391 protein-coding genes, 1 tRNA gene and 13 pseudogenes (2 of these 405 cut by a window edge) are annotated in these 461,373 nt (G+C 66.7%); 209 read left to right on the top strand and 196 right to left on the bottom strand.

Translation table 11 applies throughout. The annotated features are described in order from the left end of the window. From AB4850_RS11300 to AB4850_RS11280, 5 genes are all read left to right on the top strand, one after another. Window positions 1-312: the 3' portion of a YciI family protein gene (locus AB4850_RS11300; RefSeq protein ID WP_414439894.1), read on the top strand. The gene continues 42 nt to the left of window position 1, outside the view; the window shows 312 of its 354 coding nt (coding positions 43-354); its start codon lies off the left edge, out of view; its stop codon occupies window positions 310-312. A gap of 133 nt (window positions 313-445) precedes the next feature. Beyond that, window positions 446-853 (top strand): YciI family protein, encoded by a 408-nt coding sequence (locus tag AB4850_RS11295; protein ID WP_414439893.1) that lies wholly within the window; start codon window positions 446-448, stop codon window positions 851-853. A gap of 86 nt (window positions 854-939) precedes the next feature. After that, window positions 940-1,356, top strand: coding sequence for a VOC family protein (locus tag AB4850_RS11290; protein ID WP_414439892.1), 417 nt, complete (start codon window positions 940-942; stop codon window positions 1,354-1,356). After that, window positions 1,353-2,648 (top strand): RNA polymerase sigma factor, encoded by a 1,296-nt coding sequence (locus tag AB4850_RS11285; protein ID WP_414439891.1) that lies wholly within the window; start codon window positions 1,353-1,355, stop codon window positions 2,646-2,648. The genes AB4850_RS11290 and AB4850_RS11285 overlap by 4 nt, the downstream gene beginning before the upstream one ends. Window positions 2,649-3,158: 510 nt before the next feature. Next, window positions 3,159-11,177, top strand: coding sequence for an autotransporter-associated beta strand repeat-containing protein (locus AB4850_RS11280; protein WP_414439890.1), 8,019 nt, complete (start codon window positions 3,159-3,161; stop codon window positions 11,175-11,177). 81 nt (window positions 11,178-11,258) lie between these two features. Here AB4850_RS11280 and AB4850_RS11275 read toward each other — a convergent pair whose 3' ends face one another. Beyond that, window positions 11,259-11,429: a hypothetical protein gene (locus tag AB4850_RS11275; RefSeq protein ID WP_414439889.1), complete on the bottom strand. Its 171-nt coding sequence runs from the start codon at window positions 11,427-11,429 to the stop codon at window positions 11,259-11,261. Between the two features lie 466 nt (window positions 11,430-11,895). Here AB4850_RS11275 and AB4850_RS11270 point away from each other — a divergent pair, with 466 nt between their 5' ends. Next, window positions 11,896-13,056 (top strand): transposase, encoded by a 1,161-nt coding sequence (locus tag AB4850_RS11270; RefSeq protein WP_414439888.1) that lies wholly within the window; start codon window positions 11,896-11,898, stop codon window positions 13,054-13,056. Between the two features lie 257 nt (window positions 13,057-13,313). On the opposite strand, the gene AB4850_RS11265 is transcribed toward AB4850_RS11270, so the two are convergent. Then, the gene (locus AB4850_RS11265) at window positions 13,314-14,867 is read right to left on the bottom strand and encodes a mannose-1-phosphate guanylyltransferase/mannose-6-phosphate isomerase (protein WP_414439887.1); all 1,554 of its coding nucleotides are present in this window, start codon (window positions 14,865-14,867) and stop codon (window positions 13,314-13,316) included. A 426-nt stretch (window positions 14,868-15,293) separates the two neighbouring features. Here AB4850_RS11265 and AB4850_RS11260 point away from each other — a divergent pair, with 426 nt between their 5' ends. From AB4850_RS11260 to AB4850_RS11215, 10 genes are all read left to right on the top strand, one after another. Next, complete coding sequence (locus tag AB4850_RS11260; RefSeq protein ID WP_414439886.1) at window positions 15,294-16,670, top strand: undecaprenyl-phosphate glucose phosphotransferase; 1,377 nt, start codon at window positions 15,294-15,296, stop codon at window positions 16,668-16,670. Between the two features lie 91 nt (window positions 16,671-16,761). Continuing rightward, a complete protein-coding gene (locus AB4850_RS11255; protein WP_414439885.1) occupies window positions 16,762-18,198 on the top strand; it encodes a UDP-glucose dehydrogenase family protein in 1,437 nt (478 codons plus the stop codon). Window positions 18,199-18,238: 40 nt separating this feature from the next. Then, entirely contained in the window at window positions 18,239-18,679 is a 441-nt protein-coding gene (locus tag AB4850_RS11250) for a low molecular weight protein-tyrosine-phosphatase (protein ID WP_414439884.1), read from the top strand. 5 nt (window positions 18,680-18,684) lie between these two features. Further along, on the top strand, window positions 18,685-19,863 hold the full coding sequence (locus tag AB4850_RS11245; RefSeq protein WP_414442011.1) for a polysaccharide biosynthesis/export family protein: 1,179 nt from the start codon (window positions 18,685-18,687) through the stop codon (window positions 19,861-19,863). A 55-nt stretch (window positions 19,864-19,918) separates the two neighbouring features. Then, window positions 19,919-22,144: a polysaccharide biosynthesis tyrosine autokinase gene (locus AB4850_RS11240; RefSeq protein ID WP_414442010.1), complete on the top strand. Its 2,226-nt coding sequence runs from the start codon at window positions 19,919-19,921 to the stop codon at window positions 22,142-22,144. A gap of 43 nt (window positions 22,145-22,187) precedes the next feature. Then, window positions 22,188-23,135 carry a glycosyltransferase family 2 protein gene (locus AB4850_RS11235; RefSeq protein WP_414439883.1) on the top strand — a complete coding sequence of 316 codons (948 nt, stop codon included), beginning with the start codon at window positions 22,188-22,190 and terminating at the stop codon, window positions 23,133-23,135. Between the two features lie 80 nt (window positions 23,136-23,215). Further along, complete coding sequence (locus AB4850_RS11230) at window positions 23,216-24,355, top strand: glycosyltransferase (RefSeq protein WP_414439882.1); 1,140 nt, start codon at window positions 23,216-23,218, stop codon at window positions 24,353-24,355. An 85-nt stretch (window positions 24,356-24,440) separates the two neighbouring features. Further along, window positions 24,441-25,892: an O-antigen ligase family protein gene (locus AB4850_RS11225; protein WP_414442009.1), complete on the top strand. Its 1,452-nt coding sequence runs from the start codon at window positions 24,441-24,443 to the stop codon at window positions 25,890-25,892. Continuing rightward, window positions 25,889-27,127: a glycosyltransferase family 4 protein gene (locus AB4850_RS11220; RefSeq protein ID WP_414439881.1), complete on the top strand. Its 1,239-nt coding sequence runs from the start codon at window positions 25,889-25,891 to the stop codon at window positions 27,125-27,127. Before AB4850_RS11225 ends, AB4850_RS11220 begins: the two co-directional genes overlap by 4 nt. Continuing rightward, window positions 27,127-28,296: a glycosyltransferase family 4 protein gene (locus tag AB4850_RS11215; RefSeq protein ID WP_414439880.1), complete on the top strand. Its 1,170-nt coding sequence runs from the start codon at window positions 27,127-27,129 to the stop codon at window positions 28,294-28,296. The genes AB4850_RS11220 and AB4850_RS11215 overlap by 1 nt, the downstream gene beginning before the upstream one ends. A gap of 19 nt (window positions 28,297-28,315) precedes the next feature. On the opposite strand, the gene AB4850_RS11210 is transcribed toward AB4850_RS11215, so the two are convergent. Genes AB4850_RS11210 through AB4850_RS11200 form a run of 3 tightly spaced genes read right to left on the bottom strand, consistent with a single transcriptional unit; the run spans window position 28,316 to window position 30,596 of the window. Beyond that, window positions 28,316-29,068 carry a helix-turn-helix domain-containing protein gene (locus AB4850_RS11210; RefSeq protein ID WP_414439879.1) on the bottom strand — a complete coding sequence of 251 codons (753 nt, stop codon included), beginning with the start codon at window positions 29,066-29,068 and terminating at the stop codon, window positions 28,316-28,318. A 44-nt stretch (window positions 29,069-29,112) separates the two neighbouring features. Then, the gene (locus tag AB4850_RS11205; protein ID WP_414439878.1) at window positions 29,113-29,454 is read right to left on the bottom strand and encodes an FKBP-type peptidyl-prolyl cis-trans isomerase; all 342 of its coding nucleotides are present in this window, start codon (window positions 29,452-29,454) and stop codon (window positions 29,113-29,115) included. Window positions 29,455-29,513: 59 nt separating this feature from the next. Further along, complete coding sequence (locus AB4850_RS11200; RefSeq protein ID WP_414439877.1) at window positions 29,514-30,596, bottom strand: LacI family DNA-binding transcriptional regulator; 1,083 nt, start codon at window positions 30,594-30,596, stop codon at window positions 29,514-29,516. Window positions 30,597-30,780: 184 nt separating this feature from the next. Between AB4850_RS11200 and AB4850_RS11195 the strand changes: the two genes are divergently transcribed. The 6 genes from AB4850_RS11195 (at window position 30,781) to AB4850_RS11170 (ending at window position 37,047) form a co-directional block, all read left to right on the top strand. Further along, window positions 30,781-31,773, top strand: a complete 993-nt coding sequence (locus AB4850_RS11195; protein ID WP_414439876.1) for a substrate-binding domain-containing protein — start codon at window positions 30,781-30,783, stop codon at window positions 31,771-31,773. A 68-nt stretch (window positions 31,774-31,841) separates the two neighbouring features. Next, window positions 31,842-33,377, top strand: a complete 1,536-nt coding sequence (locus tag AB4850_RS11190) for a sugar ABC transporter ATP-binding protein (protein WP_414439875.1) — start codon at window positions 31,842-31,844, stop codon at window positions 33,375-33,377. Beyond that, the gene (locus AB4850_RS11185; protein WP_414439874.1) at window positions 33,370-34,386 is read left to right on the top strand and encodes an ABC transporter permease; all 1,017 of its coding nucleotides are present in this window, start codon (window positions 33,370-33,372) and stop codon (window positions 34,384-34,386) included. The genes AB4850_RS11190 and AB4850_RS11185 overlap by 8 nt, the downstream gene beginning before the upstream one ends. Then, on the top strand, window positions 34,383-35,447 hold the full coding sequence (locus AB4850_RS11180) for an ABC transporter permease (protein ID WP_414439873.1): 1,065 nt from the start codon (window positions 34,383-34,385) through the stop codon (window positions 35,445-35,447). The genes AB4850_RS11185 and AB4850_RS11180 overlap by 4 nt, the downstream gene beginning before the upstream one ends. Beyond that, window positions 35,444-36,337: a sugar phosphate isomerase/epimerase family protein gene (locus tag AB4850_RS11175; protein ID WP_414439872.1), complete on the top strand. Its 894-nt coding sequence runs from the start codon at window positions 35,444-35,446 to the stop codon at window positions 36,335-36,337. Before AB4850_RS11180 ends, AB4850_RS11175 begins: the two co-directional genes overlap by 4 nt. Next, the gene (locus tag AB4850_RS11170) at window positions 36,334-37,047 is read left to right on the top strand and encodes an AAA family ATPase (protein ID WP_414439871.1); all 714 of its coding nucleotides are present in this window, start codon (window positions 36,334-36,336) and stop codon (window positions 37,045-37,047) included. Before AB4850_RS11175 ends, AB4850_RS11170 begins: the two co-directional genes overlap by 4 nt. Here the strand turns inward: AB4850_RS11170 and AB4850_RS11165 are convergent. Continuing rightward, window positions 37,044-37,790, bottom strand: coding sequence for a response regulator (locus tag AB4850_RS11165; RefSeq protein ID WP_414439870.1), 747 nt, complete (start codon window positions 37,788-37,790; stop codon window positions 37,044-37,046). The genes AB4850_RS11170 and AB4850_RS11165 overlap by 4 nt on opposite strands. Next, a complete protein-coding gene (locus AB4850_RS11160) occupies window positions 37,780-39,570 on the bottom strand; it encodes an ATP-binding protein (protein WP_414439869.1) in 1,791 nt (596 codons plus the stop codon). The genes AB4850_RS11165 and AB4850_RS11160 overlap by 11 nt, the downstream gene beginning before the upstream one ends. Window positions 39,571-39,885: 315 nt before the next feature. Here AB4850_RS11160 and AB4850_RS11155 point away from each other — a divergent pair, with 315 nt between their 5' ends. From AB4850_RS11155 to AB4850_RS11135, 5 genes are all read left to right on the top strand, one after another. Further along, window positions 39,886-40,623, top strand: coding sequence for a winged helix-turn-helix domain-containing protein (locus tag AB4850_RS11155; protein ID WP_414439868.1), 738 nt, complete (start codon window positions 39,886-39,888; stop codon window positions 40,621-40,623). Window positions 40,624-40,950: 327 nt separating this feature from the next. After that, the gene (locus AB4850_RS11150; RefSeq protein WP_414439867.1) at window positions 40,951-41,871 is read left to right on the top strand and encodes a metal-dependent hydrolase; all 921 of its coding nucleotides are present in this window, start codon (window positions 40,951-40,953) and stop codon (window positions 41,869-41,871) included. A 323-nt stretch (window positions 41,872-42,194) separates the two neighbouring features. Continuing rightward, complete coding sequence (locus tag AB4850_RS11145; protein ID WP_414439866.1) at window positions 42,195-42,620, top strand: MbcA/ParS/Xre antitoxin family protein; 426 nt, start codon at window positions 42,195-42,197, stop codon at window positions 42,618-42,620. Next, on the top strand, window positions 42,611-43,318 hold the full coding sequence (locus AB4850_RS11140) for an RES family NAD+ phosphorylase (protein ID WP_414442008.1): 708 nt from the start codon (window positions 42,611-42,613) through the stop codon (window positions 43,316-43,318). The genes AB4850_RS11145 and AB4850_RS11140 overlap by 10 nt, the downstream gene beginning before the upstream one ends. 74 nt (window positions 43,319-43,392) lie before the next feature. Beyond that, complete coding sequence (locus AB4850_RS11135; protein WP_414439865.1) at window positions 43,393-44,049, top strand: DUF1345 domain-containing protein; 657 nt, start codon at window positions 43,393-43,395, stop codon at window positions 44,047-44,049. Between the two features lie 47 nt (window positions 44,050-44,096). Here AB4850_RS11135 and AB4850_RS11130 read toward each other — a convergent pair whose 3' ends face one another. Continuing rightward, a complete protein-coding gene (locus AB4850_RS11130; protein WP_414439864.1) occupies window positions 44,097-44,768 on the bottom strand; it encodes a glutathione S-transferase family protein in 672 nt (223 codons plus the stop codon). Between the two features lie 149 nt (window positions 44,769-44,917). Between AB4850_RS11130 and AB4850_RS11125 the strand changes: the two genes are divergently transcribed. Continuing rightward, window positions 44,918-45,325: a VOC family protein gene (locus tag AB4850_RS11125; protein ID WP_414439863.1), complete on the top strand. Its 408-nt coding sequence runs from the start codon at window positions 44,918-44,920 to the stop codon at window positions 45,323-45,325. A 215-nt stretch (window positions 45,326-45,540) separates the two neighbouring features. Then, window positions 45,541-47,178 carry a DUF3459 domain-containing protein gene (locus tag AB4850_RS11120; RefSeq protein ID WP_414439862.1) on the top strand — a complete coding sequence of 546 codons (1,638 nt, stop codon included), beginning with the start codon at window positions 45,541-45,543 and terminating at the stop codon, window positions 47,176-47,178. 42 nt (window positions 47,179-47,220) lie between these two features. On the opposite strand, the gene AB4850_RS11115 is transcribed toward AB4850_RS11120, so the two are convergent. Together AB4850_RS11115 and AB4850_RS11110 are read right to left on the bottom strand one after the other, a co-directional pair. Further along, window positions 47,221-47,832 (bottom strand): thiamine phosphate synthase, encoded by a 612-nt coding sequence (locus tag AB4850_RS11115; protein WP_414439861.1) that lies wholly within the window; start codon window positions 47,830-47,832, stop codon window positions 47,221-47,223. Continuing rightward, complete coding sequence (locus tag AB4850_RS11110) at window positions 47,819-48,736, bottom strand: LysR substrate-binding domain-containing protein (protein ID WP_414439860.1); 918 nt, start codon at window positions 48,734-48,736, stop codon at window positions 47,819-47,821. The genes AB4850_RS11115 and AB4850_RS11110 overlap by 14 nt, the downstream gene beginning before the upstream one ends. A 105-nt stretch (window positions 48,737-48,841) precedes the next feature. Between AB4850_RS11110 and AB4850_RS11105 the strand changes: the two genes are divergently transcribed. Next, window positions 48,842-49,750: an NAD-dependent epimerase/dehydratase family protein gene (locus AB4850_RS11105; protein WP_414439859.1), complete on the top strand. Its 909-nt coding sequence runs from the start codon at window positions 48,842-48,844 to the stop codon at window positions 49,748-49,750. Window positions 49,751-49,863: 113 nt separating this feature from the next. On the opposite strand, the gene AB4850_RS11100 is transcribed toward AB4850_RS11105, so the two are convergent. The 4 genes from AB4850_RS11100 to AB4850_RS11085 form a co-directional block, all read right to left on the bottom strand. Next, window positions 49,864-51,204, bottom strand: a complete 1,341-nt coding sequence (locus tag AB4850_RS11100) for a hemolysin family protein (protein ID WP_414439858.1) — start codon at window positions 51,202-51,204, stop codon at window positions 49,864-49,866. 79 nt (window positions 51,205-51,283) lie between these two features. Next, window positions 51,284-52,072, bottom strand: coding sequence for a sensor histidine kinase (locus AB4850_RS11095; RefSeq protein ID WP_414439857.1), 789 nt, complete (start codon window positions 52,070-52,072; stop codon window positions 51,284-51,286). 120 nt (window positions 52,073-52,192) lie between these two features. Continuing rightward, window positions 52,193-53,113 (bottom strand): DMT family transporter, encoded by a 921-nt coding sequence (locus AB4850_RS11090; RefSeq protein WP_414439856.1) that lies wholly within the window; start codon window positions 53,111-53,113, stop codon window positions 52,193-52,195. 38 nt (window positions 53,114-53,151) lie between these two features. Next, window positions 53,152-54,009 (bottom strand): LysR family transcriptional regulator, encoded by an 858-nt coding sequence (locus tag AB4850_RS11085; protein WP_414439855.1) that lies wholly within the window; start codon window positions 54,007-54,009, stop codon window positions 53,152-53,154. A gap of 112 nt (window positions 54,010-54,121) precedes the next feature. Here AB4850_RS11085 and AB4850_RS11080 point away from each other — a divergent pair, with 112 nt between their 5' ends. Together AB4850_RS11080 and AB4850_RS11075 are read left to right on the top strand one after the other, a co-directional pair. After that, a complete protein-coding gene (locus AB4850_RS11080) occupies window positions 54,122-54,505 on the top strand; it encodes a tautomerase family protein (RefSeq protein ID WP_414439854.1) in 384 nt (127 codons plus the stop codon). Window positions 54,506-54,631: 126 nt separating this feature from the next. Next, complete coding sequence (locus AB4850_RS11075; RefSeq protein ID WP_414439853.1) at window positions 54,632-56,332, top strand: CHAD domain-containing protein; 1,701 nt, start codon at window positions 54,632-54,634, stop codon at window positions 56,330-56,332. A 40-nt stretch (window positions 56,333-56,372) separates the two neighbouring features. Here the strand turns inward: AB4850_RS11075 and AB4850_RS11070 are convergent, their stop codons facing one another. After that, window positions 56,373-57,065: a phosphatase PAP2 family protein gene (locus AB4850_RS11070; protein WP_414439852.1), complete on the bottom strand. Its 693-nt coding sequence runs from the start codon at window positions 57,063-57,065 to the stop codon at window positions 56,373-56,375. A gap of 236 nt (window positions 57,066-57,301) precedes the next feature. Between AB4850_RS11070 and AB4850_RS11065 the strand changes: the two genes are divergently transcribed. Together AB4850_RS11065 and AB4850_RS11060 are read left to right on the top strand one after the other, a co-directional pair. Next, window positions 57,302-58,393: a PHB depolymerase family esterase gene (locus tag AB4850_RS11065; protein ID WP_414439851.1), complete on the top strand. Its 1,092-nt coding sequence runs from the start codon at window positions 57,302-57,304 to the stop codon at window positions 58,391-58,393. 95 nt (window positions 58,394-58,488) lie between these two features. After that, the gene (locus AB4850_RS11060; protein WP_414439850.1) at window positions 58,489-58,665 is read left to right on the top strand and encodes a DUF3563 family protein; all 177 of its coding nucleotides are present in this window, start codon (window positions 58,489-58,491) and stop codon (window positions 58,663-58,665) included. 188 nt (window positions 58,666-58,853) lie between these two features. Here the strand turns inward: AB4850_RS11060 and AB4850_RS11055 are convergent, their stop codons facing one another. The 5 genes from AB4850_RS11055 to AB4850_RS11035 form a co-directional block, all read right to left on the bottom strand. Continuing rightward, window positions 58,854-59,273, bottom strand: coding sequence for an organic hydroperoxide resistance protein (locus AB4850_RS11055; protein WP_206125439.1), 420 nt, complete (start codon window positions 59,271-59,273; stop codon window positions 58,854-58,856). A gap of 117 nt (window positions 59,274-59,390) precedes the next feature. Continuing rightward, entirely contained in the window at window positions 59,391-59,867 is a 477-nt protein-coding gene (locus AB4850_RS11050; RefSeq protein ID WP_414439849.1) for a MarR family winged helix-turn-helix transcriptional regulator, read from the bottom strand. An 83-nt stretch (window positions 59,868-59,950) separates the two neighbouring features. Further along, window positions 59,951-60,757, bottom strand: a complete 807-nt coding sequence (locus tag AB4850_RS11045) for a BPSS1780 family membrane protein (RefSeq protein WP_414439848.1) — start codon at window positions 60,755-60,757, stop codon at window positions 59,951-59,953. Further along, window positions 60,748-61,746, bottom strand: coding sequence for a homoserine kinase (locus AB4850_RS11040; RefSeq protein WP_414439847.1), 999 nt, complete (start codon window positions 61,744-61,746; stop codon window positions 60,748-60,750). The genes AB4850_RS11045 and AB4850_RS11040 overlap by 10 nt, the downstream gene beginning before the upstream one ends. 91 nt (window positions 61,747-61,837) lie before the next feature. Continuing rightward, window positions 61,838-62,233: a hypothetical protein gene (locus tag AB4850_RS11035; protein ID WP_414439846.1), complete on the bottom strand. Its 396-nt coding sequence runs from the start codon at window positions 62,231-62,233 to the stop codon at window positions 61,838-61,840. A 160-nt stretch (window positions 62,234-62,393) separates the two neighbouring features. Here AB4850_RS11035 and AB4850_RS11030 point away from each other — a divergent pair, with 160 nt between their 5' ends. Continuing rightward, the gene (locus AB4850_RS11030; RefSeq protein ID WP_414439845.1) at window positions 62,394-63,920 is read left to right on the top strand and encodes an AMP nucleosidase; all 1,527 of its coding nucleotides are present in this window, start codon (window positions 62,394-62,396) and stop codon (window positions 63,918-63,920) included. A 109-nt stretch (window positions 63,921-64,029) separates the two neighbouring features. Here AB4850_RS11030 and AB4850_RS11025 read toward each other — a convergent pair whose 3' ends face one another. After that, complete coding sequence (locus AB4850_RS11025; protein ID WP_414439844.1) at window positions 64,030-64,266, bottom strand: hypothetical protein; 237 nt, start codon at window positions 64,264-64,266, stop codon at window positions 64,030-64,032. Between the two features lie 567 nt (window positions 64,267-64,833). Between AB4850_RS11025 and AB4850_RS11020 the strand changes: the two genes are divergently transcribed. Further along, on the top strand, window positions 64,834-66,984 hold the full coding sequence (locus tag AB4850_RS11020; RefSeq protein WP_414439843.1) for an FUSC family protein: 2,151 nt from the start codon (window positions 64,834-64,836) through the stop codon (window positions 66,982-66,984). Window positions 66,985-67,104: 120 nt separating this feature from the next. Here the strand turns inward: AB4850_RS11020 and AB4850_RS11015 are convergent, their stop codons facing one another. Further along, the gene (locus tag AB4850_RS11015; RefSeq protein WP_414439842.1) at window positions 67,105-67,872 is read right to left on the bottom strand and encodes a TIGR00730 family Rossman fold protein; all 768 of its coding nucleotides are present in this window, start codon (window positions 67,870-67,872) and stop codon (window positions 67,105-67,107) included. A 1-nt stretch (window position 67,873) separates the two neighbouring features. On the opposite strand from AB4850_RS11015, the gene polA reads away from it, so the two are divergent. From polA to AB4850_RS11000, 3 genes are all read left to right on the top strand, one after another. Next, entirely contained in the window at window positions 67,874-70,636 is a 2,763-nt protein-coding gene (polA, locus tag AB4850_RS11010; protein ID WP_414439841.1) for a DNA polymerase I, read from the top strand. A gap of 201 nt (window positions 70,637-70,837) precedes the next feature. Continuing rightward, a complete protein-coding gene (locus AB4850_RS11005; protein WP_414439840.1) occupies window positions 70,838-72,163 on the top strand; it encodes an NAD(P)/FAD-dependent oxidoreductase in 1,326 nt (441 codons plus the stop codon). Window positions 72,164-72,489: 326 nt separating this feature from the next. Beyond that, window positions 72,490-73,362 carry a dienelactone hydrolase family protein gene (locus tag AB4850_RS11000; protein WP_414439839.1) on the top strand — a complete coding sequence of 291 codons (873 nt, stop codon included), beginning with the start codon at window positions 72,490-72,492 and terminating at the stop codon, window positions 73,360-73,362. A gap of 15 nt (window positions 73,363-73,377) precedes the next feature. On the opposite strand, the gene AB4850_RS10995 is transcribed toward AB4850_RS11000, so the two are convergent. Together AB4850_RS10995 and AB4850_RS10990 are read right to left on the bottom strand one after the other, a co-directional pair. Then, the gene (locus AB4850_RS10995; protein ID WP_414439838.1) at window positions 73,378-74,247 is read right to left on the bottom strand and encodes a sulfurtransferase; all 870 of its coding nucleotides are present in this window, start codon (window positions 74,245-74,247) and stop codon (window positions 73,378-73,380) included. Between the two features lie 102 nt (window positions 74,248-74,349). Continuing rightward, window positions 74,350-75,456: an aromatic ring-hydroxylating oxygenase subunit alpha gene (locus tag AB4850_RS10990; protein ID WP_414439837.1), complete on the bottom strand. Its 1,107-nt coding sequence runs from the start codon at window positions 75,454-75,456 to the stop codon at window positions 74,350-74,352. A gap of 277 nt (window positions 75,457-75,733) precedes the next feature. Between AB4850_RS10990 and AB4850_RS10985 the strand changes: the two genes are divergently transcribed. From AB4850_RS10985 to folE2, 4 genes are all read left to right on the top strand, one after another. Continuing rightward, on the top strand, window positions 75,734-76,027 hold the full coding sequence (locus AB4850_RS10985) for an exodeoxyribonuclease VII small subunit (protein ID WP_414439836.1): 294 nt from the start codon (window positions 75,734-75,736) through the stop codon (window positions 76,025-76,027). Next, window positions 76,024-76,908 carry a polyprenyl synthetase family protein gene (locus AB4850_RS10980; protein ID WP_414439835.1) on the top strand — a complete coding sequence of 295 codons (885 nt, stop codon included), beginning with the start codon at window positions 76,024-76,026 and terminating at the stop codon, window positions 76,906-76,908. The genes AB4850_RS10985 and AB4850_RS10980 overlap by 4 nt, the downstream gene beginning before the upstream one ends. Before the next feature lie 84 nt (window positions 76,909-76,992). Next, on the top strand, window positions 76,993-78,897 hold the full coding sequence (gene dxs, locus AB4850_RS10975; protein ID WP_414439834.1) for a 1-deoxy-D-xylulose-5-phosphate synthase: 1,905 nt from the start codon (window positions 76,993-76,995) through the stop codon (window positions 78,895-78,897). A 170-nt stretch (window positions 78,898-79,067) separates the two neighbouring features. Further along, window positions 79,068-79,874, top strand: coding sequence for a GTP cyclohydrolase FolE2 (folE2, locus tag AB4850_RS10970; protein ID WP_414442007.1), 807 nt, complete (start codon window positions 79,068-79,070; stop codon window positions 79,872-79,874). Window positions 79,875-79,969: 95 nt separating this feature from the next. On the opposite strand, the gene tsaD is transcribed toward folE2, so the two are convergent. After that, window positions 79,970-81,010 (bottom strand): tRNA (adenosine(37)-N6)-threonylcarbamoyltransferase complex transferase subunit TsaD, encoded by a 1,041-nt coding sequence (gene tsaD, locus AB4850_RS10965; RefSeq protein ID WP_414439833.1) that lies wholly within the window; start codon window positions 81,008-81,010, stop codon window positions 79,970-79,972. 137 nt (window positions 81,011-81,147) lie between these two features. Here tsaD and AB4850_RS10960 point away from each other — a divergent pair, with 137 nt between their 5' ends. From AB4850_RS10960 to AB4850_RS10935, 6 genes are all read left to right on the top strand, one after another. Next, window positions 81,148-82,365: an NAD(P)/FAD-dependent oxidoreductase gene (locus AB4850_RS10960; RefSeq protein ID WP_414439832.1), complete on the top strand. Its 1,218-nt coding sequence runs from the start codon at window positions 81,148-81,150 to the stop codon at window positions 82,363-82,365. 79 nt (window positions 82,366-82,444) lie between these two features. After that, window positions 82,445-82,657 carry a 30S ribosomal protein S21 gene (gene rpsU / locus AB4850_RS10955; protein ID WP_414439831.1) on the top strand — a complete coding sequence of 71 codons (213 nt, stop codon included), beginning with the start codon at window positions 82,445-82,447 and terminating at the stop codon, window positions 82,655-82,657. A gap of 188 nt (window positions 82,658-82,845) precedes the next feature. Beyond that, on the top strand, window positions 82,846-83,292 hold the full coding sequence (locus AB4850_RS10950; protein WP_414439830.1) for a GatB/YqeY domain-containing protein: 447 nt from the start codon (window positions 82,846-82,848) through the stop codon (window positions 83,290-83,292). 65 nt (window positions 83,293-83,357) lie between these two features. Beyond that, window positions 83,358-85,238, top strand: coding sequence for a DNA primase (gene dnaG / locus AB4850_RS10945; RefSeq protein ID WP_414439829.1), 1,881 nt, complete (start codon window positions 83,358-83,360; stop codon window positions 85,236-85,238). Window positions 85,239-85,334: 96 nt separating this feature from the next. Continuing rightward, window positions 85,335-87,749 (top strand): RNA polymerase sigma factor RpoD, encoded by a 2,415-nt coding sequence (rpoD, locus tag AB4850_RS10940; RefSeq protein WP_414439828.1) that lies wholly within the window; start codon window positions 85,335-85,337, stop codon window positions 87,747-87,749. A 175-nt stretch (window positions 87,750-87,924) separates the two neighbouring features. Continuing rightward, window positions 87,925-88,000, top strand: a tRNA-Ile gene (locus AB4850_RS10935). Window positions 88,001-88,025: 25 nt separating this feature from the next. Here AB4850_RS10935 and AB4850_RS10930 read toward each other — a convergent pair. From AB4850_RS10930 to AB4850_RS10905, 6 genes and pseudogenes are all read right to left on the bottom strand, one after another. Then, window positions 88,026-88,478 (bottom strand): annotated as a pseudogene (locus AB4850_RS10930) (integrase); the annotation flags it as partial. Window positions 88,479-88,555: 77 nt separating this feature from the next. Then, a pseudogene (locus tag AB4850_RS10925) lies at window positions 88,556-89,011 on the bottom strand (DUF932 domain-containing protein); the annotation flags it as partial. A 957-nt stretch (window positions 89,012-89,968) separates the two neighbouring features. Beyond that, window positions 89,969-90,640: a GntR family transcriptional regulator gene (locus tag AB4850_RS10920; RefSeq protein WP_414439827.1), complete on the bottom strand. Its 672-nt coding sequence runs from the start codon at window positions 90,638-90,640 to the stop codon at window positions 89,969-89,971. 72 nt (window positions 90,641-90,712) lie between these two features. Then, complete coding sequence (locus AB4850_RS10915; RefSeq protein WP_414442006.1) at window positions 90,713-91,684, bottom strand: D-2-hydroxyacid dehydrogenase family protein; 972 nt, start codon at window positions 91,682-91,684, stop codon at window positions 90,713-90,715. A gap of 83 nt (window positions 91,685-91,767) precedes the next feature. After that, window positions 91,768-92,181, bottom strand: coding sequence for a carboxymuconolactone decarboxylase family protein (locus AB4850_RS10910; RefSeq protein WP_414439826.1), 414 nt, complete (start codon window positions 92,179-92,181; stop codon window positions 91,768-91,770). Between the two features lie 178 nt (window positions 92,182-92,359). Continuing rightward, window positions 92,360-93,703, bottom strand: a complete 1,344-nt coding sequence (locus AB4850_RS10905) for an MFS transporter (protein WP_414439825.1) — start codon at window positions 93,701-93,703, stop codon at window positions 92,360-92,362. Between the two features lie 158 nt (window positions 93,704-93,861). Here AB4850_RS10905 and AB4850_RS10900 point away from each other — a divergent pair, with 158 nt between their 5' ends. Beyond that, entirely contained in the window at window positions 93,862-95,373 is a 1,512-nt protein-coding gene (locus AB4850_RS10900; RefSeq protein ID WP_414439824.1) for a sensor histidine kinase, read from the top strand. Between the two features lie 106 nt (window positions 95,374-95,479). Here AB4850_RS10900 and AB4850_RS10895 read toward each other — a convergent pair whose 3' ends face one another. After that, window positions 95,480-95,776 (bottom strand): GNAT family N-acetyltransferase, encoded by a 297-nt coding sequence (locus AB4850_RS10895; protein ID WP_414439823.1) that lies wholly within the window; start codon window positions 95,774-95,776, stop codon window positions 95,480-95,482. A 42-nt stretch (window positions 95,777-95,818) separates the two neighbouring features. Continuing rightward, window positions 95,819-96,829, bottom strand: a complete 1,011-nt coding sequence (locus tag AB4850_RS10890) for a D-2-hydroxyacid dehydrogenase (protein WP_414439822.1) — start codon at window positions 96,827-96,829, stop codon at window positions 95,819-95,821. Window positions 96,830-97,051: 222 nt separating this feature from the next. On the opposite strand from AB4850_RS10890, the gene AB4850_RS10885 reads away from it, so the two are divergent. Next, window positions 97,052-97,957: a LysR family transcriptional regulator gene (locus tag AB4850_RS10885; RefSeq protein WP_414439821.1), complete on the top strand. Its 906-nt coding sequence runs from the start codon at window positions 97,052-97,054 to the stop codon at window positions 97,955-97,957. Here AB4850_RS10885 and AB4850_RS10880 read toward each other — a convergent pair. The 4 genes from AB4850_RS10880 to AB4850_RS10865 all read right to left on the bottom strand — a co-directional run bounded on the left by AB4850_RS10880 (window position 97,952) and on the right by AB4850_RS10865 (window position 102,118). After that, on the bottom strand, window positions 97,952-99,397 hold the full coding sequence (locus AB4850_RS10880; RefSeq protein WP_414439820.1) for an MFS transporter: 1,446 nt from the start codon (window positions 99,395-99,397) through the stop codon (window positions 97,952-97,954). The two genes, AB4850_RS10885 and AB4850_RS10880, sit on opposite strands and share 6 nt — an antisense overlap. A gap of 142 nt (window positions 99,398-99,539) precedes the next feature. Continuing rightward, the gene (locus tag AB4850_RS10875; protein ID WP_036033441.1) at window positions 99,540-99,923 is read right to left on the bottom strand and encodes a VOC family protein; all 384 of its coding nucleotides are present in this window, start codon (window positions 99,921-99,923) and stop codon (window positions 99,540-99,542) included. A gap of 2 nt (window positions 99,924-99,925) precedes the next feature. Beyond that, on the bottom strand, window positions 99,926-100,900 hold the full coding sequence (locus AB4850_RS10870; protein ID WP_414439819.1) for a hydroxymethylglutaryl-CoA lyase: 975 nt from the start codon (window positions 100,898-100,900) through the stop codon (window positions 99,926-99,928). 27 nt (window positions 100,901-100,927) lie between these two features. Further along, window positions 100,928-102,118: a CaiB/BaiF CoA transferase family protein gene (locus AB4850_RS10865; RefSeq protein WP_414442005.1), complete on the bottom strand. Its 1,191-nt coding sequence runs from the start codon at window positions 102,116-102,118 to the stop codon at window positions 100,928-100,930. Window positions 102,119-102,606: 488 nt separating this feature from the next. Here AB4850_RS10865 and AB4850_RS10860 point away from each other — a divergent pair, with 488 nt between their 5' ends. The 5 genes from AB4850_RS10860 (at window position 102,607) to poxB (ending at window position 108,149) form a co-directional block, all read left to right on the top strand. Next, a complete protein-coding gene (locus tag AB4850_RS10860; RefSeq protein WP_414439818.1) occupies window positions 102,607-103,497 on the top strand; it encodes a LysR family transcriptional regulator in 891 nt (296 codons plus the stop codon). Between the two features lie 156 nt (window positions 103,498-103,653). Continuing rightward, window positions 103,654-104,508, top strand: coding sequence for an HpcH/HpaI aldolase/citrate lyase family protein (locus AB4850_RS10855; RefSeq protein ID WP_414439817.1), 855 nt, complete (start codon window positions 103,654-103,656; stop codon window positions 104,506-104,508). A 36-nt stretch (window positions 104,509-104,544) separates the two neighbouring features. Next, complete coding sequence (gene ripB / locus AB4850_RS10850) at window positions 104,545-105,072, top strand: (R)-specific enoyl-CoA hydratase RipB/Ich (RefSeq protein ID WP_414439816.1); 528 nt, start codon at window positions 104,545-104,547, stop codon at window positions 105,070-105,072. Window positions 105,073-105,086: 14 nt separating this feature from the next. Continuing rightward, a complete protein-coding gene (locus AB4850_RS10845; protein WP_414442004.1) occupies window positions 105,087-106,418 on the top strand; it encodes an acetyl-CoA hydrolase/transferase family protein in 1,332 nt (443 codons plus the stop codon). A gap of 12 nt (window positions 106,419-106,430) precedes the next feature. After that, the gene (gene poxB / locus AB4850_RS10840) at window positions 106,431-108,149 is read left to right on the top strand and encodes a ubiquinone-dependent pyruvate dehydrogenase (RefSeq protein WP_414439815.1); all 1,719 of its coding nucleotides are present in this window, start codon (window positions 106,431-106,433) and stop codon (window positions 108,147-108,149) included. A 193-nt stretch (window positions 108,150-108,342) separates the two neighbouring features. Here poxB and AB4850_RS10835 read toward each other — a convergent pair whose 3' ends face one another. Beyond that, the gene (locus tag AB4850_RS10835) at window positions 108,343-109,512 is read right to left on the bottom strand and encodes a CaiB/BaiF CoA transferase family protein (protein WP_414439814.1); all 1,170 of its coding nucleotides are present in this window, start codon (window positions 109,510-109,512) and stop codon (window positions 108,343-108,345) included. Window positions 109,513-109,566: 54 nt separating this feature from the next. Here AB4850_RS10835 and AB4850_RS10830 point away from each other — a divergent pair. Continuing rightward, window positions 109,567-109,830, top strand: a pseudogene (locus AB4850_RS10830) (LysR family transcriptional regulator); the annotation flags it as partial. A gap of 57 nt (window positions 109,831-109,887) precedes the next feature. Continuing rightward, window positions 109,888-110,568: a LysR substrate-binding domain-containing protein gene (locus tag AB4850_RS10825; protein ID WP_414442003.1), complete on the top strand. Its 681-nt coding sequence runs from the start codon at window positions 109,888-109,890 to the stop codon at window positions 110,566-110,568. Between the two features lie 198 nt (window positions 110,569-110,766). On the opposite strand, the gene AB4850_RS10820 is transcribed toward AB4850_RS10825, so the two are convergent. Further along, window positions 110,767-111,666: a LysR family transcriptional regulator gene (locus tag AB4850_RS10820; RefSeq protein ID WP_414439813.1), complete on the bottom strand. Its 900-nt coding sequence runs from the start codon at window positions 111,664-111,666 to the stop codon at window positions 110,767-110,769. 141 nt (window positions 111,667-111,807) lie between these two features. Here AB4850_RS10820 and AB4850_RS10815 point away from each other — a divergent pair, with 141 nt between their 5' ends. The 3 genes from AB4850_RS10815 (at window position 111,808) to AB4850_RS10805 (ending at window position 116,733) form a co-directional block, all read left to right on the top strand. Then, entirely contained in the window at window positions 111,808-112,914 is a 1,107-nt protein-coding gene (locus AB4850_RS10815; protein WP_414439812.1) for an alkene reductase, read from the top strand. 303 nt (window positions 112,915-113,217) lie between these two features. Further along, the gene (locus AB4850_RS10810) at window positions 113,218-114,756 is read left to right on the top strand and encodes a methyl-accepting chemotaxis protein (RefSeq protein ID WP_414439811.1); all 1,539 of its coding nucleotides are present in this window, start codon (window positions 113,218-113,220) and stop codon (window positions 114,754-114,756) included. A 426-nt stretch (window positions 114,757-115,182) separates the two neighbouring features. Next, window positions 115,183-116,733, top strand: coding sequence for a hypothetical protein (locus tag AB4850_RS10805; RefSeq protein WP_414439810.1), 1,551 nt, complete (start codon window positions 115,183-115,185; stop codon window positions 116,731-116,733). 156 nt (window positions 116,734-116,889) lie between these two features. Here AB4850_RS10805 and AB4850_RS10800 read toward each other — a convergent pair whose 3' ends face one another. Next, complete coding sequence (locus tag AB4850_RS10800; protein WP_414439809.1) at window positions 116,890-117,510, bottom strand: hypothetical protein; 621 nt, start codon at window positions 117,508-117,510, stop codon at window positions 116,890-116,892. 510 nt (window positions 117,511-118,020) lie between these two features. Here AB4850_RS10800 and AB4850_RS10795 point away from each other — a divergent pair. Further along, entirely contained in the window at window positions 118,021-119,316 is a 1,296-nt protein-coding gene (locus tag AB4850_RS10795) for an IS701 family transposase (protein ID WP_414442002.1), read from the top strand. A 124-nt stretch (window positions 119,317-119,440) separates the two neighbouring features. Here AB4850_RS10795 and AB4850_RS10790 read toward each other — a convergent pair. Both AB4850_RS10790 and AB4850_RS10785 read right to left on the bottom strand, forming a co-directional pair. Then, a protein-coding gene (locus tag AB4850_RS10790) for an IS5 family transposase (protein WP_414439808.1) occupies window positions 119,441-120,252 on the bottom strand; the annotation gives its coding sequence in 2 pieces (ribosomal slippage) (window positions 119,441-119,913 and window positions 119,913-120,252; 813 coding nt in all). Window positions 120,253-120,538: 286 nt separating this feature from the next. After that, window positions 120,539-120,715, bottom strand: a pseudogene (locus tag AB4850_RS10785) (IS3 family transposase); the annotation flags it as partial. Here AB4850_RS10785 and AB4850_RS10780 point away from each other — a divergent pair. After that, window positions 120,648-120,935: a hypothetical protein gene (locus AB4850_RS10780; RefSeq protein ID WP_414442050.1), complete on the top strand. Its 288-nt coding sequence runs from the start codon at window positions 120,648-120,650 to the stop codon at window positions 120,933-120,935. The pseudogene AB4850_RS10785 and the gene AB4850_RS10780 overlap by 68 nt on opposite strands. Before the next feature lie 103 nt (window positions 120,936-121,038). Here the strand turns inward: AB4850_RS10780 and AB4850_RS10775 are convergent, their stop codons facing one another. Next, the gene (locus AB4850_RS10775; RefSeq protein ID WP_414439807.1) at window positions 121,039-121,908 is read right to left on the bottom strand and encodes a manganese catalase family protein; all 870 of its coding nucleotides are present in this window, start codon (window positions 121,906-121,908) and stop codon (window positions 121,039-121,041) included. A 150-nt stretch (window positions 121,909-122,058) separates the two neighbouring features. Continuing rightward, window positions 122,059-122,556, bottom strand: coding sequence for a ferritin-like domain-containing protein (locus AB4850_RS10770; protein ID WP_414439806.1), 498 nt, complete (start codon window positions 122,554-122,556; stop codon window positions 122,059-122,061). Between the two features lie 234 nt (window positions 122,557-122,790). Between AB4850_RS10770 and AB4850_RS10765 the strand changes: the two are divergent. After that, a pseudogene (locus AB4850_RS10765) lies at window positions 122,791-122,946 on the top strand (glycosyltransferase family A protein); the annotation flags it as partial. A gap of 377 nt (window positions 122,947-123,323) precedes the next feature. Here AB4850_RS10765 and AB4850_RS10760 read toward each other — a convergent pair. The 3 genes from AB4850_RS10760 to AB4850_RS10750 all read right to left on the bottom strand — a co-directional run bounded on the left by AB4850_RS10760 (window position 123,324) and on the right by AB4850_RS10750 (window position 125,436). Continuing rightward, window positions 123,324-123,464, bottom strand: coding sequence for a hypothetical protein (locus tag AB4850_RS10760; protein WP_414439805.1), 141 nt, complete (start codon window positions 123,462-123,464; stop codon window positions 123,324-123,326). Window positions 123,465-123,529: 65 nt separating this feature from the next. Further along, entirely contained in the window at window positions 123,530-124,867 is a 1,338-nt protein-coding gene (locus AB4850_RS10755; RefSeq protein WP_414439804.1) for a sigma-54-dependent transcriptional regulator, read from the bottom strand. A gap of 248 nt (window positions 124,868-125,115) precedes the next feature. Next, a complete protein-coding gene (locus AB4850_RS10750; RefSeq protein ID WP_414439803.1) occupies window positions 125,116-125,436 on the bottom strand; it encodes a hypothetical protein in 321 nt (106 codons plus the stop codon). 409 nt (window positions 125,437-125,845) lie between these two features. Between AB4850_RS10750 and AB4850_RS10745 the strand changes: the two are divergent. Then, window positions 125,846-126,361: pseudogene (locus AB4850_RS10745) on the top strand (Crp/Fnr family transcriptional regulator). Between the two features lie 518 nt (window positions 126,362-126,879). Then, entirely contained in the window at window positions 126,880-127,218 is a 339-nt protein-coding gene (locus AB4850_RS10740; RefSeq protein ID WP_414439802.1) for a hypothetical protein, read from the top strand. Window positions 127,219-127,662: 444 nt separating this feature from the next. Here the strand turns inward: AB4850_RS10740 and AB4850_RS10735 are convergent, their stop codons facing one another. The 9 genes from AB4850_RS10735 to AB4850_RS10695 form a co-directional block, all read right to left on the bottom strand. Continuing rightward, window positions 127,663-127,899, bottom strand: coding sequence for a hypothetical protein (locus tag AB4850_RS10735; protein ID WP_414439801.1), 237 nt, complete (start codon window positions 127,897-127,899; stop codon window positions 127,663-127,665). A 570-nt stretch (window positions 127,900-128,469) separates the two neighbouring features. Continuing rightward, window positions 128,470-128,895 carry a DUF3830 family protein gene (locus AB4850_RS10730; RefSeq protein WP_414439800.1) on the bottom strand — a complete coding sequence of 142 codons (426 nt, stop codon included), beginning with the start codon at window positions 128,893-128,895 and terminating at the stop codon, window positions 128,470-128,472. Between the two features lie 45 nt (window positions 128,896-128,940). After that, complete coding sequence (locus AB4850_RS10725; protein ID WP_414442001.1) at window positions 128,941-129,507, bottom strand: TIGR00730 family Rossman fold protein; 567 nt, start codon at window positions 129,505-129,507, stop codon at window positions 128,941-128,943. Window positions 129,508-129,542: 35 nt separating this feature from the next. Continuing rightward, the gene (locus tag AB4850_RS10720) at window positions 129,543-130,310 is read right to left on the bottom strand and encodes an ABC transporter permease (protein ID WP_414439799.1); all 768 of its coding nucleotides are present in this window, start codon (window positions 130,308-130,310) and stop codon (window positions 129,543-129,545) included. Window positions 130,311-130,321: 11 nt separating this feature from the next. Beyond that, window positions 130,322-131,197 carry an ABC transporter ATP-binding protein gene (locus AB4850_RS10715; protein WP_414439798.1) on the bottom strand — a complete coding sequence of 292 codons (876 nt, stop codon included), beginning with the start codon at window positions 131,195-131,197 and terminating at the stop codon, window positions 130,322-130,324. Between the two features lie 47 nt (window positions 131,198-131,244). After that, window positions 131,245-132,720, bottom strand: a complete 1,476-nt coding sequence (locus AB4850_RS10710) for a dihydroorotase (protein ID WP_414439797.1) — start codon at window positions 132,718-132,720, stop codon at window positions 131,245-131,247. Window positions 132,721-132,731: 11 nt separating this feature from the next. Then, complete coding sequence (locus AB4850_RS10705) at window positions 132,732-133,523, bottom strand: SDR family NAD(P)-dependent oxidoreductase (RefSeq protein WP_414439796.1); 792 nt, start codon at window positions 133,521-133,523, stop codon at window positions 132,732-132,734. A gap of 41 nt (window positions 133,524-133,564) precedes the next feature. After that, window positions 133,565-134,614 carry an ABC transporter substrate-binding protein gene (locus tag AB4850_RS10700; RefSeq protein WP_414439795.1) on the bottom strand — a complete coding sequence of 350 codons (1,050 nt, stop codon included), beginning with the start codon at window positions 134,612-134,614 and terminating at the stop codon, window positions 133,565-133,567. Window positions 134,615-134,627: 13 nt separating this feature from the next. Continuing rightward, window positions 134,628-135,461 (bottom strand): cysteine hydrolase, encoded by an 834-nt coding sequence (locus AB4850_RS10695; protein WP_414439794.1) that lies wholly within the window; start codon window positions 135,459-135,461, stop codon window positions 134,628-134,630. Between the two features lie 60 nt (window positions 135,462-135,521). Here AB4850_RS10695 and AB4850_RS10690 point away from each other — a divergent pair, with 60 nt between their 5' ends. The 4 genes from AB4850_RS10690 (at window position 135,522) to AB4850_RS10675 (ending at window position 141,034) form a co-directional block, all read left to right on the top strand. Then, entirely contained in the window at window positions 135,522-136,679 is a 1,158-nt protein-coding gene (locus AB4850_RS10690; protein WP_414439793.1) for a LysR family transcriptional regulator, read from the top strand. A gap of 425 nt (window positions 136,680-137,104) precedes the next feature. Further along, on the top strand, window positions 137,105-138,619 hold the full coding sequence (locus tag AB4850_RS10685) for an OprD family outer membrane porin (RefSeq protein WP_414439792.1): 1,515 nt from the start codon (window positions 137,105-137,107) through the stop codon (window positions 138,617-138,619). 90 nt (window positions 138,620-138,709) lie between these two features. Further along, complete coding sequence (locus tag AB4850_RS10680) at window positions 138,710-139,756, top strand: porin (RefSeq protein WP_414439791.1); 1,047 nt, start codon at window positions 138,710-138,712, stop codon at window positions 139,754-139,756. A 330-nt stretch (window positions 139,757-140,086) separates the two neighbouring features. Next, entirely contained in the window at window positions 140,087-141,034 is a 948-nt protein-coding gene (locus tag AB4850_RS10675) for a GlxA family transcriptional regulator (RefSeq protein WP_414439790.1), read from the top strand. A 31-nt stretch (window positions 141,035-141,065) separates the two neighbouring features. On the opposite strand, the gene AB4850_RS10670 is transcribed toward AB4850_RS10675, so the two are convergent. From AB4850_RS10670 to AB4850_RS10660, 3 genes are all read right to left on the bottom strand, one after another. Continuing rightward, window positions 141,066-141,572, bottom strand: a complete 507-nt coding sequence (locus AB4850_RS10670; protein ID WP_414439789.1) for a YybH family protein — start codon at window positions 141,570-141,572, stop codon at window positions 141,066-141,068. Window positions 141,573-141,689: 117 nt separating this feature from the next. Continuing rightward, complete coding sequence (locus tag AB4850_RS10665; RefSeq protein ID WP_414439788.1) at window positions 141,690-142,553, bottom strand: DJ-1/PfpI family protein; 864 nt, start codon at window positions 142,551-142,553, stop codon at window positions 141,690-141,692. A gap of 149 nt (window positions 142,554-142,702) precedes the next feature. Then, window positions 142,703-143,449 (bottom strand): SDR family oxidoreductase, encoded by a 747-nt coding sequence (locus tag AB4850_RS10660; RefSeq protein ID WP_414439787.1) that lies wholly within the window; start codon window positions 143,447-143,449, stop codon window positions 142,703-142,705. 152 nt (window positions 143,450-143,601) lie between these two features. Here AB4850_RS10660 and AB4850_RS10655 point away from each other — a divergent pair. Next, a pseudogene (locus tag AB4850_RS10655) lies at window positions 143,602-143,754 on the top strand (IS5/IS1182 family transposase); the annotation flags it as partial. 203 nt (window positions 143,755-143,957) lie between these two features. Here AB4850_RS10655 and AB4850_RS10650 read toward each other — a convergent pair. The 7 genes from AB4850_RS10650 to AB4850_RS10620 form a co-directional block, all read right to left on the bottom strand. Further along, window positions 143,958-145,445: a M81 family metallopeptidase gene (locus tag AB4850_RS10650; protein WP_414439786.1), complete on the bottom strand. Its 1,488-nt coding sequence runs from the start codon at window positions 145,443-145,445 to the stop codon at window positions 143,958-143,960. Continuing rightward, window positions 145,445-146,752 (bottom strand): Zn-dependent hydrolase, encoded by a 1,308-nt coding sequence (locus tag AB4850_RS10645; RefSeq protein ID WP_414439785.1) that lies wholly within the window; start codon window positions 146,750-146,752, stop codon window positions 145,445-145,447. The genes AB4850_RS10650 and AB4850_RS10645 overlap by 1 nt, the downstream gene beginning before the upstream one ends. 32 nt (window positions 146,753-146,784) lie before the next feature. After that, window positions 146,785-147,486 (bottom strand): ABC transporter ATP-binding protein, encoded by a 702-nt coding sequence (locus AB4850_RS10640; protein WP_414439784.1) that lies wholly within the window; start codon window positions 147,484-147,486, stop codon window positions 146,785-146,787. Further along, complete coding sequence (locus AB4850_RS10635; protein WP_414439783.1) at window positions 147,483-148,250, bottom strand: ABC transporter ATP-binding protein; 768 nt, start codon at window positions 148,248-148,250, stop codon at window positions 147,483-147,485. Before AB4850_RS10635 ends, AB4850_RS10640 begins: the two co-directional genes overlap by 4 nt. Beyond that, a complete protein-coding gene (locus tag AB4850_RS10630; protein ID WP_414439782.1) occupies window positions 148,247-149,299 on the bottom strand; it encodes a branched-chain amino acid ABC transporter permease in 1,053 nt (350 codons plus the stop codon). The genes AB4850_RS10635 and AB4850_RS10630 overlap by 4 nt, the downstream gene beginning before the upstream one ends. After that, entirely contained in the window at window positions 149,296-150,156 is an 861-nt protein-coding gene (locus tag AB4850_RS10625) for a branched-chain amino acid ABC transporter permease (RefSeq protein ID WP_414439781.1), read from the bottom strand. Before AB4850_RS10625 ends, AB4850_RS10630 begins: the two co-directional genes overlap by 4 nt. A 63-nt stretch (window positions 150,157-150,219) precedes the next feature. Further along, window positions 150,220-151,428 carry an ABC transporter substrate-binding protein gene (locus tag AB4850_RS10620; RefSeq protein ID WP_414439780.1) on the bottom strand — a complete coding sequence of 403 codons (1,209 nt, stop codon included), beginning with the start codon at window positions 151,426-151,428 and terminating at the stop codon, window positions 150,220-150,222. A gap of 236 nt (window positions 151,429-151,664) precedes the next feature. Here AB4850_RS10620 and AB4850_RS10615 point away from each other — a divergent pair, with 236 nt between their 5' ends. Next, window positions 151,665-152,513: a FadR/GntR family transcriptional regulator gene (locus AB4850_RS10615; protein ID WP_414439779.1), complete on the top strand. Its 849-nt coding sequence runs from the start codon at window positions 151,665-151,667 to the stop codon at window positions 152,511-152,513. Between the two features lie 52 nt (window positions 152,514-152,565). Here the strand turns inward: AB4850_RS10615 and AB4850_RS10610 are convergent. Together AB4850_RS10610 and fliE are read right to left on the bottom strand one after the other, a co-directional pair. Continuing rightward, a pseudogene (locus AB4850_RS10610) lies at window positions 152,566-153,005 on the bottom strand (transposase); the annotation flags it as partial. 59 nt (window positions 153,006-153,064) lie between these two features. Next, entirely contained in the window at window positions 153,065-153,403 is a 339-nt protein-coding gene (fliE, locus tag AB4850_RS10605; RefSeq protein WP_414439778.1) for a flagellar hook-basal body complex protein FliE, read from the bottom strand. A 221-nt stretch (window positions 153,404-153,624) separates the two neighbouring features. Between fliE and AB4850_RS10600 the strand changes: the two genes are divergently transcribed. Both AB4850_RS10600 and AB4850_RS10595 read left to right on the top strand, forming a co-directional pair. Beyond that, a complete protein-coding gene (locus tag AB4850_RS10600) occupies window positions 153,625-154,143 on the top strand; it encodes an amidase family protein (RefSeq protein ID WP_414439777.1) in 519 nt (172 codons plus the stop codon). Continuing rightward, window positions 154,091-154,237: a hypothetical protein gene (locus AB4850_RS10595; RefSeq protein WP_414439776.1), complete on the top strand. Its 147-nt coding sequence runs from the start codon at window positions 154,091-154,093 to the stop codon at window positions 154,235-154,237. The genes AB4850_RS10600 and AB4850_RS10595 overlap by 53 nt, the downstream gene beginning before the upstream one ends. 206 nt (window positions 154,238-154,443) lie before the next feature. Here the strand turns inward: AB4850_RS10595 and AB4850_RS10590 are convergent, their stop codons facing one another. After that, window positions 154,444-155,301, bottom strand: a complete 858-nt coding sequence (locus tag AB4850_RS10590; RefSeq protein WP_414439775.1) for a LysR family transcriptional regulator — start codon at window positions 155,299-155,301, stop codon at window positions 154,444-154,446. A 142-nt stretch (window positions 155,302-155,443) separates the two neighbouring features. Between AB4850_RS10590 and AB4850_RS10585 the strand changes: the two genes are divergently transcribed. Further along, window positions 155,444-156,880 (top strand): MFS transporter, encoded by a 1,437-nt coding sequence (locus AB4850_RS10585; protein ID WP_414439774.1) that lies wholly within the window; start codon window positions 155,444-155,446, stop codon window positions 156,878-156,880. A gap of 28 nt (window positions 156,881-156,908) precedes the next feature. Here the strand turns inward: AB4850_RS10585 and AB4850_RS10580 are convergent, their stop codons facing one another. The 3 genes from AB4850_RS10580 to AB4850_RS10570 all read right to left on the bottom strand — a co-directional run bounded on the left by AB4850_RS10580 (window position 156,909) and on the right by AB4850_RS10570 (window position 160,224). Continuing rightward, window positions 156,909-157,997, bottom strand: coding sequence for a LacI family DNA-binding transcriptional regulator (locus tag AB4850_RS10580; RefSeq protein ID WP_414439773.1), 1,089 nt, complete (start codon window positions 157,995-157,997; stop codon window positions 156,909-156,911). 52 nt (window positions 157,998-158,049) lie between these two features. Then, window positions 158,050-159,219: a cupin domain-containing protein gene (locus AB4850_RS10575; RefSeq protein WP_414439772.1), complete on the bottom strand. Its 1,170-nt coding sequence runs from the start codon at window positions 159,217-159,219 to the stop codon at window positions 158,050-158,052. A 90-nt stretch (window positions 159,220-159,309) separates the two neighbouring features. Next, complete coding sequence (locus AB4850_RS10570) at window positions 159,310-160,224, bottom strand: LysR substrate-binding domain-containing protein (RefSeq protein WP_414439771.1); 915 nt, start codon at window positions 160,222-160,224, stop codon at window positions 159,310-159,312. 159 nt (window positions 160,225-160,383) lie between these two features. Here AB4850_RS10570 and AB4850_RS10565 point away from each other — a divergent pair, with 159 nt between their 5' ends. The 9 genes from AB4850_RS10565 to AB4850_RS10525 all read left to right on the top strand — a co-directional run bounded on the left by AB4850_RS10565 (window position 160,384) and on the right by AB4850_RS10525 (window position 169,198). Further along, on the top strand, window positions 160,384-161,715 hold the full coding sequence (locus AB4850_RS10565; RefSeq protein ID WP_414439770.1) for an ABC transporter substrate-binding protein: 1,332 nt from the start codon (window positions 160,384-160,386) through the stop codon (window positions 161,713-161,715). 29 nt (window positions 161,716-161,744) lie between these two features. Next, window positions 161,745-162,641, top strand: a complete 897-nt coding sequence (locus AB4850_RS10560) for a carbohydrate ABC transporter permease (protein WP_414439769.1) — start codon at window positions 161,745-161,747, stop codon at window positions 162,639-162,641. Window positions 162,642-162,653: 12 nt separating this feature from the next. Further along, window positions 162,654-163,547, top strand: a complete 894-nt coding sequence (locus AB4850_RS10555; RefSeq protein WP_414439768.1) for a carbohydrate ABC transporter permease — start codon at window positions 162,654-162,656, stop codon at window positions 163,545-163,547. A 22-nt stretch (window positions 163,548-163,569) separates the two neighbouring features. After that, window positions 163,570-164,631 (top strand): ABC transporter ATP-binding protein, encoded by a 1,062-nt coding sequence (locus AB4850_RS10550; RefSeq protein WP_414439767.1) that lies wholly within the window; start codon window positions 163,570-163,572, stop codon window positions 164,629-164,631. 48 nt (window positions 164,632-164,679) lie between these two features. Beyond that, window positions 164,680-165,465, top strand: coding sequence for an HpcH/HpaI aldolase family protein (locus AB4850_RS10545; protein ID WP_414439766.1), 786 nt, complete (start codon window positions 164,680-164,682; stop codon window positions 165,463-165,465). A 3-nt stretch (window positions 165,466-165,468) separates the two neighbouring features. Continuing rightward, complete coding sequence (locus AB4850_RS10540; protein ID WP_414439765.1) at window positions 165,469-166,167, top strand: alpha/beta fold hydrolase; 699 nt, start codon at window positions 165,469-165,471, stop codon at window positions 166,165-166,167. A gap of 126 nt (window positions 166,168-166,293) precedes the next feature. Next, complete coding sequence (locus AB4850_RS10535; protein WP_414439764.1) at window positions 166,294-167,448, top strand: porin; 1,155 nt, start codon at window positions 166,294-166,296, stop codon at window positions 167,446-167,448. A 49-nt stretch (window positions 167,449-167,497) separates the two neighbouring features. After that, window positions 167,498-168,487 carry an ester cyclase gene (locus AB4850_RS10530; protein WP_414439763.1) on the top strand — a complete coding sequence of 330 codons (990 nt, stop codon included), beginning with the start codon at window positions 167,498-167,500 and terminating at the stop codon, window positions 168,485-168,487. A gap of 93 nt (window positions 168,488-168,580) precedes the next feature. Then, window positions 168,581-169,198 (top strand): MarR family winged helix-turn-helix transcriptional regulator, encoded by a 618-nt coding sequence (locus AB4850_RS10525; RefSeq protein WP_414439762.1) that lies wholly within the window; start codon window positions 168,581-168,583, stop codon window positions 169,196-169,198. A 125-nt stretch (window positions 169,199-169,323) separates the two neighbouring features. Here AB4850_RS10525 and AB4850_RS10520 read toward each other — a convergent pair whose 3' ends face one another. From AB4850_RS10520 to AB4850_RS10500, 5 genes are all read right to left on the bottom strand, one after another. Next, the gene (locus AB4850_RS10520; protein WP_414439761.1) at window positions 169,324-170,124 is read right to left on the bottom strand and encodes a fumarylacetoacetate hydrolase family protein; all 801 of its coding nucleotides are present in this window, start codon (window positions 170,122-170,124) and stop codon (window positions 169,324-169,326) included. A gap of 32 nt (window positions 170,125-170,156) precedes the next feature. Beyond that, window positions 170,157-171,413 carry an MFS transporter gene (locus tag AB4850_RS10515; protein ID WP_414439760.1) on the bottom strand — a complete coding sequence of 419 codons (1,257 nt, stop codon included), beginning with the start codon at window positions 171,411-171,413 and terminating at the stop codon, window positions 170,157-170,159. A gap of 73 nt (window positions 171,414-171,486) precedes the next feature. Then, a complete protein-coding gene (locus AB4850_RS10510; RefSeq protein ID WP_414439759.1) occupies window positions 171,487-171,984 on the bottom strand; it encodes a flavin reductase family protein in 498 nt (165 codons plus the stop codon). Beyond that, on the bottom strand, window positions 171,981-172,898 hold the full coding sequence (locus AB4850_RS10505) for a VOC family protein (RefSeq protein WP_414439758.1): 918 nt from the start codon (window positions 172,896-172,898) through the stop codon (window positions 171,981-171,983). Before AB4850_RS10505 ends, AB4850_RS10510 begins: the two co-directional genes overlap by 4 nt. 10 nt (window positions 172,899-172,908) lie before the next feature. Further along, the gene (locus tag AB4850_RS10500; RefSeq protein WP_414439757.1) at window positions 172,909-174,174 is read right to left on the bottom strand and encodes an acyl-CoA dehydrogenase family protein; all 1,266 of its coding nucleotides are present in this window, start codon (window positions 174,172-174,174) and stop codon (window positions 172,909-172,911) included. A gap of 113 nt (window positions 174,175-174,287) precedes the next feature. Here AB4850_RS10500 and AB4850_RS10495 point away from each other — a divergent pair, with 113 nt between their 5' ends. Continuing rightward, window positions 174,288-175,346 carry an amidohydrolase family protein gene (locus tag AB4850_RS10495; RefSeq protein ID WP_414439756.1) on the top strand — a complete coding sequence of 353 codons (1,059 nt, stop codon included), beginning with the start codon at window positions 174,288-174,290 and terminating at the stop codon, window positions 175,344-175,346. Between the two features lie 48 nt (window positions 175,347-175,394). On the opposite strand, the gene AB4850_RS10490 is transcribed toward AB4850_RS10495, so the two are convergent. From AB4850_RS10490 to AB4850_RS10480, 3 genes are all read right to left on the bottom strand, one after another. Next, entirely contained in the window at window positions 175,395-177,005 is a 1,611-nt protein-coding gene (locus AB4850_RS10490) for a tannase/feruloyl esterase family alpha/beta hydrolase (RefSeq protein ID WP_414439755.1), read from the bottom strand. Between the two features lie 231 nt (window positions 177,006-177,236). Then, window positions 177,237-178,565, bottom strand: coding sequence for an MFS transporter (locus tag AB4850_RS10485; RefSeq protein WP_414439754.1), 1,329 nt, complete (start codon window positions 178,563-178,565; stop codon window positions 177,237-177,239). 75 nt (window positions 178,566-178,640) lie between these two features. Next, window positions 178,641-179,792 carry an iron-containing alcohol dehydrogenase gene (locus tag AB4850_RS10480; protein WP_414439753.1) on the bottom strand — a complete coding sequence of 384 codons (1,152 nt, stop codon included), beginning with the start codon at window positions 179,790-179,792 and terminating at the stop codon, window positions 178,641-178,643. 253 nt (window positions 179,793-180,045) lie between these two features. Here AB4850_RS10480 and AB4850_RS10475 point away from each other — a divergent pair, with 253 nt between their 5' ends. Next, on the top strand, window positions 180,046-180,948 hold the full coding sequence (locus tag AB4850_RS10475) for a LysR substrate-binding domain-containing protein (RefSeq protein ID WP_414439752.1): 903 nt from the start codon (window positions 180,046-180,048) through the stop codon (window positions 180,946-180,948). Between the two features lie 30 nt (window positions 180,949-180,978). Here AB4850_RS10475 and AB4850_RS10470 read toward each other — a convergent pair whose 3' ends face one another. The 3 genes from AB4850_RS10470 to AB4850_RS10460 all read right to left on the bottom strand — a co-directional run bounded on the left by AB4850_RS10470 (window position 180,979) and on the right by AB4850_RS10460 (window position 184,944). Further along, entirely contained in the window at window positions 180,979-182,058 is a 1,080-nt protein-coding gene (locus AB4850_RS10470; protein WP_414439751.1) for a porin, read from the bottom strand. A 252-nt stretch (window positions 182,059-182,310) separates the two neighbouring features. Further along, on the bottom strand, window positions 182,311-183,771 hold the full coding sequence (locus AB4850_RS10465; RefSeq protein ID WP_414439750.1) for an aldehyde dehydrogenase family protein: 1,461 nt from the start codon (window positions 183,769-183,771) through the stop codon (window positions 182,311-182,313). 57 nt (window positions 183,772-183,828) lie between these two features. Beyond that, complete coding sequence (locus AB4850_RS10460; protein ID WP_414439749.1) at window positions 183,829-184,944, bottom strand: amidohydrolase family protein; 1,116 nt, start codon at window positions 184,942-184,944, stop codon at window positions 183,829-183,831. Window positions 184,945-185,235: 291 nt separating this feature from the next. Here AB4850_RS10460 and AB4850_RS10455 point away from each other — a divergent pair, with 291 nt between their 5' ends. Continuing rightward, entirely contained in the window at window positions 185,236-186,270 is a 1,035-nt protein-coding gene (locus tag AB4850_RS10455; RefSeq protein WP_414439748.1) for an amidohydrolase family protein, read from the top strand. Window positions 186,271-186,330: 60 nt separating this feature from the next. On the opposite strand, the gene AB4850_RS10450 is transcribed toward AB4850_RS10455, so the two are convergent. The 6 genes from AB4850_RS10450 to AB4850_RS10425 all read right to left on the bottom strand — a co-directional run bounded on the left by AB4850_RS10450 (window position 186,331) and on the right by AB4850_RS10425 (window position 191,909). Then, window positions 186,331-187,269: a VOC family protein gene (locus AB4850_RS10450; RefSeq protein WP_414442000.1), complete on the bottom strand. Its 939-nt coding sequence runs from the start codon at window positions 187,267-187,269 to the stop codon at window positions 186,331-186,333. Between the two features lie 79 nt (window positions 187,270-187,348). Next, window positions 187,349-188,194: a fumarylacetoacetate hydrolase family protein gene (locus AB4850_RS10445; RefSeq protein ID WP_414439747.1), complete on the bottom strand. Its 846-nt coding sequence runs from the start codon at window positions 188,192-188,194 to the stop codon at window positions 187,349-187,351. Between the two features lie 90 nt (window positions 188,195-188,284). After that, window positions 188,285-188,860, bottom strand: coding sequence for an NADPH-dependent FMN reductase (locus AB4850_RS10440; RefSeq protein WP_414439746.1), 576 nt, complete (start codon window positions 188,858-188,860; stop codon window positions 188,285-188,287). After that, window positions 188,857-189,468, bottom strand: a complete 612-nt coding sequence (locus AB4850_RS10435) for a nuclear transport factor 2 family protein (protein ID WP_414439745.1) — start codon at window positions 189,466-189,468, stop codon at window positions 188,857-188,859. The genes AB4850_RS10440 and AB4850_RS10435 overlap by 4 nt, the downstream gene beginning before the upstream one ends. A 35-nt stretch (window positions 189,469-189,503) precedes the next feature. Then, window positions 189,504-190,838, bottom strand: coding sequence for an MFS transporter (locus tag AB4850_RS10430; RefSeq protein WP_414439744.1), 1,335 nt, complete (start codon window positions 190,836-190,838; stop codon window positions 189,504-189,506). A gap of 78 nt (window positions 190,839-190,916) precedes the next feature. After that, entirely contained in the window at window positions 190,917-191,909 is a 993-nt protein-coding gene (locus tag AB4850_RS10425; RefSeq protein WP_414439743.1) for an amidohydrolase family protein, read from the bottom strand. 108 nt (window positions 191,910-192,017) lie between these two features. Here AB4850_RS10425 and AB4850_RS10420 point away from each other — a divergent pair, with 108 nt between their 5' ends. The 3 genes from AB4850_RS10420 to AB4850_RS10410 all read left to right on the top strand — a co-directional run bounded on the left by AB4850_RS10420 (window position 192,018) and on the right by AB4850_RS10410 (window position 195,595). Then, window positions 192,018-192,620: a MarR family winged helix-turn-helix transcriptional regulator gene (locus AB4850_RS10420; RefSeq protein ID WP_414439742.1), complete on the top strand. Its 603-nt coding sequence runs from the start codon at window positions 192,018-192,020 to the stop codon at window positions 192,618-192,620. 177 nt (window positions 192,621-192,797) lie between these two features. Then, window positions 192,798-194,243: an aldehyde dehydrogenase family protein gene (locus tag AB4850_RS10415; RefSeq protein WP_414439741.1), complete on the top strand. Its 1,446-nt coding sequence runs from the start codon at window positions 192,798-192,800 to the stop codon at window positions 194,241-194,243. 128 nt (window positions 194,244-194,371) lie between these two features. Next, on the top strand, window positions 194,372-195,595 hold the full coding sequence (locus tag AB4850_RS10410) for a porin (protein ID WP_414439740.1): 1,224 nt from the start codon (window positions 194,372-194,374) through the stop codon (window positions 195,593-195,595). Between the two features lie 186 nt (window positions 195,596-195,781). Here the strand turns inward: AB4850_RS10410 and AB4850_RS10405 are convergent, their stop codons facing one another. Further along, window positions 195,782-197,908: a protein-disulfide reductase DsbD family protein gene (locus tag AB4850_RS10405; RefSeq protein ID WP_414439739.1), complete on the bottom strand. Its 2,127-nt coding sequence runs from the start codon at window positions 197,906-197,908 to the stop codon at window positions 195,782-195,784. A gap of 25 nt (window positions 197,909-197,933) precedes the next feature. Then, window positions 197,934-198,650, bottom strand: coding sequence for a DUF1223 domain-containing protein (locus AB4850_RS10400; protein WP_414439738.1), 717 nt, complete (start codon window positions 198,648-198,650; stop codon window positions 197,934-197,936). Window positions 198,651-198,968: 318 nt separating this feature from the next. Here AB4850_RS10400 and AB4850_RS10395 point away from each other — a divergent pair, with 318 nt between their 5' ends. Together AB4850_RS10395 and AB4850_RS10390 are read left to right on the top strand one after the other, a co-directional pair. Then, a complete protein-coding gene (locus AB4850_RS10395) occupies window positions 198,969-200,357 on the top strand; it encodes a phosphatidylinositol-specific phospholipase C domain-containing protein (protein WP_414439737.1) in 1,389 nt (462 codons plus the stop codon). Between the two features lie 111 nt (window positions 200,358-200,468). Beyond that, window positions 200,469-201,086 (top strand): TIGR00645 family protein, encoded by a 618-nt coding sequence (locus AB4850_RS10390; RefSeq protein ID WP_414439736.1) that lies wholly within the window; start codon window positions 200,469-200,471, stop codon window positions 201,084-201,086. A 244-nt stretch (window positions 201,087-201,330) separates the two neighbouring features. On the opposite strand, the gene AB4850_RS10385 is transcribed toward AB4850_RS10390, so the two are convergent. From AB4850_RS10385 to AB4850_RS10375, 3 genes are read right to left on the bottom strand one after another with little or no spacing between them, the layout of a single operon-like run. Next, a complete protein-coding gene (locus AB4850_RS10385; RefSeq protein WP_414439735.1) occupies window positions 201,331-202,632 on the bottom strand; it encodes a cytochrome c in 1,302 nt (433 codons plus the stop codon). 11 nt (window positions 202,633-202,643) lie between these two features. Next, entirely contained in the window at window positions 202,644-204,416 is a 1,773-nt protein-coding gene (locus AB4850_RS10380) for a GMC family oxidoreductase (protein ID WP_414439734.1), read from the bottom strand. A 43-nt stretch (window positions 204,417-204,459) separates the two neighbouring features. Continuing rightward, window positions 204,460-205,185 carry a gluconate 2-dehydrogenase subunit 3 family protein gene (locus AB4850_RS10375; RefSeq protein ID WP_414439733.1) on the bottom strand — a complete coding sequence of 242 codons (726 nt, stop codon included), beginning with the start codon at window positions 205,183-205,185 and terminating at the stop codon, window positions 204,460-204,462. A 478-nt stretch (window positions 205,186-205,663) separates the two neighbouring features. Here AB4850_RS10375 and AB4850_RS10370 point away from each other — a divergent pair, with 478 nt between their 5' ends. Further along, the gene (locus tag AB4850_RS10370) at window positions 205,664-205,816 is read left to right on the top strand and encodes a hypothetical protein (RefSeq protein ID WP_414439732.1); all 153 of its coding nucleotides are present in this window, start codon (window positions 205,664-205,666) and stop codon (window positions 205,814-205,816) included. Between the two features lie 69 nt (window positions 205,817-205,885). Next, window positions 205,886-206,017, top strand: a complete 132-nt coding sequence (locus AB4850_RS10365) for a hypothetical protein (protein WP_414439731.1) — start codon at window positions 205,886-205,888, stop codon at window positions 206,015-206,017. Window positions 206,018-206,035: 18 nt separating this feature from the next. Here the strand turns inward: AB4850_RS10365 and AB4850_RS10360 are convergent, their stop codons facing one another. After that, window positions 206,036-207,301, bottom strand: coding sequence for a M20 family metallopeptidase (locus tag AB4850_RS10360; protein ID WP_414439730.1), 1,266 nt, complete (start codon window positions 207,299-207,301; stop codon window positions 206,036-206,038). Here AB4850_RS10360 and AB4850_RS10355 point away from each other — a divergent pair. Beyond that, a complete protein-coding gene (locus AB4850_RS10355; RefSeq protein ID WP_414439729.1) occupies window positions 207,210-208,706 on the top strand; it encodes an aminotransferase class I/II-fold pyridoxal phosphate-dependent enzyme in 1,497 nt (498 codons plus the stop codon). The genes AB4850_RS10360 and AB4850_RS10355 overlap by 92 nt on opposite strands. Window positions 208,707-208,746: 40 nt before the next feature. Here AB4850_RS10355 and AB4850_RS10350 read toward each other — a convergent pair whose 3' ends face one another. From AB4850_RS10350 to AB4850_RS10340, 3 genes are all read right to left on the bottom strand, one after another. Then, a complete protein-coding gene (locus tag AB4850_RS10350) occupies window positions 208,747-210,651 on the bottom strand; it encodes a cation acetate symporter (protein WP_414439728.1) in 1,905 nt (634 codons plus the stop codon). After that, entirely contained in the window at window positions 210,648-210,995 is a 348-nt protein-coding gene (locus tag AB4850_RS10345; RefSeq protein WP_414439727.1) for a DUF485 domain-containing protein, read from the bottom strand. Before AB4850_RS10345 ends, AB4850_RS10350 begins: the two co-directional genes overlap by 4 nt. A gap of 229 nt (window positions 210,996-211,224) precedes the next feature. Then, the gene (locus AB4850_RS10340) at window positions 211,225-211,935 is read right to left on the bottom strand and encodes a DJ-1/PfpI family protein (RefSeq protein ID WP_414439726.1); all 711 of its coding nucleotides are present in this window, start codon (window positions 211,933-211,935) and stop codon (window positions 211,225-211,227) included. Window positions 211,936-212,099: 164 nt separating this feature from the next. Here AB4850_RS10340 and AB4850_RS10335 point away from each other — a divergent pair, with 164 nt between their 5' ends. The 4 genes from AB4850_RS10335 to AB4850_RS10320 all read left to right on the top strand — a co-directional run bounded on the left by AB4850_RS10335 (window position 212,100) and on the right by AB4850_RS10320 (window position 217,300). Beyond that, window positions 212,100-212,627, top strand: a complete 528-nt coding sequence (locus tag AB4850_RS10335) for a sigma-70 family RNA polymerase sigma factor (RefSeq protein WP_414439725.1) — start codon at window positions 212,100-212,102, stop codon at window positions 212,625-212,627. A 3-nt stretch (window positions 212,628-212,630) separates the two neighbouring features. Then, the gene (locus tag AB4850_RS10330; protein WP_414439724.1) at window positions 212,631-213,629 is read left to right on the top strand and encodes a FecR domain-containing protein; all 999 of its coding nucleotides are present in this window, start codon (window positions 212,631-212,633) and stop codon (window positions 213,627-213,629) included. A 252-nt stretch (window positions 213,630-213,881) separates the two neighbouring features. Further along, window positions 213,882-216,293, top strand: coding sequence for a TonB-dependent siderophore receptor (locus AB4850_RS10325; protein WP_414439723.1), 2,412 nt, complete (start codon window positions 213,882-213,884; stop codon window positions 216,291-216,293). A gap of 251 nt (window positions 216,294-216,544) precedes the next feature. Further along, a complete protein-coding gene (locus AB4850_RS10320; protein WP_414439722.1) occupies window positions 216,545-217,300 on the top strand; it encodes a superoxide dismutase in 756 nt (251 codons plus the stop codon). Between the two features lie 147 nt (window positions 217,301-217,447). On the opposite strand, the gene AB4850_RS10315 is transcribed toward AB4850_RS10320, so the two are convergent. After that, window positions 217,448-218,572, bottom strand: a complete 1,125-nt coding sequence (locus AB4850_RS10315) for a succinylglutamate desuccinylase/aspartoacylase family protein (RefSeq protein WP_414439721.1) — start codon at window positions 218,570-218,572, stop codon at window positions 217,448-217,450. Window positions 218,573-218,632: 60 nt separating this feature from the next. Then, the gene (locus tag AB4850_RS10310) at window positions 218,633-219,418 is read right to left on the bottom strand and encodes a transporter substrate-binding domain-containing protein (protein ID WP_414439720.1); all 786 of its coding nucleotides are present in this window, start codon (window positions 219,416-219,418) and stop codon (window positions 218,633-218,635) included. 101 nt (window positions 219,419-219,519) lie between these two features. Between AB4850_RS10310 and AB4850_RS10305 the strand changes: the two genes are divergently transcribed. Continuing rightward, a complete protein-coding gene (locus tag AB4850_RS10305; RefSeq protein ID WP_414439719.1) occupies window positions 219,520-220,437 on the top strand; it encodes a LysR substrate-binding domain-containing protein in 918 nt (305 codons plus the stop codon). A gap of 37 nt (window positions 220,438-220,474) precedes the next feature. Here the strand turns inward: AB4850_RS10305 and AB4850_RS10300 are convergent, their stop codons facing one another. The 3 genes from AB4850_RS10300 to AB4850_RS10290 all read right to left on the bottom strand — a co-directional run bounded on the left by AB4850_RS10300 (window position 220,475) and on the right by AB4850_RS10290 (window position 224,307). Further along, window positions 220,475-221,326, bottom strand: coding sequence for a class I SAM-dependent methyltransferase (locus AB4850_RS10300; RefSeq protein ID WP_414439718.1), 852 nt, complete (start codon window positions 221,324-221,326; stop codon window positions 220,475-220,477). Window positions 221,327-221,734: 408 nt separating this feature from the next. Further along, the gene (locus AB4850_RS10295; RefSeq protein ID WP_414439717.1) at window positions 221,735-223,009 is read right to left on the bottom strand and encodes an MFS transporter; all 1,275 of its coding nucleotides are present in this window, start codon (window positions 223,007-223,009) and stop codon (window positions 221,735-221,737) included. A gap of 341 nt (window positions 223,010-223,350) precedes the next feature. Continuing rightward, window positions 223,351-224,307: a substrate-binding domain-containing protein gene (locus AB4850_RS10290; RefSeq protein WP_414439716.1), complete on the bottom strand. Its 957-nt coding sequence runs from the start codon at window positions 224,305-224,307 to the stop codon at window positions 223,351-223,353. Here AB4850_RS10290 and AB4850_RS10285 point away from each other — a divergent pair. The 6 genes from AB4850_RS10285 (at window position 224,306) to AB4850_RS10260 (ending at window position 229,252) form a co-directional block, all read left to right on the top strand. Beyond that, on the top strand, window positions 224,306-224,599 hold the full coding sequence (locus AB4850_RS10285; protein WP_414439715.1) for a hypothetical protein: 294 nt from the start codon (window positions 224,306-224,308) through the stop codon (window positions 224,597-224,599). The genes AB4850_RS10290 and AB4850_RS10285 overlap by 2 nt on opposite strands. Before the next feature lie 154 nt (window positions 224,600-224,753). Next, window positions 224,754-226,361 carry an acyl CoA:acetate/3-ketoacid CoA transferase gene (locus tag AB4850_RS10280; RefSeq protein ID WP_414439714.1) on the top strand — a complete coding sequence of 536 codons (1,608 nt, stop codon included), beginning with the start codon at window positions 224,754-224,756 and terminating at the stop codon, window positions 226,359-226,361. Continuing rightward, on the top strand, window positions 226,358-227,173 hold the full coding sequence (locus AB4850_RS10275) for a shikimate dehydrogenase family protein (protein ID WP_414439713.1): 816 nt from the start codon (window positions 226,358-226,360) through the stop codon (window positions 227,171-227,173). The genes AB4850_RS10280 and AB4850_RS10275 overlap by 4 nt, the downstream gene beginning before the upstream one ends. Window positions 227,174-227,195: 22 nt before the next feature. Next, window positions 227,196-227,876, top strand: a complete 681-nt coding sequence (locus AB4850_RS10270; protein WP_414439712.1) for a hypothetical protein — start codon at window positions 227,196-227,198, stop codon at window positions 227,874-227,876. Window positions 227,877-227,910: 34 nt separating this feature from the next. After that, the gene (locus AB4850_RS10265; RefSeq protein WP_414439711.1) at window positions 227,911-228,768 is read left to right on the top strand and encodes a fumarylacetoacetate hydrolase family protein; all 858 of its coding nucleotides are present in this window, start codon (window positions 227,911-227,913) and stop codon (window positions 228,766-228,768) included. After that, window positions 228,761-229,252 carry a MaoC/PaaZ C-terminal domain-containing protein gene (locus tag AB4850_RS10260; protein ID WP_414439710.1) on the top strand — a complete coding sequence of 164 codons (492 nt, stop codon included), beginning with the start codon at window positions 228,761-228,763 and terminating at the stop codon, window positions 229,250-229,252. The genes AB4850_RS10265 and AB4850_RS10260 overlap by 8 nt, the downstream gene beginning before the upstream one ends. A gap of 35 nt (window positions 229,253-229,287) precedes the next feature. On the opposite strand, the gene AB4850_RS10255 is transcribed toward AB4850_RS10260, so the two are convergent. Then, window positions 229,288-230,301, bottom strand: a complete 1,014-nt coding sequence (locus AB4850_RS10255) for a LysR family transcriptional regulator (RefSeq protein ID WP_414439709.1) — start codon at window positions 230,299-230,301, stop codon at window positions 229,288-229,290. A gap of 119 nt (window positions 230,302-230,420) precedes the next feature. Here AB4850_RS10255 and AB4850_RS10250 point away from each other — a divergent pair, with 119 nt between their 5' ends. Together AB4850_RS10250 and AB4850_RS10245 are read left to right on the top strand one after the other, a co-directional pair. Beyond that, window positions 230,421-231,737, top strand: a complete 1,317-nt coding sequence (locus tag AB4850_RS10250; protein WP_414439708.1) for an MFS transporter — start codon at window positions 230,421-230,423, stop codon at window positions 231,735-231,737. A gap of 57 nt (window positions 231,738-231,794) precedes the next feature. Beyond that, window positions 231,795-232,727 (top strand): carbon-nitrogen hydrolase family protein, encoded by a 933-nt coding sequence (locus AB4850_RS10245; protein WP_414439707.1) that lies wholly within the window; start codon window positions 231,795-231,797, stop codon window positions 232,725-232,727. A 57-nt stretch (window positions 232,728-232,784) separates the two neighbouring features. Here AB4850_RS10245 and AB4850_RS10240 read toward each other — a convergent pair whose 3' ends face one another. Further along, window positions 232,785-234,095 carry an MFS transporter gene (locus AB4850_RS10240; RefSeq protein ID WP_414439706.1) on the bottom strand — a complete coding sequence of 437 codons (1,311 nt, stop codon included), beginning with the start codon at window positions 234,093-234,095 and terminating at the stop codon, window positions 232,785-232,787. Window positions 234,096-234,276: 181 nt separating this feature from the next. Continuing rightward, the gene (locus AB4850_RS10235) at window positions 234,277-235,656 is read right to left on the bottom strand and encodes an NAD(P)H-dependent oxidoreductase (RefSeq protein WP_414439705.1); all 1,380 of its coding nucleotides are present in this window, start codon (window positions 235,654-235,656) and stop codon (window positions 234,277-234,279) included. Between AB4850_RS10235 and AB4850_RS10230 the strand changes: the two genes are divergently transcribed. The 3 genes from AB4850_RS10230 (at window position 235,655) to AB4850_RS10220 (ending at window position 237,761) form a co-directional block, all read left to right on the top strand. Beyond that, a complete protein-coding gene (locus AB4850_RS10230; RefSeq protein ID WP_414439704.1) occupies window positions 235,655-236,695 on the top strand; it encodes a LysR family transcriptional regulator in 1,041 nt (346 codons plus the stop codon). The two genes, AB4850_RS10235 and AB4850_RS10230, sit on opposite strands and share 2 nt — an antisense overlap. 210 nt (window positions 236,696-236,905) lie before the next feature. Further along, window positions 236,906-237,328, top strand: a complete 423-nt coding sequence (locus AB4850_RS10225) for a VOC family protein (RefSeq protein WP_414439703.1) — start codon at window positions 236,906-236,908, stop codon at window positions 237,326-237,328. Between the two features lie 124 nt (window positions 237,329-237,452). Continuing rightward, window positions 237,453-237,761, top strand: coding sequence for a tautomerase family protein (locus tag AB4850_RS10220; RefSeq protein WP_414439702.1), 309 nt, complete (start codon window positions 237,453-237,455; stop codon window positions 237,759-237,761). Between the two features lie 68 nt (window positions 237,762-237,829). On the opposite strand, the gene AB4850_RS10215 is transcribed toward AB4850_RS10220, so the two are convergent. The 4 genes from AB4850_RS10215 to AB4850_RS10200 are packed head-to-tail and all read right to left on the bottom strand — an operon-like array spanning window position 237,830 to window position 240,349. Next, on the bottom strand, window positions 237,830-238,351 hold the full coding sequence (locus tag AB4850_RS10215; RefSeq protein WP_414439701.1) for a DoxX family protein: 522 nt from the start codon (window positions 238,349-238,351) through the stop codon (window positions 237,830-237,832). A gap of 2 nt (window positions 238,352-238,353) precedes the next feature. Continuing rightward, complete coding sequence (locus tag AB4850_RS10210) at window positions 238,354-239,136, bottom strand: DNA-binding domain-containing protein (RefSeq protein WP_414439700.1); 783 nt, start codon at window positions 239,134-239,136, stop codon at window positions 238,354-238,356. After that, on the bottom strand, window positions 239,126-239,983 hold the full coding sequence (locus AB4850_RS10205; RefSeq protein WP_414439699.1) for a DUF692 domain-containing protein: 858 nt from the start codon (window positions 239,981-239,983) through the stop codon (window positions 239,126-239,128). The genes AB4850_RS10210 and AB4850_RS10205 overlap by 11 nt, the downstream gene beginning before the upstream one ends. Before the next feature lie 54 nt (window positions 239,984-240,037). Next, complete coding sequence (locus tag AB4850_RS10200) at window positions 240,038-240,349, bottom strand: DUF2282 domain-containing protein (RefSeq protein ID WP_414439698.1); 312 nt, start codon at window positions 240,347-240,349, stop codon at window positions 240,038-240,040. A gap of 241 nt (window positions 240,350-240,590) precedes the next feature. On the opposite strand from AB4850_RS10200, the gene AB4850_RS10195 reads away from it, so the two are divergent. The 4 genes from AB4850_RS10195 (at window position 240,591) to AB4850_RS10180 (ending at window position 244,830) form a co-directional block, all read left to right on the top strand. Next, complete coding sequence (locus AB4850_RS10195; protein ID WP_414439697.1) at window positions 240,591-241,247, top strand: MOSC domain-containing protein; 657 nt, start codon at window positions 240,591-240,593, stop codon at window positions 241,245-241,247. 173 nt (window positions 241,248-241,420) lie between these two features. Then, window positions 241,421-242,347, top strand: a complete 927-nt coding sequence (locus AB4850_RS10190) for a LysR family transcriptional regulator (protein WP_414439696.1) — start codon at window positions 241,421-241,423, stop codon at window positions 242,345-242,347. 100 nt (window positions 242,348-242,447) lie between these two features. Further along, the gene (locus AB4850_RS10185) at window positions 242,448-243,428 is read left to right on the top strand and encodes a 4-hydroxythreonine-4-phosphate dehydrogenase PdxA (RefSeq protein ID WP_414439695.1); all 981 of its coding nucleotides are present in this window, start codon (window positions 242,448-242,450) and stop codon (window positions 243,426-243,428) included. Between the two features lie 94 nt (window positions 243,429-243,522). Beyond that, complete coding sequence (locus tag AB4850_RS10180) at window positions 243,523-244,830, top strand: MFS transporter (RefSeq protein ID WP_414439694.1); 1,308 nt, start codon at window positions 243,523-243,525, stop codon at window positions 244,828-244,830. An 84-nt stretch (window positions 244,831-244,914) separates the two neighbouring features. On the opposite strand, the gene AB4850_RS10175 is transcribed toward AB4850_RS10180, so the two are convergent. The 3 genes from AB4850_RS10175 to AB4850_RS10165 form a co-directional block, all read right to left on the bottom strand. Beyond that, the gene (locus AB4850_RS10175) at window positions 244,915-245,568 is read right to left on the bottom strand and encodes a GntR family transcriptional regulator (protein ID WP_414439693.1); all 654 of its coding nucleotides are present in this window, start codon (window positions 245,566-245,568) and stop codon (window positions 244,915-244,917) included. A 14-nt stretch (window positions 245,569-245,582) separates the two neighbouring features. Then, window positions 245,583-247,226 (bottom strand): HAL/PAL/TAL family ammonia-lyase, encoded by a 1,644-nt coding sequence (locus AB4850_RS10170; protein WP_414439692.1) that lies wholly within the window; start codon window positions 247,224-247,226, stop codon window positions 245,583-245,585. A 199-nt stretch (window positions 247,227-247,425) separates the two neighbouring features. Then, window positions 247,426-248,325 carry a hypothetical protein gene (locus tag AB4850_RS10165; RefSeq protein ID WP_414439691.1) on the bottom strand — a complete coding sequence of 300 codons (900 nt, stop codon included), beginning with the start codon at window positions 248,323-248,325 and terminating at the stop codon, window positions 247,426-247,428. A 308-nt stretch (window positions 248,326-248,633) separates the two neighbouring features. Here AB4850_RS10165 and AB4850_RS10160 point away from each other — a divergent pair, with 308 nt between their 5' ends. The 7 genes from AB4850_RS10160 (at window position 248,634) to AB4850_RS10130 (ending at window position 257,070) form a co-directional block, all read left to right on the top strand. Further along, window positions 248,634-250,628, top strand: coding sequence for a sigma-54-dependent Fis family transcriptional regulator (locus AB4850_RS10160; protein ID WP_414439690.1), 1,995 nt, complete (start codon window positions 248,634-248,636; stop codon window positions 250,626-250,628). A gap of 203 nt (window positions 250,629-250,831) precedes the next feature. After that, entirely contained in the window at window positions 250,832-251,932 is a 1,101-nt protein-coding gene (locus AB4850_RS10155) for an ATP-NAD kinase family protein (RefSeq protein ID WP_414439689.1), read from the top strand. 15 nt (window positions 251,933-251,947) lie between these two features. Continuing rightward, the gene (locus AB4850_RS10150) at window positions 251,948-252,949 is read left to right on the top strand and encodes a thiamine pyrophosphate-dependent dehydrogenase E1 component subunit alpha (RefSeq protein ID WP_414439688.1); all 1,002 of its coding nucleotides are present in this window, start codon (window positions 251,948-251,950) and stop codon (window positions 252,947-252,949) included. A 66-nt stretch (window positions 252,950-253,015) separates the two neighbouring features. Next, on the top strand, window positions 253,016-254,032 hold the full coding sequence (locus AB4850_RS10145; RefSeq protein WP_414439687.1) for an alpha-ketoacid dehydrogenase subunit beta: 1,017 nt from the start codon (window positions 253,016-253,018) through the stop codon (window positions 254,030-254,032). Then, complete coding sequence (locus tag AB4850_RS10140) at window positions 254,032-255,144, top strand: acetoin dehydrogenase dihydrolipoyllysine-residue acetyltransferase subunit (protein ID WP_414439686.1); 1,113 nt, start codon at window positions 254,032-254,034, stop codon at window positions 255,142-255,144. The genes AB4850_RS10145 and AB4850_RS10140 overlap by 1 nt, the downstream gene beginning before the upstream one ends. A gap of 69 nt (window positions 255,145-255,213) precedes the next feature. Beyond that, a complete protein-coding gene (locus tag AB4850_RS10135) occupies window positions 255,214-256,281 on the top strand; it encodes a 2,3-butanediol dehydrogenase (protein WP_414439685.1) in 1,068 nt (355 codons plus the stop codon). 33 nt (window positions 256,282-256,314) lie between these two features. Continuing rightward, window positions 256,315-257,070 (top strand): lipoate--protein ligase family protein, encoded by a 756-nt coding sequence (locus AB4850_RS10130; RefSeq protein ID WP_414439684.1) that lies wholly within the window; start codon window positions 256,315-256,317, stop codon window positions 257,068-257,070. A 35-nt stretch (window positions 257,071-257,105) separates the two neighbouring features. Here AB4850_RS10130 and AB4850_RS10125 read toward each other — a convergent pair whose 3' ends face one another. Beyond that, a complete protein-coding gene (locus AB4850_RS10125) occupies window positions 257,106-258,710 on the bottom strand; it encodes an ABC transporter substrate-binding protein (RefSeq protein ID WP_414439683.1) in 1,605 nt (534 codons plus the stop codon). A 235-nt stretch (window positions 258,711-258,945) separates the two neighbouring features. On the opposite strand from AB4850_RS10125, the gene AB4850_RS10120 reads away from it, so the two are divergent. Continuing rightward, entirely contained in the window at window positions 258,946-259,572 is a 627-nt protein-coding gene (locus tag AB4850_RS10120) for a GNAT family N-acetyltransferase (RefSeq protein ID WP_414439682.1), read from the top strand. On the opposite strand, the gene AB4850_RS10115 is transcribed toward AB4850_RS10120, so the two are convergent. Then, window positions 259,542-260,120: a TetR/AcrR family transcriptional regulator gene (locus tag AB4850_RS10115; RefSeq protein ID WP_414439681.1), complete on the bottom strand. Its 579-nt coding sequence runs from the start codon at window positions 260,118-260,120 to the stop codon at window positions 259,542-259,544. The genes AB4850_RS10120 and AB4850_RS10115 overlap by 31 nt on opposite strands. Before the next feature lie 125 nt (window positions 260,121-260,245). Here AB4850_RS10115 and AB4850_RS10110 point away from each other — a divergent pair, with 125 nt between their 5' ends. From AB4850_RS10110 to AB4850_RS10100, 3 genes are all read left to right on the top strand, one after another. Then, on the top strand, window positions 260,246-261,664 hold the full coding sequence (locus AB4850_RS10110; protein ID WP_414439680.1) for an amidase: 1,419 nt from the start codon (window positions 260,246-260,248) through the stop codon (window positions 261,662-261,664). An 8-nt stretch (window positions 261,665-261,672) separates the two neighbouring features. Continuing rightward, window positions 261,673-262,722, top strand: a complete 1,050-nt coding sequence (locus tag AB4850_RS10105) for an alpha/beta fold hydrolase (protein WP_414439679.1) — start codon at window positions 261,673-261,675, stop codon at window positions 262,720-262,722. A 75-nt stretch (window positions 262,723-262,797) separates the two neighbouring features. Further along, window positions 262,798-263,436, top strand: a complete 639-nt coding sequence (locus AB4850_RS10100) for an isochorismatase family protein (protein ID WP_414439678.1) — start codon at window positions 262,798-262,800, stop codon at window positions 263,434-263,436. Here AB4850_RS10100 and AB4850_RS10095 read toward each other — a convergent pair. Then, entirely contained in the window at window positions 263,433-264,098 is a 666-nt protein-coding gene (locus AB4850_RS10095) for a c-type cytochrome (protein ID WP_414439677.1), read from the bottom strand. The genes AB4850_RS10100 and AB4850_RS10095 overlap by 4 nt on opposite strands. 12 nt (window positions 264,099-264,110) lie before the next feature. Then, window positions 264,111-266,063 carry a thiamine pyrophosphate-binding protein gene (locus AB4850_RS10090; protein WP_414439676.1) on the bottom strand — a complete coding sequence of 651 codons (1,953 nt, stop codon included), beginning with the start codon at window positions 266,061-266,063 and terminating at the stop codon, window positions 264,111-264,113. 373 nt (window positions 266,064-266,436) lie between these two features. Between AB4850_RS10090 and AB4850_RS10085 the strand changes: the two genes are divergently transcribed. Next, window positions 266,437-268,035 carry a methyl-accepting chemotaxis protein gene (locus AB4850_RS10085; RefSeq protein WP_414439675.1) on the top strand — a complete coding sequence of 533 codons (1,599 nt, stop codon included), beginning with the start codon at window positions 266,437-266,439 and terminating at the stop codon, window positions 268,033-268,035. A gap of 40 nt (window positions 268,036-268,075) precedes the next feature. Here AB4850_RS10085 and AB4850_RS10080 read toward each other — a convergent pair whose 3' ends face one another. Continuing rightward, on the bottom strand, window positions 268,076-268,672 hold the full coding sequence (locus tag AB4850_RS10080) for a helix-turn-helix domain-containing protein (protein ID WP_414439674.1): 597 nt from the start codon (window positions 268,670-268,672) through the stop codon (window positions 268,076-268,078). Between the two features lie 169 nt (window positions 268,673-268,841). Between AB4850_RS10080 and AB4850_RS10075 the strand changes: the two genes are divergently transcribed. Together AB4850_RS10075 and AB4850_RS10070 are read left to right on the top strand one after the other, a co-directional pair. Then, complete coding sequence (locus tag AB4850_RS10075) at window positions 268,842-269,774, top strand: fumarylacetoacetate hydrolase family protein (RefSeq protein ID WP_414439673.1); 933 nt, start codon at window positions 268,842-268,844, stop codon at window positions 269,772-269,774. 44 nt (window positions 269,775-269,818) lie between these two features. Beyond that, entirely contained in the window at window positions 269,819-270,601 is a 783-nt protein-coding gene (locus tag AB4850_RS10070) for an N-acyl homoserine lactonase family protein (protein WP_414439672.1), read from the top strand. 24 nt (window positions 270,602-270,625) lie between these two features. On the opposite strand, the gene AB4850_RS10065 is transcribed toward AB4850_RS10070, so the two are convergent. Beyond that, window positions 270,626-271,120 (bottom strand): response regulator, encoded by a 495-nt coding sequence (locus AB4850_RS10065; RefSeq protein ID WP_414439671.1) that lies wholly within the window; start codon window positions 271,118-271,120, stop codon window positions 270,626-270,628. A gap of 306 nt (window positions 271,121-271,426) precedes the next feature. On the opposite strand from AB4850_RS10065, the gene AB4850_RS10060 reads away from it, so the two are divergent. From AB4850_RS10060 to AB4850_RS10050, 3 genes are all read left to right on the top strand, one after another. Then, entirely contained in the window at window positions 271,427-272,491 is a 1,065-nt protein-coding gene (locus tag AB4850_RS10060) for a LacI family DNA-binding transcriptional regulator (RefSeq protein ID WP_414439670.1), read from the top strand. Between the two features lie 175 nt (window positions 272,492-272,666). Continuing rightward, window positions 272,667-273,974: a histidinol dehydrogenase gene (gene hisD / locus AB4850_RS10055; RefSeq protein WP_414439669.1), complete on the top strand. Its 1,308-nt coding sequence runs from the start codon at window positions 272,667-272,669 to the stop codon at window positions 273,972-273,974. A 119-nt stretch (window positions 273,975-274,093) separates the two neighbouring features. Further along, entirely contained in the window at window positions 274,094-275,485 is a 1,392-nt protein-coding gene (locus AB4850_RS10050; RefSeq protein WP_414439668.1) for a GntP family permease, read from the top strand. 51 nt (window positions 275,486-275,536) lie between these two features. On the opposite strand, the gene AB4850_RS10045 is transcribed toward AB4850_RS10050, so the two are convergent. Then, window positions 275,537-276,250, bottom strand: coding sequence for a FadR/GntR family transcriptional regulator (locus AB4850_RS10045; RefSeq protein ID WP_414439667.1), 714 nt, complete (start codon window positions 276,248-276,250; stop codon window positions 275,537-275,539). 184 nt (window positions 276,251-276,434) lie between these two features. Here AB4850_RS10045 and AB4850_RS10040 point away from each other — a divergent pair, with 184 nt between their 5' ends. The 3 genes from AB4850_RS10040 to AB4850_RS10030 all read left to right on the top strand — a co-directional run bounded on the left by AB4850_RS10040 (window position 276,435) and on the right by AB4850_RS10030 (window position 280,563). Further along, window positions 276,435-277,958 (top strand): UxaA family hydrolase, encoded by a 1,524-nt coding sequence (locus tag AB4850_RS10040; protein ID WP_414439666.1) that lies wholly within the window; start codon window positions 276,435-276,437, stop codon window positions 277,956-277,958. A gap of 167 nt (window positions 277,959-278,125) precedes the next feature. Next, window positions 278,126-279,106 carry a 2-keto-3-deoxygluconate permease gene (locus tag AB4850_RS10035; protein WP_414439665.1) on the top strand — a complete coding sequence of 327 codons (981 nt, stop codon included), beginning with the start codon at window positions 278,126-278,128 and terminating at the stop codon, window positions 279,104-279,106. Between the two features lie 272 nt (window positions 279,107-279,378). Continuing rightward, the gene (locus AB4850_RS10030) at window positions 279,379-280,563 is read left to right on the top strand and encodes an arabinose transporter (RefSeq protein WP_414439664.1); all 1,185 of its coding nucleotides are present in this window, start codon (window positions 279,379-279,381) and stop codon (window positions 280,561-280,563) included. 289 nt (window positions 280,564-280,852) lie between these two features. Here the strand turns inward: AB4850_RS10030 and AB4850_RS10025 are convergent, their stop codons facing one another. Further along, window positions 280,853-281,509 (bottom strand): O-methyltransferase, encoded by a 657-nt coding sequence (locus tag AB4850_RS10025; RefSeq protein ID WP_414439663.1) that lies wholly within the window; start codon window positions 281,507-281,509, stop codon window positions 280,853-280,855. A 125-nt stretch (window positions 281,510-281,634) separates the two neighbouring features. On the opposite strand from AB4850_RS10025, the gene AB4850_RS10020 reads away from it, so the two are divergent. Next, window positions 281,635-282,267 (top strand): TetR family transcriptional regulator, encoded by a 633-nt coding sequence (locus AB4850_RS10020; protein ID WP_414439662.1) that lies wholly within the window; start codon window positions 281,635-281,637, stop codon window positions 282,265-282,267. 36 nt (window positions 282,268-282,303) lie between these two features. Here AB4850_RS10020 and AB4850_RS10015 read toward each other — a convergent pair whose 3' ends face one another. From AB4850_RS10015 to AB4850_RS09995, 5 genes are all read right to left on the bottom strand, one after another. After that, a complete protein-coding gene (locus AB4850_RS10015) occupies window positions 282,304-283,095 on the bottom strand; it encodes an SDR family oxidoreductase (RefSeq protein ID WP_414439661.1) in 792 nt (263 codons plus the stop codon). Between the two features lie 44 nt (window positions 283,096-283,139). Then, entirely contained in the window at window positions 283,140-284,150 is a 1,011-nt protein-coding gene (locus tag AB4850_RS10010) for an SMP-30/gluconolactonase/LRE family protein (RefSeq protein ID WP_414439660.1), read from the bottom strand. Window positions 284,151-284,173: 23 nt separating this feature from the next. Next, window positions 284,174-284,914 (bottom strand): 3-oxoacyl-[acyl-carrier-protein] reductase, encoded by a 741-nt coding sequence (gene fabG / locus AB4850_RS10005; RefSeq protein ID WP_414439659.1) that lies wholly within the window; start codon window positions 284,912-284,914, stop codon window positions 284,174-284,176. A 36-nt stretch (window positions 284,915-284,950) separates the two neighbouring features. Then, complete coding sequence (locus AB4850_RS10000) at window positions 284,951-286,318, bottom strand: MFS transporter (RefSeq protein ID WP_414439658.1); 1,368 nt, start codon at window positions 286,316-286,318, stop codon at window positions 284,951-284,953. Between the two features lie 100 nt (window positions 286,319-286,418). Continuing rightward, window positions 286,419-287,357: a 3-keto-5-aminohexanoate cleavage protein gene (locus AB4850_RS09995; protein ID WP_414439657.1), complete on the bottom strand. Its 939-nt coding sequence runs from the start codon at window positions 287,355-287,357 to the stop codon at window positions 286,419-286,421. Window positions 287,358-287,694: 337 nt separating this feature from the next. Between AB4850_RS09995 and AB4850_RS09990 the strand changes: the two genes are divergently transcribed. Together AB4850_RS09990 and AB4850_RS09985 are read left to right on the top strand one after the other, a co-directional pair. Further along, window positions 287,695-288,726: an AraC family transcriptional regulator gene (locus AB4850_RS09990; RefSeq protein ID WP_414439656.1), complete on the top strand. Its 1,032-nt coding sequence runs from the start codon at window positions 287,695-287,697 to the stop codon at window positions 288,724-288,726. A 168-nt stretch (window positions 288,727-288,894) separates the two neighbouring features. Next, window positions 288,895-290,079, top strand: a complete 1,185-nt coding sequence (locus AB4850_RS09985; RefSeq protein WP_414439655.1) for a sugar transporter — start codon at window positions 288,895-288,897, stop codon at window positions 290,077-290,079. Window positions 290,080-290,109: 30 nt separating this feature from the next. Here AB4850_RS09985 and AB4850_RS09980 read toward each other — a convergent pair whose 3' ends face one another. The 3 genes and pseudogenes from AB4850_RS09980 to AB4850_RS09970 all read right to left on the bottom strand — a co-directional run bounded on the left by AB4850_RS09980 (window position 290,110) and on the right by AB4850_RS09970 (window position 292,207). After that, complete coding sequence (locus AB4850_RS09980; protein WP_414439654.1) at window positions 290,110-290,682, bottom strand: LuxR C-terminal-related transcriptional regulator; 573 nt, start codon at window positions 290,680-290,682, stop codon at window positions 290,110-290,112. A 59-nt stretch (window positions 290,683-290,741) separates the two neighbouring features. After that, window positions 290,742-290,843, bottom strand: a pseudogene (locus AB4850_RS09975) (peptidase M19); the annotation flags it as partial. 14 nt (window positions 290,844-290,857) lie between these two features. After that, entirely contained in the window at window positions 290,858-292,207 is a 1,350-nt protein-coding gene (locus tag AB4850_RS09970) for an MFS transporter (protein WP_414439653.1), read from the bottom strand. 266 nt (window positions 292,208-292,473) lie between these two features. Here AB4850_RS09970 and AB4850_RS09965 point away from each other — a divergent pair, with 266 nt between their 5' ends. Genes AB4850_RS09965 through AB4850_RS09955 form a run of 3 tightly spaced genes read left to right on the top strand, consistent with a single transcriptional unit; the run spans window position 292,474 to window position 294,889 of the window. Beyond that, window positions 292,474-292,713: a FeoA family protein gene (locus tag AB4850_RS09965; RefSeq protein ID WP_414439652.1), complete on the top strand. Its 240-nt coding sequence runs from the start codon at window positions 292,474-292,476 to the stop codon at window positions 292,711-292,713. Beyond that, window positions 292,713-294,581 carry a ferrous iron transporter B gene (gene feoB / locus AB4850_RS09960; protein ID WP_414439651.1) on the top strand — a complete coding sequence of 623 codons (1,869 nt, stop codon included), beginning with the start codon at window positions 292,713-292,715 and terminating at the stop codon, window positions 294,579-294,581. The genes AB4850_RS09965 and feoB overlap by 1 nt, the downstream gene beginning before the upstream one ends. Then, on the top strand, window positions 294,578-294,889 hold the full coding sequence (locus AB4850_RS09955) for a DUF6587 family protein (protein WP_414439650.1): 312 nt from the start codon (window positions 294,578-294,580) through the stop codon (window positions 294,887-294,889). The genes feoB and AB4850_RS09955 overlap by 4 nt, the downstream gene beginning before the upstream one ends. 1 nt (window position 294,890) lies before the next feature. Here AB4850_RS09955 and AB4850_RS09950 read toward each other — a convergent pair whose 3' ends face one another. The 7 genes from AB4850_RS09950 to AB4850_RS09920 all read right to left on the bottom strand — a co-directional run bounded on the left by AB4850_RS09950 (window position 294,891) and on the right by AB4850_RS09920 (window position 302,966). Next, window positions 294,891-295,598, bottom strand: coding sequence for an SDR family NAD(P)-dependent oxidoreductase (locus tag AB4850_RS09950; protein WP_414439649.1), 708 nt, complete (start codon window positions 295,596-295,598; stop codon window positions 294,891-294,893). Between the two features lie 19 nt (window positions 295,599-295,617). Further along, window positions 295,618-296,955, bottom strand: a complete 1,338-nt coding sequence (locus tag AB4850_RS09945) for an NAD(P)/FAD-dependent oxidoreductase (protein ID WP_414439648.1) — start codon at window positions 296,953-296,955, stop codon at window positions 295,618-295,620. Between the two features lie 41 nt (window positions 296,956-296,996). Further along, a complete protein-coding gene (locus tag AB4850_RS09940) occupies window positions 296,997-297,776 on the bottom strand; it encodes an amino acid ABC transporter permease (protein ID WP_414439647.1) in 780 nt (259 codons plus the stop codon). 53 nt (window positions 297,777-297,829) lie between these two features. After that, window positions 297,830-298,648: a substrate-binding periplasmic protein gene (locus tag AB4850_RS09935; RefSeq protein WP_414439646.1), complete on the bottom strand. Its 819-nt coding sequence runs from the start codon at window positions 298,646-298,648 to the stop codon at window positions 297,830-297,832. Window positions 298,649-298,728: 80 nt separating this feature from the next. Next, window positions 298,729-299,454: an amino acid ABC transporter ATP-binding protein gene (locus tag AB4850_RS09930; RefSeq protein ID WP_414439645.1), complete on the bottom strand. Its 726-nt coding sequence runs from the start codon at window positions 299,452-299,454 to the stop codon at window positions 298,729-298,731. A 34-nt stretch (window positions 299,455-299,488) separates the two neighbouring features. Then, window positions 299,489-300,823: an NAD(P)/FAD-dependent oxidoreductase gene (locus AB4850_RS09925; protein WP_414439644.1), complete on the bottom strand. Its 1,335-nt coding sequence runs from the start codon at window positions 300,821-300,823 to the stop codon at window positions 299,489-299,491. Between the two features lie 415 nt (window positions 300,824-301,238). Next, window positions 301,239-302,966, bottom strand: a complete 1,728-nt coding sequence (locus tag AB4850_RS09920; protein WP_414439643.1) for a pectate lyase — start codon at window positions 302,964-302,966, stop codon at window positions 301,239-301,241. Between the two features lie 829 nt (window positions 302,967-303,795). Between AB4850_RS09920 and AB4850_RS09915 the strand changes: the two genes are divergently transcribed. Then, window positions 303,796-305,946, top strand: a complete 2,151-nt coding sequence (locus AB4850_RS09915) for a glycoside hydrolase family 28 protein (protein ID WP_414439642.1) — start codon at window positions 303,796-303,798, stop codon at window positions 305,944-305,946. 103 nt (window positions 305,947-306,049) lie between these two features. Here AB4850_RS09915 and AB4850_RS09910 read toward each other — a convergent pair whose 3' ends face one another. The 7 genes from AB4850_RS09910 to AB4850_RS09880 all read right to left on the bottom strand — a co-directional run bounded on the left by AB4850_RS09910 (window position 306,050) and on the right by AB4850_RS09880 (window position 315,342). After that, window positions 306,050-307,771, bottom strand: coding sequence for a tannase/feruloyl esterase family alpha/beta hydrolase (locus AB4850_RS09910; protein WP_414439641.1), 1,722 nt, complete (start codon window positions 307,769-307,771; stop codon window positions 306,050-306,052). Between the two features lie 28 nt (window positions 307,772-307,799). Further along, complete coding sequence (locus tag AB4850_RS09905; RefSeq protein WP_414439640.1) at window positions 307,800-308,948, bottom strand: porin; 1,149 nt, start codon at window positions 308,946-308,948, stop codon at window positions 307,800-307,802. A 67-nt stretch (window positions 308,949-309,015) separates the two neighbouring features. Beyond that, window positions 309,016-310,221, bottom strand: a complete 1,206-nt coding sequence (gene mhpT / locus AB4850_RS09900; protein ID WP_414439639.1) for a 3-(3-hydroxy-phenyl)propionate transporter MhpT — start codon at window positions 310,219-310,221, stop codon at window positions 309,016-309,018. A gap of 205 nt (window positions 310,222-310,426) precedes the next feature. After that, on the bottom strand, window positions 310,427-312,322 hold the full coding sequence (locus AB4850_RS09895; protein WP_414439638.1) for a feruloyl-CoA synthase: 1,896 nt from the start codon (window positions 312,320-312,322) through the stop codon (window positions 310,427-310,429). After that, window positions 312,319-313,767 (bottom strand): aldehyde dehydrogenase, encoded by a 1,449-nt coding sequence (locus tag AB4850_RS09890; protein ID WP_414439637.1) that lies wholly within the window; start codon window positions 313,765-313,767, stop codon window positions 312,319-312,321. Before AB4850_RS09890 ends, AB4850_RS09895 begins: the two co-directional genes overlap by 4 nt. 31 nt (window positions 313,768-313,798) lie before the next feature. Beyond that, window positions 313,799-314,629 carry a p-hydroxycinnamoyl CoA hydratase/lyase gene (locus tag AB4850_RS09885; protein WP_414439636.1) on the bottom strand — a complete coding sequence of 277 codons (831 nt, stop codon included), beginning with the start codon at window positions 314,627-314,629 and terminating at the stop codon, window positions 313,799-313,801. A 206-nt stretch (window positions 314,630-314,835) separates the two neighbouring features. After that, window positions 314,836-315,342 (bottom strand): MarR family winged helix-turn-helix transcriptional regulator, encoded by a 507-nt coding sequence (locus AB4850_RS09880; RefSeq protein ID WP_414439635.1) that lies wholly within the window; start codon window positions 315,340-315,342, stop codon window positions 314,836-314,838. 633 nt (window positions 315,343-315,975) lie between these two features. On the opposite strand from AB4850_RS09880, the gene AB4850_RS09875 reads away from it, so the two are divergent. From AB4850_RS09875 to AB4850_RS09855, 5 genes are all read left to right on the top strand, one after another. Next, complete coding sequence (locus AB4850_RS09875; RefSeq protein WP_414439634.1) at window positions 315,976-316,875, top strand: LysR substrate-binding domain-containing protein; 900 nt, start codon at window positions 315,976-315,978, stop codon at window positions 316,873-316,875. Between the two features lie 189 nt (window positions 316,876-317,064). Further along, a complete protein-coding gene (locus tag AB4850_RS09870) occupies window positions 317,065-318,030 on the top strand; it encodes a LysR substrate-binding domain-containing protein (RefSeq protein ID WP_414439633.1) in 966 nt (321 codons plus the stop codon). 42 nt (window positions 318,031-318,072) lie between these two features. Further along, window positions 318,073-318,870 (top strand): AraC family transcriptional regulator, encoded by a 798-nt coding sequence (locus tag AB4850_RS09865; protein WP_414439632.1) that lies wholly within the window; start codon window positions 318,073-318,075, stop codon window positions 318,868-318,870. Between the two features lie 302 nt (window positions 318,871-319,172). Beyond that, window positions 319,173-319,907 carry an ABC transporter substrate-binding protein gene (locus AB4850_RS09860; RefSeq protein ID WP_414439631.1) on the top strand — a complete coding sequence of 245 codons (735 nt, stop codon included), beginning with the start codon at window positions 319,173-319,175 and terminating at the stop codon, window positions 319,905-319,907. Window positions 319,908-319,911: 4 nt separating this feature from the next. Continuing rightward, window positions 319,912-320,151: a hypothetical protein gene (locus tag AB4850_RS09855; protein WP_414439630.1), complete on the top strand. Its 240-nt coding sequence runs from the start codon at window positions 319,912-319,914 to the stop codon at window positions 320,149-320,151. A gap of 78 nt (window positions 320,152-320,229) precedes the next feature. Here the strand turns inward: AB4850_RS09855 and AB4850_RS09850 are convergent, their stop codons facing one another. Genes AB4850_RS09850 through AB4850_RS09840 form a run of 3 tightly spaced genes read right to left on the bottom strand, consistent with a single transcriptional unit; the run spans window position 320,230 to window position 322,894 of the window. Further along, window positions 320,230-320,988 (bottom strand): ABC transporter ATP-binding protein, encoded by a 759-nt coding sequence (locus tag AB4850_RS09850; protein WP_414439629.1) that lies wholly within the window; start codon window positions 320,986-320,988, stop codon window positions 320,230-320,232. Continuing rightward, window positions 320,985-321,863 carry an ABC transporter permease gene (locus AB4850_RS09845; RefSeq protein WP_414439628.1) on the bottom strand — a complete coding sequence of 293 codons (879 nt, stop codon included), beginning with the start codon at window positions 321,861-321,863 and terminating at the stop codon, window positions 320,985-320,987. The genes AB4850_RS09850 and AB4850_RS09845 overlap by 4 nt, the downstream gene beginning before the upstream one ends. 2 nt (window positions 321,864-321,865) lie before the next feature. Next, the gene (locus AB4850_RS09840; protein WP_414439627.1) at window positions 321,866-322,894 is read right to left on the bottom strand and encodes an aliphatic sulfonate ABC transporter substrate-binding protein; all 1,029 of its coding nucleotides are present in this window, start codon (window positions 322,892-322,894) and stop codon (window positions 321,866-321,868) included. A 203-nt stretch (window positions 322,895-323,097) separates the two neighbouring features. Between AB4850_RS09840 and AB4850_RS09835 the strand changes: the two genes are divergently transcribed. Beyond that, entirely contained in the window at window positions 323,098-324,423 is a 1,326-nt protein-coding gene (locus AB4850_RS09835; RefSeq protein WP_414439626.1) for an LLM class flavin-dependent oxidoreductase, read from the top strand. Window positions 324,424-324,717: 294 nt separating this feature from the next. Further along, window positions 324,718-325,794 (top strand): hypothetical protein, encoded by a 1,077-nt coding sequence (locus AB4850_RS09830; RefSeq protein ID WP_414439625.1) that lies wholly within the window; start codon window positions 324,718-324,720, stop codon window positions 325,792-325,794. A 43-nt stretch (window positions 325,795-325,837) separates the two neighbouring features. Here AB4850_RS09830 and AB4850_RS09825 read toward each other — a convergent pair whose 3' ends face one another. Together AB4850_RS09825 and AB4850_RS09820 are read right to left on the bottom strand one after the other, a co-directional pair. Further along, window positions 325,838-326,236: a PaaI family thioesterase gene (locus tag AB4850_RS09825; RefSeq protein WP_414439624.1), complete on the bottom strand. Its 399-nt coding sequence runs from the start codon at window positions 326,234-326,236 to the stop codon at window positions 325,838-325,840. Between the two features lie 68 nt (window positions 326,237-326,304). Then, complete coding sequence (locus tag AB4850_RS09820; RefSeq protein ID WP_414439623.1) at window positions 326,305-328,038, bottom strand: diguanylate cyclase; 1,734 nt, start codon at window positions 328,036-328,038, stop codon at window positions 326,305-326,307. Between the two features lie 300 nt (window positions 328,039-328,338). Here AB4850_RS09820 and AB4850_RS09815 point away from each other — a divergent pair, with 300 nt between their 5' ends. Together AB4850_RS09815 and uvrA are read left to right on the top strand one after the other, a co-directional pair. Further along, window positions 328,339-328,737 carry an FKBP-type peptidyl-prolyl cis-trans isomerase gene (locus tag AB4850_RS09815; RefSeq protein WP_414439622.1) on the top strand — a complete coding sequence of 133 codons (399 nt, stop codon included), beginning with the start codon at window positions 328,339-328,341 and terminating at the stop codon, window positions 328,735-328,737. 365 nt (window positions 328,738-329,102) lie between these two features. After that, the gene (gene uvrA / locus AB4850_RS09810) at window positions 329,103-335,075 is read left to right on the top strand and encodes an excinuclease ABC subunit UvrA (RefSeq protein WP_414439621.1); all 5,973 of its coding nucleotides are present in this window, start codon (window positions 329,103-329,105) and stop codon (window positions 335,073-335,075) included. Window positions 335,076-335,187: 112 nt separating this feature from the next. Here uvrA and AB4850_RS09805 read toward each other — a convergent pair whose 3' ends face one another. Beyond that, window positions 335,188-335,448: a DUF2798 domain-containing protein gene (locus AB4850_RS09805; RefSeq protein WP_414439620.1), complete on the bottom strand. Its 261-nt coding sequence runs from the start codon at window positions 335,446-335,448 to the stop codon at window positions 335,188-335,190. Window positions 335,449-335,607: 159 nt separating this feature from the next. Between AB4850_RS09805 and AB4850_RS09800 the strand changes: the two genes are divergently transcribed. From AB4850_RS09800 to AB4850_RS09765, 8 genes and pseudogenes are all read left to right on the top strand, one after another. Then, on the top strand, window positions 335,608-336,528 hold the full coding sequence (locus AB4850_RS09800) for a LysR family transcriptional regulator (RefSeq protein WP_414439619.1): 921 nt from the start codon (window positions 335,608-335,610) through the stop codon (window positions 336,526-336,528). 195 nt (window positions 336,529-336,723) lie between these two features. Continuing rightward, a pseudogene (locus AB4850_RS09795) lies at window positions 336,724-341,271 on the top strand (filamentous hemagglutinin N-terminal domain-containing protein); the annotation flags it as partial. A gap of 243 nt (window positions 341,272-341,514) precedes the next feature. Next, a complete protein-coding gene (locus tag AB4850_RS09790; protein ID WP_414439618.1) occupies window positions 341,515-341,790 on the top strand; it encodes a hypothetical protein in 276 nt (91 codons plus the stop codon). 62 nt (window positions 341,791-341,852) lie between these two features. After that, window positions 341,853-342,011 (top strand): annotated as a pseudogene (locus AB4850_RS09785) (hemagglutinin repeat-containing protein); the annotation flags it as partial. Window positions 342,012-342,187: 176 nt separating this feature from the next. Further along, window positions 342,188-342,463: a hypothetical protein gene (locus AB4850_RS09780; RefSeq protein ID WP_414439617.1), complete on the top strand. Its 276-nt coding sequence runs from the start codon at window positions 342,188-342,190 to the stop codon at window positions 342,461-342,463. Between the two features lie 49 nt (window positions 342,464-342,512). Further along, window positions 342,513-342,692, top strand: coding sequence for a contact-dependent growth inhibition system immunity protein (locus AB4850_RS09775; RefSeq protein ID WP_414441999.1), 180 nt, complete (start codon window positions 342,513-342,515; stop codon window positions 342,690-342,692). 32 nt (window positions 342,693-342,724) lie between these two features. Then, window positions 342,725-344,467, top strand: coding sequence for a ShlB/FhaC/HecB family hemolysin secretion/activation protein (locus tag AB4850_RS09770; RefSeq protein ID WP_414439616.1), 1,743 nt, complete (start codon window positions 342,725-342,727; stop codon window positions 344,465-344,467). A 185-nt stretch (window positions 344,468-344,652) separates the two neighbouring features. Beyond that, a complete protein-coding gene (locus AB4850_RS09765) occupies window positions 344,653-345,786 on the top strand; it encodes a DUF484 family protein (protein WP_414439615.1) in 1,134 nt (377 codons plus the stop codon). Window positions 345,787-345,879: 93 nt separating this feature from the next. Here AB4850_RS09765 and AB4850_RS09760 read toward each other — a convergent pair whose 3' ends face one another. From AB4850_RS09760 to AB4850_RS09745, 4 genes are all read right to left on the bottom strand, one after another. After that, window positions 345,880-346,224: a cupin domain-containing protein gene (locus AB4850_RS09760; protein ID WP_414439614.1), complete on the bottom strand. Its 345-nt coding sequence runs from the start codon at window positions 346,222-346,224 to the stop codon at window positions 345,880-345,882. Further along, window positions 346,221-347,219, bottom strand: coding sequence for a M14 family metallopeptidase (locus AB4850_RS09755; protein WP_414439613.1), 999 nt, complete (start codon window positions 347,217-347,219; stop codon window positions 346,221-346,223). Before AB4850_RS09755 ends, AB4850_RS09760 begins: the two co-directional genes overlap by 4 nt. Window positions 347,220-347,283: 64 nt before the next feature. Further along, entirely contained in the window at window positions 347,284-348,207 is a 924-nt protein-coding gene (locus AB4850_RS09750; RefSeq protein ID WP_414439612.1) for a 2-hydroxyacid dehydrogenase, read from the bottom strand. A 6-nt stretch (window positions 348,208-348,213) separates the two neighbouring features. Beyond that, a complete protein-coding gene (locus AB4850_RS09745; RefSeq protein ID WP_414439611.1) occupies window positions 348,214-349,098 on the bottom strand; it encodes a GNAT family N-acetyltransferase in 885 nt (294 codons plus the stop codon). A gap of 281 nt (window positions 349,099-349,379) precedes the next feature. Here AB4850_RS09745 and AB4850_RS09740 point away from each other — a divergent pair, with 281 nt between their 5' ends. From AB4850_RS09740 to AB4850_RS09690, 11 genes are all read left to right on the top strand, one after another. Continuing rightward, complete coding sequence (locus AB4850_RS09740; RefSeq protein ID WP_414439610.1) at window positions 349,380-349,991, top strand: helix-turn-helix domain-containing protein; 612 nt, start codon at window positions 349,380-349,382, stop codon at window positions 349,989-349,991. A gap of 463 nt (window positions 349,992-350,454) precedes the next feature. Further along, the gene (locus tag AB4850_RS09735; protein WP_414439609.1) at window positions 350,455-351,948 is read left to right on the top strand and encodes an aldehyde dehydrogenase family protein; all 1,494 of its coding nucleotides are present in this window, start codon (window positions 350,455-350,457) and stop codon (window positions 351,946-351,948) included. A 180-nt stretch (window positions 351,949-352,128) separates the two neighbouring features. After that, window positions 352,129-352,797: a haloacid dehalogenase type II gene (locus tag AB4850_RS09730; RefSeq protein WP_414441998.1), complete on the top strand. Its 669-nt coding sequence runs from the start codon at window positions 352,129-352,131 to the stop codon at window positions 352,795-352,797. A gap of 51 nt (window positions 352,798-352,848) precedes the next feature. Continuing rightward, window positions 352,849-354,126: an NAD(P)/FAD-dependent oxidoreductase gene (locus AB4850_RS09725; protein WP_414439608.1), complete on the top strand. Its 1,278-nt coding sequence runs from the start codon at window positions 352,849-352,851 to the stop codon at window positions 354,124-354,126. 73 nt (window positions 354,127-354,199) lie between these two features. Continuing rightward, a complete protein-coding gene (locus AB4850_RS09720) occupies window positions 354,200-354,955 on the top strand; it encodes an ABC transporter substrate-binding protein (RefSeq protein WP_414439607.1) in 756 nt (251 codons plus the stop codon). A gap of 131 nt (window positions 354,956-355,086) precedes the next feature. Beyond that, entirely contained in the window at window positions 355,087-355,746 is a 660-nt protein-coding gene (locus tag AB4850_RS09715) for an amino acid ABC transporter permease (RefSeq protein WP_414439606.1), read from the top strand. Window positions 355,747-355,753: 7 nt separating this feature from the next. Beyond that, window positions 355,754-356,536: an amino acid ABC transporter ATP-binding protein gene (locus tag AB4850_RS09710; RefSeq protein WP_414439605.1), complete on the top strand. Its 783-nt coding sequence runs from the start codon at window positions 355,754-355,756 to the stop codon at window positions 356,534-356,536. Between the two features lie 8 nt (window positions 356,537-356,544). Then, window positions 356,545-356,856, top strand: a complete 312-nt coding sequence (locus AB4850_RS09705; RefSeq protein WP_414439604.1) for a (2Fe-2S)-binding protein — start codon at window positions 356,545-356,547, stop codon at window positions 356,854-356,856. Next, window positions 356,835-358,217, top strand: coding sequence for an FAD-dependent oxidoreductase (locus tag AB4850_RS09700; RefSeq protein WP_414439603.1), 1,383 nt, complete (start codon window positions 356,835-356,837; stop codon window positions 358,215-358,217). Before AB4850_RS09705 ends, AB4850_RS09700 begins: the two co-directional genes overlap by 22 nt. After that, window positions 358,214-359,407, top strand: a complete 1,194-nt coding sequence (locus AB4850_RS09695; RefSeq protein WP_414439602.1) for an NAD(P)/FAD-dependent oxidoreductase — start codon at window positions 358,214-358,216, stop codon at window positions 359,405-359,407. The genes AB4850_RS09700 and AB4850_RS09695 overlap by 4 nt, the downstream gene beginning before the upstream one ends. Before the next feature lie 13 nt (window positions 359,408-359,420). Beyond that, window positions 359,421-359,882: a helix-turn-helix transcriptional regulator gene (locus AB4850_RS09690; protein WP_414439601.1), complete on the top strand. Its 462-nt coding sequence runs from the start codon at window positions 359,421-359,423 to the stop codon at window positions 359,880-359,882. A gap of 43 nt (window positions 359,883-359,925) precedes the next feature. Here the strand turns inward: AB4850_RS09690 and AB4850_RS09685 are convergent, their stop codons facing one another. Together AB4850_RS09685 and AB4850_RS09680 are read right to left on the bottom strand one after the other, a co-directional pair. Then, on the bottom strand, window positions 359,926-360,441 hold the full coding sequence (locus AB4850_RS09685) for an Lrp/AsnC family transcriptional regulator (protein WP_414439600.1): 516 nt from the start codon (window positions 360,439-360,441) through the stop codon (window positions 359,926-359,928). A 100-nt stretch (window positions 360,442-360,541) separates the two neighbouring features. Continuing rightward, complete coding sequence (locus AB4850_RS09680) at window positions 360,542-361,921, bottom strand: aspartate aminotransferase family protein (protein ID WP_414439599.1); 1,380 nt, start codon at window positions 361,919-361,921, stop codon at window positions 360,542-360,544. 261 nt (window positions 361,922-362,182) lie between these two features. On the opposite strand from AB4850_RS09680, the gene AB4850_RS09675 reads away from it, so the two are divergent. Both AB4850_RS09675 and AB4850_RS09670 read left to right on the top strand, forming a co-directional pair. Beyond that, window positions 362,183-362,671 carry a hypothetical protein gene (locus AB4850_RS09675; RefSeq protein ID WP_414439598.1) on the top strand — a complete coding sequence of 163 codons (489 nt, stop codon included), beginning with the start codon at window positions 362,183-362,185 and terminating at the stop codon, window positions 362,669-362,671. Beyond that, the gene (locus AB4850_RS09670) at window positions 362,668-362,919 is read left to right on the top strand and encodes a PAAR domain-containing protein (RefSeq protein WP_414439597.1); all 252 of its coding nucleotides are present in this window, start codon (window positions 362,668-362,670) and stop codon (window positions 362,917-362,919) included. The genes AB4850_RS09675 and AB4850_RS09670 overlap by 4 nt, the downstream gene beginning before the upstream one ends. 83 nt (window positions 362,920-363,002) lie before the next feature. Here AB4850_RS09670 and AB4850_RS09665 read toward each other — a convergent pair whose 3' ends face one another. After that, a complete protein-coding gene (locus AB4850_RS09665) occupies window positions 363,003-366,662 on the bottom strand; it encodes a type III effector protein (RefSeq protein WP_414439596.1) in 3,660 nt (1,219 codons plus the stop codon). Between the two features lie 431 nt (window positions 366,663-367,093). On the opposite strand from AB4850_RS09665, the gene AB4850_RS09660 reads away from it, so the two are divergent. Further along, entirely contained in the window at window positions 367,094-368,848 is a 1,755-nt protein-coding gene (locus tag AB4850_RS09660; protein WP_414439595.1) for a cation:proton antiporter, read from the top strand. Window positions 368,849-368,920: 72 nt separating this feature from the next. Here AB4850_RS09660 and AB4850_RS09655 read toward each other — a convergent pair whose 3' ends face one another. Both AB4850_RS09655 and AB4850_RS09650 read right to left on the bottom strand, forming a co-directional pair. Further along, the gene (locus AB4850_RS09655) at window positions 368,921-370,354 is read right to left on the bottom strand and encodes a trypsin-like serine protease (RefSeq protein ID WP_414439594.1); all 1,434 of its coding nucleotides are present in this window, start codon (window positions 370,352-370,354) and stop codon (window positions 368,921-368,923) included. A gap of 219 nt (window positions 370,355-370,573) precedes the next feature. Then, the gene (locus AB4850_RS09650; RefSeq protein ID WP_414441997.1) at window positions 370,574-371,128 is read right to left on the bottom strand and encodes a YybH family protein; all 555 of its coding nucleotides are present in this window, start codon (window positions 371,126-371,128) and stop codon (window positions 370,574-370,576) included. A gap of 18 nt (window positions 371,129-371,146) precedes the next feature. On the opposite strand from AB4850_RS09650, the pseudogene AB4850_RS09645 reads away from it, so the two are divergent. After that, window positions 371,147-371,254 (top strand): annotated as a pseudogene (locus AB4850_RS09645) (GlxA family transcriptional regulator); the annotation flags it as partial. Between the two features lie 9 nt (window positions 371,255-371,263). Here AB4850_RS09645 and fliD read toward each other — a convergent pair. The 3 genes from fliD to AB4850_RS09630 are packed head-to-tail and all read right to left on the bottom strand — an operon-like array spanning window position 371,264 to window position 374,834. Further along, complete coding sequence (gene fliD / locus AB4850_RS09640; protein ID WP_414439593.1) at window positions 371,264-372,787, bottom strand: flagellar filament capping protein FliD; 1,524 nt, start codon at window positions 372,785-372,787, stop codon at window positions 371,264-371,266. A gap of 16 nt (window positions 372,788-372,803) precedes the next feature. Next, a complete protein-coding gene (gene flgE / locus AB4850_RS09635; RefSeq protein ID WP_414439592.1) occupies window positions 372,804-374,048 on the bottom strand; it encodes a flagellar hook protein FlgE in 1,245 nt (414 codons plus the stop codon). Between the two features lie 57 nt (window positions 374,049-374,105). Beyond that, the gene (locus AB4850_RS09630; protein ID WP_414439591.1) at window positions 374,106-374,834 is read right to left on the bottom strand and encodes a flagellar hook assembly protein FlgD; all 729 of its coding nucleotides are present in this window, start codon (window positions 374,832-374,834) and stop codon (window positions 374,106-374,108) included. A 625-nt stretch (window positions 374,835-375,459) separates the two neighbouring features. Between AB4850_RS09630 and AB4850_RS09625 the strand changes: the two genes are divergently transcribed. Beyond that, window positions 375,460-376,620 (top strand): hypothetical protein, encoded by a 1,161-nt coding sequence (locus AB4850_RS09625; protein WP_414439590.1) that lies wholly within the window; start codon window positions 375,460-375,462, stop codon window positions 376,618-376,620. A gap of 168 nt (window positions 376,621-376,788) precedes the next feature. Beyond that, window positions 376,789-377,715: a hypothetical protein gene (locus tag AB4850_RS09620; protein ID WP_414439589.1), complete on the top strand. Its 927-nt coding sequence runs from the start codon at window positions 376,789-376,791 to the stop codon at window positions 377,713-377,715. A gap of 18 nt (window positions 377,716-377,733) precedes the next feature. Here the strand turns inward: AB4850_RS09620 and AB4850_RS09615 are convergent, their stop codons facing one another. Continuing rightward, window positions 377,734-378,432, bottom strand: coding sequence for an O-methyltransferase (locus tag AB4850_RS09615; RefSeq protein ID WP_414439588.1), 699 nt, complete (start codon window positions 378,430-378,432; stop codon window positions 377,734-377,736). Window positions 378,433-378,602: 170 nt separating this feature from the next. Between AB4850_RS09615 and AB4850_RS09610 the strand changes: the two genes are divergently transcribed. Further along, window positions 378,603-379,439: an AraC family transcriptional regulator gene (locus AB4850_RS09610; protein ID WP_414439587.1), complete on the top strand. Its 837-nt coding sequence runs from the start codon at window positions 378,603-378,605 to the stop codon at window positions 379,437-379,439. Between the two features lie 25 nt (window positions 379,440-379,464). Here AB4850_RS09610 and AB4850_RS09605 read toward each other — a convergent pair whose 3' ends face one another. Next, window positions 379,465-381,276 (bottom strand): peptidoglycan D,D-transpeptidase FtsI family protein, encoded by a 1,812-nt coding sequence (locus AB4850_RS09605; RefSeq protein ID WP_414439586.1) that lies wholly within the window; start codon window positions 381,274-381,276, stop codon window positions 379,465-379,467. Window positions 381,277-381,426: 150 nt separating this feature from the next. Next, window positions 381,427-382,719 (bottom strand): aspartate carbamoyltransferase, encoded by a 1,293-nt coding sequence (locus tag AB4850_RS09600; protein ID WP_414439585.1) that lies wholly within the window; start codon window positions 382,717-382,719, stop codon window positions 381,427-381,429. Between the two features lie 265 nt (window positions 382,720-382,984). Between AB4850_RS09600 and AB4850_RS09595 the strand changes: the two genes are divergently transcribed. Further along, on the top strand, window positions 382,985-383,119 hold the full coding sequence (locus tag AB4850_RS09595; RefSeq protein ID WP_042627551.1) for an entericidin A/B family lipoprotein: 135 nt from the start codon (window positions 382,985-382,987) through the stop codon (window positions 383,117-383,119). Between the two features lie 98 nt (window positions 383,120-383,217). Here AB4850_RS09595 and AB4850_RS09590 read toward each other — a convergent pair whose 3' ends face one another. Continuing rightward, complete coding sequence (locus AB4850_RS09590; RefSeq protein WP_414441996.1) at window positions 383,218-384,216, bottom strand: LysR family transcriptional regulator; 999 nt, start codon at window positions 384,214-384,216, stop codon at window positions 383,218-383,220. A 139-nt stretch (window positions 384,217-384,355) separates the two neighbouring features. Here AB4850_RS09590 and AB4850_RS09585 point away from each other — a divergent pair, with 139 nt between their 5' ends. Beyond that, window positions 384,356-386,641, top strand: a complete 2,286-nt coding sequence (locus tag AB4850_RS09585) for an NADP-dependent malic enzyme (RefSeq protein WP_414439584.1) — start codon at window positions 384,356-384,358, stop codon at window positions 386,639-386,641. Between the two features lie 82 nt (window positions 386,642-386,723). On the opposite strand, the gene AB4850_RS09580 is transcribed toward AB4850_RS09585, so the two are convergent. Beyond that, window positions 386,724-388,058 carry a carotenoid oxygenase family protein gene (locus AB4850_RS09580; protein WP_414439583.1) on the bottom strand — a complete coding sequence of 445 codons (1,335 nt, stop codon included), beginning with the start codon at window positions 388,056-388,058 and terminating at the stop codon, window positions 386,724-386,726. A gap of 198 nt (window positions 388,059-388,256) precedes the next feature. Here AB4850_RS09580 and AB4850_RS09575 point away from each other — a divergent pair, with 198 nt between their 5' ends. Both AB4850_RS09575 and AB4850_RS09570 read left to right on the top strand, forming a co-directional pair. After that, window positions 388,257-389,168: a LysR substrate-binding domain-containing protein gene (locus AB4850_RS09575; protein WP_414439582.1), complete on the top strand. Its 912-nt coding sequence runs from the start codon at window positions 388,257-388,259 to the stop codon at window positions 389,166-389,168. A gap of 14 nt (window positions 389,169-389,182) precedes the next feature. Further along, on the top strand, window positions 389,183-389,773 hold the full coding sequence (locus AB4850_RS09570) for a hypothetical protein (protein WP_414439581.1): 591 nt from the start codon (window positions 389,183-389,185) through the stop codon (window positions 389,771-389,773). 26 nt (window positions 389,774-389,799) lie between these two features. On the opposite strand, the gene AB4850_RS09565 is transcribed toward AB4850_RS09570, so the two are convergent. The 4 genes from AB4850_RS09565 to AB4850_RS09550 form a co-directional block, all read right to left on the bottom strand. After that, window positions 389,800-390,672: a DMT family transporter gene (locus tag AB4850_RS09565; RefSeq protein ID WP_414439580.1), complete on the bottom strand. Its 873-nt coding sequence runs from the start codon at window positions 390,670-390,672 to the stop codon at window positions 389,800-389,802. A gap of 238 nt (window positions 390,673-390,910) precedes the next feature. Next, a complete protein-coding gene (locus AB4850_RS09560; RefSeq protein ID WP_414439579.1) occupies window positions 390,911-391,972 on the bottom strand; it encodes an alkene reductase in 1,062 nt (353 codons plus the stop codon). Between the two features lie 48 nt (window positions 391,973-392,020). Next, complete coding sequence (locus AB4850_RS09555; RefSeq protein ID WP_414439578.1) at window positions 392,021-392,329, bottom strand: ArsR/SmtB family transcription factor; 309 nt, start codon at window positions 392,327-392,329, stop codon at window positions 392,021-392,023. A 184-nt stretch (window positions 392,330-392,513) separates the two neighbouring features. After that, window positions 392,514-393,233, bottom strand: coding sequence for a type 1 glutamine amidotransferase domain-containing protein (locus tag AB4850_RS09550; RefSeq protein WP_414439577.1), 720 nt, complete (start codon window positions 393,231-393,233; stop codon window positions 392,514-392,516). 231 nt (window positions 393,234-393,464) lie between these two features. On the opposite strand from AB4850_RS09550, the gene AB4850_RS09545 reads away from it, so the two are divergent. The 8 genes from AB4850_RS09545 to AB4850_RS09510 all read left to right on the top strand — a co-directional run bounded on the left by AB4850_RS09545 (window position 393,465) and on the right by AB4850_RS09510 (window position 404,181). Continuing rightward, window positions 393,465-394,382 (top strand): LysR family transcriptional regulator, encoded by a 918-nt coding sequence (locus tag AB4850_RS09545; protein ID WP_414439576.1) that lies wholly within the window; start codon window positions 393,465-393,467, stop codon window positions 394,380-394,382. Window positions 394,383-394,511: 129 nt separating this feature from the next. Beyond that, window positions 394,512-395,390, top strand: coding sequence for a LysR substrate-binding domain-containing protein (locus AB4850_RS09540; RefSeq protein ID WP_414439575.1), 879 nt, complete (start codon window positions 394,512-394,514; stop codon window positions 395,388-395,390). Window positions 395,391-395,616: 226 nt separating this feature from the next. After that, complete coding sequence (locus AB4850_RS09535; protein WP_414439574.1) at window positions 395,617-396,786, top strand: LLM class flavin-dependent oxidoreductase; 1,170 nt, start codon at window positions 395,617-395,619, stop codon at window positions 396,784-396,786. Between the two features lie 56 nt (window positions 396,787-396,842). Next, entirely contained in the window at window positions 396,843-398,093 is a 1,251-nt protein-coding gene (locus tag AB4850_RS09530; protein WP_414439573.1) for an acyl-CoA dehydrogenase family protein, read from the top strand. Window positions 398,094-398,113: 20 nt separating this feature from the next. Next, window positions 398,114-399,772 carry an ABC transporter substrate-binding protein gene (locus tag AB4850_RS09525; protein ID WP_414439572.1) on the top strand — a complete coding sequence of 553 codons (1,659 nt, stop codon included), beginning with the start codon at window positions 398,114-398,116 and terminating at the stop codon, window positions 399,770-399,772. After that, complete coding sequence (locus AB4850_RS09520; RefSeq protein WP_414439571.1) at window positions 399,769-401,019, top strand: acyl-CoA dehydrogenase family protein; 1,251 nt, start codon at window positions 399,769-399,771, stop codon at window positions 401,017-401,019. The genes AB4850_RS09525 and AB4850_RS09520 overlap by 4 nt, the downstream gene beginning before the upstream one ends. A gap of 3 nt (window positions 401,020-401,022) precedes the next feature. Then, window positions 401,023-402,618 carry a rhodanese-like domain-containing protein gene (locus AB4850_RS09515; RefSeq protein WP_414439570.1) on the top strand — a complete coding sequence of 532 codons (1,596 nt, stop codon included), beginning with the start codon at window positions 401,023-401,025 and terminating at the stop codon, window positions 402,616-402,618. A 399-nt stretch (window positions 402,619-403,017) separates the two neighbouring features. Continuing rightward, window positions 403,018-404,181, top strand: coding sequence for a porin (locus AB4850_RS09510; protein WP_414441995.1), 1,164 nt, complete (start codon window positions 403,018-403,020; stop codon window positions 404,179-404,181). A 151-nt stretch (window positions 404,182-404,332) separates the two neighbouring features. Here the strand turns inward: AB4850_RS09510 and AB4850_RS09505 are convergent, their stop codons facing one another. Then, complete coding sequence (locus AB4850_RS09505) at window positions 404,333-405,685, bottom strand: LLM class flavin-dependent oxidoreductase (protein WP_414439569.1); 1,353 nt, start codon at window positions 405,683-405,685, stop codon at window positions 404,333-404,335. 304 nt (window positions 405,686-405,989) lie between these two features. Here AB4850_RS09505 and AB4850_RS09500 point away from each other — a divergent pair, with 304 nt between their 5' ends. Next, window positions 405,990-406,949, top strand: a complete 960-nt coding sequence (locus AB4850_RS09500; RefSeq protein ID WP_414439568.1) for a 2-hydroxyacid dehydrogenase — start codon at window positions 405,990-405,992, stop codon at window positions 406,947-406,949. On the opposite strand, the gene AB4850_RS09495 is transcribed toward AB4850_RS09500, so the two are convergent. From AB4850_RS09495 to AB4850_RS09480, 4 genes are all read right to left on the bottom strand, one after another. Continuing rightward, window positions 406,910-408,703, bottom strand: coding sequence for a tetratricopeptide repeat protein (locus AB4850_RS09495; RefSeq protein ID WP_414439567.1), 1,794 nt, complete (start codon window positions 408,701-408,703; stop codon window positions 406,910-406,912). The two genes, AB4850_RS09500 and AB4850_RS09495, sit on opposite strands and share 40 nt — an antisense overlap. 17 nt (window positions 408,704-408,720) lie before the next feature. Beyond that, window positions 408,721-409,284, bottom strand: a complete 564-nt coding sequence (locus tag AB4850_RS09490; RefSeq protein ID WP_414439566.1) for a tetratricopeptide repeat protein — start codon at window positions 409,282-409,284, stop codon at window positions 408,721-408,723. 480 nt (window positions 409,285-409,764) lie between these two features. Continuing rightward, window positions 409,765-410,334, bottom strand: a complete 570-nt coding sequence (locus AB4850_RS09485) for a DsbA family protein (RefSeq protein WP_414439565.1) — start codon at window positions 410,332-410,334, stop codon at window positions 409,765-409,767. A 90-nt stretch (window positions 410,335-410,424) separates the two neighbouring features. Then, entirely contained in the window at window positions 410,425-411,348 is a 924-nt protein-coding gene (locus tag AB4850_RS09480) for a LysR family transcriptional regulator (protein ID WP_414439564.1), read from the bottom strand. A gap of 144 nt (window positions 411,349-411,492) precedes the next feature. Between AB4850_RS09480 and AB4850_RS09475 the strand changes: the two genes are divergently transcribed. Beyond that, on the top strand, window positions 411,493-412,038 hold the full coding sequence (locus tag AB4850_RS09475; RefSeq protein ID WP_414439563.1) for an SRPBCC domain-containing protein: 546 nt from the start codon (window positions 411,493-411,495) through the stop codon (window positions 412,036-412,038). 21 nt (window positions 412,039-412,059) lie between these two features. On the opposite strand, the gene AB4850_RS09470 is transcribed toward AB4850_RS09475, so the two are convergent. Next, window positions 412,060-413,496: an MFS transporter gene (locus AB4850_RS09470; RefSeq protein WP_414439562.1), complete on the bottom strand. Its 1,437-nt coding sequence runs from the start codon at window positions 413,494-413,496 to the stop codon at window positions 412,060-412,062. 405 nt (window positions 413,497-413,901) lie between these two features. Continuing rightward, window positions 413,902-414,273, bottom strand: coding sequence for a twin-arginine translocation signal domain-containing protein (locus AB4850_RS09465; RefSeq protein ID WP_414439561.1), 372 nt, complete (start codon window positions 414,271-414,273; stop codon window positions 413,902-413,904). Between the two features lie 578 nt (window positions 414,274-414,851). Here AB4850_RS09465 and AB4850_RS09460 point away from each other — a divergent pair. Further along, entirely contained in the window at window positions 414,852-415,940 is a 1,089-nt protein-coding gene (locus AB4850_RS09460) for a porin (RefSeq protein ID WP_414439560.1), read from the top strand. 141 nt (window positions 415,941-416,081) lie between these two features. On the opposite strand, the gene AB4850_RS09455 is transcribed toward AB4850_RS09460, so the two are convergent. Next, window positions 416,082-416,483 (bottom strand): GreA/GreB family elongation factor, encoded by a 402-nt coding sequence (locus AB4850_RS09455; RefSeq protein WP_414439559.1) that lies wholly within the window; start codon window positions 416,481-416,483, stop codon window positions 416,082-416,084. 506 nt (window positions 416,484-416,989) lie between these two features. Between AB4850_RS09455 and AB4850_RS09450 the strand changes: the two genes are divergently transcribed. Further along, entirely contained in the window at window positions 416,990-417,319 is a 330-nt protein-coding gene (locus tag AB4850_RS09450) for a DUF4148 domain-containing protein (protein ID WP_414439558.1), read from the top strand. Between the two features lie 213 nt (window positions 417,320-417,532). Here AB4850_RS09450 and AB4850_RS09445 read toward each other — a convergent pair whose 3' ends face one another. After that, window positions 417,533-417,997, bottom strand: coding sequence for a CBS domain-containing protein (locus AB4850_RS09445; RefSeq protein ID WP_414439557.1), 465 nt, complete (start codon window positions 417,995-417,997; stop codon window positions 417,533-417,535). A gap of 160 nt (window positions 417,998-418,157) precedes the next feature. On the opposite strand from AB4850_RS09445, the gene ribA reads away from it, so the two are divergent. The 3 genes and pseudogenes from ribA (at window position 418,158) to AB4850_RS09430 (ending at window position 422,068) form a co-directional block, all read left to right on the top strand. Beyond that, entirely contained in the window at window positions 418,158-418,805 is a 648-nt protein-coding gene (ribA, locus tag AB4850_RS09440; protein ID WP_414439556.1) for a GTP cyclohydrolase II, read from the top strand. Between the two features lie 822 nt (window positions 418,806-419,627). Next, window positions 419,628-420,440 carry a curculin (mannose-binding) lectin gene (locus tag AB4850_RS09435; protein WP_414439555.1) on the top strand — a complete coding sequence of 271 codons (813 nt, stop codon included), beginning with the start codon at window positions 419,628-419,630 and terminating at the stop codon, window positions 420,438-420,440. 266 nt (window positions 420,441-420,706) lie between these two features. Continuing rightward, window positions 420,707-422,068: pseudogene (locus AB4850_RS09430) on the top strand (IS3 family transposase). Window positions 422,069-422,167: 99 nt separating this feature from the next. On the opposite strand, the gene pbpC reads toward AB4850_RS09430, so the two are convergent. From pbpC to AB4850_RS09415, 3 genes are all read right to left on the bottom strand, one after another. After that, entirely contained in the window at window positions 422,168-424,498 is a 2,331-nt protein-coding gene (pbpC, locus tag AB4850_RS09425) for a penicillin-binding protein 1C (protein WP_414441994.1), read from the bottom strand. 142 nt (window positions 424,499-424,640) lie between these two features. Beyond that, complete coding sequence (locus AB4850_RS09420; RefSeq protein ID WP_414439554.1) at window positions 424,641-430,652, bottom strand: MG2 domain-containing protein; 6,012 nt, start codon at window positions 430,650-430,652, stop codon at window positions 424,641-424,643. A 239-nt stretch (window positions 430,653-430,891) separates the two neighbouring features. Next, entirely contained in the window at window positions 430,892-431,776 is an 885-nt protein-coding gene (locus AB4850_RS09415) for a LysR family transcriptional regulator (protein ID WP_414439553.1), read from the bottom strand. A gap of 174 nt (window positions 431,777-431,950) precedes the next feature. Between AB4850_RS09415 and argC the strand changes: the two genes are divergently transcribed. Next, window positions 431,951-432,880: an N-acetyl-gamma-glutamyl-phosphate reductase gene (gene argC / locus AB4850_RS09410; protein WP_414439552.1), complete on the top strand. Its 930-nt coding sequence runs from the start codon at window positions 431,951-431,953 to the stop codon at window positions 432,878-432,880. Window positions 432,881-432,958: 78 nt separating this feature from the next. On the opposite strand, the gene AB4850_RS09405 is transcribed toward argC, so the two are convergent. Together AB4850_RS09405 and AB4850_RS09400 are read right to left on the bottom strand one after the other, a co-directional pair. Further along, entirely contained in the window at window positions 432,959-433,570 is a 612-nt protein-coding gene (locus AB4850_RS09405; RefSeq protein WP_414439551.1) for an acyl-homoserine-lactone synthase, read from the bottom strand. 222 nt (window positions 433,571-433,792) lie between these two features. Then, window positions 433,793-434,239, bottom strand: coding sequence for a DUF4902 domain-containing protein (locus AB4850_RS09400; RefSeq protein ID WP_414439550.1), 447 nt, complete (start codon window positions 434,237-434,239; stop codon window positions 433,793-433,795). Window positions 434,240-434,314: 75 nt separating this feature from the next. On the opposite strand from AB4850_RS09400, the gene AB4850_RS09395 reads away from it, so the two are divergent. Beyond that, window positions 434,315-435,034 (top strand): autoinducer binding domain-containing protein, encoded by a 720-nt coding sequence (locus AB4850_RS09395; protein WP_414439549.1) that lies wholly within the window; start codon window positions 434,315-434,317, stop codon window positions 435,032-435,034. A 69-nt stretch (window positions 435,035-435,103) separates the two neighbouring features. Here the strand turns inward: AB4850_RS09395 and AB4850_RS09390 are convergent, their stop codons facing one another. Beyond that, a complete protein-coding gene (locus AB4850_RS09390) occupies window positions 435,104-435,817 on the bottom strand; it encodes an MgtC/SapB family protein (protein WP_414439548.1) in 714 nt (237 codons plus the stop codon). Between the two features lie 360 nt (window positions 435,818-436,177). On the opposite strand from AB4850_RS09390, the gene AB4850_RS09385 reads away from it, so the two are divergent. The 4 genes from AB4850_RS09385 to AB4850_RS09370 all read left to right on the top strand — a co-directional run bounded on the left by AB4850_RS09385 (window position 436,178) and on the right by AB4850_RS09370 (window position 440,801). Continuing rightward, on the top strand, window positions 436,178-437,116 hold the full coding sequence (locus AB4850_RS09385; RefSeq protein ID WP_414439547.1) for a LysR family transcriptional regulator: 939 nt from the start codon (window positions 436,178-436,180) through the stop codon (window positions 437,114-437,116). A 114-nt stretch (window positions 437,117-437,230) separates the two neighbouring features. Beyond that, a complete protein-coding gene (locus AB4850_RS09380) occupies window positions 437,231-438,424 on the top strand; it encodes a CaiB/BaiF CoA transferase family protein (RefSeq protein ID WP_414439546.1) in 1,194 nt (397 codons plus the stop codon). After that, window positions 438,421-439,359 (top strand): hydroxymethylglutaryl-CoA lyase, encoded by a 939-nt coding sequence (locus tag AB4850_RS09375; RefSeq protein ID WP_414439545.1) that lies wholly within the window; start codon window positions 438,421-438,423, stop codon window positions 439,357-439,359. Before AB4850_RS09380 ends, AB4850_RS09375 begins: the two co-directional genes overlap by 4 nt. Window positions 439,360-439,463: 104 nt before the next feature. Further along, window positions 439,464-440,801, top strand: a complete 1,338-nt coding sequence (locus AB4850_RS09370) for an MFS transporter (RefSeq protein ID WP_414439544.1) — start codon at window positions 439,464-439,466, stop codon at window positions 440,799-440,801. Window positions 440,802-440,883: 82 nt separating this feature from the next. Here AB4850_RS09370 and AB4850_RS09365 read toward each other — a convergent pair whose 3' ends face one another. From AB4850_RS09365 to AB4850_RS09325, 9 genes are all read right to left on the bottom strand, one after another. Further along, complete coding sequence (locus AB4850_RS09365; RefSeq protein ID WP_414439543.1) at window positions 440,884-442,071, bottom strand: porin; 1,188 nt, start codon at window positions 442,069-442,071, stop codon at window positions 440,884-440,886. A gap of 178 nt (window positions 442,072-442,249) precedes the next feature. After that, complete coding sequence (locus tag AB4850_RS09360; protein WP_414439542.1) at window positions 442,250-444,670, bottom strand: TIM-barrel domain-containing protein; 2,421 nt, start codon at window positions 444,668-444,670, stop codon at window positions 442,250-442,252. A gap of 49 nt (window positions 444,671-444,719) precedes the next feature. Then, window positions 444,720-445,988, bottom strand: coding sequence for an MFS transporter (locus AB4850_RS09355; RefSeq protein ID WP_414439541.1), 1,269 nt, complete (start codon window positions 445,986-445,988; stop codon window positions 444,720-444,722). Window positions 445,989-446,527: 539 nt separating this feature from the next. Continuing rightward, window positions 446,528-447,556 (bottom strand): glycine betaine/L-proline ABC transporter substrate-binding protein ProX, encoded by a 1,029-nt coding sequence (gene proX / locus AB4850_RS09350; RefSeq protein ID WP_414439540.1) that lies wholly within the window; start codon window positions 447,554-447,556, stop codon window positions 446,528-446,530. A 98-nt stretch (window positions 447,557-447,654) separates the two neighbouring features. Then, complete coding sequence (locus AB4850_RS09345; RefSeq protein ID WP_414439539.1) at window positions 447,655-448,182, bottom strand: Lrp/AsnC family transcriptional regulator; 528 nt, start codon at window positions 448,180-448,182, stop codon at window positions 447,655-447,657. 126 nt (window positions 448,183-448,308) lie between these two features. Further along, window positions 448,309-449,703 (bottom strand): aspartate aminotransferase family protein, encoded by a 1,395-nt coding sequence (locus tag AB4850_RS09340; RefSeq protein ID WP_414439538.1) that lies wholly within the window; start codon window positions 449,701-449,703, stop codon window positions 448,309-448,311. A gap of 22 nt (window positions 449,704-449,725) precedes the next feature. Beyond that, window positions 449,726-451,204 (bottom strand): NAD-dependent succinate-semialdehyde dehydrogenase, encoded by a 1,479-nt coding sequence (locus AB4850_RS09335; RefSeq protein ID WP_414439537.1) that lies wholly within the window; start codon window positions 451,202-451,204, stop codon window positions 449,726-449,728. Between the two features lie 144 nt (window positions 451,205-451,348). Then, window positions 451,349-452,512, bottom strand: coding sequence for a metallophosphoesterase (locus AB4850_RS09330; protein ID WP_414439536.1), 1,164 nt, complete (start codon window positions 452,510-452,512; stop codon window positions 451,349-451,351). 146 nt (window positions 452,513-452,658) lie between these two features. Beyond that, window positions 452,659-453,243 carry a malonic semialdehyde reductase gene (locus tag AB4850_RS09325; RefSeq protein WP_414439535.1) on the bottom strand — a complete coding sequence of 195 codons (585 nt, stop codon included), beginning with the start codon at window positions 453,241-453,243 and terminating at the stop codon, window positions 452,659-452,661. A 198-nt stretch (window positions 453,244-453,441) separates the two neighbouring features. Here AB4850_RS09325 and AB4850_RS09320 point away from each other — a divergent pair, with 198 nt between their 5' ends. Both AB4850_RS09320 and AB4850_RS09315 read left to right on the top strand, forming a co-directional pair. Beyond that, window positions 453,442-454,038: an alpha-ketoglutarate-dependent dioxygenase AlkB family protein gene (locus AB4850_RS09320; RefSeq protein WP_414439534.1), complete on the top strand. Its 597-nt coding sequence runs from the start codon at window positions 453,442-453,444 to the stop codon at window positions 454,036-454,038. Between the two features lie 213 nt (window positions 454,039-454,251). After that, complete coding sequence (locus AB4850_RS09315; protein ID WP_414439533.1) at window positions 454,252-454,863, top strand: thioredoxin fold domain-containing protein; 612 nt, start codon at window positions 454,252-454,254, stop codon at window positions 454,861-454,863. A 150-nt stretch (window positions 454,864-455,013) separates the two neighbouring features. Here AB4850_RS09315 and AB4850_RS09310 read toward each other — a convergent pair whose 3' ends face one another. Next, a complete protein-coding gene (locus AB4850_RS09310) occupies window positions 455,014-455,448 on the bottom strand; it encodes a universal stress protein (RefSeq protein ID WP_414439532.1) in 435 nt (144 codons plus the stop codon). Window positions 455,449-455,822: 374 nt separating this feature from the next. Here AB4850_RS09310 and AB4850_RS09305 point away from each other — a divergent pair, with 374 nt between their 5' ends. The 3 genes from AB4850_RS09305 (at window position 455,823) to AB4850_RS09295 (ending at window position 459,161) form a co-directional block, all read left to right on the top strand. Beyond that, on the top strand, window positions 455,823-457,298 hold the full coding sequence (locus AB4850_RS09305) for an amidase (RefSeq protein WP_414439531.1): 1,476 nt from the start codon (window positions 455,823-455,825) through the stop codon (window positions 457,296-457,298). Window positions 457,299-457,433: 135 nt separating this feature from the next. Next, window positions 457,434-458,153 (top strand): hypothetical protein, encoded by a 720-nt coding sequence (locus AB4850_RS09300; protein ID WP_414439530.1) that lies wholly within the window; start codon window positions 457,434-457,436, stop codon window positions 458,151-458,153. 144 nt (window positions 458,154-458,297) lie between these two features. Further along, complete coding sequence (locus tag AB4850_RS09295) at window positions 458,298-459,161, top strand: arylamine N-acetyltransferase family protein (protein WP_414439529.1); 864 nt, start codon at window positions 458,298-458,300, stop codon at window positions 459,159-459,161. Window positions 459,162-459,275: 114 nt separating this feature from the next. On the opposite strand, the gene gcvA is transcribed toward AB4850_RS09295, so the two are convergent. Continuing rightward, window positions 459,276-460,208: a transcriptional regulator GcvA gene (gcvA, locus tag AB4850_RS09290; RefSeq protein WP_414439528.1), complete on the bottom strand. Its 933-nt coding sequence runs from the start codon at window positions 460,206-460,208 to the stop codon at window positions 459,276-459,278. 225 nt (window positions 460,209-460,433) lie between these two features. Here gcvA and AB4850_RS09285 point away from each other — a divergent pair, with 225 nt between their 5' ends. Both AB4850_RS09285 and AB4850_RS09280 read left to right on the top strand, forming a co-directional pair. Next, window positions 460,434-461,210: an SDR family NAD(P)-dependent oxidoreductase gene (locus tag AB4850_RS09285; RefSeq protein WP_414439527.1), complete on the top strand. Its 777-nt coding sequence runs from the start codon at window positions 460,434-460,436 to the stop codon at window positions 461,208-461,210. Between the two features lie 34 nt (window positions 461,211-461,244). Further along, window positions 461,245-461,373: the 5' end (the start) of a hypothetical protein gene (locus AB4850_RS09280; protein ID WP_414439526.1), read on the top strand. The gene runs 153 nt beyond the window's last position; 129 of the gene's 282 nt are visible here — the first part of the coding sequence; its start codon is at window positions 461,245-461,247; its stop codon lies beyond the right edge, outside the window.

Genomic DNA, 461,373 nt, shown 5'->3' with positions numbered 1-461,373 from the left:
GCCCAACGCACGCAGGACGAGGGCCGCGCGCTGTACGAGCGGATGCTGCGCTTTGCCGGCGATCTGCAATCGCGCGGCGTGCTGCGCGTGGCCGAATCGCTGGTGTCCGAGGAGAAGGCCACGCGCGTGCAGATCCGCAACGGCGAGTCGCGCGTCGTCGATGGGCCGTATGCCGAGGCCAAGGAAATGATCGGCGGCTTTTTCCTGCTCGATGTCGCGACCGAGGGCGAGGCCGTGGCGATCGCCAAGGCGTGCCCGGCCGCCGAGTGGTGCACGGTCGAGGTTCGCGAGGTCGGGCCGTGCTTTCTTTGATCGCCCCGGCGCTGTAAATCGAGGAGTTGACCCGTCAATCGCAGGATCGATGTCGAAATCGCGGCGTGTCGAACGTCGTGGTGTCGGGAGCCGGCAAATCGCGGCTCCGCCACCGAACCGACGGAGAACAACCATGCGATTCATGATCCTAGTGCGGGCCACGCCCGCCAGCGAGGCCGGTTGCCGGCCCGACGATGCCCTGATGGAGGCGATGGGCGCCTTTCACGATGAGCTGGCGAAGGCCGGCGTGCTGCTCGATGCGGCCGGGTTGCGGCCGACCTCGCACGGCTGGCGCATCGAGCACGAGGGTGGCAAGCGCCGCGTGATCGACGGGCCGTTCGCCGAAACCAAGGAACTGGTGGCGGGCTATACGCTGATCCAGGTGCGTTCGCGCGACGAGGCGCTCGAATGGACGCGGCGCTTTCCGTCGCCGTTCGGCGCGCTCGAACGCGGCACGATCGAGGTCCGGCAACTGTACGAACCGGAGGATTTCGAGCCCGGCGGCTTGCTCGGCCCCGAAAAGCTTGCGCACCGGGCTTGAGGCGGCGTCTGCCGTTTTTGCTGCGCGTTTCACACCGTTTCCTCAAGGGGCCGGGCGGCCCCGCCGATCGAATCAGGAGGCTCACGATGCATCGCCAGATCTACATCAATCTTCCCGTGCGCGATGTGGCGCGCGCCCGCGCGTTCTACACCGCGCTCGGCTTCACGCCGGTGCCCGAATTCAGCAACGACGATGCCGCGTGCGTGCGGATCGGCGAAACGATCTTCGCGATGCTGCTGTCGCATCCGTTCTTTGCGAGCTTTACCGACAAGGCGATCTGCGACCCGGCCGAGCGCCTGCAAACGCTGCTGTGCCTGTCGTGCGACGGCCGCGAGGAAGTGGATCATCTGGTTGCGGTGGCGGCGCAGTCGGGTGGTGCGGCCACGCGCCCCGCCCAACAGCAGGGGCCGATGTACGGCGCAGCCTTCGCCGATCCGGACGGGCATGTGTGGGAGCTGGTGTACATGCCGGTGGCCGGCGAGGGCGTGGGAGCCGCCGCGTGAGCGGCACGGCCGCGCAGCGCGCGATCGAGGCGGTGTGGCGCATCGAGGCCGCGAAGATCGTCGCGTACCTCGTGCGCATCCTGCGCGACGTCGGCGCGGCCGAGGAGGTCGCCCAGGATGCGCTGGTGGCCGCACTCGAGCACTGGCCCGGCGAGGGCGTGCCCGACAACCCCGGTGCATGGCTCATGACGGCCGCCAAACGGCGCGCGCTCGACCGGCTGCGGCAGGAATCGCGGCACGCGCGCAAGCACACGCAGATCGGCCAGGAACTCGATGCGCTCGACGCGTGGGCCGTGCCCGACGTCGCCGATACGCTGGAGGCCGCGCGCGAGGATGTGATCGGCGACGACCTGCTGCGGCTCGCGTTCATCGCCTGTCATCCGGTGCTGTCGAAGGATGCGCGCGTGGCGCTCACGCTGAAGCTGCTCGGCGGGCTGTCGACCGGCGAGATTGCCCGCGCGTTCCTCACCCCCGAGCCCACCGTCGCGCAGCGGATCGTGCGCGCCAAGCGCACGCTGGCGGCGGCGCGCGTGCCGTTCGAGGTGCCGCACGAGCACGAGCGTGCTGCGCGGCTCGGCTCGGTGCTCGAAGTGATCTACCTGATCTTCAACGAAGGCTATTCGGCCACGGCCGGCGACGACTGGATGCGGCCGGCGCTGACCGACGAGGCGATCCGTGTCGGCCGCGTGCTGGCCGAGCTGGCGCCCGCCGACAGCGAGGTGCACGGCTTGCTTGCATTGATGGAACTGCAGGCCTCGCGCATGCATGCGCGCATCGATGCACAGGGGCGGCCGGTGCTGCTGCCCGAACAGGATCGCGGCCGCTGGGATTCATTGCTGATCCGGCGCGGGCTGGCCGCGCTCGAGCGCGCGCAGGCGTTGGGCGGGGGCCGCCGCCCCTACGCCCTGCAAGCCGCGCTGGCGGCCTGCCATGCACGGGCGCGCACGGCGGCCGATACCGACTGGGCGCAGATCGTCGCGCTCTACGATGCGTTGGCCGAGGCCGCGCCGTCGCCGGTGGTTGCGCTCAATCGCGCCGTGGCCGTGTCGATGATGGCGGGGCCGGCCGCCGGGCTGGCGCTCGTCGATGCGCTGGCGGACGATCAGGCGCTCGCGCATTACCCGTGGCTGCCGGGCGTGCGGGCCGATCTGCTGGCCCGGCTCGGGCGTCACGAGGCGGCGCGTGCGGCGTTCATGCAGGCGGCGGCGCTCACCCACAACGCCCGCGAACGCGCCTTGCTGCTCGAACGCGCCGGCGCGCTGCCGCTCGGCTCCGATTCCCCTCGCGACTGATATTGCGTGTGTGTTGATTGATCCCGGTATTGCCGATTGGTTACTCACGCGTTCATTTCAGTTTCACTGAATCTCAAGTCGAAACGATCGCCTAATAAAAATTCGAAATTAGGGTTTCAGAGCAAGGATAATTCGATCAATAAATAGATAGAATCTGACTCGACCTGAAAAATAAGAAACATAGGCGGGAGGCAAATTCCCGTTTGAGGCACTCGATATAGCGCCTCGGGTATCGAGAAACGCCGGGCGTGGATCGTCGATTCGGATGGTGCCTGCCTGACAAGGCGGGTGGCGGCGTCGGCGTGGTTTGCCGCGCTGGCGTTGCGTTTTCCCGTTGTCGTGTTGCCGTGGTGAATATTCGTCACGCCGTGTCGTCGCATGCACGCCGTTTTCCGGCAGCCGGGCGGCGATCGAATATGGCGATATAGATCGGTGCCATTGGTTTTTTACGATGATCGATCAGAAACCCAAAAAATCCGTATCCGCTCAAACATGATTGGGGAATAAAGAATGGTCCGCGCTCGCGATCCGCATGAATCTGATGTGCCGAAAATCCTGCCCGCGATGGGCGTATTCCTCGCATTGGTCGGGGCCGGGATCATTCCGGCTCACGCGGCCTGTACGACCGCGGGCAGCAACGTCACGTGCAGCGGCGCGGCCAACCCGCTTGCCCCCAGTTTTTCGAACGGTGCGAGCAACCTGAACGTGACGGTGAATCCGGGCGGCAGCGTGGGCGTGCTGCTGGGGGTGGGCGGCAACGCGATGACGCTGACCGGCAGCAACGACACGCTGACCAACAACGGCCGGATCGATCCCACGCTGCTCGGCACCGGGCTCGGCGTGCTGTCCTCGGGTGTGGTGATGGGCAATACGTCGGCCAGCACGCAGACGGTCACCAACAACGGCTCCATGAACGGCACCACCGGGTTGTCGATCGGCCTGACCGGCATGGCGCTCGCGGTGCAGAACGGCGCGGGCGGCACCACCAACATCACGAATACCGGCACGATGGCCACCAGCGGCATCATCGGCGCCACGCTGCTGGGGCCGGACGCGGGCGTGATCGCGGCCTACGGCGGCGGGCAGGTCAACGTCAACAACTCGGGCACGATCACGGGCCGGGTCGCGCTGGGCAGTTCGGCGGGCGGCAATACGTTCACGAACTCCGGCACCGTGAACGGCAGCGTGTCGATGGGCCAGAACAGCACGAACCAGTTCATTGCCACCACCGATTCGTCGGTCAACGCGGCGGGCGGCACGGGCCTGGCGGTCAATCTCGGGATCGGCGCGGTCACGGTCGGCTTCGCGGCAACCGGCACGGTGGATGGCGGCGCGGGCGGCAACAACACGCTGTCGCTGCAGCAGGGCACCTCGGCCACGGGCAGCATCAGCAACAGCAGCTACGTCAACTTCAACCATCTCGACGTGCAGGGCGGCACCTGGACGCTGAGCGGCGCGTCGAGCGTGGCCGATGCCTCGCTCGGCAACGGCGCGACGGCCGTGGTCGACAACGCGGCCTCGCTCGGCACCGGCACGATCAGCTCGAACGGCGGCGCGATCCAGGCGGCCACGCCGGGCTTGACGCTCTCGAACGCGATCGGCCTGAGCGGCAACGGCCTGACCGTGAGCGGCGCGTCGGGGCTCGGCTTGAGCGGCACGATCTCGGGCGGCGGCGCGTTGACCCAGGCGGGTTCCGGCACGCTGACGCTGACCGGCGTGAATACCTACACGGGTGGCACCAAGCTGAATGCAGGCAAGGTGGTGGTCGGCAACAACGCGGCGCTCGGCACCGGCACGGTGACGGTGGGCGGCAACGCGACGCTCGACAGCAGCCAGGCCGTTTCGCTGTCGAACCAGATCGCGGTGAACGCGGGCGCCACGCTCGATCTGGGCGGCAGCAACACGATGAACCTGGGCGGCGCGATCTCCGGTGCGGGCGGTGTGGCCAAGGATGGCGCGGCCACCGTCACGTTGACGGGCGCGAACACCTACACCGGCGGCACCACCATCAACGCGGGCACGCTGGCGCTGGGCGCGGGCGGCTCGCTGGCGGCCACCGGCGCGGTCAACCTGAGCGGCGCGGGCGCCGGCTTCGACATCAGCGCCTCCGGCGCGAACCAGACGATCGGTGCGCTGTCGGGCGCGGCCGGCACCACCGTCGCGCTCGGGGCGAACGCGCTGACGTTCGGCGATGGGACCAACCAGACGTTCGGCGGCACGATCGGCGGCACGGGCGCGGTCGTCAAGCAGGGCGCCGGCACGGAAACGCTGACGGGCGCGAACACCTATACGGGTGGCACCACCATCAACGGCGGCACGCTGGCACTGGGTGCGGGCGGTTCGCTCGCGGCCGGCGGCAGCGTCAATCTCGGCTCGGCCGGCGCGAGCTTCGATATCAGCGGCGCGGGTGCGAATCAGACGGTCGGTGCGCTGTCGGGGGCGGCCGGCACCACGGTCAATCTCGGCGCGAACGCGCTGACGTTCGGCAACGCCACCAACCAGACGCTCGGCAGCGCGGTCATTGGCACCGGTGGCCTGGTCAAGCAAGGCACGGGCACGGAAACGCTGACGGGCGCGAACACCTATACGGGCGGCACCACGGTCAACGCGGGCACGCTGGCGATCGGCACGGGCGGCTCGCTCGCGGCCACGGGCAGCGTCAATCTCGCGAATGTCGGCACGGCGCTCGATCTGAGCGGCGCGAGCACGCCGCAGTCGATCGGCAGCCTGAGCGGCGCGGCCGGTTCGGCGGTGGCGCTGGGCAGCAATGGCCTGAGCCTCGGCGGGGCGGGCAACGCCACGTTCGCCGGCACGATCGGCGGCACGGGCGGCATCACGAAGAAAGGCAGCGGCACGGAAACGCTGACGGGTGCGAACACCTACACGGGCGGCACCACCATCAACGCGGGCACACTGGCGCTCGGCGCGGGCGGTTCGCTGGCGGCGACAGGCGCGGTCAACCTCGGCGTCACGGGGGCGCGTTTCGATATCAGTGCTGCGGGGGCGGCGCAGACGATCGGCAGCCTGTCGGGCGTGGCCGGCACGACGGTGGCGCTGGGCGGCAACGGCCTGAGCTTCGGCGATGCGGGCAATGCAACGTTCGGCGGCGCAATCACGGGCACGGCCGGCATCACGAAACAAGGCAGCGGCACGGAAACGCTGACGGGCGCCAACACCTTCACCGGCGGCGCGACCATCAACGCGGGCACGCTGGCGCTCGGCGCCGGGGGTTCGCTCGCAGCCGGCAGCAGTATCAACCTCGCGAATGCGGGAACGGGGTTCGATATCAGCGGCGCGAGCACGTCGCAGACGATCGGCGGCCTGAGCGGCGCGGCCGGCACGAGCGTGTCGCTGGGCGGCAACGGCCTGAGCTTCGGCGACGCGGGCAGCGAGACGTTCGGCGGCACGATCGCGGGCACGGGCGGCATCACGAAGATCGGTACGGGCAAGGAGACGCTGACGGGCGCGAACACCTACACGGGTGGCACGACCATCAACGCGGGCACGCTGGCGATCGGTGCGGGCGGTTCGCTGGCCGCGACGGGCGGTGTCAACCTCGCGAATACGGGGGCGGCGCTCGATCTGAGCGCCGCGACCACGCCGCAGACGATCGGCGGCCTGAGCGGCGCGGCCGGCACGACCGTGTCGCTGGGCGGCAATGGCTTGAGCCTCGGCGATGCCGGCAACGCCACGTTCGGCGGTTCGATCACCGGCACGGGCGGCATCACGAAACAAGGCGCCGGCACCGAAACGTTGACCGGCGCGAACACCTTCACCGGTGGCGCGACCGTGAACGCGGGCACGCTGGCGATCGGCGCGGGCGGTTCGCTCGCGGCCGGCAGCAACCTCGACCTCGACAATACCGGCACGACGTTCGACCTGAGCGCTGCAACCACGCCGCAAAGCCTCGGCGGCCTGAGCGGCGCGGCCGGTTCCACGGTCAATCTCGGCACCAACAACCTGGGCTTCGGCGATGCGGGCGACGAAACGTTCGGCGGCGCGATCGTCGGCACGGGCGGCATCACGAAACAAGGCGCCGGCACCGAAACGCTGACGGGCGCGAACACCTACACGGGTGGCACCACCATCAACGCAGGCACGTTGGCGATCGGCGCGGGCGGTTCGCTCGCGGCCGGCGGCAGCGTCAACCTGGCGAATGCCGACACGGCGCTCGACCTGAGCGGTGCGACCACGCCGCAGGCGATCGGTGGCCTCAGCGGTGCGGCCGGTACGACCGTGACCTTGGGCACCAACAACCTGAGTTTCGGCGACGCGGGCAGCGAAACCTTTGGCGGCACGATCGCGGGTACGGGCGGCGTCACCAAGCTTGGCGCGGGCACGGAAACGCTGACGGGCGCCAACAGCTACACGGGCGGCACGACCGTCGATGCGGGCACGCTGGCGATTGGCGCAGGCGGTTCGCTGGCCGCCACGGGCGGCATCAACCTCGCGAATGCGGGCGCGGCGCTCGACCTGAGCGGCGCAACCACACCGCAGACGATCGGTGGTTTGAGCGGCGCGGCCGGCACGACGGTGTCGCTGGGCAGCAATGGCCTGAGCCTTGGCGATTCGGGCAACGCAACGTTCGGCGGCGCGATCACGGGCACGGCCGGCATCACGAAACAAGGCACCGGCACGGAAACGCTGACGGGTGCCAACACCTTCACGGGCGGCGCGACCGTCAATGCCGGCACGCTGGCGATCGGCTCGGGCGGTTCGCTCGCGGCCGGCAGCCGCGTCAATCTCGCGAATTCGGGCGCGGGCTTCGATATCAGCGGTGCGAGCGCAGCCCAGACGATCGGTGGCCTGAGCGGCGCGGCCGGCACGAGCGTGTCGCTGGGCAGCAACGGCCTGAGCTTCGGCGACGCGGGCAGCGAAACGTTCGGCGGCACGATCGCGGGCACGGGCGGCATCACGAAGATCGGTACGGGCACGGAAACGCTGACGGGTGCCAACACCTATACGGGCGGCACGACCGTCAACGCCGGCACGCTGGCCATTGGCGCAGGCGGTTCGCTGGCGGCAGGCGGCGGCCTCGACCTCGCGAACGCGGGCACGACGTTCGACGTGAGCGGCGCGACCACGCCGCAGGCCGTCGGCGGCCTGAGCGGCGCGGCGGCCACCACGGTGTCACTGGGCGGCAACAACCTGAGCCTCGGCGATGCCGGCAATGCCACGTTCGGCGGTTCGATCACCGGTACCGGCGGCATCACGAAACAAGGCACCGGCACCGAAACGCTGACCGGCGCGAACACCTTTACCGGCGGCGCGACCGTCAATGCCGGCACGCTGGCGATCGGCGCAGGCGGTTCGCTCGCAGCGGGCAGCAACCTCAATCTCGCGAACTCGGGCGCGGGCTTCGACATCAGCGGCGCAACCACGCCGCAAGCCATCGGCGGCCTGAGCGGCGCGGCCGGTTCCACGGTCGCGCTGGGCGGTAACGGCCTGAGCCTCGGCGGGGCCGGCAATGCCACGTTCGGCGGCACGATCGCCGGCACGGGCGGTCTCGTCAAGCAAGGCACCGGCACGGAAACGCTGACCGGCGCGAACACCTACACGGGCGGCACCACCGTCAACGCGGGCACGCTGGCGATCGGCGCGGGTGGTTCGCTCGCCGCAGGCGGCGGCCTCAACCTCGCGAACGCGGGCACGACGTTCGATCTGAGCGGCGCGACCACGCCGCAAACCATCGGCGGCCTGAGCGGCGTGGCCGGCACGAGCGTGTCGCTGGGTGCCAACAGCCTGAACCTCGGCGATGCGGGCAACGCCACGTTCGCCGGCGCGATCGGCGGCACCGGGGGCCTCGTCAAGCAAGGCGCCGGCACGCAGACGCTGACCGGCACCAACACCTTCACCGGCGGCGCAACCGTCAACGCGGGCACGCTGGCGATCGGCGCGGGCGGTTCGCTGGCTCCCACGGGCGATGTCAACCTCGCGAACGCGGGCACGACGTTCGACCTGAGCGGCGCGACCACGCCGCAGACCATCGGCGGCCTGAGCGGTGCGGCCGGTTCGTCGGTGGCGCTCGGCGGCAACACGCTGACGCTCGGCGGCGCGGGCAATGCCAGCTTCGGCGGCGCGCTCGGCGGCACGGGCGGCCTCGTCAAGGCCGGTGCGGGCACCCAAACGCTGGCGTCCGACAGCACCTACAGCGGCGGCACGACCGTGACGGGCGGCACGCTGGTGGTGGGGTCGAACGGCGCGCTCGGCACCGGCGCGTTGAGCGTGACGGCCCCGGCCACGCTCGACACGTCGTCGTCGGTCACGCTCAACAACGCCGTCAGCCTGGGCAGCACGGCGACCATCGCCGGCACTCAGGATCTGACACTGGCCGGCACGGTGTCGGGCGCGGGCGGCCTCGTCAAGAACGGCAATGCGGCGCTCACGCTGACCGGCGCGAATACCTTCAGCGGCGGCACCACGCTGAACGCAGGCACGCTCTCGCTCGGCAACGCGCAGGCGCTCGGCGTCGGCTCGCTGACGGTCAACGGCGGCAGCCTGCTGCTCGGCAGCACGTCGATCACGCTCGACGCGCTGAACGGCGCGGCCGGCAGCACCATCGACACCGGCACGGGCGGCATCACGGCCGGCAGCGGCACCTACGGCGGTTTGCTGACGGGCGCGGGCTCGTTGACCAAGAACGGCGCCGGCACGCTCACGCTGACCGGCGAGAACACCTACACGGGCGGCACCACGATCGGTGGCGGCACGCTGCAGATCGGCGACGGCGGCAGCGCCGGTTCGATCCGAGGCAATGTCGTCAACTTCGGCCGCCTGCTGTTCGCGCGTGGCGACAACATCACGTACGACGGCGCGATCAGCGGCACCGGCTCGCTGACGCAGGCCGGCAACGGCCAGTTGACGCTGACCGGCACGAGCACGTTGAGCGGCACCACCACGGTGGCGGCCGGCACGCTGAACGTGGCCGGCTCGCTGGCGCAATCGACCGTGACCGTCAACAACGGCGCAACCGTCACCGGCTCGGGCACCATAGGCGGGCTGGTGGTCAACAGCGGCGCGACGGCGGCCGCGAACCAGCCCGGCTCGGCGCTGAACGTGGCGGGCAATGTGACGTTCCAGCCCGGCTCGACGCTGCAGGTCGCCGCCACGCCGCAGCAAAGCGGTTCGGTCGCGGCCACCGGCAACGCGCAGCTCAACGGCGGCACGGTGCAGGTGCTGGCGAACACGGGCACGTATGCGCCGCTCACGCGCTACACCATCGTCGATGCGGGCGGCGGCGTGAACGGCACGTTCAGCGGCGTCAACAGCAACCTCGCATTCCTGAAGCCGCTGCTCGGCTACGACGCCAACCGTGTCGTGCTGAGCCTGGTGACGAACGGCACGTCGTTTGCCGATGTCGCGCAAACCGGCAACCAGCGTCAGGTCGCCAACGCGATCGGCACGCTCGGTGTCGGCAATCCGATCTACAACGCGGTGCTGTCGAGCGACGCGAACAACGCGCGCGCGGCGTTCAACGCGCTCGACGGCGAGCTGTACGCGAGCATCAAGAGCGTGCTGCTGACCGACAGCCGCTACGTGCGCGATGCGGTGACGGACCGCGTGCGTCAGGGCCTCGGTGTCTCCAGCGGGCCGCTGGCGGCGCTCGCCTCGGGCGGCGCATCGGTGTGCGGCGACGCGAATTCGGTGCTGTCCGGCCCGGCCGGCGCCGCGGCCGCGCAGCAGCGCTGCCAGGCCGCGCCGTATCAACCGGTGGTGTGGGGGCAGGCGTTCGGCGGCCGCAGCCGGCTCGATGGCGACGGCAACGCGTCCTCCCTCTCGCGCAGCATGACGGGCTTCATCGCCGGTGCGGACATGGGCCTCGGCGACCACTGGCGCGCGGGCCTGGCCGGCAGCGTCACGCACAGCAGCTTCGACAACGACACGCAATCGTCGGCCAGCGCCGACAGCTACTCGGTGTCGCTGTACGGCGGCGGCCAGTTCGGCGCGCTCGGCGTGCGCGGCGGTGCGGCCTACACGTGGCACCGCATCGACGGCGATCGCTATCCGTCGTTCGCAGGCTTCTCGGATCACGCGCAAAGCAGCCTCGATGCGCAGACGGCGCAGGTGTTCGGCGAAGTCGGCTACGCACTGCCGGCCGGCCCGATCGCGCTCGAACCGTTCCTGAACCTCGCTTACGTGAATCTGCATACCGACGCCTTGAGCGAGACGGGCGGGGCCTCGGCGCTGCGCGGCAACAGCGCGTCGAACAACATCGGCTTCTCGACGGCGGGCCTGCGCGCGGCGGCCAAGTTCAGCGTGATGTCGAACGGCGGCTTCACGGCGCGCGCGATGGCGGGCTGGCGTCACGCGTTCGGCTCGACCACGCCGAATTCGACGTTCTCGTTCGTCAGTGGCGGCGGTTCGTTCCAGGTGGCCGGCGTGCCGATCGCGCGCGACGCGGCGGTGGTGGAGCTGGGCATCGATGCGAACCTGACGCAGCGCCTGAAGCTGGGCCTGACGTACAGCGGCCAGTACGGCAGCGGCGTGCGCGACAACGCGGTGCTCGGCAACCTGCTCTGGAAGTTCTGATCGACGACGCTTCGTCACGCGAACGGATGCCCGCGCATCCGTTCGCATCCCGAAGTTTGCCGACGATGCAATCGTCGCGTGTCAGGGGGCTGCGGCCTGCGCGAGCAGTTCGTGTTCCCGGTCAGGGTTGCCGCCCGCGGCCAGCGGGCATCGCCGTTTGATGCGCGGTATTCCGGCGAGCGGGGTTATTGCGATCGAAACGGCGAACCACTCCATCAATTGATTGCACGGTTTGCAATTGAATTGCGACATTTGCCGATCAATTTCCGGCTAATTTACCGATTGCAGATCACAGTCGGAAAATCATTCCTTTTCTAATTCGTTATCGCGACCTGAAACAAATCGTAAGCAAATATGACAATCCATGAAATCCATGCTGGCAAAGGGTTTTAGCGTGATGAGGCAGCGTGTTTAGAAGCGGCATGGATTACCATTTTTGAGGCTGAATCCATTCCTTGTTTCAGCGGGTAACAATACGAGATTGTCATATTGAGGCAAACCCTGATGGTGGTATGCTTCATGCACATTAAATTCCGCATCCCATAGCGAAAGGGGTTTCGTGCATCGATGCCGTGAATTGCAGCACCGCTTCAGTGCGCAATGCATCGGTACGGCACACCCGGTAATCGTCCAATGTGCAACCCGGCCATGATCGTGCATGCCACACGGTCGTGTCGCCCCGATCGCAGCCCCGGCCCGGCTGCGTGTGGAGATATCTATGTTCTTCGATGAGCTGAACGATGAAGAATGGACACGCGTATCGACGCTGATCGCGGACGAGCCGATCCGGCTGAATCGTCGCGGGCGCCCGCGCGCGGAAACGCGCGTGGTGGCGAACGCGATCCTGTGGATTCTGACCACCGGCGAACCCTGGTCCAAGCTGCCGGGCCGCTATCCGTCCGGCCCCACCTGCCGCCGCCGTTTCGAGGAATGGCTGGCAAGCGGCACGCTCGGCGAGATGGTCGCGATGCTGACCGACATGAGCCGCCGCACGTTCGCCTACGTGCCGCCGCCGCCGCCCGAACTCGTGGTGCCTGCCGCGAGCGACGAGCCGGTCGTCAATAACGATCGGCTGCGCGGCGTGTTCTGGCAGAACCCCGAATCGTGGCGCCTGCCGGTGGCCGAGGCCGACACCTGGTGCGACGAGGAAGACGAAGCCGGCATGCGTCAGACGGTGCGCGAAGCACCGGTGGCCGCGTCGATCGAGCCGCCCGCGCCGTTGGCCGTGCAGCCGCAACCCGCAGCGCGGCAACTCGCGCAACTGCTGCCGCCCGTGCAGGCCGCCGCCGTGGCGCTGCAGGCCGAGCCGGCCGCGCGTGCCGCCAATCCTGCGGAATCCGAAGCGAATGCGGAGGGTGAGCATCCGCGGCCCGTGTCGGTGCGTTTCGCGACCGTCGCGCCGCAATCGGAGCCGTACTGTGGCTTCACGCTGTACGGCACCGCGCAGCCGGTGCAGAACATGATGTATCGCGCCTGGGCCGAGATCGCGCAGGACGGCCGCCGTGTCGAACGCTCGGGCCTGATCGGCCCGCGCTTCTCCGACCCCGAGGCGGCCGAGCGTTTCGCGATCGCCTGGGCGCGCGACTGGGTCGACCAGCACCGCGTGCTCGAGGCGGACGCCGAGCTGCCGGCCGCGACGGTGGCCGCACCGGCCTCGGTGCCGCTCGCGAATCACGAGCCGGTGTCGCTGCCGAAGCTGCGCACCGTGCACCCGGTGTCGGCCGCGCTCGCCACGCTGTCGACGCTCGTGCCGAACGACCGCAACAACATCCGCCACTTCGGCTCTGAACGCCTGAATCCCACCGAAGACGAATTGGGTGAGGCTGCGGCGCGTTCGCTGGACCTGCCGCACCGCGAATTCGCCTACCAGATCGGATAAATCGCACCGGGCTGCCGCGCTTTCTCAGGCGGCTCCGTCGCGGAGCATGATGGGCCACACGCCGGCGCCTTCGGGCCGTCGGCGTTTTTCATGCAGCCGGCGCTTCTTCACCCGCCAGGATGCTGAACCGCTAACGCAGAAACTACGCACACCCAAACAAAAACGCGGCGGCCCGCCACGTACCTTGCCGGTACGCAGCAGGCCGCCGCGTGGTGGACCTTCGTGTTCGATTCAACGCGGCATCGAGCCGCCGCGCGTCAGCCTCGGCCGTACGTATCGTCGAAGCGGACGATGTCGTCCTCGCCCAGATACGAACCCGATTGCACCTCGATCAGTTCGAGCGGCATCTTGCCCGGGTTGTCGAGCCGATGCGTGGTGCCGAGCGGGATATAGGTCGATTCGTTTTCCGACAGCAGGAAGGTTTCGTCGCCGCGCGTGATGCGCGCCGTGCCGCTCACCACGATCCAGTGCTCGGCGCGATGGTGATGCATCTGCAGCGAAAGCTGCGCGCCCGGCTTCACGACGATCCGCTTGACCTGGAAGCGCTCGCCCATGTCGACCGAATCGTAATGCCCCCACGGGCGATGCACCTTGCGATGGTTGGTGGCTTCGGCGCCGGCTTCGGCCTTCAGTTGCTTGACGATCTTCTTGACGTCCTGAACGTTGGCCTTGTCGGCCACCAGCACCGCGTCGGGCGTTTCCACCACGATCATGTCGCGCGTGCCGACGCAGGCGATCAGCCGGCCTTCCGAATGCGCGAACGTGTTCGACGCGCCCTCGAACATCACGCGCCCGCGCGCCACGTTGCCGCCGTCGTCTTTCTCCGAAATCTGCCAGATCGCATCCCACGAGCCCACATCCGACCAGCCTGCATCGAGCGGCACCACCACGCTTTCGCACAGCTCCGGCGCATTGACGAGCGGCTCCATGACCGAGTAGTCGATCGAGTTCGACGGCGATTCGCCGAAGCTCTCGCGGTGCAGGCGGAAGAACGTGCCATCGTCGGTGCCGTTGGCCACCGCGCGTTCGCAGGCCGCGTGGATCAGCGGCTGGAAGTGCTTGATCGCCTTCAGCCACACCGATGCGCGCACCACGAAAATGCCGCTGTTCCAGAGGTAATCGCCCGACGAGACATATTGCTGCGCCAGTTCGAGGTGCGGCTTTTCGACGAAGCGTTCGAGCTTGCGCACCGCCAGCTTGTCGCCGTCGTCGACGCTCTGGCCGACGCGGATGTAGCCGAAGCCGGTTTCGGCATGGGTCGGCAGGATCCCCATGGTGGCGATGCGGCCCTGGGCGGCGTGGCGGATCGCGGCGTCGATGGCGGCCTGGAAGCGCGTGAGGTCGGCCACCGCATGGTCGGCCGGCATGACCGTCAATACGGCGTCGCCGCTTTCGGCGATCGTGCGCAGCGCGGCGATCGTCAGCGCCGGGGCGGTATCGCGGCCGAACGGTTCGAGCACGATCGACGCGTCCTTGCCGACCAGCCGCAGTTGCTCGGCCGTGGTGAAGCGGTGATCGTCGCCGCACACCACCATAATTCGTTCGGACACCGGAAGATCGCCCTCGTAGCCTTCGAGGCGGCGCGTGGTCGATTGCAGCAGCGATTCGCTGCCGAGCAAGCCGATCAACTGCTTCGGGAACTGTTCGCGAGACATCGGCCAGAGGCGCGTGCCGGAACCGCCCGCCAGCACGACCGGCTGCACGGCCACGCGGGTGGCGGCCGGCGTGGCGGCATCGCGGCTGGCGGCGGGAGCGGGCGTGGCGGGGGAGACGACGTTCGGCGTGGCGCCGACGACGGACGGAGGGTTCATTGGGCACTCCTCGAGACGGTGGATCGGTCCGAATATTTTTAGCACGACATAATTAATCGATAAAAGCGTTTTGCTGCGCCGCACGATCGCCGTCCGGCGTAAAAATATAAAAAATTATGTCAGTGACGTCATCAAAATTCGTCTGCGTAAAAAGTGTAAAAGATAGGATGAAATGAACTGTATGTCATTGATTTATAGGAAATCATGGCGTTTTGAGGATTTCAGGTGCCTGCAAAGCACCTTTAAATTCGGAAAAATTTGCTCAGAAAAAATCGACAGAAAAATGCAAAACTTTCCGAATATTTTTAGAAATACTTGCGCGCTTGCAGCAACAATTTTCTTGCCGCTTCAATAGCGCCTGCAGCCAGCGAGACGGTGTCGTGTCGCGCTGCGACCCGATCATTTGTCCAGGCTGAAGGAGCGACCATGTTGAGCGTGTTGGCGAGAGTGATCGATATCGCGATGGCGTTGCTGGGTGCGCTGATCGCGGCCGCGCTGCATCGCGGCGGCTTCGTCGCGCTCGACGATCTGCAGCGTTCGATGGTGCTGTTCAACGGCATGCTGATCGTCGCGTTTTTCCCCGCGTTCGGGATCTACCAATCCTGGCGCGGCAAGCCGGTGCGCGCGCTGTTGTGGCGCGTGGCCAGCGCCTGGTGCGTGGTGGAGGGCGCCGGCATCCTGATGAGCTTCAGCTTCCACCATTCGGGCGAGCTGTCGCGGCTGTGGCTCGGCTACTGGGGCGTGATCACCGCCGCGCTGCTGGTGGCGTCGAAGGCCAGCGTGCACTGGGTGCTGCGCAGCCTGCGCCGCGAGGGCTACAACCACAAGGCGGTCGGCATCGTGGGCGACACCGGCGTGACGCGCCGGCTGATCGCGCAGATGCGGGCGCGGCCCGAGGCGGGTTTCACGCCGTCGTGCGTGTTCGACGTGACCGGCCAGGTGGAGACGCGCGATTGCGAGGGCGTGCCGGTCGAGCGGCGCTTCTCCGAGCTGGTGCGGCTGGTGCGCGGCCGCGCGCTGCGCGAGCTGTGGCTGGCGCTGCCGATCACCGAGGAGCAGCAGATCCACCGCATCGTGACCGAGTTCCAGCACGACTTCGTCAACATCCGGCTGATTCCGGACGTGCGCAGCCTGTCGTATTTCAACCAGGAGGTGGTGGAGCTGCTCGGCGTGCCGGCCATCAACCTGGCGGCCTCGCCGATCACCGACGTGCGCATTCTGCCGAAGTTCGTGTTCGACCGGATGTTCGCGCTGGCGGCGCTGACCATGCTGGCGCCGGTCATGCTGATGATCGCGGCGATGGTGAAGCTGACCTCGCCCGGCCCGGTGTTCTTCCGCCAGACGCGCAAGGGCATCGACGGCAACGAGTTCCGCATCTACAAGTTCCGCTCGATGAAGATGCACAACGAGGTGAAGGGGCAGGTCACGCAGGCGCGCAAGGGCGACGCGCGGATCACCCCGGTGGGCCGCTTCCTGCGCCGCACCAGCCTCGACGAACTGCCGCAGTTCATCAACGTGCTGAAGGGCGAGATGTCGGTGGTCGGGCCGCGCCCGCACGCGCTCGAACACGACGACATCTACAAGGATCTGGTGCGCGGCTACATGTTCCGCTACCGCATCAAGCCGGGCATCACCGGCTGGGCGCAGATCAACGGCTTTCGCGGCGAAACCGACCGCGTCGAGAAGATGTCCGGCCGCGTGAAGCTCGACCTGTACTACATGCAGAACTGGTCGTTCTGGCTCGACATCAAGATCGTCGTGCTGACGCTCTGGAAGGGCTTCACCGGCAGCAACGCGTACTGAGCTTGACGCTTACCGTGGCGCGCCGCACCCGGCGCCGCCGCACTTTTCCGATCAACGCGAACGACCTTCACCGGTCGCAAGGGCTGAAAAAATGAACCTGACTATCATCGGCAGCGGTTATGTGGGACTCGTCACGGGCGCGTGCCTCGCCGACATCGGCCACGACGTGTTCTGCCTCGACGTGGACGCCGCGAAGATCGCCGTCCTGAACGACGGCGGCGTGCCGATCCACGAGCCGGGCCTCAAGGAAATCATCGCGCGCAACCGCGCCGCGGGCCGCCTGCGCTTCTCGACCGACGTGGCCTCGGCGGTCGCGCACGGCGACGTGCAGTTCATCGCGGTGGGCACGCCGCCCGACGAGGACGGCTCGGCCGACCTGCAATACGTGCTGGCCGCCGCGCGCAACATCGGCAAGTTCATGACCGGCTTCAAGGTGATCGTCGACAAATCGACGGTGCCGGTGGGCACGGCCGAGCGCGTGCGCGAGGCGGTGGCCGCCGAGCTGGCCGCGCGCGGCGTGGACACCATGTTCTCGGTGGTGTCGAACCCGGAGTTCCTCAAGGAAGGCGCGGCGGTGGACGATTTCGCGCGCCCCGACCGCATCGTGATCGGCTGCGACGACGACGTGCCGGGCGAGAAGGCCCGCGAGCTGATGAAGAAGCTGTACGCGCCGTTCAACCGCAATCACGACCGCACGCTCTACATGGACGTGCGCTCGGCCGAATTCACCAAGTACGCGGCCAACGCGATGCTGGCCACGCGCATCTCGTTCATGAACGAGCTGGCGAACTTCGCCGACCGCGTGGGCGCCGACATCGAGGCGGTACGCCGCGGCATCGGCTCCGATCCGCGCATCGGCTATCACTTCCTGTACGCCGGCGCGGGCTATGGCGGCTCGTGCTTCCCGAAGGACGTCGAGGCGCTGATCCGCACCGCCGACGCGAGCGGCCAGTCGCTGCAGATCCTGCGCGCCGTGTCGGACGTCAACGCCGCGCAGAAGCAGGTGCTGGCGCGCAAGATCACGGCGCGCTTCGGCGAGGACCTGACGGGCCGCACGTTCGGCGTCTGGGGCCTGGCGTTCAAGCCGAACACCGACGACATGCGCGAGGCGCCGAGCCGCGCGCTGATCGCCGACCTGCTGGCGCGCGGCGCCAGTGTGCGCGCCTACGACCCGGTCGCCACCCGGGAAGCGCAGCGCGTGCTGGCGCTCGACCTGGCCGGGCGCCAGCACGATCTCGAACGGCTGACGTTCGTCGACGAGGCCGGCGAGGTGGCGCAGGACGCCGACGCGCTGGTGATCGTCACCGAATGGAAGGCGTTCAAGAGCCCCGATTTCGCGGCGCTGGCCGCGCGCTGGAAGTCGGCCGTGATCTTCGACGGCCGCAATCTCTACGAGCCGCTCGCGATGCGCGAGCTCGGCATCGAATACCACGCGATCGGCCGCGCGCACGCGGTGCAGGCCCGGCCGGCCGCTGCCGCCAAGCCGGCCGCGCGCGTGGGCACGTCCACCGACAAGGCGCGCGCCTGAGCGCCGCCGCCGCGCAACCGACGCAGAGGAGGAAAACGCGATGTTCCGCAATGTGCTGATCGTCTGCCACGCCAACGTGTGCCGCAGCCCGACCGCCGAGATGCTGTTCCGCTCGCATGGCCAGGAGGCGCTGGAACGCTGCGCCTTCCATTCGGCCGGCATCCACGCGAACGACGGCGACAACATCGATCCCGTGATGCAGGCGCTGCTCGCCGAACGCGGCCTGGATGCCTCGACGCACCGCTCGCGCCGCCTGAGCCAGGCCATCGTGCGCGATGCCGACCTGGTGCTGACCACCGAGCGCCGCCAGATCGACGCGATCGAGGCGGTCGACCCGTGTGCGCGCGGCAAGGTGTTCCTGCTCGGCAAGTGGGAAGACGCGGAGATCGCCGATCCGCACGGGCACAGCGAAGCGGCCTACCGCGAAAGCTGCGAATTGATCGAACGTCTGGTTCAAGGATGGCTGCACAAACTATGCTGACACGCCTGTTTCCGCGCTCCCTCGCGGCGCGTTGCGCGCCGCTGCTGATCGCCGCGCTGCTGTCGGCCTGCTCGACCGCGCCCGGCAACTACCTGAACACGTCGCGGCTCGACGAGAAGGGCGCGATGCCCGACACGCACTACGACGTCCACATGATCACGCCGCAACTGGTGGCCGAGCAGGCGCTGGCCGCCTCGCAGGTGCAGCGGCCGTTGCCGCCCGACCTGTTCCCGGACCCGACCCAGTACGTGTACAAGATCGAATCGCAGGACATCCTCGGCGTGACCGTCTGGGATCACCCGGAACTGACCACGCCGCAAGGGCAGTCGTTCTCGGCCGGCGGCAACACCACGCAAACCATCGCCGGCGCGCTGCAGCAGCCCTACACCAACGCGCTGCCGGGCCAGGCCGACCCGTACGGCCAGACGGTCGGCCCGGACGGCACGATCTACTTCCCGTTCGTGGGCCGCCTGCTGGTGGCCGGCCGCACCGCGCAATCGGTGCGCGAGGAACTGGCCGCCAAGCTGTCGCGCTACGTCAAGAACCCGCAGGTGGACCTGCGCGTGCTGTCGTACCGCAGCCAGAAGGTGCAGGTGACGGGCGAGGTCAAGACCCCCGGCCCGCTGGCGATCACCGACGTGCCGCTGCGCCTGGTCGACGCGATCACGCGCTCGGGCGGCACCACCAGCGAGGCCGACCTGCAGCGCGTGCGCCTGACCCGCCACGGCCAGTACTACGTGCTCGATGCGAACGCGATGCTCGACAAGGGCAACACTTCGCAGGACGTGATGCTGCAGCCGGGCGACGTGGTCAACGTGCCGGATCGCACCGACAGCCGCGTGTTCATCATGGGCGAGGTCAAGCAGCCGGTCACGGTGCCGATGCTCAAGGGCCGGCTGACCATCGCCGATGCGCTGACGGCCGGCGGCGGGCTGCTCGATACCGATGCCAACCCGCGGCAGATCTACGTGCTGCGCGACATGATGAACAACCCGACCGCCCCCGACATCTACCGCCTGGACATGACCCAGCCCGAGGCGCTGATGCTGTCGAGCCGGTTCCAGTTGAAGCCGCTCGATGTCGTCTACGTGGGCACGGCCGGTTCGGTGCAGTTCAACCGCCTGCTGCAGCAGATTTTCCCGACCATCCAGTCGGTCTACTACATGAAGCAGATCACGCACTGATCTGGCGTGGCCGGCGTCGCCCGACGCCGGCCCACCGAACCTGAGGCGGATAGCCATCGTGAATACGCAAGTCAAACATCCCTACGCGGATCTGGCCGCGAAGCCGGACGAGGAAGACGTCGTCCTCGGCCAGTTGATCCAGGTCGTGCTCGACGACATCTGGCTGCTGCTCGGTATCGCCGCGGTGGTGATAGCGCTCGCGGGCGTCTATTGCTACCTCGCGAAGCCGGTGTATTCGGCCGATGCGCACGTGCGTGTCGAGGCCTCCGACAACACCACGCAGGCGCTCACGCAGACGCAGACCGGCGCGGTGATCAACAGCGGCCCGAGTTCGCCCGCCACCGACGCCGAGATCGAGATCATCAAGAGCCGCGGCGTGGTCGGCCCAGTGGTCGAGCAGTGCAAGCTGAACTTCTCGGTCTCGCCGAAGACGCTGCCGTTTTTCGGCGCGATCGCCGCGCGCGTGGCCACGCCGGGCAAGCTCGCCGCGCCGTGGTTCGGCATGAAGTCGTACGCCTGGGGCGGCGAGGCGGCCGCGGTCGATTCGATCGACGTGACCCAGTCGCTCGAAGGCAAGCAACTGACGCTGACGGCCGGCGAGGGCGGCGCGTATTCGCTGACCGATCCGAACGGCGGCCTGCTGCTGCGCGGCCGCGTGGGCGAGCGCGCCGAGGGCAACGGCGTGGCGCTGACGGTGTCGAAGCTGGTGGCGCGTCCGGGCACGCAGTTCACGGTGGTGCGCCAGAACGATCTGGACGCGATCACGGCGTTCCAGGCGGGCATCCAGGTGGCCGAGCAGGGCAAGCAGACGGGCGTGATCCAGATCTCGCTCGAAGGCAAGGACCCGGACCAGACGGCGATGATCGCCAACGCGCTCGCGCAGTCGTACCTGAACCAGCACGTGGTCAGCAAGCAGGCCGAAGCCAACAAGATGCTGGACTTCCTCAAGAGCGAGGAGCCGCGCCTGAAATCGGACCTGGAACGTGCCGAGGCCGCGCTGACCGAATACCAGAGCACGTCGGGCTCGATCAACGCGAGCGACGAGGCGAAGGTCTACCTGGAAGGCAGCGTGCAGTACGAGCAGCAGATCGCCGCGCAGCGCCTGCAGATCGCCTCCCTGAGCCAGCGCTTCACGCCCGAGCACCCGATGGTGATCGCGGCCAACCAGCAGCTCTCGCAGCTGGAAAAGGAACGCGACAAGTACGCCGACAAGTTCCGCAGCCTGCCGGCCACCGAGGTCAAGGCCGTGGCGCTGCAACGCAACGCCAAGGTGGCCGAGGACATCTACGTGCTGCTGCTGAACCGCGTGCAGGAGCTGTCGGTGCAGCGCGCCGGCACGGGCGGCAACATCCGCCTGGTCGACGCCGCGCTGCGCCCCGGCGTGCCGGTCAAGCCGAAGAAGGCGCTGATCCTGTCGGCGGCCGTGATTCTGGGCCTGATCGTCGGCACCGGCGTGGTGTTCCTGCGCCGCAGCCTGTTCAAGGGCATCGAGGATCCGGAGCGCGTCGAGCGCATGTTCAACCTGCCGATGTACGGCCTCGTGCCGAGAAGCGTCGAACTCGAGAAGCTCGACGCCGCCGCGCAGAAGAGCGGCAGCGACATGCGGCCGATCCTGGCCGTCGCGCGGCCCAAGGATCTCAGCGTCGAGAGCCTGCGCAGCCTGCGTACCGCCATGCAGTTCGCGCTGATGGACGCGAAGAACCGCGTGATGGTGCTGACCGGCCCGACGCCCGGCATCGGCAAGAGCTTCCTGACCGTCAACCTGGCCGCGCTGCTGGCCCATTCGGGCAAGCGCGTGCTGCTGATTGACGCCGACATGCGCCGTGGCGCGCTCGACCGCTACTTCGGCGTGTCGCGCCGCAACGGGCTGTCGGAGCTGTTGAGCGGGCAGGTGGCGCTGGAGGATGCGATCCGCGAGACGCAGGTGCCGGGGCTGTCGTTCATCCCGACCGGCCAGCGCCCGCCGAACCCGTCGGAGCTGCTGATGTCGCCGCGCCTCGCGCTGTATCTGGATGGCCTCGGCAAGCGCTACGACGCCGTGATCGTCGATTCGCCGCCGATCCTGGCCGTGACCGACGCCACGCTGTTCGGCGTGCTGGCCGGCGCGACCTTCCTGGTGCTGCGCTCGGGCATGCATACCGAGGGCGAGATCAGCGATTCGATCAAGCGCCTGCGCACGGCCGGCGTGCATCTGCAGGGCGGCATCTTCAACGGCGTGCCGGCGCGCGCGCGGGGCTACGGGCGCGGCTACGCGTCGGTCCACGAATATCTGAATGCCTGAGGCGCGCGAGCGCCCCGGCCCAAGACGACGAGGTGAAGCACCGATGAAACTTTCCGTACTGGTTCCGACCTACCGGCGTCCCGCCGATCTCGCCCGCTGCCTGAACGCGTTGCAGCGTCAGCGCCGCGCCCCCGATCAGGTGATCGTGGTGGCGCGCCCCGAGGACGACGCGACCCACGAATGCCTGGCCGACCCGCGCGTGCGCGGCGCGCTGCCGCTGGTGATCGCGCCGGTGGAGGTGGGCGGGCAGGTGGCCGCGCTGAACCTGGGGCTCGACACGGCATCGGGCGACGTGGTCGCGATCACCGACGACGACGCCGCGCCGCATCCCGACTGGCTCGAACGGATCGACGCCGCGTTCGCGGGCGACGCGAAGCTCGGCGCGCTCGGCGGCCGCGACTGGGTGCACGAGAAGGGCCGGGTGGTGGACGGCGAGCAGCCCGTGGTGGGCCGCGTGACGCTGTCGGGCAAGCTGATCGGTAACCACCATCTCGGCGCGGGCGACGCGCGCGAGGTGGACATGCTCAAGGGCGCCAACATGATCTACCGGCGCGCCGCGATCGCCGGGCTGCGCTTCGACACGCGCCTGCGCGGCGCCGGTGCGCAGACCCACAACGACATGGCGTTCAGCATGGCCGTCAAGCGGCGCGGCTGGAAGCTGGTGTACGACCCGGCCGTGGCGGTGGATCACTACCCGGCCGAGCGCTTCGACGAGGACCGGCGCGACGCCGCCTCGCGCAGCGCGATCGTCAACGCCGCCTACAACCTGCACCTGACGCTGCGCGATCACCTGCCGGCGCCCAAGCGCGAGATCGCCTGGTGGTGGTACGCGCTGGTCGGCACGCGCGTGTATCCGGGTTTCGCGCACGTGCTGCTGTCGATCGGCTCGTCGCGCGGCGAGCGCGTGCGCGAACGCTGGCGCGCGGTGCGCGAGGGCGCGCAGGCGGCCCGCCGCGCCGCGCCGTCCGGCGGCCCGCTGGCGGCGGCCTGAGGCACGGTGCCCAAGCCGCCCGAACCCTCCGAACCACTCGCCTCGCGCACGCATCCCGAATCACGCACCCGGAGCTTTGCATGACCGCCACCCAGGTCCACGTTCATCTGTTTCATGGCGCCGACCCGCGTACCTACCGCGCCGGCGACAACATCGGCTGCCTGTATGGCTATCACCACGCGGCCTCCGACGAGTTCGCGATGAGCTATTCGCGCGACGGCCGCGAATCGCGCCCGGTCAGCCTCGCGCGCCGCGCGCTGAAGGCCGCGCTCGGCTTCGACGCGATCCACGCCTGGCGCAACCGCGAGGCGCTGCTGGCCGCCGACGTGATCTGGACGCACACCGAGCAGGAGCACCTGGCCGCCGCGCTGATTCTCAAGCTGGCCGGCGAGCGCGGCACGCACCCGCGCCTGCTCGCGCAGAGCGTGTGGCTGCTCGACCGCTGGCCGCAGTTCGGCGCGCTGCGCCGCTGGGTCTACCGCAAGCTGCTCGCGCGCGCCGACGTGCTGACCACGCTCGCGCGCGACAACGCCGTGCTGTGCCGTGACTACCTGCAACGCGACGCCGTGCAGGTCTATTACGGCCTCAACCTGCAGGATTTCCCGGTGCGCCGGCCCGAAAGCTGGACGCCGAACCGGCCGCTGCGGATCGCCGCGATCGGCAACGATCGCGACCGCGACTGGACCACGCTGATCGAGGCGTTCGGCGGCCTGCCGCGCTACCAGGTCAAGCTCGCCACGCGGCGCCGGATTCCCCCGGCGCTGCATCGCGACAACGTCGAGATCGCCTCGGTGTCGGGCATGGCGCAGCAGCGCGCGTTCTACGACTGGGCCGACGTGATCGTGGTGCCGCTGCGGCCCAACCATCATGCGTCGGGCATTACCGTGATGCTGGAGGCGGCGGCGGTCGGCAAGCCGATGATCGTCAGCGACGTGGGCGGCCTGCGCGACTATTTCCCGACCGATTGCGCGGCCTACGTGCCGGCGTTCGATGCCGGCGCGATGCGCGGCGCGGCCGATCGCATGCTGGCGCAGCCGGCCCGTGCGCTGGCGCAGGCGCAGGCGGCCTCCTCCCGGCTCGTCGAGCGCGACCTGAGCACCGAGGCGTTCGCCGCGCAGCACGTGCGGATCACGCGCGAGCTGCTGCAACGCGGGCGCGCCGCGACGGCCGACGGCGCGGCGCCGCTGCCGCTCGCCGATTCGCGCACCACCTCGAACTGAGGCGCGCCGGATCATGAGTACGCCCGCCTTTCCGTCCCAACCGCCCGTCGGGCCGCCGGCCCCGCCGCAGCCGCCGCCGGTCGGCATGCGCCGGCCGGCCAAGCGCCGCAAGCGCCGGTTCGGGGCCGAGCCGAAGCACTGGGCCGCGCAGGCCGGCCTGTGGACCTTGACCGGTTTGCTGATCCTCGCGCACCAGGGCTCGATCCTGACGCTCGCGTTTCCGGCGCTGTCGATCGCTACCGGCCTGTGGCTGTATTTCCGCAGCCCGGCGCGCTACGTGGGCTTCGTCTGGTGGCTGTGGTTCCTCGCGCCCGAGGTGCGGCGGCTCGCCGACTGGTCGCGCGGGGCATACACGCCCACCAGCCTGATTCAAATCGCGCCGCTGGCCGTGACGATGATCTGCGGGCTCGGCCTGATCCGCCATTACCGCGTGCTCGCGCAGCGGCGCGGCCTGCCGATGCTGATGATGCTGCTCGGCCTGGCCTATGCGTATTTCGTCGGGCTGGTGTCGTCGGGGCTGCTGGCCGCCACCTACGACCTGGCCAACTGGGTCTACCCGATCCTGATCGGTTTCCACATCGCCGTGAACGCGCGCGATTACCCCGAATACCGCGACACCATCGTCTCCACCTTCGTCTGGGGGATGCTGGTGATGGGCGGTTACGGGATGGTGCAGTTCTTCATCATGCCGGCCTGGGACGTGCTGTGGATGGTCGGCTCGCAGATGGCCTCGCAGGGCGAGCCGGTGCCGTACGGCGTGCGCGTGTTCAGCACGATGAATTCGTCGGGGCCGTTCGCGTTCGCGATGATGGGCGCGCTGGTGTTCATGCTGGCAGCCACCCAGCGGGTGCGCTGGCTGGCCGGTGCGGCCGGCTTCATCGCGTTCATGTTGTGCCTGGTGCGTTCCACCTGGGGCGGCTGGGTGATCGCGCTGATCGTGCAGCTCGCCAAATCGTCGAACCGCGTGCGGGTGCGCATGCTGGTGGGCGCGATGGTGCTGGCCGGGCTGTCGGTGCCGCTCTTGACGGTGGGGCCGGTGGCCGACCGCCTTGGCCAGCGGCTCCAGTCGATCACGAATCTGAAGGACGACCGCAGCTACGACGACCGCAACAAGTTCTACGCCAGCTTCGCCCAGACCGCGTTCACCGACGTGTCGGGCGAGGGCATGGGCGCCACCGGTGCGTCCACCAAGCTGTCGAGCGACAGCGGCGAACTCGGCAAGTACGGCAGCTTCGACAGCGGCGTGATGAACGTGCCGTTCGTGCTCGGCTGGCCCGGTTCGCTGCTCTATCTGGCCGGCACGTTGTGGCTGCTCGCACGTGCGCTGCGCGTGTCGTTCCGGATGCGCGACGATAAATATGTAGCGGCCTGCGTGAGCCTCGCGATCTCGATCTTCGCGATGCTGGTGTTCACGAATTCCCTGATCGGCACGGGAGGCTTGTTGCTGTTCATGAGTTTGTTTTCGATCCTGGCCGCGTCACATTGGCAAAAAATCCAGCGCGCGGCCGCCAAACGCATACGGGGAGCAGGACTGTGAGAATAGCCATCGTCACGCATACGGTTCGTCACAACGACGGACAAGGGCGCGTCAACTACGAAATTGCCCGGGCGGCGCTTGCCGAGCAATGCGAGGTGACGCTGATCGCATCGCACGTCGCGCAGGAATTGCTCGACCATCCGCGGGTGCGCTGGATTCCGGTACAGCCGGCGCGGTTCTGGCCGAGCAACCTGCTGCGCCAGCAGGTGTTCGCGCTCAAGAGCGCGCTGTGGATCAACCGCCATCGCAACGAATTCGACGTGCTGCACGTGAACGGCTTCATTTCGTGGGTGCGCGCCGACGTCAACACCGCGCACTTCGTGCACGGCGGCTGGTTCGCGAGCCGCTATTACCCGTTCTCGCCGACCAAGGGGCTGTGGTCGGCCTATCAGTACATCTACACGCGCGCCAATACCGTGCTGGAACGCTGGGCCTACCGGCGCTCGCGCGCGATCGTCGCGGTGTCGGGCAAGGTGGCCGACGAGATCCGCCGGATCGGCATCGACGGGTCGCGCATCGGCGTGATCTACAACGGCGTGGATGCGCAGGCGTTCAGCGGCGCGCGGCCCGACCGGGTGGCCTACGGGCTGCCCGAAGGCGCGTTCATGCTGCTGTTCGTGGGCGACCTGCGCACGCCGCGCAAGAACCTCGGTACCGTGTTGAAGGCGCTCACGCAGTTGCCCGAGCATGTGCATCTGGCGGTGGCCGGCTTCCTGCCGGGCAGCCCGTATCCCGACGAGGCGCGCGCGCTCGGCATTGCCTCGCGCGTGCATTTTCTCGGCCTGGTGAAGACCATGCCGCAGTTGATGTCGTCGGTGGATGCCTACGTGTTTCCGTCGCGCTACGAGGCGATGAGCCTGTCGCTGCTGGAGGCGATGGCGGCCGGCCTGCCGGTGGTCACGGCGCGCACGGCGGGCGGTGCCGAGATCATCCATGCCGACTGCGGCATCGTGCTCGACGACCCCGACGATCCGGCCGCGCTGGCCGGCGCGATCGGCGAACTGGCGCGCTCGCGCGAGCGCTGCCGCGAGATGGGCGCCGCCGCGCGCACGCTGATGAACGACTTCGGCTGGTCGCAGATGGGCGCGCAATACCTGGCGCTGTACCGCCAACTGAATTCCCTGTCCCAACCGTCCGCGCTCGGCGGGCCGGCCACGGCCGCCGTGCCGGCGGCCAGCCCGCGGCCCGCTCCCCGGCCCGGACCGGGACCCGTCCCCACGCAGGAGCCTTTGTAATGAGCACACTTCCCCAATCGACCGGCATCAAGTCGCTGCAGATCGGCATGCACTGGTTCCCCGAACGCGCCGGCGGCCTCGACCGCATGTACTACTCGCTGGTGGGCGCGCTGCCGGGCGCGGGCGTCGCGGTGCGCGGCGTGGTGGCCGGCTCGGGCCGCGTCGCGGCCGATACCGACGGCGCGATCCGCGGCTTCGGTCCGGCCTCGCAATCGCTGCCGCGCCGCATGATGGCCGCGCGCCGCGCGCTGCGCGAGGTAGTGAGCCGCGAGCGGCCCGACGTGGTGTCGTCGCACTTCGCGCTCTATACGTTCCCGGGGCTCGACGTCATGCGCGGCATTCCGCAGGTGTCGCATTTCCAGGGGCCGTGGGCCGACGAGAGCCAGGTGGAGGGCGCCGATTCGCTCGGCCAGCGCGCCAAGCGCTATCTCGAACAGACGGTGTACGCGCGCTCGTCGCGGCTGATCGTGCTGTCCAGCGCGTTCGCCGAGATCCTGACTTCGCGCTACGGCATTGCCCAGGACAAGGTGCGGATCGTGCCGGGCTGCGTGGACACCGCGCAGTTCGACCTGCCGATCACGCAGGCCGAGGCGCGCCAGAAGCTGCAACTGCCGCAGGGCCGGCCGATCATCCTGGCGGTGCGGCGGCTGGTGCGGCGCATGGGGCTAGAGGATCTGATCGCCGCCGTGGACGTGGTGCGCCGCCGTCATCCCGACGTGCTGCTGCTGATCGCCGGCAAGGGGCGGCTCGCGGAGGAACTGCAGCAGCGTATCGACGATGCCGGCCTGGAGGATCACGTGAAGCTGCTCGGTTTCGTGCCCGATGCGCATCTGGCCGCGCTGTATCGCGCGGCCACGCTCAGCGTGGTGCCGACCGTCGCGCTGGAAGGCTTCGGGCTGATCACGGTGGAATCGCTGGCCTCGGGTACGCCGGTGCTGGTCACGCCGGTGGGTGGCTTGCCGGAAGCCGTGTCGGGGCTGTCGCAGGAGCTGGTGCTGCGCGGCACGGGCGTGGAGGCGATCGCCGAGGGCGTGTCGGAGGCGCTGTCGGGCCAGCGCAAGCTGCCCGATTCGGATGAATGCCGCCGTTATGCGCGCGAGCATTTCGACAACGCGGTGATCGCGCGGCGCGTGGCGAGCGTGTATGACGAGGCGATTCGGTTGGGGTGAGCGGGGAGGCCCCAGGGCTTCAATGCCGCCCGGCCCGCCACTGCCCCGGCGCGATGCCGAAGCGGCGCGTGAACGCGTGCGTGAGCGCGCTCTGATCGGCGAAGCCGACGTCGGCCGCGATGTCGGCCAGCGCGCGCCGTGGATCGGCGAGCAGCAGCACGGCCGTATCGAGCCGCAGCTTCAGCAGATAGCGATGCGGTGTTTCGCCGAACGCTTCGACGAACACCTGATGGAAGCGCCGCAGGCCGAAGCCGCAATGCGCGGCCAGATCTGCCACGCGCAACGGTTCGGCGAGGCGCGCGCGCAACCAGCGGTCGATGCGCGCGAAATCGAGGCCGGCAAGGTTGTTGGCCACCGTATCGCCCGGCATGCCGACCAGTGCGTCGCAGAGCCGCGCGGCAGCCTGCCATTGCGCCGTGCGCGAGGTGCCCAGCGTATCGAGCGCGGCCAGCTCGTGCACCAGCGCGTCGAGCGCCGGCGCCACCGCGATCGGCCGGCCGCGTGCGAACAACCGCTCGGGCACCGCCAGCGAGGCCACCGGCAGGTCGAGCACCAACTGGCGATTCGGGCCGAGGCCCGCGTAATCGTGCCGTGCGCCGGCCGGAATCAGCCAGGCGTGACGGCCGTCGACCCGCTCGGCCACGCCATCCACCGACATCACCATTTCGCCCGCCACACCGAGCACGACCTGATGGAAGTCGTGCATGTCCGAGGCTTCGTCCACGCCGTAACGGCGCAGCGACAGCGAGGGAGCGATAGGGCGGGCGGTCATGAGAGAGCGGTGGGGCTTCAGCGGGCCAAGCGGCGAAAACCGCCTCAGACCTTCAGCAGTTCCACTTCGAACACCAGCGTGGCGTTCGGCGGAATCACGCCGCCCGCGCCGCGCACGCCGTAGCCGAGTTGCGGCGGGATCGTCAGGCGGCGCGCACCGCCGACCTTCATGCCCTGGACGCCTTCGTCCCAGCCCTTGATGACCATGCCGCCGCCGAGCACGAACACGAACGGATCGTTGCGATCCTTGCTCGAATCGAACTTCTGGCCGTCGGTCAGCCAGCCGGTGTAGTGCACCGTGACGGATTGGCCGGCCTTGGCTTCGTCGCCGGTGCCTTCGGTCAGTTCTTCATACTTGAGACCGGAATCGGTGGTCACGACAGTCATCTGCTACTCCTGAAAGGAACGGGAAAAACGCTATTGTAGTCTGCCCGGCGCGGCCTTTCTCAGCGCTCCTGCGCGACGACGGACGGCTCCGCGTCGTGGGTGTCGAACCGCTCGCCGAAGCGCGTCGGCACGACGATCCTCGGATGCGGATGCACGCTGCCGCCACCGGCCGCGGCCGCGTCCACCAGCGCGAACGCCTCGCCCATCATGGTCTGCACGTCCTGCCGCAGCATCGTCACGTCGAACGGCAGATGCACGGCGAACGGATCCCAGTCGAAACAGCCCACCACGGCGCGCTGCCATTCGGGCAGGGGCAGATCGGCCGCGTATTGCACTAGCCCCTCGAACGCGGTGATCGAATTCATCAGCATGCCGGCCGGCAGGCGGCCGAGTTGCGCGACGCGCCGCGCGAGCGCTTCACGCGTGGCGGCCGGGCCGTAACCGCAGCAATCGATCGCGTCGGGCGCGGGCGGCGGCAGGCCGCGCGCGGCGAACGCGTCGCGAAAGCCGGCGATCCGCATCTCGGTGGCGTATTCGTGGGCGATGCCGCCGAGCAGCAGCAACTCGTCGGGCGCCGCGCCGCGCGCCAGCATCTTGTCGAGCAGCATGTCGGTCAGCGTGCATGCGCCGCTGCGGTTGTCGGACACCACCGACGGCGCGCCGTCGCCGGGCAGGTCGAGGTTCACCGACGGCACGCCGGCATCGGCGCACAGCGCGTTGAGCGGCCCCGGATCGCGCACCCCGGCGATGAACAGCAACTCCACGCGCTGCGACAGCAGGGTTTTCGTCACGCTCAGCTCGACCGCCGGATCGCGCTTGGTGCCTACCACGATCGGGCACAGCGCGCGGCCCTTGGCGCGTTCCTCGAAGGTTTCGGCCAGCCCCGCGAAGAAGCGGTTGCGGTAGTGCGGAATGATCATCCCGGCCAGGCCCGAGCGCGACAGCCGCAGGCCGCGCGCGCTCTGGTTGACGTGGTAGCCGAGCGCCTGCGCGCAATCGAGGATGCGCCGCGCGGTGTCCTCCTTGATCCGGTAACGGGCCCAGGTGCCGTTCAGCACCATGCTGACGGTGGAGGTGGACGCGCCGGTGGCCTTGGCGATGTCGTAGATGGTGGATTTCTTGCTGCTGGGCGTGGAGGTCATGAGTGAGGTCCCGCTGCGCGACTCGGCGGCGCTTATCAGGGTTTTCCTGTGCTTCCCGTCTTCGCTGAATGGATTCAGCATACACGAACTTTCTTTGCTGAATGGATTTAGCAGAGAAAACAAAATGTAATTCACGCCGCCAGCCCGTGCCGGGCGAGCGCGGCCTTCACTCGATGGAGGAGACATGGCAAGGAACTGGATGCGCACGCTTTGCGCGGGTGCGGTTGCCCTGGCGCTGACGACGGGCCTCGCGCTCGCGTCGCCCGACAAGCCGGTGATCGGCGTGGTGGTGAAGGTCGGCGGGATTCCGTGGTTCAACGCGATGGAGGCGGGCATCAAGAAGCGCGCCGATCAGCTCGGCGTGAAGGCCTTCATGGTCGGCCCGACCAGCGCCGACCCGGCGCTGCAGGTGCGCGCGATCGAGGATCTGATCGCGCAGCACGTGGACGTGATCGGCGTGGTGCCGAACGACGCGCAGGTGCTGGAGCCGGTGCTGCAGCGGGCGCGCGCGGCCGGCATCAAGGTGATCACGCACGAATCGCCGCAACAGAAGAACGCCGACTGGGATTTCGAACTCGCCTCGGCCAAGGGCTTCGGCGAGGCCTATGCGAAGCGGCTGGCCGACCTGACCGGCGGCAAGGGCGAATACGCGGTGTTCGTCGGCTCGCTGACGGTGCCGCTGCACAACGCCTGGGCCGATGCGGCGATCGCCTACCTGAAGGCGCACGACCCGGGCATGACGCTGGTGGGCGACCGCTACGGCGTGGCCGAGAACGTCGACGCCTCGCGGCAGACGGCGCTCGACCTGATGCGCGCCCATCCGAACCTGCGCGCAATCCTGGCATTCGGCAGCCAGGGGCCGATCGGCGCGGCGCGCGCGGTGGCCGAGCGCCAGTTGAAGGGCAAGGTGATCGTGCTCGGGCCGTTCTCGCCGGGCCAGGGCCGTCGCCTCGTGCATGACGGCGTGCTGACGGGCGGCTACATGTGGAACCCGGAGCAGGCGGGCGAGGTGTTCGTGACGCTCGGCACGATGGTCGCGAAGGGCCAGCCGATCAAGGACGGCATGACGATCCCCGGCCTTGGCGTGGTGCATCCGAGCGGCCACAACCTGATCGTCGACCAGCTCGTCGACCTGAACGACAAGACCGTCGACGATCTCGCCAAGCTCGGCCTCTGACCGTTCCCCGAGAGGCAGCGCGCGGCACTCGCGCGCTGCCTCAAGCTCACGCAAGGGAGATGTCTTCCATGATTCCCGCTTCCTCCGCGCCGGCCGCCGACCGGGCGCCGGCGCAGGCCCCCGCGCTGCTGCATCTCGAGAACATCTCGAAGACGTTCGGCGGCGTGAAGGCCTTGCAGCAGGTGCGTTTCGACGTGATGCCGGGCGAGGTGCTGTGCCTGGCCGGCGAGAACGGCTGCGGCAAGAGCACGCTGATCAAGATCGTCAGCGGTGTCTATCAACCGGAGCCCGGCGCGCAGATGCGCTTCGACGGCGAGCCGCTCGCCGCGCTCGATCCGGCCGCCGCGCGCCGGCTCGGCGTGCAGGTGATCTGGCAGGACCTCGCGCTGTTTCCCGAGATGACGGTGGCCGAGAACATCGCGTTCGAGCAGAACCTCGGCGAGCGGCTGCGCTGGGTCGATTACGGCCGCATGCAGGCCGCCGCGCGCCGGATTCTCGAGCGGCTCGGCGTGGCGCTCGATCTCGATCGCCCGGTGCGCAAGCTGTCGATCGCGCAGCGCCAGATCGTGGCGATCGCGCGGGCGCTGGTGGCCGAGGCGCGGCTGGTGTTCATGGACGAGCCCACCGCCTCGTTGAGCCACGCCGAAACCGAGGCGCTGCTGGCGATCGTGCGGCGGCTGTCGGCCGACGGCATCGCCGTGGTGTTCGTCAGCCACCGGCTGGCCGAGGTGCTCGACGTCTGCACGCGCGTGACGGTGATGCGCGACGGGCGCTACGTCGGCACCTATCCGACCGCCGGCATGACGCAGACGCGCCTGACCGAACTGATGACGGGCCGCACCTTCGATTACGCGGTGCGCAGCACCGATCTGTCGGCCGCGCCGGTGGTGCTGCGGGTGGCCGGGCTGTCGCGCGGGCGCGAATACGCCGGGCTCGATTTCACGATCCGGCGCGGTGAAATTCTCGGGCTGACCGGCCGCCTCGGCGCGGGCCGCACCGAGCTGGCGCTGTCGCTGTTCGGCATGACGCGGCCCGACGCGGGCACGGTGGAACTCGACGGCCGGCGGCTCGCGCTGCGCTCGAACCGCGACGCGATTCGCGCCGGCATCGCCTACGTGTCGGAAGACCGCCTGCAACTGGGCCTGGTGCAGCCGCAATCGATCGCCGACAACACCGCGATCTCCGTGCTCGACGGCCTGCTCGACGCCACCCGGCTGATTTCCACGCGCCGCCGCGAGGCGCTGGTGCGCGACTGGGTCGCGAAGCTCGCCGTCAAGATCGGCCATCCCGACGATGCCGTCTCGACGCTGTCGGGCGGCAACCAGCAGCGCGTGGTGCTGGCCAAGTGGCTGGCCACGCAACCGAAGGTGCTGATCCTCGATTCGCCGACGGTGGGCGTGGACGTGGGCGCGCGCGCCGGCATCTTCGCGATCATCCGCGAGCTGGCGCAGGCGGGGATGGCGATCCTGCTGATCTCGGACGAGATTCCCGAGGTCTATTTCAACGCCGACCGGATCCTGCACATGCGCGGCGGCCGCCTCACGGCCGAATACGTGCCGGGCGAGGTTCCGATCGACACCATCGAGCGAGACGTCCATGCATGACCTGCTCCGCAAGACCGGCATCGGCTCGATCGAGGCGCTGCTGATCGCCGTGCTCGCCGTGATGGCGGCCGGCCTCGGCCTCACCACCTCGACGTTCCTGACGCTGTCCAACCTGTTCGACCTGCTGAACCAGAGCGCGGTCAACATCATCTTCGCGGTCGGCCTGCTGGTGGTGCTGATCGCGGGCGGCATCGACATCTCGTTCGCGGTGGGCGCGTCGGTCACGCAGTACCTGACCGCGCTCGCCGTGGCGCGGCTCGGCGGCGGCAACTGGGCGCTCGGCTTCGCGGCGGCGATGGGCTTCGGCTTCCTGCTCGGCGCGCTGAACGCGACCATCATCTACCGCTTCCGGATCGTCTCGATCGTGGTGACGATCGCCACCTTCAACCTGTTCTTCGGCGGGCTGATGTTCGTGACGGGCGGCGTGTCGATCTACGACCTGCCCGACTGGTGGATGAACCGCGTCTCGCTGCTGCAATGGCAGACGGCGAGCGGCGTGGCCACGCTCGCGCTGCCGGTGGCGGTGATGGCGGTGTGCGTGGCGGCCACCTGGTTCCTGTTGCGCCGCACGACCGCCGGCCGCCAGCTCTACGCGACCGGCGACAACCCGGAAGCGGCGCGGCGGGTGGGCATCCGGCTCGGCCGCATGCACTACCTCGCGTATGGCTGGCTCGGCATGATGAGCGGCATCGCCGGGCTGATGCAGGCGCACTACGTGCAGGAGGTGGTGCCGAACGCGATGTACGGCCGCGAGCTGGACGTGCTGGCCGCCGTGGTGCTCGGCGGCGCGCGGCTGGGCGGCGGGCGCGGCACGGTGCTCGGCGCGATCCTCGGCATCCTGCTGGTGTCGGTCACGGCCAACGGCCTGAACCTGCTCGGCATTTCCTCGTACGCCTACAAGATGATCGTGGGCGCGGTGATCCTCGCGGCGATCACGCTGTCGAGCGACGGCGTCGCTCGGCTGGTGGGCACGCGCTGGGCCGCGCGCGGCGCAAAGGTGGGCTCATGAACACGTCATCCCGTTCATCCGGCTGGCGCGCCGCGTTCGCGGTGCCGGCCGACGTCGCCGGGCTGCTCGGCTTCCTGGCCGTGGTGGTGATCGCGTTGAGCGTGGCTTCCGACCGCTTCATGACGTTCGGCACGTTCGAATCGATCGCGTTCCAGTTGCCCGAGCTGGGCCTGTTCACGCTGGCGATGCTGATGCCGCTGATTTCGGGCGGCTTCAACCTGGCCGTCACGTTCACGGCCAACATGGCCGGCCTGGCGATGGCCTGGGTGATCCAGTCGCACGGCGGCGCCGACGCGAGCCTCGGCATCGTGCTGCTCGGCATCGTCGCGGCGCTGGCCACCGGCGCGGCGGCCGGCGCGATGATCGGCGCGATCATCGCCTACACCGGCGCGAGCCCGATCCTGGTGTCGCTGTCCGCGATGATCTTCCTACGCGGGCTCGGCGAATTCCTCACGCGCGGCGGCGATATTTCCGGCTTCCCGGCCTCGGTGCGCTATCTCGGCAACGGGCTGTGGCTCGGCGTGCCGGTGCCGCTGTGGATCTTCATCGGCTGCGCGCTGATCTGGCATGTGGTGATGACGCGCTCGCGGCTCGGCTTCGCCACCCGGATGGTCGGTTCGAACCTGGAGGCCACGCGCTATTCGGGCATCGCCACGGCGCGCGCGATCACGCGCATCTACATGCTGTCGGGCCTGATGTGCGGCGTCGCCGGGGTGGTGATGCTGTGCAGTTTCAATTCCGTGCGCGTCGGCCACGGCGAGGCGTTCCTGCTGATCTCGGTGCTGGCCTGCTTCCTGGGCCGCGTCGATCCGTTCGGCGGGTTCGGCCGCGTGGTGCCGGTGGTGATCGCCCTGGTGATCCTGCAGGTGATCGCCTCCGGCCTGAACCTGCTCGGCGCGAACCAGCATCTGGCCACGGCGTTGTGGGGCGCGTTCCTGCTCGCCGTGATGCTGGCCCGCTGGATCTGGGCGCACGGCGTCCTGCAGCACCTGTTCCGCGAGCGCGCGCCCCGGCCGCCGGTGGCCGCGCCCGCATCCCGTCGACACAAGGAGAGCGAATGAACAAGCTGGGCGTACATGCACTGGTCTGGGAGGCCGGGTGGAGCCACGAGGAAGCCGCGCGCGCGATCGCGAACACGGCCGAAGTGGGTTTCGACTTCATCGAGATTCCGGCGCTGGACCCGGCCTCGATCGATACCGCGTTCACGCGGCGCGAACTGGAGCGCGCCGGCATCGGTTGCAGTTTCTCGCTGGGCCTCGACGCCGATTCGGACATCTCGAGCGGCGACCCGGAAAAGGCCGCGCGCGGCAAGCGCAAGCTGGAGGACGCGCTGCGCGTGGCGCGCGACTGCGGCGCGCGGCATGTCTGCGGTATTCTCTATTCCGCCTTCCAGAAGAACTTCGTGCCGACCACGCCGGCCGGCGTGGCGATGTCGGCCGAGATCATCGGGCAGGTGGCCGAAACCGCCGCGCAAAGCGGCATCATGCTCGGCCTCGAAGTGGTCAACCGCTACGAATCGAACGTGCTGAACACGGCGTCGCAGGGCGTCGAGATGTGCGAGCGGATCGGCCTGCCGAACGTGAAGGTCCATCTGGACACCTACCACATGAATATCGAGGAATCCGACGTGATGACGGCGATACGCGAAACCGGCGCGCATCTCGGCTATTTCCATACCGGCGATTCGCATCGCGGCTATCTGGGCTCGGGCAGCATCGATTTTTCCGAGGTGTTCCGCGCGCTGGTGTTCTCGGGCTACACGGGGCCGATCACGTTCGAGAGCTTTTCGTCACGCGTGGTCGGGCAGCCGCTCGAAGGCATTCTCGCGGTGTGGCGCAATCTCTGGGAAGACAGTCGCGACCTGGCCTCGCATGCGCTGCTGTACACGCGTGCGCAGTTGAAATCGGCGCAGGAAGCGCTCAAGCAGGCCGAGCGGAGCCGCCTGCCATGAGCGTGGCAGGCCAGCTTCACGGTCAGGGCGAGGGCGCGGCGCGCGAGGTGACGTTCGAGGCGCTGGCCGCCGCGTTGCGCGCGATGGATACGGCGCACGCAGTGAACGATGCGGCCGGGCGCGGCGCGCGCCGCGCGCGCCGCATCGTCGCCGTGGCCGGGCCGCCCGGCGCGGGCAAGAGCACGTTCGCCGCGCGCTTGTGCGCGACGTTGTGCGAGGGCCGGCCGGGCCGCGCGGCCTTGCTCGCGATGGACGGCTATCACTACGACGACCGCGTGCTGAATGCGCGTGGCGATCGCCCGCGCAAGGGCGCGCCGCATACGTTCGACATCGACGGGCTGGCCGCGATGCTCGCGCGGCTGGCGGCCGACGACGGCCGCGAGATCGCCGTGCCGGTCTTCGATCGTTCGGTCGAGATCGCCCGCGCCGGCGCGGAGATCATCGCGCCCGCCGCGCGCACGATCGTGGTGGAGGGCAATTACCTGCTGCTTGACGACCCGGCATGGGCGCCGCTGCGCGGCTTCTTCGATGCGACCGTGATGCTCGAGGTGCCGCGCGCGGTGCTGGTGGAGCGCCTGTCGGCGCGCTGGCACGGCTACGGCATGGATGCCGATGCGATCCTCGCCAAGCTCGACGGCAACGACCTGCCGAACGTCGATCGCGTGCTGACCGGTTGCGTGCGCGCCGATTTCCGCGTGAAGAACGTCTAGCGCAGTGCGCCGCCGCCCGCCGCGTTCGCGTCGGGCTCGAACTGATACCCGACGCCGTAGATCGAGCGGATGTAGTCGTGCTCGGGCTGCACCGCCTGCAGCTTGCGGCGCAGGTTCTTCACATGGCTGTCGACGGTGCGGTCGGTCACGACGCGATGGTCGTCGTAGAGCCGCCGCAGCAGGAAATCGCGTGAATAGATACGGCCCGGGTTCGCCACCAGCAGCGCGAGCAGGCGCAGCTCCACCGGCGTCAGGTGCAGGTTGCGGCCGTGCAGTTGCGCGAGGTGATGCTCGGGATCGATCGCGAACGGGCCGCCCGGGCTTGCGCCGGCTTCCTCGCCGGCCGGTTTCGGCCGGGCGGCCTGATCGATGCGGCGCAGGATCGCCTTCACGCGCGCCACCACCTCGCGCGGGCTGAACGGCTTGCAGACGTAGTCGTCGGCGCCCAGTTCGAGGCCGAGCAGGCGGTCGATCTCGTCGACGCGCGCGGTCAGGATGATCACCGGAATGATCGAGAAGCCGCGCAGGTCGCGGCAGATGTCCAGGCCGCCGCGCCCCGGCAGCATCAGGTCGAGCAGCACCAGCGCCGGTTCGTGCGCCTGCACGTAAGGCACTACCTCGCGGCCGTCGGCCACGATCGCCGTGCCGAATCCTTCGGCATGCAGATAATCGGCGAGCAGGGCGGAGAGCTTCGGCTCGTCCTCGACGATCAGGATGGTCGGCCCGGGGCGGTCAGTGTTCATGGTCCGGCTTCAACGAGGGGAACAGCATCATGATCCAGAGGCCGCCGAGCGGCGAGCGGCGCGCCGCGATCGTGCCGCCGTGCGCCTCGACGATATGCTTGCACAGCGCCAGGCCGAGGCCCGAGCCGCCGCTCTGGCGGCTGCGCGAAACATCGACGCGGAACAGCCGGTCGAACACGTTCGCGAGCATCGCGTCGGGCACCGCCGGGTGCGAATCGAGCACGTCGATCTGCCATTGCTCGCCGCGCCCCGTGACGGCCACCTGCACGGCGCCGCCCGGGTCGGTATAGCGCAGCGAATTTTCCAGCAGGTTCTGCAGCAGTTGCGCGAGCCGGTGCGGGTCGCCCGACATCAGCGCCGGCCCGGCCGGCACCTTCGTGTCGAGCGCGATGCGCTTCGCGCCGAGCCGCTCGACGAACGATTCGGCCGTGATCTCCACCACGCGCGCCACATCCACCGGAATCATCTCGAACGACAGCGCGCCGATGTCGGCCAGCGACAGCTCGTGCAGGTCGTCGATCAGCTTGCTGAGGAGGGCGATCTCCGATTGGAGCGAGGCGAAGGTGGCGGCGTCGGGGCGGCGCACGCCGTCCTCCAGCGCTTCCACTTCGCCGCGCAGCACCGCGAGCGGCGTGCGCAACTCGTGAGAGATATCCGCGAAGAAGTCGCGCCGCGCGCGCTCGGCGGCGGCCAGCGAGGCGGCGAGCTTGTTGAAGTCCACCGCGAGCTGGCTCAGTTCGTCGCTGCCGCGCTCGGGCACGCGCACCGCGTACTGGCCCTCGGCGAGCCGGTGGGTGGCGCGCACGATGCGGCGCACCGGCGCGAGGATCAGCCGCGCCAGCACCATCGCCACCAGCGCCGACAGCACGGCCGCCGCCACCACGATGACCCAGGTGGCGCGCGACTGCTGCATCTGGAAGCGCTGGTCGGCCGCGTAGAACAGCCCGCCGGGCTTGGCGATCGACAGCCAGCCGACCACCTTGCCGCCCGCGCGCAGCGCATGCAGCGGCGTGTCGGGCGGCGGCGGGTAGCCGACGAGGCGATGCCGCGCGGCGTCGAACAGCGCGATCGGCGGCAGGTGACGGAAGCCGGGCGGACGGTCGCGCCAGCCGTCGTACGGCATGCCGTAGCCGTCGCGGCGAGCGGTGTCGGCGGCGCTGCCGGAGTGGTCGTCCCAGGGGGCGCGATGGCGGGGGATGTTGTCCTGGGCGGCGTTTGAGTTGGCGCTTGATACAGCGCTTGAGCCTGCATTGGAGCCGGCCGAGGCCTCGGCGTCGCGCTGCGCGCGCTCGTGGCGCCAGCGTGCGTCGCGGTCGCCCTGCATGCCGCGCTCGCCGCCCTCGGCATCCGATGCCGCGCCGTTCCACGACCCACGGCCGGGCCGGCCGTGCCAGCGCCCGTCGCTGCCGCGTGGCGGGCCGCCGAAGCCGCCGTCGCGCCAGAACGGATCGCCGTCGCCGCGCGGTCCCGCGCCGGGCGGATTGCCGTGCGCCCAGCCATCCGGCCCCATGCCGTCGTGCGGGAAGATCGGCGCGACCGAGCGCACGAACGCGGGCCACGCCTCGGGCGTGGCGGTGATGAAATCCCAGTTGCCGTGCGTCGCGTAGCGGCTTTCGAGCGCCTTCGTCACGCGTGCGACTTCCTCGTCGTCGCGGCCCACCAGATAGCGCACGAAGCCGTTCTCGAAGCTGTAGCGCATCGCTGCCCCCATCGCGACGGCAACGGCGACGCAGGTGACGAGGATCGCGAGGAACAGTTTCGAGGTGATGCCGACTTTCATACCGGGACAGGATGGCCAGGGGAGATGCCGCGCAGGGCGTAATGGAACGTAAAGGGCTTAAAGGGCTTAAAGGGCGGAGCGGTGCCGCGCGGTGGCCGGCTCGCCCGACGCCAGCGGCGGATTGTCCGTCCTTTGCGCGCGCTGCGTGCCGGTGCGCGGGGCGGTTCCACATTTTCTCCTTAATTCCCCCATTTTTGATGCGCATTCTGTGCTTAGTCTCGGGGCATCGCGCATCGTCCCGGACGGCGGCGCGCGGCCGCGGCGCAGGCCAATGCCGCCCAGCCTCCGGATCGACGCCCATCTTGCGGATTGTCCATGAGCCTCAACGTCCTAGTCATCGAACCGAACGAAACCGTGCGCGACGCGATGCGCACGCATTTCAGCAAGCACCGGATGGAGATGTCCGTCTGGTATTCGGCCGCCACGCTGGTGGAGCGCGTCGAACGCGAGCGCCCGTCGGCGATCGTGATGCGCGCCGGCCCCGGCTATTCGGATAGCTACGCATCGCTGCGTCAGTTGCGTGCGGCCGGCTATGAAATGCCGGTGGTGCTGATCGGCGAGGAGCCCGACGTCAGCGACAAGGTGCTCGCGCTCGAATTCGGCGCCGACGATTTCCTGTCCGAGCCGCTGAACCTGCTCGAACTGTCCACCCGCATCCGCACCATCGTGCATCGCCCGGTCGGGGCGGCCGCGAACGTGATCCAGGTGCCGCGCCCGCGTGTGATCGGCCATATCGAGATCGATTTCGCCGCGCGGCGCGCCAGCAAGCGCGGCCGCGATCTCGGGCTGCGGCCCAGCGAGTTCGCGCTGCTCAAGGCGTTCGTCAACCATCCGCTGCAGGTGCTGTCGCGCGCCACGCTGCTGCAACTGCTGCAGGTCGGCGACGAATCGCGCTCGGAGCGTGGCCTCGACGTGCTGGTGTTCCGGTTGCGCGCGCTGATCGAGGACAACCGCGACCAGCCGCGCCATATCCAGACCATGCGTGGGCGCGGCTATATCTTCGTGCCGCCGCCCGAGGAACACGGCGCGATGGCTGGCGCCGTGGCCGCCTGAACGTTCGCCGTTTCCGCTTCGACCCCATCGACAACCCGCGCATCGCCGTCGTTTTTCGTCCTCATCCGAGGATTTTTCAAAGTTTTTTCGACGCCGCGCGGCGTGCCGCATCGCCTTCCTTCGTCATTCCTCAGACGTGCCCGGTTTCAAGCCGGGCGTGCGTTGCCGGCCCGGCGGGCCGCGCCGCGCGCCCCCGGCGTTTGGAAGCGCGCCACTAGCGCGGGGCTTGCGCGGCCGCGACACCTTCCCGTATCGTTACATCGTTCAATGTAATCATTCGGGGTGCGACGCATTCTGCGCCGCACGATCCGTCAAGGAGCATCAGCGATGTCCCATCCGTCCGCAGCCGCCGTCGCGGCCGACATCATGCCCGTGCGCCGGGATCTGCACTTCACGCTGCCGGTCGAGCGCGCCAAGGATTGGCACGGCCAGGGGCCGGCCGTCACGCATTTCTTCAACGCGCTGTCGCTGCTGTTTCCGGCCGGCGAGCGGTTCTTCATGGATTCGGTGCGCAACTATCGCGACCGCATCGACGATCCGGTGCTCAAGCAGCAGGTGATCGGCTTCATCGGCCAGGAAGCGATGCACACGCGCGAGCACATCGAGTACAACGAGGCGCTGCAGGCCAACCGGCTGCCGGCCCGCAAGCTCGACCAGCGCATCTGGAAGGTGCTCGGCTGGATGAAGCGCGTCATGCCGCATTCGATGCAGCTCGCGCACACGGTGGCTGCCGAGCACTACACGGCGATGCTGGCCGGCTTGCTGCTCGACGATGCGTCACGCATGGATGGCGCCGAGGCCGGCTACAAGCAGATGTGGATCTGGCATGCGCTGGAGGAAACCGAGCACAAGGCGGTGTCGTTCGACGTGTGGAACGCCGTCATGGAGCCGGGCGCGAAGCGCTACCTGATGCGCGTCGGCACGTACCTGATGACCACGCTGACGTTCTGGCCCACCGTGTTCCTGCTCCATACGCGGCTGATCCGCTCGGATCGCACCTCCGGCCAGCGCGTGCGCGGCATGTTGCGCGTGATCCAGTTCCTGTACGGCCCGCGTCACGGCGTGTTTCCGCGCATCGCGCGCGAATGGCTGAGTTTTTTCCGGCCGGGCTTCCATCCGTGGGATCACGACAATCGCCGCCATCTGGCGCGGGTGGCGCAGATCGTCGCCGAGAATGATGCACGACAGGCCGTACGCGGCGAGCCGCAGGTGTCGGCGGTGCGGCGGCGCTTGGGCGCGGTGGCGTGAAAGGCGGCCTGAAAAGCAGGCCGAACCGCGCGTAATCGGCGGGGGCGGAAAAGCAGCGGTGGCGACGTGCAAGCGCCGCCACCGTTTTTTATTGCCGCCGCGATTCGTCCGACATTTCGCCGCACCGCCCTGATCGGATCGGCGCACGCCGCGCGCGGTGACGGCCGTCATCGATGCGCTGCGACAATCGCCCGCGATGCCCCGCCAGCCCGCGTCCGGCGACGGTGCCGGCGGCCTGGACAGACGCCGTTCGGTATCGGATCCTTGCATTCATCCCGAAATAGACTAATCTTGTTAGTCAATTCACTTTGAGACTAACGGCCATGTCTCTACCCGCTTCGACCCCGCTTCCGGCCTCGCCGGCCATTCCCGAAGCCACCACCGCGCAGATGTCCGCCGCCGGCCTGCGCGCGTTCTTCAACATCGCGAACGACTGGGATCTGTCGACCGACGAGCAGATCGTGTTGCTCGGTTCGCCGGGCCGCTCGACGTTCTTCAAATGGAAGGCCTCGCCGCAAACGGCGCGGCTCGCGCGCGACACGCTCGAACGCCTGTCGCTGATGCTCGGCATCTACAAGGCCTTGCAGATCCTGCTGCCGCCCGAGGCGGCCGACGGCTGGGTCAAGCGCAAGAACGACGCCGCGCCGTTCAACGGCCGCCGCGCGCTCGACCGGATGCTGGCCGGCAACGTCAGCGACCTGGTGGCGGTGCGCCAGTATCTCGACGCCGTGCGGGGGGGCTGGGCGTGACATCAGCCGAACGATCGACCCGCTGGCCCGTTTCCACGCTCGATTGGGCGCCTGCCTACCGCATCATTCCCACCCGTTTCCCCGCCATCAACCTGTTCGACCGCGTGGCCTCGCCCGAGGATTTCGACGCGCTCTACGCGCTCGAGGCGATGACCAACGACCGCGTGCGCGCCGAGGTCGGCCAGCTCGATCTGGTGCCGTTCCCGGAGCGCCGTTTCGGCCCCGGCTACGGGCCGATCATGGCCGCGTTCACGCACCTGAACCCGCAGGGCAGCCGCTTCTCGGACGGCAGCTACGGCGTGTTCTACTGCGCGCGCTCGCGGCAGACGGCGATCGCCGAAACGCGCCATCACACCAGCCTGTTTCTCGCCGCCACCCGGGAAAAGCCGCTGCGCCAGCAGATGCGGCTTTACACGGTGGCCGCGCACGGCGAAGTGGCCGACATCCGCGCCTGGGATGCGCGCGATCCGGCCCTGCTCGACCGCACCGATTACTCGGCGGGCCGCGTGTTCGGCCGCATGGTGCGCGGCGCCGGTTTCGCGGGCCTGGCCTATCCGTCGGTGCGCGATCGCGGCGGCGAATGCCTGGCCGCGTTCCGCACCACGATGCTGCGCGATTGTCATCACGCGGCGTATCTCGAATACAACTGGAACGGCTCGGCGGTCGACGTCGTGTTCGAACTGAACCAGGTCGGTTGAGCTTGCCATCCGATCCTGCTTGATCCCTTTGCCCGGCGCAGTCGCGCCGTCCGTTTTCCTCTGAAGAGGTGTCGATGAAGAACGTTCCGATGCTGGTGCGCAACCGGCCCCGCATGTGGGTGGCGCTGCTGCTCGGCGTGCTGGGCGCGGCGTGCCTGCCGATGGTGCATGGCCGCTTCCCGCGCGTGCTGGTGGGCTGGGACATCACCGTCTGGCTGTATCTGGCGATGATGTGGTGGCAGATGACGCGTGCGCATCACGACAAGGTGCAGGAGATCGCGAGGCGCGAGGACGAGAGCGCCACGACGGTGCTGACCATCATCTGCGTCGCGACGGTGGCGAGCGTGGCCGCCATTGCGGTGGAGCTGGCCAGCGCCAAGAGCGTGGGCCTGCGCGCCGGCATCGAGCACTACGCGGTGACGGGCGCGACGCTGTTCGGCGCGTGGTTCCTGATCCCGACCATCTTCACGCTGCATTACGCGCGGCTCTACTACCAGTCGCCCGAGAAGGCGCGCGCGTTGCAGTTTCCCGATCGCGACGTCGAGCCCGATTACTGGGATTTCCTGTATTTCTCGTTCACGATCGCGGTGGCCTCGCAAACCTCCGACGTGATGCTGAACAACCGATCGATCCGCCGCGCGGGGCTTGCGCAATCGATCCTGTCGTTCTACTTCAACATGGCGGTGCTCGGGCTGTCGATCAACGTCGCGGCGGGGCTGCTCGGCAGTTAGCGGCCCGTTTGTGGTCCGTATTGCGCGGCATGGTGCGGAGGGCGGCGTCAGCTCACCATGCCGTACGGGCCGCCGCGTTCGAGCGCGCGCTGGTAGGCCGGCCGCGCGTGGATCCGCTCCAGAAACGCGCGGATCGCCGGCAGTTGCGCCACCGTGTCGGCGCGCGAGGCGGCGGCTTCGAGCGGGAAGCTCATCTGCACGTCGGCGGCGCTGAACGCATCGCCGACAAACCAGCCGGTCGCGCCGAGTTCAGCTTCGATATAACCGAGATGCAGCTTCAGTTGCGGATCGACGAAGCTCGATTGCAGCGTGGCCGCGATCTTGCGCGCGATCGGCTTGGCGAAGAACGGCATCGGCGCCTGCGCGATCCGCTGCGCGACCAGCTTCAGCAGCAGCGGCGGCATCGCCGAGCCTTCCGCGTAATGCAGCCAGTACCGGTAGCGCAGCCGCTCCGGCGTGCCGGGTGCGGGCGCAAAGCGGCCCTCGCCGTAGCGATCGATCAGGTATTCGATGATGGCGCCCGATTCGGCCAGCGTCAGGCCGTCGTCGGTGATCACGGGCGATTTGCCGAGCGGGTGCACGGCGCGCAGTTCGGGCGGCGCGAGCATGGTGCGCGGGTCGCGCTGGTAGCGCTTCAGTTCGTAGGGCACGCCGAGTTCTTCGAGCAGCCAGAGCACGCGCTGCGAGCGCGAGTTGTTCAGATGATGGACGGTCAGCATGGGCCTGGGGAGTGGAGGCCGCCTTCCGCGCGGCGCGCGCCGCTCGCGGCGGCACCGGACGAGCGGACCGGAGCGCGGCGGCCGGGTTATTCTCGCGGGGGCGCCCGTCCATTGCGCCGATCCGACCGAGAAATCAAGAAACCATGCCGATGCCGCTTCCGATGACCCGGGTGATTCTATACACGCACGACGTGCGTCAGTTGAAGGTTTTCTACCAAACGCATTTTGGCTTGCCGCTGCGCGAGGAGATCGACGGCGAGTGGGTGGTGCTCGATGCGGGCGGCGTGGAGATGGCGCTGCATCGCGTCGGCGAGGCATATCGCGTCGATGGGGAAGGGGGCGCGGCGATGCGTACTCACGCGTCGAACGCGAAGTTCGTGTTTCGCGTGACGCACGATATCGAGGCCTTGCACGACGCGCTCGTGCGCGCCGGTGTGCCGATGCGCGGCGTCAAGCGCTATGCGGGCTTTCCGTATCGCCTCTGCGATGGCGTCGATCCCGAAGGCAACGTGTTCCAGTTGATGCAGGCCGACGCCGCCGAAACGGCGGCCGATTGAGGCTGGCGGTGGCGCCAATCCTTTGGCTCTCCTATCGAATCGCGGTAGCTAAATTCGTGCCTCGACCCGCTCTGCCGGGGTCGATTCGCATTAAAAAATTACGGACTCCGATGCTCGCTTCATCGGACGATTCAGCGCATACTGAGCCACTCCACCGCCCCGGCACGTAGTTTGCAGGTGCCGGATGCCTTCCGCACTCGCGAGGAGCGCATCACATGTCCGATTGTCCGCACGACCCTCACGCGCACCGCTATACGCACTGCCTGGCGTTCGGCGCGCAGCCCTGCAGCGAGAGCGCCGCCACGCTCCGCACCCACTTCCGCCTCTGGGCCCCCGTCAGCGCCGAAGTGCGCCTCGAATTCGGCATCGACGGCTCGGCCGAGCCCGCCATCGACATGGAACATGCCGGCCAGGGCTGGTTCGAGGCCTTCGCGCAATGCGGCCCCGGCACGCGCTATCGCTATCGGCTCGACGACACGCTGCTGATTCCCGATCCGGCCTCGCGCTCGCAACCCGACGGCATCGGCGGCGCGAGCGAGGTGATCGATCCGCGCGAATTCGTGTGGCGCAATACGTTCTGGCGCGGGCGACCGTGGGAGGAGATGGCGTTCTACGCGATCCAGCCCGGCGCGGTGGGCGGCTACGAAGCGGTGCGGCAACGCTTGCCGCAACTCGCACGGCTCGGCGTGACCGCGCTCGAATTGCTGGCCTCGCCCGATGCGCTGCACGACGCGTTGCCGTTCGCGCCGGTGGCCGCCTACGGCGGCCCGAATGCGTTGAAGGCGCTGATCGACGATGCGCATGGCCTCGGCCTCGCGGTGCTGCTCGATCTCGACTACGCGCGCTTCGGCAATGGCCACGATGGCCTGCAGCGCTACGCCGCGCCGTTCTACCAGTTGCGCGACGATCCGCAGCACGCGCCGCTCGCGCTCGAACACCCCGAGGTGTGCGATTTCTTCTGCGACAACGCGCTCTACTGGATCGAGGAATATCGCTGCGACGGCGTGCGCCTGCGCGACGCGGACCGCATCGACAATGCCGGCCTGCGCGAGATCGCCGATCGCGCACGCGCGGCCGTATCGAACGACCGGCTCGTGCATTTCGTGCTCGGCAGCCAGCGTCATCCGTCGCATCTGGGCGATACGCATTTCGATGCGCAATGGAACGAATCGGGCGAACGCGCGCTGCATCGTCTGACGGGGCGCGCCGCGCATCCGTATCGCGAGGCGATCTCGACGCGCCAGACCATCCACACGCTGGCGCGTGCGCTGACGGCCGGCGGCTCGGCCTATCAACGCGGCGACGAGCGCGGTGCGGCCGATGGCGCGTTGGCGATGACGTCGCTGGTGCTGTCCGACGGCGCGAGCCGCCCGTCGCCGGCCACGCGCCAGGCCGGGCTGGCCGCGTTGGCGCTGTCGCTGCTCACGCCGCAAATTCCGTTGATCTTCGCCGAGGCTGCGCCCGACGAGGCCAGCGAGCGTTTCATCCGCTCCGCGCTGGCCGTGCGCGCCAAGCTGATCGCGCCGCGGCTGGCCGACTCGCGGCCGCAATCGGCCGATCTGCTGCAATTGGGCGATGGCAGCGAGGCCGATGCGTTGCTGGCCGTCTGGTCGCTCGGCGACGGCGAGGTATTGAGCCTCGCGCTGAATCTGTCGCCCGAGCCGCTGCCGTTCGAGCATGTGCTTGGCGGCACCGTGGTGTTCGAAACACCGCCTCGCGCGCGCGACACCGTGCTGCTCGGGCAGTTGCCGCCGTACTCGCTGATGGCCTGGCTGACGGGCGACGTCAACGGCTATGCGCTGACGCACGACACGCGCGCCTATCCGGTCGACGAGCAGGCCTGCGAGGCCTGAGCGTCACGAGCCGGCGCTTGCTCGATGCAGGCGCCGGCTCGTTCAATCCCCTCCGAAACCCCGAATGCCCGCCACGCCGTGCGCGCCATGCGTGCGCGCTTGCGGCAGGTCGGCGCGCGTCATGCCGCCGAGCGCATAGACGGCCATCGCATCACCGTGAGGAAGGGCCGCCACGCACGCGGCGAAATGCGTCCAGCCCATCGCGGGCGCGCCCGGGTGCGTGAGCGTCGGCTTGACCGGCGACAGCGTGACGAGGTCTGCGCCGATCCGCTGCGCATGCAGCAGCGAGGCGCGGTCGTGGCACGCGGCGGACAACAGCGCCGTGGCTGGCACTGGCCGCGCTTGCGTGGCCAGCAGCGCGGCCTGGCTCAGATGCACGCCGTCGGCGCCGAGCGCGAGTGCGTCGTTCGGCGCGAGCGGCCCGTTGCAGATCACGCGCGCGTTCGCGCGATGGGCATGCTCGATCACGCGCGCCGCCAGCAATGCAAAGGATTCCGTATCGATCGACTTCACGCGCAGTTGCACGAGCGCGATGCCGCTGGCCAACGCCGCGTCGAGCCGCGCGACGAACGCATCGAGATCGACCGTCGAGGCCGATGCCGGCTCGGGCGTGATCAGGTAGACGGGCGGCAGCGCGGCGTCAGAACTTGACATGCTGGCTCAGGAAATCGAGGAAGCCCTGCACGCGCCCGGTCAGCGCCGCGTGGCGATAGTAGACGGCGCTGATCGGCTGGCGGTAGCCGGTCATGTGTTCGGTCAGCACCGGCACCAGCCGGCCGGTCGCGATGTCGTCGGCGCTCATGAAATCCGACAGGCACGCGATGCCGAGCCCCGCGAGCGCGAGGTGCCGGATCGTCTCGCCGCTCGATGCGGTGTGCGCGGGCTGGATCGTCACGCCGTCGTGGTTGTCCGCGCCATTGCTGTTGCCATTGCGGGCGCCGCGCCGCAGCGGCCAGCGGTTCAGCGTTTCGATGTCGCTGAAGCCGAGCGTACGGTGCCGCGCGAGATCGGCCACGCTGCGCGGCGTGCCGTGTTCGGCCAGATAGGCCGGGCTCGCGAGAATATGCAGCGGCGCCGAGCCGAGCGGGCGCGCATGCAGCGTCGAATCGGGCAGCGTGCCGATCCGGATCGCGATGTCGATCCGTTGTTCGATCAGGTCGACGAAACGTTCGTTGTTGGTCAGTTCGAGCTGGATATCGGGGTAGCGCGCGGTGAAGGCCGGCAGGTGCGGCACCATCGCATGCAGCACGAACGGCGTGGCCGCATCCACGCGCAGGCGGCCGGCCGGTTTGACACGCCCCAGCGAGACGGCGGTTTCCGCTTCCTCCACCGATTGCAGGATGTCGCGCGCGCGGGCCAGCAGCAGTTCGCCCTCGTCGGTCAGTTGCGAGCTGCGCGTGGTCCGGCGCAGCAGCGTCACGCCGAGCTTGCGTTCGAGCCGGTTCAGCGCGCGGCTCACGCCCGATACCGTCTGCCCCAGTTGCTCGGCCGCGGCCGTGATCGAGCCGCTGTCGATGATCGCGACGAAGGTCTGCAATTCTTCGGTCGAGGTTTTCATTGTTGACCCGGATTCAAGAATGACTTGAGGCTAACACGGTTTTTGCGGGCTTCGATTGCGCCCACACTCGCTGTCATTCCACGAATCGTTTGAAAGGAGTACGACATGAAGGTGTTCATCACGGGTGCGGGCGGTTTCATCGGCGGGTCGATCGCGGCAGGCCTCGCCGCCGACGGGCATCGGGTGGTCGGGCTGGTGCGGCGCGAGGCGCAGGCCGAGGAATTGCGCGCGATCGGCGTCGAGCCGCGCATCGGTTCGCTCGACGATCGCGCGCTGCTGATTCGCGAGGCGCAGGCGGCCGACGCCGTGATCAACGCGGCCGACAGCGACCATCGCGGCGCGGTCGAGGCGCTGATCGACGGCCTGCGCGATTCGGGCAAGGTGCTGCTGCATACGAGCGGATCGAGCATCGTCGGCGACGCGTCGGGCGGCGAGGGCAGCGATCGCATCTACGAGGAAGACAAGCTCCCCGAGCCGACCGCCGACAAGGCGGCGCGCGTGGCGATCGACACGCTGGTGCTGGGCGCGGCGCAGCACGGTATTCGCGCTGCCGTGCTCTGCAACACGCTGATCTACGGCCACGGGCTGGGCCTGCCGCGCGAGAGCGTGCAGTTGCCGCGCCTGATTCGCCAGGCGCAAAAGAGCGGCGTGGTGCGCCACGTCGGCCCCGGCCGCAACATCTGGTCGAACGTGCATATCGACGACGTGGTCGCGCTCTACAAGCTCGCGCTCGAACGCACGCCGGCCGAAGGCACGTTCTACTTCGTCGAGAGTGGCGAAGCGGCGTTCCGCGAGATGTCGGCCGCGATCGCGAAGGCGATGGGCCTGGGCGCGGCGCAGGATTGGCCGCTCGAGGATGCCGAGGCGGAGTGGGGCTACGAGATGGCGAACTACGGGCTCGGCTCGAACAGCCGCGTGCGCGGCGAGCGTGCCCGGCGCCTGCTCGGCTGGCAGCCGAAGCATCGCTCGGTGATCGAATGGATTGCCAACGACATGCAGCCCGAGCGCGCCTGATAATAACGGCGCCCCGGCGCCGGCGGCGCAGGGCAGCCCGTGCGCGACACCGCAAGGTGCGCGCGCGGGCTTTTTTTGCTGCGGATCGTGACGCGGACGCCGGGGCGTGGTGCTTACTCGTCCGCTTCCTTGATGTCCTTCGGATACACGCGCACCAGCACGATGCGCGGGCCGTTCATCTTCTTGACCACCACGTCGAAGTTGTCGAACGAGACGCGCTGGCCTTCGCTCGGCAGATCGCTGAGCGCCTGGATCACGAGGCCGCCGACCGATTCGGCGCGGCCTTCGTCGATATCGATGCCGAGCGCCTGTTCGAGCGACACCACGGGCAGGCTGCCCTTGCCCATCAGCGTGCCGTCGTCGAGGCGCGCCCAATCGGCGTCGCCCTGGCGGAATTCGTCGTGGATCTGGCCCACCAGCGCGCCGAGCAGATTGTCGAGCGTCAGGAAGCCGATCGGCTTCTCATGCTTGTTGCCGACCAGCGCGAAGTGCGGTGCGCCCTTGCGAAAGCGCCGGAACAGTTCGAGCGCGGGCGTATCGGGGCGCACGTACTGCACCGGGCGCACGTAGTCGGACAGATCCTCCAGCGCCGCGCCGGCGTGACGCGCGAGCAGCAGGTCCTTCAGGTGGATCAGCCCGATCACCTGCTCGCGCGCGGCGTCGCTGAACAGCGGGTAGCGGCTGAAGCGGTGGCGCGCCACCACGCCCATGTTGTCGAGCAGCGGCAGGTCGCGGCGCAGGCCGATCATTTCGTTGGCCGGGCGCATCAGGTCCGACACCGTCATCGACGAGAAATCGAGCGAGTGCGCGAGCGTGTTCCACTCGTCGTTGCTGTAGGTGGCGACGGGCGCCTTGCTCGCGCCGACGGCATTGCGGCGGCTGCGCAGGATCAGCTTCAGTTCGTCGGTCGAGTAGTGCGAATCGCCGCCGTGCTCGGCCGTCAGGCCGACGATGCGCAGCACCGCGTTGGCGCTGTTGTTGAGCACCCAGATCGCCGGATACATCGCCCAGTAGAACGCGTAGAGCGGCAGCGCGAGCCACAGGCCGACCTGCTCGGGCTGGCGGATCGCCATCGATTTCGGCGCGAGTTCGCCGACCACGATGTGCAGGAACGAGATCACCGTGAACGCGAACACCAGCGAGATCGCATGCACCAGTTGCGGGGAATCGACGCCGAGTGCGCCGAGCAGCGGCGCGAGCAGTTCGGCGAAGGCCGGCTCGCCGATCCAGCCGAGGCCGAGCGAGGCGAGCGTGATGCCGAGCTGGCAGGCGGAAAGATACGCGTCGAGGCGGGCGTGGACGACACGCAGGATGCGGCCGCGAAGGCCGTGCTGGCGGGCCAGCGTCTTGACGCGCGTGGCGCGCAGTTTGACGAGACCGAATTCGGCGGCGACGAAAAAGCCATTGAGCGCCACCAGCAACAACGCGCCGATCAGCGCGATGATCTGTATCAACGAAACAACTCCGGAAGTGAAGGAAACGCCAGTATAGGGGCGGAAAGCCGGACGTAAAGTTGGCGTTCCGGAAAAAATCTCATGTGGTGGCCTTGCGCGGCAGCGTCAGCGCGCAGCGTGCCGGCGCGCCGGTTTCGAGCACGGGCGGCGTGAAGCTGCCACCGTGCGCGAGGGCGACGCGGTGGCACAGCGCGATCGCCCACGGCGGGCGGCGGCCGTCGCGTTCGAGCAGCGCCTCGCGGCGCGCGCCGGCGTCGAGCGCGTGCGGCAGCGCCGGGTCGACGATGGCGGCCGGATCGGCCGTGAACGCCGCCTCGAACGTGACGCTGTCGGCCGAGGCCAGCGCGTCGCAGCGCAGCGTGACGGTTGCGCCGGGCGCGCTGGCCTCGATGGCGAACACCGTCAGCGCCCACAGCGCCTGCGAGAGCCGTTCGGCATCGGCGAACAGCGAGGTGTCGCGCGCCGAGCCGGCTTCGAGCACGAGCATCGTGCCGCGCGCGTCGCCGAGCGCGGCGCGGGCGAGCGCGGCGCAATCGTCGAGGAACGGTGCGAGCGCGAAGCCGGCGGGCACCACCACCAGCGCGCGCGTATCGGCGCGCGGCGCGTCGAGCGCCGTTTCGATCAGCCTGGTCTGTTGTTCGATGCCGGTGCGGATGCCGCCCAGCGCGCGCTGCAGCGAGACGTCGCCGGGCGGCAACTGGCGTTCGAGCACGTAGGCCCAGCTGTGCATCGCATTGAGCGGGCTGCGCAGATCGTGCGATGCGACGGACAGCGCCTGATCGCGCGCGAACAGCGCGGCTTCGGCCGCATAACGGGCGGCGCGCTCGCGCAGCAGGGCGGCGGAAAGGTCGGCGGCGGAAAGGCTCACGAGGCGTGTGCGGAAAGGAAGGGAACCGACATTATAGGGATCGAATTCGCCGGCGTCGCACACGCGGCGCACCGTTGCCGATCGATCGGGTCCTATTTTTCCGCCGCTGTCGGCGCATGCTCAAGCGGGCAGGCCGCCATCCTCGCGCGCGGCGGCGCGGCCCGGCAACAACTGGCAGACCAGCAGCCCGGCCAGCATCAGCGCGCAGCCGACGAGCGCGCGCAGGCTCAGCGTTTCGCCGAGCGCGGCCCAGCCCGCGATGGCCGCGAACACGCCTTCCATGCTGAAGATCACGGCCGCGTGCGCGGGCGCGGCGTCGCGTTGCGCGACCACCTGCAGCGTGTAGGCCACGCCGACCGACAGCACGCCGCCGTACAGCAGCGTGGGCAGCGCGCGCAGCAGCGTGGCCGTGTCGCGCGTGTCGACGGCGAGCCCGACCGCGCCGCACAGCAGCCCGCACACGACGAACTGCTGGAACGCCAGCACCAGCGGGTCGCGCTGTCGCACGAAATGGCCGACCGCGATCACATGCATGGCGATGATGACCGCGCCGGCCAGTTGGAAACCGTCGCCGTACATCACCGAGAAATGCTCGTCGACGCTGAGGAAATACAGGCCGATCGCGGCCAGCGTCGCGCCGAGCCAGGTGCCGAGGCCCGCGCGATGGCGCAGCGCCACGCCGATCAGCGGCACCAGCACCACGTAGAGCGAGCTGATGAAGCCGGCGTTGGCCACCTTCGTGTATTGCAGGCCCACCTGCTGCAGCGAGATCGAGACGGCCAGCAGCGTGCCGAGCACCAGGCCCGGCACGAGCCCGGCGGGCCGTTGCGCGAGCGCGGCGAATTCGGCGCGCGCCGAGCGGCGCGCCAGCAGCAGCGGCACCAGCACCAGTGCACCCAACAGGAAGCGCAGGCCGGTATAGAGGAACGGGCCGATCACCGACAGGCTGAGGCGCTGCGCGACGAAGGCCGAGCCCCAGATCGCGGCGGCGGCCAGCATCAGCAGGTTCGCGCGGAGGTGTTGGCGGGCGGCGGGCGTCATCGGTCGGGCATCGAGGGGAAGGTGGGCAGCCGGACAGTTTATGCCGAAGCGGACAGGCTCGCCGTAAATCGGCGCAGCGTGTCGGCCGAGCGCGGGTCGCGCACCCGTGAATAGAGGATCACTTCCGACACCGGCAGCGCGGGCAGGCCGAAGCGCGTCCCGACCTCGACCAGCGTGCGTGGCCCCACGCGACGCGCGAGCGGGCACACGGCCAGGCCGGCCTCCGCGGCGGCGGCCACCGCCGCAACGCCGCCGCTCGTGAAACGCTCGTGGTAGCTGAGGCCGGCGCGCTCCAGCGCACGCCGCGCGGCCGCCCGCACGCCGCACGAACCGGACAGCACCGCCAGCGGCAGCGGCTCGCCCGCGCGCGGTGCCCAATCGGGCGCGGCGAGCCAGGCCAGCGGCTCGGTGAACAGCAATTGGCCGCCCTCGCGCGGCGCGTCCTCGCCCGGCTCGTGGCGGATCAGGACCGCATCGAGCTGCCGCTCGTCGTACAGCCCGAGCAGGGTGTTCGACGAGCCGAGGTGCAGGTCGAGCGCCAGCGCCGGGTCGTGCCGGTTCAGGCTGGCCAGCAGCGCGGGCAGATCCGGCACCGCGACGTGCTCGCTGATGCCGAGCACGAGCCGGCGCGGCTCGGCCGCCACCGCGCCGAGCGCGCGCGCATGGGCATCGAGCAACTCGCGCGCGGCGGGCAGGAACGCGTCGCCGTCGGCGGCGAGCCGCACCACGCGCGGCGTGCGCTCCAGCAACGCGCGGCCCAAGTGGGTCTCTAGGCGCTTGATCTTCAGGCTGACGGCCGATTGGGTGGTGCCGAGCGCGTCGGCGGCGCGCGTGAAACTGGCCAGGTCGGCCACCAGCACGAACGCGCGAACGGCGTCGAGATCGAGGGGTTTCATTTCAGATGAAAATGAATGATATATGGAGTGATATCTGTTCATTATAGATGGGCCGCCCTACGCTGGGGGTGTCGGTGTTTTCAACCGCGTATCCACCCCTCAGGAGCCTGTCATGCCCATTACCCGCATCGCCATCCGCGAAGGTCGTTCCGCCGAAGATCGCCGCGCCTTGTTCACCGGCATCCACCGTGCCTTGCAGCGCGCGTTCAACGTGCCCGAGGACGACATCTTCATGACCCTCACGCAGCACGGCGCCGACGATTTCGTCTATGGCCGCCACTACCTCGGCATCGAGCGCAGCGACGATCTGGTGATGATCCAGATCACCGCGAACAACACGCGCACGCTCGAACAGAAGCGCGAGCTATACCGGCTGATCGTCGAGGAGCTGGGCGCGTCGCCGGGCGTGCGGCCCGAGGACGTGCTCGTCAATCTGGTCGAAGTGTCGGTCGACAACTGGTCGTTCGGCATGGGTATTGCGCAGTACGCGACTTGAGCCCCGCGCGGCCGAACCGGCCGTGCGCCGCCCCTGCTCGCCGTGTGCCGCGCCATGTACCATGTTCGGCATCGACAGCCGTCGACGGCCGCAGCGGCGCGGCGGACAGGCTGGAGCGGAGGTGTCATGACGCGTGTTCTCGAAATCGTGCTTGCCCTGCCGTTGCCCTCGGGCGACGCGACTGCCCCGCGAAGGCGCGGCACCGCACGGGCCGTGCGCGACTTCGGCATGGAGCTGGTGCGCGCGTGGCGGATCTGCCCGCCGGTGCGCATGAAGCGCGGCCACGAACGGCTCGCGATCCGGCCGCTCGCGCTGGCCGAGGCGGTGCCGAAGGCGGCCGGCTGGTGCGCGTGGCGCGAGGCGGGGCCGTCGGGCGGCCGCGTGGCGGCGGCGCGCGTGCAGGCGTTCGCGCCGGGCGTGGCGATCCGCGAGCGGCTCGATGCGCCGGCCGCGGTTGCCGATGCCGAAAGCGCGGCGGCCGATGGTGACGATGCATTGACGGCCGCCGTGCGCCGCGCGCTCGATACGGACGCGGTGCCGCTGTTCGAGATCGAAGCCGGGCACGCCGCGGCCACGCCCGTGCTCGAAGCGGCGCTGCCCGAAGCGGGCGAGCCGTCCGTCGACGCGACGCGTGCAGCCTTGCCGTTCGGCTTCGATTGCGAGCGCCGCCGGGGCCGTTGGCAGCGCGACGACGGCGTGCCCGTCGACCTGACGCTCGACGATCTGAGCTGGACCACCTCGACCGGCACCGGCCGCACCTGCGAGCTGCGCCTCGCCGTGGCCGATCCGGGTGACGCCGAGGGCCGTGCGCTGGCGCTCCGTGCGCTGTTCGACGCCGCGCGCGAACTGAGCGGCGCGTGGCCCGCGTTCCTGAAGCCGGCCTCGCTGGTCGATCAGGCCTGCGCCGGCCTGCTGCCCGATGCGGCCACCGGCCCGGCGCGCGCCGAGCTGTCCGAACTGCACGGCATCCGCTCGCAGCGCGAGGCCTTGTTCGTGCTTGGCGCGAACGTGGCCGCGCAATGGCTCGGCAACGATGCCGGCGTGCGCGACAGCAACGACCCCGAATTCGTCCATCAGATGCGCGTGGCGCTGCGCCGGCTGCGCACGCTGATGCGCCTGTTCCACGATTTCGCCGACGACGCCTATCGCGATGCATTCGCCGCCGACCTGTCCTGGTTCGGCGCGCAGCTCGGCGTGGTGCGCGACTGGGATGTGTGCGTCAGCGAAACGCTGCCGGGCTTGCGCGACGCCGATCCCGACCCGGCCGGCGAACCCGGTTGGGCCGCGACGCTCGACGCCGCCGCCGGTCAGCGCGACATCGCGCGCGGCGATCTGCGGCAGGCGGTGGCGTCGGCGCGTTATGCGCGGTTGGTGCTGGGCTGGATCGAGTGGCTGTGCCTGCTGTCGCTGCGCGGCGGCGAGGGCGAATCGCGTCGCCAGCGGCGCTCGCTGAAGCGGCATGTCGTGAAGCGCGTCGACAAGCTGTTCGCGCGGCTCTACACGGTGCCGAAGCTGACCACGCTCGATCCCGACAGGCGCCATCGCGTGCGTATCGACGCGAAACGGCTGCGCTACGCGCTCGAGTTCTTCGCGTCGATCGCGGCGCGCAGCACGCGCGGCAAGCTGGTCAAGACGCTGTCGCGCGTGCAGGGCACGCTGGGCGACGCGAACGATGCCGAGGTGGGCTTGCGCCATCTCGAACGCCTGTCGGCGCCGCCCGAGCAGCTCGGGTTCGCGCGCGGCTACGGGGCCGCCGCGCAGCGCTATGCGGCGGTGGCGGCCGAAGCGGAGTTGCGCAAGCTGCGGCGTCCTAGAATTCGAGGTTGAGGGGCGGCGTTCTGCCGCCGCGAAGGTGTGCTGGCGGCGTTCAGATGCGGCGCATCTCGGCGGGCTGGAACACAGCCGCCGCCGGCCGCGAGGCCGGCCGATAGTTCGGATTGGCCTTCCAGCGCGCCCGCACGTAGGGATGCTGGTGGCCCGACATCTTCAGCGCGACTTCGGTCACCCAGCGCTGCGACGGCACCGGCACGCCATGCAGCGCCACGGTCACCACCGCCAGGCTCGCGACCACGGCCGGCACCGACCACCGGTGCGGCTGCGCGCGCCAGGCGATCGCCACGAACGACAGCGCGGTGAGCGCGCCGACCACGCAGCCGGTGATCGCCTCGGACGGCGAGTGCGCGGACAGCACCACGCGCGACAGCGACACCGCCACGCCGAGCGCGATGCCGAACGCCACGCCGGCCATGCGCAGCGCCGGGTGCGCGCGCGTCATCGCGATCATCATCACGACCGGGTAGACCGAGGTGGACAGCATCGAATGGCCGCTGAAGCCGGTGAAATCCCAGGCCCGGATGCCGATGCCCCAGCCGAGGAACGCCACCTTGGTCAACGCGACGGCGGCAATGCCCACGCCGAGCACGGCGAGCCAGGCGATCGCGAGGCGCGGCGAATAACCGAGCGCGAGCCAGATCGCGAGCGTCGCCGCCAGCGGCAGCGTGATGCCCGCGCTGCCGAAGTAGGTGATCCAGTTCCAGAGTTGAAGAGGCAGGTCGTACATCGAAACGGCGGCTGAGTGAGGCGGGGAGACAGATCCGGCCGCGCGACGCCCGGGGTGGGCGACGCCGCGCGACGGACGGCGATCGTTCAGCAGTATAACGGGGCAATTCGCGCCTCGGCATGACCTCGGCACGATCCGGCCCCCGGTGAAACTGCGTAAACAGTGCTATTGTGCAATGCACAAATTAACTCGGTGGCACCTATTCAGGTGCCCGATTTCCACTGCGAGCCTGATCGATGACCAAAAGTCTGACGAAGCTTTGGCTGGGCGGTATGAAGAAGATGATGGGCACGTCGTTGCCGCACGGCGTGGTGAGCACGCCGCTGCCCGCCTTCCCTGCGCCGGTTGCCGAAGCGCCGGAAGCCGTGCCCGCCGCCACGCCGCGCGAATCGCGCGTGCGGCCGCGCGCGGCGGCCTGGGCCGGTGGCGAGTGGACTCGCGGCGATCATCCGCTGCCGCTCGTGATCGGGCGTTTCGTCAGCCATCTCGGCTACGCGCTCTACGTGCCGAACGGCTTGCCGGACGGCGCGCCGCTGGTGGTGATGCTGCATGGCTGCCAGCAGGACGCCGATCAATTCGCGCAGGGCACCCGCATGAATCTGCTGGCCGATCGCCACGGTTTCGCGGTGCTGTATCCGGAGCAGTCGACGCAGGCGCATTCGCACGGTTGCTGGCATTGGTACGACGATACCGAGCGCGGCGGGCGCGGCGAGGCGCAGGCCGTGGTCGACCTGGTGGATACGCTCGTCGAGGCGCGTCGTTTCGATGCATCGCGCGTCTATGCCGCCGGGCTGTCGGCCGGGGCGGGCTTGGCGACCTTGCTGGCGCTGCATTTCCCGGAACGCTTCGCGGCGATCGCGCTGCATTCGGGGCCGGCGTTCGGCGACGCGCATTCGGGCATCACCGCGATGGACGTGATGCGGCGCGGCGTGCACCGCAATCCGGCCGAGATCGCCGACAGCTACGCGGCGCCCGGCAGCTATCCGGGCATGCCGGTGCTGATTGTGCACGGCGACGGCGACCCGGTGGTGGCGTCGGCCAATGCGGACCAACTGGCGGTGGAGTTCCTGCGGCTCAACGGCCTGGCCGACGCGGCTGGCGTGCCGGAAGGCGTCGAACACAGCGAGACCGATATCGGCGATGCGCGGTTGATCGAGTATCGGCGCGGCGGCGAGCCGGTGGTGCGCGTCTGCCACGTCGCGCAGCTCGGCCACGCGTGGGCCGGCGGCGACGATACTGTGCCGTACCACGCGGCCACCGGCCCCGACGCCAGCGCGATGATCTGGGGCTTTTTTGCCGAGCAATGTCGGCAGGGTGCGACAAGGTGAATCAGTATTTTTGAAACGCTTGGCGGGGCCTAGGGTTTTCCCTATAATCCGGGTTAACACTTAAGCGATAACCCTTGGATTTGGAGAATACGACCATGTACCTGCTGAGCCGCCTGTTCCTGTTCCTGACGAAATCCTCCGAACAGATCTCGAAAGAACGCTCCGATGCGTATCTTGCCGACGCAACCGATCTGTACGACCTCGAATTCCGCATCCGCAAGCTCGACCATGACGCCGTGCAGCGTACGCCGGCCTGGATGGCCGCACGCTGAGCGCTGCCTTGAACGCTGCCTGAGTCGTTCATCGTTGCCGCATCGTTTGCGCGCAACGACAAAGGCGTGACGGCCTCTCGGTCGCCACGCCTTGCTGTCTCTGCTTCCTGCAGTCTTTCATCATTTCCCGCGCCCGGATTGCCGGGCGCGCGGCCCATGACTCGGTCAACGGCCCGATCGCCTGAACCTCAGGCGATGACGATACGCACCGGCACGTTGTTGCGGGTTGCGTTCGAATACGGGCAGACTTCATGCGCCTTGTCCACCAGCGCCTTCGCCGCTTCCGGTTCCAGGCCGGGCAAGGACACGCGCAGTTCCACGTCGAGCGCGAAGCCGCCCTTGTCGTTCGGGCCGATGCCCACTTGCCCCGTCACCGTCGTGTCCGCCGGCAGCGCCTGCTTGGCCTGGCCCGCGACGAATTTCATCGCGCTCAGGAAACACGCCGAATAGCCGGCCGCGAACAATTGTTCCGGGTTCGTGCCTTCCGCACCCGTGCCGCCGAGTTCGCGCGGCGCCGCCAGCTTCACGTCCAGCTTGTTGTCTTCCGAAACCGCCCGGCCGTCGCGGCCGCCGGTGCTGGTCGCGCTCGTCTTGTAGAGAATGTTCATGATGACTCCTGTTCGTGTCGGTGAGGGGGGAGGAGAAGCTGGGTTAAATATATCGAACTAATGATTAGTGTGCAAACTATATTTTGCGCGAAGCGGAAGCCGGGGCCATCGGCGTAGTCAATCGTCGTCGTGATCGGCGAGGGCGTCGCGAAGTTGCCGAAGTTCTTCGCGGAGTTGCACGAGAAAGTCCGGCGTTTGCTGCATTGCGCAAAAAAGATCGGCCGGCACCGAGCGCGCCTGCTCGCGCAGCGCGCGTCCGGTGTCGGTCAGCTTGATGTAGACCACACGCTCGTCGGTGGTGCTGCGCGTGCGTTCGAGGTAGCCGAGCGCCTCGAGCCGTTTCAGCAGCGGCGTGACGGTGGCCGAATCGAGATGCAGCCGCGCGGCGATGTCCTTGACGGCGATACCGTCGGTTTCCCACAGCACCAGCATCGTCAGGTATTGCGGATAGGTCAGCGACAGCCGTTCGAGCAGCGGCTTGTACGCCTTGGTCATTGCCAGCGAGGTGGAATACAGCGCGAAGCAGAGCTGTTCGTCGAGCGTGGCGGGGAAGGGGGGAGATCGGACATGATCGTCGGCCTGTCTGTCGGGCACAAAAAATTCGTACGTGAACGATTGTGCGCCGATCTGGCCGGGCTGGCGAGCGGCGGCGCTTGGCGGCCACCGCTCGCCGGGTATCAGCGCGCGGGCGGCGCGGGCGTGCTGCCCGGCTCCTGAATGCCGAAACAGCCGCGATACGTCGCGTAGAACGAGCAGTAGAGCGCTGCGGTGATCACCACCGACACCGGCATCATCAGCGTCATCGCATAGGCCCCGACGCCGATCGCGTGCAGCAGCGCGGCCAGCCCGAACGTAATGCCCATCACGACCGTGATCCACAGCAGCCCGTACAGCGTGAAGGCCCAGCGGTTGCGCCAGCAGCTCACGATGCTGAAGAACAGCGCCTTGACGGGCGGGATGTCGTGCCAGGCCGTCAGCACGGGCGCGAACCAGAACATCATCGAGACCGGCACGTAGAGCACGGCCGAGATCAGCAGCGCGACCAGCGTGTCGGTCGAGATGATCACGTTCGGGTCGATGGATTCGGGGCTCAGGCCGAACATGATCCGCAGCAGCGTGCCGCCGTCGCCGAAGGCGGAGCAGGCGAACACCACCGCGATCGACACGATGTAGATGCCGCCGAGCGTAAACAGCCGCTGCGTCGTCACGTTGCCGTAGCTGCGAAAGCCGTTGAGCAGGATGGTCGGCATGACGGGCTTGCCCGCCACGGCGTCGCGGCAGGCGGCCATGAAGCCGACCGAGATGCCCGGGATGAACAGCAGCGGCAGGGCCGCGCCGATCACGGGCACCAGCGAGACGATCATCATCGCCAGCAGGTACGTGAAGAACAGCGTGATGAACGCCAGCGGGTTGCGCCGGAACAGCCAGACGCCCTGGCGAAACCAGACGTAGCCGGTCTTGGCGGGGACTTCGATCAGTTGCATGGTTCGTGTCGTTCGGAGAGCGGCAGCGCGTGGGCGATGCGCTCGCGCAGGATGCGCTCGAAATGGCCCGGGTCGTGCGGCTTCAACATCTCCGCGGCGCGGGGCAGGTGGAAATCATACAGGCGCGACACCCAGAACCGGTACGCGCCGGCGCGCAGCATGTCGGGCCAGTGGCGGCGTTCGGCGTCGCTGAACGGGCGCACCGTTTGATAGGCGCGCAGCAGTGAATCGGCGCGTTCGGCGTCGAGCGCGCCGGTGGCGAGGTCCGAGCACCAATCGTTGACGGTGACGGCCACGTCGAACAGCCATTTGTCGCAGCCGGCGAAGTAGAAATCGAAGAAACCGCCGAGGCGCACCGTGTGGCCGGTGTCGGGCGACGCGTGCGCGAACAGCACGTTGTCGCGGAACAGGTCGCAGTGGCACGGGCCTTCCGGCATGGCGGCGTAGTCGGCCGAGCCGAAGAATGCGGCCTGATGCGCCAGCTCGTTCTCCAGCAGCGCACGCTGCTCGCCGTCGATGAAGGGCACGATGGCCGGCACGTTCTCCTGCCACCATGGCAGGCTGCGCAGGTTCGGCTGGTGATTCGCGTAATCGCGGCCCGCGAGGTGCATGCGCGCGAGCATCTGGCCCACTTCCACGCAATGCTCGACGCCCGGCGCGAGTTCGGCCGAACCGTCGAGCTTGGTGACGATCGAGGCCGGCTTGCCGTGCAGCTCGCCGAACAGCGTGCCGTCGGCGCGTACCACCGGGTCGGGCACCGGCACGCCGTGATGCGCCAGGTGGCGCATCAGTTCGAGGTAGAACGGCAACTGCGCGGCCGTCAGCTTTTCGAAGATCGTCAGGACGTATTCGCCGTGGGTCGTCGTCAGGAAGAAATTGCTGTTCTCGATGCCGGACGGAATGCCGCGAAACGCGACGACTTCGCCAAGATCGTAGTGGCGCATCCATTGCGCGAGATCGGAATCGGAGATTGCGGTGAAAACGGCCATGCGGGAAAGCGTCGAACGGGGTGGGCGGGCCGGGCGGGGCCGGCGGCTTGCTGCGGGAGGGCGGCGGGGCCGCCCCGCCGAGGGGGATGGATCAATAATGCAGGTTGATCGACGGCACGCGCGTGACGGGCACGTTGCCTTGATGCGGGCGCGGCGAGATATCGGGGGTCGAGCTCATCTGGTAGCGTGTGCCGAAGTTCGAGCGCACGTCGATCTCTACGGGCTTGCCGCGATCGCGGTATTCGGTCACTTCGGTGCCGCTGACGCTCTTGTTGTGAAAGCTCGGGGTGCGCGTGATGTCGTCGAACTCGACCTTCGAGCTGACTTCCGCACCGGGGCGGTTGATCTTGGTGAGGTCGGGCAGACCTGCGGCTTCGTCCTGCGCGGCGCGCGCTCGTGCGTCGTCGCTCGGCGGCGAGCCCTCGGCGAACACAGGCCCGGCGAGGACGACCGTCGCAAGCGCGGCGGCGAAAAGGAGCGGCTTCATGGGTTTCTCCGAATTAACCGCACGATTCTAGCAAAACCGGGGCCGGCCGATACGGCGTTCTCTGCGCTGTGGCGGCGCAGCGTCGGCGGGGCGGCGTGGCCGACGCGCCACGGTGGTGCGCCCGTGATAATGTCGGACGCAATTCTGGAGGCAACCGACAATGAACAACGACATCCATCGCCAGCATCGTCCGCTCACGCCCGAGTGCCCGCCCGTCGAATCCTTCGACGATCCCGTCGCGGCGGTCGCGCGTCTGTCCTCGATCTACGAAACTCACACTGCGTTCCTGCGCGATGCGTTTGCACGCTATCGCCGCAACGAGCCGATCGGCGGCCGCGTGCGTGCGTTCTACCCGTTCGTGCGGGTCAGCACCGACGTCAACACCAACATCGATTCGCGCCGCTCGTACGGCTTCGTGGCCGGCCCCGGCGTGTTCGAAACCAGCGTGACGCGGCCGGACCTGTTCGCGAGCTATTACCGCGAGCAATTGCGCCTGCTGTCGAAGAATCACAGCGTGGCGATCGAGGTGGGGGTGTCGGACCAGCCGATTCCGATTCATTTCGCGTTCTCGGAGGGCATCCACCTGGAGGGCGATCTCGATCGCGACCGGCTGCTCGCGATGCGCGACGTGTTCGACGTGCCGAACCTGGCTAATCTCGACGACCGGATCGCCAACGGCACCCACGAGGTACCGCCCGACGCGCCGCAGCCGCTGGCGCTGTTTACCGGCGCGCGCGTCGATTTCTCGCTGCACCGGCTGCGCCACTACACGGCCACGCTGCCGGCGCACTTCCAGAACTACGTGCTGTACACGAACTACCAGTTCTATATCGACGAATTCGTGAAACTCGGCCGCACGCTGATGTCGGCCAGCGACGATCCGGCCGTGCGCGAATATCGCAGCCAGTACATCGCGTTCGTCGAGCCGGGCGACATGATCACCTACAACGCCAACCTCGGTAACGAGCCCGTCGAAGGCGCGCCGTCGCCGCGCCTGCCGCAGATGCCGGCGTACCACCTGAAGCGCGCCGACGGCAGCGGCATCTCGATGGTCAACATCGGCGTCGGCCCGTCGAACGCGAAAACCATCACCGATCACATCGCCGTGCTGCGCCCGCACGCGTGGGTCATGCTCGGCCACTGCGCGGGGCTGCGCAACACGCAGCGCCTCGGCGACTACGTGCTGGCGCACGGCTATGTGCGCGAGGATCACGTGCTCGACGACGACTTGCCGCTGTGGGTGCCGATCCCGGCGCTGGCCGAGGTGCAGGTGGCGCTGGAACGCGCCGTGGCGCAGGTCACGGAGCTCGACGGCACCGACCTGAAGCGCGTGATGCGCACCGGCACGGTGGCCAGCGTGGACAATCGCAACTGGGAATTGCTCGATCACCGCGAGCCGGTCAAGCGCCTGTCGCAGAGCCGCGCGGTGGCGCTCGACATGGAAAGCGCGACGATCGCCGCGAACGGCTTCCGGTTCCGGGTGCCGTACGGCACGCTGCTGTGCGTGTCGGACAAGCCGCTGCACGGCGAACTGAAGCTGCCGGGCATGGCCGATCAGTTTTATCGCGCACAGGTCGATCAGCATCTGCAGATCGGCGTGCTGGCGATGGAGATCCTGCGCACCAACGGGCTGGCGAAGCTGCACAGCCGGAAGCTGCGGGGGTTTGCGGAGGTAGCGTTCCAGTAAGAACGCGCCGCGCATCGACGCCAACGCAAGAAAGGGCCGGCTTGAACCGGGCGGCCCTTTCTGCTTCACGGCGCCGGCCCGACTCGCGGGCCGCGCCGGCCGTCATGCCTTAACGGCACTCATTGTGGCCCCAATGCCCCGGCGGGCAATGCGGGCGGTCGTGGCGGTGATGTTGCATCCACTCATCGCGCTGCCAGTAACGGTGGCCGTCGTAATAGCGGTCGCCGTGCCAGCCGATGACGACGGCCGGGCCGCCGCCGCCGGCGACGATAACCTGGGCGTTTGCGGCGCCCGACAGGGCAACACCAAAACCGGCGAGCAGCGTAGCGATCAGAAGGCGTTTCATGTGGTCTTCTCCTCGAAAGGGTGAATCAGAGTGTCCGTCACGTTTCGCATCGAAGCCGGCGAACCGGCCGTGCGGTGCCGCGTCGGTCACGGCATGACTGCAGTCTGGCGATCGAGAAGATTAATTAGCGTATGGATTTGTAACCTTAGATTCGGCAGCGGTGCGCGCGCCGGGCCGCCGGGCGGGGCACTGCGATCTGGCCCGAATCTCCTTTGTGATGGCGCGATTCGGGCCGTTTCGATGGCGGAAACGTCGGCCTGGCGTCGGCCGGCGCTGATACCGATCGTTACGAATCGCGGCAAGTGTTGCAGCGGCCGGCTCATGAAAACGCCTTGGACCTCCGCTACGATGGGCAGCCTTCGGGGGGCGAATGGCGTTGAATGCGCTGCTGGGGCGTCGATTTCGGCGCTCCGCACCGGTTTTTCCCGACATTTTGCCTTCAAATCCGACACTTATTTATGTAAAACAAGGGTTTTCCCTTATCATCGTTTCGGCCGGTCGGACGTTGTTTAGTCATGCGCTCCCCGTTGTTTCCTGGTTTCCATCCGTCTCATCATCGAATTCGCAATGCTTCGCCACCTTCACCATCGCCTCAGGCTCGTCGTCGCGGCCCGCCTGAACAACCTCAATGTGCTCGCGGGCTCGTGGTCCCGCCGGCGGCCGTTGTGGATGGTGTCGTTCGCGGTCAACGACGCGAGCCTGTCCGAAGGGTTGCGCGCGGCCTGCGCCTCCACGGCGATGCTGGTGATCGGCAACCTGCTGCACGAACCCGAGTTCGCCTGGGCCGCAATCGGCGCGTTCTGGACCTGCCTGGCCGATGCGGCCGGCTCGAACCGCACGCGTTTCGCATCGATGGCGAGCTTCGCGGTGTTGTCGGCCGTGTGCGGCGGAGCGACGGCGTTCGCCTCGGGCACCGGCACGCTGATCGCGCTGCTCGCCGTGCTGGTGTTCACCTCGCTCGGCGCGCTCGGCCGCATCTGGGGAGCGGCCACGGCGCAGGTCACGATCCTCGCGGCCACCGCCTGCGTGGTGATGGCCGATCGCCCGATGCACGACTGGCGCTCGGGCCTGATGTTCCTCGGCGTGTACTTCGGCGGTTGCGTGTTCGCGATCGTGTTGAGCCTGACCGTGTGGCGTATCCATCCGTTCGCGCAGGGGCGCACGGCCGTGCGCGGTGTGTACGTGCGGCTCGCCGATATCGCGCACGACGCCTCGCGGCTGCTGTCGGAACCGGCGCAGACCCAGCGTGCCTGGGAAATGCACGCCTCGAAATACCGCTCCGATGCGCGCGCCGCGCTCGAAGCCTCGCGCCGCACGCTGGCGCGCATGCCGGTAGCCAAGACCGACCGTCGCGAATCGTATGCGAACCTGCTGATCGCGGTGGCCGAGGGCGAGCGCTGGTTCGCGCATCTGATCGCGGTGGCGGGCGTCTGCCAGCGCGGCCGTCAGACCTTGCGCGATCCGGCGCGGGCGGCGCGCGTGCTGGCCGGCATTGCCGAGCTGTTGCGGCGTGTCGGCGACGCGATCGATGCGGCGCCGTGGGAGCGCCCCGACGTGCTGCAACGCCGGCTGCGCCGTTTCGCGCGGGGGCTCGACGCGGCGCTCGGCGAATCGATGACGATGGCCTTGCAGCTCGAACCCGATCCGGCCGACGTGACGCAGGCGCCGCGCCAGCAATTGCGCTGGACGCGCGCACTGCGCTCGGCGCTGGCGCGCGCCTGGGTGACGTTGCGCGCGAACCTGTCGTGGAAATCGATCGGGCTGCGCCACGCGGCGCGCGTCGCGGTGGCCACCACGCTCGGCTTCCTGGTGGTGCGGCTGCTCGGCGTGCCGTTCGGCTATTGGACGACGATGGCGACGCTGCTGATCCTGCAACCGTCGATCGCGGGCAGTTGGCCGCGCAGCGTGGAGCGCGCGGCGGGCAGCATCATCGGCGGCCTGCTGGCGGCCGCGATCGGGTTGGCCGTGCATTCGCCGATCGGCATTTCGCTCGCGGTGTTCCCGCTGGTGTGCGCGACGATGGCGCTGCGCCCGGTCAGCTACAGCCTGTTCGTGCTGTTCCTCACGCCCACCTTCGTGCTGGTGGCCGACTTCGCCACGCCGGCCGCGAGCGAACTCACCTACGCGCTGACACGGCTCGGCAACAACGTGCTCGGCTGCGTGATCGCGCTGGTCGCAACCTTCCTGCTGTGGCCGACGCGCGAGCAGATCGACATTCGCGGCCAACTGGCGTCGGCGATCTCGGCGAACCTGCGCTATCTGGTCGATGCGATCGAGGCGCCGGGACGCACGAACCGCGAGGCGGAGCGGCTGCGCCGCGAGGCCGGGCTGGCCAGCAACAACGCGGAGGAAGCGTTCAACCGAATCCGCCTCGAACGGCTCGACGACACGCGTTTCGATACCGCCGCCTCGACCGTGCTTGGCCTGCTGCGCCGCATGGCCGGCACGGCGGCGCATTTGCGGCTCAGCGTGCACGGCCCGCGCATGGAAGTGGATCTGGTGGAGTGGGTGGAGTCGGCCAGCGACGACATCGACGCGATGCTGGCGACCGGCCGCGTGCCGGCGCGCCATCCGCTGCCGCCGCGCGAGAAGCTCGCGCAACTCGAAATGGATGCGGTCGGCCAGATCGCGCTGCTGCAACGCCTGATCGGCGACCTGCAGGGCGGCGACGGCCCGCTCGCGCGGCGTAATGTCGCTGCGGTGCGCCGCGCGAGCTGAACGCGCGGGCGGAATCCACTCGCCACATCACAAGCACTGCGAAACATTGTGCATCAAACGAAACGGGCGACGCTTTCGGCGTCGCCCGTTTTGCATTGCCGCGCCGCGCGGCGCGACGGCTTACAGATAGAACATGCGGTCGTCGTCGCGGCGATCGTCGCGTTCCTGCTGCGGCGCTTCCTGCGCTTCGCCTTCCTCGCCGGTATCTTCATAGAACGCGAGCACGGCTTCGAGCACCTGGTCGGGATCGTCGATCACCTGCATCAGATCCATGTCGTCCGGATTGATCAGGCCCATCGGGATCAACTGGTCGCGGAACCATTGCAGCAGGCCCTGCCAGAACTCGCTGCCAACCAGGATGATCGGCACGAGGCGCGATTTCTTGGTCTGGATCAACGTGAGCACTTCGGACAGTTCGTCGAGCGTGCCGAAGCCGCCGGGCATCACCACCACCGCGTCGGAGTTCTTCACGAACGTGACCTTGCGCGTGAAGAAATGGCGGAAGCGCAGCGAGATGTCCTGGTAGTTGTTGCCCGATTGTTCGTGCGGCAATTCGATGTTCAGACCGACCGACGGGGCCTTGCCCGCATGGGCGCCCTTGTTGGCGGCTTCCATGATGCCGGGGCCGCCGCCGGAGATCACGGCGAAGCCCGCGTCCGACAGCTTGCGCGCGATTTGCGCGGCCAACTGATAGTGCGGCGACTCGGCTTTCAGACGCGCCGAACCATAGATGCTGACGGCCGGGCGGATCTCCGAGAGGTACTCGGTCGCCTCGATAAACTCTGCCATAATCGTGAACATCTGCCACGAAGCGCGGGCTTTCTTTGCTGTCGCGCGTTCTTGATCTGCCAGCGAACGCAAGCTCGGAATCACTTTTCTCTTATTCATAATGCCTGAAGAACAGAACCTGGAAGGTAAGACCCTGCTGTTGGTTGATGGTTCGAGCTATCTCTATCGGGCTTACCACGCAATGCCCGATTTGCGCGGGCCGGACGGTCAACCGACCGGTGCGCTCTACGGCATCATCAACATGCTGCGCCGCATGCGCAAGGAAGTTACAGCGGAGTATAGCGCGTGCGTGTTCGATGCGAAGGGCAAAACCTTCCGCGACGATCTCTATACCGAATACAAGGCGAACCGCCCGTCGATGCCGCCCGATCTCGCGCTGCAGATCGAGCCGATTCACGAAGCCGTGCGCGCGCTCGGCTGGCCCCTGCTGATGATCGAAGGCGTCGAGGCCGACGATGTGATCGGCACCCTCGCGCATGCCGCCGAAGCGCGCGGCATGAAGGTCGTGATCTCCACCGGCGATAAGGATCTCGCGCAACTGGTGACGGGCCACGTGTCGCTCGTCAACACCATGACCAACGAAGTGCTCGATCGCGACGGCGTGATCGGCAAGTTCGGCGTGCCGCCGGAGCGCATCGTCGATTACCTGTCGCTGATCGGCGACACGGTGGACAACGTGCCGGGCGTCGAGAAGTGCGGCCCGAAAACGGCCGTGAAATGGCTGGCGCAATACGAAACGCTCGACGGCATCGTCGAGCACGCGGCCGAGATCAAGGGCGTGGTGGGCGACAACCTGCGCCGCGCGCTCGATTTCCTGCCGCTCGCGCGCAAGCTCGTGACGGTCGAGACGGCCTGCGAGCTGAAGCCGCAAGTGGAAACGATCGAAGCGTCGCTCGCGACCGGCGCCGAGGCGCGCGATGCGCTGTTGCCGATCTTCGAGGCGAACGGCTTCAAGACCTGGCGGCGCGAGCTGGAAGCCACGCCCGCAGGGAACGACGCCAACGGCGGCGAGCCGTCCGACGGCAGCGCCGATCCGGTGCCGGCCGCGGCAGCCATCGAACGCAACTACGAAACCGTGCAGACCTGGCCGCAGTTCGACGCCTGGCTCGCGAAGATCGAGGCCGCCGAACTGACCTCGTTCGATACCGAAACCACCTCGCTCGATCCGATGGTCGCGCAGGTCGTCGGCATTTCGCTGTCGACCGAGCCGGGCAGCGCGGCCTATATCCCGGTCGCGCATCGCGGCCCGGACATGCCCGAGCAACTGCCGCGCGACGAAGTGCTGGCGAAGCTCAAGCCGTGGCTCGAAAGCGCCGAGCGCAAGAAGGTCGGTCAGCATCTGAAGTACGACGCGCAGGTGCTGGCGAACTACGACATCGCGCTGAACGGCATCGAGCACGACACGCTGCTCGAATCCTACGTGCTCGAATCGCATCGCACGCACGACATGGACAGCCTCGCGCTGCGCCATCTCGGCGTGAAGACGATCAAGTACGAGGAGGTGGCGGGCAAGGGCGCGCAGCAGATCGGTTTCGACGAAGTGGCGCTCGACGCTGCCGCCGCCTATGCGGCCGAGGATGCCGACATCACGCTGCAACTGCATCGCGCGATGTATCCGCAGGTGGCGCGCGACGCGGGGCTCAAGCGGGTGTATGCCGAGATCGAACTGCCGGTGGCGATGGTGCTGCGCAAGATGGAGCGCACCGGCGTGCTGATCGACAGCGAGCGCCTCGCCAAGCAGAGCGGCGAGATCGCGACGCGCCTGATCCAGCTCGAAGGCGAGGCCTACGAACTGGCCGGTGGCGAATTCAACCTCGGCTCGCCGAAGCAGATCGGCCAGATCTTCTTCGAGAAGCTCGGCTTGCCGGTCGTCAAGAAAACACCGAGCGGCGCGCCGTCCACCGATGAGGAAGTGCTGCAGAAGCTCGCGGAGGATTACCCGCTGCCGAAGCTGCTGCTCGAACATCGCGGCCTGTCGAAGCTGAAGTCCACCTACACGGACAAGCTGCCGCGCATGATCAACGCGAGCACCGGGCGCGTGCACACCAATTACGCTCAGGCCGTGGCCGTCACCGGCCGCCTCGCGTCGAACGATCCGAACCTGCAGAACATCCCGGTGCGCACGGCCGAGGGCCGGCGCATTCGCGAGGCGTTCATCGCGTCGCCCGGCTGCAAGATCGTGTCCGCCGACTATTCGCAGATCGAGCTGCGCATCATGGCGCACATCTCGGGCGACGAATCGCTGTTGCGCGCGTTCTCGCAGGGCGAGGACATCCACCGCGCGACGGCCGCCGAAGTGTTCGGCGTGACGCCGCTCGAAGTCGGCAACGATCAGCGCCGCATCGCCAAGGTCATCAACTTCGGCTTGATCTACGGCATGAGCGCGTTCGGCCTCGCCGCGAACCTCGGCATCACGCGCGATGCCGCCAAGCTTTACATCGACCGCTATTTCGCACGCTATCCGGGCGTGGCGAACTACATGGACACCACACGCGCCTCGGCCAAGGAAAACGGCTACGTCGAAACCGTGTTCGGCCGCCGGCTCTGGCTGCCCGAGATCAACGGCGGCAACGGCCCGCGCCGTCAGGCGGCCGAACGCGCGGCCATCAATGCGCCGATGCAGGGCACCGCGGCCGACCTGATCAAGCTCTCGATGATCGCCGTCGACAGGTGGCTCGATCGCGATGGCCTGCGCTCGCGCATGATCATGCAGGTACACGATGAACTGGTGCTCGAAGTGCCCGAGGACGAACTCGCGACGGTGCGCAAGAAGCTGCCCGAGATGATGGCCGGCGTGGCCAAGCTGAAGGTGCCGCTGGTGGCTGAAGTGGGCGCCGGCAGCAATTGGGAGGAAGCGCACTGACCCGATGCGCGGCGCGTGCTGCGCGCCGCGCGGTCACCTTGGCGGCTCGCGCGCGCAGCCGCCCGCCGTGTCGGGCGTGCATGCACAGGCATGCCGCAGCGGTGAAGTCGTCTTGCGATGTCTTTTCTCGGATTTATCTCGAATTCTGACATCGCCGCGCGCACAATCGTATGCACTCCTGAAATCAACGCGGGGGATTGAATGCATCGTTTCATCATCGTAGGCGGCGGTGCCGGCGGGCTCGAACTTGCGACCCGGCTCGGCGATCGTTACGGCGCGCGCGGCAAGCGCGAAGCCCGTGCACTGATCACGCTGGTCGATCGTTACCCCACTCACATCTGGAAACCGCTGCTGCACGAGGTGGCGGCCGGCAGCATGGACCCGTTCACGCAGGAGCTCGAATATGCAGCGCAGGCGCGCTGGCATGGCTTCGAATTCCAGCAGGGCGCGCTGACGTCGGTCGATCGCGGCGCGAAGCGCCTGGTGGTGGCGTCGGTGCTCGACAGCGACGGCCTCGAACTGATGCCCGAGCGCACGCTCGACTACGACACGCTCGTGATCGCGATCGGCAGCACCACGCATTTCTTCGGCACCGAGGGCGCGCAACAGCATGCGATCGCGCTCGACACGGTGGGCGAGGCGGAGCGGTTCCGCAAGCGCCTGATCGCTGCCTGCATTCGCGCCGAGCATCGTCCGCCTGCCGTCACGGTGTCGAGCGAGCCGCCGATCCAGGTGGCGATCGTCGGTGCTGGTGCAACCGGTGTGGAGTTGTCGGCGGAATTGCGCAACACCGCGCAGGTGCTGTCGGCGTATGGGCTGCACAAGCTCGATCCGAAGCACGACGTGGGCATCGTGCTGATCGAATCGGGGCCGCGCATCTTGCCGGCGCTGCCCGAGCGCGTCTCGACGGCCACCGCCGAACTGCTCGACAAGCTCGGCGTGCGGCTGATGCTGGGCGAGCGCGTGACCGAGGTGGCGCCCGGCGTCGTGCATACCGCGAGCGGCGCGGCGGTGCGCGCCGACCTGACGGTGTGGGCCGCCGGCATCAAGGCGCCGGCCGTGCTGTCGCAACTCGACGGCCTGGAGGTGAGCCGGCTCGGCCAGCTCGCCGTGCGCCCGACGCTGCAGACCACGCTCGACGACGATATCTTCGCGCTTGGCGATTGCGCCGCCTGCGCGTGGGCCGGCACCGATCGCAACGTGCCGCCGCGTGCCCAGGCCGCGCATCAGCAGGCCAGCTTCCTGCTGCGCGCGCTGGCTTGCCGGCTCGATGGCCGGCCGCTGCCGTCGTTTGCCTATCGCGATTTCGGCTCGCTGGTCTCGCTCGGGCATTTCAGTGCGGTCGGCAGCCTGATGGGCGGCTTGATCGGCCGCAACATGCTGATCGAGGGGCTGTTCGCACGCTTCATGTACATGTCGCTGTATCGCCTGCATATCGCGGCGCTGCACGGCTATCCGCGCATGATGCTCGACACGGTGGCGCACTGGTTGCGGCGCTCGACGCTGCCGCGCGTGAAGCTGCATTGAGGGCGTGGCGAGGCCGCGTCGCAGCCGCAAGCAGGCCGGCGTGCCGAACGTGGCACGGGAATGGCGGCGGCCTGACGCGCCGCTGACATCGGGCCGGCCGATCGCGGCGAACCGTCGGCGTCGTGTGCGAAACAGTTGACGGCGACCTGTAAGTTTCGGCATCGTGTGCGGGTTCCGGATCGCTGGAGCCGGTGGATCCCGTGGCCGGGCCGGTGTGTCGAGCCCGCTGCGAGCCGATTGCCGCGCGGCGGTCCGCTCCCGTCGTCCGTATTGCCGGCGTCGCCTCGTGCCTTGGCGTCGCCGTGTCGAATCTCAAGGAGCCTTGCATGTTGAAACCCGAAGTGGACAGCCTCGTCCCGCACGTCCCGTTCAATCGCCGTCGCTTCGTGCAGGCGCTCGGCGGTTCGTTCGCCGCCGCCGTGCTGCCCGTTTCCGCGCAGACGATCACCACCGACAGCGCCGGCCTCGATTGCGATACGGTCGAGATCCGCTCGGGCGACGCCAGCGTGCCGGCCTACCGCGCGCAGCCGGAAGGCAAGAGCAACTTGCCCGTGATCATCGTGATTCATGAAGTGTTCGGCGTGCACGCGCATATCGCGGACGTCTGCCGCCGCTTCGCCAAGCTCGGCTACCTGGCGATCGCGCCGAATCTCTATTCGCGTCAGGGCGATCCGTCGAAGTACCCGACCATCAACGAGTTGTACGCCGCTGTGGTCAGCAAGGTGCCGGACCGTCAGGTCAGCGAGGATCTCGACGCCACGGTCATGTGGGCCGGCAAGAACGGCGGGGATCTGACGCGCCTGGGCGTGACGGGTTTCTGCTGGGGCGGCCGCCAGGCGTGGCTGTTCGCCGAGCACAATCCGCATGTGCGTGCGGCGGTGGCGTGGTACGGCAAGGTGGTGGGCGATCGCAACGAGATGACGCCGTCGAACCCGATCGATCACGTGGCCGAACTGAAGGCCCCGGTGCTGGGCCTGTACGGCGCGAAGGACGACAGCATTCCGCAGGCGACGCTGTCGGAGATGCGCGGCAAGCTGCTGGCCAGCCCGGACAAGGCCGCGCGCGAATCGGAAATCCTCGCGTATCCGGATGCGGGGCACGCGTTCTTCGCCGACTATCGGCCGAGCTACATCAAGACCGACGCCGACGACGGCTGGAAGCGCGCGCTCGCGTGGTTCCGCAAATACGGCGTGCTGTAACGCTGCCCGCGCGGCTCAGGGGTTCGGGCCGGTCGCCACCGGCCGCGACGGATCCGCGCTCCATTCGCTCCACGAGCCGGCATACAGCAGCGGATTGTGGAGCCCGGCGATCTCCATCGCCAGTGCGTTGTGGCAGGCGGTCACGCCCGAGCCGCATTGCAGGATCACGTTGTTCGCCGGTTGCTGGCCGATCACGCCCGTCCATTCCTCGCGCAGTTCGTGGCCGCTCTTGAAGCGGCCTTCCGCGTTCAGGTTGTCCTTGAAGAAACGGTTGGCCGCGCCGGGGATATGGCCGCCGACCGGGTCGAGCGTTTCGTTTTCGCCGCGGTAGCGGTCGGGCGAACGGGCATCGACCACCAGACGTGATTTCGACGCGAGATTCGCCACCACCGCGGCGGCGTCCACCACGGTCGCGAGCGGCGCCTGCGCGCGGAAATCGCCGGCTTTCGGCGCCGGGACGTCAGGCGTCAGCGGCTGGCCGGCGGCCTGCCAGGCGGCCAGGCCGCCATCGAGCACCGCCACCGAATCGTGGCCGAGCCAGCGCAGCAGCCACCACAGACGCGCGGCATACATGCCGCCTTGCGCGTCGTACGCCACCACTTGCTGGCCCGCACGCAAGCCCTTCGCGGCCAGGGCAGCGACGAGCGTGTCGCGCGCGGGCAGCGGATGGCGGCCGTTGGTACCGCTCTTGGGGCCGGACAGATCACGATCGAGATGCAGGTAGACGGCGCCCGGCAGATGGCCGGCCGCGTAGGCTTGCGTGCCGGCCTCGGGCGCGGCGAGGTCGAAACGGCAATCGAAGACGAGGACGCTGTCCGGCGCGGCAGCCAGGCGTTCGGCCAGGTTGCCGGCCGAGATGAGCGTCGTGTAGTGAGTGTGGGGCATGATGGCTCCTGCTGAGGAAACGGCCGAATCATCCAGTCTAAACAAAAAAAGACGAGCCGCAGCTCGTCTTTTGAGGGTGCCGCCGGCAGGCGCCGGCTCGCATCAGATGCTGCCGAGCTTGCGGCGCAGGAATTCGTGGAAGTGCTGCATGCCGTCTTCCATCGGGCTTTGGTACGGCCCGACCTGGGATTCGCCGCGTTCCATCAGCGCGCGGCGGCCGGCGTCCATGCGCAGGGCGATCTCGTCGTCCTCGACGGCCGTTTCCATATAGGCGGCGCGTTCGGCCTCGACGAATTCGCGCTCGAACAGCGCGATTTCCTCGGGGTAATAGAACTCGACGATGTTGGTGGTTTTCTGCGGGCCGCGCGGGATCAGCCACGACACCACCAGCACGTGCGGATACCACTCGATCATCAGGCCCGGGTAATAGACCATCCAGATCGCGCCGAACTCGGGCGGTACGCCATCGCGAAAGCGCAGCACCTGCTCGTGCCATTTCTGGTACGTGGGGCTGCCCGGCTTGGCGAGCGCGTTGTGCACGCCGACCGTCTGCACGCTGTACCAGTCGCCGAACTCCCAGTTGAGATCGTCGCAGGACACGAAACTGCCGAGGCCCGGATGGAACGGGACGACGTGGTAATCCTCGAGGTAGACCTCGATGAACGTCTTCCAGTTGTAGTCGCATTCGTGCACTTCGACGTGATCGAACAGGTAGTCCGAAAAGTTGAAGTGATGGCGCGTGCCGAGGTTCGCGAGATCCTGCGCGACGTTGCGGCCCTCGGCCTCGAACAGCAGGCCCTGCCAGTTCTGCAGCGGCGCCTTGTCGAGGTTCAGGCACGGATTGTCGGGGAAGTGCGGCGCCCCGAGCAGTTGCCCGTCGAGATCGTAGGTCCAGCGGTGCAGCGGGCACACGATGTTGTTCGTGTGGCCGCGGCCGTTCAGCATGATCGCCTGCCGGTGGCGGCAGACGTTCGACAGCAGCTCGATGCGCGACTGCTGGTTGCGCACGAGCACACGGCCTTCCTTTTCGGAAGGCAGGGCGAAATAATCTCCCGCCTCGGGCACCATCAATTCGTGCCCGACGTAGCGAGGACCTTTCTTGAACAGGGTTTCGACTTCGCGCGCGAGAAGCGCCTCATCGAAGTAAGCGGTGACAGGAAGTTGGCTCGATGCCGACTTCAATTGCAGAGCGTCGCTCAGATTGGACATTCCCACTCCCGGAAATCGTGAAAGCAGTGAACAACCCAACCATCGAAAAATCGATTTAGGGGAACCTTCTACTATACCTGAAACTGTAGCGATGGGGGTGGATAAGTGCCTGATTTGTGTCAAATTTCCATGCGTGATGTGCGGCATTCCGCCTCGTATCGGCATGTTCGCGGCGTGCTTGGCACCGTCCGCGGTGGTGGGGCCATTACGTCGACAGGTGCTGGAATCCGCTTTTGCCGTAGAATGTCCGACTTGTTTTTAAATTTCCCCTCGTTCCATGGCGAAAAACGCAACTCCGGGCGCTGCGGCGTCGGGTGCCGGCTCCGAATCGCTGCCGGCTTCCTACGAAACGGCGCTCGAGGAGCTCGAGACGCTGGTCGCGAGAATGGAGGGCGGAACGTTGAGCCTCGAGGACTCGCTGTCGGCCTATCGGCGCGGCGCGGCCCTTGTTGCGTTTTGCCAACAGCAACTCGATAAGGTGGAGCAGCAGGTGCGAGTGCTCGACGGGGCCACGCTGAAACCGCACTCCACAGGAGCGGCCGCCACGGACGGCGAAGACGACGATCTATGACATTCGAACAATGGATGCGCGCAGTGCTGGCGCGCGTCGAAGACGCACTCGGCCACTATCTGCCGGCCGAGACGGTGGTGCCCGGCAAGCTGCACGAAGCGATGCGCTATGCGGTGATGGGCGGCGGCAAGCGGGTTCGCCCGCTGCTGTGCCATGCCGCGGGCGAACTGACGGGCGCCACGGAGGCTGCGCGCAACGCCGCATCGGCCGCGCTGGAGATGATCCACGTCTATTCGCTGGTGCATGACGACATGCCCTGCATGGATGACGACGCGCTGCGCCGCGGCAAGCCCACGGTTCACGTTCAGTACGACGAACCGACCGCGCTGCTGGTCGGCGACGCGCTGCAATCGCAGGCGTTCGTCGCCCTGACCGATGCTGCTGCGCTCACCGCCGTCCAACAGGCGGCGCTGGTGCGCGAGCTCGCGCTGGCGAGCGGCTCGGTGGGCATGGCCGGCGGCCAGGCGATCGACCTCGACAGCGTGGGCCTGATGCTCACGCGCGAGCAGCTCGAAACCATGCACCGCAAGAAAACCGGTGCGCTGCTGCGCGCCGCCGTGCGCATGGGCGCGCTGGCCGGCGAAACGCCGTCGGAAGAGACGATGCGCGCGCTCGATGCATACGCCGACGCGGTCGGCCTCGCCTTCCAGGTGGTGGACGACATTCTCGACGTAACGACCGATTCCGCAACGCTCGGCAAGACGGCGGGCAAGGATGCGGCGGCCAACAAGCCCACGTACGTGTCGATCATCGGTCTCGATGCGTCCCGCGAACTGGCCGCGCAACTGCGTGCGGATGCGCATGCGGCGTTGCAACCGTTCGGCGCACGCGCGCAGCGCCTTGCCGAACTCGCCGACCTGGTAGTGAACCGGGTCAGCTGACGCGAAAGCCCGCCGCCGCGCTTCGGCTCCCGGGAGCGTGCACCAAGAGTGCGGGCGCGTTTGATTTCCTACAATGGAACGACGATGTACGACTTGCTGAAAACCATCGACGACCCGGCGGACCTGCGCCGCCTCGATCGTCGCCAACTGCATCCGCTCGCCGATGAGCTGCGCTCGTTCGTGATCGACAGCGTGTCGAAGACGGGCGGCCACTTGTCGTCCAATCTCGGCACGGTCGAACTGACGATCGCGCTGCATTACGTCTTCAATACGCCGAACGACCGCATCGTGTGGGACGTCGGCCACCAGACGTATCCGCACAAGATCCTGACCGGCCGTCGCGACCAGATGGCGACGCTGCGTCAGCAGGACGGCATCTCGGGCTTCCCGCGCCGCTCGGAGTCGAACTACGACACGTTCGGCACGGCGCACTCGAGCACCTCGATCTCCGCCGCGCTCGGCATGGCGATCGGCAGCCAGCTCAACGGCGACGACCGCTTCTCGATCGCCGTGATCGGCGACGGCGCGATGACGGCCGGCATGGCCTTCGAGGCGATGAACAACGCCGGTGTGTCCGAGGACGCGAAGCTGCTCGTGATCCTCAACGACAACGACATGTCGATCTCGCCGCCGGTCGGCGCGCTGAACCGCCACCTCGCACGCCTGATGTCGGGCCGCTTCTACGCGGCAGCCCGTGCCGGCGTCGAGAAGGTGTTGAGCGTCGCGCCGCCGGTGCTCGAACTGGCGCGCAAGCTCGAAGAGCACGCGAAGGGCATGGTCGTGCCGGCCACGCTGTTCGAGGAATTCGGCTTCAACTACATCGGCCCGATCGACGGTCACGATCTCGATTCGCTGATCCCGACGCTGCAGAACATCAAGGAACTGCGCGGCCCGCAATTCCTGCACGTGGTCACCAAGAAGGGCCAGGGCTACAAGCTCGCCGAAGCCGATCCGGTGCTCTACCACGGCCCGGGCAAGTTCAATCCCGCCGAAGGCATCAAGCCGGCCGCGACGCCCGCCAAGAAGACCTACACCCAAGTGTTCGGCGAGTGGCTGTGCGACATGGCCGAACTCGATGCGCGCGTGGTCGGCATCACGCCGGCGATGCGCGAGGGGTCGGGCATGGTCGAATTCGAAAAGCGCTTCCCGGATCGTTATTACGACGTCGGCATCGCCGAGCAGCACGCGGTGACCTTCGCCGGCGGCATGGCCACCGAAGGGCTGAAGCCGGTCGTCGCGATCTACTCGACGTTCCTGCAACGCGCCTACGATCAACTGATCCACGACGTCGCGCTGCAGAACCTGCCGGTGGTGTTCGCGATCGACCGTTCGGGCCTGGTCGGTGCCGACGGTGCGACGCACGCGGGCGCCTACGATCTGGCGTTCATGCGCTGCATCCCGAACATGACGGTGATGGCCGCGTCGGACGAAGACGAATGCCGCCAGATGCTCTACACGGCCGTGCAGCAGCCGAACCCGACGGCCGTGCGCTATCCGCGCGGCGCGGGCGGCGGCGTGCCGACCGTCAAGGCGATGACGGCGATCCCGCTCGGCAAGGGCGAAGTGCGCCGCCGCTCGGCCCAGCCGGAAGGCAAGCGCGTCGCGATCCTCGCGTTCGGCACGATGGTCGCACCGTCGCTGGCGGCTGCCGAGGAGCTCGACGCCACCGTGGCGAACATGCGTTTCGTGAAGCCGATCGATGCCGATCTGATCCGCGAACTCGCTCAGACGCACGACTATCTGGTCACGGTCGAAGAGGGCTGCCTGCAAGGCGGCGCCGGTTCGGCCTGCGTCGAATCCCTGATGGAAAGTGGGGTTATCCGGCCCGTACTACAATTGGGCCTCCCCGATCGCTTCGTCGATCACGGCGATCCGGCCAAGCTGCTGTCGCAGTGCGGCCTCGATGCCGCCGGCATCGCGAAGTCGATCCGCGAGCGTTTCCTGAGCCAGCCCGACAGCGTCGCCGATCAGGCGAAGCGCGTGGCCTGACCGAACGTCGCGCGCCGCCCGATTGCGTAGCTGGCAACCGGGCGGCTTTCCCGATTATCCGGAACGGAAAACATGGGCCTGCGGGCCCATGTTGCGTTTCCGGGCACCCGCTTCGTGCGGTGGCGCGCGAGCCGGCGACGGCGTGGCGCGTGAAGACAAGGACCGAACAGATGAACCAGATGAACCCCGGCCTCGTGATGCCCGACGTGCAGAGCACGGTCGACACGCGGCAGATCCTGATCCAGCGCGTCGGCGTGCGTGCGGTCCGGCATCCGCTGACCGTGCGCACCGGAGCCGGCGAGATCCAGCCGACGGTCGGCACGTGGAACCTCGACGTGCATCTGCCCGCCGAGCAGAAGGGCACGCACATGTCGCGCTTCGTGGCGCTGCTCGAAGACAACCGCGAGCCGCTGACGGCCGAGACGTTCCGTGGCCTGCTCGCGTCGATGCTCGGCAAGCTGGAGGCCGAAGCCGGCCGGATCGAGGTGTCGTTTCCGTATTTCGTCAGCAAGACCGCGCCGGTGTCGGGCGTGAAGAGCCTGCTCGACTACCAGGTCACGCTGGCTGGCGACGTGCGCAACGGCGCGACGCGGCTGTTCCTGAAGGTGCTGGTGCCGGTCACGAGCCTGTGCCCGTGCTCGAAGAAGATCTCGCAATACGGCGCGCACAACCAGCGCTCGCACGTGACGATCGACGCCGAGCTGAACGGCGATGTGCCGGTCGAGGAACTGATCCGGATCGCCGAGGAAGAAGCCTCGTGCGAGCTGTGGGGCCTGCTCAAGCGACCCGACGAGAAGTTCGTGACCGAGCGCGCCTACGAGAACCCGAAGTTCGTCGAGGATCTCGTGCGTGACGTGGCGCAGCGGCTCGATGCCGATGCGCGGATCGTCGCCTACGTGCTGGAAGCCGAGAACTTCGAATCGATCCACAATCACAGCGCCTATGCGCTGATCGAGCGCGACAAGCGCGCGGCCTGAGCCGCGTTCGCGTCGGGCCGATAAAAAACCCCGCGTTGCTTACAGCGACGCGGGGTTTCGTTTTTTCGGGCTTGGCGCGGGAGGCCCGCCTGCGTTCAGCGCGAGAGCGAGGTCAGATCCCAGCGCGGCTTGACGGTGAACGCGTAATCGCGATTGGCCTGATCGGGCCAGCGTTCGAGGCGCAGCGCGCCGGCCAGCGCGATCATCGCGCCGTTGTCGGTACAGAGCGCCAGATCGGGGTAGTGGACGTCGAAGCCGCGCTTCTTCGCGGCGGCCGACAGCGCCGCGCGCAGTTGGCGGTTCGCGCCCACGCCGCCGGCCACCACCAGCCGATTGAGCTTGGTTTGCTTCAGCGCCGCGATTGATTTCGCCACCAGCACGTCGACCGCCGCATCGACGAAGCCGCGCGCCAGGTCCGCCTTGGCCGCATCGAGCGCCGCGCCCGTCGCGCCGCCGGCTTCGATCTTCTTCATCTGCGTGAGCACGGCCGTTTTCAGGCCGCTGAAGCTGAAATCGAGATCGCCCGAATGCAGCATCGGCCGCGGCAGCGCCACCGCGCCCGGCGTGCCGAGCTCGGCCAGCTTCGACACTTCCGGGCCGCCCGGGTAGCCCAGGCCGATCAGCTTGGCGGTTTTGTCGAATGCTTCGCCGGCCGCATCGTCGAGCGTTTCGCCGAGCGTTTCGTACACGCCCACGTCGGTCACGCGCATCAGTTGCGTGTGGCCGCCCGACACCAGCAGCGCGACGAACGGGAACGGCGGCGGCGCATCGACCAGCAACGGCGACAGCAGGTGCCCTTCGAGGTGGTGAATGCCGACGGTAGGTTTGTCCCAGGCCATCGCGAGCGCATTGGCGATGCTCGCGCCCACCAGCAGCGCGCCGGCCAGGCCGGGGCCTTGCGTGAAGGCGATCGCGTCGATCTGCTCGCGCTCGACGCCGCCGTCGGCGAACACCTGTTCGAGCAGCGGCAGCGCGCGGCGGATATGGTCGCGCGAGGCGAGCTCGGGCACGACGCCGCCGTATTCGCGGTGCATCGCGATCTGCGAGTGGAGTGCGTGGGAGACGAGGCCGCGCTGCGTGTCGTACAGCGCGAGGCCGGTTTCGTCGCACGAACTTTCGATGCCGAGGACAAGCATGGTTCGGTGGGGCGGCCGTGCGGCCGGGTAAGCAATGGCAACCGGGCAGTATACCAGCGGGGCCGTCCCTCGGCCTGACGGCCAGGGCCGCCGCCATCCGGCCGATACCGCGCCATTCCGCGGTTACAATCCGCGCCATGGAAAATTTCGATATCGCCGTGATCGGCGCCGGCGCGGCCGGCATGATGAGCGCGGCCGTCGCCGGGCAGCTCGGGCGCCGCGTCGTGCTGATCGATCATGCGCCGCGGCTCGCCGAGAAAATCCGCATCTCGGGCGGCGGGCGCTGCAACTTCACGAACCTGCAGGCAGGGCCGGACAACTATCTGTCGCAGAACCCGCGCTTTTGCCGATCGGCGCTGGCGCGCTACACGCCACGCGATTTCCTCGATCTGCTGAGGCGCCACCGCATCAGTTGGCACGAGAAGCACAAGGGCCAGTTGTTCTGCGACCAGCAGAGCGAAGGGATCATCGACGTGCTGAAGGCCGAGTGCGATGCAGGGCGCATCGCCTGGCGGCGGCCGGTATCGGTGGAGGCGGTGCGGCATGCCGACGGCGTGGGTTTCACGCTCGACACGAGTGCCGGCGCGATCGGCGCGAAGGCGCTGATCATCGCGACCGGCGGGCTGTCGATCCCGAAGATCGGCGCGACCGATTTCGCCTACCGGCTCGCCAAGCAGTTCGGCCACAAGCTGATCGATACGCGCCCGGCGCTGGTGCCGCTGACCTTCGCCGCGGCCGATTGGGCGCCGTTCTCGGCGCTGTCGGGCCTGTCGCTCGAGGTGCGCGTCTCGACCGGCGGCAAGAAGGACGGCGGCGAATTCGTCGAGGATCTGCTGCTGACCCATCGCGGGCTGTCCGGGCCGGGCATTTTGCAGATTTCGAGCTACTGGAAGCCGGGCGAGCCGATCCACCTCGACCTGCTGCCGCGCGAGGATGCCACCGAAGCGCTGCTGGCCGCCAAATCGGGCTCGAAGCGCCAGATTGGCGCGTTGTTGTCGGAGTGGGTGCCGTCGCGGCTCGCGCAAGCCTGGCTCGACGGGCAGAAGCTTGCCCACGACGCACGGCTTGCCGATCTGCCCGACAAGGCGTTGCGCCAAGTGGGCGGCGCGCTGTCGCGCTGGAGCCTGGTGCCCGACGGCACCGAGGGCTACAAGAAGGCCGAAGTCACCAAGGGCGGCGTCGATACGCGCGAGCTGTCGTCGTCGACGATGATGAGCGCGCGCGTGCCGGGCCTCTATTTCGTCGGCGAATCGGTCGACGTGACCGGCTGGCTGGGCGGCTACAACTTCCAGTGGGCGTGGGCCTCGGGCGTGGCAGCCGGGCAGGCCGCGGCCGCGCAGGCCGGAAGTGCTTGACTCGGTAGTGCGTTTGTGCAGCCCGTCTGCTATACTCGTAGCCCTTTCTTCGCGGTTTTTACTTTTTCAGTGACGGGTCATGACGATCATTCGCTTAAAAGAAAACGAGCCTTTCGAAGTCGCCATGCGCCGCTTCAAGCGGACGATCGAGAAGAACGGTCTGCTGACCGAACTTCGGGCACGCGAGTTCTTCGAGAAGCCCACGGCCGAACGCAAGCGCAAGAAGGCTGCCGCAGTGAAGCGCCACTACAAGCGCATCCGTGGCCAGACGCTGCCGAAGAAGCTCTACTGAGCATCCTGTTTCTGTCTCAACCCTCTTTAGAGGCGCCGCAAGGTTTGTCGGGCGGCGCAGCGGTGGTCCCATCCAGCGGGCTGTCGATGCCGGATTCGAGCAAACCCGCTTGAGCAAGCCCTCAAGCGGGTTTTTGTATTGATGTCCGGCTTCCGGGCATCGACGTTTTTTTCTTTCCGGGTGAAGCGATGAGTTTGAAAGACCAGATCAGCGAAGACATGAAGGCCGCGATGCGCGCGAAGGATACCGCGCGGCTCGGCCCGATCCGCCTGTTGCTCTCCGCGATCAAGCAGCGCGAAGTCGACGAGCGCATCACGCTCGACGACGCGGCCATCACGGGCGTCATCGACAAGATGCTCAAGCAGCGCAAGGATTCGATCTCGCAATTCCAGGCCGCCGGCCGCGACGATCTGGTCGCGCAGGAGCAGACCGAGGTCGACGTGCTGGTTGCCTACATGCCCGCGCAGCTGTCGGCAGCCGAAGTGGCCGATGCCGTGCAGGAAGCCGTGGTGGCCACCGGCGCCAGCGGCCCGCAGGACATGGGCAAGTTGATGGCCGTGCTGAAGGGTAAGCTGGCCGGCAAGGCCGACATGACCGCCGTGTCCGCGCTGGTCAAGGCCGCGCTCACGAAGTAAGCCGCCTGCCGGCCGGCGCCGTGTGCGCCGCTGGCATTGCTCCACGCCGCCCAAGCCGCCATTACGTGATTCCGAGTTCGTTCCTGCAGGATTTGCTGAACCGCGTCGATATCGTCGACGTGGTGGGCCGCTTCGTCCAGTTGAAGAAGGGCGGCGCCAATTTCATGGGGCTTTGCCCGTTTCACAACGAAAAGAGCCCGTCGTTTACGGTCAGCCCGACCAAGCAGTTCTATCACTGCTTCGGTTGCGGCGCGCACGGCACCGCGATCGGCTTCCTGATGGAGCACGCCGGGTTGAGCTTTCCCGAGGCGGTGCAGGATCTGGCGCAATCGGTAGGCATGACGGTGCCGCACGAGCCTTCGCCACTGCGTGGCGGCGGTGGCGGCTACTCAGGCGAGGGCGGCGGGGTGCCGGCCGCGTCGAAATCGGTCACCACCGCGCTGACCGACGTCATGCATACCGCCAACGAGTACTACCGCAAGCAGTTGCGCGGCGCGCCCAACGCGATCGAGTACCTGAAGCGGCGCGGGTTGACCGGCGAGATCGCGATGCGCTTCGGGCTCGGCTACGCGCCCGATGGCTGGCAGAACCTCGAATCGGCCTACGACGATTACAAGGCCGATACGCTGGTCGAGGCCGGGCTCGTGATCGTCAGCGAAAAAACCGACGCGGCCGGCACGTCGCGCCGCTACGACCGCTTCCGCGAACGGATCATGTTCCCGATCCGCAACGTGAAGGGCAATGTGATCGGCTTCGGCGGGCGCGTGCTCGATTCGGGCGAGCCGAAGTACTTGAATTCGCCGGAAACGCCACTATTCAACAAGGGTAGCGAGTTGTACGGCTTGTTCGAGGCGCGCCTGGCGATCCGCGAGCACAAGTACGCGTTGGTGGTGGAAGGCTATATGGACGTGGTGGCGCTGGCGCAGCTCGGTTTTCCGAACGCGGTGGCCACGCTCGGCACGGCTTGCACGCCGGTCCATGTGCAGAAGCTGCTGCGGCAGACCGATACGGTGGTATTCAGCTTCGACGGCGATTCGGCCGGCCGCCGCGCGGCGCGTCGTGCGCTGGAGGCCTGCTTGCCGCATGCTGCCGACAACCGCACGATCCGTTTCCTGTTCCTGCCGTCCGAGCACGATCCGGACAGCTACGTGCGCGAATTCGGCGCCGAGGGTTTTTCCGATCAGGTGCGGCGGGCTATGCCGCTGTCGCAATTCCTGCTGAACGAGGCGATCGCGGGCAAGGAGCTGGACCAGCCGGAAGGGCGCGCGAAGGCGCTGTTCGAGGCCAAGCCGCTGTTGCAGGCGCTGCCGGCCAACGCGTTGCGTGCGCAGATCATGCACATGTTCGCCGACCGGCTGAAGATCCCGTTCGAGGAAGTGGCGGGGCTCAGTGACGTGGATGCCCGGATCGCCGCGCCGGTGCGCCAGGCGCCCGCGCGCGCCGACCGTCGCCGCGTGACCGACAACGAGAAGCGTGCGCTGCGCAACCTGGTCATGCACCCGCGCATCGTGGCACTGCTCGATGCCGACGAGATCGACACCTTGCGCGCGTTGCCGAGAAATGGGGAACTGTTCGACGAGATCTTCACGATCGCGCGCGAATTGGGCGATACGGCCGAATTCCGGATGTTGTCCGACGTTCTGCGCAATTCGACCAACGCGGAAACGTATGACGAAATCTTCCGCGAAATTCTCGACTATGATGAAAACGTCCGTGACCTGCTGATGCAGAGCCCGGAAGACGACGCAGGACAGGAAGCGATGCAGGAGCGCGAGCGGATCGCCGGCGCGGAATTCAAGGCGGCGGTGCTCAAGATGCGCTACGACGCCTGCAACGACCGGATGAACCAGTTGTCGCGGCAATCCACGCATACCCCTGAAGAGTTGAGCGAGCTGATGGCCCTCAACCGGGCACGCACGGAAATGAAGGCAAAACTCGGGCTGTAAACGAGGAACAACGGGGGCAGCTAGAGGCTTTCCCCGACGTGCTATAATACAAGGTTTTCAGCGGTTTGTTTTCTAAGCACAGAGGCGAAATTCGCAATGGCAAAGACGACAGGCGGGAAAAGAGCAGTGGGCAAGGGCTCCGACGAGCCGACCAACAAGGTCACGAAAGCCAAGACTCTATCTTCCGCCCGGTTGTCTGCCGGCGCATCGCCCACTGGCGGAAAACGCACCGCCGCCGGCACCGCGAAGGCTGCGCCGGCACCGACGGTTCGCGCATCAAGAGCCGTCGCGAAATCCGCATCCCGCACGGCGCCCAAGCCGTCGGTGAGGCGGGCGAGTGCGAATAGCGCAAGGGCAGCGGCTGCCGCCGCGGACGAAACGGCAGTGCGCACTACTCATGCATCCACGGTTCAAGAGGCTGTTGTCCAGCAGCCGCGAGTCGATTTAGCCGGTACGGCGAACTCCATGACGAAAAAGTTGAACGAAGTATCCGTCGATGACGACGCAACGCAGAGCGACGAGCAGCAGCCGACCGCTGCAACGGGTAAGGAGAAGACCAAGGCGCGTGATCGCCGCGCAAAAGAAAAGATGCTGCTGAAGGAAGCGTTCGCCACGAGCCAGCCCGGCACCGCCGAGGAACTCGAGGAGCGACGCGTCAAGCTGCGCGCGCTGATCAAGCTGGGTAAGGAACGTGGCTTCCTGACCTACGCCGAAATCAACGATCACCTGCCGGACAACTTCACGGAAACGGAAGCCCTGGAAGGGATCATCGGCACGTTCAACGACATGGGCGTGGCTGTCTACGAGCAGGCGCCCGATGCCGAAACGCTGCTGCTGAACGACAACGCGCCGGCGGCTTCGTCGGACGACGAGGTCGAGGAAGAAGCGGAAGTCGCGCTGTCCACCGTCGATTCGGAATTCGGTCGCACGACCGATCCGGTCCGGATGTACATGCGTGAAATGGGCACGGTCGAGCTGCTGACGCGCGAAGGCGAAATCGAAATCGCGAAGCGCATCGAAGACGGCCTGCGCCACATGGTGATGGCCATCTCCGCATGCCCGACCACCATCGCCGACATCCTCGCGATGGCCGAGCGCGTGGCGAACGAGGAAATCCGCGTCGACGAGCTCGTCGACGGCCTGAACGATCCGAACGCCGAGGATTCCGACGGTTTCAACGCGAAGGAAGCGGAAGAAGCCGAAGCCGCGGATGCCGAGGAAGAGGAATCGGGCGAGAGCGAGGAAGAAGAGGACGACGACGGCGCGGCCCAGGCCACGGCCAACGCGGCGCAGCTCGAAGCCCTCAAGCGCACCTCGCTCGAGAAGTTCGCGCTCATCAGCGAATGGTTCGACAAGATGCGCCGCGCGTTCGAGAAGGAAGGCTACAAGTCGAAGTCCTACCTGAAGGCGCAGGAAACGATCCAGAACGAACTGATGTCGATCCGCTTCACGGCGCGTACGGTCGAGCGTCTGTGCGACACGTTGCGTGCGCAGGTCGACGAAGTGCGTCAGGTCGAGCGTCAGATCCTGCACATCGTGGTCGACAAGTGCGGCATGCAGCGTTCGGAATTCATCACGCGCTTCCCGGGCAACGAAACGGATCTGACGTGGGCCGAAAAGCTCGCGAGCGAAAACCATTCGTACGGTGCGATCCTCGAACGCAACGTGCCGGCGATCCACGAGCAGCAGCAGCGCCTGCTGGATCTGCAGGCGCGCGTGGTGTTGCCGCTGAAGGACCTGAAGGAAACCAACCGCCAGATGGCGGCCGGCGAACTGAAGGCGCGTCAGGCCAAGCGTGAAATGACCGAGGCCAACCTGCGTCTCGTGATCTCGATCGCCAAGAAGTACACGAACCGCGGCCTGCAGTTCCTCGACCTGATTCAGGAAGGCAACATCGGCCTGATGAAGGCGGTGGACAAGTTCGAATACCGTCGCGGCTACAAGTTCTCGACCTACGCGACCTGGTGGATTCGTCAGGCCATCACGCGTTCGATCGCGGACCAGGCACGTACCATCCGGATTCCGGTTCACATGATCGAAACGATCAACAAGATGAACCGCATCTCGCGTCAGATCCTGCAGGAAACCGGCCTCGAGCCGGATCCGGCAACGCTGGCCGAGAAGATGGAAATGCCGGAAGACAAGATCCGCAAGATCATGAAGATCGCGAAGGAGCCGATCTCGATGGAAACGCCGATCGGTGACGACGACGATTCCCATCTGGGCGACTTCATCGAGGATTCGAACACGGTCGCGCCGGCCGATGCCGCGCTGCACGCCAGCATGCGCGATGTCGTGAAGGACGTGCTCGATTCGCTGACACCGCGCGAAGCGAAGGTGCTGCGCATGCGTTTCGGTATCGAGATGAGCACCGATCACACGCTGGAAGAAGTCGGCAAGCAGTTCGACGTCACGCGTGAGCGGATCCGCCAGATCGAGGCCAAGGCGCTGCGCAAGCTGCGTCATCCGAGCCGCTCGGACAAGCTGAAGTCGTTCCTCGAAGGGAACTGATCGAAGGCGCTGTTCCGGCCGCCGCCGGTTGCATGACCGGCGGCGGTTCTTGTCTCCCCAATTGTTCGGTACAATGCCGTCCCCGGTGCCCTCAGCGGCATTCGAGGCGCGCGTCTCGGTTCAGTGTTTGCACTGCGTCGCCGTCCATCCAGGCAGTTCAGTCAGCAGCACCTCCGGGCCTGTAGCTCAGCGGTTAGAGCAGTCGACTCATAATCGATTGGTCGCGGGTTCAAACCCCGCCGGGCCCACCATACCTTTCCCTTTTAGCTTAATACGTTACATCGATCTGCTCTCCTTCCGGGGAGGTTGGCGGGAAGATAGCGACGATTCGAGGCGATTCATCTCGACGTCGTTCTGGCTTCCGTCGATCCACTTCGAGTAGGTCGTCAGGAACATTTCGACGCTGTGGCCGAGCTGCTTGGCGCAAAACGCTGGCGTCATGCCCGCCATCAGCATCGCCGTGGCGTAGCTGTGGCGCGTGTTGTACGGGCGGCGGTATCGCATGCCTAGTCGTTTCAGTAGCGGCACCCAGTAGGTGCGCCGGAACGAATCCTCGTCGTGCCAGACATCGCCGTACCGTGGATCGAGAAAAACACGCGCATGCGACAACTGGGTGAGGGCGCGCTGCCGCGTCAGGGCCGCGATGGCGCGGCTATTCAGGCGGACCAAGCGTGCCACCTTGGTCTTGGTGCGGTCGAGCCGCTCGCCGCGGACGTAAGCCTTCGATATTTGCGCCACGCCGCGATCCGCCATGATTGGTTGGAGTCGCACTCATGGAGTCTCCAAAAAGAGAAAGGCCCGGCAGGCGAACCGGCGCCGAACCGGGCCGCGTCGCGACGATGGTCACCGCTGCGTGCGCGCCGGTGACGGTCCACAAACTCGATCACTGCATTTACCAAGCCCCAGGCGGTGTTCGATGCCGATACGAGATCGGAACCTTTGCCTCGGCCAGCGTACAACTGAGCGACGGCCTTGATCGCCCGCTCGTTCACGGCAAGTGCGTCGCAATCGACCACGTTGGTCGTGGGATAGTTGAGCATACGTCGCATTTCGAGCTTGAAGCCGCCGATCTCGGTGAGGTCTCGATAAAACTCGAGGATCTCTCGGGGTTGCACGACCAGGTATCGCGCAGAGACAACCGATAGCGGCGCTTTGTTGTCGGAGCGGTAGAGCACCTTTTGATCAGGAAACGCGTGAATCGCTCCGATGCCGGCGGCACTCGTTACGAAGCGAACTTCGGATGATTCGATGGTCCAGTTCATGCCGGCGCTGTCGGCTCAGACTTCGATCGGTCGGTTGGGGGTGAGGCGATTGCCGAGGCCGTGCCAAGGTTCTTGGTCGGTGTAGGTCATGGTGTGAACGAGATGCATCTGTGTTGCTGATGGGAAATAGGCGAGGGCATACAGCCCGGCTATCGCCGGACGAAAATGATGGTCGGGGGAAAAGCGAAGGTGTGCGGCGTCTAGTTGGACGTGGCGCTGAAGGCGTGACCGCAGGCGAGGCAGAGGTGGTTGTCGAGCACGTTGTCGTCGATGGCGCCGCCCACTGCGGAACCCGCCGCACAGCCTGCTGCGTTCGACGAGTCCGGCAAGGACAGCTGCCGGCCAGGCCGCCGAATACGGTCCCGATGGGGCCTGCCACCGACCCGACGATCGCGCCGGTTTCGGCCCCTGCTAGGGCCGCTGCCATGCCGCCGGTTGCTCCTGCGACGCTGCCGATCGTGCTGCCTGCTTTGCGAACTCGATTCCGCGTGTCGATACGCGACGACAAACAGCGTGGGCAGCGGAGCACCGACGTCGCAGGCGCGCGAGGTGCCACATTGGACGCCGATGACTCTTGCGTTGCCGGTCCGAAGACCGGAGATCCGGTGGAGTCGAAGAGGTTGTCGCGAGCGCAATTGTCGGATCGAAACGACGGCGACATTGTCTTGTGCGGCTCGAAGTGGAAACTGACATCGTCAGCTTCGTCGAACTCGTCGTATGTCGTATCGAAAGCGTGCCGCGCATACGCAGCTTCTGCTGCTTGCTCGTTCACGTCGCCATGTTCATCAGAAGGGAACGATGCAGTTGAGGCCGATTGAGCAGGCCGGCGATTGTTTTTGGTTAGCCAATAGAGGCCCTTATCTGCGCTGGAATTTTGTAACTACGGCCCGACACGCCTCCAGAGAGCGGCGGGCTACTCAATACTCGGGCGAGCGGTATGCCGTCGCGAGTATCTCGTTATTCGGAATTCGCGGGCAACATCTGCATGGCGGCTTTCTGCGCCGCCTCTACATGCCGACGTGCGGCCAGCTCGGCAGCCTCAGTATCGCGTTCCTTCAGTGCCTTATGCAATTTATCGAGCTCGCGCAGGCTAGCTGGAAGGCGCTCGATCCGCATCAGCGACGTTGCACGTAGCAGGGTGATACGCGAGTACAGGCTCAGCAACATCTCCTTGGCTAGTGCGTTGCCACAATGCTCTAGCAGCGTATCGTATAGATCCGTCTTGGCCTTCAGTATGGCGGAGGTGTCATTGGCCTTCGCCGCGGCCTTCAAGACGCGCATGAGTTCGCTAAAGCGATTCAGCTGGCCGTCGCTGGCAAAACGGGCAAACCCTGCAGCGGCATGACCTTCCAGCAAAGCACGAATCGCATATATGTCGGCCGCCTCTTGTCTTGACATGACGGAGACGACTGGTCCTTTGTGCGGGAAGATCTTGATCAGTTTCTCGCCTTCGAGCTTGCGCAAAGCTTCGCGGATCGAGGTTCTGCTGACTCCGAGCAAATCACAGAGTTCTCTTTCGACCAGTCGCGCTCCTGGCGCAAACTGGCCGGACACGATCGCTTGGCGCAACGCATTTTCGACCTGCTGTCGCAATGTCTCTGGCCGGAGCAAGCCTACTTTGTCGGACATGTCGAATGTCTCCCTGTCTGACAATCAGATAAAGCGACATGATAAACCGCCATGCCCGACCATGTAAAAGCCCTACGTTCGCGACGTAATCACGTCGGGATTGACGAGATTGGTTGGTTGGCCTGCAGAAAACGCCAGCACATTGTCGAAAGCTCCACCGAAAAAAATCTCATAGGTGTCTTTCTCCACATATCCCAGATGAGGGCTGCAAATGGTGTTCGGCAGAGCGAACAATGGATCCGCGTAAGCAGGTTCGACCTCGTAGGCGTCGAGTGCCGCGAAGCCCGGATTGCCCCTGCGCAATTGGGCGAGCAACGCGCCCGGTTCAACCAGTTCCGCCCGGCTGCTGTTCACGAAAACAGATGAGGATTTCATCAGCGCGAGATCCTCTGCACGAATGCAGCCGCGGGTGTCCGCGGTCAGCCGCAGATGCACGCTCAACACATCGCTTTGGCTGAAGAACGCCTCGCGGCTCGCCGCCACTTCGAAGCCATCGCTTGTCGCGCGAGCGAGCGAGCCGTCGCGGCCCCATACGATCGCGCGCATTCCGAACGCCGCGCCGTAACGCGCGACGATGGCGCCAATCGTGCCATAGCCGAGAATGCCGAGAACGCGACCGCGCAACTGCGTGCCAAGTGAGCCCGCCTGCCATTTTCCGCGTTGCGCGTTCTCGACTTCGCACGGCAGTCGCCGCATGGAGGCGAGCACCAGCGCCCATGTCAATTCAGCCGGGGCATATGGATTGCCGCCGCTCGCCGCGACGGCGATACCCCGGCGCGTGCAGGCGACTGTATCGATATGCGAGACGCCTTTTCCCGTCTGGCTGATCAGGCGCAGCGAAGGCAGCGCACTCAGCAGGGCTTCATTGATCACGGTTCGCTCCCGGATCGGAATCAGCACGTCGACATTGCCGATCTGAGCGGCCAGTGCAGCGGGGTCTCTCTCCGATCGGGTGTGGATGTTTACGGTATGCCCCGCGAGTTTTCGGAAGGCATCGAGATGTCTGACCGCATCCTGCGTATCGTCGAGAATCGCGATTCGCAAAGCGGTGGGCGCCTGGTCTTGCATGTTCATATTGTTTCGGTTATCGATCCGGTTTGTATGGAAGCGCATTGAATGCCCCGGTTTCATTGCCCATCCACGGGATCGTGGTGGCACTGTCGAACCACGTCAGCGGCAACCTTGAATGCATCCAGCGCGGCCGGCACGCCGCAGTAAATGCATGCTTGCAGCAACACCTCCTGAATCTCTTCGACGGTGACGCCATTGTTCAATGCGCCGCGCACGTGCAGCGCGATTTCGTGTGGACGATTGAGTGCCGTGAGCATTGCGAGGTTGATCATGCTGCGTACCCGGCGCTCCAGCCCTTCGCGCGTCCAGATTTCGCCCCAGCACCACTCCGTGGCGATCTTCTGCATCGGCTTCATGAAGTCCTCGACTTGATTGACCGACCTGTCGACGTACGCGGCGCCCAGTACCTCACGGCGCACGGCAAGTCCCTTTGCGAACTGCGGAGTATCAAATTCAGAAGGCATTGGCATGTTGCGTTTTCCTCAACAACGAAATGAAGCGGTGCACCGGGTTTTGAGGCCGTATGCCTGCCGCCATGATGAAAGTGGTCTGCACGACCGTCGGTGCGCCTGACCGCCGCCGGCATGGGCCATCCCGTGGCACCAAGACCAGCGAAGCCGATTGGCTGCGTCATTGATTTCTCCGGGGTCAGTCAGGAAACGGCAGATCGCGGGTTTCAGGCAGGAACCAGGGGGCTATCACACCAAGCAGGTAGATGCTGCCCATTGCCAACGCGGCATGAGGAATACCTCCGAGTCGGTGTACCAATGCACCGGCCGCGATCGGGAATACCCAGATGATCAACCGGGCGCCGTTGAAGATGAAGCTGATCGCACTCGCCCGTACCGAAGACACGAATAGCTCCGCGGGATAGATTGCCATCCACACATAAGCGCAACCCAGGGTGAAGAAGCCGTCGATCGGGGCGAGCCACATGAGCTGCAGCGCATTGCTCGCGATCCGATACGAGACGATCGTCATGATCAAGGAACCGGTGAACGTCAGGCACACGAAGGCGCGACGGCCGATCCTGTCGATGATGAAGCCTGCGATCAGGTATGCAACGATCGCGCCGAGCGTGAATGCGAGCGAGACCTTGGTTCCCCACAAGGCAGGATCCTGAAGCCCCGCGGCTTTTGCCAATGCGGTGGTCTGTGCCGGCAACCAGGAAGACACGGCCCACAGCCCTGTGGACGTGACCATCGAGAGCAGCAGGGACAGCAGCATGCGGGAGCGCGTATCGCTGGATGCCAGCAACTGCCTGAGCGGGAACGGTCGCGACGTGGTTGTCGTGAGCGTGCCTGCGGGGCCTGTTTGCGACCATTGACGATTGCGTATCGCGACTGCCCATTTCTCGGACTCGTCGACGCCGCGTCGAAGGTAAAGAACGAACAGGGCTGGCAGCGCGCCGATCAGAAACATGATCCGCCAGTTGTCCTGGGAGGACGGGGCGTAACGCGATAGCGCATACCAGATCGCTGCGGCGAGCAGGGTGCCCCAACCATAGCCGGATTGCAGGAAACTCAAGCCCTTTGCGCGTGCGTGGTCAGGCCAGCTTTCAGACACGAGCGCGATCCCCGTGCTCCATTCCCCGCCCATCGCGATCCCCGTCAGAAATCGCATCGCGCCGAGCATCTCGAAGCTGTGCGCGAACGCGGTGGCACCGGAAAACAGGGCGTACAGCAAAACCGAGGCCAGCATGACGCGTTTCCTGCCGAAGTAGTCGGCGGCCACGCCGCCGATCAATCCGCCGACGCCCCAGCCAACCAGAGCAATTCCGAGGACACCGCCCGCATAGACGGCGGCGTTTCCCGCTTGACTCGGCGTCAGCACCGAGTGCAGCAACGGCGCCATCACCAGGATCGGCGCCATGGCCTCGTAGCCGTCGAAAATCCAGCCGAGGAAGCTGCCGAATAAGGTTCGCCAGTGCATCGCGGTGAGCCCGTCAGTCCATCGGAGCTTGCCGCTCGCGGCGGCCGAACTTCTGTCCATCTGCCTGTCCTCTCTGAAAAGATGAGATCCGGTACGCATGGCATGAGTTTGTTGCCACGTCTTCGTGTCGCGTACATTATCTGTTTGTCATACAATCTGTCAATGGGACGATATGCGTCAGTCATACCGTTGGTCGAATGTCTTCTTCTGAATCTCCTATGCCTGTTCTGCCCAATACGCTTGCGCTTCGTCCATTGGTGATGCTGGGCCCCTGGTTGCGCGTCGCTCGGCGGAAACGGTTGAATGACGAACATCGCGCCGGATGCGCAGCGCCTGCGCGACCTGCCCGCCGTGGCGACGCACCCGAGCATGCGTGGCATTTCACGACTTTTCGCTGGCTCTCGATCTACGCTGGGATGTTCGCGTTCTCGATGCTTGCATTGGCGGAACTGGTCGGCGGGACGGTCGCGCATCGTCTCGACGATGTCAGCGATTCCTCCCTTCACTGGGAGCGGATGTATTTCCATTCCATTCAGGACGAAAAACTGCCGGAGGCGATCGCCGACCGTATCGCTCGTGACGCACCGGAGCAGAATTACTACGGACTTTTCGCGGCGGACGGGCGACGGCTGGCCGGCAACATTTCCGAGTGGCCAGGTTCCCTGCCTGCGGACGGGGAAAAGCGCACGCTCACGCAAGGACTTCGCATCGACAGGCATCCAGGCGCTCCGGTTGTTCGAGCCAGTGCGGAGCGACGCACCGACGGGAGCACATTTGTGATTGCCCGGAACATGACGCAACTCAGGTCGATCAGGCGCGCCATGCTGGATACCTTGATCGGCGGAGGCAGCGCTTATCTGTTGGGTACTTTTGCTCTCGGAGCCGGGCTCAGCTATCGGCAGTGGCGGCGATTTCTGTCGATGCGCCAGTCGACGCTCGAGATCGCAAGAGGAAATCTCGCGCGACGCTTACCGACGGGGGGCGACGACGAGTTCGACATGCTGGCGCATCTCGTGAACCGAATGCTCGACCAGATCGAAAATCTGATGGGCGAGGTAAAGGGTGCGTGTGATGGCATCGCGCATGATTTGCGTACACCGTTGGCGCACATGCGCATCCGGCTTGCGAGCGTTGTGGCGAATCAGGAGGAGCAGGGCACGGGGATCGATGCCCGGGAGCGAGTCTTGGTAAGAGAGGCGCTGGCGGACGTCGACATGTTGCTGCAGCGATTCCACGCCATTCTCCGAATGTCGGAAATCGGTGCGCGTCGTCGCGACGGTTTCGGAACTGTCGACCTTGCCCAACTTCTGCGCGGCGTCGCCGAATTGTATGAACCGCTGGCCGAAGACCGCGGTATCGGATGGCAGACCGCCATCGATGCCGTCATGCCGCTGCACGGCGACAGTGACTTGCTGTTCGAGGCGGTGGGCAACCTGCTTGACAATGCCGTGAAGTATTCCCCGCCTGGTGGCGCGGTCGGCATAGCACTCCGCGCAGGAACGGCTGGCCCGATACTGTCGATCTCGGACGAAGGGCCCGGCATCCCCGCACATGAGCGCGAGAAGGTGCTGAGTCGATTCTATCGGGGCGAGCGTACCTGCCACATTCCGGGAACCGGACTTGGGCTCTGCCTCGTCGCGGCAATCCTGGAACTGCATGCATTCTCGCTGCGGATCGAAGAGGGGCCGGGGGGCATCGGCACCGTCATGCGGATCGAATGCCGGGCATGAACACACGTGTCGAGCGTCACCCAAGCCGTTCCCGTCGCGTACGCCGGCACGTCGGCTTCCGGCTCGACGCAGCGAGAACGGCAATCCCCCGCCGCCCTGGCATGCCTCAGGTTTCGCGCTCGATTGGCAGCGTGTAGTGACAATAACCACGCTCGTCGTGGCTATGGAGGAATCCTGATTGCTCGTACAAGTATCGCGCGGGGTTGTCGGCCTTCGCGCCGAGCGATATTTCGGTTATGCCGCTGGCCCTCGCGTCCGAGACGAACTTCTTGAGCGGCAACTGTCCCAAGCCAGTTCGGCGGCATTCAGGTATCACATCGATCGAGGCGAGTACCGCGGTCTTTGCATGGATTTCCCCAAGGCTGTAACCCGCATACTCGCCCGCGCATTCCACGATGCACATGCGATCGAGGTCCTCGTGGTGTTGCCGCGCCGATGGCCGGGCTCAAGCGCCGGAATGGGCGGCCGAGTCTCGATTCGGCGTCTGCACATTGACCGGCGAGCCGCTCACGAAGGCGCAGATGTTGGACACGAGTTGATCGGCCAGCGTCTGGGTGGCCTCTTCGCTGGCCCAGGCCACATGAGGCGTGAGAATGAAGCCGGGATGGTTGGCCAGGCTATGGAACGGATGTCCGGCCGGCATCGGCTCCTCGCTCACCACGTCGAAGCCGGCGCCGGAAATCATTCCGCTCGCGAGCGCGAGTACCAAGGCTGCTTCGTCTACCAGTCCGCCTCGCGCCGTGTTGATGATGAACGGCCGGCGCGTCATGGCCGCGAACTCGGCCGCGCCGATCAGGTGGTGATTGGCGTCGTTCAGCGGGCAATGCAGGGTGATTACGTCCGATTGCGAAATCACCTCCTCGAATGGCACATGAAGCCCATCGTCAGGGCAGGGCCGGTGCTTGCGTGCGGCGAGCCGTACGCGCATGCCCAGCGAGCGCCCGATTTCCGCAACCGCGCGTCCCAGCGCGCCGTCGCCGATCACACCGAGCGTTGCGCCGTGCAGATCCTTGATTGGAAAATCGAAGAAGCAGAATTGCCCCGAAGCCTGCCAGCGCCCCGATCTCACGGCGTCGCGGTAGGCAAGCAGGCTGCGGCGCAGCGCGAAGATCATGGCGAACGTGTGTTCAGGCACCGTGTGGACAGCGTAGCCACGGATATTGCTCACGACGATGGAGCGGGCCGCGCAGGCATCCAGGTCGATGTTGTCCGTCCCGGTGGCTGCAACCGCGATCATTGCCAGCCGCGGAGCGGCCGCGATGGCCTTGGCGTCGATCCTGACCTTGTTGGTGATCACGATATCGGCCTCGCGGATCCGTGATACCGCTTCGTCGGCGGTGCTGCGTGGATAAATGATTAGACGATGAGGAAAGGGCAACTCGGCGAGCACCGCGTTGGGGGGGAGCGTCTCGCGATCGAGGAAGACGACCTGAAGCGGGGAGTCAGGAGAGGTCATTGGGCGCTGTCATCGAGGCATGGAAGAGAAATCGTTCCCGGTCATTGTGCCGAGATCCGTTGGGCTCATGCTTGCCCTCTGTTCAAGCCCGCTTTTCGTAATGGAAAGTCGGGCGTGCGCCGGTGGATTAGACTGATTGCCTGCGAGCCCACGCCGGACCGCCCATCGCCGGTACCGGCTGGATTTCCAAGTGGCGAAGCTCGCTAGCCACCCACTGCGGCCATGGTCAATCCTCTCCATATCGATTTGCAATCCTTGCGGGTGTTCCTGCTCGTGGTTGAACACGGCAGCCTGACAAAGGCCGCCGAGGCCGGGCAGTTGACGTTGTCGGCGATCAGCAAGCGCATCGCCGAACTCGAAAACGTGGCAGCCTGCCGGCTGCTCATACGCCATCCTCGCGGCGTGATGCCGACGCCGGCCGGCCGGGGTCTCTATGAACATGCGAGCCGGGTATTGAACCAGGTGAATGCGATGGCCAGCGAGCTTGGCGACTACGCGAACGGCGTGCGGGGCCATGTTCGCCTGTGGGCGAATACATCGTCCATCGTCCAGTTCCTGCCATGGGATCTCGGATCTTTCCTGGCCGCTCATCCGACCATTCGCATCGGCCTAGAGGAAAAACTCAGCGGCGAGATCGTCGAGGCGCTGCGCAACGCTGATGCGGATCTCGGGCTTTTCGCCGGCAATGTCGCCACGCCGGGCATTGAGCGACGCCACTATCGCGACGACGAACTGGTGCTGCTGGTGCCCCGCAGCCACCGGCTGGCAGGGCTGGACGTCATCACGTTCGCGGCCACCCTGGACGAGGATTATGTCGGCCTGAATGCCGGCAGTTCGCTGCTTGACCTGATGACGCATGCCGCGCTCGACGCGGGGCGGCCTTTGAAACTTCGCATCCAGGTATCGAGCTTCGATGGCATCTGCCGCATGATCGAGGCAGGCCTGGGCATCGGCATCCTGCCTCGCGCGGCCGTCAGGCAGGAAAGCGTGGCTGCCGGTCTGGCCTTGGTGCGCCTGGCCGATTCATGGGCGCGCCGATCTCTGTGGCTGGGTGCCCGAAGGTTTGATGCCTTGCCCCCCGAGGCGGCAAGGCTGGTTGCCTTTCTTACCGAAGTCTCGCGCTCATAGCGGATTGATTTCTTCCTGGCTACGCCGGGTCGTCAGCGGCCCCAGCGCGCGCACCACGATTGCCACGGTGAGCAGGGCGGCCGCGATGGTGCCGAACATGGCGCCTGCACCGTAGTCATTGAGTACCGGTAGCAGGATGAACGGCAGCGCGCCGCTGACGATACGCGACAGGGCATAGGTGCTGCCGATCGCCGTCGATCGCACACGCGCCGGAAAGATCTCGGCCTGGTAGACATGATAGGCATTGCTGAAAACGTTCGAGGCACAGGTGGTCAACACGCCGAACCCGATGATCAGCGCGGTATGGTTCGAATAGGCGAAGCCGATTCCGAATACCGCGATCGAGAGGATCGCGGCGATCACCAGGGTGCGCCGCTCGATCCGGTTCAGCAACGGGATGGACAGCAGCGAGCCGACCGGATAACCGAGAAAGGACAGCGCCATGAACAGCGTGCTGTCTGTCACGTCGAAGCCGCGACTCTTGACCACCAAGCTTGCCAAAGTCCCGAACCCGTAATACCCGAAGGCCTGCAACAGGTGAAACACGCCGAGCATCGCGAATCGGCGACCATACAAGGGCATACGCAGGATTGCCAGCCGCTCCCGGAAGCCGGTTGCCGTGGTCTCCCGTCCCCCGAGGGCATGGGTGATTGGCGGCAAGACGACGCCGGAGCCGTCGGCGAAACGGCGCAGCATCTCCATGGCCTCATCGACCCGACCTTGCGCGAGTAGCCAGCGTGGACTTTCAGGCAGCCGGTTCCGCACCAGCAGTATGAACAAGCCGCCCAGGCTGCCGAGGGCGAGGATCACGCGCCAGCCGGCGACCGCGCCAAGATGGATCGGGTTGAGCCATACGGCGAGAAAACCCACCACCGGTACTGCGACATAGGAGAGCGTATATGCCCAAGCCGCCAGTCTCCCCCGGTAATTCCTGGGCAGGATCTCCGACAGAAAGGTGTCGGCCACCGGATATAGCGCGCCGACACCGATGCCGGTCAGGAAGCGGCAAGCGACCAGCATCTCGGGATTGACGGAGAACGCGCCGAGCAGGGAGAACGCGCTGTACCAGACGAGGTTCAGCACGAAGGCGCGTCGGCGCCCGATGCGGTCGGCGAGGCTACCCAGGCACAAGGAGCCGACGAACATCCCGATGAAGGCAGAGGCCAGTAGCAGTTTGAAGTCGACGCTATGCCTATCGAGCCCGTATTCGTTTTGCAGGGCTACCCCGATTGAACTCACCAGGAAGATCTCGAACATGTCGAAGAACAGACCGATACCGATTACGCGCACCACGAAACGGTGCAACTTGCCGACCGGCATGTCGTCCATTGCCTGGCCCAGGCTTGCTGCAGGCGCACGGGCCGTGTCCGGAAGTGGGTTTGCTGAAAGGTGTGGTGGCGCCGCGCCGTGGCCGCCGATGCCGATCGGATTGCCGTTCATGTCTTGTCTCCTGGATTACCGCGCGGTATGCCGCGCTGGATGTCTGTGCATCCGCTCACGCCCGGTCCGGCGGCTTGTCTTCTCGATGTCGTGAGGTACGACGATGGCCGGCGGCACCAGGTCGGTGCCAGCCGGCTAGGGCTTACAGCAGTTCCGAAATCTCGATCAGATTCAGGTCGGGATCGCGTACATAGACCGAGCGGATCTTCTGCGTCGCGCCGGTGCGCTCCACCGGTCCCTCGACAATCGGCCAGTTCATGCGCTCCAGATGTGCGATTACCTGAGCCAGCGGCACCGCGGCGATGAAGCAGAGGTCGAGCGCGCCTGGAACCGGTACGTGAGCTTTCGGCTCGAACTCGGCGCCGCGAACGTGAAGGTTGATCTTTTGGTTGCCGAAACGGAACGCCAGACGCCCGGCACCGAAGGTCTCGAGCTGCATCTGCAGCACCTCGGTATAGAAATGCCGGGTGGCGTCGGGGTCAACGCAGGTCAGCACCAGATGGTCAAGATGGTCAATCAAAGGCATGGTCAGGCTCCCTGGGCAATGCAACCGCGCTGCTCGGGCCGACCATCGGCTCCGTTGCGCGGTATCGGATGAAGATCGAGGCGGCGGCCGGCCTTGAGCAACTGGCTCGGTACGTCGTGACCAACCAGGTCCGGCAGTAGTGAGGCCGCCGCGAGCGTGGCGGCGAGATCCACGCCGGTCTGGTAGCCGTCGAGGGCAAGCATATGCACCAACTCCTCGGTGCAGACGTTGCCGGTCGCGCCGGGGGCATAAGGACAGCCACCAAGGCCGCCCAGCGACGCGTCGAAGCGGTCGATACCCTCAATCAGGGCGGCTAGCGTATTGGCCAGCGCCATGCCGCGCGTGTTGTGGAAATGGAGCGTCAGCTCGTGGGACGCAAAGGTGTCGGCTGCCAGTCGGCTCAGCGCGGCCACCTGCGAAGGGTAGGCCATGCCAGTTGTGTCGCAGAGCGTGAAGCCATGTACCCCCAGCTCAGCGAAGCGCTGCATCCAGGCCAGCACTGTATTGGCAGATACCTCGCCTTCCATCGGACAGCCGAACACGGTCGACAGCGAGACATTGATTGCCGTGCCGGTCGGCGCGACCACCCGGATCACGTCGGCCAGTTGTGCGAACGATTGCTCGCGCGTCATACGCAGGTTCGTGAGGTTATGAGTCTCGCTGACCGACATCACCAGGTTGACCTCGTCGACACGACATGACAAAGCGCGCTCCGCGCCGCGAACGTTGGGAACCAGCACCGTGTATACGACACCGGGCGCGCGCGCGATCCCATGCATGACGGCCTCGGCGTCGCGCAGTGCAGGAATGGCGCGCGGTGAGGTAAACGAAGTCACTTCGATCTTGGCGTAGCCACAGTGGCTCAGCCGATCAATGAGCGCGATCTTTTGGTCGGTGTCGACGAAGCGTGCCTCGTTCTGAAAGCCGTCGCGTGTAGCGACTTCCTGGATGTAGACACGCCGGGGGGATGCTTGCATGTTCGCCTCTTGTTCGAGAATCCGGGATCAAAGGATGCCGCGCGTTCGCCAGTCGGCTCGCGTGCCGGCGTCGATGCCGAGTCCGGCCAGCACGGTATCGGTATCCGCCCCGAGTTCGGGCGCGGGAGCGGTGACGGCACCGGGTGTGGCACCGAGCTTGGGCACGATGCCGGGCACCTGGACGGGGGTCCCGTCGGGCAGCGCGGTGTCCAGAATCATGTCGCGAGCCTGGTAATGCGGATCCGTCGCGATATCGGCGACGTCATAGATGCGCCCGGCGGGGATCCGGCCTTCGTGCAGGGCCGCGAGCACCGTGTCGAGCGGGTGTCGAGCGGTCCAGTCGCCGATCGCCGCGTCGATCCGCTCGACCTGGGCCACCCGCCCGTCGTTGCGCGCAAGCGCCGGATCCTCGCCAAGATCGGCTCGACCGATGATGTCCATCAGGCGCCGGAAGATCCCGTCGCCATTGCCCGCGATGAGCGCATAGCGGCCGTCGGCGCAGCGATAGGCATTGGTGGGCGCGATGCCCGGCAAGCTGCTGCCGGCTGCCTGCCGCACAGCGCCGAACGCCGAATATTCCGGCAGCAGGCTTTCCATCATGTTGAAAACAGCTTCGTAGAGCGCGACATCGACCACCTGGCCCGTGCCGCCTTGTTGCTCCCGGTGTCGCAGTGCCAGCAGAATGCCGATCACGCCATGCAGCGCGGCCAGCGAATCGCCGATCGAGACGCCGACGCGCACCGGCGTGCGGCCGGGCTCGCCGCTGAGATGACGCAGCCCGCCCATCGCCTCGGCAATCACGCCGAAGCCGGGGCGATCGCGGTAAGGCCCGGATTGGCCGTAGCCGGACACCCGCAACATCACGAGGCCGGGATTGATCAACGATAGGGCCTCCCAGCCGAGGCCCCAGCCCTCCAGCGTGCCGGGCCGAAAATTTTCTATCAGCACGTCACAATCGGCTACCAGGCGCCTCACCACGTCTTGTCCCTCGGGTGCACGCAAATCCAGCGTGATCGACTGCTTGTTGCGCGACTGCACAGCCCACCACACGGAAGTGCCCTGGTGCAGCATTCGCCACTTCCGCAACGGATCTCCAGCCGACGGCGGCTCGATCTTGATGACCTCCGCACCGAATTCGGCCAGCAGCCGTCCTGCGAACGGGCCGGCAATCAACTGCCCCAATTCCAGGACGCGTATGCCTTCTAGCGGTCGCTGCATTTGCGTATCTCCATCCATGTTCAAAGTCTGCTCGACATGGTGCGGCTTTCCGGCCATGTTGATAATCTTTGCTTGTTCAAGCACCCTTTCCTGTCGAGAAAGGCGCAACGATATTGGGCCGCCGCCCAGGCCGGCCTTGTCGAAAAAATCTGGCCCCTATCGCAAGATGCTGGCTTCTGCGAGGTGCCGGCGCCCGGGTATGACCCGCGAGCATTCGCATTTGGCGAATGCTTCATTTGCATCGTCCCGATGGTAGGCGAGCGGTCGAGCAGCGATACTTGGACAAATGCAATGCTTCGCGACGAGGCAGGGGCGCCGACGCCGTCCATCCCGACATCGCGACTCGAGCCCGCCAGGGAAAGCCAACGACGCACGATCTCGGCAATATCGAGAACTCGCCGTGCTCCAGCTCGCGAGATTTGCGCGGGTCGTGTCGGCGGGCATGGCGATCGCGAAAACCAGCAGCCCGAACGCGTGGGGAGACAGCGGTGCGCTTCGATACGACAGATTTGCGTTTGTTCGTCGCCGTGGTGGAGGCCGGCAGCATCACGCACGGCGCTGCGCGCGTGAATCTCTCGCTGCCCTCGGCCAGCGCTCGTGTGCGACAGATGGAGGAGACGGCAGGCGTGCCGCTGCTCACACGCGAGCGTCTGGGCGTAAAACCGACGGAAGTCGGTCATACCTTGCTGCAGCATGCGCGTTCGACCTTGCTGGCAATGCAGCGCCTTACCGATGATCTTGGCCAGTTCGCCAGGGGCCTGCGCGGCACGGTGCGCGTGCTTGCCAACACCAACGCGATGACTGAGTTCCTGCCCGATCCGATCGCTCATTTTCTCGCCAGGCATCGCAACGTGAATGTCGCGCTCGAGGAAAGGCTCAGCGCCGATATCGTCGCCGCGTTGATCGACGGCGTGGCGGACATCGGCGTCGTGGCCACGGGCGCCAGCACGGGTGATCTGCAAACCTTTGCCTTTGCCAACGACCGGTTGTGCGCGGTGGTTCCATCGGCCGAGCCGGCATTCGCATCCTTGCGCGGCATCGCATTCAATACCATCCTCGACCACGACTTCATCGCTTACGCGGCCGCATCGGCGCTCCAGACCTACCTCGAGGACCACGCTCGCGCCCTACATCGTCGTATCGAGCCGCGCATCAGGCTCAGCAGCTTCGACGCGATTTGCCGGCTTGTCGAAAACGGTGTGGGCGTTTCGGTCGTACCGGAGTCCGCCGCGCGTCGCTGTCAGCGCACGATGTCGATCCGGTTGTTGCCGTTGCTCGACGACTGGGCCGTCAGGGAAATGCGCGTTTGCGTGGCTGACCGCGATGCAATGCCGGCTTATGCCCGCCTGTTGCTGGAGCATCTGGTGCCATCGCATTGACTTGCCCGATGTTCGCCGCCGCACGCGGCGGTTCGATGGCGTCGACAGCCCGAGCCTATGGATGTGCCAAAGGTGGCGATCGGCAATGCCGCATTGTTCGTCCACTGCGCCGTGCCGACAATGAACCCGTTGCTTTCACCAATAGGAACAACGGTCATGTCTTCTTCCAATGGCATCCCCACGATTCAGTCCCGTAGCTGGCTGTTTACTCCCGCCACGCGTCCGGACAGATTCCCCAAGGCGCTGGCCTCCGGCGCGGACGTGTTGATTGCGGATCTCGAGGATGCGGTTCCAGCCAGCGACAAGGCGATAGCGAGAAACAACGTGAGCAGCGTGCTGAGTCGGCAGGACGGCCGGGACACGGTGCCCTTGCGGTGCCTGGCGGTTCGTATCAACTCACCGTCCTCGACGGAGGGCTTGTCGGACCTTCTGATGCTGGTCAAGGCACACGCGGCGCCGCGTTTCGTGTTGGTGCCCAAGGTCGAGTCCGCGGAAATGGTCAAACAGATTGCGGCCTTGTTCGCTGATGCCGGGCTCGTTTCCAACATTGTGCCGATGATCGAGTCCGCCGCGGGCGTCGATAACGCGGCCGCGATCGCGGTTGCCGCGCCGAGGGTGTCGGCACTGATGTTCGGTGCGGCCGATTTCGCATCCGATGTCGGGGCCCAGCCGGGCGCCTTCGCGCTGCAAGTTGCTCGCAGCCGCGTGGCGGCGGCTTGTGTGACGAATGCGCGTCTCGCGATCGACGCCCCGTGCTTCGCGCTCGGCGATCCCGAGGCCTTGCGCAATGACCTGCGATTTGCCGCCGACAACGGCTTTCTTGCCAAGGCGGCCATTCATCCCTCCCATCTGGCCGCCATCAACGAGATTTTTTCGGTCCTGCCCGAACGCATTGACTGGGCACGTCGAGTCGTTGACGCGGCCGCGAAAGGGGTCGCCATCGTCGACGGTCGAATGGTCGACGAGGCGATCGCGCGAGAGGCGCGGCGGGTGCTCGCCGCGGCCGGATAAGAACTTGTTGAACCCTATATGAAACAGGAGTCGATCATGAGTGAAAACATTTCAGCCTATCGTCGGATCGGTGCGCAGCGCTACCGCGAAACCTCGGGTTTGTACTTCGAGGATTTCGAGCCCGGGAACGTCTATGAACATCGGCCGGGGCGGACCATCACCGACGTCGACAATATTTGGATGACGCTGCTGACGATGAACACGCAGCAGGTTCATTTCGATGCCGCTTATGCGGCCAAGACCGAGTGGAAGAAACTGCTGGTGGACAGCACCTTCACGCTCGCCTTGCTCACCGGCATGAGCGTGCGAACCGTCAGCGCGAAAGTGGTCGCCAATCTGGGCTGGGACAAGGTGCGAGCTACCGCTCCGGTGTTCGCCGGCGACACGCTGTATGCCGAATCGACGGTCCTGTCGCGTCGCGAATCGCGCAGCCGTCCGACCCAGGGCATCGTCACTGTCGAAACCAAGGGGGTGAATCAGGATGGCGTCGGCGTGATGACGTTCGAACGCACCATGCTGGTCTACAAGCGTGATCATTCGCCCGAGTCCGAGGCGAATTACTGATGGAGGACGGCACCATGAAACGCAATGATTCCCTTCAAGGCGCCTATGTGGCGAAGCTCACGTCAGCGACCGAAGCCGTTTCGTCGTTGCGCAGTGGCTCGACCGTCGCGCTGGGCATGGCCATGGCCCAGCCGCCGGCGCTGCTCACCGCCCTGGCTGCGCGGGCGGAAGCCGGCGATGTGGACGACCTCGACGTTTATTACTTTCACGCCGAGTCCTTTCTCAGGACGTCCCTGCTGCGCTATTCGCTGATGGGTCGCATTGTTCCGCACTGCATGTTCATGGGCGAACCCGAACGCGAACTGATCGAGCTGGGTGAGAAGGACGGCGGCCGCAAGGTGGTGTTCTTCGTACCGAATTCTTTCAGCCAGGCTCCACGCCTGTTCGCGGATCACATTCCGGTCGATACGATGCTCGTGATGGTGTCGCCGATGGACCGCAACGGCTATTTCACGTTCGGGACCAACAACGATTATACGAGCACGGTGGCGCGATCCGCGCGTCGCTTGATCGTGGAAGTCAATCCCAACATGCCTCGCGTGTTCGGCCGGTCGCTGTTGCATATATCGGAAGTCGACGCGATCGTCGAGTCGCATGATCCTCTGCCGGAACTTCACCCCAAACCGGCCGGGGTGCTGGAACAGGCGATCGGCGAGCGCATCGCCGAGCTGGTCTCGGATGGAGCGTGCCTGCAAATGGGCATCGGAGCCTTGCCGAATGCGGTATGTGGCGCGCTCGCCGATCATCGTCACCTCGGGATCCATACCGAGTTGCTGACCCCTGGGCTTGTCGAACTCGTCCGGCGCGGGGTGGTCGACAACAGCCGCAAGGCGTTGGATCGCGGTAAATCGGTGTTCACGTTCGCCATGGGCGATCGCGCGATGTACGACTTCATGGACGACAATCCCGCGATCGAGAGTCATCCGGTCGATTACGTCAACGACCCTGCCAATATCGCGCGCAACGACAACATGATCTCCGTGAATTCAACCATCGAGATGGACCTGACTGGTGCCTGCAACTCCGAGCATCTCCATGGGCATCAATTCAGTGCCAGCGGAGGCCAGCTCGACTTTGTTCGGGGGGCTTATGCCTCGCGCGGCGGCAAGTCGATCATCGCATTTTCTTCGACGGCGGCGGGCGGCCGCGTCTCCAAGATCGTCGGTCGCCTGGCGGGCCCAGTCACGACACCACGTACGGATACTCACCTCGTGGTCACCGAGCATGGCGTTGCGAACCTGAAGGGGTTGTCGTCCACCCAGCGGGCGATGGCCTTGATCCGGCTAGCGCATCCCGATTTCCGGGATGCGCTGCAGGCTCAGGCTCGAGAACTTCACCTTATCTGAGCGGAGGCTGCCATGGTACGAACCATCGCCGATTACTTGGCGAAAACGCTATCCGACGCTGGCGTCGAACGGATCTGGGGCGTCACGGGCGACAGCCTGAACGGACTCTCCGACAGCCTGCGCCGGCTCGGCAAGATCACGTGGTCGCATACGCGCCACGAGGAAACCGCCGCTTTCGCGGCCGGCGCCGAAGCCGCGGTGACGGGCAAGCTCGCCGTCTGCGCGGGCAGTTGCGGCCCAGGCAACCTGCACCTGATCAACGGCCTGTTCGACTGCCAGCGCAACCATGTGCCGGTGCTCGCGATCGCGGCGCACATCCCGTCCTCGGAGATCGGGCTCGGCTACTTCCAGGAAACGCATCCGCAGGAGTTGTTTCGCGAATGCAGCCACTTCGTCGAGCTGGTGAGCCACCCGAAGCAGTTCCCGCGCGTGCTCGATCGGGCGATCCGCACCGCGATCGAGGAACGCGGCGTGGCCGTGATCGTGCTGCCCGGCGACATCGCGCTGGAGGCGGTACCCGAAGCCACGCCGGGCCAGGTCAGCTACGAGGTCACGGCGAGCGTGCCGCCGGCGGCCCGGCTCGACGCGCTGGCGGCGTTGCTCGAAGGCTCGGAGCGCATCGCGCTGTTGTGCGGCAGCGGCTGTGCCGGCGCGCACGACGAGGTGGTGGCGCTGGCCGACACGCTCGGCGCGCCGATCGTCCATGCTTTGCGCGGCAAGGAGCATGTCGAATGGGACAACCCGTTCGATGTCGGCATGACGGGCCTGATCGGCTTCAGCTCGGGCTACCACGCGCTGAAGTCCTGCGACACGCTGGTGATGCTCGGCACCGATTTCCCGTATCGCAATTTCTACCCGGCCGACGCCAAGGTGGTGCAGATCGACCATCACGGCGCGGCGATCGGCAAGCGCGTGCCGGTCGACCTGGGCCTGGTCGGTGACGTCAAGGCGACGCTCGCGGCCTTGCAGGGTCGCCTCGCGCGCAAGACCGACCGCCACTTCCTGGAAGCTGCGCGCAAGCACTATACCGACGCGCGCGAGGGGCTCGACAGCCTCGCGCGGCCCTCGCCGGGCGATGCGCCGATCCATCCGCAATACCTGACGCGGCTGGTCAGCGATCTGGCGGCCGACGACGCGGTGTTCAGCGTCGACGTCGGCACGCCGACGCTATGGGCCGCGCGCTACCTGGAGATGAACGGCAAGCGCCGGCTGCTCGGCTCCTTCAACCACGGCTCGATGGCCAATGCATTGCCGCAGGCACTCGGCGCGCAGGCGGCGCTGCCGGGGCGCCAGGTGGTCGCGCTGTGCGGCGACGGCGGCCTGTCGATGCTGATGGGCGAGCTGCTGACGGCGCGCCAGTTGAAGCTGCCGCTCACGCTGGTGGTGTTCAACAACAGCTCGCTGGGTTTCGTGTCGATGGAGATGAAGGCCGGCGGTTATCTCGACAACGATACGCGCCTGGCCGATACCGACTACGCCGCGATCGCGCGCGGCGCCGGCATCGACGGAATTCGCGTCGAGCGTTCGGAGGAACTGGAGGCGGCGCTGAAGGATGCGTTCTCGCGTCCGCATCCGGTGCTGGTGGACGTGCGCATCGCGCGCCAGGAGATCGCGCTGCCGCCGAAGATCGAATGGGCGCAGGCGAAGGGCTTCAGCCTCTACATGCTGAAGGCCGTGCTGAACGCGAAGGGCAACGAGGTGGTGGAACTGGCAACGACCCTATTCCGCTGAGGCCGGCTCTCACGACTTGGTCCAGGCCGGCGCCGATTCCGGGCCGGCCTTTACGCCGCTGCGGACGATGATCGACGATGTCCGGTGCTTTCGGTCCACCGCGCCATACCGGATATCAGATAAAAGAACCCCGAAACTTGCCGGCGATGGTCTTGCTGGTCCATTCGCGCAGCTTGCCGAGAATCAGTGCGGCTCAAACAGGCATATCGTTATTGGTGTTCGCGAATTCCGCGCGAAGCCGATCCGTGTGCTCTCCAAGGCGAGGCGCCCGAGCAAAGCGCCGCGCATCCCAGGGGGCACGCACGGGTGGCGCGATCATCTGCAGTTCCACTCCGTCGGTCTGCATCGGCCAGGTGCGCAGCGCCGGATGCTCGATCAGTTCCGCTATATTGCGCAGCTGGCCATATGCAATGTTTGCCTCGCCCAGGAGCTGGAGCGCCTCATTGAGCGAGCGGCGCGCGAAGGCCTCGCCGATCCGTGCGTCGAGTTCCGCTCGATAGCTGACCCGTGCGTTATTCGAGGCGAAGCGCGGGTCGTCTGCCAGTGCCTCGTCGCCCAAAAACACGGTGCAGAATCGACGCCATTCGCGCTCGTTCTGGATGCTGATGACGATCTGGCGTCCGTCGCTCGTGCCGTAAGCGCCGTATGGCGCGATCGAAGGATGCTTGAGTCCTTGCGGTGACGGCGCCCCTCGACCGTAGCGTTCGTGTACATAGGGCACGGTCATCCAATCCGCCGCACCGTCGAACAGCGATACCGAAACGCCGGAGCCTTTGCCGGTGCGGGCGCGTAACGCCAGCGCCGACAGCACCGCAATGGTCGCGTTCATGCCGGCACCAATGTCGCAGATTGATACGCCGATGCGCCCGATGGCCTCCGGCGCGCCGCTGATGCCTACCAGGCCGCTTTCGCATTGCACGAGAAAGTCGTATGCCTTGAGTGCGCCCACCGCCTCACTGTCGCCATAGCCGGTGATATCGCAGGTAATCAGGTGGGGATGTCGTTGGCGAAGTGCCGCGCTGTCGAATCCCGCGCGTGTCAGTGCACCCGGTGCGAGGTTTTGCACGAATACGTCGGCGCGTTCGATCATGCGGCGGAGCAGGGCCGCATCCTCCGGTCTTTTGAAGTCGAGCACCATCGACTCCTTGCCGTGATTGGTCCAGAGGAAGTAGGAAGAGTCACCGTTGGCGGCGTCGTCGTATCCTCGCGCGAAATCGCCTTCGGCTCGCTCGATCTTGATCACTCTGGCGCCCATGTCCGCCAGTCGACTCGTGCAGAGCGGTGCAGCAAGCGCCTGTTCGATCGTCACGATGGTGAGGCCGGCGAGCGGCAATGGCTGGCCGGTGCGGGTGTCGCTGTTCATGTTCGTTTTCATCCAATCGGTCGATGTGAGGCGAGTATCCGTTTTACTCGCCGGATGGACCATCGAGAAGATTCAAACTCGGCGTTTGCCAAACGCGAATGCAGACAGCACAATTCACGTCGAACCGGGGGAAGGGCAATGCGCTTTGATCTGACAGATCTGGAGGTATTTCTCGCAGTAGCGGAAGAGGGTAGCGTTACGCGCGGTGCGCAACGCTGTCATCTCGCGCCATCGTCAGTCAGCCTGCGAGTCAAGGGCTTGGAGGAGATAGTCGGAGTTGTTTTGCTCCAGCGGTTCGCCCGCGGCGTGGTACCCACTGCCGCGGGACGCATCGTAATGGAGCACGCCCGGCACTGTGTTGCCCGAATGGAACAGATGAACGCTGACTTGTTGCCATTTACGAACGGGCTGATCGGCCACGTGACCCTGTTCGCGAACAACAACGCGATCAGCTCTCATCTGCCCGACGACCTTGCGCGGTTTTTCGAGGTATTCCCGCAGGTGCGGATCTCGCTGGAGGAAAGGCTCAGCCACGATATCGTGTCAGCCGTTGCTTCGGGACGCGCGGACCTGGGGATCGTCGCGCTGGAAGCCGTGCATCCCGATCTGGACTTCATCCCGTATCGTGAGGATGAATTGGTGGTGGTGGCCCCACGGGGAAGCGATGTCGGCCGGCGAGAGAAGATCACGTTCGCCGACTGTCTCAGTCGCCCATTTATCAGCCTGCAGCCCGGAGCCGCGCTGCATACTTTCCTGATGAACCATGCTCACGCGCTAGGGGGAAGGCTCGACGTGCGAGTCCAGGTGTCCAGCTACGGGGCTATCGTGAAGCTGGTCTCCTCGGGGGCCGGGATCGGAATCGTGGCGCGCTCGGCAATGGACGATGGCACGAATTCCGTCGTTTCGGTGGTCCGGCTTTCCGACACTTGGGCACGGCGGGATCTTCGTGTGTGTGTCCTGCGAAACGGGGAGGCGGTCAATCCATTCCGTGACCGCTTACTGTCAACCCTATGCGGACCCAGTTCCGTGTACGGCAATACCGGGCTGTCAACCTGAACCTCGATCGTGACGCCGGGATTCGCGGCCGTGACAACTGCATTGGTAGCCGACGCATTCGCAGCCGCGATCGGCGCCTTCGCCTCCGGTCAGTTCGAGCACGCGCGTCTGGGCGCTCGCAGGGCTCGGCCTCACGCAGAAATCGTGGCGGGAAGTCGCGAAAGGCAGCTTCGGCGAATCCTCCGGCTGCGGAAGCGCTCAGTGTTCCAGCAGCTCGCGAAATTCCGTCGCGACGAAGCTGGCAAAGGCCCTTGCCGAAGGTTTTGAGCTGCGGCCAGCCGGCAAGATGACATGGACGTCTGCCGATCCCATTTCCCAGGCCGGCAATATCCTGACCAGGGATCCAATTTCCAAATCGTGCCGAAATCCTAGCTCACCGGATGAGGCGATTCCAAGACCTGCCACGGCTGCGGCGATGACGGCCTCGTTCCCGCCGATTATCAGTTTCCCCTCGGCACGAATCGTGGCTTGGAGGCCACCCTTGCGAAACGTCCACGCATCTGCCCCCCGCGCAGCGCAGCCGATGATGAGACGGTGCATCTCCAAATCCGAGGGCTTGCGCGGCATCCCGGCCGCCTGCAGGTAAGCGGGCGACGCCACAGCCATGCGACGAATGACTCCGATCTTCTTGGCGAAAGCTACCGTCGAATCGGATGGGGGGCCAACCCGTATCGCGATGTCAATCGAGTCTGTAACGAGATCTTGCCGCTCGTCCGTCAGTACGAACTCGACACGAAGAGCAGGATGAGCATCGGTAAATCGCGCCAGTCGAGGCAAGATGGTACGAGCCGCCATCGACGACGACAAGGCGACGCGCAAGATACCGCGCAGTTCGCCTGTTCCTCTGGCCGCGTGGTCGGCCTCTTCCATCGCGGCAATTATCAATTCAGCACGTGCGAGGTATTCAAGCCCTGCATCGGTGGGCGTGACAACGCGCGTTGTCCGAGTCAGCAACGAGACTCCGACACGCTTTTCCAGCTCATGGACAATGCGTGACACGCTGGGTTGGGAGTACCCCGTTTCTCGTGCGACGGACGAGAAGCTTCCCAGCCGGGCGACCCGTACAAACAATTGAAGGGCCAGAAACCTATCATTCATTTTTCGAATAAGTCCTACTCTGAATTTGGTACTACAGCGAAAATTCAAATGATGCAAGTATAGGCGCAAGTCACCGCCCCGCGATCCCGTTGATGATTGGCCCACTTCCATCCCGCGTTCGGGGGGCTGAAATCCCGGAGCATGCAAAATGAGAGCACGCGTCAAATGTCACTTTTTTCGTCATTCAAACTAGGTCAGTTAGATCTCCCGAACCGAATCGTCATGGCCTCGATGACTCGCGGCCGCGCGCGAAATTCAGGCCTCGTCCCCACCGAGTTGCATGCTCGGTACTACAGTCAGCGTGCCACCGCTGGACTGATCGTGACAGAGGCCGTTTGGGTCAGTCCCAGGGCAATCGGCTTCACCAACGTTCCAGGCCTGTTCACTTCAGAGCAGGTCGCTGGCTGGCTCAGGGTCACGGATGCGGTCCACGCAGCAGGTGGCCGGATTTACGCGCAACTTGCGCATTCAGGGGCTGTTTCTCATCCCGACTTCTTCGGCGGAGCGCTTCCTCTCGCACCTTCGGCCATCAACCCACGGCTGCAATCGTTCACCCCAGGAGGGTTCAAGCAAACTGTGACCCCTCGTGCAATGACCCTGACCGACATTCGCGAGACTATCGGTGAATATGCCGCCGCCGCTCGTAATGCCCGCATAGCCGGATTCGACGGTGTAGAACTGCATGCTGCCACGACCTACTTGCTGCCGGAATTCCTCAACAGTGCATTGAATTTGCGAACGGACGATTACGGTGGCAGCGCGGAAAACCGCTCACGTATCGTTCTCGATGTGCTTGATGCATTGATAAGGGAGTGGGGACCCGGCCGCATCGGGATCAAAGTTGCTCCCGTCTTCGAGATGGGTGGTTTCGGGCCGACTTCGGAGACCGTGGCGACCTACGATTACCTCGCCAGCCGGCTCGATCTCCTACCTTTGTCCTATTTGCAGATCGTGCGCGCCGCACGTGATTTAAGTGGCACTCCGGTAGAGAGGCTGCAGGATACAGTCAGGTACTTCCGCGCTCGGTACAGGGGGGCGCTTATTGCGAATCTTGGTTTCAACCAGATTACCGCCAGCGAAATCATTGAATCCGGTCTGGCCGACCTCGTATCCTTCGGCACTCCTTTTATTGGCAATCCTGATCTTGTCCGGAGATTTCGACGCAATTTACCAATTGCGTCGTCCGAGCGCAGCACATATTACCAAGGGGATGCGCAAGGGTATATCGACTACTCTCCAATCGATTGAATTCCACTCTTGCATGAAATGCTGGTTTGATGCGGGAAGCATGTTGAGCTTGAAAATCGGGCTTGTAGCGATCGTTGATCGGGTAGCAGGCGGTGAGTATTGACATGCCCATTGATAAATGAGTGGAGAAAGCCTGATCCGGGAAAGCGCAGATCGTGGCACGTAGTTGCCTGGATACCTGTGCGTCAAGCTGGCGTCGGAGTCTGATATCCGTCCAAAAGCGGGGGCGGCAGCGCCCTACGCGATTTAACGAGCCTGCCAAAGTTGCCGTTGGATCAATCATCATTTTCGGAATCTGCTGAAATGGCAACGACCATTCAAATACGGACGCTTCTCGCGGTTGTCCTATCCCTGCTCGCATTGCTTTTGTTTCTGGTCGGCTTCGGCGGCGTTTACGGCATTCACTCGACCAATCGTGCGTTGTCCGATACATCGGACAACGTGCCGACCGTCATCGCGGTCCAGCAGCAACGAGAGTTCATCGCGCAGGCACAGATCGAACTTGACCGAATGGCTGCCGCGGGCGACGCCACTATGGCGGAGTCGAGATTGCGATCAGCTCAGGCACTGATCGATCAATCAGATAAGGCTTGGGCCACATATCTGCGCTATCCATCCGATGCCGTCGAAAAGCGGCTCGCCGATGCTGTCATGCGAACGCGTCGCGATCTGATCGACATCGGGCTCACGCCGACGATTGCTGCGCTGCGTGTTGGCGACAGGCATGCCGCGGTCGAACTACTGTTTGACACGATGCCAAGACTTTACCGTCCGTTCAGCGACGCTACCGGGAAACTCTCGCAATTCCAGGTCGACGATTCTGCGGAACTGTTGGCGATAAGCGAAGCTCGTGAGAAGACGACATCGTCGCTCACGATCAGCGCTACGCTGGTCGGGTTGCTGTGCGCATTTGGATTTTGGTTCATGCTGCGTCGCGCGATTGCCAAGCCGCTCTCGGCCGCTATTAGACACTTTGGAGCGATCGAGAAAGGGGATCTGACGTCGCATATCGAGATTGTGCGCGCCGACGAATTTGGCGCATTGCTGGGCAGCCTGCGCAGTATGCAGATGAGCTTGCGAGATACGGTTTCGACTGTCCGCGATGGCGTTGATCATGTCGCCGATGCAGCGGTGGAAATTGCCGCTGGCAGCGACGACCTGTCGAAGCGAACGGAGCGACAAGCGTCTTCGTTGGAGGAGACCGCCGCGAGCATGGAAGAACTGAGTGCGACGGTGCAACGCAACGCTGCGAGCGCGGGCGAAGCGAACCTGCTTGCCGATGCGGTTAAACACAGTGCGCGTGGCGTTGCCGATGCTGTGACGCTGCTGTCGAAGACGATGAAGGAACTTGAACAAGGGTCCGGGACGATTGCCGAGATCACCGCGGTAATTGAGAGCATCGCGTTCCAGACAAACATCCTCGCTTTGAATGCGGCGGTGGAGGCTGCGCGCGCTGGCGAGCGCGGGCGTGGCTTTGCCGTGGTTGCAACTGAAGTGCGTGCGCTTGCGAAACGATCGAGCAACGCGGCCAAGGAGATCAAAGAGCAAATCGATGGGTCAGTGTTGCGCGTCAAGAGGGGCGCGACGCAGGCGGATGGCGCGTTCCGTCAGATGATCGACATGCTTGCGTCAACTGACCGCGTTGCGAATTTGCTCGGCGAGATCGCCGATGCATCCAGCGAGCAGGCCCACGGTATCCTGCAAGTCACGGCTGCGATCGCGCATATGGATCAGGTGACACAACAGAATGCCGCGCTAGTGGACGAAGGCGCTGCGGCATCATCATTGATGAACCAACAGGCGAACAGGATGCGCGAGGTGGTTGCCGGCTTTCGCTTTTGATCCCTTGCTACCGATCGACGTTGCGGCGCTGCCGAAAGGCAATCCAAAAAATTGGATGTTGAATCCCGGCTGCAGTGATATTAGCGGGTGATCATGGGGGACCAAGGTTCTGTAATTCGTAGCATTTTCCGTAGTCCCGTCGCGGTGGCACGCATGTCGATGCCGAGCGGCGCAACGGTGCCATGCTACCTGGAGAGGTGCGAGCGGTCGTGATTGACTGGAGTGAACATGTACGTGTCTTGCAAAATTTCACCGTGTAATGTGTGTGGTCAACCTCAGGTGCAGGACTGATTTTAAAAAATATCCTCACCAAGCCTAACGTTGTTTATTGTCGTGCCGTTATTGGTGGATAGGCTGGGTCGCAACAGGCACCTTTTAATCCAATATTAAATAAAAAATTATTTGATCATGACGACAATATCATCAATGAATGCGGGAATGCTTTCGGCCCTATATGAGGCTCCGGGCGCAGCAGGAATCCCCGGGGGAAGTGGGGAGCCACTGGTAAACAGTGGTGGTGGCTCGACCATCGTTACTATTCCGTCTCGAGTCAGCCAAGCACTCCATATATATCTGCCCGATGGTACGGTCATCGGGCCTGATGCAGCGGTAGGGGCGGTCGCAAGCGTCAATTGGCAGAATAACGGCGGTGATCCCGTTTCCGATGTCATGGCGGCCGACTACATGTCGAATTCGATATCAGGGCAATTCAACAATCTAGGCAGTGCGTTGCTTGAGCGATTCACATCCACGGGAAGTAACTTTTCGCAGTCCGTGACGGTTTCTGCTGCCAATGGAAGCCCGGCAAATGCACTTGGTGCGCAAGGCGTGCAGGGTGACATCAATCTGGTCGTTCAGACAGTGAGCGGCGCGAGCGTGAGCATTGAGCTGAGCAGCAAAAATGGCACGTTGGGCGTGAGTGTGAATGGTACTGGAACACTTAGCGATGCCGATCGCACGGCGCTGTCAAAATTGGCAGACGGATTCCAGCAAGCCATTGATGGCTTGTCCGGCTCACCGCCCGCCCTCAATTTGACTGGACTGACACAGTATGATTTTTCTGTCCTGTCATCAGTCAATCTGCAGTACAGCGTTAGCGGTGACGGAGCCGACAACCGTTCGGCGAATATTTCGTTAAGCGACACGAAGCGAACTGTCAACATCACGGATTCCGCAGGTACGGTCAACCTGAGCGTTGACGCTGCGAGCGCTTCCGCATTGGGTTCGAGCACTCAGCAGAGTGCCGCGATCACGAGCTATTTGGCGCAATTCGATCATGCCAACCAGGAAGGTCGCGGGAACAGTGCTGTGATGAATCTCTTTAAAGACGCGTTCACACAGTTAAACGGAAATATGAGCACGCCATCGCAGCAAATCCCGGGCACGGACAACCAACCATGGCTTGAACAAGCGGCGCATTCGATGCTGACGGGATTGCCTGATTTCACCGGATCGGTAACGAACACTCCGGTGCAGTCCAACCCGGTGCTACCGAAGCAGACTGATGACTTTTCTTACCAAGTTTCCCAAACTACTCAAGTTGATGGACAAGCGTCGCAGGAGGCGATCATTCAAAACCAGCAGTCGCGTCTGAGCGCTTCTTATCACACGGCACTAGATGGCGGTTCTCTGAAAAAGCCTCTTAGCGCCGCATCGGATAGTCAGAGCTACGACTATGCCCATGTCAGCGACGTGGCGAGCAGCACGGTCAGCTTGCTGACCGAGAAAGGTAAGCTGAAAAATGCGAATTTGCGAAAATCCGAGAACGAATCTACCGAGATTGCCCAATTTTTACACGGCGTGAAGGCGTCGGATGTCACGACGCCTCATAGCACGACTGAATCGAAGGATTTGCGCAGTTTGCTGACGCCCATGTTGAACAATGGTCAGGCTGCGGCGAACGGTGTCGGGTGGCGGCAACTGCTGTCGACCCTACACGGAATGATCTTGTTGAGTTCTGGCTCGATTGCTAATTAAAATAGAGCGGGCATAGTTGTTCGTTGACACGGCCGATCGCTGAGGGAGGCCGTGTCGCTGGTCTATCACCTTGGCGTAATGAAAAGCAAGAAAATTGGCGCACGTTCTAACTTGGGAGACACCGGCACGGAGTTGCGTAGTTCGGCCAGCCGGCGCCTAGGAGATAAAGTCCAAATAATGGAGTGCCATTCCACCGCTGACGCTGTACATAAAAATAGGCAAGCCACTTGCCGCCACTTGGTGTTTTTGAAGCTTCTTAATAAAATTTTCAAACGCCGGTTTGCTTGCCTCCCAGGTGGCGCGGCCTTCCGATAGTGAGGTTCCGTTGGTCACAGGGTTCCATACCAATCCAACAAGCGCATCCTTGCGTATCTGGCAGGCACGGACTTCGTTGTGTTCGATATGAGTCTTGCCTGCTAGCTCGGCACGCATCTTCCGCATGTCCCTCTCAGTTTCGTCAGGCGTTTTCGCCAGGGTGTTTGGGGGAAAACGCTTGTTCGAGCTCATGTCGATCAGGGAGTATTCGACGAACCGGTCTTTGGTCTTCGTCCAGTCGACAATCAGTGCGACCGCCCGTTTTCCATTGTCCGGAGCAAACTGGTACAAATACTGGGGAATGGTCGGATGCACATAGGTCCACGAATCGCCATCTAGGTTTCCGACGAGGCGGGTGCGTTGGTTAAAGGAAATAGTGGCGTCGGTCAGGCACTGACAATTTTTCATTTGGACAGTGCGTATCCAAAGTCCGTGCTCTTCAAAAGTGCGCTGAATTTCCACTGCACGATCCCTGCCGAGGTCGGATCGGATCCGCACCGTCGGCACGGATCCCTGCTGTGCTGCAGGAGACGGCGGGCCACGTCGAGGCGAGAGGTGAGAGGGTTTCGGTGGCACGCGGGGCGGCCCGGAAGTCGGCTCGGGTGGATTGGCTCCAGCGACGCGGGGCCGTGGCGAGGAGGTCGCACTGCTACCAGCCGCTCTCAGCATCGGAGCCGAAAGGGAGGGCTGCGACATTGCCGCGGCTGGGCGTGGAGACACTCTACCCGCTTGCGTACCGGATGGATCCGAGATCGTCCCCGCACTGTTCGGGAGCGACGGCGGCCCACCGTTTCCCTCAGTCACAAACTGCACTGTCCCCAATCGGCCACATGATGGACACCGGATCTTCACCATCGCTAACTGATGGCCGCAATTCAGACACTTGTGCATTTTTCTCTTTCAATACTAATCTTACTGTGTCAGTAAATTCATGCCACTATAGAAGCTCCTTCATCTACGGCGTGGGGAATGATGGACTGGGAGACGTCATTCGAGTTGTATCTGGGACATTTGTGCGAAGCGCTTGAGCATAACGATCGGGAAGCAGGATTGAGGGGCTATTGCCAAGGGCTGATGCTGCCAATTCGACGCAAGAGCGTCGAGCCGCTGGCGGCACATCTGGAACCGGAGCATGTGAGCGCGCGACACCAGTCGCTGCATCATTTCGTGGCGAAGTCGGGATGGTCCGATACGGCGCTGCTTGAGCAAGTGCGGCGTTGGGTGCTGCCGCACATGGACCCGACTGATGGGTTGTACTGGATCATTGACGACACGGGATTTCCCAAGAAGGGCAAGCATTCGGTCGGCGTGGCGCGGCAATACTGCGGCCAGTTGGGCAAGCAGGACAACTGCCAGGTTGCGGTGAGTCTGTCGGTGGCGACGGAAGACGCAAGCCTACCAGTGTCGTATCGACTGTATCTGCCGCGTGAATGGAGCGACGATCCCGCGCGACGACAGAAAGCAGGCGTACCCGATGAAATTGAGTTTGCAACCAAACCGGAGATTGCGACTGAGCAGTTGCGCGAAGCACGGCAAAGCGGCGCGCCCGACGGTATCGTGTTGGCCGATGCCGGCTATGGAGACGACACCTCGTTTCGCGAAGCCGTTAGCGAGTTCGGGCTGCAGTATGCGGTGGGAATTCGCTCGAACACGCGTGTATGGGCGCCGGGCACCGCTCCTCTACCGCCCGAGCCCTCCACGGGGAAATCGGGCCGGCCGCGTAGCTTGTTAAGGCGCGCGCCCGGACATGAGCCGATCGGAGTCAAGGATCTGGCCTCGACGCTCGATGCCTCGCGCTATCGCAACGTGATATGGCGCGAAGGCACGTGCGCCGCGCTCAGTTCGCGCTTTGCCGCCGTGCGAGTGCGTGCCTCACACCGCGATTATTGGCGGTCCACACTGCGCGATGAGGAATGGCTGCTAATCGAATGGCCTGAAGGTGATGCGGAGCCACTCAAGTATTGGCTTTCGACTATGCCCCCGGACACGACGCTCGAACGCATGGTTCATGTCGCCAAGATGCGCTGGCGTATCGAGCGGGACTATCAGGATCTCAAGCAGGAATTCGGCCTGGGACACTTCGAAGGGCGCGGTTGGCGTGGATTCCATCACCATGCATCGTTGTGTGTCGCCGCCTACGGGTTTCTTGTTGCTCAACGCCTCATTCAAGGCGACAGTAAAAAAAACTCCGCGATCCGCGACCCATTTGCCTTACCCTCGGATTACGTGCCACGCGGGTCCCCAGCGCGCGCAGCGCCACGTAGCTGATTCCATCACCACGCTGCGCTGGCGTATCGCCGCGTACATCGCGCGTCGGCTCCTGCGATGTCCGTTTTGTTCAGCGTTTAAGATTAATTTTTTGACACAGTAAGACTAAGAAGCTGTTGCGAAATTAGTTAAACGTTGACTTGAGTCGGGTCCAGCAAATCAAGGCGCAAGCCAGGGACAGAAAGGCTTCATGGACATGGGCATAACGTTCGTAGCGAATCTTCAGGCGTCGAAACGAGTGAAGCCATGCAATCGAACGCTCGACGGGCCAACGCGTTTTGCCCAGACCACTGCCATGGGGCGAGCCAATCTTTGCGAGCATCGGTGTAATGCCGCGCTGTCTCAAACGCTGTCGATGTGCTTCCGAGCTGTAGCCCCGGTCACCCTGAACGATTTGAGGTTTATGCAGTGGGCGTCCTCGCTTGCCTCGAATGTGTGGAATGGCATCGACGAGTGCATCAAGCTGGGTGAGGTCGTGGCGGTTCGCCCCGCTCAGGATGACCGCGAGCGGGATACCTTTCGCGTCGACGATGAGGTGGTGTTTGCTGCCGAGCTTGCGCCGGTCCGTTGGATTCGGGCCGGTTTTTTTCCCGCCAGCATCGCGCGAATCGACGAACTGTCTACCAGCGCTCGAGACAGATCGATTTCTCCACGACGCCGCAGTTCGGCCAGCAACGTTTCGTGGATGCGTTGCCAGACTCCTGCTTCTTGCCATGCAACGAGTCGGCGCCAGCAGGCGGTGCCTGAACCGCATCCCATCTCTTGCGGGAGCAGATTCCACGCAATGCCCGAACGCAGCACGAACACGATGCCGGTTAAAACGGCTCGGTCGGGTGTCGGCTTTCGACCCGCATATTGGCGATTGCGCGGTGCTCGCGCAGGCAGCAGCGGTTCGATGAGTGACCACAATTCGTCGTCTATCAGTTCTTTAGGCATCGCTTTCTGTCGGGCAAAACAAGACAGAAAGTTAACACCAAGTCGGAAAAGTTTAACAGACCCAAAACTTAATTTCGCAACAGCTTCTAAGTAGGGGCGATATAGCGCCACGCTCACAGGCGCCGTTGCTTAGGTAATACGAGCGATCCACGTTAGGTGGGCCGAGGCTGCACGAATGGATGTTGATGCACCGTGCAAGGGACGGCGTGCAGCATCCATAGACTTATCGAACGCTTGGCTGTTGGTTTTTATTCCACCTGCGGCGCGGTCGGCTGTAACGGACTCCCAGCCATTCGATTTCAGACTTGGTATGCAGCACATTCCCGAATGGGTGTCCCACGGCAGCCAGCATTACGTCGCACTCAAACTCAATGTCGTTGCTATGGCCGGCCGTCGTGGCCGCCCAGCTCATGGCTTCTCGGACATGGCAATCGAGCGCGAACGTCACGCGCAACCGCTCGCCCGGCATCGACGGTTACGACGTGGCGCGTCGCCTGAGAGGCAGCGCTGATACCCGGTTGGCGATCCTGATCGCGTGGTCCGGGGTCACTTCGCGTGCCGCCATGGCGACGGCCCGCGAAGCAGGATTCGATGCGCATTGTGCGAAGCCGCTGGCGCCATCGCGAATCCTGGGCACCTTGCGGCGCGCGGTGGATCGCGGTCGCGGCGCGGCGGAGCGGTAGGGAAAGATGGGCAGGACGCGCCGCACCATGCTCGCCACGGGGGCTGCTGTGCAGGCACCACGAGGCGGCGGCACAGGCACGAGGCGCCTGCGCCGCCGCGGGCTTACGCCGTCTTGCCTTCGCCGAGGTCGGCACCCGTCATCGGGTCCGAATCTGGATCCGATTCGAGGCGGGCGGCCATGGCTTCGAGCGCTGCGGCCTGTTCGGCATCGAGATCGACGGAAGCACTGCCGTCGCCGCCGTCGATGGCCGGTTCCCCGAAGCGCCATTCGAGTTCCTCTCCGCTATTCCAGGGCCCCGGATCCGGCGGGCTGTCGATCGACATGCGCAGATAGAGCCGGTCGTATGGCGGGACCGGCGGCAGCTTGCCGGGCGGGAAGTTCGCGGAAATCGCGTACAGCGCTTTCTCGAACGACTTTTGATGCGCGACTTCGCGCGTCATCAGGAAGCCGAGCGCATCGCGCACTCCAGCGTCGTCGGTGACGTTGATCAGGCGTTCGTAGATGATCTTGGCGCGCGCCTCCGCCGCGATGTTCGAACGCAGGTCGGCGGTAGGTTCGCCGATGGTGTCGAGGTAGGCCGCCGACCAAGGCACGCCCGCCGAGTTCGTCAGCGGGGCGCCGGCGCCATAGAGCACCTGCGTGAGATGGCTGTCGTTGCCGGCCCCGTGAAGCTTGCGGTATGCCTCGGCCTGGGTGTCCACCGCTTCCGCGAGTTCGCCCTTCGCGCCCCGGTTCAGCATCGCGACCATCGAGCCGATCACCTCCAGGTGACTCAGTTCCTCGGTAGCGATGTCGAGCAGCAGGTCCTTGCGGCCCGGGTCCTCCTCGGTGATGGCCTGGGTGAAATAACGCATGGCCGCGGCGAGTTCGCCTTGCGGTCCGCCGAATTGCTCCAGCAGCAGGTTGGCCAGCCCCGGGTTCGGGGTGGCGACGCGCACGGTGTATTGCAGCTTCGAGTGATGGCTGAACATATGCCCTCCGGGCAGGTACTGTAGGGAGCGCCGGCCATCGTCAACCGGCGGTGATACGTTGGGGATTGCGGGGCTCCGGGCGGAACGTCGATGTCGCGCGGGGTACCTGGGCCGGCTGCACAGGATGTGTGCCGGCAGGCGCTGTCGAACTCAGGTGCCGACCGCCTTGGCGTTGCCGGAGGTTTGGGCGAACTTCGTGAGCTTGAGATCGGCCGCCTTCTCTTCTTCGAGCGTCTCGGCCAGCAGCGTGGCCGCCGAGTCGAGCCCGAGTTGCCGGGCCAGGGCGCAAAGGCTGCCGTAGGCGGCGATCTCGTAGTGCTCGACCTTTTGCGCGGCCGCCACCAGGCCGATATCCAGCACCGGGCCCTTCTCGATCTCGTCGATCAATTCCTGGCCTTCCTCGATGAGGCCTTCCATCGCCACGCATTTCATGCGCTTCAGGCGCAGGCCGCAAGTCTCGACCACCTGGTCGATACGTTGCACCTGGCCCTGGGTTTCCTCGAGGTGCGTCTTGAAGGCCTCGACGAGTTCCGGCTCGGTTGCCGCGCGAGACAGTCTCGCCAGCGCGCGCGTCAGTTGCTTCTCGGCGCTGTAGATATCGGACAGCATGTGGATGAACAGATCGTCCACGGTTTTGCGGTGTGCCATGACAAGCTCCTCTCGGCGTGTGGGGACGCCATGAATGGCGCACGGGGCATGCCCGGCCGTGGTTCGCGGCTTGGTGCGATAGCGAACTGACGCACCCGTCGTCTCTCGGCTAGAGGCTGTTTCAGGAGGTTGGCCACGAGTCGTGCGGTATCAGCGCCAGTACGTATCGGGTGCCTGCGCGTTGTCGGTTGCAGTGACGGCTCGGCGTGGCTCGCGGTGGCGTTCGACGTGCCGGCCTTGAGCGTCGAGGCTCGCAACGTCGGCGTGGCGCGCGCCGCCGGCGCGGAGCACCTGTTGCAGCTCGGCGCGCGCTGGCCGGCCTTCACCGATGCCGACGGCCGTGTCGCGCCGGACTGGCTGGCCGCGCCACTGTCGCTCGGTGCGGCTGCGGCGGCTCCGGAGCCCGGTGGACGTTCGCCCCTGTTCGTGGTCCCGCCGCATCTCGACGATTCGGCATTCGGCTGCGCGGTGCTGCTCGCGACGCCCGCTGGATGTGCCTCGCGGGAGAAACCTGCTGCCGGAGCGGGAACGTGCTCACGCCTGACGATGTGGCTGGGGCCGGCCCCGTTTGTCGGGCCTGTTTGGCAGAGCGTTTTTACTTGCTTGTGTCAATTCTCCTTTCCCGGAACGCCGCATCGAATCGGAAGGCATACAGGCATCGGGCTCCGAGGTGCTGCGAAACCGTACGGAACCAGCAACAAGAGATGTCGGTGAGACCAGCGGTGCCGCAGCGCCGCTCATTGAGTTCGAGAGGCCGATCGGCGTGCTCATGACGATTGCTGGCCGAACCGGAAGGTCTGCAGCGCGCAGACCGTTCGTCGTTGCGGCACAGCCCTGGCCGCGACGGTCTTGTTGACCAGGACGCGGCGATTGCCACGGTGCTCGATGTGCGGTATCTCGATGGTCATCGAGATGCGGCAGGCACATGTCACGCTTGACGGCCATGTGTCGCCCGCCAACTGCATTGCGTTCGTTACGGATTGGCGAGCCGGTTGTACAGCGTCTTGAGGCTGATGCCGAGCATGTCGGCTGCGTATGACTTGACGCCGCCACAATGCGCCACCGTGGCGGCTACCAGGCGGCGATCCATTTCGTCGAGCGGCGTTGCCAACGGCACCCACACCGATTCGCCAACCTCGCTCGATGTATCCGACGCCTCGTCCAGAATGGGGAGCGGCAACGCATCGATGCAGTCGCCCTCGCAGAATATCGCTGCATGCTGCACCAGGTTGCGCAGCTCGCGGACGTTGCCGCGCCAGTTGCGCTGAGTCATCGCGCGCTGCGCCGCTTCCGAGAAGCGCAGGCACCTGCCGCTCGTCTCATTGAGCCGAGCGAGAAACGCGTCGGCGAGCAGCACCACGTCGCAGCCGCGTTCGCGCAATGGCGGCAGCGGGATCGGAAATACGTTGATGCGGTGATAGAGATCGGCGCGCAGGAAGCCGAGGTCGACCGCCGCGAGCGGGTCACGGTTGGTGGCGGCCACGATGCGCACGTCCACCTCGCGTTCGTGCGAGCCGCCCAGCCGCCGCACGCGACGCGTTTCCAGCACGCGCAGCAAGCGCACCTGCAGATCCACCGGCATCTCCGCGATTTCGTCTAGAAACAGCGTGCCGCCGTCGGCGCGTTCGAAAAAACCGCGATGATCGCGATCGGCGCCGGTAAAGCTACCGCGTTCATGACCGAACATCTCGCTCTCGATGAGTCGCGCCGGCAGCGCACCGCAGTTGATCGCGATGAACGGTCCATCGCGCCGCGGGCTTAATGCGTGGATGGTCTGCGCCGCCAGCTCCTTGCCCGTGCCCGATTCGCCGGTCAGCAAGACCGACACGCTGGTCGAGGTGACGCGCGTAATCGCGTCGTACACGGCGAGCATCGATTCGGAGCGGCCGAGCATCAAACCGAAGCGCGATGTCTCGCGTACCTCGGTGGCGAGCCTCACCAGGATGTCGTTGCGCGACGTGTGGCGCGACACGCGGTTGAGCAAGGCCTGCAGCCGTTCCATGTTGACGGGCTTGACCAGATAATCGGAGGCGCCCAGCCGCAGCGCGCGGATTGCCGAATCGAGCGAGGCATGGCCGGTAGTCACCACGACCTCGCAGCCGAATTTGGTTAATTCATCAAACAGCGCCATGCCGTTGCCGTCGGGCAGCATCAGGTCGCACAGCACCAGACTCGGATGGCGTTCGCCAATCCGCAGTCGGGCTTCGGCTAGCGTGGCGGCCGTGTCACACCCAAGGTTCTGGGCATGGGCCAGCGTGAACATCGCCGCGCGTGTGGATTCATCATCGTCGACCACCAAGATATGGGGCATGCGGGAGCTCGTTCGGGAAGGGGCTGGCTGCCTTGATCAAGCGGAATTCGGTCCCGATTAAATGCACGTGCGGCGCGACATGCTCGACCGCGATGCGGCCGTGCTTCGGTGGGCAGCCACGGGTGGGGAGTACGACGTGAGTGTGTGCGGGTGTGTGCGCGAGTTCTGTACGGTATGTGTGAATGATGGCGGTGCCGATGAAGTCGCCGTATCGTGACGTCAACGGGCAAGCAGCGCGGGGGAGCGGGTTATTTCGACGGCGGAGCGGGCGGTGCGCCCGCCGGCTCGGCATCGGGCGTCGCATCCGGCACGAGCAGTGCGACGATCTCGCGCAATTGGGACGTACAGCGCACCGCGTCTTCGCGCGAATTCATGTCGATGACTTCCATCAGGCCGACGAACGCGCCGAGGAAGGCATCGGAGAGCGGGGTGGGCCGTCCATGCTCGCGCAGATGTTCTGCGTAGGCGAAGACGTGACGGATGAAATCGACCTGGGATGCGGAAAATTCCGCGTCGGTGATCGGTGCGGGAACGGCTGCAACGGTTTGCCGAGACAACGAGGCGGGCAAACGGAAATACGAAAGAGGATCGCTCATGCATGAATCTCAAAATATGCACGAACGCGACGTGCGCGCAAAAGCGGCGTGGCGAACAAAGGCGCATGGACTACCTATGGCCCACGCATTCGACACGCCGATAGCGCTCCTTGATGGCGTTTGATTCAGGGAATGAAGTCAAATGCATTTGACTTCATTTTGATGATCGGCTCATGCAATTCGATTGGTTTGAAACGTTCGACGAATTGAAGCGCAGAGGGCGATTCGCAAGCGATGCACAGGTGGCGGAAAGTCTCGGGCTGCACTCGGCCATGACACGTTGCGAACGTCGGTGCAAAGCCTGCTGCCGAGCCGGGATTACCACGAACAGGAAGGCCGGGCGCCGTATGAAATCGGCGATCCGTCGGTGCAACTCAATCATCTGCTGGCCGCGCTGCCCGGCGACGAGCGTCGGCGCACCGAGCCGCATCTGGCGCCCATCACGATACCGCTCGGGCATGTCGTCTACGAATCCAGCGACCATCTCAGCCATATCGCCCTGCCGACCACCGCGATCATCTCGATGCGCTACGTGGTGGAGAACGGCGCGTCGGCCGAGATCGCGGTGGCGGGGCGCGACGGTCTCGTGGGGGCGGCGCTGTTCATGGGAGCGAGACGATGCCGAATCGCGCGATCGTCCAGAGCGGGGGCGATGCGTTCAAACTCGGCGGGCAGGTCGTCAAGGATGAGTTCGCACGTGGCGGTGCGGTGCAGCGCCTGTTTCGGCGTGCGTCGCGCGAGCGTGACGGAACCCGCGAGAAAACTCCAGGAGGCGGGCCTGATCCGCCAGTCGCGCGGCAAGATCGAAGTGCTCGATCGCGCCGCGCTGGAGCATCATGTGTGCGAGTGCTATCAGGTGGTGCGCGAGGAAAACCATCGGCTGCCGTCGCCACGGTGATCCAAGTGTGGCAGCGAGCCCGTAAGGGCGGCGCTGATAATACGCATGCACCTGGCGGCCCCACTCGAGGTCGACCATCGGCGGCCTGCGTTCTTGTCGAACGCGGGCGCATGCAGGCTCAGTAACGACTGTGCGCGCACCCGGTAGTTGAATCGGTACGGCACCGTACGAATTCCTCGGATTGATGGAGGTGCCGGCGCGTGACGCGGAAAGGGTATCTACGGTCTCCTAACGATCGGAGGGCATGCCGGCTGTCGCGCCGTTCGGCCCCCTTCGCATCTCGATGCAAAACATGTGCGCAGCTTCCGACCGGATTTGTTCTTGCTTATCGGTAGCGAAGCGCGCAGGCTGGCCCGGTCTGTTCAACGTATCAAGGGTTCCGCGCCGCCCCGATTCCATCCGCGCAAATCGGCGCGGACATCGTCGACGGCAAGACGCTGCTGCGCCAATCTGACTCATGCTGCTTGTGCCGCCATGTAGGCACGAGATCTCCCCCCATTCCCTGTTTCGAGAGCGCGATGAAATACGATTCGACGACACCCTTTGACATGAGCTCTCTGGCGAGAACGGCGAGTACGTTCAACGGCAGCGGCCGTATTTCCCCTGCGCAAGCGGGGCGGCCGAATATCGCGGGCGTGAGCCGGCTATTGTTAATAAGGCGTATGTGGATGGAAAAGGAGCTTGTCCGTACGACGAAGGACGACATCATGCAACAGATCGAGGCGGATGCGCGCTCGACCGATGATGGTATGCCCGTTGCGCAGCCGATATGGTGGGAAGTCCCCGTCGCCCGCAGTCCGGGTCAGCATATTTGCGAATCTCGAAAGCGGCTTGGCATGCACGCGATGGGTGAATAATCGTTCGCAAGACCGTGGTTTGGCGCGTGTATGGCTCGATCTGGAGGCGTTACGTGAGCAAGCCTGCCGATCATGAAATCAAATGGATGATTCACGCGAGTTGTCGAAGCCCCACGTCTTCTGTTCGATGTTGAAAAAGCGCCACCAGGCGCGGAATTCATGGAGTGGGCCGTGACGCATCCGCGATGGCAACGGTATGTTGATGCGGTCGAGTCCAGAATCGTCGTTGTCGAGTATCGGATGTTGCGCGCGGCAGCCGCGCCCATTTTCGTCGGCCTGCCCGCGATCGGACGATGCATCATCGCGATGCCTCGGCCGGGGGCGCCCGCCAGGACGCCCGGATGTCGTCGACAGCTTTCAGAACCTGATGAATACCGGGCAGCGCTTGGTCGGCATGACGAACCGAAACGGTAACGCGAAGGCGGGCGGGGCGAAACGCAGGACTCATCCGGCTGGGCCAAGGATCACGTCGATGGCCGCCTGGCCCGCGATTTCGGCGACCAGGTAAGCCCATCGAGAAGTGAAGGGGCCGTTGTGCACCGGGATCAGGCCTCCTCGCGCGCCCAGCACTTCGAGGTTTGTGCCGCCTTTGATCTGGAAGCTCACATCGAACGTATCCCGATCGGCTGGCGTCAATTGGACATGAATCTCAAAGCCGCGATACGCGATCGTCCTCTGCATGAACACCTCTCTGTCATTGGCGGAGCCTAACACCATCCGCGTCGGACGGAGTGGGCCATGGTGCCTGTCATGCGATCGCATCCGGATGCTGCTTGAATGGAGAAACGCCGCGCGAAGGAAACGCGGCGATGAACCGCGATTCAAATGCTGTCTGGGTTGCCTGCTCGATACCCGATACCGTCCAACCTCTCCACGCTCAAACAGCGCGCGGAGCCGCCCTGGCGAGGCGGATGTCGAAGCCGGCGAGGCGCCGGCTTGTTATTTTTAACGGTATTGGAGCAGCCTGAATCACGCGCATCAATGCGCGGCTTGCCAGCGTGGCCCGACAACGATGCTGCCTGCGAATGCGTGGCGTGTCTGTCCGCTACGAGACAGTGCTTTCTGCAGTACGCCATGGTACGAGGTGGCGTCGGCCAACCATGAAGGGTTTTGCCTTGGCGCGATAAAAGGCACATACCGCTGCGGCGTCAGGTATCGAAAAGGCGTTGACGGCCCGCGCGATTCACACCCGGTCGGGCGGTACATTGGCGTCGATCGCCATCGCCAGCCAGACAAGCTCGTATCGCGATTTCATATCAATTCAATCAATATATCTTGTGCGCCCTTCCACAGGACTTCCACGCCCAGCTTGCGCAGGTTTTCCCGCCCCTTTGTGATCGTCAGAAAATGATTGCCGGCCAATTGGCCCATCTTGCTGCTGAACGAGCATGAGCCGTAGGCGAGAATGATTTCGGTCTCGCTGTATCCACCAGGATAAAAAAGGACATCGCCAACGGAAGGGTGGCTCGTATGATTCTCGAATCCGACCGCTTTTGCGTCGTTTTCCAGCTTGAAATCGCCAAGTGGTACCCAGCATGCTTCGCCGCTCCAACGCACGTGGATCAGTTTTTGGCGATAAGGCAGCAGCTTGAGAAAGGCACGAACCGTTTCAGGGGCATCCGGATGCGTTTCCGCCTCGAAAATATGGCCGGCAGCAGTAATGCGAAGTCGAGTCATGGTGAATGATGGGTCAGGTTTGGGGTGGCAGGATGGCAGCCGTGATCAGGCGTCGGGTTGATCGATCCATTTGCTCACGACAGGAGGCGTCCAGGCTTGGAGTTGGTTCAGCAGGTCGTCCGGATTGGACGTTGCGACAATCATGTCTCGATGTTCGGGTTTGAGAAAGCCCTCGGCCGTTGCGTGTTCGAGCAACGCGCGCATCGGCGCGAAAAACCCCGACACATCGAGCACGCCACATGGCTTGGCATGTTCGCCCAATTGAGTGAGCGTGGCGGCCTCGAATAATTCCTCGAACGTGCCGAGGCCGCCGGGCAATGCGATGAACGCATCGGCCAGCGCGGCCATGCGCCGTTTGCGTGCCGACATGTCGGGGACGATCTCGTGCCGCGTGAGTCCGGGCGCGAGATGGCCCCGATCCGCCAGACGCCGCGTGATGACGCCGTGCACGGGCGAGCCGGCCGCCAGCGCGGCCTGCGCGACGATGCCCATCAGGCCCTTGTCGGTTCCGCCATACACGAGTTGCCAACCGCGCCGGCCGAGCGCATCGCCCAATTCGCGAGCGGCTTCGGCATAGTCGGCACGGGTTCCGAAATTCGAACCGCAGAACACGGCGACGCTGTAATGCGCTGGCGAGGCGGGGCCGGTCACGACACGGCTCCGTCGGTCTTGCGCTGAGTCCAGCCGGTCAGCCGGCGCTCGACGAGCGCCGAAATGGCATACAGCACGACGCCCAGCACCGCGAGAATGAACAGGCCGGCAAACACCAGCGGCACGTCGAAATTGCCGCTCGCGATCATCATCACGTTGCCGATTCCCTTGTTCGATGCGACTGTCTCGGACAGCACCGCGCCCACGAAGGCGAGCGTGATGGCAATCTTCAGTGATGCGAACAAATACGGCATCGCACGCGGCAGGCCCACGTTGCGAAGCACATCGAAGCGGCTTGCGCCGAGCACCCTGAACACGTCTTCCAGTTCCGGTTCGGTGGTGGCCAGGCCGGTCGCCACGTTGACCACGACAGGGAACACGCTGATCACCATCGCCGTGAGGATCGCCGGTACCGTGCCTGAACCGAACCACACCACGAAAATCGGCACCAGCGCAACCTTTGGAATGCTGGAGAAGCCCACGAGCAGCGGATAGGCCGTGTCGTAGGCAAGCCGCGACGAGCCGATGACCACACCGATCAGCACGCCGAACACGACGGCCAGGAAGAAGCCGATCAGCGTGGTCATCACGGTCTGCACGACGTGCGGCCACAGCAGCGGCATTTTGGTGACCATGACGACGAGGATCTGACTGGGCCGCGGCAAGACCAGGTCGGAAACATGGAAAGCGATGCAGGCAAGCTCCCACGCCGCGAAAAAGCCGATCAGTGCGCTCAACGACAGCAGGTTGCGGCGAAGCCGCACGGTTCCGAGGCTCATGCTTGCTCCGTTGCTTCGAATGTCGGCGTGTCGATCGGGATGGCCGGCGACGCCCCGCGGGCCGCGACGACCCCGGATGAACGTGCTTGCGCGATGCGCATGCGCAGTTGCTGGACCAGCGTCGCAAATTCGGGGGCATAGCTCGCTTCGAGCGTGCGCGGCCGGTCGAACGTCACATGGCGATCCTCGAGGATGCGTCCCGGGCGCGAGCTCATCACGCAGATCCGGTTGGCCAGATAAGCCGATTCGCGCAGGTCGTGGGTGACGAGCAGCACGGTGGGCCTGCGCTTCATCCACAGTGTCTGCATGATGTCCCACAGCTCTTCCCGGGTGAACTGGTCGAGCGCGCCGAACGGCTCGTCGAGCAGCAACAGCTCCGGCTCGTGAATCAGCGCCCGGCACAGCGACGCGCGCTGCAGCATGCCGCCCGACAACTGCCACGGGCGCTTGTGGCCGAACTCCTTCAGGCCGACCTGGGCCAGCAGGGCGTCGGCGCGATCCGCGAACTCGCCCTTGCGCTTCTGGCGAAATTGCGAACGGAACGGTTCGACGATCTTGAGCGGAACCATCACGTTCTCGCGGATGGTCAGCCACGGCAGCATGGTCGGATTCTGAAACGCCAGCCCGATGCGTATCGGTTTGGTGCCCGGGGCGCCGACTTCGCGGCCTCCGACGATCACCGCACCGGATGTCGGGCGAATCAGGCCCGCCACCAGCTTCAGGATGGTGGACTTGCCGCAGCCGCTCGGTCCGACCAGCGCAACGAAATCGCCTTGTTCGATTTCGAGGCGCGTGCGATCGAGAGCGATCGTTCCGCTGTCGCCGCCGTAGCGAACGCCGACATCCGACAGGTCGATCAGGGGGGGATTCATGAAGACTCCTTCGTATATACCGCTCGCATCGACGCGAGCGGACGCGATTACTGTTCGTTGCCGAACACGCTATCGATATCGACCGGCTCGGCGGTCGGACGCACGCCGTCCGGCGTCTCGAGGATCGCGCTCAGGTAGTGCTCGGTGTTGCGCGGCTTGGCAGCCGGCATCGCCTGCACGCTTTTCACGGAGCGTCCCCAACCGGCCGCGTCCTTCACCAGCTTGCCGTCGCGCATCACGAAGCGGCCGCGCACCAGCGTGTGCAGCGGATACCCCTTCACGGCGCGTCCGTGCCAGGGCGAAATCTTGCTGATGCTTTGCAGCTGGTTCTGCGAGAGGATGCCGGTGCGATTCATGTCGACGATCGCGATGTCGGCATGCGCGCCCGGCGCGATGACGCCCTTCGGGCCATAGATACCCCATGCCTTGGCCGGATTGACCGCGCTCCAGCGGACGTAATCCATCAAAGTGGCGCGTTCGCGATTGACCTCGGTCAGCATCAGGGCCATCTGCGTCTCGACGCCCGGGAAACCGCAGTCGCATTCCCAGATATTCGGCCGCGTTTTTTCTTCGGGCGAGTGCGGGGCATGGTCGGTGGCGATCATGTCGAGCGTGCCATCCAGCAGCGCGTTCCAGAGCGGATCGTTATTGCGCGCTTCGCGAATCGGCGGGTTCAGCCGCATGATGCCGCCGAGCTTGCTCATGTGATCGGTGTTCAGCAGAACGTATTGCGGACAGGTTTCCGCCGTCACGTCCACGCCGCGTGCCTTGAAATCGCGCAGCACGAACAGCGAATCGGCCGAGCTGTGATGCGCGATGTGCACTCGGGCGCCGGTCCACTCGGCCAGCGTCAGCACGCGCGTGATGGCCTCGATTTCGGCCACCGCGGGGCGCGCGGCCAGATGCGCCATGGCGTCGATTCGGCCGGCGTCGCTCATGCGGTTCTGCCGACGAAACAGGATCGACGAGTTTTCCGCATGCACGACGGTCCGGATGCCGAGCGGTGCGAGCTTCTCGAACCCTTCGAGCAGGGCGCCATCGGTCGGCGCCGGCAGATTGCCGAAGGTATTGCCCACGAACGCCTTGAAGCTCGTCACGCCGCCGTCGAGCAGTTCCTCGAGACGCTCCACGGTATCGTCGCCGAGCAGGCCGTGAATGCCGAAATCGACATACGACGATTCCGCCGCACGTTGCTTGATGCGCAGTGCTTCGAGCGTGCCGGTGGCCGGGTTGGTATTCGGCATTTCGAACACGGTGGTCACGCCGCCGCACGCGGCGGCGGCCGAACCGGTCTGCCAGGTTTCCTTGTGCGGATACCCCGGGTCTCGGAAATGCACATGGCTGTCGATCGCACCGGGCAGCAGATACAGCCCGTCGGCGCGCATTTCCTCGCGCGCGGATGGCATGACGTCGTCGTGTCCGACCGCAACGATGCGCTCGCCATCGATGGCGACGGATGCCTCGATGATCTGTTCAGGCGAAACGATCCGGGCACCGCGGATCACCAAATCGACTTGACTCATTTTGCTTCCCCTTAAAGCATGGCCCAACCGCCGTCCACCGGCAGGTCGATACCCGTGATCTGTCTGGATACATCGCTTGCGAGAAACAGGCAGGCGTTTGCCACGTCGTCGTCGGTCGATACGCGCTTCAGTGCGTAGTCCTCTGCATGCCGCAGCATGGCTTCCTCGACCGAAATGCCGTGAGCGCGCGCCATGTCCGCGCAAACCTTTTCGCGGAACCGCGGCCCGTCGACCATGCCGGGCGCCACGCAGTTGACGTTGATGTTGTGCGGGCCGGCTTCGAGCGCGAAGCTCTTGGTGATGCCGCGCAGGCCCCACTTCGATGCGGAATAGGCCATGCGTCCGGCGCGGCCGCGCATGCCGAAGGTTCCGCCGACGTTGATCACCTTGCCGTAACGACGCTCGATCATGGCGGGCATCACGGCGCGCACCACGTTGAATGCGCCGGTCATGTTCACGCGGACGATATCGTCGAATTCCGTTTCGGTGGTTTCCCAGCCTTTCTTGCCGATCGGTCCGGAGCCGCCGGCCACGTTGACCAGCACGTCGATCCGGCCGTAGGCGGCGAGCGCCTGCCGAGCCAGTGCATCGGTGTCGGCGGCAACCGTGAGGTCGCACGCCACGACGATCGCTTCCGCGTCCATCGCACGCGCTTCGGCCGCCACCGGTTCGATCGCCGCGACGTCTCGACCGGTCAGCACCAGTCGTGCGCCTTCGGCCGCGAACGCCAGCGTCACCGCGCGCCCCATGCCTTTTGCCGGGCCGGTGATCACCACGACCTTGTCTTTCAGATTCAAATTCATACGCAATCCTGATTTATAGGTATCGGAGAAAATGCGCCGCCTTACATGGCCGACGGACGATCGGCTCGGGGCGGGAGGAACTGGCCATCGAACACTTCGTTCGGCGCCGGGCTGTGCGGCAGCCTGGCGGCCTCGACGATGATCGAGATGTCGCGCTTCAGGCGTGCCTCGTCGACCGCACCCAAACCGATACGGGCGATTTCGGGCGCGCTCATGTCGTTATGCATCGTGGCCAACAGCTTTTCCTTCTCGACTTCGCGATTGAGCAGCGGCTCGCGCTTCATCACGGCGTCCACGCCTGCGTCCGGATTGGCGATCACGTCGCGGATTCCATGATTCAACGCGGCAAGGAACCCGCGCACGGCCTGCGGGTTCGACTTGACGAATGCGCGCGAGAAGAACACCGCATTCGAGTACAGGTCCATGCCGTAGTCGCCGTAACGGATGAAGCGCAGGTCGCGAGCCGGATTCACGCCCATCGCCTTGGCGCTGAACATGATCGTGGTCGTGAAGCCGAACACCGCATCGACCTGATCGCGCATCAGCATCTGCTCGCGCAGATTAGGCGCCATGTTCGTGATGTGGACCTTCGCGGCATCGATGCCTGCCAGCTTCGCGAACGCGGGGAACAGCTTCAGCGCGCCGTCGTTGGCGGGGGCGCCGACCGTCTTGCCTTCGAGATCCCTGGGCGTGTGGATCGGGCTGCCCGACTTGACCACGACCGTAAACGGCGGCGTGTTGTACAGCACGTCGACGGCGATCGGCGCCTGTGCCGGCTCTTTCGCCGCCAGTTCCACGAGCGCATTGAGATCGCCAAAACCGGCCTGATAGGCGCCGGCGGCAACCTTCGGGATCGACGCGCTCGAACCCTCGCCCTGGTCGAACTGGACATCGAGCCCCTGGGCCTTGAAATAGCCGCGATCCTGCGCGAGGAAGAACCAGGCTTGCGGGCCTTCGTATTTCCAGTTCAGAACCACCTTGATGGGCGTGTCCGCGCGGGCTTGCGCCGGCGCGGCGACCAGGGCGATGCCGAAGGCGGCGAAACCGGCGAGCATGCCTGCCGCGCTCAGGCGACGAATTTGACTCAACATGACGATGCGACTCCTAGCGTTGGGTCCGGCCGGGCAGGCCGGAAAGGGCTGCGATCAGGCTGTCGGCGCGGGCGACGAAGCCATGCAGTTGTTGAACGATGAAATGGATGGCCCGCGTGACATAGGCCGGCGAAGACGTGTTGCAGGCGTCCTCGAGCAGGATGCAGTCGTAGCCGATGAAGGCGGCGTCCTGCAGCGTGGAGAACACGCACCGGTCGGTATTGATTCCGACGAACAGCAGCGTGGTGATGCCGAGATTGCGCAATACCGAATCGAGTTCGTTGTCCCAGAAGCCGCTGAGCCGATGCTTTTCGACGCACATGTCCGACGCATCGACCGTCAACTCGTCGACGACTTGCGCGCCCCAGGCGCCACGAACGAGCGACGGTCCGCGATCGTTCGGCGACGCCTCCCCATAGCCGACGCCGTCGGCCGAGCGCTTGCCCTTGAAATGGATCGTGGCGCTCAGGTTGGCCAGATCCGCGCGAATCCCCCAGTTCAGCCACACCACGCGGCCCCCCGCACCACGCCAGGCGGGCAGCAGCTCAGCGATCACCGGGATCGGCTTTCTGGCTGCCTTCACGCTGACGCCTTTCTGCGCGAACCATCCTTCCGGGTGGCAAAAGTCGTTCTGCATATCGATCACGACGACTGCACTGCGCGCGACGTCGATCTCGAGGTTCTGGGGCGCGGCGTCGATCGTCAGCGGGCGCGGTTTCATCACGCGACGCACCAGGCTGGCCACCGAGCCGGATACGGTCCACGCGTTGTGCGCGGCGGGACCGAATATCGCGGCGTCGGAGGCATGATCCGTGCGCGGCATGGAGGGGGGCGATTTCTTTTTCATGCCACGTTCAATGCAGCATCTATGCCATACTTTGTCCACCAAAGTAGCCATTTAGGCACGATGGCGTTGCCGAAACGGCAACGGTTCGAGGCACTCCCAGTCGCACCGGGGCGGAGTATTCCCTGCGGCGGTCGTGTGTTTTGGCGGGGCTGCGGCAGTTTCGGCCGGCGCCGCTCAGGCGTTGGTTCGACGCAGGGCGCGAACCGAACCACGCCGCGCTCGCATACGGTGCCCCATTCCCGAAATGATGCGTGCCGCGCCCCGTCGCGGTGCGCTGCAGTTGACCTTCCGCATCTGGAGCACGCTTGCATGAATCATCTGCGTTTTCTCTCCTACGTCGACGAGGTCGCACGTACCGGCTCGGTCAGGCAGGCCTCGGAGCGGCTGCATGTGGCGCCGTCCGCCGTATTGAGGCGAATCCAGGATATCGAGGACGAACTCGGCACGCCGATTTTCGAGCGGTTGCCGCGCGGCATGCGGCTGACCGCGGCAGGCGAGCTGTTCATTCAGTACGTGCGTACGCGTCTGGCCGAGCTGGAGCGTGTGCGATCCGAGATCGAGGATCTCCAGGGCTTGCGCAGGGGGCTGGTGCGATTGACCGTGAGCCAGGCCGTGGCGTCGGCGTTTCTGCCGAAGATGGTTGCCTCGTTTCGCAAGCGTCACTCGCTGGTCGGGTTTCAGATTCGCGTGACGGATCACGTGCAGGCACTCAACGCGCTGCGGATGTTCGATACGGATCTCGCGCTGGTCTTCAACCTGTCGGACGAGCCCGATATCGAACGGATCGCCGAATTCGAGCAGCGGCTTTGCGTGATCATGCATCGCACGCATCCGCTGGCATCCGAAGCCGGGCCGATCCGGCTGCGCGATTGCGGCGACTATCCGCTGGTGATGCCGAATCGGGAAATCGGAGGCCGACAGCTGCTTGATCGATTTTTGTCGCGGCGCTCGTTCCGTCTTCACCCGGTGGTCGAATGCAACAGCTTCGAGTTCCTGCGCGGCTACCTGCATTACGAACAAGCGCTCAGCTTCCAGATCCACATCGGTGCCGGGAGCGAGAGCGGCGAATACGTGTCGCGCGATATCGAGGACCGCGGGTTTCCGAAAGGCACGCTGGCACTGGCGAGCCTGCGCGGGCGCCAGTTGCCCGTGATCGCCTATTCGTTCATCGAGCACCTGAAGCAGGGGCTCGAGGAGAGCGCGGCGCTGGCTCTCTAGATATTTCCGTTATTCACTACGATGAAGGCGCCGCCGATGAGCGGCGCCTTTATTCATTCTCCCGCCACACCTTGCCTGAAGCGCGCCCGCAGGCGACGCCTCCGCGATCGGTATGCGCTCCCGCGCCGATTCGACCGAAAACGATAATTCGAATCAAAAAAAGAAAAGGCGGCCGTTTCGGCATCGAGCCGTTGCCGAAACGGCAACCACGGCCATCGCCGCGCCGGGGCGAACCACGATTGGGCCGAACGCGCTTTGCGTTGCCGCGATGGCAACGCGCAGGTGCCGAAAAAGTGCCTGAGGCGATATTTTTTATCACTTAACGTGGCATCCGTCCGCGCAATACAGACCAGTTGAACGATGCACGGGCGCAGCAACCCATACCGAATTCCCGCCCGCCCCGGACTCAGCGACCCGACAAAATCATGAATCAGATTCCCTTCGAATTTAAATCAGTACACCTTATTCATATTGCGATGATTGCCGCGGCGCTCGTCGCGCCTGACTACGCGTTCGCGCAAAGCGCAACCGCAAGCGGTCAGGATATCGCCGCAACCGGCGACAGCTCGGCAGGCAGCGCCGCGAAGGATGCGCGCAAGAAGAAGGATGCCGCGGCGGCTGCCGCGGTGCAGACTCAGGCTGCCAGCAAGGGCGATACGCATGGCGCAACGCTCAGCCCGTCCCAGCCGGACGCGGCGGCTGAAACGACCGCAGCGGCAAGCGTGTCCGACCATGGGAAGGAGGCACACAACGTCGGCGAGATGATCACGAAGGGAACGTTCTTCGGCAACATCCGCACCTTCTACTATGCGTCGCGCAACGCCTTTTTCTCGCCCGGCGCGAATCAGAACACGGTCAGCTACGGTGGCGAGCTTGGCTACGTGAGCGCGCCGCTCTACGGATTCTCCGTGGGCGTGAGCGGCTATCTGCAGCGCGGCATCGGGCATTCCGACAACCCGAACCGCGTGGACAGCTACCTCGGCCCGAACCTCGCGACCTTGGGCGAGGCCTACGTCAAATGGGAGCACGACCAGGTGCAGGTCACGGTGGGCAATCAGGCGCTCAACGTGCCGTTTGCCTCGACGTACGATTGGCGCATTGCTCCGCAGTTGTATCAGGGCATCGATGCGAAATACGGCGACGCCGACAATTTCGTCACGGCCTTCAAGATGTTCCGGTTCAAGTCGTACACCGGCAACGGGTTCTCGCAGAAAACCAATTACGACGAAAGCTTCGACCCTTACGCCGGCATCGGCAATCCGACGACCAACGGTTTCTGGGGCGTGGGCGCGGCGCACAAGTTCGATCTCGATGCCGTCACGCTGCGTGCCCAGGGCTGGTATCAGACCTATCAGGACTACGCCGACCTGGCCTACGTGGAAGGGCAGGTGAGCCGCACCGGCGGGGCATGGAAGCCGTTCGCAGGCCTGCAGTACTTCCACGAGACCGGCGACGGGCGCGAGCTGCTCGGTCCCGTGGACAGCCAGGTGTACGGCATGCAGCTCGGCGTCAAGCACAACTCGATGACGTTGAGCTTCGGCTACGACTTCATCGCCCCGCACCGCAACGCCTATCTCAATGGCTCGCTGGTCACGCCGTATGCCCACGATGTGTCGGGCGGCCCGCTGTTTGCGCAGCCGTTCCTGACCAGCACGCAGGATCTCGGTGCCGGCAACGCCTATGCAATCGACATCAGCGGCGCACCGACCGGCAACTGGTTCATCGGCGCCCGCTATTCGTTCATGGATCTGAAGGCGAGTGCCGACGGCCCGAGCCTCGACGGGTCGGAATACCTTGCCTATGCGATCTACAACTTCAGCGGACAGCTGAAAGGGTTCAGTGCCGCCGACTTTTTCGCCGTGCAAACCTCCCCCGTCAAGGGCCGCACGTTCGTGCAGAACCGGCTGCAACTTCAGTACGCGTGGGGGCCGCAGATCTAATCGCACTTGGTGACAACCGTATTTCGAATTCACTCGCACCCGATGGAGGGAGGTCCTTCTCTCCATTGAAAAAAATCAACAAGAAAAATCATGAAAAATCGAATCAAGCTGTTGAATCTCTCGCTGCCGCTGATCGGTGCATGCTCGCTGCCCGCGCATGCCTCGGTGACGTTGTACGGACTCCTCGATACCTATGTCGGCTACACGAATGCCGATGGCAAGGGGGCCGCCACCGCGATGCAGAGCGGAGGTCTCGCGGCAAGCCGGATCGGCCTGCGCGGCGACGAGGACCTCGGCGGCGGCCTGCATGCGACGTTCAATCTGGAGAACGGCATTCAAACCAATTCGGGGGCGGCCGCCGACGCCTCGCGTGCATTCAATCGCAATGCATGGGTAGGACTCGCGAATCAGTATGGCGAAATCCGCTTCGGACGACAGAACCAGATTCAGCTGTACATGCTCGGGAAAATGGACGCCTTTGCGGGCGGCACGTACGGTTCGTTCTTGAACAACGCGGGGACTTACACGTTTCGCTTCGACAACATGATCACGTATTGGTCGCCATCGATATACGGTTTCAAGCTGAGCGCAGGTGTGAGCCTCGGTGGGCAGACCAGCCCGCATGACGGGCTCAATGCCTATCTCGTGTCGCTGGAATATTCGCGCGGCCCGCTTTATCTGGGTGCGAACCACGTAGAGCAAAACAGCACCGATGGACGGAATCTCACCAAGGCGACCTTCGCGGGCGGCAGCTATCAGTTCGGCAAGCTGACCGGGTATCTGGGCTACTACCGAGGCAACGTGCTTGGTTCGAATACCGCTACGAACGTGGCCGGGAAATATCACAGCGTGTACTCGGCCTCGGCCGCCTACAACTTCACGCCGGCGCTGAAGATCAGTGCTGGCGTGGGTTGGGCCCAGGACAGTTCCGGCGCGCACGACAACGCCGGCGAAGCGAGCCTCGGCGCGTTCTACTCGCTCAGCAAGCGCACGATGCTCTACGGCACGGTCGAGCGGCTGATCAACAAACATGGCGCAACGTATGCGTTGCTGGCGAACGGCCCGATCACGTCCAATTCGCCTGCCGCGGGCGGGGGCGTAACGGGCGCTCAGATCGGGATCGTGCATTCGTTTTGATGTTTCGCGTGTCTTCGTGAGAGGCCTTGCTGCCTGGGTAGGGGCGTTGGTCCGGCAAATCACTTCCGTATTACGCCCCTCAACCGCGACCCTGTGCGTCGCATCGCCATGCCTTCAAGGCTGACTGCCATCGAACCGTGCCGGACGGTGCTGTTTTCGAATGGCGGTGAGTGGACCTTTTGTAGTCGGCATGCGCGAGAGGGTGACTGCGCAATGAACATCGATATTCTTGATAGCGATACCTCGTTTTCCCCGTTACAGCGATATGACGATATTTGAGGGTTTTATGTAGAATGAGCCACTCAAGGATTGTCGGCTCATTCTTTCGCCATGCATCGAATCGGACTCTTTGTTTGCAGTGGCCACGATCCTCTCGATCTGGGCGGGCCACTGTCGGCTTTCAATCAGGTAGCCACGGCAGCTGGCCATACGCCGTACGATCTTCATGTCATCTCGCATTCTGGAGGCCCGGTTCGTGGCAATACGGGTCTTGTGATCGAGACCAAGCCGGCCGGAAGGCGCACGTTCGATACCGTCGTTTTCGTGGGCGGTGATATCGATCCCATGCAGACGCAGGAGAACATCGCGGCCGCCAGGAAATTGAGCGCCAAGGCCTCGCGGGTGGCGAGCGTTTGTACGGGGGCGTTTCTGCTGGCGGAAACCGGCTTGCTGGACGGGTTGAAAGCAACCACGCACTGGCGATACGCTGCGCTGTTGCAGTCGCGTTTTCCTCGCACCCGGGTCGAGAGCGACAGCATCTATATCGCCGACGGCCGCATCTGGACGTCGGCAGGCATTGCTTCGGGAATCGACCTGGCGCTCGGCTTGATTGAACGAGATATGGGTGCCGAAGTGGCGCGCGGTGTCTCCCGGCTTCTGGTGGTGGCGTATCGTCGGCCGGGCGGCCAATCCCAGTTCTCCGCCATGTCGCAGATGGAACCGGAGTCGGACCGCATTCGCATTGCCCTGAACTTCGCGAGAGAACACCTGGCTGAAGCGCTACCGGTGGAGCGGCTCGCCGAGGTGGCCAGGTTGAGCCCGCGGCAGTTCGGACGAGCATTTCGCCGGGAAACCGGCGAGACACCTGCCAAGGCGGTCGAACGCTTGCGCGTGGAAGCCGCGCGGCTGCGCCTGCAGGATGGTAGCGAACCGATCGAAAAAATTGCGCTCGCCGTGGGATTCACGGATCCGGAGCGGATGCGGCGGGCCTTCATCAAACTGCATGGCCACCCTCCGCAGGCGATCCGGCGCGAGAGCCGATCGAACGCTGCGCGTTGATCGAGCGCCAGCCTCGTGGCGCTCGTGCCATTTAACTCGCTGTATCGCCGGCCGCTCGACCGCCATCGGATTTCCGGGTGGGGGAGTCATTCCACATGTCGCGATGCAATTTCCACGTGCCGCCTTGCTTCAGAAAGAGCAGGGTCTGCTTGCCGCGATAGATGAGCTTTCCGTCGTGATCACGGACTTCCGCATCCGAGACTTCCGTTACGCTCCGGTCGTTGCCGTAGAACTCTTCATGGCTGAACGATACGGTGCCGGGTTTTGTCCCGGAATACCCCTTGACGAAGTACGCGGTAATCGCGCTGCTCCCCGTCACCCTGTCGCCGCCGGGCGGCATGAGTGCACCATCGGGGGTGTACAGGCGGCCTATCGCCTCATAGTCCCCTCGTGCAAAGGCATCCGCCCATCGCACGTTCTCGGCCTTGATGGCCGCTTCGGTTCGAGGCTGCGGGCCATCCGCCATTGCCGGCGCGGCAAACGCGAAAAATGAAAAGCAGGCTGCAGAAGCAGCAGCAAAGCGGCGAATCTGTTGCATATGAGAATTTCCGATCAGGGTTTAAATCGATGGGACTGCGCGGGAGTGGCCAAGCGATGCCGAAGGTGGAGCGATCGACACTCGCGCAGAGCTTCACCGGCATCGCCTGCGGGCATTTCAGCGAACGCCCGGGATTCGCGCGAGTCCTTTGGATGCACCGGGCAGTTCCTTGTCGACCATTGCGACGACTTCCGGCCGTGCGTCTCTGGGATGACCGGAATGGAACGGCGGGGCGGGGTCGTATTCGATCGCGAGTTGCGTGAATTCGGCAGCCTGTTGGCCGCGCAGCTTCGCCGCGACGCGCAGTGCGAAATCGATGCCCGCCGTCACGCCGCCGCCGCTCATGAAGCGGCCGTTGTCGTCTTCCACGAATCGATCCGGCACGGGGATGGCGCCATATTCGGACAGCTTGTTGACGAAGGCCCAATGGCAGGCGCTTCGCTTGCCCTTGAGAATGCCCGTCGCGGCGAGCACCAGCGAGCCGTTGCACACGGACGTCACGTGTTTGGCGCTTTCCGCCAGGCGCCGGATTTGCGCCTGGTACGCGGGCCGCATCGGCGCCGTCAAATCGGAGCCACCGGGAACCAGAATCAGGTCGGTCTTCTCGATATCGGCCAGTCGCTCGGTTTTGCCATACACCACCCCGAATTCGAGCGTGACGTTGCCGCCATCGAGGCTCGCATAGCGAACGCTGGTATTGGGCAAGCGGTGAAAAATCTCGCTGGGGCCGGCGAAGTCGAGCAGCGTTCCGCCGTCGTAATTGACGATCAAAATATTGAGCGGGTCGTTCGGAGCCAGTTCCGCCCGGCCGGCTGCCTGCGCGAGAGCGGGCGCGGTGTGGCCAAGCAGGGCCGTGCCACCCAGCACGGCGCCCAGCGTGGCGATGCTGCCGAACTTGAGCATCTCGCGGCGCGAACGACCTGATCCGGTGAGCGATTTTCCGGATTCCTTATTTTTTTCGCTATGGTTGGTCAAAATCATTTCTCCTTGCGCTTCGGCCCCTCGGTGCGTGCGGTCAGGTTGGGCCGGATTGAAAGTCACCACCACGAACAAGCGTGGTGGACAGGGAATCAAGGTATGGATGAACCCGGGGGAGGACGGACAGGGCTCTTGAATCGAAAAGCGCAGGCTTAAAGCTGCGAGGCGCCACCATCGACAATCAGTTCGCTGCCGACGACGTAGGACGATTCGTCGCTCGCGAGATAGAGCGCCGCGTAGGCGATGTCTTCTGCCTTGCCCATGTGCCCAACCGGCATGCTCTTCGCGAATTCGCTCTTGAAGTGGCGGACGTCCTCGTTCGACATCCCCCACTTGCCGAGCAGAGGCGTGTCTATGCCACCCGGCGCGATTGCGTTGAACCGGATCTTGCGATCGAGAAACTCGTAGGACCAGCTACGGGCAAGCGAGCGCACGGCGGCCTTCGCCGCCGCGGTCAGCGATATGCCGTGTTTGCCGGTCTGGGCGACGAACGATGTATTGAGAATGACCGAGGTGCCCTCTCGCAAGTTCGGCAGCACCGCTTTGAGCGTGTACACGACGCCCTTGACGTTGATATCCATGATCTCGCTGTAGAGATCGTCGTCGATGTCGCCGAGTGCGGAGGGGAAGGCCCAGCCGGCGTTGGCGAACACGACATCCAGGCCGTCGAACTTTTCCTGTACTTCGGCGGCAATGGCCCGCATGTCCTCGATCGAGCGGACATCGCCCTTGAGAACCAACGCGTTCTCGCCAAGCTCGGCCTTCGCGCGCTCCAGTGCGGCAACATCGCGGCCCGTCACCGCGACCCGAGCGCCTTCTGCGATGAAAAGCCTGGCGGTCGCGAGACCGATACCGCTGGTGCCGCCCGTAATCAAAGCCGACTTGTTTTTAAGCCTCATCTTCGCTTCCTTTGTTTGCTCGAAATTGATCGAACCGGAAGCACAAGACGCCATCGCGTTTGTGCTGGTGTTCCGGCTTGATGCCTGCGCAAATTATGGAACCTGGATGGAATGGCTCAAAGGTCGTATAACCCTCAAAAAAAGTCACTGACGGGAAGCGTCGCGAGGTCGTCGAGCGCACGTATGCCCGGTGCGCCGGATTCGGCAAGCTGCGGATTCGTTTCGAACGGCGCCTCGATATTCATGCCGCTTTGCTCTTGCTGGCTGCCGCCGTCATCTGCTCGAGATTCGTGGATGACTTGTGTTGGTGGATCTTGGTGCGGTCGAGCGTGGAGACCCAGGCTCTTCAGGGGCGATTGACGTTTGGCGCGGTGATTGTCCGAATCGATCCAACGCGATTGATGGACAGCCAGGGGGCAACCGGGGGCAACATCGGGGCCAAGTCGGTGCATCCCGGATAAACGGTTTCCCGGGCCGGTCGCGAATTTGCTCCGGCCCGGGACGACACTCAGCGTGCCGCCCAGGCAGTCTCCGCGTCGAGCGGATAGACAGGCCGATCGAGGTGCCGATAGTCGAACAATCCGTAGTCCGAACCGGTCACGCCGCGGCTGTCGCATTCGACCAGGCCCGCCGAGATCGGCACGAACACCGGGCGGCAGTACATGCGCGACTTCAGCAGCAGGAAGCGGGCGCGGCGCGGATCGACGCCGACGCTCTCGAACACGCCGAGATCCCAGGGCTCGTGGGTGCGCTCGGTGATCACCAGCACCGCTGCGCCGGTGTCGAGCACGGCCGCGCGGCCCATGTGTGCGCGCTGGCCGGTATAGGTCGGCCCGGTGATGGTGTATTCGCCGTCGGTCAGCGCGAGCACCGTGCCCCGGGCCATGAACGGCGCGCGCTGCGAGCCGTCGCGCGCCGGCCGCTTGTTGCCGACCGGCAGCGTGACGTTGGCGCCGACGCCGGCCTCCCGGAGCACTGCCACCGCCTCGGGATCACAGAGCGGCCCGCTGACCAGGCCGTCGAGCCCCTGCGCGAGCGCAGCCTCGAGCAGATCCATGGTGTCGCAGGTGCCGCCCGACATGCAGTTGTCGCCGTGGTCGAGCAGCAGCACCGGCTTGTCGGCGCCTTGCGCGAGCGTCAGCGCCTCGGCCACCGACTCGGCCAGCGGCGGGCTGCGGTAGACGAAGGCATCGCGCTCGTCCCAGATCGCGGCGGCGATCCGCGCGGCCACCGCCTCGGCCTGCGCCGCGTCGCCGTCGCCGACCACCACCACGCTGATGCAGGGCGCGGCGATGTCGGCCAGCGAGAAGCCGGCCAGGATCGACACCGCCAGCATGCCTTCGGCCTCGGCCGCGCGCGCCGCCGCCACCGCGCGCCGCATCGCGCCCTCGGCGGTGGCGCTGCGCAGCGTCGAGCTGAGCAGCGGCGGGCGCCGCCAGGCCAGCATCGGCCGGGCGTGCCCGGCGAGCGAGTCGAACAGCAGCCGCGCCGCGTGCTCGCCGGTTTCGTACATGTCGACGTGCGGATAGGTCTTGAAGCTGACGATGATGTCGGCGTGATCGATCATCGCCTGCGTGACGTTGCCGTGCAGGTCCAGCGCGACGGCAATCGGCACGCCCGGCAGCGCGGCGCGCACGCGCGCCAGCAGTTCGCCCTCGCCGTCGGGCGTGCTCTCGGCCACCATCGCGCCGTGCAGGTCGAGCATCACCGCGTCGCAGCCCGGCGCGGCGGCCACGATCGCCTCGCAGATCGCGGCATAGGCCTCGGCCGCCACCGGCCCGCTCGGGTTCGCGCCGGCCGAGATCGGCGTGACCACCTCGGCGCCGGCAGCCTCGGCGGCGTCGATGAAGGCCGCCATCGCGGTGCGCATGCCCTTGTTGTCGCGATACGCCTCGGCGCCGTAGCTCGGCCCGTTCGCGCCGAATGCGGCGAGCGGCGTGGGCACCGGCGAGAAGGTATTGGTTTCGTGGTTCATCCGCGCGATCAGGATCCGCATCACGCGCCCTCCACGCCGGCGGCCGCCTCGGCCGGAGCCACGCCGGCGGCCTCGAGCATCGCGTGCAGCAGCACGTTGCAGCCGGCTTCCAGGTGCTCGGGGCTCGCGTCCTCGATCTCGTTGTGGCTGATGCCGTCCTTGCAGGGCACGAAGATCATCGCGGCCGGCGCCACGCGCGCCAGGTACACCGCGTCATGGCCGGCACCGCTGACGATGTCCATCGCCGACAGCTCGAGCCGCGCCGCGCCCTCGCGCACCGCGCCCACCAGCTTCGCGTCGAAAGGCTGCGGCGGAAAATACACCACCTGCTCCACGTCGATCGTCATCGCCGCCTCGGCGCCGGCCTGCGCGCACGCCTCGCGCAGCGCGGCGTCCATCGCGCTCAGGGTGGCGTCGTCGGGGGCCCGCAGGTCGACGGTCAGGGTCACGCGGCCCGGAATCACGTTGCGCGAATTCGGATGCACGTCGACCCAGCCCACCGTGCCGCGCGCATGCGGCGCGTGCGATCGCGCGATGCGGTTGACCGCGGCGATCAGCGCGGCGGCCGGCAGCAGCGCGTCGCGGCGCAGCTCCATCGGCGTCGGGCCGGCATGCGCCTCCATGCCGTGGATCGTCACGTCGTACCAGCGCTGGCCGAGCGCGGCCCGCACCACGCCGATGGTGGTCCGGTTGGCTTCCAGCACCGGCCCCTGCTCGATATGCGCCTCGAAATACGCGCCCACCGGATGCGGGCCGGCGGCCTCGCCGGCATAACCGATCGCGGCCAGCGCCTCGCGTACCGACACGCCCTCGCGGTCGCGCTGGTCGAGCGCGTGATCGAGCGTGAAGGCACCGGCGAACACGCCCGAGCCCATCATCACCGGCACGAAGCGCGAACCCTCCTCGTTGGTCCAGACCGCCACCTCGAGCGGCGCGAGCGTGCGCAGGCCCGCCTCCGCCAGCGTGCGCAGCACCTCCAGCCCGGCCAGCACGCCGTAATTGCCGTCGAACTTGCCGCCGGTGGGCTGGGTGTCGATATGGCTGCCCGTCATCACGGGCGGCAGGTCCTCGCGCAGGCCGGCGCGGCGCGCGAACACGTTGCCGATCGCGTCCACGCGCACCGTGCAGCCGATCTCTGCGGCCCAGGCCGCGAAACGGTCGCGCGCGAGCCGGTCGAGCTCGGTCAGCGCGAGGCGGCACACGCCGCCCTTGTCGGTCGCGCCGATCTGCGCGAGCTGCATCAGGCTGTCCCACAGCCGCGCGCCGTTCACGCGCAGGGCCGGCGCGGCGCCTTCGCGCGCGCCGCGGGTCGTATCCAGAACTTGCATCGATGTGTCCTCGGTTGGCGGGGCGGCGTCGCTCAGGCGACGCCGACGCCCAGGTAACGGTCGCGCACCGACTGGTCCGCGAGAAAGGCCGCGTTGTCGCCCTGGTAGACGATCGCGCCTTGTTCGATCACGTAATGGCGATCGGCCAGTTGGGTGCAGACTTCCAGGTTCTGCTCGACCAGCAGGATGGCCACGCCGGCCGCCTTGATCAGCTTGAGCTGGGCCACGATCTCCTCGACGATCACCGGCGCCAGTCCTTCGACCGGCTCGTCGAGCATCAGCAGGCGCGGCCGGTTCATCAGCGCGCGGCCGATCGCCAGCATCTGCTGCTCGCCGCCCGAGAGCTGCGCGCCGCCATTGCGCCGCCGCTCCTTCAGGCGCGGGAAGATCCGGTAGATGTCCTCCAGTTGCCACGGCGAATCGCGCCGCGCGCCGAGCCGCAGGTTCTCCTCGACCGTCAGCAGCCGGAAGATGCCGCGATGCTCCGGCACGAAGCACACGCCGCGCGCGGCGATCCGGTGCGGCGCGAGGCCGGCCAGCGCGGCGCCGTCGAAGCTCACGCGGCCCTCGCGCGGCGCCACCACGCCGGCGATCGCCTTCAGCGTGGTGGACTTGCCGGCGCCGTTGCGGCCCAGCAGGGTGACCGTCTCGCCTTCGCCGATCGTCATCGACACGCCTTGCAGCACATGGCTCTTACCGTAATAACCGTGCACCGCGTCGAGTTCGAGCATCATGCGCGGCCTCCCGTGATCATGTTGCCGAGATAGGCCCGGCGCACGCGCTCGTCGGCGCGAATCGCGTCGGGCTTGCCTTCCACCAGCACGCGGCCCTGCTGCATCACCGTGATGGTGTCCGAGATGTCCATCACGATCCCCATGTTGTGCTCGATCAGCACCACCGTGTAGTCGTCGCGCAGGCCGCGGATCAGCGCCTTCATGTCTTCCAGGTCGTCGATGCCCATGCCGGAGGTGGGTTCGTCGAGAAAGATCGCGCGCGGCTTCGCGGCCAGCGCCATGCCCACCTCGAGCCGCCGTTGCTGGCCGTGCGAGAGCGCGCTGGCGGCGCTGCCGGCGAAGCGTTGCAGCGCCAGCCGTTCGATCACCGCGTCGATCGTTTCGCGCTGCGCGAGCGCGCCGTGCGGCGGTGTCCAGGCGTTGAAGGCGCGACGCGCCTCGACGCCCTGCGCGGCGATGCGCAGGTTCTCGCGCACCGACAGGTTCGGGAACAGGCTGGTGACCTGGAACGAGCGCGCGATGCCGCGCCGCACGCGGCGGTGATCGGGTTCGCGCGTGACGTCGGCGCCGTCGAACAGGATGCGCCCGGCGCTGATCGGCACGGTGCCGGTCAGCACATGGAACAGCGTGGTCTTGCCGGCGCCGTTCGGACCGATCACCGAATGCACGGTGCGCGGCGCGATGCGCAGGTCCACGCCGCCCAGCGCGGTGAACTTGCCGTAGCGCTTGACGATGCCGCTCGCCTCGAGAATCGCCTCGCTCATGCTTGCCTCCCTTGATCCTTGCGGCCGCGCAGCGCGGCCACGATGCGCTCGCCCAGGCCCCACAGGCCGCGCTGCAGGAACAGGCTCACGGCGATCAGCACCAGGCCGAGCAGCAGCAGCCAGCGCGGCCACAGCGTCGAGAGCCAGTCCGAGAACAACACGTAGAACACCGCGCCGAGCACCGAGGCGAACAGCTTGCCGGTGCCGCCGATCACGGTGGTCACCAGGATCATCTCGCTGGTGTGATAGTCGATGTTGGACAGCGGCGCGATGCCTGTCATCAGCGCATGCAGCGCGCCGGCCAGGCCGGTTACCGCACCCGACAGCACGAAGGCCAGCAGCTTGAAGCGCGGCACGTCGTAGCCGACCGCGGCGGCGCGCGCCTCGTTGTCGCGAATCGCCAGCAAGGTGCGGCCGAACACCGACAGCGTCACGCGCCGCAGCAGCCAGAACGCCGCCACGAACAGCACCGCCACGAAGCCGTAGAACTGCCAGGGCGTGGCCAGCGGCAGCAGCGTGTGGCCCGCGATCGACAGTGCCGGGCGCGGGATGTCGAGCAGGCCGTTGTCGCCGCCGGTGAGGTCGGGCGTGGTGTAGGCGAGGAAGTAGAACAACTGCCCGAAGGCCAACGTCAGCATCACGAAATAGGTGCCGCGCTGGCGGATCGAGAACCAGCCCACCACGGCGGCGGCCAGTGCGCCGACCGCGATCGCGGCGGCCAGCGCGAGCGGCAAGGGCAGCGCGAAGCGCGTCAGCACGATGCCCGCGGTGTAGCTGCCCAGGCCGAAGAAGATCCCCTGGCCGAACGAGAGCAGCCCCGTGTAGCCGAGCAGCAGGTTGCAGCCGAGGGCGGCCAGCGCATAGACCAGCACCTCGGTGGCCAGCGAGCCGGAGTTCAGCGCCAGCGGCAGCGCGCAGGCGACCGCGATCGCCAGCCAGGTCTCGTAATGGCGGCGCCAGATGCCGCGCGGGGGCGTGCCGTCGACGGCCATCCCGGCCGCCTCGTCCGGGCGCGGCGCGGCGACCAGCGATTTCGAACCCTCGATCATGCGGCCCTCCCGAGCAAGCCGTTGGGGCGCAGCAGCAGCACGGCCGCCATCGCCACGTAGATCATCAGCCGCGCACCTTCCGGCCACAGCGTGCTCATCACGCTCTGCACGATGCCGACCAGCAGGCCGCCCACCAGCGCGCCGAGGAAGTTGCCCATGCCGCCGACCACCACCACCACGAATGCGACGCCGAGCGCCTCGATGCCCATGAAGGGATCGACGCCGCGGATCGGCGCGGCCAGCACGCCGGCCAGCGCGGCGGTGGCCGCGCCCAGCGCGAACACCAGGCTGAACACGCGCGACACGTTGATGCCGAGCAGGGACACCATCTCGGCCGCCTCGCTGCCCGCGCGCACCGTGCTGCCCAGCCGCGTGCCGTCCAGCAGCCACCAGAGCAGGGCGGCCAGCACGGCGGTGAAGCCGATCACGAACAGCCGGTACTTCGGGTAGACGAAGCTGCCCCAGATCACCACGCCGTCGAGCGAAGCCGGCACCGGCACGTTGTCGCCGAGCGGGCCCCAGATGAGGATCGCGCATTCCTGCAGCACCAGCGCGAGGCCGACCGTAACCAGGATGTGGAATTCATGGGCCTGCGCATAGACGTGGCGCAGCACCAGCTTCTCGACCAGCCAGGCGAAGGCGCCCACCGCAAGCGGCACCACCAGCAGCGCGACCCAGAAGTTCGCTTCCCATTGCAGCGCCTGATAGCAGAAATAGGCGCCCAGCAGGTAGAAGGCGCCGTGCGCGAAATTCACGAAGCGCAGCAGGCCGAACACGATCGACAGGCCGACGGCGAGCAGGAAGTACAGCATCCCGACGCCGATGCCGTTGACGATCTGCAGCAGATAGACATTCATGGCAGGAAGAATCCGCAGAAGAGGAAGGAGGCGCCGGGCGCCTCCGTCGTCGCGTGGTCGGCGTCAGCCGAGCTTGCAGCCGGTCTTGTCGGCGGCCAGGAAGGACTGCCCGGAACTGACGATGTCCGCGTAGTCGTCGGCGTTCTTCATGCGGTTCTTGGCCTTGCCCTTGAGCAGGTAGTAGTTCTTCAGCACTTGATGATCGGCGCGGCGCACTTCCTCGGGGCCGGTCAGGCCGTCGTACTTCATGCCCTCCAGCGTGGCGATCACCTTCTTCGGATCGGTGGTGCCGGCCTTGAGCATGCCGTCGAGCAGGATCTTGGTGCAGATGTAGGAGCCGGCCAGGCTGTAGTTCGGGTTGGCGTGGAAGGCCGCGTTGGCGCGCTTGACGAGATCGCGGTTCAGCGGCGAATCGATGCCGTGCCAATACTGCGCGCCGAAATAGACGCCGTCGCAGAGATCCGCGCCGAGCGTCTCGAACTGCTCCAGGCCCGAGGCCCAGGCCATCAGGATCGTGCAGTTGCGTTTCATGCCGAAGCTGATCGCCTGGCGCAACGTGTCCGAGGACTGCGAGCCGAAGTTCAGGATCAGCAGCACGTCGGGCTTGGCCGCCACGGCATTGGTCAGGTAGCCGCTGAATTCCTTCTCGGCCAGCGAGTGATAGCTGTTGCCGACGTGCTGGATGCCCGCTTCCTGGAAGATCGCCTTGGCGGCCGACAGGAGCCCCTCGCCGAACACGTATTGCGGCGTGATGGTGTACCAGCGCTTCGCGTTGGGCAGCATCTTGATCAGCGGGCGCACGGTCTGCTCGATTGCGCCGTAGGTCGGCACCGACCAGCGGAAGGTGGCGCTGTTGCAGTCCTTGCCGGTGATCTCGTCGGCGCCCGCGGTGGTGATGAACACGCCGCCCGCCTTCTCGACCTCCTTGCCCATCGCCAGCGATTCGGAGGACAGGATGCCGCCCGCGAAGTAGCGCACGCCTTTTTGCTGCGCGACTTCCTGCACCCGGCGCACCGCCGTGGCCGGCTTGCCTTCGGTGTCGAGCGTGACGTAGGACAGCGGCGAGCCGAGCACCTGGCCGTATTGCTGCACGGCCAGCTTCATGCCCAGGTCGGCGTACTTGCCGTTCGCCGCGAACGGGCCCGACATCGGCACCGGGCAGGCCAGCTCGAGCGGCGCGCCGGCGGCGAATGCGGTGCGGGAGGCGAGGGCGCCGAGCGCACCCGGCATGGCCGACGCGGCGGCCAGTTTCAACAGTTCACGGCGATTCAAGTGGATGCTCCTTCGGGGATGGACGCTGGCGAGCCGGCCGGCTGCCGATCGCTCGGGCCGCCTCGCTCGGGCGGCCACCGGTTCATCCTATTTATCATGATAAATAGGATGAACATGATCCTAGGTATGTCAGAATCCGCTGTCAATCAGGCAAAATTCGCTACCGCGAACCGGCCACCGCCATCGCGCGCAACGCGGCCGGCAGGCGCCGCCAGAACAGGAAGGGAGTCAGGAAGATGGGCATGGATCGAGCGAAAGCGGCTGTCGCGGTCGAGATCAAGCAGCAGAAGCGCGCGGATCTGGTCGCCGAGGAAATCAAGCGGCTGATCACCGAGAAGGACTTGAAGCCGGGCGATCGACTGCCGCGCGAAGCCGAGCTGCAGCAGCTCTATTCGGTCAGCAAGAGCACCATGCGCGAAGCGCTCAAGTCGCTCGAGGTGCAGGGGCTCATCAAGGTGACCACCGGCCCGGGCGGTGGCGGGATGGTGGTGGAGGTGCCGCTCGACCGCACCTTGCAGCTGCTGCAGAACTACCTGTTCTTCAAGGACGTGTCGATCGACGACATCTATACGGTGCGCAAGCTGCTGGAGCCGGAGCTGGCGGCCGGCGCGGTGCCGCACCTGAGCGAGCGCGACTTCGCCGCGCTGGAGGCCAACATCGCCTGCTGCGATGGCTCGGCCGGGCCGCACGATCGCGGCAACCTGGTGCGCCAGCGGCAGGAGGACGTGACCTTCCACGACATCCTCGCGGCGGCCAACCCGAACCCGTTCCTGCGCTTCACCTGCGAGCTGATCAACGAGATGATCCGGCAGTTGATCGAATTCCGGAACGACACGCCGCTGGTGGAGCACAAGCGCTTCGGCGAGGCCAACGTGGCGATCCACCGCGCCATCACCGAGGCCGCGCGGGCACGCGACGTGGACAAGGTGCGCGCGCTGATGGTGGAGCACATGACCGAGGCGCCCAAGCATGTGAAGCGCATGAAGGGCAAGCTGCGCGGGCGGCTGATCCTCGATTCGGAAATTCGCAAGCGCGTGAGGGCGCGGATGGCCATGCCTGTGGAGGACGGTGATGAGGAACGCTGATGTTTGGCGTACCGTTGCAGATCTCGTGCGGCTATCGAAACCGTGACCGAGGGCGATGAGACGCCGGTCGTGCATTCCGATTCACCTTCCTGCCGCGCAATACGCCGAGAACGCCGCACTCTCGTTTCACGGCTCATCTCCGGGTAGCCAGGGAAAGTGCGCGATCCATTCATTGGCTCGGCCATACTCCACGGCTTCGCGGAGAATTTCGTTCTCCACGGTTTTCTTGGTCAGCTTTCGCTGCAACTCGTGAATCTGCTTGAGCGCGTCGGCCAGCTTCGAGGCCATGACCCCGTCTTCGCGAGTCCTGGCCGTCGACAGGCTCCCGTCCAGGTATTGCTTGCGCCAGTGGAAGAGCTGGTTGGGATTCACGCCATGTTCGCGCGCGATCGTCGAAACCGATTTTCCTGGCTCGAAGCTCTCGTGCACCATGGCAATCTTTTGGTCTGCCATCCAGCGCCGCCGTCGTTCTCGTTCGATCGATACGTCCATCACTTCATGCCTGACATGGTTAAAAAAGCGGCATCGTACGCACGGCAGATATCTCGGTGCTACAACGATGTTTTCATGATGTCGGTATAGGCGCTTACCAGCTTGTTTCGAATCTGCAAGGCGTACTGAAGTTGAATATTGGCTTTTGCACCATCGATCGCCACGGCATGAAGCGATACGTTGCGTGCGCCCAGTTCGAATGCCTGCGCCTCGCCACCTACCTGCGCCTGCCTGGCGTTGAGATCCTTGATCGACTGCTGGAGCGCTTGCGCGAAGTTTGTCGGGCCGGCGCTGGCTGAAGCCGCGGTGGATGAATCAGGGGGGGCTGCATTGGCAGCCTGGCTGGCCATCGCCTGCATCTGGTGCAGCGCAGATGCGAGCGGATTTACCGGGATCATCGTGACCTCTCGATTCGCTTGCGTGTAGACACCTTGGCCAAAATCGCAAATTTTTCGATGTCGCGGTATCGGTCGAATGTCCGATGCGGCTGGGCGCTCGATGTTCCTCCGAAAAACCGTAGCAGCAAAAGCTGGAGATTTCCGGCACGTCCTGTTGAGACGTGAAGGATGGCTAATCAATCACAAGAAAATCGGAGAATGGGCTGCCTCCTTGATTCGGCTTGCCGTACGGCATGAAGGACAACATCGACGTGGCGGGCATTCCGACCACCGCCGGCTGCACGGCCTTCGCCTACACACCGGCGGAAAGTGCCGCGCTCGTCGCGCAGCTCGACGTCGCGGGCGCGATCTTCATCGGCAAGCAGAACCTCGATCAGTTCGCTACCGGCTTGGTCGGCACGCGTGGCGTGGGGGGCCATTGCCGCAACGCATTCAATGCGGCGTACGTACCGGGCGGGTCGAGTTACGGCTCGGCCGTGGCGGTTGCCAAAGGGCAGGTGGCTTTCTCGATCGGCAGTGACACCGGCTGGTCGGGGCGCGTGCCCGCGGCGTGCAACAACATCGTCGGCCTGAAGCCGACGCCTGGGCGCATCGATACGACGGGGTTCGTCTACTGCAACCGCAGTTTCGATGCTGCACCGGTGTTCGCGCTGACCGTGGCAAAGCGGTGTGGCCGAGCCTCTCGGCATGGCGATCGGTTCGCCGCTTCTGGTCATGCGGCGCACGACGCGGCTCGATGATGGTCGGGTGTGCGAGGCCACCGTGTTTCACATCCGGCCGGAGCGCTATGAGTTTGTCGTGACGAGCGGCGTCGAGGGCAAGCTGGTGGGGTGACGTGCCAGTGTCCGGCGGCGTCTGACGCCGCGACAATCAGGCCGCTACCTGCTCGTGCAAGTACGCCACCCGCGTTTCCCGCATCGGGTTGAAGCTGCCGTGGCGGACCACCTTCGATTCGAAATCGGCCGGCAACCCGAGGCGCTCGCGCCATTCCCGCCAGTCGATCTCCGGGCTGTTCTGGTGGGCGCCGCCTCCGAAACCGCTTATCGAATCGCAGGCCGATGCTCCCGGAACGCCGCAGCGATCACGCGTAGCGCCTCGCGCGATTTCGGGTCGGACAGGCTCGAGTGCAATACGATTTCCGACGCGGGCAGTGCCGGCAACCCGAGCGCTGCCCCGACTTCGACAATAGCCGGCGGCGCGACCCGATGCGCGAACGCGCCCACCGCGAGGCCGGCCGACACGGCCGCCGTGACGGCCGCCGTTCCTCCGCCGATGAATACCTCCGTCCACGCAATGCCGTTTGCGTCCAGCTTGCGCGTTGCCATGCCGCGTATGCCGCACGACGCCGAAAGCGATGCGAGCCTCAAGGGCGCGCCTTCACGATGCACGAAGCCCGGCGATGCAAACCAGCCCAGCGGTTCCAGCGCGAGCACTTCTCCAGTTCTTCGATCGTCCTCGCGACGCAGGATCGCGGCGTCGAGCTTGCCGCGTTCGAACCCGTCGAGCAGCTCGCGCGACGAGCCGATCTGAACCTCGATCACCAGCGCGGGATCGTAAGCATTCAATCGCGCCAGCATCGTCGGCAGGTCGGGCCCCGCAACATGGTCGCTCAAGCCCAGCGCGAAGCGCCGCGTGGCGCCCGATAGCCCCGCCAGCGCACGTTCGTGCGCGGCGACAAACTCGCGCGCCACGTCCAGAAACGCGGCGCCGCGCGCGGAAAGCCGAACCAGGCGCGGCGTGCGTTCGATGAGCTTGTCGCCCAGCCGCGCCTCCAGCCGCTTCAGCTTCATGCTGATCGCCGCCTGCGTCGTGTCCATCGCCTCGGCGGCGCGCGTGAAGCTCTGAAGATCCGCGACGAGCGTAAAGGCACGCACCGCGTCGACATCGAGTGTTGGCATATCAATCATCCTAATTTGTTATCACTGATACGTTCATGCATGACATTGAGTTATGAGAGAGGGTAACGCATAGTCGCCATCACCGACCACCGGTTCGGACGGGCCTTCCGGCTTCCGAACGCATTCGACGAATGGCCATTTCATGAACACACTCGACAAGGCGCACCCGCTTGCTTCGCCCGACACGGACACAGCCGACCCGCGGCGCTGGCTGGCGCTCCTCGTGCTCCTGACCGGGGCGTTCCTGCCGATCCTCGACTTCAACGTGGTCAACCTGGCGCTCCCTGCCATCCGCCTCGACCTCGGCGCCACGTCGGGCGAGATCGAATTCATCATTTCGGCCTATGCCGCCACCTATGCCGTGTTCCTCATCACCGGCGGACGGCTTGGCGACCTGTTCGGGCGCAAGCGCATGTTCGTGACCGGCGTTGCCGGCTTCACGCTGGCCTCGGCGATGTGCGGGCTCGCGCCATCCGCCTCCGCACTCATCGCGGCGCGCGTGCTGCAAGGGCTCACCGCCACCGTCATGGCACCGCAGGTGCTGGCGTGCATCCGCGTCCTGTTTGTTCCGAAAGAGCAGGGCCGCGCGCTCGCCCTTTATGGCGCGACCTTTGGCCTCGCGAACATCTGCGGCCAGATTCTCGGCGGCGTGCTGATGTCGTTCCACCCATTGGGATTCGGCTGGCAGGCCATCTTCCTGATCAACGTGCCGATCGGTCTGGTGGCCTTCGTCGGGGGCGGGATGTTTTTGCGCGACTCGCGGGCCGATCACGCGCAACGTCTCGATTTCGGCGGTGTCGTGCTGCTTTGCGCTGCGCTGGGCTTGCTCGTTTATCCGCTGGTGGAAGGGCGGGAAACCGGTTGGCCGAGGTGGATCGTTGCGATGCTGATTGCCGCGCCGTTTGCCTTCGCGCTGTTCGTGCGTTTCGAGCAGCGCCTGGCCAGGAGAGGCGGTGCGCCGCTTGTCGACTTCGAGCTCTTCAAGGCGCCGGGCTTGTCCGTTGGCGTGGCGATGGCCTTCGCGTTGTACATGCTCTCGTCGTTCTATCTGACCTTCTCCGTGTACCTGCAAGCGGGGCTGCATCTCTCGCCGTTGCAGGCCGGGTTGGCGACGTTGCCCTACGCGATCGCCTATTTCGTGGCGTCGCTTGCCTCGGTTCATGTCATGGGGAAGCTCGGCAAGTTCGCGCTGACGATCGGGTTCGCCCTGCAGGTCGTCGGCTTCGGTATCACGCTCGTCGCCGTGGCGAACGCGCTGCCGGACGGACGCGATATCGGCCTGGCAATCGCGGGGCTGGGATTCGGCACGGTCATGCCTTCCGTCATCAAGGCGATCATTGGCGGAGTCGCGCCGAAGCATGCGGGCCTGGCGTCCGGGGTCGTCATGTCGACGTTCCAGATCGCCTCGGCGCTGGGTGTCGCGGTTATCGGTGGCGTGTTCTATGCCGCGCTCGGCGCCGGAGACGGAACGGCGGCGTACGACCATGCCTTTGCCATTGCGCTCGGCTGCAATGTGGGGTTGCTGGCCGTCGGTGGCGTGCTTTCACTGTTTCTGCCGGATCAGCGGCGAGCGCGCTGAGGCAGGCCGCAACCGGACGGCGATGCGCTCAGGGAACGTCGCTCCCGTGCTTCGCGGCCATGTCGCGCGCCGTCGCCTGGCGTTGCATGGTCGGATCGGAATCGGCCACGCGCGCCGAGGCGCGTTCGACAAAAACGGCCGGAATGCTCAGGTGCCGGGCCTTGATGGTCGGGCGCTCGAGTCGGGACGACAGCAGTCGAAGCGCCTCGTTCGCGAGTTCGTCGATCGGCTGCCTGAGCGTCGTCAGTCGATAGGGCGGTCGTGCGGCCTCCTCGATGTCGTCGAAACCCACGATCGAGATGTCGGCGGGCACCTCGAGCGACAGCCCGTAGCGGCAGGCATCGAGCGCGCCGAGCGCCAGCTGGTCGTTCGCGCAGTACACCGCATCGATCGCCGATCGGGCGCGTTCGCCTTGCGCCATCATCAGCGCGTAGCCCTGGGCGTACGAGAAATCGGAGTGCAGCACCTCGAGATGCGCCGCGCCAAGCGCCTTCATGCGCGCCACGAAGGCGGCGATGCGCAGTTGACTGACGGGCGCCTGCTCCGGGCCGCCGAGGCAGAGAATCCGCCGGTGGCCGGCGCGGTGCAGGCGCTCGGCCATCGCCTGCGCGCCGGCCTGATTGTCGGTGGTGACGGAATCTACGCGAGGGGCGTCCGTCTGCCGATTGAACATCACGATCGGCACGCCGTGACGCTGGAAGCTCCTGATATCGTCGAGCGCCAGGTTCGCGCAGGCAATGACGCCGTCGAGCGGAAACTCGAGCGCGTCGGCCAGGGCGTCGTGCGTCTGCGCATCCTCATCGACGGGGATCAACAGCAGTTTGGTGCGTTGTGCCTTGAGCGCGTCGCCGATCACGTACAGCACGTCCGGATTGAAGCGCAGCGTGTATTTCGTGGCGATCAGCGCGATCACGTTCGACCGCCCGAGAATCAGCGAGCGCGCCAGCGCGTTCGGTCGAAAGCCGAGCGTCTCGGCCACCTTCAGCACATGCGAGCGCGTTTCCGGCGAAATCGGGCTGTCAGGCTGGAAGCATCGCGAGACAGTCGATTGGGAGACTTCCGCGGCGAGCGCGACATCGTACGATGTCACGCGCGCGGGACGTTTCGTTTGCGTCATGGCGGTAGCGGGCGGTCATGCGGGAAGGGAGCGCCATTCTACCCGCCGCCGATCAGGCGGCACGGCGCCGCGCGTCGATGGCGAGCCGAGTGTCGTAAGGCAGCAGACGCAGCGGCGCGAGGTAGCCGTTGTGATCCACGCCCCAGCCCGCATCGGCCGCGGCCACCACGACTTCATCCGACCATTCGATGGTTTTCTTCTGGTCGCCGCTGGTCATGGCGATCATCACCAGCGGTTGCTCGCCGACCGATCGGACGGCGCGCCATGCACCCGCCGGAATCGAGTAGAGCGATTGCGGCTCGATGCGAATGCGCGTCTCGTCGCGGCCCGTGTTCAGCGTGAGCTCCGCTTCGCCCTCGTAGACGATCAGCACCTGCTTCGCATCGAGCGAATGCCGGCCGATACGATTGCCGGGCGCCACACGCAGCCATTCGACCGAAAAGCCGTGCGGGTTCGTGATGGCGGGCATCGCATCGCGATCCTGCGAGATACCGAAGCCGATCACGCTGGCCACCTCGGCCGCGTGTCCCGGCAGCATGCTGTCGAGCAAGGCCCGCGGCGACCAGCCGCGCGCTTGCGCCTTGACCATGCGTCGGCCCATCTCGTCGGCGCCGATCTTTCTGAACGACCGCGCGGTTTCCATGTCGATCGGCTGGAGCAGCGCGTCCGGCGACGGCCTGGCTGCGCCCGTGGCGGTATCGACCAGGAAATTGTCCTTGGTCAGATAGAGCCCGTGTGTCGCCGCCTGCTCGAGGATCGAGGGATGCCAGATGATGCCGCCCGTGTCGTCGCCACCGAGCGCGGAGAAGATCCAGCCATCGTCGTCGCCGATATTGCGAAAGCCCCGGAAGATCCAGGTGGGCACGCTCAACACGTCGCCGGGCTTGCCGATCACGGTGCCTTCGTCGCCATCGGCGCCCCAGCGGAATTCCCAGGTGCCGGAATAGATCATGAAGCATTCGGCCGTGTAGTGGACATGCAGGTTGTTGACCACGCCCGGCGGCATCGCGGCCACGCCGAGGCTGAAACCGTGCGGCTCCTGCAGGTTGACCACCTGATCCTCGCTTTGCGTGACGCCGGCTCCGATCAACGAGTAGTTTTCCTTGCGATCGGATCCTTTCATCTTGCAGTCGATGAACGCGACCTTGCACGCCACCATGTCGGCGCGCCGAACCAGGCGCGCCGCCGCCGTATTTGCATCGAGTGTTGCGTGTTCCGCCATGTCGCTCTCCACCTTTTTCATCGGTTATGCATTCGAATGCATAGATTAATGCAGAGATGCCGATTCGTGCAAGCCGATGTCGAAACACGCTCAGGGAAAGCCGGCGAGTTGCTGCTGCGCGGCGGTGGCCATGGCGATGTCGATGAAGTTCGTCAAGGCCGCATGGCGATCGTCGGTGCGCCAGACCAGTTCGAGTTCGGAGTAGGCCGGCTTGTCCATCTGGAGGGGCCGGAACGCGACGTGCGGAAACTGCATGTGCCGTGCCGAGGCCGGCACGATCGCCACGCCGATATTGCTGGAGACCAGCGCAACCACCGTGTAGAGCTGGGTTGCGTCCTGCGCGACGTCGGCTTCGACGCCGGCGCCGAGAAGGATCTCGGACACGATGTTGTAGAAGTACAGCGCCTCCTTGCGGCTGAACAGAATCAGCGGCTCGGACGCCAGCTTTGCCACCGGCACGCGCGGCAACGCCATCAGCGGATGTTGCTCGTGCAGCGCCAGCATCATCGGCTCGCGGTAAAGCAGCAGCGAGCTCAGTTCGGCATGATCGGGGCCGCCGGGGCGCATGAAACCGATATCCATTTCACCGGCGAGCAGCGCCTCCCGCTGTCGGGAGGTGACGCCTTCGCGCAGTTCCAGCCGGACTTGCGGATGCTGGCTGCGATAGACCCGGATGCATTCCGGCAACAGTTCGGGCAACGCACCGGCGACGAACGTGATCCCGAGCCTGCCGCGCTCCCCGCGGCCCGCCAGGCGGGCATGCTCGACCAGGGTGTCGGCCTGCGCAAGCAGCCGCCGCGCGCCGGCCAGCATTTCCACCCCCGCCTGGGTGAGCCGCAATGGACGCTTGCCGCGAATGAACAACGGCGTGTCCAGGTCGCTCTCCATCTGCATGATCTGCTGACTGAGCGGAGGCTGCGTGATGTGCAGCCGGGTGGCGGCACGGCCGAAATTCAGCTCTTCGGCGAGCACGACGAAATAGCGAAGCTGGCGCAGGTCGATCACGCTTCATTCCTAAAAAAGATGAAACTCGAATGAATAATATATTAGACAGAACAAATTGACGGGCTCAAATTTTCTCCATACCGCGAGGCGCCGCATCGAATGCGCGCCGGGCGATGCAACGGCGCGAGGCGGCTCGCGCCTGTGATGTGGAGGCGGACAATGTCGTGTCGTTTCACCTGGATTCCCCTGCTGGGCGCTGCGCTGGCCTCGATGGCCCATGCGCAGACAGCACCGGCATCGTACGGATTGCTGAATGGAAAGCCGTATGCCGGGCAAACCGTCAAAGTGATGGCGGTTTCCACGCCGCAGTTCACCGCGCTGCAAAAGCGGTCCGATGCCTTCACGGCCCTGACCGGCATCAACGTGAAGTGGACGTTCGTGCCGTTCAAGGCGTTGCAGGAGAAGGTCACGAGCGTCGGGGTGGCCGCCAACGGCAACTTCGACGTGGTGAATTATCTCGATCAGTGGGGCGCGTCGTACGCGCATTGGCTCGAACCGCTCGGCCCGTATGTGGCGCGCGATCGTATCGATCTTGCCGACTATCCGCCGGCTTTTCTGCAGGCCGTCACGCACGACGGCAAGCTGTACGGCATGCCGCTGCGCAGCAACGTGCAGATGCTGCTGTATCGAAAGGACATCTTCAAGGCGCTCGGCCTCGCCGCGCCGAAGACCTGGCAGGACATCATCGACGCGGGGCCGAAGATTCGCGCGGCCTATCCGGAGGTGGCGCCGCTCGGCTGCTATTACGGGGCCGACGGCAATCGCCAGAACCTGTTTGCCTGGGCCGATTTCGTGCGCGGCGCGGGCGGCCGGATTCTCGATCCGCAGGGTTACCCGGCGTGGACCTCGCCGAAGGCGATGCAGGGCACGCGCGAATATGTCGAACTCCTGACGAAGCACGACCTGTGCGGCCCCGGCGCCACGTCCAACGTCGAGCAGGATGCGCGGATCGCGTTCCAGCAGGGGCGCAGCGCGGTGCTGCCGATCTGGCAGTGGGCCTACTCCGCCGCCACCAACCCGAAGGATTCGCGCCTGTCGGCCGATCAGGTGGGCTTTGCGCCGATGCCCGCCTACCGCGCCGGACAAGCGCCCACCACCGTGATCAACGTGATGCCGCTGTCGCTGTCGATGTATTCGAAGCGCAAGGCCGCCGCGTGGGAATTCATCAAGTGGGTCACCAATGCGGATCTCGACAAGCGCAACGCGATCGAGCGCAACGTGAACGGATTCCCGGTGGTGAACAGCGTGGTCAACCGCTGGTCGAGCATGCGCGATGCCGGCGTGAACGCGGCGAACGCGCAGATTCTCACCGCAGCGGCAACCGCGCTGGAGGGCAACGCCGCGCCGATGCCGGAAGTGGTGTATTGGCCCGAGGTGGCGGATCTCGCCTCGATCGCGATCAATCAGGCGGCCTCGGGCGGCAATCTCGAACGGCTGATGACGGATGCCGCGCAACGCGCCACCCACGTCGTGCAGCGTGAGCTGCGCTGATTCCCCATCCTTCACAAGGAACTTGCGTCATGAATGAACGCCTCGCGAAGTACGGCATGGTGGCGCCCGGCCTGGTGGTCGTGCTGGGCACCGCGCTGTATCCGCTCGTCACCACGTTTTATCTGAGCTTTCGGGATTGGAATCTCGGGCGCTCGAACGAATCCCGATCGCTATGGCGGCCGTCGGACGGCCTGTCGCAAATCGGCTATCTGTTCGACAACTACACGCGTGCGCTCGGCGATCCGTCGATGTGGAATTCCGCCTGGGTGACGGCGAAATTCACGGTGGCCTCGGTGGTGTTGACGATCGCGCTCGCGCTCGCCGTTGCCGTGCTGCTGTTTCGCGGCGGCGCGGTGCGTTCGGTGCTGCGTTCGATGCTGATCCTGCCGTTCGCGATGAGCCCGGCGCTGATCGGCGCTCTGTGGCGGTTCATGGCCAATGCCGATTTCGGCGTGGCCGGTGCGATCGGCCACGCGCTGCACCTGAAGGATTTCGATGTGCTGGGGCATCCGGATTCCGCGTTCTGGGTGGTGCTGTCGAGCGACGTCTGGCACTGGACGCCGTACTTCGCGCTGATTTTCATCGGAGCGCTGGCGGCGGTGCCGAAGGAGAGCCAGGAAGCGGCCGAGATCGACGGCGCCAGCCCGCTGCAGGTGTTCTTTTCGATCACGCTGCCGCAGCTGATGCCGGTGCTGCTGGTCTCGACCGTGCTGAAGGCGATCTTCGCGCTGAAGGTGTTCGACCAGATCGTGATGATCACGAATGGCGGCCCCGGCCAGGCGACGCAGACGCTCACGCACTTCATCTATTTCCAGGGCTTCAAGTATCTGAACATGAGCTATGCGTCCGCGCTCGGCTGGCTGCTCGTGATCCCGATGATGATGCTGACCGTGGTCTATGTGCGGCTGTCGCAGCGCACGAAATAAGGAGACGACCCGATGACCGCCAAATCCCTGCAGACTTCGTCGGCCGACAACCGTGCGGCCACGCGTGCGATCGATCGCACTCCCGGCAGGCTGCATGCCGGCTTCGGCAAGTTGTGCCGTGGTATCGCACTGGCCGTGCTGTTTCTCGTGATCGTGCTGCCCTTGCTCTGGGTGCTTGCGGCCGCGCTCAAGCACTCGGTGGACGTGTACCAGTTGCGCTTCGCATTCAAGCCGACCCTGGGCAATTTCGTCGAGATCATGCGCGAGCCGTTTCGCGTGCAGGACAAGCTGATCAACTCGCTGATCGTGTCGCTGTCGACCGTCGCGATCACGTTGCCGCTGGCGACGGCTGCCGCCTACGCGTTCTCGCGCTTTCAGCTGTTCGCGCACAAGTCCTTGCTGGTGGCGGTGCTGGCCACGCAGTTCCTGCCGCCGGTGGTGATCGTGCTGCCGTTCTTCCTGATGTTTCGGGATCTGGGGATGTACGACACGCGCACCGCGCTGATCGTCATCCAGACCGCGCTGGTGATGCCGTTCGCGATCTGGATGATCAAGGGCTTCATCGACCGGATTCCTCGCGACATCGAGGAATCCGCGATGATCGACGGCGCGACGCACCTTCAGGTGCTGGTCCAGATGATCATGCCGATCGCGCTTCCGGGGATCGTCACGGCCGGCATCTTCTGTTTCATCCTGTCCTGGAACGACTTCATCATCGCCGTGATTCTGACCTCGGAAGATGCGGTGACGTTGCCGGTGGCGATGGGGCTCTTCAACCGCGAGGAGGGCGACCTCTGGCAACTGCTGTCGGCGACCGGCCTGCTCATCATGCTGCCGATGTTCCTCTTCGCGTCCTATATGCAGCGCTATCTGGTGCGCGGCACGACCGCCGGCGCGGTGCGTTGATCTTTCTCTCAGGCAAACCGACATGACTACCGTTACGTTGAACCGGGTAAGCAAGAAGTGGGGCAGCACCCATGCAGTGAAGGACCTCGACCTGAGCGTTGCCGCGGGGGAATTCCTGGTGTTGCTCGGGCCGTCCGGCTGCGGCAAGACCACCACCATGCGCATGATCGCCGGGCTGGAAGATCCGACGCAGGGCGATCTGATGTTCGATGCGCAGCGCATGAACGGTGTGCCGCCTCGCCAGCGCGACATATCGATGGTGTTCCAGAACTACGGCCTGTATCCGCACCTGAGCGTGTACGACAACATCGCGTATCCGCTGAAGTTGCGCGGGGTGGATGCGCATCAGCGCGATCGCGAGATCCGGCGCGCGGCCGATCGGGTCGAACTGGGGCATCTGCTGCAGCGGCGTCCCGCCGCGTTGTCGGGCGGCCAACGGCAGCGCGTGGCGCTGGCGCGATCGATCGTGCGTCGCCCGCGCGTCTTCCTGATGGATGAGCCGTTGTCGAATCTCGATGCGAAGCTGCGCGGCGCGATGCGCGCCGAGCTGAAACATCTGGCCCGCGAGCTGGCCGTCACGACGGTTTATGTGACCCACGATCAGGTCGAGGCGATGACGCTGGCTTCGCGCGTGGCCATCATGAAGGACGGCGTGCTGCAGCAGATCGATACGCCGGAGATCATCTACAACGAGCCGGCCAATGCATTCGTTGCCGAATTCGTCGGCTCACCGGCAATGAACCTGTTGCACGGGCAAGGCCGTGGCGGCCGGTTCGTGCTCCCCGACGGGCTGACCTTGCCGGTCGTGCCGCCTCGCGACGGCGCGCTGACGCTGGGCGTGCGGCCGGAAGACATCGCGATCGGCAGCGACGGCGCCCAGGGCGTGTTCGCGGCCGATATCTTCGCGTTCGAACTGCTCGGCGACACCACCCTGATCACGCTGAAGCTCGATAGCCAGCGGCTCGTCGTCAAGGGCGACAAGTCGATCCGGTATCGGGATGGCGAGCGGATCGGCTTGCGGCCCGATCCCGAGAAGCTGTTCTGGTTCGACGGCGCCAGTGGCGAACGGATTCGGCGCGCATGAGCGTTCGGCGTAATCGAGTAAGCGGTACTCATCGCAAAGGATCGACAGATGCATCCCAATCTCATCAAGCATAAGTTTCTCGCGGCCCGTCCGATCATCAATGCATGGCTGTCGATGCCGAGCGGATACGCGGCGGAAGTGGTCGCGACGCAGGGCTTCGATTCGGCCACCGTGGATCTGCAGCACGGCATGATCGGCTTCGACATGGCGGTGTCCATGCTGCAGGCCATCAGCGCCACGGATGCGACGCCCCTGGTGCGTTGCCTCTCGCTCGATCCGCCGGCGATCATGAAGTTGCTCGATGCCGGCGCCTATGGCGTGATCTGCCCGTCGATCGACACGCCGGCGATGGCGCGGCAACTGGTGGCGGCGTGCCGGTATCCCGGCGGCGGCATCCGCTCGTTCGGGCCGGCGCGCGGGCTGCTGTACGGCGGCGCGGATTACTTTGCCCATGCCAACGAGACCGTGCTCGCCATCGCCATGATCGAATCGCGCGAGGCGCTCGATCATCTCGACGACATCGTGTCCACGCCCGGGCTGGACGGCATCTATATCGGACCGAACGATCTCGCCTTGAGCCTTGGCGCAGCGCCCGGCGGCGCGGTGGCCGACATCGTCGAGGCCGAGATCGCGCGGATCCTGGAGAGTGCGTGTCGGCATGGGCGCATCGCCGGCATTTTCTGCAACGATGGCGCCGCGGCGCGGATGCGTATCGAACAGGGCTTTCATCTGGTCACGCCGGGCAACGATGCCAATGCGCTGGCCACGGCCAGCCTGTCGCGCCTGCAAGCCGCGCGCGGTGCACAGAGCGCCGCCATCGACGGCGGGTATTGAGCGATGCGCGACCTGCCACTGGTTCTGCTTCCCGGCACGCTGTGCGACGCCAGCCTTTGGCAAGCGCAATACGCGGCATTCGTCGATGAGCGGCCGGTGATCGTGCCGGACCTCGGCATCGAGGCATCGATCGGCGCGGAGGCGGCGCGCATGCTGGCCGAGTTGCCGGAGCGGTTCTGGCTGGCCGGATTTTCACTGGGTGGCATCGTCGCGTTGGAGTTGGTCAGGCAGGCGAGGGACCGTGTCGCGGGCTTGTGCCTGATCGGCAGCAATGCACGGCCGGATCGGGCCGAGAACCGCCCGCATCGCATGACGCTGTTGCAGCGCGCTTGTGACGGCGAGCTGCGTGCCATGTTGCGCGAGGCGTTGACGCCGCATTATTTCGCCACCGGCAGCCGGCAAGTCGCCGCACTGACAGCGCAGGTCGAGACCATGGCCGAGGCGGTCCGGTCGCGATTCGCGCACCAGACTCGATACGCGTGCGAGCGAAGCGATTCGCTGCCGTTGCTGGCCTCGCTCGAAGTGCCCGTCGCGCTGATCGTTGGCGACGACGATCGCGTGGTGCCGCCGGGTTGCCAGCAGGACATGTTGGCGGCGGCGGCGCATGCGTCGCTGGCTGTCGTGCCCGCGTGCGGCCACTTCGTTCCGCTGGAGGCGCCGCAAGCCTGCAACGATGCGATGCGCCGCTGGATGGGCGGGTAGGAGGCAGCTTGCCGAGATTCAGGAAGGGTTTTCATAAAACTTAGTAGGCCTACTCAATGACCTGAGAGAACATGTCCGGCGCGATGACGATGCGCCGGGAATTGCGATTCCACACGAGACCTCACCATGAAGCCGACCCGCACGTTGCTGTCGATTGCCTGCTGTACCGTTGCCTGTTCCGCGCAAGCGCAAAGTAGTGTCACGTTGTACGGCGTGATAGACGAAGCCGTCCAGTTCACGACGAACCAGGCCGGGGGCCGCACTTACGCGCTGGCGAGCGGCACGTTGAGCGCCTCGCGTTTCGGGCTGAAGGGCCGGGAGGATCTCGGCGGGGGATACGCCACCATTTTTCAGCTCGAGAACGGTTTCAACGCGAACACCGGCAAGGCCGGGCAGAACGGCCGGCTGTTCGGCCGGCAATCGTGGGTAGGGGTCGCGACGCCGTACGGCAATTTCATGCTGGGGCGCCAGTACGATTTCGAAACCGACTTCATCGGGCCGTTCGAATCCGGCTATGCGTGGTCGGGCGGCCCCGGCACGCAACCGGGCGACAACAACAACTTCAATGCGAGTTTCCGGTTGAACAACGCGGTGAAGTTCGTCAGCACGCCGTTTTACGGGCTCAAGGTGGGCGTGGTGGCGTCGCTCGGCGGCACGCCCGGATCGTTCTCCCAGAACAGCACCTACGGCGCCGGCGTGACGTATACGGCCGGCGGCTTCTCGATCGCGGGCTCGTATTCGCATATCGACAGCCCCAACACCTCGGTCTACGACGGCACCTCGACGACGACGGGGGTAACCGTCAGCGGCCTGAGCTACTCGGGTTTCGTCTCGGCCAAGACCTTGCAGATCGCCGCGGCCGGTGTGTCGTACGCATTTGGCGCGTCGACGATCGGCGGCACCTTCAGTAATGTGGAGTTCAAGCAACTGGGCAGCGGGTCGGGGCCGAACCCGAACGGCTATGCGGGCACCGCCGTGCTGAACACGTTCGAACTGAACTACCTGTACCGGATGACGCCGGCGCTCTCGGTCGGGACCGCATTTATCCTGACGCGGGCGAACTCCGTGAATGGCCAGGGCGGCGCGCTCTATCGACAGATCGACCTGGGCACCACCTACAGCTTGTCCAAGCGCACCGATGTCTACCTGTGGGCGTACGGGCAATCCGCGAGCGGCACGAATTCGGTGGGGACGCCGGCCGTCGCGCAGTTGGCCTTCACGACGGCGTCGTCCAGCAACAAGCAACTGGCCGTGGTGGCGGGTATCCGGCATCGTTTTTGACGGTAGCGGCGCTCGACGCCGCGCGAATTTCATTGAAAGGAGAGTCGACGTGAGTTTGAACTTGGGTTCGTATCGGGATGTGCCGGATTTCATCTACGGCATCACGCGGGAAATCTGGGAGGATCGCGGGATCGGCGCCAAGCTGCAGCAGCACTATGCGCCGGATATCCTGTTGCGCGCCGCGACCGGGTTTACCGGCAGCAACGCGGGCGTGACCGCGCAGACCTTGCAGACGCTGCACCAGTTTCCCGATCGCCAACTGATCGGCGAGGATGTGATCTGGACGCCGTACGACGACGGCACGTTCCTGTCGTCGCACCGGCTCACCTCGGTGATGCGCCACACCGGCGACGGGATTCTGGGGCAGGCCCAGGGGCGGCTGGTGCGCAGCCGGATCATCGCCGATTGCTGGGTACGCGATCAGGTCGTGGTCGAGGAGTGGCTGGTGCGCGATCAGGCCGCGTTCGCGCGCTGCCTCGGCACCGACGCGAAGGCGCTGGCCCGCGAGATGGTCGATCGGGAAATCCGGCAGGGCGTGCCGATCTCGTTTTTCGTGCCGGCGCACGACAAGCCGAGCCGCTACAGCCCGACCTTCCAGGACGACGAGGCGGTGCATCGCTATCTCGCGGGGGTGCGGCGGCTCTGGCACGACAAGGAAACCTCGGTGATCCGCGACATGTATTTCCACGGCGCGGCGTTCCACGCGCCGGGTGGCGACGTGCTGTACGGCCATGCCGATATCGATCGGTTCGCGATCGGCTATCTGGCCTCGTTGCCGGACGCCGAGCTGAAAATCGAGAGTGCGCGCGTGAATCGCGATCCGGAACAGCCGGTGCGCGTGGCGATTCGCTGGTCGCTCACCGGCACGCACAGCGGGTTCGGGCATTTCGGCGAACCGACCGGCGCGCCCGTCTACGTCATGGGCATCACGCATGCGAACCTGACGGGCGGGAAAGTCATGGCGGAATATTTCATGACCGACGAGGTATCGATCTGGAAGCAGATCTTCGCCCATCGCGAGAGCCGGGCCGGGGCATGATGGCATGTGCGGATGCGATATCTTTCGGGTTCTTCGAGACGCTTGCTTAAGCTATCATTGAGCCTCATCGTTGTCGTATCCCCGGAAGCCAACATGCCCAAATCCGTGCCGCCCGCGCGCCCCGCGCGGGCCCGCGTCGCCGCGAGCGAACCTGCGTCGGCAGTGAAACGACAGCCGCTGCCCGAGCAACGTCCGGATCACGACCTCGATCATTCGGTGGGGTATCTGCTCAACCGCGCGGCCAGTATCATCGCGGCGCGATTCAGCGACGATCTCAAGGCACACGGCATCAATCTGCAAACGTGGCGAGTGCTTGCCGCGCTGCGCCATGAAGACCACCAGACCCTCTCCGATCTGGCGAGCCATACGGGCTCCGAACTGTCGTATCTGTCGCGGGCGGTGAGTGCGCTGGAGGGCAGCGGGCATATCCGGCGCAGCGTATCGCCCACGGATCGCCGCAACATTCACCTGTCGATTACCGAAGCAGGCGCCGCCGTCGTCGCGGAGCTGGCGCCACGGGCGTGGGAGATCGAGCGCACCTCGATGCAGGGGGTCACATCCAGCGAGCTTGCCATCACGCTCAAGACGCTGCGCGCGGTGTATTCGAATCTCGTGGACAGCTGCGATGACGTGTCCGGCGTCAATCGAAAGCTGACCGTTGCACGACGCGTGCGCCGTCGCGAGGCACGCGACGAATCCGCCACGGAGTAACGCTCGGTCTTCCCGAGGCGACGCAGGCGCGCGAATCGCGCGGCTTGCGTCGCCTCGGCCGGCTCAGACCGGCTCGGGCACCACGCGGTTTTCGATCGCGCCGATGCCGGCGATCTCGGCGCGCATCACGTCGCCCGCGCACAGGAAGGTGGGGGGCTCATCGCCACGCCCACGCCCGACGGCGTGCCGGTGGCGAGCAGATCCCCGGCCTCGAGCGTGAACGCTTTCGACAGATGTGCGATCTGCTCATACACGTCGTGGATCATCGCGCCGGTTTCGTCGTCCTGACGAAGCTCCCCGTTCACCCACATGCGCAGCCGCAGCGCGTGCGGATCGCCGAGTTCGTCGGGCGTGACGATCCACGGCCCGGTTGGCCCGCAGGTGTCGAACGACTTGCCGACCGTCATGGTTTGCGTCGCCAGTTGCCAATCGCGTACCGATACGTCGTTGCACACCATGTAGCCGGCAATCACGGAAGGCGCCTCCTCGCGGCTGACGTGGCGGCAGCGCTGGCCGATCACCGCGCACAGTTCGACCTCGTAGTCGAGCTGTTCGGAGACAGCCGGCAGATGAACGTCGCCGAACGGCCCGTTGATGCACGACACCTGCTTGTTGAACCAGACCTGCGTGGGCGGCGTCTGCACGCCGACCTTGGCGGCCTCCGCCACGTGCTTGCGATAGTTCATGCCGATGGCGAGAAACTTCGACGGATTCGGCAGCGGGGCAAGCAATTCCACCTCGGCAAGCGGCGCCGCGCGGCCGCCACGCACGGCGTGCGCACGCTGCATGGCTTCGGGGCCGGCCTGCAGCAGCGCCAGCATTGTGTCGGGTAGTGCCGCGTCGTTGCCGGGCAGGTCGATCACCTGGTCATTCTCGACCTTGCCGATCGAAATCTTGCCGTGATGGCGGTAAGTCACGAGTTTCATGAGTACACCCGATAAGAAGTGAAGGAAAAGCGTCAGGCGACGCGGGCGGGCGTCGGATCTTGCCGTTCGGGCTCGCCCTCGCGCGCCATGACCGGATACGGATAGCTGCGTGGCAGGCGTGACAGCAGCCAGGCGGCGAGGACGAGCAGCACTACGAACGCGATCAGCGCATGGCGATACGATCCGGTGGCGTCGTAGGCGGCGCCCATCAGGAATGGCCCCAGGCCGGTGCCCACCGTGAACACCGCGAACAGGTAGCCATAGATCTGGCCGAACGCACGCAGCCCGAAGTAGCGGCTCTGCAAGTAGGCGATCAGGTCCACCTCGGCGCCCATCCCGAGGCCGACGAGCACGGCGCCGAGGGTGGTCAGAACCGGGTCGCTGCTGGCGAGCAGCGTCAGCACGCCCGCCGCGGGCAGCACGACGAACGCGATTGCCACATGCGGGCCGAAGAAACGGTCGAGCAGGAAGCCGCACAGCAGGCGCCCGACGATCAGCGCGATACCGATGCCCGAGAACACCGTCACCGCGCGGCCGGCGGGAATGCCGCGATCGGTCAGCAGGGGCACGAGATGTGCGATCGTGCCGTTGGCCACGACCGGGATGCAGAGAAATGCCGCCGCGAGCATCCAGAACAGGGGGCTGCGCAGTGCCTCGCCGGCCTCGATCCCGGGCAGCGCGGCCTTGCGCGCCGGGTCCGACGTGCCGCGCGAGGCGGCGTCCGCGCCGCCGATGAAGAGCGCGACCGCGAAGAACGCGATCACGAACACGGTCACGCCGACCAGCCCATACGCACCGCGCCAGCCGAACCGGTCGAGATACGCTTGCGTCAGGCGCGGCACCAGCGCGGCGCCGAGCCCGACCCCGGTCATCGCGATGCCCATCGCCAGGCCGCGTCGCCGGTCGAACGCGCCGGCGATCGCCTTGGCGTATGGCAGCGGCGCCTGCCCCGCGCTGAACAGCCCGACCAGCGAGAACATCACGAGGAACACCGGCGGCGACGGGGGCGCCAGCGACATCGACGCGATCGCGAGCGCGAACAGGGTGATGGCCGCGAGCGTGACGCGCTTGATGCCGTGGCGGTCCATCAGGCGGCCGGCAAGGGGCGTGCCCGCCGCGGCGAACAACGAGCCCAGCATGATCGCGGCCGATACCATGCCGCGATGCCAGCCCAGCTCCGCCATGATCGGCTTCATCAGCACGGAAGCCGAGAACTGCAGGATGGTGACGTTGCCGACGGTCAGCCCGAGCACCGAGCCGAACACGACCCACCATCGATTTGCGAACATGCTGCGCACGCTAGACTCCCAAAACCGGTTGAGGTTGAAGACACGCCTGGGGAACGGCCTGTCTCGTGTTGCGTCACGCGTTCGCGGCGTGTTCGATGAAGCGTCCGGCATGAAACAGCAGGGGCGGTTCGCTGCCGTAGGAGAAGCGCTCCACGTGACCCAGGATCATCACATGATCGCCATAGGTCTCGATGGCGGCGGTCCGGCACTCGAAGCGCGCGAGCGTGCCGTCGAATACCGGCACGTCGCCAAGCCCGTTCTCCAGCCGGTCGTCGAACGAGGCGAACTTGTCGTCCGCCGGCCGCGCGAAATGGCTGGCGATGTGCTGCTGATCGGCGTTCAGCACGTGCACCGCGAAATAGCCCGATGCGCGGAACACCGGCAGGCTCGGCGCGCGATCGCTCAGATACCACGCGACGAGCGGCGGATCGAGCGACACCGAGCAGAACGAATTGATGGTGAGTGCCGCGCGGCGGCCGTCGTCGGCGCGCGTCGTGACGAGGCAGACGCCGGTGGCGAAGCGGCCGAGCGCGTTGCGCAGCTCGCGGCTGTCCACGGTAGGCAGGTTCATGCTTGTTCCTTGATGAAGTCGGGGACGGCATTGGCGCCGGCGCCCGTGAAGCAGCGCGGATCGCGTGTCGAGCCCCAGTAATCGAGCGAGACCGGCGAGGGCTCGATGCGTCGAGGCGGGCGCGGAAACGATTCCGGGAATGCCTCCATGCCGAAGCTGTATTCCATCGTCAGGCCGTCCGGGTCGAGGAAGTACAGGAAGACGCTGTCCGACGCCGGATGCCGGCCCGGCCCGAATACCACGTCCGAGGCGGCGTTTTTCAGGCGTACCAGCGCGCGGCCGATGTCGTCGATTTCGGTGACCATGTAGTTCACGTGATGCAGGCAGTGCCGTTCGAACTTCGCGATGCCGATGCCGTGATGGTAGGGATTCGGCCAGCATCGCATGAAGGTGATGAACTCGCCCACCGAATCCGATTCGCTGAAGTTCAGCACGTCGCGCCAGAATTCGACGGCGCGCGCCGCGTCGGGCGTGTTGAACACGACGTGGCCCAGCCGCTGGATGCGCGTCACCGTCGCCTGGAACGGCCGCGCCGAATCGGGCGCCGGAACGTAGAACTCGATCGTTGCGCCGACCAGCGGCTCGAACACGCGCACGGCACGGGCTTGCGCGCGCGCCACGCAGGTGGCCGCGTCCACTTCGTGCACCTCGAGCCGCGCGCCGGCGAGGCGTTCGAGCAGCGGCGCGAACTGCGCCATGTCCTCGAGCATGAAGCCCGCGCAGCGCAGGCCGGCCTCGCGCGCCTCGTGCAGCACCACGCTGTGATGATCGTGATCGCAGCGCAACTGGACGCCGCCGTCCGGGCCGATGCCCACGAATTGCAAGCCCACGACCTCCTCATAGAAGCGGCGTGCCGTGTCGAGCCGCGTCACGTCGAGCTCGACGCGCCCCAGTTTCCGGTATCGAATCATCATTTCGTGATCCTCAATATTGGCCGCGCGGCGGCAAGCCGAGGCGCATCTGCCCATACATCGTCGACACCGTCTGCCAGTTCACGCTGATGTGATGCGCCACCGCGTTGATGTCGCGCCAGGCGCGCTGCACGCCGTTGTCGAGCTGGATACCGGTGCCGCCCACCACGTCGTAGAGCGCGTTGATCGCCTCGACGCACAGGCGCACCGAGTAGGCATGGCCGCGCCGCAGCGTGATGCGTTGCTCGGCGCTCAGCTTCGCGCCGGCGTTCACCAGGTCGGTGACCTGCTGCAGGTCGCGCTGCAGAATCAGTTGCGCGGCGTCGACGGCGGCCTCGGCCTGCGCCACGGCCGACTGCACATGGCCGAACTGCGCGATCGATGCCCCGCCGCCGGCAAATGCGCCGCGCGTGGCGCGCGCCGCGATGCTCGCGACGAATTCGTCGATCGCGCCGCGCAGCGCGGCCACGGCCGGGTTCGCGAGCAGCGGGGGAAAGCCGCTCAGGAACGGCACGCGATACAGGGCCGAATCGTGCAGGCCGGCGCCCGGCGCTTCCTGTTCGAGCACTTCGGCGAACGCGACCGTGCGATGCGAGGGGACGAACACCTCGCTCTCGATCGCAATGTCCTTGCTGCCGGTGCCCGCGAGCCCGACCGTGTGCCACGTGTCGACGATTCGATAATCGCCCTGCGGCACGAGCAGGAAGATCGGTTTCGGCGGTACGCCTTCCGGCTGCTCCACCATCGCGCCGAGCGACAGCCATTGCGCGTTGTCGCTGTTGCTGCCGAAGCTCCAGCGGCCTTTCAGGAGATAGCCGCCGTCGGTCCGCACGGCCTTGCCGGTCGGCGCGATGCAGGACGCGAGCAGGGCGTCGGGCGTGTCGCCCCAGACGTCTTGCTGCGCGTGCTCCGGGAACATGCCGAGCACCCACGACGCCGCGGCGCTCAGCCCGTAGCACCAGCCGGTGGACGTGCAGCCCCGGCCGATCTCGAACGCGAGGCGGCGCAATGCCTCCAGGCCCAGCTCGGCCCCGCCGAAGCGGCGCGGTTGCAGGACCCGATAGAGGCCGGTTTCCTTCAAGCGTTGCGTGACGTCGTCCGACACGCGCCGGTCGATCTCGGTCTGACGCGCCCGCTGCGCAACCAGCAGGCGCACCTCGGTGGCCGCGCTCATCAGGCGCAGGAAGGCTTCATCGTCATCCGGCGTGGCGGAATACGCGACAAACGACGGGGCAAGCGGGGCAGCCTGCCGCTCGGCGATGCTTGGGGTCAATGTCATTGCGATACGCTCCTAAACTATTGCAAAAGCAACCAAACCATGGTCGAATTAAATCAACAAATAGTTGGTTTTGCAACCTTTAAGAACGATTCGAACGACTAGGAGATACCCGAATGAACCCCCGTCCCATCTTGCCGCGTTGCGGTTGCATCGATGCCCATACGCATGTCGTTCCCCATGATTTCCCCGCCTATCTCGGCCGCCGGCCGGACGCCGCGTGGCCGTCGATGCGCGAGGCGCGGCCCTGTCACCGGCACGTGATGATCTCGGGCAGCGTGTATCGCACGGTGTCGAATCAGGCCTGGGATGCCGGCGTGCGGCGCGACGACATGGATCGCATCGGGGTCGAGCGGCACGTGCTCTCGCCGATGCCCGAGTTGCTGTCGTACTGGCTCGAGGGCGAGGACGGCGCGTTGCTCGCGCGCTATCTCAACGAGACGTTGGCCGACATGTGCGCCCATGCGCCGGGCCGGTTCAGCGCGCTCGGCGCCGCGCCGCTGCAGGATTTGGATCGCGCGATCGGCGAGCTCGAGTTCGCCGTCGCCGAACTGGGGCTGGCCGGCATCGAGGTCGGCAGCAACGTGAACGGCGTGCCGATCGGCGACGCACGCTTCTGGCCGTTCTTCGAGGCGGCGCAGGCGCTCGGCGCGGCGATCTTCGTGCATCCGCTGCGGCCTGCCGGCATGGAGCGGCTGGTCGGCCCCGCCTCGCTGGAGCAGATCGTGGCGTTTCCCGGCGAGATCGGTCTCGCGGCGGCGTCGATCATCACTGGCGGCCTGACCGCGCGCTTCCCGCATCTGCGCATCGCGCTCAGCCACGGCGGCGGATCGATCCAGGCCCTGCTGCCGCGGATGCAGTTCGCCTGGGAGCGCCAGATCGCGTTGCGCGAGGCGATCCCGGTGGCGCCGGTGGATGCCGCCCGCACGCTCTATTACGACGATCTGCTGTACGGCTCGGTGGCGATTCGTTCGTTGCTCGACACCGTCGGCGACGATCGCGTGATGATCGGTACCGACTATCCCTTCGCGATCATGGACGACGATCCGGCCGCGCGCGTGAGCGCGCTGGGGCTCGACGCCCGCGTGGAAGAGGCGTTGCGCTGGAGAAACGCCGCGGCGTGGCTCGGCATGGAGCCCGGCGCGGCCGACCTGACGGGCGTGACGGCACGCTAGGCGACGGCGCCGCCGATATGCGGCGCCGTCGTCCGTGCGTGTCGGTGGCTATTGCCTCGGGCCGCTCGCGGGTGCGTCCGCTTCGGCATGATGCGGTGGCACGCCGCAGTGGAAGCTGCTCGCGGCGTTGGGATCGCCGGCTCCGTTGTAGATGGCCTCGGCCGGATACGGGCAGATCGGCCGCTGCTGCTGCACGCCCTGGGCGGGATCGCCGTTCACGAATTTCGTGGCGATCAGCTCGGCCGGCTTCACGCCCCGTTCGACCCATGCCTCCAGCGCGCTCACCACATCGTGCTCGGGGTCCGGCGACACGGCCGTGTAGTTTTCCTGACCGATGTTGTCCGGCCCGATGCCGGTGCCGCAGTGGCCGATGCCCGGCAGCATGAAGAGGCGATAGAAATCCTGCGTGGCCCGCAGATCGCCTTGCGACGAGGCATCGACCACTTCATCGTAGTACTTCACCGTGTAGCCCGGCTGCGCGACCACATCGTCCCATCCATGCCATTGAATCAATTTGCCGCCCGCGCGCTGGAACGCAGTGAGATCGGGATCGACCGCATTCACCTCGTCGCCGAAGTTGCGTTCGAGAATCGGGAAGTCGCGTGCGAGATCGAAGTTCGAGCCGTCCCAGTTCGGATCGCCCAGGCCGATCCGATAGTTGGCCACGCCGAACCCGGCCGGGCCGTTGGTGAAGCCGAAACGGTTCTCGTCGTGCTCGGAGCCGGGCGTCATCGCGGCCATCAACCATTGGCCGGTGCGCGGGTCGCGCAGTGCCGATTCGTTGGCCTCGACCGCTTGCGCCTGCTGCGGCGTGAGACAGCCGGCCGCATTCTGCCCGGCCTTGCAGCTCAGCGAGGCCGGCTGCCAGTGGCAGGCGCGCGGATCGCGGATCTGCCCGTCGGTCAGGCCGTCCCGGGCATCGCATTGCGCCATCTCGGCGGCCTGCACCCGGGTCAGCAGCGAGGCGCCCGACGCGCCGACGATGCCCGCTTTCGCCCAGTCGAGGGTCGTGACGAGCTGCTTGGTGGCGTTGCCGGTGTAGTCGGCGACGGCCGAGCCCGCGATGATGCCGTCGAAGTCGCGCGGGAATCGCTGGGCGGATTTCATCGCCTCGCGGCCGCCGTCGGAGCAGCCGTTGAAGTACGCATGGCGTTGCGGCTGGCCGTAGAAGGCCGCGATTACCCACTTCGCCTTCTCCGCCAGTTGATGCACGGCGCGCCAGGCGAAATCGGTCACGCGTTGCGGGGAGCCGAACGCGAACGCCGTGTCGTAGGCGCCCTGGCTGGCCGTGTGGCCGTCGTCGGTGATCGCGGTGGCGTAGCCGCGCTGCAATTGGCCGACCATTTCGCCCCAGTAGAACGTGCCGCCGAGGCCGTGGTTGCCGGACTGCTGGTAGCGGTGGTTCCAGGTGGCCGTCGGCAGCCAGATCTCGATGCCGATCGCGGAGCCGGATACCGGGCTGACGGTCGCCGTCACGCGACAGAACGCAGGCAGGTTGGAATAGGCCACCGTGCTGCCGGGCGGCTGGTAGGCGCCGGCCGGAATCGACTGCGCCGTGTGGATGACGGTATCGGGCAGATGCAGCCCGAGCAGTTGCTCGCAGGTGGCGGCGTGGGCCGTGCCGGCCGCGCCTGCGGCGATGGCTGCGGCCAGCGTCATGCGAAGCCGTCTGACGCGGCGGGCGTCGCCGCGGGAGCGATTTGCGGAATGCGATTTCATGGTTTCCTCTCGGTTGGGGGAATCGGTGGGAGTCGGCGGATCGCGCCGCCTGGGTGCACAGGCAGCGCGTGTGCCTCGGGTTGCCGGCGCGAAACGGACGCCGGTCGACCTCGATGCGGGTTCAGGATGCGGTCGACGCAGCGCGCGACGCGCATCACGCGAGGCGGCGCGTCACGCGCTCGCCCGGCGCGCGAGCAGGCCTGTCGCCGGGGTATGCCGATTCATCGCCAGCAGGGCGACCAGGCCGACCGCCAGCATCCCCGCGAGCACGCGGAAATAGCTGCCGCCGGGGCCGCCGGCCTGCAGCAGCACGCCGCCGAGCGCGGTGCCGACGATGCCGCCCACCCGGCTCACGCCGACGCAGATGCCCAGCGCGGTGGCGCGGCAGGCGGCGGGATAGGCGGTCGCCGCGAGCGCATAGAGCGTCGACTGGGCCATGCCGCCGCCGAAGCCGGCCAGTCCCATGGCCGCCGCGACGCCGCCCGGCATGGCGGCGCCGTCGCCCAGCAGGCGGGGCAGGGCGACGGTCGCCGCCACGGTGATCAGGATCGCGAGCGTCGACAGGCCGCGCGAGCCCGCACGCGGCAGCAGGAGGCCCGAGACCAGCACGCCCAGCACCGCCGCGAACGTGTACGTGGAGGTGTCGGCGATCGCGTCGCGCAGTCCGAAGCCCGCGCCGGTCAGGATCGCGGGCGTCCAGCTCAAATAGGCGTAGGCGGTGTAGGAGAGCGTGAAGAAGGCGGTCCAGAGCCCGGCGTTGACGCGCCGGTTGGCGGGCGCGAGCAGGCGCTCGTCCATTGCGGTGGACGCCGTTTCGCGCGCGGGGGCGGGCAGCGCGTCGAGCGCGTCGAAGCCCATCCGCGCGAGCCACGCGCGCGCTTCGTCGAGGCACGCGCGGCGCACCAGGAACGTCAGCGATTCCGGCAGCAGCATCGCGCCCAGCACGGCGGCCGCCAGCGTGATGCCGCCGCTCGCGACGAACAGGCCGCGCCAGCCCGACACCGGGATCAGCCAGGCGGCCAGCACGCCGCCCAGCGTGCCCCCCAATGTGGTGCCGATCGACATCAGCAGCACCAGTTGTCCGCGCCGGCGACGCGGGCTCCAGTCGGCCACCAGCGTCATGGCGGTGGGTACCGCGATGCCGAATCCCACTCCGCTCAACAGGCGCATCGCGATCAACTGCGCGACGTTGCCGGCCAGCGCCGAGCCCAGCGTCGCCGCGCCGAACGTCACCACCGCGCCGAGCAGCGTGCGCCGCGCGCCGAGCCGGTCCGCCGCGATGCCGCCGCATGCCGCGCCGAGCGCCATGCCGACCAGCGCCGCCGACATCGCGGGCGCCAGTTGCGTCTTGGTGACGGCCCACGCACGCATCAGGACGGGGCTCGCGAAGGCGAGCAGCTGCACGTCCATGCCGTCGATGATCAGCACGCTCAGGCAAAGGGCGTAGACGAGGAGCTGTCGGCCGCCCACCGGCCGTGCCTCGATGAGGTCGTCGAACATGATGTCTCCGGTTTGAAATTCGTCAGGGCCGGCACGACGCGCGGGAGCGCGACGCCGTGCCGGGCCGTGCTTCGGTCAGGCGCGCGCCAGCGACGCCGTCAGCATCGCGAGATAGTCGGATTCGGAGGGGCGGGCGGGCGCCAGCCGGTTGAACGGGCTCGCGTGCGCGGCCCGCGCCAGCGCGGGCAGGTCGGCCGCCGCGTAGCCGAGTTCCGCGAGCGTCGCGGGCAGGCCGAGCTCGCGCATCAGCGCCGCGATGCCCTGCGCGAGCGTCACCGACGCATCGAATCCGAGCGAGGCGTGAATCGGCGCGCACCGCTCGCCCACGGCGGCGGCCGTGAAGTCCAGCGTCGCCACGAGCCCGATGCCGCTCAGGATGCCGTGGTGGAAGCCCTGGTCACTGCAGGTCAGAGCGACGGCATGCGCCGGCCCGAGCCCCATGCCGATCGACACGCCACCCGCGAATGCGGCCAGCAGCAACTGCTCGCGCGCCGGCACGTCGTCGCCGTGGCTCACGACGCGCCGCACGTGGCCGGCGACGCGCGCGATGCCGTCCAGCGCGATCGCCTTGCCGAGCGGGACGCTGCCCATGGACAGATAGCCCTCGATGCAATGCGAGAGCGCGTCGATGGCGGTGGCGGCGCTCAGGCGTCGCGGCAAGCTCAGCGTCAAGGCCGGATCGAGGATCGCGACGCGCGGCACCAGATGGCGAGACGTGAGGCCGGCCGAGGCAGTGGTCGCGTCCGGGTGGATGCCCGCCGACGGCGACGCCTCGCTGCCCGTGCCCGCCGTGGTGGGTATCACGATCAGCGGGGCGCCGGGGCCGAGCTCGGCGTCGCGCGCGCCGAAATAGTCGGCGGCCGAGCCACGATGCGTGGCGAGCAGCGCGATCACCTTGGCCGTGTCGATCACGGAGCCGCCGCCCAGCGCGATCACGCCGTCGCACTGCTCGCGCGCGTAACGCGCGGCGCCGCGATCGACGTCGGCGAACAGCGGATTCTCGGTCACGTCGTCGAACAGGACGGCTCGGGCCGCCGCGCCGCCGGCAGCCGTCGTCCTCGCCGCGAGCCCGGCCGCGACCACGCCGCGATCCGTCACCAGCAGCGGCCGCGTCACGCCGAGCGATGCGAGTTCGCTCGCGAGCGCGGCGAGCGCGCCGTTGCCGGACACGGTGCGCGGCACGCTGAGCGTGGAGAGGGCGGCAGGTTGGAGCGCCGTAATGGTCACAGTCGGTTCCTTGTTTCGATGCAGGGTTCGGATGGCGCGCGAGCCCGGGCTCGCGTGGTGCAGGGCAGACTATGTGACGGTTGCGAGCCAGGGCCCAGATGCCGGCTTCGATGCGCCTATGCGCCGCCGACATAGGTAGGACCCCGAACAGGTGCAATGCGGTTCATCCTCCGTTCGTCGACGACGATTCACCGATCGCCCGGGCATGCCGGATTCCATGCCCGGGCCTTGATAGCGAGCCATGCGACAGACCATGAAAATGCAACATTTGCGCGACCTGCTGGCCGTCGCGGAGAAGGGCAGTATCAATGCGGCGGCCCGGCACCTGGGCGTGTCTCAGCCCGCGTTGAGCCGCAGCATCCGCGAGCTGGAAAAGGAGATGGGCGTGCCGCTGCTCGAGCGCCAGGCCACGGGCGCCGCGCTCACGCCGATGGGCAACCTGTTCGTGCGTCGCGCGAGCACGGCGGTCAACGAGCTGCGCCGCGCGCGCGACGAGATCCAGCAGTTGCAGGGCACGGAGCACGGCACCGTGGTGGCGGGGGTCTCGTCGATGGCGCATCTGACGCTGCTGCACGAGGCGCTCGGCCCGTTCACGCAGCGCTATCCGAACGTGGTGCTGCGCGTCATCGAGGGCGTGTTCCCGATGATCGACGCCCGCATTCGCAGCGGGCAGGTGGATTTCTACGTGGGGCCGGCGCCGGAAGGCGGCACCCCGCCCGGCCTGCAGAGCGAGACCTTGTTTCCCACCCGGCGCGTGGTGCTCGTGCGTCGCGGCCACCCGCTCGCCCAGGCGCGTTCGCTCGCGGAATTGACCGAAGCGAGCTGGATCACGACATCGTTGACGTCGCAGGCGGAGCACGAGTTTTCCGGCGTGTTTTCCGGGCGCGGCCTCAAGGTTCCGAAGCTCGCGCTACAGACCGAATCCGCGCTGAGCTGGATCACCGCGATACTTGCCACCGACATGCTCGTGATGGTGCCGAAAACGTGGCTCGCCTCGCCGTTGACGAAGGATCTTGTGGTGGCGATTCCGATCGAGGAGACGCTCGCCGGTTCGCCGATTTCGCTTGTGCGTCGCAGCAGCGTGCCGCCCACGCCGGCCGGCGATCATCTGTGCGACCTGCTCAGGCGCGCCGCCAGCCGAATCGACGTGGCGTGACGCGCCGCGGCGTCTCGCGCCACGTCGCGCTCAGAACGTCGTGGCGAGGCCGATGCGCAGTGCCGTCTGGCGCGACGACGACGATTGCGACAGGCCGTTGATCCAGGCATCCGCGCCCGCGTCGCCGCCCGCCTGCTGGAACACCAGGTCGATGTAGACATCGGTGCGTTTCGACAGCCAGTACTGCGCGCCCGCCGTGACCTGATGCGCGAAGTTGTGGGTCAGTTGCGCATTGCCCTTCATGTACTGGTAGTTGATGCCGGCGAGCCACTCGGGGCCGAACCAGCGCTGCGCGCCCGCCTGCACGACCCAGATATTCGCGCCGGTCAGGGTGTTTTGCGTGTCGGTGAGCAGCACGCTGGCGGTGGTGTCGCCCAGCGTGTACTTGAGGCCAGCGCCATAGTTGCGAATGCCGTCGAGCCCGTTGTTCATCGACGGATAGCGCCGGTCGAGATAGGTCAACGCGGCCGCGAACCCGCCGGCGCGCGCGTTGAGCGCGAACGACATCGCGCGATTCGCCTCGAACGCGCCGGCGGTGCCGCCGAAGCTGTACTGCGCCGCCGCCGACACGCCGTGGAATGTCGGCGACGTGTATTTCACCGAGTTGGGAATGCCGACGCTGCCGAGCTGATCGAACTCGAACGAGCCGGTGGGATTCTGCGGCACGCCGAGCTTCGCGAATGGTCCTTGCCGCAGATTGAGGAGACCGCCATAGGAGAACGCCGCGTCGTAGCCGCCGAACACGAGACTGTCCATCATGACGCTGTACTGATTGCCGAAACTCAGGTTGCCATAGCGGGCGTTGTTCAACCCCACCAGCGCCGTGCGATTGAACAAGGTGCCCGCCGTGGTCATCGTTCCCGAACTCACGCTGAACTGCGACACCAGCCGGAAGATCGCCGAGGTGCCGCCGCCCAGATCTTCCCGGCCCTGCAAGCCGATCACGCTGGGAAACTGGATGGAATCCTGCAGGGCGAGCTGATGTCCGCCACGCACGTTCGTGACGTAGTTAACGCCCTCGTCGAGCATGCCGAACAGCGTGACGCTGCCTTGCGCGTGGGACGTCATCGATAGGCACGACAGTGCCATCGCGGATGCGATTCTTTTCATGCTGTCTCCAAACCGTTTTTTTGTGTCGAACCGGGTAGCGACGCCCCGCTTCTTGGGATAGGTCGGCCCGCCCGATTCGCGGGCAGGGCCGTTCCCGTGCGTGTTGCCTCTGATCGGGCGATTGCACGAAAATTTATTCAGTAAATCTAAATATCCGGGATGCGGCGCGCCGCTCGCGACAGCGCCGTTTCTTACCGCCGCATCACGGTTCGCGGCCGTAATCCCGGCCACGAACTGGCGGCGCGCGGTGCCTCAATGCGCGCGCGGCACGAAATCCTGCGTGATCTGCTTGTACTCGAGAAAATCCTCGAGCGAGGCGAGCCCGCCCAGGCGGCCCAGGCCGCTCGACTTGAAGCCGCCCTCCTCGAATTCCACGGCGAGGTTCGCCCAGCTGTTGATCGAGACGAGGCCGGCATGCAGTTGCCTCGCGACACGGATCGGACGATCCACGTCGCGGCTCCAGACGCAGGCGCTCAGGCCGTATTCGCTGTCGTTCGCCATCTCGATGGCCTGCGCTTCCGTGTTGAACACCTGCAAGGTCTGGACCGGGCCGAAGGTTTCCTCGCGCGCGATCGGCAGCGACGCGTCCTCGATCGCGAGCAGCGTCGGCAGATAGAACGCGCCCCCCGCCAGCGCGGGATCACCCGGCGGCCCGCCGCGCACCACCACGCGCGCCCCCGCCGCGATCGCCGCCTCGACCGCGGCATCGACTCGCTGCACCGCCGCCTTGTCGATCAGCGGGCCCATCTGGCTCGCGGCATCGCGCGCGGGGCCGGCGCGCACCGCGCCCAGGCGTTGCGCCAGCGCGCGCTCGAGCGTGTCGGCAAGCTGGCGATGCACCAGCACCCGGCTGCCCGTCATGCAGAACTGCCCCGCGAATACCGTGCAGGATTTTTCGAGCACGGGCAGCGCCGCGTCGAGATCGGCGTCGTCGAAGATCAGGTGCGGCGTCTTGCCGCCCAGCTCCAGGCCGACCCGCTTCAGATGCTGCGCGGCGACGCTCGCGATGGCGCGGCCGGTCGCGCTGCTGCCGGTGAAACTGATGGTCGGCACGCGCGGCGAATCGACCAGCAGGCGCGCGCCCGCGGCGCCCGATTCGATCACGACGTTGACCACGCCCGCCGGTATCTCGCGCACCGACTCGACGATCCGCGCGAGCAACGCCGCCGTCTGCGCCGCCTGATGAGGCATCTTGATCACCGCCGTGCAGCCCGCCGCCAGCGCCGGCGCGAGCGCGCGAATGCACAGATAGGCCGGCGAGTTCCACGGCACGATGAGCCCTGCCACGCCCACCGGTTCCCGGATCGACATCGATTGCTGCCCCGGGCGCGTCTCCATCACGCGGCCGAAGCCGTGCATCGCGAGGCCCACGGCGAAGCGCAGCGCGCGCGGGATCAGCGAGGCCTCGAAGCTTGCCTCGGGGCGGATCTTGCCGTTTTCCGCGCACAAGGTGTCGACCACCTCGCCGAGCCGCGCCTCGAACGCGTCCGCCAGGTGACTCAACGCGGCGGCGCGTGCGTGTGCGTCGCTGCGCCACGCGCCGAGGCGGAATGCGTCCGACGCGCAGTCGATGGCCTTCTGCATGGTGTCGACCGGCGCATCGTGAAAGTAGCCGATGACTTCGCCCGTGGCCGGATCGATGCTTTCGCGGCGAGGGCCATCGGCCAGCCACGCGCCGCCGATCCAGTGCCGTGCATCATGTTCTGCCTGCATGGTTTCTCCTTGTGAAATGGGTTGAACGTGCGTCGCGACAAGTGCGCAGGCTGCTGGTCATGTGGCGGTTCGCGCGCCGTCGCGCGCGATGCGTTCGAACAGCCCGGCCGCATTGCCACCCTCGACCGCGCGCTGCTCCGCGTCGCTGAACCCCAGGTCGCGCAGTCCGGCCAGCGTCGCCTGCGTGCCGCGCTCGGGCACGAACGGAAAATCGGTGCCGAGCAGCACGTTGGCGGGCGTCACGAGCTTCAGCAGCGCGGCCATCGAGATCGGATTGGCGGAGATCGCCGTGTCGTAGTACTGGCGGCGCAGCACCGGCATCACGCCGCCCGGCACCCGGCTCGCCAGCTTCTTGTCGAGGGAGCCGAGCAACGCCATGCGGGTGGCCAGATACGGCACCGTGCCGCCCGCGTGGGAGAAGATGAAGCGGATGTCGGGGCAGCGGTGGAACGTGCCGGAGAACAGCAGGCTCGCCACCGTGCGCGTGGTGTCGTGCGGAAACTCGATCAGTGAATCCGGCTGGTCCGGCAGCAGACCGCGGCTGCAACTGCATGAGGTCGGATGCACGTACACCACGGCCTTGCGGCGATTCAGTGCGTCGAAGACCGGCGCGAACGCGGTATCGCCGAGATAGCGGTCGCCGTAATTCGTCATGAGCCCGATGCCGTCGGCGCCGAGCGTGTCGAACGCGTGGTCGATCTCGCGGTGCGAGGCTGCCACGTCCGGCAACGGCAGTGCGGCAAGCGCACCGAAACGGCTCGGATGATCGGCAACCATCTGCGCCGCATAGTCGTTGCAGGCGCGCGTGAGGCGGCGTGTCTTCGACATGTCGCGCATCCACAGCGGCGGCGCGGACACCATGGCGCTCGTGATGCCCTGGCGATCCATCACGCCCAGCGAATCGGCGACGCTCCAGCGCGGCGCGACGCGATTCGGCGCGGGCGCGCCGATCGCCGCCTCGCCCATGGTCCTCCGGAACACCGGGGGCAGGAAGTGGTGATGCACGTCGATGCGCTGCACCGCATCCGGCGCGGGCGTCTCGTCCGGCGAGGCCGCCGAGGCGGGCACCATCCGGGCGGCCAGCAGGCCCGCCGTCATCATGCCGAGCCGGCGCCGCGCGGGGTTGGCCGGCGCTCCCGGCGGCATGTCGGTCCTGTTCTTGTCTTTCTGCATTTTGGGGTCGTCTCCTTCAATTGAACGCTTTGCCGCGTCGTGGGTGGCGGCATTTTATAAAGATTGCAAAAGCAACCAACATGGCGATGAATTTAAACGAGTGATGGTTGGTTTAGCAACTTTAATCGACGCTTGCCGGGCTAGGAGTAACCCGAGGAGGGCGCGCTTCTGCCGCCACGTTATGCCGGCAGGGCATAGGCGATGCATCGTCCGCATCTGGGCAGGCCGCTCCGGACGGCTCAGGCTATGCGATTCCCTGCGCCGCTGAGTGCGCTTGCTAACGGAATCCCAATGATGAAAATGATTTGCGTCGAGGAACATACGATCGACCTGCCGATTGTCGAGGCGGCGCGCCCGAAGGCGTTGGCCGAGGCGGCTTACATGACCGACTGGGGCTGGCGGGTGCAGGACCGGCCCGACGGTTTCGGAGACGGCCTGCCGCACCTGCAGGCGCATGCGACAGCCGTGGGATTCGCGCGCGAGATGGGGGCGGAGCGGATCGCGGCGATGGACGCGCACGGCATCGACATGCAGATCGTCTCGTACAGCAGCCCCTTGCAACTGGTGCCGGACGATCAGGCCGTGATGCTGGCGCGTGCCGCGAACGACCGTCTCGCCGCCGCCTGCGATGCGCATCCCACCCGGCTGAGGGGCTTTGCCGCGTTGCCGTGGCAGCACCCCGAAGCCGCCGCGCAGGAGCTCGAGCGCTGTGTCAAAAAGCTCGGCTTCGTGGGCACGCTGCTCGTGGGCCGGCCGGGCGAGACGTTTCTCGACGATCCCCGCTACGCGCCGGTGCTCGCCAAGCTGGACGAACTCGCGGTACCGATCTACGTGCATCCGGGCTTTCCGTTGCCGCAGGTGCGCGAGCCTTATTACGGCGGGCTGGAGAGGGAGGTGAGCGCGCGCCTGTCGTTGTTCGGCTGGGGCTGGCATCACGAAGCCGGTATCCAGGTGGTGCGCATGCTGCTGGCCGGCGCGTTCGACCGCTATCCGCGGCTGCGGGTCATCAGCGGGCATTGGGGCGAGATGGTGCCGTTCTATCTGCAGCGCATGGACGACATGTTGCCGGTGGAGGTCACCGGCCTCGCGCGTACCGTCACGCAGACCTATCGCGATCACGTGTATGTCACGCCGAGCGGCATGCTGAACCTGCCGCATTTCGAGTTCATCCACAAGGTGATCGGCGCGGATCGCATGCTCTACGCGATCGATTATCCCTACCTGACGATGACCGGCGCGCGCGCGTTCCTCGAGCAACTGCCGATCAGCGAGACGGACCGGCGGAAAATCGCGTTTCTCAATGCGGAAGAGCTGCTCGGGTTGTGAGCCCGGGCGCTATGCAATGCGACGCAATCCTGCGCAGGGTTTCGTCGTCCCGCGAGAACGTCAGGCCTCGGTGTTGTGGATGAAAAAGGGAGGAACGTCGGGGCCCCACTGATACAGCGAATCCTCGGGAGGGAAATCTCCGGCGGGCCACGCATGCCCGGCGCTCACGAAATCGATCTCGGCGGAAAATTCCGAAAACGATCCCCACGGGTCCATGACGTAGTGGAAGTAGTTCGAACCGAGGACATGACGCCCGGTTCCCCAACCCCGGCGGTATCCGGCCGCCGCCATTTGCGCCGCGCCGGTGCCGACCTCGTCGACGCTGTCGACGTCCCACGCCACGTGATGCCATCCCTTGGCCGTGCTCTTGGCGAACGCGACCAGATGATGATCGCTGCCGTGCGGCGCATGCATGAACGCAATGATGTCGGCCGAACGATCGGACAGCCGGAGGCCAAGCGCCTGACGATAGAACGCCACCGCCCGCAAGGTATCGGGCGTGAACAGCAGGACGTGGCTCATCCGGCGCGGCCGCACGGTCGGCGTCTTCGAGCGGGGCGGTGCGCCGCGCGTGTCGGCGCGCGGCTTGGGCGATACGCGACTCGCGGGTGAATCGGGCGACGTTTTCGGCCCGATGGTGACGCGAATGCGATTGCCGTCGGGGTCGACGAACCGCAGCGCGCCGGCGAGATCGGGTTCCGGGCGCTCGATGCGCCCGCCCGCCAGGATCACCTGCTGCCGCAACGTGTCGAGATCGCCGTCGAAACAGTTGAACTGAAGATAGGCGAGCGATTTTTCGTTGGACGGGAGCAGACGGCCCCAGCGGTGGCCGTCGAGGGCGCGCAGTTCCAGTTGCGTCTCGGCGCCGTGAGCGAGGTCGGTGACGGACAGGCCGAAGGCGCCGAAAAAATGCCGCGCCGCCTCGATGGACGGCACGTTCAAGGCGAAGTGATCGATTGAGTGGACGGCGACGGGCGCCTCGAGGTTCGAGCGATTCATGGCGGTTCTCCTGCGGGTGCTCGCCGCGGCCGCGCCGGGCATCCGGGCCGGCCGCGTTCATGCGATCGAAACGGTGGGGTCAGCCGCCGACGGTTTCCTGCGCGATCGGATTGCGCAGCGTCATGAAACCCTCCACGCTGACCTCGCAAATGTCGCCCGGCTTCATCAGCAGCCTGGGCTCGCGCGCCCAGCCGATGCCCGACGGGGTGCCGGTCACGATGACGTCGCCGGCCTCCAGCGTGATCGCCTCGCTGATCGTGGCAATCAACGTGGCGATGTCGAACACCATGCTGTCGGTCGACGCCGACTGGACCACCTCGCCATTCAGGCGCGTTTCGAGCCGCAGCCCTTTCGCCCCGGCGGGCAGTTCGTCGGCGGTCACGAATTCCGGGCCGAACGCGCCGGTGCCGTCGAAGTTCTTGCCGACCGTCCATTGCGGCGTCTTGAACTGGTAGTCGCGCACCGAGCCGTCGTTGAACAGCGCATAGCCGGCAACGTGGGTGAGCGCGTCGGCCTTCCCGATATGCCGGCCGCCGCTTTTCAGCACGACCGCCAGTTCCCCTTCGTAGTCGAGCGCATCCGACACGTGCGGCCGGATCAGTGGCGCGCCATGCCCGATCAGGCTGGAGTTGGCACGCAGGAACAGCGTCGGGTAGGCCGGCTGTTCGTAGTTGCTTTCCCGGGTGTGGTCGCTGTAGTTGAGCCCGACGCAGATCACCTTGCCCGGGCGCACGAGCGGCGGCAGGAACGTGATGGTGTCGATCGACAACGCGTCGACGGTGCGCGCATCGGTGCCGTAGGCGCGAAGGTCCACCCCGTCCGCCAGCAACTGGTCGAGCGATACCGGGCCCAAGACCTTGACGCGTGCGTCGGCCAGCACCCCCAGCATGCGCTGCCCATCCTGCTCAAACTGTACGAATCGCATTTCCTTGTCCTCATCGAAGATAAATCGGGATTCACTCGCATGGCGGCGTGTGGGGATGTCGGCCACTCGGCCAGCCGGCCCGCCCGCGTGTCAGCCTGCCGCGCCGCGTTGCGTCGCGACGAGCGCCAGCAGTTGCATGACCACGCCCTGGGCGAACCGGCACGCGTCCGGGTCCGTCAGGACGCCGTCGTGCACCTTGGCGCCGACGTGGGCGATGGCTACCTGGGGGGCGTTGATCTGACGTGACAGCGTGGCGGCGAAGAGCTGCTGCAAATGCGCCTGCGCGCGGATGCCCCCGAACTGGCCCGGCGAGAGCGTGACGAATCCGACCGGCTTGTCCTTCAGCGCGGAGGTGTAGGCCGGGCGCGACGCCCAGTCGATCGCATTCTTCAGGACCGCGGGCAGCCCGTGGTTGTACTCGGGCGTCACGATCAGGATGCCGTCGCAGCGCTCGACCTGCGCCCGGAGGGCCTGCACCGAATCGGGTGACGGGTCGCCATCGAGATCGGCGTTGTAGAACGGCAGCGCATCGAGCCGCGCAGTGTCGAACGTCACGTCGGCGGGCGCCGCGGCGGCTACCGCGCGCAATACCGCCGCGCTGTGGGATGCGCGGCGCAGGCTGCCGACCAGCGCGAGCAGCGTCGTGGTGCGATCGGCGGCGCTCATCGGGCTTGTCCTTCGCGCAGCCACAGGTCGTCGCTTGCCGTGAACACGCGCAGGTTTTCCGATTCCGGCGTGAGCAGATCCGTCGGCACCTTCGCGCCATGCGCGACCTGAAAATAGGCCAGGTGCCGGTAGGCCGGCGGATAGGGATCGAGGCCGGCCGCATCGAGGCTCATCCGGGCATCCGGCTGCACCGGATCGATCCGGCTCTTGTGGTAGACGGTGCGACGCAGCGCGATTTTCCAGCCATGCGGCGTCAGCACGAGCCGGTCCCTCGCGACGCCCCAGGCCGTGACGTCGACCTCGATGCCATGCAGGTGGCCGCGCAGCATGATTTTCATCTTGGTGGCGGCCAGCGCGCGCTCGCCGACGATATCCACGCGGCTCGCGCCGAATTCGTGCAGCACCTCGTAGTGGCCCTGGTTCATGCCGTTGCGGCATGCCGCGACGAAATCGGGCGCGGGCAGCGTCGCCCAGGAGGTCACCATCTGCCCGTTTTCGCTGTAGGCGTCGAGCAGCGATTCCCATCGTCCCTCGTCTCGATCGAGCGCCCAGTGCTCGATCAGGGCCCGGATCGAGGCGGCGTGGTGGGGATTGACGGCGTGGGTCATGCAATTTCCTTGATGATGGGAATGAGAGGGCGGGTTCAGCGATGGCCGGCGGCCGGACGGATCTCGGCCGGCATCGCCGCGCTTCGAACACGGCCCAGGTGGAGCGGGGTATGACGCAGCACTCGGGCTATCACGAGCATCGTCAGGCAGGCGGCGAGATAGGCGCACAGCGCGGCGTTCATGCCGAATTCACGCACCAGCCAGGTCAACGCGAGCGGCGTGGGGCCGGAGATGAATGCGGTCCCGAGGCTGTACGGCACCGTGAAGCCGGTCTGGCGTACGGGCGTGGGATACAGCGACGCGATCAGGCCGGGCATCGCCGAGTGCATGCTGCCGATGGCCACGCCGATCACCATGAAGGCAGGCAGCAACGCACCTGCGGCGTCGGCGCCCTCGATGCGATGAAAGAACCAGACGGCACAGGCGCCGCCGACCAGTGCGCCACCAACCAGGTTGCGCGCCCAGCCAATGCGGTCGCTCAGCCAGCCCCATGCGGGGATGCCGATGACGAAGGCCAGCACCCCCGCGACGTTTGCACTGAAGACCGTATCGCGCGGCAGCTTCCATTGCGTGATCAGGTGATTGGGCAGCCACTGGAAGAAGACGTTGGTCGACATGGCCATCACGAACACCATGGCCAGCGCGATGGCGCAGGCTGCCTTGTGATTGACCGCCACCTCGAGGAACGGCACCTTGTCGCTGCGTCCGGCGGCCTTGCGGGCCTTCGCGAATTCGGGGCTCTCGTCGAGGCTGCGCCGAAGGTAGGCCGACAGCAGGCCGAATGCGCCGCCGAGCATGAACGGCAGGCGCCACTGCAGATCGGGGTGCCCCGGGAACTGCGTGGCGATCAGCGCGGCGAGTTTCGCCGCGCCGGCGCCCAGCAGCAGCCCGCAGTTGACGACGGCAAAGAAGATGCCGCTATGCAGCCCGAGGCGGTGCGCCGGCGCGTGCTCGGCGATGAACACCGAGGCGCCCGGCAATTCGCCCCCGACGGCGCATCCCTGCAAGATCCGCAGCAGCAGCAGTGCCGCCGGCGCGAGCCAGCCGACCATCGCATAGGTGGGCAACAGGCCCATCAGGAAGGTCGGCACCGACATCAGCAACACCGTGAAAAGGAACAGCTTCTTGCGCCCGACGCGATCGCTGAAATGCGCAATCAGCACGCCGGCGACGGGGCGTACGAGATAGCCGATCGCGTAGATGCCGAAGGTCTGCAGCGCACTGACCCAGGCGGAACTTTGAGGCGGAAAGAACGCATGTCCGATCGCGGCCGCCACATAGACGTACACGATGAAGTCGAAGTATTCGAGCACCGCCCCCAGCGATGCGAGGCCAAGGTTGCGGAGATGTCCGTGAGTGACTGCCGTCATGAGGTACGTCCAATGAAGAGGTCCGGAGCAGGCGCGAGACGTGTCGCCCGGATATTCGCGCCCGTGGGTATCGCGGGTTCAGTCCTGCAGCTTGAACAGGCGTGCGGCGTTGGTCCTGCCGATCTTGATCCGGTCGTTTCGGCTGATGGAGGCGGAGTCGAACCAATTCGCGGCGTGATCCACGTTTTCGAACGGCCAGTCCGCGGAGAACAGAATCCGGTCGGAACCGATTTCGTTCATGGCGTCGATGAGCGTCTGGGTGTGGAAATTGCCGGACGTCGTCAGGTAGAAATTTTCGTGGAAATAGTCGCTGATCCGACGCTGGGCCGGATAGCTCGGCGGCGCCTCGATCCAGCCGTTGCGATTGTCGATGCGCCACATGCTGTAGGGCAGCCCTTCGCCCATGTGACCGAGGATGATCTTCAGGCCCGGGTGCGCGTCGAACAGGCCCGAACCCATCAGGCGCAGCGCATGCACGGCGGTTTCCTGCCCGAATGCCCAGGTCGGCCCGAGCAGCCACGGATGACCGTCGTAGATCGGCGCGTGGCCCGGCAGCGGATTGCGCGGATGCAGATAGAACGGCACGTCGAGCGCTTCGACGCTTGCCCAGAACGGGCGGTACTGCGGCAGATCGTAGTAGGCCACGGTGGCCGCATCGCCGACCTGGGAGTAGCCGTTTACGAGGCCGCCGACGAAGCCGAGTTCGGCGGTGCACCGCTCCAGCTCGCGCGCCGCCAGCTCGGGAGACTGCATCGGCAACGCTGCGAAGCCACGGAATCGGGTCGGGTTTCGCGCGATCTGATCGGCCAGGAAATCATTGCTGCGGCGGGCGAGATCACGGGCCGCCTCGAGGTTCGGCACGGCTTGCACCGCCGGCGCATTCAAGGACAGGATCATCAGCTCGACGTCGTTCCGATCCATCTCCTCGATACGCCGATGATGAATGTCGAGCAGGCGCGTCTTCAGTTCCTGCCAGCAGGACGGCGGCATCTGGCCAGCCGAGTCCGCAAGCGTGTCCTCGATCGCGAAGTGTTCCTCCAGCGCGATTTTCCGTTGAACCTTGAACGTCATGTCCGCCTCTCGATATGCGGTGGGTGCCACCATGACGAACGGGCCGAGCGCCGTGCCGTCGATGGCAATCACTTAGTTGAAAAATCAAATATATGGCGAAGTATATACTTGAAAAATCAACAAATAATGGGTGAAAACCCTGTCTGGACCGACCCTCGGATGCGGGGGCCGAATAGCAACGGGATGGCCGGTATATACTTGAAACCGCAAGTAGTTCCGTCTTACCCCTCCCTTCGAAAGGTCAACATGGGCAAGAAAACAGAGCCGTCGATCACGATCGACCACGATCTCGACGCCTCGATTTCCTATCTCGTTGCGCGCACCGGCAGCAGAATGGGCAACGCGTTCTCACGCGCGCTGAAGCCGTATGGCCTCAGCCTCACCGAATGGCGTGTGTGCGCATCGCTGGGTCACATTCCCCATCAGCGCTTGTCGGAACTGGTCGTGCGGGCATGCGTCGACATGTCCGCGCTGTCGCGAATCGTCGATCGTCTCATCGCCCAGGGGCTGGTCTCGCGCGAGCGCAACGAAGAAGACGGCCGCGCCGTCCGGCTCGCCCTGACCGAACCCGGCGCGGCGCTCACCCGCGAGGTGGCGGCGCTCGCGAAGGAATACGAAACGATCGCGCTCAGTGCCTTCACGAAAACCGATATCCAAACGCTGCGCAATTTGCTCAATCGCCTGTACGACAGCGCGGAACAGCTCGTCTGATCCATTCCACGGTCGCCTCGGCATCAGGGTTTGTCCTCGTACTTACTTGAAAAATCAAGTATAAGATCGCGGCGGTACGGTTGAAAAATCAAGTAAACCGTGCGCGTTTCCGTGCCGTCGGCCGCCTCGGCCGGCCGGGCGCGAGGCGCAACGCTTTCATCTATCGAGGACTGACCCATGGTTTACAAACTGGCCCGGCACTGGATCGACGGGGAATGGATCGATAGTGGTTCGATCCGCGAATCGATCGATCCCGCCACCTACGATGTGATCGGGCGCTATGCCGACGGCGGGGCCGCCGAGGCATCCGCCGCGATCGCCGCCGCGCAGCGCGCGTTTCGTCATACCCGCTGGCGCGAGGACAAAAACGTTCGTGCCGACGTCATCGAGCGGATGGCGCAGAAATTCGCGTCGTATGCCGACGATCTGATTGCACAACTGAGCCAGGAGAACGGCAAGATTCGCCCCGAGGCCGCCCTCGAGGTCAACATGGTGCCGGAGAAATTGCGCTACTACGGCGCGCTCGCGCGTGCCGAGAAGGGCGAGAGCGGACGCCCGCGGCCGGGCGCGGTGTCGATGACGATCCGAGAGCCGGTGGGCGTGGTGTCTATCATCGTGCCGTGGAATTCGCCCGTTGTCCTGATGATACGGTCGCTTGCGCCAGCACTTGCCGCCGGCAACACCGTCGCGATCAAGATGCCGGCCCAGACGGCGCAAACCAACGCGTTGGTGGCGAGGGTCCTGTCGGAAGTCGAAGGCCTGCCGCGCGGCGTCGTCAACCTGTTTACGGAGTCGGGCGGCGATGGCGCACGTCTGCTCGTGTCGTCACCCGATACCGCGGCGGTGAGTTTCACCGGTTCGTCTTCGATCGGCAGCGTGATCGGCGCCGAGGCCGGGCGTCTTCTCAAACGCTGCAGCCTCGAGCTGGGCGGCAAGTCGCCCCATCTCGTGTTTGCCGATGCCGATCTCTCCCGGGTCATCCCGACCGTCTCGCATTCGGTCACCGTGTTTGCGGGGCAATTCTGCATGGCGGGTTCCCGGCTGCTGGTGCATGCGGACGTCGAGGAAGCCGTGACCGCCGGCATTGCGCGGGCGTTCGAGCGCTTGCGGCTCGGGCCGGCCAGCGATGCGGCCAGCGAAATGGGCCCGATGATCGACAAGGGCAACGTGGAGCGCGTCGAACGCGCGGTCGACGCCGCGATCGCGCAAGGTGCGCAAGCGCTGGTGCGGGGAGGGCAAGTGAAGGATGGCTCGCTCGCCAAGGGGGCGTTCTATCGGCCCACCCTGCTGAAGGTGCGGGATGCGTCGTTGCCGATCGTGCGCGAGGAAACCTTCGGTCCCGTCATGACATTGCAGACGTTCGAGACCGAAGCCGAGGCTGTCGAGCTGGCCAACGACAACGAGTATGGATTGGCCGCATCGGTCTGGACGGAGAGCAGCGCGCGTGCTTTCCGGGTGGCGGCCCAGCTCGAGTCGGGCACGGTGTGGCTCAACGATTGGGCGAAAGTTTATGACGAGTTCGAGGAGGGCGGTTTCAAGAAGTCCGGCCTCGGACGCCTCAACGGGCCGAGCGCGATGGACGATTTCGTCGAAATCAAGCACATCACGCTGAGAACCGCCTGAACCGGTTTGATTCCCCGCGAAGGCGCTCGCGGGGGGCCGTCCCGCCGAACTCGTCGGGACGGCACGGCCTCCGCATCCTTTTCGCCGCCTGAATAATAAGTACAACGATAAAATATTGGAGACATTTCGTGAAGCAGATCATGACGGCGAGCTTGATGCTCGCAGCGGCAGGGGCGGCGCACGCCCAAAGCAGCCTGACACTGTATGGCATCGTTGATATCGGCATCAATTACGTCAACGATACGCAGACGGGGAGGTCGGCCGGGCACCTGGCGGGCGCGCATCAGGTTTCCATGACCGATGGCAGCACCAATGGTTTGTCGGGAAGCCGCTGGGGGCTGCGCGGCGTGGAAGATCTCGGTGGCGGCCTCAAATCGGTCTTCGTGCTCGAGAATGGGTTTTCCGCCAACAACGGCGCGACGGGGCAAGGCGGGGCCGAATTCGGGCGGCAGGCGTGGGTAGGGCTCTCGACGACAGCCGGCACGCTCACCTTCGGCCGCCAGTACGATCCGCTGCTCGACGTCGTCCAGCCGTTCGCGGCGGCCGGTTCATGGGCGACCACCATGGCGTCGCCGGCGGACGACGTGAACAACCTCGTCAGTGCGCAACGGGTGAACAATGCCGTCAAGTTCCGGAGCCCGGTTTGGGGCGGTTTGCGTTTCAGCGGGCTCTACAGCTTCGGCGGCGTGGCCGGTCATTTCACCCAGAACCAGATCTGGTCGTTCGGTATCGGCTATGAGAGCCAGTCGCTCCAGATTGGCGCGGGTTATCTCAACGTGCGCGACCCGAACGTGTCCTTCTACGGCAATACGCCGAACAAGGGCCTGGCCAGCGCCGACAACATCGGATCGTCGAGCGCGGCTGCCGCGCCCGAAACGGTGCCGGCCTATGGCGGCTACGCGTCGGCCAACACGCGGGAGGAGATCGGCGTGGGCGCCGCCTATACCTGGCGTCAAACCACCCTCAGCGGCCTGTTTGCCAACACGCGATTCGAGGCCCTCGGCTCGGCGGCTGGACCGAATCCGCTCGGCTATACCGGCACGGCCTCGTTCAACACGGCGGAACTCAGCGTGCGTCAGCAAATTACACCGGCCTGGCAGACCGCGGCGGCGTTCGACTTCACGCAACGAAGCTCGGTGAAATCCGACGGCGGCGCCAAGTACATGCAACTGTCGGTCGGGAGCGTCTACAGCCTGTCCAAGCGCACCGATCTGTATGCAGTCGCGATCCTGCTGCATGCGACGGGGCGCGACTCGCTTGGCCAGCCCGCGGTGGCTGGCATCCACGGGTTCACGCCGTCGGCCACCGACAAGCAAGTTGCCTTGCGGCTCGGCATCCGGCACAAGTTCTGATCGACTCGCGCTGACGAATTTTCCCCAGGTATTGGCCACCCGCACCGACGCCGTCCTATGCCGCACGGAAATCATGCGAGACAGTGTTTTCTGCAGTACGGCATCGTACGAGGTGCATCGCCGACACGGAGATCGGCATCCTCCTGTCGACCTACAAACGGTAGACACGCGAGGCACGCCGGCGCATCACGTGCGCGCCCGGTCGAGCGCATCGAGGATCGCGGCGGTGCTCAACAACTCGGGAAGGGCCCGCCCGTTCGGCGCGCCTGGCCCGTACACCACGTCGAGCGGAATGCCGGCGCGACCGAAGCTTTCCACGTAGCGCGCGATGCCGGGATCGGCGTGACTCCAGTCGGCGCGCATGCGCACGAGGTTCGGCGCGGCAAGCGCGCGCTGCACCTCGGGCCGGCGCAGGACGGTCAGCGCGTTGACCTTGCAGGTCAGGCACCAGGTGGCGTCGACGTCGACGAATACCGTCTTGCCGTTCGCCACCAGCGTTGCGATGCGGGCCGGATCGAATGCTTGCCAGCCGTCGCCGGCAGGGGGAGCGGCATCGCGGCTCGCAGCCACCGCAGCCGCCGCGTCCGGTGCCGCGTCGTTCCCCGGCAGCGCCGCGACGACGATCGCGCCGATCGCGAGCCCGCCAAGCAGCGGGGTCGTCCAGCGCGATGCCGGTGCCGTGCCGGCCCGGGACAGCAGCGCGCGCATGCCGAGCAGCGCGGCAATCACCAGCGCGACCGCGAGCGCGATGCGCGCGCCGGTGGCGCTCGCCAGCAACACCAGCAGCCATCCGGTCGTCGCCAGCAGCATGAGCCCGAGCAGGGTTCGTACACGGTTCATCCACGGGCCCGGACGCGGCAGCCAGGCGACCAGCGATGGCGCGATCGCGATCGCAAGAAATGGCGATGACATGCCCAGCCCCATCGCGAGCAGCACGGCGAAGATCTCGACGGGGCCACGCCCGAGTGCAAAGCCGATCGCCGTGCCGACCAGCGGCGCGGAACAGGGCGTGGCCAGCAAGGTCGAGAACGCGCCCGAGAGAAACGCCTCGGCAAGCGGGCCACGTGGGGTGGCGGCGCCCGCCAGATCGGCGAGCGCGCGCGGCAGGCCGATCGCCAGCCAGTCGAACAGGCTCGCCGCGAAGAGCGCGGTCACCACGGCCATGCTCGCGAGAAACCACGGTTGCTGGAACTGGATGCCCCAGCCGATCGCGATGCCGCCGAGCTTCAGCGCGCTCAACGCCAGGGCCAGCAAGGCGAACGCGGCAAGGGTGCCGAGCACGGACGCGGCGGCAAGCCGGGCCGTGGACCGGCGCGAGGTGCCGGCAGTTTTCAGCAGGGCGAACGCCTTCAGCGACAGGACCGGCAGCACGCACGGCATCAGGTTGAGGATCAGGCCGCCCGCGAACGCGGTGAGCAGGATCGACAGCAGCGACAGGATCGACGGGGAAGACGACGAGTGGCTGTTCGCGCTCACCGGGCCGATTTCGACGGCGCGGGCGCCATCGACGAGCGTCAGGGCCGGTGATTGCGCGTTGCCGCCCGAGTCAGGCAGCGTAACGTCCAGTTGTGCGTCGTGCCGATCGTTCGATAGCCGGACCACCGGCGCCGCAGGCAGCCCGCTGCCCGCGCCTTCGACGAACAGGTCGGGGGCCGTGAACGGCTGCGTGCTGCTGCGTAGATGGATGTCGAGGTTGCGGACGCCCGCGTGCATTGAAATTTCGCTGGAGACCACGGAGATTCCGGCCTGCGCGGCCGTAGCCGGCACGGCGCGTCGTGCCGCGTCGAGTTCGGCGGCTTCCGCCGAGGCCGGCGGCGGCACCGTGGCGGCCGGCAGCGTGAGCGCCAAATCCGCATGCTCGGGAACACAGACATTCGAGCAGGTCGCGTAGTCGAGCGTCAGGTTCAGATGCGCCGGCGCACCGGCCTTGCGAAGCTCGATCGTCAGGGGCAACACGACGTTGTCGCGATACACCGCGTTTTGCAGTCCGTCGATCACGAGCCGCGCCGGCGCCGGCCACTGCATCGCGGCCGACGCCACGTCCGGCGCGTGCGACCAGTCCGGATGCGGGGCGACGCCGGCATCGCCGGGGGTGCGCCAGTAGCCATGCCAGCCGCGCGGGAAATGAAATTCGATGCCGGCCTGCAGCGACGCGCCGGCCACCGCGTCGACGGCGGTGACGAGGCGCACCTGCGCACGCGCGTCGCCGACCCATTCGGATGCGGCGGCGTGGGCGGCGCTCGCCTGACCGAGCGCTGCCGCGCATAGTGCCGCCGTGAGTATTCCGCCCAGCCGCGTGCCCAGTTTTCGCATTGCCGTCTCCCGGTGTGCAGGTCGCTCAGTGCGGGCTCGCGCCTGCGTCCGCGACGCGCGCGGCTCCGACGATCCTGCCGTCCGGCGCTTCCAGCAGCACCGCCAGCCGTTCGCCTGCCACGGGAGCCGTCTTGAGCGCCAGCGCGGTGCCCGACCATTCGCCGATCGGCATGAAGCCGCGCACGATGTTCGATTCGGTCAGCGTGCGGCCGGAGTTTTCGCCGCGCCCGATCGACGTGGCATGGCGCGTGTCATAGCCGACCAGCAGCACACGCGCCCGTCCGGCGCCTGCGCCCACCGACACCGTGACCGTGCCGCCGCTGCGGCTCGCGTCGACGGAGGCGGCAGTCACGCTCGATGTCCTTGCTTTCGCGATGGCGGCATTGGCTGCGTCGCGATCGGAGCCGACCACGCCGGCCGTGCCGTCGATCACCATCTCGGGCGTGTACGAGCCGTCGCCGAAGCGCTGGGCGTAGCGCGCCTGTCGGTCGGTGGCGAGGTCGAGCGAATAGGGGTCCTTCCAGCCGAGCTGGTTCCAGTAGGTCACGTGAAATGCGAGCGGCAGCACGTCGGCGCGCGTATCGGCAAGCTCGGAGAGGAAGCGATCGGCCGGCGGGCACGACGAGCAACCTTGCGAGGTATACAGCTCGACGACCACGGGGCGGGGCGCGACGGCGAACGCGTGGGAACTGGCGAGCACGGCGGAGCCGGCGCACAGGGCGAGAAGGAAACGGGGCAGCATGTCGGACTCCAGTGACGAACGTGATGGGTAGTTCGTCGTCGGGTGCCGGCCGGTTACACCCGTTTCGGCGCAGCGGCGGAATCCGCCCATGCTCGGGGGTGTGATACGTGATTAAAAAAACTAGAATGGACCGACCGGAGATTGATAGACACTCACGAGCTGTCTGGCGCGTGGCGGCGCTCAAACTCGACAGGTGACACGTTTCTGGTGAAACCGTATCGACGAATCGATTTGTAGAAAATCTCAAAGTAATCGAGCCTATCCGCAACGGCCGAGGCCGCATTCGGATAACGTGAACCTGCGACGGGGAAAATCAAAATGAGTTACGGCTGTCAGATCGGTGTTGTCAATCTGGGGACGCAATCGGTGAAAGTCGAGGTGTCGCTGGAAAACAAGAATGATTGGGAACTGGATAACCAGGGCAACCCGGTGGCGGCGCCCACGCAATTGAACGGCTTGGCGCTCGCGGGGAACGGGCGGCATGAAGTCCATGCCGAAATCGCGAACGGCCAGAGCAGTGCGAGATTTCTGGTCACGTTTCGCTTCGATACCGGCGAGGCGGTGGAAGCCTGGGTCGATGCTCGACGGGTGGTGGATGGCGGCAAGCGGCAGGGCTGCCTGGCTGCTTACGGGCAGGCAGCCGGCCGATGCTGGATGATCGAAGCCCAATACGACAAACAGCCTTGGGACACTTATTCCTGGAATTGGCGACACCTGACGGTGGCCGTCATGCCGAAAACCGATACGAGAAGCTGGATATCGCGGCTTCCCGATAGCGTCCGGCTCCACGAACTGACGCTGCCGGGGTCGCACGATACCGGGACGGCGGCGATTACTTCCCGGGAAGACGACGCCGTCGCGCGATCGAGAATCTGCCAGGGCCTGAGCATTTCGCAGCAGCTTGCCGCGGGCATTCGTTTTCTCGACATCCGGATCAATAAAAGCCTCCGGTTCGAAATCATGCACGAATCCACGCCGACGGCCCTGTGGTTCTGGAACGATTGCGTGCGCCCCGTGGTGGAATTTCTTCAGGCCAATTCGCACGAAGTGGTCGTGATGTGCGTGAAGGACGAGCACGGCTCCACGGACGGATTCCACGACGCCATCCTGGATTTTTTCGCCAAGGCACCTTATCAGGATGTGGTGTCGCATGTCTCCACCAGTCAGGTTCCTCCCACGCTGGGCGATTTGAGAGGCAAACTCGTGCTGCTGCGCCGCTACTGGATCGACCCGGCGACCAATCACAACAAGGTCGGCGATCCGAATTCCGGCGTCGGGCTGACGGAATTCAAGGATGCAAAAGGCAACATCCATCCGTGGCCGGAGAATTCGGACACGTTCGATCAGTTCGGTGACGGCAGCGTCGTCCATCAGCAACCGGGCAATCTGCCTTTTGCCATTCAGGATTGGTACGACCTTCAAACCCGGATGATGGCCAGCAAGGTCGAACTGATCGTGAAGTATCTGGATTACGCCAAGAACAAGCTGCCGGACGCATGGTTCGTCAATTTCACGAGTTGCACGGCGTCGGGGCATGGGTGGGACGATCCCCGGGCCTTTGCGGTGGGAGAGGACGGCATCAATGCCGCGCTCGTCACCTATCTGATCACGCACGGCAAGGGTCGATACGGCACCATTCCCATGGATTACGTCGGCAACCCGCCCGAGGAGATCCTGATCGACCTGATGATCAACAGTAACTTCTGACGAGCGGACGGCGCTCTATTTGCCTGTCGGCCACTCGACGCGGCCTGATTCGTGCGAGTGCCCAGTGGGAAGTCGGTAATGAATCGGCGGTGCCGTGCAGAGCAGAGCGGATTGTCGCTCGACCCTGACGCGGCACTGCCGGCACCCAGGAAAACGCCGGCTCACCCGGCATCGAGGAAGATCATGCGACCCACTGAAAAAACCGAAGGCCACGCTTCGAATGTTGTCGAGAGGTGGTTTGAACACGGCCTGTTTGCGAGCCGTTGGGTGCTGGCTCCCATCTACGCTGGCCTGGCGCTCGGCATTGTGATGCTGCTGGTCAAGTTCTGCCAGGAGTTCTGGCATCTCGCCATGACCTTGCTCGATAGCGAGGTGGAAGACGTCATCCTGGGCGTGCTGTCGCTGGTTGATCTATCCCTGATGGCCAACCTGTTGCTCATGATTATCTTCGGCGGCTATCAGAGTTTCGTGTCGAGACTGAAGCTGGGTGGCCATGAAGATACGCCGGAATGGATAGGGCACGTAGGGTTCACCGACATCAAATTGAAGTTGATGGCGTCGATCGTGGCGATATCGGCCATCGAGGTACTGCGAGGGTTTTTGTCGATCGATCGGGTCGGCCTTCAAACGATCGTATGGGGGATCGCCGTGCATATGACGTTTGTCGTGTCCGCGGTCTTGCTCGCCGGGATGGACTGGATCACGGCGAAAACTCGGATACTCAAGTGAGCATGTCAATTCGGACAATCGGAGAAGTGGAACCCGCCGCTTCGTTGGCGCTGGTCGCGACGGCGCAGGCCGAGGGCGTGGTTCATCTCGCCTACAACCACGACTTTTCGCAGATGGCGGCCGCCGCGCAGGCCGATCGCGCAGCGATCGAAACCTTCGCGGACGTCCTGCAGCGCACGGGCGGCCCGTTTCGGGGAGGGGAAGAACCGCTGGCCCGGTGCGCACCGTTGAATTCGCGATTCGTTCAGTGGCCGATCCAGGCACGCGCGTCGAGGTCGGTACGCGCCTTGCTGGCGGCGGCCGGCGTGACGGCGGGTGCGGCATTGCCCCAGGCGTTGCGCACATAGGTCAGCACACCGGCCACTTCTTCGTCCGAGAGTCTCCAGTCGAAGCGCGGCATGCCGGCGCCGGTCGGATTCGTTTCGGTTTGCTGGCCGTCGCTGCCCACCATCACCATGTGCAGCAGCGTCGCGGGATTGGCGGCCTTGACCCCGGTGCTGTTGGCGAGCGGCGGAATCATGTCTCGAACGCCATTGCCGTTCGAGACGTGGCACGCAATGCACTGGCTCTCGTACACACGCTTGCCCAGCGCCATCTGCGCGTCGCTGCCGGCAACGGCGGCCGGTGCGGTGGTCGTGCTCGGCTTCTGTCCCTTCAGATACACGGCGATGGCGTGCAGGTCGGCATCCGTCAGGTATTGCGTGGAGTTCTCGATGGCCTCGGTCATCGGGCCGGCGGACACGGCCTTCTCGTTCGCACCGGATTTCAGATAGGCCGCGATATCCGCCTCGCTCCACGCCCCGATTCCGCCGTGCGGGTTCGGTGTGATGTCCGGAGCGTTCCAGCCGTTCAGCGCGCCGCCCTGCAGGAACAGGTCGCTGTCGCCGCCGAGGAGGTTCTTCGCGGTATGGCAGGCCGCGCAGTGGGCGGCACCTTCGACGAGGTACGCGCCACGGTTGTAGTCCACGCTCTTGCTCGGGTCGGGCGTGAACACTTGCGGCTTGAAGTACATCAGGTTCCAGCCGCCCATGATCCACCGCTGGTTGAACGGGAACGACAACCGATTCTCCATGACGCGGTGCGTGACGGGCGCAATGGTGCGCACGTACGCCCACAGATCCCGGATGTCCCCGTCGGTCATCTTCGAGTAAGCCGGGTACGGCATCGCCGGATACAGATAGCCGTGGGTGCCTTTGCCGTGCCGGACCGCCCGGTCGAATCGGGCGAGGCTCCAGCCCCCGATGCCGGTGGCCGCGTCGGGCGTGATGTTGGACGACTCGATCTTGCCGAAGGGCGTCACGATGGGGTAGCCGCCCGCGAACGGCTGGCCGCCCTTGGCGGTATGGCAGGCCGCGCAATCGGCGGCGCGCGCCACGTACATGCCGTGCCGGATCTCGGCCTGGGTCGCGCCTTCTTCAGCGCCGGCGGCGCCGGACATCGCGTAGGTCTTGTGCAGGTCGTAGGTCACGCCCGCGGCAAAGGCCGCGATCGCCGCCAGGCCGACACCGGCGATGCCCGCGCCCAGCTTCTTGATGGAACGTTTCATGTGCGTGTCCCTCAGCGAACCAGCGAGCCGGGCTGGCGCGCGTAGTCGTTGATGATGGCCTTCGCGGTCCAGAGCGTCAGGGCGCAGAGCGTACCGGTGGGGTTGTATCCGGCGTTGTTCGGATACGAGGAGGCGCCGCATACGAACAGGTTGTGGATGTCCCAATGCTGCTGGAACCGGTTGAGCACCGAGGTGGCCGGGTCCAGGCCCATCACGGCGCCGCCGATCGTATGCGAGCTGTCGTAGTTGCGGAACGGCGAATTCGGCTCGTCGGGGAAGGCCACGGCTTCCCACGATTTCGCGCCGGACTGTTGGCAGATGTCGTTGATGCGATCGCGCACGAATCGCGCCATGCGGCGGTCATTTTCGTTGTAGTCGAAGGTCATTCGCAGCAGCGGCTGGCCGTTGCCGTCCCGGTAGGTCGGGTCCAGCGAAAGATACGAATCGACGTGCGAATACGAGGTGCCCTGGCCCTGGATCTTCGCGTAGTTCTGGTAGCTCTTCCGGAATGCGCGCTTCCATTCCGAGCCCCACAGCTTGGTGCCGGGCGGAACGCGATCGGTCATGCCGATCGGCTTGCCCTGGTCGGACAGTGCCTGGATACCGGCGCCGCCGAGGAAGCCGAGGCCCGTGTGATCGAAGTTGTCGCCGTTGAAATCGTCGATCTGCGTGGAGAGCGCGCCGGTCGAGATGAACGGGTTCATGTGCTCGTTCTCGAAGTAGAGGAAGCCGTACGCCATCGTCTGATAGTTGTAGGCGCGGCCGACCACGCCGGTGCGCGTCGCCGGGTCGTACGGGCGGCCCATCCGCGACAGGAGGAGCAGGCGCACGTTGTCGAGCTGATAGGCGGAGAACACCACGATGTCCGCGGGCTGGAAGCCGGTGTTGCCGTCGGAATCGAGGAACGTGACGCCGGTGGCCGTCTTGCCGTCCTTCGATTTTTCCGCGCGCAGCACCGTGCATTCGGTGAGCAGCGTGAAATTCCTGCGCATCGTGAGCGCGGGAATCACGCATGCGTTAGGCGACGATTTCGACCAGTTGCCGCAGCCATAAAAGCCGCAGAACCCGCAATACGTGCATGGCGCGAGGTTGATGCCGAGCGGGTTCGTATACGGTGCGCCGATCGTGCCGCCCGGAATCGGAAACGGGTGATAGCCCATGCGTTCGGTCGTCTTGTGGAACATGTCGTTCCAATGCGAGCGAATCAGCGGGGGCGTCGGATATTCGCTCCTGCGCGAACCTTCGAACGGGTTGCCACCCGCGTCGGTCTTGCCGTCGAGCACGCCGGCCTTGCCCGAGATCCCGGAGATCTTCTCCCAGCGGTCGTAGTGCGGCTCGAGGTCGTCGTAGCCGACGCCCCAGTCCTGCACGATCAGGCCGTCGGCGAGCTTCATGCCGTGGTAGCGGTGCTTCCAGCGGCTCGCCATTTCGAAGTCCGACGGATTGAAGCGCCAGGCGTTGGCGGCCCAGTGCTTGCCGGCACCGCCCACGCTGTAGCCCATTTGCCAGGAGTTCCAGTCGCGGCCGGGCAGCGCCGTTTCGCTTGTCCTGTTGCGGAAGGTCAGCGTCTCCACGCGCGGCGGCTTCAGCACTTCGCGCCGCACGCCGTACCGCAACTCGTCCGCGGCAATGTTCGGCGGGAAGTTGGTGTTGGCCTGTTCCCAGGCGCCGCACTCGACCGCGACGACGTTGAGGCCCGCGCGCGTGAGTTCTTCCGCCATCAGCGAGCCGGCCCATCCCAGCCCGACGATGACCGCATCGGCCTTCGGTCTTGCGTAATTCATCTGTGTTCCCTTTACCCTGTGCGAGGACGTGTGGCGATGGCCGTCAGATGCGGCCTGCGATGCTGACCGGCTCGATGTCCAGTTTTTTTCCCTTCATTTCCGCGTAGTCGCGGTAGTCGTAGCGGGCGCCGGGGAAGCCGATCATCTTCCAGCCCACCATGTCCTTGTTGCCGCCGTAGATCGGATCCGCCAGGAAGCCTTCCTGCACGTTCGCGAGGAACTGTTTGAACAGCGCGCCGGCATCGAGCGACGGCAGCTCGAGCTTGCCGGCCTCCATTTCTTCGAGAAACGCATCCTGTTGCGCGTGCGTCAGCGCGTCGAACGGCTTGCCGAAGCGCTGGGCACACGTGGCATCGATTTCCGAGAGGCCCTTGCGATAGAACGCCGCGGGCGTCAGCGGGCTCTGGTCGCCCTGGGCCGGGGTGCCGGCCTGGTAGGGGCCGGCCTTGTATTTCCACTGGCCGCGACCGTAGTCGCCGGCCAGTTGATGGTCGATGAAGCCCACGCAGCCGGCTTCGGAGGCGCTCATGCCGAGCTCGTCGGCCGGAATCAGGCGATCGAAGATCGCGGTGACGAGCGCGGCCTCGCGCGACGCGAAGAACACGCGCTGGCTGATGTCGACGGGCACCGGAGGCGCGGTTTGCCTGACGATCCACTTGGTGCCGCCGAGCAGGATGCGGGCTGCGGCGCCTGCCGGGCGGTAGATGGCCGCGGCGGTTGCCGTGGCCATCAGCGTGAGGCCGATTTTCAGTATCTTTCGACGTTGCATGTTGGCTTCTCGAGGGGCGGTGGGGCGATGACGGGGGCCGGAAAACGAGCGCGCGAGCCGTCCTGCCGGATAGCGCTCCAGGCATGTATCGGGTGCTCGAACGGAATGAATCGGAGGCCGTATGTGGCGGTGCCCGTCGGGCTCCGGTGGTGGCACGGCTGCCGACCGAGGCGGTTTATGGCGGGGTCGCGACGGGATCGTGCGATGTGAGGCGAGGGCGGGGGACGCAGGCTGGTGCGCGGGCGGCTGCGTTCATCGAATGTTTGAGAGCGCTCTCATTTCTATCGAAATAAAAATGGCTCGAAGCTTCGAACCATCCGCTGGACCTGGGTGGGAACCCGGCGCTTGATCCACCGTTGGGCAAAGGTTAAGTGCAGCGATATCGCATGTCAATCTGCTGCATTGCCACAGACCTCCTCGATTCCGGAAAGAAATAGATAGAATTGCCAAGCACGATCGGCGTGCCGCTGTCTGTACCATGCGCGACATGCCGATTTTCGAAATGGCAGCCTGGATGCCGGAAGAGCGAAATGCAGAAAGGAAATTTGCGACGCTCCAGGGCGTCGCGAAGGCGGCCGGCATGTCGCGCGCGCGCAGGTTTCGCCAGCCCTTCGCGGTGATCCGGGCGTGAAGCCGGACACCCGGGTGCAGGTCGTGGCACGGACGCCGCGCTGGCGCCCGAACCTGGTCGCTGCGCGCCGTGGACGACAGGCTCGCGCTCGGCGAGATCGACCGCATGATGGGGTTGCGTGCCGCCGGCGTCACCCTGATCGGCCAGCCGCGCGAGCCGAAGTCCATCCTGGCGATGGCGAAGCGCCTGCCTTGCGTCTAGCTGGGAAAAAGCGTGCGCTTACGAACCGGCCGCGACCGACTTCCCCCAGCCCGACATCAACTCGAAATAGATATCGGTGCATTCAAGAATGCGCTGCACGCTGCACCATTCGTCGGTCTGATGCGCCTGCGAGGGTTCGCCCGGCCCGAGGATCACGGTCGGCACTTCGCCAAGCCACGCTCGCAATACCGGGCCATCGCTGAAGTAAGCCACCGTCGTGTGCCCCGTCCAGACACCGGTCACGGCCTGGGTCGTTTCAATCGCGTAGCCGAGCCACCGGTTCTCCAGTTGGTTGGTCAGCGCGGGCACGTCGACCGAAGCGGATAAGCGTACCTTCTGCCCGAGATAGCTGCCGAGGCGATCGACCAGTGCATCGTGCGAGGCGCCCACTGTGCGGATGTCGATCGAGAACGTCGCGGCATCGGGCACCGAATTGATATTCACGCCGCCCGAGACCGTTCCGACATTCAGCGATGGATGGCCGAGCAACGGATCGTCGGGCGTCTCGAAGTCGAAGATCCGCAACTGCCGGATTGCATCGACCGCGTGATAGATCGCGTTGTCGCCGAGTTCGGGCATCGCGCCGTGAGCCGAGCGGCCGGACGTATGCGCATGCAGCCAGAGCGCGCCCTTGTGGCCGACCGCGCATTGATTCGCGGTCGGCTCGCCGACGATCATTGCGCCCACGTTCAGCGGCGGCACGTCCAGTTCGCTCAGGCGTTTCGCGCCCTCGCAGCCGGTCTCCTCGCCCGCGGTCAGGACCACCAGCACGCACGGCAGCGTTTCATGCCGGTCCCGGTAACGCTTGAGCGCGGACACGAACGCCGCAATGCCGCTTTTCATGTCGGATGCGCCGCGCCCATAAAGCCGATCGCCGTCGAGATGGCCGCTCAACGGCGCAGCGCGCCAACTGGCCACGCCGAACGGAACGGTATCGAGATGCCCGGTGAAGCACAGGCGCGGGCCGCTCGTGCCGGTGTTCCATGCGACCAGGTTTGCGCGGTCGGGCGCCACCTCCTGAACCACGGTATGAAGTCCTAATTTCTCCAGCAGGACTTTCAGGTCGGTGGCGAGAACCAGCTCATCGCCGGGCGGGTTGACCGTCCGGGTTTGCACCATATGCTGGGTCAGAAGGATCGGGTCGAAAAGGGTTTCGTTCATGACGGCGTTGTCGGATCGTGGATGGTTACGTGTGGGTCGAAAGTCGGCGTTTGTCTTTAGCAGAAACGCCTCATGGCGGCCGTGCCGACACGAACCGGCAAGCGCTGCGGCGGAGATATTCAAGTTGTCCCATTGTCGGATAAACTATGTCTTAATAAGCACAGGGGATTTCATGGAAACGCTCGTCATCGATCTGGACAACATCAGCCCGTCCGAAGGCAAGGCCGACGCGATCAGGCACGCGATCGAGCGGGCGATACTCGAAGATCGCCTGAAACCCGGCGATACGCTGCCGACAGTGCGCGCGCTGGCGGACAGCCTCGGCATCAACAAGAACACGGTGGCGGTTGCCTACCGGCAGCTTCGGGACGGCGGCCTGATTTCCGGGGAGGGCCGCAAGGGGTCGACGGTCAACCGTCACGCATCGGCAACGGGCGCACGCGACGCGGCGGGCCGCCCGGTGCAGACCCACTTCGTGAGGGACGGCAACCCCGATATGGCCTTGCTGCCGGACGAGGCCGAGCTTCGCGATGCGATGGCGCGCATGAGCGTCGAACCGCGGCTCTATGGCGAGCATCGGAACGACGACGCTTTTGTCGAATGGGCTCGCACGCAGTTCGTCGAGGATCGCGTCGAGGTGGCGGGCGGGATTTTCGTGTCGGCGGGCGCGCTCGATCTGATCGAGCGCGCGCTCACGGTCGCGGGTATCCGGGCAGGCGACAAGATCGCCATCGAGGACCCGGGTTATATCAGCGTGCATGCCCTCGTGCGCGCGATGGGCCTCGATGCGGTACCGCTCGCGATCGACCCGGCGGGCATTACGCCGGCAAGCCTGCGCAAGGCGCTCAGGAGCGGCGTGAAGGCGGTCATCACGACCACGCGCGCCCATAATCCCACCGGCATCGTGACCTCGCGCGCGCGCGCGGCCGAGCTGAAAAAACTCGTCGCCGGCAATGAGAACGTGCTGTTCATCGACGACGACCACACGAACATGCTGCGCATTGCGCCTTACCATGCGTGGCATACCGGCGCGCGGCGCTGGCTGACGGTCCGATCGCTGTCGAAGGCGCTCGGGCCGGACTATCGCATCGCGTTCTCCACCGGCGAGGAACAGACCATTCGGCATCTGGAGCAGCGTCAAAGCGTGGGAATGGGATGGGTCAGCACGCTGGTGCAGCGCCTCGTGCTCGGGCTCGTGACGACAGCCTCGGTGCAGAAAAAGATCGTGGCGGCAGGCGCCGCGTACCGCGAGCGCCATCAGTTGCTGACGGCCGCGTTGAGCAAGCGCGGCTTCGACGTGCTGCCCGGCGCCGGCCTGAACGTCTGGGTGCCGATTCCGGACGAACAGGAGATCGCGCAGCGGCTTTTCGCGGCCGGCTGGCTGGTGCGGGCCGGCGGCGAGTTCACCCTGGGCGGGCAGCACGGCATCCGTGTGACGGTGACACGGATGATGCCGGCCCAGACGCTCGACTTCGTCGATACGCTGGTGAGGGTGCGCAGCACCGCGTCGTCCACCCTGGCCGCCTGAGCCGGCGCGGCAGGGCATCGAACGACGCGGCGGCCGTGCGTCAATGATCGATCGCATGGGCGACATCGGTTCCGCTGTCCCGTCGGAACACCAGCGATCTCCATCCGGCGTCGGACCCGCGCCGGCGTCCGAGCAACGAACCGATCACCACGAATAGAAAGCCGAGCGGCACCGACACGATCCCCGGGTTGCGCAGCGATACGAGCGGTTCCCGCAAACCGACCAAGCTGGTGGTGCGCGAGCCGATCGTATCGAGCGTGGCTTGCGCCGCGTCGCGGCTCGCGCGCGCGGCATCGCGTGCCGTATTGAATTCCCCGGTGCCGCGGTAGCGGGCGGAGCCTTCGGCTTCGAGGGCGGCGAGCTTCGCGCTGGAGGTGGCGAGTGCGCGGGTCGCCTCGGCGCGAACGGCGAGCGGATATTGCATGTTGGGCGACACCAGCACGAGCGAGATCGTGACGATCGCGCCGCCGACCACGCTGGCAACCACGCCCGTTGTATTGCAGCGCTTCCAGTAGAGCGTGGCGAGCAGCGCCGGCAGGTTGGCGGACGCCGCCACGGCAAACGCGAGCCCGACGAGATGCGCGACGTTCTGGCCTTTGGCGAACAAACCCGCGCCCGTGGCGATGAACGCCACCAGCACCGACGCCACCTTGCCGGCCATCACCTGTTCGCGGTCCGAGGCATGGCCGCCCTTCAGCGCGCCGACATACACGTCGTGCGCCAGCGACGAGGCCGCCGCCAGCGTCAGCCCGGCCACCACCGCGACGATGGTGACGAACGCGATCGCGGCCATGACGCCCAGCAACAGGTTCCCGCCGGCCGTCGAGGCGCCGCCGCCGAGGTGTTGAGCGAGCATCAACGCGGCGAGGTTGCCGCCCTTGTCGGCCGCGGAGATGTTGGCCGCGCCGACGTAATAGGCCGCCGCAAATCCGATCACGATGATCAGCATATGGCAGCCGCCGATCCACAACATCGCCCACAGCACCGATTTGCGGGCGGTTTGCGCGTTCTTCACCGAGAACATGCGCATCAGGATATGCGGCATGGCGGCCGTGCCGAGCGTCAGCGCGAGGCCCAGCGACAACAGTTCTACGGGGTCCTTGAGGTAAAGGCCGGGTTCGAAAAACGTGCGGGCAAGCAGCGTGCCGTCGCCGGCCGTCATGCGGTGCGACGCGAGCAGCCAGTCGTGCAGGGCGGCCTGGTGCGAAAGGCCGTCGAGCAGCGCCGAGACATTGAAGCCGAACGGCGCGATGGCCAGCATCGCCAGCAGGCCGCACATCCCGAGCAGCAGCCCCGCCTTGATGATCTGCACCCAGGTCGTGGCGCGCATGCCGCCCACCGTCACATACAGCAGCATCAGCCCGCCGACGGCCAGCACGGAGACTTCGTACGGCACGCCGAGCAGTGCATAAAGCAGCACCGCGCCGCCGACGATCTGCGGAATCATGTAGAAGATCGCGACGATGACGCTGGAAAACGCGGCCAGCACCTTGGACGTCCTGAAGCTGTGGCGGTAGGCCAGGATGTCGCCGAACGTGTAGCGCCCGAGGTTGCGGCACGGTTCCGCGACCAGCAGCAGCACCGGAATCAGCGCGGCGAAGAAGCCGACCAGATAGAGCATGCCGTCGTACCCGTACAGCGCGATCAGGCCGGAGACGCCGAGAAACGCGGCGGCGGACAGATAGTCGCCGGCGATCGCCAGGCCGTTCTTCAAGCCCGAGATGCCGCCGCCGGCGGTGTAGAACTCGGTGGCGCTCTTGCGCCGTCTCGCGCTGAACCCGGTGACGATCAGCGTGAGCGCGATGACGGCGGCGAAAATGGCGAAGGCGTGCGGCCGGTAGGCGCGCGGCACCACGTCGGCCGCATGGGCGAGGGCGGGGAACAGCAGGGCAGCGGCGCACGTGGCCAGCCACGGCAACAGGTTCGAGCGTGCATGGCGTTTCATCGTTGTGCTCCGTGCGCGTCGGCTGCCGCTGCCGCCATCGCTGCGAATTGCATGTCGATGATGCGCATGCGTCGGGCGTAGACGATCGCGAGGCCCGCGCCGAACAAGTACTGCGACAGCGTAAACAGCATGCCGACGTTCAGCATGCCGGCGATGCGGGTGGCGAACAGCGAGCGAAACCAGCCGTCACCGATCAGCAATGCGAAGTACCAGGCAAAAAAAGCGGCGGTGAGGCAGACCAGCAAGCGGTGCTTCGACGCGACACAGGCCTCGAACGTGCCGGGCAGGTACGTCGGCGGCGACGTCGGGGCGATGGGGTTTGAAAATTTCATGTGCGCAGCCATTCATTTCTCCAGATCGACAGGAATCGAATGCAGTTTGTACTGGTACGTAAAAATATATGTCCCAGTCAATGTAAGCATGTCGAAACGATCGGTCAATCGGAAAAAAATTGGGGTAAACCTGCTTGGAGAACGGCGCTTCCAAAGGAGGGGAGCCGATATCGCTGAATCGGATATCGGCCTTCGAGGCGGGAGTCGGCGCGAGCGCAGGACGCGCTCGCACGCGAGGAGATCAGACGCTTACGTCCGCATGGGCTGCCTGGTAGGCCAGGCCGGTCGCCAGGCGCTTTTCGGTGATGGCCCGGGCGCGTTCGGTCACCGTGGCGAGCACGGAGGCGGGCGCCGTGGCGGGCGATCCGGCCTGAAACGGCGGCTTCGGATCGTAGGCCATGTACAACTGCAGTTCCTGGGCGACCGTTTCCCCGCGCAGCAGCGACGCCACGATCAGCGAGCCGTCGATGCCGGAGGTGACGCCGCCGGCACTGACGAACTTGCCGTCGATGACGACGCGCTCGTCGCTGGGCGTCGCGCCGAACAGCGGCAGCACGTCCATCGCGGTCCAGTGGGTGGTGGCGCGGCGTCCTTGCAGCAGGCCGGCCGCGCCGCAAAGCAGCGCGCCGGTGCACACCGAGTAGACGTAGCGGGCGCCTTCGGCCTGCTTGCGGATGAAGCCGAGCAGGGTCTCGTCGTTCATCAGCGCTTCCTGGCCGTATCCGCCGGGCACCAGCAGCACGTCGAGCTGGGGCGCTTCGTCGAACGTGGTGTCCGCCAGGAGCCGCATGCCGGCAAGGTCGCGTACCGGGTTCTTGTCCTTCCATAGGGTGAAGAAGCTGGAATTGGGTACGCGGGCGAGCGCCTCGAACGGGCCGGTGAAATCGCATTGGTCCATGTCGGGGAAGATGATGCCGCCGATCTTGAGGTGAATGTCCGATGGGATCGTCATGGGTTTGTCCTTTGTATTGGTACAAAAATTATAATACGAAGGTACAAATATAGCTGAACTTGCGGGGGTGTCAATACGGTGTGGATACGAAGCCGGTAGTTTACAAATGATAATGTTTCTCATTTACAATGGCGCACCGCCACCGATCTCGAAAAGCTTGTCCCATGGCCTCCGTTCCGCTCGCCGTGCACCAGGATGTCGACGTTCTCTATCGCGACCATCATGCGTGGTTGCAATCCTGGCTGCGCCGCCGGCTGGGCGACGCCGTGGACGCAGCCGATCTGGCTCATGACGCGTTCCTGCGCCTGATCGTCAGGCCGGCGCCGGTCGCGTTCGACAACGACGGCGAGGCGCGCGCGTACCTGCGCACCATGGCGCAGGGCATGTGCGTGGACTTGTGGCGTCGCCGTCAGGTCGAACAGGCGTGGCTCGATTCCCTGGCTTGCCAGCCGGAGCCGTACGAGCCGTCCGCCGAGCATCGCGCCATCGTCATCGAAGCCTTGCTCGAAATTGGCGAGGCGCTCAGCCGGCTTTCCGAGAAGGCCCAGCGGGCGTTCGTCCTGGCGCAGATCCACGAATTGTCGACGCGCGAGATCGCGCGGGAGCTGGCGGTGTCGGAGCGCATGGTGCGCAAATATCTCGCGCAGGCCATGCTGCATCTGGCCTTGCTCGACGCCGGCCTGGGCGGTTGAACCATGGCGGCATCGTCATCTCCCGGCCCCGGCGTGCAGGCCGATTTCGACAGTCTCGAACAGGCGGCGCAGTGGTACGCGACGCTGTACGACGGCGATGCCGGCGACGAACGCCGCGAGGCCTGGGCGCAATGGCTCGCGCAGCGGCCAGAGCATCGGCGCGCCTGGGCGCATATCGAAGCCGTCAGCCGGCGCTTCGCGCCCTTGCGGGTGGACGGTGAGCGCGATGCGAACGCGACCGCCGTGACCGTGTCGGCCCAACGCCCGGCGGCGCGTCGGCGGGTGCTGGGCGCGCTGGCGATGCTCGGCGGGGCGGGGCTGGCCGGATGGATCGGCTGGCGCGATTCGCTGCTGTCCGACAGGCTGACGGCCTGGCAATCCGACTATTCGACGGGCGTGGGCGAGCGGCGCGATATCCGCCTGGCCGACGGCACGCAGGTCTGGCTCAACACCGACAGCGCGTTCGACGCCGACTACAGCGACGTTCGGAGGCAACTGCGCTTGAGGATGGGCGAGCTGCTCGTCGATACCGGCAAGGACGGTGCAGGCCGGCCGTTCTTCGTGAGCAGCCCGAACGGCCGGATGCAGGCGCTCGGCACGCGCTTCACCGTGCGGCAGGCCGGCGACGTGACCATCCTTTCGGTGTACGAAGGTCGCGTGTCGATCGATACCCTCGCCGGCCAGCGCGAAATCGTGGCGGCGGGCCGGCAGCGTTCGTTCACGGCCGTCGCGATCGGCGCGGAAAGCCAGGCGGACCCGGCGCGCGAAGCCTGGTCGCGCGGGGTGATCCTCGCCGACGACATCACGCTCGGCGACCTGATGACGGAACTCGCCCGTTATCGTCACGGCCACATTGACGTCGATCCCCGCGTGGCCGGTATCCGGGTCGTGTGCCGCTTCCCGGCCGCCGATCCCGGCCAGACCCTCGCCATCCTCGAACGCGATCTGCCGATCCGCGTGCGTCGCCCGTTGCCGTGGTGGACCTCGATCTCGGCGCGTTGAATCGATCGTTCGCTGCCGTCGGCTTCCGCACGCACTGCACACGCAACAAAAATATTTTCAAAAGCGGTTCCGCTTTGCGTGGCTCATCCGGTTAACAGAGGAAACGGAACATTCGACGGCTCGCCTCGGCGCGCCGTCGCTTGAGTCCGCACGTTGACGTCGACTCCGAGGAGACTCTGCCGCATGCCTTACTCACTGTGCCCCGCAAATCCATTTTTATTGGTGTCCACCCGGTGTGTGCACGCGCGAGACATGCGATCGGCCGTGCTTGGCCTGTTGCTGACGTTGGCCACGGGTGCCATGAGCGGGCAGGCGCGCGCCGAGGCGTTGGCCGCGCCGGATGCGCAGGCGTTTCGCGCCGACTCGACGCAGCCGCACCGCTTCGAGATCCCCGCCGGGCCGCTCGCGTCCAGCCTGAATCGCCTTGCCGAGCAGGCCGACGTGCTGTTGAGCGTGCGCGGCGAATACACGGCGGGCAAGACGTCTCGGGCGCTGCACGGCGTCTATTCGATCGACGCGGCGTTTCTGGCCTTGCTCGACGGTAGCGGCCTCGAAGCGGTCAGGCATGACGACGGCAGCTATTCGCTGCGGCCGGCGCCGGTGGCGGACCTGCGCGGTGCGCTGCCGCCGGTCGACGTGCGGGGCGCGAGCCCGGCCGATTCGATCGTGGCGCCCTACGAGGGCGGGCAGGTCGCGCAGGGGGCCGCGCTCGGCATGCTCGGCAATCGCGATTTCATGGATACGCCGTTCAGCCTGACCGGCTATACCGAGCAACTGCTGCGCGATGAGCAATCGACGAGCGTGGCCGATCTGTTGAGCACCACCGATCCGTCGGTGCGTGCCGCGATCGACGGCGGCAACCGCTACGACGCGCTGACGATCCGGGGGCTGCGCATGGAAAACAGCGAGATCGCGTTGAACGGCCTGTACGGGCTGGTGCCGAACTATCGCATCGGCACCGACCCGGTGCAGCGCATCGAATTGCTGCGCGGGCCGGGGGCGATGCTGAACGGCATGCTGCCGCAGGGCAGCGTGGGCGGCAGCGTGAACGTCGTGACCAAGCGCGCCGACGATGCCCCGCTGACGAGGCTCACGGCCGAAGCCGCATCCGGTGGCCTGGCGGGCGGCCATGCCGACCTCGGACGCCGCTTCGGCCAGGACGGCGCATTCGGCGTGCGCATCAACGCCGCGTTTCGCGAGGGCGATACGCCGATCGACGAGCAGTCGCGGCGCAACGCCGCGTTCTCGGCCGGCCTCGACTATCGCGGCCGGCGGCTTCGCCTGTCCGGCGATCTGGTCTATCAGGACGACACCATGCGCGGCGCCGCGCGCGGCTACACGCCGATCGCCGGCATCGCGTTGCCGGATGCGCCCGACCCGCGCATCAACCTCGCGCAGCCGCAGTCCTATTCGACCTCGCACAGCCTGACGACGATGGGGCGCGCGGAATACGACCTGGCACCGGGCACGACGCTGTTCGGTGCGGTGGGCGTCAACCGTTTCGGCTACGACAAGCTCGAGGACCCTGGCGCGACGCTCGTCGATGCGCGCGGCGATGCGGTCGCCACCACGAAATATCAGGATGGGCGCTCGCAAACAATGTCCGCGCAAGCCGGCGCAAGAACGCGAGTGCGAACCGGGCCGGTCGAGCATCGTCTCGTGCTGGCCGGCAACTATCAGCAGCAGACGACCTGGTTGGGACAGGCCACCTACGGCAGCTATGCGACCAACATCTATTTGCCGACCCGGCTCTCGTCGCTCGGCGACCCCGTATCGGCATCGCCGCAGGCCAGGAACAGCACGCAGATCCTGCGCAGCGTCGCGGTGGCCGACACGCTGTCCGTCGCGAACGGGCTCGTGCAGCTCACGCTGGGCTTGCGCCGCCAGCAGATCGCCAGCGCCAACTTCGCCACCTCGGGGGCCGAGACCGCGCGCTACGCGAGCGGCGCCACCACGCCGTCCGCCGCGCTGCTGATCCGACCGCTCGATCAGTTGGCGTTCTACGCGAACTACATCGAGGCGCTGACGCCGGGCCCGACGCCGCCCTCCGATGCGGCGAATCGCGATCAGGTGTTCTCGCCGTTCAGGTCGAAGCAGGTCGAGTTCGGCAGCAAGCTCGACCTCGGCCACTTCGGCGCGACTCTGGCCTTGTTCCAGATCGACGTGCCGAGCGGCGTGGTCGATCCCGTCACCAAGCTCTATGGGATGAACGGCCTGCAGCGCAATCGCGGCGTCGAGCTGTCCGGGTTCGGCCGCATCGCGCCGGGCCTGCGCGTGCTCGGCGGCGTGAGCTGGCTCGATGCGATGCTTCGCGAGACGCGGGGCGGCGCCAACGACGGCAATCGCGCCGTGGGGGCGCCCGCGCTCCAGGCCAATCTCGGCGCGGAGTGGGATGTCCCGTTCGTGCCCGGCTTCACGCTGACCAGCCGGCTGATCTACACCGGCAAGGCCTACGTGAGCCAGGACAACACCCAACACGTGCCGGCCTGGACCCGCGTGGACCTCGGCGGCCGCTACGCCACGCGGCTGTCGGGACATGCGCTGACGATCCGCGCCAACGTCGGCAATCTGTTCGACAGGCGTTACTGGCAGGCGAATCCCACCGGCTACCTGATCAACGGCATGCCGCGCACGGTCTGGCTGTCGGTGTCGACGGATCTGTAGCCGGTGCGTCGGGCCGAAGGTGAACGGATCGTTGCACGTTCCCGCGTGCGATCCGTATCCGCCCAAGACGCCGGGGTGCGGCATTGCCTCGCCGGTGTCATGAAACCGGCTCCGATCCGGGCCATCCCCTCGCGGCAGGCCGGGATCGACGGTTTTTATCTTGATCGGCGTGGAATAAGACGTTGAAGTCAGCCGTTTTCGGTGGGAGAGGGCATGCGTCGCTCTCGTTACCCCACACTACGGAGTCAACAATGTCACAAACCAAACTGTCCCGCCGCCAACTGCTCGCTACGGGTTCGATCGGTGCCGCGGGCTTCTTCGTGTCCCGTCTCGGTGTCGCGGCAACCGCACCCCGCGCGAGCGCGACCAAACTGGACGACGCCTCGATCCTCGCCTATCTCGGCGCATCGCCGCTGGCCTTGCCCGAGCTGCCGTTCGCGCAGAACGCGCTCGAACCGGTGATCTCGGCCAAGACCCTGAGCATTCACTACGGCAAGCATCATCGCGCCTACTACGAGAACCTGCACAAGCTCGTCGACGGCACGCCGCTGGCCAGCCTGTCGCTCGAGCAGATCGTGCTCGAATCGCACGGCCGCAGCGATCTCGAAGACGTGTTCAACAACGCCGCGCAGGCGTGGAATCACAACTTCTACTGGAAATCGCTGAGCCCCGTGAAAACCGAACCCGACGACAAGCTCAAGGCTGTGATCGTCAACAAGTTCGGTTCGGTGGAGGCGATGTCGAAGCAATTGATGACGGTGGCGGCATCGCAGTTCGGCAGCGGCTGGGGGTGGCTCGTGGCGGATCGTGGCGAGCTGGAGATCGTCAAGACCAGCAACGGCGAAACGCCGTACACCCGTGGCGGTCAACTGCCGCTGCTCACCATCGACGTGTGGGAGCATGCCTACTACCTCGATTACCAGAATCGTCGCCCCGACTATCTCGCGGCGACGATCGGCCAGCATCTGAACTGGAATTTCGCGTCGGCGAACTATGCGCGGATCTGAGGAAGGGCGGTTACGGCGGCGGGGTTTCGAGACCCGTTGCAGGTTCGCGAGCTTCGACGGGCAAGGGCGGCGTGATCGTCTTCGGCAAGTCGTTGCCGATCGCGCGGGCGACCCGCAGGCCGCCGCACCCGGCATCCCGCGCCATCATCACGCGCCGAGCAGCACCCCGGTGCGGATCGGGCGGGTGCCCGTCACGCGGCCGAGCGGCGCGCCGGCCGTGACGAAACGGATCGCCCGGCGCATGTAGAAAACGCCTTCCGTGCCGCTGTGCACGGTGTGCGTTGCGTCGTTCAGCGGATCGACGATATCGAACAGCGGATCGCCCACCCGAATCCGGTCGCCGGTGGCCGCGCGATGCACCAGGATGCCGCTGGCCGGCGCGTAGAACTGCTCGCTGCCGGCCAGCGGCGTCGGCGCCTGCACGAGCGGCGGCAGCGGCTTCGCCTCGCCGCGCAGCGCGCCGCGCGCACGCAGGAAATCGATGATGGCTTCGGCGTCTTGTGCGGCCGTCTCGTAGCTCACGTCGCGCTGGCCGCGGCATTCGATGGTGGTGGCGACGGTGCCGGGCGGCAACGGCGTGGCGCGGCCGAGTTCCTGGCGCAGCGTCCACCACGGCAGGCTGTGCGCCTCGTCGAAGGCCTGGCCGCCCGAATCCGTCGCGATCAGCGAGGCCTGCGCGCCGAGATAGCGGGCCAGCGGCTCGAACTGCGGCCACGCCTCGTCGCTCGTGTAGAGGTGCAGGGTGGCTTCGAGCGAGCAGTGAAGGTCGATCACCACGTCGGCGTCGAGCGACAGTTCGAGCAACGCGTGCTGAAGCGATTCGAACTCGGTGCGCGGCGTCTGCCGCGCCAGCGTCTCGCGCATCAGTTTCCGCACGGCGGCGATATTGGCCTGCGCATCGGGCCCGAGCGCGCCGTCGAGCGACGCGGCGTCGTCGACCAGCGCCTGGAAACTGCGATTGAAGTTGCGCCCGCTGGCCAGATCGAAACGGCCGATGAACTGGCCGAGCACGTGCTGGGCCAGACCGACCGGGTTGGCCACCGGCACCAGCACGATCTGCGCGGCAATTTCGTCGGCGGCATCCAGTTCCATCAGGCGGCGACGGAGCATCACGGCCACCAGCATCGCGGGCGTCTCGTCGGCGTGCAGCGCAGCCTGGATATAGATCTTCTGCCCGGCGTCGGCGGCTTCGAGCGGGCCGAAATGCAGGCTCTCGAGTTCGCGGCGCGTGCCGATCGCGGGCGAGATCAACGGGGTCGATTGCGTGTACATGGCGTGAGGAATGCTAAATAAGCGAATGGGATGGCGATGGTGTGACGTGATGCAGCGCGTTCAGTCGCCGCGCGGATCGAACGAGAAATAGCGATGGGCGATGCGCGCATAGGTGCCGTCGGCCAGCATCGAGGCGATGGCGGCGTCGATCGACGCCTTGAGCGGCGCATCGTCCTTGCGCAGCCCGATGCCCACGCCGTGGTCGCCCATCGACAGCGGCTGGCCGACCAACTGGAAGCCCTTGCCTTGCGGCGTGCGCAGGAAGCCCTGATCGGCCTCGACCATGCCCAGCAGCGCGCCGTCGATCCGGCCGGCCACGAGATCCGCGAACACGTCGTCCTGGCTCTTGTATTGCACGACGTTCACGCCGTGCGGCGCCCAGTTGGCCAGCGCATAGCTTTCGAACTGCGTGCCCGACTGCACGCCGATCCGCTTGCCGGCCAGCGAGGCCGCATCGGTGCCGAGCGCCGAGCCGCTGCGCGCCACGAGGCGTGACTTGAATTGATAGAGCTTCGACGAAAACGCGATTTGCCGGGCGCGCTTGTCGGTGATCGCCATCGCGGACAGGATCGCGTCGATCTTGCGTGCCGCCAGCGCGGGGATCATCCCCGAGAATTCCAGCTCCACCCACTTGCAGCGTGTATTCAGGCGCCGGCAGATTTCGTTGCCGAGATCCACGTCGAAGCCCTGCACGCTGCCGTCCGGCGCCTTCGAATCCATCGGCGGATAGGTCGGATCGATGCCGAAGCGCAGCACGCCCGGGTCGGCCGCCTGCGCCACGCCCGCCGCGCCGAGCAAGCTGATTGCGAACAGGCCGCCTAGGGCGGCGCGAAGAAACGGGTTCATGGTGGGGCTCTCCTTGGAACAGGCCCCGATCCTATGGTGTGCAAAATGCCGGGAAAAGTGCGGATGTCGCTATCATGATCGTTTTTTCCGATCACCGAACCATGCCCATGACGCTCGCGCAATTGCGGATCTTCTCGGCGGTGGCCGAGCAGGGCAGCCTGCGCGGCGCGGCCCGCGCGCTGCATCTGGCCCAGAGCAGCATCACCCAGCAATTGCAGAATCTGGAGCTCGAGCTCGGCGCGCCGCTGCTGACGCGCACCAATCGCGGCATCGGCCTGACCGTGTTCGGCGAGCGCCTGCTCGCGCGCGCCGGCGCGATCCTCGGCGAATGCGAGCGCACCGAGGACGAGATGCGGCAATTGCGGGGCGAGTTCACCGGCAGCGTGACGTTCGGCATGACCACCGAGCCGATGATCCAGACCCTCGCGCCGGTGCTCACGCAATACTGCGAGCGCTTTCCGCGCGTGTCGATTCATCTGGTCAACGGCACCTCGCGCAAGATGATCTCGTGGTTGCGCGACGGCACGCTCGATTTCGCGGTGGCGCTGGTCGGCGCCAGGACGGACGCGTCGGACCTGGCGGTCACCGCGCTGTTTCCGGCCGACCCGGTGGTGGTGTGCCGGCGCGAGCATCCGCTTCGGCATGCCCGCACGCTCGCCGAGCTGGCGCGGTGCGACTGGATCGCGACGCGTCAGCCAGGGGCGACCACGGCGCCGCCCGTCAATCGGCTGACCGACATGTTCGCCGCGCAGGGTTTGGCGCCGCCGCGCATCGTGGCCACCACCGAGGCGCTGTTCGACACGCTGCATCTGATCGTCGAAACCGACTGGCTGTCGCTGGAGCCGTCGATCGTCACGCGGCATCGGCTGTTCGGCGGCGAGCTCGCGTCGATCGATATTGCCGAGCGGGCCGCCGCATCGACCGTCAGCCTGCTGCAACGGGCCAGCGTGCCGCTCACGCCCGCCGCGCAGGAGCTGGCGACGATGATCGCGTCCTATGCGCGGATGACGCGGGCCTGAGCGGGCCCGCCGTTTAACGGGGGCCGGACGTGTCGATTCAACGCGGTTTCAGAAAAACCAGCATTTGAAACGGGTCCTGCAGGAAATTGTCCGTTCCGACGATGTCCCATTCCTGCCAATGGGTGCGGATGTAATCGAGCGAGATCGACGTATCGCCGTACGTGATATCGCCGTCGACGGCGTCACGATTGTGCGGCGTATAGGCAAAGCCGCGTGTGGCGTGATCGCGCTTCATTTGCTTGCGATCGACCTTGTTTTGCGCCTCGTCGTGGTGATCCCAGTAGGACAGCGGCCGTACGGTGATGACCATCAGGCCGTCCTTCCTGACCGACTTTCGGCAGGTACTGAGCGCCGCGGCGGCAGCCCGCTCGGACAGGTGCGTGAAGACCGAGAACGAGTAAATCAGGTCGAACGTGGTATCGCCGAACGGGAGTGACGAAGGAAGATAATCGGAAACGGCGAGATTCGCCCGGACATTGCTTTCCCGGCACAAGTCGATCGAGAGTGGCCACGGATCGCAACCGTAGATGTTTTCCGGTGCGGTGAATTTGTACATCAGGCGTATCAGCCGTCCCCATCCGCAGCCGAAATCGAGGATCTGCGCATCGTCCAGCCCGCGACCATTGAAACGCCGATAACCACTCTCGAGCGCACGAACGAACGCGCAGCTCTGCATCAGCAAGGGATAGCCGGACGAGCCCGTCCAGGAGATCTGAACGTCGTCCGGCGCCATCGCCGGAATCGCGGCTCGCACCTCGGCATATTCGGGCGGGACGTAATTCAGCATGTCCGCAACGATATCGATCGGCATCGATCGGAGTGCTTGATAAACGGCAGCGTGATCCTTGCCCGCTTGCGCGAGCACTTCGTAGAAATCCCTGCGGTCCATTGTCGTCCTCGTCGTTATCGTTGGCCGACGATAATACCGCGTCAAAATGAGGTTTCGCGATCGTGCCGGGGCCTTTCGCGTTCGTGCTGTGAGAACAAAAAGAAGCGATCGGTTTTGACGATTCGGCCACGGTTCATATTCCCGACGACGCGCCAATCAAGACCATGACCCCTAGGGTTTACTTTGATTCGGACCTTGCGCTGTTCAAGGTATCTGACGCCCCCGATTGCGTCGAGAAAAAAACGCATCCTGCACCGCCTTCTGCGCCGGCGTGCCCCACAGCGCACCCACGCCCTGTCGGCATCCTCACGGTTCATGGCGTGCTTGCCATCGCCGCAGGGCGCGACGATTTTCGGCCGGAGGGAATGGCTCGACGAGCCGAGCATGGCAGGCGAGCGAGGAAAGGTTTTACGGATTCCTGAGCGATTCTTCGTCGATTTCGCTCAGATTCATGCCCTTCGTTTCGCGCGAGAAATACAGCAGGATGCCGCCGAGCAAGGCCGCCGCGATCGAGAAAACGATGATCGAGGTGGACATCGAGATCGCCAGGTAATTCATGGTGGTGAGCGTAATGAAGGGCGCCAGGCCGCCGCCGATCACGCCGAAGTTGTACAGAAACCCCACCCCCGATGCCCGCACGTCGCGCGGCAGATTCTCGGTGAGAATCGTGCCCCAGATGCCCGATGCGCCAACCAGGAAGAACCCGCTCAGGAACGCAAAAATATAGGCCAATGCCGGATTGCCCGTGGTGAGCACGAGCCCGGCAACGCTCACCGAGCCGATGCCGATCATCGTGGAAATCGCCCAGCGCCGGCCGAGTTTTTCCGCGATGAAGCCGCTCGCGACAAAGCCCAGAATCTGGCCGATTGCCGACGCCATGGCCACGCCGCTGACGAACGAGGCGGGAAGATTCATGTTGCGCAAGTAGGTGGGCAGCAAGGCTTGGAACGGCCAGTTACCGAAGCAGAGCACGAACATCAGGACTGCGAGGTAAAAGACGCGTCCGGGGTATTCGGTGAACAGCTTGACGATGGGGTTCTTCCTGGTTTGATGAGCGGCCGTCGCTTGAGCCTGCTTCCACGCTTCCGATTCGGGTACGCAGAAAATGATGAACAGCCCGAGGATGAGTGCGGGAGGCAGCCCGACGAAAAACATGCCGCGCCAGCCGAACGTCGGGTAGACGAACTCGTACGCGAGCGCCGCGCCGATGGTGCCCAGCCCCCAGCCGGTGTCGAGAATGCCGATGCCGATCGCGCGGTATTTCTCGGGCCACGACTCCGCCACCATCGCGGCGCCGAGCGAAAACCCGGGCGCCATGCCGAAGCCGAGCAACAGGCGAAACACCGCGAGCGAAGCGAAACTCCACGACAGCCCGGTCGCGACCGCGCCGGCGGTGAACCAGGCCAACGTGATCAGCAACGGGATCTTGCGGCCGATTCGGTCGCTCAGGCCGCCGAACGCGAGGCCGCCGATCCAGCGCACGCCGTAGGTCGCCAGCAGCAGCAACGATGCCGTCGACAGCGCCACATCGAACGCATGAGCAATATCTTTCAGGACGAACGTGATGGCGAGGAAGTCGAGGGCATCGTTGACCCAGACTCCCCACGCGGCGATCAGGACGCGCCATTGCGCGCCGGTGATCTCGCGATACCAGCGCGTCTTGCTCCTGGTTCGTCGATCCAAAGCGATTTCCGAAGGCATGGTGTCTCCCTGTGCGATGTTGGTGTGCGAGAAATGTAACCGGTCTCAAATTGAGAATCAATGCGTCTGCAAGCCAAATGCATGGGACCTAGGGTAGATACCTATCCTATTGAATCATTTGGATAAAAAATTGAAATTTGCCGATGAGGCGGGGCGATGCTCGATTGGTACCGATTTCAATCGTAGGATTTTTTCACGTGATCGATACCTGCGGCGGCGGTGGCTGGGGCAGGTCGGATCGACGTGATGAGGCAGTCGGCGGGGCGGCCGTGCGGATGTCGCGGGGAAAAGCGGCGTTCACGTCGCCGCTTCGTGCATCGCTGTCAGCGGCCGGCGAGAGCCGCCGGCGGGGCCGACGAGGCCCGGATGATGATTTCGGCGTCGCACTCGATGCTCGCGAGGGTGCCTGCGCCCGAGAGCGATTCGAGGATCATCCGCGCGGCCTTGCGGCCGATTTCCGCGCTCGGCACGCTGACCGTCGTGATCGGAATCGGCAGTTCCGACATGACTTCGAAATCGTCGAAGCCGGCGATCGTCAATTCGTTCGGCACGTCGTAGCCCGATTTCGCGGCTTCGAGCATCGCGCCGATCGCGAACGTGCCGTTGCCGCAAATGATCGCGGTGGGCGGCTGGGGCGTGCTCATGATCTGCGAAAACAGTTTGCGGCCGACGCCGACGCCCCAGAATCCCTCGGCCATGTGCGCCGCGGAAATGCCGAGCCCGTGCTCGGCAAGCGCATCGCGCACGCCCTCGCGGCGCGCCCACGCGCGGTCGTTGGAATCGGCGGTTTGCGACAGCATGGCGAAGCGGCGGTGCCCCAGGCCCAGCAGATAGGTCGTGAATTCGAAGAACGCCCGGCGATTGTCGATGCCGACGCAAAGATGTTCGCTGTCCTTTCGATAGGTGAACGTATTGACGTACGGCACGCCGCGCTGGGCGAGCGTGGCGTAAAGGTCGGGATGATGGGATTCGCCGACCAGCACGACGGCGTCGACGCCGCGTTCGAGCATGTTGCGGATCTGGTTGTACTCGCGTTGCGTGTCGTATTGCGAGCAGCCGAGCAGCAGCGTATAGCCGGCGGATTCGAGCGCTTCCTGCAGTTCCTGGATGGCGGTGGCGAAGTGCTCGTTGGAAACGGTCGGGAACACCGCGCCGATCGTGCCGGTCCGCTGCGTGGCGAGCGCCCGCGCCGCGGCGTGCGGCACCCAGCCCAGATGATTGATGGCCGCCGCGATGCGTTCCCTGAGCTCGTTCGAGACGGCTTCCGGGCGATTCATCATGCGCGAGACCGTCGCGGATGAGACGCCGGCGAATCGTGCGACGTCGCGGAGGGTGACGCTGGTGGTGGATCGAGGCTTTCTCGATTCCGTTGCGGCTTCAGTCGTCGATTTTGCTTTGGTCATGCATGGCCCGGGCGATTTCGCGGTTGGCCCCGATTATAACGAGCCGAATCTGCGCTCGGGCGGCGGTTTTGGAGGAGGGCTGCTGCTGTCGGTGGCGCGGTGTGGAGGTGAATCGCGAGGAAAAGGTACCGGTTACAAAATAGCCATCCAACTTGGGATTTTTCAGTGATGGCGGATTTGAAGCGCTAAAAGGTCGTTATGGCTTGGCTATTCAGGGTTATCCCTCGGCTCGTGGATAAATACTTGAATGCGTATTTGAGACCGGTTACATTGCAGCCGACATGCCGCATGTCGGTCCCGGTCAATCAGCCATTCAACGCCCTATGCAACGAATTACACCTGACGAAGCCGCAGCGCTGCTGCGCACTGGCGATTCACTTCTCATCAGCGGATCGGGCGGCGGCCATGCCGTGCCCGAGGCCTTGCTGGCGGCGGTCGAGCGACGCTTCCAGAACGAACGGCAGCCGCGCGCCCTGACCTCCATCAGCGTCGTGGGCATCGGCGACCGTGTCTCGCTGGGCGCCTGCCACCTCGCGCACGATGGCTTGCTGAAGCGGGCCATCACCGGGGCCTTGATCGATTCGCCGGGGTTGCTGAAGATGGCCGCCGAAAACCGGATCGAGGCTTACACGCTCCCGCAAGGCGTGCTCTCGCAGTTGATGCGGGAAATGGCGGGCGGGCGGCCCGGGCTGATCACGAAAACCGGCTTGCATACCTTCGTCGACCCGCGCCAGCAGGGTGCGCGTCAAAGCCCGATGACCGAGGAGCCGCTGGTCGAGGTGATCGAACTCGACGGCGAGGAATGGCTGCGCTTCAAGCCGTTCCCGATCGATGTCGCGTTCCTGCGCGGCACGACCGCCGACGAGGACGGCAACGTCACCATGGAGCAGGAGGCCGTGCTCGGCGAGATGATCGCGATGGCGCAAGCCACCCGCAGGGCAGGCGGTGTCGTCATCGTGCAGGTCAAGCGCATGGCCTGCCGGGGCACGCTGCCGCCGAAGCAGGTCAAGATTCCCGGCATCCTGGTGGATTTCGTGGTGGTCGATCCCGAGCAGCGCCAGACCTATGCGACGGACTACGATCCGAGCTACGCCGGAGAATTGCGCGTGCCGCTCGACGAAATCAAGGCGCTGCCGTTCGGCGCGCGCAAGGTAATCGTGCGCCGTGCCGCGATGGAGCTGTATCCGGGGGCGGTGTGCAATCTGGGGGCGGGCGTCTCCACCGGGCTGTCGACCATCGCGGCGGAAGAGGGGCTGCTGGATTCGGTAGTCCTGACCAACGAGCAAGGCCTGATCGGCGGCGCGCCGATCACGGGCCGCGATTCAGGCGGCGCGCAGAATTTCTCCGCGATGATCGAGCAGACCTCGCAGTTCGATTTCTACGATGGCGGTGGCCTCGATCTCGCGTTCCTGTCGTTCGCGGAAGTCGATGCGAAGGGCAATGTGAACGTCAGCCGGTTCGGCGACAAGATCGTCGGCGTGGGCGGCTTCATCAATATCAGCCAGAACGCGAAGCGCGTGATTTTCAGCGGCACCTTGACCGCCGGCGATCTCGATGTTCAGTGGGAAGGCGGCCGCACGCAGATCGTTCGGGAAGGCAAGCATCGGAAATTCGTCGATTCGCTGGAGCAGATCTGCTACAGCGCGGCGCTCGCGCACGGCAAGGGCAATACGGCGTTGTTCGTCACGGAGCGCGCGGTGTTCCGCGTCAATGCCGATGGCCTGGAATTGATCGAAGTGGCGCCCGGTATCGATATCGAGCGCGACATCTTTGCTCAGATGGATTTCCGTACACCCGTCGCCAAGGACCTTCGCGAGATGGACGCACGCCTGTTTTCAGCCGACCTGATGGGCATTGCCGGCGAAACCCTGCGCCGCGAACGCCGCTATCGATCGGAGCGTGTCGCGCAATGGTATCGGAGCCACGAATGAGCCCGGCTTCGTCGATCACCGGCCGCACGCGTTTGTACGCGATCGTCGGCGACCCGATCGAGCAGGTGCGCTCGCCGCAGGTGTATTGCGAGGCGTTCGCGAACGCGGGCGTCGATGCGGTGCTGGTGCCCATGCATATCGCATCCGGCGAAATTCACGAGGTATTGCCCGCCTTGCTCAAGCTGAAGAATCTCGATGGCGTGCTGGTCACCGCGCCGTTCAAGGCCGACGCGCGCGCGATCGCCGCCGAGGTGCATCCGCGCGCCCGGCGTGTCGGCGCGGTCAACGCGTTGCGGCGAGGTGCGGATGGCCGATGGTTCGGCGACATGTTCGACGGCGAAGGCTTCGTGCGCGGCATCTTCGCCCATGGCCATGCGGTGAAGGGGCGGCGTGCGCTGGTGCTGGGATGCGGCGGGGCGGGCGCGGCCATCGCCGGTGCGCTGATCGACGCCGGTGTGGGCGCACTCACGCTGTTCGACCCCGACGAACACCGCGCGCGGAACGTTGCGCAACGCTTGTCGAACGATGCCGGTGCGTGCGAGGTCGTGGCAGGCAGCGCGGATGCCGCTGGCAAGGACCTGATCGTCAACGCGTCGGTGGTCGGCATGCGCGATTCGGATGGCCTGCCCGCCGAACTGGGGCCGCTGGCCGCCGACGTGCTGGTGGGCGATGTCGTGCTGCGGCCGGCGGATCATCCGACCGCTTTGATCAGGCATGCAAAGCAATCTGGCTGCCCCGTCGTGACCGGCACCGACATGCACACCGGCCAGATCGCCGCGATCCTCGATTTTTTCGGCATTCGTGCCGCTTGATCCATCTTGGGAAAACCCGACCATGTCGATTCTCGGTTCGGCCGTCGTTCTGATCTGGAATGACGTCGTCGATAGTGCGCGCGGCCAGTTTTATGAATGGCACAACAAGGAGCACATTCCCGAGCGCTTTGCGCTCAAGGGTTTCATGCGCGGCAGACGCTATCGCGGCGCGGATGCTTCCCCGGAATGGTTGACCGTGTATGAAGCGGCCGATTTGAGCGTGCTGACCGGCCCGGCCTATCTGGCACGCCTGAACAACCCGACGCCGGCCACGCTGGCCACGGTCGCGCATTTCCGGAACACCACGCGATCGCTCTGCCGGATCGAATACTCGGTGGGCGAAAGCAGCGGCGCCTACGCCGTGACCATGCGGCTCAAGCAGGACGCTGCCGCCAGCGGCGATCTGAAGGGCTTCGTCGCCACCCGCGTGTTCCCCGGCGTGCTCGACCGGGGCGACGTGGTCGCCGCTCATTTGTTCGCGACCGATCTCGATGCCAGCAACGTCGAAACCCACGAAGCGAAACAGCGTGGCGGCGCGGGCGATTTGCCGGCTCGCGTCGCCGTGGTGGAGTGCACGACCGAGGACGGTGCGCGTGCGGCGGCGCAAGAAATGCGCGATGCCGGCTGGACGAGCATTGGCGTGACGTGCGCCGCGCCCCAGGTCTATACGCTCGAAATCAGCCATCTGAGCCCATCGCTCTGATGGCTGGTCAACCTCAATCTAATGGATAGTCATCATGAAATTGGTACGGTTTGGTCCCGTTGGCCAGGAACAGCCGGGGCTGCTCGATGCCGACGGCAACATTCGCGACCTGTCGCAGCATTGCGGCGATTTTGATCCGTCGTTCTTTGCCGGCGGCGGCATCGCGAAGCTTCGCAGCCTGGATCTGACGGCGCTGCCGATCGTCGGCGGCACGCCGCGTTATGGCTCGTGCATCGCGCGTCCGGGGAATTTCATCGCGGTCGGCTTGAACTACGTGCAGCACGCGATCGAAACCAACGCGCCGATTCCGCAGGAACCGATCCTGTTCAACAAGGCCCCCTCGTGCATCGTGGGGCCGAACGACAAGGTGCTGCTGCCGCTGAAATCGGCCAAAGCGGATTGGGAAGTGGAAATCGCGCTGGTGATCGGCAAGCGTGCGCACAACGTCGGCGAAAGCGACGCGCTCGATTACGTCGCCGGTTATTGCGTGTGCAACGATGTGTCGGAACGTGCGTTCCAGCTCGAGCAGGGCGGCCAATGGGTCAAGGGCAAGATGGCGCCGACATTCGGCCCGCTCGGGCCGTGGCTCGTGACCGCCGACGAAATCGACGACGTGCAGAACCTGCCGTTGTGGCTTGAACTGAATGGCGAGCGCATTCAGAACTCGTCGACGTCGGACATGATTTTCCCGATCCGCAAGCTGGTGTCGTATATCAGCGAATTCGTCATGCTCGAACCGGGCGACGTGATCACGACCGGTACGCCTCCGGGCGTCGGCCTCGGCATGAAGCCGGAAAAATACCTGAAGCCGGGTGACGTGATGAAGCTCGGTGTCGAGGGCTTGGGTGTGCAGCAACAGACGGTCGGCCGCTGGGGTGACCAGCATGACTGAGGCCAGACGCAACGGATACTGCTTCGACGATCTCTACGTGGGCATGACGTTTCGCAGTCCTGGCCGAACCATCACGGATGCCGATCTGGTCGGCTTCGCGGGGTTGACTGGCGATTTCTCCGAACTGCACACGAGCGACGTCTATGCGAAGCACAGCCAGTTCGGTCGCCGCGTGGCGCACGGGATGCTGGGCCTCGCCTACGCGCATGGCCTGATGTGGGCACGCACGGGCGAGCTGCGAGACACCGCCATTGCGTTTCTCGGCATCAACGACTGGAAGTTCGCCGCGCCGCTGTTCGTTGGCGATACGATGTTCGTCAACTATACGATCCGGGAATTGCGCGACAGCAAATCGAAGCCGACGCAGGCCATTGCGCTGTTCGACGTCGAAGTCGTAAATCAGAGCGGCGAGGTGGTGCAGCGCGGCACCAAGGCGCTGCTCTGTTCGAAAGCGCCGCTCGCGGCGGTCGAGCAGTCCGCCTGATTCCTGTCGTTGGCGCGGCTTTGACAGGGCGAGCTTCATGCTTCCGTTCCTGGCAACCCGGTTGCCGATTTCCTGCGTGTCTGTGTGTGCGCGCCGGCCGCCGCGGCCGTGCGCGTGCCTTCGTATTGCAACTCTCGGGTGGTGTCGAGAATGAAGCGCCGCAGCCACGCGTTCTGAGGGTCGTCGTTGCGCGACGCCTTCCAGACCATGAACACACGAAATGCCGGTGTGGTGATGGGGACGGGGCTGACGGTCAGTCGCGCGATGCGCGCGTAGGCGTGCGCGGCGAAGGTGGGCAGGGTGGCGATCGCGTCGCAGTAAACCAGCGAAGCGAGCGCGCCCGAGAAGTGCGTAAACGACGCGCTGACGCGCCGCGGAATGCCCTCGCTTTCCAGCAGGTCGTCGACGAACCCCCGCCGGCCGTCGCGCGACACGCGCACGTGAGGATGCGCCAGATATTCATCGCGCGTGATCGGGCTCTTGATGTGAAGCCGCGGGCCGTCGTACAGGCACGAGTACGACGACGAGAACAGGATCTGCGATGAGTAGTGCGAACTGAGCGCCTTCGGCTCGGACACCAGCGCCAGATCCACCGCGTCGTCGGCCAGCGCCGATTTCCACAGCGTGCTGTTGGTTTGCAGGAACGCGAGGCTGATCGACAGATTGCGCGCGGCCCCTTCATTGACGAGCATCGGCGAGACGCAGCTTTCGATATCGTCGGACAGCGCGATATTGAACACGCGCGCCGAGGTTTCCGCCGCGAACGGCGCCTTGCCGTCGATCATGACCGCGATCGCGGCCAGGGCTTCGGTCACCTTGGGCGCCAGTTCGAGGGCGCGCCGGGTCGGGATCATGCCGCCCTCGCCGCGCACGAACAACTCGTCGCCGAAATTCTCGCGCAGCCGCCGCAACGACGAACTGACCGCGCCCTGCGTCAGATTCAGGATCTCGGCGGCACGCGTCACGCTGCGCTCGCCCATCACGCACTGAAACACCACCAGCAGGTTCAAGTCCAGGCGGCTGATATTAGCCACGTTAATGACGCTCATTTTTATCAATCGTTTGATTAAAGCAAGGGCTCATTTAACACTGGCGCCGGCACGTCATGCAACTGCGCGTGCAACCAATCTATCGGGGCTGGAACCCGGACGACCAAGGGGGAAATCGTATGACGAACACTGCTGTCGCGATGCACGAGGACGCGGGCGCCGACGAGCGCGTCGACTTGCGCAAACGCTCGCTTGCCGTGGGTATCGGCAATTTCATGGAATGGTTCGACTTCGCGATCTACGGTTATTTCGCGTCGATCATCGGCAAGACCTTCTTTCCGTCGAGCGCGCCGGGCATCTCGCTGCTTTCCGCGCTGGCGGTGTTCGCGGTGGGGTTCATCTCGCGGCCGCTCGGGGCGCTGGTGCTGGGGCCGATCGGCGATCGGCTCGGACGCCGCGCGGTATTGATCGCGACCGTGTTCGGAATGGGCGTGTCGACCACGCTGATCGGCTTGCTGCCGGGCTATGCCACGCTCGGCCTGGCCGCGCCGGCCTTGCTGGTGGTGCTGCGTTTCCTGCAAGGGATGATGGTGGGCGGCGAGTGGTCGAGCGCGGGCATCTACATCGTCGAGAGCGCACCGAGGGCGCGCCGCGCGCTCGCCGCGAGCGTCATCACCGGCACCGCCGCCGCCGCGTTCCTGATCGGCACGTTCATCGCCGCGCTGTTGTCGATGTGGCTGAGCGAGGCCGATCTGGCGTCGTGGGGCTGGCGCCTGCCGTTCGTCGCCTCGGTGTTCATGACTGCGGTGGCGATGTACATCCGCCGCCGACTGGGCGATACGCCCGTGTACGAGGAAGTGCAGCGCAAGCGCGCGATGAACGGCATCGATGCCGTGCCTAAGGGCGAGCGCTGGCGCGCGATGGTGATCACGTTCGCGTTCTCGGCGCTGTTCGGTGTTTCGCTCTACTACTTCATCGCCTACGCGAACAACCATCTGACGCAGACGGTCGGGCTGTCGAAGACGGCATCGCTGTGGCTTTGCAGCGTGGCCCTGGTGCTCTACACGATCTTCCAGCCGCTGGTGGGCCGCCTCAGCGACAGGATCGGCCGGCGTCCGCTGGTGCTCGCCTCGGCGCTCGGCCTGACGGTGCTCGCCTATCCGATCTTCCTGCTGATGAATACCGGCAACTACCTCGCGATCCTGGCCGGCCTGATCGTGCTGGCGGCGCTGGTGGCGGTGACGGCGGTGATGGACGTGGTGTTGCTGGTGGAAGTGTTTCCGGCGTCGATCCGCTCGACCGGGGCCGCCGTCGGCCACAACCTCGCGCTGGCCGTGCTGGCCGGCCCCGGCCCGTTCGTGGCCGCCGCGCTGATCCGCTGGTCCGGCAACCCGAACATCCCGGCGTGGTACCTGGCCGGCATTTCATTCGTTTGCTTCGTCATCCTCTATTTCATGTTGCCGGAGACGAAGGAGCGCGACATCGCGCAAGGCTGATCTGAAGCCGTGCGCGCTGGGCCCTGTTACCCACCTCAAAGAAATTGGAGTTGCACGATGTTCAAAGCTGCTGTCGTACAAGCCGCATCCGTTCCGTTCGAGCCGATGAAGAGCGCGGAGAAGGCCGCAGGCCTGATTCGCAGCGCCGCTCGCGAAGGCGCGACGCTGGCCGTGTTTCCCGAGGCGTTCCTCGGCGGCTATCCGAAAGGCGCGGCGTTCGGCACCCTGGTCGGCCGTCGCACCGATGGCGGCCGCGCGCACTTCCTGAAGTATCTGGAAGGCGCGGTGACGCTCGACGGCCCGGAATTGGCCTTGCTGGCCGACGTGTCGACCGAAACGGGCGTGCACGTGGTGATCGGCGTGATCGAGCGCTCGGGGCGCACGCTGTATTGCACGGGCGTGACGCTCGTGCCGGGCAAGGGCGTGGCCGGCTATCACCGAAAGCTGATGCCGACCGGAACCGAGCGGATCATTTGGGGCTTCGGCGATGGCTCGACCATCGCGCCGGTGGAGACGCACATCGGCTCGATCGGCACGGTGATCTGTTGGGAGAACTACATGCCGGCGTTGCGCCAGGCCATGTATTCGCAAGGCACGGAGATCTATTGCGCGCCGACCGCGGACGATCGCGCGAGCTGGGCGCCGTCGATGATCCATATCGCGCTCGAAGGGCGCGTTCACGTCCTGAGCGCCTGCCAGGCGATTCGTCTGGACGAATACCCGGCGTTCTTCCGCGACGATTTCCATCTGGAGGCGGGCGAAGCCGATTACATCATGCACGGCGGCAGCATGATCGTCGATCCGCTGGGCAAGGTGCTGGCCGGCCCGGTGTTCGATACGGAAACGATTCTCTACGCCGACATCGATACCGCGGTGGGCCGCGCCAGCAACCTCGATTTCGACGCGGTCGGCCATTACTCGCGCCCCGACATTTTCAAACTGAGCGTGAATACCGCACCGATGGCACCGGTGACGTTCTCGGCCGAATGAGCCGAGCCGGGCGGGCCGTCGCGCGCGTCGCGCAACGGCCCGCCCGCGCCACGCGAATCAACGGTCCGCCAGCTTGCCGGAAATCGAACGGACGAATACCGCGCCGAGCGCCATCGAGACGGCCACGGCATATAAACCAAACCGATTGTCGTGCGTCCAGACGTTCAACAGGCCGACCATATAGGGCGAGACGAAGCCGGCCAGGTTGCCGATGCAGTTGATGGCGGCAATTCCGATCGCGGCCGACGTGCCGGCGAGAAACGCCGAGGGAATCCCCCAGAACAACGAGAGCGCCGAGAGAATGCCCGAGGCGGCCACGCTGAGCGCGACGACCGTCCACATCGGCTGCCCAGTGACCGCGCCGCTGGCCGCGAACGCCGCCGCGCCGATCACCAGCGCGACGGAAAAGTGCATGCGACGCGAGCGGAAGCGGTCCGCGCTCATGCCTGTCAGGACGATCACGGGCACCGACACGAGATACGGAATCGCCGACAGCCAGCCGATTACCTCGACGTCGCGTATGCCGCTGTCCTTGATGATCGACGGCAACCAGAAGCTGATGCCGTAGAGCCCGATGATCTGGCAGAAATAAACGGCACACAACTTCCAGATATTGCGATCCTTGAGAAACGCCTTCGCATTGCCGTGCTCGGTTTTCTGCGCATCTTCGAGCGCGATCGCCGTGGTCACTTCATGCTTTTGCGCCTCGGTCAGCCAGCGTGCATCGTGCGGCCGGTCGACCATCAGCACGAGCACGGCGAAGCCGGCAAAAAACGCGGGCAAGGCTTCCAGCAGGAACAGCCATTGCCATCCGGCCATCGTGCTCGAATGGGCGAACGAATGCAGGATCCAGCCGGACGCCGGGCCGCCCACGACTCCGGCCAACGGAATGGCGATGTAGTAGAGGCCGAGTGCGAAGCCGCGTTTTTTCGCGGGAAACCAGTAGGTGAGGTACAACATGATGCCCGGCGAAAAGCCCGCTTCGGCGACACCGAGCAGGAAGCGCACGAGATAGAACTGCGTTGGCGTTTTCACCAGCAGCGTCAACGCAGAGATGATGGACCAGGTAATCAGGATGCGCGCGATCCACCTGCGTGCGCCGATCTTGTGCAAGGCGAGATTGCTCGGCACTTCGAAGAAGAAGTAGCCGATGAAGAAAATGCCGGCGCCAAACCCGTAAACGGCATCGCTGAATTTCAGGTCGGACAACATCTGCAACTTCGCGAAACCCACGTTCACGCGGTCCAGATACGCGCATAGATAGCAAAACACGATGAACGGCATGATGCGCCAACTGATCTTTCGGTAAACATCGACCTTCGAATCATCGCGTGCGCGAGGGTCGACGGTGCTGTCGTAGGAACTCATGTCTCCTGCCTCCTGTGGATACGCCTTGTCATGTTTTCCCCTCGCTCCACGCGCCCGCGCGTATCTTCGCGCCTGGTGGCCCGTGCGCCGATGCGGCGCTGCCGTCGGCAACCGGGGTTGCCGACGGTACGAACGAGTTCGATCGGTCAAGCAGGATCGCCGCGGCGATCCGGGTCATGCGTCAGGATGCGATTTTCTCGGCGGGCAGCACGATGTTCATCTCGCGGCGGAACATCGTTTCCATTTCACGGCGTACCCGCACGGCTTCCTTGTTCGCATCGAAACTCACATCGCTCCAGCACACGGTCTGGCCTGCCTTGATCGGACGCTGCAGCACCATGTTGTGCGCAAGCCCGATCGGCAGGGCGCCGCGCATCAGCGAATCCTCGGCCGGCATCAGCTTGCCGTAGACGGTAAAGCCGCCTTCGCCGTCCAGCCGTTCGCCAACGCGCAGATCGCGCTTGGCGGTGGCGGCCACGTCGCCATGCAGCATGCCGGTCGCGCCGGTCGCCTCGCCGCGCACGGCAATGCTGGCGATCGATACGCCCAATTCCAGGCCGATCAGGTGATACGGCTTGTACATGGCGGCGTAGCGGCCGCTGGCATCGGTTTTCAGGCCGTATTGTGCAAAGCAGTCCTTGACATACTGCGACGGCGCTTCGAACACGACATACACGCCCCAGCGCAGATCGCGAAACACCGGCCGCCCATCGCGCTCCAGCGACGACACGACTTCGACATTGCCCTTGTGCGAAAGAATGCCGCCGTCGCCCGTGGGGCGCAGGATGCTCGGCAGATCGTCGACGCCGCACGGCGGAAAGCTCAGGCCATCCGACGGCGGCCGCAGATCGCAGCCGTTCGAGACAGCCGCCATTTCCAGGGCCGACTTGGTGCCGTCGAGGAAGGAGTTGAACATCTGTGCGTTGAAATCGCCCGAGCCGACCTGTTCCTCGGTGAACCCGTAATGCCCCCAGACCGTATCGGGCGTCGATTGATGGTAGGCGGGCAGGTACTTCGTGCCCTTGCCGGCGCACACCACCTCGAAGCCGATCGTGCGCGCCCAGTCCACCATTTCCGCGATCAAGGCGGGCTGATCGCCCGATGCCATCGAATAGATGATGCCGGCTTCCTGCGCGCGCCGCGCCAGCAGCGGCCCGGCCAGCACGTCCGCCTCGACGTTGACCATCACGATGTGCTTCTTGTATTCGCAGCACAGCAGAGCATGGTGGATGCCGGCGGCGGGGCTGCCCGTCGCATCGATGACGATGTCGACGTCGTCGCCCTTGATCATCGAGTCGGCATCGTCGGTGATGAAGGTGGTGCCGTGCTTGCGCGCATCGGCCCACGAGGTGGCGGCATAGCGCGCGGCGTCCCAGCCCACGCGATCGAGCGAGGCGCGCGCGCGTGCCGGCGACAGGTCGGCCACGCCGATCAGATGAATGCCGGGTGTGCGCGGCGCCTGCGAGAGATACATCGAGCCGAACTTTCCGGCGCCGATCAAACCGACCCGTACGGGGTTGCCGGCTTCGGCGCGGGCGGAAAGTTTTGCGATCAAGGACATGCTTGTCTCCTGTGTTTTGGGGGCGATCGGATGGCGATGCGATGAACCGTGCATCGTCGGACGTACCCAAGATAGCACCGCGTTTTTTGCAATAGAATGGGCAAATCTACACATGCTCTGTGCAAAAAATCACATGCGTGGTTTCGACTGGGATGACATTCAGGCCTTTCTCGCCGTGGCCCGCGCGGGCAGGCTGACCGTTGCGGCGCAGCAAATGGGCGTCGATCATTCGACGCTCAGCCGCCGTATCGCGGCGCTGGAGCGGGCCTTGAACGCGCGGCTGTTCGATCGGCGCAGCGTGGGGTTCGTGCTGACGCCGGAAGGCGAGCAATTGCTCGACGATGCCGAAGCGATGGAAAGCCTGACGCTGAAGATGCGCGAGCGCTTCGACGACCGCTCGATCGGCTTGACGGGCACCGTGCGAATCGGCACCCCGGAGGGGTTCGGCACGTATTTTCTCGCGCCTCGGCTCGCGCGTCTGACGGCCACCCATCCCAATCTCGACATCGAGCTGGTCGCCAATCCCCGGTTGTTCAGCCTGTCGAAACGCGAGGCGGATATCGCCATCACGATGTCGCGGCCGGCGCAGGGACGTGTTTATGCCGAGAAGCTCGTCGACTACACGCTGGGCGTTTACGCCGCGCGCCGCTATCTCGCCGCCACGCCGCCGATTCGACGCCGGCGCGATATGGTCGCCCGCCCTTGGGTCGGTTATATCGACGACTTGATGTGGACTTCCGAACTGGATTATCTGCCGCAGGTGTCGGCCGGCATTGCGGCCCGCACGCGGATTTCGAACGTGATCAGCCAGGCGGGCGCCATCCGTGGCGGGGTGGGGCTGGGCGTGCTGCCGTGCTTCATCGCGCGCTCGGAACCCGAACTCGTGCGGGTCTTGCCCGACGACATCGAGCTGACGCGCAGCTATTGGCTGGTCACGCATGCCGACACGCGCGACGTCGCCCGCGTGCGTCTGATGCACGATTTCCTGCGAGCCGAAATCGACGATGCGCCGGATGGCCGGACTTTCTGGCAAGCGTGAGCGCGGCGTGAGGTGGCCATTGATTCGACTTGCCGCCTGGTATCGGCTTCGGAGGATTGCGCGGTTTCGTTCTATCTTTAACCGAGCATTCGGCGTTGCCCGGGTTGGTCCCGATGCCCGATGCACCGAATGCCGCGAATCGGAAGTTCGGCGGCGTCGAGTCGAACCCGCCGCTGCCGGCCCTCATTCAACCAGAAGGAACACCCCACCATGTCCAACCAAGCGCTTACCTGCGGCATCGACCATCTCGGCCTGGCGGTTCGGGATCTCGCCTCGACCCGGCAATTCTTCGAGCAATGCCTCGGCTGGAACGTCGTTGGCGAGCGGCCGGAATACCCCGCCGCCTTCGTGTCGGACGGGCACGTCACGCTGACGCTGTGGCAGGTGACGGAGCAGAACGCGCTCGTCGAATTCGACCGCAAACGCAACGTCGGGCTGCACCATCTGGCGCTGCGTGTCGCCAGCGAAGAAGCGTTGAATACGGTGTTCGAGCGGGTGTCCGCATGGCCGGGCGCGCGCGTCGAATTCGCCCCCGAGCAGCTTGGCAAGGGCACCAAGCGCCATGCGATGGTGTACGAGCCGGGCGGTATCCGTATCGAGTTCGACTACGACACGGGCGTGGCGGCGAAGTAATTCGGTGCACGTGGCGGCATGGCGGCAACGCCATGACGCCGCGCGCATCACGCCTCCGCCAGGTGTCTTTACGCGAACGTAATGCGTGACCACGTCGATGTCGGTTTGACCTTCGGTTGAACCGATGCCTCTACCCGAAGATTTGCGCCGCCGGTTGGCAGACCGTGCGGCGCAATGCATTTCACCATGGGAGGGCGGTATGCCGTACGTCAATATCAAGGTAACGCGCGAAGGCACCGCGCCGGGCGAATCGGCAACGACGCCGGCGCAGAAGAAGGCGCTGATCAAGGGCGTCAGCGATCTGCTGTTCGACGTCATGGGCAAGCCGCATCACACGACGTTCGTCGTGATTGATGAAGTCGATCTCGACAGTTGGGGAGTGGGCGGCGTCACCACCCCGGAATGGCGCGAACAGCAAGCCGGCAAGAAATAGGCCGCTGGGCCGACCATTTTCGAGTTTCACCTCATCGAAGACGAAGAGGCGATGCAGGCTCGTGCGATTTACTTCGGCATGCTTGACGAACGCGCTTGCCGGTCGCCGAGCAGGTAATCGATCGAGATCTTGCCCGGCCCCCACGCGGCGACGCCGAGCGCCATGGCTGCCCAGGTCAGGTGGATCGGCCAGCCGTCCGGCACCGTCAGTTCGACCACGCAGGTCATCAGCAGCAGGCCGAGCCCGGCGAAGCGGGTGCCGAGCCCGAGCACCAGCAGCACGGGAAACCCCACCTCGCCGCACCCCGAGAGGAACGCGAACACGGCGGGCATCGGGAACGGATACGGGCCGCCCGGCAGATGCAGCTTGAAGACATCCGTGAACAGGTCGACCGCCGTGTCGTTCAGTTGCAGGAAACCGCTCCATTTGAGGATGCCCGATTTCCAGAACGGCACCGCCAGCGCAATGCGCAGCACCAATTGCACGAGCGACGGCTGGGCGATGCGCTCGACCACCCGGCGAGCGCATCCGACGCCTCGGGCAAGCGTGGCGAGCGGCGTGCGCGGTTGGCTCCGTGAATCCGAGATCATGGTCAAGCTCCTGTACGAATCGAGGTAAAGGCGCCGGCGGCGATCATGCCGGCAAGGTTGGCGGGCAGATCGAAGGCCGGATCGGCTTCGAGTGCATGAGCGGCGGCCGTGCCGAACGGCTCGCCGTCGAACAGCGCGCGCAGGAACGCCGCGCCGCCCGGCGGCAGGCGCGAGACGGTCACCGCGTCATCCACGCGCGTGATCAGCGCGTCTTCCGGCGTGCTCGATACGAGCGTGGCGGTGGCGTCGTCGTCGCGATTCATGACGAAGATCGATACCGCGGGAAACCGCGAGGTGGCGATGCGCGCGGCGGCGTGGGGCACGAAGCGCAGCGTCATCAGCGCGTCGGGGGCGACCTGCGCCAGCGCGGCGGCGCTCAGGTGCGGCTGATCCTCGGCGTGATACGCGTCGAGCCAGGCGCGCTCGATCCGCGCGACATCGGCCAGCCACGGCATCTCGGACGCGTATTCGTAGCGCTCGATGAACGGCGCGAACGCGTGGCCGTATTCGAACAGCAGCGGCGATTGCGGGGGCGTTTCGCGCACGTGGAAGCGCGCCATCGCCCGGAAGAAATCGACGCCCGTGATGCGTTGCACGGCCGGGTAAATAGCGGCGAGCGCGTCGATCAGGCTCACCGTCACGTTGTTCCGGTAGACGTTGTAGCGCTGCTCGACGCCCTTGTGGTCCGGCGCGATCGCGTCGATGGGCGGCGAGCAGGCGGGGTCGAGCAGCCCGGCCGAGAAATCTTGCATCGATGCGCCGGCGGCGTGTGCGTCATGACGCATGAGCGTGCTCCTGGATGGACGCGCCGCGCATGACCTCGGCTGCCTGCCGCGCTTCGGCGTGCAGTATCGGCCAGGCCGGCAACGCGCTGTCCCATTCGACGAGCGTCGGGATACAGGCGGTGCGGGCGATCGTGTCCGCATAGAGCGCCCAGACCGGGTCGGCCACCGAGCGGTCGTGGCTGTCGATCAGCAGCGGTTCGCCCTCGTCGTCGCGTTGCTCGCTGTGCCCGGCCAGGTGAATCTGGCCGACGTGTTCGAGCGGAAATGCGGCAAGATAGGCCTCGGCCGAGCCGCGCTGGTTGCACGCGGACACGAACACGTTGTTGATGTCGAGCAGCAGCCCGCAGCCGGTGCGTTCGGCTACCGCGCGCAGGAAATCGACCTCATGCATCGTCGAAGAGGAAAACGCTACGTACGTCGAAGGGTTTTCGAGCAGGATGCGTCGTTGCAGCGTGTCCTGAACCTGATCGATGTGCGCGCAGACCGTGGCGAGCGTCTGTTCCGTATACGGGAGCGGCAGCAGGTCGTTGAAGAACGTGCCTTCGTGCGACGACCACGCCAGATGCTCGGACACCAGCACCGGCTCGTAGCGGGCGACCAGCGCGTGCAGCCGGGCGAGATGGCGCGCATCGAGCGGCCCGGGGCCGCCGATCGACATGCCGACACCGTGCACCGACAGCGGATGGTTGCGGCGTATCGCACCGAGCGCGCGGTGCGCGGGGCCGCCGTCGCCCATGTAGTTCTCGGCGTGCACTTCGAAAAACAGGCCTTCAGGCCGTTGCTCGGTGATCGCGGCGAGATGGTCGTGCTTGAAGCTGACGCCGGCAAGCGGGGGGAATTCCGTCATCGCTAACCGGGGATGGTCAGGCGCCATCCCCGCTCCTCTGATGGGCTGGATGGGTCAGGACTTGATCGGCGTCAGCGAGCCGTGGCCACCGCCCGGCACCTGGATGTTGGCGCAGGTGCCGCCTTGCACGAACTTCCACGAATTGCCCTGGAAATCGACCGTCGAGGTGCCTTGACACGTGGTGCCCGGGCCGGCCGCGCAATCGTTCTGGCCTTTGAGCGCGACGCCGTAGCATTGCTCCTTGTGAGCGGCGACGGCTGCGCCGGCTTCGGCCTTGGTCAGCGGGGCGGCATGCGCAACCGAAGCGAGCAGGCTGGCGACGGCACCGGCGAGCAGGGCGGACGTGATCTTGGTATTCGTGGACATGAGGTTCTCCGGATTTGAAGTGGGCGCACCCACATTGGGTACGCTCATCAATTCGCCGCCTCCGCGCCGCGAGTTACAGCCGATGCGAAAATTTTTCGCGCCGCGTTTTCATCCGAAGCAAGATGCCGGTGTGTCGGCGTGCGCCATCACGTTCAGTGATGCGTACAATCTTCAATGATCAATGGACGTTGCGCGCCATCGGCGGCACAGTGTGCAGGTTCAAATCGTCAGGACGGGCGCGATGCCGACAATCGAACATCTGTTTGCGGGTGGTATCACCGAGCTGGGCCCGGAAGGGCATCTCACGGGCATTTACAAAACGCGGATCGCCGATGCCGATATCGAGGTGTCCGGCATTCGCGGCGACCAGCAGGCCGACCGGCGCGTGCATGGCGGGCCGGAGAAGGCGGTTCATCAATACGCGTTCGAAAACTATCCGGCGCTCGGGCGGCAGTTTCCCGATTGCGAGCCGTTGCTGCTGGCCGGCAGCGTGGGCGAGAACATTTGCGCGCCGGGGCTGACCGAAGCGAGCGTCTGCATCGGGGATGTCTATCGGGCCGGCACGGCGATCCTGCAGGTGTCGCAACCGCGCCGGCCCTGCTGGAAGATCGATCACCGCCTGGGCGCCAGTGGTGTGGCGGCCTTCATTGCGCGAACGGGCATCACCGGTTGGTACTACCGCGTGCTGCGCCCCGGCAAGCTCGCGGTGGGCGATGCGATGGACCTGATCGAGCGGCCCGATGCGGCGTTTTCGATCGAGCGCTTCTGGGAAATCCAGATGGCGCACCGGCCACGCATCGACGCGGTGTCGGCATTGGCCGCCGCCGCCGGGTTGGCGCCGGAATGGGTGCAGCGCTTGCAGCATCGCGCGGAGTGGCTGCGCTCGCACGCCGGTTGAGGCATCGTCGATATCGCTTGAGCAACGGGCCGACGCAATGACGAGCGCAGCGTTGGTCCGTTACGCGCGCCGTGGCCGAGCAGCATGCGTCGTCGGGCGAGACCGACGGCTTTTTCCCGACGCACCCCCAACGGGATAGAATTTCGCGCATTCTCCCCATTTCCCCCCACCCGATGCGTCGCGCCAACCGTATCCATTTCGATCTGACGACGCTGCGCCTGTTCGAGGCCACCGCCGAACTCGGCGCGGTCACCAAGGCGGCCGAGCGTGTCGCGCTCGCGCCCGCCGCCGCGTCGCGCCGCATCAGCGAACTGGAAACGCAGTTCGGCGTGGCGCTGTTCGAGCGTCGGCCGCACGGCATGACGCTCACCGATGCCGGCCGCGCCCTGCTCGCGCATGCGCGCAGCATGCTGCACTCGGCGGCGCGCATGGCCGACGATGCCTCCGCGTTCCGGCAAGGCGATCGCGGCATCGTGAAGATCGCCGCCTGCACGTCGGCGGTGTTGCAGTTTCTCGCCCAGGACGTGCAGCGTAGCCACGCCGCCCACCCCGGCATCGATATCGACCTGCAGGAACTGAACAGCCACGGCGTGATGCAGGCGCTCGCGCGCGGCGTGGTCGACATCGGCATCTACGAAGCGTCGCTCGGGCGGCTCGATTTCCCGACGCGCCCTTATCGCGAAGATCGACTGGTGGTGGTGACGGCCGCCGATCACGCGCTGGCCGAATGCGAGCGCGCGACCGCGGACGACATCCTGGCCTGCGACGTGATCGGCCTCACGGAAGGCTCGGCCATTTCGGTGGCGCTCGCGCGCCTGGCGAACGCGCGGGATCAGACGCTGCGCATGCGGATTCGCGTCGGCAGCTTCGACAGCATGACGGCGATGGTGGCCGCGGGCGTCGGCATCGGGGTGATGCCGGAGGGCGTGGCGCGCGCGCTGGCCGGCGGCCCGCCGTTCCGCATCCTGCCCATCGAGGGCAATTGGGCCACTCGCCAGTTCCTGCTCTGCCACCTGCCCACCGAGGCGCTGTCGTCGTCCACGCTGTCCGTGCTCGACCTGCTTTGCGGGCCGGTTTCGCAAAACACGAAACCTGAATAGCTCAATGAGCGATGGCCGGCCGGCGCGATCGTCCTTATCTTGAGGCCGAACCGCTCGCATCGAACGCAGCGGTCCCCATGATCATCGCGCTCGGAGCACCATGTCTCAGTCACCCGTTCGAATCGCGCTCAGCATCGGCGACCCCGCCGGCGTCGGCGCAGAAATCATCGCGCGCCTGCTGGCGGACCCCGCCACGGCCGAGAAAGCCCACATCACCCTGATCGGCAACCGCGAGGCGCTCGCGCGCGGCGCGGCCGCCGCAGGCGTGCCGATCCCGCAAGCCGCACCGTGGCTGGAAATCCTGCACTGGGAGGGCAGCGACGCGGTATTCGCGCCGAGCGTCATCTCGGAAGCGAGTGGCCGCTTCATGCTCGATTCGCTGCGGCTCGCGGTGCGCCGCGTGCAGGATGGCCTGGCCGACGCGGTATGTTTCGGGCCACTGAACAAGAGCGCGCTGCGCCTCGGCGGCATGCAGGAAGAGGACGAGATGCGCTGGTTCGCCAGCCTGCTCGACCATCGCGGCGTGTGCGGCGAGCTGAACGTGCTCGATCCGCTGTGGACGGCGCGCGTGACCTCGCATATTCCGCTGCGGGAGGTGTCCGCGCACCTGTCGCCCGAGGCGGTGGCCGATGCGATCGGCATGCTGACCGGCGCGCTGCGCGCCTCGGGCGTGGCCGTGCCGCGCATCGGCGTGTGCGGCCTGAATCCGCACAACGGCGACCACGGCAACTACGGTAATGAGGAAAGCGAAGTGATCGAGCCGGGCATGGCGCTGGCCGCCGAACGCGGCTTCGCGACCACCGGGCCGTATCCCGCCGACACGATCTTCCTGCGCGCGCGGGCCGGCGAACTCGACGGCATCGTGACCATGTATCACGACCAGGGGCAGATCGCCACCAAGCTGCTCGGCTTCGAGGTGGGCGTGACCGTCGAGGGCGGCCTGCCGATGCCGGTGACCACCCCGGCGCACGGCACCGCCTACGACATCGTCGGCCAGGGCCGCGCGAGCGCCACGGCGATGGCGCATGCCTTCGACCTGGCCTGCCGCATGGCGCGCTCGCAGTCGGCCGCGTTCGCCTGAGCGGCGCCGGCATCGAACCAACCTAAATCGAACCGAAATCGAACAGAGGCCGACGGTGGCGCAGGCCGCCGCGGACCTCGCAGTCGGAGGAGACATGAATTCGCTATTGCGGCGTTCGGGACGCACTCACGTACAGCGGGCCATCCTGGCGCTGCTGTGCGCGATGTCGTTCATCCTGTATCTGGATCGCGTCAACCTGGCCGCCGCGGCCGGGCCGATCAAGGCCGAGCTGGGCCTGTCCAACACCACGCTGGGCCTCGCGTTCTCCGCGTTCGGCTATACCTACGCGATCTTCCAGATCATCGGCGGATGGCTCGCCGACCGCATGGGCGCGCGCCGCACGCTGCTGTTGTGCGGCTCGATCTGGGTGGTGGCGACGATTGCGACCGGCATGGTCGGCGGGCTCGCGTCGCTGTGCGCCGCGCGCCTGCTGCTCGGGGTGGGCGAGGGCGCCGCGCTGCCGGCCCAGGCGCGGGCGATCGCGAACTGGTTCCAGGCCAAGGATCGCGGCTTCGTGCAGGGCATCACGCATTCCTCGTCGCGGCTCGGCAATGCCGTCGCACCGACGCTCGTGGCCTTGCTGGCGACGCTGTATTCATGGCGCCTGTCGTTCATCATCGTGGGCGTGATGACGGCGTTGTGGATCGTCGTCTGGGTGCTGTACTACCGCGACGATCCGCGGGCGCATCCGCGCGTGAACGAAACGGAACTCGCGCAATTGCCGGTGAGGGTGGCCGCCGACGCGCAGGCGCGCGTGGCCACGCCGTGGCGGCGCATCTTCGGCCGCATGTCGCCGTCGATCTTCGTGTACTTTTGCCAGGTGTGGAGCAACACGCTGTTCTTCAGTTGGGTGCCGCTGTATTTTCTGCACGGCTACGGGCTGAATCTCAAGGAGTCCGCGATTTTTTCCTCGGGCGTGTTCCTGGCGGGCGTGGTGGGCGACGTGCTCGGCGGCGTGATCAGCGACCGGGTGCTCAAGCGCACCGGCAGCCTCCGGCTGGCGCGGCAGGGCGTGATCGCGTTCAGTCTGCTCGGCGCGTTTGCCTGCATGATCCCGGTGATGCTCAGTCATGACCTGACGATCGTCACGCTGGGCTTGTCCGGCGCGTTCTTCATGCTGGAACTGACGATCGGCCCGATCTGGGCGGTGCCGATGGACGTCGCGCCGCAACACGCCGGCACCGCGAGCGGCATGCTCAACACCGGCGCGGCGTTTGCCACCATCGTGTCGCCGGTGGTGTTCGGCGCGGTGATCGACCGCACCGGCAACTGGAACCTGCCGTTCGCCGGGTCGCTGCTGTTCCTGCTGATCGGCACGCTGATGACGCTGAAGATCCATCCCGATCGCACGATCGACGTGGAACCCGATGCGGCGAGCGAGGGGAAGCTGCGTCCGTCGTAGGCGGGCGGTGCGGAAGCGCAAGCTTCGAGCCGCCGCGAACGGCCCCGGCTCGTTCGATCGCACCAACGTCCGGTCGCCCGCGACTTACCCCGCAGGCAATGTCCCCACGGCGGCCACCAGAATGTCCCCGGCGTCGCTCACGTGCTGTTCCAGCAGCGAGCAGGCGAGCGCCACATCACCACGCCGCGCGGCCGCCACGAGCGCGATGTGCTCGGCTTCCGATTTCGCATTCCAGTCGATCATCGCCGCCGTGGCGTACATGTAGCGCAGGCGCGCCTCGTGCAGGCTGTCGATGTCCGACAGCAGGCGCGGCATGCCGCACGGCCGGTACAGGCTCGCGTGGAAGTGGCGGTTCGCTTCTTCCCACGCGGCGATGTCGCGGCTGTGCTCGGCCTGCGCGATGGCGTCTTCGGCCAAGGTGAGGTCGGCTTCGGTCAGGTTGGGGATGGCATGCCGCAGCGCCAGCACTTCGAGCGCCGAGCGCATGCGGGTGATCTCGACGATCGAAGCCTGATCCAGCGCCGGCACGTACACGCCCTTGCGTTCGCGCGACACCAGCAGGCCGCGCGCTTCGAGCCGCCGGAACGCCTCGCGCACCGGCACGTGGCTGGTGTTGAAGTCGGCGGCGACCGTGTCCTGGCGAACCCGATCGCCGGGCTTCAGCTCGCCGCGAATGATCTGTTGCGCCAGGCCGGCGGCAATCCGTGCCGGCAGGGAATCCGAATTGTCGAGAACCACGTTCGATCTGTCCTTTAGGGTGTTGCGGGGCCCCACATGTCGCCGCAGGCGGCCGTCACGGCCTGCGCGAGCGCGCCGCTGCGCACCAGCGCTCGCACCGCCTCGACGTCGTCGTGCACCCAGCGGTCGTCGCCGAGCATCGCCGGCACCTCGGCGCGCACCCGTTCGAGCGCGGCCTGCGCGCCACGGCCGAGCGGGAACGCCGAGTAAGCCTGCTGCGTGAGCGACAGCGCCTGCGCGGCGATCAGCACTTCCGCGCTCACCACGGCCTGCGCGTTCTCCACCACCGTACGCGTGCGGCGCGCGGCGAAGCAGGCATTGCTGATGTGGTCTTCCTGATTGCCCTTGGCCGGCAGGCTCGTCACGCTGGCCGGCGCGCACAGGCCCATGTTTTCCAGCACGAGGCCGGTGCCCATGCTCTGCACCACGGCGAAGCCGGTGTTGATGCCGGGCTCGCGGGCGATCAGGTTGCGTGGCAGGCCGAAATTATAAGCGGGGTCGATCAACAGGTTGTTGCGGCGGTCGCAGATCGCGGAGAGGTCGGTCGTCACCAGCGCGAGCAGGTCCATCGCCTGCGCCACGTACTGGCCGTGGAAGTGCCCGCACGACACGATGTCGTAGCGCTGGTCGGCGGCGAAGATCAGCGGGTTGTCGGTGGCGCTGTTCATCTCGGTGGTGAGGATGCCGTCGATGTAGTCGAGCGCGTCGAGCACCGGGCCGTACACCTGCGGCGAACAGCGAAACGAGTAGACATCCTGAATACGCGGTTGCGCGGCCGCCAGCGCTTCGGCTTCGGTGGCGCCGGGCGGCGCGAACGCGCGGGCCTCGTGCGTGCAGCGCGCGCTGCCTTCCAGCAGGCGCCGCACCGCCTGCGCCACGCGGCGCTGGCCCGGATGAGGCCGCGCCAGCATCACGCGATCCTCGAAGCAGGCGCGTTCGCCGCGAATCGCTTCCAGCGACATCGCCAGCGAGATCGTCGCGCCCGACAGCAGTTGCCGCGCATCGAACGCGGCGAGCGCCGCGTAGGCCAGCGACGCGGTGGAGCCGTTGATCAGCGCGGTGGCGTCCTTCGCCTCGACATCGAACGTCGGCGGCAGGCCGGCTCGCTCGAACGCGGCGCGTGCGCTCATGGTGTTGCCCTGGTAAGTGACCACCGATTGATCGAGGCCCAGCAACGCGCCGCTCATCAGGGCGAGTGGCGCGAGATCGCCGCTGGCGCCGACGCTGCCCTTGGTCGCGATCACCGGCGTGATGCCCAGGTTCAGCATCGCCACGAGCCGTTCCACCACCTCCACCCGAATGCCCGAATGGTTGCGCGCGAACGTGTTGACGCGGATCGCCATCATCGCGCGCACGGTTTCGGGCGGCATCGGCTCGCCGGTGCTGGCCGAATGCGAATGGATCAGGTTGCGCTGGAAGCGCGCGATGTCGAGCGCGCCGATGCGCTGGTTCTTCAGCGCGCCGACGCCGGTGTTGAACGCGTACATCAGCGGGGCGTCGTCGACGAGCCAGTTGTCGTGGATGAATTGCCGGGTGGCGGCGAGGTTGGCGCGGGCGGTGTCGCTGAGGGAAACGGGGGCGTTGTGGCGGGCGATGTCGACGATCTGGGTGAGGGTGAGGTCGTTGCCGGTGAGGGTGATGCGAGAGGGCTGGGACATGGGGGGCGAACTCCGTTTGTGTATTTTATCTATTATCTATAAAAAATTTGAGCGGCACAAGACGGAGGGTTTGGGCGCGGGATGGGAAGGGTGGGATCGGAGGCCTGGCCTGTTCACGGCAGGCCGCCCTGTCGATCCTCATGGGCCGGCGGCGTTCAGGAATGCTTGGGCAGCCGGCAAAAATCGTGATGCGGCGAGTTCAGTTGTCGTCGGGCACGCGCCGGAACATCACGCCCAGGTGGTCCATGACCGTCAGGTAATCGCCGGCCGAAATCAGTTCGTCATCGTGTTCGCTGGCCGCGTCCGCGCCGATTTCTTGAGCGAGGGCCCGAAACGGCTGGAGCGCGCGTTCGTCGCGATGCTCGCCGTCCTGGCCGAAGTAGGTGCGAATCAGCGTTTCGGCTTGCGCGAGGCGCGGAATATACGTGCGGCCACGCGCGATTTGATCGGGCGTGCCCCGGCCCAGTGTTTGCCGGTTTGCCTGCAGATCGTCGAGCCCGAGGCTCGGCCGCGCTTGATGAATGTTCGCCGTGTGAGCGAGTTCCTCGGGCGAGCGCTGATCGCCGCGCGACAGCACCGCCGAAGACGGCGGTGCGGCCGGCCCGAGGTTCAGGCTCGCGGGCGATGCATTCATGATCGCGTCGAAACTCTGAAAGACATGGTCGCGCCAGCCTGGCGCAGCCGCGCCTTCGATCAGGTGCTGCCGTGGGTCGGCGCGGGCCGGGGAGGCTGGCGCGCGCGGCAAGCCGGCACGGGGCAACGGTGCGCGCGGGGGCCGGTTGCCGCCGCCCGGCGCGCGCGGCGCGGCAGGCGGCGGGGTGTTGCGCGACAGGCTCGCCACGGCGGTATCGAGGCTTTGAAACAGGCTTGGAGCGGCAGCCAGACGGGAATCGGTTTCGATCACGCCACGGCCCGATTCGGCGCTCGCCTGCCTGCGCCGGCGGGCCAGATCCTGCAACGGCCCGCTGACGACCTGGCTCGCCGGCGCCGTGTTCGGCGCGGCGCGGTGGTCGCGGTGGTCGCGATGCCCGTTTTCAGGCTGGTGATCGTTATCGGATTGAGTGGCTGGCGTGTGGGAGCCGGTACGGCGGACGTCCATGCAATTGACCCTGATTGAGCGATACGCCGTCATCATTCCGCGTGCCGGCAGGTCCGCTGCTCACGAGTACGAAGCAGGGTGCCGGTGCGCGAAGCAGCGGTTTGCTTCGGTTACCGAAGCGTCCCGAAACCGCCCGACGCCGCCCCGCCGCCATCGTATTGCGGCATCCCGTACCGTCGGCTACATTAACCACCCAGTCTGGAAAATGGCAGGGGCGCCACACGGCGCCACCCGATCGTCAGCCGGCGTTGCACGCGGGCCGGCCCCGCGTCGCACCACAGCAGGCGGCGCGGAAACAGGAGACAACGATGGACGTGCGGCAACGCGATCACATCGAAACGGTGGTCCTGGCCACCACCGGCGAGTTACCGGCGGCCATGCGCACACACGATGCGCTGATCCAGAGTTCGTGGCGGCGCTGCGTCCATCAATACGGGCTCGATCCGGCCCGCATGCAGGAGGCGCGCATCCTGCCGCCAATCCGCCTGCGCGAACACCAGCAACGCATCGACGATTTCACGCGCATCGCCCGTCACGGCCTCGAAACCCTGCATGGCCAGGTGGCCGGCATGGGTTACGTCGTACTGCTGACCGATGCCGACGGCGTCACCGTCGATTACCTCGGCGACGCCAATGCCGATGCCGCGCTGCGGCGTGCGGGCCTGTATCTCGGCGCGGAATGGAGCGAGGACGGCGCCGGCACCTGCGCGGTGGGCACCGCGCTGGCGGCCGGGCAGGCGCTCACGGTGCATCAGGCCGATCACTTCGACGCCACCCACATTCCGCTGACCTGCACCGCCGCGCCGATGTTCGATTCGTACGGCCGGCTCACGGCGATCCTCGACATCTCCGCACTCAGTTCGCCGCAAGCCCGGTACAGCCAGATGCTCGCGCTGCAATTGGTGCGGATGTACGCCAGCCAGATCGAGGACGCCTATTTCCTGCGCCGTCACCGCCAGGACTGGGTGCTTAAACTGAGCCCCGCGCCCGAGTTCCTCGAAGTCAGCCCCGACTACCTGATCGCGCTCGACGCCGACGGCCGGATCGCCGGCCATAACCGCCGCGCGCAACAGGCGCTCGCGGCCGGCACCGATCCGCACGATCCGCACGCGCCGCCGCTGCTCGGCCAGCGCTTCGAGGCGCTGTTCGACGCCCGGACCGAGGAGCTGGGGCGCTTCGTCTATTCGCGGCCGAGCGAGCAGCGCGTGGTGCGGCTCAATCACGGCGGGCGCGCGCTCTACCTGAGCGTCATGCCGCCGGCGCCGAGCCTGCCGCCCGCGATGCGCGACGGCACGCCGCCGCCGCTGCCGGCCGAACTGGCCGCGCTCTGCGGCGGCGATGCGGCGTTGCAGCAGCAATTGCAGCGCGCCGCGAAGCTGATTGATTCGCCGATCAATCTGCTGATCAACGGCGAGACGGGCAGCGGCAAGGAGTTTCTGGCGAAGGCGCTGCATCGCGCCAGCGCGCGCCGCCACGGCCCGTTCATCGCGGTCAATTGCGCGGCGATTCCCGACACGCTGATCGAGAGCGAACTGTTCGGACACCTGCCGAACAGCTTCTCGGGCGCCGGTTCGCGGCCCAAGCGCGGGCTGATCGAGGAAGCGAACGGCGGCACGCTGTTTCTCGACGAGATCGGCGACATGCCGCGCGAGTTGCAGTCGCGCCTGCTGCGCGTGCTGTCCGAAGGCGAGGTGCTGGCGATCGGCGCGTCGCGCCCGGTGCCGGTCGATATCCGCGTGATTTCCGCGACGCATCATGCGCTCGACCGGCTGATCGGCAGCGGCCTGTTCAGAGAGGATCTGTACTACCGGCTCAACGGCGCGCGCTTCGCGCTGCCGCCGCTGCGCGAGCGCGGCGATCTGGACTGGCTGGTGCGCAAGCTGCTCGCCGTGCCGGAGGGCGAGCCGGGCTACACGATGTCGGCGGCGGCGCGCGAACGGCTGCATCGCCATCGCTGGCCGGGCAACCTGCGCGAGCTGCGCAACGCGCTCGAATATGCGCGCGCCGTGTGCGATCACCGTCATATCGAGGCGAGCGACTTGCCCGAGGGGATTGGCGACACGCATGCCGGCGAAGCCGCGTCGCGGCCATTACTTGCCGATCACGTCGATCACACCGAGGACCGTCACAAACTGCCGCCCGAAGCCGCGCTGCTGATGCAATACCTGCGCGCGGCCGGCTGGAACCTCAGCGCCGTCGCGCGGCAGATCGGCATCAGCCGCATGACGCTGTACCGCCGCATGGCGCGCTACGGCATCCAGTCGCCGAACCGCACCGATACCGGCGCGCGCGACACGCACTGAGCGCACCGATACGCCTGTCCCACCTGATGCACCTGCCGCTGTGACACCTGTCACGGCGGCGGGCTGCCGCCTCGTATTTCCCGCCCGGTTTGCCGGGGTATTCCCCTAAATTTCTCGCGTGTTTTCGTGCCTGCGGGCCGATGCGGCACTGGCATGGCAGTTGCGTTATCGCTGCTGTCAGAACAAGCACATCGGAGACAGGCATGCACGAACCCGTTCCGGTTCGTTCCCCCCGGGTCGGCATCATCGCCAACCCGGTGTCGGCGCGCGACATTCGCCGCGTCATCGCCAACGCGAACAGCCTGCAACTGGCCGACCGCGCCAACATCGTGCTGCGCCTGCTGGCCGGGCTGGCCGGCGGCGGCATCGAGCGCGTGCTGATGATGCCGGACCGCGAGGGGCTGCGCGTCATGCTGCAACGCCATCTGGCTCGTGCGCAGGCGTCGGGCGCGGCGATGGCGCAGATCGACTACCTCGACATGCCGGTGGCCGGCAGCGTGGACGACACGCTGCTCGCCGCGCGGCGCATGCGCGAGGCGGGCGTGGCGGCGATCGTCGTGCTCGGTGGCGACGGCACCCATCGCGCCGTGGTGCGCGAATGCGGCGAGGTGCCGATCGTCGGCCTGTCCACCGGCACCAATAACGCGTTCCCCGAGATGCGCGAATCCACCATCACCGGGCTGGCTACCGGCCTGTTCGCGACGGGGCGCATTCCCGCCTCGCGCGCGCTGGCGAGCAACAAGTGTCTCGATGTGACGATTCGGGAGCCGGGCGGGGCGTGGCGGCGCGACCTCGCGCTGGTGGACGCCGTGATCTCGCGCGAGCGCTATATCGGCGCGCGCGCCGTGTGGAAGGCCGACACGTTGAGCGCGGTGTACGTGTCGTACGCGAGCCCGCAGGCGATCGGCCTGTCCGCCATCGGCGGCCTGCTCGAACCGATCGGCCGCGACGAGCGCGGCGGCCTGGCCATCGAGCTGGGCCAGCCCGGGCGCTGCGCGTTCGAGCTGCTCGCGCCTATCGCGCCCGGGCTGCTGCAGCCGGTGCCGATCGCGGCGTGGCATCGCATCGCGCACGGCGTGCCGCATCGCGTGCGGCAGCGCGCGGGCGTTGTCGCGCTCGACGGCGAACGCGAGCTGGCCTTCGATTCGCATGACGAAGTGTTCGTCACCCTGAAGGAAAACGCCTTCCGCAGCATCGACGTGGCCGCCTGCATGCGTCATGCGGCGCTCGCGCAGGTGATGCGCGGCGGCGCGGGCGCATGCCCGCCCGCATCCGGGTTCCGCACCCATCCCACCCCCACCTGAAACAAGGAGACAAGCATGGCAACAGACATCGCAGCAGGCCCGGGCCGGCTGCCGCTCGACCAGGCGGCGCTGCTTTCGGTCTATCGCAAGATGCGCACGATCCGCGAGTTCGAGGAACGGCTGCACGTCGATTTCGGACGCGGCGACATTCCCGGCTTCGTGCATCTGTACGCCGGCGAGGAGGCGACCGGCGTCGGCATCCTGCATCACCTCGGCGACGGCGACCGGATCGCGAGCACGCACCGCGGGCACGGCCACTGCATCGCGAAGGGCGTCGATCCGGTCGCGATGATGAAGGAGATCTACGGGCGCAAGGGCGGCTCGTGCAACGGCAAGGGCGGCTCGATGCATATCGCCGATCTGTCGAAGGGGATGATGGGCGCCAACGGCATTCTGGGCGCGGGCGCACCGCTGATTTGCGGCGCGGCGCTGGCGGCGAAGTTTCGCGGCAAGGGCGAGATCGGCATCACGTTCTGCGGCGACGGCGCGTCGAACCAGGGCACCTTCCTCGAAAGCCTGAACCTCGCGGCGGTCTGGAATTTGCCGGTGATCTTCGTGATCGAGAACAACGGCTACGCCGAGGCCACCGCGCGCGAATACGGCACCGCCGTGGATAGTTACGTCGATCGCGCGGCCGGCTTCGGCATCCCGGGCGTGACGGTGGACGGCACCGATTTCTTCGCCGTGCACGAGGCGGCCGGCGAGGTGATCCGGCGCGCGCGCGAAGGCGGCGGGCCGTCGCTGCTCGAATGCAAGACGGTGCGCTTCTACGGCCACTTCGAGGGCGATGCGCAAACCTACCGCGCGCCCGGCGAACTCGACGACATCCGCAGCAACAAGGATTGCATCAAGAAGTTCGTGCAGACGGTCACGCGCGCCGAGGTGATTGCGCGCGACGCGCTGGCGGCGATCGATCGCGAGGTGGCCGATCTGATCGAGCGCTCGGTGGTGGAGGCCAAGGCCGCGCCGCTGCCCGGCCCGGAGGATCTGCTCGCGGATGTCTATGTTCGTTATTGACCCCGCCGCTTATCGACCGATGCGACCAAGGCAACCGATGCGATCAAACAATCAGGAGACATGAATATGGCCCGCAAATTGAGCATGAAGCTGGCGATCAACGAAGCGATCGACCAGGAAATGACCCGCGACCCCACCGTGATCATGCTGGGCGAGGATATCGTCGGCGGCTCCGGCGCCAACGGCGAGAAGGATGCCTGGGGCGGCGTGCTGGGCGTGACGAAGGGCCTGTATGCCAAGCACGGCGACCGGCTGCTCGACACGCCGCTGTCCGAATCGGCCTACGTGGGCGCGGCGATCGGCGCGGCCGCGTGCGGCATGCGGCCGATCGCCGAGCTGATGTTCATCGACTTCATGGGCGTGTGTTTCGACCAGATCTACAACCAGGCCGCGAAGTTCCGCTACATGTTCGGCGGCAAGGCCGAAACGCCGGTGGTGATCCGCGCGATGGTGGGCGCGGGGTTCCGCGCGGCGGCCCAGCACAGCCAGATGCTCACGCCGCTGTTTACGCACATCCCCGGCCTCAAGGTGGTGTGCCCGTCCACGCCGTACGACACCAAGGGGCTGCTGATCCAGTCGATCCGCGACAACGATCCGGTGATCTTCTGCGAGCACAAGAACCTGTACGGCTTCGAAGGCGAGGTGCCGGAGGCGTTGTACACGATCCCGTTCGGCGAGGCGAACATCGTGCGCGACGGCAAGCACGTGTCGATCGTCACCTACGGCCTGATGGTGCACCGCGCGCTGGAGGCCGCGGCAACCTTGGCCAAGGAAGGCATCGAGGCCGAGATCGTCGACCTGCGCACGCTGTCGCCGCTCGATATCGACACCGTGCTCGAAACCGTCGAGCACACCGGCCGCCTGGTGGTGGTGGACGAGGCCAGCCCGCGCTGCAACATCGCCACCGACATTTCCGCGCAGGTCGCGCAGCGCGCGTTCGGCGCGTTGAAGGCGGGCATCGAGATGGTCTGCCCGCCGCACACGCCGGTGCCGTTCTCGCCGACGCTGGAAGACTTGTATATCCCGAGCGCCGCGCAGATCGCCGACGCCGCGCGACGCACCATGAACGGAGGGACGCACTGATGGCCGCCATCACCCCGGTCGTGATGCCCAAGTGGGGGCTGGAGATGCGCGAGGGCACGGTGCAGGACTGGCTGGTGCGCGAAGGCGAGCGCATCGAGGTCGGCACCGCGCTGGTCGACGTGGAAACCGACAAGATCTCGAACGCCGTGGAAGCGCCGGATGCGGGGCTGTTGCGCCGCATCGTGGCGCAAAGCGGCGAGACGCTGCCGGTCAAGGCGCTGCTTGGCGTGCTGGCCGAGCTGGAAGTCGGCGACGCCGAGATCGACGCCTATGTCGCCGCGTTCGAGGTGCCGGCCGCCGGCGCCGACGACGAGGACGCCGGCCCGGCGTTCGATTTCGTCGAGGTGGACGGCATTCGCGTGCGCTACGCGCGGCGCGGGCCGGAAGCGGGCACGCCCGTGCTGTTCATCCACGGCTTCGGCGGCGACCTGAACAACTGGCTGTTCAACCTCGACGCGCTGGCCGAGCGGCACCCGGTGATCGCGCTCGACCTGCCGGCGCACGGGCAATCCACCGTGAAGCTGGCCGGCGCCACGCTGGAGGCGCAGGCGGCGTTCGTCGGCCGCTTCATGGAGGCGGTCGGCGTGCCGTCGGCGCATCTGGTCGGCCACTCGATGGGCGGGGGGATCGCCGCGCAACTGGCCGTGGCCGCGCCGCAGAAGGTGGCGTCGCTGGCGCTGATCGACAGCGCGGGCTTCGGCGAGGAGGTCAATGCCGATTACACCGGAGGCTTCGTGAAGGCCGATTCGCGCCGCGACCTGAAACCGGTGGCCGAGCTGCTGTTCGCCGACACCGCGCTGGTCAGCCGCCAGATGCTCGACGATCTGCTCAAGTACAAGCGCCTCGACGGCGTGACCGAGGCGCTCGACGCGCTTGGCAGCCAGTTGTTCGGCGGCGGCAAGCAGCGCGAACTGCCGGGCCGGGACCTCGGCGGCTTCGGCAAGCCGGTGATGGTGGTGTGGGGCCGCGAGGATCGGGTGATCCCGAGCGGCCACGCGCAGGCCGCGCCGAAGGGCGCGAAGGTGGCGCTGCTCGACGGCGCCGGCCACATGCCGCAGATGGAAAAGGCCAACGACGTCAACGCGCTGCTGCGCGAGCACCTGGGCCGTTGACGCTGTGGGCGCGGCCGTTCCCGCCGCGCCCGCTGGGACTCATTCGAAACACCTGAAGGAATGCGAACGATGAAAGCAGCACGTTTTTACGACCGAGGCGACATCCGCATCGAAGACATCCCCGAGCCGGTGGTCGCGCCGGGCACCGTCGGCATCGATGTGGCGTGGTGCGGCATTTGCGGCACCGATCTGCACGAGTTCATGGAAGGGCCGATCTTCATCCCGCCGTGCGGGCACCCGCATCCGATCTCCGGCGAAGCCGCGCCCGTCACGCTCGGCCACGAGTTTTCGGGCGTGGTGTATGCGGTGGGCGAGGGCGTGACCGATCTCGCGATCGGCCAGCATGTGGTGGTGGAGCCGTACATCGTGGCCGACGACGTGCCGACCGGACCGGGCGACAAGTATCACCTGTCGCCGAACATGAACTTCATCGGCCTCGGCGGCCGGGGCGGCGGCCTGTCCGAAAAGATCGCCGTCAAGCGCCGCTGGGTGCATCCGATCTCGAACGCGATTCCGCTCGACCAGGCGGCGCTGATCGAGCCGCTGTCGGTGGGCCATCATGCGTTCACGCGCAGCGGCGCGAAGGCCGGCGACGTGGCGCTGGTCGGCGGCGTCGGCCCGATCGGCCTGCTGCTGTCGGCGATCCTGAAGGCGTCGGGGCTGACCGTCATCGTCACGGAACTGAGCGCGGCGCGCAAGGCGAAGGCGCGCGAATCGGGCGTGGCCGATCACATCCTCGACCCGAGCGAGGTGGACGTGGTGGCCGAGGTCATGAAGCTCACGGGCGGCAAGGGCGTGGATGTGGCGTTCGAATGTTCGAGCGTCAACAAGGTGCTGGACACGCTGGTGGCCGCCTGCTCGGCGAGCGCGGTGGTGGTGATCGTGTCGATCTGGAGCCATCCGGCGACGATCAACGTGCACAGCGTGGTCATGAAGGAGCTGGACGTGCGCGGCACGATTGCCTATTGCAACGACCATCAGGCCACGATCCGGCTGGTCGAGGAGGGCAGGATCGATCTCGCGCCGTTCATCACCCAGCGCATTCAACTGGACGACCTGGTTTCGCAGGGCTTCGACACGCTGATCCACAACAACGAGTCGGCCGTGAAGATCGTCGTCCAGCCGAGGCTGGCATGAACCGGGGCGGCGCGATCGAAGCGTGGCCGGCCGATGCCGTTTGAGTGGATCGAACTCGATGCGGGCGCAACCGACCCGCTCGCGGCCGAGGCGGCGTTGCTGTCGCGGGCCGAGGCGGGCGGTTGCGTGGCGCACCTGTGGCAGGCACCGCCTTCGCTGGTGGTGCCGCGCAGCTACCGGCGCTTCGCCGCGCTGGAACGCGCGCGCGCCGAGTTCGCCGCGCGCGGCTGCCCGGTGTATCTGCGCCTGTCCGGCGGCGGGCTTGTGCCGCAGGGGCCGGGCATTCTCAACCTGAGCCTGGCCTACCCGGTGCGCGGCACGGTGGGCGCACTGTCCGAGGCGGTGTACCGGCACCTGTGCGGCATCCTGCGCGATGCGCTCGGCACGTTCGGGCTGCACACGCACTGGCAGGCCGTGGACGGTTCGTTTTGCGACGGCCGCTTCAACCTCGCCTGGGGGCCGCCCGATGATGCGCGCAAGATCGCGGGCACCGCGCAATATTGGCGCGGCGTGAAATCGCTTAGGGGTACTGACGCGCCGCTGTATGCCGTGCTGGCGCACGCGGTGCTGCTGGTCGACGCCGATCCCGGCGAGATCAACGCGCGCGCCAATGCGTTCGAGCGCGCGATCGACAGCGGACGGCGCTACGACGCGCGACGCGTGGTGAGCGTGCGGCAGGCGCTGAACGCGGCGGGTGCACCGCCGCGCGGCCGGCTGATGGCGGACGTGATGTCGGCGCTGCGCACGCAGGTGATGGCCGCGCCGCCGCCCGCCGACGAGGATGACTGAACGAAACGCAGTCGTCCGGAAACGCTACCCCGCCATCAAGCGCTCACCCACACATCCGCCAGATTCCCTTCCAGCCCTTGCGCGGACACCGTGTGATCGTGCACGCGCCGGTTCGCGAGCGTGGCCATGCGCGGCGCGACCAGGTTCAGGATCGGCAGGTCGCGATAGACGATCTGCTGGAATTGCCGGAACAATGCCGTGCGCTTCGCGTCGTCGGTTTCCACCGAGGCCGTTTCGAGCAGCGCATCCACTTGCGGATTGCTGTAATGCGGCGCGTTCGAGAACGGCACGCCGGGCCGGAAATTCTTCGACCAGTACAGCCGCTGCACGCCCACGCTCGGATCGAACAACGTATTCACGCCGATGCTCGTGAAATCGAATTGCCGGTCCGCATACACGCGCTTCAGGAACGACGGCAGATCCTGCGCGCGCACCGTCACCTCGATGCCGATCCGTGCGAGCGCCGATTTCACGTACTCGGCCTGCCGCCGGTGCGTATCGCCGTACGGCAGATAGTCGTGCGTGAGCGCGAAGCGTGCGCCGCCGTTCTTGCGCGGATGGCCGGCCGCATCGAGCAGTTGCTCGGCGAGCGCGAGATCGAACGCATACGGCTTGAGCGTGGCGTCGTGATACGGCGAGGCCGGCGTGATCGGCGTGGGGGAAACATCGGCGTAACCGTAGGCGATCGTCTTCTGCACGATCTCCGGGTTGATCGCATGCGCGATCGCCTGACGCACGCGCAGGTCCTTGAGGATCGGATGATCGAGGTTGAAATCGATCTCGCCCTGCGGTTGCAGGAACCGGTAGCCGCGCGTTTCGAGCGTCAGTTGCGGCAACTGGATCAGGCGCGGCAGGTCCGACAGCGGCACGGGGTTCTCGCCGCCCAGGTCCAGCGCGCCCGTCTCGAACGCGGCCGAGCGCGCGGCCGCATCGGGGATCACCTTGAACACCAGTGAATCGATATACGGCTTGCCCGCATCCCAGTAATCGGGGTTGCGTTCGTAGACGATGTTCGCGCCGCGCGTCCACGATTTGAAGCGGAACGGCCCGGTGCCGATCGGCGCATTGTTGTGCGGGTTGGTCAGCGGGTCGCCCGAGGCGTACAGGTGCTTCGGCACGATCGGCGATTCGCCGGCCGACAGCGCCTTGATCAGATACGGCGCGGGCTTCGACAGGTCGATCACGGCCGTGAGCGGGTCGGGCGTCGAGACGCGCACCACGTTCGCGAACGTGCTCTTGCCGCGCGGGTGGATCGATTTCAGCAGCTCGATCGAGAACGCCACGTCGGCCGACGTGAACGGCTGGCCGTCGTGCCATTTGACGTTGCGGCGCAGTGTGAACGTGTACTTGAGCCCGTCCGGCGACACGTTCCAGGCGGTCGCGAGTTGCGGGCGCGGGTGCAGATCGAAGTCGTAGGCGAGCAGCCCCTCGATCACCTTCGAGCTGGCGACGAGCGCGGGGCCGGTGGTCTGGAAGATCGACACGAGCACCGGCGGCTCGGGGTTGATCAGCATGTTCAGCGTGCCGCCGCGTTGCCGCGTCGCGGGCGCGCCCTGCGCGAAGGCCGGCGCGGCGATGCCGGCGGAGGCGAGCGTCGCGCCCGTGGAAATCAGGAAATTGCGTCGGTTCAAGCGCGTCATCGGGTGCCGGTCCTTGTCAAACCACTGTGTCTGCGCCCGGCACGCCGAGCGCGGCGGGCTGGCTCGGCGTGCACGATAGAGTGAATTGAACGGATCGGGAAGCGACGAATTCGTATATCGAAACGCAGTGCCGGAATAACGATGGGAGTGGCCGGCGGTATGATCGGCATGCCCCGTTGCCATCCACGAACCGGCCCATTCCACGATCATGCATTCTCCCGCTTCATCCCATCCGATGCCTTCTTTCCCCGCGGTTTGCGGCTCGCTTGCGCAAGCCTTTGTCGACGATCCGTTTTATCGCGCGGTGACGGTGGCGTTCGAGGCCGACGCCGCGCGCCGGCAGCAGGCGCTGGCCCGGTATTTCGCGCTGGCGATCGAGGAAGGGCGTGCGATCGGCGAGATTCAACTGTCGGGAGACGATGGCGCGGCCATCTGGATGACGAACGAAGCAAGCGGTGCCGATGTCGCGCTGCACGGCGCGGCGAGGAACCGCGCGCTCGCCGCGCTGCTCGGGCCGGACGGCCATGGCAACTACGCGCGGATTTGCGAGGCGATGACGGCGCGCGTGCCGGCACATCTGGCGAACGCCTGGTATTTGTCGATTCTCGGCGTGCGGCCCGACGCGCGGGGCCGCGGGCTCGCGCAGGCCATGCTCGAACCGACGCTGGCCCGTGCGGATCGGCTCGGGGAAACCTGCTTTCTGGAGACGTTCAATCCGTTGAGCATTCCGTTCTACGAACGGCTTGGCTTCGCGCTTGAGGCCGATTGCTTCGAGGCCGTGACGGGGCGGCCTTATTGGATATTGTCTCGCCGGGCATCACCGCACCCGCCTCACTTCGGCAACAACCCGCACGCGCGATAACTGTCGATCAGCGTATCGAACAGCGCGATATCCGCACGGCCGCGCGCCATCAATTGCGCACCGGAAACCGCGGCGAAGATCGCGCGCGCGCGCGCCTTGGCCTCCTTCGGCCCGGCGAGTTTCGCGGCCTGCAAGGTCTTGCGCAGCCATTCGATATTGACGTCGGCGAAGGCCTGCACTTCGTGCCGCACGATCTCGGGCAGATCGTCATGCTCGGCGCTCATGAAGCTCGCCATGCACATCCGGTTGCCGTTCTCGAGCGAAGGGCGAAACGTCACGGCCGGATAGCGGCGCAGGCATTCGGCGGGATCGTTGATCTCGGCCGACAGGTCGTCGAGGATCGACGCCGCACCTTCCCAGTAGCGCTTCGCCACCGCCGCCGCCAGGTCGGCCTTGCTCGGGAAATGGTGATAGAGGCTGGCCGCCTTGATCCCCACATCCTCCGCCAGCAGGCGCACGTTCAATCCGCCGTAGCCATGCGCCTGCGCGATCCGCGTGGCCGCCGCCAGGATCCTGTCGCTGGAGTTCTGGCCCGTCTGGTCCTTCATCGCTTGCCCCGAAAAAAGTGTTGACGAGCCGAAGTATAACCTTCTAGGATTCAACCTAACAAACGTTAGGTAGTTTCTTGTCCCGACTTTGTCCGTTCCCCATCGACTCATTTGAAAGGCAAGCCATGAAGTCCGAACTGTTCTATCAGGATGCAACGACGCTCGCGGAACTGGTCCGCACCAAGGCGGTATCGCCCGTGGAGGTGGTGCAGGCGCACCTGGATCGCATCGAGGCCGTGAATCCGCAGCTCAACGCGATCGTCACGCTGGCGGACCACGCGCTCGACGCGGCGAAGCAAGCCGAGGCGGCCGTGATGCGCGGCGACGCGCTGGGGCCGCTGCACGGCGTGCCGTTCACGGCCAAGGATTCGATCGACACGGCCGGCGTGAAGACCCAGCGCGGCTCGCCGATCTTTGCGGGCCGGGTGCCCGACGCGGATGCCACCACCGTGGCGCGCATGAAGCAGGCGGGCGGCATCCTGCTGGCGAAAACGAATCTGCCCGAGTTCTCGTACTGGATCGAAACCGACAATCTGCTGACGGGTCGCGCGCGTAACCCGTGGAATCTCGATCGCACGCCGGGCGGCTCCAGCGGCGGCGAATCGGCCGCGATCGCGGCGGGCATGTCGCCGATCGGGCTCGGCAGCGACGTGGCGATTTCGGTGCGCGGCCCGGCGGCGCTGACCGGCATCGTCGGCCTCAAGGCCAGCCACGGCCGGATTCCGATGACGGGCCTGTGGCCGCGCGTGCCGCGCCGCTTCTGGCACGTCGGCCCGATGGCGCGCACCGTGCGCGACGTCGCGCTGGCCTATTCGCTGCTTGCCGGCCCCGACGGCGCGGACGGCTTCTCGACCAGCCCGCTGGCGCTCGACGCCGGGGTGGGCGCGGGCCTCGAACGGCCGATCCGGGTGGGCTGGCTGGTGGATCAGGGCTATTTCGGCCCGGTGGACAACGAAGTCGGCAAGACCGTGCAGGCGGCGGCCGAGGCGCTGAAGGCAGCAGGCGCGACCGTCGAGCCGGTCAGCATCCCGGTGCTGGAGCAGGTCGATGCGCTCGACGTGCTCTGGAAGCTGCAGGCGATGGAAACCAAGCCCGCGTTCCGCAAGGAAACCGCCGGCCACGAAGACAAGATCTTCAAGCACGTGCAGGGCGTGTACGACACGCCGGATACGTCGATCGCCGATTTCGTGGCGGCCGAGCAGCAAGCCGAGGCGCTGCGCGATGGTTTTGCCCAATATTTTCAGTACTACGATGCATTGATCTGCCCGGTGACGCCGGTGGCCGGGCATGGCCACGATGCGGCGGAGTTCGTCATCAACGGCCAGAGCGTGTCGTCGCTGCACGTGATGCACACCACCGCGCCGTTCAACGTGACGGGGTTGCCGGGCCTGTCGATGCGCTTCGGCACCAGCAGCGACGGCCTGCCGATCGGCGTGCAACTGGTGGGGCCGTGGCTGGCCGAATCGACGCTCCTGCATCTGGCCGCGCTGCTCGAAAGCGTGAGCCCGGCGCGAGGCTTGAACCCGGATCTGTCGAAGCTGTGAGCGTGGCCATGACCTCTTCACTCGATCACCGGCGTCGCCGGTTGTTGGGCGGCGGCTCGGCGCTGGCCGCGCTGCCGCTGCTGGGGCTGGCCGGCGCGGCCCCGGCGCAGGCCTCGTCGCGCTACGCCTGGCCGCCCGGCCGGGCGGTGGTGGCCGCCGCTTCGTTCGGCCCGATTCGCCAGGTCGAGGCCGGTGGATTGAACATCGGCTATGCCGAGGCCGGCCCGGCCGACGGGCCGGTCGCGATCCTGCTGCACGGCTGGCCGCACGACATCCACAGCTTCGCCGAGGTGACGCCGATCCTGGCCGCGGCCGGCTTCCGCGTGATCGTGCCTTACCTGCGCGGTTACGGCTCGACGCGCATCGTGGCCGACGACGCGCCGCGCAACGGCCAGCAGGCGGTGTTCGCGGCGGACCTGATCGCGCTGATGGACGCGCTGAAGATCGAGCGCGCGGTGCTGGCCGGGTTCGACTGGGGCGGCCGCGCGGCCAACATCGTCGCCGCGCTGTGGCCCGAGCGTTGCCGCGCGCTGGTGTCGGCCAGCGGCTACCTGATCTCCAGCCAGGCCGCGAACCGCAAGCCGCTGCCGCCGCAGCTCGAACTGCAGGCGTGGTTTCAGTACTACTTCGCAACGGAACGCGGCGCGGCCGGCTATGCCGGCGATCGCAACGGCTTCAACAAGCTGGTGTGGCAGCGTGCCTCGCCGCAATTCCGGTTCGACGACGCCACGTTCCTGCGCACGGCGCAGGCTTTCGACAATCCCGATCACGTCGCCATCGTGATCCACAACTATCGCTGGCGATTGGGATTGGCGCAGGGCGAGCCACGGTACGACGCGCTGGAGCAGCAGCTTGCCCGCGCGCCGGCGATCGCCGTGCCGGCCATCACGCTGGAGGGGGACGCGAACGGCGCGCCGCATCAGCCGCCGGCGGCCTATGCGAAGCAGTTCACCGGCAAGTACCGGCATCGCGAGGTCAAGGGCGGCATCGGCCACAACTTGCCGCAGGAAGCGCCGCAGGCGTTCGCCGAGGCGGTGTTGCAGGTTGTCGCGTTGTAGCAGGCCGGCCGGCCATGGACCGGCTCGTCATTCAACCGCCGTCGCTCGCCGACGGCTTTCTTCGAAGGTCGCATCATGTCTGAAGCCGCACCCCGCCGCGCGTTGATCGTCATCGACGTGCAGAACGAATATGTCGACGGCAACTTCCGGATCGTCTATCCACCGGTCGAATCGTCGTTGTCGAACATCGCCGCCGCGATCGACGCGGCCAACCTGAACGGCGTGCCCGTCGTGCTTGTCAGGCATGTGCTGCCGGCCGGCGCGCCGATTTTCGCCGAGGGCAGCGCGGGCGTTGAACTGCACGCCACGGTGGCGCAGCGCCCGCACGATTGGGTCGTCGACAAGACCCTGCCGAGCGTGTTTTCGGCGGCCGGGTTTGAAGACTGGCTGGCCGACTACGCGATCGATACGCTGACCGTGGTCGGCTACATGACGCACAACTGCAACGACGCCACCATGCGCGAGGCGATGCACAAGGGCTACCGCGTGGAATTCCTGCCCGACGCGGCCGGCTCGCTGCCGTACCGGAACAAGGCGGGCCATGCGAGCGCCGAGGAGATGCATCGGATCGTCACCATCATCATGGAATCGGCTTACGCGGCCACCATGACGACGCGCGAGTGGGTGGAGAATCTTCGGAATCCACACCACGTGGCCGGCGACAACATCTACGATTCCAACCGCCGCGCGCTGGATGTGCATGCGCTGCCCTAATCGAGCGACAACACATAGCCCGCCACCTCCCGCACGTCGTTCGCATCGAGCGGCTTCGGATACAGCTTCGGCATGATGCCGGACGGCTCGCGAATGCGCGCGGCCACGCCGTCGAGCGAGAGCCGCGCGCCGATGCCGGCAAGCTTCGGCCCCACGCCGCCCTGGCCTTGCGCGCCGTGGCAGCCGGCGCAATTCGCGGCGTAGAGCGACGCGCCGTGGCCGGTGCCCGCGCTGCCGGCTGACGGGTTGGCAGCCGCACGCGTGGGTGGCGCGCCATCGTTCAGCAACGCGATATCGGCCGCCGCCGGGCTCGCCGGAATCGAAGCGAGGTAGGCGTGAATGCGCGCGATGTCGGCGTTCGAGAGGATCTTCTCGCTGAACGGCGGCATCTGCCCGGACGGCGCATGCACGTAGGCCTGCATCGCCGCGAGCGGCAGCGGATGCGGCGCGAGCGCCGGCCCCGTCGAGATGCTGCCTTGCCCGACGATGCCGTGGCATTCGTAGCAACCGTTCTTCATGAACAGCGCGCGGCCGGCCGGCACGTCGGCGTCGGCATCGCCGGCCGCCGACGATACGCCGGGCATCAGGCAGGCGAGCGCAACGGCGAACGGAATGACCATCGCCATCGCGGCACGCAGATTGGTGCGGGTGTAGCGGTTCATCGTGCGGCCTCGTCAGCGGGGTTGGGTCAACACGTCGAGCAACGCGGGCTTGCCGAGCTTGACGACCGCCATCGCGCGCGCCAGCGCCGGGCCGAGATCGGCGGGGTTTGCGATCGGGCCTTCGGCCCAGACGCCCATGCTTCTCGCCATCGCCGCGTAGTCGATCGGCGGGTCCTGCAACACGGTGCCGATCGTGCCGCGCTCGGGGTGGCGGTCGCGGCGGCTCGACATGCGCTGGATATGCATGGTCTCCTGATGCCACGCGCGATTGTTGTGCATCACCGACAGCAGCGGCACGCCGTGATGCGCGGCCGTCCACAGCACGCCGGGCAGCACCATCAGGTCGCCGTCGGTCTGGATGCTGACGGCGATGCGCCCCGCGTCGCGATGCGCGATGGCCGCGCCCACGGCGGCCGGCGCGGCGTAGCCCACGCCGTAGCCGCCGCCCGCGCCGATGAACTGGTACGTACTGGTGAAATCCCACAGGCGCTGCGGCCACTGGCTGATCGCGCCGGTCGGCGAGACGAGCGCCCAATCCTCGTGACGGATCGCCTGCCAGACTTCGGCCGACAGGCGCGCGGTGCTGATCGGCGAGGCATCCCAGCCGCGCGTCGCGGCGTCGCGCGCGCTGGCGCGCATCGTGTCGAACGCGTGCTGCATGGCGGGCCGGCGCGCGGCGGCGGCCTGGCGCTGCGCCGGCGTGAGCGCGGCCTGCACCGCTTGCAGCAGGCCCGGCAGCGAGGCCTGCGCATCGGCGCCGATCGGCAGCGTGGGCGCGGAGAAGCGCTCCGCGTCGCCGAGGTTCGACTTGCCATACAGGTAGGCGGTGGACACGCTGATCACGTTCGCCGCTGCCGCGCCCGGTTTCGCGCGCGGCTTTGCCGGGCGTTCGATGGTGTCGGGCACCGTGCCCGTGAGCGACCACACGTCGCCCACTTCGAGCGCGAGAATCACGTCGGCCTGCGCGAGCAGCCGCGCCTGCCGCGACGAATGATTCAGATAGTGGTTGGTCGGGAAATTCATGCGCGCGAGCAGATCGACGACCGGCGCGTTCAGCGCTTCCGCCAGCTTCACGAGTGTTTCCATGGCTGCCTGGTCGCGCACCGCGCGATCCGCGACGATCACCGGCGAGGCCGCGTTGCACAGCATCGCGGCGGCCGTGGCCAGCGCCTCGGGGCTCGCCACGGGCGGCGACACGACGCGCAACGGCGGCACGCGCAGATCATGAGGATGACTGATCGCCTGCTCCTGCAGCTCGGCGTCCGCCACGATCAGCACCGGTGCCATCGGCGGCGTGACCGACATCGCCTGCGCGCGCATGAACGATTCGGCGTAATGCTGGAGCGACACCGGGTAATCGTCGTATTTCGTGTAGTCGCGCACCAGCGCGCCGAGGTCCTGCGCCGTGTGATACCACTCCACGCCGGGCCGCCGCTTGGCCGCGTCAGCGATGTTGCCGGCCAGCACCATCACCGGCACGCGGTCGCACCATGCGTTGTAGATCGCCATCGACGCATGCTGCAAACCCACCGTGCTGTGCACGAGGCACGCCATCGGCTTGCCGGCCACTTTCGCGTAGCCGTGCGCGATGGCCGCCGACGCTTCCTCGTGCGTGCACACGATCAATTGCGGCTGCCGGTCGCCCGCGTAATTGACGATCGATTCGTGGATGCCGCGAAACGTCGAGCCCGGCATCGCTGCCACGTAATCGATGCCGGCGATCCTGAGAAGATCCACCATGAAATCGGAGCCGGGGTTGCCGACATGCGCCGCGTCGGTGGCGGGCGCTTCGTCGAGCGAGGGCGCTTCGGTTTCGGCGGCGACCAGCGCGGCGGACGGTTTGCCGATCGCCGGGCCGGGCCGGGCGGCGGTGCTGTCCTGCGCGATGCCGGCCCCCGGTTTCGCCAACACGGCGGCCGTGCCGGTGGCCAGCGCTTCCTTCAGAAACCTACGTCGTCCTGCCATTGTCTCCGCTCCTCTTCGGGATGGTTCGATGTTTGCGAACACCGCATCGAATGAGCGTCAATGTAAGCGAGCGCCGCTTGCACACCTCAATATGAACTGCGTCGCCAGCCATAAATTCTGGTTAAGCTACGGGTTTTTGCATATGGCGTTCGAGGCGTGCTTGCCGGGTATTCAGGCCTCCTATGTGGAAACCCTGAGCTTAACGAAAACTTATGGCATGCACGGCAGTACATATTAGGCATTCCTCTACAAAGCGCTTACATTGACGCCCGGCTTCATTCCCAAGCGCGCGTGCCCGAACAGCGGTGCTCGCGCACCCGGCCCGACCTGCCGGTGACCAGATTCGAGACATTCGCCTTCAAGGAATACCGTGATGCGTCTTTCCATCCAAGCACGCCTCGCATTGACGATGGGCCTGCTGTCCGCCTTGCTGCTCGCGGTCGGCCTGTTCGGCATTGCCGGCATGACCTACAGCAACGACGGCGATCTCGATACCTATACGAACAAGCTGCCGAGCGCGAACTTCATCGGCGAGGCGGAACTGAGCCTGCAACGCGAACGCACGGCGTTGCTGCGCGGCGCGATCGATACCTCGTCGGACCAGAACATCGGCGACACCGTCGCGCACGAGAAGGCGTTTCGCGCGATGGCGCGCAAGGCGCTCGACGCTTACATGTTGCTGCCGCAATCGGCGCACGAGGCCGAACTGGCGCGCGAACTGCTGGCGCAGCGCGCGGCCATGGATACCGGCCTCGACGCATTCGCGCAGGCGCTGCTGTCGAAGGATGGCCCGCGCATCATGCGCGCCGCGCTCGACAACAACACGCTGTACGCCCGCTATCACGACAGCAGCGTGAAGCTGCGCGAGTGGCAGGTGAGCGAGGCGCGCGACGAATTCGAAACCGGACAACGCCGTTATGGCGTGCTGCGCGCCGTGACGTTCGCCGCGCTGGCGCTCGGCCTGCTGTGCGCCGTCGGCAGCTTTCTGAGCCTGCGCCGCGCGATCGCGCGGCCGCTCGGCGAAGCGCTCGCCCATTTCGACCACATCGCGCAAGGCGACCTGACGCGGCCGATCGCGGCGACGTCGCACGACGAAATGGGGCGTCTGCTGACCGGCATCGCCGACATGCAGGCGCGCCTGCGCCAGACCATGCGCGACCTGCTGCAAAGCAGCGAGGCGATTGCGCTGGCCACCAGCGAAGTGGCGGCCGGCAATCAGGACTTGTCGGCACGCACCGAGGAGCAGGCGGCCTCGCTGGAGGAAACCGCCGCGAGCATGGAGGAGCTGACCTCCACCGTCCGGCACAACACCGACAACGCGCAGCAGGCGCGGCAACTGGCGTCCACGGCGCGCGACGTGACGCTGGCCGGCGGCCGCCTGGTGGACGAGGTGATGCGGACCATGAACGGCATCAGCGAGAGCGCCGTGCGGATCGCGGACATTACCGGCGTGATCGAGGGCATCGCGTTCCAGACCAACATCCTGGCCTTGAACGCCGCGGTGGAAGCGGCGCGCGCCGGCGAGAACGGGCGCGGCTTCGCGGTGGTGGCCTCGGAGGTGCGTTCGCTGGCGCAGCGCTCCAGCACGGCCGCGAAGGAGATCAAGGAACTGATCGGCGTATCGGTCGAGCGCGTGCAGGCGGGCAACGAACTGGTGGTGCGCAACGGCGAAACGATGGAGGACATCCGCCAGTCGATCGTGCGCGTGGACGATATCGTCGGCGAGATCGCCGAGGCTTCGCACGAACAGAGCCGTGGCATCGAGCAGGTGAACCAGGCGATTTCGCAGATGGACGGCGTCACGCAACAGAACGCGGCGCTCGTCGAGCAGGCGGCGGCTGCTGCGCTGTCGCTCGAAGATCAGACCAAGCGGCTGCGCGAGATCGTGAACGGCTTCCGGACGGAACCGGCGGGCGGCCGCGAAGCTGCCGCGTCGTTCGCGCCGCGTGCGAGGCTGGCGCTGACAGGCTGAGGCGCCGAGAGGGAAGCGCTACCCGTGAACCCCCGGCCGTTCAGGCCTGACGCGAAACCACCAGAAAATACCCGCAAGGCGCATCCGTCGCATTCCTGAACGTGTGATCGACGTTGGCCTGGAAGAACATCGCGTCGCCACGGTCGAGCGTGTGGTCGATGCCGTCGATCTCCACCACCAGCGTGCCCTCGATCACCGTCACGTGCTTTTCGGTGCCGAGCGGATAGGCCGGCAGCACGCCGGTCGAGACGCCCGCCGGCAGGTGGTGATACAGCAGCTCGACCCGCGTGCCGCCCGGCGCCGGCGACACGATATGCCGCTCGAAGCCGCTGGCCGGATCGCGAAACACCGGGCGCGCGGCCCTGCGCGAGATCACCACCTTGCCGCGCGCGTCGCTGCCGCCCACCAGTTCGGACAACGAGGTATTGAGCGCGTGCGCGATGCGCGTGGCGATGCCGATCGTCGGGCTTTTCTCGCCGCGCTCGACCTTCGACAGCATCGCGCGGCTCACGCCCGATTGCCGCGACAACTGCTCCAGCGTCATGTCGGCCGCATCGCGCAGCTTGCGCACGGCCGCGCCGAAGACGAGCGCCAGCTCGTCTCCCGGTTCGGCGCTGTCGAGGTCCGGCTTCGGCATCAATCGTTCCCTGTGTGGATAACCGGCCACGTGCAGCGGGCCGGTGGTTGGCGTTGGCGCGAATTCTACCAAAGGAGCCAATTTCTTGATAAATTCTCCCATAGAAGATATATTCTTCAAATTGATGCGGAGCGACACCGGCTTCGCGCACTCACCGCCAGGAGAAAACATGCAGACAACGGATCAACGGGATCAGGACGTCGGTCGATTGGGGCTTCGGCTCGCCAACCTGCGGGTGGGCGGACGGCCCACGCTGGGCGCGGAAACCGAGCACGGCGTGCTCGACCTGGTGGCGAGCGCCGCCGCGCTCGGGCTGCCGATGCCGCAGGACATGGATGCGCTGTTGCAGGAAGGGCGGGCCGGCGAGGTGCGCGCGGTGCTCGACGCCGTGGCGCAGCGCAGTGATGCGCGCCGCATCGTCGAGCCGGCCGCGCTGGCGTTCGCGCCGCTGGTCACGCGCCCGGAGAAGATCATCTGCGTGGGCTTCAACTACCGGCAGCATGCGGCCGAAACCAATACGCCGGTGCCGAAGGCGCCGCCCGTGTTCGGCAAGTTCAACAACGCGCTCAATCATCACGAGGGCAGCGTGCGCCTGCCGACCCGGGCCGATCGTCAGTTCGACTATGAAACCGAGCTGGTGATCGTGTTCGGGCGCGAATGCCGCGACGTGCCCGAAGCCGAGGCGCTCGACGTGGTGGCCGGCTATGCCACCGGCAACGACATCAGCGCGCGTCATCTGCAGAACCTCACGACGCAATTCATGGCGGGCAAGACCTCGGACGGTTTCGCGCCGGTCGGCCCGTGGCTCGCGACGCGCGAGCGCGTGCCCGATCCGAATGCGCTGCGCGTGCAGACCTGGGTCAACGGCCGGCAGAAGCAGGACGGCACCACGCGCGACATGATCTTCAACTGCCGGCAGATCATTGCCTACGTGTCGAGCTTCATGACGATCAAGCCCGGCGACATTCTGTTTACCGGCACGCCCGAAGGCGTGATCTGGGGCGAGAAGACGCCGCTCGACGCGCGCGAATGGCTGAAGCCGGGCGATGTGGTGGTGTCGTCGGTCGAAGGGCTCGGCGAATTGCGCGTGACGCTGGCCTGAACCGCTGTCACTCCTGCAACCCCCGCAATCCTGAGGAATCCTCGATGAACCTTCCAGCAAGCGTGGACAAGCTCTGCATCCTCGACGGCGGGCTGGCCCGCGTCGACGATGCCTCGATCTATTCGCCCGGCGTCAACGTCGGCGTGCCGATGGCGCTCAGTTGCAACGCCTACCTGATCCGCCATCGCGGCGAATGGCTGTTGTGGGACACCGGCACGCAGGACGACCTGATCGGCGAGCCGGACGGGCGCATCATCGCGCACGGCATTCGCGGCTCGCTGCGCCGCACGCTGGTGTCGCAACTGGCGGAGCTTGGCGTGATGCCCGACGAGATCGGCTGGCTCGCGATCTCGCATGCGCACTACGATCACGTCGGCAATTGCGGGCTGTTTCGACGCGCGCGGTGGGTCGCGCAGAAGGCCGAGTACGACGCGATGTTCGGCAGCGATCCGGGCAGCTTCGGTTTCCTGCCGGAGTTGTACGCGTCGCTGCGCGACAACCCGCTCACGCTCGTCGAAGGCGATCACGACATCTTCGGCGACGGGGCGGTGCGCATGGTGTCCACACCGGGCCACACGCCCGGCCATTGTTCGCTACTGGTGCGCCTGCCCGATTCGGGGCCGGTGCTGTTGAGCGGCGATATCGCGCACAACCGCACCAATTACCGCTGCCGGTGCGTGCCGTCGTTCAATGCCGACAAGCTCGCCACGGTCGCTTCGATCGAGAAGGTCGACACGTTGCTGCGCGAGGAGCACGCGACGTTGTGGATCAATCACGATATCGAGCAGAACGCGGCGTTGCCGCATGCGCCGGCGTGGATCACGTGATCCCGCGCCGGGCCGGGCCGGCCGTTACGCCTGAAGGTTTCGGCCGAACGCGCTGATCTCCGCCGCTCGGGTGTCGGGCCGCGCGGCCTCGACCTGGACGGTTTCTTCATACCCGGCCAGCAACGCCAGCAGCACCGAAATGTCGGCTGCCTTGCGAAAGTACCCGTCGAAGCCCGCACTGAGCGCCTGCGCCTCGATTTCGGACCACGCCATCGATGTATAGGCAACGATAATGGTCGGCCCGGCGTGCGGCGAGGTGCGCAGGTTGCGCGCCACGTCGAAGCCGTCCATGCCCGGCATGCGGATATCGAGCAGCACGATGTGCGGCATGTGGATTTCGGCGGCCCGATACACCTCGTGCGCATCGGTCACGAAGCGCGTGTCGAAGCCGAGCACGGAGAGATACAGCGCCATCGCTTCCGCGCCGTCCAGGTAATCGTCGACGACCAATACCCTGCGCCGTCCGCCCGACCCGTTGATTTTCCGCGCCGAGCACATCACGGAGACTTGATGGCTCATTCCATCCTCGCTTGCTGTCCATTTCGCACCAGCTCATGGTGACGTCAACGCGCGGAAAAATTGTGCCAAATGTGTGGACGTTTGATTCGTGATTGTCACGGCGGGATCGGCCGTGCCGGATAATCGAGCGACCCGCGACCGGCGCAACACGGCGTTCGCGCGGCCGGCGAGGCGGTACGGGCGCACTGGCGGGCCGCACCGATTTGACAGCCTCACTGGCCGTCGATTATTGTCGCCGGCACCGGATGCGCCCCGCGGCGTCCGCGATTCGTCATGCGGGATGCCAAACGGAAGGTGACAACAGGTATGGCCGAGGGAACTTCGCCCCGTCGTCCGGCGACCGCGCACGAGGTGGCGCGGCTGGCCGGCGTCTCGCAATCGGCGGTGTCGCGGGTGTTCACGCCGGGCGCGAGCGTCGCGCCGGCCACGCGCGAGCGCGTGATCGCGGCCGCCGGGCAGCTCGGCTATCGCCCGAACCTGGTGGCGCGCTCGCTGATCACGCGCCGCTCGAACGTGATCGGCGTGGTGGTGCCTGCCAACGGCAATCCGTTCTACCAGCGCGCGCTCGAACGCCTGTCCGCCGTGTTCGCCCGGGCCGGCTATCGCGCGCTGCTGTTCCCCACCGACGCCCGGGCCGGCGCCGATCCTATCCTCGAAGACGTGCTGCGCTATCGCGTGGACGCGCTGGTGCTGATCTCGACCAGCTTCTCGTCGCGCTTTGCCGACGAATGCCTGCAGATCGGCTTGCCGGTGGTGATGTTCAACCGCAAGACCGACAGCACGGCCGCATCGAGCGTGACGGGCCAGAACCGCGACGGTGCCGAACGCCTCGCCGAATTCCTGGTGGCGGGCGGCCATGCGCGCTTCGCCTATCTGGCCGGCCTCGCGCAATCGTCCACCAACCGCGACCGCGAGGAGGGCTTCAAGGCCGGCCTCGCGCGCCACGGCGTGAAGCGCATCCAGCAGGAGGCCGGCGATTACTCGGCCGACGGCGCGGAGCGCGCCGCGCGCGCGCTGCTCGGCGCGAAGCGGCCGCCCGACGCGATCTTCTGCGCGAACGACCACATGGCGCTGGTCGCGATCAGCGTCGCGCGCGCCGAGTTCGGGCTGACGGTGGGCGAGGACGTGTCGATCGTCGGCTTCGACGATATCGACATGGGCCGCTGGCCGCTGTTCGGCCTGACCACCTACAGCCAGCCGCTCGACGAAATGGTCGAGCGCGCCGCGCGCCTCGTGCTCCAGCAACTGGCCGACGCGCAGGCCCCCACGGTGCAGGAAGTGGTGGCCGGCGAACTGATCGTGCGCGATTCCGCGCGGTTGCCGGCCTCGGGGCTGGAGGCGCGCGACGGGCGGCGCGTCTGGGCCGGCTGATTCGCCTGAGCGCCCCCGCGGGCGCGGCTCGCGTGCCGGTTTTTCCCACGATTCCGGGTTAACGATAGCTCGCCTGCGTGAGCCGATTCTCGTACATTGGCGGCAATTGCATACGTATGCATCCTGATTTGCATACGTATGCAAATTCCCCTCGAACTGACTCTAAAGGTGCCCCATGGCTGTCTGGCTCAAGCAAGGCGCGGAAGCGGAAGTGATCAAGTCCGCCGCGAAGGAAGTACGTGAAACCGTCGAGGCGACGCTCGCCGACATCGAGGCGCGCGGCGACGCGGCCGTGCGCGACCTGTCGGTGCGCTTCGACAAGCTCGATCGCGAGGATTACCGGCTGACGCAGCGCGAGATCGACGATTGCCTGTCGCAACTGTCGAAGCGCGATATTTCGGACATCGAATTCGCGCAAACGCAGGTCGAGAACTTCGCCCGCCATCAGCGCGAATCGATGCGCGACATCGAGGTGGAAACGCTGCCGGGCGTGGTGCTCGGCCACCGCAACATCCCCGTCAACGCGGCCGGCTGCTACGTGCCGGGCGGCAAGTATCCGCTGCTGGCGTCGGCGCACATGTCGGTGATCACCGCGCGCGTGGCGGGCGTCAAGCGCATCATCACCTGCGCGCCGCCGTTCAACGGCAAGCCCGCGCCGGCGATCGTGGCGGCCCAGCACATGGCCGGTGCGAGCGAGATCTACTGCCTCGGCGGGATTCAGGCGGTGGGCGCGATGGCGATCGGCACCGAGCGCATCGCGCCGGTCGATATCCTGGTCGGCCCGGGCAACGCGTTCGTGGCGGAAGCCAAGCGCCAGTTGTTCGGCCGGGTCGGCATCGACCTGTTCGCCGGCCCCACCGAAACGCTGGTGATCGCCGACGACAGCGTGGACGGCGAGATCTGCGCGACCGACCTGCTCGGCCAGGCCGAGCACGGCCCCGATTCGCCGGCGATCCTGCTGACCACCTCCGAAGCACTTGCGCGCGACACCATGCGCGAGGTCGAGCGCCTGCTCGAAATTCTCCCCACCGCCAACATCGCACGCCAGTCGTGGCAGAAGTTCGGCGAGGTGATCGTGGCCGAGAGCGACGAGGAAATGGTTCGGATCGCCAACCAGATCGCGTTCGAGCACGTGCAGGTCATGACCCGGGATCCGGATTACTTCCTGGCCAACATGACCAATTACGGCGCGCTGTTCCTCGGCCCGCGCACCAACGTGGCCTATGGCGACAAGGCGATCGGCACCAACCACACGCTGCCGACCAAGAAGGCGGCGCGCTACACGGGCGGCCTGTGGGTCGGCAAGTTCCTCAAGACCTGCACGTACCAGAAGGTGCTGACCGACGAGGCGTCGGCGATGATCGGCGAATACACGTCGCGCCTGTGCGCGCTCGAAGGCTTCGCCGGCCACGGCGAGCAGGCCAACGTGCGCGTGCGCCGCTACGGCCGCAAGGACGTGCCGTACGGCGGCGCGGCCGAGTAAGGCCCCCGCCCGCAGGAGGAGATCGCGCAGCGCGCGCCGCATCGTGCGGCAGCGCGCTGCGCCGCTACATGCCGCCGGTTTCCCCACCCGGCGCACAACGAAAAACAGAAGGGACCTTCATGAGTGTCGTCATCGCTCTCGCCGCGCTGTGCTTCCTGATGCTGGCCGCCTATCGCGGCTACAGCGTGATCCTGTTCGCCCCCATCGCGGCGCTCGGCGCCGTGCTGCTCACCGACCCGTCGATGACGGCGCCGATCTTCACCGGCCTGTTCATGGACAAGATGGTCGGCTTCATCAAGCTGTATTTCCCGGTGTTCCTGCTCGGCGCGCTGTTCGGCAAGCTGGTCGAGTTGTCGGGCGCGTCGCGCTCGATCGTCTCGGCGGTGATCGGCGTGCTCGGCCGCGAGCGCGCGATTCCGGTGATCGTGATCGTGTGCGCGCTGCTGACCTACGGCGGCGTGTCGCTGTTCGTGGTGGTGTTCGCCGTCTATCCGTTCGCGGCCGAGATGTTCCGCCAGAGCAACATCCCGAAGCGGCTGATGCCGGCCACCATCGCGCTCGGCGCGTTCACGTTCACGATGGACGCGATGCCGGGCACGCCGCAGATCCAGAACATCATTCCCACCACGTTCTTCAAGACCACCTCGTGGGCCGCGCCGTGGCTCGGCCTGATCGGCTCGCTGTTCATCTTCGTGGCGGGCGTGGCCTACCTCGAATACCAGGGCCGTCGCGCCGCGCGGCGCGGCGAGGGCTACGGCGCGAACCTGCGCAACGAACCGGAAACGCCGGCCGACATGCGGCTGCCCCATCCGCTCGTGGCGCTCGCGCCGCTGGTGGTGGTGGGCGTGGTGAACCTGCTGCTGACGCGCCTGATCCCGCATTGGTACGCGCCCACCTTCAACGTGAGCCTGCCGGGCATGAGCGCGCCGATTCAGGTCGAGACCGCCAAGATCGTCGCGATCTGGGCCGTGCTCGGCGCGCTGTGCAGCGGCATCGTGGTGGTGCTGGCGTTCGGTTTCGCGTCGATCCGGGAGAAGTTCGCCGACGGCTCGAAGGCGGCCGTGGCGGGCGCGATGCTGGCGACCATGAACACCGCCTCCGAATACGGCTTCGGCGCGGTGATCGCGGCGTTGCCGGGCTTCCTGACGGTGGCCCACGCGCTGCAATCGATCTCGAACCCGCTGATCAACGAGGCCGTGACGATCAACTTGCTGTCGGGCATCACCGGTTCGTCGTCGGGCGGCATGAGCATCGCGCTGGCGGCGATGTCCGACCGCTTCATCGATGCGGCCAACGCGGCCGGCATTCCGCTGGAGGTGCTGCATCGGGTGGCCTCGATGGCGGCCGGCGGCATGGATACGCTCCCGCACAACGGCGCGGTGATCACGCTGCTGGCCGTCACGGGGCTCACGCATCGCGAGTCGTATCGCGACATCTTCTTCATGACGGGTATCAAGGTGGCGGCGTCGTTCCTGGCGATCGCGGTGTTCTATACCACCGGGCTGGTGTGACGACCGGGGCGGGGCGCCTCGCGCTTCGCCCGAACCTTGCTCGCGTGGCGTTCAGCCGGCCGGTTCGACGTTGAACTGCCGCCCCACGTAATCGATGTGCACGAACATCGCGTCCTGCGCCGCGTCGGGGTTGCGGTCGCGAATCGCGCGATAGATGGTTTCGTGCTGCAACAGGCGGTCGCGCGCCTGCACGGCCGCGTTCGCGTTGTTGACGGTGGCATCGTAAGTATTGCTTGCGATGTGTTCGCGCAGCATCGTGATGACGCCCGCATAGAACTGGTCGAGCAGCCGGTTGTGCGAGGCGGCTGTCAGCGTGGCGTGGAATTCGCCGTCGGTGCGCGCTTCCTCGTCCACGTCGGCGTCATGCACGGCGCCGTGCATCCGTTCGAGAATCGCCTCGAACTGTTCCATCTGCCGCGCCGATGCGCGCTGCGCCGCGAAGCGCGCGGCCGCGCATTCGAACACCAGCCGGAATTCGAGCGTTTCCGAGCGCAGCGGCGGCGTTTCCGCGATCAGTTGCATCCACGGCGCGGCGATCCCCACCGGCTTGTTGCCGAGCAGATACACGCCGCTGCCGTGCCGCGTTTCCAGCAGCCCCTTGCTGACCAGGCGCGCGATCGCCTCGCGCACCGTCGCGCGCGACACGCCGAACGCCTCGGCCAGCGCGCGCTCGGCCGGCAGGCGTCCGCCCGCCAGCCAGCGTCCTTCCGCAATGCCTGTCTCGATCTGCCGGACGGTCTGATTCAGCGCACCCGTGCTTTTCATGCGACTCCACCTTGGTTCTGCGTGTGTTTCTGCGTATGTGCCGGCCTGCCGAAAAAAGTGGCCTGACCAATTTGCGCGGGCCGCGCGGCCCGCCGCATGATGCGTGCACCCCGGCCCAGCGCATGCGGCGTTCGACATGACAGGCGCGGCCCGGCAGCCCGACCCCACAATCAGGAGGCATGACATGAGCTCCACGCTCGCCATCAAACTGCACGACAACGACGACGTGCTGATCGCCCGCGGCGCGCTTGCCGCGGGAACGATTCTCGCCGAATTCGACGATCTTGTCGCAAGCGCCGAGATTCCCCCCGCCCACAAGATCGCCTGCCGCGATGTCGAGCAAGGCGCGCCGGTGCGCCGCTACGGGCAGATCATCGGCTTCGCCACGCAGCCGATTCGCGCCGGCGAGCACGTGCACGTGCACAACCTGTCGATCGGCGAATTCAACCGCGATTACGCGTTCGGCGAGGACATGCGCCCCGTCTCGCCGGCCGCCGCGCCGCTGAGCTTTCAAGGCTTTCGGCGCGCCGACGGCCGGGTGGCCACGCGCAACTACATCGGCGTGATCAGCACCGTCAATTGCTCGGCCACCGTCACCAAGCTCGTGACCCAGCACTTCAGCGCGCCTGGCGCGCTCGACGCCTACCCGAACGTGGACGGCATCGTGCCGATCACGCACAGCTTCGGCTGCTGCATCGATCACAACGGCGAAGGCATCCAGCAACTGCGCCGCACGATCGGCGGATATGTCAGGCATCCGAACTTTGCCGGCGTGGTGATCATCGGTCTGGGCTGCGAAGCCAACCAGATGGGCGCGATGTTCGTGGCCGAGGGCGTCGAGCCGGGGCCGTTGCTGGTGCCGCTGGTGATGCAGGAGGAGGGCGGCACGCAGAAAACGGTGAACGCCGCGATCGCCGCCGTCGAGCGCATGCTGCCGGTGGCGAACCAGGCGCAGCGCGAGCCGCTGCCGGTGTCGCACATCAGCGTGGCGCTGCAATGCGGCGGCTCCGACGGTTACTCCGGCATCACCGCGAACCCGGCGCTCGGCGCGGCGGTGGATCTGCTGGTGCGCCACGGCGGCACCGCGATCCTGACCGAAACGCCCGAGATCTACGGCGCCGAGCATTTGCTGACGCGCCGCGCCGTGAGCCGCGAGGTGGGCGAGAAGATCGTCGAGCGCATTCACTGGTGGGAATCGTATGCCGAGCGCGAGAAGGGCAGCATCGACAACAACCCGACGCCCGGCAACAAGGCCGGCGGCCTGACCACCATCCTCGAGAAATCGCTGGGCGCGGTGGCCAAGAGCGGTTCGTCGCCGCTGATGGGCGTGTACCGCTACGCCGAGCCGGTGGACACGCACGGCCTGGTGTTCATGGATGCGCCGGGCTACGACCCGATGGGCGCGACCGGCCAGATCGCCAGCGGCGCGAACCTCGTGGTGTTCACGACGGGGCGCGGCTCGTGCTTCGGCGCGAAGCCCGCGCCGTCGATCAAGGTCGCGACCAACTCCGCGATGTACCGGCGCATGGTGGACGACATGGACATCAACTGCGGCGAGATCATGGACGGCGCGGCGACGGTCGAGCAGAAGGGCGAGGAAATCTTCCGGATGATCGTGGAGGTGGCCTCGGGCGGCAAGAGCAAGAGCGAGGCGCTCGGCGTGGGCAACGAGGAATTCGTGCCCTGGATGATCGGCGCGCAGATGTAAGCGCGGCAGGGCGGCGGCGCGCACGCGGCATCGTGCGGGGCCGCCGTCGTCTGGCACTCAGGATACGCACGACAGCCGTTGTCGTTGCACGGCTGAATCGATCGGCAATACCAATCAGATTCCGGCGAGGCGCCACGCTGCGCGCCCGATCCGGACGGAGACTCCGCATGAAGATCAAACAGGCCCTCGAGCGCTTTCCCGGCGGCATGATGGTGATTCCGCTGCTGTGGGGCAGCGTGCTCAACACGTTCGCCCCGCATGTGCTGTCGATCGGCAGCTTTTCCACCCAGCTTGCGCACGGCGCCTTGCCGATCCTCGCCGTGTTCTTCGTGTGCATGGGCGCGGAGATTCAACTCCGCACCGCGCCGCGCGCCTTGCGCAACGGCGCCATCATTACGCTGGCGAAGCTCGCCAGCGGCGTGTTGATCGGCCTGGCGGTCAGCAAGCTGTGCGGGCCGCAAGGCTTGTTCGGGCTGTCGGGCATGGCGGTGATCGCCGCCGTGACCAACGCCAACATGGGCCTGTACGCAGCGCTGACGCGCCAGTTCGGCGACGACATGGATCGCGGCGCGCTGGCCGTGCTGTCGATCCTCGAAGGGCCGTTCGTGACGATGGTGGCGCTCGGCTTGTCGGGGCTCGCGAAGATCCCCGTGATCGACCTGGTGGCGACCGTGCTGCCGATCGTGATCGGCATGGTGCTCGGCAACCTCGACCCGGACATGCGCCGCTTCCTCAAGTCGGGCGGCGACCTGCTGATTCCGTTCTTCGCGTTCGGCCTCGGCGCGCAGATCAACCTGCATGCCATTCTCGGCGCGGGCCTGTCGGGCATCGTGCTCGGGCTGATCACGCTGGCCGCCGGCGCGGTGTTCAACGTGCTGGCCTCGCGGCTGGCCGGCGGCACCGGGGTGGGCGGCATGGCGGCCGCGACCACCGCCGGCAACGCGGTGGCCACGCCCACCGCCATCGCGGCGGTGGACCCGCGGCTCGGCGCGCTGGTGGCGGTGGCCACGCCGCAGATCGCGGCCTCGACCATCGTCACGTCGCTGCTGGCGCCGCTGGCGACTGCCGCCTATGCGCGCTGGCACACGCGCCGCAGCGCGGCGCGGCGTGAGGTGAGGCAGGCCGAAGGGGCGGCGGTGGATGCCTGAAGACAAAGCGCGCCGGATGACGGCGCGCTTTGTTCTGTGACTGCCGCTGCCGTCGCCAATGCGAATGCCCCCGGCCGGCATGCCGTTGCGGGCGCAACCAAACACCCCCCGCAGCCTGCGCCGCACCCCTACGCGGCAAGGCTCACCGGCCCTCTCGTTCACTCCCGGTAACCACCCCTCCCAACGCGAATAGGAAACGCGATGAATCGATCGTATTCTTTATTGCGACGAATTCGTCACATTTTCCAACCTTCACGTTACCGGCTGAACGCATGTCCACTTCGACCCAACCCGATACCTCGCGACGGCGGCTGTACCTGATCGCGGCAGTTCTGTTCGTTTCCTATTTGTGCGTGGCGATGCCGCTGCCGGTGATTCCGGTGTTCGTCACGCATCGCCTCGGCCTCGACAACGTCTGGGCCGGCCTCGGCGTGGGCGTGGCGTTTCTGGCCACCATCCTGACGCGCGGCTACGCGGGCAACCTGACCGACCGGCGCGGCGCGAAAACCGCCGTGGTGCGCGGCCTGCTGTTGTATGCGGCGGGCGCGGCCGTCACGTTGATCGCGGGCCTGATCGACGCGCCGCCGGCTGCGTTCGGCGTGCTGGTCGCGGGCCGGCTGCTGCTCGGCCTGGGCGAGAGCCTGGGCGGCGTGGGCATCATCACGTGGGGCGTCGGCCTGGTCGGCCCGGCGCGCTCGGGGCAGGTGCTGGCGCTGGTCGGCGCGGCCATCTACGGGGCGTTCGCGGTGGGCGGCCCGCTCGGCCTGCTGCTGTTCGGCCGGATCGGCTTTGCCGGCACGATGGCCGTCAGCGCGCTGCTGCCGTGCCTCGGGCTGGCCGTGATCGCCGCGCTGCCGGGCATTGCGCCGCATCCGCACGGCAAGCGCCCCGGCTTCTTCAGCGTGGTCGGTTGGATCTGGCTGCACGGCCTGGTGGTGTGCCTGCAAGGCATCGGCTTCGCGGCGATCGGCGCGTTCTTCGCGCTCGACTTCCTGCACAACGGTTGGCAGTACGCAGGATTGGGCCTGAGCGCGTTCGGCGTCGGCTTCGTGCTGGTGCGCGTGCTGTTCGGGCATCTGCCCGACCGCGTCGGCGGCCTGCCGGTGGCGATCGGCTCGCTGGCGGTCGAGACGCTCGGCCAGTTCCTGATCTGGGGCGCGCACGAACCGGCGCTCGCGCTGGCCGGCGCGTTCCTGACCGGGCTGGGCTGCTCGATGGTGTTTCCGTCGATGGGGCGCGAGGTCGTGCATCTCGTGGCGCCGAACCTGCGCGGCACGGCGATGGGCGCCTACGCGGCGTTCCAGGATCTCGCCTACGGCCTGACCGGGCCGCTGGCCGGCTTGCTGGCGGACCACGGCGGTTATGGCGGGGTGTTCTTCACGGGCGGGGTGGCGGCCCTGGTCGGCTTGCTGATTGCGATGTATCTGCGCCGTGTGCGCGTAAGCGTGATGCAGTAAGCGAGCGTGGCGTGGCGTGGGCGGACGATGCTTTGCGCCGCCGCGCCTGGTTATCCGCAGCGTCATCCCGAATTCGATTCGTTGCACGCGCATCGATACGTCGCCGTCGGCGCGGATGCCGGCAAGCACGGCCATCGCGATGCATCGGCGGCGGCGGGTTTCGGATAGGGGAGCGGCTGACGGATGACGGAAGCCGGCGAAGCGAACATGCGCGGCTGAACCGGTTGAAGGAGGGCGGCGGATCCGCGACCCCCGGGCGGGGATCGCGCAGCGAGCGGGCGGGCGAGGATTAACCGAGTCGAATCGACAGTTCGACATCCTCACCGACCGGCGTCGACAAATACCCGCTCGACGGCGCACGCACGCGCGCCAGATAGTCGGGGCTGAAATCGGCGTTGTCGGCGACGATCAGCGCGCCGGGCCGCAGGCGGTTTTCCACGCGATCGAGCACGTCGTTGTAGAGCGCCTTCGCGCCGTCGAGCAGCAGCAGGTCGATGCGCTCGGGCAGGCCGGTGGCGAGCGTTTCCAGCGCATCGCCCTCGCGCACTTCCACGAGATCGTCCAGGCCGCCCGCGCGCAGATGCTCGCGCGCCTTCAGCACTTTCGCCGGCTCGAACTCGCTGGTGATCAGGCGGCCGCCGCCGTTGTCGCGCAGCGCGGCGGCCAGGTGCAGCGTCGAAATGCCGAACGAGGTGCCGAATTCGACGATGTCCGTCGCGCGGCAACTGCGCGCCAGCATGTAGAGCAGCGTGCCGGTTTCGCGCGAGACGGGCAGCCACAGGTCCTTCAGCCGCGTGTAAAGGTCACGATATTCGGTCTTGCTGCGCAACAGGCGATCGCGTTCGGCTTTCGGCGTTTGCGCCAGCGCCGGGCTGGTGGCCGCCGCAGCCTGCTCGAACATGCGGTCGAGCAGCGGGGCGAGCGGGGCTTGGGTCAGGGTCGTCATGAAGGCTCCGGGAACGATTGAGCGCCGGATGGCGCGTCGGTAAAATGCGATGAATTTGTCGCATTCAGAATACGACGGCTTCGTCGCATTTCCTATTCGCATTGTCTCGACGCCTCAGGCACGCCATGACAACCTCCCGTTCCCCCCGTATTTCCGCGCGCAAGGCGCCGCAGCAGGCCCGTTCGACCGAGCTGGTCGCGGCCATCCTGGAGGCGGCTATTCAGGTTTTGGCCAAGGAAGGCGCATCGCGCTTCACCACCGCGCGCGTGGCGGAGAAGGCCGGCGTGAGCGTCGGTTCGGTCTATCAATATTTTCCGAACAAGGCGGCCATCCTGTTTCGTCTGCAGTCCGACGAATGGCGCCGCACGGCCGACATGCTGCGCGCGATCCTGGAGGACGTGCGCGATGCGCCGCTCGTGCGGCTGCGCAAGCTGGTGCATGCGTTCCTCCGTTCGGAATGCGAAGAGGCCGACATGCGCATCGCGCTCAACGATGCCGAGCCGCTTTACCGCGATGCGCCGGAAGCGCGCGAGGTGCGGGCTTCCGGCGAGGGCGTGGTCGAGGCGTTCATGCGCGAAACGCTGCCCGACGCGCCGCCCGACCGGCTCGCGCTGGCGGGCGAGCTGGTGGTGGCGACGCTGACCACGGTCGGCAAGCAGTTTTCGGAGAAGCCGCGCACGGCGGCCGAGATTCGCACGTACGCCGATGCGATGGCCGACATGTTGAGCGCGTATTTGCGGGAGCTGGGGCACCGCTGACGCCCGCGCCCGGCGCGAGCCGGGCCGCAGCGGGGCTTACAGGTATTCGACGTTGCCGTCGACGCTGATCGCCTGCCCCGAGATGTTGCGGCCCGCGGGCGAGGCGAGGTACAGCGCCATCGCGGCGATGTCGTCGACGCTGACCATCCGGCGAAGCGAGATCTTGCGCAGGTACTCGTCCTTCATCGCGTCGACGCCGACGCCGGCCGCCGCCGCGCGCGCGGCGATCACGCGGTCCATGCGCTCGCCCTCCACCACGCCGGGCAGGATTGCGTTCACACGGATATTGCTCGGCCCGAGTTCGATCGCGAGCGATTTCACGAGCCCGACGATGGCCCATTTGGTCGACGCGTACGGCGTGCGATACGCATAGCCGAGCCGCCCGGCGACCGACGACATCGCGATGATGCCCGCCTGCCCGCCGCTGGCCTTGAGCACCGGCACGGCACGGCGCAGGAAGTAGTACTGACTGTTCAGGTTGGTGGCGATGGTGCGGTCCCAGTCGTCGGGCGCCATCGTGTCGATCGCGCCGGTAGGGCCGGCGATGCCCGCGTTGTTGATCAGCAGGTCGAGGCCGCCGAGCCGGTTCGCGGCCTCGTCGATCACGCGGTCCACTTGCGCGCGATCCGACACGTCGGCCACGGTGGCGTGCAGATCGGGGTGGCGCGCCTGCGCGCGCTCGACGGCCGCCGCATCGACATCGCAAATGTGCACGCGGGCCTGCACCTGCAGGAAGGCGTCGGCGATCGCCGCGCCGATGCCCGAGGCCGCGCCGGAAATGAAGACGCGCAACCCGGGCACGGGTTTCAGAAGCTCGTAGGTGTTCATGCTGGCCTTGAGGAAAGGGAGTCGCGAAGGTCGGTTCGGAATGCTCACCAATGGATCATCGGCAAACCCGCGACCGGGGCGGTGAAGCAGGGGATGGAGGTGCGCTTGAGGCTGCCCAGGTAGACGGTGCGCAGCCCGGGGCCGCCGAACGTGACGCTGGTCAGCCAGGGCGCGAGCGTGCCGCCCGTCTGCTCGATCACCGGCATCGGCACGATCTCGCCGGTGGCGAAGGCCGCCTCGAAGCGCGCCGTGGCGGCCGCGTCGCCGTCGTCCAGCAGCGTGTGCGTCGCGCCCGACGGATCGATGGCGACCAGCCGGTCGGAGAAGATCATCGCGCACCAGAGGTTGCCGAACGCATCGAACGCGAAGCCGTCGATCAGGCCTGCCCCGAGCGAATCGGGGCCGTAGGTTTCGCGCGGCCCGAGCGCGCCGTCGGCATCGACACGGAAACGGCTGACGCGTTTCGCGGTGGTTTCGGCCACGTACAGGAAGGTTTCGTCGGCATCGAAGCGGATCTCGTTGGCGAACGCGAGGCCGTCCGCCACGATGCGCGCGCCGCGCGCGTCGATCAGCACGATATAGCCGTCGGCGAGCGTCGAGCGCACCGCGTTCGGCCAGGGGGTCACGCGCGTCGAGACCGTCATCCACAGCCGGCCCCGGCTGTCGCGCAGCACGAAGTTGACCTTGCCGAGCGGCTTGCCGTCGAGCCGGTCCAGCAGCACCTGCCGCTCGCCCGCCAGCGTCAGCCGCTCGAGGCGGTCGGTGCCGATGTTGGCGATCAGCAGATGGCCGTCGGCGTCGAGCGCGAGGCCGTTGGGCAGCGAGCCGCTCGTCAGGCCGTCGGATGCGGCCGGAGCGGTGGTGTCGGCATCGGCGTCGTTCGGCAGGATCAGCGTCTGCGCGCCCGATGCGTCGATCCGCATGACGCCGCCGCGTGCGTCGGCCACCAGCAGCGTGCCGTCGCGCCGGGCCAGGATGCATTCGGGGCGTTGCAGATCGTGCCCGACGCTGCGCACCGCCGCCGGGTCGATGCGAAAGCCGTGGATGGGATTCATGGGTCGCCTCCTGATGGTTGTGACTACAACGTCATGCCGCCCGACACCTCGATTACCGCACCGTTGATATAGGCCGCCTCGTCGCTGGCCAGGAACGCGTACACGTTGGCCACGTCCTCGGGCTTGCCGAGCCGGCGCAGCGGCACTTGCTCGCGCATCTTGCGCAGCACGTCGTCCGGCACGGTGGACAGGATCGGCGTGTCGATGAAGCCCGGCGCGACGGCGTTCACGCGGATGCCCTTCGGCCCCAGCTCGCGGCTCCAGGTCTTGGTGAAGCCGATCACGCCGAACTTGGCCGCGGCGTAGTTGGTCTGGCCGTAGTTGCCGTAGAGGCCCACCACCGAACTCGCGTTGAGGATCACGCCCGCGCCTTGCGCGAGCATCGGTTCGAGCACGGCCTGCGCCAGATGGAACACGCCGCGCAGGTTCACGTCGATGACATCGTCGAACTGTTGCAGGCTCATCTTCTGCAGGCGCGCGTCGCGCGTGATGCCGGCGTTGTTGACGAGCACGTCCACGCGGCCGAATTGCTGCAGCACCTGCTCGACCACCGCGTCGGCCGCGCCGCGATCGGTCACGTTCAGCTCGTACCCGACGGCGCGCGCGCCGGCCTCGCGGCATGCGCCGGCAACGGCCCGCACCGATTCCGCGTTCATGTCGCATACCGCGACGATGGCCCCCTCGCGCGCGAATTTCAGCGCGGTGGCGGCGCCGATGCCCTGGCCCGCGCCCGTGACGATGGCGACCTGCTGGTTCAATCTCATGCTTGCCCTCTCTGGATGACGTCGAAGCTTGGGCTGTCAGCCCGGGTAATCGATGCCGGCCGGCGCGCCGGCGATTGTGCCTGCGCCGGCGGCCGGCCGCGTTTCGGCGCGGATCGCGCGGGCCAGCAGCGGCACCAGGCACAAGCCGATGGCCGACGCGCCCACGATCACGTTGAAGCCCGCGTCGCTGCGGCCGCTGACCGTCTCGGCGAGGCCGAACAGGTAGGGGCCGGCGAAGCCGCCGAGCAGGCCCACGGTATTGATGAACGCCAGGCCGGCCGCGGCCTGGATGCCCTGCAGGCGCTTCATCGCGACCGACCAGTACGAGGGCAGCACGCCGCCCGCGAAGAAGCCGGTCGCGCCGAGCAGCGCGATCTGCAGGCTGCGGTTGCCCGCCGCGATGAACAGGATGCCGCTGATCACGAGCCCGGCCGTCAGGATGCCCAGGAACGTGCAATCGGCCTCGATGCGGCGATGCAGGCGCGGCAGGATCAGCACGCCGAGCAGGAAGCCGATGCCGACGCTGCTCGACAGCAGGCCCACCACCAGCGGCGAGGTGACATGCATCTGCGCGACGATCGCGGGCGTGAAGAAGTACAGGCCGACGAACGCCACCTGGTTCAGGAAGTAGATCAGCGCGATCAGCAGCGTGGTGGGGCGCTTGATCGCCGCGAACCAGTCCGACGAGAACAGCTCGGCGTGGCCGTGCGTGTCGATCACCGCGTGCGCCTCGAGCGAGCGCGCTTCCTGCGGCGTGAGCCATCGCACGTCGGCGGGCCGGTCCGGCAGCTTGAAATAGAGCACGATGCCCGCGATCACGGTGGGCACGCCTTCGATCAGGAACATCCACTGCCAGCCGCGCAGGCCGCCGATGCCGCCGAGCTGCATGAGCGCCGCGCCGAGCGGGCTGCCGACGATCAGCGCGATCGAGGGCGCCGTGTAGATCCAGCCGACCGCCACTGCGCGATCCTTCGGCGCGAACCACAGCGTGACCATGTACATCAGCGCCGGGAACAGCCCCGCCTCGGCGATGCCGAGCAGCACGCGCAGCGCGTAGAACGACCATTCGCCGCGCACGAACAGCATCGCGGTGGACAGCAGGCCCCAGGTCACGGCGATGCGCGCGATCCAGCGGCGTGGCCCGATCCGGTGCGCGGCCAGGTTGCTCGGCACTTCCAGCAGCGCGTAGCCGATGAAGAAGATGCCGGCGCCGAGCCCGTAGGCCGCCGCGCCGATGCCGAGGTCGGCGGCCAGCGCGGCCTTGGCCAGCGCGACATTGGTGCGGTCGATGAACGACAGGAAATAGATCGCGCACATCAGGGGCAGCAGCCTTGCCATCGCCTTGCGGGTGGCCAGGCGATGCAGGAGGCCGGCTGCGGGTTCGTCAACGGTTGCGGGTTTCATCGTGTCTCCGGGTGTGGGCCTGCCGGTTTTGTTCGGTGTCCTGCATGCGGCGAGGCCGCGTGCGGGTGGCAGGTCATGGGGATGGCGCTGGGGGCAGGGTTCAGGGCGTGATGCCGGCCCGGCCCTTCAGGCCGAGCATGGCGCGCGCTTCGTCGGGCGTGGCGATCTCGAACGAGAGCTCTTCGAGAATTCGGCGGATCTTGCGCACCTGCTCGGCGTTGCTCTTCGCCTTGACGCCTTTCGACAGGTAGACGCTGTCTTCGAGTCCCACGCGCACGTTGCCGCCGAGGATCGCGCCGAGCGTGACCAGCGACATCTGGTGGCGGCCCGCGCCGAGCACCGAGAAGTGGTACTGGTCGCGACCGAACAGCCGGTCGGCCGTGGCGCGCATCACCTGGAGGTTTTCCGGGTCGGGGCCGATGCCGCCGAGGATGCCCACCACGGCCTGAATGAAGAACGGCGGCTTGACGAGGCCGAGATCGACGAAATGGGCGAGGCTGTACAGGTGCCCGACGTCGTAGCATTCGAACTCGAAGCGCGTGCCGTAATCGCCGAACTCCGTGAGGATGTTGCGGATGTCGCGGAACGTGTTCCGGAAGATCATGTCTTCCATGCCTTCGAGGTAATCCTTCTCCCAGTCGAAGCGCCAGTCGCTCATGCGGGCCGCGATCGGATGCAGCGAGAAATTCATCGAACCCATGTTCAGCGAGCACATCTCGGGCTTCGCGAGCCGTGCATAGGCGAGCCGTTCGTCGAGCGTCATGCGCGTGCTGCCGCCCGTCGAGATGTTGATCACCGCGTCGGTGCGCTCGGCGATGGCCGGCACGAACTGCCGGAACACCTCGGGCGAGGGCGTCGGGCGGCCGTTCTCCGGGTCGCGCGCGTGCAGGTGCAGGATCGCGGCGCCGGCCTCGGCGGCCTCGATGGCCTGGTCGCGGATCTGCGCCGGCGTGATCGGCAGGTGTTCGGACATCGACGGCACGTGCGCGGAGCCGGTGACGGCGCAGGTGATGATGACCTTGGCTTGGGGCTTGCTCATTATTTGGGAATCCTTGCTGATGGAGCGGAGCGGGCAGGGTGGCGGCGCGATGGCGTGGCGGCCCGGATGATCTCGGAGCGGCCGGTGTGCGAACCGGTGCCGAGCGGGCGCTAAACGGGCGCTCGGGCGTCGGCCGGCGCGGTGCCGCGCATGAGGCGGCGGTGCCAGGGCGGCGGGGGAACGGGGCGGGTCATGCGTGTCTCCGATACGTTGACGAAGCACCGGGCCGGTGGCGGGGGCTTCTGTTGTTCTGTGAATCATAGTGAGCTACGATGCGCCGCGTAAGGTCAATTTCGGACAGAGTGATGTCTTTCGCGGACATCCGAAAGGAGGGGCGATGTCGTCGCGATTGCCGTTGCTGAACGAGCGCATCTACGCGCCTTACAAGATCGCCGCGCTGGTGGAGGTGCTGGCCGAGCAGGGCATTGCGGCCGAGGCCGCCCTGAAGGGCAGCGGCATCGCGCCGGGCCAGATCTACGACGCCGCCGTGCAGACCTCGGTGCGCCAGTACGCGGCCGTGTGCCGGAACGCGGTGGCGCTGTCGGCCGATCCGGCCACGCCGTTTCGCACCGGCTCGCGGCTGCATCTGGCCGCTTACGGCATGTACGGCTATGCGCTGATGTCGTGCCTGTCGCTGCGCGATTATTTCCGGCTCGGCGTCAAATATCACCGGCTCGCCACGCCGACCGTGACGATCGAATGGGCCGAGCATCCGGACCGCGCCGTCTGGACCTTCCCCGACGCGTTTGCCACCGATCTGCCGCACGATGTGCAGCAATTCCTGCTCGAACAGCAGTACACGCAGCACGTCACGCACCTGCAGGATGTGGCCGGGCGAAGCTGTCCGCCCATGCTGGCGCGCTTCGCCTATCCGGCGCCGCCGCACGCCGCGCTCTATCGCGAGTACCTCGGCTGCCCGTGCGAATTCGATGCCACGCAGTGCGAACTGATTTACGACAGCGCCATCCTCGAGTTTCGCCCGCAACTGGCGCACCGGCATTCGGCCGCGCTGCTGCAGGAAACCTGCGACCGCCTGATCGGCCAGACCAAGACCTCGTCGGGCGCGGCCGGCGAGGTCTACCAGTTGCTGATGCGCAAGCCCGGCGAGTTCCCGAGCATGGAGGCGGTGGCGGCCGCGCTGAAGATGACGAGCCGCACGTTGCGGCGGCGGCTCGATGGCGAGGGCACGTCGTACCTGGCGATCGTCGACGATGTGCGCTGCTCGCTCGCCATCGAATATCTGAAGACGACCAAGATGAGCACCGAGGACGTGGCGATGCTGATCGGCTTCAGCGATACGGCGAATTTCCGGCGGGCGCTGAAGCGCTGGACGGGGAAGGGGCCGGGGGAGATTCGGAACGGGGAGTGAGGGGGGCGGCCGACTTTCGGGCTGTTTTCAACGCCCTCCAACCCCCGCTCGCAGTATCATGGACAGCGTTTTGCGCCCGTTTTTCTCCGGCGTGCCCCGGAAACGCAGTCCTCTTCATCTTCCGTGGACCGTGCTGCTGCCCCTGCAACCGCTCCCCGTGATCCATCGATGGCAAGCTACGACTTTTCGAATTTCAAGCGCCCCTGGTGGGGCGTGCTCGCGCTGGCGGCCGCCGCGTTCGTGTTCAACACCACCGAGTTCGCGCCGGTCGGCCTGCTGAGCGACATCGCCGAGAGCCTGCACATGCAGCCGACCGACGTCGGCCTGATGCTGACGATCTACGCCTGGACGGTCTCGCTCACCTCGTTGCCGCTGATCCTGATCGTCAGCCGGATCGAGCGCCGCAAGCTGCTGATGCGCGTGTTCGCGCTGTTCATCGTCAGCCATGTCGTGACGGGCATCGCGCCGAACTTCACGATCCTGATGATCGGGCGGGTCGGCATCGCGTTCGCCCATGCGATCTTCTGGTCGATTTCGGCCGCGATGGTCACGCGGCTGGTGCCGCCCGACGATCGCAGCCGCGCGCTCGGCTTCCTGTCGGTCGGCACCTCGGTGGCGCTGGTGGCGGGCGTGCCGATCGGCCGGATGATCGGCGAGGCGCTGGGCTGGCGGCTGACGTTCCAGGTGATCGCCGCCGCGGCGACGGTGGTGATGGGCGTGTTGTGGGTGACGCTGCCGCCGCTGCCGAGCGAACGGGCCGGCTCGCTGCGCAGCCTGCCCGCCTTGCTTCGCAATCCCAAGTTGATGGCGGTGTACGCGATCACGGTGATCACGGTGTCGGCGCACTTCGCCGTGTATACGTATCTCGAGCCGTTCGTGCGGCAGGTGGTGCACGCCAGCAACGACCGCATCACCTATCTGCTGGTGCTGTTCGGCATCGCCGGCCTGCCGGCCGCGATGTGCTTCGTGCGTTTCTACACGCGCCAGCCGGAGCGCTACCTGCTGGCCGTGGTCGCGATGCTGGCGGCAGCGCTGTTCATGCTGTTCCCGTTCTCGCTGTCGATCGGCACGCTGTCGCTGCACGTGCTGCTGTGGGGCGGCTTCATCATTTCGTTCGGCCTGGCGATCCAGTCGCAGGTGCTCGAACTCGCGCCCGATTCGACCGATCTGGCCGTGTCGCTGCTGTCCGCGCTGTACAACGTGGGGATCGGCGCCGGGGCGCTGTTCGGCAACCACATCGCGAACCAGTTCGGCCTGCAGTGGCTCGGCACGTTCGGCGGCGCGCTGGCGGTGCTGTCGGTGGGGATCTGCTGGCTGTCGATGACGCTGAGCCAGCGCCGCGCGGCGGGGTGATCGGGCGTTCGAACGCGGGCTGCGCAGGCTTCAGGCCAGCAGCCGGTCGATCAGGTCGGAGGTGGCCCGCACGTCGTACTTGCGCAGCAGGCTCGCGCGGTGAATGTCGACGGTGCGCGGGCTGATGTTCAGCTCCTTGCCGATTTCCTTGCTGGTCAGGCCGTGCACGACCAGCGCGGCCACATCGCGTTCGCGGTCGGTCAGCGTGCCGGCGGCATCGGCGCGTTTGGCGCCGTCGGACAAATCGGTGAACGTCCAGATCGCCAGCTCGAACGGCCGCTTCGGGTTGTAGCCGAAGCCGCACACGGTCACCCAGAAGTGGCTGCCGTCCACGCGGCGCATGATGCGCTCGTCGCTGAAGCCCTCGCGCTTGGCGATCAGCGGGCCGAGGCGCTGGCCGGTGGCGGTGAAATCCTTCTGCTTCGGATACAGCTTGGAAAACGACTGGCCGACGATGTCGGCGCGCGTCGCCTTGAACAGCTCCAGCGCGCGCGCATTGCATTCGACCATGATGCGCTCGCGCGCCACGATGACGGCCACCGGCAGATGCAGGAACACGCTCTCGTAATCGAGGCTCGGCATCGTGTCGGCGGGAGTCGGCATGGCGGGTGAGCAGGATGAGTGAGGCTCGGCAGGGTGCCGGGCGCTGCGCGATTCTAACGCGCGGTCACGCCGCCCTTGCGCATGTCCTCGAACACCGATCGGTCGAACTTCGAAATGTTCAGGCCATCGATGATGATGCTCGAATCGTGAAGCGTGCTCATGTTCCGTGCCTCCGTCAAAGGGTGCGTCCGAGGGGATGCCGGGCCGACGCGGCGGGGCTCGCGCCGCCGACGTCTTCCAGCGCGCTCTTCGAGGTTTCCCGAAGCGCGAGGCCGCCGACGATCGCGAGGATCGCGATCGCGATCAGGTAATACGCGGGCGACAGGTTGGTGCCGGTGGTGGCGATCAGCCAGGTGGCGACCAGCGGCGCGGTGCCGCCGAAGATCGTGTACGCGAGGTTGTAGGTGATGGCCGAGGCGGTGTAGCGGGTTTTCGTCGCGAACACTTCCGACATCAGCGGCGCGGTCACCACGCCCGACAGCACGGCGCCGATCGCCAGCAGCGCCACGCCGAGCAGCGATTGCGCCAGCACGCCCGAGCCGCCGAGCGAGAACGCCGGATACACCGACACCATGATGAACACGCAGGTGGTGGCGATGGTGGCGCGGCGGCCCACGCGATCCGAGAACCAGCCGGCCAGCGGGCACAGCGCGGCGGCGAACAGCAGCGCGAGCACGGTCACCAGCAGCGCGGTGCTGCGCGACAGGTGGCCGGCCACTTGCAGGTAGGTCGCGAAGTAGGTGGTGAACGTGTAGAACGACAGCGCCGTGACCGACACGAACGCGCCGAGCTTGACGATGTTCCACGATTGCGAGCGCAACGTTTCGGCCAGCGGCGCGTGCGCCACCTCGTGCTTGCCTTCGAGCGCCTGGAACGCGGGCGTTTCGTTGAGGTTCACGCGCAGGTACACGCCGATCAGGCCCACGGGCGCTGCGATCAGGAACGGCACGCGCCAGCCCCAGTCGATCATCGCCTGCGACGACAGCGACGCTTCGAGCAGGTAGGCCACCACGGCCGCGCAGGCGAACGACGAGAACGTGGACACCGGCACGAAGCTGCCGAAGAACGCGCGCCGGTCGCGCGGCGCGTGCTCCATCACGTAGGCGCAGGCGCCCGCGTATTCGCCGCCGGCCGAAAAGCCCTGCACGCAGCGGATCACCGTGAGCAGCAGCGGCGCCCACCAGCCGATGCCGGCGTAGGTCGGCAGCAGGCCGATCAGCGTGGTGGAGCCGGCCATCAGCAGGATCGTGAAGGCCAGCGTGCGCTTGCGGCCGATGCGGTCGCCCACCACGCCGAAGAACAGGCCGCCGAGCGGGCGGAACGCGAACGCCACGGCGAACACCGCGAAGGTTTTCAGCAGCCCGATGGTCGGGTCGCCGCTCGGGAAGAATTCGCGCGTGAGGATGGTGGCGAGAAAGCCGTAGGCGGCGAAATCGAACCATTCGACGAAGTTGCCGATCGACGCGGCCGCGATCACGCGGCGCAGCGTCCGGGTGTCGACGTCCTGGGTGGCCTGAGCTGACATGGTGCTTCTTCCCCTGTAAATGTCGGTGTGGTCCGATATCAAAAACGAGGGTAGAGACTCAAAATACCTAGGTCCATACGTGTCAATTACCTAGGTATTCAGGTGCGGATCCGGCCGGTCAAGCTGGTTGGTCGGCCTGTTGAAACCGGCTGTCAGCCGTTTGTGTGCGACAAGGTGGCGCAGGGTAACCCCGTGTTCCGGGTTGGCGCTGCGGAGCGGTTCGGGCATGATATTGAGAATTATTATTATTTATGTTCCCTGCCGCAATGCTCCTTTCCGATTTGCCCAAGAATGCCTCCGCGACGGTCGTCGCCGTCGCCGATGTCACCCAGCCCGATCCGATTGCCCAGCGCCTGCGCGATCTCGGTTTCGTCTCCGGCGAAGCCGTGCGCGTGGTGGCGCACGGCCCGTGGCGCGCCGATCCGGTGCTGATCCAGATCGGTTCCACGCGCTTCGCGCTGCGGCGCACCGAAGCCGCGCGCGTGACGGTCGAGGGCGTTCGCTGATGAGGGCTCCGTCGCTTCGCATCGCCCTGGTCGGCAACCCGAACTGCGGCAAGACCGCGCTGTTCAATCAATTGACGGGTGCGCGACAGAAGGTCGCCAACTATGCCGGCGTGACCGTCGAGCGCAAGGAAGGGCAGTTCCAGGCGCCGTCGGGGCGCATGGTGCAGGTGCTCGACCTGCCCGGCGCGTACAGCTTCGATTCGGCCAGCCCGGACGAACGCATCACGCGCGACCTGCTGCTCGGCCGCTATCCGGGCGAGGCGCGGCCCGAACTGATCGTCTGCGTGGTCGATGCCACCAACCTGCGGCTGCACCTGCGCTTCGTGCTGGAGGTGCGGCAGCTCGGGCAGCCGGTGCTGGTCGCGCTGAACATGATGGACGAGGCGGCGCGGCGCGGCATCGCGATCGACGTGCCGACGCTCGAACGCGAGCTGGGCGTGCCGGTGATCCAGACGGTGGCGATCAAGAAGCAGGGCGCCGGCGCGCTGATCGCGGCGATCGACGCGCACCGGCCGGTTGCGGCCGAACCCGCGCAAGCGGTGCAGGCCAACCATGCCAACCCCCCGGCCGCTTCAAGCACCGACGTCCACGCCCAGGTGCGCGCGCTGCTCGCCGCGGCCGTGACGATGCCGCGCTCGACCGACGAGCGCGACGACCGGCTCGACCGCTGGACGCTGCACCCCGTGTTCGGCCTGCTGATCCTGGCGCTGGTGATGTTCGTGGTGTTCCAGGCGGTGTACTCGGTCGGCAAGCCGATCACCGACGCGATCGGCGACGGCTTCGACTGGCTCGGCACGATCGTCGGCGCATGGCTGCCGGACGGCCCGCTGCACAGCCTCGTCACCGACGGCCTGCTGACCGGCCTCGGCACCGTGCTCGGCTTCCTGCCCGAAATCCTGGTGCTGTTCTTCTTCATCCTGGTGCTGGAAGAGTCGGGCTACCTGCCGCGCGCGGCGTTCCTGCTGGATCGCATGATGCTGTCGGTGGGGCTGACGGGGCGCTCGTTCATTCCGCTGCTGTCGAGCTTCGCCTGCGCGATTCCTGGCGTGCTCGGCACGCGCAGCATCACCAACCCGCGCGACCGGCTCGCGACCATCCTGGTCGCGCCGCTGATGACCTGTTCGGCGCGGCTGCCGGTGTACGCGCTGCTGATCGGCGCGTTCATCCCGATGCGCAAGGTGGCCTACGTGTTCAACCTGCAGGGCATCGTGCTGTTCCTGCTGTATGCGGCGGGCATCGGCGGCGCGATGCTGGTGGGCTGGATCATGAAGAAGCTGCGCGGCGGCAGCGACGAGCAGGCGTTGCTGATGGAACTGCCCTCGTATCGCGTGCCGCGTGCGCGCGACATCGGCCTGGGCCTGTGGGAGCGCGGCTCGATCTTCCTGAAGCGGCTGACCGGCGTGATCCTCGCGCTGACGGTGCTGATGTGGTTCGTCTCGACGTTCCCGTCGCCGCCGGCCGGCGCCACCGGCCCCGCGATCGACTACAGCATCGCCGGCTATCTGGGCCGCGGGCTGGAAGTGATCTTCGCGCCGCTCGGCTTCAACTGGCAGATCAGTTTGTCGCTGATCCCGGCGTTCGCCGCGCGCGAAACGGCCGTGGCCGCGCTCGCCACCGTGTACGCGGTGGGTGGCGGCGACAGCGACATCACCAGCCTCGCCCATGCGCTGACCGCCAACTTCTCGCTGGCGAGCGCGCTGTCGCTGCTGGTGTGGTTCGCGTTCGCGCCGCAATGCATGTCGACGCTGGCCGTGATCCGGCGCGAGACGCGCTCGTGGAAGAACGTCGCGATCTCGTTCGGCTACATGTTCGTGATGGCCTATGCGGCGTCGTTCGTCACGTATCAGCTTGCACGGTGGCTGGCATGAGTACCGGCCTCGTTTTGCAGTACTGCGTGATCGGCGCGGTGGTGGCCGCCAGTTGCGGCGTGATGGTGCGCAAGCTCGCGCCGGCATGGTCGGCGCGCGGCATCGAGCGGGTGGCCGCGCATCTGGTCGAGCCGCAGCGCGCGGCGTGGGCACGCTGGCTCGGCCGCCGCCTGTCGCGTTCGGCGGGCGCGGCGCAAGGCTGCGGGTCGGGGTGTTCGACCTGCGGCGGTTGCGGCACCGCCGCCGATGCAACCGCCGAAGAAGCGCCGCTGACGTTCCAGCCGCGCGCGGGGCGCGACTCGAACTGATTCAGAACAAATCCTCGTGCCGGCAGTTGATCAGCAACTCGGCGATGCTGGCCGAATTCGGCAGCTCGATGGTGTTCGCGACCAGCCGCGCGATGTCCTCGGGCTGCGTCATCGCCTCGGCCGCCAGGTCGGCGATGCCGGCCGCCATCTCGGTGTTGACGAAGCCGGGGCACACCGCCACCGCCCGCAGCCCGTCGTTCCAGCCGGCGCGGCGCACCGCGTGGGTCAGCGCCACCGTGGCGTGCTTCGACATCTGGTAGCCGACGTTGTCGTTGCGCACCCGCTTGCCCGACAGCGAGGCGATCTGCACGAAGCGCGCGTTGCCGGCGCGGCGCAGGTGCGGCAGCGCCGCCTGCACCAGCCGGAACGGCGCCTTCACGTTGATGTCGAGCGTTTCGTCGAGCAGGGCATCGGTGCCCTCGTCGAAGCTGATCGCGCGGCAGATGCCGGCGTTGCTGACCAGCACGTCGATGCGGCCGAAGCGCGCCAGCGTGGCGTCCACCCAGCCGCGCGCGGCGTCCGGGTCGCGCGCCTCGTAGCGCGCGGCGAGCAGGTTCGGGTCGTCGTCGCGCGCGTCGGGCCAGGCCGCAGCCACGCTCGACGGCTCGCGCACGCCGAGCGACAGCCGGTAGCCGCGCCGCCGCAACTCGTCGGCGATGGCGAACCCGATGCCGCGGTTCGCGCCGGAAATCATTGCCACCTTGTCCATGATCGTGAGCCTCCTGGGTTCAGAATCCAGCGTCGATGACGATCTTCGTGCCATCGGAAAAGCGCGTGAGCCGGAACGCGCGCGGGTCGACGAGCGGCGTGTCGTTGGTCACCAGGTCGGCCATCAGCCGCCCCGCGCCGGGGCCGATGCCGAAGCCGTGGCCCGAGAAGCCGGTGCCGATGAACACGCCCGGAATCCGCTCGACCGGCGCGATCACCGGAATCGCGTCGGGCGTCACGTCCATGTAGCCGGCCCAGCGCTGCGCGATGCGCGCGCCGTTCAGGTGCGGAAACACCCGCATGAATTCGGCCAGCCCCGGATCGACGTAGCGCGCGATCGGCTCGGGGTCGAGCGTGCGCACGCGTTCGAATTCGGTCGGTTGGTCGAGCGCCCAGCGGCGCGGGCGGCGCAGCTCGTCGAGGAAGCGCCGGCCGATGCCGAGCCGCATCGCGCCGCCCTGGCTCTTCAATGCTTCGAGGTACTGAAAGAACAGCTTGAACGCGTCGGGTGTCAGGTCGGTCCAGGTGCGAAACCCGGCCGCGATCGTGTAGCCGCCGTCGTAACGCTTGCGAAACGCGAAATGCTTGTTGCTGCCGCTGACCTCGGGGCCGCCCGCGAGCGGCTCGGTGCGCAGCACGGAGGCGCGCACCAGCAGTTGCGGCAGTTCGATGTCGAGGCTGCCGCAGAAATAGCGGGTCCACGCGCCGCCGGCCACCACCACGGCCGAACAGCGGATCGTGCCGTGCTCGGTCACCACCGCGCTGACGCGCCCGCCGCTGGTTTCGATGCCGCGCGCCGCGCACGGCGTGAGGATCGACACGCCGCGCCGCCGCAGCGCGTTGGCGATGGCCGGCGCGGCCTTCTGCGGCTCGGCGCGCGCGTCGCTCGGCGTGTACAGGCCGCCCTTGTAGCGCACCGTCGAGCCGGGCAGCAGCGGGGCGATCTCGGCCGCGCCCACCTCGCGCGTGTCGAACGTGTCGCCGGCCTCGTCGCGCGCGCGGCGCAGCCAGTCGCGGTGATCCTCGATGGCCGCCTCGTCTTCCGACATGTAGAGGATGCCGCATTGACGGAAGCCGGTATCGGCGCCGATGGCGGCGTCGAGCGTGCGCCAGATCTTCAGGCTCTCGATCGCCAGCCGCAGCTCGCGCGGGTCGCGCCGCGTGACGCGCACCCAGCCCCAGTTGCGGCTCGACTGCTCGCCGGCGATATGGCCTTTCTCGCACAGCGCCACGGACAAGCCCTTGTCCGCGAGTGCGAGCGCCGTGCTGACGCCGATGATGCCGCCGCCGATCACCACCACGTCCGCTTGCGCGGGCACTCGGGTATCGCTGGCTACGGTGTCGACTGTCGGTCCCATGTTGGAGACGTCTCCTGGTGAGCGTTGGGTTGGCGGTATGTTCAGTGACGCGTCGAGAGGCGCGAGACGGCCGCGCGCACCGCGCGCCGCATCCCGGCCTTGCGGTCCGGGCGTTGCGAGCCCGGGTTGGCGTGGCGGTTGGTCCAGCGGTCGATATGGTTGATCGCGTGGGTCAGCGGCACCGTGATCAGCAGATAGACGGCGCCGGCCGCCACCAGCGGCGACAGGTTCGCGGTGTTGACGGCGGAGTTCTGGCCGATCGTGAACAGGTCGCGCTGCGAAGTCAGCAGGCCGAGGAAATATACGAGGCTCGAATCCTTGACGATCGAGATGAACTGGTTCGCGAGCGCCGGCAAAATGCGGCGGATGCCCTGCGGCACGATCACGTAGCGCATCGAGGCCCAGTACGTCATGCCGAGCGCCTGGCAGGCGTAAAGCTGGCCGCGCCCGACGCTCTGGATGCCCGAGCGGAAAATTTCGGCGATATAGGCCGACGAGATCAGCGCCAGCGCGACGATCGCGAGCGGGTAGGGGTTCGGCCCGAACAGCGCCAGCCCGACCGGCGCCAGCCCCTGGCCGACCACCAGGATCACGAGCGCGGCGGGCAGGCCGCGGAACACGTCCACGTAGACACGCGCCGGCACCGTCAGCCAGCGCGTCGGCGACACCAGCAGCAGCGCGAGAAACAGCCCCGCGACGATGCCGAGCAGCGTCGAGAACACCGACAACACCAGCGTGTTGACGAGGCCGGTATAAAGCAGCGACGGCAGCGACGACGTCAGCAACTGCCAGTCGAGAAAGTTCTCGATGAACGCCTGCATGATGGACTCCTCGTGAAAGTGGCGGGGCCGGGTGGACGGTCGGGCGAGCGCGATCAGCCGCCCGTCTTCATGGCGTACGGCGGCAGGCTGGTCGGCGTCGGGTAGGTCGGGTTGAACTGCTTGTAGAGCTTGAGCCAGGTGCCGTCGGCCACCAGCGCATTGATCGCCTGGTTCACGGCCGCCTCCAGCTTGGCGTTGCCCTTGCGCATCGGGAAGCCGGCCGGCAGGTTGACCGCCGAGATGTCGAGCTTGTCCTGCAGGTTCATCTGCGGGTACTTGGCCTGCAGGCCCACCGCCAGCGTCTTGTCGATGAAGTAGCCGTCGATGTATTTCGAGCGCAGTTGCAGGAAGCCCGCGTTCAGGTTCGGGAAGCGCACCACCTGCGCGCCCGGAATGTAGCTGTCCGAATAGGTGTCCTCGATGGTGCCCTGGATCACGCCGATCCGCTTGCCCTTGACCGAGGCGATGTCCGACGTGATCGGGCTGCCCGGCAGCGTGGCGACGCTGAGCAGGCCGGTGAGGTAGCCCTCGGAGAAATCCACCATCTTCAGGCGTTCGGTGGTGATCGAGATCGAGCCGGCCGCCACGTCGAGCTGGCGGTTCGCCACGCCGGGCAGCATGCCGGCGAAGTCCTGCGCGCGGAATTCCACCTTCAGCCCGAGCTTGGCGCCGATCGCGCGCAGCAGCTCGACGTCGAAGCCCGTCATCTGGCCGTTGTCGACGTACGAATACGGCTTGTTGTTGGCGTCGACGCCTGCGATCAATTGGCCCGGCGTCAGCGTGCCGAGGTCGTCGGCATGGGCGGCGGAAGCGGCGGCGAGGGACAGCGGCACGGCGACGGCAATGGCGCGGAGGAACTGGCGGAAGCGCATGACGGAACTCCTTCTTCTCGAGGTGGACGCAACAATGAAACGTGAGGGCAAAACCAGGGGCGGGCCGGGCACGGCCCGGATCAATGCAGGATGCGCGACAGGAAATCCCGGGCGCGCTCGGAACGGGGCTGGGCGAAGAAGCGTTCGCTGGTGTCGTCCTCGACGATCGCGCCGCGATCCATGAACAGGATGCGGTCGGCCACGCGCCGCGCGAAGCCCATCTCGTGCGTCACGCACAGCATGGTCATGCCGTCGCGCGCCAGTTCGGTCATCACGTCGAGCACTTCATGCACCATCTCCGGGTCGAGCGCGGAGGTCGGCTCGTCGAACAGCATGGCGATCGGGTCCATCGACAGCGCGCGTGCGATCGCAACGCGCTGCTGCTGACCGCCCGAGAGTTGCGACGGGAATCGATCCTCGTGCGCATGCAGGCCCACCCGGCGCAGCAGCGTGCGTGCCCGCTCGGCCGCCTCGTCGCGGCGGCGCCTGAGCACCTTGACCTGAGCCAGTTCGAGGTTCTCGCGCACCGTCAGGTGCGGAAACAGTTCGAAGTGCTGAAACACCATGCCGACGGTGGCGCGCAGCGCGCTCAGTTGCGCGGCGCTGCCGCCCACCGGCCGGCCGTCGATCACGATCTCGCCTTGCTGGATCGATTCCAGCCCGTTGATCGACTTGATCAGCGTGGATTTGCCGGAGCCGGACGGGCCGCAGATCACCACCACCTCGCCGCGCGCGACGCTGGCCGAGCAGTCGTCGAGCACGCGGTTTTCGCCATACCATTTCGATACCTTGCGCAACGTGATCATTGCGGACTCCTGCGAATGGGAACGGAAAGGAGAATCAGGCGAGTGCGGCGCGCTGGCGGCCGCTCCAATAATCGTTGAATTCGTAGAGCGCCGCCCCGACCGGCACCGCGAGCGGGCGCGCCAGCGAGGCCGGGTCGAGCGGAAAGCCGCCCTCGGCGAACGGGCCGGCCTCGGCCGCCGCGCCCACGATGCGCCGCGCGATGCGCTGGCCGAGCCAGGTCATCAGCGCCACGCCGTTGCCGTTGCAACCCACCGCGTAGTGGATGCCGTCGGCCTCGCCCAGATGCGCGAGGCGGTCGTTCGTCATCGCCACGAAGCCTTTCCAGGCATGCGTGAGGCGCACGTCGCGCAGGGCGGGCCACAGCGTCACCAGCTTCGCGTGGAGCCGGCGCGCGGCGTCGCGCTCGTCGAGCTCGCGGATCGCCGGGCGCGAGCCGAACAGGATGCGCGTGCCGTCGGACGACGGGCGCGTGTAGAACAGGTTGCGTTTCGAATCGCTGACCATCCGGCGGCCCGGGTTCAGCGCGTCCATCAGGCCCGGCGGCAGCGGCTCGGTGGCGATCTGGTAGCTGGCCACCGGCAGCACGCGGCGCGCGAGGAACGGCAGCAGGTCGCCCGTGTAGCCGTTGGTCGCCACCAGCACGCGGCCGGCCAGGATCGTGCCGCGCGCGGTGTGCACGCGAAAGCGGGCCGCGCCGGTGTTGCCGATGCGCTCGATCTTCTGCGCGGCGGCGTGCGAGTGCAGCGTCGCGCCGCGGCGGCGCGCCAGTTCGCGCAGCGCGCGGTGGTACTTGGCGGTATGCAGGCCGCCGTACTCGTCGATCAGGATGCCGCCGTAGTAGTAATCGGTGCCGACCAGCGCGCGCTGTTCGTCGCGTGAAATCACGTGCACGGTCACGCCGGTTTTCTCGCGCAGCAGCTCGCCCTGGGCGCGCAGCGTGTCGAAGTGCTGCGTGGTGTAGGCGCCGAAGAAGCGGCCGCTGATGTGCAGGTCCGCATCGAGCCGCTCGCTGGCCACCAGGTGCTTGAGGAAATCGAAGCTCGCGATCGACTCGCGCATCAGCCGTTGCAGGCGCTCGGCCGACACGCCGCGAATCGCATTGGTCAGCGCGAGCTTCTGGCCGCTCGACACCATGCCGCCGCTGCGCGTGCTGCCGCCGGCGCCCAGTTCTTCCGCATCGATCACCGCCGTCGAGAGGCCGTGGCCCGCCGCTTCGGCGGCGGCCGACAGGCCGCAGTAGCCGCTGCCCACGATCAGCAGGTCGACCGAGGCCGGCAGCGGCGAGTGGTCGGTTTCGGGCGGCGCGGCATCCCACCAGTACGGTGCAACGCGGAACGCGTCATGAAACAGCAGGGTGTCGGGGCGCATCGGATTTCCCGGGTGCTCAAGTTGAAACCAGTCTAGGTTTGCGGCGCGCATCCGGTCAAATAGCGACAAAAACACCTTCCATTCATTTTTGATATGGCAATCTGGTCGGGAATCCGAAGCGATCGACATCGGCCCGACAGGAGACGTTGAGCTCCTCCCGAAAAACCGTAGCGGCGAAGACTGGAGATTTCTGGCAAGGCGGAGGGACGTCGCCGCGCCAATAGTCTTTTTTGATTCAGTGATCACCGGATCTGATGACCGTTCTCGTCCGGCCCGCCGAATTTCGCCGGCCAGGCATAGCGGCTGGCTTGACTGCTTCGATCTTGAACTTATTCGTGTATCGCTTGCTGTTCATGCTGGCCGCTTCAAGCCATGGTTTATGGCAACCGTGGACACGCCAGGCTTCATGGCGCCGTCACGGCGAAGGTACCCAGCCCGCGTTGTTGTTCCATGAGGCGAACACCTTCGCACGCGTATTCAATCCGCTTAGGTCGGCACTTGTCGTCGCGTATGTCCCGTTGCGTCCGTTCGTGGGCAGCGCGTTTCCCGACGCATCCAGGCTGCCCATCTCGCGCCACCCTGCCACGGCAGTGGGGGACGCGGGGTTGGGCGCCGGGTTCGTGTACCAGCCGGCCGTCGCGACGTGCGTGCCGATCTGCGTACCCACGTAGGCCACGTCGTCGCAGCCGAGGTTCGCGTTCCCGAAGCTGCCGCTGCCTGTGTACGCGGTGGTGCAGTAGGTCGGCGAGCTCAGGCCGCCCGAGCGCGCCAGATAGGTGGCGCCGGCTGGCACCGCTGCATCGGCAGTCAGCGTGCCGTTGAGCACCACGAAACCCGGGAAGCCGTAGGCCGCGCGCGACTGGAATACATAGCCGCCGGAGGTGGGCGTGACAGGATCGGCGACCGTGTGCAATTCGCTCTGCTCGAACAGCGCTGCGTAGGGGGAGCCCCAGATGAAATCGACGTCGCCGGCGATCAGCGACTGATAGAACCACGCCCAGCCCTTGAGCTGCAGCGTGTCCTGCGCGCTCAGGAAGGTCATCTGCGTTGCCATGAGACGGCTGCCGTTCAGCGTCGCGCTGTTGTAATAGATCGCCTCGGCCTGATTGTTGTCGACAGCGCTTTTCACGTGCGAATTCTGCAGCGTGAAGTTCGTCAGCTTCAACAGGTCGGCGCCTTCCACGAGCAGCACCGAGCGGCCTCCGCCGAGGCTGCGCCGCGTGCCGCTTCCCTCCGTCGTCAGCGTGGTTTGCGGGGCCGTCTTGCTGCCGCCGGTGGACGGGTTGTAGGACTCGTAGTTGTCGTCGTAGACGACCACGCCCGTGCGGCTTTGGCCCGCGATGGTCAGGTTGTTCACGTTGCGCAGGAACAGTTGCTCGTGGTAGCTGCCGTTCTCGATCGTGATGGTTTTGGCGTCATTCGCGTTGACACACGTTACGCAGCCATTTTGCATGATCCAGTCGAGCGCGCCCTGGACGCTTCGGAAGTCACTCGTGCCGCTGGCGCCGACCGTCACGGCAGTAGGGGAGCTCGGCGCGGGTCTGGTCTGGAACGACCACGCGGTCGGGGTGCCGATGCCGCCGAAGGCTTGGCCGGCGATCTTGCCGTTCAGCACGCCGTTGTCGATGCTCACGGAATAGCGCGTGCCGTAGGCGAGCACACCGTCGTGCAGGCGCACCGTCGCTGTGTTGCCCGAGATCGTGACCGGCGTGTAGTAGACATAGCGCCATTGCGTGAGCGAGCCCACGTTGTTGCCGAGCTTGTCGACTTCGGTGTTGGCGGCCGGCATGTAGGTCTGGCTTTCGCCGCCGGCGGTGACTGGCGCGCCGCTGATGTCGATGATGTCGACCAGGCTGCCATCCGAAACGCGCGTCACCTTGATTTGTCCCGCGACGCCGAGCGTCGGAGGGGCGTCGAACGTGATCGACAGGCGCGTGTCCGCATAGGCGGCGGTCTCGCCGTTGGCCGGAACGAACGAGGCTGTCGCCGTGGCGGCCGCGGAGCCGGACCCGACGGCGGGCGTGGTGCCGATGGCCGAGGTCGGCGCGGAATCCGTGCCGCCGCATGCTGTCGCCGCGGCTGTCAGTGCGATTCCCGCGCACAGTTGCCAGCAGCGTTGGTATGTCGACAAGAATTGCGTCATGGATCTCTGCTCCCGTCTGCGGGCCGCGGCCCGGTTTATTGTTCGTCATGCCAACTAACTGGACCCAATAAGCACTGCCTCGATCCATGCGCTCCGGCGGTTTTTCATCGCTTACATGTTGCGACGTCATACAACATGAATGAATTGAAGTGGCGCGACATAGCCGCTTCGACCTCTTCCGTTCCGCTCTTCTTGATTGCGAGCGATTCACTCGGAATACACGCCGAAAGTAAAACGATGGGATGAAAAAGGTTCGAGTGCAGGTGCGCTATGCGCGGATGTGGACATGTCGCCCGTCGTGAGTTTTGCAAGAGGGAGGGCGCAATGTATTCCCCGTCTTCTGAAAAACATCTGACAACGGAAATCGTATAAGTCACGAAGTCGAGGCAACAAGCTCGGGCTTTCCCTAGCCGTAGATCAACTCAGAAACCATGCCCATATGGATTTTTTGCGGATGAGGTCCGTTCTCTTGCCGTCCGGGCGTGTAGTACGGGACAGCATTTTAATATCGGACATCAGATCACATACCTTTCCAAAACTTTTCAATAAAAAAGTTGATCGAATGGGTACATACCCGTAAGTCATAGTGAATGAAGGGGCCGGGGATCGGATATTGGAAAACCCCGTGCCATGCCGGATTCGATTAACGAAACGATTTTCCGCTTTTGTCGCTCGCCCGATCTTGGGTGAAACGAAATCGCGGACTCAAGCATCCGTGCGACCTTTCGCTTTTTCGTTGTCCGTTATAGGATGACTGACCAAAAAATCGATTCCTCGACACATCAACCCGGCATCGTCGACGCACGATGACCAGACAGGAGACACCTTCATGAGAGCTTCTTCACGAACGCGTGGGGCACGCTTGCTGTGCCTGCTCGCAGCCTCGATCGTGACGGCCGCCACGCTGAGCGCGTGCGGCGGCGATTCGGACGCACCCACCTCCATCGGCACCGGCAGCCCGTCCACTGCCAATGCCGTGTTCCAGGTTGGGACAACGACGTCCGACGCGAACTTGCCGGCAGAGCCGAGCCTGCCCGCCGATGCTCAGGTGTGCAGCACGCTCGAAGCCAGCAACACGCTCGTGAGCCGCCCGGATGGCTCCCTGCCGCCCGAGGCCGATCCCTCCCTGGCAGGCGTGGGCAAGGCGGTGTCGCCGACCACGGCCAACCCCGACCAGGCGCGGATTCAGGCGGCGCTCGACGCCTGCGGGGCCGCGGTCGATGCGGAAGTGGGGGCGACCATCGCGGCGGCGGACGCCTCGGCCACTGCCGCGCAGAAGGCCGCGGCCATTGCGAATGTCAACATCGCGGGGGCATCCGGCGAGGCGTTGGCCAAGCCCGCATACCACGCCAGCAAATTCGCCGTGCGCCTGGTGGTCAACAGCAGCGGTGGTGGCAACAGCTTCATCAGCGGCCCGCTGACGCTGCCTTCGGGCGTGACGCTGTGGATAGACAAAGGCGTCACGCTGTATGCCTCGCGTGACGTGAAGGCCTATGCGCCCGCACTCGCCGGCCCGTACTGCGCCAATACCGCCGTCAGCGCCACGAAGAGCGGGAGCTCGTCGAACTGCCTGGCGCTCATCACAGGCACCAACCTGGTCAACTCGGCGGTCGTCGGCGATGGTCGCATCGACGGCCGCGGCTACGCGGAAATCGTCACCTCGGATGCGAAATATCCGCTGATGAAGGTGGACCTGACCTGCTCGAATACCTATGCCGCGTACAAAACCGGCACCGTGGCGCCCGACGGTACGCCTTGCGACGACGGCGGCACGATGGTGGATTCGAAATCGTCGGTGCGCAACATGAGCTGGTGGGATCTGGCGTACCTCGGCAACATGGTGCAGAACGGCACCACCGGTACGGCTTCGCAGTCGAATTTCCGGCTGATGGTGTTCAACTACGCGAAGAACCTGACGCTGTATCGCATCACGCTCAATAACAGCCCGAACTTCCACGTGGTGCCGAGCGGTGTCGACGGCTTGACGATCTGGGGCGTGAAGGTGCAAACCCCGACGCTGGCCGCGTTCGCGAATCCTGCAGGAAATGGCAATCCCCTTTACACGGGCCAGACCTTCGGGGAGGACAACGTCAAGAACACCGACGCATTCGATCCGGGCTCGGCCTCGAAGGCCACCTCGGTCGCCCTCTCGACGGGTAGCACGACGAACTCCGCCGCCGGCGCGATCTCGTTCGACGGCTACCTGAAGAATTTCGTGTTTGCCTATAACTACGTGAGCACCGGCGACGACGACATTGCGCTCAAGGGCAGCAACAACCCGTCGCCAGCCGGTTCGGGCCTGTTTGGCGTGGATGGCAACCGCAACGTCCGCGCGGACCGTAAATGGGGCATCGTGATCGCTCACAACCACATCTACTGGGGACACGGCATCTCCATCGGCAGCGAGACGAACGCAGGCGTGACGAACGTGCAGGTCTACGACAACGCCTTCTGGGACTCGGAAGAGGGGCTGCGCATCAAGTCCGACTACGCACGCGGCGGCGAGGTAAGCAATATCAACTACGCGAACATTTGTATCCGGGACGCGACCAACGCACTGCTCTTTACGCCGTACTACAGCACAAAGGCGCTGCCGGCGGGCGGTCCGCTGTATCCGAATTTCCACGACATCTCGATCTCGAATGTGGTGATCACCGGGTCGGCCGGTGTCAAGCTGCAAGGCTTCGAGGCGAATACGGGCGGTTTCGGCGAGCCGGCCTTCCCGCTTGTGATGAAGCTCACCAACGTGGTAGCGGACTCGCCGGACAACATCTCGGTGATCTCGTCGGACGCCAACCTCACACTGCAGAACGTGAACCTGCCGATCTTCGCCTCGACCGCGAACCGCGTCACGGTGAATGGCGTCGCCAACCACGCGCTGACCAGCAGCGGCGTGCTGGATTGCAGTAAGGCGTTCGTCGACTTCCCTGGCATCGATCAGTCGAATCCGTTCGGCACGACCTGGGCACCTTCGTTGTAATCGAGCGCGCGAGACGGAGCGTATCCGGCTCGCGCGCTGATCGACGGTCCGCACCCGGATGTTGCCAAGGCGCGCGCCGGCCGCCTTTGGTGGCGGCGCGATCTCAACGGCAACTGAAGCTCGCTGCCGAATTCACGTCGCCCGAACCGTTGTAGCGTGCAACCTGGGGATACGGGCATAGCGGCCGCGTGCGGCCGGCCCCCCACGAGGTCGGCACGTCCGCGTTCGGCACGGCGTTCGTCGCATCGCGCGCGGCGGCCGTGATCGCGGCCGGCGGCTGCCCCTGCTCGACCCACGCGACAAGCGGCGTCAGCATGTCGAACTGATCGGTCGCCGGCCCGCCCGAACAGTGGTTCATCCCCGGCACCGGATAGAAGCGGGCGAAATCCGACGCGTCGCCGCCGTTCGCCTGCGCGACCTTCACGTACCAATCGCGCGTGTCGTCGAACGAGAACACCGGGTCGCCCGAGCCGTGATAGGCGATCAGCTTCGCGCCGCGCGACTTCAGCGCGGAGAGGTTGGTCTCGTCGGGCGGCGTCATGAACGACCAGGCGGATTGCGGGTACACGCCGTTCGTCGCGAAGATTGCCGGCGCGTCGTTGTCCATGTCGAAGCCGAGCGCGAAACCTGGCAGGTTCGCGAGCGTCGCGGCGGTTTTCGGCGGCGTCATGAACGTGAACGCCATCGCGGCCGGATCCAGGCTGACGGAATTCGACTGCTTCCATGCGGCCCAGCCGCTGCCGGCCACGCCCGGATCGTACGGAAAGCTCGCGTACAGCGCCGTGCCCGCGCTGTTGCGCGCACCGGCGAACACGTTCTCCAATGCGGTTTTCTGCGCAGGCGTCAGGCAGGCGCCCGTGCGTGTGCCGTTCGTGCAGGTGGGGATATCGGCATCGATGCCGAAGTGCGCCTGGCAGGCGGCGACGTCCTGCACCATGCCGTCGGCCGCGCCGTCGAGCGCATCGCATTTCTCGAGGATCTTCGCGCCGACGAACTGCCGCTCCGCGTCGGTGAAGCCGCTGCGGATGTCCGGCAACCCGTTCGTGCCGGTCGCCGACGCGATCTTCGCGAACTGCTGCGCACCGTACATCTCGCCGATCGCGGCCTTCGGCAAATGGAAGCCCGGATCGCCGACGATGATCCCGTCGTAGTCGGCCGGGTTGCGCACGGCCGTGACCATCGCGTGACGGCCGCCATTCGAGCAGCCGTCGAAGTAGCTGCGGTCGGGCGCCTTGCCGTACGCGAGCCGGATCACCTGCTTGGCCATCGGCGTCAGCGCGTCGACGGCGCCGTAGCCGTAGTCGATCCGTGCCTGCGGATCGATGCCGAACAGCGGATTCTGCGCGGCGCTGTGCCCGGAATCCGAGCTGATCACCGCGAAGCCCATGTTCAGCGCGTCGTTCAGTGGGCCGCCGCCGCCGATCTCGCCGGTGGCGGTCACCACGTTGCCGTCGAGCCCGCCGTTCGCCTGGTAGAAGAAGCGGCCGTTCCACGCTTTCGGCAGGCGCATCTCGAAGCCGATCGCATAGGTGTTGCCGTCCACCGCGCTCACGCGCTCGTTCATCTTTCCCTCGATCACGCAGTGTTCGGCGATCGGCTGGCCGGCCACCGTCAGCGCGCCGGCGGCCGCGGTCGTCACCGACGTGAACGACGTGCTCGCATACGCGAGCTTCGCGGCAAGCGCGTCGCAGGTCTGCGCCATCGCGGCCGGCGTGGCCGCGCTCAGGTGAGTGGGCGCGGAACTGACCGAATCGTCGCCGCCGCAACCGGCGAGCACGATTGCGGAAATCGGCGCAATGAAGAGGAATGCAGAATGTCTGTTCAAGATAAGCTCCGTTCGTCGATCTGCCGGGTCAGAACATGTGCTTGATACCGACCATCGCACCGAGCTGGCCCATTCCCTCGCCGGGCGTCGTGCCGGCCCCGCCGCCGCTGACCGCGTAGCGCGCATGCGCGCTGTTCCACAGGTAGGAGGATTGCGCGTAGACCGAGGTCCGCTTCGTCAGCAGGTAGGTTGCGCGCAGCGTTGCCATCGTCGCGCGCGTGTCGTGTGCGCTGTTGACGATCCGGTAGCCTTCGCCGTCGACGATGAAATCGGGCTTCATCGCATACGACGCGCCGACGAAGAACAGGTCGGAACGCGCGCCGGCCACGGCCGGCGAACCGCTCGACACGCGCCGGCCGATCCAGCCCGCGCCGATCCGCGCGCCCGCCGCCTGCGCGTATGCGCTCACGTGCACGCGCGCGTCCTTGCCCGCGCTGCTCGTGAAGGCGGCCGGCGCGACGCCGTCGAAGAAGTTCGCGGCCGCCCCCGCGCCGCCGCGCTGTTCCTCGTAGGAGGCGGCGGCGCCGAAATACGCGCTGTCGTACTTGAGCATGGCCGACCATTCGCGGCATTCGACCGCATTGCCCGGCACCTGCCCGGCGCACGTACCTTGCCCCGGCGAGTTGCCGGTGCCCGCGCCGTCGCGGCCGAACGAATACGCGGCGCCGAGCGTGACGCCGCGATAAGCGCCGATGTAGGTGACCGCGTTGTCGGCGCGGCCGTTCGGCACGTACGCATCGAGCGAGCCGAGCCCGTAGATGTCGGGGCCGATGATGTCCGCACCCTGCAGCGCGAGATAGGTCATCGTGTACTGGCGGCCGAACGCGAGCGTGCCGAAGCCGCCCTTCAGCCCGACGAAGGCCTGCCGGCCGAACAGCCGGCCGCCCTGGCCGAGATCGCCGCCACGCACGTTGAAGCCGCTTTCGAGCGTGAAGACGGCCTGATACCCGCCGCCGAGCTCTTCGACGCCGCGCAGCCCCCAGCGCGACGGCAGTTCGCCCGTCACGGCCGGCATGCGCACCACGTGATCGCCGGCCGCGTTCGCATGCGTCACGAACTCGACGCCCGTATCGATGATCCCGTACAGCGTCACGCTCGACTGCGCGCGCGCGCCCGGCGCGACGAGCGCACAGCATGCGCCGGCGGCCAGCAGGCCATTCCTGGTGTTCTTCTTCATGTCGTTGTGTCTCCAGACCTCAGGTGATTGCACGCTCTGACGGCGCGCATTGAAAAACCGGGAAATGTCAGTCGCGCGCACGCGGACGGCGGATCAGCAGCAGCGCGGCGCCGGCCGCGACGAGCGTGACGGGGATGCTCGCGCCGATCACGACCGGTGCGCTGCGGCCGGCGGCCAGCAGCGTCGCGGCGGCGAGCGGCCCGACGACCGAGCCGAGCCGGCCTACGGCCACCGCCGCGCCGACGCCCGTGCCGCGCATCGCGGTGGGGTAGTAGATCGCCGCGAGCGCATACAGCACCGATTGGCCGCCGATCACGAACATGCCGGCCGCGAACGCGGCCGCCGCCAGCGATGCGAAGCCGGGCGCCGCCGCCAGGGCGGCGAGCGACAGCACGATTCCGACGTACATGCCGCCGACCACGTGCGACGCGCGCATCCTGTCGAGCGCCGCGCCGATGCCGAGCGCACCGAGCCCGCCGCCCACGTTGAACGCGATCTGCACGATTCCGACGTGCTCGCGGTCGAGCCCGCGCGCGGCCATCAGCGACGGCAGCCAGTTCAGCAGGAAATACAGGACGATCAGCGTGCAGAAGTAGCTGATCCACAATGCGAGCGTCGATACCGTGCGGCCGTCGCCGAACAGCGTTCGAGCGATGCCGGCACGCGCGGCCGGCATGTCGGCGACGTCGAGATACGCGCGCGATTCCGGCAGCCGCAACGCCAGCAACGGCAGCAGGAGCAGGGGCCCGGCGCCGCCGACGTAGAAGATGTGCCGCCACTCGGCGTCGCCCGCCAGCAGCACGCCGATCAGCGACGCGATCACGCCGCCGAACGGGATTCCGCAATACATCGCGGCCACCGCGGCGCTGCGCGCGCGGGGCGCGACCGCTTCCGACGACAGCGCGATCAGGTTCGGCATTGCCCCGCCGAGGCCGATGCCGGTCAGCACGCGCACCGCGACGAGCATCGCGAAACTCGATACCTGCGCGGTGGCGATCGACAGCAGCCCGAACAGCGCAACCGATGCGATCAGCACGCGCTTGCGCCCGATCCGGTCGGCGAGCCACCCGCCGAGCATCGCGCCCGGCAGCAGCCCGAAGGTGCCCGCGCTGAACGCAATGCCCATCTGCGAGACGGTCAGCCCGAATTCGCGCGCCATGCGTGGCGCGGCAACGCCGACCGACTGCAGGTCGAGCCCTTCGAGCAGCGCGATCGCGAAACACAGCGCGAGTGTGGTCGCAACGGTCTGCCTTTCGGCAACGTAGGTGTTCATCGTGTCTCCAATCCTTGTTGTCTTGTCCTTGTTGTCTTGTCGTCGGCGAGCCTCGCCGGGCCGCTGGTCGTGCGCGTCGAGCGCCTGCCCGGGGCGGGCCGGCGCTCGATTGGCCGCCCTTTTATCAGGCAGCCTGATTCACTGATCGTGAAAAATCCCGCCGATCGCCTCCGGCAGGTTGCCGCGGGTACCGCCAACCGCGTGCCTACGCGTAGATCACGTCGGGATCGCTGCGCGCCGGGTCGTACAACGCGTCGATCGTCGTCGCGCGATGCTGCTGCACGGCGGCCTGATTCAGCGAACCCTTGTCGGTCACTTCGCCGAGATCGAGCGACGGCGGCGTGTCCATCAACCGGATGCGCGCGACGAACGTCGATCCGCCGCTCGCGTGCCGGTTCAGCGCAGCGAGCCAGGTCCGGAATGCGGCGCGCACGGCTGGCGCGCGCAGCACGTCGGCCGCGGCCGCATCGGCGCCGAGCGACGCGAGCGCGCGGCAGGCGTCGAGGCGCGGAAACACGAGCAGGCCGATGTCTTCGCGGTTGATGCCCGTCACGACGACGTCCTGCACGTACGGGGCGCCGCTCGACACCGCGTTCGCGCGCAACGGCCCGACGCTGACGAACGTGCCGCTGCCGAGCTTGAAATCCTCCGTCAGCCGCCCGTCGAATTGCAGCCCGAATTCCGGCCGTCCCGGATCGGCGAACACCGCCGCGTCGCCGCTGCGGTAATAGCCTTCGTCGTCGAACACATCGCGCGGATCGACGTCCGCGTGCCAGTAGCCGCGCATCACGTTCGGCCCCTTGAAGCGCAGCTCGAGCTTGCCGCCGGACGGCGCGAGCTTCACGTCGCAACCGGGCGCGGGCAGGCCGATATAGCCGGAGCGCATCAGCGGCCCCGTCGTAAACAGGCACGACGGCGACGTTTCGGTCATGCCGAGCCCGGCCATGATCCGGATCCGCTCGCCGCAATGCGTGCCGGTCACACGGTCGAGCCGGTCCCAGGCAGCCTGCGACAGCCCCGCACCGCCGAAGAAGTACAGTTTCACGCGCGAGAAGAACGTGTCGCGCAGCTCGGCATCGCGCTCGAGTGCGGCGGTCAGTTCTTCCCAGCCTTTCGGCACGTTGAAGTAGATCGTCGGCGCGATCTCGCGCAGGTTGCGCACCGTTTCGTCGAAGCGGCCGGGCACCGGGCGCCCGTCGTCGATATACAGCGTGCCGCCGTTGTAGAGCGCAATGCCGAGGTTGTGACTGCCGCCGAACGTGTGATTCCAGGGCAGCCAGTCGACCAGCACCGGCGGCTCGCGCGTCAGCTCGGGCATCGTCTGGCGCAGCATCTGCTGGTTGCTGCACAGCATCCGGTGCGTGGTCGGCACGGCCTTCGGCCGCTTGGTCGACCCCGACGTGAACAGAATCTTCGCAAGATGGTCGGGGCCGATCGCCGCATGGCGCGCGTCTATCGTGCGCGGTTCGGTAGCCAGCAGACGCGACAGCGGCACGGCGTGGTCCGTCGCGTCGGCATCGCGCCCGACGATCAGCGTCGCGTCGGCCGGCCGCGCCGCGTCGAGTGCGCGGGCGAACGCCGCGCGATCGGCGACGAACACCGCGCCCGGCCGCAGCACGTCGAGCGTGTGGCGCAGCTTGCCGTAGTCGGTGGACACCAGCGAGTAGGCGGGAGAGATCGGCGCGTACGGCACGCCGGCCAGCATCGCCGCGAACATCAGCTGCAGGTGTTCGAGATCGTTGCCGGACAGCACCGCGAGCGGACGCTCGACCGACAGGCCGAGATCGACGAGGCCCTGCCCGAGCGCGCGTGCGCGTTCGAGCATCTGCGCGTACGTGATCTCGATCCAGCGGCCGCCGTCGTCGCGTCGCGCGGCCAGCACGCGGTCGGGGTAGGCCTGCGCGCCGTTGACCAGGCAGTCGGTCAGCCGCTCCGGGTAGGCGCCGAGCGGTTCGCGCGCACGCAGGTGCCAGGTGCCGTCCTCGGAGCGGTGCATGTCGGCGGCGCCTTCGGCCACCGCCGCCGCGCGGTAGCGCACATCGGCCACGCCGCGCGCGGCGTCGTGAGGAGCTTGGGATACGTTCATCGTCGCGTCGCTCATATCGGATAGTGACGCGGCGTGGTCTGCACGGTGATCCAGCGCAGCTCGGTGAATTCGGCGATCGACGCGCGGCTGCCGAAGCGGCCATAGCCGCTCGCCTTCGTGCCGCCGAACGGCATCTGCGCTTCGTCGTGCACGGTCGGGCCGTTGATGTGGCAGATCCCCGACTCGATCCGCCGTGCCACCGCCATGGCGCGTGCGACGTCTCGGCTGAACACGCTCGCGGACAGCCCGAACTCGCTGTCGTTCGCAAGCTCGACCGCTGCGTCATCGCTGTCCGCGCGCAGGATCGCGACGACCGGCGCGAACGACTCCTCGCGGTACAGACGCATCTCGGGCGTCACGCCGTCGACGATCGCGGGCTGCATCGTCGCGCCTTCGACGCGACAGCCTAGCGGCAGCCGCGCGCCGTGCGCACGCGCGTCCTCGACCAGCGCCGCCGCGCGCTGGGCCGCAGACGCATCGATCATCGTGCCGAGCGGATGGCCTGCCCGCGGATCGCCCGCGACCAGCAGGCGCGCCTTCGCGGCAAGCCGCTCGACGAGCGCATCGGCGATCGGCCGCGCGGCGATCACGCGCTCGGTCGACATGCAGATCTGCCCCTGGTTGAAGAACGCGCCGAACGCGATCGCATCGACCGCCGCGTCGAGATCGGCATCGTCCAGCACGAGGACGGGCGCCTTGCCCCCGAGCTCGAGCAGCACCGGCTTCAGGTGCGCGGCGGCGTGGCGCGCGATGATGCGCCCGACGTGGGTCGATCCGGTGAAATTGATGCGCTTCACGTGCGGATGCGCGATCAGCCGCTCGACGAGCGCCGGCGCGTCGGCCGCCGCGTGCGTGATCACGTTGACGACGCCCGCGCCGAGTCCCGCTTCGTCGAGCACCGCACCGATCAGCGCATGCACGCCGGGGCACGCTTCGGACGCCTTCAGCACGACCGTGTTGCCGCAGGCGAGCGGCATCGCCAATGCACGCGTACCGAGGATCACCGGCGCGTTCCACGGCGCGATGCCGAGCACCACGCCGCACGGCGCGCGCATCGCGAGCGCCAGATTGCCGGGCACGTCGGACGGGATCACGTCGCCGGCGATCTGCGTGGTCATCGACGCAGCCTCGCGCAGCATGTTCGCCGCGAGCGTGACGTTGAAGCCGATCCAGCCCGGCGTCGCGCCCGTTTCGGCAACGCCGGCTGCGACGAAGGCGTCGATGCGCGCGTCCATCAGGTCGGCGGCCTTCAGCAGCAACCGGCGGCGCGCTGTCGGCGCGAGCGCCGCCCATGCGGGAAAGGCACGATGCGCGGCGTCGATTGCCGCGTCGGCGTCGGCGAGGTCGGCCGCCGGGGCGCGCGATGCGAGCGCGCCCGTCGCGGGATCGAGCCGGTCGAAGGTGCGGCCGTCGCGTGCGGCGCACCACTCGCCGGCGATCAGCATGTATCTGTCGGTCATGTCGTCTCCTGCCCTGTCTCTTCCGGTCGGGTCAGCGCTTGTACGCTTGCAGGCCGGGCTTGATCGTCTTGTCGTCGAGGAACTGCCTGAGCCCCTGTTCGCGCCCCTGTTCCGGATCGCGCAGTTGCGCCTGGTCCAGCTTCGCGTACAGATAATCTTCGCATTGCTCCCACGTCAGCTCGCGCGAACGCTTGAAGCCGTGCTTGGCCGCGCGCAGCACGACCGGATTCTTGTCCATCAGCCGCGCGGCGAGCGCGATCGTCGCGTCGCGCAGCCCGGCGAGCGGCACGCTGCTGTTCACGAGCCCCATGTCGGCCGCCTCCACGCCGGTGAACGTGTCGCCGGTCATGATGTAATGCAGCGCGCGGCGGTGTCCGACCGTGTCGGCCATCGCCTTGCTGACAAGATTGCCGGGCGGGATGCCCCAGTTGATCTCCGACAGCCCGAACACGGCTTCGTCGGCGGCAATCGCGAGATCGCACGCGACGAGCGGCGAGAAGCCGCCGCCGAAACACCAGCCGTTCACCATCGCAATGGTGGGCTTGGCGTACATGCGCAGGCGGCGCCATTGCCATTCCGACGCGTCGCGCCGCACCTTTTCCTGCAGCGCTTCCGGGCCGCCATCGATCTCGCGGAAGTATTCCTTCAGGTCCATGCCGGCCGTCCACGCGGCACCGGCTCCGGTGAGAACGAGCACTTTCGCCTCGTCGTCGAACTCGACCGCGTCGAGTACCTGCAGCATCTCCTGATTGAGCGTCGGGCTCATTGCATTGCGCTTTTCCGGGCGGTTCAGCGTGACCCACGCGATGCCGGCCTCCACCTTCACTTCGACGGTCTGCCAGCGCTTGTCGTACTTGCTCATGTGTTTTCCTGGTTTGCGTTGCTGTGCGATTCGGCACGCAGCATTCCTGCTGCGGACGGCTTCATTTAATATCAGGCTACCTGATATATCAAGCGGTATTCGCGGCGGTGTAAACCCGTATCGGGATGTCATGGAGAAGGCGGGCGCGAACAGGCGCCCGGCAGTTGCGATGGAGGGGAGAGGGGCTGCCGTTGCCGGCGGGAAGGTCAGCCGCGCAGGTTGCGCGCGAAGATTTCCAGCACGCGTTGCACGTGCACGGCGTCGTCGGCGCAGAAATCGCCGAGCATGGTCGTTTCGAGCGGGCGCAGCACGGTTTCGCATTCGCGCAGCATGGCCGCGCCTGCGTCGGTCAGCGTCAGCAGGATCACGCGGCCGTGCGACGGATCGGCCTCGCGCGTAACGAAGCCGCGGCGCGCCATCACGCTCATCACCTCATTTGCCGATTGCGGCGTGATGAACGAGCGCTCCGCAAGCTGTGCGTTCGACGATGCGCCACGTGCTTCGAGCACGGATAGCGCCGTGTATTGTGCAAGCGTGATGCCGAGCGGCGCGAGCGCGTCGGTCATGTGGCGGCGCAGTAGCCGGTCGAGAGCGCCGATCGCGTAGGTCAGGCGCTGCGGGATACGCGCCTTCGGCTTGTCGCCGGCTGCTGCCTGAGTGGCGGTCTTCGCGGTGCGCTTCGGGTTCGCAGGTTTGGTCGAGGTGGAGCTCATGGGGCGGGCAGGGTGGGGTTGCGAGCCATCTTACCAGCAGGGATTGCCCGGGCTCGCGGCGCAGATTCGCCATCGATGACGCGTCGAGCGCGGTTCGCTGGCCGGAGCCGGCGCCCTGAGCCGCACCACCTGAGCGCTATCAACATGTCGCGATGGGCGGCGGCGGACGCCGCGACACTCGGATCGCCACCTGCTCGCGCAAGTACGCGACCAGCGTCTCTCGCATGGGGTGCTCGACGAACGGGTTGCGTCGCAGGACAGCGTGTAACGAACCGGTCCAATTGATTGGATGCATAGACGCTCGCTGATTAACGCGAAATCGATGTCAGTGTGACCTGAGCCGCATCATGGAGACAACCGGCAAGGGCCGGCGCCGCGTTAATTGTTGCCTGCGAGAGCGCGCAGCGCGCCGAGGCCGATCCCCGGATCATGCAAGCGCAATGGGATGCAAAAAAATGAAGAGCAAGAGGCGCGAGCATCGGGTCGCTGCCTCTCCGATCTTTACGATCCGATACGTCTGGATGTTTGAGAAAGGTCGTGACTTTCAGTTTTTTGCGAATGCTAGAGTGCGATGAACGCCCAGAAGAACATGGGGCAAAAAGTCGGGACTTTTTTGGACGGCGAGAACGGCACATGAATCAACGGCAGATCGAGGCGTTCCGGCTGGTGATGCTGCGCGGCTCGATGACGGTTGCCGCCGACGAGATGGGCACCTCGCAGCCGAGCGTGAGCCGGCTGATCGCGGAGCTGGAGGCGGCCACCGGGCTCGCGCTGTTCGTGCGGCAGGGCGGCCGGATTCGCGCGACCGATGCGGGCACGGCGTTCTATCACGAGGTCGAACGCAGCTTCGTCGGGCTGGAGAAGCTGGTGCAGGCGGCCCGCGAGATCAACCAGCTCGGCAGCGGGCGGCTGCGGCTGGTGGCGGCGCCGATCATGGCGCTGTCGTTCCTGCCGGGCGTGATCGAGGATTTTCTGGCCGAGCACCCGCGCGTGGCGGTGTCGCTCGAAATGCGCAGCGAAAGCACGATTCAGCGCTGGGCCTCGTCGTCGAACTGCGATATCGGCTTCTCCACCACTCTGCCCGACGTGGTCGGCGTGACCAGCACCGACCTGTACCGGCTGCCCGGCCTGTGCGCGCTGCCGGCGGGGCACGCGCTGGCAGCGCGCAAGCGGATCGCGGCGGCCGACCTGCGCGGCGAGCGGCTGATCCTGCCGTCGTATGCCGACGACACGCGCGCGGCCGTCGATCGCGTGCTGCGCCGGGCGCGCGCCGACCAGGTGGCGGCGATCGAGACACCTTACGGCGCGACGATCTGCGCGCTGGTCGCGCGCGGGCTGGGCATCGGCATCGTCAACCCGCTGGCGGTGGAGGACACCAACCCGGCGCGCATCGTGTTCCGGCCGTTCTCGAAGGACATCGTGTTTCGCGGCTTCACGGTGTGCCCGCAGTGGCAGCAGGAGAAGCCGGTGGTGCGCGCGTTCCTGGCGATGGCGCACGCGCGCATGGAAAAGATCGTGCGGGGGCTGCGGTAGCGGCGCGGCGGGCGATCGAAGCGCCCGGCGGAAACGTCTGATGAAATGCTGCGGATACCTATTCGAACCGGTGCGCCGCGCGTGGATAGGGATAGTCGGCCAACATATCCCTAAAAACAGCCAAGCTTTGTGCCGCCGGCGCCGCCCGGTGCGATACTGCCGCTCATTACATTCGCATCGGGAACGGGGATGAATACGACGCAGAACATGGGCGTCTTTGTGCGGGTGGCCGAAACCGGCAGCTTCACGGCGGCCGCCACGATGTTGCGCACCTCCACCGGGCAGGTGTCGCGCGCCATCTCCGATCTGGAGCAGCACCTGAGCACGCGCCTGCTGCAACGCAATACGCGGCGCATGTCGCTGACCGAGGCCGGCGAGCGCTACCTGGTGCATTGCCGGAAGATCCTGGCCGACCTCGAATTCGCCGAGGCCGAGCTGCTGACCGGGCAGCGCGCGCCGATCCCGGACGGCCCGCTGCGGATTCACTCGATGACGAGCTTCGGCACGCATTACCTGGTGCCGCTGATCGCCGAGTTCTCGCGCAGCTTTCCGCGCGTGCGGATCGACCTGACGCTGGCCCAGCAGCCGGTGGATTCGCTCGACGAGATGCACGACTGCGCGTTCATCGTCTCGAACGTGCTGCCCGAGCCCGGCCCGGGCACCCAGCGGCTCGGCGAGATCGCCTGCATCGTGTGCGCCGCGCCGTCCTATCTGGATGCGCACGGCACGCCCGAGCGGCCGTCCGACCTGAGCGATCACGCGTGCCTGCAACTGCGCGCGCCGGGCATTCCGGCGATCGACTGGCGCTTCGACGGCCCCGACGGCGTCGAGCGCGTGCAGTTCGACCGCTATCCGTTCGTCATCAACGTGGCCGATTCGATGACGGTGGCGATCCGCGAGGGCATGGGCATCGGCCTGCTGCCGGCCTCGTTCGCGCTGAACGGCCTGCGCGACGGCTCGCTGCGCCGCCTGCTGCCGGGCTACACGATGGCGTCGATGAGCGTGGATATCGCCAGCACGCCGCACCGGCTGCTCAATGCGCCGCTGAACGCGTGGCTCGATTTCCTGCCCGAGCGGCTCTCGGCGCGGCTGGCGCAGGACGCCGAGGCGCTGCGCGGCGACACCGGCGGCCCCGAGGCCGTCGCGCGTGCCTGAGCGTATGCCTGAGCGCCGCCGCGCGCCCGGACGTCGGCCGTCATGAGGCAACCCGCTTACGCGCAGCTTCCGGCCGGATTCGATCCGGACTGCTACGCGGCGAGCGCGGTGGCGATGCAAGTGGACGTGCGCGACAACGAGATCGAGCAGCCGTTCCATCGCCACCGGCGCGGCCAGCTCGTGATCGCGCGGCGCGGCTTCGTGACCTGCCTGGTCGAGCGCGGCGTGTGGGTCGTGCCGCATGGCTGCGGCGTGTGGATTCCGGGCGGCATGCCGCACAGTAACCGCGTGGCGGCGGACGGCGAGATCGCCTTGCTGTTCGTCGAGCCGGGCACGGCGCGCATGCCCGATGCCTGCTGCACGTTCGCGATTCCGGCGCTGATCCGCGAGTTGATCGCCTATCTGGCGGCGCGTCCGCACGACTACGAGCCCGACAGCGCCACCGGCCGCGTGGCGGGCGTGCTGCTCGAACAGCTCGGCTCGATGCCGGTCGAGGATCTGCATGTGCCGATGCCGCCGAAGCGGCAGTTGCGCAAGATCGCCACCGCGCTGGTCAAGGACCCGGCCAACCGCGCGACGGTGGGCGAGTGGGCGCGGCAGGTGGCGCTCGGCGAGCGCACGCTCGCGCGGCTGGTGCTGGCCGAAACCGGCATGACGTTCGGCCGCTGGCGCCGCCAGTTGCATATCGTGACGGCGATTCAGAAGCTGTCGGCCGGGATGCCCGTGCAGCGCGTGGCGGCCGAGCTGGGCTATGAATCGGTCAACGCGTTCATCACGATGTTCAAGAATGCGTTGGGGCGTACGCCGGGGCATTATTTGCCGCGCAAGACGCGTGAATGATGGGGCGGTTGATGGTGTGCTTGATGACGCGATCTCGAACGCCGGGTTCGCGAACGATGGCAGCGCGCCTTACCCTGTACCGCGCCCAGGCACAAAGCACCGCGCACCGAGCGATCCCCGTGCGCACGATGCGCGCCGATGGCAGAATCGACCCGGTCGAAGCGCGCGTGGCCGTGGACACGCTGCTCGAATCCACGTTGCCGAGGCCGGGCGGTGCGACCCTCCGGTCCTGAACGCCGTCTCGTGCAAACCTCAGCGCAAGCCGCTTCGATTTCCCCAGCCCTTTGACGCCCGACACCGCCATGCCCTTCGATCCCGATCTCGTGACCGCCTTCGCGCCCACCGGCACCGTGCGCGCCTCCATCAACCTCGGCAATCCGATCCTCGCGAACCGCGATGCGGCGACCGGCGAACCGGTCGGCGTGTCGGTCGATCTGGCGCGCGCGTTCGCGGCGGAGCTGGGCGTGCCGCTCGAACTCGTGGTGTTCGATGCGGCCGGCAAGTCAGTGGAGGCGGTCAGCGACGGGCGCGCCGATTTCGGCTTCTTCGCCGTCGATCCGAAGCGCGGCGAGACGATCGCGTTCACCGAGCCGTACGTGCTGATCGAAGGCTGGTATCTGGTGCGCGACGCCTCGCCGATCCGCACCAACGCCGACGTCGATCAGGCGCAGCATCGCGTGGCCGTGGGACAGGGCAGCGCCTACGATCTGTTCCTCACGCGCGAGTTGAAGGCCGCGCAGATCGTGCGTGCACCCACCTCGCCGGCCGTGGTGCAGACCTTCCTCGATCGCGACCTGGAGGTGGCCGCCGGCGTGAAGCAGCAACTGGAAGCCGATACGGCGCATCTGCCGGGCGTGCGTTTGCTCGACGAGCGCTTCATGGTGATCCGGCAGGCGATGGGCGTGGCGCGTGCGCGCGGCGAGCGGGCGGCCGAGGCGCTGGGCCGCTTCGTTGAGGCGCACAAGCGCTCGGGCTTCGTCGAAGCGGCGCTGGCGCGTCACGGCATTCAGGGCGCGTCGGTCGCGCCGTTGGTGTAACGCCATGAGCGATTCGGCTTACGGCTTCGACGTGTTCGGACGGCATGTCGCGATCGTCCGGCAGGACGGCGTGTGGCGGGCGTTCGATCTGGGAGCGGACGGCAAGCGGCGGCGCGCCGATTTCGAGGTCCCGGCGTTCATCGAGGCCGACGAACTGGCGCAGTATCTCGGCGACTTGTTCCACGAGAACGCCACGCCCGCGCGCGGCGAGGTGCGGCCGTTGCGGCTGGGCAGCGCCGTTTAGACGAGTAGCGGCCTGGCGAACCGCCGAACCGCCGAATCGCAGAACCGCCAAGCGGCCAAGCCGAGCCGTCAAGCCAAGTCATGCGGCGCCGACCGCACCGCTGTCCTGAAATCGCTCGAACGCGCCGAGCAGCCGATTACGCAACGCAGCCAGCGCCGGCCCGCGGCGATCACGCGGGCGCGGCAGATCCACCGCGAACGCATCCTCCACCCGCCCCGGGTTCGCAGCCAGCAGCACCACGCGATCGCCCAGATACAGCGCCTCGTCGAGATCGTGCGTGACCAGCACCGCAGCCATGCCATGCCGCTGCACGACGTCGAGCAGCAGCGTTTGCAGGCGCATGCGCGTGAGCACGTCCACGGCGCTGAACGGCTCGTCGAGCAGCAGCAGGTCCGGTTCCCCGAACAGCCCGCGCGCGATCGCCGCGCGCTGCGCCATGCCGCCCGACAGCGCGGCCGGCAAGGCCGCCGCCGAACCATCCAGCCCGACCTCCGCGAGCAGGCGCGCCACCTCGGGCGCGCGCCCGCCATGGAGGCCGGCCGCGAAGCCGACGTTGTCGGCCACCGTCAGCCACGGCAGCAGCCGAGGCTCCTGGAAGATCACGCCGATTCGCGCCGACGGCCCGTCGAGCGGCGCGCCGTCGAGCCGCACGCTGCCGCGATAATCGCCGTCGAGGCCGGCCAGAATCCGCAGCAAGGTGCTCTTGCCGCAGCCGCTCGGGCCGACCACGCAGACGATCTCGCCGCGCGCTACCTGCAGCGGCACGTCGGCCAGCACGGCGCGCGCGCCGTAATGCTTGCGCGCCACGCGCGCGTCGAGCAGCGGGGCGGCGCTCATCGCGCCTCCCGGCGCGGCGCGCCGTCGAAACTGTCGCGCCAGGCCAGCCAGCGCGTCTCGATGCGGCGCATCGCGCCGTCGGTCAGCTTGCCGAGCAGTGCGAGCAGCAGGATCGCGCCGAACACCAGGTCCGGCCGGCCGGTTTCGCGGCCGTCGCTGAGCAGGAAGCCCAGCCCCCGCGTGGCGGCGATCAGCTCGGCCGCCACCATGAACATCCACGCGAGGCTCAGGCCGGTGCGCAGCCCGGTGACGATCTGCGGCAGCGCGGCCGGCAGCAGGATTCGGCGGAACAGCGCGAACGCGCCGAGCCGGTAGACGGCCCCGAGTTCGACCAGCTTGCGGTCCACGCCGCGAATGCCGGCCACCACCGCCAGATGCACGGGAAAGAACGCGCCGATCGCGATCAGCACGATCTTCGGCGCTTCGTCGATGCCGAGCCAGAGCAGCAGCACCGGCACCCACGCGAGCGACGGGATCGAGCGCAGCGCCTGGAAGCTCGGTTCGAGCAGCGCGTCGATGCGGCGGCTCAGGCCCATCGCCGCACCGATCGCGAGCGCCAGCGCCGAGCCGGCCGCGAAGCCGAGCGCGACGCGCAGGCTGCTCGCGCCCACGTGGCGCAGCACGCGCGCCAGGCCCATCTGCTCGAGCGAGGCGAGGATCTCGCTGGGCGCGGGCACCAGATGATCGGGCAGCCAGCCGGCGCGCACCGCGAGTTCCACCAGCGCGAGCGCCGCGAACGGCAGCGCGAAGCCGGCGAAGCGCCAGGCGCGTAGCGGATCGCGCCGGGCGGCCGGGGTGTTGGGAACAACAGCCTGCGCGGATTCGGCCGGCGCGCGGGGCGCCAGCGTGTCGCGGCGGGCGGCGGTGTCGCGCATCGTCAATGCGCGGCCGCGACCAGCGGGCGAGCGAACGACGGATCGATCAGCGCGTCGACGATCTTCGCCGGATCGACACCGGGCTTGACCAGTTGCTCGTCGGTCAGCACCGGCGCGGCGGCCTTCAGCGCGACGCGCTGCACGTCGCCCGGCACCGGATCGCTGAAATCGTTGCGCTGCAGTTGCAGCTTCGCCACCGGCAGCGACACCTTCGATTCGTCGGCGACGATCTTCGCGGTGTCGTCCGGGTGCGCGACGATCCACAGCCGCGCCTTCTCGTACACCTTCAGCACGCGCGTGACGGCCTGCGGATACTGGCTCGCGAATGCCTCGCGCACGTTCAGGAATCCGTAGGTATTGAAGCCGACGTTGCGGTACAGCAGGCGCGCGCCGTCGTCCACCTGCGCGGCGGCCATGTGCGGATCGAGGCCGGCCCAGGCGTCCACCTGGCCGTTGGCGAGCGCGGTGCGCCCGTCCGGGTGTTGCAGGTTGACGAGTTCGACGTCGTCGCGCGACAGGCCCACCGTATGCAGCGCGCGCAGCGTGAACAGGAACGGATCGGTGCCGCGCGTGGCCGCGATCTTCTTGCCCTTGAGGTCGGCCAGCGTCTTGATCGGCGAATCCTTGCGCACCACCAGCGCGGTCCACTCGGGCCGCGAGAACACGTAGACGGCGTGGATCGGGTTGCCGTTGGCGCGGCCCAGCACGGCCGCGAGGCCGGCCGTCGAGCCGAAATCCACCGCGCCGCTGTTCAGGTATTCGAGCGCGCGGTTGCTGCCGAGGCTCAGCACCCAGCGGATTTCGGTGTGGTCGGGCTTGAACGCGTCCTCGAGCCAGCCGAAATGGCGGATCACGAGGCTTTCGGGCGAATAGTAGGCGTAGTCGACGCGGATTTCGGCGGGCGCGGCGGCGGGTTTGGCGGCCACGTCGGCGGCCTGCGCGGCCGGGGCGGCGGCGATCGAACCGAGGGCGGCGAGCGCGCCGATCGTCAGGGCCGCGCGACGCAGCGCGCGAGTCCAGGACAGCTTCATGGAATGGTCTCCGGGCAGGCGGCGGGATGCCGCTGATCAAGCAGGATGACCTTTCAATGTACGCAAGCGCGGGCGCTGCGCGAACCAAGAAATCGTCGCTAGGAAAGCGCGCCGCGTGATAAGGGCGGCCGCCAGCAGATTCGCCGGAGGCACGGTATCGTGAGCGCTCCGCCAACCCGACGCCGCGCGCGCGGCGACCGACGATGACCCGCAAACGACAACTGCACCTGGGCGCCTTCATGCGCCCGGTGAGCCTGCATACCGGCGCATGGCGCCATCCCGATGCCTGGCCCGACGCGAACTTCAACCTCAAGCACCTGGTGCATTGCGTGCAGACGCTCGAGCGCGCAAAGTTCGATGCGTTCTTCATGGCCGATCACCTCGCCGTGCTGAACATGTCCACGCAGGCGCTCAAGCGCAGCCACACCGTGACCTCGTTCGAGCCGCTCACGCTGCTGTCGGCGCTGGCGATGGTGACCGAGCGGATCGGGCTGGTGGCCACCGCCTCGACCAGCTTCGAGGCGCCGTATCACGTCGCGCGCCGCTTCGCCTCGCTCGACCACCTGAGCGACGGGCGCGCGGGCTGGAACCTCGTGACCACCTCGAACCCCGACGCCGCGCTGAACTTCGGCCTCGACGAGCACCTGGAGCACGACGCGCGCTACCGCCGCGCGCGCGAATTCTTCGATGCCGTCACGGGCCTGTGGGATAGCTGGGCCGACGACGCGTTCGTGCGCGACGTGGGCAGCGGCCTGTACTTCGACCCGGAGAAGCTGCACGTGCTCGGCCATCGCGGCGAGCATTACGCGGTGCGCGGGCCGCTGAACATCGCGCGGCCCGTGCAGGGCTGGCCGGTGGTGGTGCAGGCCGGCTCGTCGGAGGCCGGCAAGCAACTGGCGGCCGAGACGGCCGAGGCCGTGTTCACGGCGCAATCGTCGCTGGCGTCCGGCAAGCGTTTCTATGCCGACGTGAAGGGCCGCCTCGACCGGCTCGGCCGGCCGCGCGAGCACCTGAAGATCCTGCCCGGCGCGTTCGTGGTGGTGGGCGATTCGATCGACGAGGCGCGCGAGAAGCGCGCGTTTCTCGATACGCTCGTGCACGACGACAGCGGCTTCGCCTCGCTGTCGATCGCGCTCGGCCACGACGTGTCGGGCTTCGATCCCGACGCGCCGCTGCCCGAGATCCCCGAAAGCAATGCGAGCCACACGTCGCGGCAGCGCGTGCTCGACCTGGCGGCCGGCGGCTTGAGCGTGCGCGAGCTGGCGCAGCGGGTGGGCGGCTATTCGGGGCTGGAATTCGTCGGCACGCCGGCCGACATCGCAGATTCGATGCAGCAGTGGCTGGAGGAGGAAGGCTCGGATGGCTTCAACGTGATGTTCCCGTACCTGCCGGGCGGGCTCGACGATTTCGCGCTGAAGGTGGTGCCCGAGCTGCAGCGGCGCGGAATCTTCCGGCGCGAGTACGAAGGCACGACGCTGCGCGAGCATCTGGGCTTGCCGAGGCCGGAGAACCGGTTTTTCCCGGGGTGAAATTCGGTTGCCGGACGTTCGATGACTTGATCGGGTGACGGAATTTCCGCACCCCGAAGTGGCCGGCGAGCGCGCGCCGTGGCGGCGGCGCGCAAGGCTCGACCGCATGGCCCGCTTTTTGCACTGTAGTGCTCCGCGAAACCGGCCCGCACCGTCCAACCGCGGTGCGCCGGGGCGCGCCGGCCCGAGCCGGTGTGCAGGAATGTCGCTGCCGTGCGACGCGTTTGTATTTTTTACGCGTGCTCGGCCGACGCCGGCCCTCGACCCCATCAGTCAACGGAATCCGCCATGTTCATGAACGAGTGGTTTTTGCGGCGCGCACTGGCCATCGCCTGCACGCGACAGGTCGGCACGGCGGATCGCGTCGGCCGCCCCCAGGTGATCGCCTATCTGGCCGAACGGGCCACGGCCGGGCCGCGCATGCTGGTGACCGGCCTGAGCGGCGATACGGTGGCGGCGCTTGGCGGCGAGCAGCCGAGCGAGGCGGCGCAACCGGTGTCGATGGCGCTACCCGAGGCGGCGCGCCGCAAGATCCGCTACGTGGTGCATGTACGTCGCCACATGTTCCACGAGCGCCGCGCCTGGCGCGTGGTGCTCGGCACGCGGCTGCAGACCTACCGGCTGGCCGCCTGGCTCGGCGACCTGCGGCTGCGCGGCTTCTGGCTCGCCAACCCGCTGCGGGCGGCGCGCATGGAAGTGCTGGCGCGCATCGCGGCACTGTCGGCCGAGCTGTCCGATGCGGTGGCGCCGCGCGCGCTGCTGGCGCTGGCCGATTGGCCCCAGGTGCCGCGCGACGCGGCGGTGGACGAGCGGCATCGCTATCTCGACCGCACGCTCGCCGTGCTGGTGGCGTCGGGCTTCATCCGCAAGACGGAGGCGGGCGGTTTCGAAGTGCAGCCGCGCGGCGCCGAGGCGCTCGAACGCTACGACGCCGATTTGCAGCGTCACAGCCACCGCGTGTCGATGCGGCGCGCGCTGAACGTGCTGGTGGTGGCGTCCGGCATCGCCGCGCTGGAGGCGGGCGGTACGGGCGTGGCGCCGCCCGCGCCGGTCGCCAGCGGGATCGGCGCCGAGATGTCGTGCTCGCCGGGGGCCGGCTGCGGCAGTTGCAACAGCCTCTCCGGCAACGCGAACGGCAACGCCAACAGCAGCAACGACAGCGGCGACGATGCTGCCGCCGCTCCGCTCGCACTGCAAACCGCGCACCGGCTGCACGGTCAGGCGCGCCGCCATCGGCCGTCTCGCGGCCCGGTGGTCACGCGCGACGATCACGCATTGCCGTCGCCCGATCTCGATGCGCCGTCCGTGCTCGCCCCGGCGCTCGTGGTGCCGGCGCGCGTGCGGGCCGCCGTGGCGCAACAGCATGCGTGACACATCGTGAAGGGGATTCCGGGCGTCGACGTGTCCGCTCCCCTCACCCCTGCGCGTTCACGTACTTGAACGTGCCCTGCGCGCTGGCGATCAACAGCGTGCCATCCACCCAGGCCTCGGCCCGCGCGAAGAAAATCGAGCGGCCCGCGCGCTCCAGGATGCCCTTGCCGACCACCCGCGAGCCGAGCCCCTTGTCGAGATAGTTGACGGTCAGCGACAACGTGAAGCCGTGCCGAATGGGCGTGTCCGGCGGCGTGAACAGCCCGGCATAGCCGGCGGCGGCGTCGAGCAGCGTCGCGATCGCGCCGCCTTGCAGCACGCCTTGCCGGTTGAGCTTGCGCCCGTCGATCGGCATGCTGATTTCGGCATAGCCGTCGCGCCAGGCGTCGAGTTGCGCGCAGAGGGATTCCAGGAACGGGTTGTCTTCGAAGAGTCGGGACATGGGCGGTGACGGCGAGGTGAGCGGGTGAATCGGACGGTGGGCCATTGTAAGGCGATCGTCCGCGCCGCTTACTCCGGCTCGCCGTGCAGCTCGATCCGGTTGCGCCCGCGCGCCTTGGCCCGATACAGCGCCTTGTCGCAGCGCGACAGCACCTGATCGACGCCGAGGTCGGCCGCCGTCATGCGGTCCACGCCGATGCTGACGGTCAGCCCGACGCACTGTCCCGCGAATTCGAGCGGCGACGCGCCGATGTGGCGTTGCAGCCGTAGCCCGAACGCCATCGCCGCCTCGATGCCGAGGCCCGGCAGCACGATCGCGAATTCCTCGCCGCCGATTCGCCCGACGATATCGGCGCTGCGCGCCGCGTCGCGCATCAGGCGTGCGAAATGGCGCAGCGCGTGATCGCCGAGCGCGTGGCCCCAGCGGTCGTTCAGCGATTTGAAGTGGTCGAGGTCGAGCATCAGCACGGCCGCCTCGCCGTGACCCGCGCGCCGCAGGCGCTCCAGCTCCGAGGCGCTTTGCGCGAGGAAATCGCGCCGGTTCGCCAGCTCGGTCAGGTGATCGATGGTGGCCAGTTCGTGCAGCTCGGCCTCGATCCGCTTGCGCTCGGTGGTGTCGGACACGAAGCCGTGCCACAGCGTGCCGCCGTCGGGCAGCCGCTGCGGCCGCGCCTCGCCGTGCCGCCAGCGCAGCCCCTGGCGCGGCAGCAGCACGCGGTATTCGAGCCGCCACGGCGTGAGCGTCGCGGCCGATTCGCGCAGCGATTGCCGGTACATCGCGAGGTCGCGCGGGTCGATGCGCGCGTCGACCGACTCGGCGTCGATCGCGGCTTGCGCGGGATCGAGTTCGTAGATCTGCTCGATGCCGCGGCTCACGTAGCTGAACTGCGGGCGGCCGTCGGCCGGCTCGCGATACTGGAACACCAGCCCGTCGACCTCGTCGGTCAGGTTGGTGATCAGGTCGATGCTCTGCTGGAGCCGCGCGGCGGTTTCGCGCAGCGCGGTGATGTCGGTGGTCGCGCCGACCATGCGCAGCGCGCGGCCCGCGCCGTCGCGGCCGACCACCTTGCCGCGGCTGCAGATCCACTTGTAGCGGCCGTCCTTGCAGCGAATGCGGTGCTCGACCTCGTAGCGGTCGGAGCCGCCCTCGAAATGCCGGCGCATCTGCGCCTGCACGTAGGCGCGATCGTCGGGATGCAGGCGGTCCACGGCGTCCTCGATGCGCGTGCTCAGTTCGTGCGGCGCGTAGCCGAGGATCGCCTTCCATTCAGACGAATAGCGGATCTCGCCGGTGGCGATGTCGCGATCCCAGATGCCGGTGCCGCTGCCGTTCAGCGCCAGCGCGACGAGGTCGTGGGCGAACGGTGCGCACGCAACCGGTTCGGCGCCGGGGGGCGCGCAAGCGGGTTCCCGCAGCGCGCGTTCGAGCGCGGCGCTGGCGAGCGCGGTGAAATCGTCGAGGGCGGCGAGGGTGTTCGGCGTGTGCGGGGCGGGCGAGATCAGCAGCAGGGCGCCGAGGCGCGTGCCGTCGGCGGCGCGCAACGCGCAGGCGGCGCGCGAGGCGGAGAGTTCGATATCGGGTGCGTGGCTCGCGCGGGTGGCGAACGGGTCGGACGGCAACGGGGCCGGCAGCGTGCCTTCGATGCCGAACAGACAGGGGCCCTCGGCCGCCGACACCACGATCAACGCCGCATCCGCCCCGAAATGCGCGCGTGCCAGACGCAGCAGCGCGGCACATTCGGGATTGACCGGCGGCCCGTCCGCGGGCGCGACCGCGATCTCGTCGGTTTCGGAAATCGGCATACGAAAAGCCCCTGATGCAACCAGGCCGGCGCGAGCGCCCATCGCACGCCGCCGACTTGTTTAGGCTCGCTAATCATAAAGCGGTTTGATGACGGGATGGCCATGTGGCGACGGCGCAGAGAGGTTTCCGTGCGCCGTCGTGGCTGCCGTGCGACGCGGCGCAATGCGGTGAATGCGGCAGGCCCGCGACGGTGGTAAGCGGCGATGCCTGAAGCGGGGCGCTCCCGGCGGCGGCGCGATGCGCTGCGATGCGCCACGCGATGCCGATATAATCGTCGCGCCATTCAACGAGGACATCGCATGAAATCAGTGATCGCCGTACTTGTCGCATCCACCATCGCCACGGCCGCGTTCGCCGCCAACCCCGTCGAGAAGCTGCCGTCCGGCGTGACGGTCGAGACGCTCAAGCCGGGCACCGGCGCGCAACCGACGGCCAGCGACGTGGTCACGGTCAACTATCGCGGCACGCTCGCGAACGGCACCGAGTTCGACGCGTCGGCCAAGCACGGCGGCCCGGCCACGTTCCCGCTCGGGCAGGTGATCCCGTGCTGGACGCAAGGCGTGCAGAAGATCAAGGTGGGCGGCAAGGCCAAGCTGACCTGCCCGGCGGCCACCGCCTACGGCAGCCGCAGCGTCGGCTCGATCCCGCCGAACAGCGACCTGACGTTCGAAGTCGAACTGCTCAGTATCAGCAAGTAAGCCCGATGCCCGGCGAGCCGGGCGTTGGCGCAAGCGGGCCGCCGTGCAACGCGGCGGCCGGCAGTTTCGCGGCGCGGCGTTTCGCGCCGCGTTTTTCGTTTTGGCCCCTATCGTCACCCTCGCATCGGCGCCGCCGCGCCCCGGCCGGGACCCGTTTTTGCGGCTCGCCGGGTACGACCGGTGCGGCCGTTTGCCGGATCGCCGCGCAGGAACGACGGCGCAAGCCTCGAATCGAAGCGTTTCCGGACACGCCCGAAGCCGCGCCGTGAAAGCTGTATGAATATACAGTATAGTGTCTGCCTCGCGCGTCGACCCGGCGAAGCTCTCCCGACCCGCCGCCCAACCTTTTTATACGGACAGGCCAATTGTCATCCAGCCATCTGATCCGCATTCGCGGAGCACGCCAGCACAATCTCAAGAACGTCGATCTCGACCTGCGCACCGGCGAGATGACCGTGGTGACCGGCCCGTCCGGCTCCGGCAAGTCGAGCCTGGTGTTCGACACGCTGTATGCGGAAGGGCAGCGGCGCTACGTCGAAACCTTCAGCGCCTACGCGCGGCAGTTCCTCGACCGGATGGACCGGCCGCAGGTGGACCGCGTGGACGGCGTGCCGCCGGCCATCGCGATCGACCAGACCAACCCGGTGCGCAGTTCGCGCTCGACGGTCGGCACCATGACCGAGCTGAACGATCACCTGAAGCTGCTCTACGCGCGCGCGGCGCAACTGTTCGACCGCGAGAACGCGGAGCCGGTGCGCCATGACACGCCCGAAACCATCTACGCCGAGCTGGCCGCGCGTGCCGAGGCCGACGATCCGCGCCTCGTGCTGACGTTCCCGGTGGAGTTGCCCGATACGGTCACGCCCGAGGAAGTCGAGCAGTGGCTGTCGGCCAGCGGCTACACGCGCGTGCAGGCGCAGCGCGAGGTGGCGTCGCCCACCGGCGCGCGCAAGCTGCTCGACGTGGTGGCCGACCGCTTCCGCCTGAGCCGCGTCGACAAGGCGCGCGTGGTCGAGGCGATCGAGGCCTCGCTCAAGCGCGGCGGCGGCCGCCTCAGCGTGTACGTGCTGCCGAACGACGCCGATAACGCCGGCGACGGCGCACCGGCCGCACCGACCGCCCAACCCGAACCCACCCTCTGGCGCTTCTCCACCGGACTGCACAACCCCGACAGCGACCTGCGCTACGCCGAGCCGCAAGCGGCGATGTTCTCGTTCAACTCGGCCTACGGCGCGTGCGAGGCCTGCCGTGGCTTCGGCCGCGTGATCGGTGTCGATCTCGGGCTGGTGATCCCCGATGCGCGCAAGACGCTCAGCGAAGGCGCGATCAAGCCGATGCAGACGCCCGCCTGGAAGGAGTGCCAGGACGACCTGATGCGCTACGCGGCCAAGGCCGGCATTCGGCGCGGCACGCCGTGGGCCGAGCTGACCGACGCCGAGCGCGACTGGGTGATCAACGGCTCGCCGGACTGGAACGGCAAGTGGCAGACGCATTGGTACGGCGTCAAACGCTTCTTCGGCTATCTCGAAACGAAAGCCTACAAGATGCATATCCGCGTGCTGCTGTCGAAATATCGCAGCTACACGCCGTGCGAAACCTGCGGCGGCGCACGCCTGAAGACCGAATCGCTGCTGTGGCGGCTCGGCTCGCGCGAGAACGCCGACGCCGTGCTCGCGCCGTCGGCGCGCTTCCTGCCGCGCGGCGTGGGCTGGCGCCGCGAGCAGCTGGAAGCGCTGCCGGGCCTGACCGTGCACGACCTGATGCTGCTGCCGATCGAGCGCATTCGCCGCTTCTTCGACGAGATCGCGTTGCCCAGCACGCTGCTCGACGACGCGCTGAAGCTGCTGCTGGCCGAGGTGCGCACGCGCCTGAAGTATCTGTGCGACGTCGGCCTCGGCTACCTGACACTCGATCGCCAGAGCCGCACGCTGTCGGGCGGCGAGGTGCAGCGCATCAACCTGACCACCGCGCTCGGCACCTCGCTGACCAAGACGCTGTTCGTGCTCGACGAGCCGAGCATCGGCCTGCATCCGCGCGACCTGAACCGGATCGTCGAGGCGATGCAGAGGCTGCGCGACGCGGGCAACACGCTGGTGGTGGTCGAACATGATCCGTCCGTGATGCTGGCCGCCGACCGCCTGATCGACATGGGGCCGGGGCCGGGCGAGCGCGGCGGCGCGATCGTCTACGACGGCACGCCGGCCGAGATTCGTTCGGCCGATACGCTGACCGGCGCCTACCTGGGCGGCCGCCGCCACGTCGCGCACGCATCGAACTGGGCGCGCCGCCCGGTGGACGCGAACACGCCGCGCATCGTGCTGGAAGGCGCGAGCGAGCACAACCTGCGCGACGTCACGGTCGAGATTCCGCTGCAACGGCTGGTGTGCCTGACCGGCGTGTCCGGCTCGGGCAAATCCACGCTGCTGCAGGACGTGCTGTATCCGGCCATGTCGCGCCATTTCGGCAAGGCCACCGAGGCGCCCGGCGCGTTCCGTCGCCTGAGCGGCGCCGATCAGGTCAGCGACGTGGTGTTCGTCGATCAATCCCCGATCGGCAAGACCACGCGCTCGAACCCGGCCAGCTACGTGGGCGCGTTCGACGAGATCCGCAAGCTGTTCGCCAAGGCCCCGCTCGCGCTGCAACGCGGCTACGGCGCGGGCGTGTTCAGCTTCAACACCGGCGACGGCCGCTGCCCGACCTGCGGCGGCTCGGGCTTCGAGCACGTCGAGATGCAGTTCCTGAGCGACGTGTACCTGCGCTGCCCCGATTGCGACGGCAAGCGCTACCGCGACGAGATCCTCGAAGTGCGGATCGAGCGCGACGGCCGCGCGCTGAACGTGGCCGACGTGCTGGAGCTGACCGTCAGCGAGGCCGCCGGGTTCTTCGCGGCCGATGCCGAGGTGCTGCGCGTGTTGCAGCCGATCGTCGATGTCGGCCTCGAATACGTGAAGCTCGGCCAGCCGGTGCCGACGCTGTCGGGCGGCGAGGCGCAGCGCCTGAAGCTGGCCGGCTTCCTGGCCGAATCGGCGGTGGCGATCAGCGCGGCCGAGAAGGCCGCCAAGTCGGCGGAATCCGCGAAATCCGCCAAGGCCGGCGCGGCGAAGTCGTCCAAGGCCGAGAAGGCCGGCAAAACGGCCACCGCCGGCCGCCTGTTCATGTTCGACGAACCGACCACCGGCCTGCACTTCGACGACATCGCCAAGCTCATGCAGGCGTTCGGCAAGCTGCTCGCGGCCGGCCATTCGCTGATCGTCATCGAGCACAACCTCGACGTGATCCGCGCGGCCGACTGGCTGGTCGATCTCGGCCCGGAAGGCGGCGACGGCGGCGGCCTGGTGCTGTGCGCCGGCACGCCCGACGACGTCAAGGCCTGCGCCGGCTCGCATACCGGCGTGGCGCTGCTCGAATACGACCGCACCATGGGCCGGCCGGCCGCGCTGGCCGACGAGGGCGTGCCGTTGCAGGCGCGCCTGAAGGCGATGCGCGAGCGCCGCGCGGTGGAGGGCGAGGACGTGGTGCGCATCGTCAACGCGCGCGAGCACAACCTGAAGGCGCTCGACGTCGATATCCCGCACGGCCGCTTCAACGTGATCACCGGCGTGTCCGGCTCCGGCAAATCCACGCTGGCGTTCGACATCCTGTTCCACGAGGGCCAGCGCCGCTACCTCGAATCGCTGAACGCCTACGCGCGCTCGATCGTGCAGCCGGCCGGCCGCCCCGAGGTGGACGCCGTGTACGGCATTCCGCCCACCGTGGCGATCGAGCAGCGCCTGTCGCGCGGCGGCCGCAAGAGCACGGTGGCCACCACCTCCGAGGTGTGGCACTTCCTGCGCCTGCTGTACGTGAAGCTCGGCCTGCAGCACTGCATCCACGACGGCGCGCCGGTCACCTCGCAAACCGTCGATTCGATCGTCGCGCAACTGCTGCGCGATCATCGCGGCGAGCACGTGGGGCTGCTCGCGCCGCTGGTCGTCAACCGCAAGGGCGTGTACACCGACCTGGCGAAGTGGGCCAAGGCGCGCGGCAGCACGCACCTGCGCGTGGACGGCGAATTCGTGCCGGTGGACCCGTGGCCGAAGCTCGACCGCTTCCGCGAGCACACCATCGAGCTGCCGGTGGCGGACCTGGTGGTGTCGCCCGATCACGAGGCCGAACTGCGTCAGCGCCTGAACGAGACGCTCGAACTCGGCAAGGGCGTGATGCACCTGCTCGCGCCGCTCGACGGCCTGGTGGGCGCGATGAGCAAGGCGCATTCGACGGCGCGCATCGGCACCGTCAAGGTGCTGTCGGTCAAGCGCGCCTGCCCGGTGTGCGGCACCAGCTACCCCGAGCTGGACCCGCGCATGTTCTCGTACAACAGCAAGCACGGCTGGTGCACCAGTTGCGTCGGCACCGGCCTTGCGCTCACGCGCGAGCAGCGTGCCGCCTACGACGACACCGTGCTGGCGGACGACAACCGCGGCCGCGAGCAGACCTTGCCGTCCGAGGAGCAGGAACCGGAAGGCATGGGCGACACGCCGTGCCCCGATTGCCACGGCACCCGGCTGAACCCGGCGGCGCGCGCGGTCGGCTTCGCCGGCAAGTCGATCACCGACGTCGCGCAATGGACCGTGACCGACACGCGCCGCTGGATCGACGGCCTGCAGCTCGACGGCCGCGACGCGCAGATCGCCCGCGACATCGTCAGCGAGATCGGCAGCCGCCTCGCGTTCCTGGAGGAAGTGGGCCTCGGCTACCTGAGCCTCGATCGTGCCGCGCCGAGCCTGTCGGGCGGCGAGGCGCAGCGCATCCGGCTGGCCGCGCAACTGGGCAGCAACCTGCAGGGCGTGTGCTACGTGCTCGACGAGCCGACCATCGGCCTGCATCCGCGCGACAACCAGATCCTGCTCAACGCGCTGCGCAAGCTCGGCGACAAGGGCAATACGCTGGTGGTGGTCGAGCACGACGAGGACACCATCCGCCGCGCCGATCACGTGATCGACATCGGCCCCGGCGCCGGCAAGCGCGGCGGCGCGCTGGTGGCGCAGGGCAGCGTGGCCGACCTGGCCGCGCAACCCGATTCGCTGACCGGGCGCTTCCTCGCGCACCCGATCGTGCATCCGTTGCAGGCGCGCCGCGAGGTGCTGCCCGCCACGGCCAAGCGCGAGACCGCCATGCCCGAGCAATGGCTCACCGTGCACGGCGCGAACCTGCACAACCTGCACGACGTGACGGTCGGCATTCCGCTCGCGCGGCTGGTTGCCGTGACGGGCGTCAGCGGCTCCGGCAAATCCACGCTCGCGCGCGATGTGCTGATGACCAACCTGCTCGACGCGGTGGGGCGCTCGGTGCTGTCCTCGCCCGCCACGCGCCGCGCGCGCAAGACCGCCGAAGCCGCTGCGCCGTCCACGCGCAGCCGCAGCAGCGTGCTGGCGCGCAGCGCGCCGCGGCCCGCGCTCGATGTCAGGCATGCCTGGCAGGGCTGCCAAGCGATCAGCGGCTGGGAACCGATCGACCGCGTGCTCGAAGTCGACCAGACGCCGATCGGCAAGACGCCGCGCTCGTGCCCGGCCACCTATATCGGCGTGTGGGACACCATCCGCAAGCTGTTCGCCGACACGCTCGAAGCGCGTGCGCGCGGCTACACCGCCTCGCGCTTCTCGTTCAACACCGGCGACGGCCGCTGCCCGGCCTGCGAGGGGCAGGGCGTGCGCACCATCGGCATGAGCTTCCTGCCCGACGTGAAGGTGGCCTGCGACGTCTGCCACGGGCAGCGCTTCAACCCCGAGACGCTGGCCGTGACGTGGCGCGGCAAGAACATCGGCGACGTGCTGACCATGGAGATCGACGAGGCCGTGGAGTTCTTCTCGGCCATCTCCAACATCTCGCATCCGCTGCAACTGATGAAGGATGTCGGCCTTGGCTATCTGACGCTCGGCCAGCCGTCGCCCACGCTGTCGGGCGGCGAGGCGCAGCGCATCAAGCTCGTCACCGAATTGAGCAAGGTGCGCGACGACATCACGCGGCGCGGCCAGAAGGCGCCGCACACGCTGTACGTGCTCGACGAGCCCACCGTCGGGCTGCACATGGCCGACGTGGCGAAGCTGATTCGCGTGCTGCACCGGCTCGTGAACGGCGGGCATAGCGTGGTGGTGATCGAGCACGACCTCGACGTGATCGCCGAGGCGGACTGGATCATCGATCTCGGGCCGGAAGGCGGCACGGCGGGCGGCACGATCGTGGCGGCGGCGAGCCCGGAAGCGCTGGCGCGGGTGCGGGCCAGTCATACCGGGCAGGCGTTGGTGCCGGTGCTGGCGCGCACGGCGAGCGCGGAGGCGGAGGCCGTTTCGGTGGATTGAGCGGGCGCTGCCGTTGCGTGAATGGGCAAAGGCCCCGGTGTCGTGAGACATCGGGGCTTTTTTTCGGGTTCGTTTTTTCGGATTTTCGCGTGGGGCTGCGTTCAGGGCAGGCTCAACGCGCGTGCACCGTCAACGCCACCAGCCGGGCGACCACGGGGCGCACGATCAGCACGCAGACAAACGCCGACGGCATCGCCACCCGATACGCATTCATCACATTTCCGAAGTAATGCCCGTCGACACCGAACTCGGCGACCGTGATCACGAGGCACATCAGAAAGGCCATGATGGTGGCCATGTACAGCGCGAAAACATACGGGGTGGACGAAGTCGGGAAGCGGATTCGGCGGTTTTGCGGCGTGGTGACGGTCATGGGTTCAATCTCTCCGGCGTGGGCTGCGTGATGGGACGGCCAGCGTAACAAGCCGGGGTGCGCGTCGGAAGCCGGCGGATGCTTGATTCATTTTTAAGTAGAATTTACGAAATGATCGATAAACGTGACGATAAACGTGACTGAGCACGGCAAAGGACGATGGATATTCTCGGGTTGATCAACTGCTTCATCCGCGTCGTGGAGACCGGCAGCATTGCGGGCGCGGCACGCGCGCAGGGCGTCAGCGCCGCCGCCGTGAGCCAGAGCATCGCGCGGCTCGAAACGCATCTGGGCGTGCGCGTGCTGTCGCGTACCACGCGCAGCATGGCGCTGACCGAAAGCGGCGCGCGTTACTACGCCAAGGTGCGCCATATTCCCGGGGATATCGATCTGGCCTCGCAGGCCGCGACCGTGGAGGCGGCGCCGCATGGGCCGCTGTGCGTCGCCACGACGGCCGCGTTCGGTCGCCACGTGCTGGCGCCGTTGATGCCCGGCTTCAAGGACGCCTACCCGCGTATCGATCTCGAACTGATCAGCACCGACCGGGCCGTCGATCATCGCCTGGAGGGGGCGGACGTGAGCATCCGGATCGCGGCGCAACTCGATGAGCGGCTGATCGCCCGGCGCATCGCGTCGAGGCCGTTTCTGTTCTGCGCGTCGCGTGCGTATCTGAACCGCGCGGGCGTGCCGCTCACGCCCGAGGACTTGAAACATCACGCCTGCATCGTGTTTCGATATCCGACCGATGGCCGGTTTTTACCGTGGGGATTCGTGCGCGACGGGCAGCGCTTCGACGCGCCGGTCAACCCGGCGTTCATCTGCGACGACATCGACATGCTCGCGCAAATCGCCGCGAACGGCGGTGGCATCGCGCGGCTCGCGAGTTTCGTGGCGCAACCGCTGATCGACAGCGGCAAGCTGGTGACGCTGTTCGAGCCGCGCGATCGGGGTGTCGTGCAGGCGGAGCCGGAGCCGATGGAGCTTTATGCCTGCGTGGCCGAGCGATCGGCGATGAATGCGAGGGCGAGGGTGTTTATCGAGTTCGTGGAGGAGGCGTTGCGGGGTGAAGTGGTCGCCTGAAACACCGTCGATCTAGTGGGACTCGCCGAGTAACTATGTGGCCGAAAATGTTGTCGGTGTATGTCAATCAGAAGAATCTGGAACCCTAGGTTTTTGGATTCTCGTCAACTACCTGATCATTTTTGATCGTCATTTTCTGGTGTTTCGATATTCTCGCGCCCAATAACTGCATGGGCGCAGGCCGCGCCGAGAAGAATGAACAAGAATGCGCACCGCCTGGTGTATTCCAGGCTTCGGGAGACGGTGGTGGCCGTTGCGGAGACAGCAACGGCCCAAGGGAAATCGGCGACGGGCGAGGCGCGTGCGCGGCGGCGGTCGTTGACGTCTGGCGTTTGTGTTCGCGTGGTTGTGGCGGGCGTCGCTGTGCTCGGCATGCTGCCTGCTTTGTCCGATGCGCAGATTGTGTCGACGCCGGGCACCAGCACACAGGTGATTCAGACGCCGAACGGCTTGCCGCAAGTGAATGTGGCGCGGCCTTCGGGCGCGGGTGTATCGGTCAACACCTATCATCAGTTCGATGTCCAGAAGCCCGGCGCGATCCTCAATAACTCGGCTGCGATGGTTCAGACCCAACAGGCGGGCTGGATCAACGGCAACCCGAATTACAACGCCGGGCAGGCCGCGCGGATCATCGTCAATCAGGTCAATAGCCCGAATCCTTCTTCGATCCGAGGCGCGCTGGAAGTCGCGGGCGCTCGCGCTGAACTCGTCATTGCCAACCCGTCGGGGATCTTTGTCGATGGTGGTGGCTTCCTCAATACCAGCCGCGCGACGCTGACGACCGGCGTGCCGTTTTATGGCGCGGATGGGTCGTTGGCCGGCTACAACGTCAATCGCGGGCTGGTGACTGTCGCCGGTTCCGGCTTGAATGTCGACAATATCGATCAGGTCGATTTGATTTCACGCGCGGTGAAGCTGAACGCGGCGATCTACGCGAAGAAACTGAACGTGATTGCCGGTGCCAGCCAAGTCAACCACGACACGCTTGCCGCAACGCCAATTGCCGGCGATGGCCCCGCTCCGTCGATTGCGATCGACGTGGCGCTGTTGGGCGGCATGTATAGCAATCAGATCTTTCTCGTCTCGAACGAGCACGGTGTGGGGGTGGCCAACGCCGGCACGATCGGGGCGCAGGCCGGTGATTTCACGCTGCAGGCGGATGGCCGGATCGTGCTCACGGGCACGACGACCGCGAGCGGCAATCTTGCGTTGTCGGCAGCGGGCGGTATTGAAAACAGCGGCACGACGTATGCGAAGCAATCGCTGTCGGCCAGCACAAGTGCCGATGTTACGAACACCGGGGCGCTCGCGGCGCAGCGGGATACGTTGGTGAATGCCGGCAGCGTCAATTCGACCGGCACGCTTGGTGCGGGTGTGAACGACGATGGATCGGTGGGGCATGGCGGTGATTTGAGCCTGACGGCTTCGGGTCAACTGCGTGCGACCGGCCAGAACGTGGCGGGTGGTGATGCGTCGTTGACCGGTGCGAATGTGAATCTCGCCGGCAGTCGGACGGCGGCGAACGGCGATCTCTCGCTGGATGCGACGGCTGGCGATGTGCACTTGTCGAACGCGATGACGAGCGCACAAGGCGCTATTCACGCGAAGGCTTCCGGGACGGTAATCAACGATCACGGCAGCCTGTCGAGCGGCGGCGGCACGATGCTGGTTGGCGGTGCGCTTTCGAATCAGGGCGGCAAGGTGTCGTCGCAAGGTCCGCTGTCGGTGAATGTCGCTGGCCGGGTCGACAACCAGTCTGGCGAGATGGTGTCCGAGAGCACGGTGGACATGCACGGCGGGGCCATCGCGAACAATCAGGGCACGCTGCAAAGCGCGGGCGGCATGAAGGTGGCCGGTGCGTCGGTGGACAACACGGCAGGCCGACTCACCTCGCTCAATGGCGATGGCCTGTCTGTGACGACGAGCGGTCAATTGACCAACGCCGCCGGTACGGCGGCGAACGGCGCGCAAGGCGGTGTTATCGGCGGCAACGGCGATGTTTCAGTCAGCGGCGCAAACGTCGTCAATCGCGGCGCGATCACGTCCAATAAGAATCTCCACGTTGCGGGCCAGTCGGTCGATAACAGCGGCGGCTCGCTGCAGGCCGAGCAGAATGTCGCGGTGGATGCGGGCACGCATCTGACGAACAACGGCGGTTCGATCGTCGGCCAGATGGCCAGGATCAGCGCGACGACGCTCGATAACAATACGGGCACCGTGCAAGCCGATCAGGTCTCTCTAAATGCGACGGACCTGACGAATCACGGCGGCACGATCACACATACCGGCTCCGGTGCGATGAATGTGAACGTGTCGCACACGCTCGACAATTCCAACGGCGGCACGCTGCAAACCAACAGTGCCGATCTCACGCTCAAGTCGGCATCGCTCGTCAACGACGGCGGCACGATCACGCATGCAGGCAATGGCACGCTGACGCTTGGCGGTGGATCTGGTTCGGTATCGAACGTAGGCGGTTCGATCGCCAGTAACGGGCGCGTTGTCGCGCAAGCCGGCGCGCTGGACAACACCTCAGGCTCGATCAACGCGCAGGCTGGATTGACGGCAAGCATCGGCGGCACGTTGAACAACGCGAACGGCAAGCTGTTGTCGAACACGGATTTGGGTATCGCCAGCGGCACATTGGCGAACGACGGTGGCCAGATCGGTTCCAGCGCGAACACGACGATCCACGCAGGCTCCATGACGAATCACGGTGGTTCGATTGTCGCGCCGAATCTGTCGTTCACCGCCAATTCGATACTCGACAACAGCGGCGGCAAGCTCGAAGCCAATCAGCTTGCATTGACGGCCGCCAACCTCGTCAATCACGGCGGCACGATCACGCAATACGGCTCGTCGGCAATGGGCCTCAATGTCGGCGGCACACTCGATAATTCAGCAGCCGGCGTGATCCAGACCAACAGCACGGACCTGACGCTTGCGCCCGCCGAATTGAATAACGCGGGCGGCACGATTACGCATGCCGGCACGGGCATGCTGACGATTGCCTCGGGCAATGGATCGAGTGCATTGAACAACGCGTCGGGCACCATCGTGACGAAGGGGCAAGCGGTTGTGATCGCGGCTTCCTTGAACAACGCGAGCGGTGTCCTTGCGGCGCAGCGCGGCGTCAACGCCGCGATTGCGGGCGATATGAACAATGCCCAAGGCCTGCTGCGATCGGATGCGTCATTGTCATTGAAGAGCGGCGGAACGCTGTCGAACCGTGGCGGCCACATCCAGGCGGGGCAATCGACCAACGACGACGCCAGCACGCTCGATATTCAATCTTCCTCAATCGATAACGCAGACGGCGCTATTGTCGACCTCGGTGCGGGCAGGATGTCGGTGCAAGGCGGCAGCCAGATCGCGAACAGCCATGCCGATGGTGTAGCAGGCATGGGCACGATGACCGGCAATGGCGACGTAACGATTACGGCAGCGTCGGTCAACAACACACAGGGCGGGCAACTCAGCGGTGGCTCGCTGCACGTCAACGCAAATACCGTTGACAACAGCGGTGGCCGAATTGGCAACGTCACGGATTCGAACGGTGACGTGAGCGTCGCGACAGCCGGCGCAATCACGAACACGAACGGCCAGATCGGCTCGACGCATGACTTGTCGGTTGCGGCGGCTACGTTGCAAGGCGGTGGCACCTATAGCGCGACGCATAACGCCAACTTAAGACTCTTGGGCGATTACACGGCGGCATCCGACACGCAATTCAGCGTCGGCCACGATCTTGCGTTTACGTTGCCCGGCACCTTCACGAACAACGCGGACCTTCAATCTGTCAATGACCTGAGCGTCAACGCGGGCATGATCATCAACGTGGGTGCTTTGACGGCTGGCGGTTTGCTATACACGCAGTCCACCTATCTCACCAATACCGGAGCGCTCGTCGGCGCCAGCGCTTCGCTCAATGCAACGAGCACGATCTCGAATCTCGGCCCGACCGCGCTGATTGGCGGATCAGATAACAACGGCACGCTCGAAGTCCTCGCGCCCAACATCGAGAACCGCGACGACACGACCGCCACCGATTCAATGGCGACAACCGCCCTCTTCGGCATGGGCAGAGTCGTGCTGGCAGGCGGCAAGGACGCGAACGGCAATTACACGAACGCTGCGCAGGTCAACAACGTATCGGCCCTGATCCAGTCCGAAGGCGACATGGCGCTTTACGCCGACAAGGTGACAAGCACGCGCCGCGCGATGACAACCTCGACGAGTGCAATCGATCCATCGCTGCTGGAACAATTCGGCATCCCGATCAACGGCCGAACGGGCCAGGTCGGCGTGAAGAATCCGGACAGCATTGGCGGCGTCTACACCGATCCACCGCATGGCGGTAAGTGGAACAGCACATATCAGTTCACGACCTACTACGCCGACAGCGCAACGGCAACGACCGTGACCGGCTTTAGCCCGGCCGCGCAGATCGTGTCGGGTGGCAAGATCGATGCGTCGTCGGTTGACACGCTGCAGAACTACTGGAGCAACATCGCAGCGGTTGGCGATATCACGATGCCGGCGAATTACGACGCCGACCTGACCGCCAAGGGTGCGCAGATCGATCTCGGCCAGGGCGGCACGATCGCCGCCAAGGGCAATGTGACGCTCGGCACGGCGAGCGCGACGTCGACCGTGAACAGCAATAGTTCAGGCAGCGACAGCCACGGCCGCTACGCGGAAACGCTTCACACGTCGGATCAGGCTCTCACCGGCACGATGCTCATTCGTATCGATTGCAGTGGGTATAGCCGCTGATGCAATTGTCCAGTTGGCAAAACCGGATAGGGTGCAGTACATTTTCAATGGATTTATTGGAATGGTCTCAAGCTATGCTTCAAATAAGTGGCCAATGTACACGCCGGCAATCAATGAGGTGGCAAACAAAGTGAATGAGAGTGATGTCGCAAAATCTATCCGGGATCGTGCCAAAGACGCGTTGGGTTCGGAAAACTCAAAGGGAAGAAAATGAGAATAAGGATAATAGAAAACGGAAATTTCACGTCATGGTTTCAGTTCGTAATAATTGCATGTGGTTTTATATTTGCAGTGCTGGCGATTTATTGTGAAATTCCATCCATTCTAAAAAAAGTTTTTTTGTTGGGTGGTTTTGGGATTGCTCTTGTTGGTGGAATGACGAGTCGTGCTCGTTTGCTAAAAATCAAGCCTTTCGACAGCAGCTATAAGAAAGCCCGCAAGAGCTATGAAGTGAAGGATGACGAGCACGACAACTCGCCATTGTGATAAACCCTGCGTCAGCCGAGTTTGGTGTTTGAGATGTGTTGATGCCGACCCAATCGTATATCGTCAATACAAAGGACACCGATTCGACACGGACTACGAACGAATCAAAGAGCGCGAGCGTGGGCATATCGGTCGGCACGGGCGGGTTCGGCGTTTCTGCGGCGATGTCGAAAGCCAACGGCGACGGCAACAGCGACTTTGCGACACAGAACAACAACCATGCGAAATGTGCTCAACGGAGAGAAAAGAAACTGAAGACGTTTATCAGTCACAAAAAAACCAAACCCAAGACTAGATCAAAAAACTCCACCGCAGCCGTAACAACTCAATCGAACTATCCAGTACGCTGACAGCCCCATCGTCACGATTCTTGCAGCAACAGTAAAAAGGAGCCGAATTGAGCGAAGTGAATCCTTGGCAACGCGCGGCCATATATCGAAATTCAGATTTCATTCTCATTGAAACGCAATCAGGACACCGCGTTTCAATCGCAGATCCGGATGGCAGCATGCATTTTCTAGACACAGCTGAGCTGCCCACGACGAAGCGCTCGGCCGTTGTCTTAACGACGCGCTGCTGGCAAGCCGTTTCATCACCCCACAGCATCGTGAAGAAAATCCACTCTTTTTTGACTTCCGACTGGTCGGAGAAAACTATAAAAATGGGCGGATAGCCTTCTTGCCCGGTTCGGGTACAAAACCAAGCAAGTGCTGTTCAAAAAAATGATCCTGTGCCACGCAAAAGTCGTTGACGGTGTCCTGACGCTCGATCCAAGCCGCCACGACAAGCTCGAAGCGTGGGATGGGTTGGGCGACGACGCAAAAGTCGTCCTGCCGTCCAATTCGCCAGAAGCCGAAATCAGCGTTGCTTTGCGAGTCGCCCTGGGCCGCTGCATTCCATAAATCAACCAACCCAATCGATAAGAACAACATCCATGAGTATCAACCGACGCGGGATGGGCATTGCGGCCCTGTTGCTGACAGTGGCAGTGAACGTATCAGCACAGAGAATCCCGCAAAACACGATCATCCCGGGCAATGACCAGCAAACCCGCCAACAGGAAGAAACCCGCGAACGCGAACGGGCCGTCTCCGCGCCCGGCGTCCGTTCAGGCGTAACAGCAAGCGCCGTCTATCCGACGCTGCCTTCCGAAACGCCCTGTTTCCGCATCGAGCGCTTCACGCTCGACGTCCCCGATGCGCTGCCCGCTGCCGTGAAAGCGCAAGGCGCGTCGGCATTGCCGATGGACCGCTTTGCCTTCGTGCGCGAATGGCTTGAGCACTACACCGGCCAATGCGCCGGAAAGCAGGGCCTCGACATGCTCGTCAGTGGCCTGTCGCAAGCCATCCTCGCGCGCGGCTACGTCACGACACGCGTGCTGCTGCCCGCACAGGATCTGTCGACCGGCACGCTCAAGCTCTCGCTGATCCCCGGCGTGATCCGCCACATCCGCTTCACCAACGACAAACAGCGCGGCACCTGGAAAACCGCGTTCCCGACAGGCGACGGCGAACTGCTGAACCTGCGCGACGTCGAGCAGGGCGTCGAACAAATGAAGCGCGTATCGAGCCAGGCGGTATCGATGCAGATCGCACCTGCCGACGTACCGGGCGAAAGCGACGTCGTGCTCGACGTGAAGCGCGGCAAACCGTGGACGGTCGTCGCCTCGATCGACAATGCCGGCACACGCGCGACGGGCCGCCTGCAAGGCAACCTTGCGCTCGGCATCGACAACCCGCTCGGCCTGAACGACATCTTCAATATCGGCGCGAGCCAGGACCTCGAATTCGGCGACAAGCGCCTCGGCTCGCATGGCTGGAACGGCTTCTACTCGATCCCGTGGGGTTACTGGACGGCAACGCTGTCGGCGTACACCAACACGTACTACCAGCAGATCGCCGGCGTAAACCAGACGTTCGTCGCGAGCGGCAATTCGAAGACGATCGATCTCAAGCTGAACCGCGTGTTGTTACGCAGCCGGAACAACATGCTCGGTGCACAGTTCCGCTTGTCGCGCCGCTTCGGGCAAAGCTTCATCGAGGACACCGAAATTCCGCAGCAGCGCCGCAACAACACGTTCGTCGAGTTCGGCCTGACCGATCGCCACTATCTCGGCAACGCGCAGTTCGACGGAACGCTGGCGTATCGGCAGGGCATCGGCGCGTTCGGCGCGCAGGACGACAGCCTGGCAGCCGACGGCGGCCCGACCTATCGCTACAAGATGGCGGTGCTCGATGCGAACCTGTCGGTGCCGTTCGCGATCGCGCAGCAGCCGTTGCGCTACGTGACGACGTTCCATGGTCAGTACACCGGCAGTTCGCTGTACTACATCGACGACCTGACGATCGGCAGCCGCTATACCGTACGCGGATTCGACGGGGAGACGATGCTGGCCGCCTCCCGTGGCTTTTTCTGGCGCAACGAACTGCAGGCGTCGATCGCCCGGACCGGGCAGGCGATCTATGCGGGCATCGACTACGGCCGCGTGTGGGGCGCGCAGCCGATCACCCTGGTCGGCACGCAACTGGCAGGCGCGGTGATCGGCGTGAAGGGCAGCATTGCGACGCGATTGGGTGCCTGCGGTTACGACCTGTTCGCCGGCACGCCGATCTACAAGCCTTCCGGGTTTCCCACGGCACGCGTGACGGTGGGCTTTCAAGTCACGGCGCAGCTCTGATGATGCGGGCGTGATCGGGCGCTCGGGCCGGCGCCGTCCCGAGCGCGGTGCCCCGCTTCGGTGCAACCGAAAACCGCCCCACACAATGCCGGGTTGCGCCACCGATGTTTTCCTCCACCATTTCCCCATCAAGAAAATCGAAAAGTTGCCGATATGGAGAAGGCCCACCCGATTTGATCCTGCCTGTGACCGAAGACCCTTCGACCGTAAGCCGTCTGCATGCCCTGCTCGACACCGTTCGCCATAACGAGCGGGTACTGCAACGCTTCCAGCAAATCGAATTGCGTCTGGTCAGTGCCCCGGATTTCACCGCCTTCTACGACACGCTGGTGCGCGAGCTGGCCCAGGCGTTCGACCTGCCGTTCGTCACGCTGTGGCTCAACGACGACATTTCGCTGATCCACGAGATGCTCGAATCGGTGTCGCGCGCCGCCCGGCCGGACGGGCGTGTGCTGCATCGCGGCCGCCTGGTCGAGCTGGGCGACGCGATTCCGGGCGAGGCCGGCCAGCCGTGGCTCGGCGCCGGGGCGGCGCTCGGGGCGGCGGCGCTCACGGCGTTCTACGACGACACCGAGGTGCCGGCCAGCGTCGCGGTGCTGCCGCTGCACCAGGAGCACGGCATCAACGGTTACCTGTGCCTGGGCAGCCGCGACCCGGCCCGCTTCACGGCCGGCAAGGCGACCGACCTGATCGAGCGTTTCGCGTCGTACGTGAGCGCCGGCGTGGTCAACGTCGCGCACCGCGAGCAGGTGGCGCGCTACGGCATGACCGACACGCTGACCAACCTGCCGAACCGCCGCTATTTCGACAGCCGCATCCACGACGAGATCCAGCACTCGGCCGAATCGCGCTCGCCGATGGCCTGCCTGTTCATCGACGTCGACCACTTCAAGCAGATCAACGACACCTACGGCCATGCCGTCGGCGACCGCGTGCTGGCCGCGATCGGCGCGTGCATCCGGAGCACCGTGCGCTACAGCGATACGGTGGCCCGTTACGGCGGCGAGGAATTCGTGGTGCTGGTGCGCGGCGACGCGATGCTGGCGGCCACGGTGGCCGAGCGCGTGCGCGCGGCGGTGGCCGTGCTGTCGGTGGCGGAGGCGCTGGAGGCGGCCGAACCGCCGGAGCGGATACTCACGCTGTCGGTGTCGATCGGCGTGGCGGTGGGGGAACTGGATGCGGCGCAGGCAGTGGAAAGCGATCCGGCCAGCGCGGCCGACGCGGCGCGCCGGCTGCTGGCGCACGCCGATCAGGCGCTCTATGCCGCCAAGCGCGGCGGACGCAACCGCGTGAAGCTGCACCGGCCGACCGGCGCCTGAGCGCGCGGGCGCGCGGGCGGCGGCAGGGCGGCCGCCGAGCCGCCGTGAGTCCTGCAAGGGCAAGAAGGGCCACGCCAAGGCGGCCCGCGTCACTCAAAAAATCACATAGATCTTGCGCATGGTCTGCTCGACCTGCCACAAGCCTTCCGTATTGGCCTCGAAGAACAGCGTGTCGCCGCCCTCGAAGCGGATGGTGTCCTCGCCGTCGGGCGTGAAGCTGCCCGAGCCGGCCAGGAAGTGCATCACTTCGGCCTGCTTGACGGAACGGCGATAGGTGCCGGGCGTGCACTCGAACACGCCGGTGTCGATCGGCTCCGCGCCGGGAATCACCACCTGACGGCCGCTGACGCGCACCGGCTCGGTGCCGGGCAGCCCGGCGGTGCCCCAATCCTCGAACCCGGTGGCCTGCACGGCCTGCTTGATCTGCTGGACTTTCACGAAAGATGTTCCTGTTGGCGTTGCGAATGGTCGAAGCGTTGTTCGATGCGGCCGAGCCGCACCACGGTCACGCCGGGCCGGAGCTGGCGCAGCGACGGCATCACCAGCATGCAGTCGTCGTAAGGCGTGCGAACCGGTTCGCCGTTCGACCAGCCGATCGTGGCGCCGGCCGTGTCGAAGGTTTCGAGCCCGGTGTAGGGGCCGGCGAAGCGGAAATCCATGCTGCTCGCCACCACCGGCTCGGTCACGCGCACCACCGTCATCTGCGCGGGCAGCGGCAGCAGCCAGCCGTCCGGCAGATCGGCGGCGTCGATCGTGCCGGCGTTCAGCAGGAAGCGCGCGGTGCTGTCCTGCGCGACATCCACCGCGCGCGCTTCCCAGTGCTGGCCGCATTCGATCAGCAGGGCGTTGCGGGCGCTGGCCGGGTCGCCGAAACCGGCGTAATCGCGCATGCGGCGGCCTTCGGGGTGGCCCTCGTCGCAGATCACGGTGGCCGGCGCGCCCACTTGCGCCGACAGCGCGATGCCCTTGTCGAGCGGCCCCGCCACGATCAGCGGGGCGCTTTTCTCGTGCATCGAATGGAGGTCGAGCAGCAGGTCGACGGTGTCGATCACGGGCCGCATCGCGCGGGCGCGATCGAGTTCGACCGAGCGGCGGGCCGTATCGTCGAGCGTGGCGGCGGTCCACACGCGGTTGAAATCCTGGTCGACGAAGCGCGCGCGGTCGGGCTGCGCGGGGTCGAAGCGCGCGTAGGCGTCGATGTTCGCGAACGCCAGCGTCAGGCGGCCACGGCGCGGGCGCAACCCGGCGCGCAGCAGCGCATCGACGACGATCGCGCCGCACACCTCGTTGCCGTGCGTCAGCGCGTTGACCATCACGTGCGGGCCGGCCACGCCGGAATCGAAGCTGTGGACGTAGGCGATGCCGGTATTGCCCTCGGCGTGGGCGGTGAGGTCGGGGAAGGCGACTTCGATCGGATAGGCGTCGATGCTCATGCGGCGAGGTTCCAGGGTGGGGCGGGTGAATGCGTCATGGTGAGGATGCCTGAAAGTGGCCGGCCTAGTAGCCGCGGCTGCGGTCGATCAGGCCGATCATCGGCTCGCCCGCGCGATGGCGGCGCAGGTTGTCGAGCAGGCTGCTCACGGCCGTGTCGGGCCGCGTGGCGCTGGCGATGTGCGGCGTGATCCGCACGCGCGGCGCGGCCCACAGCGGGTGCTCGGGCGGCAGCGGCTCCGGGTCGGTCACATCGAGCACGGCGTTGCGCAAGCGGCCGTCGGCCAGCGCCGCGAGCAGCGCATCGCTGTCGAGTTGCGGGCCGCGCCCCACGTGCACCAGCGACGCGCCGCGCGGCAGCGCGTCGAACACGCGGCGCGACAGCAATCCGCGCGTGTCGGGCGTGAGCGGCAGCAGGCAGACGAGGATGTCGGTGCGGGCCAGGAACGCATCGAGCGTGGCCTCGCCGGCAAGGCACGCGACGCCGTCGAGCGTGCGTGGCGAGCGGCTCCAGCCGGCGCAATCGAAGCCGAACAGGCGCAGCCGCTCCAGCACCGCCGTGCCGAGCTGGCCGAGCCCGAGCACGCCGACGCGGCGCTCGCGGGCCGGCACCAGCGGCAGCGGCTTCCACTCGCGGGCCTGCTGCGCGAGCGCGTAGTCGAACAGGTCGCGATGGATCGCGAGCACCGCCTCGCTCACGTATTCGACCATGCCCTCGACGATGCCCGGCTCGATCATGCGCACCACCGGCAGATGCGCGGGCAGGCTCGCCAGATCGAGCTGATCGACGCCCGCGCCCACCGAGAACACCGCTTCGAGGTTCGGCAGCGTGTGCGCGAGATCGCCGGGCTGCCACGCCACCAGGTAGCGGATTGCGGCCGGATCGCCGAGGTCGGGCCAGACGCGGAACGGCACCTCGGGCGCGCGTTGCGCGAACAGTTCGGCCCATTGCGCGCCGCGAACCGGGTCGGCCTTGTAGAGAACGCTCATCGCGGCTCAGGCCATCGCCTGGTTGATGATGCCGTAGGCGCGCCACGCGGCATCGGGCTCGCCGCTGTGCTCGGCGGCCGGCGCATTGCGCACCATCTTGACGACCGTATCCACCGGCACCAGGCCGACGCTCGGCAGCCAGGCCTCGATGCCGGCGCCGCCGGGCACGTCGATGCGCACGAAATCGCCGACATGCCGCGCGAGCCAGTAGGCCACCAGTGCCTTGGCGCGCGCGTGATCGTCCGACGGTGCGCACACCACCGGGCCGATCGCGAAGCCGCGGCCAAAGCGGCGCGCGATCGCGAAGCCGGCGATCGTGCCGCCGTGTTCGAGCACCACCGCCTGCGCGACTTCGAGCAGGGCGGGCAGCGTGGCGCTGCGGTCGAGCCCGCAGCCGCGCGAGGCCAGCTCGATCAGCGCCGGCAGGTCGGCCGGCGTGGCCGCGCGCAGCGTGTCGCCGGCCGGCAGCTCGACGGCCGGCGCGGCGGCCACGGTGCCCTGATGTTGCGTGAGCGCGCCGCACACGGCGAAGCCGAGCTTTTCATAGAGCGGCTGGCCGGCCGGCGTGGCGTGCAGGAACGTCACGCGATCGCCGAGCGCGTCCAGCACGAGTTCCATCAGCTTGCGGCCGATGCCGCGCCCTTGCTGATCGGGCGAGACGATCACCATGCCGAGCGAGGCGCGGTCCGCGCCGAACGTCCAGCACAGCGCGGTGCCGATCACGGCGTCGCCCTCGACGGCGACGAAGCCGCCGCCCGCTTCGGCGGCGAAGCGCCAATCTTCGGGGCGATGCGGCCAGCGCACGGCCACCGACAGGCCGTGCGCGGCGGCGACGTCCTCGGCGGTGAAGCGACGGTAGTGAAGTTCGGGCTTGACGGCGGTTTCGGACACAGCGGACTCCTGATGGACGACATGTTCAGATTCGACTGTCGCATGCGCTCCGGACGCTTCATAGGACGATCTTCCTGACTTGCGAACGCGTGGCGCGCGACGTCGCGGCTTTTTTGATTGTTCATCGCATTCAAAAAAGTTTCAATATAATGATTGCTGTCGTGCGCGCTACCAGGGCGGCGCACAGGGCGCGAAGCCGCCGGTCCCGCACCGAAACCGTGCCGAACCGGTGGAGCATGAACCGGCTTCGAGCGCCCGGCACCGAATTCAACAGGAATCCCATGCGAACCCAGTCCAAGAAGAAGGTCGAGGCGCCCGCGAGCCAGGCGGATGTCGGCTCGCGGCTGCGCGCGCTGCGCAATGCGCGCGGCCTGTCCGTCAACGAACTCGCGCTGCGTGCCGGCGTATCGGTCGGCACCGTGAGCCAGGTCGAACGCAACAAGGCGAACCCGTCGGTGCGGATTCTCGAGCGCCTGCGCATTGCGCTCGACGTGCCGCTCAGTGCGCTGCTGGAAGAAGACAACGCGCTGATCGATCCGGCCACCGCCGATTTCGTGCGCCGCGCGGCCGACCGCCCGCATTTCGAGGTCGGCAAGAACCATATGCAGAAGGAGTTGCTGTCGCCGCACGGCGATCACGATCTGCAGATGATGTTCATCATGCTGCCGGCCGGCGCCGGCTCGGAAGAAGTGCTGGTGGGCGTGGGCGAGAAGTGCGGGATGGTGATGGAAGGTTCGGTCGTGCTCAACGTGGGCGACCAGCGCTGCCTGCTCAACGAGGGCGACAGCTTCCAGTTCAAGAGCACCGTGCCGCACAGCGTGCGCAACGAAAGCAGCAAGCCCGCCAGGTTGTTGTGGGTGATGAACACGCGCCCGCCCGTGATTCATCTCTGATTTTCCGCCTGCCGTTCCCTGTCGCCGGCGCGCGTATCGCGCGCGCCGCGCCGTTTCACCGCTTCGTCCTCCTGCCTTTTTTCTCTCCGTTTTTACCCTGAGCGCTCGGCGTGCTTCGGCGCGCTATGTGGCGTTCGCTTCATTTCCGCGTGATGTGCGGTTCATTTCCGTTTCATTTTTGCTGCGCCCGCGTTCAGTGGCGCGCCATGCTCGCAGCTCGGCGGCGTGTGCTTCAAGCGCATCCGGGCGCGCTGCATGGCGCGCGCAACCCTCTATAAAAGGGCGCGGCCCGGCACCGGCCTGGCCCGTTTCTCGCGTAGCCAACCAGGCCCGGAAGTTTTTTGCAGAATTATTTTTGATCACTAGGAAAACATCGGTCGTTCACTATAATGAACTTCATCGCGTGGTTGTTCATTCTGCCGCTAAGGCGGAAACCACCCCATGTTTCTCGAACAGGCCGAGCATGACTACACCGTCACTGGATTTCGATCCGTCCGCCATTGCGCTGCCGCAGGGGCACTTCATCGGCGGCGTCTATCGTCACACCGATGAGGAACCGATCGCAGTGCATCGTCCGTCCGACGGCCGCCTGCTCGGCCATGTTCCCGACGCGAGCGCGTCCACCGTCGACGAGGCCGTGTCGAACGCGCTCGAAGCAGTGAAGACGAGCGGCTGGGCGACGCGTTCGCCGCGCGAACGTGCCCGCGTGCTGACGCGCTGGGCGCAACTGATCGACGAGAACGCGGTGGCGCTCGCACAACTGGAGGCCGTCAGCTCCACGCGCCCGGTGGCCGAGGCGTATGCGTCGGACGTGCCGTTCACGGCCGAGGCGATTCGCTTCTTCGCGGAACTGGCCGACAAGCTCGGCGGCGACATCGCCGCCACGCGGCAGGACAGCCTCGGCTTCGTGGCGTCCGAGCCGTACGGCGTGATCGGTGCGATCACGCCGTGGAATTTCCCGCTGTCGATGTGCTCGTGGAAATGCGGCCCGGCGCTCGCGGCCGGCAACGCGGTGGTGCTGAAACCCTCGGAAATGACGCCGTTCTCCACGCTGCGCCTGGCCGAACTGGCGATCGAGGCGGGCATGCCGCCCGGCATCTTCAATGTCGTGAACGGCCGTGGCGCGACCACCGGCTCGGCCATCACGCGCCACCCCGGCATCGCCAAGATCAGCTTCACCGGCTCGACGCGCACCGGCGCGGCGATCATGAGCGAGGCGGCGTTTCACGGCACCAAGCCCGTCACGCTGGAACTCGGCGGCAAGAGCCCGCAACTGGTGTTCGAGCACGTGCACGACCTCGCGCACACGGCGCGCTGCGTGGCGCGCGGCTTCACCGCCAACGGCGGCCAGGCCTGCGTGGCCGGCACGCGGCTGATCGTGCATCGCCGGCTGGCCGAGCCGCTGATCGAGGCCGTGCAGCGCGAACTGGCCGGCATCGCGCCGGGGCCGATGTGGTCGGCCGCCACGCGCTACTCGCCGATCATCAGCAGTGGCCAGGCGCGCCGGATCGCGGCGCTGGTGGACGAGAGCCGCGGGCAGGGCGCGGAGCTGATCTGCGGCGGCGGCTTCTTCGAAGGCACGGAAGACGGCTGGTTCCATCGCCCGACGCTGCTCGCCAACGTGACGGCCGAGACGGCGGCGGTGCGCGAGGAACTGTTTGGCCCGGTGCTGACGGTGCAGACCTTCGACGACGAGGACGAAGGCATCGCACTGGCCGGTCACCCGACCTACGGCCTGGCGGCCGGCGTGCACACGCGCGACATCGGCCAGGCGCTGCGCGCGATGCGCCGCATCGCCGCCGGCACGGTGTGGATCAACCGGTATGGCCGCAGCGGCGACATGATCATCCCGACCGGCGGCTTCAAGCAGTCGGGCATCGGCAAGGACCTGGGCCGGCAGGCGCTGGAAGCGAGCATGCGTCACAAGAGCGTGCTGATCGATTTCGACACCGTCTGACCCGATGTGTCCCGCATGCCGCCGGCTCGGCGGTGCGGGGCGCCGCAGCACGCTTCACCGTAACCGCGGGCCGCGCGAATTTAATCAGTATCCCTGATGGATCGCGCGACGTGCGCCGCCCGCCGCGCTCATTTTGAACAGAACCCGCCACGGGTTCGCCACGACGACAGGATGCAGACCATGATCGATTTCGAGCCGAAGTACATCACTTTCGACTGCTACGGCACGCTGACCCGTTTCCAGATGGGCGAGACGGCCCGCCAGCTGTACGGCGAGCAGCTTTCCCCGGCGAAGATGGACGAGTTCGTCGAATTCTTTCGCGGCTACCGGCTCGACGAAATCCTCGGTGCATGGAAGCCGTACCGCGAGGTGGTGATCAACTCGATCCGCCGCACCTGCGAGCGCACCGGCGTGCCGTTCGACGAGGCCACCGCGCTGAAGATCTACGAAGCCGTGCCGACCTGGGGCCCGCATCCGGACGTGCCGGAAGGCCTGTCGCGCCTTGCGTCGAAATACAAGCTGGTGATCCTGTCGAACGCCGCCGACGAGCAGATCGACAGCAACGTCGCCAAGCTCGGCGCGCCGTTCCACCAGGTCTACACGGCGCAGCAGGCGCAGGCCTACAAGCCGCTGCGCAAGGCGTTCGAATACATGTTCGATCAGCTCGACTGCAACCCGGAAGACGTGCTGCACGTGTCGTCGAGCTTCCGCTACGACCTGATGACGGCCTACGACATGGGCATCAAGCACAAGGCGTTCGTGAATCGCGGCCACGAACCGCTGACGCCGTATTACCAGGTCAACGAAGTCAAAAGCCTGCCGCATCTGGCCGAACAGCTCGGCCTGTAAGCCGCGAGCGGTTCGCCCCGATTGCCCACGACACCCACGGAACGCAACACCATGAAGCTCGATTCGTACTGGCTCGATACCGCGCCGCGCCTCACGCAGCCTGCCGATGCGGCGCTGCCCGCCCGCGTGGACGTGGCGATCGTCGGCGGCGGTTTCACCGGCTTGTCGGCGGCGCTGGCGCTGGCCAGGCGCGGCGTGTCGGTGGCGGTGCTGGAAGCGGGGCGCGCGGCGGGGCAGGCCTCGGGGCGCAACGGCGGCCAGTGCAACACCGGCATCGCGCAGGATTTCGCGGGCATGTCGGCCAAACTCGGCATCGAGCGCGCCACGCAGTTCTATCGCGCCTATGCCGATGCGGTGGCGAGCGTGGCCGAGATCGTCGAGCAGGAAGGCATCGCGTGCGACCTGCGCCGCAGCGGCAAGATCAAGCTGGCGGCGAAGCCGCATCACTTCGCGTCGCTGGAGAAGACCTGCGACGCGCTGCGCCGCTCGGTGGACGCCGACGTCGAGCTGATTTCCCGCGAGCGGATTCGCGACGAGATCGCTTCCGATGGTTTCTACGGCGGCCTGGTGCAGAACAACGGCGTGCAGATGCACATGGGCAAGTTCGGCGCGGGGCTCGCCGAAGCGGCCATGCGGCACGGCGCGTCGATCTTCGAGGACACGCCGGTGACGGGCATGAAATCGCTGGGCGGCCATGCTCATGAGTTGCAGTGCGCGCGCGGCACGCTGCGCGCGGACCGCGTGCTGATCGCCACCGGCGCGTCGCAGTCCGGCCCGCTGCAGTGGTTCCGCCGCCGCATCGCGCCGGTCGGCAGCTTCATCGTGGTGACCGAGCCGCTCGGCCGCGCGCGCATGGACGCGTTGCTGCCGACGCGCCGCTCGTACGTGACCACGCGCCAGATCGGCAACTATTTCCGTCCGACCCAGGACGACCGGCTGCTGTTCGGCGGGCGGGCGCGCTTCGCGATGTCGAATCCGCGCTCGGACGCCAAGAGCGGCCAGATCCTGCGCGACGGCATGCTCGCGTATTTCCCGCAGCTCGCGGACGTGCGCATCGATTACTGCTGGGGCGGCCTGGTCGACATGACGGCCGACCGGCTGCCGCGCGCCGGCGAGCATGAGGGTTTGTTCTATTCGATGGGCTACAGCGGCCACGGTGTGCAGATGTCGGTGCACATGGGCCGCGTGATGGCCGACGTGATGTTCGGCGCCGCCACGCGCAACCCGTGGCGAACGCTCGACTGGCCTGCGATTCCCGGACATTTCGGGCGCGCGTGGTTCCTGCCGCTCGTCGGCGCGTATTACCGGTTGCAGGACGTGCTTCACTGAACCGATGCCGTGCGCCGTCGTTCGAGACGGCAGCGACGCACCGATATTTCGACATCCAGAAGGAAATCAGACCATGACGCGTACCACTCTTGCTTTCGTTGCCCTGTCGCTGCTGCTCGGCGCTACCGCCGCCCGTGCCGACCAGCCCACGCTGACGGCCGGCTCGCCGCCGTCGAGCGCGCCCACCACCTACCTCGACGTCAAGACGCAGAAGATCGAGGGGATCATGCCGGAAGTCGTGCGCGAGATCGGCAAGCGCGAGGGCTTCAACGTGTCGTATCAGGCGGTGCCGTTTTCGGCGCTGATTCCGGCGGTGGTGTCGGGCAAGATCGACATCATCGTGGCCGGCATGACGCCTACCCCGAAGCGCGCCGAAGTGGTGGATTTCTCGCAGCCCGTCACGGCGTTCGGCGAAGGCATCATCGTCAAGGATTCCAACAAAACGAACTACCGCTCGATCCAGGACCTGAAGGGCATGACGGTGGGCGCGCCGACCGGCACCGATTACGCAGATCAACTCGTCAAGCTCGGCATCTTCAAGGAAGTGAAGATGTACGACAGCCCGGCCGACATGACGCGCGACGTCGCGATCGGCCGCATCGTGGCCGGCTTCAACGATTACCCGATCCTGAAGGCGCAGGAAGCCGCGGGCGCGATGGCCGGCACGCGGGTGGACGACGATTACGTGCCGATGCAGAAGTTCGACATCGCGGTGGGCGTGAAGAAGGGCAACGCGGCGCTGCTGGCGAAGGTGAACGACGCGCTGACCAAGATGAAGGCCGACGGCACGCTCGACAAGATCCTGAAGAAGTGGCACCTGGCGAGCTGATCCGCCACTGAACGACCGGACGCGGCACGGCGGGCGTTCCCCGGCCCCGGCCGCCGCGCGCCGAGCCGGCCCGCCCGCGCGGCGCGCCGCAATCACAGCGAGCAATCGCGAACGACTGTACAAGGTATCCCATGCGTTGGCACGACATAGTCGATTTTGTTCCGATCCTGCTGCAGGGCGCCACGATGAGCATCATCATCACGATCGGCTGCCTGGTGCTCAGCACCGCCCTGGGCCTCGTGTGGGCGCTGCTCAAGATGTCGCGCTACCCGGCGCTGGTCACCGCGGTCAGCGCGCTGATCAACGTGGTGCGCGGCCTGCCGATGATCGTCCTGCTGTTCTATATTTATTTCGTTCTGCCGGACATCCATATCGAGGTGTCGGCGCTGCAGGCGAGCATCATCGGGCTCAGTTTCGGCTATTCGACCTACGTGGCCGAGATCATCCGCTCCGGCATCGAGTCGGTCGACCCGGGCCAGTACGAAGCCGCGCAATCGATCGGCATGGGCCGCGTGAAGACCATGGTGCGCGTGATCCTGCCCCAGGCGATCAAGGTGGCGCTGCCGCCGTACGCGAACACGCTGGTGATGATGCTGAAGGATTCGTCGCTGGCCTCCACCATCACGGTGGCCGAGATGACGCGCCAGGGGCAGTTGATCGCCGCCTCGACGTTCCAGAACATCACGGTGTATACGCTGGTGGCGATCGGCTATCTGCTGATGAGCCTGCCGTTGATGAGCATGACGAAGTACCTCGAGCGCCGTTTCGGCAAGCACAAGGCCAAGAAGTGAGGTTGCGATGATCGAAATTTCCAACGTCCAGAAGAGCTTCGGCAGCGTGTCCGTGCTCAACGGCATCTCGCTGAACGTGGAGCAGGGCGAGGTGGTGTGTCTGATCGGCGCGTCCGGCTCCGGAAAATCCACGCTGCTGCGCTGTATCAACGCGCTCGAATCGTACGATGCGGGCGAGATCAAGCTGCTCGGGGAGCGCGTCGAGCAGCGCGCGCGCAACATCAACCAGTTGCGCACGCAAGTGGGCATGGTGTTCCAGCGCTTCAACCTGTTCCCGCACCGCACGGCGCTCGAGAACGTGATGGAAGGCCCGCTGCATGTGAAGAAGGAGCCGCGCCACGACGCGCAGCGCAACGCGGAGGAACTGCTGACCAAGGTGGGCCTCGGCCACAAGCTGCATTACTACCCGCATCAGTTGTCGGGCGGCCAGCAGCAGCGCGTGGCGATCGCGCGCTCGCTGGCGATGAAGCCCAAGGCGATCCTGTTCGACGAGCCGACCTCGGCGCTCGATCCGGAACTGGTGGGCGAGGTGCTCAACGTGATGCGCACGCTGGCCAAGGAAGGCATGACGATGCTGGTCGTCACGCACGAGATGGGCTTCGCGCGCGAGGTGGCCGATCGCGTGTGCTTCCTGCACGGCGGCCACATCATCGAGCAGGGCACCGCCAAGCAGGTGCTGGGCTCGCCGCGCGAGGCGCGTACCCGCGAATTCCTGCGCCATGTGCTTGGCAAGCCTGCCGAAGTGCCGGGCGAGCGCGAAGGCGCCAATGCGGGAGGGGCCGCGGCATGAACGCACCCATGACCGGACGTTTCGTGCGGCTGGCCGAGACCGGCCGCGATACCGTGCGCATCGCGATCGACGGGCAGGACGTGGCGGCGCTCGAAGGCGACACGCTGCTGACCGCGCTGCTGTGCTCGGTGCGCCAGGTGCGCCATTCCGAATTCGGCGGCGAGGCGCGCGCGGGCCATTGCCTGATGGGCGCGTGCCAGGATTGCTGGGTCTGGACCGATGCGGGCGAGCGCCTGCGTGCGTGCACCACCGTCGTCGAGGCGGGAATGCGGATCGTGACCACCGAACCGGAGGCGCAATGGGCGAACCTCGCATCGTGATCGTCGGGGCGGGGCCGGCAGGCGTGCGCTGCGCGCAGACGCTGCTGGCCGCGGGCCTTCGGCCCACCCTGATCGACGAAGGCCGCCGCGACGGCGGCCAGATCTACCGGCGTCAGCCGGAAGGCTTCACGCGGCCGTACGCGAAGCTGTACGGCACCGAAGCGCCGCGCGCGCAGGACCTGCACGACACGTTCTCGCAACTGCGCGGGCAACTCGACTACCGGCCGCAAACGCTGGCCTGGACCATCTGGGATCGCCATGTGCACGTGGTACGCGACGGCCAGGCGAGCGCGTTGCCGTACGACGCGCTGATCCTGTGCCCCGGCGCGACCGACCGGCTGATTCCGGTCAAGGGCTGGCAATACGCGGGCACCTACACGCTCGGCGCGGCGCAGATCGCGCTGAAATCGCAGGCTTGCGCGATCGGGCGGCGGGTGGTGTTCATGGGCACCGGGCCGCTGCTGTATCTGGTCGCGAGCCAGTACGTGCAGGCCGGCGCGCAGGTGGCGGCGGTGCTCGACACCTCGCCGGCCGGCGCACGGCTGCGCGCGCTGCCGAAGCTGCTGGCGCGCTTCGACGTGCTGCGCAAGGGCCGGGTGCTGGTGAGCGCGCTCAAGCGCGCCGGCGTGACGATGCGCAACGGCGTGGAGCCGGTCGAGATCGTCGGGACCCCCGAGGATGGCGTGCAGGCCGTGCGGTTCCGGACGGCGGGCGGCGCGCTCGAGCAGATCGACTGCGATGCGGTGGGGATCGGCTATCACCTGCGCCCCGAAACGCAACTGGCCGATCTCGCGCGCTGCGCGTTCCGCTTCGACGCGCCCACGCGCCAATGGCTGCCGCAGATCGACGAATTGGGCCGCAGCAGCGAGCCGGGCGTGTATCTGGCCGGCGACGGCGTGCGCGTGCTCGGCGCCGACGGCGCGGAAAACGCGGGCCGGCTTGCGGCTTATGCAGCCCTGCTCGACCTCGGCCGCGAGGTGGACAGCGCGGCGCTGGCCGCGCTCAAGCGCGATCAGCAACGCATGGACCGCTTCCGCCAGGGGCTGGCCGAAGCCTTCGTCTGGCCTGCGAAGCAAGCCGCCAGCGTGCCGGACGACACCGTCGTGTGCCGCTGCGAAGGCATCACGGCCGGCGAATTGCGCCGCGTGACGCGCGAGGAAGGCGCGCAGGAAGCGAACCGTGCGAAGGCGCTGTCGCGCGTCGGCATGGGCCGCTGCCAGGGCCGTTATTGCGGCCATGCGGCCGCCGAAATCATCGCGGCCGCCGCGTGCGTGCCGCTCGAACAGGTGGGCCGGCTGCGCGGGCAGGCGCCCGTCAAGCCGCTCGCGATGGCGACGGTGAGCGTGGAGGAACCGACGTGAAGCGCGAAGATGCCGATGTATTGATCGTGGGAGGCGGCTTCATGGGCGCGTCCTCCGCGTTTTTCCTGCGCCGCCGCGGGCTGTCCGTGACGCTGCTCGAACGCCAGTTGATCGGCCAGCAGGCGAGCGGCACCAACTTCGGCAACGTGCGCCGGCAGGGCCGTTTCCTGCCGCAACTGCCGCTGGCGAACCGCTCGCGCGAGATCTGGCTGCGCCTGCCCGAACTGATCGGGCACGACGCCGAATTCCTGATGTCGGGCCATCTGCGCGTGTGCTACCGCAGCGAGCAGGCCGACATGTTCGAAACCTATGCGCGCGACGCGAAGCATTACGGCCTCGATCTGGAGATGCTGCACGGCGATGCGCTGCGCCGCCGGTTTCCGTACATCGGCCCCGAGGTGCTGGCCGGTTCGTACGCGCCGGTCGACGGTCACGCGAACCCGCGGCTCGCCGCCCCCGCGTTCGGCCGCGCGGCGGCCAGGCTCGGCGCGCAGATCCACGAGAACACCGATATCGTTTCGGTCGAGAAGGAAGGCAACGGCTTTCGCGCCACGGCCGCCGATGGCCGCAGCTTCCATGCCGGCACGCTGCTGATCACGGCCGGCGCGTGGGGCAGCCAGTTGAGCGCGCAGTTCGGCGAGCCGGTGCCGATCGCGGTGCACGGCCCGCAAATGTCGGTGACCGAGCCGGTGCCGTATGCGATCGGGCCGGCGATCGGCGTGTCGTCGCCGCTGCTCGAGGAGATCGTGTATTTCCGGCAGGTGAAGCGCGGCAACCTCGTGATCGGCGGCTGCGCGCGCGGCCCGGCGTTTCTCGACGCGCGCCGCGCCAAGGTGCTGCCGACCAGCCCGCTGCTGCAGTTCCGCGAGGCGCAGCGCGTCGCGCCGGCACTCAAGCGCCTGAACATCATTCGCACCTGGAGCGGCGTCGAGGGCTACATGCCCGACGACCGGCCGATCATGGGCGCCAGCGGCACCACGAGCGGCCTGTTCTATGCGTTCGGGTTCTGCGGGCACGGCTTCCAGCTTGGGCCCGGCGTGGGCGACACGATGGCCGAGCTGATCGCCACCGGCGCGACCGTCACGCCGATCGAGCCGTTCGATATCCGCCGCTTCGGGGGCCAGAAGGCGGCCGCTCAGGGTGCTGTTGCGCCTGTCGTGCCTGGCCCGCAATCGGCGCCGGCCGCCTGAGCCGGTGCACGCGATGCAGACCGCTCCGGCTTGTCATCGCCCCGATGCGCCGCCCGGCGCGTCGTCCACGGGCGCGTCCGCCGCTTCTCCCACTGCTTCGGCCGCCGCCTCGCCTTCGCAGGGCGAGGCCGGCGCGACGCGCGCCGTGCAGCGCGCGCTCGATTTCATCCACGCCTGTTTCGCCGAGCCGATCAGCCTGACCGATCTGGCCGAAGCCGCAGGCCTCAGCGTGTCGCGTTTCGCGGCGCGTTTCAGCACCGAGATCGGCGTGTCGCCCCAGCAATACGTGCGGATCGTGCGCGTGCGCCATGCGCAGCGGCTGCTGCGACGTGGCGTGTCGCCGTCGGTGGTGGCGGCCGAGGTGGGCTTCTTCGACCAGAGCCATCTGTGCCGCCACTTCAAGCGTGTGCTCGGCCATACGCCGCGCGAATGGCTCAGTGCCGGCGCGCCGGCCGGCAATCTTCCGGTTTCCTGATGGATGGTTTGCGTGCCGATGCGCACGCCGTGCGCCGCGCGGTTCAGCCCGGCGGCGTGTCCTGCCGCGCACCGAACAGCGCGTCGAGCGGCCAGCCATGCTTGACGAACGGCGTGCGGATGATCACGTAGCTGAAGTAGCGCTCGATGCCGATCTCGCGGTCGAGCAAGCCCTCGATCACGCTCTGGTAGTGATGCACGCTGCGCGTGACGAACTTCAGCAGATAGTCGTAGCCGCCGCTCGCCACATGGCATTCGACGATCTCGTCCACCGGGCGAATCGCCGCCTCGAACTTCGCGAAATCCTCGCGGCGGTGATCGGCGAGCGTGACCTCGGTGAACACGATCTGCACGTCGCCGAGCTTTTCGATCTGGACCTGCGCGCCGTAGCCGGCGATGTAGCCGGCTTTTTCGAGGCGCTTGACGCGCGCGAGGCACGGGCTGGGGGAGAGATCCACGGCCTCGGCCAGTTCGACGTTGGTCATGCGCCCCTTCTTCTGCAGATGCGAGAGGATGCGCAGGTCGATACGGTCCAGCTTGCTGTGGGCGGGGAGGATCATCGCGGTGTGCCGTGAAAATGCGGGCGGGGCGCCGAAAGGGCGCCCCGCATGCGCAAGCAGGCCGATGTTAGCACGCGCCACCCCGCCGGGCGGCGCCGCGTCAGGCGAGTGCGGCGCGCACCTCGCGGTCTTCCAGCACCTCGTCGAGCGTCGTCTTCAGGCGTTCGAACAATTGCCCGAATTCGGTCTCGCCGAAGCAAAGCGCGGGCGCGAAACCGAGGATGTTGTCGCCGAACGCGCGGAAGATCAGCTTGTTGCGGTACGCCGACGCCGCGATGCGCTCGGACAGCTTCAGCGCCGGATCGAAGCGCGCGCGCGTGGTCTTGTTCGCCACGAGTTCCAGCGCGCCGAGCAGGCCGCGATGGCGCGAATCGCCCACCAGCGGATGGTCGAGCAGGCCGTCGAGGCCGGCCGCGAAGCGCGGCGCCTGCGTCTGCGCGTTCGCCAGCAGGCCGCCTTCGTGATAGAGGCGCAGCACTTCGAGCGCGACCGCCGCGCTGACCGGGTGCGCCGAATACGTCGCGCCGTGGCCGACGATTGCCGTATCGGCCGCGTCGCCGGCAATGCCTTGATAGATCTCGTCCGACATCAGCACCGCGCCCATCGGCACATAGCCGGAGGTCAGGCCCTTGGCTACCGTCATCAGGTCCGGCTCGACCTGTTCGTCGGCACAGGCGAACAGCGGGCCGGTGCGGCCGAAGCCGGTGATCACCTCGTCGGCCACGAACAGGATGCCGAGGCGGCGGCACGCGTCGCGCATCGCCTTCAGCCAGCCGCGCGGCGGCACGATCACGCCGCCCGAGCCCTGGATCGGCTCGCAGAAGAACGCGGCCACGTTGTCGGCGCCGAGTTCGGCCACCTTCGCTTCGAGCGCGGCCACCGACGCGGCGATCAGCGCGGCGTCGTCGGCGCCGTGCTCGCTGCGGTACGCGTACGGCGAGGGCAGGTGATGCTGGGTCGGCAGCGGCAGGTCGAAGTGGCGATGGAACGCCGGCAGCGCGGTCAGGCCCGCGCCCGTCGACGACGAGCCGTGATAGCCGCGCTCCAGCGCGATCATCTGCTTCTTCGACGGGCGGCCGGTGGCGTTGTAGTAATGCGTGATGAAGCGCACGGCCGAATCGATCGCGTCCGAGCCGCCGAGCGTGAAGTACACGTGCTTCAGCGAGGCGGGCGCGAGCGAGACGAGCTTCTCGGCCAGTTCGATCGCGGGCTCCGACGAAAAATGGAAATACGTGGTCGCGTAGGGCAGCTTCATCATCTGCCGCGTCGCGGCCTCGACGATGCTCTGCTGGCCGTAGCCGACGTTCACGCACCAGAGGCCCGCGAACGCGTCGAGCAGCTCGTTGCCGTCGGTGTCGCGCAGGTAGGCGCCGTGGCCCGATTCGAGCACGGTGGTGCCGCGCGCTTCGTGGGCACGGTAGTTGATGACGGGGTGGATCAGGTGGCGGCGGTCGGCGTCGATGAGCGGCGAGCGGGACATGGTCGGGGCCTCATGGGAAGTGGGTGGGACGGGTACGGCGATGTCTCGATGGTAGCCAGCCGATAGCCGGAGCGGGTGCGGAAATCGTCGGGGCAAACGACAGGAAATGCCGTTTCGGCGGGGCATGCCGAAATCTTGTGCCGGGGATTGGGTGAAATTGTTCGCGTTCCGAATCGAGGGGGCGATTCGATATCGAAAAACATTGCATTATTCAGGGATCTTGAATGTCACGGTCACAACGGTCATGGGAGCGTGGGTCAAATGAAGTCGATGAAACGCGGGGCGGCCGCATTGGCGGTGCTGCTCGGTTGCATGGCGGGCGCCGCGATGGCCGCCTCGGGCGCGCCAGACCCGTTCGGCGCGTTCCAGAGCCGCTTCGGCGGCAACCAGTCGTTCGCCTGCAAGGAACCCGGCGGCAAGACGCTGAACCTCGACGTCGGCACGCCGCAGGCCGACAACGATCAGATGAAGGCCGTGCCGCGCGCGCAGTGGGACCAGGTGCTGTCGATCTATCTGTCGCATGGCACGGGCGGCAAGATCGAGGCGTCGTGGGGCGCGCCGAGCTTCGACGCGTCCGCCGCGTTCATGTCGATCCGCCTGCAAAGCGGCAAGACGCTGGTGTTGCAGCGCACTCGCGCGATTCCCGACCCCGATGCCGATGCACGGCATTTCGACCGCAAGCCGTACTTCGACCTGAGCATCGATGGCGGCCCCAAGCTGCCGTGCAGCCAGGTTTTCAACGCCTCGTGATCGACCTGATCCGGCTCGGCGGCACGCTCGAACGCGGCGGCGAGGTGCTCGCCGCCTCGGCCGACATGCGCTACGGCGGGCGGCCGGTGGCGCGCCTGGGCGACGCGGTCAAGTGCCGGCGTCATCCGGACGTTCATCCGAATGAAATTGCCCAGGGCGACGCCGCGATCACCGATCACGGCGTGCCGTGCGCGCGCAACGGCCATCAGGCGAGCTGCGGCTGCCGGCTGATCACCCGCATCGCCTGAATGCGCTCCGACTGCCTGCCGAACCGCCGAATCGGGCGTTGACGCCCTTGAGCGAGGCCGCGCCGCGGCCTCTCGCCCTTGCATCAGCCGCGCGACGCATCGCGCAACACCGTCTGGAAGCCGATGTCGCGCGACTCGGCATGAAACATCGCGCTCGCATTGATCTCGCGCGTCCTGCCGACGATGGCCGCGAAGGCGTCCAGCAGCGGCCGGCCCTCGCCGCACAGGTAGGCCGTGCGCTCGCGGATCGAGCGCGCGCCCTCGAGCCGCGCCTTCGCGGCCGCCAGATCGACGCCGGCCAGGCTCACCTCCTCCGCCAGCGACGCGTGCCCGGCCGGCGCCGCCGGGGCGGCCGTCGAGCCGGGCGCGTGCCGCTGCACCTGGCGCGCCGTTTCGGCCACGCGCTGGAACGGCGCCGACGCGTAGTACCGGAAGAACTCGTTGGTTTTCGGCGCGTCCGCGAGCGGCGTGCCGCCCTGCGCGGCCTGCGCCTTCGCGCCGAGGAAGTCGGCGTAGCGCTGCACCGTGTCGACGATCGTCGAGGCGGTGGCGAAATAGCCGTTGCGCACGCGCGGATTGGCGTCGAACAGCGCCGCCAGCCCCTCGGGCGTGGCGGCGTCCGGATGGTCGAGCAGCGCGGCGAGCTTCGGATGTTGCAGCATCAGGTAGCTGAGGTCCGAGCCCATGATCTCGCCCTCGAAACCCTGTGCGGAGTCGGTATGGGAGATGCCCGGCGTGAACAGGCCGACGTGTGTCGGCACCGTCACCGACAGGTTGAGGCCGGCGTTCTGGTTGTTGAGCACGCGCACGTATTGCAGGTGCGTCGACTGGATGCCGAGCCCCGGCGGCTGCCTGAACTTCATCACGATCGAACTGCCCTCGGACGCGTCGAACACGAGCCCCTGCATCTGCCGCGCGATCTCGGCGCTGTCGATCTTCGGCTGGTCGGTGGCGAGCGCCTCGTTGAGCCGGCCCACCGCGGCGCGCACGGCCGCCTGCAACGCAACGCCCGCCAGCGGCTTGCCTGCGTTCGCGGTCAGCGTGATCTGCCAGAACTTGCCGACCCGGCTCGGGTTGATCTGATGGTCGGCGTAGAGGAATTTCGCCTCCGCGCTGAGCGTCAGGCCGCCCGTGTCGCTGGCGATGCCGACCGGCCCGAGCGACTTCTGCCAATGGCCGAGCAGTGCACCGAGCGCGTTCACTTGCGCGCCGCCCGAGGCGGTGCCGCGCACCAGCACGTCCCAGCGCTGCCACAGCGCCTGCTCCTTGAGCGGCCCATTCTTCTGTACGTCGTGCTTCTTCATCGGCAGGTAGAGGCGGTCGAGCAGCTCGCGCACCTCCGCGTAGCCGCGGTCGGCCTGCTGCGCCGCGTGCGCGTGCTCGGCATCGCCGTGCGAGAGGCGTTCCTTGACGACGCCGAGATGCGTGCCGACCGCGCCAAGCGCGAGACTGACGCTCGCCTGGCTGGCCGCGACGAACTTTTCCGGATCGGCGAGCGCGTCGGCGCGCGAGTAGCCGCCATGCCAGACTTCCGCATTGACCCGCTCGAAAGCCTCGGCGCGCAGCGTGTTCAACTGCTCGCGCGCCGGCTTGGGCAGCGCGCGGTCGCTGCGCGCCAGCAGTGTGGCGGCGTCCTCGATGAAGTTCAGGTACAGGTGCTTGAGGCCGTCGGCCTCGGCCGCAACCTGGCCCAACTGCTCGACCGAGGGGCGAGCGATCGCGTTGCGGAACTGCGCCGGGATCGACGCGGCCTCGCCATACAGCGCAGCGACGCCCGGGTCGAGCGGCGGCAGCGGGGCGTCGGCGCCCTGCAGGCGGCTGCGCATCAGGTGGTAGAGGCGCAGGGCGGCCGGCGGCGCATCGGTGTACGAGGCATCGAGCTGGCGGTGGATCGCCAGTGTCGCCTTCAGATCCTTGTGATGCGCCGGATCGAGGATCTGGTGCGGGGCGTTGGCCGTCTCGGTGAAGAACTGCAGCAGGTCGCCGCGCGCGAGCAGGTCGAAGTTGCCGCCGGCGCCAAGGTTCGGGTTGCCGCGGGTGGCGCGACCGAGGCTGGCGTCCACGGCGAGCGTCGCCTCGCTGAACGCCACGCGGCCGTCGGCGTAGGCGACCGAGTCGGGCACGTCCCGGCGCGTCGAGGGCGGCAGCGGCTGCCGGGCCGCCAGGCGCTGGCGCAGCACGTCGCCGGCGGCGGGGTAGGCCCGCGAGACGATCGCATCGAATACCGGCCGGCCGCCGCGGGCTTGCTGCGCCTCGTCGAGCATCATCGCCAGCAGCGCGATCTTCACGCCGTTGAAGCCCTTGGCGAGCTTCCGGTCGGTCAGGAAATACGGCCGTTCCGGCGCCGGCGCATAGTTGCGGTTGAGGCCCAGCGACACCTTGTCCTTGAGGTGTTCCCAGCCATGCACGAGCTTGCGCGTCTTCGGGCCGGACGCGGTGATCCACGAGCGGTTCGCATCCATGTTGGCGACCAGCTTCACGAGTTCGCGCAGATCGTCATGCTCGAAGTAGGTGCCGCCCGCGGCGTACGCGGCCTGGCCGTTCAGCTTGGCGGCCCAGTTCGCGAGCGTGGTGCCCGCGCCGCCCTGCAGCGCGATGCTGCAGGACGTCCAGAAATCGATGTCGCGATCGTCGTCGGAGAAGAAGGTCCGGCCCGCCGACGCGCTGCCGGCCACGTGGCCGACGCCGACCGAATACTCGAGGCTCGCGCCGGTGCTGGTCGCCACGTTCGGCCCCGACACGCCCTGGCCGATGCCGGGCGCGACGCGTTCGAGCCGGGCCACCTCGCGTTCGGCGTAGTGCGCCATCAGGTCCGGCGCCGCCGCGCTCAGGTGGGTGCGCTTGAACTCCGTCATCAGGCCGGCGATCAGGAAATACGACTTGGCGCACTCGCGGGCCGTCGTGCCGCCCGAGCCGGCGCCGTGATTGACATGGTTGCGATCGAGGTAGCGCGCCAGCACGCGTGCGGTGCGCGCCGCGCGAGCGAAGCCGTCGCGAACGGCGAGGCCACGCTGGTCCGGCCGAAGATCGCGATTGGCCGCCGTCGCGCCGATGCCGACGAGTTCGTCCGCGAGCCGCGCGCGCAGACGCGTGGCCGAGCCCGTCACGGGAAGCTCGGGCAGCGCCTGGGCCAGCGCGGCGACCGTCTGTTCCAGGTGGCGCAGGTCGAGGGCGCCGGAGTCGATATCGATCATGGGGCCGGCAGGCAAGGTGATGGCGCTCGGCGCCGGCGCCGTGATCGAGCCGGATGGGTCGATCGTCACTCGGGCATCGCCGGCGGCTGCCTCGCCGACGGTATCGGGGCGCTGTCCCTGCCGCTTCGCCGCTTCGCGCTGCAACGCGCGCGCGTCGCGCTGCACCTGCGGCGCGGGGCCGGCAAGCCGATGCGCCAGCTCCGCGTCGCCGAGCGCCGCGGCCCTGGCGGTCTGCTTGCGCCCGGTGACCTTGTCGAGCATCTCGCGCATCGGGTTCGGCAGGACCGAGGTCCGGGGCGCCGCGGCGGGCGGCGGCGGCGAGGTGGTGCCGGGTACGGTCGCCGCCGTGCGCCGATGCGCGGCCTCGCGTTGCAGGGCACGCACGCCGCGCCCGTTCAGGTTCGGGTTGCGAGCCGCCAGCAGGAGTTCCTGATCGCTGAGGCTGCCGGCGGCATTCGCCTGCTTGCGCGCGCTCACCTTGTCCGCCAGATTGCGCAGCCGCTCCGGCATGACCGAGCTTTGGCCGGCGCGCCGCTCGAGGGTCTGCAAGGGCCCGGGCGTCGCGGGCTCGTCTTGAGGCTCGGCCCGCAAGGGCCCGCGAGCGATGTGATTAGGCTTCATGGCAGGCTCCGGCTCGAGGTTGATGTTCTTGATTTTCTGCACGTCAATCGCTCGAGCAGGCGGTCGCTCCCACGACTGCGCTTCGGCGTGCCGAGGTCGAGGATGCTATGCAGCCGTTAATGGGCCACCCCGGCGACGCGCGAAGCGGCGGACGGGCAGGCGAAGTCGCGAAAGGCGCCGGCTGCGGGAAATTCCGTCAGCGCGGATGCGCGGCTTTGCCTGAGACCGGTCGAATGGGCCGCGCACCGTCGATTTCCCCACGTCTTTTCCCGGCTTTTTTTACCCGATCCACCCCTCGCATCGCCGACATCCCGTATCCTTGTATTCTTTCGAATTCATTACATTAAAAAGGGGGATGGATGCCGCATGACGTCAGCTTGATCGCACTGCTCGCGGCCGGTTTCGCGCTCGCGATGGTGTTCGGTTATCTCGCCTCGCTGCTGAAGATGCCGCCGCTGGTCGGCTATTTGCTGGCCGGCATCGTGATCGGCCCCGGCACGCCCGGCTTCGTCGGCGATCTGGCGCTCGCGCAGCAACTGGCCGAGATCGGCGTGATGCTGCTGATGTTCGGCGTCGGCCTGCATTTCTCGTTGGGCGACCTGCTCGCGGTGCGCAAGATCGCGCTGCCCGGCGCGATCGTGCAGATCGCGGTGGCCACCGCGCTCGGCGGCGGCCTGGCGCTGGCCTGGGGCTGGAGCATCGGCGCGGCGCTGGTGTTCGGGCTGGCGCTGTCGGTGGCCAGCACGGTGGTGCTGCTGCGAGCGCTCGAAGGGCGCGGCCTGGTCGAGACGGTCAACGGCCGGATCGCGGTGGGCTGGCTGGTGGTCGAGGATCTCGTGATGGTGCTCGTGCTGGTGCTGCTGCCGCCGCTGGCGGGGCTGCTCGGCGGCGCGCCCGAGGCGCCCGCGGGCGCGGCCGGCCACGCCGCCGAGGCGGGCGGCAGCCTGTGGGGCACGCTCGCCGTCACGTTCCTGAAGGTGGCCGCGTTCATCGCCTTGATGCTGGTGGTCGGCAAGCGCGTGTTCCCGCGCATCCTGTGGCTGGTGGCGCGCACCGGCTCGCGCGAGCTGTTCACGCTGTGCATGATCGCGGCGGCCGTGGGCGTGGCGTTCGGCGCGGCCAAGCTGTTCGACGTGTCGTTCGCGCTCGGCGCGTTCTTCGCCGGCATGATGATGCGCGAATCGGAATTCGCCCGGCGCGCGGCCGAAGACACCTTGCCGTTGCGCGACGCGTTCTCGGTGCTGTTCTTCATCTCGGTCGGCATGCTGTTCGACCCGACGATTCTGGTCGAGCAGCCGCTGCACGTGATCGAGGTGGCGCTGATCGTGGTGATCGGCAAGACGCTGGCCGCCGTCGCGCTGGTGCTGGCGTTCCGTTATCCGCTCAATACCGCGCTGACGGTCGGCGCGGGCCTGGCGCAGATCGGCGAGTTCTCCTTCATTCTGGCCGGCCTCGGCCGCTCGCTCGGGCTGCTGTCCGCCGAGGGGCAGAGCCTGATCCTGGCCGTCGCGCTGATCTCCATCGCCATGAACACGCTGCTGTTCGCGACGATCGAGCCGGCGCTGGTCTGGATTCGCAAGCATTCGGCGTTCGCGCGCCGCCTCGAATCGCGCGACGATCCGCTGGCCGCGCTGCCGATGTCCACGCCGCAAACGCACTTGACCGGCCAGGTCGTGATCGTGGGCTACGGGCGCGTCGGCGCGCGCATCGCGCAGGCGCTCGGCGAGCGCGGGATCGCCTACGTGGTGGTCGAACAGAATCGCGAAACGGTCGAGAAGCTGCGCGAGCAGGGCATCGCGGCGGTCAGCGGCGATGCGATCGAGCCGGTGGTGCTGGTGCAGGCGCATATCGCGCGCGCCGGCATGCTGGTCGTCACGCTGCCCGATACGTTCGACGTGCGCCAGATCGTCGAGATTTCGCGCACGCTGAACCCGTCGATCGAGATCGCGCTGTGCACGCACAGCGGCGAGGAGGCGGCGCTGCTGACGAGCGAAGGCGTCGGCACCGTGTTCATCAGCGAGACGGAGCTGGCGCGCGGCATGACCGAGCATGTGCTGACGCGCATGGGCGGGGGGCGAGTGGAGGCGGCGAAGGCCGCGCCGGCGGCGCATTGAATGCGAGCCGGCGCGGCCTTGGGTGAAGCAATGTGCGGATAGCGGCCCCGTGACGCTATCCGCAACGCTGCGTTATTGCTGAATGACGCGCATCGACTTGGGTCGCGAGAAATCCCGCGTCTCGCCGTTCCAGTCCTTGACCCCTTTCAGCTCCCAATTCTGGGTGAGGCCTGAAAACGTTGCGACCCGGCCGAAAATAAGGTTCTCCGAATCCGACAGCATGACCGCCGTTCCCGGTGCGGCTTCAACCTGAACTTCATCGGCGTAGATCCAGGAAGGCAAGAAGTACCCTGAGCGCTGCCCCGGGGGCAGGCAATATCTCGCGCTGGTGGTCAGGCTGACGATACAGCCGAGCGGGGTGGTATTGCTGACCACGCGCATCGAATGCGGCTTCGAGAAGTCGAGATACTTCCCATTGGCTGCCAAGACTTGCTTGAGCTTGCCGTTTTCCACGGTTCCGGTGAACGTGGCGATTCGGTTATAGGCAAGGTTTTCAAAATCGGACAGCGCCACCGCAGTGCCCGGTGCCGCATCCACGTAGACGTCCTGCCCATAGATCCACGACGGCAGCGAATTGGTCGTTTTCCCGGCCGGCTGGCAATATCTATCCCCCGTATTCACGCTGACGATGCAGCCCTGCGGCTTCTCGGCGGATAGAAACCGCGCGTCCGGATAGATCGACTTGATCCAGTCCGCATACATCGATACCCGCGGACCTGTCGAATATTTCCCGTTACCGCCGTTGGTTGTCGCGATGATGACGGGCTTGCCGTCGCGCATCTGCCACCATGACGAGCCGCTGTCGCCGGACGCCGTTCTTGCCCAAAACGGCGACGGGCCGGCAGGCTGGTAGCTCGCGCTGATTCCGTGATCGAGCTCGAAGATGCTGTCTATCCGGCTGCGTGCATACAGCCGTCGATCGCCCTTCGCCGGCGAATAAGCGCCGCTGGTGTCGTTACCAACGCCCCAACTTCCATAACCGACGTAAATCACGTCTCGACCTTTCTCGTCGAGCGCATCGTTCAGGATCGGCGGATCGACCGGCTTGCCCGCCTTGTCCACGATCGTATTCACCGTGGGCAGTTTGAGGATGGCGATATCGGTCGAGGCGCCGCCCATTCCCGCCGGTTTCTTGATGCGTTCCGGCGGTACGTAGGCCGTGCCGGGGCCGGTCGCGGCGAGTTTTCCGTCCCACCCCCAGAAGTTCTTGTTGATGGGGGTCTCGGTGCCTTCATAGTTGACGCAGTGCGCGGCGGTCAGCACGTAACTCCAGCCGTCCTTGTTGCCGAGCCAGGTTGCCGTGCAGCCCCACAGTTGACCTACGGCGAGCCACGGCCTCTCGTAACTGAACGAGCGCAATGTGTCGTTGTGCGTCTTGATCGTGTTCGCGACGTCCGCCGTATCGCCGACATAGCTCTTGAAGGTTGCCTCATCGATCACGACGGCATGTCCGGGGGACCAGGCTGCCAATGCGATCAGTCCGGCCGGCCAAATTGCTTTTTTCATCTTTGCCTTCTTTCATGGTTTCTTTCGCCGAGGCATGCACGTCATACATCGGTCCGCATGCTGTCGGACCTCGGCATGACCTCGGGGGGGCAAAGAATATCGATGAGGCGAGATGGTTTCGATACCTGATTGATAGGGAGCTTGATAAAAGTCAGTGGTGTTTATTTTTCAGATTCTTCTTGTGATTTTAAGAAATTATTATGGAAAATAAAGGAGTCTTTAGGATTTAAATTCGGTGTGCTGATCGATTCGACCGCCCCGATCGAGCAGCCGCTGCACGTGATCGAGGTGGCGCTGACCGTCGTGATCGGCAAGACGCCGGCTGGCCTCAGCCGCTCGCTCGCGCTGCTGTCGGCCGAGGGGGAGGGGAAGGGGCGAAGTCTGATCCTGGCCGTTGCGAGGCAGCGTGTCTCGGAGGGGGGTACGGGGGGCGCCGGCCGGATCGCGGCGCCGTTTTTTTGCCCGTACTCCCTCACAAAGCTCGGTGGCCATGCGGCCATCGCCATATACCTCGGCATGGCTGAAGCGGATCGTATGTGCCGCGCCCGGTTGGGCATGCTTCGTGAAATAGGCCACGATGGCGGCCCGTCCCATGACGCGGTCTTCACCGGGCGGCAGCAGCGTGCCGTCATCGGTGTAGAGCGCGCCGAGGGCCGCGTGGTCGCCGCGCGCGTAGGCCTCTCGGCCCAGCGCGCGTTCTCGGCGTGAATCGCCGTGGCGGGCGAGCCTTGCGAATCCTCGGCGAGCGGCGCAGCCAGCAGGGCGGCGCAACACGCCAGCACGGCGGCCTGAAAGATCACGCGCGCCGTGGGGTTCACGGGCCCGGAGCGGATGCGGCGCGCGTTCGTGAAGCTGTTCGGCCTGCCGCCGCAGGCCGTGCGCCGCACCCATCAGCGCTGAATCGGCGCCTTACTTGTTGGTGGCGAGCGCGCCGGCGCTCTTGGTGCCGCCGAACAGCGCCGTCAGATAGTTCTGCTGACGGTTCATCTGCGACATCACGTTGTTCAGCGCGGTGAATTGCGCGTTGTAACGCGTGCTCAGTGCGGCGGCGTAGGTCTGCAACGTGGCTTGCTGCGCCGTCAGGCCCTTGATGTCGGTCTGCACGCCGCTGGCGCTGCTGGTCAGGATGCCGTGCGTGGCCGTGTACGAGGTGATCGCGTGATCGATCTGCGCGCCGAGGCCGGCCGTCTTGTCGAACAATGTGGAGGCCACGGTCGATTGGTTGGCCAGCGAGCGCGTCAGCGCGGCCTGATCGACGATCAGCGTGCCGGCCGGCTGCGTACTCTTGGTGCCGTCGGCCACCGTGATGCCGAGCTGCTGCAGCGTGGCGCCCACGCCGTTGTGGTTGACGGCGCTGCCCAGGATCGATTGCATCTGAGTCCGAATCGTATTGAGCGTTGAGTCGCCAAACAGCGGGCCGGCCAGCGGCTTGGTTGGCTGCGAGTTATCGAACGCGCCCACCGTGGCGATCGTCTGCGCCAGCGTGTTGTAGCTGTCGACGAACTTCGTGATCGCGGTGGCCTGCTTGCCCGTGTCGGTGGCGATCGCCAGCGTTTGCGTGGTGGCGGGCGAGGTGACGGCCGCCTGCGTGAGATTCAGCGTGACGCCGGCGATCACGTTGCTCACGGCATTGGTCGCGTTGAGGTTGGTCACGCCGTTGACCGTGACCGACGCGTCCTGCGCGGCCGACGATTGCGCCCATTTGCTGCCGGCGCCGATCGTCGATTGGCCGCCCGTGGTGCTCGGCGTCGAGCCGACCGCGAGTTCCGACAGACCGTTGTCGGTGGTGGCGGCCACCTGCACGCCAATCGTGTTGGCCGCGCCGCTGTTGTTGCTGCGCAGGACCAGATGCGCGCCGTCGCTGCCGGTCACGATGCTGGCCGTCACGCCCGGGTTGTCGCGCTGCTTGTTGATCGCGGCGGCGATGCCCGACAGTGTGTCGTTGCCGGCATCGATCGCGATCGTCGATGCGTGGCCGTTGACGCTCAGCGTGATCGAGCCGGTGCCGAGCGCCTTGGCGGCGGCGAACGGCGGCGAGGTCAGCGATTGCGATTGCGCGATCTGGTTGACGCTCACCTGATACGAGCCGGTCACCGCGCCGTTGCCGGCCGTCGCGCTCAAGCCGGTGCCGCCGGTGGCGGTGGCGGTGAAGGTCTGCCCGAACGAACCGTCGGACAGCGCGGCCACCGCGCCTTTCAGGTTGGTGAGTGCGGTCTGCAGGCTCGTGTAGGCGGCGGCGCGGTTGTTGTCGCGCGCCATGGCGGTCGACAGGATCGCGTTCTGGCCGGCCGTCTTTGAATTGACCAGCGCCGTGACCAGCGTGTTGACGTCGATCGTGGAATTGCCGGTGGCGCCGCTGATGATCGATTGCGCGGCTTTTTGCAGGGCCGAGTTGCTGGAGATGGCGTTGTTGGCGGTCGAGGGGATCGACATGCGGAGGCTCCCGGAATTAAAGGTTGATCAGCGTTTGATCGATGGTGCGCTGGGTCTTGATCGTCTGCGCGTTGGCCTGGTAATCGCGTTGCGCGGTGATCAGGTTCACGAGTTCGCCGGTCAGGTCGGTGGTCGATGCCTCCGTCGTGCCGCCCTTGAGCGCGCCGTGGCGGGTGGTGCCCGCCACGCCGATCTGCGGCACGCCCGAGGCGGCCGTCTGGATGTATTGGCTGCCGCCGATGCTGGTCAGCCCGCCCGGGTTGTTGAAGTTGACCACCACCACCTGGCCCAGCGTCATGGTCTTGCCGTTCGAATAGATGCCGCTGACCGAGCCGTCCACGCCGACCGAGTACGAGGTCAGCGAGCCGGTGGCATAGCCGTCGGCCACCAGGTTTGACGACGCGCTCTTGCTGGTCGAGAACTGGGTGGAGCTGGACAGGTCGAGCGCGATCGCCTGCGGCGTGGCCGCGCCGGTGGTGTGGGTCAGGCTCAACGAGAACTTGCCGATCGAGCCGGTGGCCGCGCCGCCGGCATCGGTCGAGCCGGTCAGCTTGCCCGACGCGTTGAACGTGAGCGTGCCGAGGTTCGCGGGCGGCGTGCCGTCCGCGCCCGCATACACGTTCCAGGTGCCGGCCGTCGCCGCTTTCACGAAGTACAGGTTGACGTTCTGCTGGTTGCCGAGCGAGTCGTGGGCCTGCACCGGCTGGCGCAACGTGTAGGTGGTCGAATCGGTGGTGTTGAACGGCGTGTGCGTCTGGGTCTTGTCGGTCTGGCTCAGGTTGAACTGGCCGGTGATGGCGGTGGTGGCCTTCGGCGCGATGTTGCCTTGCGGCGCGGCGAGCGCGCGCAGCGAAGCCGTGTCGATCGAGCCGTCGGCGTTGACGCCGTAGCCCATCAGGTTCGCGCCGGCGCTGTTGACGATGTTGCCGCGCGCGTCGGCATGGAATTGGCCGTCGCGCGTGTAGGTGGCGGTGCCGTGGTTCGATACCTGGAAGAAGCCGTTGCCCGAGATCGCGATATCGAGCGGGTTCTGCGAACGGGTCAGCGAGCCTTGCCGGAACACCTGCACGACTTCGGCAAGCCGGGTGCCCGCGCCGATGCCGTTCGAGACGGCGGTGGACACCGCATTCGCGTAGACGTCGGAGAACTGCGCGACGGCCGCCTTGAAGCCGACCGTGTTCGCGTTGGCGATGTTGTTGCCGATGACGTTCAGATGGTTCGATGCGCCTTGCAGGCCGCTCAAGCCTTGTTGATAGCCCATGGTGATCCCCGTTGGTGTGTGGCCGGATTGATTTGATCTAGCTGTTTGCCGGCGTGATCAGGAATGCGAACCGTTGCCGCCCGACGTGCGCGGGAAGATCGCGCCGAGGTGCGCCAGATCGACCGTCGTGCCGTTCGACAGCGCCAGGCCGGCGCTGCCGTCGGCCTGGCGGATCACGCCCTGCACCTGGGCGACCGTCAGCGTGGCCGCGCTCGCGGTGGCGCCCTGCGCGTTGGTGTAGCTCGCGCTGATCGTGTACTGGCCGTCGGGCAGCTTCGCGCCGTTCGAATCGACGGGCGTCCAGGTGAGCGGGATCGTGCCGGCCTTTTGCGGGCCTTCGTTGAGCGTGTTGACGACCTTGCCGGTGGCGTCCTTCACGGTGATCGTCAGGTTCGAGGCGGCGCTCGTCAGTTGCACGCCGAAGCCCACCGGCGCGCCCTTCGCCACCGGCAGCGTGCTGCCGGGCGCGAGCACGTTGGCGCCTACCAGCGCCGCCGCCTGCGTCGACTGGCCGGCCGCGACCTGCGAGGCCAGCGACGTGAGCGAGGCGTTGAGTTGCGCGATGCCGCTGACCGTGTTGATCTGCGCGAGCTGCGAGGTCATCTGCGCGCTGTCGACCGGGCTGGTCGGATCCTGGTTCTGCAATTGCGTGACGAGCAGCCTCAGGAACGTCTGCTGCAGGTCCGCCGCCGATTGCTTCGAGGTGCCCTTGCTGCCCATCGTGTCGGGCGGCAGCTTGTTGACCGAGGTTCCGTTATTGCCGATCGTCGTGCTGGAGGCGCTCATGAGGCGGGTGTCCTTTCTCGGGCTGGCAGGCGCGCGCCGTCCGGTCGACAGTCCCCGATGGTCGAAGCGCGTTGTGTAATCGATCGCCATCTGTTGTCGATGGCGTGCCGAGAGCGTAGCGCCTGGTCGGTTTTCGGGATGTGTTGTTTTGTCAGTGCCCGTGGAATCATGTAGTTAGGTATCCCATGGATATGGGCGGGCGGCGAGGCGTGGCTTCGGGAAGGGGGGCGAAGGGCGCGCGGCATGGGAAACGAGGGCGCGGCACGGACGTATTCCCCTCGTATTACGCCGTCGTGTCGCGCAGCGTGAAGTTGTCTTGCCGCCGTGTTTCGGGCGGGGGGAGATTGACGCGGCGGGCGACGAAAAGGATCGCATTGCTGACGGCAGCCGGGGCTGCCGGGCATACGGTGCGAAGGCGCCGCCGCAGGTGGACGCTGGCCTTCAGAATCGCGGAAAATAGCCGTTCACTGCGGAGGGGGGCGGTCCGCCACCCCTCGCGCCACCCGGCGCCCCGACTAGAACGAATCCGAGAACCAATCCGACCATGGGCCTGCTCGACCGCTTCCGCCAATTGCTTTCGCCTCCGCCGAAGCCGCCGTCCCGGGCTGACTATGCCGAGCGCTTCGTGTCGGCCCTGCGCGCATCGGGCGATACGCGGGCCTGGTCGTACGAGCCGGAGCGGGAGCGGCTGGTGCAAACCAACCTGGCGGAAGGCGAGAGCGGTGGCATCGTCAATTTTTCGAATATGTATCGCGAGTATCTCGACACGCGGGAGGATGCGCGCGCGGAATGCCTGCGCCGCCAAACCGCCGGGATGCGGCCGGCGCCCATGCCGTCGCGTTTCGCCGACGCGCAGGCGCGGCTGCGGCCGGTGATCCGGAGTGCGACGGAGCGCGGTGTCGTCAACCTGCAAGGGGCGACCCGATTGCCGGCCAACGAAATCGCCTACCGTCCGCTGTGCGAGAACATCGAGGTCGGCATTGCCTACGACGGCGAATTCAGTCTCCAGCGGCTCAATAACAAAACGTTCGCCGATTGGGGCGTGACGTTCGACGAGGCATTCGAGATCGCCATCGACAACCTGCGGGCCGAATCGTCCAAGCCGTGGCTCGCGCTCGGGCATGGCGTATTCGTGTCGCAGTTCGGCGATTTCTACGACGCGGCGCGGCTGCTGTTGACGGACGTGCTGTACCGGCAGCCGATTGCCGGCGCGCCGGTCGTCATGGCGCCGAACCGGGCCGTGCTGCTGCTGACCGGCGATCGCAACGAAGCCGGGCTGCAAACGCTGTTGGCCGCGGCCGAGGAGGCGCTGCGCCAGCCGCGCGCGCTGCCGCCGTTGATGCTGCGATGGTCGGGCACGGCGTGGGAACGCTTCGCGCCCGAACCGCTCGCGCGCAAGTTGCACGCATTGCGCCTGCAGGAGCTGGCCGCCGATTATGCCGATCAGCGCACGCTGCTCGACGACCTGCATGCCAAGGAAGGCCGCGACGTGTTCGTGGCGACCTACACCGTGGTGCAGAGCGATCACGATGGCCGCCAGCGCAGCCTGTGCGTCTGGAGCGAGGGTGTGCATTCGTGGCTGCCCGATACCGAGGTGGTCGCGCTGTATCAGATCTCCACCAAGCGCACCGCGTTCCTGCCCCGGCATGAAGTGCACCGGTGCTTCGGCGATCTGCTCAAGCCGACCGCGCATCTGCCGATTCGTTACGAAGCCGAACGGTTTCCCGACGCCGAGCGTGTCGAGGCGTGGTTCGCGACCCACGGCAAGCTGGCCGATCTCGATTGACGGCATCGCCGGGAGACACTGATGCGAGATAAACCTCCGCGCCACCGCACGCGACGAGTCGGCACATCGGCCGCTGCCCGAGAGCGGGCGGCGAATGCGCCACCGATCGTCCCGCGCTGGCTGTTTGCCTCGGTGTTGCTGCTGTGGTGGTTCGGCGGATACGGATGGGTGATCGTCGACATCGTGCGGGATCGCGGGCCGTTCGCGTTTCTCCTGCATTGGCAGAGCGCGCTGTTCGGCGGCTCGAACCTGCTGGTGGCGGCCGGCATTGCCGCCGTGGCGATCTTCCTCGGCCCACGATGGCTGGTGCGCGGGCTGCGGCGCGTGTGGCCCGACAACGCGGTACTGGCCGATCTCAGCGCGCAACTGCGCGATGCCGGGCGCTCGCGCGGCGCGCTGAGCGCGCAGTCGCGCGCGGCATGGCGCGATGCCGATGCGGCGGGCCGGCTGCGCATCGCGCGGCGCGCACGCAACATCGGCTTGGGGATGGCGGGCGTCGCGCTGGCCGTCGGGCTCGGTCTTTCGGCGTGGCTGCATGTCGTCGAATATGCCGATGCCGGCAAGCCGCTGACGCCGGTCGCGCTCGTGGCGAACACGCCGATCGCGCTCGGCGGCGCGAGCGACTGGGTGCAGGTGAGCGGTGCGTTGCCGAAATTGGAGGCTGTTTTCGTGCGCGATTACACGATTCGCCGCACCTCGTACCGGGACTACGTCACGCCGCTGGTGCCAGTGGGCTGGCGCAAGGGCGAGCGCGTGTATCTGCTCGAACAGGACAGCACCGTCCGGCGCGGCAACGCCGAAAATGACAGCGACAGCGACCGGCAGGCCAATCCGCCCGGCCTGCTGGAAGGCTCGCTGTCGTTCGGCGGCCCGCGCGACGACATCGCCGCCGCGTTCCGGCGCGAGGGCTACGACGTCGGGCCGTGGACGGCGGTGCTCAAGCGCGACACGTCGCTGATGGGCAGGATTCCTGATCAACTGGCGGGCGTGACGATCCTGATCTGGGGCGAGACGGCGATGTTCGTGCTGATCGGGTTGGGGGTGGCGATCAGCCGGCAGGTGCGGATTCGGCGCATCGAGCGGCAATCGGCTTGACGCGAACCATGGCAAGCTTCAACGCGTCACCACCGACATCTCGTTCCCGCGCCCCGGGCTGATCGGAATCGGCTGCGACAGATACCCGTTCGCCGGATCGCGAACGTAGTCCAGATACACGTTGCCATGCTCGAACGCATTCTCCGCGAGAATCAGCGCGCCGCTTTTCAGCCTGGGTTCGAGCAGCTTCAACACCGGCAGATACAGGCTGAACGCACCGTCGAGCAGCACCAGGTCGATGTCGCCCGGCAGGTCGGCGAGCGTCTCGCGCGCGTCGCCCACGCGAATCTCGACCCGCTCGGCCAGGCCGGCCGCTTCCAGGTTGGCGCGCGCACGGGCGGCCTTGCTCGGTTCCAGCTCGGTGCCGATCACGCGGCCGCCGCCCATGTCGTGCAGCGCCGCGGCCAGATAGACGGTGGAGACGCCCATCGACGTGCCGAATTCGACGATCCGCTGCGCGTTGGCGGCGCGCGCGCATTGATACAGGAAGCGCCCGTACTCGGGCGCGACGTTCAGGAAGTTGTCGGCGTAGCCGCGATAGAAGCCGCGCAGGTCGCGGCTTTCTTCGGCGAAATGCTCGGCCACGGCGTCGGCCAGGCGCTGCTCGCTGTGGTCCGTGCCGCTGAACTGCGCCATCAGGGCCGCGTCGGCCTGCTCGGCTTCCGCCAGCATCCGCTGCAAGGTCTGGGCGACGCGCCCGCTGCTCAATGAATTCATGATGTGATCCGCGCTGAAAGGGTCCGGGATGGGGAGACGGCAGGCGCGGCCGGGCTGCCGCGCCATGCATCCGTCACCACCCGTAGGCATGCTAAGTCAATGCCGGCTTGGCGGCATCGGGGAATATGGCCAGAATATGTGGAATTCCTGCCAATCCTGGAAACCACGTCATGCCGGTTGTCAGCCCCACCTCCGATCCCGCCGAATGGCTCGATCCCGACGACGTGCCGCGCCCGCTGGTGACGGTGGGCGCGGCCGGCATCGACATGAAGCAGCTCGATGAAAAGGCGCTCGCCGTGTATCGCGACCGCAAGGAAATGGGCTTCCACCATCATCGCAAGGGCGAACTGCTGTTGACGATGCGCGGCGTGCTGACCTGCGAGGTGGACGGTGGCCTGTGGATCGTGCCGCCGCACAGCGCGATCTGGGTGCCGGGCGGCGTGGTGCACAAGTTCGTGGCGGCGGGGCGGCTCGAATGCTATGTGGCGTTCGTCGAGCCGGGTGCGGCGTCCGATCTGCCGCAGGCGTGCTGCGCGCTGTCCACCACGCCGTTGCTGCGCGAGCTGCTGATCCGCTCGGCCAGCCTGCCGGTGCTGTATCCGGAAGGCGGCATGGCATCGCATCTGGTCACGCTGCTGCTCGACGAAATCGCGATCGCGCCGCTCGGCAACCTGCATCTGCCGATGCCGTCCGACCCGCGGCTGCGCGGCATCGTCGACATGATCACGGCCGAGCCGGCCGAGCGCGGCACGATGGAAAGCTGGGCGCGGCGCGTGGGCATGAGCGAGCGCACGCTGGCCCGCGCGCTCGCGGCGCAAACCGGCATGAGCTTCGGCCGCTGGCGGCAGCAGCTTCATCTGATGCTGGCGGTGCAGTGGCTGGGGGCGGGGAAATCGGTGCAGCAGGTGGCCGACGAACTGGGCTACGAGAGCGCCAGCAGTTTCGTGTCGATGTTCCGCCGCAAGCTTGGTTCGCCGCCGGCGCGTTACATGGCGGAGCGGGCGTAGCGCGACGCGGAAAAGATCGAGCGGCTCAGGAGCGCGCGCCGGGTGCGGCCGGCTTCGGAGCCGGCTTCATAGTCTGCTTCATAGCCGGCTTCGCGACGCCCCCGGGCTTGACGGCATCGGCGGCCACCGGCGCATCGGGTGGCACGCCGAGCAGTTGCAGCGTCCCGCCCATCACCGACGAGAACACCGGCCCGGCCACGGTGCCGCCGTAATAGCCCTTGCCGCCCGGTTCGTCGATCATCACGGCGACGATCACGCGCGGCTGGCTCATCGGCGCCATGCCGGCGAACAGCGCGCGGTATTTGCCCTGCGCGTACGAGGCGCCGACCTGCTTGCGCGCGGTGCCGGTCTTGCCGCCGATCCGGTAGCCGTCCACGCGCGCGGCGCGGCCGGTGCCGCCTTCGTCCACGGCCATCTCCAGCATCGAGCGAATCGCGGCGGCGGTTTCCGGGCGCGTGACGCGATGGCCCTGCTGCGCGGCGGACTGGTCGTCGCGCAGCAGCCGCACCGGGTGGATCGTGCCGTCGCCCGCGTAGGCGGTGTACATCTGCGCGATCTGCAACAGCGACATCGACAGCCCGTAACCGTACGCCATGGTGGCCTGCTCGATCGGCCGCCAGCGCTGCCACGCGCGCAGCCGCCCCGACGCCACGCCGGGGAACGTCAGCTCCGGCGCATGGCCGATGCCGTATTCCTGGTACTTGTCCCAGATGGTTTGCGCGGGCAGGTTCAGCGCGAGCTTGGCGAGCGCGACGTTGCTCGATTTCTGCAACGCCTGCGAGACGGTCAGCGTGCCGTGGTTCGAGGTGTCGTGGATCACGGCGGGGCCGATCTTCCAGGTGCCGGGCGAGGTGTCGATGAGGGTTTGCGGGCGCACCTTGCCGGCGTCGATCGACAGCGCGACCACCAGCGGCTTGACGGTCGAGCCCGGCTCGAACGTGTCGATCACGGCGCGGTTGCGCAACTGCGCGCCGGTCAGGCGGCTGCGGTCGTTCGGGTCGAACGTGGGGTAGTTGGCGAGTGCGAGGATCTCGCCGCTCTGCGCGTCGAGCACCACCACGCTGCCGGCCTGCGCGTGATTGGCGACCACCGCCGCCTTCAGTTGCGAGTAGGCCAGTTGCTGCACGCGGCGGTCGACCGTCAGTTCGACGGTGGCGCCATGCTGCGCGGGCACCAGCGGATGCGTATCGGAAATGATCCGGCCGAGCCGGTCGCGGATCACCTCGCGCTGGCCCGCCGTGCCGAGCAACTGCCCGTTGGCGGCCAGCTCGACGCCTTCCTGGCCGCTGTCTTCCACGTTGGTGAAGCCCACCACGTGCGCGGCCGATTCGCCCTCGGGGTAGAAGCGCTTCGAATCGGCGATCTGCGTGAGGCCGGCGAGATCGAGCTTGTCGATGCGCGCGGCGGTGTCCGGATCGACCTGGCGCTTGAGCAGCACGAACTGCTTGTCGCTGCCGAGCCGGCGCCGGAGGTCGGCTTCGGGCAGCTCGAGCAGCCTGGCGAGCGGCCCGTAGGCCACCGGATCGACCTGCTTCGGGTCGGCCCAGATCTCGAAACTGGTCAGGCTGACGGCGAGCATCGCGCCGTTGCGGTCGACGATCTTGCCGCGCATCGCATCGAGTTCGATGGTGCGCTGGTAGCGCTTCTCGCCCTGGCCGATATAGAAATCCTGATTCGCCACCTGCACCCAGAACGCCCGGCCGATCAGCGCGGCGAATGCGAGAGTGATCACGATGAGGACGAATTTCGAGCGCCACATCGGCAGCCGCGACCCGAGCATCGGGCTGCGCGAGACGGCGACATAGGCGTCGCATTTCGTCTTCTTTTTCAAGGACATGGGCGGTGGTGACGGATTTATCTATGACATTTGAAAGAAATGACAGGCAAATTGTAATGAAAGTCCGGGCAGGTCGCGATAAAAAGCGCGAGAAGCCGTATGGGGCAGGGTTTTCGGGGAGACGGCGGGCGCGGCGCGCCCGCCGCCGTCTCAGTCGATCCCGTGGAACACCGCATCCTCCGGCCCGAGATGCACGGGTGCGCGCCAGGTGGCGTCGCGCATCGAGTGCTGCACCAGATGATCGACGCCGAGCAGCACCGCGAAGATCGCCATGCGCACCGGAATCCCGTTGTCGGTCTGGCGGAAGATCGCGAGCCGCGGGTCGCGGTTCAGGTCGGTGGACAGGTCGTTCGCGCCGGGCCGGCTGTCGCGCGGCAGCGGATGCATGATCAGCGTGTCGGGCTTGCAGACGGCATCCATCAGCGCCTGGTTGATCTGGAAATCGGGCGTGTAGCCCTCGAACGATTCGTCGGTGAAGCGCTCCTTCTGGATGCGCGTGGCGTACACCACGTCCGCGCCGGCCAGCCCCGTGGCCAGGTCGGCGGTCTCCTCGATCACGTGGCCGTTCTTCGAGATCTGCTCGACGATGTAGCGCGGCATGTCGAGCGTGGGCGGCGCGACCAGCGTGAAGCGGATGCCGCGATACAGCGCCAGCAGCTTGACCAGCGAGTGCACGGTGCGGCCGTACTTGAGGTCGCCGACGAACGCGATGTGCGAGCCGTCGACGATCTTGCCGAGCCGCGAGAACTCGCGCTGGATCGTGTAGAGATCGAGCAGCGCCTGGCTCGGATGCTCGCCGGGGCCGTCGCCGCCGTTGATGACGGGCAGGTTGATGGCGCGCGCGAACTCGGCCACCGAGCCTTGCTCGGGGTGGCGGATCACGAGCGCATCCACGTAGCCGGCCATCACGCGGCTGGTGTCGTGGATCGATTCGCCCTTGGCCATCGACGAGAACGTGAAGCCGGTGGTGTCGCACACCGAGCCGCCGAGCCGGCAGAACGCCGCGCCGAACGACACGCGGGTGCGCGTGCTGGCCTCGAAAAACAGGTTGCCGAGCACCGCGCCTTCGAGCACGCGCGAGATCTTGCGGCGGCGCGCGATCGGCTGCATGACGTCGGCCACGCGAAACAGCGCCTCGACCGAATCGCGCGAGAACTGGTCGACCGACAGCAACTGCGGGCGGCCTTCGTAGAGGATCTGGCTCGACAGCGGTGACGATTCTACGCTCTGCGTATAGCCCGCCTCGTCGCTGCCGCGCGAGACGATTTCCGTCACGTAGCGCTCGACGATCTCGGGCATCGAGCGCGATTCCTGCGAATCGTCGGGCAGCAGCCAGGTGTCGAGCGCGCGGCGCGTCACGCCGATGCGGTTGGCGAATGCCTCGCGGGTCATGTTCAGGCGGCGCATGGCGTCGCGCAGGAAGGCTTGCTGGGGTACGGTCATGGCGGCCTCGGTCTCGAAAATATACGCGGTGCGTATAATAGTTGGCCGTTGGCCAAAGTCAAGCCGTATCGATGCAGGGGCGGATGGACGCGCGGCGTGCCGCCGCTGCTGTACCGTGCCCGCTACGTCCCCGCAATCATTTGCTGGCGGCGCCGTGCGGCATTTGTATAATCGGGACCGTCCCCCGCCTCGTCAGGGGTGGAGGCCGTTCGACACGGTACGATGTGCCCGCCCCGCGCGGGCTTGACTTCCTAGGAGACTCACCATGACGCGTTCGATTGCTGCTGTTCTGCTGGTTCTGACGGCTGCGCTCGCCGGTTGCAATACGATTGCCGGTGCAGGGCAGGACATTTCGAGCGGCGGCAACGCCATCTCGAACACGGCTGAAAAGGCCAAGTAAATTCGACGCGCCGCGCCTTCGGGGCGCGGGCCGAGAAGTGCGACGGGCTGCCGGTCAGGCAGCCCGTCGTCGTTTACGGCGCGGCGCTGAGCGGGCCGTCAGGTTTCGTCGTGGTCCGCGCGCACGGGCGCGGCGGCGCGGCTGGCCTCGGTTTCCTGGTAGTGCGAGCGCAGTGCCCGGGCCAGCAGCGTATCGACCTCGCGCGGCGCGCCGTCGCGCGTCAGGATGGCCACCGGCGGCAAGGTCCAGTCGAGCGTGTACGGGACGATCGCCACGCCGGCGATATGCACGAGTTCCTCGGCGATGTCGGCCGGCACGATCGACACGGCGTTCTCGTTGGAGGCGATGATTTCGCCGATCAGCCGCGACGAATAGCTTTCGACGATCGGCACGGGCGGCGACGCGCCCGCGCGCAGGAACAGGTCGGAAATCTGCTCGCGGATCGGCGTGTGCGGCGCGCCGAGGATCCAGTCGAGCTCCACCAGCTTCTGCCAGTCGAGCTTGCTGCGCGCGAGCCGCGCGGCCAGCCGGCGGCTCGCGATCAGCCGGGGCTTCTGCTGATAGACCACCTCGAAATGCAGCTCCGACAGATCGACCGTGGAGGTGGCGCGCGCGATCACCACGTCGAGCTGATGCTCGCGCAACTGCGCGATCAGCGTTTCGCTGGTGCCTTCGTGGATCGTCATGGTCAGCCGCTGCGGCACCTCGGCCTGGGTCTGGCGGATCGCGGCGGCCAGCGTGCGGCCCGAAATGAACGGGATCACGCCGACATGGATGCGCGTGGCATGGCCGGCCACCACGGCCTCGATGTCGCGCGTCAGGTGGTCGAGATCGTGCAGCATGGCCTGCGCGCGGGCCAGCACCACCTTGCCGAGCAGGGTGGGCGTCATGCCGCGCGGGGTGCGGTCGAACAGCGGGCCGCCGAACATGCTCTCCAGCTCGGACAGCGCATTGGTGACGGCCGGCTGGCTGCTCGCCATCTGTTCGGCGACGCGCGTGAGCGACCCGTGCTGGCGGATCTGCAGCAGCAGAATCAGGTGGCGGATCTTCAGGCGGGTGCTGAGCCGCCGGATTACTTCTTCCGTATCGAAGGCCACGTTGCCGGCTTCCTGGTCATCATGAAAATGTGATGCGCCCATACTAATTCAAAATAGGACGCCGTTTGCGGCTGCCTAGAATCGTTTCCTCGTACTGCCCGCCGGGATCCGCCCGGCGCACCTAGACCGAGTGGAGACGATGAACAAGACCGACCGCCAAGCCGCCCTGGAATACCACCAGTTCCCGACGCCCGGCAAGATTTCCGTCACCGCGAGCAAGCCGCTCGCGACCCAGCGCGACCTCGCGCTCGCCTACACGCCCGGCGTGGCGGTGGCCTGCGAGGAGATCGTCGAGAACCCCGCCAACGCGTTCAACTACACGAGCCGCGGCAACCTGGTCGGCGTGATCACCAACGGCACGGCGGTGCTCGGCCTCGGCAACATCGGCGCGCTGGCGTCGAAGCCGGTCATGGAAGGCAAGGCGGTGCTGTTCAAGAAGTTCGCCGGGATCGACGTGTTCGACATCGAGATCACCGAAACCGATCCGGACAAGCTGGTCGACATCATCGCCAGCCTGGAAGCCACGTTCGGCGGCATCAACCTCGAGGACATCAAGGCGCCCGAGTGCTTCACGGTCGAGCGCAAGCTGCGCGAACGGATGAAGATCCCGGTCTTCCACGACGACCAGCACGGCACCGCGATCACCGTCAGCGCCGCGTTCATCAACGGCCTGAAGGTGGTCGGCAAGGACATCAAGCAGGTCAAGGTGGTCACCTCGGGCGCCGGCGCGGCCGCGCTGGCCTGCCTCGACCTGATGGTCGACCTGGGCCTGCCGCTCGAGAACATCTGGGCGACCGACATCGAAGGCGTGGTCTACCAGGGCCGCACCACGCTGATGGACCCGGACAAGGCGCGCTTCGCGCAGGACACCTCGGCCCGCACGCTGAGCGACGTGATCGAGGGCGCCGACGTGTTCCTCGGCCTGTCGGCCGGCAACGTGCTGAGCGCCGAGATGCTGAAGAAGATGGCGCCGAAGCCGCTGATCCTCGCGCTCGCGAACCCGACGCCGGAAATCTTCCCGGAACTCGCCCACGCAACGCGCGACGACGTGGTGATCGCCACCGGCCGTTCGGACTTCCCGAACCAGGTCAACAACGTGCTGTGCTTCCCGTACATCTTCCGCGGCGCGCTCGACGTGGGCGCCACCACCATCACGCGGAACATGGAAATCGCCGCCGTGCACGCGATCGCCGGGCTGGCCGAGGAAGAAGCGAACGAGGCCGTGGCCGCCGCCTACGGCGCCTACGACCTGTCGTTCGGGCCGCAATACCTGATTCCGAAGCCGTTCGATTCGCGCCTGATCCTGCGTATTGCACCGGCCGTCGCGAAGGCCGCGATCGAAGACGGCGTGGCCACGCGCCCGATCGCCGATTTCGACGCCTACACGGACCAGCTCCAGCAGTTCGTCTATCACTCCGGCGCGTTCATGAAGCCGCTGTTCTCGTCGGCCAAGCAATTCGTGCGCGACGGCGCCAAGTCGCGCATCGTGTTCGCCGAGGGCGAGGAAGAGCGCGTGCTGCGCGCCGTGCAGGTGGTGGTCGACGAGAAGCTGGCGCGCCCGATCCTGATCGGCCGCCCCGAAGTGCTGCTCGCGCGCATCGAGAAATTCGGCCTGCGCCTGCGCCTGGGCGAGGATGTCGAGGTCACCAACCCCGAGTACGACGAACGCTTCCACCAGTACTGGACGACCTACTGGGACATGCGCTGCCGCGACGGCATCACCAAGGAAATGGCGCGCGTCGAGATGCGCCGCCGCCTGACGCTGATCGGCGCGACGATGGTCAAGCTCGGCGACGCGGACGGCATGGTGTGCGGCACGGTGGGCCGGTATCACGACCACCTGCGCTTCGTCGACGAGGTGATCGGCAAGCAGCCCGGCGCGAACACCTACGCGGCGATGAACATCCTGCTGCTCGACAAGCGCACCGTGGCGTTGGTCGACACGCACGTCAACGACAATCCGGACGCTGAACAGATCGCCGAATTCACGATCGCCGCGGCCTCGCAGATGGCCTGGCTGAACCTGCAACCGAAGGTGGCGCTGCTGTCGCGCTCGAACTTCGGCTCGGGCAGCTCGGCGTCGGGCTCGAAGATGCGCGAGGTGCTGGAGCGGGTGCGCGAACAGGCGCCGGATCTGGAAATCGAAGGCGAAATGCACGGTGACTGCGCGCTCGACGAGGCGCTGCGCTCGCGGATTCTGCCGCACTCGCGCCTGAAGGGCGAGGCGAACCTGCTGGTGTGCCCGAACGTGGACGCCGGCAACATCGCCTACAACCTGCTGAAGACCAGCGCCGGCAGCAACGTGGCGGTGGGGCCGTTCCTGCTGGGCGTCAACGCGCCGGTCAACGTGCTGACCTCCAGCTCGACGGTGCGCCGGATCGTCAACATGGCCGCGCTGACGGTGCTGCAGGCCAACCGCGACTGACCGCCGCGAGATAGCGGCCGACTTGGCCGCTTCGATGGCAATGACACAACGCCCGGTGCGCACAGCGCCGGGCGTTGTCGTTTCAGGCGTGGTTCGGCAGCCATGCGCCATGGAAGCCGGCCGGAATCCGCACCGGCAGATGCACGCTCGCCACCGGCCCCGCGTCGAGCCGCTCGGCATCGAGGATCACCACGTCGCTGGTCGCGCTGGCCGCGCGGTAGACGCAGGCCAGCACCCAGCCGTGCGCGTCGCCCTGGCCGCCGGCGCGCGGCACGAACACCGGCTCGCTGTTCTGGTCGCCGGGCGGCACTGCATGGCGCACGATCGCACCGGTCTTCACGTCGAGCCGCACGATGCCGCGCATCTCGTCCACGTTGGGTTGCTCGGCCGCGTAGCAGAAGCGGTACGGGCGGCCGGTCAGGCGCGGGTCGATACGCGGCAGTTCCATCGCCACGCCGGACAGCGGCCCTTCCTCCACCTCGCCGCTATCGAGATCGAACGTGTAGCGCCACGGCACGCCGGGCGGGTTCGCGTCGAACGCAGCGCCGCCGGGCGCGAGGCGCAGGAAATACGGATAGCGGATCGCATCGAGCACGATCGTCGAGGCATCGGCGTCGCAGGCGTTGATCGTGTGCTGGATGAAGCACGGCGCGATCTCGATCCAGCGCGGCGCGCCGCCGCCGCGCGCGACGATGCCGATCCGCGCGGGGCGGCTGTCGTCCCAGCGCAGCGGCATGCGGTGGCCGCGTTGCAGCATCGCGAAATCGTAGATCACGTTCAGATCGGGCAGCAGGCTGTGCGTCGCCGTGATCGCCAGATCGTGAATCATCGCCGCGCGCGGCAGGTCGATCGGCTGATCGACGCGCGTCGCGCCGTCCGTGCCGGCCACCTGATAGCGCAGATAGGGCGGCGCCCAATGCGCGCGGAATCCGATCAGCTCGTCCGTGCGCGGATCGTGCTTCGGATGCGCGTTGGTGCCGTCGATAAACGCGGGGTGGCGGCGCGGGCCGCCGAGCGTGTCGAGCGTCGGCCCGATTTCGAGTGGAATGCCGCCTTCGGCCAGTGCCAGCGTGATGCCCGCATGGTGGATCAGGTTGACGTTCGGATTGGTGTCGAACGCCTCGGCGGCGCGTTCGGGCGCGTTGCATTCGGCCCAGCGGCGGGTGCGCAGCCAGCGGTTGCGGTAGCCGGTGGCGCGGCCGTTCGCGAAGCCGACCGAATGCAGCATCGCCGCCTCCGGCCACCACGACAGCAGGTCCTGGCCGGCGAAGCGGCCGTCGAGCGGGTTCGGGCCGTTGCGTACCAACTGGCCGTTCAGGTCGGGCGGGATCGTGCCGGTCACGCGCAGCTCGGCGAGATCGGATTCGTGGGAAACCGGCGCGAGCGCGCCGGCGTTGAGATCGAACGGGGAGGGCATCGGGCAGGTTCCATGGGCCGCTCGGGCGGCGAAGGATCGTATTTATATCCGGGTGTAAATTAACTGTCAATATTATCCGGGTATAAATAATGAACCGGTGCGTGCGCGCCGCTGTCGCATCCGGCGCGGCGCTGACGGATAATTCGCGCTCACCCTGCCTTGTTCGTTATCCCTGTTCTCTGCGGAGATTCCACCTTCATGAGTTCGTCGCTGCCGCTTGCCGCGTTGCATACCTTCGTCGAGGTGGTGCGCGCGGGCAGCATGAAGCAGGCCGCCGAGGCGCTGTGCGTGTCGCCGGGCGCGGTCAGCCAGCAGATCCGCAACCTGGAGGAGCGGCTGGCGATGCCGCTGTTCGTGCGCGGCGCGCGCGAACTGACGCCGACCGATGCCGCGCGTGCTTTCTACGCGCGCATCGCGCCGCAGTTTCTCGAGATCGGCGGCGCGTGGGATGCGCTGCGCGGCGAACCGGGCCGCGGCGCGCGCCTGAACGTGACCACTACCGCGTCGTTCGCCGGCAACTGGCTGATTCCGCGCCTGGCCGCGTTCCAGGCCGCGTACCCCGAACTCGACATCGAGATCGACAGCGGCGCTGCGCTGGTGGATTTGCGGCGCGGCCATGCCGACATCGCGATCCGCCATGGCCTCGGCGATTACCCCGGCCATGCGGTCTGGCCATTGTGGGCGCCCGAGCTGTGGCCGGTGTGCAGCCCGGCGCTGCTCGACTCGTCGCGCCCGGTGCACGAGCCGGCCGATTGCCTTGCGTATGCGCTGTTGCAGGATGCCGACCGCGCCGACTGGACCTTGTGGCTGCGCGCGTTCGGCACCGAGGATGCGCGCGCCTCGCGCGGCACGCGCTACAGCGACGACACGCTGCTGATTCGCGCCGCGCTGGCCGGGCAGGGGATCGCGCTGGTGCGCGACGTGTATGCGCGCGACGACGTGGCCGCCGGGCGGCTCGTGCGCGTGATCGAGCGGCCGTGGCCGACCCGCTTTGCCTATTACGCCGTGTGCGATGCGGCGCGACGCGACGAATGGAAGATCGTCGCGTTTCGCGAGTGGCTCCAGCAGGTCAGCGAGCCGGCGGGCGAGCCATCCAACCGAATATCCTGAAGGAATCCTGAATCATGTCCGAACGTTTCAATATCCCCATCGTCCTGAGCCGCGCGCTGAACCACGAGGAGCGCGTGGCGCTCGCGTTCGCCGTGCGCGACACCTATCTGCCGCTGTTCGGCGAATTCAAGGAAGCGAGCCTGTTCAGCTACGAGACGGAAGAATGGGAAAGCCTGGCCTGGCCCGAAGGCGAGGCGCTGTTGCAGGACCTGGAGCCCGAGCACGAACTGCTGTTCCTGTACGGCGAATGGCTCGGCGAATCGGCCGGCGCGCGCAGTTGCGTGGGCATCGAGGAGAGCGAGTCGGGCAGCCGGATCACGCTGTCGTTCCCGTTGCCGACCGATACGCCGGATGCGCAACTGGAGGCGCATGTGCTGCGTGCGCGCGATCTGGCGGCGCGTTATGCCAGTGCGTTCGTGGTGGCGGGCGGGTGGGAGCTGGAGTGCGAATCCGAGGACGGCATCTCGGATGTCGTGCGCGATTGCTTCTCCAAGAACTCGCTGTGCTCGTGGCTGGCCGCGCCGGCGCTGCTGCTGCCGAAGCTGCCGTCGGATTTCGTCAAGGTTGCGGAGGCCGAGCGGGTGGTGCTGGTGCGGCGCGCGTGAGGCGGATGCAAACGCGAGCGTGAGATTCAGCGCCGCGAGGCCAGCGGCAGCCGGCCGCCGAGCTTGCCCGAGGCCAGCGCCGTGCCGAGCAGGATCACCGCGCAGCCGGCCACGGCTTGCGCCGTGATCGCCTCGCGCAGGAAGATCGCGCCCCACACCAGGCCGAACACCGGAATCAGGAACGTGACCGACGCCGCGTATTGCGCGCCGGCATCCTGAATCAGCCGGAAATACAGCAGATACGCCAGCGCCGTGCACACCGTGCCGAGCAGCGCGACCGACAGCCAGTCGAGAGGCGCGAGCGGCCCGGCCGGCCACAACGGGATGGCCGCCGGCACCAGCACCACGGCCGCGAACACCTGGCTGCCGAACGCCGACACGAACGGCCGGACCTGCGCGAGCGTGCGCTTCGAGTAATTGCCGGCGAAGCCGTACGACAGCGTGGCGAGCAGCGCGGCGGCCACCGCTGGCAGCGTGCCGCCGTGACCGAACTCACCGCCCGCGAGGATCAGCACGCCCACGAAGCCGAGTGCGAGGCCCGCCACCTGCTGGCGCTTCATCGGCGCCCGCAGCCAGACGAACGCGACGATCGCCGTCCACAGCGGCGTGGTGGCGTTGAGGATCGAATCGACGCCGGCCGTCAGCGACAGCGCCGCGAACGTCAGCAGGCAGAACGGCAGCGCGGAGTTCATCACGCCCACCACTGCGAGCGGCCGCCAGTGCGTGCGGAATTCGCGGCGCGCGCCCGCATCGCGCAACACCGGCGCGAGCAGCACGGCCGCGATCGCCACCCGCAGCGCGATCAGCGGCACCACGCCGAAATGCGGCGCGCCCATCCGCATGAACAGGAACGAGGCGCCCCAGATGGCGGCCAGCGTCACGAGCCGGATCGTATTCATCGTTGTGGTTCTCCGCGATGCTTCGTCATGCCGATGGTTGTCGATGACACGATTGGACGCGAACGCGCGGGGGGCGGCAAACGAGTTTGGCTGACGTACGGTTCAGGAAATCTGATTTGACAGGGCGCGCGCCACAGTCAAAACGGCCGCCGTTCGCGCAGCGGAGCGCGAAGCGGCGGCCGTTTTTGTCATGGCGCGTCGAGACGGGGCGGGCGCCCCGTGCCGTGGGCCGTCGGCGTCAGGCGACCTTCGCCAGCGGCGGGTAATCCGTATAGCCCGTTTCGCCTTCGGCATAGAACGTGGACGGCACCGGCGCGTTCAGCTCGGCGCCGATCTCGAAGCGGCGCGGCAGATCCGGGTTCGCGATGAACAGCTTGCCCCAGGCCACGGCATCGGCTTCGCCGGCCGCGAGCGTGGCTTGCGCGCTGTCGAGCGTGAACGCTTCGTTGGCGATGTACGCGCCGCCGAACGCCTGCTTCAGTTGCGGGCCGAGGCGGTTCTCGCCGAGGCTCTCGCGCGCGAAGATGAACGCGATCTTGCGGCGGCCGAGTTCGCGCGCGACGTAGCCGAACGTGGCGGCCGGGTCCGAATCGCCCATCGTGTGGGCGTCGCCGCGCGGCGACAGGTGCACGCCGACGCGCGATGCGCCCCACACGTCGATCGCCGCGTCGGTTGCTTCGAGCAGCAGGCGCGCGCGGTTTTCGATCGAGCCGCCGTAGGCGTCGGTGCGATGGTTGGTGCTGTCCTGCAGGAACTGGTCCGGCAGATAGCCGTTCGCGCCGTGGATTTCCACGCCGTCGAAGCCGGCCAGCTTGGCGTTTTCGGCGCCCTTGCGATAGGCCGCGATGACGCCGGGAATTTCGTCGAGTTCGAGCGCACGCGGCGTGACGAAGGCGCGCTCCGGGCGCACCAGGCTGACGTTGCCGCCGGCCGCGATCGCGCTGGGCGCCACCGGCAGGTCGCCGTTCAGGAAGATCGGGTCCGACACGCGGCCCACGTGCCACAACTGCATGACGATGCGTCCGCCCGCGTCGTGCACGGCCTTCGTCACGAGCTTCCAGCCCTCGACCTGTTCGTCGGACCAGATGCCGGGCGTGTCGGCGTAACCGACGCCCTGCGGCGTGACCGAGGTGGCCTCGGTCAGGATCAGGCCCGCGGAGGCGCGCTCCGCGTAGTAGCGCGCCATCAGCGCGTTCGGCACGCGAGCGCTGCCGGCGCGGGCGCGCGTGAGCGGCGCCATCACGATGCGGTTCGGCAGCGTCAGGTCGCCCGCGACGAGCGGATCGAACAGGGTGGGCATGGAGGACTCCTTATCGAATGAAGGTGGGCCGGTGCGGCGGCATTGCCGTCACAGGCTGGTCTGCAACTGATCGACGAAGGCCTGGATCGCCGCCTCGTTGCGGCGGAAGAACACCCATTGCCCGACCCGCGAGGATTCCACCAGCCCGGCGCGTTGCAGCGTCGAGAGATGGGCCGACACGGTCGATTGCGACAAGCCGCAGCGCGCGTCGATCTGGCCGGCGCACACACCGTCGCGGAACGAGGCGTGTTCGGCCTGTTCCGGGAAATGCCGGGGCGGATCCTTGAGCCACGCGAGAATCTCGCGGCGGACCGGGTTGGCAAGCGCCTTGTGGATCGCGTCGAAATCGAGCGTCATGAGTCGTGCGGGTGAACGGCGGGACCCGATTGTATCGTCGTCGGGGATCGACTATATCGGAATATCGCGATATATAGAAATTCCCCTGATCGATGGGCGGGTATCGGCACCTCGGTGGTGCGGGGGCGCGTGTCGGCCGCGCCCCGGCATGCCGCTGCGGCGGGCGCGGCTGGTTGGACAGGGCTCAGTGCGCTGCCGTTTCCCGGGCCAGCAGCTCCAGCACGGCGCGGGCGGCCGCGTCGGCCGACGCCGGGTTCTGGCCGGTGACGAGATTGCCGTCCACCACCACGTGCGGCCCCCACGGCGCGCCCGCCTCGAACGCCGCGCCGGCCGCGCGCAGGCGGTCCTCCAGCAGCCACGGTGCGTTGGCGGCGAGGCCGACCTGGGTTTCCTCGTCGTTGGTGAACGCGGTCAGGCGGCGGCCCTTGAAGGCCCAGCCCGCTGCGTCGCCGGCGGCCAGGAAGCTGGCCTGCCCGTGGCACACGGCCGCCACCACCTTGCGCGGATCGGCGAGCGCGGTGGACAGCGCGCGGCCCACGCTTTCGTTGACGGCCAGGTCCTGCATCGGGCCGTGTCCGCCCGGCACGAACACGGCGTCGAACGCGGCGGCGTCGAGCGCCTCGATGCGTTGCGGCGAGGCCAGCGCGGCGGCATGCTGCGCGAGATGCGCGCGGATCGCGTCGACCTTGGCGGTGTCGCCGTGATTGGCCTGCGCGGACAGGCTCAGTTCGTCCACCGTGGCCGGCGCGCCGCCCGGCGTGGCCAGCGTGACGTCGACGCCGGCCGCCAGCAGGACCTGGTGCGGCACGACGAATTCCTCGCCCCAGAAGCCGGTCGGGCGTTGCGAGCCGTCGCGTTGGGTCCACGCGGTGGCGCTGGTCAGGATCATCAGAACGGAAGGCATGGTGTTTTCCTTGAGTGAGACGTTTGGTACTGCATACGAATACGAAGTGCTTTCGGGCGGGCGGCGCGCGGGGCACAGGCCTTTCTGCGATACTTTCCGGCGCCTGCCGCGCCCCGCGGGCGGCTTGTCGGATCGACAGCGCCGAGTGTGACGGCGTCGCGCGGGCAAATAAATGAACTTCCGGCGAATTTGGAATTCCTCCAGACGGAATTCCCGCCAACGGGATCACGCATGAATCGATTCGAAGCGCTGCGCATGTTCTGCGTGGCGGCGGAAAGCCCCAATTTTCGCGACGCGGCCGTCAGGCTCGGCGTCTCGCCGCAGGTCATCACCCGTTGCATTCAGCAACTGGAGGAGAACCTGGGCGAATTGCTGTTTCATCGCAGCACGCGCGGCGTGCGCCTGACGCATTTCGGCGAGCAACTGGCAAGGCGCAGCGCCGAGGCGATCGCGCAGGTCGACGGCCTGTTCGCGACCGAGCCGCAGCTCGCGCACGACGAGCCGGCCGGCCTCGTGCGGATCGCCGCGCCGGGCGCGGTGGGGCGCCGCTTCATCGCGCCCGGCCTCGCGCCGCTGCTGGCCGCGCATCGCGGGCTGGTGGTCGACCTGCGCTTGTCGGAGGTGCTGGCGGACGTGGTGGACGAGCAGATCGACGTCGGCGTGCGGATCGGGCCGATGCGCGACAGCCGTTTCGTCGCGAAGGCGGTGTCGAAGGCCGCGCTGCATATCGTTGCCGCGCCGGCGTTCCTCGCGCGCGCCGCTGCGCCGGCCGACAAGGACGCATTGCTGCAGGCGCCGCTGACGGTGCTGATCGACCGCAACACGGGCCGGCCATGGCCGTGGCTGTTCGCCGACGGCGAGCAGAGCGTGCCGGCGCGGCCGGTGTGGGTGGCCGACGATCCCGAGGCGGAATTCGAGGCGGTGCTGGCCGGCGTCGGCATCGGCCAACTGCCGGGGCATCTCGCGTTGCCGATGCTGCGCGAGGGGCGATTGGTGCCCTTGCTCGAGCACCTGCGCCCGCCGCCTTCCACGCTGTACGTCTATCGCGCGCAGCGCACGCCGGTGCCGGCGCGGGTTCGGCTCGTGTTCGATGCGTTGTGCGAACTGCTTGCCGATTGCGAAGGGGCGTTCGACGGGCGTGGCGGGTGAGCGATGCGAATGGCGTTGTGGTGTCGATTACGACGCCATGATGGAAATTCAGGATGTCGAACTGTGGGCCGAGCGTTGAAAACGGCCTTGTGCCGCACCGGCCGCATGGTTTGACGCTACAGTGCCGCCATGAAGAATCTGGATCTCGAACTCCTGCGCACCTTCGTGGCGGTGGCCGACGCGCGCAGCTTTGCCGGCGCGGGCCTGCGCATCGGCCGCAGCCAGGCCGCCGTGAGCCAGCAGATGCAGCGGCTCGAAGCGCTGGTGGGCGTGCCGCTGTTCCGCAAGGAAGGGCGCAACAAGCTGCTGACGCCGGGCGCATTGCAGTTGCTCGGCCACGCGCGCGAGCTACTGCGGATCAACGACGACGCGATTCAGTCGGCGATCAGCGGCGCGCAGGCCGGCGTGCTGCGCATCGGCTCGCCGCACGACGTGTCCGACACGCTGCTGCCGCCGATCCTCGCCCATATCGCGCGCTGGGCGCCGGGCCTGCGCATCGAGCTGGACGTGGGGCGCAGCCCGTTCCTGATGGAAGCGCTGCATCGCGGCGAGATCGACATGACGCTGTCCACGCGCGAGGATGCTTCGCTCGACGGTGTTCTGCTGCGCACCTCGCCCACGGTGTGGATTTGCGCGTCGCAATACGAACATGTGCGGCACGCACCGATTCCGCTCGTGCTGGCCGACGAGCCGAGCATCTTCGGCCGCCTCGCGATCGAGGCGCTCGACGCCGCGCGCATGCGCTGGCGCGAGGCCTACGTGGCGTCGAACCTGCTCGGCGTGAAGGCGGCGCTGCGCGCGCAACTGGGCGTGACGGCGCGCAGCATCGAACTGCTCGGGCCCGAGCTGCGCGTGCTGGGCGACAGCGATGGCCTGCCGCGCCTGCCGGACGTGCATTACTACCTGTGGATTCGCCCGCACAACGCCAATTCGCTGGCGCGCCAGGCGTTCGATCTGCTGTCGCGCGTGATGCCGGTGCAGCGCCGCGTGGTGCGCGGCAATCCTTAAGCCTCCGAACAAAATTCATAAGCAAAACCGATCTATCGGCAGGCTGCCGGTTTCGGGTCGGAAATAAAAAACACCGTAATTTCAGCAAGATAATGGCGATGGCTTGGCGTGAGGCAGGCGCTCGCCCATCGAAATCGCGCATCGAGGCATAAGGTTATTCCCGATTCATGGTTCGACCCGGGCCGCCGCGCTCCTAACATCGCGGCATTCCGACCCACGGATCGCCATGAGCCACGCTACCGATTTCCCGCCGCTGCCCGATGTTTCGCCCGCCGACCTGCCGGGCAGCCCGCTGGCCCGCGTCTGGGCGCAGCCGTTCCTGCTGGGCCTGTTCCTGCCGATCCAGAGCGGCGGCTGGAGCCCGTCCACGTTGCCGCGCGGCACCGATTGGCGCTTCGACTACAACCGGCGGCTCACGCTGCAGGCCGAAGCGCTGGGCCTCGATCTGGTGTTCGGCCTCGCGCAGTGGAACCCGAAGGGCGGCCATGGCGGCGAGATCCGCTACCGCGAGGACAGCCTTGATCCGTTCGTGACCACCGCCGCGCTTGCGAGCGTGACGCAGCGCATCCTGCTGATCTCGACGATCCATGTGCTGTACGGGCCGTGGCACCCGCTGCATCTGGCCAAGTTCGGCGCGACGCTCGACAGCATCACGCAGGGCCGCTGGGGCATCAACGTGGTGACCGGCAACCTCGACAGCCACGCGCGCATGTTCGGCAAGCCGCAAATCGAGCACGACGCGCGTTATCGCATGGCCGACGAGTTCGTGCGCTTCCTGAAAACCTATTGGCAGAGCACCGGCAATGTGGACCTGCGCGGCGAATATTGGGCCAGCGAGAACGCTTACGTTTCGCCGAAGCCGGCGTTCGGCCGCCCGTTGCTCGTCAACGCCACCGGTTCGCCCGCCGGCATCGAGTTCGCCGCGCGCCATTCCGACATCGTGTTCGTCACGAGCCCGGCCGGCGCGGAGCTGGAGGCGTCGCTCGCGGTGCTGCCGGCTCACTGCGCGAACATCAAGGCGCGTGCGGCGCAGCACGGTCGCGCGTTGCGCACGCTGATCAACCCGATGGTGATCTGCCGGCCGACCGAGCGCGAGGCCCGGGCCTATCACGATGCGATCGTCGGCGCGCAGGACCGGGTGGCCGTCGACAACTTCTTCGCCTCGGCGCAGCAACGCGACAGCCAGGCGTTTCTCGGCCACCAGCGCGACCAGAAGGCCGTGGGCGGCAACATCCAGTTGATCGGCAGCCCGGAGCAGATCGTCGAGCAGATCCGGCGACTGCGCGAGGCGGGCATCGACGGCCTGCAATTGACGTTCTACGACTTCGAGCCGGACCTGGCCTACTTCGGTGAGGCCGTGCTGCCGTTGCTGCGGCAGGCGGGGTTGCGTCACTGACCGGACCGGCAAGGCGCGGATGCCCATCCAGCGTAGTTAATAAGGATTCCTTCCGTATGAACGAAATCAGACCCGAGCAGGCGAGGCGGCTCGATGCCGAGCCGCCGATCCCGGCGCCTGTCGAGCTTGCCGCGCTGCATGATGCGGCCCGCGCGCTGGGCGCAAGCCTCGCCGAAGCGTCGGCGCAGGCGGATCGCGAGCGAATCCTGCCGTTCGGCGCGATGCGTGCATTGCGCGACACGCGCCTGACGGCGCTGCGCGTGCCAAGTGAATTCGGCGGCGCGGGGGCTGGCTGGCGCGAGGTCGCGGCGGTGTTCGTGACGCTTGCGAAGGGCGATCCGAACGTGGCGCAGGCGTTTCTCGCGCATTTCGTGTTGGTCGAACGCTTGCGCCTGATGGGCAGCGCCGCACAGCACCGGCGCCTGTTGCCGCTCGCGGCGGCGGGCGTGCTGTTCGGCGGCGCGGCGGCCGAGCGCGGCGGGCAGTTTCGCGGCGAGATGCAGACGCGTCTCGTGCGCGACGGAAGCCATTTCGTGCTCGACGGCGTGAAGCATTACTCGACCGGCGCGCTGTATGCCGACGTGCTGAAGATCCGCGCGCTCGACGAGGCCGGCGAGATGGTGGCGGCGCTGGTGCCGGCCGATCGCGCCGGCATCGAACGGATCGACGACTGGGACGGCATGGGCCAGCGCGGCAGCGCGAGCGGCACCACGCGCATGCACCGCGTGACGGTGCATGCGGACGAGGTGATGCGGATGGCGCCGTGGACCGCGCGCCCGCATCACACCGGCGCGGCCGCGCAGCTCCTCCACGCGGCGATCGAGATCGGCATCGGCCTGGCCGCGCTCGACGACGCCGCCGCGTGGGCGCGGCAGCGCGCCCGGCCGGTGCGCGAGAGCGGGGTGACCAGCGCGTCGCAGGACCCGTACGTACTGCAAACGGTGGGCCGCATGGCGGCATCGATCCATGCCGCCGAAGCCATGGTCGACGAGGCCGCGCGCGTGCTCGATATCGCGGCCGAGGCGCGCTTCGGCGCGGCGGCCGAAGTCGATGTTCACGACACCGCGATCGCGGCGTCGATTGCCGTCGCGCAGGCGAAGATCGTCTCGACCGAGGCCGCGCTCGACGTGACCGAGCGCATGTACGACGCGGGCGGCGCGGCGATGACGCTGCGCGCCGACAACTTCGACCGCCACTGGCGCAATGCGCGCACCCACACGACGCACGATCCGCTCGCCTACAAGTGCCGCGCGGTCGGCAACCACGTCGTCAACGGCGCCGCGCCGCCGCTTACGTTCTCCTACTGACGCTTCTCCCCGGGATCTTCATGAGCTTCGACCTGCGACACCTGAATCGCCGCCAACTGCTGCAACTGATGCTGGCCGGCACCGGCTCCGGCCTGCTGTCGTCCGCCAACGCCGCGCAGGCGCTGGCCGCGGCGCTGCCCGGCTCGCAACTGCGCGGCGGCACGCTGATCGCCAACGTCACGCCCGAGCCGGCCGGGCTGGTGGCCGGCATCAATATCTCGAGCCCGGCCGTGGTGATCTCGGCGAGCCTGTTCGACGGCCTGCTGTCCTACGACAACGCATACTGCCCGCAGCCGCAACTGGCCGAATCGTGGGTCACCGCGCGCGACGGCAAGTCGATCACGTTCCGTCTGCGCAAGAACGTGACATGGCACGACGGTGCGCCGTTCACGTCGGACGATGTCAAGTATTCGATCGAGAACGTCGTGAAGAAGACGCATCCGCGCGGGGCGTCGAATCTGTCGAAGGTGATCGGCATCGATACGCCCGACCCGCACACCGTGGTGTTTCGCCTGAGCGGGCCGTCACCGGTGCTGTGGGCCGTGCTGTTCGGCACGGAAACCCAGATCGTGCCAAAGCACCTGTACGAAGGCACGAACCCGCTGACGAACCCCTGGAACACCAAGCCGATCGGCAACGGCGCGTTCGTCTTCAAGGAGTGGGTGCGCGGCAGCCACGTGCTGTTGGAACGCAATCCTCACTATTGGGACAAAGGGCCGAGCGGCAAGGAGGACAAGCCGTATCTCGACCGCGTGATCTTCAAGATGGTGCCGGACGCGGCCTCGCGCGCGGCGGCGCTGGAGAACGGCGAGATCCAGTTCGCAGCCAACAACCCGGTGCCCGAGAGCGATGTCGCGCGCCTGCGCAAGGATCCGAAGCTGGTGCTCGACACCGTGGGCTGGCAGGCCCCCGCGCCGATGTTCTTCTTCGATTTCAACTACCGCCGCAAGACGTTCGACGACATCCGCGTGCGTCAGGCGTTCGCGCATGCGATCGACCGCGCGGCGATGGCGCGCATCGTCTGGTACGGGCTGGCCGACGTCGCGCAGAGCTGCGTGCCGAGCTACCAGAAGCAGTTCTTCAAGCCGGGCCTGCCGCAATACGGCTTCGATCCGAAGCGGGCCGAGCAGTTGCTCGACGAAGCGGGCCTGAAGCGCGGTGCCGATGGGGTACGCCTGCGCATCGACCACATCACCGAGGTGTCGTATGGCGACGTGTACCTGCGCGCGGCCGAATTCATGCGTCAGCAACTGAAGAATGTCGGCGTGGAGATGAAGCTCGTCAATCTCGATCTGCCGAGCGTGATCCGCAAGCTGTATACGGAGCGCGATTTCGATACGGCGTCGATGTGGTATTCGGCCTACCCCGATCCGCAGATCGGCGTGACGCGGCGCTTCTGGAGCAAGAACATCAAGCAGGGCGTGCCGTCGAGCAATGCGTCGAGCTATTCGAACCCGGAGATGGACCGCATCATCGAAGGCATCCAGGACGAGGGCGACGTGGCGCGCCGCCAGGTCTGGATCGATCGCCTGCAGGATTTCGTGCAGGCCGAGGTGCCGTCCATCAACCTGCTCGAACTGAAGTTCTTCGGCTTCTATTCGGCGCAGTTGCAGGGGCTGCGCAAGGGGCCGATGCTGTTCTATTCGTCGCTGGCCGATGTGCGGCTGAAGCCGGCATGACCGTGACGAACCTCGCCGGCCAGGCCGGCCTTCCCGATCCTCAGGATGCCGAAGCATCGCTCTCACCCGATGAATTGATCGCGCGCGCCCGGGCGCTGTCGGCCATGCTGGCCGACGAAGCGGCGCACTGGGACGCGCGCGGCGCGGCCAATCTCGCCGCGTTCGACCGAATTCGCGAGCACCGTATCGGCGCGATCCGCGTGCCGGTGTCGTATGGCGGCGCGGGCGGCTCGATCGTGGACGTGGCGCAGGCCGTGATCGCACTGGCGCACGGCGATTCGAGCGTCGCGCAGGCGCTGCTGCCGCATTTCGTGTTCGTCGAACGCACGCTGCTGATGGCCGGCGCCGAGCAGCAGGCGCGCTGGCTCGTGCCGGTGGCGCGCGGCGCGCTGGTGGGCGGGGCATCGGCCGAGCGCGGTGCGCCGGTTCGCGGCCAGGTTCGCACGGCGCTGCGGCGCGACGGCGACGGGTTTCGCCTCGATGGCGTCAAGCATTACTCCACCGGCGCGCTGATCGGCGACCTGCTGAAGATCACGGCCGTCGGCCCGGACGGCGACAGCGTGCTGGTGGTGCTGCCGCCGGAGCGCGAGGGCATCGTGCGCCACGACGACTGGACCGGCATGGGCCAGCGCGGTACGCTGAGCGGCACCACCGAGCTGATCGAGGTGCGCGTCGAGGCGCACGAGGTCGTGCACACCGGCCGCTGGAAGACCGAGCGCCATCACACGGGCGCGGCCTCGCAGATCATCCATTGCGCGATCGAGGCCGGCATCGCGCGGGCCGCGCTCGACGACATGGCCCGCTGGGTACGCGACGGCGTGCGGCCGGTGCGCGAGAGCGGGGTGGCGCGCGCGGCCGACGATCCGTACATCCTGCATACGCTCGGGCGCATCGCGGCGCGGGTGAGAACTGCCGAGGTGCTGGTGTTGCGCGCCGCCGCGAGCATCGAGGCGGCCAGCGCGGCCCGTTACGGCGGCGCACCGGCGGCACGTGTCGCGCAGGCGGCGGCCGAGGCGTCGATCGCCACGGCCGAGGCCAAGGTGATCGCCACCGAGGCGGCGCTCGACGCGGCGCGGGCGCTGTTCGACGTGGGCGGCGCCTCGACCACGCTGCGCCGCCATCGCTTCGATCGCCACTGGCGCAACGCCCGCACGCACACCGTGCACGATCCGGCCGCGTATAAAACCCGCGCGATCGGCGATTACCACGCAAACGGGCACCCTCCGCCCATCGACTACGGATACTGAGGCATGCCAACCATCATTACCGCCGATACCCTCAAGCGCTGGTTGCGCGACGGCGAGGAACTCGGCCTGTTCGACGTGCGCGAGCACGGCCAGTACGGCGAAGGCCATCTGTTTTTCGCGGTACCGCTGCCTTACAGCGTGCTGGAGCGCGAGGTCGGCCGGCTTGCGCCGAACCGCCGCGCGCGGCTCGTTGTTTACGACGAATGCGAAGGCGGTGAGGGCGGCGACGGCGAGCAGCCGGCCGCGCGCGCCGCGCGCCGGCTCGAAGCGCTCGGCTATACGGCCGTGCATCGGCTCGAAGGCGGCGCGCTCGCCTGGCGCGAGGCCGGCTTCGGGCTGTTCAAGGGCGTCAACGTGCCGTCGAAGGCGTTCGGCGAACTGGTGGAGCAGGTCGCGCACACGCCGCACGTGTCGGCGCAGCGGCTCGCCGAGTGGCAGCGCAGCGCGGACTCACCGGTCGTGCTCGACGGCCGCCCGCTGGCGGAATTTCGCGCGATGAACATCCCGGGTGCGGCGTGCTGCCCGAACGGCGAACTGGCCTACCGCATCGACACGATCGTGGCGGACGCCGCACGGCCGATCGTCATCAACTGCGCGGGGCGCACGCGCAGCATCATCGGCGCGCAGACGTTGCGGCATCTCGGCGTCGCCAATCCGGTGTATGCGCTGGAAAACGGCACGCAAGGCTGGTTTTTGGCCGATCTGACGCTGGAGCATGGCAGCACGCGCGGCTACCCGGCCCACGTCGAGCCCTCCGCCGCGCGACGCGACGCGGCCCGGGCGTTCGCCACGCGCGCCGGGGTCGAGTGGGTGGATGCGCACACGGTGCGCGCGTGGGCCGACGCGGGGGGACGCACGGTGTATCTGTGCGACGTGCGCACGCCCGAGGAATTCGCGGCGTCGACGCTGCCCGGCGCGCAGCATGCGCCGGGCGGCCAGTTGCAGCAGGCGACGGACCAGTACGTGGGCGTGCGGCACGCGCGCGTCGTGGTGTTCGACGACGACGGCATTCGCGCGCCGGTTGCGGCGAGCTGGCTGCGGCAGCTCGGACACGAGGCGTTCGTGCTCGAAGGCGGGCTGCGCAGCGGCCTCGCGCTCGACGGCGGCGCCGTCGCCGACCCCGAACCGCTGCCCACGATCGACGCAGCCGCGCTTGCCGAGCGGCTGGCCCGCGATGCGGGGCGCGTGGTCGACTTGCGCGCAAGTGCGGCGTGGGGCGAGGCGCACATTCCCGGCAGCGTCTGGTCGATCCGTCCGCGCCTGGCCGGGCTGCTGGCGCAGGCGGCCACGCCGGTCACGTTCGTGGCGGATGATCCGCGCCTGGCCGCGTGGGCCATTGCCGATCTCGATCTGCCCGATCGTGTGGACTGCGAATTCAGCGTGCTGGCTGGCGGGCTCGCGGCATGGGAAGCCGTCGGCGGGGGCGTGGCGTCCGATCCGGCCGCGCTCGCCCCCGCGCAGCGCATCGATTTCCTGTTCTTCACGCACGACCGGCACACCGGCAACAAGGCGGCCGCGCGCCAGTACCTGCAATGGGAGGTCGAACTGCTGCCGCAGCTCGACGCCGACGAGCGCTGCGTGTTCCGGCCGCTGGCCTGATTCGGCCTCATCCGGCCTGACTCGGCTTCCGGGCGCAACGCGTTCCCCGACGTTGCGCCCGGAACCGGCCGATTGCCGCTCATTCTTTGATCGTTCCCGACGCTGCCTCGCGTTCCGCCACCTCGTTTGCGGAAAACCGATGCAAATTTGCAACTGATTCGCACGCCGATGCATGCACTGCTTGGGTTGGGCGACAGCTCGCAGTAAACTCGCGCCGCGCGGTCAGACGACACCCGATGCACCGCGCCCGGTAAACAAGGCAGCACAGCCAGATAAACAAAACCGGATACCGTCGGCACAACCGGCGTTCGACAGCACTCCAATCAATCGCACCACCTTCGACGCCATTGCGCCTGCCGTTTCGAGACGGCCGCGATGCGTCGCACGCAGGAGACGACCTTGCTCAAGAAAATGACAACCGTTGCGGCCATGGCCGCCTTTGGCACGACGCTCGCCCATGCGCAGAGCAGCGTGACGCTGTATGGCGTGATCGACACCGGCCTCAGCTACGTCAACCACAGCGCCACCGCCACCGGCTCGGCGAAGCGCTTCAAATACGACGACGGCGTCGCGCAGGGCACCCGTTGGGGCCTGCGCGGTTCGGAAGACCTCGGTGGCGGCCTGAAGGCCATCTTCCTGTTGGAAAACGGCTTCAACACCGGCACCGGCGCGATCAACCAGGGCGGCGCGATGTTCGGCCGCCAGGCGTACGTGGGCCTGACGAAGGACGGTATCGGCTCGCTGACGTTCGGCCGCCAGTACACGTTCTCGACCGACGTGCTGGGCGGCCAGTATTCGGCCGGCACCAACACCGTGGCCGGCAACTACGCCTACCACATCAACGATTTCGACCAACTCGTGAACAGCCGCATCAACAACGCGGTCAAGTTCTCGTCGGCGAACTTCTCGGGCGTGACGTTCGGCGCGTTGTACGGCTTCTCGAACCAGGCCGGCGCCTTCAGCGGCTCGGCCCCGGTTGGCGGCGCGACCGGTTCGTCGCGTGCCTACAGCTTCGGCCTGAACTACGCGATGGGCAGCTTCTCGGTGGGCGCGGCCTATACCGACATCTCGTACCCGACGGCCGAAGTCCCGGCGTTCCCGACCTCGATCGCGAACGTCAACGCAGGCGGCACGGGTGGCGGCAAGGATCTGCGCACGTTCGGCATCGGCACGCGTTACCTGTTCGCCAACGCCGCGCTGTTCGCGCTGTACACGAACACGCGCATCGAAGCGCTGAACGGCGCGGCCACCTCGCTCGACGCGGTGGACGTGGGCGGCCGCTACAACTTCACGACGGCGCTGTCCGGCGGCCTGGCCTACACGTACACGCGCATGCACAACGCGAACGGCGGCCACTGGAACCAGATCGACGCCAGCCTTGATTACGCACTGAGCAAGCGTACCGACGTGTACGTGGTGGGCGTGTATCAGAAGGCATCGGGCCGCAACGGCACGCAGGACGTGCAGGCGCAAATTGGTTCGAGCACGGCGTTCTTCGGCCCGTCGGGCAACGGCACGACCAACCAGATCGCCGCGCGCGTGGGTATCCGCCACAAGTTTTGACGCGCGGTTCGCCGCTTTCCGGCATGACGAAGCGCCGGCCCGTGAATGCGGGCCGGCGCTTTTTTATTTGCTACGTCGTCCTTGCTTTCCGTTCAACGTGAACGGCTGCTTGCCGGGCGGCATGCGACAACGCACTACCCGGACCGCGACGTCACGCCACTTCGGCCGTTTGCGCAGCCGAGCGATGCACGGGCCGCTTGAGCCCGAGGTGCTCGCGCAGCGTGTGCCCGGTGTATTCGCTGCGGAACAGGCCGCGCCGGCGCAGTTCCGGCAGCACGAGTTCGATGAATTCGGCAAGGCCGCCCGGGAACCACGGCGCCATGATGTTGAAACCGTCCGCGCCGCCTTCCTCGAACCATTGCTGAAGCTGATCGGCGATGCTGGCCGGCGTGCCCACCACCTGCTGGTGGCCGCGCGCGCCCGCGATGCGCAGGTAGAGCTGGCGGATCGTCAGCTTGTCGCGCCGCGCCAGCTCGAGCAGCAGATGCTGACGGCTCTTCGGGCCGTTGGTTTCGGGCAGTTCGGGAATCGGGCCGTCGATGTCGTGGCCCGACAGATCCACGCCGCCGATCACGGTGGACAGCAGCGCGAGGCCCACCACCGGGTCCACGCGCGATTGCAGCGCCTCGAACTTCTCCTCTGCCTCGGCCTGGGTGCGGCCCACCACCGGGAAGATGCCCGGCATGATCCTGACGTCGTCGGGCTCGCGTCCGTAGGCGGGCAGGCGGCCCTTGATGTCGGCGTAGAACGCCTTGGCCTCGTCGAACGTCTGGTGCGCGACGAAGATCACCTCGGCGGTGCGGGCGGCCAGCGCGCGGCCGTCCTCCGACGCACCGGCCTGCACGATCACCGGCCGGCCCTGCGGCGAGCGGTTCACGTTGAGCGGGCCGCGCACCTGGAAGTGCTTGCCGCGATGGTTCAGCACGTGGAGCCGGTCGGTGTCGAGATAGATGCCGCTGTCCTTGTCGCGCACGAAGCTCGTCTCTTCCCACGAATCCCACAGGCCGAGCACCACGTCATGGAACTCGGCCGCGCGCTCGTAGCGTTCGGCATGATCGGGCAGCGCATCGTGGTTGAAGTTCTGCGCCTCGGCGGTGCCGCTCGAGGTCACGAGGTTCCAGCCCGCGCGGCCGCCCGAGATCTGGTCGAGCGTGGCGAAGCGGCGCGCCACGTTGTACGGCTCGTGAAACGATGTGGACACCGTCGCGATCAGGCCGATGCGCTCGGTCACGGCGGCCAGCGCCGACAGCAGCGTGACCGGCTCGAAGAAATCGGTGCGCGCCGTGCGCGCCAGCGACGGCAGGTGCGTGCTGCGCACGCCCGACGAATCGGCCAGGAACACGGCGTCGAATTTGGCGGCTTCGGCGAGCCGCGCCAGCTCGACGTAGTGGCGGAAATTGCTGCCGGCGTCGGCCTGCGCGTCGGGATGGCGCCAGCCGGCGATATGGTGGCCGGTCTGCATCAGGAAGGCGCCGAGCGAGAACTGCCGGGAGGATCGTGTCATGGTGGCCCTGGTCGTCGATGGGTGCGATGGCATGCGATGACATTCGGGGCCGTTCCGGCCGGCCGGGCCGGCGATCCGCAGGCGGATGCGCAGCGCCGTCGCGAACGCGCTCGAAGGTCAGGAGCCCCACACACTAGATACGCGGCGGGCTTCGGACAACCAAGGAATTGTGTGATCGATATGAGCGATGCGATGGGCGGCGCTGCCGGGTTTTGCGTGCACGATCGCCCGCGACGTTGGAAAATGTCGCCACCACCGTCACTGCCGTGCGTTGCCCGGCAACCTGAGCAAAGGGAAAACCGAAATGGAACAAGATCGTCACGTGCGCCGCTTGAAGGTGCTTGCCGTGGGTGCGTTGTCGGATCGCGTGATGCATGCGCTGGCCGAGCATCATGACGTGGCCCGCCTGTGGGCCGCCCCCGATCGCGCTGCCTTCCTCGCGGAGCGGGCCGGCGAATTCGAGGTCATCGCCACCAGCGGCGCGTATGGCGCGAACGCCGAACTGATCGGCGCGTTGCCGAACCTCAAGCTGATTGTCAGCTTCGGCGTGGGCACCGATCCGATCGATCTCGACGCGGCGCGCGCACACGGCGTGGCCGTCACCAACACGCCCGGCGTGCTCAACGAATGCGTGGCCGATTTTGCGCTGGGGCTGTTGCTCGGGCTGTCGCGGCGCGTGGTGGAAGGGGACCGCTTCGTGCGCGACGGCAAGTGGGCGAACGCGCGCCTGCCGCTCGGCACCAAGCTTGGCGGCAAGCTGTGCGGGATCGTCGGGATGGGCGGCATCGGCCGCGAGATCGCCAAGCGCGTGGCCGCCTGCGGCATGCGCGTGGCCTATCACGGCCCGAACCGCAAGACGGATCTCGCGTACGACTACTACCCGTCGCTGCGCGAACTGGCCGCGGCGGCCGATGTGCTGATCCTGGCGCTACCGGGCGGCGTGCAAACGCGCCATGTGGTCGATGCCGGCGTGCTCGACGCGCTCGGCCCGAACGGGCAGCTCGTGAACGTGGCGCGCGGCAGCGTGGTCGATCAGGCGGCGCTCGTCGATGCGCTGCTCAACCGGCGCATCGCGGGCGCCGCGCTCGACGTGTTCGACGATGAGCCGGCCGTGCCGGCCGAACTGCTCGGCCTCGACAACGTGGTGCTGGCACCGCACACGGCGAGCGGCACGCACGAGACGCGCGAGGCGATGGCCGCGCTGTTCCTCGCGAACCTGGCGGCTTATGCGAGCGGCGAGGCCTTGCTGACGCCGGTGGCCTGATCGCACCAGGATTGCCACGCTTCGCGATACGCGGCTTCGACCTGCGCCGCGAAGCGCGCGCCGTCCATCAACGGTGAGGCCGCGAGGCGCGCGCGCAAGCCGGCGCGCAATTCGGCCAGGCGCGGCAGGTCGCGCGCCAGTGCCACCGCGATCTCGACGAAGCGCGCGTCGTTGTCGGCGGCAATCTCGCGCAACCCCAGGTTTTCCGATTGGCTCAACCCGGCGCGGCCCACCACCGTATCGGCCACGCGCGTGGCGACCGGCACGCCCATCCAGTACGCATCGAGGCTCGTCGTGTGGCCGTTGTACGGGATCGTATCGAGGCCGATGTCGATGTGGTGATACGTCTCCAGATAGCGGTTGCGCGGCTGGAACGGCGTGAACGTGACGCGCTCGGCCGCGATGCCGTGGCGTTCGAGGCGCGCCAGCAGGTGCGTGCGCGCCGATCCTTCCGGCGCGAGCAGGATCAGCCGCGCCGTGCCCAGCTCGCGCATCACCTCGCCCCATAGCCGCAGCGTGGCGTCGCCGAGCTTGCACGGGTTGTTCAGGCATCCGAAGGTCGGATGGCCGTTGGTCAGCGCGGGCAGGGCGTTGACGTCCGGCGTGCCGTCCAGCGGGTCGTAGCACCAGAACGTGTCGGGCAGGCGCAGCGATCGTTCGGTGTACGCAGCATCCGAGCCGTCCGGGTCGAGCCACGGGTCGGTCAGCCGGTAGTCGATCGCCTCGATGCCGGTCGTGCCCGGATAGGCCAGCCACGCGATCTGCACCGGCGCCGGCTTGCGTGCGAACAGCAGCGGCCGGCCGTCGGCCATGTGCATGCCGAGGTCGATCAGGATGTCGATCCGGTCGTCGCGAATCTGCCGTGCGAGCGCGGCATCATCGAGCAGGCTCACGTCGCGCCAGACATCGGCATGCGCCGCAAGTTGCCGCGTCAGCGCATCGGGGCGCACCACGCTCGAATAACAGACGATCTCGAAGCGCGCGTGATCGTGATGCGACAGCAGCGGCTGCATGAAAAGCGCTTGGCAATGGTGACGAAAATCGGACGACAGATAGCCGATCCGCAGGCGGCGCGACGGCGTGGCGTCGTTCGGATGCGGCTGCCGTTCGGCGTGCAACGGCGCTTCATGCTGAGCCGACCAGCGACGCGCTTCGGCGAGCGGCGCGTCGGGATGCGCCGACTGAAAACACAGCGCGTAGGCGAGGTTGCTGTGCGCCACCACGTTGCCGGGGTCCGCTTCGAGCGCGCGGCGGTAGCACGCGATGCCTTCGTCGAGGCGGCCCTGATCCTTCAGCACGTTGCCGAGGTTGTTGAGCGTCACCGCGTGCCGCGGCGTGGCCGCGAGCACGTCGCGCAGGCGCGCTTCGGCCTCGTCCATTGCGCCGAGCGTGCGCAACACGGCGGCCAGGTTGTTGAGCGCGGCCGTGAAGCCGGGGCGCACGGCGATCGCCGCGTCGAACGCCTGCGCCGCTTCGTGCGCGTGCCCCAGTTCGCGGCAGACGATGCCGAGGTTGTTGTAGGCGTCGGCGTGCGTGGGCGTCAGTTCGATTGCACGCAGGTAATGCGCCAGCGCATCCTGCCGTTGGCCGAGCGCGTGCAGCGCGTTGCCGAGGTTGTACGACGCCTCGGGCGCGGCCGGATCGAGTTCGAGCGCGCGGGCCAGCGACGCGGCGCTCGCCGCGAAATCGCCGTGCCGGTGCTGCGCCACGCCGAGGTTCGTCAGCGCGCTGACCGATTGCGGCGCGGCTTGCACGGCCGCCGTCAGCCAGCTCAGTGCGTCGCCGGCATGCCCCCCGCCAGCACCAGCGCGCCGAGGTTGGTCAGCGTGTCGGGGTCCGCCGGGTTCAGGGCCAGCGCGCGCCGATACGCCGTTTGCGCTGCATCCGGATCGCCTTGCCGCGCGTGGCAGTTGCCGAGCCGGCCGAGCGCGTCGGCCCGGTTCGGGTCGAGCGCCAGCACGGCCGCATAGGCATCGATGGCGGCCGGATAGTCGGCGGTTGCCTGTAGCGCGGAGGCGAGCGCGAACAGCGCGTCGGGAGAATCGATCTCGATCGCCAGCGCTTGCCGGTAGGCGTCGATCGCGTCGGCGTGGCGCCGTGCAGCCGTGAACACATGGCCGCGTGCGAGGTGATAGCGGGCGCGGTGCGGCGCGCAAGACAGCGCACGGTCGAGCCAGTCGAGCGCATGGTCGTGCGCGCCGCATTGCATGTCGAGCACGCCGAGACGAAACATCAGGTCCGCGTCGCCGGGTTCGGCCGCGAGCGCGTGTTCGTACAGGTCGCGCGCATCGCCGAAGCGGCCCGCCATATGGTGGGCCGTTGCGAGCGCAAGCATTTCCGCGTGTTCCATCGTTGGCCGGTGCTGGATGAGCAGTTGCCTCGCGCCGGGCGCGAAGGGAGGAAATCCAGTGACGATAGCAAGCCGATTCGGGGTGCTGGTTACCGCGTCTTTCAGGTGAGCGGCGGGTAGCGTGACGTGTACGGCGCACGGCGGGATTGGCCGCGTGCAACGGAATAATCGGTGCGCCGTGGCCGTTGCCCGATGGCGGCCGGCGAACCAAGGCCGGTGCGGGGTGGCGCGGCCGCGCACTAAAACCGTGCGAGGCCGCGCCTTTCAATGCGACGACGGCGAGCCGCGGTGGCGGCTTGCACGAACGATGCAATGTGCCGACAAAGCTTTCCGTTCGCAAGAAACAATCGGTAATGCGAAGGGTTTCGGCGGTTCAGGGAAACGAACGATGGTGACGGTGTCTCGGCGAAAAACATCCGCGCCTGCCGCTCGGCGTGATGAAACGCCAGCGCCGTCGCGACGCGATCAACGCAGGCGTTCGACCCACACCGACACGTCATCCCCGCTGCCGAGCTTCGGCTCGATCAAGCCGTCGATCATGAACGTCGGCGAGACGTGAATGCCATTCTGGCGTGCATATTTCGCATGCCATTTGATTTCGCGATCGAGATCCGGAATCGAGAACGCGTCGCGCAGGGCGATGCCGCTGTAGCGCTCGATTCGCGCAATGATGTCGTTCGGCGTGGCGTCGAGGTTCGGGCCGCCGGCGTGATGCGTGAATTCGAACGCCTCACGATGCGCCGCCACCGCGGCGAGCACCGCCTTCGCGGCTTCGCGTCCGTCCGGCAGTGTCGATGCGGCGAGGATGCAGCGCACGATCACGCCGGAATACAGATGCCACGGCTGCGATTGCAGACGAATCCTGATCGTGATGCGATCTTCGCCGGCCGCCTGCAGCAGCGCGTCGAGCTTGCCGAATGCTCTCACCGAGAACGGGCAGGTCGGTTCCAGGAACACGTCGAAGACACGCGGGCCGGTACCCCAGACGAGCGGGGCGGCGGTCCACGAAGGGGCGGCGTTGGCGGCTGAATTCATGAGGGAAAGAGCCTCGAAAAAGGATGGGAGCGGCGACGCGAGGTTTCGCGTTTCGGTTTGGCATCATGTCACGATGGCGTGCGGCGTGCGTCAGCCCGGCACATGCGATCGGGTCGTGATTTCCCCCTCGCCGCCACTCACCGTCCCCGCAATCACTCCCCGCAACCACTGATGCCCCGGCGCGCGATGCGTGCGCTCATGCCACGCCAGTGTTTTGGTAAAACCCGGAATTGCGATCGGCGGCGACAGCACGGCGAATCCCTTCGCATGCGCCGCAAGCCGCGCCGGCACCACCGCAATCAGGTCGCTCGCACCGAGGATATCGGGCAGCACCAGAAAGCTCGTCACCGACACCGTCACGCGCCGGCTGCGGCCCAGCTCGGCCAACGCCGTATCGGTCACGCCGCTGAGGCTGCCGCCGGTGTACGAAACCAGCGCGTGATCGAGCGCGCAGAATGCGTCGAGCGTCAACGCCCCGGCGGCTGCGGCAGGGTGGCCGGCCCGCATCATGCAGACATAGCGCTCCTCGTAAAGCCGCCGCGCGTGCAGTTCGGGCGGCGTCATGTCGGGCGTGACGATCGCCAGATCGATATCGCCGCGCTGCATGCGTGCGGCCAGTTGTTCCTGCCGCGCCGGCAGCACGGCCACCCGAATGCCGGGCGCCTGCTCGCGCAGTACCGGCAGCAGCGGCACGACCACGGCCTGCAACGCGTAGTCGGTCGCGGCGATCGTCACGGTCATGTCGGCCGAAGCGGGATCGAACGACGGCGGCCGCAGCATCGTCTCGATGTCGGCCAGCACCTGCTTGACCGGCCCTTGCAGTTCGAGCGCGCGCTCGGTCGGCGTGATGCCGCGCTGGGTGCGCACGAACAGCGGATCGTCGAAGCTTTCGCGCAAGCGCGTCAGCATCGCGCTGACGGCCGGCTGCGTCAGCGACAGGCGCTGCGCCGCGCGCGTGACGTTGCGCTCGTCGAGCAGCGCATCGAGCGCCTTCAGCAAGTTCAGGTCGTGCATGGTGTTATCACTCGCTTGAATATCAAAAATCACGACAATCGATTGGAGTGATTTTAGCCGGGCGGCCAAGATTCGGTTGGCAGAGCGGTGGCCCGAGAGTCCCCGCCCGTTTTGAACCGATTCCGAACCCGACGAGTGAACACGATGAACGAGATCATTTGGCCCGCAGGCTATCTGCCGGGCACCACCGAGAATTTTGTGTCCAACGAAGTGATCGTGGCGGGCCTGCGTGCCGCCGAGGTCTGGCCCTGGCTGGCCGAGGCGACCCGCTGGCCCGGCTACTACGAGAATTCCGCCGAGATCGGCTTCGACGGTGGCAAGGGGCCGGCGCTCGAAGCGGGCCTGCGGTTCCGGTTTCGCACGTTCGGGTTTCCGGTGGAGGCCGAAGTGACCGAGTGCGTGGCGCCTTCGGCGGGCGCACCGGGCCGGCTGGCCTGGCACGGCTGGGCCGGCGAGCCGGGCGAGGCGGCGCGGCTCGATGTCCATCACGCATGGCTGTTCGAGGATCTCGATGGCGGCCGAGTGCGCATCCTGACCCAGGAAACGCAAAAGGGCCGGCCTGCCGAGGATCTGGCGAAAGCGCGGCCCAACCCGATGCTCAATGGACATCAGGACTGGCTGGACGGTCTGGTCACGGCGGCTCGCGGCGGTGCGGGCGCGATTGGGTCCGCCGTGTCGAGCGCGTCGTAAGACGCAAGGCGAAACGCCGCCTCAGCGCAGCGGCTGCGCGTGCGCGGTGCCGTCGTCGATGTCGTGCCGGGTCGGCTCGAAGCGCACGATGATCAGGAATCCGATTGGAATCAGCGCCGACAGCGACACGATCCAGAACATCCCGGTGTCGTAGTGCGCCTTCAGGATCGGCAGCACGAACAGCGCGAGCGCGCTGCCCGCGCCGGCCAGCGCGCGGCCGAAGCCGATGCCGGTGCCGCGGATCGCGGTGGGATACGACAGCGCCGGATAGATCATCATCTGCGCGCCCGGCCCGAAGCCTTCCGCGAACAGCCAGGCGCCGAGCATCGCCAGTGCGAGGCCGATGCCGAGCGCCGTCTGCGGATGGCCGAGCAGCGCGAGCGCGACCAGCGACACGAACTGGATCGCGAAACCGGCGATCGCCACTTGCCGCGATGGCCGGCGATAGGCGAGGCGCATGCCGAGCAAGCCGCCCGTCAGCGCGAACAGCAGGTTCAGCGCGAGCGAGGCCGAAATCGTCTCGAACACGCCCGCGCCGAGGAATTGCGACAGGATCGACGGCAGGAAGAACGCGATCGCCGTGTATTCGAACGGAATGCACAGGTTCATCGCGCTGGCCACCAGCGTGCGGGCCAGGTACGGGCGCCGGAACAGCACGCGAAAGCTGACGCGCGGCGGTTCGGGCGGCGCGGTGGCGTCGGCGGCCTTGTGCGCATGGATGCCGTAGGACTCGCGCAGGATGCGCGCTGCATCGTCGAGCTTGCCCTGGTTCGCGGCCCACAGCGGCGATTCGTTCATGAAGCGGTGCCGCACCGCGATGATCACGAGCGCCGGCACCGCGCCGAAAATCAGCGAGGCGCGCCAGAGCCAGCCGATATGCTCGGCCGGCAGCGCGAAATACAGCCCGAACACGATCAGGAAGCACACGGATGACGCCGCGTACCACATCGGGCACCAGGCCGCGAGCCGCGAGGCCTTGTTGCCACGCCCCTGAAACTTCGAAAACTCGGACAGGAAAGCCATCGCCACCGGCAGGTCGATGCCCACGCCGAGGCCCATCACGAAGCGCGCCGCGATCAGCACCCACACGTTCGGCGCGAGACCGGCCGCGATCGCGGCCACCACGAAAAACAGCATGTCGGCCATGAACACGCGGTAGCGGCCGATCCGGTCGGTGAACCAGCCGCCGACGAGGCTGCCGAGGATCGTGCCGATCATGATCGACGAGGTGACGAGGCCGGTCAGCGCAGGCGTGAGGCCGAATTCGCGCACCACGTCCTGAATGCCGTAGGACAGCGTGGTCAGGTCGTAGGCGTCGAGGAACACGCCGCCGAGCGCAAGCAGCACGATTACGCGCGCATGGCTCGCCCGGCTGGTGCTGGTGTTGATCAGGCGCGAAACGTCGCTCGCGGAACGGATCGGCGTCGAGAGCGACGGATCGAAGTCGAGGGTGCTCAAGGAATTCTCCACGGTTGGCGATCGCTGCGGCGCGCGAGGCGCGGACACAGTCGCGAAGGCCGATGCTAGGCAAAGGCCGCGTGGCGATGAACGGACGAATCCCGATTAGCAAATGACGCCGGCAGGCATGGCGGCGACGGCGCGCGCGGCAGCGTCGAGGTGGATGCGATGACGCCGGTGAAGGCGGTTCCGGCGTGGCCGGTGCGGGCTGCAACGTCGGCGGTGTCGGCGCGCCCGCATATCGTTAGCGGAAATCGATCGAAGCCGGCGTGGCTGCATGTGAGCCGAAAGGGGCGGCGGCGAGGCGCCGCTTCGACAAGCCAAAGTGACGCCGGTTCCGCGCTGACTATATATATAGTGTGTTGCGCGCGGCGCACCGGTTTCGCCGAGGCGCCGCGTCCGATCTCAGCGCCAGCCGCCGGGCACGAACACCCACGCCGGCCCTTGCTGTTGCCAGTGCCCGCCGGCCCAGCGGCGCCCGCGGCGCGCCACGACCCAGTGCCCCGGCACCCACACGTAATTCCCCCTGCGCCAATCCCAGTAGCCGTCGGCCCAGACATAGCCGCGCGGGCGCGGCGGTGGTGGGCGGCGATCGCGTCGCAGCGGGGGCGGCGGCCGGTTCGGACGCCCGCCGACCGGTGGTGGAGGCGGACGGCCACCGGGCGACGGGGGACGACCGGGCGGCGGCGCGGGTTGCGCATTCGCGGTGACGGCCGTGCCGCCGGCCAGTGCGGCGCCGATCAGGGCTGCCGCTCGGAGGAAATTGCGACGTTGCATCGAAAGTCTCCCGTCTCGAGGAAAGGTGCCGCCCGGCGGGCGGTGCACGCAGCGCCAAATTAGCTTACGACTAGCCTGGTTACATTACAGACGTCGTAACGACTGTTACGCGCGGCGTGTCGGGCGAGAGTGTGGGTTGACGAAGCGGGACGAAAACGTTTCCGGCAAGAATTCGAGGCGTTATTTGCACCAAATAAGTGCAAATTGAGCATTTTTTACTGATTCGGAAGGTTTTTCCGCCCTTGCCTTGTTGTTTCTTTGCAACCGTCAAGATGCTGACACAAACGAATGCGTGTTGCGGATACGCCAAAAAGGTGGCGTCAAGAGATCAAAAAAACAAGCCAAAACAAAGGGTTAGGGAAGACTACCATTTCTATTATTTCTGGTTAGAGAAAAAGTTATTTCTTTATTCGCGTGCGGCGACCCTAGGGTCCACCCCTAAACTCACGGTTCCCAGAGCGGCCAACCATCCGGGCGCCGCCACGCAGAAGTCCTCGTGGCGCTTCCGGGCGGTTGCAGACCGTTCATGAAACAAGGTCGTAAGACCTGCCTCTTTTTAGATGAAGGGAGCTCCACGAATGAAGAAGACTCTGATCGTTGCAGCCGCTGCAGCATCGTTCGCAACCGTTGCCCACGCACAAAGCAGCGTCACGCTGTACGGCGTGCTCGACGCAGGCATCACGTACCAAAGCAACGTCGCCGGCAAGTCGCGCGTTTCGGAAGGCACGGGCGTCAACCAAAGCCTGTTCGGTCTGCGTGGTTCGGAAGACCTCGGCGGCGGCCTGAAGGCAATCTTCACGTTGGAAAGCGGCTTCAACCTGGGTAACGGCCGCTTCGACAACAACAACGGCATGTTCAACCGTCAAGCGTTCGTCGGTCTGTCGAGCCAATACGGCACGGTCACGCTGGGTCGCCAATACGACGCAGTCCAGGACTACCTGGCACCGCTGACGGCAACCGGCTCGTGGGGCGGCACGTACTTCGCTCACGTCGGCAACCTCGACAACCTGAGCACCGACGGCGGCTACGCAACGAACAACTCGATCAAGTTCACGAGCGCGAACTACGCCGGCCTGCAATTCGGCGGCACGTACGCATTCTCGAACAACACGAACTTCGGCAACAACCGTGCATACAGCGGCGGCGTGTCGTACCAGTTCCAAGGCCTGAAGCTGGCGGGTGCCTACTCGCAACTGAACAACCCGAACTCGGTGGCAGGCGGTGCAGTTGACGCCAACAACCCGTTCGGCACGCAAGGTCGCGTCCGTACGTACGGCGCAGCTGCAGGCTACGCATTCGGCCCGGCGCAAGTCGGCGCAGCATGGACGCAAGCGCGTCTGGACGACACGGTTTCGGGCGGCAACCTGCGCATCGACAACTACGAAGTCAACGGCAAGTACAACCTGACGCCGGCTCTGGGTCTGGGCGTGGCTTACACGTACTCGAACGGCGAAACCGGCCAGCACAACTTCCACTTCAACCAAGTGGGCCTGCAAGCCGACTACGCACTGTCGAAGCGCACCGACGTGTACGCACAAGCTGTGTACCAACGTGCAAGCGGCGCGCAAGCGTCGATCTACAACGGCTCGTTCATCTCGAGCACGTCGAACCAGTCGTCGGGCATCAACCAGACGGCAGCGACGGTTGGCCTGCGTCACCGCTTCTAAGCATGACGTTTGCCCGGGCAGTTCCGCCGGGCTGGCAAATGAAAAAAGCGCCTTCGGGCGCTTTTTTTCGTTAACGGGCTGCCGCATCGTCAGCCGGATGCGGCCTGCGACCGTGCATGGCCCGATCGCAGCGGCACGGCTTCAGCGCGTGTAATCGCCGCTCGCCTCGGGCTGATAGACGATGGCGGACACGGTCACGGTGCCGGCCGCCGTATTCGGCAAGGTCACGGCAACGCGCTCGCCCTTGCGCGCGCCGAGCAGCGCCAGCCCGACCGGCGAAAAAACATTCAGCTTGCCGCTGGCGAGGTTGGCCTGGTCGGGGTACACGAGCGTCCAGGTGATGGCTTCTTGGGTGGTGTCGTCGGTCAACGAGAACTGTGAGTTCATCGTGATCACATCCGATTTCATGGCCTCGGGGCCGACGATTTCGGCGCGCTCGAGCAGGGTATCGAGGGTGGCTTGCAGGCGCGAATCGCGTTCGGCGTGCTTTTCGAGGCGCGCCACGTCGAGTTCGGTCAGTTGCAACAGGCGACGGGGTTTCATGGAGCTTGTCCTTTTTTGAGCGTGATATGCCGCGGCCGGCGGCAGAAATGACAATGACGTGAGCCCGGCGCCTGGCTGGCGCCCGGGTCAGGGCGGATCAGCTGGGGCGCCGGGCGGCAGCCTGCGGAACCTTGGCGTGAGCGCGTTGCGAACCGGCCGCACACCCGCCCGCGCCGGCAATGCGGCGGCGTAAGGCAGGGCGGTGGGCGGGGAACGAGCGCATCACGAAGGGCGGGGAATTTGACGAAATCCTGGCCATTATAACGTTGCCAAATGGCGGCGAGGTCAGAAAGTCGCCATCCAGTTGTCAGCAATTGTTGTCCAAATGTACAAGCTGACGGCAATGTCAGGCGAGAATATTGGGGAATTTTTGCTATTTGTGCAACGGTGTATGTCCAGACTAAGTGTTTTCCCTTGGTTGAGCGAGGTCTACACTGCAGTTGTTCGCTTCAGACAAACAGCACTGCCGGAAGCGACAAAAAACACAATATCTCGGAGGTAACACCATGAAATCGCTCGTCCTTACCGCTGTTGTCGCTTCGGCTCTCATCGCTCCTGTCGCTTCGTTCGCTCAGTCGAACCAGCCGGTGACGCGCGCCGAAGTTCGTGCGCAACTGGTTCAACTCGAACAAGCCGGCTACAACCCGGTCGCCAGCGACGCGCAATACCCGCGTGACATCCAGACCGCCGAAGCGCGCGTCCAGCAATCGCAACAAACGCTGACGCACGCCGACACCAGCGGCTATGGCGTGCAGCCGGTCGCCAGCACCCAATCGGGCAGCCGCCGTGCGGTGGACGCACCGAACCCGGTGGACAGCGTCTACTTCGGTCATTAAGGCAGGACGTGACGGCGGGCCGCGAAGTCGCGGCCTTGCGCAATGACATGACGAGGCCGTGCCTCGTCACCGATTCCACAGATCAGGTCTGATGCCCGCGCGTGAACCGCCGGCGGGCGTGTACCGAACAGGACCTCCGTCGCCGCAACACGGCGGCTTTGCCCAGACGTGAAAGGCGTTTGGGCATTTTTTGCAACCTGTTCGGCTTGGGGCTTATTCGGCGTCGGAGCCGATCGGCGTGCCGTGGATGTAATGCTCGAGCTGGCTGATCATGAATTGCTGGTCGGCAATCACGCTCTTGACCAAGTCACCGATCGAAATCACGCCGGCCAGTTTGCCGTTGTCGAGCACCGGCAAGTGGCGCATGCGGTGTTCGGTCATCAGCGCCATGCATTCGTCGCTGGTGGCAGACGGTTCGACATAGCGCACCTTCACGGTCATGATTTCCTCGATGCGCGTGGCCTTCGACGAGCGCTCGAGCAGCACGACCTTGCGCGCGTAATCGCGCTCGGTCACGATGCCGACGATATCGTTGCCTTCCTTCACGACGAGCGCGCCGACGCTCTTGATCGCCATCAACTTCAACGCATCGTAAACCGACTCGTCCTTGCCGATCGTGTGCACCGTTTGGCCGGCATCGGGCTTTGATTTGAGAATATTCGCGACGGTAGTGCTCATACGATCTCCGGAAACCGGGTGGGAGACATGCCCGGGGGAACCCATTGAAAAGCGCCCGCACGGGGCGGACGTGGGGTAGAACGCTTAACGTAGATTAGCGGTAAACTCCGGCAGCGCGCCACCCAGAACATTCCTTAACTCCGATTTTTCGATGCTTTCCATGCCTTCGCAATCTTCCTTGCCGTCCGCGGACGAGCGCCATGCCGACGAATGCGTCACGCTCGTGGCCTCGGCAACGCTTCCGACCCGCTACGGCACGTTCATGTCTTACGCGTTTCGCGTCACCGGCAGCGAGGCCGAACATCTGGCGCTCGTGGCTGGCGACGTTGCGGAGCAGCAATCGGTGCTGACGCGCCTGCACTCGGAATGTCTGACGGGTGACGTGTTCGGATCTTACCGCTGCGACTGCGGCGAGCAGCTCGATTTGGCTCTGCGTTATATCGCCGCAGAAGGTCGCGGGGTGCTGCTGTACCTGCGCGGCCATGAAGGGCGCGGCATCGGCCTCAGCAACAAGATCCGCGCGTACGCCCTGCAGGAACAGGGGCGCGACACGGTCGAGGCGAACCGCGACCTGGGCCTGCCCGACGATTCCCGCGAATACGATTCGGCCGCTGCGATCCTGCGGATTTTGAAGGTGAGCTCGGTGCGGCTGATGAGCAACAACCCGAAGAAGTTCGACACGTTGGTGGCGCACGGGATTCCCGTGAGCGAGCGCGTGGCGCTGGCCGTGCCGATTCGAGACGAAAACGAACGGTATATCCGCACCAAACAGTCGAAATTCGGGCATTACTTCGACGAGAACGAGTGATTGATGCAGGGCCTCTTCGGAGGCCCTTGTTGCATCTGGGTGATGAGCCTACAGTCCCTTGTCCATAAGGCTCGGAACAGAAAGTTGCGTTTTGCAGGAAAGCTAAGGAAGCTTGGCAACCTGGCGTTGGATTTTTCAGTGCGGCGCCGAAAAACTACGTTCATCGGGTGGCCCCCACGCTAAAACCTACGCCGCCCAATTGTTGCCTCGCCACGCCTGTCGGCTCGCTACGGGCGATCGCGGACGCCAAATTTACTGTGATCGAGACTGTGGGCACGTCCGGCTGCCACACGTTCGCGTCACTCGGCGTCGAGTTGAATTCCAGTTTTCACGCGAATGCCTGTCCGATGTGCAGATCGCGTGCGAGGGCGTCGATCTGTCTGGTGTTCCCTCGGTCGATCGAGGTGGATCTGTCACGAAGCCGCTACGGGCTGCATACGCTTGCGCCTCGTATTAATCGGCTCGAATGGTAGCTGACCGGTGCGGGGTACCATGATTATCGACGTGCCCACCGTCCACGCAGGTTTGTTCGATCTGAATAGGATGACCGCGCCGCGGCAGCGACTTTACGACGATGCTTGTATGTTGGTATGTAATTTACGTCTTTCTGCTTTTTGATATCCAACGAAATAAATACAAAAATTACAAAAAAATAATAAGAGTGGCGATACTTTAAGCAATCTCTTTCTTTTTGTAAGAAATTTGATTTTTTGATAAATACAATGTGATATCGCGAAGTAATAATTTGAAAAATATGGTAACCTCGCTCCGCGTCCGGCTCGATGCAGATAAAACGAATCATAAATTTATGAGAGGAAAGCAGTGAAAAAGGGGATTTTTTTGTTTTTAGGTTTGCTTTTGGTGCACCTGTCACCGGCATTTGCCACCGTTATTCCTACGGGCACGACGCTCTATCTCGGAGCCCAGGTTTGCTCGGAGAATGGGCAATACTGCCTCGATATGCAGGCGTCCGATGGTAATCTCGTACTTTATGGTCCCACCGGCGCATTGTGGGCATCGGGCACGGCAAACAAGGGTGCAACCCGGGCTGTCATGCAGCCGGATGGTAATTTCGTTGTGTACACGTCAGCGAATGTAGCCTTGCTCGTATTGAACACGGAGCATGCCGGTGCGTACCTGAATGTGCAGAACGACGGTAACTTGGCGCTGTATTGGGATCGTGCAATTTGGCAAAGCAATACGAGTGATCCGAATTCGGTTCAAACGAATCAGGGCCGCATTTTGCATACCGATTCCAGGATTCCCGTTGGCGCAAGCTACACGGTTGGCCAGTATTTCCTGATTTTGCAAGCAGACGGGAATTTCGCTCTGTATAAAAATGGTGCGCCGATTTGGTACACCGCTACTGCGGGAAAAGGTGTGACGGCGGCCTGGATGCAGAACGACGGCAATCTCACGATGACGAATGACGCAGGAGCCGCACTCTGGCAGTCGAATACAGGTGGTAATGCGAATGCTTATTTTGCGTTCCAGCCCGACGGAAATTTGGTGATTTACACGCCGACTGTCAGCTGGGATCGTCTGGCGCACTTCGATCATCCGGATTACCTGGACCACAGCGGCGGGGGCTATTGTTTCGCCTGCACGGCCGAGCCGATTTCGATTCCGTTCTAAATACCAACCGACAGAACGTTGAGCCAAAGACGTGAGCAGGACGAAGGGCCCTCCGAGTGGGGCCCTTTTGCATTCATGATGTCATCGGTCGACGGCCTCGACATTTCGCCCCACTATTTGCATTCGGCCCTCCATTTGCTGCGACTCCTCACTACTTCGACGAGAACGAATAAGCGCCTCGCCGAACCTCGCATCCCCCCGAAAACGGGCCTCGTCTGAACTGCACCCCAAAAGTTGGACACCCGTCCAACCTTTGGGTGTTTTACATGACGAAGTACAACGAGCAGTTCAGACAGCGCATCGTTGACGAGTATCTTGCCGGTGGAGTCGGCGCCAAATCGCTGGCGGCGCGGCACGGCGTGGGGCGCACAGTCATCCAGCGCTGGGTGGCAAGCTACCGAGAGCATGGCAACGTAGGATTGCGTAAGAAGCACGCTTGCTATGACGCCAAGTTCAAGTTGTCGGTACTGCAGTGCATGTGGCAAGACGAGTTGTCATACTGCCGGGTGTCGGCCTTGTTCGACATTCGTGGCGCAGGCTGCGTTGCCGGCTGGGAGCGTCTGTATCATGAGGGCGGTCTCGATGCACTGTCCCCTCGCCAACGAGGGCGCCCCCGAAAGATGGCCACCTCACTGCCGCCCAAACCCACCGAATCCGGCTCGCCAGATGAACGCACGCGCGAGGAATTGCTCAAGGAAAACGAGTATCTGCGCGCGGAGGTGGCGTACCTAAAAAAGCTCGATGCGTTGCTGGCCAAGAAACCGGCAGCGCAAAAGAAAAAGCGCAAATAGTGCGCGAGCTCAGGCAGCATCATCCGGTGGCGGCACTGCTGAAGGCAGCCGGTTTGGCGCGCAGCACGTTCTATTACCAGCTCGGGACGCTGAACGCCAACGATCGCCATGCCGATCTGAAGGCGAAGATCCGGACGGTATTCGACCATCACAAGGGACGCTACGGCTATCGACGCGTCACGGCTGCGATTCGCCAAGCCGGGCATCTCGTCAACCACAAGGCCGTGCAGCGGCTGATGCAGCAATTGCAGTTGAAGTCCTTGGTGCGGCCGAAGAAATACCGCTCCTGGCGAGGTGAGGTCGGTCAGGCTTCGCCCAACCTGCTGCAACGCCAGTTCAGTGCAACGAAAGCCAACCAGAAGTGGGTAACGGACGTGACGGAATTCAACGTCGGTGGTCAGAAGCTGTATCTGTCGCCGGTAATGGACCTGTACAACGGCGAGATCGTGGCCTACCAAGATGGATCAACGCCCAAGCTTCGAGCTGGTCAGCGCCATGCTGAAGAAGGCGCTGACCAAACTCAGACGCAAGGACAAACCGTTATTGCATTCAGACCAGGGCTGGCAATACCGAATGCCGGCGTATCGCCGGCAGCTTAAGCGGCGCAAGCTGACTCAAAGCATGTCCCGCAAAGGCAACTGCCTCGACAATGCCGCGATGGAAAGCTTCTTCGGCACGCTCAAGTCCGAGTGCTACAAAGGACATCGCTTCACTTGTGTGGAGCATTTGCGCGACACGCTGGAGCGTTACATCCACTACTACAATCACGAACGCATCAAGCTCAAATTGAAAGGGCTGAGCCCCGTGCAATACAGAACTCAGCCCTTGGGCGTCTAGCCTTCAACTGTCCAACTTTGCGGGGTGCAGTTCAGTCGAGGCCCGTTTTTCATGTCTGCATTGCGCAAACGGCGCCGCCGAACGCATCGACCCAGCCCGTCAGCGCACCATTCCCACCCCGAGCGCCCGCTGATCGCCGCGTCCGTGGTCGTCCACCACCCGCACCGTATAGCTGCCCACCGTGGCCGGCTGCCAGAACAGCGGCTCGCCGGGCCGGCTGCGGCCGACGTAGGCGTCGTCGACGAACCAGTACAGCGCGTGCGCGCTCGCGTCGGCGGTGGCGTTGAAGGCGATGCGCGTGCCGTCGGGCGTGCTCATCCGCATCGCATACGTGCTGCCGCGCAGCGGCGACGTGATGTGCGGCGGCCCGCCCGACATCTGGCCGGCATCGCGGCAGGCCGGATTCTGCGGCGGCCGGCGGCGCGGAACGCCGGCCTGGGCGAACACCTGTTGCAGATCGGACGGCCAGTACTCGTAGATTTCCACGTGCGTGCGCTTGTCGTCGTAGGGCGGGCAGGCGGCCTGGCCGGTGGCGTCGTCGATCACGACCGGGCGGTGCACGGTGCTGACGCGAATCGGCGACACGCCCGGGATGAACCAGGTCCAGCCCTGCTGCGGACACCATTCGTTCGGCAGATCGCCGCTCGCCAGACAGATGCGCACGCGCTTGAGCCCGGCCGGCACCGGCCGCGGCGGCTCGACCAGCGGCCGTTCGGCGCTCAGCGCGTCGATGGTCTGGAAGAACAGCGGGGCGGCCGCGTCCACGCCGATAAACGCCGTGTTGCTCGAATTGTCGAAATTGCCGACCCACACGATTAGCACGTAAGGCCCGACGATGCCGGCCGTCCACGCATCGCGGAACGACCACGAGGTGCCGGTCTTCCAGTAGACGGGCAGCGCCGACGGCTGCGCGCCGCTGGTTTCGTCGGGCCGCAGGTGCTGGCGCAGCATGTCCATCACCATGTAGCTGGCGTCGGCGCTGAACAGCCGGCGGCCCGCAGCGCGCGGCTCGTCGGCACGCAGCCGCAGCGGACGGTACACGCCGCCGTTGGCGAGCGTGGCGTACAGCGCGGCCAGTTCCTGCATCGTCACTTCGCCGCCGCCGAGCACGAGCGCGAGGCCGTAATGCTGCGGGCTGCGCGCGAGCCGCACGTCGGCGCTTTGCAGGAATGCGTAGAGATCGGGCTTCTTCAGTTGCGACGCCACCCACACGGCCGGCACGTTGCGGCTGCGGTTCAGCGCGTCGGTGGCGGTGATCGGGCCGAGGAAATGGCCGTCGAAATTCTCGGGTGCGTAGGGGCCGAACGAGGTCGGCACGTCGCGCAGCACGGTTTGCGGATGCAGCACGCCCTGGTCGAAGCCAAGCCCGTAGATGAACGGCTTCAGCGTCGAGCCGGGCGAGCGCTTGGCCTGCGTGCCGTTGACCTGGCCGTGGATCGACCGGTCGAAGAAGTCGGCCGAGCCGACCATCGCCTTGATGCTCATGTCGCGCGTGTCGACCAGCAGGGCGGACGCGTTGCGCACGCCTTGCACGGCATTGCGCGCGACGTAACGGTGGATCTGCCGTTCGAGCAGTTGTTGCAGGCCGAGATCGAGCGTGGTGACGAGGCGCTCGCCGCTTGCGGCGGCTTCGGCGGTATCGGCCGGCAGCGCGGCATCGCGCGCGGCCAGCGCCTGACTGACCGCATGCGGCGCGAGGAACGGCATCGCATCGAGCGGCCGCAGCGCGAACGGCAACGCGAACAGCGGCTTCAGGCCGGCATCGGATGGATGCGCGCGCAACCAGGCGGCGTAGAGCCGGTTGCGCGAGGCGGCGAGCGCGCGGTTGATCTCGGTCTGATCGGCGCCGCCGCGCACGCGTCGTGCGGGGTCCTGAGGAATCACGGCGAGCGCGAGCGCCTCGGGCAACGTCAGCGCGGCGGCCGGTTTGTCGAAATAGGCGAGGCTCGCGGTGCCCACGCCCTCGACGTTGCGGCCGTACGGCGCGAGATTGAGGTAGGCCTCCAGGATCTGCCGCTTCGAATAGCTCAGTTCGAGTTGCAGCGCGCGACCGACCTGCACGAGCTTGCCCAGCGGCGAGCGCGTGTTCAGTTGCCACATCGAGCGCGCCAGTTGCATGGTCAGCGTCGAGCCCCCTTGCGGGTTGCCGCCGCGCACGTAGGTGACCCACGCACCGCGCAGGAGTCCGTATGGATTGAAGCCGGGGTGCCAGCGGAACCAGCGATCCTCGTGCATCAGCACGGCCGCGACGAGTTGCGGCGACATCCGGTCGAGCGGCACCCAGAGCCGATAGCGATCGTCCTTGGCGAGCGTCAGGCGCAGCAGCTTGCCGTTCGCATCGACGACGGCCGTGGAGGTGGGCTTCCAGTCGCGCAGCAGCGGGTGCGGCCACAGACGAAACCCGACCAGCACGGCGCCCACGAGCAGCATCACGGCCACGGCGTTGTGCCGGCGGCGCAGGCCGCGGGCAACGGTCCCGAACGCCGCGCGGCCGCGCTCGCGCCAGGCAGGGCGGCCGCTCATGCAAGCACCTCGCGCGCGGCACGCGCCACGCGTTGCATCGCACGCCGCATCACGGCGCGCGCTGCACCGTCAGCGTTGCGCCGCCCGGCGATTGCGCCTGGATCCGGCGGTCGTACATCGATTCGCCGTAGGCCGGCGGCACGCCGAAGCTGCCGGCGTTGGTGGCCTTGATGCGGTAGACGAACTCCTGCACGTCGGTGTTCGCGCTGCCGTAGATCACCACGCGATCGTCGCGGATATCGGCGTACTGCGGCTGCCAGGTCGAGCCCGCGACGCCGATCGGCGAGCGCCAGGCGGCGTCGGCAGCGGGCGCGCTGCCATCGCCCTCGCCATTGCCGTTACTGTCGCCGTTGCCGTCCTGCGTATCGGCGGCGGGCGCCGGGGGCGGCGTCAGCACCGGGTCGAAGCCACCCGGTAGCAGATCGACGATCGCGATGTTGCCGACGCTGGCCGAGCCGGTCGCGCGGATCTTCAGGTGCACGTCGATCTCGTCGCCGAGCGCGATCTTGCCGAGCGGCTTGCCGTCCTTGTCGGTGTACTCGCGCACGATTTCGAGGCCGTCCTTGATCGCCTGGGTCGACGCGGCGCGATCGTAGCCGGACTGGCTCGCGATCCACCACGCCGGCTGCGTGCCGCCGTTGACGATGTCCACACGCGTGGCCGCCGCGTTCCAGGACGCCGTGCGCAACAGGTTCGCGCGCACGGTGGAGATGTCCTTCGGCGCGACGCCGGCGCGCTGCTCCTCGATCGCGAGCTTGTCGATGCCGCCCGCATTCGCGCCGGCGTAGGCATCGAGCGCGAGGATCGTCATGGCCGACGACAGCGTGTTGAAGCGGTCCTGCTGCAACGGCAGCACCAGGTTGTCGAGCACGCGCGGCGACAGTGCGCGGGCCCGCTCGGGGAAGTGCTTCGACAGCAGATACAGCACCGACGCATCGCGCGTCAGCGGGTCGATGTAGTAGCCGCTCGGGAACGCTTCGTTCTGCGACGGTTTGCGTTCGAGCAGCGCCTGCGGCCCGGCGATCAGCGCGGCGGCGGCCTTGTCCTGCTTGAGCAACTGGTACGACGCGGCCAGCCAGGCCGCGGCGAGATCCTGCTTCCAGTCGTTCGGATAGGCATCCTGAAGACGTTTCTGCACCGCCGCGAGCGCGTTGGTGGTGACGTTGCCCTCGCGCGTCAGCAGATAGACGGCGTACGCGCGCTGCCGCAACTGGTCGAGCGAGCCGAGCGCGTCGTTGGTCGACAACTGCTGCAGATAGGCGTTGCCGGCGTCGAACATGTCGCCCGGCACGGCGGCGCCGCGCTCGCGCGCATCGATCAGCACATGCATCGCGTAGGCCGACACGAACGGATCGGCGTCGGGCGTGGCGGTCCAGATGCCGAAGCCGCCCTGCGCGTTCTGGCGCGTGCGCAAGGTCTGGAAGAAGGTCTTCAGCGCGTCGGCGTTGGCGGCATCCGCGCCGGCCGACGGCGCGTGCTGCACGTTGATCAGCGCCTGCACCGACAGCCATTTCGCGGCGAACAGGCGCGGCACCGTGGCGCTCACGAGCTGCTCGCTGCAGTAGTTGTCGTAGTTGCTCAGGTACGCGGCCAGCCCTTCGCCGAGCACCAACGGTGCGGTGGAGACAGCCGCGTCGCGCGACGCATAGGCGTCGTACATGGCGCGCAGGTTCGGCACGCTGGCGCGCTTGCCCGGCGCGACGCGCGAGAACGCCACCTGCGAGCGGAACGGCGCGGCGGGGCGCACCGACACCTCCACGCTTTGCCGCGCGCTCTTGCCGCCGTAGCTCGCGGTGAACGCGAGCGGGCCGCTGCCGAGCGTGCTGGTGGCGCGAATCCGGAAGCGCGCCACGCCCTCGTGCATCGGCGCGAGCGGCAGCGCCTGGTTGGCCGCGCCGACCACCTGGAACTGCGCGCCGGGCTTCAGCGCAACGTCGACCGGCACCGGTTTGTTGCCGCCGCCATCGAGGTTGTTCGCCACGCCCACGCTGATTTCGGCTTCGTCGCCGGGTGCGAGCGTGGTCGGCACGTTCGGGCTCAGCACGAAATCGCCGCGCACGGTGGTGGCGCTCTCGACCGTGCCGATCTTGTCCGGCGCGACCGAGACGGCCATCACGCGCAGCCGCCCGTTGAAGTAGTCGGGCACGCGGTAGCTGAACTTCGCGTCGCCGTTCACGTCGACGATGCCGGACCAGAACACCACCGGCTTGTCGTGCTTGCGACGGAACGGGTTGAGCTGGCGGCCGATCGCCTCGTCGGCGTCACCGCCCGGCGCGGCCATCGCCATCAGCTTGTCGAAATCCGGCAGGATCAGATCGAGGATCTGCGAGGTGCCCACTTCGAGCATCCGTTTGCGGAAGAACATCTTGAGCGGATCGCCGAGCTTGTAGCGCGCGACCTGCAGGATGCCTTCATCGACGGCGAACACCACCACCTTCGACGGCACCGGCGTATGCACCGTGAAGGTGGCCGTGTCGCCCGGCTTGACGAGCGTGGGTGCATCGACGGCCAGCTTGTTGCGGCGCGCGTCGAGGTTCACCGAGAACGGCACCACGCCATAACTGAGCGGGCTCATGAAGATTTCGTCCGACGACGGATCGCGCACGAACTGCACGTTGATGTAGCCGTTGCCTTCGAAGCCGGCCGGCACCGTGATGTGCTGCACCGAGCTGGTGGTGTCGGCATGGAACCACGCGTGCGCATAGACCTTGTCGCGTTCGATCGTGATCAGGCCGCTGCCCGCGTAGGGCGCGCGGATCGCCACGTCGATCGTCTCGCCGGGTTGGTAATCCGGCTTGCCGAGGTTGATCTGCAACTCGGCGTTGCGATCGAGCGAGCGCGACACGTTGGCGTCGCCGGCCACCGAGTAGTCGATCCGATTGACCTCGGTGCCGTCGGCGCGCTTGATGCGCAGCGCATAGCTGCCGGGCTGATCGGTGCGCAGCGCGAGGTCGAGGCCTGCGGCCGGAATCGTCAGCGGGGCTTCCTGCACCGGCACTTCCTTGAGGCGCGAATCGTACTTGTAGGCGCCGGAATCCTGGCGTGTCAGCACCGACACGTAGCGCAGCTCGACCAGTTGCGCGCGCAGGTCCTTCAGCGCGATCGCCTGCGCATGCGGATCGATCGCGATCAGCTTGACCGAGCGCGGGCTGCCGCGCTTCACGTAGCCGAGATCGTCCACCGCGCGATAGCCGACCAGCCAGTCGTTGTTCGAGACCAGCGCCTGCGCGTTGGCGGCGACGCTGCGGCCGCCCTCGGCCTCGTAGGCCTTGGCCTGGAAGTAGAGCTGGTAGGTGGCGTCGGCGTATTTCTTCAGATCGAGATCGAATTCGGCGTGGCCGTTGTCGTCGGTCTTGCCGTCTTCCAGCGTGGTGGTGTAGCCCTCCTTGGCGCGCCGTGCGTCGAAGAAGTGGTAATCCTTCCAGGCGCGGAACGCGGGCCACACGGGCCGCAGCGTCAGCGTGGCGGCGACGCGGCGGCTCGCGGCCGGCGTGCCGAACAGGTTGCGCGCGTCGACGACGCCCTTCAGCGCATCGGGCTTGACCCAGCCGTCGGCGGTTTGCGCGGACAGCCGCGCGTCCACCTTCATGCGGTCCGGCTCGAACTCCTTGACCTGCACGGTGGTGCTGCCGATCGGCTCGTCGCCGGGCTTGCCGTCCTTGACGATGTAGAGGTTGATCGTCCACGCGCCGGTGGGCGCTGTCTCGGCCGGCGTGTAGTCGAGCGAGGTGAAGCCGCTGGCGTCGATCGAAACGGGCGGGCGCGCCACCGTGATGCCGCGCGGATCGACGATCTCGGCCTGCAGGGGCACGCCGGCCGGGCTGCGCGCCCAGCTCGCGGCGCGCACGATGAGGCCGATATGGAACAGGTCGCCCGGCCGGTACAGGCCGCGGTCGGAGAACAGATAGGCCGACAGTTGCCCCTGGTTCGCGGCGTTGCGCTCGCCGCCCACGTCGAAGCGCGAGAAATCGAGCTGGCGGTCGCGGCCCGCGAACGGCAGGAACGAAAGGTCGTTGTCCTTCCTGACGACGTACAGCTCGGGGCGCTTCTCGCGTTCGAGGCCCTTGAGTGTGGGGATATGCACCTGGCCGTCGGCGTCGGTGGTTTGTGTTGCGAGCGGCTGGCCGTTGACGGCAAGCAGCGAGACCGTTGCGCCTGCAACCGGTTTGCCGGTGCGGATCGATTGCACGAACACGTCCTGGCTGCCGTCGAGCGCCTGCTTGACGAGCATGCCGAGGTCGGTCACCACGATCAGGCGCGTGTCGCTCGGCATGGCGTCGTCGCCGCTGCCGTCGCCATTGTTGTTGTCGGCCGAATCGTCGTTGTCCTGACCGCCGTCGCCGTCGGTCGCGCCGCTGCCGTCGTCCTTCTTGGCCTTCTTGTCCTTGGCCGGATCGTAGCCGGCGAGGTGCAGCAGGAACACGCCGCGCTTGCCGTCCTTCAGGTACTGGCCGAGATCGAGGCCTTCGTAGTGCGCCTTGCCGGGGTCGCCGGCCGGGAACGCGCGCTTGTCGATGAAGCGCTCGACGATGTGATCCTCGCTGAAGCTGTACGACAGTTCGGGCTGCGAATAACTGCCCTGATTGAAGCTGACCAGATGCTGCAATTGATCGGGCAGCACGCGGCCGATTTCGAGCTTCATGCCGGGCAGGTTGCGCGCGACGATCGACAGCCGCTTGCTGCCCGACAGCGACAGCAGCGAGCCGTCGGCCATGAAGCGCAGCAGCTTCGGATAGTCGGGCACGGTCAGCACACGCTGCACCGGCTCGCCGAGCAGGTAGCCGCCGGCCGATTTCAGGCCCGCGTCGAAGCGCACGTAGAGCTTCTGGCCCGGCGTTGCATGGAACTTGAAGCTCTGCATCGGCGCGCTGTCGTCCTCGGTCGGCACCGTGGCCAGCGGCAGCGGCGTTGCGCGCTTGAGCAGCGCGTCGTCGATTTCGGACGGCTGCCAGTCGTAGGGGCCGTCGTCGGCGTCCTGCTGCACGCCGGGCTTGCGCCTGGGCAGCACCCACGCGTGGGCGCGCGAGGCCAGATCGTCGGCGCGCACGCCGTCGCTCAGTTGCGAGACGAGCACCTGCTCGGGTTCGTAGCGATCGTTGTCGACCAGGGTAGGGGTGACGTCGCCGATCTTCAGGCTGTACAGGCCCGGCACGTCCACCTGGGCGTGCAGCACGTCCTGGGTGCCGTCGCCGCCGCGCGCGCTGCGCACGCCCTTGTCGATGTCGACGCGCGCCGTGAGCGGATCGCGCGGAATATCGAGCGGCTGGGAATGGACCCACGCGTTGATACGGCGCGCGTCGTAATTGACCGTATAGCGCAGCGGCGACACCGTCTTGCCGTCGCGCGCGACCAGCGACAGCGCGATGCGCTTCTCGAACGCGGCCGGATCGACCGGGTAGTTGAAGCCGACCTGCATGATGGTTTTCTTCGCGGCCGGGTTCTTCGGGTCCTGATAGAACTCGGTGCTGCCGATGCTGGCCTTGAAGGCGGCGATGTCGAACGCGAAATGGTCGTCGGCCATCTTCACTTGCGGCGCGAACACGCGGCGCACCGCGAAGCGCACCTCGACGTGCGCGCCCACCGGCCAATCGGCGGCCGGCGTGAAGCGCAGCGTGTGATCGTCGTTCCAGTGCCATTCGCCCTTCAGCGCGGGGGACATCTCGATGCCGTCCGGCACGCTTTTGCCGACCTGCTCGATCGGCGCGGCCGAGCGCGAGAACGCGATGTCGAGCGGATGCACGGTGGTCAGCGGCTTGCCCGATTCGTCGGTGTCGTAGCTCGTGACGGCGGGCGCGGTGACCTTGAACGTGACCTCGTCGGGCGCGACGGTCTTGGGGCGGTGCTGATACCAGTAGCCGCCGCCGACCAGCGCGAGCACGCCGGCCGCGATGCCGAGCGCATGCCAGGGGCGGCGGCGCACTGCGCGCCCGGTGGCGCCGGCCCAGGCCGGTGCGGTCCACGACAGGTTGCCGAACACCGGCCGCAGCAACCGCCCGAGCAGGCGGAAGGTCCAGCGGATCGCATGCAGCGGCCACACCAGCAAAAGGCGCAATACATCCATCTTGTTATATCCCGGTCGGTCGGGCCACGCGGCGCTGCCGCGCGCTTCCCTGAGAGCGTTTATTCGAGTTCGTAGGCGGCGCGTTCGACGGCCGGTCCGCGCCGGCCGCTCACCTTACCGTCCGGGTGGGGGAAAGACAAGATTCGCGGCGGATGCGGCGGAATAAATCGGATTCGGGTTGATTGGGCCGGCCGCTGACCGCCTGCGTCGACTGACCGCCCACCCGACCCCAGCAACCTTCAATCCGCTTGCAGTGCCCACAGCGCATCAAGCACATGCTGCGTGGCGCTTTCGACCGGCCCGCCGCGATGCGCGATGCCGAGCTCGCGCGACAGCGCCGGGCGCAGCGGCCGCATCGCGATGCGCGCGTCGGGCGCCGGCGCGCCGGCTTCGTGCGGCAGCAGCGTGGCGCCGTAGCCGGCCGCCACCAAGCTCTTGATCGCGTCGTTGAAGTTCAGCTCGATGCGCGGGGCGGGGCGATGCCCGTCGGCGGCGAACCAATCGACGGTCTGCCGCGACAGCCGCGTGTTCGCGTCGTTGAGGATCAGCGGGCGCTTGGCCAGCCAGGCCGGCGTGACGCGCGCCGGTGCCTGCCAGTCGGCCGGCACGAACGCGAGCACCGGGTCGCGCCGCCACGGCGAGATCGTCAGGCCGGCGACGGCGGCCTGCGGCAGCGCCACCAGCCCGACATCGAGCGAGCCCTGGGACAACTGCGCGAGCGTGTCGTGCGAGGTCAGCACGGCGATCTGCACGTCGATGTCGGGATGGTCGCGTCGCAGCCGCGCCAGCACCTGCGGCAGCAGATGCGCGAACGCGCCGGTGGAGGCGCCGAGCCGCACGCGGCCGGCCAGCCCCTGCACCTGCCGTTCGACGTCGTCGAGCGTGGCCTCGACGTCGGCCAGCAGGCGCCGCGCGCGCTCGATCAGCAATTCGCCGATCGCCGACGGCCGCACGTTGCCGCGCGTGCGCGACAGCAACGGTGCGCCGACCCGCGCTTCCAGCTCGGAAATATGGAGGCTGACGGTGGGCGGCGCGAGGTGCAGCGATTGTGCGGCGGCCGCGAACGATCCGAGGTCGGCGATGGCAATTAGCGTGCGGAGGCGATCAAGACTGATTTCGCGCATGGCGGAAATTCTCACGTTCAGAAAATATGAATCTCGTCGTCGCGAAATTCAACTTTTCCAAGTGTAGCGCGAGCGCGATGATCGGTCATGCCGTCGATCGGCGACGGCGTTTTCGAACCACGATTCGACCCGCGATTCGTTCGCGGTCCTACGCGTAACCAGGAGCATCACGACATGAGCGGACCCATCGTTTTCATCGACGGCGACCAGGGCACCACCGGCCTGCAGATCCACGAACGGCTGCGCGGGCGCACCGATCTGCGGCTGGCCACGCTGCCGGCCGCCGACCGCAAGGACCCGGCGCGGCGCGCAGCGGCCATCAACGAATGCGACATCGCGATCCTGTGCCTGCCCGACGCGGCCGCGCGCGAATCGGCCGGCTTCGTGCGCAACCCATCGGTGCGCGTGATCGACGCCAGCTCGGCGCATCGCACCGATCCGGCGTGGGTTTACGGCTTCCCGGAGATGGCCGACGGGCAGCCCGAGCGGATTGCCGCGGCGCGGCGCGTGACCAACCCCGGCTGCTACCCGACCGGCGCGGTCGGGTTGTTGCGCCCGTTGGTCGCGCAGGGCCTGGTGCCGGCCGATTACCCGGTGTCGATTCACGCGGTGTCGGGCTATTCGGGCGGCGGCCGCGCGGCGGTGGAGGCGCATGAAAGCGGCGAGGGCGGCGCACCGGCGCTGCGCGTGTACGGGCTCGGCCTCGCGCACAAGCATCCGCCGGAAATCGTGCGCCATGCGGGCCTCGCGCACCGGCCGCTGTTCGTGCCGTCGTACGGCGGGTACCGGCAGGGCATCGTGCTGACGATCCCGCTCGAAACGCGGTTATTGCCAGCGGGCGTGGACGGCGCACGCCTGCATGCCGGCCTCGCGCGCCACTACGCAGGCGCGCGCCACGTGCGGGTGCTGCCGGCCACGGCAAGCCGCGATGTCGCCCAGCTCGATCCGCAGGCGCTGAACGGCACCAACGACATCGAATTCGGCGTGTTCTCGAACGACGAACACGGCCACGTGCTGCTGACGGCCGTGTTCGACAACCTCGGCAAGGGCGCATCGGGCGCGGCCGTGCAGAACCTCGACCTGATGCTGGCCGCGCTCGGCTGAAGGCCGGGAAGGCGCGGAAAGCACGAAGGCGCGAGCGGCCCCCCGCTCGCGCCTTCGTCTACGCCATGCACCGCGGCGTCAGGCCGCTTCGGGCTGCGTCGCGCAGAGCGCCGGATCGAGATCGAGCGCGGCGAGCGTCTGCGCATCGATGTCGATCCAGCAGGCCACCACCATGCGGCCATCGATCGATTCGGGCGCCCCGGCCCGGTGGGCATGCACGCCGATGCGCCGGAACAGCCGCTCGATGCTGCAGAACGTCACGCCGATCAATTGCCGCGCGCCGCGCCGCGCCGCGCATTCCACGGCCGCCGCCAGCATCGGCCGCACCGACCAGGCCAGGCTGTTGCCCTCGGCGCCGTCCTCGGCGCTGGCCGCGAAACGCGACAGCTCCCAGATGTCCGATGAGCGCGGCGCCGGCATGTCCTCGGCCAACAGGTGCGGGAAAATTTCCTGCAGCAGATAGGGCCGGGTGGTCGGCAGCAAGCGCGCACATCCGCAAATTTCCTCGCGTGCGTCGCGCGCGAACACATAGACCGTATCGTCGCGATCGTATTGATCGCGTTCGAATTGCGCGTCTTCGGTCGGCAGTTGCCAGCCGAGCTGTTCGACAAAGACGCGATAACGGTACGACCCCAATTCGGCCGCGAGTTGGGGGGAAAGTCGGCCTGCCTCGTGTACGTATGTCTGCATGGTGTCCTCGTGGTGTATTCCGATTGGAATTGGCGCATTACAGCGCGCGCTCCGAGGACCGGTAACTGCTATTCCTGACAGGCCGATTCGGCACGCAAAGGTTTGCGCGCCGGATGTGTTTCAATAACGAGATTGCGTTGCGGGCCGACTTGAACCGAAAATGCAAACGTTGCGTGTTTTGCAACAGATCAGACGATAAGATCCCGCCTGATGCATATGTCGTCAGATTGAAAGCTGGATGCCCGAAGTGGGGGGCGCAGACCCGGCGGCGAGTGCGCCGGCAACGGTGGCAGCCCAGTCGAATGTGCTCAGGCAAGCCACGAGGGCGGCGGCGGTGGCGTGCATGCCGATGTCGGTGCCGAAGCGGTCGACGCCCATCAGGTTGCTGCGCACGTCGTCCCAGGCAATCAGGCAGCGGCCGGTGGCGGGATCGCGATACCAGTCCCAGCCGATTGTCAGGTGCGCAAAGCCTGGCGACGCGGCGCGGCGCCATTCGGTGAAGCCGGCGTGGTCGGCCGGCAGGCCTTCGGCGCGCAGTTCGCCGGACAGTTCGGGGTCGAGCCCCGATGCGACGTGTTCGAACGCGAGCGTCGCGAAGGCATGCAAGGGCAGGCGGACGTAGCCATCCGCCGAAGGTGCGCAGTACGGATGAAGCAGCGGGGGTGTCATGCGCGGCAATGTATCAAGCCTGAGACGCCGATGTAACCTAGCAAGAATGACAGCGTGGAAGCTGTGGGAGAGATGATGGAACTACGCTGGCAGGATGCCTACCACCAGTTCAATGCGGCCGAAAACGAGCAGCAGCTGTTTCAGCAGATCTCTGCGTATTCGCGCCGGATCGGCTTCGAATACTGCTGCTACGGGATTCGCGTGCCGCAGGCCGGCGCGCAGCCGGTCGTCGAGATCTTCGATACCTATCCGGCGGGCTGGATGGCCCACTATCAGGCACGCAACTACATCGAGATCGATCCGACCGTGCGCGACGGCGCGCAAAGCCCCAATTTGATCATCTGGCCCGATGTGGATACCGGGGAAGCGCCGGCGCTGTGGCGTGACGCGCGCGATTTCGGCATGTCGGTGGGCGCGGCGCAATCGGCCTGGGCCGCGCGCGGGGTGTTCGGACTGCTGACCATCGCGCGCCGCTCCGACCGCCTCACGCCGGCCGAGATCAACAGCCTGACGCTGCAAGCCAACTGGCTCGCCAACCTTTCGCATTCGCTGATGGGCAAGTTCCTGGTGCCGAAGCTGTCGCCGTCGTCGTCCGTGACGCTGACGCGGCGGGAGCGCGAAGTGCTGGCGTGGACCAGCGAGGGCCGCACCGCGAGCGAGATCGGCGATCAGCTCAACATTTCCGAGCGCACCGTCACGTTTCACATCAACAACATCCTGGCCAAGCTCGGCGCCGCCAACAAGGTGCAGGCGGTGGTCAAGGCAATCGGCATGGGCTTGATCGAAACGCCTTGAGCGGTCGCGGCCTCGCGCCGCCAGCATCGCCCGACGCGCCGCCCGGACCCGCTCCGGCCGGCGCGTCGTTCATTCCATCAGCGGTTCGGCTTCCTTGGCTGTCCAGCTGACGCTGGAAATGCTCTTCTCCATGCTCATGCGGCTCGCGATCTGTTCGAGCTTCGGCTGATCCTTCGGATGCAGCTTCAGCGTGGCCGTCACCTTGATCCGATCGGGCGCGCCTTCGTCGAACACGTCCTCGCTCGTCAGGCTCTGGAACGACAGCGGCTTCGCGTACATCGAATTCGACAGCTGGGTGCGCACGTGGATCTCGTCGGCGGCCAGGCAGATCACGGTGATCTGGTATTCGCGGATCAGGTCGGCGTTCGACACCGGCGTGGCGTTGATCGCGTGGCTGACCGAGCGCAGCACCGTGTTGACGGCCAGCACGACCACGGTGCCGGCCAGCGCCGGCACGTACAGGCCGCTGCCCGCGAGCACGCCGACCGCGGCCGAGCACCACAGCGTGGCGGCGGTATTGATGCCCTGGATCGCGCCTTTCTCGCGCATGATCACGCCGCCGCCGAGGAAGCCCACGCCCGACACGACGTAGGCGGCGATCTGCGTGACGCCGGCCACGCCGTTACCGGTCATCACGCCGAGCGTGACGAACAGGCACGCGCCGCACGTGACGAGCGTGATGGTGCGCAGGCCGGCGGTGCGCTGCCGCATCTGGCGTTCGATGCCGATCGCGACGCCGCAGGCGAACGCGGTGAGCAGGCGGAGGATGAATTCGACGGTCATGGTGTGCAAGGCCTGGCTGGGGGCGCCGCGAGCGGGCCGGCATCGAATCGGCCGCGCGTGGCGCAACCCGTAACGATACCGCGCGGCAGGCGGCCGAATATGAAACAAGGATGACGCTCGCCGCGCGACCGGACGCGGCGTCAGCCAGGCAGGCTGGGGGCGTTCAGGTGGCGCGGCGTTGCGCGGCGGGTTCGCGGCAACTGTCCACGGAGATTCCTTCGGAGAACGGATCGGCGCGATTCTAGCAGGCGAGGCGGCGCGCCGGGCAGGCCGATCTGCGGGCATGTGCGGGCAGGCACGACTCGCGCGACGCGCCGCACATTGGGCACAATGTGGCACCCGCCACCGCCCGATCCGGCCATGCTGCTCAAAACCCTGCTGCGACGCCTCGACCTCACCACGCTGCAACTGTTCCTCGCCGTGCACGAGGAAGGCACGCTCACGCGCGCGGCCGAGCGCGAGGCGATCGCCGTCTCGGCCGCCAGCAAGCGCCTGCTCGAACTGGAGCAGGTGGTGGGCGCGGCGCTGTTCCAGCGCAACGCGCGCGGCATGACGCTGACGCCGGCCGGCGAGACGCTGCTGCACCATGCGCGGCGCGTGATGCGCGACATCGAGAACATCGGCGCCGAGCTGGCCGGCTATGCGAGCGGCGTGCGCGGCTACGTGCGGATGTCGTCGAACCTGTCGGGCATCGTCGAATTCCTGCCCGAGGATCTGCGCGCGTTCCAGGCCGAGCACGAACGCGTCAAGCTCGACCTGGAGGAGCGGCCGAGCGGCGGCGTGGTGGAGGCGGTGGACGACAGCCTGGTCGACATCGGCATCTGCTCGGAGGATGCCGACACGCGCGCGCTGCACGTCGAGCACTACCGCCACGACACGCTGGTGATCGTGGCGCGCCCCGACGATCCGCTCGCCGCGCACGACAGCCTGCCGTTCGCGGCCACGCTCGACAGCGATCACGTGGGCCTGCACGTCTCCAGTTCGATCAACATGCGCACCCATCTCGCGGCGCGCCAGGCCGGCCGCCCGCTGCGGCTGCGAATCCACGTGCCGGGCTTCGACGCCGTGTGCCGGATGGTGCAGGCCGGGATGGGCGTGGGCGTGCTGCCTCGCAAGGTGTACGAACTGATGGGGCGGCCGCTCGGGCTCGCCGCGATCGGCCTGGACGACGACTGGTCGCGCCGGCGGCTGGTGCTGGTGGTGCGCGAGGTGGCGGCGCTGTCACCCGTCAGCCGGCTGCTGTTCGAGCACCTGCGCACCATCGAGGCCCGCGAAACCGAGGCGCCGCGCCACGACTGACGCATCGGGCAGCGTTCGCGGTTCGCGAACGCTGCTTGGCGAAATGCGGTTGGACGTTCGCCGCCCGGCAACCCTACGCTGTGCTCCATCAAGATTCGAACCGGAGACAGCAACATGAGTGGCCCCCTCCAAGGGATTCGCGTGATCGAAATCGGCACGCTGATCGCCGCCCCGTTCGCCGCCCGCCTGATGGCGGAATTCGGCGCCGAGGTCATCAAGATCGAAGCGCCCGAAACCGGCGACCCGCTGCGCAAATGGCGCAAGCTGCACGAGGGCACCTCGCTCTGGTGGTATCTGCAGTCGCGCAACAAGCAATCGGTCTGCGTCAACCTGAAATCGCCCGAGGGCGTCGAGATCGTCAAGCAACTGGTGGCCGAAGCCGACGTGCTGATCGAGAACCTGCGCCCCGGCGCGCTCGAAAAGCTCGGCCTCGGCTGGGACACGCTGCATGCGCTGAACCCGAAGCTGACCATGGTGCGCATCTCGGGTTACGGCCAGACCGGCCCGTACCGCGACCGCCCCGGCTTCGGCGCGATCGGCGAGGCGATGGGCGGGATTCGCTACACCACCGGCGAGATCGACGGCGCGCCGGCGCGTGTCGGCGTGAGCCTCGGCGATTCGCTGGCCTCGCTGCACGGCGTGATCGGTGCGCTGATGTCGCTGCTGCGCGTGAAGACCGGGCAGGGCGAAGGGCAGGTGGTGGACGTGTCGCTGGTCGAAAGCGTGTTCAACCTGATGGAAAGCCTGGTGCCCGAGTACGACCTGCTCGGCCATGTGCGCGAGCGCAGCGGCGGCGCGCTGCCGGGCATCGCGCCGTCGAACACCTACCGCACGGAAGACGGCGCGTTCGTGGTGATCGCCGGCAACAGCGATCCGATCTTCCGCCGCCTGATGCACACGATCGGCCGCCCCGATCTGGCCGACGATCCTGCGCTCGCGCACAACGACGGCCGCGTGAAGCAGACGGTGATGCTCGACGCCGCGATCGCCACCTGGACGTCCCATCATTCGATCGACGACGTGCTGGCCGCGCTGGAGCGCGCCGAGGTGCCGTCGGGCCGCATCTATTCGGTGGCCGATATCGTCAGCGATCCTCATTATCAGGCGCGCGACATGCTGCTGCCGGCCACGCTGCCGGGCGGCGCGTCGGTCGCGATGCCGGGCATCGTGCCGAAGCTGTCGGACACGCCGGGCGGCATGAACTGGCCCGGCCCGGCGCTCGGCGCGCACACCTCGAGCGTGCTGGCGGGGCTCGGCTACGACGAGGACGAGATCGCACGGTTGCGTGCGCAGGGAGCGGTGCAATGAGCACGACCGAGATGCTGATCGTCCAGGAAGTCGCGCCGCGCGACGGCTTGCAGATCGAACCGCAATGGGTCGAGACGGCCGACAAGATCGCGTTGATCGACGGCCTGTCGTCGCTCGGCTTCACGCGCATCGAGGCCGGCTCGTTCGTCTCGCCGAAGGCGATTCCCGCGCTGCGCGACGGCGACGCCGTGTTTCGCGGCATGCGCCGCGCGCCGGGCGTGACCTACGTGGCGCTGGTGCCGAACGCGAAGGGCGCCGAACGCGCGCTGGCCGCGCATGCCGACGAATTGAACCTCGTGATGTCGGCCAGTCAGACCCACAACCGCGCCAACATGCGCATGAGCTGCGAGGCCTCGCTGGCCGGTTTCGGCGACATCGTCGCGCAAGTGCGCGGCGCGGCCGTCTCGCTCAACGCCACGGTGGCCACCGCGTTCGGCTGCCCGTTCGAAGGCCGCATCGACGAGGACCGCGTGCTGCATATCGTCGACACCTATCGCGAGCTGGGCATCGCGGGCATTACGCTGGCCGACACCACCGGCATGGCGAACCCGCGTCAGGTCGCGCGGATCGTCGCGCGCGTGCTCGAACGCGTGCCGGCCTCGGCGCTGACGCTGCATTTCCACAACACGCGCGGGCTGGGCCTCGCCAACGTGCTGGCCGCCTACGAGGTTGGCGCGCGCCGCTTCGACGCCGCGCTCGGCGGCCTCGGCGGCTGCCCGTTCGCGCCGGGCGCGTCCGGCAACATCTGCACCGAGGATCTCGTCAACCTGTGCGACGAGATCGGCGTGCCCACCGGCATCGACCTGCCGGCGCTGATCGTGCTGTCGCGCACGCTGCCGGCGCTGGTCGGCCACGCGGTGCTGGGGCAGGTCGCGAAGGCCGGCCGCAACGCCGACCTGCACCCCGCGCCCGACTACGTGGCCGGGATCGCCTGAGCACGCATCGCATCACGGCTTCATCGCAACGCAACGCAAAACATCGCAGTCCTCATTCACCAATTCGACCGGGCGGCGCACGCCAGCCCGGCCTGGAGACAAGCATGACAACCAGCAGCGCAATCGCAACGGAGGGCCGCGCCGCCAGCGGCGAATCCGGCATTCAGGTGATCCGCAAGGTCGCGTGGCGGATCATGCCGCTGATCATGATCTGCTATCTGTTCGCGTTCTTCGACCGGATCAACATCAGCTTCGCCAAGTTCCAGTTGCAGGGCGACCTCGGCTTGTCCGATACCGCCTACGGGCTCGGCGCGAGCCTGTTCGTGATCGGCTACGTGCTGTTCGAGGTGCCGAGCAACCTGTTCCTCTATCGGGTCGGCGCGCGGCGCTGGATCGCGCGGATCATGATTTCGTGGGGCATCGCCACCACTGCGATGGTGTTCGTCCACACCGAATGGCAGTTCTACGGGCTGCGCTTCGTGATCGGCGCGATGGAGGCTGGCTTCGCGCCGGGCGTGCTCTATTACCTGACGCTGTGGTTCCCGCCGAGCCATCGCGGCCGCATCACGTCGATGCTGTTCCTCGCCTCGGCGTTCTCGGGGCTGGTGGGCGCGCCGGCCGCCGGCCTCGTGCTCGGCCACCTGAACGGCGCGCTCGGCATGCCGGGCTGGCACTGGCTGTTCCTGCTCGGCGGCGTGCCGTGCATCGGGCTGGGGCTGCTGGTGCTCACGCAACTGAAGGACCGCATCGACGACGCGCACTGGCTGTCGGGCGACGAGAAGGCCTGGCTGTCGGGGCAGATCGCGCAGCAGAGCCGCCATCCGCAGGGCGGCCACTCGCTGGCGGGCGCGCTGAAGACGCCCGGTTTCCTGATGCTCGGTTTGGTCTACTTCCTGATCCAGATCGCGTCGTACGGCCTGAATTTCTGGGCGCCGCACCTGATCCGCACGGCCGGCACGCACAACCCGACGCTGATCGGGCTGCTGACCTCGGTGCCGTACATCACCGGCGCGATCGCGATGGTGGTGGTGGGGCGGCTGTCGGATGCGAGCGGCGAGCGCCGCAAGTATGTGTTCGCACTGCTGATGATGGCCGCGCTCGGTTTCTTCGCGGCCGGCTTCTTCGACCGGCAGACCACCTTGCTGGTGATCGCGCTGGCGGTGATGGGCGCGGGCGTGGTGGCGTCGATCCCGGCGTTCTGGGCGCTGCCGCCGAAGCTCGTGACCGGCGCGGGCGCGGCGGGCGGCATCGCGCTGATCAATACGCTCGGGCAGTTGGGCGGGATCGTCAGCCCGGTGATGGTGGGCCGCGTGCGCGACCTGACCGGCTCGACCACGCCGGCGCTCTACGTGATCGGCTTGCTCAGTCTGATTTGCGCGGGGCTGGTGTGGTTCGCGCTGCCGGCCTCGCTGCGCGAGCGCGACGGGCGCATCGCGGGTTGACGGTTCCGGCACGATGCACATGACGCAGGGCGGGCGCAGGCTCGCCCTTCGTCGTTTCGGCACTTTGGCCGGGCTGCCCTTTTTAGAACATCACGGCGATGCCGACCATGCCGACGAACTGCGATTTCGTCGACGAGGCGGTGAACTGCTGCGAATCGCCCACGGCCGGTGCGGCCGCGACGATATCGCCCGCGCCCTTCGCGCCGAGCGTGTCGCCGCCGGCGTGCTGGTAGGCCTGCACGGCATAGAGGATGGTGCGCGGCGACAGGTTGTACGACTCCTTGAGCGATACCTGGTGATAGCGCGCGGCGTTCGAGATGCCGTTGGCCTTGGCCGCCGTCGTGTACGAATAGCCGCCGCCCACCGAGAACACCGGCGTGAAGCGGTACACCGCGATCGCGCCGTAGGTATTGAAGATCGCCGTGTCGGAGAACGCCGACTGCGCGCCGGGCAGGTACTCGACGTTCGAGTAGTTCAGGCCGAGCAGCAGGTTGCCGAACTTGTAGTTGCCCGACGCCGCGATGTGCTGCACCGCGCGCGCCGTCAGATAGCCCTGGTTCAGCACCGAGGTGGCGAAGCTCGCGCTCGGTGCGATGCTCGGGTTCGAGAAGCCGGCCGGCTGCCCGGAGCTGTTCATGCGCAGGTAGCCCACCGCCATGCCGAGCGGCCCGTTGGCATAGCGCAGCGCCGCGCTGAGCGTGTTGCCCTTGCCGGCGCTGCCGGGAATGCCGCTCACGCCCACCATCGCGCTCGCGCTGAAGCCGCCGAGGGTCGGCGACGTGTAGGTCACCGCGTTGTTGATGCGGATCGTGGTATCGAGGCCGTCGATGTCGCCCGGGTGCGCGCCGGTCGCGCCGGTCAGCCAATTGCTCGAATCGTAGGCGCCCACGAACAGGTAGTACGGCGTGTACTGGCGGCCCGCCGTCAGCGTGCCGTAGCGATCGTTCTGGAGTCCGACGAATGCCTGCCGGTTGAACAGCGTGCCGGCCGAGGCCTGCGCGCCGGTGTTCAGGTTGAAGCCCGCCTGCAGATCGAAGATCGCATGGGTGCCGCCGCCGAGATCCTCGTTGCCGCGCAGCCCGAACTTCGACGCGTACAGGTTGCCGTCGCGCAGGTACACGTTCGAATGGCCGTTCTGGTTGTTGACGTAGGTGAGCGCGTTGTCGGCGACGCCGTACAACGTGACGCTGCTCTGCGCGAGCACGGGGCCGGCGGCCAGCGCGGCGGCGGTAGCGAACAGCGAGCGGCCGAGCGCGAGGCGGGTGGACATGGGTGTCTCCTGAAAAGGATCGCGGAAGATGGCTATCCGCTGTTGTGATGAAGCGCCCGTCGGGCCTGTCGGGTCTGTCGGCAGGCCGTGGATCGTGCGACGCCGCTTGTCGGGCGGCAGGCGGCGCGTGACGCGAATCGGTACGCGCGCGGGCAGGTGCCACGCGCGGCGGCGCGGCTTACGCGGGCAGCGCCAGCGTCAGCGTGCGCCAGCGGCCATCGTTCGCATCGGCCGTGACCTGCGCGCCGGGCGTGACGACCGCGCGCGTTTCGCCGGCCGGCAGACGCAGCGTGACGACGTCGAACGGGCGGCGGTAGGCGCCGCTCCAGCTCGCCTCGAGATGCAGCGCGCTGCCTTGCGCGCGGCTGGCGATGCGCCAGGTGCCGGTGTCGCCGCGCCGCCAGGCTTCGCTTTCGCCGTCGTCCTCCACGCATTCGCCGAATGCGGTGCCGTCGGCCGCGCGCGGCGCGAGCACGAAGCCGCGTGCGTCGGCGCGCGCGGCGAAGTGCTGTTCGGCGGTGTTCAGCGGCAACACGTGGCCTTCGCGCAGCAACATCGGCGGCGGCCCGTCGAGCGGCGCGGGCAGCGTGACGGCCTGGCCGCCGTCGAACCCGCGGCCGCTCTCGACGCACACCCAGCGCTCGCCGGCCGGCAGGTATACGCGCCGTTCGGTCTGCCCGGCGTCCACCACCGGCGCGGCCAGCAGCGCCTCGCCGATCATCATCTCGTCGTTCGCCTCGTGGCAGCGGCGGTCGTGCGGGAAGCGCGCCAGCGTCGGCGCGAGCACCGGTTCGTATTGCGTGGTGGACAGCCACAGCAGGTGATACAGGTACGGAATCAGCCGGTAGCGCAGCTTCAGCGCATCGGCGATCGCGGGCGTCGCCTCGGGGTACATCCACGGTTCGTTGACGCTGCCGTCGTCGTTCCACGAATGGATGCTGAAGCGCGGCATGAACACGCCGAACTGCACCCAGCGCGTCAGCAATTCCGGCTCGGGCGCGGGGCCGGAGAAGCCGCCGATGTCGTGGCCGGTGTTCGACACGCCCGACAGCGCGAGGCCGAGGCCCATGCGCAGGTTGTAGCGCAGGGTGTCCCACGAGGTGTAGTTGTCGCCCGACCAGGTCTGCACGTAGCGCTGCATGCCCGCGCCGCCCGAGCGCGACACCAGGAACGGCCGCTGGTCCGGCGCGTAGGCGCGCTGCGCGTCGCGCGAGGCGCGCATCATCAGCATGGTCTGCAGCACCTTGGCGTCGCGCGCCGGGAAGCGCTGGCCGAAGCCGTGCGCGTAGGCGTCGGCGGTCCAGATCTCGAACTCGTTGTTGTCGTTCCAGGTGGCCGGGATGCCGTAGCGCAGCAGCGCGTCGGTCACGTGCTCGCGCCACCAGTCGATCGTCGCCGGGTTCGTGAAGTCGAGATACGCGCCCACTTCGTCCCAGAACTGCACCCAGGCCGGCTCGCCGTTCGCGTCGACGATCAGCAGGCCGCGTTGCTGCGCGTCCGCGAATTCGGGGTGATCGCGCAGCAGGCACGGCTTGATGTTCGGGCACAGGCGGATGCCGTGATCGAGGTAGTGCTGCACGAAGCCCTCGACGTCGGGGAATTTCTCGCGGTTCCAGTTGAATACGTAGCGCTTGCCGTCGATCGACGTATAGCCCGACGACAGATGGAACGAGTCGCAGAGGATATCGTGGCGCGCGCAACCATCGATGAATTCGTTCATGCGCTGCTGGGCGTCGGGCGCATCGGTGTAGGTCATCGTCGAGCCGGAGTAGCCGAGGCCCCATTTGGGCATCAGCGCCGGGCGGCCGGTCAGCCAGGTGAAGCGGCGCGTGGCGGCCAGCGGCGTGCCCGGCGAGGCGATGAAGTAGTAGTCCAGATCGCCGCGCGCGGCCACGAAATAGCGGTAGTGGCCGTGATAGTTGTCGAGTTCGCGGCCCACGTCGAACGCGCAATCGGCCAGCGTGTCGTAGAACAGGCCGTAGCCGAGCGCGGCCTCGGGCTTCCAGGTGATCGCGAACGGGATGTGCTTGTAGAGCGGGTCCGTATGGCGCGCGCTGTAGCCCATCGCGTCGATGTTGACCATCTCGAAGCGCTGGCCCGAGCGGTCCAGCTCGCCGGCGCGCTCGCCGAGGCCGAGCACCATCTCGTCGCGCTCGCGCGCCGTGTAGTGATAGGTGCGCGCGTCCCACCAGCCGAAGTTGACGGCCTGCGTGGCGCGATCGGCCAGCACCTGCCGCCACGCGCCTTCCGCGTCGCGCAGATGCCAGACGAAGCGGCCGCCGGCCAGCGCGATCTCCACGCGCACCTGGGCGGTTTCGATCCGCACCTGCGCGTCGTCGGACGAGAACGCGTAGGCCGGCAGCGTGTAGCCGGACAGGTCGAGGCGGTCGCGGCCGGCCAGCGGCACGTCTTCCGCGCCGGGCGCGATCGACCAGGTGGCGGCGTCCTGCGCGGCGCCGTCGGGCAGCACGCGCACGCGGACGATATCGTCTTCCAGCACGAACACGTCGATCGTCGCGCCGCCGTCGCCGGCGAGCGTGAGCCGGTTGCCGCCGTGCGCGGCCACCGAGAAGCGGGGAGGGTGAAGCATCGAAACCATGGGTCCTGTCCTCGAACGGGTGCAGTAATCGAATAGGGGGCGGTGCGCCTCAGGGCGCGGCCGTCGCGCGTTGCTCGCGCGATTGGCCGCGGATCAGCACGGCGAGCAGCGTCGCGCCGACGATGTCGAACACGCCGAGGCATGCGAACAGCGGCCCGTAGCCCACGCGGTCGGCCAGCGCGCCGACCACCAGCGAGAAGCCGAGCCCGCCGATCCAGGCCGCCATGCCGGCGAAGCCGCTCGCGGTGCCCACTTCCTCGGGGTCGAACACGTCGGCCGCCAGCGTGTTGACCAGCCCGGAAATCATCTGGTGCGCGAAGCCGCCGAGGCAGAACAGCGCGATGGCCTGATACGGGGACGCCACCAGGCCGATCGCGGCCGGGCCGATCATCATCAGCGCACCGAGCGCGACGCCGGCCACGCGCGACCAGATCAGCGGCAGGCGGAAGCGGCGCATCAGGAACGGCGAGAGGTAGCCGCCGGCGATGCCGCCCAGGTCGGCCGCGAGAAACGGCATCCACGCGAACACGGCGATCTGCGCGAGATCCATCTTGCGCTCGGTGGCGAGATACAGAGGAATCCAGAACGAAAAGGTTTGCCAGGCCGGCTCCGCGAAAAAGCGCGGCAGCGCGATCGCCCAGAAGCGGCGCGAGGCGATCACGTCGCCGATGCGGCGGCGCTCGCGTGGCGGGAAGCGGGTCTGGCCGCCGCGGATCAGGTCGAGTTCGGCGGCGCCGATCAGTGCGTGCTGCGACGGCGAGCGGTAGAACGCATACCAGAGCGTGGCCCACACCAGCCCGAGTGCGCCGGTGGCGACGAACGCCGATTGCCAGCCGAAGCGCATCGACAGGAAGATCACCACGGGCGGCGCGAGCGCGGCGCCGAGCGAGGTGCCGGCATTGAAGTAGCCCACCGCCACCGATTTCTCGCGGTCGGGAAACCATTCGGCCACCGCCTTCATGCCGGCGGGAATCGCCGCCGCTTCGGTCAGGCCGAGCAGGCCGCGCAGCAGGCCGAGCGACAGCCAGCCCGAGGCGAAGCCGTGCGCCATGCCGACCAGCGACCACAGCCCGGCGAACAGCGCGAAGCCGAGCCGCAAGCCGAGGATGTCGACCACCAGCCCGCAGATCGGCTGCATGATCGTGTAACCGATCTGGAACGCCGCGACGATATACGAGTACTGCTGCGTGGTCAGTTCGAAGATGTGCTTGAGCTGCGGCGCGAGCACCGAGAGCGAATTGCGCGCCAGGTAATTCATGATCGTGCCGAGGCTGACCAGCACGATGATCCACCAGCGCAGACCCTTGATCGTTTTCACTACCTTGTCTCCGTCCATATCGGTGCCGTTTCTGAACCGGCAGGTCGCGGTATCTGTGATCGGACAACTTAGCGCCAGAACAAGCGGCTGGAATTCGGCGGATTCGTGCGATGAAACCGTGATTCAGAGCCTATTGGCATTCGTTGTCGGATGACTGACTTCGCGTATGGATGGCATCGTATGTTCGCAAACGAGCAAGGTCAAGCGAAAACTTGGTTCGTACGAACATCGCGTGCGATGAACGAACAGGCGGGCGACATGACGGGAACGCGAGAGCCATGGCGCGATGCAGGTGCTCGCGCGCGGCGTGGTGGAGGTGGGGGCTACGAAGCCTCGCCCGGACGGTCGGGCGTCTGGCGAACGCGAGGGATCGGACGCCGCGCATGCGGATCCGTGTCGGCCGTGTCGACGGCATGGCGGCGACGATGGCCGCCGGGGTCGGCATCGGGGAGATGCCGCAGGGCGTGGCGCGCGCGCCGGTTGCGGGCGCGCGCTTCGAGAGTGCGACTAACGAACGAACGAACGGGCGCAGGCGCGCCTCAACGCGCCTCGCTGGCCGTCGCCACCCATCGGTCGAACGTCGCCTTGTTCGCGGCGATCCATTGGTCGGCCAGCGTGTCGACGATCGACGACGCGCCATGCGACTGGCTGATCGCGAGCTCCCAGTTCGACCAGGTCGACGATGGGAAGTGGATCTGCTCGACCAGCGCGCGCACCGGGGGATTCGCGGCGATGAACGCCTTGTTGGCCACTGCGGCGTAGTTCCAGGACGCCATCGCCATCCGGCACGGATTCGCCCCGCCCGCGCAGCCCGGCACGTCCTTCACGAGCGCCGATCCCGCGTTCGGAACGTTCGGCGGCAGCGCGTCGGCCGGCGTCGGCAGCCAGACCACGTCCTTGCCGGGCACCAGCTCGCTGGTGGTCCATGACGGGCTCCAGGCATAGAAGAACGCGGGTTCGCCGGCCTTGATCCTCGACACCACGTCGGCCATCAGCGCCTCGTACTTGCCGGTCACCGGCCTGACGGTCTGCCGCAGCCCGAATTTGTCCAACTGGTAGTTCACCACGTCGCCGCAGCTCCAGCCGGGATCGCAACTGACCAGTTGCGCCTTGCCGCCGTTGCCGAACAGCGCGGCGATCTTCGGGTCCTTCATCTGCTCCAGGCTGGTGATGTCGTGCGCGAGCGCCGTCTTGCGGTCGATCAGGTAGCCGTTGATGCCGCCGCCGTCGATCTGTCCGTTGCCGACCCGTGCGGCGCGATCCTGGACCGCGCGAAAGCTCGGGTCGCTTTGCGGAAAGTTGACGTCCGTTTCCAGATCGACATCCCCCTGCGCCACCGCCTGGAAGAACAGCACCGTGCCCATCGTCTTCAGTCCGACCTCGTAGCCCATCGCCTTGAGCGCCCGGATGGCGATCTGCACCGATACGTAGTTGGCCCCCAGGCCGTCGGTCTGCGCGTAATGGACGGTCTTGCCGGCGCCCGGCAGGCCGGCGGCCGACACGGTGCATGCGTTGGTCCACAGCGCGACGCACGCCAGGGCGGCCAGTGCCGGCTTCAGCATCTTCATGATCGATCTCCTTGTCTTTCTGGGTAGGGTGTATGGCTCGCCGGCTCGCCATGGGCGCCGGTTCGTTGTCGTGCCTGATGCCGGAATGCGCCGCGCCCTCACCGGGCCGGCACGCTCGCGTCGGACGCCCACGACGGCAATCCGTCCGCCTTGGTCTTGATCACCTTGGTCACCACGTAAGTGAAGTAACGCTCGATGCCGAGTGGCGCATCGAGCAGGGCATCGATGAACTGCTGGTAATGCGCGATGTCGCGCGACAGCACCTGCATCACGTAATCGACGCCGCCTCCGGTGGCCAGGCACTCGACCACCTCGGGCGCCGCCGCGACCCGCTCCTCGAAGCGGCGCATGTCCTGGGCGGTATGCCGCGCAAGCGTCACCTCGACCACCACGCGGCTGCCGGTGAACGCGCCGGCCCAGTCCACTTCGGCCCGATAGCCGCGGATCAGGCCCTGCGCCTCCAGCCGCCTGACGCGCTCCCAGGCCGGCGAAATCGACAGGTTCACCTCCTGCGCGAGCCGCGATTTCGTGATGCGCCCTTCGGTCGAGAGGATGCGCAGGATCGCGATGTCGTAGCGATCGAGTTTGATCCGCGCGCCGCCCGGTCTTGCCTGCTCGCTCTTCATGCTGTCCCCTGTCGTCGATTGGATGAATCACGTTAGGGGATGCCAAAAAAGCGTGCTTCCTCCGAAACGAGGAAAACCGGGCGTGGCGCTCCGTCATTCGCGAGTAGTCCTGCGCGTCGTGCGGGTTTACCTGGCGCCGGCCGCGACACGATTGGCAACCTGGTCCACCGCCTGCTTCACCGTCGCGACGATCTCGTCGGCCTCGGCACGCGTCATCACCAGCGGCGGTGCGAAGCCCAGGATGTCGCCGTGCGGCATGGCGCGCGCGATCACGCCGCGTTCGAGCGCCGCCGCCGAGACTTGCGCGCCGATCTTCAACGCCGGATCGAAGGGCAGGCGCGCATCCTTGTCCGCCATGAATTCGAGCGCCGCCAGCATGCCGACGCTGCGCACCTCGCCCACCATCGGATGCGCGTCGAAGCTTTCGCGCAGGCGCTCGCCGAAATAGCCGCCGACCTGCGCCGCGTTGCCGGCGAGATTCTCGCGTTCGAGGATGTCGAGGTTGGCCAGCGCGGCGGCGGCGCAGACCGGATGCCCCGAGTAGGTCCAGCCGTGCCCCATCGGGCCATGCTCGCGCGAGCCGCGCGCGATCACGTCCCACACGCGTTCGCCCACGATCACGCCCGACAGCGGCGCATAGGCGCTCGTCAGGCCCTTCGCGACGGTGATCAGGTCGGGCTCGATGCCGTAATGCTGGGCGCCCATCTTCGAGCCGAGGCGGCCGAAGCCGCACACCACCTCGTCGGAGATCAGCAGGATGTCGTGGCGGCGCAGCACCTGCTGGATCGCGGCCCAGTAGCCCGCCGGCGGCGCGATGATGCCGCCGGTGCCCATCACCGGCTCGGCGATGAAGGCGGCGATGGTGTCCGCGCCCTCGCGGGCGATCAGTTGCTCCAGTTCCTCGACGCAATACGCGACGAACCGGGCCTCGTCCATGCCGGCCGGTGCCTTGCGATACCAGTGCGGGCAGACGGTGTGTTTGACGCGATCGATCGGCAGATCGAAATGCTGGTGAAAACTCGGCAGGCCCGTGAGACTGCCCGTCACGATGCCCGAGCCGTGATACCCGCGTTCGCGCGAGATGATTTTCTTCTTGTTCGGCCGTCCCAGCACGTTGTTGTAGTACCAGACGAGCTTGACCTGGGTTTCGTTCGCATCGGAGCCGGACATGCCGTAATAAACCTTCTTCATGCCCGGCGGCGACCAATCGATGATGCGCGCCGACAACGCGATGATCGCGTCCGAGGAATGGCCGACGTAGGTGTGGTAATAGGCCAGCTCCTTGGCCTGGGCATGCATCGCGTCGGCCACCTCGGTGCGTCCGTAGCCGATGTTGACGCAGTAGAGCCCGGCGAACGCGTCGATGTATTCGCGGCCCTGGTGATCCTGGATGCGGATGCCCTTGCCGCCGCGAATGATCTTGCCCGGCAGGGCGCCGGACGCGTGATCGTAGGCGTGGGTGGACGGGTGCATGAAATGTTCGCGGTCCTGATCGAACAGCGTGTCGAGCGGTTGAGTCATGGCGTCTCCTGGCGTGCTTGCGTCAAGCCATCGGCGTCACGGGCAGGCCGAGATCGCCGAGGCAGAAATATTTGGTTTCGGTGAACGGTTCGAAGCCCTCGCTGCCGCCTTCGCGGCCGAGCCCCGACGCCTTCATGCCGCCGAACGGCACCGGCGCGCCAGTGAAGCTCGATCCGTTGACCGAGATCATCGCGAAATCGAGCCGGCGCACCAGTTGGAAGATCAGGTCGGCGCGGGTCGCGCACACATAGGCGGCCAGGCCGTATTCGGTGTCGTTGGCTGCCGCGATCACCTCGTCGAGCGTGTCGAAGGCGCTGACGGCCGAGATCGGCGCGAAGTTTTCCTCGTCGACCACGCGCATGCCGGGCCGCGCATCGGCGATCACGGTGGGCTCGAAGAACCAGCCGCCCAGCGCATGCGGGCCGCCGCCCGCCAGGATGCGCGCGCCTTTCTCGCGCGCGTCGGCCACGCGCGCGACGGTGGCATCGAACGCGGCCTGGTGCATCAGCGGCCCGATCTGCGTGCCCGGTTCGAATGCCGGCCCCGTTTTCAGAACGCGCACGGCCGCGGCATAACGGTCGAGAAAGGCTTCATAGAGCGGCCGCGCGACATAGATGCGATTCGCCGCGCAGCAATCCTGCCCGGAGGTCTGGAACTTGGCCGCCACCGCCACGGCCACCGCCTGTTCGAGTTCGGCGCAGGCGGTGACGATGAACGGCGCGTTGCCGCCCAATTCGAGCGCCACCTTCTTGATTCCGGTGGCGGCGGCGGCCTGCATCACCAGCCCGCCCACGCGCGTCGATCCGGTGAAGCTGACCGCGCGCACGCGGGTATCCGACACCAGCGTTTCCATCGCCATCTGCGGCTCGCCGATCACCACGTTGAACACGCCGGGCGGAAAGCCGGCCTGCTCGGCGAAATGCGCCAGCGCAAGCGCGGAAAACGGCGTTTCGTGGGCAGGTTTCACGACCGTCGTGCAACCGATCGCGATCGCGGCGGCCGCCTTGCGCGTGATCATCGCCATCGGGAAATTCCACGGCGTGATCAGCGCGGCCACGCCGACCGGTTCGGCGATCGTGCCCAGATGGGCGCCGTCGATATGGGATGCGAGGGTGCGGCCGGCCGGGCGTTTCGCCTCGTTGGCGAACCATTCGACGAAGCTCGCGCCGTAGCGCAATTCGCCTTGCGCCTGCGCGAACGGCTTGCCCTGTTCGAGCGCCAGCAGGGCCGCGAGATCGTCGAGATGGCGGATCAGCAGCGCATGCCAGCGCAGCAGCAGCGCGCTGCGTTGCGCCTGGGGCACCCAGCGCCAGCGTTCGAACGCGCGTTGCGCGGCATCGATCGCGGCCGTGATCTGCGCGCGATCGAGCATCGGCACCTGGCCGATGACGGATTGGTCCGCGGGGTTGCGTACGTCGAGCGTCGCGCCGCTGTCGCTGGAAATCCAGCGGCCGTCGACATGGCATTGCGAGCGGAGCGGGACCGGATGTCCGGTGAGCATGAAATCGACTCCATGGGGAACGGAATGACGATCACTATGCCCCCGCACGCGCCCCGGAAATTTCGGTTTCGGGGCGCCAGGCTTGCGGATTTTTCTGCTTGTGGTGGCTTTCGAGGAAAGAATCTTGCCCCGATCGGGCCGGGGTTAAGCCGCGCGCCCCGTCACCAGCCGGATGCGGGTGATTTCCGACGGCGCGCCGAAGCGTTTCGGCGGCCCCCAGTAGCCGGTGCCGCGGCTGGTATAGACCCACATCCCCTTGAGCCGGGCGAGGCCGGCCACGAACGGCTGCTGCAGCGGCACGAAGAAATTCCACGGGAAGAACTGCCCGCCGTGCGTATGCCCCGACAGTTGCAGCGTGAAGCCGGCCTCGGCCGCCGCGTTCGCGGTGCGCGGCTGGTGCGCGAGCAGCACGCGCCACGGCACGTCGGCGGGCGCGTCGGCCAGCGCACCGGCCGGATCGCTGCGCTGCGCCGGATCGAACTGGCCGGCCGTGTAGTCGGTCACGCCGGCCAGCACCAGCCGGCCGCCGTCGTGCTCCAGCGTGCGGTGCTCGTTCATCAGCACGGTCAGGCCGATGCGGCGGAACTCGGCCACCCACGCGTCGGCGCCCGAATAGTATTCGTGGTTGCCGGTCACGAGGAACGCGCCGTGCCGCGCGCGCAACTGGCCGAGCGGCGCGGTATGGGGCGAGAGCCGCGCCACGCTGCCGTCGATGACGTCGCCCGTCACCGCGATCGCGTCCGGCTGCAGGCCGTTCACCGCATTGACGATCGCTTCGACGTAGCCGCGCTTGATGGTCGGGCCGACGTGCACGTCGCTGATCTGCACGATCGTGAAGCCGTCGAGCGCGGCGGGCAGGCCGTCGATCGGCACCGCCACCTCCACCACGCGTGCGAGGCGGCGCGCGTTGAGGAAGCCGATCGCGCTGGCGGCCAGCGCCAGCAGCGGCACGGCCAGCGCCGTCGCCGCGCGCCAGTCGGCGAGCCGCACCACGTCCGGCGCAAGCGCATCGACGCCCGCCAGCACGAGCAGCAACACGTCGCGCAGCAGCGTCAGCACCAGCAGCGACGAAAAGAAGCCCATTTCGAGCAGGCCGACCCAGGCCACGCGGTCGCCGAGCGGCTGGCGCTCGAACGTGCGCGACAGCATGCCGAGCGGAATCACGAAGCACGAGGCGACGAGCCACAGCACGGCCGCGACGCGCGCGGCGTTCGACGAGAAATCGGGAATCAACCGGAGGCCGACATAGACGTGGAACAGCACGCCGAAGGTCGTCATCCGCAACAGGAAGGCGGGGATGCGTCGCATGATCGGGACAACTGAAGTGGGGTGGGGCGGTGGAGGGGCGGGGTGCGCGATGTTCGCAAACGAACTTCGGCCAATGCCGCCTCGGCGCATCGCACGCGACCAGGGCGGCAAGGGCGGCAAGGGCGAGGGCGGCATCGGCCTCGCGCTTATTCGATGCGGGCGGCCTCGTCGAACGCGAAGCGCGGGCTGCGCGGGAACAGGCCCGCCGGGTCGCCGTAGCCGAGGTTGATCAGGAAGTTCGCCTTGACCTGCGTGCCGGCGAAGAACGCGGCTTCGACCTTGCCCGCGTCGAAGCCCGACATCGGGCCGGCGTCGAGGCCGAGCGCACGCGCGGCGAGGATCAGGTACGCGCCTTGCAGCGACGCGTTGCGGAACGCGGTGGCCTCGATCAGCGCGTCGTTGCCGGCGAACCAGCTTCGCGCGTCGGCGTGCGGGAACAGCTTCGGCAGGTGTTCGTAGAAGGCCATGTCCATGCCGACGATCGCCGTGACGGGCGCGGCCATGGTCTTGTCGAGGTTGCCTTCGGCCAGCGCCGGCTTGAGCTTGGCCTTCGCCTCGGGCGACTTCACGAACACGAAACGTGCCGGGCTGGCGTTGGCCGAGGTCGGCCCCCACAGGGTCAGCTCGACGAGCTGGCGCAGCAGCGCGTCGTCGACGGGCTTCGGCTGCCAGGCATTGTGCGTGCGGGCGGTGCGGAACAGTTGATCGAGAGCGGAATCGGAGAGCGTCATGGATCGATCCGTATAGAGAGGGGCGGTGGCCCGGTTGACAGGAGGAAAGGCGGCGACGAGCGCTGCAACGTTGCCGCGGGGCGAAAGTCGCGCGAAAGAAAAAAGTACGAAAGAAAGCGCAAGCCCGCATGATGCGCCGGCCTTGCGGCGCCCGTACCATGCCGCGATGATAGCCGGATGTGAGGATTTCTACCGACGATGGACGATCTGTTCGACACGCTGCCGGCCCCCGATGTGGACTGGCACCCCGACTGGCTGCCGCGCGAGCGGGCCGACCTGCTGCTCGCGCACCTGCTGGCCGAGGTCGACTGGAAGCAGGAGTCGATCCGCACCCCGCGCGGGCCGGTGCCGATGCCGCGGCTCACGGCCTGGCAGGGCGAGCCCGATGCCATCTACGTTTACTCCGGACTGCGCAATATCCCTGCCCCGTGGACGCCCGCCGTCGCCGAATTGCGCGCACTGGCCGAGGCCGCCTGCGCGACGCGTTTCAACAGCGTGCTGCTGAACCGCTACCGCTCGGGCGCGGACGGCATGGGCTGGCACAGCGACAACGAGCCGGAACTGGGCGAGGCCCCGGTGATCGCGTCGGTCAGCCTGGGCGTGGCGCGCATGTTCGACCTGCGGCATCGCGAAACCGGCGTGGTGCGCGCCTATCGCCTCGCGCACGGCAGCCTGCTCGTGATGCACGGCGCGACCCAGCGCGACTGGACCCACCGGCTCGCGAAAGCGCCGGCCGTGCAGGGCGAGCGCATCAACCTGACGTTCCGCTTCGTCACGCCGCGCCGCGCGCGCTGACGGCTGGCTGGCAGCGCCGTCATCCTGGCGTCAGCCGCGCGCCCCGCGCGGGCCGGTATCGTGGCCGATTTTGCCGCCGCTGCCGGCGGCCGGAACCCCCGGTTCGCGCGACGGCGCGCACGATTGCGCCGAACGCGCGAGAATGCTGCACCGTCGCCGCGTGAGCCGATTCCGGCACCGGCGCGGCTTTTCCCGGAACACCACGAGGATTTCATGAAGACACGGATCAGCATCGCCCTGGCCGCCGTGGCCCTGAGCATCGGACTGACGAGCCAGGCGGCCGAACCGCCGCCGCCCACGCTGAACGCCGCGCAGATCGCGCGCGTGCAGGCCGCCCCCGCGATCGTCGAAGGCGCGAGCGGCGCGCAGGTCAAATCGACGGTCTATGTGTTCATGGATCCGAACTGCATCTACTGCCACCTGATGTGGCGCGCGCTGCGGCCCTACGAGGCGGCCGGCCTGCAGGTCCACTGGATTCCGCTGGCGTTCCTGAAGCCCGATTCGACCGGCAAGGCTGCCGCGCTGCTCAAGGCGCCCGACGGCGCCGCGCTGCTGAACACGCTCGAGACGCGTTATTCCGAGAAGGACGAATCGGGCGGCATCGCACCGCTGCCGGTGGTGCCGGCCGACGCGAAGGCCAAACTCGATGCGAACGCAACGATGTTCCGCGAGCTCGGTTTCGACGGCACGCCCACCGTGATCTACCGCGACAAGACCGGCAAGTGGATCGGTCTGAACGGCCTGCCGCACCTGAGCGCGCTGCCGGCCATCACGAACCTCGCCGAGCAGCCGATCAACGATCCGGAACTGCAACGCTATCGTTGAGCCGGCGTGCGCCGCGCCGGGTCGGCAGCTTCAGGCCCGGCGTGGTGCGCGCGAGCATCGGCCGTTGTCGGGCAACTGGCAACCGGCCGATGTTCAGTCATCCCGACCACGCAATCCTTCTCACCACGCATGCGGCGAGCGCCGCATCGCTCATTGCACGGCCGTCACCGGCACCTTGGTCAGGCGCATCAGCCGATCGTGCAGGCCGAAACCGAGCAGCCGCGCCAACCAGTGCAGCGGATTGCGGCGCGGCGCCGTGACGACGATCTCGTCGCAGCCGTGTTCGAGCGCGCAACGCGCAATCGCATCGGCCGTCGCGCCGAAGCGCATCGTCACCGAATGCAGCACGCCCGCGTCGCGCAGGATCGCGATCGCCTCGGCCAGGTCGTGGGTGGCCGCCGCGCGGCCGATCTGATCGAGTTCCCGATGCGTGTGAAACGCATCGCCGGGCGAGCCGCCGAGCGGCGGCTGCACGTTGACGAGAAGCACCTCCGACACGCAGCGCTCGCGATACAGGAACGCGGCGTGACGCACGGCTTGCAGGGCGCGCGGGGAATGACCGACGGGAACGAGCAGTTTCAGCATGGCGGCGAAGGATCGGAAGCGATGCCCGCAGCGTAGGCGCATCGCGATACCGATCGTGTAAAGACTGTGGCGGCGCGCATAAAAATCGCATCAACGCCGGCCGCGCACGCACGTTGCGCCACGACGCCATGGCGAATAAAAAATCTAAAATTTTTATGTTTATGCGCATAAATGACATGCGACACGATTATTGCAATCGAGATGCATAATTGGCGGCAATTCATTGGATATCGCAATCGATTGTGCGAGAAAAATCAGAAATCGATGACAAAATCGCGCAGTCATGCCCCTCTTGGCTCCCTATAATTGTCGGCATTCTTCGAAGTGCCCGACATCGGGCCGGCTTCCCCTCACGTCCGTTTCAGGAGTGCCGCATGAACACCCCCGCTTCTCCCTCGTCTTCCCTCTCCCTTGATTCGATCGTCGCGCTGCCCGCGCATGCGCTGTCCGATGCGATCCGCAGCAAGCAGATCTCGTGCGTCGAGACGATGCGCGCCTACCTCGACCACATCGAGCGCGTGAACGGCCGCGTCAACGCGATCGTCGCGCTGCGCGAGCGCGCCGTGCTGCTGGCCGAGGCCGCCGAGAAGGACGCGGCGCTCGCGCGCGGCGAGTGGCAGGGCTGGATGCACGGCATGCCGCAGGCGCCGAAGGATCTCGCGCTGACCAAGGGCCTCGTCACGACGATGGGCTCGCCGATCTTCCGCGATTTCGTGCCCGATGTGGATGGGCTCGCGGTCGCCCGCGTGCGTGCGGCCGGTGCGATCTTCATCGGCAAGACCAACACGCCCGAGTTCGGGCTCGGCTCGCACACGTTCAACGAGGTGTACGGCGCCACGCGCAACCCGCACGACCTCGGCAAGAGCGCGGGCGGCAGCAGCGGCGGCGCGGCGGCGGCGCTGGCCGCGCGCATGCTGCCGGTGGCCGACGGCAGCGATTTCGGCGGCTCGCTGCGCAACCCGGCCGCGTTCTGCAACGTGCTCGGCTTCCGGCCGTCGGCGGGGCGCGTGCCCCGCTGGCCGGCCGCCGACGTGTTCTATCAGCAGTTCGGCACCGAGGGGCCGATGGGCCGCACCGTCACCGATCTCGCGCAGTTGCTCGCGATCCAGGCCGGCCGCGATGCGCGCGATGCGCAGTCGCTCGACGACGATCCCGCGCGCTTCACGCAGCCGCTCGATGCCGATCTGCGCGGCAAGCGGATTGCCTGGGTGGGCGACTGGAACGGCTATCTGGCGATGGAGCCGGGCGTGCTCGCGCTGGGCGAGCAGGCGCTCGGCGCGCTGCGCACGATCGGCTGCGAGGTCGATGCGGCGCTGCCGGCGTTCGAGCCGGCGCGCATCTGGCAGGTCTGGCTTGCGCACCGGCACCTGATGTCGGGCGGCGCGTCGCTCGTGCATTACCGCGACCGGGCGCGGCGTGCGCTGCTCAAGCCCGAGGCCGTGTTCGAGGTCGAGGGCCTGCTGGCGATGACGGCGGAGAACGTCGTGGACGCCAGCGCTGCGCGCTCCGCGTGGTACCAGGCCCTGCTGGAGATGTTCGAGCGCTACGACTTCATCGCCGCGCCCACCGCGCAGGTGTTTCCGTTCGACGTCGAGGCGCGCTGGCCGGCCACCATCGACGGGCGCGCGATGGACAGCTATCACCGCTGGATGGAAACCGTCACGCCGTGGACGCTCGCCGGCAGCCCGGTCGTCAACGTACCGGCGGGCTTCAACGCAGCGGGCCTGCCGACCGGCATTCAACTGATCGGCCGGCCGCGCGACGATTTCGGCGTGCTGCAACTCGCGCATGCGTATCAGCAGGCCGGCGATTGGGTGGCGCGGCGCTTGCCGGCGATGTTGGCGAGCTGATCGGCCGGCTTGCCGCGACCCCCGGTTTGTTTCGCTTTGGGAAAAGATCGGCCTGGTCCGTTCAGTTCCCTGGCAACACGTTTCGAGATGTATCGGCGATTGCACCGGCCTCGCGGCAGCGCGGACAATTTGCCCATGAAAGCGCTGAAACACGCACACAAGGTTCGGTCGATTGCGAAGACGCATGCGCGAACGGCCTTCATGGCGGCGGCCGGTTTTGCCGCCGGCGCGGTCGCGCATGCCCAGCAGACGCACGGCCCGGGACGCGCTGCGGCCCCCGCTGCCGCGCACTACGAATACGCTGCCATTCAGGATCGTGATCGAAGCGACGCTTCGGTCTTCCCGTCGTCCTCGTCTTCTTCCTCCGCCAACTGGCACGACTATGTCGACGCGAACCGACGTGTATTGGCGGGGCAGGCCGATCTGGCCGCGGCGATGGGGCTGTCCGGCGCGGCCGGGCAGGCGGCCGGCGCCGCCGGCAAGCTCGGCGCCGACGATGGCGCGGCCGAGCAGGTATCGGCTACCGCGCTGACGCAGATCGGCGGCGCGCAGCAATCGGTGGCACAGGCGTTGTCGCAGGCGTTCGCCTCGGCGCCGCCGGCCGGCATCGATCGCGACACGTTCCGCACCGGCCTTGCCTCGCTCGGCGAGGGCCTGCAACGCTTCGAGGCCTTGCCGCAGGGCGACGGCCATGCGCAGGCGCTCGACGCCACTGCCTCTCGCTTCGCCGAACACGCCCCCGACCAGATCGACGCCGCTGCCACGACGCTTCATGACGCGGTGCACTACGCGTCGGCGCACGGCATCGACGTGCCGCCGGCCGCCACGCTGGCGCTGCGCCGCGTGACGCGCTGATTGCCGGGCCATGTTGCACGGCACCACGGCACCCGCGGCGCGCAGGCCACGCGGCCCGCGGTGTTTTTCGGGCGTCGGATGCCACGCAGTGCTAAGGTAACGCGCAGCCGCCGACGGTTCCCTCTCCCAACGGATTCCTCCAGCATGTACAACGATCTCGATCTCCCGATCTATCTCGAACGCATCGGCTATCGCGGCAGGGTGGAGCCGACGCTCGACGCGCTGCGGCAACTGCATCTGCTGCATCCGCGCGCGATCCCGTTCGAGAATCTCGATCCGCTGATCGGGCTGCCGGTGCGGCTCGACATGATGTCGTTGGCCTCCAAGCTCGTGACGCGCCGCCGCGGCGGCTATTGCTTCGAGCAGAACCGGTTGTTCCACGCGGTGCTGCGGCAGTTCGGGTTTCGCGTCACGCCGCTGATCGCGCGCGTGCGCTGGCAGCAGACCACCGATGTGGCGACGCCGCAAACCCACAAGCTGCTGCGCGTCGATCTCGATGGCGAAAGCTGGACCGTGGACGTGGGTTTCGGCGCCGTGACGCAAACCGCGCCATTGGCCGCCACGCCTGGCTGCGTGCAGCGTACGCCGCATGGCGACTACCGGATGGTGGTCGCGCCGGTGCCGGGCGAGTTCGATCTCGAATTCAGGACGACGAAGCGTTGGGAGAGCGTCTACCGGTTCGGCACGCGGCGCGTCGAGCGCGTCGATATCGACGTGGCGAATTGGTACACGTCCACCCATCCCGATTCGAAGTTCGTCAACGACCTGATCGTCAGCCGCGTGCTGCCCGACGGGCGCGCTGCCTTGCTCAACGATGTGTTCACGCTGCGCGATGCGCATGGGGAGGCCACCATCGAGCGCCTCGCCGATCCGGCCGCCTGGGCGGCGTGCCTCGACGAGCGCTTCGACATCGATCTCGACGGCTTCGACGTCGAAGGCTTGTTCGCACGCGTGCAGGCGCGCAGCGCGGCGCTCGATGCGCTCGCGCAGGCGCAGGCCACGCGCTGATCCTGGCGGCGCCGAGGCGCGGCTCGGGTAACGGCCGAAAACGGCTGCTACAAGGCGGCAGCAAAGGCAGCAACAACTCCTGCAATACCGGGGCGCGATAACGGCCGCGCCGCGCTACGCGGGCGCGGCTTCGCCACCGCCGGCCGCCTCGGCCATCAACCACTCCCTGAACGCCACCAGCTTCGGTTGCGCCGCGCAATCGGCGCGATAGACGACGTAGTAGCCCAGCGCCGACGCGAAGCGGATCTGCGGAAACAGCGGCACCAGCCGGCCGGCGGCCACGTCGTCGCGGGCCAGCACGCTGCGCGCGAGCGCCACGCCGTGACCGTCGATGGCGGCCTGCAACACGGCCGCCGAATTGTTGACCTGCATGCCGCGCCGCGCATCCACCTCGCCCGCGCCCGCGTGGGCCAGCCACGCCTCCCACGACGCGAACCCCGCGTTCGGCTCCACCGACAGATCGTGAATCAGCGCCTTGCCCGCCAGCGCGTGCGGCGAGGCCGGCGCGCCGTGCCGCGCGAGCCAGCCCGGCGAGCAGACCGGATCGATCTGCTCGTCCATCAGCTTTTCGGCAACCAGCCCCGCCCACACGCCGCGCCCGTAACGCACGCCGATATCGATGCCCTGCGCGACGAAATCCACCGGTTTCAGGTTGGTGTCGAGCCGCACGTCGGTTTCGGGGCAGCGCGTGTGGAAGCGCTCGATGCGCGGCAGCAGCCACTTCGCGGCGAATGCGGGGCTGACGGCCACCGTCAGCACACCCGAGCGTGTGCCTTCGCGCAGCCGGTCGAGGCCGATCGACAGGCGGTCGAAGCCGGCGCGGATCTCGGGCAGCGCGCGTTCGGCGCTCGGCGTCGGCACGAGCCGCGCGCGGCCGCTGGTGCCGCGATGGAACAGCGGCGCGCCGAGCCAGTCCTCCAGCGAGCGCACCAACTGGCCGACCGCGGCCGGCGTGACGTTCAGTTCGGCAGCCGCCGCCGAGAAGCTCTGATGGCGGGCGCTGGCTTCGAACGCGCGCAGCGCGTTCAGGAATACGGGGCTTTTCACGATGAGGGCGGCAGGGGCGGGGCGATCCGCCGAGGATACGCCGGCGGGTGCCGGCACGCCACGCATCGATAAAGATTTTCTTTTGATTCGACACACATTATCTGGTTTGTGCCGCATCGCTTGCAGGCGAACAATGCCGTATCGAACCACGGCAAGGCAGACATCCCCGGCAATCGCGCCGCGCGCCGGCCCCGTGGCCTTCCACGATCACGAACGGAGTTCATCATGCATAGTTTTTCTTCCAAGGTGGCGATCGTCACGGGCGGCGGCTCGGGCATCGGCAAGGAGGTCGCGGCGCGGCTCGTCAAGGCGGGGGCGAGCGTCGTGATCGGCGGGAGCAACGAGGCCAAGCTCAAGCAGGCGGCGGCCGGGATCGATGCGAGCGGCGTGCGGGTGCGCCATCTGGCGGGCGACATCGCCACGCCGGCCGCGGCCGCCGCGCTGGTCGAACTGGCGACGCAGGCCTTCGGCGGCGTGGACATCCTGATCAACAACGCGGGCATCTTCAGCCCGAAGCCGTTCCTGGAAGTCGACGAGGCCGAATACGACGGCTTCCTCGACATCATCCTGAAGGGCAAGTTCTTCATGGCGCAGGCCGCCGCGAAGGCGATGCAACTGCGCGGCGGCGGCGCGATCGTGCAGACCGGCTCGCTGTGGGCGCTGCAGGCGATCGGCGCGACGCCGTCGGCGGCCTATTCGGCGGCCAATGCCGGCGTGCATGCGCTCACGCGCAATCTGGCGATCGAACTCGCGCCGTCGCGCATTCGCATCAACACCGTCGCCCCGGCCGTGGTCGAAACGCCGGTCTACAACACGTTCATGTCGGACGATCAGGTCAAGGCCACGCTGCCGGCCTTCAACGCGTTTCACCCGCTCGGGCGCAACGGCCAGCCGGCGGACGTGGCCGAGGCGATGCTGTTTCTCGCGTCGACCGAAGCCTCGTGGATCACCGGCACGGTGCTGCCGGTGGACGGCGGCGTGATGGCCGGCCGCCACGCCTGAGCGTCGCTCATCCCCCTATCGAAGGAGTCGAACCATGGTTTATCTGCAAATCACGCTGAAGATCGCGGCGGCGCAGCGCGCGGCGGCGGCCGGCGTCTATGCGAAATACAAGGCGGCGTTTCTCGACACGATTCCCGGCGCGGCCTCGAAGCAACTGCTGCTG

Source organism: Burkholderia sp. 22PA0106 (genome assembly GCF_047497155.1).
Lineage (GTDB): Bacteria > Pseudomonadota > Gammaproteobacteria > Burkholderiales > Burkholderiaceae > Burkholderia.
The sequence above is the reverse complement of the archived record's forward strand: the minus strand, read 5'-3'. Positions and strand labels throughout refer to the sequence as shown.

Coding starts and splice junctions, on each gene's coding strand:
- AB4850_RS09845 (WP_414439628.1), bottom strand. CDS start 321,863: ATGCGCGACACCGCCGCCCGCCGCGACACGCTGGCGCCCCGCGCGCCG.
- AB4850_RS11085 (WP_414439855.1), bottom strand. CDS start 54,009: ATGAAACCCCTCGATCTCGACGCCGTTCGCGCGTTCGTGCTGGTGGCC.
- AB4850_RS09285 (WP_414439527.1), top strand. CDS start 460,434: ATGCATAGTTTTTCTTCCAAGGTGGCGATCGTCACGGGCGGCGGCTCG.
- AB4850_RS11150 (WP_414439867.1), top strand. CDS start 40,951: ATGTCCCATCCGTCCGCAGCCGCCGTCGCGGCCGACATCATGCCCGTG.
- fliE (WP_414439778.1), bottom strand. CDS start 153,403: ATGATCCCGGTAAATCCGCTCGCATCTGCGCTGCACCAGATGCAGGCG.
- AB4850_RS09700 (WP_414439603.1), top strand. CDS start 356,835: ATGGGCGAACCTCGCATCGTGATCGTCGGGGCGGGGCCGGCAGGCGTG.
- AB4850_RS09450 (WP_414439558.1), top strand. CDS start 416,990: ATGAAATCGCTCGTCCTTACCGCTGTTGTCGCTTCGGCTCTCATCGCT.
- AB4850_RS10260 (WP_414439710.1), top strand. CDS start 228,761: ATGACTGAGGCCAGACGCAACGGATACTGCTTCGACGATCTCTACGTG.
- AB4850_RS10025 (WP_414439663.1), bottom strand. CDS start 281,509: ATGACGACCCTGACCCAAGCCCCGCTCGCCCCGCTGCTCGACCGCATG.
- AB4850_RS11145 (WP_414439866.1), top strand. CDS start 42,195: ATGTCTCTACCCGCTTCGACCCCGCTTCCGGCCTCGCCGGCCATTCCC.
- ribA (WP_414439556.1), top strand. CDS start 418,158: ATGCCTTCGCAATCTTCCTTGCCGTCCGCGGACGAGCGCCATGCCGAC.
- AB4850_RS09840 (WP_414439627.1), bottom strand. CDS start 322,894: ATGAAGCTGTCCTGGACTCGCGCGCTGCGTCGCGCGGCCCTGACGATC.
- AB4850_RS10835 (WP_414439814.1), bottom strand. CDS start 109,512: ATGAACAGCGACACCCGCACCGGCCAGCCATTGCCGCTCGCCGGCCTC.
- AB4850_RS10265 (WP_414439711.1), top strand. CDS start 227,911: ATGAAATTGGTACGGTTTGGTCCCGTTGGCCAGGAACAGCCGGGGCTG.
- AB4850_RS10125 (WP_414439683.1), bottom strand. CDS start 258,710: ATGACGCGCTTGAACCGACGCAATTTCCTGATTTCCACGGGCGCGACG.
- AB4850_RS11130 (WP_414439864.1), bottom strand. CDS start 44,768: ATGCTGACCGTCCATCATCTGAACAACTCGCGCTCGCAGCGCGTGCTC.
- AB4850_RS09930 (WP_414439645.1), bottom strand. CDS start 299,454: ATGATCACGTTGCGCAAGGTATCGAAATGGTATGGCGAAAACCGCGTG.
- AB4850_RS09705 (WP_414439604.1), top strand. CDS start 356,545: ATGACCGGACGTTTCGTGCGGCTGGCCGAGACCGGCCGCGATACCGTG.
- AB4850_RS10660 (WP_414439787.1), bottom strand. CDS start 143,449: ATGAGGCTTAAAAACAAGTCGGCTTTGATTACGGGCGGCACCAGCGGT.
- AB4850_RS10710 (WP_414439797.1), bottom strand. CDS start 132,720: ATGAGTCAAGTCGATTTGGTGATCCGCGGTGCCCGGATCGTTTCGCCT.
- rpoD (WP_414439828.1), top strand. CDS start 85,335: ATGGCAAAGACGACAGGCGGGAAAAGAGCAGTGGGCAAGGGCTCCGAC.
- AB4850_RS10810 (WP_414439811.1), top strand. CDS start 113,218: ATGGCAACGACCATTCAAATACGGACGCTTCTCGCGGTTGTCCTATCC.
- AB4850_RS10255 (WP_414439709.1), bottom strand. CDS start 230,301: ATGAGCGTCATTAACGTGGCTAATATCAGCCGCCTGGACTTGAACCTG.
- AB4850_RS09330 (WP_414439536.1), bottom strand. CDS start 452,512: ATGCGACGCATCCCCGCCTTCCTGTTGCGGATGACGACCTTCGGCGTG.
- flgE (WP_414439592.1), bottom strand. CDS start 374,048: ATGGGCTATCAACAAGGCTTGAGCGGCCTGCAAGGCGCATCGAACCAT.
- AB4850_RS10120 (WP_414439682.1), top strand. CDS start 258,946: ATGCCTTCTTTCCCCGCGGTTTGCGGCTCGCTTGCGCAAGCCTTTGTC.
- AB4850_RS10435 (WP_414439745.1), bottom strand. CDS start 189,468: ATGACCCACGCCGTCAATCCCCACCACGCCGCCTCGATCCGGGCCCTG.
- AB4850_RS10325 (WP_414439723.1), top strand. CDS start 213,882: ATGCGATCGGCCGTGCTTGGCCTGTTGCTGACGTTGGCCACGGGTGCC.
- AB4850_RS09735 (WP_414439609.1), top strand. CDS start 350,455: ATGACTACACCGTCACTGGATTTCGATCCGTCCGCCATTGCGCTGCCG.
- AB4850_RS10445 (WP_414439747.1), bottom strand. CDS start 188,194: ATGCGATTCGTACAGTTTGAGCAGGATGGGCAGCGCATGCTGGGGGTG.
- AB4850_RS10865 (WP_414442005.1), bottom strand. CDS start 102,118: ATGCAGCGACCGCTAGAAGGCATACGCGTCCTGGAATTGGGGCAGTTG.
- AB4850_RS09490 (WP_414439566.1), bottom strand. CDS start 409,284: ATGCTTGCGCTCGCAACGGCCCACCATATGGCGGGCCGCTTCGGCGAT.
- AB4850_RS11065 (WP_414439851.1), top strand. CDS start 57,302: ATGACCAAAAGTCTGACGAAGCTTTGGCTGGGCGGTATGAAGAAGATG.
- AB4850_RS10315 (WP_414439721.1), bottom strand. CDS start 218,572: ATGTACACGCAATCGACCCCGTTGATCTCGCCCGCGATCGGCACGCGC.
- AB4850_RS10520 (WP_414439761.1), bottom strand. CDS start 170,124: ATGAAACTCGTGACTTACCGCCATCACGGCAAGATTTCGATCGGCAAG.
- AB4850_RS09675 (WP_414439598.1), top strand. CDS start 362,183: ATGAAGTCGATGAAACGCGGGGCGGCCGCATTGGCGGTGCTGCTCGGT.
- AB4850_RS10285 (WP_414439715.1), top strand. CDS start 224,306: ATGCGCGAGACCGTCGCGGATGAGACGCCGGCGAATCGTGCGACGTCG.
- AB4850_RS10280 (WP_414439714.1), top strand. CDS start 224,754: ATGCAACGAATTACACCTGACGAAGCCGCAGCGCTGCTGCGCACTGGC.
- AB4850_RS10820 (WP_414439813.1), bottom strand. CDS start 111,666: ATGAATGATAGGTTTCTGGCCCTTCAATTGTTTGTACGGGTCGCCCGG.
- AB4850_RS10220 (WP_414439702.1), top strand. CDS start 237,453: ATGCCTCTACCCGAAGATTTGCGCCGCCGGTTGGCAGACCGTGCGGCG.
- AB4850_RS11255 (WP_414439885.1), top strand. CDS start 16,762: ATGAACCTGACTATCATCGGCAGCGGTTATGTGGGACTCGTCACGGGC.
- AB4850_RS10535 (WP_414439764.1), top strand. CDS start 166,294: ATGAAGCCGACCCGCACGTTGCTGTCGATTGCCTGCTGTACCGTTGCC.
- AB4850_RS10375 (WP_414439733.1), bottom strand. CDS start 205,185: ATGCAACGTCGAAAGATACTGAAAATCGGCCTCACGCTGATGGCCACG.
- AB4850_RS10385 (WP_414439735.1), bottom strand. CDS start 202,632: ATGAAACGTTCCATCAAGAAGCTGGGCGCGGGCATCGCCGGTGTCGGC.
- AB4850_RS09335 (WP_414439537.1), bottom strand. CDS start 451,204: ATGCTCACCGGACATCCGGTCCCGCTCCGCTCGCAATGCCATGTCGAC.
- AB4850_RS11185 (WP_414439874.1), top strand. CDS start 33,370: ATGCATGACCTGCTCCGCAAGACCGGCATCGGCTCGATCGAGGCGCTG.
- AB4850_RS10625 (WP_414439781.1), bottom strand. CDS start 150,156: ATGAATGTCTATCTGCTGCAGATCGTCAACGGCATCGGCGTCGGGATG.
- AB4850_RS10920 (WP_414439827.1), bottom strand. CDS start 90,640: ATGTCCGACAAAGTAGGCTTGCTCCGGCCAGAGACATTGCGACAGCAG.
- AB4850_RS09565 (WP_414439580.1), bottom strand. CDS start 390,672: ATGAATACGATCCGGCTCGTGACGCTGGCCGCCATCTGGGGCGCCTCG.
- AB4850_RS09445 (WP_414439557.1), bottom strand. CDS start 417,997: ATGAGCACTACCGTCGCGAATATTCTCAAATCAAAGCCCGATGCCGGC.
- AB4850_RS09545 (WP_414439576.1), top strand. CDS start 393,465: ATGAATCGATTCGAAGCGCTGCGCATGTTCTGCGTGGCGGCGGAAAGC.
- AB4850_RS10380 (WP_414439734.1), bottom strand. CDS start 204,416: ATGAATTACGCAAGACCGAAGGCCGATGCGGTCATCGTCGGGCTGGGA.
- AB4850_RS09380 (WP_414439546.1), top strand. CDS start 437,231: ATGAGTGGCCCCCTCCAAGGGATTCGCGTGATCGAAATCGGCACGCTG.
- AB4850_RS11035 (WP_414439846.1), bottom strand. CDS start 62,233: ATGAAGCCGCTCCTTTTCGCCGCCGCGCTTGCGACGGTCGTCCTCGCC.
- AB4850_RS09390 (WP_414439548.1), bottom strand. CDS start 435,817: ATGACCGTCGAATTCATCCTCCGCCTGCTCACCGCGTTCGCCTGCGGC.
- AB4850_RS10100 (WP_414439678.1), top strand. CDS start 262,798: ATGTCTGAAGCCGCACCCCGCCGCGCGTTGATCGTCATCGACGTGCAG.
- AB4850_RS11175 (WP_414439872.1), top strand. CDS start 35,444: ATGAACAAGCTGGGCGTACATGCACTGGTCTGGGAGGCCGGGTGGAGC.
- AB4850_RS09825 (WP_414439624.1), bottom strand. CDS start 326,236: ATGTCCCGACTCTTCGAAGACAACCCGTTCCTGGAATCCCTCTGCGCG.
- proX (WP_414439540.1), bottom strand. CDS start 447,556: ATGAAGATGCTGAAGCCGGCACTGGCCGCCCTGGCGTGCGTCGCGCTG.
- AB4850_RS11275 (WP_414439889.1), bottom strand. CDS start 11,429: ATGTCGCAATTCAATTGCAAACCGTGCAATCAATTGATGGAGTGGTTC.
- AB4850_RS10210 (WP_414439700.1), bottom strand. CDS start 239,136: ATGCGTCATGACGCACACGCCGCCGGCGCATCGATGCAAGATTTCTCG.
- AB4850_RS10950 (WP_414439830.1), top strand. CDS start 82,846: ATGAGTTTGAAAGACCAGATCAGCGAAGACATGAAGGCCGCGATGCGC.
- AB4850_RS10540 (WP_414439765.1), top strand. CDS start 165,469: ATGCGCGACCTGCCACTGGTTCTGCTTCCCGGCACGCTGTGCGACGCC.
- AB4850_RS10215 (WP_414439701.1), bottom strand. CDS start 238,351: ATGATCTCGGATTCACGGAGCCAACCGCGCACGCCGCTCGCCACGCTT.
- AB4850_RS10995 (WP_414439838.1), bottom strand. CDS start 74,247: ATGCCCCACACTCACTACACGACGCTCATCTCGGCCGGCAACCTGGCC.
- AB4850_RS10585 (WP_414439774.1), top strand. CDS start 155,444: ATGAACACACTCGACAAGGCGCACCCGCTTGCTTCGCCCGACACGGAC.
- AB4850_RS09925 (WP_414439644.1), bottom strand. CDS start 300,823: ATGCGCCCCGACACCCTGCTGTTTCATGACGCGTTCCGCGTTGCACCG.
- AB4850_RS10240 (WP_414439706.1), bottom strand. CDS start 234,095: ATGAGTTCCTACGACAGCACCGTCGACCCTCGCGCACGCGATGATTCG.
- AB4850_RS11110 (WP_414439860.1), bottom strand. CDS start 48,736: ATGAAAACCTCGACCGAAGAATTGCAGACCTTCGTCGCGATCATCGAC.
- AB4850_RS10050 (WP_414439668.1), top strand. CDS start 274,094: ATGAGTGTCGTCATCGCTCTCGCCGCGCTGTGCTTCCTGATGCTGGCC.
- AB4850_RS10425 (WP_414439743.1), bottom strand. CDS start 191,909: ATGACGTTCAAGGTTCAACGGAAAATCGCGCTGGAGGAACACTTCGCG.
- AB4850_RS10900 (WP_414439824.1), top strand. CDS start 93,862: ATGCCTGTTCTGCCCAATACGCTTGCGCTTCGTCCATTGGTGATGCTG.
- AB4850_RS09790 (WP_414439618.1), top strand. CDS start 341,515: ATGAGAATAAGGATAATAGAAAACGGAAATTTCACGTCATGGTTTCAG.
- AB4850_RS09680 (WP_414439599.1), bottom strand. CDS start 361,921: ATGTCCCGCTCGCCGCTCATCGACGCCGACCGCCGCCACCTGATCCAC.
- pbpC (WP_414441994.1), bottom strand. CDS start 424,498: ATGCTGCTCGTGGGCGCCGTGCTGGTCGGGTTTCGTCTGTGGCCGCAC.
- AB4850_RS10545 (WP_414439766.1), top strand. CDS start 164,680: ATGCATCCCAATCTCATCAAGCATAAGTTTCTCGCGGCCCGTCCGATC.
- AB4850_RS11250 (WP_414439884.1), top strand. CDS start 18,239: ATGTTCCGCAATGTGCTGATCGTCTGCCACGCCAACGTGTGCCGCAGC.
- AB4850_RS10335 (WP_414439725.1), top strand. CDS start 212,100: ATGGCCTCCGTTCCGCTCGCCGTGCACCAGGATGTCGACGTTCTCTAT.
- AB4850_RS09940 (WP_414439647.1), bottom strand. CDS start 297,776: ATGCAGGCGTTCATCGAGAACTTTCTCGACTGGCAGTTGCTGACGTCG.
- AB4850_RS10430 (WP_414439744.1), bottom strand. CDS start 190,838: ATGACGGCAGTCACTCACGGACATCTCCGCAACCTTGGCCTCGCATCG.
- AB4850_RS10560 (WP_414439769.1), top strand. CDS start 161,745: ATGAATGAACGCCTCGCGAAGTACGGCATGGTGGCGCCCGGCCTGGTG.
- AB4850_RS10290 (WP_414439716.1), bottom strand. CDS start 224,307: ATGATGAATCGCCCGGAAGCCGTCTCGAACGAGCTCAGGGAACGCATC.
- AB4850_RS10755 (WP_414439804.1), bottom strand. CDS start 124,867: ATGCCCCATATCTTGGTGGTCGACGATGATGAATCCACACGCGCGGCG.
- AB4850_RS09985 (WP_414439655.1), top strand. CDS start 288,895: ATGGCAAGCTACGACTTTTCGAATTTCAAGCGCCCCTGGTGGGGCGTG.
- AB4850_RS10400 (WP_414439738.1), bottom strand. CDS start 198,650: ATGCTGCCCCGTTTCCTTCTCGCCCTGTGCGCCGGCTCCGCCGTGCTC.
- AB4850_RS11070 (WP_414439852.1), bottom strand. CDS start 57,065: ATGTACGACCTGCCTCTTCAACTCTGGAACTGGATCACCTACTTCGGC.
- fabG (WP_414439659.1), bottom strand. CDS start 284,914: ATGAGATTGAACCAGCAGGTCGCCATCGTCACGGGCGCGGGCCAGGGC.
- AB4850_RS10705 (WP_414439796.1), bottom strand. CDS start 133,523: ATGAATTTGAATCTGAAAGACAAGGTCGTGGTGATCACCGGCCCGGCA.
- AB4850_RS10645 (WP_414439785.1), bottom strand. CDS start 146,752: ATGCAAGTTCTGGATACGACCCGCGGCGCGCGCGAAGGCGCCGCGCCG.
- AB4850_RS10340 (WP_414439726.1), bottom strand. CDS start 211,935: ATGACGATCCCATCGGACATTCACCTCAAGATCGGCGGCATCATCTTC.
- AB4850_RS10615 (WP_414439779.1), top strand. CDS start 151,665: ATGGGCATGGATCGAGCGAAAGCGGCTGTCGCGGTCGAGATCAAGCAG.
- AB4850_RS11015 (WP_414439842.1), bottom strand. CDS start 67,872: ATGAATAAGAGAAAAGTGATTCCGAGCTTGCGTTCGCTGGCAGATCAA.
- AB4850_RS09865 (WP_414439632.1), top strand. CDS start 318,073: ATGAGGCAACCCGCTTACGCGCAGCTTCCGGCCGGATTCGATCCGGAC.
- AB4850_RS10225 (WP_414439703.1), top strand. CDS start 236,906: ATGTCCAACCAAGCGCTTACCTGCGGCATCGACCATCTCGGCCTGGCG.
- AB4850_RS11030 (WP_414439845.1), top strand. CDS start 62,394: ATGAACAACGACATCCATCGCCAGCATCGTCCGCTCACGCCCGAGTGC.
- AB4850_RS11180 (WP_414439873.1), top strand. CDS start 34,383: ATGAACACGTCATCCCGTTCATCCGGCTGGCGCGCCGCGTTCGCGGTG.
- AB4850_RS09880 (WP_414439635.1), bottom strand. CDS start 315,342: ATGAGCTCCACCTCGACCAAACCTGCGAACCCGAAGCGCACCGCGAAG.
- AB4850_RS10960 (WP_414439832.1), top strand. CDS start 81,148: ATGGAAAATTTCGATATCGCCGTGATCGGCGCCGGCGCGGCCGGCATG.
- AB4850_RS11115 (WP_414439861.1), bottom strand. CDS start 47,832: ATGTCAAGTTCTGACGCCGCGCTGCCGCCCGTCTACCTGATCACGCCC.
- AB4850_RS09520 (WP_414439571.1), top strand. CDS start 399,769: ATGACCGTGACGAACCTCGCCGGCCAGGCCGGCCTTCCCGATCCTCAG.
- AB4850_RS09970 (WP_414439653.1), bottom strand. CDS start 292,207: ATGTCAGCTCAGGCCACCCAGGACGTCGACACCCGGACGCTGCGCCGC.
- AB4850_RS09870 (WP_414439633.1), top strand. CDS start 317,065: ATGAATACGACGCAGAACATGGGCGTCTTTGTGCGGGTGGCCGAAACC.
- AB4850_RS09340 (WP_414439538.1), bottom strand. CDS start 449,703: ATGACTCAACCGCTCGACACGCTGTTCGATCAGGACCGCGAACATTTC.
- AB4850_RS10880 (WP_414439820.1), bottom strand. CDS start 99,397: ATGAACGGCAATCCGATCGGCATCGGCGGCCACGGCGCGGCGCCACCA.
- AB4850_RS09415 (WP_414439553.1), bottom strand. CDS start 431,776: ATGCGCGAAATCAGTCTTGATCGCCTCCGCACGCTAATTGCCATCGCC.
- AB4850_RS10145 (WP_414439687.1), top strand. CDS start 253,016: ATGGCCCGCAAATTGAGCATGAAGCTGGCGATCAACGAAGCGATCGAC.
- AB4850_RS10980 (WP_414439835.1), top strand. CDS start 76,024: ATGACATTCGAACAATGGATGCGCGCAGTGCTGGCGCGCGTCGAAGAC.
- AB4850_RS09560 (WP_414439579.1), bottom strand. CDS start 391,972: ATGCCCACCCTGTTCGATCCGCTCGTCGCGGGCGACCTGACGCTGCCG.
- AB4850_RS09750 (WP_414439612.1), bottom strand. CDS start 348,207: ATGAGCGTTCTCTACAAGGCCGACCCGGTTCGCGGCGCGCAATGGGCC.
- AB4850_RS10035 (WP_414439665.1), top strand. CDS start 278,126: ATGAAGATCAAACAGGCCCTCGAGCGCTTTCCCGGCGGCATGATGGTG.
- AB4850_RS11270 (WP_414439888.1), top strand. CDS start 11,896: ATGTTCTTCGATGAGCTGAACGATGAAGAATGGACACGCGTATCGACG.
- AB4850_RS10460 (WP_414439749.1), bottom strand. CDS start 184,944: ATGCAGAAAGACAAGAACAGGACCGACATGCCGCCGGGAGCGCCGGCC.
- AB4850_RS10825 (WP_414442003.1), top strand. CDS start 109,888: ATGAACGCTGACTTGTTGCCATTTACGAACGGGCTGATCGGCCACGTG.
- AB4850_RS09610 (WP_414439587.1), top strand. CDS start 378,603: ATGCCGGTTGTCAGCCCCACCTCCGATCCCGCCGAATGGCTCGATCCC.
- AB4850_RS09315 (WP_414439533.1), top strand. CDS start 454,252: ATGAAGACACGGATCAGCATCGCCCTGGCCGCCGTGGCCCTGAGCATC.
- AB4850_RS10910 (WP_414439826.1), bottom strand. CDS start 92,181: ATGCCAATGCCTTCTGAATTTGATACTCCGCAGTTCGCAAAGGGACTT.
- AB4850_RS09630 (WP_414439591.1), bottom strand. CDS start 374,834: ATGAGCGCCTCCAGCACGACGATCGGCAATAACGGAACCTCGGTCAAC.
- AB4850_RS09855 (WP_414439630.1), top strand. CDS start 319,912: ATGAGCGATTCGGCTTACGGCTTCGACGTGTTCGGACGGCATGTCGCG.
- AB4850_RS09875 (WP_414439634.1), top strand. CDS start 315,976: ATGAATCAACGGCAGATCGAGGCGTTCCGGCTGGTGATGCTGCGCGGC.
- AB4850_RS11205 (WP_414439878.1), bottom strand. CDS start 29,454: ATGACTGTCGTGACCACCGATTCCGGTCTCAAGTATGAAGAACTGACC.
- AB4850_RS10020 (WP_414439662.1), top strand. CDS start 281,635: ATGACAACCTCCCGTTCCCCCCGTATTTCCGCGCGCAAGGCGCCGCAG.
- AB4850_RS10740 (WP_414439802.1), top strand. CDS start 126,880: ATGAAATACGATTCGACGACACCCTTTGACATGAGCTCTCTGGCGAGA.
- AB4850_RS10875 (WP_036033441.1), bottom strand. CDS start 99,923: ATGCCTTTGATTGACCATCTTGACCATCTGGTGCTGACCTGCGTTGAC.
- AB4850_RS10475 (WP_414439752.1), top strand. CDS start 180,046: ATGAAAATGCAACATTTGCGCGACCTGCTGGCCGTCGCGGAGAAGGGC.
- ripB (WP_414439816.1), top strand. CDS start 104,545: ATGAGTGAAAACATTTCAGCCTATCGTCGGATCGGTGCGCAGCGCTAC.
- AB4850_RS10760 (WP_414439805.1), bottom strand. CDS start 123,464: ATGACCATCGAGATACCGCACATCGAGCACCGTGGCAATCGCCGCGTC.
- AB4850_RS11200 (WP_414439877.1), bottom strand. CDS start 30,596: ATGACCTCCACGCCCAGCAGCAAGAAATCCACCATCTACGACATCGCC.
- AB4850_RS09515 (WP_414439570.1), top strand. CDS start 401,023: ATGCCAACCATCATTACCGCCGATACCCTCAAGCGCTGGTTGCGCGAC.
- AB4850_RS10465 (WP_414439750.1), bottom strand. CDS start 183,771: ATGCAGGCAGAACATGATGCACGGCACTGGATCGGCGGCGCGTGGCTG.
- AB4850_RS10060 (WP_414439670.1), top strand. CDS start 271,427: ATGGCCGAGGGAACTTCGCCCCGTCGTCCGGCGACCGCGCACGAGGTG.
- AB4850_RS10015 (WP_414439661.1), bottom strand. CDS start 283,095: ATGAACACCTACGAGCTTCTGAAACCCGTGCCCGGGTTGCGCGTCTTC.
- AB4850_RS10090 (WP_414439676.1), bottom strand. CDS start 266,063: ATGGCAGGACGACGTAGGTTTCTGAAGGAAGCGCTGGCCACCGGCACG.
- AB4850_RS09690 (WP_414439601.1), top strand. CDS start 359,421: ATGCAGACCGCTCCGGCTTGTCATCGCCCCGATGCGCCGCCCGGCGCG.
- AB4850_RS09555 (WP_414439578.1), bottom strand. CDS start 392,329: ATGACGCTCGATTTCGACGCGATCCACAAGGCGCTTGCCAACCCGGTC.
- AB4850_RS11135 (WP_414439865.1), top strand. CDS start 43,393: ATGAAGAACGTTCCGATGCTGGTGCGCAACCGGCCCCGCATGTGGGTG.
- AB4850_RS10440 (WP_414439746.1), bottom strand. CDS start 188,860: ATGAGCGCCGCCGATCGCACCACGACGCTGCTCGCGCTGGTCGGCAGC.
- AB4850_RS10415 (WP_414439741.1), top strand. CDS start 192,798: ATGGTTTACAAACTGGCCCGGCACTGGATCGACGGGGAATGGATCGAT.
- AB4850_RS10185 (WP_414439695.1), top strand. CDS start 242,448: ATGTCTCAGTCACCCGTTCGAATCGCGCTCAGCATCGGCGACCCCGCC.
- AB4850_RS10235 (WP_414439705.1), bottom strand. CDS start 235,656: ATGTCCTTGATCGCAAAACTTTCCGCCCGCGCCGAAGCCGGCAACCCC.
- AB4850_RS09400 (WP_414439550.1), bottom strand. CDS start 434,239: ATGACACCCCCGCTGCTTCATCCGTACTGCGCACCTTCGGCGGATGGC.
- AB4850_RS10845 (WP_414442004.1), top strand. CDS start 105,087: ATGAAACGCAATGATTCCCTTCAAGGCGCCTATGTGGCGAAGCTCACG.
- AB4850_RS09720 (WP_414439607.1), top strand. CDS start 354,200: ATGACGCGTACCACTCTTGCTTTCGTTGCCCTGTCGCTGCTGCTCGGC.
- AB4850_RS09360 (WP_414439542.1), bottom strand. CDS start 444,670: ATGGTTTCGATGCTTCACCCTCCCCGCTTCTCGGTGGCCGCGCACGGC.
- AB4850_RS11105 (WP_414439859.1), top strand. CDS start 48,842: ATGAAGGTGTTCATCACGGGTGCGGGCGGTTTCATCGGCGGGTCGATC.
- AB4850_RS10680 (WP_414439791.1), top strand. CDS start 138,710: ATGAAAAATCGAATCAAGCTGTTGAATCTCTCGCTGCCGCTGATCGGT.
- AB4850_RS11155 (WP_414439868.1), top strand. CDS start 39,886: ATGAGCCTCAACGTCCTAGTCATCGAACCGAACGAAACCGTGCGCGAC.
- AB4850_RS09955 (WP_414439650.1), top strand. CDS start 294,578: ATGAGTACCGGCCTCGTTTTGCAGTACTGCGTGATCGGCGCGGTGGTG.
- AB4850_RS09370 (WP_414439544.1), top strand. CDS start 439,464: ATGACAACCAGCAGCGCAATCGCAACGGAGGGCCGCGCCGCCAGCGGC.
- AB4850_RS10045 (WP_414439667.1), bottom strand. CDS start 276,250: ATGAAAAGCACGGGTGCGCTGAATCAGACCGTCCGGCAGATCGAGACA.
- AB4850_RS09485 (WP_414439565.1), bottom strand. CDS start 410,334: ATGAATTCAGCCGCCAACGCCGCCCCTTCGTGGACCGCCGCCCCGCTC.
- AB4850_RS11025 (WP_414439844.1), bottom strand. CDS start 64,266: ATGAAACGCCTTCTGATCGCTACGCTGCTCGCCGGTTTTGGTGTTGCC.
- AB4850_RS10665 (WP_414439788.1), bottom strand. CDS start 142,553: ATGATTTTGACCAACCATAGCGAAAAAAATAAGGAATCCGGAAAATCG.
- AB4850_RS10405 (WP_414439739.1), bottom strand. CDS start 197,908: ATGCGAAAACTGGGCACGCGGCTGGGCGGAATACTCACGGCGGCACTA.
- AB4850_RS09945 (WP_414439648.1), bottom strand. CDS start 296,955: ATGGGACCGACAGTCGACACCGTAGCCAGCGATACCCGAGTGCCCGCG.
- AB4850_RS10140 (WP_414439686.1), top strand. CDS start 254,032: ATGGCCGCCATCACCCCGGTCGTGATGCCCAAGTGGGGGCTGGAGATG.
- AB4850_RS11295 (WP_414439893.1), top strand. CDS start 446: ATGCGATTCATGATCCTAGTGCGGGCCACGCCCGCCAGCGAGGCCGGT.
- AB4850_RS09685 (WP_414439600.1), bottom strand. CDS start 360,441: ATGATCCTCCCCGCCCACAGCAAGCTGGACCGTATCGACCTGCGCATC.
- AB4850_RS10795 (WP_414442002.1), top strand. CDS start 118,021: ATGGACTGGGAGACGTCATTCGAGTTGTATCTGGGACATTTGTGCGAA.
- AB4850_RS09830 (WP_414439625.1), top strand. CDS start 324,718: ATGAACGAGTGGTTTTTGCGGCGCGCACTGGCCATCGCCTGCACGCGA.
- AB4850_RS09655 (WP_414439594.1), bottom strand. CDS start 370,354: ATGAAAAAAGCAATTTGGCCGGCCGGACTGATCGCATTGGCAGCCTGG.
- AB4850_RS10305 (WP_414439719.1), top strand. CDS start 219,520: ATGCCCATGACGCTCGCGCAATTGCGGATCTTCTCGGCGGTGGCCGAG.
- AB4850_RS10565 (WP_414439770.1), top strand. CDS start 160,384: ATGTCGTGTCGTTTCACCTGGATTCCCCTGCTGGGCGCTGCGCTGGCC.
- AB4850_RS11055 (WP_206125439.1), bottom strand. CDS start 59,273: ATGAACATTCTCTACAAGACGAGCGCGACCAGCACCGGCGGCCGCGAC.
- AB4850_RS09770 (WP_414439616.1), top strand. CDS start 342,725: ATGAGTATCAACCGACGCGGGATGGGCATTGCGGCCCTGTTGCTGACA.
- AB4850_RS11190 (WP_414439875.1), top strand. CDS start 31,842: ATGATTCCCGCTTCCTCCGCGCCGGCCGCCGACCGGGCGCCGGCGCAG.
- AB4850_RS09345 (WP_414439539.1), bottom strand. CDS start 448,182: ATGAAGAGCGAGCAGGCAAGACCGGGCGGCGCGCGGATCAAACTCGAT.
- AB4850_RS09835 (WP_414439626.1), top strand. CDS start 323,098: ATGACCCGCAAACGACAACTGCACCTGGGCGCCTTCATGCGCCCGGTG.
- AB4850_RS10485 (WP_414439754.1), bottom strand. CDS start 178,565: ATGTTCGACGACCTCATCGAGGCACGGCCGGTGGGCGGCCGACAGCTC.
- AB4850_RS10000 (WP_414439658.1), bottom strand. CDS start 286,318: ATGAAACCCGCAACCGTTGACGAACCCGCAGCCGGCCTCCTGCATCGC.
- AB4850_RS10550 (WP_414439767.1), top strand. CDS start 163,570: ATGACTACCGTTACGTTGAACCGGGTAAGCAAGAAGTGGGGCAGCACC.
- AB4850_RS10330 (WP_414439724.1), top strand. CDS start 212,631: ATGGCGGCATCGTCATCTCCCGGCCCCGGCGTGCAGGCCGATTTCGAC.
- AB4850_RS09480 (WP_414439564.1), bottom strand. CDS start 411,348: ATGCACGACCTGAACTTGCTGAAGGCGCTCGATGCGCTGCTCGACGAG.
- AB4850_RS10040 (WP_414439666.1), top strand. CDS start 276,435: ATGAGCTCCACGCTCGCCATCAAACTGCACGACAACGACGACGTGCTG.
- AB4850_RS10165 (WP_414439691.1), bottom strand. CDS start 248,325: ATGGACGTCCGCCGTACCGGCTCCCACACGCCAGCCACTCAATCCGAT.
- AB4850_RS10630 (WP_414439782.1), bottom strand. CDS start 149,299: ATGATCGAGGGTTCGAAATCGCTGGTCGCCGCGCCGCGCCCGGACGAG.
- AB4850_RS09505 (WP_414439569.1), bottom strand. CDS start 405,685: ATGACACGATCCTCCCGGCAGTTCTCGCTCGGCGCCTTCCTGATGCAG.
- AB4850_RS09460 (WP_414439560.1), top strand. CDS start 414,852: ATGAAGAAGACTCTGATCGTTGCAGCCGCTGCAGCATCGTTCGCAACC.
- AB4850_RS11090 (WP_414439856.1), bottom strand. CDS start 53,113: ATGACGCCCGCCGCCCGCCAACACCTCCGCGCGAACCTGCTGATGCTG.
- AB4850_RS10270 (WP_414439712.1), top strand. CDS start 227,196: ATGTCGATTCTCGGTTCGGCCGTCGTTCTGATCTGGAATGACGTCGTC.
- AB4850_RS10110 (WP_414439680.1), top strand. CDS start 260,246: ATGAAGTCCGAACTGTTCTATCAGGATGCAACGACGCTCGCGGAACTG.
- argC (WP_414439552.1), top strand. CDS start 431,951: ATGAGCGGACCCATCGTTTTCATCGACGGCGACCAGGGCACCACCGGC.
- AB4850_RS09895 (WP_414439638.1), bottom strand. CDS start 312,322: ATGAGCGACGCGACGATGAACGTATCCCAAGCTCCTCACGACGCCGCG.
- AB4850_RS11045 (WP_414439848.1), bottom strand. CDS start 60,757: ATGCAACTGATCGAAGTCCCCGCCAAGACCGGCTACGTCTGGTTTCGC.
- AB4850_RS09915 (WP_414439642.1), top strand. CDS start 303,796: ATGAGAGCTTCTTCACGAACGCGTGGGGCACGCTTGCTGTGCCTGCTC.
- AB4850_RS11210 (WP_414439879.1), bottom strand. CDS start 29,068: ATGACCGCCCGCCCTATCGCTCCCTCGCTGTCGCTGCGCCGTTACGGC.
- AB4850_RS10700 (WP_414439795.1), bottom strand. CDS start 134,614: ATGTTGAGTCAAATTCGTCGCCTGAGCGCGGCAGGCATGCTCGCCGGT.
- AB4850_RS10855 (WP_414439817.1), top strand. CDS start 103,654: ATGTCTTCTTCCAATGGCATCCCCACGATTCAGTCCCGTAGCTGGCTG.
- AB4850_RS09660 (WP_414439595.1), top strand. CDS start 367,094: ATGCCGCATGACGTCAGCTTGATCGCACTGCTCGCGGCCGGTTTCGCG.
- AB4850_RS09950 (WP_414439649.1), bottom strand. CDS start 295,598: ATGGACAAGGTGGCAATGATTTCCGGCGCGAACCGCGGCATCGGGTTC.
- AB4850_RS09800 (WP_414439619.1), top strand. CDS start 335,608: ATGGATATTCTCGGGTTGATCAACTGCTTCATCCGCGTCGTGGAGACC.
- AB4850_RS10895 (WP_414439823.1), bottom strand. CDS start 95,776: ATGTGCATCGTGGAATGCGCGGGCGAGTATGCGGGTTACAGCCTTGGG.
- tsaD (WP_414439833.1), bottom strand. CDS start 81,010: ATGCTTGTCCTCGGCATCGAAAGTTCGTGCGACGAAACCGGCCTCGCG.
- AB4850_RS11230 (WP_414439882.1), top strand. CDS start 23,216: ATGACCGCCACCCAGGTCCACGTTCATCTGTTTCATGGCGCCGACCCG.
- AB4850_RS11005 (WP_414439840.1), top strand. CDS start 70,838: ATGCATCGTTTCATCATCGTAGGCGGCGGTGCCGGCGGGCTCGAACTT.
- AB4850_RS09540 (WP_414439575.1), top strand. CDS start 394,512: ATGAAGAATCTGGATCTCGAACTCCTGCGCACCTTCGTGGCGGTGGCC.
- AB4850_RS10070 (WP_414439672.1), top strand. CDS start 269,819: ATGAACCTTCCAGCAAGCGTGGACAAGCTCTGCATCCTCGACGGCGGG.
- AB4850_RS09775 (WP_414441999.1), top strand. CDS start 342,513: ATGATCCTGTGCCACGCAAAAGTCGTTGACGGTGTCCTGACGCTCGAT.
- AB4850_RS09570 (WP_414439581.1), top strand. CDS start 389,183: ATGTCCGAACGTTTCAATATCCCCATCGTCCTGAGCCGCGCGCTGAAC.
- AB4850_RS10495 (WP_414439756.1), top strand. CDS start 174,288: ATGAACCCCCGTCCCATCTTGCCGCGTTGCGGTTGCATCGATGCCCAT.
- AB4850_RS09385 (WP_414439547.1), top strand. CDS start 436,178: ATGCTGCTCAAAACCCTGCTGCGACGCCTCGACCTCACCACGCTGCAA.
- AB4850_RS11165 (WP_414439870.1), bottom strand. CDS start 37,790: ATGAACACTGACCGCCCCGGGCCGACCATCCTGATCGTCGAGGACGAG.
- AB4850_RS09465 (WP_414439561.1), bottom strand. CDS start 414,273: ATGCAACGTCGCAATTTCCTCCGAGCGGCAGCCCTGATCGGCGCCGCA.
- AB4850_RS11125 (WP_414439863.1), top strand. CDS start 44,918: ATGCCGCTTCCGATGACCCGGGTGATTCTATACACGCACGACGTGCGT.
- AB4850_RS10905 (WP_414439825.1), bottom strand. CDS start 93,703: ATGGACAGAAGTTCGGCCGCCGCGAGCGGCAAGCTCCGATGGACTGAC.
- AB4850_RS10205 (WP_414439699.1), bottom strand. CDS start 239,983: ATGACGGAATTCCCCCCGCTTGCCGGCGTCAGCTTCAAGCACGACCAT.
- AB4850_RS10030 (WP_414439664.1), top strand. CDS start 279,379: ATGTCCACTTCGACCCAACCCGATACCTCGCGACGGCGGCTGTACCTG.
- AB4850_RS09995 (WP_414439657.1), bottom strand. CDS start 287,357: ATGAGCAAGCCCCAAGCCAAGGTCATCATCACCTGCGCCGTCACCGGC.
- hisD (WP_414439669.1), top strand. CDS start 272,667: ATGGCTGTCTGGCTCAAGCAAGGCGCGGAAGCGGAAGTGATCAAGTCC.
- AB4850_RS11290 (WP_414439892.1), top strand. CDS start 940: ATGCATCGCCAGATCTACATCAATCTTCCCGTGCGCGATGTGGCGCGC.
- AB4850_RS09965 (WP_414439652.1), top strand. CDS start 292,474: ATGCTCCTTTCCGATTTGCCCAAGAATGCCTCCGCGACGGTCGTCGCC.
- AB4850_RS10505 (WP_414439758.1), bottom strand. CDS start 172,898: ATGATGATTCGATACCGGAAACTGGGGCGCGTCGAGCTCGACGTGACG.
- AB4850_RS09730 (WP_414441998.1), top strand. CDS start 352,129: ATGATCGATTTCGAGCCGAAGTACATCACTTTCGACTGCTACGGCACG.
- AB4850_RS10640 (WP_414439784.1), bottom strand. CDS start 147,486: ATGATGCTCGAACTCGACGCGGTGCACGGTTATTACGGTAAGAGCCAT.
- AB4850_RS10115 (WP_414439681.1), bottom strand. CDS start 260,120: ATGAAGGACCAGACGGGCCAGAACTCCAGCGACAGGATCCTGGCGGCG.
- AB4850_RS11170 (WP_414439871.1), top strand. CDS start 36,334: ATGAGCGTGGCAGGCCAGCTTCACGGTCAGGGCGAGGGCGCGGCGCGC.
- AB4850_RS09740 (WP_414439610.1), top strand. CDS start 349,380: ATGCGAACCCAGTCCAAGAAGAAGGTCGAGGCGCCCGCGAGCCAGGCG.
- AB4850_RS10310 (WP_414439720.1), bottom strand. CDS start 219,418: ATGAACCCGTTTCTTCGCGCCGCCCTAGGCGGCCTGTTCGCAATCAGC.
- rpsU (WP_414439831.1), top strand. CDS start 82,445: ATGACGATCATTCGCTTAAAAGAAAACGAGCCTTTCGAAGTCGCCATG.
- AB4850_RS10500 (WP_414439757.1), bottom strand. CDS start 174,174: ATGACATTGACCCCAAGCATCGCCGAGCGGCAGGCTGCCCCGCTTGCC.
- AB4850_RS10695 (WP_414439794.1), bottom strand. CDS start 135,461: ATGAAAAAGAAATCGCCCCCCTCCATGCCGCGCACGGATCATGCCTCC.
- AB4850_RS09475 (WP_414439563.1), top strand. CDS start 411,493: ATGAACGAGATCATTTGGCCCGCAGGCTATCTGCCGGGCACCACCGAG.
- AB4850_RS10200 (WP_414439698.1), bottom strand. CDS start 240,349: ATGTCCACGAATACCAAGATCACGTCCGCCCTGCTCGCCGGTGCCGTC.
- AB4850_RS10590 (WP_414439775.1), bottom strand. CDS start 155,301: ATGCCAACACTCGATGTCGACGCGGTGCGTGCCTTTACGCTCGTCGCG.
- AB4850_RS09585 (WP_414439584.1), top strand. CDS start 384,356: ATGAACAAGACCGACCGCCAAGCCGCCCTGGAATACCACCAGTTCCCG.
- AB4850_RS11075 (WP_414439853.1), top strand. CDS start 54,632: ATGACGCGTGTTCTCGAAATCGTGCTTGCCCTGCCGTTGCCCTCGGGC.
- AB4850_RS10575 (WP_414439772.1), bottom strand. CDS start 159,219: ATGGCGGAACACGCAACACTCGATGCAAATACGGCGGCGGCGCGCCTG.
- AB4850_RS09300 (WP_414439530.1), top strand. CDS start 457,434: ATGAAAGCGCTGAAACACGCACACAAGGTTCGGTCGATTGCGAAGACG.
- AB4850_RS09725 (WP_414439608.1), top strand. CDS start 352,849: ATGAAGCTCGATTCGTACTGGCTCGATACCGCGCCGCGCCTCACGCAG.
- AB4850_RS09860 (WP_414439631.1), top strand. CDS start 319,173: ATGCCCTTCGATCCCGATCTCGTGACCGCCTTCGCGCCCACCGGCACC.
- AB4850_RS10685 (WP_414439792.1), top strand. CDS start 137,105: ATGAATCAGATTCCCTTCGAATTTAAATCAGTACACCTTATTCATATT.
- AB4850_RS10690 (WP_414439793.1), top strand. CDS start 135,522: ATGGCGTTGCCGAAACGGCAACGGTTCGAGGCACTCCCAGTCGCACCG.
- AB4850_RS09305 (WP_414439531.1), top strand. CDS start 455,823: ATGAACACCCCCGCTTCTCCCTCGTCTTCCCTCTCCCTTGATTCGATC.
- AB4850_RS11280 (WP_414439890.1), top strand. CDS start 3,159: ATGGTCCGCGCTCGCGATCCGCATGAATCTGATGTGCCGAAAATCCTG.
- AB4850_RS10180 (WP_414439694.1), top strand. CDS start 243,523: ATGAATTCGCTATTGCGGCGTTCGGGACGCACTCACGTACAGCGGGCC.
- AB4850_RS09295 (WP_414439529.1), top strand. CDS start 458,298: ATGTACAACGATCTCGATCTCCCGATCTATCTCGAACGCATCGGCTAT.
- AB4850_RS10245 (WP_414439707.1), top strand. CDS start 231,795: ATGTTCAAAGCTGCTGTCGTACAAGCCGCATCCGTTCCGTTCGAGCCG.
- AB4850_RS09615 (WP_414439588.1), bottom strand. CDS start 378,432: ATGAATTCATTGAGCAGCGGGCGCGTCGCCCAGACCTTGCAGCGGATG.
- AB4850_RS09365 (WP_414439543.1), bottom strand. CDS start 442,071: ATGTCCACCCGCCTCGCGCTCGGCCGCTCGCTGTTCGCTACCGCCGCC.
- AB4850_RS11260 (WP_414439886.1), top strand. CDS start 15,294: ATGTTGAGCGTGTTGGCGAGAGTGATCGATATCGCGATGGCGTTGCTG.
- AB4850_RS10635 (WP_414439783.1), bottom strand. CDS start 148,250: ATGAGCGAGGCGATTCTCGAGGCGAGCGGCATCGTCAAGCGCTACGGC.
- AB4850_RS10130 (WP_414439684.1), top strand. CDS start 256,315: ATGCCGTTTGAGTGGATCGAACTCGATGCGGGCGCAACCGACCCGCTC.
- AB4850_RS10075 (WP_414439673.1), top strand. CDS start 268,842: ATGCAGACAACGGATCAACGGGATCAGGACGTCGGTCGATTGGGGCTT.
- AB4850_RS10170 (WP_414439692.1), bottom strand. CDS start 247,226: ATGTCCCAGCCCTCTCGCATCACCCTCACCGGCAACGACCTCACCCTC.
- AB4850_RS10775 (WP_414439807.1), bottom strand. CDS start 121,908: ATGTTCAGCCATCACTCGAAGCTGCAATACACCGTGCGCGTCGCCACC.
- AB4850_RS11080 (WP_414439854.1), top strand. CDS start 54,122: ATGCCCATTACCCGCATCGCCATCCGCGAAGGTCGTTCCGCCGAAGAT.
- AB4850_RS09600 (WP_414439585.1), bottom strand. CDS start 382,719: ATGACCGTACCCCAGCAAGCCTTCCTGCGCGACGCCATGCGCCGCCTG.
- AB4850_RS09815 (WP_414439622.1), top strand. CDS start 328,339: ATGAAATCAGTGATCGCCGTACTTGTCGCATCCACCATCGCCACGGCC.
- AB4850_RS10730 (WP_414439800.1), bottom strand. CDS start 128,895: ATGACTCGACTTCGCATTACTGCTGCCGGCCATATTTTCGAGGCGGAA.
- AB4850_RS10595 (WP_414439776.1), top strand. CDS start 154,091: ATGGCGATCGGTTCGCCGCTTCTGGTCATGCGGCGCACGACGCGGCTC.
- AB4850_RS10320 (WP_414439722.1), top strand. CDS start 216,545: ATGTCACAAACCAAACTGTCCCGCCGCCAACTGCTCGCTACGGGTTCG.
- AB4850_RS09375 (WP_414439545.1), top strand. CDS start 438,421: ATGAGCACGACCGAGATGCTGATCGTCCAGGAAGTCGCGCCGCGCGAC.
- AB4850_RS10735 (WP_414439801.1), bottom strand. CDS start 127,899: ATGCAGAGGACGATCGCGTATCGCGGCTTTGAGATTCATGTCCAATTG.
- AB4850_RS10675 (WP_414439790.1), top strand. CDS start 140,087: ATGCATCGAATCGGACTCTTTGTTTGCAGTGGCCACGATCCTCTCGAT.
- AB4850_RS10085 (WP_414439675.1), top strand. CDS start 266,437: ATGCGTCTTTCCATCCAAGCACGCCTCGCATTGACGATGGGCCTGCTG.
- AB4850_RS09395 (WP_414439549.1), top strand. CDS start 434,315: ATGGAACTACGCTGGCAGGATGCCTACCACCAGTTCAATGCGGCCGAA.
- AB4850_RS10890 (WP_414439822.1), bottom strand. CDS start 96,829: ATGACCTCTCCTGACTCCCCGCTTCAGGTCGTCTTCCTCGATCGCGAG.
- AB4850_RS09755 (WP_414439613.1), bottom strand. CDS start 347,219: ATGAGCATCGACGCCTATCCGATCGAAGTCGCCTTCCCCGACCTCACC.
- AB4850_RS11235 (WP_414439883.1), top strand. CDS start 22,188: ATGAAACTTTCCGTACTGGTTCCGACCTACCGGCGTCCCGCCGATCTC.
- AB4850_RS09325 (WP_414439535.1), bottom strand. CDS start 453,243: ATGACGCTCTCCGATTCCGCTCTCGATCAACTGTTCCGCACCGCCCGC.
- AB4850_RS09805 (WP_414439620.1), bottom strand. CDS start 335,448: ATGACCGTCACCACGCCGCAAAACCGCCGAATCCGCTTCCCGACTTCG.
- AB4850_RS09320 (WP_414439534.1), top strand. CDS start 453,442: ATGGACGATCTGTTCGACACGCTGCCGGCCCCCGATGTGGACTGGCAC.
- AB4850_RS09580 (WP_414439583.1), bottom strand. CDS start 388,058: ATGCCCTCCCCGTTCGATCTCAACGCCGGCGCGCTCGCGCCGGTTTCC.
- AB4850_RS09980 (WP_414439654.1), bottom strand. CDS start 290,682: ATGCCGACTCCCGCCGACACGATGCCGAGCCTCGATTACGAGAGCGTG.
- AB4850_RS10515 (WP_414439760.1), bottom strand. CDS start 171,413: ATGTTCGCAAATCGATGGTGGGTCGTGTTCGGCTCGGTGCTCGGGCTG.
- AB4850_RS10580 (WP_414439773.1), bottom strand. CDS start 157,997: ATGACGCAAACGAAACGTCCCGCGCGCGTGACATCGTACGATGTCGCG.
- AB4850_RS10350 (WP_414439728.1), bottom strand. CDS start 210,651: ATGAAACGCCATGCACGCTCGAACCTGTTGCCGTGGCTGGCCACGTGC.
- AB4850_RS11265 (WP_414439887.1), bottom strand. CDS start 14,867: ATGAACCCTCCGTCCGTCGTCGGCGCCACGCCGAACGTCGTCTCCCCC.
- AB4850_RS10160 (WP_414439690.1), top strand. CDS start 248,634: ATGGACGTGCGGCAACGCGATCACATCGAAACGGTGGTCCTGGCCACC.
- poxB (WP_414439815.1), top strand. CDS start 106,431: ATGGTACGAACCATCGCCGATTACTTGGCGAAAACGCTATCCGACGCT.
- AB4850_RS10805 (WP_414439810.1), top strand. CDS start 115,183: ATGAATGCGGGAATGCTTTCGGCCCTATATGAGGCTCCGGGCGCAGCA.
- AB4850_RS11020 (WP_414439843.1), top strand. CDS start 64,834: ATGCTTCGCCACCTTCACCATCGCCTCAGGCTCGTCGTCGCGGCCCGC.
- AB4850_RS10095 (WP_414439677.1), bottom strand. CDS start 264,098: ATGAACCGCTACACCCGCACCAATCTGCGTGCCGCGATGGCGATGGTC.
- AB4850_RS10885 (WP_414439821.1), top strand. CDS start 97,052: ATGGTCAATCCTCTCCATATCGATTTGCAATCCTTGCGGGTGTTCCTG.
- AB4850_RS09715 (WP_414439606.1), top strand. CDS start 355,087: ATGCGTTGGCACGACATAGTCGATTTTGTTCCGATCCTGCTGCAGGGC.
- polA (WP_414439841.1), top strand. CDS start 67,874: ATGCCTGAAGAACAGAACCTGGAAGGTAAGACCCTGCTGTTGGTTGAT.
- AB4850_RS10450 (WP_414442000.1), bottom strand. CDS start 187,269: ATGAATCGCTCGAACCTCGAGGCGCCCGTCGCCGTCCACTCAATCGAT.
- AB4850_RS09550 (WP_414439577.1), bottom strand. CDS start 393,233: ATGCCTTCCGTTCTGATGATCCTGACCAGCGCCACCGCGTGGACCCAA.
- AB4850_RS10555 (WP_414439768.1), top strand. CDS start 162,654: ATGACCGCCAAATCCCTGCAGACTTCGTCGGCCGACAACCGTGCGGCC.
- AB4850_RS10985 (WP_414439836.1), top strand. CDS start 75,734: ATGGCGAAAAACGCAACTCCGGGCGCTGCGGCGTCGGGTGCCGGCTCC.
- AB4850_RS09310 (WP_414439532.1), bottom strand. CDS start 455,448: ATGCTGAAACTGCTCGTTCCCGTCGGTCATTCCCCGCGCGCCCTGCAA.
- AB4850_RS11000 (WP_414439839.1), top strand. CDS start 72,490: ATGTTGAAACCCGAAGTGGACAGCCTCGTCCCGCACGTCCCGTTCAAT.
- AB4850_RS10275 (WP_414439713.1), top strand. CDS start 226,358: ATGAGCCCGGCTTCGTCGATCACCGGCCGCACGCGTTTGTACGCGATC.
- AB4850_RS10010 (WP_414439660.1), bottom strand. CDS start 284,150: ATGAATCCCATCCACGGCTTTCGCATCGACCCGGCGGCGGTGCGCAGC.
- AB4850_RS10715 (WP_414439798.1), bottom strand. CDS start 131,197: ATGAATCCCCCCCTGATCGACCTGTCGGATGTCGGCGTTCGCTACGGC.
- AB4850_RS10510 (WP_414439759.1), bottom strand. CDS start 171,984: ATGAACCTGCCTACCGTGGACAGCCGCGAGCTGCGCAACGCGCTCGGC.
- dxs (WP_414439834.1), top strand. CDS start 76,993: ATGTACGACTTGCTGAAAACCATCGACGACCCGGCGGACCTGCGCCGC.
- AB4850_RS10065 (WP_414439671.1), bottom strand. CDS start 271,120: ATGAGCCATCAAGTCTCCGTGATGTGCTCGGCGCGGAAAATCAACGGG.
- AB4850_RS09455 (WP_414439559.1), bottom strand. CDS start 416,483: ATGAAACCCCGTCGCCTGTTGCAACTGACCGAACTCGACGTGGCGCGC.
- AB4850_RS10470 (WP_414439751.1), bottom strand. CDS start 182,058: ATGAAAAGAATCGCATCCGCGATGGCACTGTCGTGCCTATCGATGACG.
- AB4850_RS09990 (WP_414439656.1), top strand. CDS start 287,695: ATGTCGTCGCGATTGCCGTTGCTGAACGAGCGCATCTACGCGCCTTAC.
- AB4850_RS10650 (WP_414439786.1), bottom strand. CDS start 145,445: ATGCGGATCCTGATCGCGCGGATGAACCACGAAACCAATACCTTCTCG.
- AB4850_RS09595 (WP_042627551.1), top strand. CDS start 382,985: ATGACGCGTTCGATTGCTGCTGTTCTGCTGGTTCTGACGGCTGCGCTC.
- AB4850_RS11060 (WP_414439850.1), top strand. CDS start 58,489: ATGTACCTGCTGAGCCGCCTGTTCCTGTTCCTGACGAAATCCTCCGAA.
- AB4850_RS10370 (WP_414439732.1), top strand. CDS start 205,664: ATGCGCGACATGCCGATTTTCGAAATGGCAGCCTGGATGCCGGAAGAG.
- AB4850_RS11195 (WP_414439876.1), top strand. CDS start 30,781: ATGGCAAGGAACTGGATGCGCACGCTTTGCGCGGGTGCGGTTGCCCTG.
- AB4850_RS10150 (WP_414439688.1), top strand. CDS start 251,948: ATGGCAACAGACATCGCAGCAGGCCCGGGCCGGCTGCCGCTCGACCAG.
- AB4850_RS11120 (WP_414439862.1), top strand. CDS start 45,541: ATGTCCGATTGTCCGCACGACCCTCACGCGCACCGCTATACGCACTGC.
- AB4850_RS09500 (WP_414439568.1), top strand. CDS start 405,990: ATGGAACAAGATCGTCACGTGCGCCGCTTGAAGGTGCTTGCCGTGGGT.
- AB4850_RS09525 (WP_414439572.1), top strand. CDS start 398,114: ATGAGCTTCGACCTGCGACACCTGAATCGCCGCCAACTGCTGCAACTG.
- AB4850_RS09850 (WP_414439629.1), bottom strand. CDS start 320,988: ATGAGCGCCGCCCCGCTGCTCGACGCGCGCGTGGCGCGCAAGCATTAC.
- AB4850_RS11225 (WP_414442009.1), top strand. CDS start 24,441: ATGCGCCGGCCGGCCAAGCGCCGCAAGCGCCGGTTCGGGGCCGAGCCG.
- AB4850_RS09820 (WP_414439623.1), bottom strand. CDS start 328,038: ATGCCGATTTCCGAAACCGACGAGATCGCGGTCGCGCCCGCGGACGGG.
- AB4850_RS10455 (WP_414439748.1), top strand. CDS start 185,236: ATGATGAAAATGATTTGCGTCGAGGAACATACGATCGACCTGCCGATT.
- AB4850_RS11160 (WP_414439869.1), bottom strand. CDS start 39,570: ATGAAAGTCGGCATCACCTCGAAACTGTTCCTCGCGATCCTCGTCACC.
- AB4850_RS09710 (WP_414439605.1), top strand. CDS start 355,754: ATGATCGAAATTTCCAACGTCCAGAAGAGCTTCGGCAGCGTGTCCGTG.
- AB4850_RS09890 (WP_414439637.1), bottom strand. CDS start 313,767: ATGACCGACAGATACATGCTGATCGCCGGCGAGTGGTGCGCCGCACGC.
- AB4850_RS10870 (WP_414439819.1), bottom strand. CDS start 100,900: ATGCAAGCATCCCCCCGGCGTGTCTACATCCAGGAAGTCGCTACACGC.
- AB4850_RS10155 (WP_414439689.1), top strand. CDS start 250,832: ATGCACGAACCCGTTCCGGTTCGTTCCCCCCGGGTCGGCATCATCGCC.
- AB4850_RS10345 (WP_414439727.1), bottom strand. CDS start 210,995: ATGGCTGCGCACATGAAATTTTCAAACCCCATCGCCCCGACGTCGCCG.
- AB4850_RS09420 (WP_414439554.1), bottom strand. CDS start 430,652: ATGGATGTATTGCGCCTTTTGCTGGTGTGGCCGCTGCATGCGATCCGC.
- AB4850_RS09405 (WP_414439551.1), bottom strand. CDS start 433,570: ATGCAGACATACGTACACGAGGCAGGCCGACTTTCCCCCCAACTCGCG.
- AB4850_RS10135 (WP_414439685.1), top strand. CDS start 255,214: ATGAAAGCAGCACGTTTTTACGACCGAGGCGACATCCGCATCGAAGAC.
- AB4850_RS10080 (WP_414439674.1), bottom strand. CDS start 268,672: ATGCCGAAGCCGGACCTCGACAGCGCCGAACCGGGAGACGAGCTGGCG.
- AB4850_RS09535 (WP_414439574.1), top strand. CDS start 395,617: ATGAGCCACGCTACCGATTTCCCGCCGCTGCCCGATGTTTCGCCCGCC.
- AB4850_RS09605 (WP_414439586.1), bottom strand. CDS start 381,276: ATGTCCTTGAAAAAGAAGACGAAATGCGACGCCTATGTCGCCGTCTCG.
- mhpT (WP_414439639.1), bottom strand. CDS start 310,221: ATGAACACCTACGTTGCCGAAAGGCAGACCGTTGCGACCACACTCGCG.
- AB4850_RS09575 (WP_414439582.1), top strand. CDS start 388,257: ATGAGTTCGTCGCTGCCGCTTGCCGCGTTGCATACCTTCGTCGAGGTG.
- AB4850_RS11215 (WP_414439880.1), top strand. CDS start 27,127: ATGAGCACACTTCCCCAATCGACCGGCATCAAGTCGCTGCAGATCGGC.
- AB4850_RS09885 (WP_414439636.1), bottom strand. CDS start 314,629: ATGAGCAAGTACGACAAGCGCTGGCAGACCGTCGAAGTGAAGGTGGAG.
- AB4850_RS09905 (WP_414439640.1), bottom strand. CDS start 308,948: ATGAAGAAGAACACCAGGAATGGCCTGCTGGCCGCCGGCGCATGCTGT.
- AB4850_RS10250 (WP_414439708.1), top strand. CDS start 230,421: ATGACGAACACTGCTGTCGCGATGCACGAGGACGCGGGCGCCGACGAG.
- feoB (WP_414439651.1), top strand. CDS start 292,713: ATGAGGGCTCCGTCGCTTCGCATCGCCCTGGTCGGCAACCCGAACTGC.
- AB4850_RS10195 (WP_414439697.1), top strand. CDS start 240,591: ATGCCGACAATCGAACATCTGTTTGCGGGTGGTATCACCGAGCTGGGC.
- AB4850_RS10395 (WP_414439737.1), top strand. CDS start 198,969: ATGAGTTACGGCTGTCAGATCGGTGTTGTCAATCTGGGGACGCAATCG.
- AB4850_RS10490 (WP_414439755.1), bottom strand. CDS start 177,005: ATGACGCTGGCCGCAGCCATCGCCGCAGGCGCGGCCGGCACGGCCCAC.
- AB4850_RS10105 (WP_414439679.1), top strand. CDS start 261,673: ATGACCTCTTCACTCGATCACCGGCGTCGCCGGTTGTTGGGCGGCGGC.
- AB4850_RS09920 (WP_414439643.1), bottom strand. CDS start 302,966: ATGACGCAATTCTTGTCGACATACCAACGCTGCTGGCAACTGTGCGCG.
- AB4850_RS09530 (WP_414439573.1), top strand. CDS start 396,843: ATGAACGAAATCAGACCCGAGCAGGCGAGGCGGCTCGATGCCGAGCCG.
- AB4850_RS10525 (WP_414439762.1), top strand. CDS start 168,581: ATGCCCAAATCCGTGCCGCCCGCGCGCCCCGCGCGGGCCCGCGTCGCC.
- AB4850_RS10190 (WP_414439696.1), top strand. CDS start 241,421: ATGCGTCGCGCCAACCGTATCCATTTCGATCTGACGACGCTGCGCCTG.
- AB4850_RS10770 (WP_414439806.1), bottom strand. CDS start 122,556: ATGGCACACCGCAAAACCGTGGACGATCTGTTCATCCACATGCTGTCC.
- AB4850_RS10230 (WP_414439704.1), top strand. CDS start 235,655: ATGCTTGTCTCCTGTGTTTTGGGGGCGATCGGATGGCGATGCGATGAA.
- AB4850_RS10990 (WP_414439837.1), bottom strand. CDS start 75,456: ATGTCCAATCTGAGCGACGCTCTGCAATTGAAGTCGGCATCGAGCCAA.
- AB4850_RS09935 (WP_414439646.1), bottom strand. CDS start 298,648: ATGCGCTTCCGCCAGTTCCTCCGCGCCATTGCCGTCGCCGTGCCGCTG.
- AB4850_RS10670 (WP_414439789.1), bottom strand. CDS start 141,572: ATGCAACAGATTCGCCGCTTTGCTGCTGCTTCTGCAGCCTGCTTTTCA.
- AB4850_RS10815 (WP_414439812.1), top strand. CDS start 111,808: ATGCAAAATGAGAGCACGCGTCAAATGTCACTTTTTTCGTCATTCAAA.
- fliD (WP_414439593.1), bottom strand. CDS start 372,787: ATGTCGATCCCCTCGACCGCCAACAACGCCATCTCCAGCAACTCGGCC.
- folE2 (WP_414442007.1), top strand. CDS start 79,068: ATGAACCAGATGAACCCCGGCCTCGTGATGCCCGACGTGCAGAGCACG.
- AB4850_RS11040 (WP_414439847.1), bottom strand. CDS start 61,746: ATGGCCGTTTTCACCGCAATCTCCGATTCCGATCTCGCGCAATGGATG.
- AB4850_RS10300 (WP_414439718.1), bottom strand. CDS start 221,326: ATGGACCGCAGGGATTTCTACGAAGTGCTCGCGCAAGCGGGCAAGGAT.